Annotated in this window: 369 protein-coding genes, 3 tRNA genes and 3 pseudogenes (2 of these 375 running past the window's edge); 178 read left to right on the top strand and 197 right to left on the bottom strand. The window is 48.2% G+C overall.

All coding sequences use genetic code 11. The features are described from left to right. Positions 1–417, top strand: partial view of a polyphosphate kinase 2 gene (gene ppk2 / locus Enr17x_RS02710; protein WP_145305694.1) — the 3' end only. The gene continues 498 nt to the left of window position 1, outside the view; 417 of the gene's 915 nt are visible here — the last part of the coding sequence; the start codon falls outside the window, past its left edge; it ends in the stop codon at positions 415–417. A gap of 37 nt (positions 418–454) precedes the next feature. On the opposite strand, the gene Enr17x_RS02705 is transcribed toward ppk2, so the two are convergent. Continuing rightward, positions 455–2,800, bottom strand: a complete 2,346-nt coding sequence (locus tag Enr17x_RS02705) for an exo-beta-N-acetylmuramidase NamZ domain-containing protein (RefSeq protein ID WP_145305693.1) — start codon at positions 2,798–2,800, stop codon at positions 455–457. Positions 2,801–2,851: 51 nt separating this feature from the next. Further along, positions 2,852–4,528: an NAD+ synthase gene (locus tag Enr17x_RS02700; RefSeq protein WP_145305692.1), complete on the bottom strand. Its 1,677-nt coding sequence runs from the start codon at positions 4,526–4,528 to the stop codon at positions 2,852–2,854. Between the two features lie 269 nt (positions 4,529–4,797). Here Enr17x_RS02700 and Enr17x_RS02695 point away from each other — a divergent pair, with 269 nt between their 5' ends. After that, positions 4,798–5,187, top strand: a complete 390-nt coding sequence (locus Enr17x_RS02695) for a hypothetical protein (protein ID WP_145305691.1) — start codon at positions 4,798–4,800, stop codon at positions 5,185–5,187. Between the two features lie 94 nt (positions 5,188–5,281). Here the strand turns inward: Enr17x_RS02695 and Enr17x_RS02690 are convergent, their stop codons facing one another. Both Enr17x_RS02690 and Enr17x_RS02685 read right to left on the bottom strand, forming a co-directional pair. Further along, on the bottom strand, positions 5,282–7,591 hold the full coding sequence (locus Enr17x_RS02690) for a HEAT repeat domain-containing protein (RefSeq protein WP_198000935.1): 2,310 nt from the start codon (positions 7,589–7,591) through the stop codon (positions 5,282–5,284). A 432-nt stretch (positions 7,592–8,023) separates the two neighbouring features. Next, the gene (locus tag Enr17x_RS02685; protein WP_145305689.1) at positions 8,024–8,590 is read right to left on the bottom strand and encodes a CinA family protein; all 567 of its coding nucleotides are present in this window, start codon (positions 8,588–8,590) and stop codon (positions 8,024–8,026) included. A gap of 126 nt (positions 8,591–8,716) precedes the next feature. On the opposite strand from Enr17x_RS02685, the gene trmB reads away from it, so the two are divergent. After that, positions 8,717–9,346, top strand: coding sequence for a tRNA (guanosine(46)-N7)-methyltransferase TrmB (gene trmB, locus Enr17x_RS02680; RefSeq protein WP_145305688.1), 630 nt, complete (start codon positions 8,717–8,719; stop codon positions 9,344–9,346). A gap of 31 nt (positions 9,347–9,377) precedes the next feature. Here trmB and Enr17x_RS02675 read toward each other — a convergent pair whose 3' ends face one another. Next, positions 9,378–10,052, bottom strand: a complete 675-nt coding sequence (locus Enr17x_RS02675; RefSeq protein ID WP_145305687.1) for a hypothetical protein — start codon at positions 10,050–10,052, stop codon at positions 9,378–9,380. 62 nt (positions 10,053–10,114) lie between these two features. Then, a complete protein-coding gene (locus Enr17x_RS02670; RefSeq protein WP_145305686.1) occupies positions 10,115–11,509 on the bottom strand; it encodes a TAXI family TRAP transporter solute-binding subunit in 1,395 nt (464 codons plus the stop codon). A gap of 310 nt (positions 11,510–11,819) precedes the next feature. Here Enr17x_RS02670 and serA point away from each other — a divergent pair, with 310 nt between their 5' ends. The 3 genes from serA (at position 11,820) to Enr17x_RS02655 (ending at position 15,953) form a co-directional block, all read left to right on the top strand. Then, complete coding sequence (gene serA / locus Enr17x_RS02665; RefSeq protein ID WP_145305685.1) at positions 11,820–13,445, top strand: phosphoglycerate dehydrogenase; 1,626 nt, start codon at positions 11,820–11,822, stop codon at positions 13,443–13,445. A gap of 312 nt (positions 13,446–13,757) precedes the next feature. Continuing rightward, complete coding sequence (locus Enr17x_RS02660; RefSeq protein WP_145305684.1) at positions 13,758–14,408, top strand: HNH endonuclease; 651 nt, start codon at positions 13,758–13,760, stop codon at positions 14,406–14,408. 231 nt (positions 14,409–14,639) lie between these two features. After that, on the top strand, positions 14,640–15,953 hold the full coding sequence (locus Enr17x_RS02655) for a homoserine dehydrogenase (protein ID WP_145305683.1): 1,314 nt from the start codon (positions 14,640–14,642) through the stop codon (positions 15,951–15,953). 7 nt (positions 15,954–15,960) lie between these two features. Here the strand turns inward: Enr17x_RS02655 and Enr17x_RS02650 are convergent, their stop codons facing one another. Then, positions 15,961–16,770 (bottom strand): peptidylprolyl isomerase, encoded by an 810-nt coding sequence (locus Enr17x_RS02650; RefSeq protein WP_232100925.1) that lies wholly within the window; start codon positions 16,768–16,770, stop codon positions 15,961–15,963. 56 nt (positions 16,771–16,826) lie between these two features. Then, the gene (locus Enr17x_RS02645) at positions 16,827–17,744 is read right to left on the bottom strand and encodes a carbohydrate kinase family protein (RefSeq protein ID WP_145305682.1); all 918 of its coding nucleotides are present in this window, start codon (positions 17,742–17,744) and stop codon (positions 16,827–16,829) included. Between the two features lie 136 nt (positions 17,745–17,880). Here Enr17x_RS02645 and Enr17x_RS02640 point away from each other — a divergent pair, with 136 nt between their 5' ends. Together Enr17x_RS02640 and Enr17x_RS02635 are read left to right on the top strand one after the other, a co-directional pair. Beyond that, entirely contained in the window at positions 17,881–18,309 is a 429-nt protein-coding gene (locus tag Enr17x_RS02640) for an acyl-CoA thioesterase (protein WP_145305681.1), read from the top strand. A 166-nt stretch (positions 18,310–18,475) separates the two neighbouring features. Beyond that, positions 18,476–20,935: a helicase HerA domain-containing protein gene (locus Enr17x_RS02635; RefSeq protein WP_145305680.1), complete on the top strand. Its 2,460-nt coding sequence runs from the start codon at positions 18,476–18,478 to the stop codon at positions 20,933–20,935. 61 nt (positions 20,936–20,996) lie between these two features. On the opposite strand, the gene leuS is transcribed toward Enr17x_RS02635, so the two are convergent. Next, positions 20,997–23,921: a leucine--tRNA ligase gene (leuS, locus tag Enr17x_RS02630; RefSeq protein ID WP_145305679.1), complete on the bottom strand. Its 2,925-nt coding sequence runs from the start codon at positions 23,919–23,921 to the stop codon at positions 20,997–20,999. A gap of 304 nt (positions 23,922–24,225) precedes the next feature. Here leuS and Enr17x_RS02625 point away from each other — a divergent pair, with 304 nt between their 5' ends. Both Enr17x_RS02625 and Enr17x_RS02620 read left to right on the top strand, forming a co-directional pair. Further along, positions 24,226–25,191, top strand: a complete 966-nt coding sequence (locus Enr17x_RS02625; protein WP_145305678.1) for a TIM barrel protein — start codon at positions 24,226–24,228, stop codon at positions 25,189–25,191. A 46-nt stretch (positions 25,192–25,237) separates the two neighbouring features. Continuing rightward, entirely contained in the window at positions 25,238–25,618 is a 381-nt protein-coding gene (locus Enr17x_RS02620; protein ID WP_145305677.1) for a DUF5658 family protein, read from the top strand. A 19-nt stretch (positions 25,619–25,637) separates the two neighbouring features. On the opposite strand, the gene Enr17x_RS02615 is transcribed toward Enr17x_RS02620, so the two are convergent. After that, positions 25,638–26,372 (bottom strand): RsmE family RNA methyltransferase, encoded by a 735-nt coding sequence (locus Enr17x_RS02615; protein WP_198000934.1) that lies wholly within the window; start codon positions 26,370–26,372, stop codon positions 25,638–25,640. A 341-nt stretch (positions 26,373–26,713) separates the two neighbouring features. On the opposite strand from Enr17x_RS02615, the gene Enr17x_RS02610 reads away from it, so the two are divergent. Next, a complete protein-coding gene (locus Enr17x_RS02610) occupies positions 26,714–27,550 on the top strand; it encodes an ExeA family protein (RefSeq protein WP_145305675.1) in 837 nt (278 codons plus the stop codon). Positions 27,551–27,600: 50 nt separating this feature from the next. Further along, positions 27,601–28,296, top strand: a complete 696-nt coding sequence (locus Enr17x_RS02605) for an HAD family hydrolase (protein ID WP_145305674.1) — start codon at positions 27,601–27,603, stop codon at positions 28,294–28,296. On the opposite strand, the gene Enr17x_RS02600 is transcribed toward Enr17x_RS02605, so the two are convergent. Beyond that, positions 28,293–28,979 carry an SOS response-associated peptidase gene (locus tag Enr17x_RS02600; protein ID WP_261343413.1) on the bottom strand — a complete coding sequence of 229 codons (687 nt, stop codon included), beginning with the start codon at positions 28,977–28,979 and terminating at the stop codon, positions 28,293–28,295. The genes Enr17x_RS02605 and Enr17x_RS02600 overlap by 4 nt on opposite strands. 149 nt (positions 28,980–29,128) lie before the next feature. Between Enr17x_RS02600 and Enr17x_RS02595 the strand changes: the two genes are divergently transcribed. Further along, positions 29,129–30,082 (top strand): aldo/keto reductase, encoded by a 954-nt coding sequence (locus Enr17x_RS02595; RefSeq protein WP_145305672.1) that lies wholly within the window; start codon positions 29,129–29,131, stop codon positions 30,080–30,082. Between the two features lie 22 nt (positions 30,083–30,104). Here Enr17x_RS02595 and Enr17x_RS02590 read toward each other — a convergent pair whose 3' ends face one another. Further along, entirely contained in the window at positions 30,105–30,770 is a 666-nt protein-coding gene (locus Enr17x_RS02590) for a response regulator transcription factor (RefSeq protein ID WP_145305671.1), read from the bottom strand. A gap of 1,008 nt (positions 30,771–31,778) precedes the next feature. On the opposite strand from Enr17x_RS02590, the gene Enr17x_RS02585 reads away from it, so the two are divergent. The 4 genes from Enr17x_RS02585 (at position 31,779) to Enr17x_RS02570 (ending at position 36,519) form a co-directional block, all read left to right on the top strand. Next, complete coding sequence (locus Enr17x_RS02585; RefSeq protein ID WP_232100923.1) at positions 31,779–32,354, top strand: chemotaxis protein CheX; 576 nt, start codon at positions 31,779–31,781, stop codon at positions 32,352–32,354. A 64-nt stretch (positions 32,355–32,418) separates the two neighbouring features. Then, positions 32,419–32,784, top strand: coding sequence for a response regulator (locus Enr17x_RS02580; RefSeq protein ID WP_145210236.1), 366 nt, complete (start codon positions 32,419–32,421; stop codon positions 32,782–32,784). A gap of 141 nt (positions 32,785–32,925) precedes the next feature. Continuing rightward, the gene (locus tag Enr17x_RS02575; RefSeq protein WP_145305670.1) at positions 32,926–34,899 is read left to right on the top strand and encodes a sensor domain-containing diguanylate cyclase; all 1,974 of its coding nucleotides are present in this window, start codon (positions 32,926–32,928) and stop codon (positions 34,897–34,899) included. 183 nt (positions 34,900–35,082) lie between these two features. Then, positions 35,083–36,519 carry a sodium:proton antiporter gene (locus tag Enr17x_RS02570; RefSeq protein WP_145305669.1) on the top strand — a complete coding sequence of 479 codons (1,437 nt, stop codon included), beginning with the start codon at positions 35,083–35,085 and terminating at the stop codon, positions 36,517–36,519. A gap of 98 nt (positions 36,520–36,617) precedes the next feature. Here Enr17x_RS02570 and Enr17x_RS02565 read toward each other — a convergent pair whose 3' ends face one another. From Enr17x_RS02565 to Enr17x_RS02545, 5 genes are all read right to left on the bottom strand, one after another. Beyond that, on the bottom strand, positions 36,618–38,021 hold the full coding sequence (locus Enr17x_RS02565) for an SGNH/GDSL hydrolase family protein (RefSeq protein ID WP_145305668.1): 1,404 nt from the start codon (positions 38,019–38,021) through the stop codon (positions 36,618–36,620). A gap of 179 nt (positions 38,022–38,200) precedes the next feature. Continuing rightward, positions 38,201–39,958, bottom strand: a complete 1,758-nt coding sequence (locus Enr17x_RS02560) for a hypothetical protein (RefSeq protein ID WP_145305667.1) — start codon at positions 39,956–39,958, stop codon at positions 38,201–38,203. Positions 39,959–40,159: 201 nt separating this feature from the next. Further along, positions 40,160–40,684 (bottom strand): DUF1572 family protein, encoded by a 525-nt coding sequence (locus Enr17x_RS02555; RefSeq protein ID WP_145305666.1) that lies wholly within the window; start codon positions 40,682–40,684, stop codon positions 40,160–40,162. 26 nt (positions 40,685–40,710) lie between these two features. After that, on the bottom strand, positions 40,711–41,874 hold the full coding sequence (locus Enr17x_RS02550; RefSeq protein ID WP_145305665.1) for an ROK family transcriptional regulator: 1,164 nt from the start codon (positions 41,872–41,874) through the stop codon (positions 40,711–40,713). A gap of 842 nt (positions 41,875–42,716) precedes the next feature. Continuing rightward, the gene (locus Enr17x_RS02545) at positions 42,717–43,613 is read right to left on the bottom strand and encodes a mechanosensitive ion channel family protein (RefSeq protein WP_145305664.1); all 897 of its coding nucleotides are present in this window, start codon (positions 43,611–43,613) and stop codon (positions 42,717–42,719) included. Positions 43,614–43,920: 307 nt separating this feature from the next. On the opposite strand from Enr17x_RS02545, the gene Enr17x_RS02540 reads away from it, so the two are divergent. The 3 genes from Enr17x_RS02540 to Enr17x_RS02530 are packed head-to-tail and all read left to right on the top strand — an operon-like array spanning position 43,921 to position 46,668. Continuing rightward, positions 43,921–44,865, top strand: a complete 945-nt coding sequence (locus Enr17x_RS02540) for a peptidylprolyl isomerase (protein ID WP_145305663.1) — start codon at positions 43,921–43,923, stop codon at positions 44,863–44,865. Positions 44,866–44,914: 49 nt separating this feature from the next. Then, positions 44,915–45,820 carry a succinylglutamate desuccinylase/aspartoacylase family protein gene (locus tag Enr17x_RS02535; RefSeq protein WP_198000933.1) on the top strand — a complete coding sequence of 302 codons (906 nt, stop codon included), beginning with the start codon at positions 44,915–44,917 and terminating at the stop codon, positions 45,818–45,820. 29 nt (positions 45,821–45,849) lie between these two features. Then, complete coding sequence (locus tag Enr17x_RS02530; RefSeq protein ID WP_145305661.1) at positions 45,850–46,668, top strand: SDR family NAD(P)-dependent oxidoreductase; 819 nt, start codon at positions 45,850–45,852, stop codon at positions 46,666–46,668. 2 nt (positions 46,669–46,670) lie between these two features. On the opposite strand, the gene Enr17x_RS02525 is transcribed toward Enr17x_RS02530, so the two are convergent. Together Enr17x_RS02525 and murQ are read right to left on the bottom strand one after the other, a co-directional pair. Then, on the bottom strand, positions 46,671–47,627 hold the full coding sequence (locus Enr17x_RS02525) for an N-acetylglucosamine kinase (protein ID WP_145305660.1): 957 nt from the start codon (positions 47,625–47,627) through the stop codon (positions 46,671–46,673). Positions 47,628–47,674: 47 nt separating this feature from the next. Next, on the bottom strand, positions 47,675–48,598 hold the full coding sequence (gene murQ / locus Enr17x_RS02520) for an N-acetylmuramic acid 6-phosphate etherase (RefSeq protein WP_390622561.1): 924 nt from the start codon (positions 48,596–48,598) through the stop codon (positions 47,675–47,677). Between the two features lie 162 nt (positions 48,599–48,760). Here murQ and Enr17x_RS02515 point away from each other — a divergent pair, with 162 nt between their 5' ends. After that, on the top strand, positions 48,761–50,233 hold the full coding sequence (locus Enr17x_RS02515; RefSeq protein ID WP_232100922.1) for a sodium:solute symporter: 1,473 nt from the start codon (positions 48,761–48,763) through the stop codon (positions 50,231–50,233). A 25-nt stretch (positions 50,234–50,258) separates the two neighbouring features. On the opposite strand, the gene Enr17x_RS02510 is transcribed toward Enr17x_RS02515, so the two are convergent. Continuing rightward, positions 50,259–51,221: a ribonuclease H family protein gene (locus Enr17x_RS02510; protein ID WP_145305657.1), complete on the bottom strand. Its 963-nt coding sequence runs from the start codon at positions 51,219–51,221 to the stop codon at positions 50,259–50,261. A gap of 132 nt (positions 51,222–51,353) precedes the next feature. Continuing rightward, complete coding sequence (locus Enr17x_RS02505; protein WP_145305656.1) at positions 51,354–54,551, bottom strand: YCF48-related protein; 3,198 nt, start codon at positions 54,549–54,551, stop codon at positions 51,354–51,356. Between the two features lie 298 nt (positions 54,552–54,849). Between Enr17x_RS02505 and Enr17x_RS02500 the strand changes: the two genes are divergently transcribed. The 6 genes and pseudogenes from Enr17x_RS02500 to Enr17x_RS02475 all read left to right on the top strand — a co-directional run bounded on the left by Enr17x_RS02500 (position 54,850) and on the right by Enr17x_RS02475 (position 60,582). Beyond that, positions 54,850–54,934 (top strand) — tRNA-Leu (locus Enr17x_RS02500). A 419-nt stretch (positions 54,935–55,353) separates the two neighbouring features. Then, a pseudogene (locus Enr17x_RS29890) lies at positions 55,354–55,731 on the top strand (integrase core domain-containing protein); the annotation flags it as partial. Positions 55,732–56,392: 661 nt separating this feature from the next. Further along, entirely contained in the window at positions 56,393–57,163 is a 771-nt protein-coding gene (locus Enr17x_RS02490) for a DUF1573 domain-containing protein (RefSeq protein ID WP_145305654.1), read from the top strand. 30 nt (positions 57,164–57,193) lie between these two features. After that, the gene (locus Enr17x_RS02485) at positions 57,194–58,363 is read left to right on the top strand and encodes a hypothetical protein (protein WP_145305653.1); all 1,170 of its coding nucleotides are present in this window, start codon (positions 57,194–57,196) and stop codon (positions 58,361–58,363) included. A gap of 75 nt (positions 58,364–58,438) precedes the next feature. After that, complete coding sequence (locus tag Enr17x_RS02480) at positions 58,439–58,861, top strand: hypothetical protein (protein ID WP_145305652.1); 423 nt, start codon at positions 58,439–58,441, stop codon at positions 58,859–58,861. Between the two features lie 149 nt (positions 58,862–59,010). Continuing rightward, positions 59,011–60,582, top strand: a complete 1,572-nt coding sequence (locus Enr17x_RS02475; protein ID WP_198000932.1) for an ArnT family glycosyltransferase — start codon at positions 59,011–59,013, stop codon at positions 60,580–60,582. A 141-nt stretch (positions 60,583–60,723) separates the two neighbouring features. Here the strand turns inward: Enr17x_RS02475 and Enr17x_RS02470 are convergent, their stop codons facing one another. Beyond that, the gene (locus tag Enr17x_RS02470) at positions 60,724–61,557 is read right to left on the bottom strand and encodes a carboxylesterase family protein (protein WP_145305650.1); all 834 of its coding nucleotides are present in this window, start codon (positions 61,555–61,557) and stop codon (positions 60,724–60,726) included. A 219-nt stretch (positions 61,558–61,776) separates the two neighbouring features. Here Enr17x_RS02470 and Enr17x_RS02465 point away from each other — a divergent pair, with 219 nt between their 5' ends. The 4 genes from Enr17x_RS02465 (at position 61,777) to Enr17x_RS02450 (ending at position 66,564) form a co-directional block, all read left to right on the top strand. Beyond that, positions 61,777–62,898, top strand: a complete 1,122-nt coding sequence (locus tag Enr17x_RS02465; RefSeq protein ID WP_145305649.1) for a DUF1559 family PulG-like putative transporter — start codon at positions 61,777–61,779, stop codon at positions 62,896–62,898. 153 nt (positions 62,899–63,051) lie between these two features. Then, positions 63,052–64,350, top strand: coding sequence for a carboxylesterase family protein (locus tag Enr17x_RS02460; protein ID WP_198000931.1), 1,299 nt, complete (start codon positions 63,052–63,054; stop codon positions 64,348–64,350). A 2-nt stretch (positions 64,351–64,352) separates the two neighbouring features. Next, positions 64,353–65,681, top strand: coding sequence for a hypothetical protein (locus Enr17x_RS02455; protein WP_145305647.1), 1,329 nt, complete (start codon positions 64,353–64,355; stop codon positions 65,679–65,681). Further along, positions 65,656–66,564, top strand: a complete 909-nt coding sequence (locus tag Enr17x_RS02450; RefSeq protein ID WP_145305646.1) for a DUF4339 domain-containing protein — start codon at positions 65,656–65,658, stop codon at positions 66,562–66,564. The genes Enr17x_RS02455 and Enr17x_RS02450 overlap by 26 nt, the downstream gene beginning before the upstream one ends. Before the next feature lie 62 nt (positions 66,565–66,626). Here Enr17x_RS02450 and Enr17x_RS02445 read toward each other — a convergent pair whose 3' ends face one another. From Enr17x_RS02445 to Enr17x_RS02385, 13 genes are all read right to left on the bottom strand, one after another. Beyond that, positions 66,627–67,880 (bottom strand): site-specific integrase, encoded by a 1,254-nt coding sequence (locus Enr17x_RS02445; protein WP_145305645.1) that lies wholly within the window; start codon positions 67,878–67,880, stop codon positions 66,627–66,629. 68 nt (positions 67,881–67,948) lie between these two features. Further along, on the bottom strand, positions 67,949–68,221 hold the full coding sequence (locus Enr17x_RS02440) for a helix-turn-helix domain-containing protein (protein WP_145305644.1): 273 nt from the start codon (positions 68,219–68,221) through the stop codon (positions 67,949–67,951). Between the two features lie 91 nt (positions 68,222–68,312). Beyond that, on the bottom strand, positions 68,313–68,588 hold the full coding sequence (locus Enr17x_RS02435; protein WP_145305643.1) for a hypothetical protein: 276 nt from the start codon (positions 68,586–68,588) through the stop codon (positions 68,313–68,315). 356 nt (positions 68,589–68,944) lie between these two features. Next, on the bottom strand, positions 68,945–69,247 hold the full coding sequence (locus Enr17x_RS02430) for a hypothetical protein (protein ID WP_145305642.1): 303 nt from the start codon (positions 69,245–69,247) through the stop codon (positions 68,945–68,947). Positions 69,248–69,597: 350 nt separating this feature from the next. Continuing rightward, positions 69,598–69,918 carry a hypothetical protein gene (locus tag Enr17x_RS02425; protein ID WP_145305641.1) on the bottom strand — a complete coding sequence of 107 codons (321 nt, stop codon included), beginning with the start codon at positions 69,916–69,918 and terminating at the stop codon, positions 69,598–69,600. Positions 69,919–70,239: 321 nt separating this feature from the next. Next, positions 70,240–71,214 carry a hypothetical protein gene (locus tag Enr17x_RS02420; protein ID WP_145305640.1) on the bottom strand — a complete coding sequence of 325 codons (975 nt, stop codon included), beginning with the start codon at positions 71,212–71,214 and terminating at the stop codon, positions 70,240–70,242. Next, positions 71,189–72,124: a replication-relaxation family protein gene (locus Enr17x_RS02415; protein WP_145305639.1), complete on the bottom strand. Its 936-nt coding sequence runs from the start codon at positions 72,122–72,124 to the stop codon at positions 71,189–71,191. The genes Enr17x_RS02420 and Enr17x_RS02415 overlap by 26 nt, the downstream gene beginning before the upstream one ends. A 9-nt stretch (positions 72,125–72,133) precedes the next feature. Beyond that, a complete protein-coding gene (locus Enr17x_RS02410) occupies positions 72,134–74,008 on the bottom strand; it encodes a type IV secretory system conjugative DNA transfer family protein (protein WP_145305638.1) in 1,875 nt (624 codons plus the stop codon). Next, positions 74,005–74,691, bottom strand: a complete 687-nt coding sequence (locus Enr17x_RS02405; protein WP_145305637.1) for a hypothetical protein — start codon at positions 74,689–74,691, stop codon at positions 74,005–74,007. The genes Enr17x_RS02410 and Enr17x_RS02405 overlap by 4 nt, the downstream gene beginning before the upstream one ends. A gap of 53 nt (positions 74,692–74,744) precedes the next feature. Further along, positions 74,745–75,692, bottom strand: a complete 948-nt coding sequence (locus Enr17x_RS02400; RefSeq protein WP_145305636.1) for a HesA/MoeB/ThiF family protein — start codon at positions 75,690–75,692, stop codon at positions 74,745–74,747. A 72-nt stretch (positions 75,693–75,764) separates the two neighbouring features. Further along, positions 75,765–76,421, bottom strand: a complete 657-nt coding sequence (locus Enr17x_RS02395; RefSeq protein ID WP_145305635.1) for a hypothetical protein — start codon at positions 76,419–76,421, stop codon at positions 75,765–75,767. A gap of 287 nt (positions 76,422–76,708) precedes the next feature. After that, on the bottom strand, positions 76,709–77,008 hold the full coding sequence (locus tag Enr17x_RS02390) for a hypothetical protein (RefSeq protein ID WP_145305634.1): 300 nt from the start codon (positions 77,006–77,008) through the stop codon (positions 76,709–76,711). Between the two features lie 105 nt (positions 77,009–77,113). Next, entirely contained in the window at positions 77,114–77,329 is a 216-nt protein-coding gene (locus tag Enr17x_RS02385) for a hypothetical protein (protein ID WP_145305633.1), read from the bottom strand. Between the two features lie 356 nt (positions 77,330–77,685). On the opposite strand from Enr17x_RS02385, the gene Enr17x_RS02380 reads away from it, so the two are divergent. Genes Enr17x_RS02380 through Enr17x_RS02365 form a run of 4 tightly spaced genes read left to right on the top strand, consistent with a single transcriptional unit; the run spans position 77,686 to position 82,226 of the window. After that, on the top strand, positions 77,686–77,904 hold the full coding sequence (locus Enr17x_RS02380) for a hypothetical protein (protein ID WP_145305632.1): 219 nt from the start codon (positions 77,686–77,688) through the stop codon (positions 77,902–77,904). Positions 77,905–77,926: 22 nt separating this feature from the next. Continuing rightward, positions 77,927–78,463, top strand: a complete 537-nt coding sequence (locus Enr17x_RS02375; protein WP_145305631.1) for an RNA polymerase sigma factor — start codon at positions 77,927–77,929, stop codon at positions 78,461–78,463. Continuing rightward, positions 78,460–79,182, top strand: coding sequence for a hypothetical protein (locus Enr17x_RS02370; protein ID WP_145305630.1), 723 nt, complete (start codon positions 78,460–78,462; stop codon positions 79,180–79,182). Before Enr17x_RS02375 ends, Enr17x_RS02370 begins: the two co-directional genes overlap by 4 nt. 35 nt (positions 79,183–79,217) lie before the next feature. Beyond that, complete coding sequence (locus Enr17x_RS02365; protein WP_145305629.1) at positions 79,218–82,226, top strand: tetratricopeptide repeat protein; 3,009 nt, start codon at positions 79,218–79,220, stop codon at positions 82,224–82,226. A gap of 759 nt (positions 82,227–82,985) precedes the next feature. Here Enr17x_RS02365 and tnpC read toward each other — a convergent pair. Genes tnpC through tnpA form a run of 3 tightly spaced genes read right to left on the bottom strand, consistent with a single transcriptional unit; the run spans position 82,986 to position 85,308 of the window. Beyond that, positions 82,986–84,560 carry an IS66 family transposase gene (gene tnpC / locus Enr17x_RS02360; protein ID WP_232100793.1) on the bottom strand — a complete coding sequence of 525 codons (1,575 nt, stop codon included), beginning with the start codon at positions 84,558–84,560 and terminating at the stop codon, positions 82,986–82,988. Between the two features lie 44 nt (positions 84,561–84,604). Beyond that, entirely contained in the window at positions 84,605–84,967 is a 363-nt protein-coding gene (tnpB, locus tag Enr17x_RS02355; RefSeq protein WP_145305628.1) for an IS66 family insertion sequence element accessory protein TnpB, read from the bottom strand. Next, positions 84,961–85,308 (bottom strand): IS66 family insertion sequence element accessory protein TnpA, encoded by a 348-nt coding sequence (gene tnpA, locus Enr17x_RS02350; RefSeq protein WP_145305627.1) that lies wholly within the window; start codon positions 85,306–85,308, stop codon positions 84,961–84,963. Before tnpA ends, tnpB begins: the two co-directional genes overlap by 7 nt. Positions 85,309–85,377: 69 nt before the next feature. Here tnpA and Enr17x_RS02345 point away from each other — a divergent pair, with 69 nt between their 5' ends. The 8 genes from Enr17x_RS02345 to Enr17x_RS02310 all read left to right on the top strand — a co-directional run bounded on the left by Enr17x_RS02345 (position 85,378) and on the right by Enr17x_RS02310 (position 91,349). Next, positions 85,378–86,193: a hypothetical protein gene (locus Enr17x_RS02345; protein ID WP_145305626.1), complete on the top strand. Its 816-nt coding sequence runs from the start codon at positions 85,378–85,380 to the stop codon at positions 86,191–86,193. A gap of 33 nt (positions 86,194–86,226) precedes the next feature. Then, a protein-coding gene (locus tag Enr17x_RS02340; protein WP_232100921.1) for an IS3 family transposase occupies positions 86,227–87,401 on the top strand; the annotation gives its coding sequence in 2 pieces (ribosomal slippage) (positions 86,227–86,500 and positions 86,500–87,401; 1,176 coding nt in all). Between the two features lie 36 nt (positions 87,402–87,437). Then, on the top strand, positions 87,438–88,148 hold the full coding sequence (locus Enr17x_RS02335; RefSeq protein ID WP_145305625.1) for a radical SAM protein: 711 nt from the start codon (positions 87,438–87,440) through the stop codon (positions 88,146–88,148). A 32-nt stretch (positions 88,149–88,180) separates the two neighbouring features. Then, complete coding sequence (locus Enr17x_RS02330) at positions 88,181–88,843, top strand: B3/B4 domain-containing protein (RefSeq protein WP_198000929.1); 663 nt, start codon at positions 88,181–88,183, stop codon at positions 88,841–88,843. Positions 88,844–88,856: 13 nt separating this feature from the next. Further along, complete coding sequence (locus Enr17x_RS02325; protein ID WP_145305623.1) at positions 88,857–89,531, top strand: class I SAM-dependent methyltransferase; 675 nt, start codon at positions 88,857–88,859, stop codon at positions 89,529–89,531. 75 nt (positions 89,532–89,606) lie between these two features. Further along, positions 89,607–89,855 carry a hypothetical protein gene (locus tag Enr17x_RS02320; RefSeq protein ID WP_145305622.1) on the top strand — a complete coding sequence of 83 codons (249 nt, stop codon included), beginning with the start codon at positions 89,607–89,609 and terminating at the stop codon, positions 89,853–89,855. A 457-nt stretch (positions 89,856–90,312) separates the two neighbouring features. After that, positions 90,313–90,546 carry a helix-turn-helix domain-containing protein gene (locus Enr17x_RS02315; RefSeq protein ID WP_145305621.1) on the top strand — a complete coding sequence of 78 codons (234 nt, stop codon included), beginning with the start codon at positions 90,313–90,315 and terminating at the stop codon, positions 90,544–90,546. A 68-nt stretch (positions 90,547–90,614) separates the two neighbouring features. Further along, positions 90,615–91,349 (top strand): hypothetical protein, encoded by a 735-nt coding sequence (locus tag Enr17x_RS02310; RefSeq protein WP_145305620.1) that lies wholly within the window; start codon positions 90,615–90,617, stop codon positions 91,347–91,349. Between the two features lie 193 nt (positions 91,350–91,542). On the opposite strand, the gene Enr17x_RS02305 is transcribed toward Enr17x_RS02310, so the two are convergent. From Enr17x_RS02305 to Enr17x_RS02295, 3 genes are all read right to left on the bottom strand, one after another. Further along, positions 91,543–91,914: a hypothetical protein gene (locus Enr17x_RS02305; protein ID WP_145305619.1), complete on the bottom strand. Its 372-nt coding sequence runs from the start codon at positions 91,912–91,914 to the stop codon at positions 91,543–91,545. Beyond that, positions 91,901–92,119, bottom strand: coding sequence for a hypothetical protein (locus tag Enr17x_RS02300; protein WP_145305618.1), 219 nt, complete (start codon positions 92,117–92,119; stop codon positions 91,901–91,903). The genes Enr17x_RS02305 and Enr17x_RS02300 overlap by 14 nt, the downstream gene beginning before the upstream one ends. 120 nt (positions 92,120–92,239) lie before the next feature. Then, complete coding sequence (locus Enr17x_RS02295; protein ID WP_145305617.1) at positions 92,240–95,260, bottom strand: DNA methyltransferase family protein; 3,021 nt, start codon at positions 95,258–95,260, stop codon at positions 92,240–92,242. An 11-nt stretch (positions 95,261–95,271) separates the two neighbouring features. On the opposite strand from Enr17x_RS02295, the gene Enr17x_RS02290 reads away from it, so the two are divergent. Then, a complete protein-coding gene (locus tag Enr17x_RS02290) occupies positions 95,272–95,988 on the top strand; it encodes a Fic/DOC family protein (RefSeq protein WP_198000928.1) in 717 nt (238 codons plus the stop codon). Here the strand turns inward: Enr17x_RS02290 and Enr17x_RS02285 are convergent. From Enr17x_RS02285 to Enr17x_RS02260, 6 genes are all read right to left on the bottom strand, one after another. Continuing rightward, positions 95,954–96,163, bottom strand: a complete 210-nt coding sequence (locus tag Enr17x_RS02285) for a hypothetical protein (protein WP_145305615.1) — start codon at positions 96,161–96,163, stop codon at positions 95,954–95,956. The two genes, Enr17x_RS02290 and Enr17x_RS02285, sit on opposite strands and share 35 nt — an antisense overlap. Before the next feature lie 150 nt (positions 96,164–96,313). Next, the gene (locus Enr17x_RS02280; RefSeq protein WP_198000927.1) at positions 96,314–96,619 is read right to left on the bottom strand and encodes a type II toxin-antitoxin system RelE/ParE family toxin; all 306 of its coding nucleotides are present in this window, start codon (positions 96,617–96,619) and stop codon (positions 96,314–96,316) included. 8 nt (positions 96,620–96,627) lie between these two features. Then, positions 96,628–96,912, bottom strand: coding sequence for a hypothetical protein (locus Enr17x_RS02275; protein WP_145305613.1), 285 nt, complete (start codon positions 96,910–96,912; stop codon positions 96,628–96,630). A gap of 55 nt (positions 96,913–96,967) precedes the next feature. Beyond that, positions 96,968–97,180 carry a hypothetical protein gene (locus tag Enr17x_RS02270; RefSeq protein ID WP_145305612.1) on the bottom strand — a complete coding sequence of 71 codons (213 nt, stop codon included), beginning with the start codon at positions 97,178–97,180 and terminating at the stop codon, positions 96,968–96,970. Between the two features lie 34 nt (positions 97,181–97,214). Next, positions 97,215–99,509, bottom strand: coding sequence for a type IV secretory system conjugative DNA transfer family protein (locus tag Enr17x_RS02265; RefSeq protein ID WP_145305611.1), 2,295 nt, complete (start codon positions 99,507–99,509; stop codon positions 97,215–97,217). 274 nt (positions 99,510–99,783) lie between these two features. Further along, complete coding sequence (locus tag Enr17x_RS02260; protein WP_145305553.1) at positions 99,784–100,671, bottom strand: replication-relaxation family protein; 888 nt, start codon at positions 100,669–100,671, stop codon at positions 99,784–99,786. 55 nt (positions 100,672–100,726) lie between these two features. On the opposite strand from Enr17x_RS02260, the gene Enr17x_RS02255 reads away from it, so the two are divergent. Then, positions 100,727–101,947 (top strand): toprim domain-containing protein, encoded by a 1,221-nt coding sequence (locus Enr17x_RS02255; RefSeq protein ID WP_145305610.1) that lies wholly within the window; start codon positions 100,727–100,729, stop codon positions 101,945–101,947. Between the two features lie 537 nt (positions 101,948–102,484). Then, positions 102,485–102,832, top strand: coding sequence for a hypothetical protein (locus Enr17x_RS02250; protein ID WP_145305609.1), 348 nt, complete (start codon positions 102,485–102,487; stop codon positions 102,830–102,832). 1,809 nt (positions 102,833–104,641) lie between these two features. Here Enr17x_RS02250 and Enr17x_RS02245 read toward each other — a convergent pair. Beyond that, entirely contained in the window at positions 104,642–105,094 is a 453-nt protein-coding gene (locus tag Enr17x_RS02245) for a hypothetical protein (RefSeq protein ID WP_145305608.1), read from the bottom strand. 343 nt (positions 105,095–105,437) lie between these two features. Between Enr17x_RS02245 and Enr17x_RS02240 the strand changes: the two are divergent. Beyond that, positions 105,438–105,596 (top strand): annotated as a pseudogene (locus Enr17x_RS02240) (transposase); the annotation flags it as partial. A 63-nt stretch (positions 105,597–105,659) separates the two neighbouring features. Here the strand turns inward: Enr17x_RS02240 and Enr17x_RS02235 are convergent. From Enr17x_RS02235 to Enr17x_RS02220, 4 genes are all read right to left on the bottom strand, one after another. After that, on the bottom strand, positions 105,660–106,283 hold the full coding sequence (locus Enr17x_RS02235; RefSeq protein ID WP_198000926.1) for a hypothetical protein: 624 nt from the start codon (positions 106,281–106,283) through the stop codon (positions 105,660–105,662). After that, positions 106,283–109,912 (bottom strand): HD domain-containing protein, encoded by a 3,630-nt coding sequence (locus tag Enr17x_RS02230; protein ID WP_198000925.1) that lies wholly within the window; start codon positions 109,910–109,912, stop codon positions 106,283–106,285. The genes Enr17x_RS02235 and Enr17x_RS02230 overlap by 1 nt, the downstream gene beginning before the upstream one ends. A 752-nt stretch (positions 109,913–110,664) precedes the next feature. After that, a complete protein-coding gene (locus Enr17x_RS02225) occupies positions 110,665–112,080 on the bottom strand; it encodes a hypothetical protein (RefSeq protein WP_145305606.1) in 1,416 nt (471 codons plus the stop codon). After that, complete coding sequence (locus tag Enr17x_RS02220; protein WP_145305605.1) at positions 112,077–112,961, bottom strand: hypothetical protein; 885 nt, start codon at positions 112,959–112,961, stop codon at positions 112,077–112,079. The genes Enr17x_RS02225 and Enr17x_RS02220 overlap by 4 nt, the downstream gene beginning before the upstream one ends. A gap of 582 nt (positions 112,962–113,543) precedes the next feature. Between Enr17x_RS02220 and Enr17x_RS02215 the strand changes: the two genes are divergently transcribed. From Enr17x_RS02215 to Enr17x_RS02185, 7 genes are read left to right on the top strand one after another with little or no spacing between them, the layout of a single operon-like run. Beyond that, on the top strand, positions 113,544–114,065 hold the full coding sequence (locus Enr17x_RS02215) for a hypothetical protein (protein WP_145305604.1): 522 nt from the start codon (positions 113,544–113,546) through the stop codon (positions 114,063–114,065). Next, positions 114,062–115,324, top strand: a complete 1,263-nt coding sequence (locus Enr17x_RS02210) for a DGQHR domain-containing protein (protein ID WP_145305603.1) — start codon at positions 114,062–114,064, stop codon at positions 115,322–115,324. Before Enr17x_RS02215 ends, Enr17x_RS02210 begins: the two co-directional genes overlap by 4 nt. 19 nt (positions 115,325–115,343) lie before the next feature. Further along, entirely contained in the window at positions 115,344–117,491 is a 2,148-nt protein-coding gene (locus Enr17x_RS02205; RefSeq protein ID WP_145305602.1) for a DEAD/DEAH box helicase family protein, read from the top strand. An 18-nt stretch (positions 117,492–117,509) separates the two neighbouring features. Next, positions 117,510–117,728 carry a hypothetical protein gene (locus Enr17x_RS02200; protein WP_145305601.1) on the top strand — a complete coding sequence of 73 codons (219 nt, stop codon included), beginning with the start codon at positions 117,510–117,512 and terminating at the stop codon, positions 117,726–117,728. Beyond that, positions 117,725–119,866 (top strand): AAA family ATPase, encoded by a 2,142-nt coding sequence (locus Enr17x_RS02195; protein WP_145305600.1) that lies wholly within the window; start codon positions 117,725–117,727, stop codon positions 119,864–119,866. Before Enr17x_RS02200 ends, Enr17x_RS02195 begins: the two co-directional genes overlap by 4 nt. Beyond that, positions 119,867–120,343, top strand: a complete 477-nt coding sequence (locus Enr17x_RS02190) for a hypothetical protein (protein WP_145305599.1) — start codon at positions 119,867–119,869, stop codon at positions 120,341–120,343. A gap of 11 nt (positions 120,344–120,354) precedes the next feature. Next, on the top strand, positions 120,355–122,601 hold the full coding sequence (locus tag Enr17x_RS02185; RefSeq protein ID WP_145305598.1) for a sigma factor-like helix-turn-helix DNA-binding protein: 2,247 nt from the start codon (positions 120,355–120,357) through the stop codon (positions 122,599–122,601). Positions 122,602–122,721: 120 nt separating this feature from the next. Here the strand turns inward: Enr17x_RS02185 and Enr17x_RS02180 are convergent, their stop codons facing one another. From Enr17x_RS02180 to Enr17x_RS02170, 3 genes are read right to left on the bottom strand one after another with little or no spacing between them, the layout of a single operon-like run. Continuing rightward, complete coding sequence (locus Enr17x_RS02180; protein ID WP_145305597.1) at positions 122,722–123,558, bottom strand: phosphoadenosine phosphosulfate reductase domain-containing protein; 837 nt, start codon at positions 123,556–123,558, stop codon at positions 122,722–122,724. Then, on the bottom strand, positions 123,558–126,962 hold the full coding sequence (locus tag Enr17x_RS02175) for an ATP-binding protein (protein WP_145305596.1): 3,405 nt from the start codon (positions 126,960–126,962) through the stop codon (positions 123,558–123,560). Before Enr17x_RS02175 ends, Enr17x_RS02180 begins: the two co-directional genes overlap by 1 nt. Next, positions 126,962–127,930 carry a DUF4007 family protein gene (locus tag Enr17x_RS02170; protein ID WP_145305595.1) on the bottom strand — a complete coding sequence of 323 codons (969 nt, stop codon included), beginning with the start codon at positions 127,928–127,930 and terminating at the stop codon, positions 126,962–126,964. Before Enr17x_RS02170 ends, Enr17x_RS02175 begins: the two co-directional genes overlap by 1 nt. 149 nt (positions 127,931–128,079) lie before the next feature. On the opposite strand from Enr17x_RS02170, the gene Enr17x_RS02165 reads away from it, so the two are divergent. Continuing rightward, the gene (locus Enr17x_RS02165; RefSeq protein ID WP_145305594.1) at positions 128,080–129,249 is read left to right on the top strand and encodes a cysteine desulfurase family protein; all 1,170 of its coding nucleotides are present in this window, start codon (positions 128,080–128,082) and stop codon (positions 129,247–129,249) included. A gap of 111 nt (positions 129,250–129,360) precedes the next feature. After that, positions 129,361–129,654 (top strand): hypothetical protein, encoded by a 294-nt coding sequence (locus tag Enr17x_RS02160; RefSeq protein ID WP_145305593.1) that lies wholly within the window; start codon positions 129,361–129,363, stop codon positions 129,652–129,654. A gap of 265 nt (positions 129,655–129,919) precedes the next feature. Here the strand turns inward: Enr17x_RS02160 and Enr17x_RS02155 are convergent, their stop codons facing one another. The 27 genes from Enr17x_RS02155 to Enr17x_RS29440 form a co-directional block, all read right to left on the bottom strand. After that, positions 129,920–130,525 (bottom strand): hypothetical protein, encoded by a 606-nt coding sequence (locus Enr17x_RS02155; protein ID WP_145305592.1) that lies wholly within the window; start codon positions 130,523–130,525, stop codon positions 129,920–129,922. 1,028 nt (positions 130,526–131,553) lie between these two features. Next, complete coding sequence (locus tag Enr17x_RS02150; RefSeq protein WP_198000924.1) at positions 131,554–132,153, bottom strand: glycosyltransferase family 2 protein; 600 nt, start codon at positions 132,151–132,153, stop codon at positions 131,554–131,556. A 1,037-nt stretch (positions 132,154–133,190) separates the two neighbouring features. Further along, positions 133,191–134,234: a hypothetical protein gene (locus Enr17x_RS02145; protein WP_145305590.1), complete on the bottom strand. Its 1,044-nt coding sequence runs from the start codon at positions 134,232–134,234 to the stop codon at positions 133,191–133,193. 79 nt (positions 134,235–134,313) lie between these two features. Continuing rightward, on the bottom strand, positions 134,314–135,354 hold the full coding sequence (locus tag Enr17x_RS02140; RefSeq protein ID WP_145305589.1) for an RHS repeat domain-containing protein: 1,041 nt from the start codon (positions 135,352–135,354) through the stop codon (positions 134,314–134,316). A 173-nt stretch (positions 135,355–135,527) separates the two neighbouring features. Continuing rightward, a complete protein-coding gene (locus Enr17x_RS02135) occupies positions 135,528–137,963 on the bottom strand; it encodes a WD40 repeat domain-containing protein (protein WP_145305588.1) in 2,436 nt (811 codons plus the stop codon). Between the two features lie 96 nt (positions 137,964–138,059). Beyond that, positions 138,060–139,322 (bottom strand): RHS repeat domain-containing protein, encoded by a 1,263-nt coding sequence (locus tag Enr17x_RS02130; protein ID WP_145305587.1) that lies wholly within the window; start codon positions 139,320–139,322, stop codon positions 138,060–138,062. A gap of 2 nt (positions 139,323–139,324) precedes the next feature. Then, positions 139,325–144,142: an RHS repeat domain-containing protein gene (locus Enr17x_RS02125; protein ID WP_145305586.1), complete on the bottom strand. Its 4,818-nt coding sequence runs from the start codon at positions 144,140–144,142 to the stop codon at positions 139,325–139,327. A gap of 67 nt (positions 144,143–144,209) precedes the next feature. Further along, positions 144,210–146,132, bottom strand: coding sequence for a glycosyltransferase (locus Enr17x_RS02120; protein ID WP_198000923.1), 1,923 nt, complete (start codon positions 146,130–146,132; stop codon positions 144,210–144,212). A 136-nt stretch (positions 146,133–146,268) separates the two neighbouring features. Beyond that, positions 146,269–146,700: a hypothetical protein gene (locus tag Enr17x_RS02115; RefSeq protein ID WP_145305584.1), complete on the bottom strand. Its 432-nt coding sequence runs from the start codon at positions 146,698–146,700 to the stop codon at positions 146,269–146,271. An 808-nt stretch (positions 146,701–147,508) separates the two neighbouring features. Continuing rightward, a complete protein-coding gene (locus Enr17x_RS02110; protein WP_145305583.1) occupies positions 147,509–147,847 on the bottom strand; it encodes a hypothetical protein in 339 nt (112 codons plus the stop codon). Between the two features lie 56 nt (positions 147,848–147,903). Further along, positions 147,904–152,598 (bottom strand): glycosyltransferase, encoded by a 4,695-nt coding sequence (locus Enr17x_RS02105; protein WP_198000922.1) that lies wholly within the window; start codon positions 152,596–152,598, stop codon positions 147,904–147,906. Between the two features lie 22 nt (positions 152,599–152,620). After that, positions 152,621–153,142, bottom strand: coding sequence for a class I SAM-dependent methyltransferase (locus Enr17x_RS02100; RefSeq protein ID WP_198000274.1), 522 nt, complete (start codon positions 153,140–153,142; stop codon positions 152,621–152,623). 22 nt (positions 153,143–153,164) lie between these two features. Then, positions 153,165–155,432 (bottom strand): glycosyltransferase family 4 protein, encoded by a 2,268-nt coding sequence (locus Enr17x_RS02095; RefSeq protein WP_145305580.1) that lies wholly within the window; start codon positions 155,430–155,432, stop codon positions 153,165–153,167. Positions 155,433–155,952: 520 nt separating this feature from the next. Further along, on the bottom strand, positions 155,953–157,206 hold the full coding sequence (locus Enr17x_RS02090) for a site-specific integrase (protein WP_198000921.1): 1,254 nt from the start codon (positions 157,204–157,206) through the stop codon (positions 155,953–155,955). Positions 157,207–157,274: 68 nt separating this feature from the next. Further along, positions 157,275–157,547, bottom strand: coding sequence for a helix-turn-helix domain-containing protein (locus Enr17x_RS02085; protein WP_145305578.1), 273 nt, complete (start codon positions 157,545–157,547; stop codon positions 157,275–157,277). A gap of 81 nt (positions 157,548–157,628) precedes the next feature. Next, a complete protein-coding gene (locus tag Enr17x_RS02080) occupies positions 157,629–157,904 on the bottom strand; it encodes a hypothetical protein (RefSeq protein WP_145305577.1) in 276 nt (91 codons plus the stop codon). 460 nt (positions 157,905–158,364) lie between these two features. Beyond that, positions 158,365–158,967 carry a hypothetical protein gene (locus Enr17x_RS02075; protein ID WP_145305576.1) on the bottom strand — a complete coding sequence of 201 codons (603 nt, stop codon included), beginning with the start codon at positions 158,965–158,967 and terminating at the stop codon, positions 158,365–158,367. Positions 158,968–159,004: 37 nt separating this feature from the next. Continuing rightward, positions 159,005–159,349 carry a hypothetical protein gene (locus Enr17x_RS02070; protein ID WP_145305575.1) on the bottom strand — a complete coding sequence of 115 codons (345 nt, stop codon included), beginning with the start codon at positions 159,347–159,349 and terminating at the stop codon, positions 159,005–159,007. Between the two features lie 604 nt (positions 159,350–159,953). Continuing rightward, a complete protein-coding gene (locus Enr17x_RS02065; RefSeq protein ID WP_198000920.1) occupies positions 159,954–160,889 on the bottom strand; it encodes a replication-relaxation family protein in 936 nt (311 codons plus the stop codon). A 13-nt stretch (positions 160,890–160,902) separates the two neighbouring features. Further along, positions 160,903–162,804 (bottom strand): type IV secretory system conjugative DNA transfer family protein, encoded by a 1,902-nt coding sequence (locus Enr17x_RS02060; RefSeq protein ID WP_145305573.1) that lies wholly within the window; start codon positions 162,802–162,804, stop codon positions 160,903–160,905. Further along, positions 162,801–163,475 carry a hypothetical protein gene (locus Enr17x_RS02055; protein ID WP_145305572.1) on the bottom strand — a complete coding sequence of 225 codons (675 nt, stop codon included), beginning with the start codon at positions 163,473–163,475 and terminating at the stop codon, positions 162,801–162,803. Before Enr17x_RS02055 ends, Enr17x_RS02060 begins: the two co-directional genes overlap by 4 nt. Positions 163,476–163,526: 51 nt before the next feature. Then, positions 163,527–164,474 (bottom strand): HesA/MoeB/ThiF family protein, encoded by a 948-nt coding sequence (locus tag Enr17x_RS02050; RefSeq protein ID WP_145305571.1) that lies wholly within the window; start codon positions 164,472–164,474, stop codon positions 163,527–163,529. Positions 164,475–164,548: 74 nt separating this feature from the next. After that, positions 164,549–165,082 carry a Mov34/MPN/PAD-1 family protein gene (locus Enr17x_RS02045; protein ID WP_198000919.1) on the bottom strand — a complete coding sequence of 178 codons (534 nt, stop codon included), beginning with the start codon at positions 165,080–165,082 and terminating at the stop codon, positions 164,549–164,551. Positions 165,083–165,506: 424 nt separating this feature from the next. After that, on the bottom strand, positions 165,507–165,800 hold the full coding sequence (locus tag Enr17x_RS02040; RefSeq protein WP_145305569.1) for a hypothetical protein: 294 nt from the start codon (positions 165,798–165,800) through the stop codon (positions 165,507–165,509). Positions 165,801–165,877: 77 nt separating this feature from the next. Further along, the gene (locus Enr17x_RS02035) at positions 165,878–166,087 is read right to left on the bottom strand and encodes a hypothetical protein (RefSeq protein WP_145305568.1); all 210 of its coding nucleotides are present in this window, start codon (positions 166,085–166,087) and stop codon (positions 165,878–165,880) included. Positions 166,088–166,093: 6 nt separating this feature from the next. Then, complete coding sequence (locus Enr17x_RS02030) at positions 166,094–166,381, bottom strand: hypothetical protein (protein WP_145305567.1); 288 nt, start codon at positions 166,379–166,381, stop codon at positions 166,094–166,096. Positions 166,382–166,617: 236 nt separating this feature from the next. Then, on the bottom strand, positions 166,618–166,761 hold the full coding sequence (locus Enr17x_RS29440; protein ID WP_198000918.1) for a hypothetical protein: 144 nt from the start codon (positions 166,759–166,761) through the stop codon (positions 166,618–166,620). Between the two features lie 319 nt (positions 166,762–167,080). Here Enr17x_RS29440 and Enr17x_RS02025 point away from each other — a divergent pair, with 319 nt between their 5' ends. The 7 genes from Enr17x_RS02025 (at position 167,081) to Enr17x_RS30225 (ending at position 176,263) form a co-directional block, all read left to right on the top strand. Next, the gene (locus tag Enr17x_RS02025) at positions 167,081–167,332 is read left to right on the top strand and encodes a hypothetical protein (RefSeq protein WP_145305566.1); all 252 of its coding nucleotides are present in this window, start codon (positions 167,081–167,083) and stop codon (positions 167,330–167,332) included. Between the two features lie 5 nt (positions 167,333–167,337). Next, positions 167,338–167,844 (top strand): RNA polymerase sigma factor, encoded by a 507-nt coding sequence (locus Enr17x_RS02020; RefSeq protein ID WP_145305565.1) that lies wholly within the window; start codon positions 167,338–167,340, stop codon positions 167,842–167,844. Then, on the top strand, positions 167,831–168,652 hold the full coding sequence (locus tag Enr17x_RS02015) for a hypothetical protein (protein ID WP_145305564.1): 822 nt from the start codon (positions 167,831–167,833) through the stop codon (positions 168,650–168,652). The genes Enr17x_RS02020 and Enr17x_RS02015 overlap by 14 nt, the downstream gene beginning before the upstream one ends. After that, on the top strand, positions 168,649–173,613 hold the full coding sequence (locus Enr17x_RS02010; protein WP_145305563.1) for a CHAT domain-containing protein: 4,965 nt from the start codon (positions 168,649–168,651) through the stop codon (positions 173,611–173,613). The genes Enr17x_RS02015 and Enr17x_RS02010 overlap by 4 nt, the downstream gene beginning before the upstream one ends. Before the next feature lie 403 nt (positions 173,614–174,016). Next, positions 174,017–175,039, top strand: coding sequence for an N-6 DNA methylase (locus Enr17x_RS02005; RefSeq protein WP_145305562.1), 1,023 nt, complete (start codon positions 174,017–174,019; stop codon positions 175,037–175,039). A 273-nt stretch (positions 175,040–175,312) separates the two neighbouring features. Continuing rightward, positions 175,313–175,726: a hypothetical protein gene (locus Enr17x_RS02000; protein ID WP_145305561.1), complete on the top strand. Its 414-nt coding sequence runs from the start codon at positions 175,313–175,315 to the stop codon at positions 175,724–175,726. Between the two features lie 411 nt (positions 175,727–176,137). Further along, the gene (locus Enr17x_RS30225; RefSeq protein WP_261343412.1) at positions 176,138–176,263 is read left to right on the top strand and encodes a hypothetical protein; all 126 of its coding nucleotides are present in this window, start codon (positions 176,138–176,140) and stop codon (positions 176,261–176,263) included. A 393-nt stretch (positions 176,264–176,656) separates the two neighbouring features. On the opposite strand, the gene Enr17x_RS01995 is transcribed toward Enr17x_RS30225, so the two are convergent. From Enr17x_RS01995 to Enr17x_RS01960, 8 genes are all read right to left on the bottom strand, one after another. After that, positions 176,657–176,953, bottom strand: coding sequence for a type II toxin-antitoxin system RelE/ParE family toxin (locus Enr17x_RS01995; protein ID WP_145305560.1), 297 nt, complete (start codon positions 176,951–176,953; stop codon positions 176,657–176,659). After that, complete coding sequence (locus Enr17x_RS01990; RefSeq protein WP_145305559.1) at positions 176,953–177,210, bottom strand: hypothetical protein; 258 nt, start codon at positions 177,208–177,210, stop codon at positions 176,953–176,955. Before Enr17x_RS01990 ends, Enr17x_RS01995 begins: the two co-directional genes overlap by 1 nt. Positions 177,211–177,295: 85 nt before the next feature. Further along, a complete protein-coding gene (locus Enr17x_RS01985; RefSeq protein ID WP_145305558.1) occupies positions 177,296–177,499 on the bottom strand; it encodes a hypothetical protein in 204 nt (67 codons plus the stop codon). Between the two features lie 135 nt (positions 177,500–177,634). Then, complete coding sequence (locus tag Enr17x_RS01980) at positions 177,635–177,940, bottom strand: type II toxin-antitoxin system RelE/ParE family toxin (protein ID WP_198000917.1); 306 nt, start codon at positions 177,938–177,940, stop codon at positions 177,635–177,637. 8 nt (positions 177,941–177,948) lie between these two features. Further along, a complete protein-coding gene (locus Enr17x_RS01975; protein ID WP_145305556.1) occupies positions 177,949–178,233 on the bottom strand; it encodes a hypothetical protein in 285 nt (94 codons plus the stop codon). A gap of 349 nt (positions 178,234–178,582) precedes the next feature. Next, positions 178,583–178,795 carry a hypothetical protein gene (locus Enr17x_RS01970; RefSeq protein WP_145305555.1) on the bottom strand — a complete coding sequence of 71 codons (213 nt, stop codon included), beginning with the start codon at positions 178,793–178,795 and terminating at the stop codon, positions 178,583–178,585. A gap of 34 nt (positions 178,796–178,829) precedes the next feature. Beyond that, positions 178,830–181,124 carry a type IV secretory system conjugative DNA transfer family protein gene (locus tag Enr17x_RS01965; RefSeq protein WP_145305554.1) on the bottom strand — a complete coding sequence of 765 codons (2,295 nt, stop codon included), beginning with the start codon at positions 181,122–181,124 and terminating at the stop codon, positions 178,830–178,832. A gap of 274 nt (positions 181,125–181,398) precedes the next feature. Further along, on the bottom strand, positions 181,399–182,286 hold the full coding sequence (locus tag Enr17x_RS01960; RefSeq protein WP_145305553.1) for a replication-relaxation family protein: 888 nt from the start codon (positions 182,284–182,286) through the stop codon (positions 181,399–181,401). A 55-nt stretch (positions 182,287–182,341) separates the two neighbouring features. Here Enr17x_RS01960 and Enr17x_RS01955 point away from each other — a divergent pair, with 55 nt between their 5' ends. Then, positions 182,342–183,562 (top strand): toprim domain-containing protein, encoded by a 1,221-nt coding sequence (locus Enr17x_RS01955; RefSeq protein WP_145305552.1) that lies wholly within the window; start codon positions 182,342–182,344, stop codon positions 183,560–183,562. A gap of 355 nt (positions 183,563–183,917) precedes the next feature. Here the strand turns inward: Enr17x_RS01955 and Enr17x_RS01950 are convergent, their stop codons facing one another. From Enr17x_RS01950 to Enr17x_RS01930, 5 genes and pseudogenes are all read right to left on the bottom strand, one after another. Then, positions 183,918–184,319, bottom strand: coding sequence for a transposase (locus tag Enr17x_RS01950; RefSeq protein WP_145228400.1), 402 nt, complete (start codon positions 184,317–184,319; stop codon positions 183,918–183,920). Then, positions 184,319–184,666 carry a transposase gene (locus Enr17x_RS01945; protein ID WP_145228402.1) on the bottom strand — a complete coding sequence of 116 codons (348 nt, stop codon included), beginning with the start codon at positions 184,664–184,666 and terminating at the stop codon, positions 184,319–184,321. The genes Enr17x_RS01950 and Enr17x_RS01945 overlap by 1 nt, the downstream gene beginning before the upstream one ends. Before the next feature lie 289 nt (positions 184,667–184,955). Beyond that, positions 184,956–185,384: pseudogene (locus tag Enr17x_RS01940) on the bottom strand (DUF1501 domain-containing protein). Positions 185,385–185,426: 42 nt separating this feature from the next. Beyond that, positions 185,427–187,241, bottom strand: coding sequence for a SulP family inorganic anion transporter (locus Enr17x_RS01935; RefSeq protein WP_145228404.1), 1,815 nt, complete (start codon positions 187,239–187,241; stop codon positions 185,427–185,429). Between the two features lie 958 nt (positions 187,242–188,199). After that, on the bottom strand, positions 188,200–188,601 hold the full coding sequence (locus Enr17x_RS01930; RefSeq protein WP_145228406.1) for a heavy metal-responsive transcriptional regulator: 402 nt from the start codon (positions 188,599–188,601) through the stop codon (positions 188,200–188,202). Positions 188,602–188,748: 147 nt separating this feature from the next. On the opposite strand from Enr17x_RS01930, the gene Enr17x_RS01925 reads away from it, so the two are divergent. The 6 genes from Enr17x_RS01925 (at position 188,749) to Enr17x_RS01900 (ending at position 196,978) form a co-directional block, all read left to right on the top strand. Next, positions 188,749–189,951, top strand: coding sequence for a mercuric transporter MerT family protein (locus Enr17x_RS01925; protein WP_145305551.1), 1,203 nt, complete (start codon positions 188,749–188,751; stop codon positions 189,949–189,951). 558 nt (positions 189,952–190,509) lie between these two features. Beyond that, the gene (locus Enr17x_RS01920) at positions 190,510–191,448 is read left to right on the top strand and encodes a DUF1559 domain-containing protein (protein ID WP_145305550.1); all 939 of its coding nucleotides are present in this window, start codon (positions 190,510–190,512) and stop codon (positions 191,446–191,448) included. Positions 191,449–191,549: 101 nt separating this feature from the next. Beyond that, a complete protein-coding gene (locus tag Enr17x_RS01915) occupies positions 191,550–191,924 on the top strand; it encodes a BlaI/MecI/CopY family transcriptional regulator (RefSeq protein WP_145305549.1) in 375 nt (124 codons plus the stop codon). Then, positions 191,921–193,054, top strand: coding sequence for a M56 family metallopeptidase (locus Enr17x_RS01910; RefSeq protein ID WP_145305548.1), 1,134 nt, complete (start codon positions 191,921–191,923; stop codon positions 193,052–193,054). The genes Enr17x_RS01915 and Enr17x_RS01910 overlap by 4 nt, the downstream gene beginning before the upstream one ends. A gap of 356 nt (positions 193,055–193,410) precedes the next feature. Further along, a complete protein-coding gene (locus Enr17x_RS01905; protein ID WP_145305547.1) occupies positions 193,411–195,495 on the top strand; it encodes an LTA synthase family protein in 2,085 nt (694 codons plus the stop codon). Between the two features lie 355 nt (positions 195,496–195,850). Next, a complete protein-coding gene (locus Enr17x_RS01900; RefSeq protein WP_145305546.1) occupies positions 195,851–196,978 on the top strand; it encodes a phosphatase PAP2 family protein in 1,128 nt (375 codons plus the stop codon). 81 nt (positions 196,979–197,059) lie between these two features. Here Enr17x_RS01900 and Enr17x_RS01895 read toward each other — a convergent pair whose 3' ends face one another. The 7 genes from Enr17x_RS01895 to Enr17x_RS01865 all read right to left on the bottom strand — a co-directional run bounded on the left by Enr17x_RS01895 (position 197,060) and on the right by Enr17x_RS01865 (position 208,609). After that, positions 197,060–198,583 carry a TolC family protein gene (locus Enr17x_RS01895; RefSeq protein ID WP_145305545.1) on the bottom strand — a complete coding sequence of 508 codons (1,524 nt, stop codon included), beginning with the start codon at positions 198,581–198,583 and terminating at the stop codon, positions 197,060–197,062. A 187-nt stretch (positions 198,584–198,770) separates the two neighbouring features. Continuing rightward, positions 198,771–201,908 (bottom strand): efflux RND transporter permease subunit, encoded by a 3,138-nt coding sequence (locus Enr17x_RS01890; RefSeq protein ID WP_145305544.1) that lies wholly within the window; start codon positions 201,906–201,908, stop codon positions 198,771–198,773. A 69-nt stretch (positions 201,909–201,977) separates the two neighbouring features. Beyond that, a complete protein-coding gene (locus Enr17x_RS01885; RefSeq protein ID WP_145228425.1) occupies positions 201,978–203,273 on the bottom strand; it encodes an efflux RND transporter periplasmic adaptor subunit in 1,296 nt (431 codons plus the stop codon). Positions 203,274–203,343: 70 nt separating this feature from the next. After that, complete coding sequence (locus Enr17x_RS01880) at positions 203,344–204,771, bottom strand: sensor histidine kinase (protein WP_145305543.1); 1,428 nt, start codon at positions 204,769–204,771, stop codon at positions 203,344–203,346. Further along, entirely contained in the window at positions 204,768–205,442 is a 675-nt protein-coding gene (locus Enr17x_RS01875) for a response regulator transcription factor (protein ID WP_145305542.1), read from the bottom strand. The genes Enr17x_RS01880 and Enr17x_RS01875 overlap by 4 nt, the downstream gene beginning before the upstream one ends. Before the next feature lie 858 nt (positions 205,443–206,300). Then, a complete protein-coding gene (locus tag Enr17x_RS01870; protein ID WP_145228431.1) occupies positions 206,301–207,674 on the bottom strand; it encodes a hypothetical protein in 1,374 nt (457 codons plus the stop codon). Then, a complete protein-coding gene (locus Enr17x_RS01865) occupies positions 207,671–208,609 on the bottom strand; it encodes a hypothetical protein (protein WP_145305541.1) in 939 nt (312 codons plus the stop codon). The genes Enr17x_RS01870 and Enr17x_RS01865 overlap by 4 nt, the downstream gene beginning before the upstream one ends. 114 nt (positions 208,610–208,723) lie before the next feature. On the opposite strand from Enr17x_RS01865, the gene Enr17x_RS01860 reads away from it, so the two are divergent. Beyond that, the gene (locus Enr17x_RS01860; RefSeq protein ID WP_145228435.1) at positions 208,724–208,996 is read left to right on the top strand and encodes a hypothetical protein; all 273 of its coding nucleotides are present in this window, start codon (positions 208,724–208,726) and stop codon (positions 208,994–208,996) included. Between the two features lie 133 nt (positions 208,997–209,129). Here the strand turns inward: Enr17x_RS01860 and Enr17x_RS01855 are convergent, their stop codons facing one another. From Enr17x_RS01855 to Enr17x_RS01845, 4 genes are all read right to left on the bottom strand, one after another. Further along, entirely contained in the window at positions 209,130–209,618 is a 489-nt protein-coding gene (locus Enr17x_RS01855; protein WP_145305540.1) for a hypothetical protein, read from the bottom strand. A 487-nt stretch (positions 209,619–210,105) separates the two neighbouring features. Continuing rightward, positions 210,106–210,339, bottom strand: a complete 234-nt coding sequence (locus tag Enr17x_RS01850; RefSeq protein ID WP_145228439.1) for a hypothetical protein — start codon at positions 210,337–210,339, stop codon at positions 210,106–210,108. A 559-nt stretch (positions 210,340–210,898) separates the two neighbouring features. Next, complete coding sequence (locus Enr17x_RS29430) at positions 210,899–211,204, bottom strand: hypothetical protein (protein WP_198000915.1); 306 nt, start codon at positions 211,202–211,204, stop codon at positions 210,899–210,901. 46 nt (positions 211,205–211,250) lie between these two features. Further along, entirely contained in the window at positions 211,251–212,078 is an 828-nt protein-coding gene (locus tag Enr17x_RS01845; RefSeq protein ID WP_145228443.1) for a hypothetical protein, read from the bottom strand. A 437-nt stretch (positions 212,079–212,515) separates the two neighbouring features. Between Enr17x_RS01845 and Enr17x_RS01840 the strand changes: the two genes are divergently transcribed. The 3 genes from Enr17x_RS01840 to Enr17x_RS01830 all read left to right on the top strand — a co-directional run bounded on the left by Enr17x_RS01840 (position 212,516) and on the right by Enr17x_RS01830 (position 214,087). Continuing rightward, complete coding sequence (locus Enr17x_RS01840; protein WP_145228445.1) at positions 212,516–212,872, top strand: IS110 family transposase; 357 nt, start codon at positions 212,516–212,518, stop codon at positions 212,870–212,872. Between the two features lie 71 nt (positions 212,873–212,943). Then, a complete protein-coding gene (locus Enr17x_RS01835) occupies positions 212,944–213,519 on the top strand; it encodes a transposase (protein ID WP_197995313.1) in 576 nt (191 codons plus the stop codon). Between the two features lie 289 nt (positions 213,520–213,808). Next, the gene (locus tag Enr17x_RS01830) at positions 213,809–214,087 is read left to right on the top strand and encodes a transposase (protein ID WP_145228449.1); all 279 of its coding nucleotides are present in this window, start codon (positions 213,809–213,811) and stop codon (positions 214,085–214,087) included. A gap of 191 nt (positions 214,088–214,278) precedes the next feature. On the opposite strand, the gene Enr17x_RS01825 is transcribed toward Enr17x_RS01830, so the two are convergent. From Enr17x_RS01825 to Enr17x_RS01795, 7 genes are all read right to left on the bottom strand, one after another. Continuing rightward, positions 214,279–216,348, bottom strand: coding sequence for a glycogen debranching protein (locus Enr17x_RS01825; protein WP_232100918.1), 2,070 nt, complete (start codon positions 216,346–216,348; stop codon positions 214,279–214,281). Between the two features lie 91 nt (positions 216,349–216,439). After that, positions 216,440–216,817, bottom strand: a complete 378-nt coding sequence (locus tag Enr17x_RS01820; protein ID WP_145223907.1) for a SpoIIAA family protein — start codon at positions 216,815–216,817, stop codon at positions 216,440–216,442. A gap of 128 nt (positions 216,818–216,945) precedes the next feature. Next, positions 216,946–218,313 (bottom strand): APC family permease, encoded by a 1,368-nt coding sequence (locus Enr17x_RS01815; RefSeq protein ID WP_261343530.1) that lies wholly within the window; start codon positions 218,311–218,313, stop codon positions 216,946–216,948. A gap of 61 nt (positions 218,314–218,374) precedes the next feature. Further along, entirely contained in the window at positions 218,375–218,662 is a 288-nt protein-coding gene (locus tag Enr17x_RS01810; protein WP_145305537.1) for a hypothetical protein, read from the bottom strand. Between the two features lie 123 nt (positions 218,663–218,785). Then, positions 218,786–219,262, bottom strand: coding sequence for a CBS domain-containing protein (locus Enr17x_RS01805; protein WP_145305536.1), 477 nt, complete (start codon positions 219,260–219,262; stop codon positions 218,786–218,788). 72 nt (positions 219,263–219,334) lie between these two features. Beyond that, positions 219,335–220,282, bottom strand: coding sequence for a magnesium transporter CorA family protein (locus Enr17x_RS01800; protein WP_198000914.1), 948 nt, complete (start codon positions 220,280–220,282; stop codon positions 219,335–219,337). A gap of 294 nt (positions 220,283–220,576) precedes the next feature. Continuing rightward, complete coding sequence (locus Enr17x_RS01795) at positions 220,577–222,028, bottom strand: PAS domain S-box protein (protein ID WP_198000913.1); 1,452 nt, start codon at positions 222,026–222,028, stop codon at positions 220,577–220,579. Between the two features lie 317 nt (positions 222,029–222,345). Here Enr17x_RS01795 and Enr17x_RS01790 point away from each other — a divergent pair, with 317 nt between their 5' ends. The 6 genes from Enr17x_RS01790 to Enr17x_RS01770 all read left to right on the top strand — a co-directional run bounded on the left by Enr17x_RS01790 (position 222,346) and on the right by Enr17x_RS01770 (position 225,217). Next, positions 222,346–222,792, top strand: coding sequence for a transposase (locus Enr17x_RS01790; protein ID WP_198000603.1), 447 nt, complete (start codon positions 222,346–222,348; stop codon positions 222,790–222,792). After that, the gene (locus Enr17x_RS01785; RefSeq protein WP_145305532.1) at positions 222,789–223,190 is read left to right on the top strand and encodes a transposase; all 402 of its coding nucleotides are present in this window, start codon (positions 222,789–222,791) and stop codon (positions 223,188–223,190) included. Before Enr17x_RS01790 ends, Enr17x_RS01785 begins: the two co-directional genes overlap by 4 nt. 304 nt (positions 223,191–223,494) lie before the next feature. Then, positions 223,495–223,848: a hypothetical protein gene (locus Enr17x_RS29880; RefSeq protein ID WP_232100917.1), complete on the top strand. Its 354-nt coding sequence runs from the start codon at positions 223,495–223,497 to the stop codon at positions 223,846–223,848. Beyond that, the gene (locus tag Enr17x_RS29875; protein ID WP_315853070.1) at positions 223,849–224,031 is read left to right on the top strand and encodes a carbon storage regulator; all 183 of its coding nucleotides are present in this window, start codon (positions 223,849–223,851) and stop codon (positions 224,029–224,031) included. Positions 224,032–224,348: 317 nt separating this feature from the next. Further along, complete coding sequence (locus Enr17x_RS01775; protein WP_145231617.1) at positions 224,349–224,837, top strand: Hsp20/alpha crystallin family protein; 489 nt, start codon at positions 224,349–224,351, stop codon at positions 224,835–224,837. Between the two features lie 107 nt (positions 224,838–224,944). Further along, entirely contained in the window at positions 224,945–225,217 is a 273-nt protein-coding gene (locus Enr17x_RS01770) for a BON domain-containing protein (RefSeq protein ID WP_145231618.1), read from the top strand. Between the two features lie 313 nt (positions 225,218–225,530). Here Enr17x_RS01770 and Enr17x_RS29870 read toward each other — a convergent pair whose 3' ends face one another. From Enr17x_RS29870 to Enr17x_RS01730, 10 genes are all read right to left on the bottom strand, one after another. After that, positions 225,531–225,839 (bottom strand): response regulator transcription factor, encoded by a 309-nt coding sequence (locus Enr17x_RS29870; RefSeq protein ID WP_232100915.1) that lies wholly within the window; start codon positions 225,837–225,839, stop codon positions 225,531–225,533. Between the two features lie 12 nt (positions 225,840–225,851). Further along, positions 225,852–225,965 carry a response regulator gene (locus Enr17x_RS29865; RefSeq protein ID WP_232101114.1) on the bottom strand — a complete coding sequence of 38 codons (114 nt, stop codon included), beginning with the start codon at positions 225,963–225,965 and terminating at the stop codon, positions 225,852–225,854. A gap of 53 nt (positions 225,966–226,018) precedes the next feature. Further along, positions 226,019–226,156 (bottom strand): helix-turn-helix domain-containing protein, encoded by a 138-nt coding sequence (locus tag Enr17x_RS29860; RefSeq protein ID WP_232100914.1) that lies wholly within the window; start codon positions 226,154–226,156, stop codon positions 226,019–226,021. A gap of 554 nt (positions 226,157–226,710) precedes the next feature. Next, on the bottom strand, positions 226,711–228,294 hold the full coding sequence (malQ, locus tag Enr17x_RS01760; RefSeq protein ID WP_145305531.1) for a 4-alpha-glucanotransferase: 1,584 nt from the start codon (positions 228,292–228,294) through the stop codon (positions 226,711–226,713). Further along, the gene (locus tag Enr17x_RS01755) at positions 228,291–228,494 is read right to left on the bottom strand and encodes a hypothetical protein (protein ID WP_145305530.1); all 204 of its coding nucleotides are present in this window, start codon (positions 228,492–228,494) and stop codon (positions 228,291–228,293) included. The genes malQ and Enr17x_RS01755 overlap by 4 nt, the downstream gene beginning before the upstream one ends. Positions 228,495–228,562: 68 nt before the next feature. Continuing rightward, a complete protein-coding gene (locus Enr17x_RS01750) occupies positions 228,563–229,585 on the bottom strand; it encodes a class I fructose-bisphosphate aldolase (RefSeq protein ID WP_145305529.1) in 1,023 nt (340 codons plus the stop codon). Further along, positions 229,582–231,951, bottom strand: a complete 2,370-nt coding sequence (locus Enr17x_RS01745) for a phosphoketolase family protein (RefSeq protein ID WP_145305528.1) — start codon at positions 231,949–231,951, stop codon at positions 229,582–229,584. Before Enr17x_RS01745 ends, Enr17x_RS01750 begins: the two co-directional genes overlap by 4 nt. An 18-nt stretch (positions 231,952–231,969) precedes the next feature. Further along, entirely contained in the window at positions 231,970–233,163 is a 1,194-nt protein-coding gene (locus tag Enr17x_RS01740; protein WP_145305527.1) for an acetate/propionate family kinase, read from the bottom strand. Positions 233,164–233,291: 128 nt separating this feature from the next. Then, complete coding sequence (locus Enr17x_RS01735; protein ID WP_145305526.1) at positions 233,292–235,928, bottom strand: plasma-membrane proton-efflux P-type ATPase; 2,637 nt, start codon at positions 235,926–235,928, stop codon at positions 233,292–233,294. 12 nt (positions 235,929–235,940) lie between these two features. After that, positions 235,941–236,474 (bottom strand): HEAT repeat domain-containing protein, encoded by a 534-nt coding sequence (locus tag Enr17x_RS01730; protein WP_145305525.1) that lies wholly within the window; start codon positions 236,472–236,474, stop codon positions 235,941–235,943. A 313-nt stretch (positions 236,475–236,787) separates the two neighbouring features. On the opposite strand from Enr17x_RS01730, the gene Enr17x_RS01725 reads away from it, so the two are divergent. The 4 genes from Enr17x_RS01725 to Enr17x_RS01710 are packed head-to-tail and all read left to right on the top strand — an operon-like array spanning position 236,788 to position 241,930. After that, positions 236,788–237,795: an efflux RND transporter periplasmic adaptor subunit gene (locus Enr17x_RS01725; RefSeq protein ID WP_145305524.1), complete on the top strand. Its 1,008-nt coding sequence runs from the start codon at positions 236,788–236,790 to the stop codon at positions 237,793–237,795. A 43-nt stretch (positions 237,796–237,838) separates the two neighbouring features. Next, the gene (locus Enr17x_RS01720; RefSeq protein WP_145223897.1) at positions 237,839–239,647 is read left to right on the top strand and encodes an ATP-binding cassette domain-containing protein; all 1,809 of its coding nucleotides are present in this window, start codon (positions 237,839–237,841) and stop codon (positions 239,645–239,647) included. A 31-nt stretch (positions 239,648–239,678) separates the two neighbouring features. Next, complete coding sequence (locus Enr17x_RS01715) at positions 239,679–240,812, top strand: ABC transporter permease (RefSeq protein WP_197995647.1); 1,134 nt, start codon at positions 239,679–239,681, stop codon at positions 240,810–240,812. 11 nt (positions 240,813–240,823) lie between these two features. Further along, positions 240,824–241,930 (top strand): ABC transporter permease, encoded by a 1,107-nt coding sequence (locus tag Enr17x_RS01710; protein WP_145305523.1) that lies wholly within the window; start codon positions 240,824–240,826, stop codon positions 241,928–241,930. Positions 241,931–242,307: 377 nt separating this feature from the next. Here Enr17x_RS01710 and Enr17x_RS01705 read toward each other — a convergent pair whose 3' ends face one another. Beyond that, complete coding sequence (locus Enr17x_RS01705) at positions 242,308–242,724, bottom strand: integrase core domain-containing protein (protein WP_232100913.1); 417 nt, start codon at positions 242,722–242,724, stop codon at positions 242,308–242,310. Positions 242,725–242,901: 177 nt separating this feature from the next. Continuing rightward, the gene (locus tag Enr17x_RS01700; RefSeq protein WP_145223894.1) at positions 242,902–243,390 is read right to left on the bottom strand and encodes a hypothetical protein; all 489 of its coding nucleotides are present in this window, start codon (positions 243,388–243,390) and stop codon (positions 242,902–242,904) included. Positions 243,391–244,053: 663 nt separating this feature from the next. Between Enr17x_RS01700 and Enr17x_RS01695 the strand changes: the two genes are divergently transcribed. Beyond that, positions 244,054–244,851, top strand: coding sequence for a transglutaminase domain-containing protein (locus Enr17x_RS01695; protein WP_145305522.1), 798 nt, complete (start codon positions 244,054–244,056; stop codon positions 244,849–244,851). 21 nt (positions 244,852–244,872) lie between these two features. Here the strand turns inward: Enr17x_RS01695 and Enr17x_RS01690 are convergent, their stop codons facing one another. Continuing rightward, positions 244,873–245,139 carry a hypothetical protein gene (locus Enr17x_RS01690; RefSeq protein ID WP_145305521.1) on the bottom strand — a complete coding sequence of 89 codons (267 nt, stop codon included), beginning with the start codon at positions 245,137–245,139 and terminating at the stop codon, positions 244,873–244,875. A gap of 304 nt (positions 245,140–245,443) precedes the next feature. Between Enr17x_RS01690 and Enr17x_RS01685 the strand changes: the two genes are divergently transcribed. The 4 genes from Enr17x_RS01685 to Enr17x_RS01670 all read left to right on the top strand — a co-directional run bounded on the left by Enr17x_RS01685 (position 245,444) and on the right by Enr17x_RS01670 (position 251,779). Further along, positions 245,444–246,109: a thioredoxin domain-containing protein gene (locus tag Enr17x_RS01685; protein WP_145305520.1), complete on the top strand. Its 666-nt coding sequence runs from the start codon at positions 245,444–245,446 to the stop codon at positions 246,107–246,109. Next, positions 246,109–248,811 carry a PAS domain-containing hybrid sensor histidine kinase/response regulator gene (locus tag Enr17x_RS01680; protein ID WP_198000912.1) on the top strand — a complete coding sequence of 901 codons (2,703 nt, stop codon included), beginning with the start codon at positions 246,109–246,111 and terminating at the stop codon, positions 248,809–248,811. The genes Enr17x_RS01685 and Enr17x_RS01680 overlap by 1 nt, the downstream gene beginning before the upstream one ends. 154 nt (positions 248,812–248,965) lie before the next feature. Then, positions 248,966–250,507: an FAD-binding oxidoreductase gene (locus tag Enr17x_RS01675; RefSeq protein ID WP_145305518.1), complete on the top strand. Its 1,542-nt coding sequence runs from the start codon at positions 248,966–248,968 to the stop codon at positions 250,505–250,507. Between the two features lie 57 nt (positions 250,508–250,564). Then, positions 250,565–251,779, top strand: a complete 1,215-nt coding sequence (locus tag Enr17x_RS01670; protein ID WP_145305517.1) for an aminotransferase class I/II-fold pyridoxal phosphate-dependent enzyme — start codon at positions 250,565–250,567, stop codon at positions 251,777–251,779. Here Enr17x_RS01670 and Enr17x_RS01665 read toward each other — a convergent pair. The 10 genes from Enr17x_RS01665 to Enr17x_RS01620 form a co-directional block, all read right to left on the bottom strand. Then, on the bottom strand, positions 251,770–252,825 hold the full coding sequence (locus Enr17x_RS01665) for a C45 family autoproteolytic acyltransferase/hydolase (RefSeq protein WP_145305516.1): 1,056 nt from the start codon (positions 252,823–252,825) through the stop codon (positions 251,770–251,772). The genes Enr17x_RS01670 and Enr17x_RS01665 overlap by 10 nt on opposite strands. A 65-nt stretch (positions 252,826–252,890) precedes the next feature. Continuing rightward, complete coding sequence (locus Enr17x_RS01660) at positions 252,891–253,928, bottom strand: MBL fold metallo-hydrolase (RefSeq protein WP_145305515.1); 1,038 nt, start codon at positions 253,926–253,928, stop codon at positions 252,891–252,893. After that, positions 253,925–254,776: a fatty acid desaturase family protein gene (locus Enr17x_RS01655; protein WP_145305514.1), complete on the bottom strand. Its 852-nt coding sequence runs from the start codon at positions 254,774–254,776 to the stop codon at positions 253,925–253,927. Before Enr17x_RS01655 ends, Enr17x_RS01660 begins: the two co-directional genes overlap by 4 nt. A 121-nt stretch (positions 254,777–254,897) precedes the next feature. After that, positions 254,898–255,809 carry a DUF7670 domain-containing protein gene (locus Enr17x_RS01650; protein WP_449267336.1) on the bottom strand — a complete coding sequence of 304 codons (912 nt, stop codon included), beginning with the start codon at positions 255,807–255,809 and terminating at the stop codon, positions 254,898–254,900. A gap of 30 nt (positions 255,810–255,839) precedes the next feature. Then, positions 255,840–258,908, bottom strand: a complete 3,069-nt coding sequence (locus Enr17x_RS01645) for a PVC-type heme-binding CxxCH protein (protein WP_145305512.1) — start codon at positions 258,906–258,908, stop codon at positions 255,840–255,842. A 68-nt stretch (positions 258,909–258,976) separates the two neighbouring features. Next, positions 258,977–260,590: a DUF1080 domain-containing protein gene (locus tag Enr17x_RS01640; protein ID WP_145305511.1), complete on the bottom strand. Its 1,614-nt coding sequence runs from the start codon at positions 260,588–260,590 to the stop codon at positions 258,977–258,979. Between the two features lie 271 nt (positions 260,591–260,861). Further along, entirely contained in the window at positions 260,862–261,896 is a 1,035-nt protein-coding gene (locus Enr17x_RS01635) for a 6-phosphofructokinase (RefSeq protein ID WP_145209993.1), read from the bottom strand. Between the two features lie 221 nt (positions 261,897–262,117). Next, on the bottom strand, positions 262,118–263,455 hold the full coding sequence (gene accC, locus Enr17x_RS01630; RefSeq protein ID WP_145305510.1) for an acetyl-CoA carboxylase biotin carboxylase subunit: 1,338 nt from the start codon (positions 263,453–263,455) through the stop codon (positions 262,118–262,120). A gap of 89 nt (positions 263,456–263,544) precedes the next feature. Further along, complete coding sequence (accB, locus tag Enr17x_RS01625; RefSeq protein WP_145305509.1) at positions 263,545–264,051, bottom strand: acetyl-CoA carboxylase biotin carboxyl carrier protein; 507 nt, start codon at positions 264,049–264,051, stop codon at positions 263,545–263,547. A 402-nt stretch (positions 264,052–264,453) separates the two neighbouring features. After that, on the bottom strand, positions 264,454–265,551 hold the full coding sequence (locus Enr17x_RS01620; RefSeq protein WP_145305508.1) for a M24 family metallopeptidase: 1,098 nt from the start codon (positions 265,549–265,551) through the stop codon (positions 264,454–264,456). 263 nt (positions 265,552–265,814) lie between these two features. On the opposite strand from Enr17x_RS01620, the gene Enr17x_RS01615 reads away from it, so the two are divergent. Continuing rightward, positions 265,815–268,004 carry a heavy metal translocating P-type ATPase gene (locus Enr17x_RS01615; RefSeq protein WP_198000911.1) on the top strand — a complete coding sequence of 730 codons (2,190 nt, stop codon included), beginning with the start codon at positions 265,815–265,817 and terminating at the stop codon, positions 268,002–268,004. Positions 268,005–268,026: 22 nt separating this feature from the next. Here the strand turns inward: Enr17x_RS01615 and Enr17x_RS01610 are convergent, their stop codons facing one another. Together Enr17x_RS01610 and Enr17x_RS01605 are read right to left on the bottom strand one after the other, a co-directional pair. Then, positions 268,027–269,493, bottom strand: a complete 1,467-nt coding sequence (locus Enr17x_RS01610; RefSeq protein WP_145305507.1) for a type I 3-dehydroquinate dehydratase — start codon at positions 269,491–269,493, stop codon at positions 268,027–268,029. Between the two features lie 752 nt (positions 269,494–270,245). After that, complete coding sequence (locus Enr17x_RS01605) at positions 270,246–271,832, bottom strand: OprO/OprP family phosphate-selective porin (RefSeq protein WP_198000910.1); 1,587 nt, start codon at positions 271,830–271,832, stop codon at positions 270,246–270,248. Positions 271,833–272,359: 527 nt separating this feature from the next. Here Enr17x_RS01605 and Enr17x_RS01600 point away from each other — a divergent pair. Further along, positions 272,360–273,475 (top strand): ZIP family metal transporter, encoded by a 1,116-nt coding sequence (locus tag Enr17x_RS01600; RefSeq protein WP_145305505.1) that lies wholly within the window; start codon positions 272,360–272,362, stop codon positions 273,473–273,475. A gap of 15 nt (positions 273,476–273,490) precedes the next feature. Here Enr17x_RS01600 and Enr17x_RS01595 read toward each other — a convergent pair whose 3' ends face one another. From Enr17x_RS01595 to Enr17x_RS01585, 3 genes are all read right to left on the bottom strand, one after another. Then, positions 273,491–273,934 carry a Fur family transcriptional regulator gene (locus Enr17x_RS01595; protein WP_145305504.1) on the bottom strand — a complete coding sequence of 148 codons (444 nt, stop codon included), beginning with the start codon at positions 273,932–273,934 and terminating at the stop codon, positions 273,491–273,493. Positions 273,935–274,033: 99 nt separating this feature from the next. Then, positions 274,034–274,603 (bottom strand): methyltransferase family protein, encoded by a 570-nt coding sequence (locus tag Enr17x_RS01590; RefSeq protein ID WP_145305503.1) that lies wholly within the window; start codon positions 274,601–274,603, stop codon positions 274,034–274,036. 14 nt (positions 274,604–274,617) lie between these two features. Further along, positions 274,618–275,025 (bottom strand): hypothetical protein, encoded by a 408-nt coding sequence (locus tag Enr17x_RS01585; protein ID WP_145305502.1) that lies wholly within the window; start codon positions 275,023–275,025, stop codon positions 274,618–274,620. Positions 275,026–275,168: 143 nt separating this feature from the next. Here Enr17x_RS01585 and Enr17x_RS01580 point away from each other — a divergent pair, with 143 nt between their 5' ends. From Enr17x_RS01580 to Enr17x_RS01570, 3 genes are all read left to right on the top strand, one after another. Beyond that, a complete protein-coding gene (locus Enr17x_RS01580) occupies positions 275,169–276,458 on the top strand; it encodes an alpha/beta hydrolase (RefSeq protein ID WP_198000909.1) in 1,290 nt (429 codons plus the stop codon). Between the two features lie 226 nt (positions 276,459–276,684). Continuing rightward, positions 276,685–279,771 (top strand): tetratricopeptide repeat protein, encoded by a 3,087-nt coding sequence (locus tag Enr17x_RS01575; protein WP_198000908.1) that lies wholly within the window; start codon positions 276,685–276,687, stop codon positions 279,769–279,771. Positions 279,772–280,110: 339 nt separating this feature from the next. Then, the gene (locus Enr17x_RS01570) at positions 280,111–280,971 is read left to right on the top strand and encodes a MotA/TolQ/ExbB proton channel family protein (protein ID WP_145305500.1); all 861 of its coding nucleotides are present in this window, start codon (positions 280,111–280,113) and stop codon (positions 280,969–280,971) included. Positions 280,972–281,000: 29 nt separating this feature from the next. On the opposite strand, the gene Enr17x_RS01565 is transcribed toward Enr17x_RS01570, so the two are convergent. Further along, entirely contained in the window at positions 281,001–281,585 is a 585-nt protein-coding gene (locus tag Enr17x_RS01565) for a hypothetical protein (RefSeq protein ID WP_145305499.1), read from the bottom strand. A 324-nt stretch (positions 281,586–281,909) separates the two neighbouring features. Here Enr17x_RS01565 and Enr17x_RS01560 point away from each other — a divergent pair, with 324 nt between their 5' ends. The 3 genes from Enr17x_RS01560 (at position 281,910) to Enr17x_RS01550 (ending at position 284,584) form a co-directional block, all read left to right on the top strand. Continuing rightward, entirely contained in the window at positions 281,910–282,746 is an 837-nt protein-coding gene (locus tag Enr17x_RS01560; RefSeq protein WP_145305498.1) for a phytanoyl-CoA dioxygenase family protein, read from the top strand. Positions 282,747–282,777: 31 nt separating this feature from the next. Then, on the top strand, positions 282,778–283,464 hold the full coding sequence (locus Enr17x_RS01555; RefSeq protein WP_145305497.1) for an MIP/aquaporin family protein: 687 nt from the start codon (positions 282,778–282,780) through the stop codon (positions 283,462–283,464). Positions 283,465–283,552: 88 nt separating this feature from the next. After that, positions 283,553–284,584, top strand: a complete 1,032-nt coding sequence (locus tag Enr17x_RS01550) for an SMP-30/gluconolactonase/LRE family protein (RefSeq protein ID WP_145305496.1) — start codon at positions 283,553–283,555, stop codon at positions 284,582–284,584. 5 nt (positions 284,585–284,589) lie between these two features. On the opposite strand, the gene Enr17x_RS01545 is transcribed toward Enr17x_RS01550, so the two are convergent. Both Enr17x_RS01545 and Enr17x_RS01540 read right to left on the bottom strand, forming a co-directional pair. Beyond that, entirely contained in the window at positions 284,590–286,251 is a 1,662-nt protein-coding gene (locus tag Enr17x_RS01545; RefSeq protein WP_198000907.1) for an ArnT family glycosyltransferase, read from the bottom strand. A gap of 203 nt (positions 286,252–286,454) precedes the next feature. After that, positions 286,455–287,027, bottom strand: a complete 573-nt coding sequence (locus tag Enr17x_RS01540) for a helix-turn-helix domain-containing protein (RefSeq protein ID WP_044238118.1) — start codon at positions 287,025–287,027, stop codon at positions 286,455–286,457. Positions 287,028–288,046: 1,019 nt separating this feature from the next. On the opposite strand from Enr17x_RS01540, the gene Enr17x_RS01535 reads away from it, so the two are divergent. Both Enr17x_RS01535 and Enr17x_RS01530 read left to right on the top strand, forming a co-directional pair. Further along, positions 288,047–289,003: an HAD family hydrolase gene (locus Enr17x_RS01535; protein WP_145305494.1), complete on the top strand. Its 957-nt coding sequence runs from the start codon at positions 288,047–288,049 to the stop codon at positions 289,001–289,003. A gap of 179 nt (positions 289,004–289,182) precedes the next feature. Then, positions 289,183–289,689 (top strand): 3-hydroxyacyl-ACP dehydratase FabZ family protein, encoded by a 507-nt coding sequence (locus Enr17x_RS01530; RefSeq protein WP_145305493.1) that lies wholly within the window; start codon positions 289,183–289,185, stop codon positions 289,687–289,689. Between the two features lie 72 nt (positions 289,690–289,761). Here the strand turns inward: Enr17x_RS01530 and Enr17x_RS01525 are convergent, their stop codons facing one another. The 3 genes from Enr17x_RS01525 to Enr17x_RS01515 all read right to left on the bottom strand — a co-directional run bounded on the left by Enr17x_RS01525 (position 289,762) and on the right by Enr17x_RS01515 (position 293,224). After that, positions 289,762–291,171: a glucose-6-phosphate isomerase gene (locus tag Enr17x_RS01525; RefSeq protein WP_145305492.1), complete on the bottom strand. Its 1,410-nt coding sequence runs from the start codon at positions 291,169–291,171 to the stop codon at positions 289,762–289,764. A 42-nt stretch (positions 291,172–291,213) separates the two neighbouring features. Next, positions 291,214–291,774 carry an orotate phosphoribosyltransferase gene (gene pyrE / locus Enr17x_RS01520; protein WP_145305491.1) on the bottom strand — a complete coding sequence of 187 codons (561 nt, stop codon included), beginning with the start codon at positions 291,772–291,774 and terminating at the stop codon, positions 291,214–291,216. A 172-nt stretch (positions 291,775–291,946) separates the two neighbouring features. Next, positions 291,947–293,224, bottom strand: a complete 1,278-nt coding sequence (locus Enr17x_RS01515) for a L,D-transpeptidase family protein (protein WP_145305490.1) — start codon at positions 293,222–293,224, stop codon at positions 291,947–291,949. A gap of 313 nt (positions 293,225–293,537) precedes the next feature. Between Enr17x_RS01515 and Enr17x_RS01510 the strand changes: the two genes are divergently transcribed. The 12 genes from Enr17x_RS01510 to Enr17x_RS01455 all read left to right on the top strand — a co-directional run bounded on the left by Enr17x_RS01510 (position 293,538) and on the right by Enr17x_RS01455 (position 307,875). Beyond that, positions 293,538–294,212 carry an ABC transporter ATP-binding protein gene (locus Enr17x_RS01510; RefSeq protein ID WP_145305489.1) on the top strand — a complete coding sequence of 225 codons (675 nt, stop codon included), beginning with the start codon at positions 293,538–293,540 and terminating at the stop codon, positions 294,210–294,212. Between the two features lie 64 nt (positions 294,213–294,276). Beyond that, complete coding sequence (locus Enr17x_RS01505; protein WP_145305488.1) at positions 294,277–295,632, top strand: ABC transporter permease; 1,356 nt, start codon at positions 294,277–294,279, stop codon at positions 295,630–295,632. A 148-nt stretch (positions 295,633–295,780) separates the two neighbouring features. Further along, complete coding sequence (locus Enr17x_RS01500; RefSeq protein WP_145305487.1) at positions 295,781–297,142, top strand: DUF5690 family protein; 1,362 nt, start codon at positions 295,781–295,783, stop codon at positions 297,140–297,142. After that, the gene (locus Enr17x_RS01495) at positions 297,142–297,924 is read left to right on the top strand and encodes a methylphosphonate hydroxylase (RefSeq protein ID WP_145305486.1); all 783 of its coding nucleotides are present in this window, start codon (positions 297,142–297,144) and stop codon (positions 297,922–297,924) included. Before Enr17x_RS01500 ends, Enr17x_RS01495 begins: the two co-directional genes overlap by 1 nt. Then, the gene (locus tag Enr17x_RS01490; RefSeq protein ID WP_145305485.1) at positions 297,921–298,526 is read left to right on the top strand and encodes a hydroxymethylphosphonate dioxygenase; all 606 of its coding nucleotides are present in this window, start codon (positions 297,921–297,923) and stop codon (positions 298,524–298,526) included. The genes Enr17x_RS01495 and Enr17x_RS01490 overlap by 4 nt, the downstream gene beginning before the upstream one ends. Positions 298,527–299,065: 539 nt before the next feature. Then, entirely contained in the window at positions 299,066–299,779 is a 714-nt protein-coding gene (locus Enr17x_RS01485) for a DUF3299 domain-containing protein (protein WP_145305484.1), read from the top strand. Between the two features lie 151 nt (positions 299,780–299,930). Further along, a complete protein-coding gene (locus Enr17x_RS01480) occupies positions 299,931–300,833 on the top strand; it encodes a hypothetical protein (RefSeq protein WP_145305483.1) in 903 nt (300 codons plus the stop codon). Positions 300,834–300,897: 64 nt separating this feature from the next. Beyond that, positions 300,898–302,088 carry a hypothetical protein gene (locus tag Enr17x_RS01475; RefSeq protein WP_145305482.1) on the top strand — a complete coding sequence of 397 codons (1,191 nt, stop codon included), beginning with the start codon at positions 300,898–300,900 and terminating at the stop codon, positions 302,086–302,088. A 79-nt stretch (positions 302,089–302,167) separates the two neighbouring features. After that, complete coding sequence (locus Enr17x_RS01470) at positions 302,168–303,349, top strand: hypothetical protein (RefSeq protein WP_145305481.1); 1,182 nt, start codon at positions 302,168–302,170, stop codon at positions 303,347–303,349. A 128-nt stretch (positions 303,350–303,477) separates the two neighbouring features. Continuing rightward, positions 303,478–304,467, top strand: coding sequence for a phosphoglycerate dehydrogenase (locus tag Enr17x_RS01465; protein WP_145305480.1), 990 nt, complete (start codon positions 303,478–303,480; stop codon positions 304,465–304,467). A gap of 59 nt (positions 304,468–304,526) precedes the next feature. Continuing rightward, positions 304,527–306,410 (top strand): hypothetical protein, encoded by a 1,884-nt coding sequence (locus Enr17x_RS01460; protein WP_145305479.1) that lies wholly within the window; start codon positions 304,527–304,529, stop codon positions 306,408–306,410. A gap of 181 nt (positions 306,411–306,591) precedes the next feature. Next, a complete protein-coding gene (locus Enr17x_RS01455) occupies positions 306,592–307,875 on the top strand; it encodes a Gfo/Idh/MocA family protein (protein ID WP_145305478.1) in 1,284 nt (427 codons plus the stop codon). A gap of 154 nt (positions 307,876–308,029) precedes the next feature. Here Enr17x_RS01455 and Enr17x_RS01450 read toward each other — a convergent pair whose 3' ends face one another. The 4 genes from Enr17x_RS01450 to Enr17x_RS01435 all read right to left on the bottom strand — a co-directional run bounded on the left by Enr17x_RS01450 (position 308,030) and on the right by Enr17x_RS01435 (position 313,060). Beyond that, on the bottom strand, positions 308,030–308,338 hold the full coding sequence (locus Enr17x_RS01450) for a hypothetical protein (RefSeq protein ID WP_145305477.1): 309 nt from the start codon (positions 308,336–308,338) through the stop codon (positions 308,030–308,032). Between the two features lie 132 nt (positions 308,339–308,470). Further along, a complete protein-coding gene (locus tag Enr17x_RS01445) occupies positions 308,471–309,472 on the bottom strand; it encodes a DUF1559 domain-containing protein (RefSeq protein WP_145313883.1) in 1,002 nt (333 codons plus the stop codon). Positions 309,473–309,815: 343 nt separating this feature from the next. Next, entirely contained in the window at positions 309,816–311,456 is a 1,641-nt protein-coding gene (locus Enr17x_RS01440; protein WP_198000906.1) for a CRTAC1 family protein, read from the bottom strand. 146 nt (positions 311,457–311,602) lie between these two features. Beyond that, entirely contained in the window at positions 311,603–313,060 is a 1,458-nt protein-coding gene (locus Enr17x_RS01435) for a tetratricopeptide repeat protein (RefSeq protein ID WP_145305475.1), read from the bottom strand. Between the two features lie 339 nt (positions 313,061–313,399). On the opposite strand from Enr17x_RS01435, the gene Enr17x_RS01430 reads away from it, so the two are divergent. Beyond that, a complete protein-coding gene (locus Enr17x_RS01430; RefSeq protein WP_145305474.1) occupies positions 313,400–314,554 on the top strand; it encodes a metallophosphoesterase in 1,155 nt (384 codons plus the stop codon). Positions 314,555–314,609: 55 nt separating this feature from the next. Here the strand turns inward: Enr17x_RS01430 and Enr17x_RS01425 are convergent, their stop codons facing one another. From Enr17x_RS01425 to Enr17x_RS01395, 7 genes are all read right to left on the bottom strand, one after another. Beyond that, entirely contained in the window at positions 314,610–314,819 is a 210-nt protein-coding gene (locus Enr17x_RS01425; protein ID WP_145305473.1) for a hypothetical protein, read from the bottom strand. 202 nt (positions 314,820–315,021) lie between these two features. After that, positions 315,022–317,040 (bottom strand): transglutaminase-like domain-containing protein, encoded by a 2,019-nt coding sequence (locus tag Enr17x_RS01420; RefSeq protein WP_145305472.1) that lies wholly within the window; start codon positions 317,038–317,040, stop codon positions 315,022–315,024. Continuing rightward, entirely contained in the window at positions 317,037–318,374 is a 1,338-nt protein-coding gene (locus tag Enr17x_RS01415) for a DUF58 domain-containing protein (protein ID WP_145305471.1), read from the bottom strand. Before Enr17x_RS01415 ends, Enr17x_RS01420 begins: the two co-directional genes overlap by 4 nt. Before the next feature lie 104 nt (positions 318,375–318,478). Further along, positions 318,479–319,441, bottom strand: coding sequence for an AAA family ATPase (locus Enr17x_RS01410; protein ID WP_145305470.1), 963 nt, complete (start codon positions 319,439–319,441; stop codon positions 318,479–318,481). Positions 319,442–319,678: 237 nt separating this feature from the next. After that, on the bottom strand, positions 319,679–321,160 hold the full coding sequence (locus Enr17x_RS01405) for a sulfatase (RefSeq protein ID WP_390622560.1): 1,482 nt from the start codon (positions 321,158–321,160) through the stop codon (positions 319,679–319,681). Positions 321,161–321,193: 33 nt separating this feature from the next. Further along, the gene (locus tag Enr17x_RS01400) at positions 321,194–322,606 is read right to left on the bottom strand and encodes a sigma-54-dependent transcriptional regulator (RefSeq protein WP_145305468.1); all 1,413 of its coding nucleotides are present in this window, start codon (positions 322,604–322,606) and stop codon (positions 321,194–321,196) included. Next, the gene (locus tag Enr17x_RS01395; protein WP_145305467.1) at positions 322,584–324,011 is read right to left on the bottom strand and encodes a sensor histidine kinase; all 1,428 of its coding nucleotides are present in this window, start codon (positions 324,009–324,011) and stop codon (positions 322,584–322,586) included. The genes Enr17x_RS01400 and Enr17x_RS01395 overlap by 23 nt, the downstream gene beginning before the upstream one ends. A gap of 462 nt (positions 324,012–324,473) precedes the next feature. Between Enr17x_RS01395 and Enr17x_RS01390 the strand changes: the two genes are divergently transcribed. The 4 genes from Enr17x_RS01390 to Enr17x_RS01375 all read left to right on the top strand — a co-directional run bounded on the left by Enr17x_RS01390 (position 324,474) and on the right by Enr17x_RS01375 (position 329,140). Beyond that, positions 324,474–325,484 (top strand): DUF1559 domain-containing protein, encoded by a 1,011-nt coding sequence (locus tag Enr17x_RS01390; protein ID WP_145305466.1) that lies wholly within the window; start codon positions 324,474–324,476, stop codon positions 325,482–325,484. Between the two features lie 267 nt (positions 325,485–325,751). Next, entirely contained in the window at positions 325,752–326,348 is a 597-nt protein-coding gene (locus Enr17x_RS01385) for an NADPH-dependent FMN reductase (protein WP_145305465.1), read from the top strand. Between the two features lie 126 nt (positions 326,349–326,474). Further along, positions 326,475–327,626: an SGNH/GDSL hydrolase family protein gene (locus tag Enr17x_RS01380; RefSeq protein WP_145305464.1), complete on the top strand. Its 1,152-nt coding sequence runs from the start codon at positions 326,475–326,477 to the stop codon at positions 327,624–327,626. Beyond that, positions 327,626–329,140 (top strand): FG-GAP-like repeat-containing protein, encoded by a 1,515-nt coding sequence (locus tag Enr17x_RS01375; RefSeq protein ID WP_145305463.1) that lies wholly within the window; start codon positions 327,626–327,628, stop codon positions 329,138–329,140. The genes Enr17x_RS01380 and Enr17x_RS01375 overlap by 1 nt, the downstream gene beginning before the upstream one ends. 66 nt (positions 329,141–329,206) lie before the next feature. On the opposite strand, the gene Enr17x_RS01370 is transcribed toward Enr17x_RS01375, so the two are convergent. Together Enr17x_RS01370 and Enr17x_RS01365 are read right to left on the bottom strand one after the other, a co-directional pair. After that, positions 329,207–330,049, bottom strand: a complete 843-nt coding sequence (locus Enr17x_RS01370; protein WP_145305462.1) for an NHL repeat-containing protein — start codon at positions 330,047–330,049, stop codon at positions 329,207–329,209. Positions 330,050–330,133: 84 nt separating this feature from the next. Further along, positions 330,134–333,847: a CRTAC1 family protein gene (locus Enr17x_RS01365; protein WP_145305461.1), complete on the bottom strand. Its 3,714-nt coding sequence runs from the start codon at positions 333,845–333,847 to the stop codon at positions 330,134–330,136. Between the two features lie 283 nt (positions 333,848–334,130). Here Enr17x_RS01365 and Enr17x_RS01360 point away from each other — a divergent pair, with 283 nt between their 5' ends. Both Enr17x_RS01360 and Enr17x_RS29425 read left to right on the top strand, forming a co-directional pair. Next, positions 334,131–334,790: a hypothetical protein gene (locus Enr17x_RS01360; RefSeq protein WP_145305460.1), complete on the top strand. Its 660-nt coding sequence runs from the start codon at positions 334,131–334,133 to the stop codon at positions 334,788–334,790. Then, positions 334,717–335,472 carry a leucine-rich repeat domain-containing protein gene (locus Enr17x_RS29425; RefSeq protein WP_198000905.1) on the top strand — a complete coding sequence of 252 codons (756 nt, stop codon included), beginning with the start codon at positions 334,717–334,719 and terminating at the stop codon, positions 335,470–335,472. Before Enr17x_RS01360 ends, Enr17x_RS29425 begins: the two co-directional genes overlap by 74 nt. Before the next feature lie 63 nt (positions 335,473–335,535). On the opposite strand, the gene Enr17x_RS01350 is transcribed toward Enr17x_RS29425, so the two are convergent. The 3 genes from Enr17x_RS01350 to Enr17x_RS01340 form a co-directional block, all read right to left on the bottom strand. Further along, positions 335,536–336,873: a DUF1501 domain-containing protein gene (locus Enr17x_RS01350; RefSeq protein WP_145305458.1), complete on the bottom strand. Its 1,338-nt coding sequence runs from the start codon at positions 336,871–336,873 to the stop codon at positions 335,536–335,538. 68 nt (positions 336,874–336,941) lie between these two features. Further along, on the bottom strand, positions 336,942–340,394 hold the full coding sequence (locus Enr17x_RS01345; RefSeq protein WP_145305457.1) for a DUF1553 domain-containing protein: 3,453 nt from the start codon (positions 340,392–340,394) through the stop codon (positions 336,942–336,944). Positions 340,395–340,712: 318 nt separating this feature from the next. Continuing rightward, positions 340,713–344,153, bottom strand: a complete 3,441-nt coding sequence (locus Enr17x_RS01340; protein WP_145305456.1) for a DUF1553 domain-containing protein — start codon at positions 344,151–344,153, stop codon at positions 340,713–340,715. 294 nt (positions 344,154–344,447) lie between these two features. Between Enr17x_RS01340 and Enr17x_RS01335 the strand changes: the two genes are divergently transcribed. Continuing rightward, a complete protein-coding gene (locus tag Enr17x_RS01335) occupies positions 344,448–344,999 on the top strand; it encodes a sigma-70 family RNA polymerase sigma factor (RefSeq protein WP_198000904.1) in 552 nt (183 codons plus the stop codon). Further along, a complete protein-coding gene (locus Enr17x_RS01330; RefSeq protein ID WP_145305454.1) occupies positions 344,996–346,429 on the top strand; it encodes a hypothetical protein in 1,434 nt (477 codons plus the stop codon). Before Enr17x_RS01335 ends, Enr17x_RS01330 begins: the two co-directional genes overlap by 4 nt. A gap of 162 nt (positions 346,430–346,591) precedes the next feature. Here Enr17x_RS01330 and Enr17x_RS01325 read toward each other — a convergent pair whose 3' ends face one another. Together Enr17x_RS01325 and Enr17x_RS01320 are read right to left on the bottom strand one after the other, a co-directional pair. Next, positions 346,592–348,253 (bottom strand): NCS2 family permease, encoded by a 1,662-nt coding sequence (locus Enr17x_RS01325; protein ID WP_145305453.1) that lies wholly within the window; start codon positions 348,251–348,253, stop codon positions 346,592–346,594. Position 348,254: 1 nt separating this feature from the next. Next, positions 348,255–349,241 (bottom strand): adenosine kinase, encoded by a 987-nt coding sequence (locus Enr17x_RS01320; RefSeq protein ID WP_145305452.1) that lies wholly within the window; start codon positions 349,239–349,241, stop codon positions 348,255–348,257. 321 nt (positions 349,242–349,562) lie between these two features. Between Enr17x_RS01320 and thiC the strand changes: the two genes are divergently transcribed. After that, positions 349,563–351,380, top strand: a complete 1,818-nt coding sequence (gene thiC / locus Enr17x_RS01315) for a phosphomethylpyrimidine synthase ThiC (RefSeq protein WP_198000903.1) — start codon at positions 349,563–349,565, stop codon at positions 351,378–351,380. Between the two features lie 141 nt (positions 351,381–351,521). On the opposite strand, the gene Enr17x_RS01310 is transcribed toward thiC, so the two are convergent. After that, positions 351,522–353,681 carry a zinc-ribbon domain-containing protein gene (locus Enr17x_RS01310; protein ID WP_145305451.1) on the bottom strand — a complete coding sequence of 720 codons (2,160 nt, stop codon included), beginning with the start codon at positions 353,679–353,681 and terminating at the stop codon, positions 351,522–351,524. A 327-nt stretch (positions 353,682–354,008) separates the two neighbouring features. Here Enr17x_RS01310 and Enr17x_RS01305 point away from each other — a divergent pair, with 327 nt between their 5' ends. From Enr17x_RS01305 to Enr17x_RS01295, 3 genes are all read left to right on the top strand, one after another. Then, entirely contained in the window at positions 354,009–354,578 is a 570-nt protein-coding gene (locus Enr17x_RS01305; RefSeq protein WP_145305450.1) for a YqgE/AlgH family protein, read from the top strand. A gap of 63 nt (positions 354,579–354,641) precedes the next feature. Then, positions 354,642–355,607: an aldose 1-epimerase gene (locus tag Enr17x_RS01300; RefSeq protein ID WP_145305449.1), complete on the top strand. Its 966-nt coding sequence runs from the start codon at positions 354,642–354,644 to the stop codon at positions 355,605–355,607. A gap of 20 nt (positions 355,608–355,627) precedes the next feature. Then, positions 355,628–358,783 (top strand): tetratricopeptide repeat protein, encoded by a 3,156-nt coding sequence (locus Enr17x_RS01295; RefSeq protein ID WP_145305448.1) that lies wholly within the window; start codon positions 355,628–355,630, stop codon positions 358,781–358,783. A 56-nt stretch (positions 358,784–358,839) separates the two neighbouring features. Here Enr17x_RS01295 and Enr17x_RS01290 read toward each other — a convergent pair whose 3' ends face one another. Beyond that, positions 358,840–359,025: a hypothetical protein gene (locus Enr17x_RS01290; RefSeq protein WP_145305447.1), complete on the bottom strand. Its 186-nt coding sequence runs from the start codon at positions 359,023–359,025 to the stop codon at positions 358,840–358,842. On the opposite strand from Enr17x_RS01290, the gene Enr17x_RS01285 reads away from it, so the two are divergent. Further along, positions 359,014–360,222, top strand: coding sequence for a hypothetical protein (locus Enr17x_RS01285; protein ID WP_145305446.1), 1,209 nt, complete (start codon positions 359,014–359,016; stop codon positions 360,220–360,222). The two genes, Enr17x_RS01290 and Enr17x_RS01285, sit on opposite strands and share 12 nt — an antisense overlap. A gap of 13 nt (positions 360,223–360,235) precedes the next feature. Here the strand turns inward: Enr17x_RS01285 and Enr17x_RS01280 are convergent, their stop codons facing one another. Continuing rightward, positions 360,236–361,051: a 3'-5' exonuclease gene (locus tag Enr17x_RS01280; protein WP_232100912.1), complete on the bottom strand. Its 816-nt coding sequence runs from the start codon at positions 361,049–361,051 to the stop codon at positions 360,236–360,238. Between the two features lie 199 nt (positions 361,052–361,250). Here Enr17x_RS01280 and Enr17x_RS01275 point away from each other — a divergent pair, with 199 nt between their 5' ends. Both Enr17x_RS01275 and Enr17x_RS01270 read left to right on the top strand, forming a co-directional pair. After that, entirely contained in the window at positions 361,251–362,324 is a 1,074-nt protein-coding gene (locus tag Enr17x_RS01275; protein WP_145305445.1) for an AAA family ATPase, read from the top strand. A gap of 42 nt (positions 362,325–362,366) precedes the next feature. Continuing rightward, on the top strand, positions 362,367–363,512 hold the full coding sequence (locus Enr17x_RS01270) for a cysteine desulfurase family protein (protein WP_145305444.1): 1,146 nt from the start codon (positions 362,367–362,369) through the stop codon (positions 363,510–363,512). 91 nt (positions 363,513–363,603) lie between these two features. Here Enr17x_RS01270 and Enr17x_RS29420 read toward each other — a convergent pair whose 3' ends face one another. Continuing rightward, on the bottom strand, positions 363,604–363,750 hold the full coding sequence (locus Enr17x_RS29420; protein WP_198000902.1) for a hypothetical protein: 147 nt from the start codon (positions 363,748–363,750) through the stop codon (positions 363,604–363,606). 1,374 nt (positions 363,751–365,124) lie between these two features. Between Enr17x_RS29420 and Enr17x_RS01265 the strand changes: the two genes are divergently transcribed. The 7 genes from Enr17x_RS01265 (at position 365,125) to fliS (ending at position 377,513) form a co-directional block, all read left to right on the top strand. Continuing rightward, positions 365,125–366,933 carry a flagellin N-terminal helical domain-containing protein gene (locus Enr17x_RS01265; RefSeq protein ID WP_145305443.1) on the top strand — a complete coding sequence of 603 codons (1,809 nt, stop codon included), beginning with the start codon at positions 365,125–365,127 and terminating at the stop codon, positions 366,931–366,933. Positions 366,934–367,236: 303 nt separating this feature from the next. Then, positions 367,237–371,439, top strand: a complete 4,203-nt coding sequence (locus Enr17x_RS01260; RefSeq protein WP_145305442.1) for a tetratricopeptide repeat protein — start codon at positions 367,237–367,239, stop codon at positions 371,437–371,439. A gap of 72 nt (positions 371,440–371,511) precedes the next feature. Beyond that, positions 371,512–372,216 (top strand): sulfotransferase domain-containing protein, encoded by a 705-nt coding sequence (locus tag Enr17x_RS01255; RefSeq protein WP_145305441.1) that lies wholly within the window; start codon positions 371,512–371,514, stop codon positions 372,214–372,216. Between the two features lie 38 nt (positions 372,217–372,254). Continuing rightward, positions 372,255–373,106, top strand: a complete 852-nt coding sequence (locus Enr17x_RS01250) for a phytanoyl-CoA dioxygenase family protein (protein ID WP_145305440.1) — start codon at positions 372,255–372,257, stop codon at positions 373,104–373,106. A gap of 67 nt (positions 373,107–373,173) precedes the next feature. Then, complete coding sequence (locus Enr17x_RS01245; protein WP_145305439.1) at positions 373,174–373,956, top strand: class I SAM-dependent methyltransferase; 783 nt, start codon at positions 373,174–373,176, stop codon at positions 373,954–373,956. A 296-nt stretch (positions 373,957–374,252) separates the two neighbouring features. After that, positions 374,253–376,985, top strand: coding sequence for a flagellar filament capping protein FliD (fliD, locus tag Enr17x_RS01240; protein WP_145305438.1), 2,733 nt, complete (start codon positions 374,253–374,255; stop codon positions 376,983–376,985). Positions 376,986–377,033: 48 nt separating this feature from the next. Continuing rightward, positions 377,034–377,513, top strand: coding sequence for a flagellar export chaperone FliS (gene fliS, locus Enr17x_RS01235; RefSeq protein ID WP_145305437.1), 480 nt, complete (start codon positions 377,034–377,036; stop codon positions 377,511–377,513). Positions 377,514–377,651: 138 nt separating this feature from the next. Here fliS and Enr17x_RS01230 read toward each other — a convergent pair whose 3' ends face one another. Together Enr17x_RS01230 and Enr17x_RS01225 are read right to left on the bottom strand one after the other, a co-directional pair. Then, a complete protein-coding gene (locus Enr17x_RS01230) occupies positions 377,652–377,978 on the bottom strand; it encodes a branched-chain amino acid aminotransferase (RefSeq protein WP_145305436.1) in 327 nt (108 codons plus the stop codon). A gap of 143 nt (positions 377,979–378,121) precedes the next feature. Further along, the gene (locus tag Enr17x_RS01225; protein ID WP_145305435.1) at positions 378,122–378,400 is read right to left on the bottom strand and encodes a Flp family type IVb pilin; all 279 of its coding nucleotides are present in this window, start codon (positions 378,398–378,400) and stop codon (positions 378,122–378,124) included. A 557-nt stretch (positions 378,401–378,957) separates the two neighbouring features. Here Enr17x_RS01225 and Enr17x_RS30220 point away from each other — a divergent pair. Beyond that, positions 378,958–379,083 (top strand): hypothetical protein, encoded by a 126-nt coding sequence (locus Enr17x_RS30220; protein WP_261343408.1) that lies wholly within the window; start codon positions 378,958–378,960, stop codon positions 379,081–379,083. Positions 379,084–379,293: 210 nt separating this feature from the next. Continuing rightward, on the top strand, positions 379,294–379,704 hold the full coding sequence (locus Enr17x_RS01220; RefSeq protein WP_145305434.1) for a hypothetical protein: 411 nt from the start codon (positions 379,294–379,296) through the stop codon (positions 379,702–379,704). A 556-nt stretch (positions 379,705–380,260) separates the two neighbouring features. Here Enr17x_RS01220 and Enr17x_RS01215 read toward each other — a convergent pair. The 6 genes from Enr17x_RS01215 to Enr17x_RS01190 all read right to left on the bottom strand — a co-directional run bounded on the left by Enr17x_RS01215 (position 380,261) and on the right by Enr17x_RS01190 (position 387,667). Further along, positions 380,261–381,022, bottom strand: a complete 762-nt coding sequence (locus Enr17x_RS01215; RefSeq protein ID WP_145305433.1) for a YHS domain-containing protein — start codon at positions 381,020–381,022, stop codon at positions 380,261–380,263. Between the two features lie 610 nt (positions 381,023–381,632). Next, positions 381,633–382,490 carry a branched-chain-amino-acid transaminase gene (gene ilvE / locus Enr17x_RS01210; RefSeq protein ID WP_145305432.1) on the bottom strand — a complete coding sequence of 286 codons (858 nt, stop codon included), beginning with the start codon at positions 382,488–382,490 and terminating at the stop codon, positions 381,633–381,635. 183 nt (positions 382,491–382,673) lie between these two features. Next, on the bottom strand, positions 382,674–383,420 hold the full coding sequence (locus tag Enr17x_RS01205) for an ABC transporter ATP-binding protein (RefSeq protein ID WP_232100911.1): 747 nt from the start codon (positions 383,418–383,420) through the stop codon (positions 382,674–382,676). A 72-nt stretch (positions 383,421–383,492) separates the two neighbouring features. Next, positions 383,493–385,082, bottom strand: a complete 1,590-nt coding sequence (locus Enr17x_RS01200) for an ABC transporter permease (protein WP_145305431.1) — start codon at positions 385,080–385,082, stop codon at positions 383,493–383,495. A gap of 71 nt (positions 385,083–385,153) precedes the next feature. Continuing rightward, a complete protein-coding gene (lysS, locus tag Enr17x_RS01195) occupies positions 385,154–386,635 on the bottom strand; it encodes a lysine--tRNA ligase (RefSeq protein WP_145305430.1) in 1,482 nt (493 codons plus the stop codon). A gap of 207 nt (positions 386,636–386,842) precedes the next feature. Next, positions 386,843–387,667, bottom strand: coding sequence for a Nif3-like dinuclear metal center hexameric protein (locus tag Enr17x_RS01190; RefSeq protein WP_145305429.1), 825 nt, complete (start codon positions 387,665–387,667; stop codon positions 386,843–386,845). A gap of 174 nt (positions 387,668–387,841) precedes the next feature. Here Enr17x_RS01190 and Enr17x_RS01185 point away from each other — a divergent pair, with 174 nt between their 5' ends. The 5 genes from Enr17x_RS01185 to Enr17x_RS01165 all read left to right on the top strand — a co-directional run bounded on the left by Enr17x_RS01185 (position 387,842) and on the right by Enr17x_RS01165 (position 391,835). Beyond that, entirely contained in the window at positions 387,842–388,033 is a 192-nt protein-coding gene (locus Enr17x_RS01185; RefSeq protein ID WP_145209760.1) for a hypothetical protein, read from the top strand. A gap of 160 nt (positions 388,034–388,193) precedes the next feature. After that, the gene (locus Enr17x_RS29850; RefSeq protein WP_145305428.1) at positions 388,194–389,138 is read left to right on the top strand and encodes a DUF1559 family PulG-like putative transporter; all 945 of its coding nucleotides are present in this window, start codon (positions 388,194–388,196) and stop codon (positions 389,136–389,138) included. Further along, positions 389,138–389,485 (top strand): hypothetical protein, encoded by a 348-nt coding sequence (locus tag Enr17x_RS01175; RefSeq protein ID WP_145305427.1) that lies wholly within the window; start codon positions 389,138–389,140, stop codon positions 389,483–389,485. Before Enr17x_RS29850 ends, Enr17x_RS01175 begins: the two co-directional genes overlap by 1 nt. Before the next feature lie 23 nt (positions 389,486–389,508). Then, positions 389,509–390,615: an NHL domain-containing protein gene (locus Enr17x_RS01170; protein WP_145305426.1), complete on the top strand. Its 1,107-nt coding sequence runs from the start codon at positions 389,509–389,511 to the stop codon at positions 390,613–390,615. Then, the gene (locus Enr17x_RS01165) at positions 390,615–391,835 is read left to right on the top strand and encodes an FG-GAP repeat domain-containing protein (protein ID WP_145305425.1); all 1,221 of its coding nucleotides are present in this window, start codon (positions 390,615–390,617) and stop codon (positions 391,833–391,835) included. Before Enr17x_RS01170 ends, Enr17x_RS01165 begins: the two co-directional genes overlap by 1 nt. A gap of 335 nt (positions 391,836–392,170) precedes the next feature. On the opposite strand, the gene Enr17x_RS01160 is transcribed toward Enr17x_RS01165, so the two are convergent. Together Enr17x_RS01160 and Enr17x_RS01155 are read right to left on the bottom strand one after the other, a co-directional pair. Next, positions 392,171–393,337, bottom strand: coding sequence for a glycosyltransferase family 4 protein (locus tag Enr17x_RS01160; RefSeq protein ID WP_145305424.1), 1,167 nt, complete (start codon positions 393,335–393,337; stop codon positions 392,171–392,173). Between the two features lie 97 nt (positions 393,338–393,434). Then, a complete protein-coding gene (locus Enr17x_RS01155) occupies positions 393,435–394,541 on the bottom strand; it encodes an SPFH domain-containing protein (protein ID WP_145305423.1) in 1,107 nt (368 codons plus the stop codon). A gap of 633 nt (positions 394,542–395,174) precedes the next feature. On the opposite strand from Enr17x_RS01155, the gene Enr17x_RS01150 reads away from it, so the two are divergent. Both Enr17x_RS01150 and Enr17x_RS01145 read left to right on the top strand, forming a co-directional pair. Beyond that, positions 395,175–396,275: a peptidylprolyl isomerase gene (locus Enr17x_RS01150; protein ID WP_145305422.1), complete on the top strand. Its 1,101-nt coding sequence runs from the start codon at positions 395,175–395,177 to the stop codon at positions 396,273–396,275. A 250-nt stretch (positions 396,276–396,525) separates the two neighbouring features. Next, positions 396,526–397,761 carry an aminotransferase class I/II-fold pyridoxal phosphate-dependent enzyme gene (locus tag Enr17x_RS01145; protein WP_145305421.1) on the top strand — a complete coding sequence of 412 codons (1,236 nt, stop codon included), beginning with the start codon at positions 396,526–396,528 and terminating at the stop codon, positions 397,759–397,761. A gap of 38 nt (positions 397,762–397,799) precedes the next feature. On the opposite strand, the gene Enr17x_RS01140 is transcribed toward Enr17x_RS01145, so the two are convergent. Together Enr17x_RS01140 and Enr17x_RS01135 are read right to left on the bottom strand one after the other, a co-directional pair. Continuing rightward, the gene (locus Enr17x_RS01140) at positions 397,800–399,146 is read right to left on the bottom strand and encodes a right-handed parallel beta-helix repeat-containing protein (RefSeq protein ID WP_145305420.1); all 1,347 of its coding nucleotides are present in this window, start codon (positions 399,144–399,146) and stop codon (positions 397,800–397,802) included. Between the two features lie 184 nt (positions 399,147–399,330). Beyond that, positions 399,331–400,506: a sialidase family protein gene (locus Enr17x_RS01135; protein ID WP_145305419.1), complete on the bottom strand. Its 1,176-nt coding sequence runs from the start codon at positions 400,504–400,506 to the stop codon at positions 399,331–399,333. 684 nt (positions 400,507–401,190) lie between these two features. Between Enr17x_RS01135 and Enr17x_RS01130 the strand changes: the two genes are divergently transcribed. Then, positions 401,191–402,264, top strand: coding sequence for a DUF1559 domain-containing protein (locus Enr17x_RS01130; protein ID WP_145305418.1), 1,074 nt, complete (start codon positions 401,191–401,193; stop codon positions 402,262–402,264). A 379-nt stretch (positions 402,265–402,643) separates the two neighbouring features. On the opposite strand, the gene Enr17x_RS29410 is transcribed toward Enr17x_RS01130, so the two are convergent. Beyond that, positions 402,644–402,817 (bottom strand): hypothetical protein, encoded by a 174-nt coding sequence (locus Enr17x_RS29410; protein ID WP_198000901.1) that lies wholly within the window; start codon positions 402,815–402,817, stop codon positions 402,644–402,646. 157 nt (positions 402,818–402,974) lie between these two features. Beyond that, on the bottom strand, positions 402,975–404,030 hold the full coding sequence (locus Enr17x_RS01125) for a DUF1559 domain-containing protein (protein WP_145305417.1): 1,056 nt from the start codon (positions 404,028–404,030) through the stop codon (positions 402,975–402,977). A gap of 659 nt (positions 404,031–404,689) precedes the next feature. Here Enr17x_RS01125 and hisF point away from each other — a divergent pair. After that, positions 404,690–405,484, top strand: a complete 795-nt coding sequence (gene hisF, locus Enr17x_RS01120; protein WP_145305416.1) for an imidazole glycerol phosphate synthase subunit HisF — start codon at positions 404,690–404,692, stop codon at positions 405,482–405,484. A 239-nt stretch (positions 405,485–405,723) separates the two neighbouring features. Beyond that, positions 405,724–406,878, top strand: a complete 1,155-nt coding sequence (locus Enr17x_RS01115) for a type IV pilus twitching motility protein PilT (RefSeq protein WP_145305415.1) — start codon at positions 405,724–405,726, stop codon at positions 406,876–406,878. 109 nt (positions 406,879–406,987) lie between these two features. Here the strand turns inward: Enr17x_RS01115 and Enr17x_RS01110 are convergent, their stop codons facing one another. Beyond that, entirely contained in the window at positions 406,988–407,917 is a 930-nt protein-coding gene (locus Enr17x_RS01110; RefSeq protein WP_145305414.1) for an SMP-30/gluconolactonase/LRE family protein, read from the bottom strand. Positions 407,918–408,253: 336 nt separating this feature from the next. On the opposite strand from Enr17x_RS01110, the gene Enr17x_RS01105 reads away from it, so the two are divergent. Together Enr17x_RS01105 and Enr17x_RS01100 are read left to right on the top strand one after the other, a co-directional pair. Next, the gene (locus Enr17x_RS01105; protein ID WP_145305413.1) at positions 408,254–411,256 is read left to right on the top strand and encodes a PVC-type heme-binding CxxCH protein; all 3,003 of its coding nucleotides are present in this window, start codon (positions 408,254–408,256) and stop codon (positions 411,254–411,256) included. Positions 411,257–411,498: 242 nt separating this feature from the next. Continuing rightward, on the top strand, positions 411,499–412,923 hold the full coding sequence (locus Enr17x_RS01100) for a class II fumarate hydratase (protein WP_145305412.1): 1,425 nt from the start codon (positions 411,499–411,501) through the stop codon (positions 412,921–412,923). A gap of 7 nt (positions 412,924–412,930) precedes the next feature. Here the strand turns inward: Enr17x_RS01100 and Enr17x_RS01095 are convergent, their stop codons facing one another. After that, complete coding sequence (locus Enr17x_RS01095; RefSeq protein ID WP_145305411.1) at positions 412,931–413,623, bottom strand: metallophosphoesterase family protein; 693 nt, start codon at positions 413,621–413,623, stop codon at positions 412,931–412,933. 365 nt (positions 413,624–413,988) lie between these two features. On the opposite strand from Enr17x_RS01095, the gene Enr17x_RS01090 reads away from it, so the two are divergent. Beyond that, positions 413,989–415,059, top strand: a complete 1,071-nt coding sequence (locus Enr17x_RS01090; RefSeq protein WP_145305410.1) for a hypothetical protein — start codon at positions 413,989–413,991, stop codon at positions 415,057–415,059. Positions 415,060–415,216: 157 nt separating this feature from the next. Further along, on the top strand, positions 415,217–415,837 hold the full coding sequence (gene rdgB / locus Enr17x_RS01085; protein WP_145305409.1) for an RdgB/HAM1 family non-canonical purine NTP pyrophosphatase: 621 nt from the start codon (positions 415,217–415,219) through the stop codon (positions 415,835–415,837). A 4-nt stretch (positions 415,838–415,841) separates the two neighbouring features. On the opposite strand, the gene Enr17x_RS01080 is transcribed toward rdgB, so the two are convergent. Continuing rightward, positions 415,842–416,504, bottom strand: coding sequence for a CvpA family protein (locus tag Enr17x_RS01080; protein WP_145305408.1), 663 nt, complete (start codon positions 416,502–416,504; stop codon positions 415,842–415,844). 91 nt (positions 416,505–416,595) lie between these two features. Further along, positions 416,596–418,359, bottom strand: a complete 1,764-nt coding sequence (locus tag Enr17x_RS01075) for a GspE/PulE family protein (protein ID WP_232100909.1) — start codon at positions 418,357–418,359, stop codon at positions 416,596–416,598. 1,475 nt (positions 418,360–419,834) lie between these two features. Here Enr17x_RS01075 and Enr17x_RS01070 point away from each other — a divergent pair. After that, positions 419,835–420,506, top strand: coding sequence for a hypothetical protein (locus Enr17x_RS01070; protein ID WP_145305407.1), 672 nt, complete (start codon positions 419,835–419,837; stop codon positions 420,504–420,506). 214 nt (positions 420,507–420,720) lie between these two features. Beyond that, a complete protein-coding gene (locus Enr17x_RS01065) occupies positions 420,721–421,356 on the top strand; it encodes a hypothetical protein (protein WP_145305406.1) in 636 nt (211 codons plus the stop codon). Between the two features lie 95 nt (positions 421,357–421,451). Here Enr17x_RS01065 and Enr17x_RS01060 read toward each other — a convergent pair whose 3' ends face one another. Then, positions 421,452–422,126, bottom strand: a complete 675-nt coding sequence (locus tag Enr17x_RS01060; protein ID WP_145305405.1) for a transposase — start codon at positions 422,124–422,126, stop codon at positions 421,452–421,454. Positions 422,127–422,253: 127 nt separating this feature from the next. Here Enr17x_RS01060 and Enr17x_RS01055 point away from each other — a divergent pair, with 127 nt between their 5' ends. The 3 genes from Enr17x_RS01055 to Enr17x_RS01045 all read left to right on the top strand — a co-directional run bounded on the left by Enr17x_RS01055 (position 422,254) and on the right by Enr17x_RS01045 (position 425,047). Further along, positions 422,254–422,781, top strand: a complete 528-nt coding sequence (locus Enr17x_RS01055) for a hypothetical protein (RefSeq protein ID WP_145305404.1) — start codon at positions 422,254–422,256, stop codon at positions 422,779–422,781. Between the two features lie 6 nt (positions 422,782–422,787). Continuing rightward, complete coding sequence (locus Enr17x_RS01050) at positions 422,788–423,330, top strand: SMI1/KNR4 family protein (protein ID WP_145305403.1); 543 nt, start codon at positions 422,788–422,790, stop codon at positions 423,328–423,330. 238 nt (positions 423,331–423,568) lie between these two features. Then, positions 423,569–425,047, top strand: coding sequence for an IS4 family transposase (locus tag Enr17x_RS01045; RefSeq protein ID WP_145305391.1), 1,479 nt, complete (start codon positions 423,569–423,571; stop codon positions 425,045–425,047). A gap of 63 nt (positions 425,048–425,110) precedes the next feature. Here Enr17x_RS01045 and Enr17x_RS01040 read toward each other — a convergent pair whose 3' ends face one another. Further along, complete coding sequence (locus Enr17x_RS01040) at positions 425,111–426,115, bottom strand: hypothetical protein (RefSeq protein WP_145305402.1); 1,005 nt, start codon at positions 426,113–426,115, stop codon at positions 425,111–425,113. Next, entirely contained in the window at positions 426,115–426,429 is a 315-nt protein-coding gene (locus Enr17x_RS01035) for a hypothetical protein (RefSeq protein WP_232100908.1), read from the bottom strand. The genes Enr17x_RS01040 and Enr17x_RS01035 overlap by 1 nt, the downstream gene beginning before the upstream one ends. Positions 426,430–426,471: 42 nt before the next feature. Here Enr17x_RS01035 and Enr17x_RS01030 point away from each other — a divergent pair. Continuing rightward, positions 426,472–427,646, top strand: a protein-coding gene (locus Enr17x_RS01030; RefSeq protein ID WP_232100907.1) for an IS3 family transposase whose coding sequence is annotated in 2 segments (ribosomal slippage) — positions 426,472–426,745 and positions 426,745–427,646 — 1,176 coding nt in all. Because the reading frame shifts where the segments join, the coding sequence is not laid out codon by codon here. Here Enr17x_RS01030 and Enr17x_RS01025 read toward each other — a convergent pair. After that, positions 427,641–429,491, bottom strand: a complete 1,851-nt coding sequence (locus Enr17x_RS01025; RefSeq protein WP_145305400.1) for a hypothetical protein — start codon at positions 429,489–429,491, stop codon at positions 427,641–427,643. The genes Enr17x_RS01030 and Enr17x_RS01025 overlap by 6 nt on opposite strands. Here Enr17x_RS01025 and Enr17x_RS01020 point away from each other — a divergent pair. The 3 genes from Enr17x_RS01020 to Enr17x_RS01010 all read left to right on the top strand — a co-directional run bounded on the left by Enr17x_RS01020 (position 429,483) and on the right by Enr17x_RS01010 (position 433,456). After that, the gene (locus Enr17x_RS01020; protein ID WP_145305399.1) at positions 429,483–429,797 is read left to right on the top strand and encodes a hypothetical protein; all 315 of its coding nucleotides are present in this window, start codon (positions 429,483–429,485) and stop codon (positions 429,795–429,797) included. The genes Enr17x_RS01025 and Enr17x_RS01020 overlap by 9 nt on opposite strands. A gap of 160 nt (positions 429,798–429,957) precedes the next feature. Further along, complete coding sequence (locus tag Enr17x_RS01015; protein WP_145305398.1) at positions 429,958–431,061, top strand: cis-3-hydroxy-L-proline dehydratase; 1,104 nt, start codon at positions 429,958–429,960, stop codon at positions 431,059–431,061. 139 nt (positions 431,062–431,200) lie between these two features. Further along, a complete protein-coding gene (locus Enr17x_RS01010) occupies positions 431,201–433,456 on the top strand; it encodes a S9 family peptidase (protein ID WP_198000900.1) in 2,256 nt (751 codons plus the stop codon). Between the two features lie 135 nt (positions 433,457–433,591). Here Enr17x_RS01010 and Enr17x_RS01005 read toward each other — a convergent pair whose 3' ends face one another. Further along, positions 433,592–437,299 (bottom strand): PVC-type heme-binding CxxCH protein, encoded by a 3,708-nt coding sequence (locus Enr17x_RS01005; protein ID WP_145305396.1) that lies wholly within the window; start codon positions 437,297–437,299, stop codon positions 433,592–433,594. A gap of 623 nt (positions 437,300–437,922) precedes the next feature. On the opposite strand from Enr17x_RS01005, the gene Enr17x_RS01000 reads away from it, so the two are divergent. Together Enr17x_RS01000 and Enr17x_RS00995 are read left to right on the top strand one after the other, a co-directional pair. Beyond that, positions 437,923–439,017: a DUF2262 domain-containing protein gene (locus Enr17x_RS01000; protein ID WP_145305395.1), complete on the top strand. Its 1,095-nt coding sequence runs from the start codon at positions 437,923–437,925 to the stop codon at positions 439,015–439,017. A gap of 162 nt (positions 439,018–439,179) precedes the next feature. Next, complete coding sequence (locus tag Enr17x_RS00995) at positions 439,180–440,715, top strand: sialate O-acetylesterase (RefSeq protein ID WP_198000899.1); 1,536 nt, start codon at positions 439,180–439,182, stop codon at positions 440,713–440,715. 26 nt (positions 440,716–440,741) lie between these two features. On the opposite strand, the gene Enr17x_RS00990 is transcribed toward Enr17x_RS00995, so the two are convergent. Beyond that, on the bottom strand, positions 440,742–441,470 hold the full coding sequence (locus Enr17x_RS00990) for a DUF434 domain-containing protein (RefSeq protein WP_145305394.1): 729 nt from the start codon (positions 441,468–441,470) through the stop codon (positions 440,742–440,744). 44 nt (positions 441,471–441,514) lie between these two features. After that, complete coding sequence (locus Enr17x_RS00985; RefSeq protein WP_145305393.1) at positions 441,515–442,138, bottom strand: DUF2207 domain-containing protein; 624 nt, start codon at positions 442,136–442,138, stop codon at positions 441,515–441,517. A 164-nt stretch (positions 442,139–442,302) separates the two neighbouring features. Between Enr17x_RS00985 and Enr17x_RS00980 the strand changes: the two genes are divergently transcribed. After that, positions 442,303–442,773, top strand: coding sequence for a hypothetical protein (locus Enr17x_RS00980; protein ID WP_145305392.1), 471 nt, complete (start codon positions 442,303–442,305; stop codon positions 442,771–442,773). Positions 442,774–443,367: 594 nt separating this feature from the next. Beyond that, positions 443,368–444,846, top strand: coding sequence for an IS4 family transposase (locus Enr17x_RS00975; RefSeq protein ID WP_145305391.1), 1,479 nt, complete (start codon positions 443,368–443,370; stop codon positions 444,844–444,846). Positions 444,847–444,936: 90 nt separating this feature from the next. On the opposite strand, the gene Enr17x_RS00970 is transcribed toward Enr17x_RS00975, so the two are convergent. Further along, positions 444,937–446,547, bottom strand: a complete 1,611-nt coding sequence (locus tag Enr17x_RS00970; protein ID WP_145313877.1) for a TROVE domain-containing protein — start codon at positions 446,545–446,547, stop codon at positions 444,937–444,939. 262 nt (positions 446,548–446,809) lie between these two features. Here Enr17x_RS00970 and Enr17x_RS00965 point away from each other — a divergent pair, with 262 nt between their 5' ends. Next, positions 446,810–447,007, top strand: a complete 198-nt coding sequence (locus tag Enr17x_RS00965) for a hypothetical protein (protein WP_145305390.1) — start codon at positions 446,810–446,812, stop codon at positions 447,005–447,007. Between the two features lie 317 nt (positions 447,008–447,324). On the opposite strand, the gene Enr17x_RS29405 is transcribed toward Enr17x_RS00965, so the two are convergent. Both Enr17x_RS29405 and Enr17x_RS29400 read right to left on the bottom strand, forming a co-directional pair. After that, positions 447,325–447,396 (bottom strand) — tRNA-Cys (locus tag Enr17x_RS29405). A gap of 94 nt (positions 447,397–447,490) precedes the next feature. Beyond that, positions 447,491–447,561, bottom strand: a tRNA-Arg gene (locus Enr17x_RS29400). Between the two features lie 470 nt (positions 447,562–448,031). Between Enr17x_RS29400 and Enr17x_RS00960 the strand changes: the two genes are divergently transcribed. From Enr17x_RS00960 to Enr17x_RS00900, 14 genes are all read left to right on the top strand, one after another. Beyond that, a complete protein-coding gene (locus Enr17x_RS00960) occupies positions 448,032–448,793 on the top strand; it encodes a hypothetical protein (RefSeq protein WP_145305389.1) in 762 nt (253 codons plus the stop codon). Continuing rightward, the gene (locus tag Enr17x_RS29395; RefSeq protein WP_198000898.1) at positions 448,790–449,533 is read left to right on the top strand and encodes a hypothetical protein; all 744 of its coding nucleotides are present in this window, start codon (positions 448,790–448,792) and stop codon (positions 449,531–449,533) included. Before Enr17x_RS00960 ends, Enr17x_RS29395 begins: the two co-directional genes overlap by 4 nt. Then, positions 449,526–450,353, top strand: coding sequence for a DUF692 domain-containing protein (locus Enr17x_RS00955; protein WP_198000897.1), 828 nt, complete (start codon positions 449,526–449,528; stop codon positions 450,351–450,353). The genes Enr17x_RS29395 and Enr17x_RS00955 overlap by 8 nt, the downstream gene beginning before the upstream one ends. Further along, positions 450,346–450,876, top strand: coding sequence for a hypothetical protein (locus Enr17x_RS00950; protein WP_198000896.1), 531 nt, complete (start codon positions 450,346–450,348; stop codon positions 450,874–450,876). The genes Enr17x_RS00955 and Enr17x_RS00950 overlap by 8 nt, the downstream gene beginning before the upstream one ends. Before the next feature lie 90 nt (positions 450,877–450,966). After that, positions 450,967–451,683: an SGNH/GDSL hydrolase family protein gene (locus Enr17x_RS00945; protein WP_145305386.1), complete on the top strand. Its 717-nt coding sequence runs from the start codon at positions 450,967–450,969 to the stop codon at positions 451,681–451,683. A gap of 398 nt (positions 451,684–452,081) precedes the next feature. After that, positions 452,082–453,035 carry a DUF1559 domain-containing protein gene (locus Enr17x_RS00940; protein ID WP_145305385.1) on the top strand — a complete coding sequence of 318 codons (954 nt, stop codon included), beginning with the start codon at positions 452,082–452,084 and terminating at the stop codon, positions 453,033–453,035. A gap of 20 nt (positions 453,036–453,055) precedes the next feature. Beyond that, entirely contained in the window at positions 453,056–453,448 is a 393-nt protein-coding gene (locus tag Enr17x_RS00935) for a hypothetical protein (RefSeq protein WP_145305384.1), read from the top strand. Then, positions 453,417–454,061 carry a hypothetical protein gene (locus Enr17x_RS00930; protein ID WP_198000895.1) on the top strand — a complete coding sequence of 215 codons (645 nt, stop codon included), beginning with the start codon at positions 453,417–453,419 and terminating at the stop codon, positions 454,059–454,061. The genes Enr17x_RS00935 and Enr17x_RS00930 overlap by 32 nt, the downstream gene beginning before the upstream one ends. A 418-nt stretch (positions 454,062–454,479) precedes the next feature. Continuing rightward, the gene (locus Enr17x_RS00925; protein ID WP_145305382.1) at positions 454,480–455,253 is read left to right on the top strand and encodes an RNA polymerase sigma factor; all 774 of its coding nucleotides are present in this window, start codon (positions 454,480–454,482) and stop codon (positions 455,251–455,253) included. A gap of 45 nt (positions 455,254–455,298) precedes the next feature. After that, positions 455,299–458,046 carry a serine/threonine-protein kinase gene (locus Enr17x_RS00920; protein WP_145305381.1) on the top strand — a complete coding sequence of 916 codons (2,748 nt, stop codon included), beginning with the start codon at positions 455,299–455,301 and terminating at the stop codon, positions 458,044–458,046. 16 nt (positions 458,047–458,062) lie between these two features. Then, positions 458,063–459,097, top strand: coding sequence for a DUF1559 domain-containing protein (locus Enr17x_RS00915; RefSeq protein ID WP_145305380.1), 1,035 nt, complete (start codon positions 458,063–458,065; stop codon positions 459,095–459,097). 35 nt (positions 459,098–459,132) lie between these two features. Beyond that, positions 459,133–460,146 carry a DUF1559 domain-containing protein gene (locus Enr17x_RS00910; protein WP_145305379.1) on the top strand — a complete coding sequence of 338 codons (1,014 nt, stop codon included), beginning with the start codon at positions 459,133–459,135 and terminating at the stop codon, positions 460,144–460,146. A gap of 556 nt (positions 460,147–460,702) precedes the next feature. Continuing rightward, positions 460,703–461,122 carry a hypothetical protein gene (locus Enr17x_RS00905; protein WP_145305378.1) on the top strand — a complete coding sequence of 140 codons (420 nt, stop codon included), beginning with the start codon at positions 460,703–460,705 and terminating at the stop codon, positions 461,120–461,122. 113 nt (positions 461,123–461,235) lie between these two features. Beyond that, positions 461,236–461,373, top strand: the beginning of a protein-coding gene (locus Enr17x_RS00900; RefSeq protein WP_198000894.1) for a CARDB domain-containing protein. Its footprint extends 3,090 nt past the window's final position; the window shows 138 of its 3,228 coding nt (coding positions 1–138); it begins with the start codon at positions 461,236–461,238; its stop codon lies beyond the right edge, outside the window.

The raw sequence follows: 461,373 nt of genomic DNA, 5'->3' as shown, positions 1-461,373 counted from the left end.
ACCGAGCACCATACATTTCTCCGCGAAGCACCGCAGTTAGAAAATATGCTGGTCAATTCCGGGATTCATCTGTTTAAACTCTGGTTCTCAGTCAGCCGAGAGGAACAGTTCCGCCGGTTCAAAGCGCGCGAGACCGATCAATTAAAGCAATGGAAACTCAGTCCGATAGACATCAAAGGGCTTGGACTCTGGGACGAATACACCAAGGCTCAGAATGCGATGTTCATGGCCACCGACACCAAAGCCTGCCCTTGGACGGTGATTCGATCAGATGATAAAAAACGTGCTCGCCTGAACTGCCTGCGGTATGTCTTGAATCACCTCAATTATCCCAACAAAGATGAGGCACTGGTCGAAGATTTTGACTCACAAATCATTGGCCCCAAAGAAGTGATTTACGATACCAGTGAATGGTGAACCACAACTCATTCTGCCCTGACGATGAGTGCGTATTTTAATACAGTAAAAACTTCGCACGTCTGACCGCGAATTCGGCCAGTTCCTGTTGGGACAAAGCCTGTATCGCGAATACAGATTGACCAGCGACGACAGCATCAAAGACACGCTGATTCCCCAACAAACGGTTAAAGCTTTTGGTCTCCCACTGATCAGGAAACAACAATCGTAATTGATGGGCCACTTCCAGTCCGGTACGCACCGATTGAAACTGTCCCCGATCGGTGATAATAAAATTCACTCCCCCGCACAGCTCTCCTGAAAACTTACTGGACTCGGGTGTAAATTGAACGGGCACAAATCGGACTCCCGATAAACCGGACCGATTTAACTGCCGCGCCAGTTTCATCCCATCCAGCCAGGGAGCACCAATCCATTCAAAGGGAGTATCCGTTCCCCGACCGACCGAGAGATTGGTCGTTTCCAGCAAACCGATACCCGGGTAAAGAACGGCTTCATTCAGGTTCCGCATATTGGGAGAGGGATTCACCCAGGTCAGACCGGTCTCATCATAATACATGTCCCGTTTCCAGTTCTTGAGGGGGATCACCTGTAAATCTACATTGATCTTTAGCTCCTCATTAAACATCCGCGCCAATTCTCCGGCCGTCATGCCATGGCGAACGGGAATACGATGATAACCCACAAACGACTGTGATCCCTCCTCAAGGACAGGACCGGCAAAATCGACACCGTTGATCGGGTTCGGACGATCAAGCACAATGAATTTGATACCCTGTTTTTTTGCCGCCCGCATCGCGTTTCCCATTGTGGAAATATAGGTATAAAACCGTGTGCCGATATCCTGAATATCAAATACCAGTACATCCAGATCCTGCAGGCTCTCTGGTGTGGGTGTCCGCGTTTTTCCATAAAGGCTGAAGATTTTCAGGCCGGTTTTCTGATCAGTGGAATCGTCGATTTTCGCCACGTCCAGTTTACCGGCAAATCCATGCTCGGGGCTGAATAAGGTTTTTAAGTGAACGCCGGGAGCCGCTTGCAGGAGTTGTACCGTACTCTTCCCATCACGGCTGACGCCGGTGTGATTGGTAATCAGCCCAATCCGTAAACCTTTCAATGGTTTGAACTGCTGCTGGCGTAAAACATCAATGCCGGTTAATACCTCTAACTTGTCACCTGAAACCGCAGCCCCCCCTGTCTGTGGTTGTACGCGATCGTTAATTGCCGCGGCGGCGATGGTTCCAATACGCCCTGCGAGCGAATTGATCGAACCTTTTCCATCCGGATGAACCCGGTTGCTGAGAAAAATTACAAACAGCCCCTGCGCAGGATCAATCCACATTGACGTCCCCGTGAAACCACCGTGCCCAAACGCCTGACGTGAAAATAAATCACCTCGATTGGAAGAATAACGCGATAATTTATCCCACCCCAAACCACGGATCACATCCACTACGGGATAATCGCGGGTCATGATGTCCACGGTCGCCGGCTTCAAAATCTGAGCTCCACCATAAGTGCCCTGTTTGAGCAACGCCTGTGCATAAACGGCCAGATCTTCCGCAGTCGAGAATAACCCCGCATGCCCGGCAACTCCGCCCAATGCGTAGGCCCGCGGATCATGCACTTCGCCTTGCATCCAGCGTTTTTCACGTTGCTGAGTTGTAGCCGCCCGTTTTCGCAACTCCGCCCCGGGTAGATAACCAGTCTCTTTCATCCCCAGAGGCTGAAAGATATTTTTGCTCGAATATTCATGAACTGTTTGTCCCGTTACGCGTTTTACAATCTCTGCCAGTAAGATGAAGCCAACGTCGGTGTAAGCAAAACGGGTTCCCGGTTCGTAGTACAGCTTCAAAGCATAAATCCGTTCCATCGCTTGCTCGGGGCCATCCCGATAATCCTTCATTGAATTATCGGGAATCAGGCCTCCCTGATGGGTCAATAATTGATAAACGGTCACATCCTGTTTGCCGTTCGCAGCAAATTCCGGTATGTACTTCGAGACAGGATCGCTGAGCTTAATCTTTCCCCGCTCCACCAGCTGCATCACACTCGTCGCAGTCGCAACAGGCTTCGTCAACGAGGCCATATCAAATAGCGTGTCAGTCGTCATCGCGATTTTTTCAGGCTTCAGTTGACGATCGCCAAAAGCTTTAAGAAATACGATCTTTCCCTGATATCCTACCAGCACGACGGCTCCGGGCATCGAATTGCGTTCCAGACCGCGTTGAACGACAAAATCAATGAACGCCAGTCGTCCCGCATCCATGCCAACAGCTTCCGGCCTGGTGAACGGCAATCGACGCGGAACTTCTGCATGCCCATTCTGTAAGCTGAGAACAACAGACAGAAAACAGATGATAAACAAAGCATGACTTCTCATAGATTCATCCCACTGCGATACTCAAATTGAGAGATATTGTCGTGACAATGATTACTCTATTTCCCATTGAAATCGAGCCGCCATCGGCATTCGACGTCCTGACCCAAAAGCGCGGGTAGACAGTTTGATCCCCGGAGGCATCTGACGCCGTTTAAATTCATTTCGATCCAGCTTATTGGCAACCCACCGAACTGTTTCAATGGGATATTCTCTGGCCAGGCTCTGAACGGAAAGCTCGTCTTCGATCAGGCCTTTCAGAATGGAATCCAGTAAATCATAAGGGGGCAATGAGTCCTGGTCGAGCTGATTCGGCGCCAATTCCGCACTAGGTGCCTTTTTCAGAATATGTTCGGGAATCAGCGTGCGCCCCCCTCTCTGGTTTACATGCTCGGCGACTCGGTAGACGTCACGTTTAAAGACATCACTGAGCACGGCAAAGCCCCCCGCCATATCTCCATACAGTGTGCAGTAGCCGACTGCCAGTTCGCTTTTATTTCCGGTCGCCAGAGCCATCCAGCCATGCTGATTACTGCGAACCATGACATTCGCTCCGCGAATTCGAGCCTGCAAATTCTGGTCGGCCAGTCCCGCCGGCTGGATCTTTAAATCGTCTCCGATCACAGGCAGGTTCTCAAAAGCACGATGTACTTCGTCAATGGGAATGATTTCATAATCCAACCTCAGATTTTTCACCAGCTCCAGCGAATCAGCTACACTATGTTCGCTACTATAACGACTCGGCAGCAACAACGCATGCACGCGTTCGGGGGCGATCGCCTCAGCAGCGATCGCACATGCCAGCGCACTGTCAATTCCCCCCGATAAGCCCAGCACACAATCGGCAAAGCCGCATTTGTACATGTAATCACGTAAGCCAAGGACGAGCGCCTGAAATAATTGTTCCTCGCGAGAACTCGTTTCGATTTCAAGTGAGACCGCTTCCAGAGACTGCTCTGTGTCATATACTTGCAGGCCTTCTTTGAACCCGGGCATCTGCAGTACGATCTGGTTGTTCTGATCGGTCACAAAGCTATGGCCATCAAATACCAGGTCATCATTGCCTCCCACCTGATTTACGAATAGATAGGGAACAGTATATTGACTAACATGCGCATCCACAATTTGATGACGGCGTTCTCGTTTATCAATCTCAAACGGACTCGCTGAAATATTAATCAGCAAATCAGAACCAGCGTCTGCCAGGATCTTCACCGGATCAGGCAACTCCAATGGTTGGTTGTGATAAAATGTATCCGGCTGCCCCCACCAGGCATCTTCGCAGATATGCAATCCCAGCTTCAGGCCCTGAAATTCAATCGGCTTGATCTGTTTCAAATCGCCGTGTCGAAAATAACGCTGCTCGTCAAACACATCGTAATTGGGAAGTAGCAATTTATGAACGCGGGACACCACTTTCCCCTGATGCAGCAAGCTGGCGGCGTTGGCGATCCGTCCTGCTGGCAGATCACGCCCAGTTGGATGCCCGAGGATGACACCAATCTCCGATTTGATGTCTCGTGCCAGGCGTTCGACGGCCCGGTCACAGGCTTCGATAAATCCTTCCCGCAAAAGAATATCTTTGGGAGGATAGCCACAGACGACCAGTTCTGAAAAAAGGACCAGATCAGCGCCCGCTTGTTCTGCCTGCTGTACCACTTCCCATATTCGCTGACAATTTCCAGAGAGATCTCCCACTGTTGGATTCAGTTGTGCCAAGGCAATTTTCACAGACGTTCTTTACTCCTGAAACAGATGCTATCGGTATAGCGATTTTAACGGTCGTTCTGGCTGTAGCACCAAAGCTCGCCAAAAAGTAGCGTACTTTCAATGGCACTTCTAAAAAAACGGTACGAATTACTGACTTTTTTTTGACCCGATCAGAGACTCGAACTAAGTTTAAGTGAGCAGATCCATATCTCTCAAGGGAACAGGGCTATCGTCTATGCCCACTTAGTATTGATTCCCCACCTCGAATCATCCCGGGACTGAGATCTCTTATGACACATTCTAGAAAAAGAGCGTCAACAGAAACAGGCACACGACCATTACTGAGTCATACTTCGATCCTGATTATCAGTATCTTTATTCTCGGAATGGCAACGGGAGAGCTTTCTACCCTGCCTGCAGACAGCACCTTTCTGATGATGGGCGTGTTTGGCCTCGTTTCGTATTTCGGGCTGGGTGCCCTAGCCTCCACAAGAGAACGCAAACGGCGTAAGCAAGTTCTGGAGCAAAAAGGAGAGGCACTGGCAGGACGGCTTGATCGTCATTTAACCAATGACACTCAAACCAATACCCCTCAACATGTCGCATCGGCGCCCCCTGATCAATGCAGCCAATACCAGACGGTCAACACACAACCTTTCCCATATCGAAACCGCTTATAAACTTCTGCCTGTTTGCCTGGTGCCATCAATGGAAAACGGCTCTAAGCGGAATCGTTGCCCGCTTAGAGCCGTTTCTGATTTCACTGAACAAACTTTAGTTAGCAGAAGGAGGACTGACTCGTCGAACGCGACTTAATGCATTCTTCGCAGCAGTTCTGACTTCGGAATTCGTATCAAACCGTGCCTTCTGGAGTTCGGGAATCGACTTGTGAGCATAAGGCCCGATTTCTCCCAAAGCATAGGCGGCTCCGGCACGAACCTGGCTGGCTTTATCCTGCAAAGCAATAGACAAAGCAGCAATGACCCGATCATCTTCCGGCTTGAGATCAGCCAGACTATAGCTGGCCAACCAGCGGATATTCACATCCTTCGACAGCAGGCAATCCGCCAGTGTTTTATTGGCCTGGTATTTCCAATCAGCATTCTGGGCCAGTAATTCCGCAGTATGCAGGCGGACATACTCATTATTGTCAGACAGAGACCGAACTAGAATCGGAGTCAATTCCTGAGATTGGAAACCAATCTGAGCCAGGACCGCGGCAGCAAAGGAACGATCGCTTTCCACTGAGGAATTCATGGCATCGATCAATGTGGGAATAGAATCATCGGTATTCCCTTCAATTTTCCATAAGGAGAACGCACACTGAATCCGGACTCCCATATTCTCATGCAATGAAAGAGATCTCAAGGCAGGTACAGAAGCAATCGCTTCCCCTTCCATTGCTCCCAGACGCTGAATCGCCTGCTTGAGCATCGGAACTTCAATCGAATCGAGTTGTCCGACCAGTCTTCGTACTTCCCCTTTCGCATCCGGACACATTCCAACCGCTGTCATGGGTTGAGTGACTTCCGGTTTGGGTTGACTCACAACCGCATTCTGCACAAAAGGTTGTTTGCTTTGTACGACCGGCTGCACTTCAATCTGACGTGAAACAGGACTGATTGTTGTTGTTTTCATTTCAGGATCAATCGGATTCCACTTACCAATCCGAGTCACAGCCCGCCCTTCAAACGGCGATGCAACGGCGGCGAACTGATTTGAATTCTGATCCTGTTTTTCGAACGGATTTTCCTGTTGAACTTCTGACACCGTCTGCTCAACCAGTTGGAATCGAGGCTGCTCGCTGGTCAGTTCTGCTTCAGGAGGTGTGAAATCGGCAATCAGTTCGTTCTGTAATTCACGCATCAGTTCATAAGCAGAACGTTTCTTTTTCTCTTTTCTCTGAACCGGTTTTGACTCAACCCGGGCGACCTGCTGTTCTCGAACGATTTCCACTGTTTTTTTCTCTCTCGCAACAGTCTGCTCCAGCCGTTTCAGATCATCGTCGGTCAGTTTCCTGAATCCCACTTCTTCTTTCGCTTCAGGACGGGCTTCCGCCTTGGCCAACAGTTCCTCAAAGTCTACTTTTTCTCGTTGTATTTGTGGCTTTGCTTCCTGTGTCTGTGCTACTTCCGCCTGCGGTTTTTTAAACGCTGATTCAGCCAAAGCCGGATCTGTTAAAAATGGATTCTCGATTTCCTTTCCGACATTCTTTTTGGCCAGATTGTCTCGAATCACGCGGAACGGAGAATCCTTTGTGTCTACAACTTCGATCTTCGGCTGCTGAGCCTGCTTCTTCTGATCGGACTGAGCGACAGATTTTTCAGTGACTTTTCGAAAGAAGTCTTTTTCCATTCCTGCCGTACTCAGTTTCTGCTTTCTCTGCTGAGACTGGGAATGATTGACCATTTTCATGTCCGTTTTCGCAGCTTTCAAGGTTGGATCACTCGAGAGCTGGGCGATATTCTGTTCCACTCGCTTCAACAATTGCTCATTCAACTTATAGGCGTTGGTGCCCTTCTTTAACTCTCCCCGACCACCAACAGCCATTTTGCTGCTCGCCAGAGCCTTCTGATATTGCTGTAACGCCTGCTGTTTTTCTCCACGCTGTGAATGCAGATGTGCAATAATTTCATGCGCTTCTGCAGGCGTGCTGATCTTACAGAGCTGTGTATAGCTCTCTGACATTTTTCCCTGAATCCCAAGCACAGTTGCCAGACGCGTTACTGCACGCTCACTCTTCGGATCAAGATCAACCGACTCCTGCAGAATTTCTTCTGCCTGCTGATACTTTTTCATCTTGTAGAGTGCATAGCCATAATCACTCAAGAGTTCCGGATTTTCAGGAGTCAACTCCTGGGCTTTTTTGAAATACCCCAACGCTTCCTCGCGTTCCCCCAGTCGATAACTGACAATAGCCAGCCTGTGACAGGCAAAGGCGCGTTTCGGATCTGCCTTATGAATTGTTTCGTAGGCTTTCTTCGCCTTCTCCAATTCTTTTTTGTTCTCCAGCTCCTGAGCAGCGACCATTTTGCTGTCCAGGACTTTTTGCCTGGTGGATGACGGGAGCATGGCTGTGGGCATGTGTGAACAACCAGCGAACGGAACAGCGACAGACGCTGAAAGAACTGCGGCCCAAATACTGCAGCGCTTCATTATGAAATCCTCGAAAAAGACACGTCGAGAGCGATTAGTTTGTTTTAGCCGTTTCGTGAATACGATTCCCTGGAAACATCTGAGAGCCAGTTCAAGTTTTGTCCGAGTAGACCACTCTACCGGGCGCCATTCCATTTACATCGATCATGTCAAATGAAATGTTTTGAACGACCACTCACGGCCTAATGAATAGTTCGGTTATTCACGTTGTGCTGATACAAGGGGAACCACAGAATATCGCGCTCATAACGAAGATCGTGCCGAAAGAACTGGTTGTACCGCATAAAAAAACAAGGCAACGTCTTCCGAAAAGCTAGAGTTTGACGATTATCCGAAATTTGCCACCAGGTAGTCGAATCACTAAGCTGATGGTTCTAAAGCGGATAAAATGAGATTCAGCATCTGACGGGCGGCGGCAAGCTGCCTGTGCTGCCGGAGTGTGAAATCAGCACCAGTCTGAATATCGAGCGGCATTTCTTCCATCAGAGCATCACATTGAAAGGTTTTCACGGTAAAAAGTTCGGGAGGACTATCGAAACCGGGCACCGTTCGCATCGCGACTGCAATACAAATCACCCCATCCTGTTGCTGGGGGGCATCCGGCCCCAGATGCCCCGTTATCGAAGCAGCCACCGATGCTTCCGGGGTTTGTCTCAAAACTCCCAGTGCCATCTCGCAAGCGGTCTCAATGCTCACATCCGTATATTCCTCCAATGTTTCCGGCTTCACTCCAAGCCATTTCATTTTGGTATCCCAGCGGTAAACCACTGCAGAACCACAAAAGTACTCAGAAATCCCGGGCAAGCTCGTTAATAAGTTCGCAACCAGGCCTCCGGTACAGCTCTCAGCAAGAACCAGTCTCTGCCCCTGTCGTGTCAGGGCCCCTTTGACCTGTGTCGCAGCCTGGATTAAAAACTCGGGTAACATCGGGATCTCCCAAAAAACAACCTTCTGCCCTCGATTGATAATTTACACATCACGCCATCTATTCTACAGTGTGGACGTTGTAATTATTACCTTCTCGCAGAATCTGAAAGTTCCACTTCCCGAATCATGTCGCGTTCTAAACCTACCAAAGACCTCAAACCCTATTTTCAAACTTTAGAAGATCTGGAAGGTCCCTTCGACTGGTCTGATTTCTTTGACAATGACAATCCGGTGGTTCTGGACGTGGGAGCCGGTCGTGGTTTATTCTTGTTCAATGCCAGTGGCGCCAGCCCCGATAAAAACTTTCTGGGTATGGAAATTGATTACCGTGAAGGGCGGCGGGCTGCGACAAGATTACTCAAAGCCGAACGGCCGAATGCCCGCGTATTGGGCGGCGATGCTCGCATTGCCTTTGATAAATTCATCTCGGATTCTTCAATCTCGGAAGTACACGTTTACTTCCCTGATCCCTGGTGGAAAAAACGGCATCATAAACGCCGCATCTTTACGGATGTCTTTGTTACCCGGATCACCAAGGCACTCAAGAATGGTGGAGAACTTCATTTTTGGACTGATGTGGAAGACTATTTCGAACGAGTCAAAAATCTGATGGACCATGCCCCTCAGTTTGTTCAGCGGGAAGCGCCGCAGGAGAGCCTCCCCGAACACGACATGGATTATCAGACCAGCTTCGAACGAAAAAAACGAAATGAAGGCTGGAAAATACACCGTGGGCTCTGGGAACTTCAAAAGTAAACCACGCCGTACTAGCCCATTCGTTGCCAGATCAGTTGTCTAAAACGGCCTGCTGCAAATCGATCGGTCGGTTAAATTTGGCCCGACGTCCGATATGATACCACCAGATCCCTCGAATCGGATAAAACAGTACCGACCGGACATGTTCGTGCTGTTGCTGAATGCTGCTGAGATAGTCTTCTTCAAAACACGGCAATTGCTCCCGCAGTTGAAGATGTTTGATTTTCATCAGATCGTCGACCGCAGTCAGGTGCTTATCACTTAGAAGATCTGTCTGCTCAATCCCAAACGACTGCACAAACCGCCGGGGAGGCGCAGGAAAAATCAACGACTCCCGATCGTTGGCCGTCACCAGAGAATAGTCTTCTTCAAAGACTGTCGTAAAACTGTGAAATCGTCCGTAAGGCGACAGTGTGACTTGAAAAAAAGTCGCGTCATTCACACTCTCCCAGGCAAGAATAAAATTCTGTTGCCAACGATAAATGCCCACCATTTCATACCGCATTGACTGAGCCCAATCGGACTCGATCTTACATTTTTCCGTCAGAAAATCATTCCAGTCTTCTTCAGGCAACAAGATTAATTGAGGAGACCTCATATGTTGAATCGCATAATAAATCAGAATGGGAATCAAAACGAACAGATAACAGACAATGATTCCCAGTAAGATCCATAAACCATTGATAAAATTGGCGTTAGCCAGCATAACCCGATTCCGGAAAAAATAAGTATGACCGTCGATGAACCACTTACGACGCGATTGCTCGTTTAAGATTTACTTATTTTCTCACCCATGCGATCAATTTTCCAGCCTAAAAGTTTAGCGTTAATTTTATCACTCAACGCATGGCACATCTCCAGAAATGCATCGGTAGCCCGATCTTCATTCAATTCGTGTGCTGAGAACTGCTCCAATGTACTCTGACGTAGACTGGTTACGTCATCGAGCAGCGTCTGTAACGCAGGACCATCATCCTGATTGTTTCCATCTACCTGCATTTGTTTGTTTTCAATCTCCACAAGCTGCCTGATATAGCGATCCAACCTGTGCTCCTTTGCTTTAGAACGCCGCTTCTGAACCCATCGAAATAACAAATAGGCGGCAATCAGCACCGATACAAGAAATGATCGCATCCCCTCTGTTGCTTCGACAAAATCAGAATTCAGAAATGGTTTCAGTTCAGGGTTATAAACATGATCTGCACCAGAATGCACGGGAAAGCCCTGATTGTCTTGGGCAAATTCATATCCTGCAGCAAACAGTTCGTTTAAATGCATCTGACGCGAAAAATTCTGATGCAGAATAATCCCAGTCACTTCTGCAATTAGAGGATCAGCCAACGATTGCCGCGTCAGTAGATGCGCACCACAGGCAACGGTCTGCAGATTACTTTCCGGTACAATCGGTTCCTGCGTTCGAAACATACCAGCTGGAATTTCATATTCATAAAAATGAGATGCCTTCCGAGTCAGTGCACCGGTAAAGGGAATTTCCAGAATGCGATAATTGCCTGTCTCCAGTAAATCATGCAACACAGGCGCTTCGATCCCTACTGTCACGATCGCCGCATCCAGTGTCTTCTCTTCAAATTGATCTTCGATTTCGTGATAGGATAAATATGCGGGTTCGATCTGATCCATGTTGAGTTGTAAATGTCGTAAGAGCGGCAGGCTGGCTGCCAGATCTCCCGATCCCTGATCACCAATGGCAATTCTGCGCCGCTTGAGATCTCCTACACTTTTGATGTCGGAATCAGCGGGCACAATGATATGCAAAACCTGTGAATATAGATTCGCAATGAAACAGATCTGATCCTCTGGTTGCACCATCAACTTTGGCTGCGCTTTCCTTTCTGGTTTCAGTATCGATAACGCATCCTCGGCTCCCGGCTGGTAAAATGCCAGATCGACTTTTCCATGACGTAATAATTCCAGGTTTTCCAGCGAGCCTTTCGTCTCCAAAATTTGCACGTTGATCGGCAAGCGTTGCTCCAGCATCGCTTTCAGTTGCACAGCCATTCCATGATATCGACCTTCTGGATGACCGGCGGCAATGGTAATCTGAGTCGGAAATGCCGTCATCCAGCGATAGGTCTGATGCAGGATCACCGGCAAGAAAATGAGCAGGAGCACAATCAGAATTTTAAATAAAGAACGTTTCATATCTATCTTCTTCGATGAATTCTCAAAAATAGTAATCCCTGATAACCTCAGCAGAATGTGCACAGAATATCATACTGATTTGCGCTGAGGTTATCCCCTTTACAGGCGGAAATTGATGGTTTCCTTCTTAAAAACGAAACTCACCCCAAAGAGTATTAAACTGTTTTTGGATTTCCCGACTTTGCAGTGCCGTTTGCCTTGGCGCGATTTTTTGGCGAACTATGCTAAGGGACGATACCTCTGTATCATTAGGGAGTCGTTGTGATTTCCCTGACCTTTTTTCCATGTATTTATTAAGCGAGTGAGTTCCATGTACCGAGTCCTGATCACGGACAACCTTTCGCCAGCCGGTCTTAAAGTTCTTGAGGACAATCCGGAAATTGAATTGGATATCCGCTCCGGTCTTTCGCCGGAAGAAGTACGGGAAGCACTCAAGTCGGCAGACGGAATCATTATTCGTAGTGCCACGAAACTGACAGAAGAAGTTCTGAAAGATCAGCCCCGATTGAAGGCGATCGTACGAGCCGGTGTTGGCGTCGATAACATCGACCGTGCTGCCGCCACACGGGAAGGGATCGTTGTGATGAATACGCCGGCTGGAAATACCACCAGTACTGCGGAACAGACGATTGCCTTAATGATGTCACTGGCCCGTAATATCGGCCCGGCTTACGCCACCATGAAAGAAGGAAAATGGGAGCGTAAAAAATTGACCGGAACTCAGGTTGCCGGCAAAACTCTGGCAATCATTGGGTTAGGTCGAATCGGACTTTCCGTAGCGCAACGGGCACAAGGTTTGGAAATGAAGGTCATCGGATATGATCCCTTTATGTCAGCCGAACGCGCAGCCGAGTATGGCATTGAGCTCTATAAAGAAGTCGATGAACTGGTCAAGCACTGTGACTTCCTGACGGTGCATACTCCCTTAACAGACGAAACACGTGACCTGATCAATGCCGAGCGCATCGCCACGATGCGTCCTGGAGTTCGAATCATCAACTGTGCACGGGGAGGTATTGTTAATGAAGACGATCTGGCCGATGCACTGGAATCTGGTAAAGTCGCCGGCGCAGCCTGTGACGTTTTCACACAGGAACCCCCAGAAAACCGGCGTCTGATCAATGCCCCGAACATGCTCGCAACACCGCACCTGGGCGCTTCAACCGATGAAGCTCAAGAAATGGTCGCTCTGGAAGCCGCAGAAATCATTTCCGACTTTCTGACGAAAAATGAAATTCGTCACGCCATCAATATGATTCCTGTTTCAGGAGCGGAGATGGCAGATCTCAAACCACATATCGAACTGGGACATCGACTGGGACTGTTCTTATCTCAACAGACTAAAGGCAGTCTTAAGAATGTTCAAATTCAGTATCGCGGAGAAGTAGCTGAAAAACAGACTAAACTGATCACTTCCAGCTTTGCCGCCGGTTTGCTCTCCAACGCCTTCGAAGCCGACGTGAATATCGTGAACGCCACTGTCTTCGCGAAAGAACGTGGCATCGACATTTCGGAATCTCGCTCAACAGAAGCGGGTACGCTTTCAACACTGATCAGCGCCACCGTTGAAACCGAAGACGGAAAATGCTCTGCTGCTGGTACGATCTTCGGACAGGACTTCCTGCGTCTGACAAAACTGGACGAGTTCTACCTCGATGCGTACCTTGATGGCAACCTGCTGATTTATCGGCACAATGATGTCCCCGGCCTGATCGGCTATATCGGCACTGTCCTGGGTAATCACAATGTCAATATCGCTCATATGGCTTTAGGCCGCCTGCAAAACCAGCCGGGTGGCGAAGCCATCGCGGTCCTCAATGTGGATGGCGAAGTTCCTGAAGCGGCAATCGCAGAAGTTTCCAGCCATAAAGAAGTTTCCTGCGTGAAACTCATTAAAATGCCGCCTGCAACCGCTCCGCTATCCTGGTTGCAATAATCTCATATTGGCTTAATAGTCGCTTCATCAACACTCTTTGAGACTGATGAAGCGACTGATCCATTTCAGTATACATTTTGCCCCATCTCCCCGGTAACAGTTGATCGGGATCCCCCCCAAAGTGTAAAATATCTGCGGTAAAGGTACGCGCCTGATTCAACTAAGGATTTTGCAAATTTTAATTGACTGCAGCACCAGTTAAGGTATTATGCCCGTCAATTCAAATGTTTCTTTACTATTGAGTCGCTTCGATTTTCATCGTACCCCGATATTGCCATAACCTTGCTCAATGATCTGGAGGGTGGGCGGCATATGATATCTGCAACTACCGGTAAGGCACAGTCCAGCGCCATGCAGGCGAGCGTGTTGGCGTTGAACAAGACTTATTCGCCGGTTCACGTCATCTCCGCCAAGCGGGCCTTTTGTCTATTGAGTAAAGACATTGCGGAAGTCATCAGTGTGGAAGATGGCACCTTCATGAACTATGACTTCGGTTCCTGGATTGAAATCAGTGGGCTGAGGTCAGAGTTCAATGAACGAACGGAACTGGAAGACTGGATTCTGACCGTCAATTTTGAAATCCAGGTTCCCCGTGTCGTTCGCCTGCTTCGCTATGATCGCATCCCCAACAATACCATCAAGTTTAACCGCCGCAACATCTTTATCAGAGACAGCTATCGCTGCCAGTACTGCCAGAAGAAATTCGGGGTGAAGCAGCTTAGTCTGGATCACGTCGTCCCCCGCTCTCACGGAGGCGGCATGAGCTGGGAAAATATTGTCAGTGCCTGTCGCCGTTGTAATACCAAAAAAGGAGGTCGCACGCCCTCTCAGGCTGGCATGAAACTGCTGCAGAAACCGGCAAAACCCAGTCGTAATCCGGTTCTGCTCCAACAGGTAAAGCATGAAAAATATGCTTGCTGGAAAAATTTTGTTGGCGGTAAAGAGTTACTTTCCTGCGACTGACTTCGCTTTATCACATCACACAATCAGTTGAACATGTTCCCCCCCTTGGAATCTTGAGATATTTGTCGTAAACTGACCCGTAAAATCGACATATTTCCCGATATTATGACGATGAAATCAACTGATTTCTCTAGCCATGGTTCCACTCACCCCGAGGACCGTCTATAGTACGGTGCTGATATTTAAGCCCCTCGCTACAATTCACCGTGTTTACAAATTCAGGAATCTGGAATGTCGTCTTCTCCTTTAAACGTGGCCATTATCGGTATGGGAACCGTTGGTACTGGTGTCGCGAAAATCTTGCTCAACCGCGCCGAACAAATGACCACACGCGCCGGCCGCCCGATTCACCTGAAGCGGGCTGTCGTGAGAGATCTTTCCAGACCACGCGAGATTGACCTGCCAGCAGAAGTACTCACCGACGATATTGAAGCGGTCATCAATGATTCCTCGATCGACGTCGTAATTCAACTCGTCGGCGGAATTGATCCGGCTTACGATATCATGCTGCGTACCCTCGAAAGTGGTAAAGATGTCGTGACCGCGAACAAAGCGCTGCTCTGCGAAAAAGGAGAAAGTCTGTTTCAACGCGCCAAAGAACTGGGACGCTGTATCAGCTTTGAAGCAGCAGTCGCGGGAGGAGTCCCATTAATCGAAACGGTGACTCAAGCGATGTCAGCCAACCAGATTACTTCGATTGAAGCCATTCTGAACGGAACCAGCAATTACATCCTGACGCAAATGTTTTCGCATAATGTGAGCTACGAAGACGCGGTCCGCTCTGCTCAGGAAATAGGGTACGCCGAAGCCAATCCAGCGATGGACGTGGATGGAACCGACGCTGCCCAGAAGCTCGGCATCCTGGTACAACTGGCACTGGGAATCAAGGTTGGCCTGGACCAGTTCCTGAGACAAGGCATCGACTCACTTTCACTGGCCGATTTACAATACGCCCACGAACTGGGGTATACCGTCAAATTACTGGCAGTCGCCAAACTTTTGGATGGCCAACTGGAAATGCATGCTCAACCCACGTTGATTCGCAATGACAACCCATTGGCCCACGTAGAAGATGCCTACAACAAGATCGCCCTGGAAGGTGACGCAGTGGGCAAAATCTGGCTGTCAGGTATGGGGGCCGGCCAAATGGCAACCGCTTCTGCCGTGGTCGCCAACCTGATTGATGTGGCCGTCGGCCGTGCTGCGATCACGTTCCCCCGATTGGACCTCTGGAATCCTCGCCCGGATATCAGCATCATGCCGCGCGAAGAGATCTCCCGGCGTTACTTCTTGCGATTGAATGTGGAAGACCGACCGCACGTTCTGGCTGATATCACGAACGTGCTCGGAGACCACGAAATCAGTATCGCCAGTTTAGTACAGCACGAAGCACCCGAAGTCGATCAGTCCGAGGACTACCCGATCGTACCATTAGTGATTATGACCCATCGTACGACAGAAGGCCGCTTCCAGGCCGCCAGCCGGGAGCTGGATCAATTGACTTGTATCCGAGCTCCCTTCGTGCGTATGCCGGTCAACGATTGAACCAAGTCTATTCGTCTTTCTTTGCTGCTTCCTCTTTGGGTTTGTCGGCAGTTGCCTCTTCCTTCTCAGACTTTTCAGCCGCCGGTTCAGCAGGCTGCTTGTCGTCCTTTGCCTCTGGTTCAGCAGACTCAGACTTTGCCTCTGTCTTGGCGGGCTCTTCTTCGACGATGGTTGCCTTGATGATGTAGTCCAGCATCGGAAACTCTTTTTTCAGGTACGCATTGCCTTCTCCCACAATTCTGCCTTGAGAGGGCCCGGAGCCGCTGGGAGCGCCTTCACCATATCCGTTGTAAAGGGAATCAACCACATCCATGCCTTGAATGACTTTTGCAAAGGGTGAGAAACCATAATCCAAATTCGAGTTGTCACCATAATTGATAAAGAACTGTGTAGAACGAGTATCGGGACCGGCATTTGCAAACGAGACATACCCCCGTTTATTCGATTCCACGACAGGATCGTCCGGAATATTGTTGTCGCGCCATTTGGCGTGTAATGCCGGATCACCATTGATCCCCACCTGTGCCATGAATCCGTCAATCACGCGAAAGAAGGCACAGTTATCATAAAATCCCATTTCAACGAGTTCCTTAAAACGTTCTGCCCCTTTAGGAGACCATTCCGGATGGACCTGCAGCAAAACGTTACCCTTGCTGGTTTTCAGAAGTACCTGATAATCTTCGGCTGTTGTCGTAGGAGTTCCACCTTTGGAAGCAGCCTCGGGAACTTCCGGGTCACCAGCTGTTGGTGTTTCTCCTTTGCAGCCCACAATTCCGATCATCACAGAAAACAGCGCTATCAAAATCAATCGTGACATCAAAATATCCCTTACTCTCTCTGAAGTAATAAAACTGTATATAAACTCAAACTGACCTAAGTGTTCTGAATTTCCTGACTGAGCCGTTCAAACTCTACTCGCAGTACAGGCATCGCCCCTGCTTGACTGGCAACAAGCCCTCCCACCCGATTAGCAAACAATGCCGCCTGTTCCCAACCCCATCCCAGCAGGCGCCGGGAAATCAAAGCCGCAGTAAACGCATCACCGGCTCCCACTGCATCTGCCACTTCTACGGGACTGCCTGGAATCTCATATTGCTGATTGTCGGCGTAAATTAAACATCCTTCTGAGCCACGTGTGATACAAACGGCATCGACTCCATACACTTGTTGAAGATGTTGTGCAAATATCTGCAGGTCTTCTGCTGAAATCGCCAGCAGTTCAGATAAAACCTGCACCTCATCCTGATTTAGTTTAACGATCTTCGCTGCTGACAAAGACCGTTCAATCCAATCGCGGTCGTAGTACTTCTGACGTAGATTGATGTCATACACAACCAGACAGTCTGAACTCGTTGCCGCCAGACACTCATGTATCGACTCGCGTGAGTCTGCTTCACGCTGCGCGAGCGTGCCAAAACAGACAGCCTGCGCCTGTTTCATCAACTCAGCTAATTTGTCGTTAAACTCCAGGTGATCCCAGGCAACCTGTTCATGAATGGTATACTGCGGATCGTTGGCATCGCTAAATTCAACGGTCACAGTTCCGGTCGGAAATGTTGTATCGATCTGCACATACTCTGTGGAAAGTTGCTGCTGCTTTAAAAAGTCGAGTAACTCGGTCCCCAACTCGTCCTGCCCGACGCGAGTGACAACAGTCCCCTGACAGCCTAGTTGATTCGCCTGAAAGGCAACGTTTGCCGGCGCACCGCCGGGACGTCTCTCATCACCAAAACAGTCCCACAGCAATTCACCTAAACCGATTACCAGTGGAAGCGATGTTAAATTATTCATGGAACTCTGATTCAATTCTCATTCAATTCAATTACACTGTTTTAATGCCGCTGATTCAACGAGTATCGCGTCGTTCACTCAGCATAGCACACGTTCTGTCTGGTGATACCATACCATAACCCGGGATAGAAATTCCATGCATCGCATTTATGAATACTGTCATTTAGTCACCCCCGAGGAAATTGACGGATTGGGTCACGTCAATAATGTTGTCTATCTGAAATGGCTGCAGGATGCGGCGGTGGCCCACTCCACCGCCAATGGCTGGTCTGGCCGCCGTTATCGGGAAATGAAAATCGGCTGGGTGGCACGAAGCCATTATATTGAGTACTTGCAACCTGCGTTTGTGGATCAGGAAATTGTCGTACAGACCTGGATTTCCACGCTGCAGAAAGTTAAATCCCTCCGTAAATACCGGATCGTTCGGCCCACGGATTCGGAGCTACTGGTTCGCGCAGAAACAAACTGGGCGTTTGTGAATTATGAAAATCTCACGCCACGCCGCATTCCGGAAGAGGTCGCTTCTTGCTTCTCAATCGTTCCCGAACAGGAAGAGCCCGTTTAGTATTCGTTGACTCCTGATACACCGTTCAAAAACCCAGTGAAGTTTGTCAACTCTTGCGTGAAATCATCGTTCCTGCATGTTACGCTATCAGAAATTCAAATACTGACAGTTCTTGAACCTTTGAACCGATTTCTTCTTCCTTTCTTCTTCCAGTTCATGGTGAGCAATGACGGATCAACCTTACGAAAAGCTTGGTGCATTCTATCTGGGTCGAGAATACGATCTCCCCAACGACACGATTAAAGACGACCTGGTTCTGTATGACAGCAAAGATCTGACAACACACGCTGTCTGTGTCGGCATGACCGGTAGTGGCAAAACCGGGCTCTGTCTGTCACTTCTTGAAGAAGCCGCCATCGACGATATTCCTGTCATCGCCATTGACCCCAAAGGGGACCTGGGTAACCTGCTGCTCAATTTTCCAGAATTGAAACCCGCTGACTTTCGCCCCTGGATTGAAGAAAGCGAAGCGGTCCGCAAAGGAAAAACGCCGGATGAGTACGCCCGTTGGACGGCCGACCTCTGGAAAAAGGGACTAGCCGACTGGCAACAGGACGGCGACCGCATTCAGCGACTTCGCTCTGCCGTGGACATGGCCATCTACACGCCGGGCAGCAACGCCGGTTTATCGATCTCTGTTTTAAAATCGTTCGATGCACCCAGTGATGCGGTTTTGAATGATAGCGACGCCTTCCGAGATCGGATCATGTCGGCGGTCTCCGGTCTACTGGCATTACTCAAAATCAATGCCGATCCGATTAACAGCCGCGAACACATTTTACTCTCCAACATTCTCAGCAATGCCTGGAAGGAAAGACGGAATCTCTCCATCGCCAGTCTGATACAGGAAATCCAGGTTCCCCCGTTCGAAAAGATCGGCTTCCTGGATCTGGAAACGTTTTACCCATCCAAAGATCGTCTGCAACTCTCAATGCAACTCAATAACCTGCTGGCCTCTCCAGGATTTGAATCCTGGATGGAGGGAGAAGCGTTGAACATTGAGAATCTGCTCATGACGAAACAGGGAAAGCCACGCATTTCCATTCTCTCGATCGCCCACTTGTCCGAATCAGAGCGCATGTTTTTCGTAACAGTCTTGCTCAATGAGGTGCTGGCCTGGGTCCGCAGTCAGTCGGGAACATCAAGCTTGCGGGCGATTTTATACATGGATGAAGTCTTCGGTTACTTCCCCCCTACCGCGAATCCGCCTTCGAAAACACCGATGCTGACGCTGCTGAAACAGGCCCGCGCTTTTGGACTGGGAGTCGTACTCTCCACACAAAACCCGGTCGACCTCGACTATAAAGGGCTCTCGAACACGGGAACCTGGTTCATCGGTCGCCTGCAGACCGAACGGGATAAAGCACGCGTGCTGGACGGACTGGAGAGTGCGTCCGGATCCGCCGGCAGTCAGTTTCATCGTCAGGAAATGGAAGCGATTCTGTCTGACTTGGGAAGCCGAGTCTTCCTGTTACACAATGTGCATGAAAATGCGCCTGTCGTATTCCACACCAGATGGGCACTCTCCTATCTCCGCGGACCACTTACGCGCTCACAGATCAAACAGTTGATGGAACCCCACAAGGAGGCACTTACCGAATCCACAACAGAACCTACGACGTCTGCACCAACGATCGCCGCCGTTACAGAACAGGACTCGGGTCAGCCGCCGTTAATTTCTCCTGATATCAAACAGCGAATCTTCACCGCATCTACATTGTTGCCTCAAAGCAGCCGTCTCGTTTATCGTCCCGGCGTCATCGGTCTGGCAAAATTACGGTATGCTGACGCCAAGTCGAAAGTTGATCTCTGGCAGGACGTCGCCATGCTGACCACAATTACTGGCACACTTCCCGAATCACTCTGGGAAGAAGCAACCCCCATTTCCCCCGGCAACCTGGAGTATGACAGTGAGCCCGCCGCACAAGCACAATTTGCTGAAGTCGATAGCGCACTGACACGGAAGACACAATACAAAACCTGGGAAAAGGACTTAAAAACATATCTCTACCAGGAACGCCCTTTGAACCTGTGGTTCAATGCGGCCCCCAAACTCTATTCGGATCCAGAAGAAAACGAAGCCGCTTTCCGCGCCCGCCTCAAGCAACTGATGCGCGAAGAACGCGATTTGCAGATCGAAAAACTGCGCACGAAATATGCGTCCAAATTTGAAACGATTAAAAACCGCATCCGAACTGCCGAAGAACGTGTAGCACGTGAAGAATCTCAATACAGCGATAAAAAGCTGAGTACCTTCCTTTCAATCGGCACGACCATTTTCGGTGCCCTCATGGGTCGAAAAGTCACCAGTGCCACCAACGTACGGAAAGCGTCTACTGCAGCGCGCAATGTGGGCCGTGCCGCCAAAGAGCATGGGGATATAGGACGGGCGAAGGAAGCACTTGAGGTGCAACAGCAAAAATACGCGAACCTCGAAGACCAGTTCCAACAGGAATTAGACAAGCTGGAAGAACCCATTCATCCCGAAGACTTCGAAATTGAAGAGTACCCGGTCCGGCCGCGCAAGTCGGACCTGATGGTGAATGAAGTGGCATTCGCCTGGCTCCCCTGGTCTGTCGACATGACCGGCATCAGCCAGCCACTCTATCGACTGGACGGAGAATAGAACGAAATTCGTAAATAAAACAGGAGCGAAGCCGTGAATAGTTTCGCTCCTGCTTGAAAGTTTATTTCACCACGAAATTAATCATGCGGCCGGGAATCACGACTGCTTTGACAATCGTTTTACCTTCCAGGTACTTGGCGACCGTTTCGTCCCGCTCGGCTGCCTGCTGCATCGCTGCCTGGTCGGCGTCAGCCGCGATGGAGACTTTGGAGCGTAACTTTCCGTTGACCTGTACCGGAATTTCGACGACCGACTCCTGCAATAACGCTTCATCAAATTCCGGCCAGCTTTGGTAAGCTAACGATTCGGTATGCCCTAACACACTCCAGAGTTCTTCCGCAATGTGCGGTGCAAACGGTGAAAGGAGCAAAATAAAATCAGATAAGACCGACTTCGATCGAACTTTCTGCTGCCCCATCGCATTCGTAAATTCCATCATACGACTGATGGCCGTATTGAAGGATAATTTATCAATATCTTCGGTGACGGCTTTGATTGTTTTGTGCAAAATCCGTAACTGTTCTTCGGACGGTGACTCTTCCGAAACCGCTTCGTTCAATTTGACTTCTTCAGCACGTTCCTCAATCATCAATCGCCAGACTCGACCGAGAAATCGACTGACTCCTTCGACGCCACTCATGCTCCAGGGTTTCGTTGCTTCCAACGGCCCCATAAACATTTCATACATGCGTAAAGCATCGGCACCGTACTGTTCGACCACAAAGTCCGGATTCACCACGTTGCCTCGTGACTTCGACATCTTATGAGCGCGGCTGTTCACAAAAATAGTGGGATCATCAACAAGTACAAAATCTTCGCCCTGCTTTTGCACCTGATCCGATGTCAAACTAACAATATTCAATGGCTTGCCCGTGGATGTCTCGATCCACTTTGTTTCGGACTCATCCGACTCTTCAACTTCCTTGGAAGAGACCCAGGCACCCTCTGTCGTCTGAAAGCCCGTCAATTCAACATCGCCTAATATCATCCCCTGGTTGACTAATTTCTGGAATGGTTCGGGGCAGTTCACAAACCCACGGTCAAACAAAACCTGATGCCAGAAACGGGCATAGAGCAAATGCAATACGGCATGCTCGCCGCCACCAATGTAGAGGTCGACGGGCAACCAATGCTTTTCGTTCTCAGGGTCCACAAAGCGTTCGTTGTTCTTCGGATCAGCGAACCGCAAATAATACCAACAGGAGCCCGCCCATTGCGGCATACTGTTGACTTCACGCATGAGCCGTGTGCCATCAGCGTCGGTTTTATACAACCATTCATCCGGAGCAACAGAAAGCGGTGGATCAGGAGTTCCAGCCGGCTTGAATTCTTTCAACTCGGGAAGCTCGACGGGTAAACTCTCTTCCGAATCAGCACGCATCAAACCAGTGATCTTGCCATCCGCACCCAATTCATGCCAGATCGGAAACGGCTCGCCCCAGAAGTGCTGTCGGCTGAAGAGCCAGTCCCGCAAACGATAGTTGACGGCCCCTTTCCCAACGCCCTGCTCGACCAAATTCGCGGTGATCTGTTTTTTGAAGTCCGCCGTTGGTGTGCCGTTAAATTCACCAGAATTGATGGCTGTCCCCAAACCGGAAAACGGTGTTCGTTTTTCTCCTTCAATTTCCGTTTCGAGTGCCAACTCGTCTTTCGAAGGCTCATAACCGGCCGGTGGTTCGACAACGGGAATGATGGGCAAATCGAATTCGACGGCAAATTCCCAGTCGCGCAAATCGTGCGCAGGAACCGCCATGATGGCCCCCGTCCCGTAGCTGATCAAAACATAGTCGGCAATCCAGACCGGAACTTTTTCGCCATTCACCGGATTCACCGCATAGCTGCCGGTAAAAACGCCTGTTTTTTCTTTTGCCAAATCGGTTCGATCCAAATCGCTTTTGAGAGCCGCCTGCTTTCGATACACTTCGACCGCTGATTTCTGGTCGTCTTTCGTTAACCGATCTACAAACGGATGCTCCGGCGATAACACCATATAGGTGGCGCCGTATAATGTGTCCGGACGTGTTGTATAAACCCTTAAGACATCTGTTTCAGGCTCTTCCGGAAAACCGGATTCTCCCCGCGCTGTTAGCCAGGCTGAAAAAGCTTGTTCCAAATCTGCACCAGACTCTTCCAAGCCAACAAAGAAATCAAGTTCTGCCCCTTCACTACGGCCGATCCAGTTTTTCTGCAACGACTTGATCGAATCCGACCAGTCCAACCCTTCGAGCCCATCGATCAAACGATCGCCATATTTTGTGATACGAAGCATCCACTGGCGTAAGGGAATTCGTTCCACCGGGTGGCCACCTCGTTCACTCTTACCATCAATAATTTCTTCATTCGCCAATACGGTTCCCAACGCCGGACACCAATTCACCGGGGCCTCATGCTGATAGGCCAACCGCTGACGGTCCTGATATCGGCGGGTTGCTTCTTCCCCCGCTGCTTTTACTTTTTCAGGAATCGGCAACTCGCTGATCGGCCGGGCACGCCCCACACGCTGTTTTCCATCAGGGCCCGTCCATTCGCATTCGCTGTCAAACCAGGAATGAAATAACTGGAGAAAAATCCATTGCGTCCAGCGGAAGTAATCGGGATCGGTAGTCGAAAATTCGCGGCTCCAGTCGTAACTGAAACCCAACATCTTTAACTGACGACGGAACGTATCGATATTCTTCTGTGTGGTGATCCGGGGCGGCGTACCTGTCTTGATCGCGTGTTGTTCAGCAGGCAATCCAAAGGCATCCCAGCCCATGGGATGTAAAACCTGTTTTCCCTGCATACGGGCATGCCGGCAGACAATATCCGTGGCTGTATAACCCTCCGGATGACCAACGTGTAAACCATCGCCTGACGGGTAAGGGAACATATCCAGCACGTAGAGCTTGTCTTTACCCTCAACGAATTCACCTGTCTTGAATGTTTCGTGCTGGTCCCAATAGGTTTGCCATTTGGTTTCAATCCGCTTGGCGTCGTAACGAGGCATTGTGTCCGGTCTTCCTAAATAGGTCATGGGCACAAGGCCCGGTCAATAATTTGATTTACAGCCCGACAGGGTTCATTCCCCGGCCGCACATCGTAACAAACAGACAGGTAAACTGTCAGTGTTATCTATAGTAATAGAGTAAGTTTAGCCATCCTCAGAAACTTTGCAATTCTGCCTGTTTTTGATATCGAGGGTTTCTTTACAGTCTCTGATTTGTCAAAATGGGGGCTCCTCGATTCTAAACTTACCCGTTACCAGTATCAGCGCATTCCTAATTATTCGGCTTAGCCCTGGAGTAAACATAATGGCAGTTCATTCACACTCTCCCTTCGTGCAGGAAATCAATCGACGTGACTTCCTGAAAGCTTCTGCTTTGTGGGGCGCAGGAGCACTGACTGCAGGCTCATTGATCACTGACACAATAATGGCAGCAGGAGTTCAGGACAAGAAAGCACCTGAGAAACTCAAACTGAGCCTGGCCGCCTATTCGTTCCATCGCTACCTGAAACAAAGCTGGCCGAAACCGCGTCCGAAAAAGATTCCTGCGACGATGAACATTCAGGATTTCGTACGCTACTGTGGCGAATTGAAACTAGATGGTTGCGAATTGACCAGCTACTATTTTCCGAACCCGGTCAGCAATGACTATCTGAAACAGACTCGCGATCTCGCTGGTTCCCTGGGTCTGGAAGTTTCCGGCACTGCAATCGGAAACGATTTCTGTTTGCCCAAAGGAAAGGCCCGGGATGAGCAACTGGAAATGACACGGAAGTGGATCGATTATTCCGCGATACTGGGTGCGCCAGTGATTCGTATCTTTGCAGGACGCGTGCCTAAGGGAGGCAACGAAGCCGAAGCAATCCGCATGTGCCAGAAAGGCATCAATGAATCATTAAAATATGCCGAGAAGAAGGGAGTCAGCCTGGCACTCGAAAATCATGGTGGCATCACTTCGACTCCGAAACAAATGATGCGAATCATTGAAGGTATCAACAAGTCACCCAATTTTGGAATTAACTTCGATAGTGGAAACTTCCGCACCGAACACCCGTACGAGGATCTTGCTCAAATCGCACCACTGGCGATTAACGCACAGATCAAAGTGGAAATGGGAGCACGCGGAAAGGAAGTGCCCGCAGATATTCCACGGATCGTCAAAATTTTGAAAGACGCTCATTACAAAAACTTCATTGTGCTGGAATATGAAGCGAAAGAAGAACCCAAAGAAGCGATTCCCGGCTATATTCAACAACTACGGAAACTTGTTTGAGACTTACTGTATTCCATTTGAGTTACTGGTTAAGTAAGAGGCGATCATGGAAGAAGCTCAGCCTGAACCCCCGGAACAGGAAAAAGGACGCTCGTTCTGGAGTCATCAATTGCCTCTGGAACGAGAGACCTGCGTTTTTGTTTTAGTCAATGCGTTAGACGTTTTCATGACCTATCTCTTACTGGTGACAGGTGGCTTCAGAGAATCCAACCAGCTTGCGAATTTTTTTATCGCGCGCTGGGGCATCAAAGGCATGGTATATTTTAAGTTCTCCCTGGTCGCAGTCGTCACCGTGATCGCACAGATTGTTGCCAGAAAAAAAATGGCAACGGGCCGTAACCTGCTTAACTTTGGTTCTTTGATTGTCGCCGGCGTCGTGATTTACAGTTTTGTACTGTTTCTCCGATCAGGGCATCTGTTTAAATAACCTGAGTCGGCGCAAAGAATCATTCTTTTGTTTGCACGGCTGTGAGACGAACCAGCCCTGCTAATAAGATCGCCGCGGTTTCAATTCGTAGAATCGCTTCACTCAATTTGATCGGTGTCGCGCCTTTATCGAGTGCTGCCTGGACCTCATCAGCAGAGAAGCCGCCTTCGGGTCCAATTAATAGAACCATCGGACACGCAGCAGCATCAGCCCCACGGGAATCCATCAATTCCAACGGACTTCCACCCGGGTCTGCTATCAACACACGCTGCTCGGCCTGACTGACATCATCCAGAAATTCATGAAATTTCTGTAACGGCGATAACTCCATTAACCGCGTCTGGCCTGATTGTTTCGCAGCAGCGACGATCGTTTGTTGTAATTTTTTCAAACGATTTTCGCCCGGGTCAACACTGCTGCGCTCTGTGATCAAAGGCACCAGTCTGGTAACGCCCAGTTCCGCCGCCTTCTCAACCAGCCAACGAAAGCGGTCTCCTTTGGGAACGGCTGTCGCCAGAATTACCGGAATCTGGGTATTTGCAGGAGATTCCCTTCGCGCCGTTATTCTAACCTCCACACTCTTTCGTGCTGTTTTCGTGATCTCGGCATCTGCTTCCACCCCCGTGCCATTAAAAACCTCTACAGTATCGCCGATCCGCAGGCGTAACACGTGCAGCAAATGATGGGCTTCACTGCCTTCTAAGACGAGCAGATCCGAATCGAAAGAACCTTCAAAGTAAAATCGATGTGGCATAAAAAACTTCAAGCTTTTCAAAATGCGTAAGTTGAGGAAAAAAGAATAGGCGGACGGGGGTTCGGTCATGCCGATGACACCGAAAGACCGATTTTAACAATAAGGGAAGCTTCGGCCTCAGAACATACCTCTGTTCTCTTTTCTGAAACTTCGCTCCCTATGGATGGTATCTTGATCTCTGTGCGTTCTGCAAGGAGTAGAGAATCGGAAGGCATTGTTTCCAGAGCACATTCAATAAAACCGTAGCCCATTCTGGATCATATTGACCCGATGGGTGCTCAAAACACGACAATCAACCCGATTTCGGGCTCACCCCAAATACAACAGGTCAGAAGAAAATCATGTATTGCGATTTCTGGAATTTGACACGCGCACCCTTTGACCAACAGCTGGACCTGGAATACTTTTTTGAAAGTGAATTCCATGAGGAAGCACTGGCCCGCTTACTGTTTGTGGCAGAAGAGCAAAAGAAATGTGCCGTGTTCACAGGTCCTGCAGGAACAGGTAAGTCTTTCACCCTCAAAGTATTTCAAACGATCTTGAAAAGAAGCCCTTATGAGTGTGAATCGATTGATCTACTCGGGTTGGGAGAAGAGGAATTCCTCTGGCAGCTTTGTGCGCAATTACGCCTCGGCCCCGCTTATACAACCAGACTGCCGCAACTCTGGCGTCAACTGTCAGATTACCTGACGGGACTGCAAATGACTCAAGGCCGCCTGATCCTGCTTCTGGATCATGTAGACCAGTGTCGTTCCGAATGCCTGAAAACAATTGAACGCCTGCTCCATACCGGAAATCAGCGATTTCCCGCCTTAACAATCGTCACCACCTCTGGCGCTCTGAATCCCGGGACAGCAACTGTCGTTGCCCAATTATCAGACCTGGCGATCGAACTTGGATCATTTGATCAGGAAACAACGGAAAATTATATCCGCTACCGTCTGAATCGCTCTGGCTGCGGAACACCACTCTTCACAACAGACGCGATTCAAGAAATTCAATCAGCGACTGATGGCACACCAGAAAAAATCAATCAAATCTGTGATCTGGCTTTGTTAGCAGGATATGAACAAAACCTGCAGGAGATCGGTCCTGAAGTGATCAGCAGAGTTGAAAGTGAAATAAAAGGGGCTCCCCTCACTACAAACCGCATTTCCGAAGTCGTACATGGTGTATAGAATAGTGAGGTCACAACCCACTTGCATCACTTTTGAATCACTGGCGGATTATGCATATTTGTCTGTTTGATATTGATGGTACCTTGATCGATACCGGAGGTGCCGGTCAACGATCTATCCTGCATATGCTGGAAGAAGAGTTTCGGGTTTCTGCGCCCGTGGAAGGCATTCCGACAGCCGGAAGAACGGACCATGCCATCATGGTAGATCTCTTCGACTACTTTGGAATTCCAAATACAAGCCAGAATCGACAACGCTTTGAAGCTGGCTACCTCAAACTGCTTGCCGAAAAACTGAAAGAACGGCAAGGGCGTGTCTTGCCAGGTATCAAGCCGATTTTGGAACAGCTGTCCCAGCACACGCACATAGACCTCGGCCTGCTGACTGGCAATTTTGAACATGGTGCCCGGCAGAAACTGGAACACTATCATTTGAAACACTTCTTTGAGTTCGGTGCCTATGGAGATCATCACGCCAATCGAAATGATGTCGCTCACGAAGCAATCAAACAGATTCAACAACGTCACTCTCCCGAATCACTGGCAGGAACTTCAATCTGGGTAATTGGAGATACGCCCAGTGATATCCACTGTGCGCGAGCAATTGGAGCTAACGTGATTGCGGTTGCAACTGGTGTTTATCCTCTGGAAGAACTCCGTGCATGTGAACCAGACTACCTGTTTGAGCACTTCGAAGAAATCGAGCCTCTCCTCTCACTGTTCGCAGCACCAGAAACAACTGGCTAAAACAGCGTTTTCTGCTCCTGAATCGGCTCGATGCATTCCGGGGAGTCATGAACGACTTTATTCACATAGGAGCTGACGGGAAAAGCCTGCATCTCCTCTGCGGGATAGGTCTGCAGCAACCGCTCCAGCTGCGGAACGGGAGTGGTATCGGCACTCAGCCAGCGCGCATACTGTTCGGGACGCAGAATCACGGGCATACGGGGGTGAATGGTTTCCAGCAGCGTATTGGCGGAAGTCGTCAATACGGAGCAGGTTTCCAGTTCTGTGCCGTCAGGGCTCTGCCACTGTTCCCAGATCCCTGCCATCGCAAACAAGGGTGCCTCATTGATTCGGACACACATGGCTTGCTTCGAGCGATTCCCGGAACTCTTCCATTCATAAAACCCGTTGGCGGGAATCAGACACCTGCGATAGCGAAAGGCACTCTTGAATGCGGGTTTCGAGGACGCCGTTTCTGAGCGAGCGTTAATCATCGCCTGCCCTGGCGCAGGATTTTTCATCCAGCCGGGAATCAGCCCCCATTGAAAATGCTTCACATGCAAATCGTGTTGACTTCTGGTTATTGCCAGCACAGGTTGAGAAGGTGCAATATTAAAACGGGGAGAGATACGGGGAAAGCTGACCATGTGAAATAACTTCATGATCTCTTCGTCAGGCGAAAATAAGAAAAACCGTGCACACATAATCTCGATTTGCCTTCAATTGTTTCGTGCAAACAATATGATGTTCTCTAAGCCAACGGTACGCTATGGTAGTTCATTCTGGGCTGAATCTCCATTCATCCGCTTCAAGACATGACTCTACTCTTTGATCTCCTACAGGAACAGGTGCAATGACTGCTTTGCGAAATATAGGAAACACAAATATTCAGGTGACCCCCATCGCAATGGGTTGCTGGCCGATTTCCGGAGTCACGAGTGTTGATGTTACCGAAGAGGCAAGCCTCGCGACCTTGAATGCCGCTTTTGAATCGGGTATCAACTTTTTTGATACTGCTTATTGCTATGGCTATGAAGGAGAAAGTGAGCGTCTGATCGCAAAAGCACTGGGGGAGAAACGAGATCAAATTGTGATTGCCACAAAGGGCGGCATTCACTGGTCTGACAGGAAACAGATTCGAAATGCATCACCAGCCAGAATCAAACAGGAATGCGACGAAAGTCTGTCGCGTCTAAATACAGACCGGGTAGAGCTCTATTATTTACACGGCCCTGACCCTGAAATTCCGGTCAGTGAATCTGCAGGAGCGTATAAAGAACTTCTGGAAGCCGGAAAAATACTATCGATCGGCGTATCAAATTTTACTCTGGAGCAACTCCAGGAATTTGCCGCTGTCTGCCCGATCTCAGCATATCAACCGCGTTATAATATGTTGCAGCGCGATATCGAAACAGACCGTCTTCCCTGGTGCATTGAGAATCAGATCTCAGTGATGGCTTACTGGCCATTGATGAAAGGATTACTGGCCGGTAAACTTCCCCGCGCTCACCAATTCGCTCCCGAAGACGGCCGGCAAAAGTATCCCATGTTTCATGGAGCAGAGTGGGAAAAAAATCAGGACTTCCTGGATGAACTGCGTATTCTGGCAAGAGACTTGAATCAAACGGTAGCCCAGATTGTGATACGCTGGACGATTCAGCAGAAAGGAATTACGTGTGCGTTATGTGGGGCCAAACGCCCTGAACAGATTATCGAAAATGCAGAAACCATGAATTTCAAGCTCTCGGACTCGCAAATGGAATTAATCAGTCGTCTGATTCAAAAGCGTGGTCCAATTTGTTCCTGAAGATTCATAAAGCAGTAAACTCTTAAGGGAGAGTCAATCCTTCACGAATGGAATAGCGGGCCAGTTCGACCCGATCATGAATGCCCAGTTTGTGCATAATGCGATATTTGTGACTGTCAATCGACTTCTCAGAGAGATGCATTGAGCGCGCCACTTCTTTGACACTCTTTCCCCGAGCTAGATGTCGCAGGACTTCGATTTGGCGGGAGGTCAGCGAGGCCAGCATACTTTCTGACTGAATTGAGTAACGATTCTTCTTATGATCGAAAATCAGTCGTTCCTGAACCGATTGTGAGAAACAGTATTCACCCCGGGCTGCTTTTTTGATGGCGTGAATCAATGATTCAATCGGCTCGCCCTTCAACAGATAACCAACCGCGTTTACTCTAAGTGCCAGTTCAATAAAAATGTCTGAAAGATAGCCAGTGAGAAAAATCATTTTGGTGTTTTTCAATCGCGACGAAATTTCTTCACCGATATCAAACGAACCTCGCCCCGGCAACTCAACATCCAGGATCACAACATCTGGTTCTGTTTCAAGAATGAGGGCCAGTCCATCATCTGCATTGGTCGCTGTCCCGACAACCTCAATATCTGAATCGCGTTGAAACCGTGTCACCAATGAATCAACGAGCATCAAATGGTCGTCTACCAATACGACGCGAATTAGATCAGTTGAAGTAAGCATGTTGGCCCCCAGATAAAATAAGTGAAGAAATTATAGATATCAATTAACTAATGGTTCAATCTACTTTCCACCATTGTTTATTTATTATTAGCCCCTTCTAAGATGTCTCTGCATTTTTTAGAGAGAACATGCACATCATTTGTCACGTCTTCCACGAGTGGGTCTAATTCTTTTAATATATCAGCTAACTCAGTCTCTAGATTTTTGGAGGGCAATGCCCCTAGGCAATCATGCTGACACTGCAAAATTGTTAAGAAATTATTTAGTCGATGACATGTGGTTCGAACATCTTGAGCGAACTCAAAATGGTCCTGATGAAATGATTGTGCCATTGGCATTTGCGCTTTAGCTAAATAACACAGCAACTACTTAATTATATCAGCACATAAGAATATAGAACTGAACGAGTATCTTTATCCAACTTCTGAGAAATGATGAATAAAGTCTTGTTGAAATGATAATATGATTTCTTCGTATCAAGATACAAATTGATCAGCCATTAGTAAGATTCCCTATCGTATACAATTTTCACTCGATGACTCAACTGCAAATTGAGAGAATTCTGCAGTTGAATCCCTTAGATACGTTGAGACTTTCGTCAAACGAAGCCCCAAAAAGCGATGCACGCCTCAACAGAAAACAGGAGTTCCTTGTCCTGTTCTTTTCTCTGCTTTCATAACATATGCCAGATACTGCAGGTTTCTTGCTTATTTGCATACAAAGAGGGAGCCCACTGAGACTGGCCTCTCTACTCTGAACCTGGTATCGCGGTTGCCTTGAATTATTCAGGAGGGATTACACTGTATTCCTGCAGGCCAAGGCCTCCGATATATCCGGCAAAGTCGGAATACCCAGACACGGCCTGGGAGCCGTGTAATTATTATTTCCAATATCGTGTTGATATTTTGGCACATGTAATTTTTCGTGATCTATGTTCTAAGTGCACGATTATTGAAAAACACCCTATGTCATTTTGACGCCATCTGAAGTTGAGCATCATGCTCACACTTGGATTTCAATAAACCAGCAAGACTATCTTTAAAATACTTCAGAAGAATTGATTTTGAATTATTCCCAGGAAACAGGAACTTGATAATGACGTCAACTACCACAGGTAAATCGGAGCTCACTGCAGAATTTGTGAATCCAATCATCAGCTCAACAATCTCTGTCTTTGAAATGATGCTGGGTTGTACGCCAAAACGCACCGGATTGAGTCTAAAGGCGGACCACATTCCAGAGCATGAACTAAGTGCTGTGATTGGTATTTCTGGAAAAGCAGCCGGAACACTGGTTCTCAGTTTATCAAAAAGTGTAGGCATTGGAATTTTGGATCGCCTCGTTGGAATTTCATCCGACGAAATCAACGATGAAGTCTGTGATGCCGTTTGTGAATTGGCGAATATGATTGCCGGATCAGCAAAAGCACAGCTGGAGCATCTGGAAGCATCAATCAGTATTCCCAATATTATTACCGGAAAAGGGCACACTGTTCATTACCCTTCGAATGTTGTCCCAATTTGTATCGCGTTCGATTCAGAAATCGGAACTTTCACCATTGAAGCAGGATTTTCTGATCGTTAAGACGCCCGTTTGACTAATACTTGTTTTTGAACGAATTACTGACTTAAAGATAAAGGCCATTCCAATGAAAGTATTACTTGTTGATGACTCAGGAACAATGAGAACAATCCAGAAACGATGCTTGTCGAAACTGGGTATCGAAGATGTAACTGAAGCAGAAGATGGAGTCCAGGCTTTAGAGATATTTCAGGCTTCCACGTTTGATATTGTTCTGAGCGATTGGAACATGCCAAATATGGACGGGCTTCAACTCCTGAAAGAGATCCGTCAGCGTAACAAAGATATTCCCGTGATTATGATTACAACCGAAGCAGAACGTGCTCGCGTAGTCACGGCAATTCAGGCTGGTGTTTCTGATTATCTGGTCAAACCATTCACCCCGGACAGCTTGAAAAGCAAACTGGAGCGATGGGTTACCTCAAACGCATAACACAAGCCAAACAAAGCCTGGCTAATTCCATCCAGGTTGACTTTGAATGCGATTGGGAAAACACAGAGCCATCCAGAGAAATTCACTTATTGAAAATGACTGTATTTTCATTGAATTGGATTACCGCAAAGGTCTTAGAAAATGATTTCTCCTGAAAAAATTTGGTCTTCAGATCAATTACCAACCTTACCAGCGGTCGCTGTGCGGCTGTTGGATCTTTCAAAAAATCCGGATACGGATATTAAGGAAGTCATTGAGACGATCAAAGCAGATCCTGCGATTACAGCCAAAATATTGAAAGCCAGTAATTCTTCATTTTTTGGTTTAAGAACTGAGTGCAAAGGCATTGAGCGGGCAGTGCCCCTGTTGGGGACAATGGTGGTCACCTCACTGGCTTTAAGTTTTTCACTTTCGGAATCGGCAATTACGGAAGGACCGTTGAAATCACGATTTGATTCGTATTGGAAACAATCCATCATTCAGTCTGCGGCAGCAGAACTGTTAGCCTCAAAACTGGGGAATGAATTAAAATACGATAGTTTTCTGATCGGTCTGCTCCAGGATATTGGCCATCTGGCAATGCTCCGATCCATTCCGAACGACTTGTTACCGGTCCTTGAACAAGCTGAAGCGCAACAACGAAATAACTCTGAAGTAGAAACTGAAGTCCTGGGAATCAACCATGCCGAGGTTGGTGTTAAAATGATGGAACGCTGGCAGATGTCTGAGCAATTCAAATCTGCAATCGAACATCATCATGATTCATTTGAACAACTGAAAGCTTTGGAATCAGACCCGAACTTCAAGCTGATCATCATCATCGCAACCTCAGCATCGATTGGTGACTACTTCTGCTCCCCCAACAGTGGACTGGCATTACATCGACTGCAGGCACTGACCTCAGAATTTTACAATATGCCACACGATGACCTGCATGGCTTCCTCGAAAATGTTCAGTCCCGATTTGAAGAAGCAGCGCAAGTATTCCAAGTCAATATGGATGACATTGGATCGCCTTATGAAATCATGGCAACTGCTAACGAGCAGTTAGTTCAATTGACGATGAAAGCCCAGGTCGATTCGACCCAAGCCTGTGCTCGCCAAGCCGTCATCGAAGAACAAAAAGTAAAACTGGAATCGGAAAATAAGCAGCTGCAAAGCAAAGCCATCCATGACCCCCTGACAAAAGCATATAACCGCAGCTACTTCAACGAAGCCTTCGAAAAAGAAATACACTGTTGTGCCCGATCTGCACAGCCGATTGGAATTATCTTCTCAGACATTGACCGTTTCAAACAACTCAACGATACCTACGGGCATCAATTTGGCGACCTGGTCTTACAACGCGTTGCCCAGGTAGCCAATGAATCCACACGTCGTTCCGATGTCTTCTGCCGTTATGGTGGTGAAGAATTCGTGATCATGGTGAACAACCCTTCCGAAAATGGAATTAAAGAACTGGCAGAAAGACTGCGGGCCCTGATTGAAAACGAAGTCATTGAGTTCGAAGGGCAACGGGTCCCGGTCACCGCCAGCCTGGGCGCAGTCGTAGGCATTCCTCCTCGAAACATCACAGGGTTCGCTGAGCGACTGGTAGCCGAAGCAGATGAGGCAATGTACGAATCAAAAGAAAAAGGAAGAAACCAGGTCCACGTTCGTTCGATTATCAGTCAGGAAGATCAGGAACTGCACCGGCTCATCAAACGTAGCAGATTCAGTCGCTGGTTGGTGACCAAAAAAGTTTTTGATATTCCCACGATTTCCAAAGCACTGCTAAAGTGCCCTAAACAGGGCGAACAAGTCAAAATAGGCGAACTTTCTATCGCTGAAAAATTATTGACAGCAGATCAAGTCGTCAAAATCCTGGATCTTCAGAAAAAAACAGAAAATCGATTCGGCGAAGTTGCCGTCCGGAACAACTTTCTGACTTTAGACCAGATTGCCTATCTACTGGCATTGCAGATTGAACCACCAATCGCTTTGGGTAAAACATTAATCACTCTGGAGCTGTTGGATAGTACGCATACCGCAGAACTGGTGAAACAGTACTTGTCTGAAATTAAAGACAGTGCAGCTCCAAAAGAAGAACGACAAACCGAGTTTGTAAATTCATAAACACAATCTGAAATCATCCGGATCTGGACGTTGTACGTGATCTCAGATCATGCCATAATCCACGATTTTATTCCGCCAATGAAGACAAGAGGCTCATTCTTGTTTTCGCCACACAAACCGAAAACGGATTTTCGAATAGTTACCCATTTACATTAATCCCCCTAATTATGGAGGGCGATTGAGATGAACTTAATCGCTGATGCACATACGCAACTGGAAGCAACAACTCTCGTATCAACTGCGGAAGTCACGCATGACGAACACCACGCCCATGCAGAACCACCTGCTTTTTATAGCGTGATTCCCTTCGCCGCACTTTTGTTGTGTATTGCGTTTCTTCCGTTAATTCATAAAACCGAAGAGTGGTGGGAACATAATAAAAACCGCCTTCTCGTTGCCGTCAGCCTGGGACTGGTCACCTTACTTTACTACACCTTTCTGTATGGACACGGTGTGGTAGACCATGGGACTCATGAACTGTCGGCTCCTGGATTTCCGGCGGCAATCGTTGTCCTCAAGAATGCCTTACTGGTTGAATACATTCCATTTATCGCACTGCTTTTCAGCCTGTATGTCATCAGTGGCGGGATTGCCTTTAACGGTAATCTGGTCGGACGCCCGATTCTAAACACAGGGATCATTGCCATCGGGGCGGCGATCGCCAGTTTCATCGGAACAACCGGGGCCGCGATGTTGCTGATTCGTCCGCTTTTGAAAGCAAACCAAAAACGAGACTACGTAGCCCATACAGTCATCTTCTTTATTTTCGTCGTTTGTAATACGGGCGGCTGCCTGCTTCCCATTGGTGACCCACCCTTATTTCTTGGATTCCTCCGAGGAGTTCCCTTTACTTGGACGCTTTCACTTTGGCCGATGTGGCTGGCAATGAACCTCTCGCTACTGGCTGTTTACTTCGTGTTCGATACAATTCGCTATAGAAAAGAAGATAAAGAAAAGGTCGAAGCACTGCCTGAAGTCTCAGAACCATTTTCACTTAAAGGCAGCATTAACTTTCTGTGGTTACTGTTAGTTATCTTCTGTGTTGCAGTCCTTGATCCTTCTAAACCCGTTCCAGGTACTGATTGGCATGCTCCGCACTTCTTTCGCGAAGTCTGTATGTTTGCTCTCGCAGGAATCTCTCTGTTAACCACTTCCAAAATGATTCGGAAACAGAATTCCTTCAACTATGAAGCAATTCTCGAAGTGGCTGCGTTATTTGTCGGTATCTTTATCTGCATGCAGGCACCTGTCCAGATTTTGAACGTCAACGGAGCCTCACTGGGTATTGATTCTCCCTGGAAGTTTTACTGGGCAACAGGAGTACTCTCGAGTTTTCTGGATAACGCACCCACCTATGTTGTCTTCTTCGAAACAGCAAAAGCAGCTGGTACAAACGGGACCGCCGTCGCAGGGGTCAACGAAGTTTCGCTGGTGGCTATCAGTCTGGGCGCCGTTTTCATGGGTGCCATGACCTATATTGGGAACGGACCAAATTTCATGGTCAAAGCCATTGCAGAAAAGAATAACATCCGCATGCCCAGCTTTTTTGGCTTCATGGCCTATAGCTGTGCGGTCCTGCTACCACTTTCGATTGTTTTGACCTTTGTCTTCCTGGTCTGATTTCCCAGCCCTAATTAGAAAACAAAAACAGGCAGCCCGGGTGACTTCACCTCAGGCTGCCTGCTTCTTTATCAGGGTCTGTTGATCCCGGTAGCTTATTATTTCTGCTTCCGGACAACGACTTTCTTCAAAACGTACTTACGGGCCACCGGCTGATTAACCTTAAAGATTTGATCTTCCAATGCCAGATCAGCCGCTTCGCTTTCCTGGATCGTCTCTTCCTGGTTTTCCAGTTGTTTTTCTAACCGGTCCAGTCGAGCTACCTGCGTTTTATCCTGCTGATCTCCTTGCGCATCCAGCTCGCGTTTGATTCGTGCAAACTGCTGAAAAGCACGCCAGCTGTTCCGCTTATTCTTAACGGGACCATCGTTGCGTTCTTTGTTCAACAACGCGACTTTCATTGCCTGCTGGTACTGAGGCGTTTTCGCGTTACTCTGCAGTTCAATATGTCGTGCCAGAGCCGTATTGGCATATTGTCCGACTACGTTGCCATCAATCGACAATTCATAACGACCGGGTGGCAATCCATGAATCGACAATGATTCCTGACTCATTCGATGCCCCAGCTTGGTCAATTCAGCTCCCAATTGTGCTTCTTGCGGCACTACCCAGGGCAGGCTGTCTGCCAGCCAGGTAAATGATACGCCATTATCGGTATACTGCAGATCGGAAAGTTTCCCCCCTCTGGCAGAAGCGGTGGGTTTTCCCTTGGCATTCTGACTGATGTTAATCCGTGAAACCTGTCGTTGAACGTTCATGTCGGATAATAATGCATACGCCATTACCACCTGTCCCGGTGGATCTGGGTGAATGGCATCTTTAATGATCGTAAACGAAGGATCTTTTTGACGGGCAGTAAGCGTAATATTATTCAACGGGCTATACATGTCAACAAAGCCAAATCCCGACTCTGATGCCACTTCGCGCAACCATGTTCCATAGTAAGCAAGAACCGAGTTATACAATTCGACTGCCGCTGGATCCCGTTTCCGTTTTCCCATTCGTGCGGCCCGCGCATCAAACATGGTCGGTGTCATCAGAATCGGTTGTGCGCCGATTTCTTTGATTTTGGCGATCAATTCCTGCATATCTTTGTAATACGTCTGGAAAATGGCCTCATTGAATGGTTGATACTGCCCATCGTTCATCCCCAGCAAAACAGTCACATACTTAGGCTTATATGCGGCGACATCACGATCAAAGCGAGCCAGAGCATCCCAGGCCTTAGCGCCACCAACGCCGGAGTTATGAAACTTCAATCGCATCTTGGGATAGCGAGTATAAAAAAAGTCTTCCACATACTGCGTGTAAAGACATTGGTGCGTGATACTGTCACCCAGAAAGACAATCGAATCTCCTGATTTGAGATCAAGCTTTGCCAAAGGGGCTTTATGGGCTTGTTGTTGTGCTTCCTGTGCCCGTAAATCATGAGTTGCTGTCTGCAACAATAAAAACAGTGCAAACAGGGAGATCAGTCGCTTCCTGATCAATGAATGTTGCATGGTGTCTCTCCTCGTTCTAAACAGAAAATAGAATGATCCGGTTCCCTCAGGAACGGTTTGTTTGATTTAAAGTGAGATCTCCTACTGTCCTCTGAGCGACATCGATTTGCAAGCGCAACTTCTCCAGGGAGTCTTAATTTCGCCTAATTTCGAATCAGGAACTAATCCCTCATCATCGCTTACAGACCGGGCGGATGAAATAACGGGCTGGGATCCGCTTGTGATAACTGCAAACGATCTGCAGTCTGTACATCTAAAAACACAGCAGCAGCCGGATCTGCAAAAACCAGCCGCCACCCGGGATTTGCTCCCATTCCCCGAATTTCATCGCGGGAATAACGGCTATCCAGAATCACTACCGGCAACTGTCCCTGTTCATCCAGAAGAACATAGGCCCAGTTTGTGTTCCCTGCCGCCATTTGCTGTTGGATTTGTTCATAGAGCTGAAATGTTTCTTTCGAATTCACCTCCAGGCGACCATCGAAAAATACTTTTCGTTCCGGGCCATTATGAAAGATATAAACGGCCGCCTGTCCCATGTTGGAAATAAAAGCGCGATTTGGCATTCCGGGCTGGCCGGTAAATTTTGCTGCTGCGTGCGCATACCATGCTTTCTGTTCTCCTAAGCCCAGAACCTTACCTTCACCTCCCCAGCGCGCCCAGTGGCCCGTTAAGATGCTTCCTGTCAGAAACAGAAAGACGATTGTGGAAATCCCCTTGCCTGCGATCGACTTCGTCAGCCAACAGGATTTCACGGTGGAAGTTCCAGGAAGCACTCCGGTTGCCGTTCGGAAAGACACCGTCAAGCGTATCCAGTCAGAGACATTATCACACAGAATGATACCGGCGATCAGCGAGAAAATTCCAGTATTCCGTGACGCCTTCCAAGCCAGATGAGTAAAGGCAATGAAGAGCAGAATGCGAAAAGGATTGACGCGTTTCCTGATCAATAAAGGAAAGAAGCTGCTCAGCGTCAGTAAAGCCAACAGCACCTGTGAGAATAAATACAGATTTCGTAATCCGTACTGCCTGATGAAATTGATTGGAGGCTGAAATTCACCAACGCGAATCGAATAAAAGGACTGGTCAACAGAAAACTTTTCATAGAGCGTTAACGGAAACAACACCCCCTGCTCCAGATAAGGATTCAGAAAACAGGCCAACCCTGTCAGCACACCAACTCGGACGAAGGTGATTCCGGAAATGGTTGTCGATGGTACTTCGATCCCAAATCGTCCTTGTGCCCAGACACGAATCAAATGATCAATGACAAAGAGCACACTGACCACTAGCCCCAGCACAAACAATGCATGGCTATTCACCCAGAATATAGTAATCAGCGGAATCAACCAGATCAGTTTTGGGCGCGTCTCGACACGACTGATGACATACATCCAAATTGCCAGATACATCAGAGACAACATTTCCGGACGAACCAGAGACCGACCGGAGATACAGATAACGGGTAATACCCATAACAGCGCTTTCCACCATACAGGAACTGCTCTTCCCGCAGCAAACCAGGCAAAGCTAATTGTCAGAGACAGGCAGAAGGCTTTGGTCAGAATCAGTAAATCAACGCCTCCCCAGCGATACAGCCAGATGACCAGAATCTGAAAACCCCAATGCAGATCAATCCAGGGGCGATCAAAATCGACAAACGTAAACCAGTCGAAATAAGGGACCGTACCACGTTCCAGAATCAATTCTCCTGTTCGTAGATGCCACCAGATATCCATGTTCCTTAACGGAAAGCAGGAAATCAAAAATGACCAGATCAACAAGAGGGCTAAAAAAAAGAGCTCAACAGGCAGACGCCCTGTGTTTTGAAAATCGGACTCCATCGACACACAGGCTGCTTGTTTGGTCCCCTGTTCCTTTCGAAGCGAACTTTTTTTTCGGGACTGATTTTGAGACCGCTTTGCTTTGCGGGACATAACACAAACGCCTTTTGCCTGACTTGATCAAGGAACAATACTGCTGATGAGGCTATTGTAGCGTGTTCTGAGCCACCAAAAAACGAAACAGGGGCGTTCCCGAAAATTCTTTGTAAGCCAGATTATGAACCATTCAGTAATCGATTGAAAGAACATCTTACGAATGTGTTTTACAGATTACATGGCGAGATAGCACATTGCTTAAATTGGAACGCGCCGCTTTTCAGAATCGGGCGACCAGTCAAACTGATACTGGTCGCCGGTTTGCAGGCGGGTCAGGTAAATAATCTGATGTGTATGTCCTACAAAATGCGGTACGGTATGTGATAGCGCTCCCAGAACCGAAACAGAGAATCCCTGGATCTCGCGTTTTTCCAGCAATGTACTCGCAGAGAGGGACTGCATCACCTGGCATGCCTGTTCAATCGTGTGGTTCAGCATGATTTCCAGCTCGTCGCGGGTGAGTCGCCTCTCTGATGAGAATTCCTGCTCCCGTTGACGCTTATCCTCAAGCCCGTTGATTCCACAGACAGCCCACTGGTTCAGGTTGCCACAGAGATGCAGCATGAGGTTGCCAACACTGTTCAGGCCGGTCTCCGGACGCCACCAGATCTGATCCAAGTCAAGCTGGTTCAGACAATGTTTGATTTTGTGACGCGACTGCTCCAGCAAATGGACCAACTCCTGAATGAATTCATGAGTAATCTCATCAGCAGATGGAGCCATGAAGTGCTTTCCTGTCTCAGTCAGAATTAAGTCAGGCGTGGTCCCAATCCATTCGCCAGATGATTAATAATCCCTGCGACAGCACCCAGATATTTATTCCCTTTGGAACGCTCAATATCGCAGGAACTGGAAGACGGTTTTAAAGCCCGGCTCTTGGCCTTTTGCGTCATCGTGTCGAACACATCATCACTCAGATCAAACAAACGAGAGGCAATGAAAATATTAGATGGGTTAAAGATATTGATCGCCGCTGCGACGCCGATCGCCAGGTATTCAATCGTGCGATCCAATTCTGGGGTGATATCAAGTTCTCCCTGCTGCACCATTTCTTTAATCGCATCGAATTCCAACTCTTTTCCGACACGTTGAGAAACAGAATGTGTTAAAGCCAGATCGGTTGCGACCGTTTCCAGGCAGCCCTGATTGCCACATCCGCAAACACGACCTCCCTCAGGTTCGACTGTGATGTGTGCAATCTCGCCGGCAAGACCATGTTGACCATCCAGCAACTGACCTCCGGTAAACACTCCCATCCCGAAGCCGGAAGTAACATCCAGATTGATAAAGTCATCCATTGCCTGACCAGCACCATAGGTCTTTTCAGACAGACTTAATGAGGTTGATTTCTGGACCAGAATACATTCCAGATCGGTTTTACTGGCAATATCAACGGCGGGCGCCTGCCCGTCCACAATATGCAGGTTCGAAGCCAGAAAAATCCGACCATCATTACTGTTAACCAGACCAGGAACCGTAATCCCCACTCCCAATGCAGGAATATTCTCTTTCTCAACCAGATGCCGAATTTTTCCTGAAATGGTTTCGATCAACTCTGAATACGTCTTGGGAGTCTTGAATCGGTCCAGCTTGTCTTCATGCAAATGTCCATCCAGACCGGAAGCAACAACCGAGCAGTAATCCCAATCCAGAACCACACCAATGACCTGTGCACTGAACCGAGGTAGCTGCAGCAGTTTCCCAGGACGACCCACTGAAAATTCAGCCGTTTCCCGCTCCTCCAATAGCCCGGCATCGAGTAATGCACTGACTGCTTTTGAAACAGTTGGCGCACTGATTCCGGAACATCGCATTACATCAGCACGTGTTAAAGTTCCCTGGCTCTGGATCACTTCCAAAACCTTACGAACGTTCATTTTTCGTAATAAACTCGGTCGGTGTGGAGATTGCATAGTCACTCTACGTATTAAGAAAGAAATGAATTTAACAATGACAGATTGCTAAATTGATTAACAAATCAGTTGAACTGCATTACAAAAAGCGAGAACGGGCCCTTACTAGACTGGCATACTTGGAATGCCTGAGTTGCAGGAAAGTAAAACGTCCTGTCGTTGTAATTTAATATGATACGGAATCTTCATATAATTACAAACGCCCCGCAAATCATTAGTATTCATTTTTTCATGTTGGGATATTTGAGCTCGAAGTTTCAGATATGAAACTGGCAGGAAGGATTGGCCCGATTTTAGTAAACAAACAGACCCGATTGACCAAATAGAAGTCAACTCGGGCCTGCTTGAGTTGGCAACTACCACACTTGATCAACCGGGTATGTAAGTAGCACGGTCTAACCGTTAAGGGACAGTCAATATTTAGAATGAGAGCATAACTAAGTGTTTCCACCAACATACTCTAATCAAGTATAGAACACACCCGGAGAACATGCGTGGAGGTATCACTCTTAAAATACGCAGTTTACGTCACCCAGGAAAACCTGACTATAGTTCACTCACCTCATATCCCGTTCTGATAAAGACTATTAATACTAAAACGCAAATAAAATCTCAGAGTAACCAAAACTCTGAAAAACAAGTCCTCTTATTACGAAAATGATCTGACGGAAGTGGGAGAAGATCAGGGTTTTCGCTGGTTAAATCAAAAGGAATTCCATTTAAGCAGGCAATTCCTTAAAACCGGCTACTCTGCCAGCGATATTGGAGCCTATTATTGCACAAAAAACGCCTCAAGACAGCCCCCCTGAGACGTTGAAATCTTGATGACATGCTAGACAGCGCTATTCGTTCCCGGCTGATGCCTCGTTATAAACATGTAAATCTCGTGTCGGATAAGGAATATTAAATCCGTGCTCATCAAAGCCCAGTTTGATTTTCTCTGTCAAATCCCAACGGGTTGCCCAGTAATCGGCATTTTTCACCCAGGGACGGACCACAAAATTCACACTGCTGTCCCCCAGTTCATTCACTGCAATGATCGGTGCAGGATCTGACAGCACACGCTCATCAGCCTGGACGGTTTGTTCCAGAAATGATTTCACTGCTTTCAGATCATCATCGTATCCACAGCCAATGACCAGATCGATGCGCCGTGTTTCTTTTTTAGAGTAGTTCCTTATCGTCCCGCCTGTGATTTTGGAATTGGGAAGGATAATCGCAATATTGTCAGCCGTTCGTAAATGGGTGGAAAAGATCTGAATTTCTTCCACGATCCCCGCGGTATCCCCTGCTTCGACATAATCGCCGACTTTAAATGGCTTGAACAGGATCAACATCACGCCGGATGCAAAACTGCCCAATGTTCCCTGGAATGCCATTCCGACAGCAAAACCTGCTGCAGCCAAAACCGCTGCCAGCGATGTTGTATTGATTCCCAGCTCCGATAACGCAGCCAGGATCACGATCACCATCAAGATCGAATAAATAATATTTGCGAGAAAGCGAGCCAAAGTAACATCTACTTTCGCCTGATTCATCAACCGGTTACAAAAGCGACTTAAAATATTGGCGACCCATTTTCCCACCAGGAATATCGCAAGGGCCACTACAATATTGATTCCCAGTTGCGTCCCTTGTGTGGCCAGATACTCTTTGACAGTAAGCCAAAGATGATTTGCCGTTGTAATGGGATCTTTAGGAGTGATCGCCTCTTTCTGAGCGAATAATAATGACCACATGGTCTGGTCCCTTTCTGAAATAAAAACGATGAGAAAATGAAATGGCAAAACGACGATCGTCGAACTGAATACCAGGATCACCATTACTGTGTGCAGCCTCAGGCTGGCACGATTCTATGAGGTTTCCCACGCCAGTCCAACTTAGAATTTCATTATTTTCCCATGCAGATTCAGGCTGACACCTTTGGAGGGAAATGCCATAATGACTCCACAAAACAGTTCAGATCAACTACAATCAATGCAATACCAGTAGTAACTCGTATTCTCTGAGTTCTGATCAAATTCTTATTTGCAGGAAGCAATCCATATGTCTATCCCTTTCCGCATCAGCCTGATTGTCAGCATCTTTGCTGTAGGGATCACACTCTCCTCCCTGTCTGCTGCCGATCCGGAGAAAAAGAACACTGATTCTTCAAAAGTACTCGTCACTGTCAACGGCCAACCTGTGACCCAGGCCGATCTGGATTTTGCTTACCTTTCGCGCGGTATCGCCAATGCCCACCAGGCTGCCAGACAGCAAATTCTGGAAGGTCTGGTCAATCAGCGGTTAATCGAAGCCTTTCTGGCGCAGCAAAAAATCACCGTCCCACCACAACAACTGGACGAGAGCGTTTCGCGGGTAGAAAAAATGATCCGCAAAAAAGGGGACAATCCTGAGCAGGTCCTTGCCAAAATGGGATTCACCCCGGAAAAGCTGCGTGCGGCGATCGCACTTCCCCTGTCGTGGAACATTTATGCTAAACGAGAAATCACACCGGCCCAGATGCAAGCCTATTTCGACGCACACCGGGAAGAACTGGACGGGACACGTGTGGAAGCCAGTCACATACTTTTGAAGTTGCCACCAAATGCAGATCAGGAATCAGTACAACAGGCCAAACAGAAACTAGCTGACCTCCGCAAACAAATCCTGGCCGGAACACTTACTTTCACCGCAGCCGCCGCTCAACATTCAGAAGCACCCAGCAAAAATGAGGGAGGCAAACTGGTCACATCGGCTTATCGCGGTAAAATGCCCGTTGTTCTAACAGAACAGATTTTCCCATTAAAGGTCGGCGAAATCAGTGAGCCCTTTCAAACTCCCTTCGGCGTTCACATCGTCACACTCAAAAAGAAACATCCTGGTCAATTCAGTCTGGAAGATGTACGGGGAGAAATTTTTAAACTCCTCTCCCGCTCTCTGTGGGACACCACCATTCAAAAACTACGCAGTACCGCCAAAATCGACTGGAAGACAGACTCTCCTAACTAGAGGCGCTCCTCAATACTCAACTTACCCACCCTGGTTGAGAGAATCGCATATGCCCCCTAATAAACTGATTGAGACAATCAAGATCGAAGGTACACAACCGGGGCAACACCTGCTGATACTGGGAGGCGTACACGGAGATGAATACGAGCCGATGGCCGCCATTCGGCTGCTCAAATCACAAATCAATCCCAACCAGCTTACCGGCAGAGTGACACTGGTCCCCGTCGTGAATCAGCCGGCCTATGAACGTTTCCAGCGGTGCGGGCCGGATGACCTCGATCTGGCAAGAACCTTCCCTGGCTCAGAGGAAGGTTCAATCAGCCAGCAAATTGCCGCTGAAGCAACGCAACTCATTCAATCAGCTGACTATCTGATTGACCTGCACACGGGAGGTGTGATTTCAAAGCTGGCTCCCTTCTCCGGATACACGCTGCACTCTGACCCCATGGTTCTGGAAACACAGCGGCGGATGGCGCGGGCCTTTAACCTGCCCGTCGTGTGGGGAACGTCGGCGCACCTGGAAGGTCGCTCGCTGTCAGCGGCCCGCGATCATCGTGTGCCTGCAATCTATGCCGAATGGAGTGGCGGCAGTGGCTGTGACCCAGAAGCCGTTTCCGGTTATGCAGCAGGGTGTCTGTCGGTGATGTCTGAACTTAAACTGCTCGATCGTGACGTTGAATTAAAGCCCATTTTGCATCACATCGAAGATAACCGCCAGGAGAGTGGCCATCTGCAACTCCAGAACCATGCACCGATGTCAGGCTTCTTTGAACCAGCAGTTCGGTTGATGGACCCGGTTCATGCTGGTGATCAACTGGGAACAATCTGCTCCGTGACCGGCGATACAGTCACTCCTGTCACTGCCAGCCAGACAGGTGTTGTGCTGGGACTGAGAACACTGCCTTATGTCAAACAAGATGAATGGCTGGCTGTGATTCTGGAAACGGAACGGTAAACCACAATGGAGAACCAGAGGACCCAGACATGAATGAACGACCCGTTGCCATGATCACCGGCGCAGCAGGAGGCATCGGCGGTGAAACGGCAGTCCGCTTCGCTGAACGAGGCTATGATTGCGTTCTGCTGGCACTCCCTTCAGATGAATTAGAACCGGTCACTAGCCGTATCGAGCAAGCCGGCGGTCAGTTCCTGTCTTGCCTCGGCGATCTCACAGACCTCAAATATGCTCAATCCGCCGTTGAACAGTGTATGGCAATCTGGGGACGCATTGACGTACTTGTCAACAATGCCGCCTGGCGTGAAATCACCACGATGCGAAAGATTGAACTCGCCAGTTGGGAAAAAACCTTACGCGTCTGCCTGACTGCCCCTGCCTTCTTATCACGCTGGTGTGCCGAACAGATGGAACCTCAAGGCAGGGGCGTCATTATTAACGTCTCCAGCATTCAGTCCCAGATGGCAGCCGGCATCAGTCCGGCTTATGTCGCCGCTAAAGGCGCACTGGATTCACTCACCTACGAACTGGCAACGCTCTATGGTCCTGCAGGCATCCGTGTGCTCAGTATCAATCCCGGCGCCATCGACACCGCTATGGGCAAAGACATCGCCGTTGACCAGCAACAGACAACGGCTGACAAAATCCGTCAGGCTTCCGAAGAGATGATCCCCCTGCGCCGCTGGGCCCATCCCCGGGAAATCGCCCGCAGTATTGTGATGCTCGCCAGTGACGATGCCAGCTATCTTACGGGCACTTCGATCACCGTCGATGGTGGCTGGAAACAACAATGCTCTCCCTATCCAATCAAGCATCTGCAACTTCCTGATGAATTCCCCGCAGAGTAACTTTATTCTGCCGCATTGAGACGTCTGATTGCAATTCGAATTGCCCCCAGACTGGAATCATCGACACACTCCACAGACGAAGGTTCTCTCTGTTGAAAGTGTAGCTGTTCTAAAAGTGAAACCCGGTATTCGCGCTGCTGCAGCAACAGCCCGCCGGTTAATGCCAGCGAATAATTTTCTTTGGTCAAATGCAAGCGGGAAACAACCACTTGAACCAACTCTGCAAGTTCTGTCACCGCCTGCTGTAGTATCTCACGCGCCACATGATCTTCGTTTTCTGCCGCCTCAAACACCAGCTTCGTCAGTGCGGCAATATCGCTACGTTTGCTTTTATGATCATAGACGTAACGAATCAAAGCACGCGGATCATCCAGACCCAACGCGTGAAGAATCATAGACTGCAAACAGGTTTCCCGTCCGAGCCCATCGACGGCTTTTGCAATTGCTTTCAGTGCCGCCAATCCAATCTGATATCCGCCCCCTTCATCTCCCAGTAGATATCCCCAGCCTCCCGCGCGAGCAATTTGACCAGTTTGATTCATTCCATATGCCAGCGAGCCAGTGCCTGCAATCAATGCCACACCGATTCCCTCGGGTGTTCCCGCGGCCAATACGGTCTCAGCATCGGTAACAACATCGATTTGTTCTGCGACTTGATTCTCCTGCGCCCAATTCACCCACGTCTGCTGTTCTTCTGCACGACCGGCTCCTGACATGCCCATACACAAGGCAGCCACCCTTCGGGGCTGTGTACCAGTAGACTGAAATGCAAGCTCAATCGCCCGTTGGACTGCTGCCGCCGCTGGCACGATGCCAATGGCATTCAAATTCGAGGCGCCTGCTGTTCCACGACCCACGACATGAAAATCGCCTCCCTCAGAAAGAACCGCAAGAGACGCCAGAGTCTTGGAGCCACCTCCGTCAATTCCCAAAACGAGTTCGTTCGAGTGCAGTGACATGCTTCTGTTATTTCCCCCTGGAGACGGCAGACGTTTTAAATCAAAACTTAAACGCCCTCTGCTCCTTCCAAAACCTGTCTTAGGTGACCGTGCGCCTGTTTGAGCAGTTCTCGCGCGGTTTCCGGTGAAACGTTTCGCTTCACATGCACAATCGCCGTTTTCAGTTCTCCTTGACATGCTTCCAAAACAGACTCGGCTGCCTCGCGTGATAAACTGGTAAACGCCATCAAAATTCGGATCGACCGTTCGATCAGTTTCTGATTTGTCGCCCGCAGATCAACCATTAAATTACCATAGGTTTTTCCGATGCGGACCATCGCCCCTGTCGTCAGCATGTTCAATACCATTTTGGTCGCGGTTCCCGCTTTCAAACGGGTCGAACCTGTGACCACTTCCGGGCCCACAACCGGACAGATCGTCAAATGGGCGACCTCTGCCAGTTGGTTTTCCTGATTGCACGTTAACGCAATCGTCTGCGCCCCCTGCTCTTGTGCATACTTTAAACCGGCAATCACGTAAGGCGTTCGCCCGCTGGTCGCAATTCCTACCAGCACATCATTTTTGTTGAAGTCCAACTCTTCCAGATCGGCAACCGCGAATTCCGGTCGATCCTCGGCCCCTTCAATGGCATTCGTAAGTGCCTGTTTACCGCCGGCGATCAATCCCACCACAAGCTCGGGAGGACTGTTAAACGTTGGCGGGCACTCGCTGGCGTCCAGCACACCGAGCCGTCCCGAAGTACCTGCCCCCATATAAATCAGACGCCCGCCTTTTAAAAAAGCGTTAGTAATCAGATCAATGGCGGCGGCAATGGTCTCTGCTTCCGCTTCAACGGCAGCGGCGATCTTCGCGTCTTCTGCATTCATTAACTGTACGATTTCCAGACTGCTCATCGAGTCAATCTGATCCGAAGCCGAGTTACGTTGTTCTGTTGTTAAACGATCTAACATGTTGATTAGCCTGTCAAAAATACGATCTGCCAGTTACTATGATAACCGGGTTTTTGATTCCCGAAAGGATGCAACCCACCAATCTGGTCTTGATTTGTTAAAAGCCTTTGATTGATCCTGTCCTGCGTATCGTTCATCGCATTCTAGCCAGACACACATTGAATTGAATCAGGTATCGCCTCTGTGAACATTGCCATTGGAACTGTCGACCTGCTAATTCTCGGCCTGTATCTGATTGGCGTCGTGATCTTCGGTTCCTGGGTTGGCGGAAAGCAGAAAAATCTGTCCGACTACTTGCTCGGCGGAAAAACGCTTCCCTGGTGGGCCATCCTGGGCTCGATTGTTGCGACGGAAACCAGCACGGTCACATTTCTCAGCGTACCGGGCATCGCCTATGAACCGGGAGGCAATCTGCAGTTTTTACAACTGGCACTCGGCTTTATTGCCGGACGTTTCCTGGTCATTCTGTTTTTGCTCCCGCTTTATTTTCGCGGAGAAATCTATTCCGCTTATGAAGTGTTCAAAAAGCGATTCGGCGGGACGACAGAACGTACGGCTTCACTGGCGTTTATTGTGATGCGGACTCTGGCCGATGGACTGCGACTGTATCTGACAGCACTGGTGCTGGAAAAGGTAGTCGGCATCCCGTTGACTGCCTGTGTTATTACGATTGGTATCGGCACCATTATTTACACCTGTCTCGGTGGAATGAAGTCAGTCGTCTGGAACGACTGCCTGCAATTCGTCATCTATATTGCGGGCGCCGTTTTTGCGTTCGCCATCATCATCCAGGCACTGCCTGATGGCTGGAACGAATACCAGCAATTCGCGGTCACACATCATAAGTGGACGATGTTCAATTTTGACTGGAACCTGTCTGATAAATATACCTTCTGGGCCGGTTTGATTGGGGGACTGTTCCTTTCCATGGCCACACATGGTGCCGACCAGCTAATGATTCAACGCTATCTGGGTGCACGAAGCCAGAAGGATGCCGCCAAAGCCCTGGGAATCAGTGGGTTTGTCGTTTTCGCACAATTTGCTCTATTCCTTTTATTAGGAATTGCCCTCGCCGCCTTCTACGATGTCTTTCCGCCCAAAACCGCATTCCAGAAAACAGATGAAGTCTTTGCGACCTTTATCATCGACAATCTTCCGGTAGGCATTAAAGGACTGACGCTGGCTGCCGTCTTTGCTGCCGCCATGTCAACACTCTCCAGTTCACTCAGTTCCACTACAAGCGCTCTGGTCAATGACTTTTATTTGCCGCTGAGCTCAACGACAAAAAAACCGGCAGAGCTGGTTACCATCAGTCGTGTCTTCACAGCTTTGTTTGGAGTGGCTCAAATTATCGTCGGCATCGCCAGTCAATCAATCTCAGAAAGCGTTGTCGGGAGTGTATTCTCCATCGCCGCCATCTCAACGGGCCTCATTCTGGGAATCTTCTTTTTAGCAACCTTCAGTAAGCAGGCATCACAGGCTTCTGCACTGGTCGGTTTTCTCATCGGCTTAATCATCGTGCTCTTCGTGGCGTTCGGTATGAAAGAAGAAGTCGCCTGGCCCTGGTATACACTAATCGGAGCCAGCACCGTCTTTATCGTCGGAATAATCGGCAGTGTATTTCTTCCTCAAGTTAATCAACCTACCGATGAATGAGTTCTGACTTAGACCGTACGCACCGCTACTGTCCGCGCCAGAGGATTTGATCGGAAATCGCCAATTGCTCTTGCGCCGCAGCGATGTCACTCTTAAAGCGGCGGGCATCAACCGGATACCCCTTGGTCGGCTTCAAGTCAGGTACGTGCTCCGACCAGTACTGATTGAACAGCTCCATCATCACTTCGCGCGTATACTTGCAAACCATTGAAGAAACCGCCACCGGGAAATGGTCTTCTGCTTTTGTCTGAAAACGTATTTCCGTGTTTCCCACTTTATAGACACTTTTTGCCGTTGATTCTTCCATTCGAAAAATCATCTCCCCATCGAGAACTTCATCCAGAAACTCATCATAGCGATTCCGACCGCCATGTTTGTCACCAATAATAAGTATGGGCTCTGCCGTTTCCCGGTCCCAGACACGTGTCAACAAGTGCATACACAGCCGCGTCAGCAAAACTCCTTTACTGCCATATTCCCGGCACAGACGATTGAAGCGTGCGGGCAAAACAATTTCAGAACAAAATGCCTGCAACTGAATTCCCGCAGTAGCGAGGGCTCGTTGCAGATCCTGTTGCGACTGGTCTATCGACTCGGCTGCAACCGTTGCAGGTATCGCGAACTCACCATTCCCATTCCAAGGCTGCTGCTGAATTTCCGCGAGGTGTTCGGGAGAAGCCACCAGTAAACGCCAGAGCGTCTCTAAGGATGTCAGCCCTTCGGCCCCATTGAATTGTTGCAGAAACGGTAACGTCGATCGCTCCAGCGGCGCCAGACCGGCCGAGGAAGAATGCACCTGTTTTGAATCGGCCACGTGCAACTGACTCGATTTTTTACCGGGCTTCTTTTGCGAAACGACCGATTCCAGTGCTTGCCAGAAATCAAACTCACGCGGGTCTCCCGGCACTTCCCATAAACTCGCCGTAATCACCAGCGGTCCCAGATTGGGGCCGTAGCCCGCTTCATCCATGCCGATCACATAACCCATATACTGCCCGCGAATTCTTAAGTAAAATCAATGGAATAAGATTGATACTACGCGGACATGATAAGAGAATCTAATCGTAAGCGAAACAATTGCCGGCAGAGAAAATGAAAGAGTCCTTGGATTATCAGGCGCTTATTCAAAACGCAGCAAACCAAACGTATCCGGACGCGGCTCTGTCGTCAGCGGATGATTCCAGCCTTGTAAACCGACGGCCGGCAGAATGCGAACCACGGAAAAACCCCATGTTGTACGTTTCAGCTGTGTCGCAGGTGCCAATTCCTTCAGAGGAATCGCGATTTCGGTTCTCCAGTACTGTTTGTCCTTTTCACGGGCAACATACCAGCGCGGGTTCCAGCTCTGATCAATCCAGCAACGGTCGCTGGTCCAGCCTCGATGATCCACTTCCATCTGATAATAGGTTGTATAATCACGGTCGATGTCAAACGCGAATGAAAGTCGATCCTGCAATTGCAGATCGGCATCATAATCGCGGCCCGTATCAGGAGCCGCCGGGTAATTCAGCCCCGCGCTAACCGGGATGCTGGCAGCAAGATACAAATATTCTTTATCGTATGACATCAGCACAAACGGCCGACTGAGATTGTCACGCCCCGCTTCACCCTGCTTTTCCAGATCAGAGGCAGGCTTATCCGAAAGGCGCAGTTCATCTGCATCCTGCCAGCATTCATCGGACAACAGACCATCCAACACGGGACGTGTTTTTGTAAAACGACAAAGATAAACAGGCCGAGGCGGTGTACTGGCAGGATGCAGTAACCAGTTCTCTGCTTTGGCGATGCTTTTCCACGACTCATTCGCTCCAGGCTTATGAAAGTTGTGAAAAATGTCATCGGCTTTCCCGTGCGATCCAATCAAACGATAGAGCGAAGCCAGCGGAATCTGAACGTCCGGCGTTTCATAAAACGCGGGCGCATATTTCTGAAACCATTTTACAGCCGCCAGTGCCTGTTTTTTCCAGTTCTCAGCCGTCTGCGTACGCCAGTTCTGGGGTGCCCCTGTATTGAGTTGCCCAACCTGTTTCACAGTGCTCAGTAAAGGAGAAGGAAGTTTCTCTGAAAACTGAAATGCATTTTGTACCTGATTCGAAGCCTGCGGATCAGAATTCGTTGACCGCGAGCGTTCAACAGGGACCTGACGATTTCGTTGCCAGGCAATCTCTTCACTGGACCAGAGTTGAAATAGCCACAACATGCCCCGCACGGCTTCGGGTTCCTGAGGAAACTGTTCCACCAGCTCCTGATACGTGGCTTCTGCTTTCACTAAATCCTGATTCGCAATGTATTGCTGTGCCAACTGTTCTAACTGCAATGCCGCCTGCCGACGCGAAAGTCCTTGCGTAATTGTTTTCAAATGAGACATCAGCTGCGCGGAAAACAAAGGATCATTAATCAGCTTCGAGGCCATCGCCTTCAGATTCCGTTGACGTTCGGCCAGTTTTCGATTGCGTGCCTCATCGGCATCATTGATCTCAATCAACACACGGCGGGCAGCCGACCCGGGGGCAAGGCCGATCCCCGCAAACAAAGTCCCCCCGGAAATGGCAGGTTGCCTGTCGCCATTGTTCTCCTGATCGACATTAATGAGACGATAAACACTACGTTCTTCATCAGAGGCCAGAGTTTTACCGAGAATTTGTTTTCCTGTGGAAGCAACCGTGGCTGCCGTCGTGCCGAGACGTACCAGATATTCATCGGATTCCACAGAAACCTGACCGGAACTGCCAGGCGGCAACCGCAGGTAAACTTTCTTAACCTTCCAGGGCGTCAGGCCAGCGTGCTCGCGATGTTCTATATACCGTGTCGAATCGGCAGCGTAACGCACGGCCTGCAACATGGCATCTTTCACCAGGGTCGATGCAGCATCTTTCCCTTGTGGCTGATCGATAATTAGAACCTCGGGTCGCCATGTCCGCAACTGCGCCACGAATCGACTCAACGTGACTGAAGCCAGCCGACCTTCCGTATGCCGATTCCACTCTTCAATGAGACGGTCTGCATTCTGTTCGAGTCCCGGAATCTGAACCGGAAATCGCCAATCCTGCTGACCCAGCGAACCACCGACGCTGACTACCGATTCGTTCAATCGCAAATCCAAATCCTGTTGTGACTGACTGTCCGGCCCCAGATCGCGACGGATGGGTAACGCAACCAGACTGCGGTAACCCTGATCGCCCGCATATTTACTCAACATATCAAACGAAATTTGTGAGGGCCGGGCATGCACACACATCAAAGCCACACGCCGGGGAGTCCTATGGTTGGACTGCCAGGTACGTCCCCCGTCCGTTGTGGACAGTATTGTGCCCAAGGCTCCGACAGCACAACCGGTCCGATCATCGACAAAATGAATCGCTGCCAGAGGTGCACTCTGATTGGTCCATTGCTGACGCCAGGTTTTGCCCCGGTCCGTTGAATGCCAGATCACGGAACCTGGATCGCCGGCAATCCAGATCAGATCGCCGCGAACTTCGACAGCCCGAAAATCTGAAAAATCTTTGAGCGAGTCAGGCAGCGCCGTCTCCGGCATCTCCCAGACAACGCCCTTGTTGACCGATTTCCGCAGTAACGCACCATCGCCGACCATCCAGCCAGTTGATGTCATCGGCAGTTTGACAGCCTGAATTCCTCTTAATCCTTGAGGCGGAAACCGTGGAGGCAATACCGAACCGCCGCCGACTAGAATCAGACGGCCTTGAGATCCCGCAACCACTCCCGTATCCACATCAAAAAACGCAGCGGTACGATAGCCTGTAGATTCGTAGCCGGTCACATCCTGCCACGTCTTGCCACCATCTGTGGTTTTAAATACACCGGTCGCGTGTTGTACCGAAGCATCGCCGACAACCACACCTTCCTTCATTCCGAAAAAACGGACGTAGTGCAATCGAGGCAGGCGTTTCTGGATCAGTTCTTCCCAGGTCTTGCCCCCATCTTTTGTGAACAGTAAGACTCCCTGATTCAGATGTCCGTATGCTGCTGTACCACCGCCGACGATCCAGCCAATTTGATCTGTCAGAAAACAGATATGACGCAAGGGGCACTGCACGGGACTGGAAACGAACTGCCACGTCCTTCCGCCATCCTCGGTTTTTCGAATCACCCCATGGTCACCAACCGCCCAGCCGGTCTTGGATCCCAGAAACTGTACGGCGTGCAGGTTGGCATCATCCAGTAAAGGCGAACCTGAAACCGCAGATCCTGTGTCAGCAAAGAGAGATTGAGAAACAGCCAGCAGACTGAGAATCGGCAGGCACCTGAACAATGCTGATAGACTCTGGATTTTGTAGTTCTCTTGGTTAAAAAACAGCATCGGACATCCTTGTTCGAATCGATTCCAAGCAAAACAGATGATCAGACAAGCCACTTCTACTCAGATTAGTCCTGATTCCCTGTCAAAAGCGGGGCGTAGTTTACAAAAATGCCGATTTTACGGGAGGGGAAGTTTAAACTCATTGCAGGTCCATTTTCACAAAATCCCGGTATTTTCCCCCGTGGATTGCTAGTGACATCCCTTGAAGGGCCTACCCGGATTGTTATACTGGGAAATCCTCGTGATTGAGCTGATCTTCAGTGATCCATTCAGAATAGAAGAGCAAACTCAACAACAAGCCCAAGTGGCGGAATTGGCAGACGCGCTAGCTTGAGGGGCTAGTGGGGGTAATCCCCGTGGAGGTTCGAGTCCTCTCTTGGGCACTTTGATATTAAAGGACTTAGGGTAATTAAACCCTGAGTCCTTTTTTGTTGAATGGAATTACCGCGGACAAATCGCGGACAGAATTTCAATGAGATTGGAAATACATTGAATCCCATTGCCCCCCAGAGCTCACTGGTAATGTTCGCTGCAAAACTGACTACCGCGATCCGAGTGATGTAACAGACCTCTTGCGGACAGAGACGGATGGTCACCCTCTACCACAGAACTGGTAGGTCCTGCGACTCGTAAAAAGGATTCAACTTCCAAGAAAGCTCCTGTTCCTGCACCGAAGAAAGAACTTAAGAAAGCACTAGCCCCAAAACGGGCACCTGCTCCAGCTCCGAATAAGGAGTAATTATGCTTTAGTTCATGATGATCTATGAGCTCGCTGCTCTATTTTAAAACTTGTTTAACACAACTGACTGGAGATGATGTGGTGGCAGTTCTGGATCGCGTCAAAGCGGCTCGAGACTGTCCCCAGTCAATCCGTGTAGATAAAACGGCCCTGAGTTCATTTCGAAGAGTCTGGACTGGTGGGCTTACTTCAACAAAGTAACTCTAGATTTCAGTCGACTGGGAAAACCAACCGACAATGCGTATTGCGTATATTGAATCGTTCAACGGGCGGGTTCGCCAGGAGTGTTTAAACCAGCATTGGTTTTTAAGCCTGGCAGACGCTCAGGAACAAATCGACCAGTGGCGGCTGGACTATAACGAAAACCGCCCACACAGCTCACTGGGAAACCAGACCCCGGTGGAGTTCGCGAAAAATTCATCTCTGGCGCGCCAGGGATGAATTTACTGACCTTGCCCCCAACCTTGAGCCAATTGGAATGTTCGAAATTCAAGGTAATCATCCACTGGTGCGCATGGTGGCTGCCATATCCGTTCTATTTTCTGATGCAAAATACGCTTGAGATCATTTTTATGAATCTCCCGGTGCCCGTTCGGTGTTTAACATGGGAAGGCAGTTCATTACTACGAACGGCGAAAATTCGATCTGTTATTCCACGATTGCCAGATGGGCCTGCATCCCGTTTTTGTTGCTGGGAGAACTCATCTGCTCCCCCCTGGACGAAAGAATTGTGCGACCCGTTCGCTGAGATCTTCTCATTAACGCTCTGGTGTTACACTCCCAACATGCTGGCGCATAGTCAAATAATGACGTCGATTCTCCGTCTAAAAAAACATGGGAAAGTAAGTACTTAATCCATTTATAATAAATGTCTTTAACCTCAACTAGCAAATGCACTTAAATTGATTTTTGATTAATATAGAACTTCGTTGTTTGTCCATTTCTCGAAATGAGTGTTGATATTTACAACCTTATCTGTATATTCAACCACATGGAACATGACCATCAGGCCACTCGTGTTTTTCTCTAGAAATACAGTGCTTATATATATTGTCCTGCCAAAGCAATCGCATACACACATGTAAGCAACCAAGACCTAGCCATGAAACTAAATAGTTACTTAAAAAGTGTATTCTACTTACTAACAGGAATTATTTTTCTTGGAAGTGCCTTTATTTTAGCGGCAAAATTAGATGGCACCAAAACATCCTCTCAACCTGAAGGACTGCAGGTAACCCCGCTTGTATTAGATCTTGGCAAAATCAATCAGGGTGAGATTATAAATGAAGAAGTCAACATAAATAACTACTCAAAAGATACGTTCACAAACGTAAAACTTTTGTCATCTTGTGGTTGCACAGTAGTATCAAATGTACCAAATCGTTTCCTGCCCGGTGAATCATTTCAACCGAGGATCGAATTCAATTCTTCAGGTAAAAGGGGGAAATCAAGAGCGAACTTACTGCTGGAATATGTATCGCCAGGAAACCAAAAAGAAACAAAGTTGATAGAGTTAGTAGCTGATGTAGAGCCAACTATTTACTTGACGCCTACAAAGCTCAGCTTTTCTCCAAATGATAGTTTCAACTCTGAACAAATCATTCAATTAAATTCGCATAATGGAGTAGGTTTTATGATTGACCTGCTCTCGATAGATCATTTTGCCTTTGATTGTGAAGAAGTCTTTGAATCAGCGAAAGATGTTGAGTCAAATACAAGAGCAAGATCGATCCGTATCATTTTTGATTCTGATCGATGGAAATCAAATGTAAAACGAATGGGCAAAATTACTGATTTTAAGCTAAGGATAAAAACGAACATCAAATCTGAACCTGCAATCGAAGTTCCCATCGAAGTTCAGGACACAATATAAATCAGCTTGCCCACGATTGGAAAAAAATTTATGATTCCACGACTTATCAATAAAGAGTATTCACTCAAGCAATTGGTCTTGTTAATTATTTTTGGATTATCATTGCATTTTACGAATGATTCATATGCGTTTGATGAAGATCTGGTTCGGGAACAAGCAGAAAAACTCTTCAAAGAAATCTACGACAATCGATTAAAGCTTGAGACAGCAAAGTTAGATTGGATCGTTGAGATCAAGGAATGGAAAGATCGTCCAGAACAAGTCGGCGCCACTTCAAATTATACTGGATGGTATGACTATCGTGAAAATCGTTTTCGAGTTGAACTTGAGCAAGAATCGACGACAAACCCTGAGTTAAATAGTGAAAACAGATTTGCCTTCGACAAAGATCGTTATCTGCTGTTTTCTGGAGATAATACTGCCGGAAAAGAATATGATGGATATGACGTTCAATTTATGAAATCGAAAGATTCCTCAGTGATTTACTCCCTTTCAACAGATCCCAGATTAGTCGGAATTTTGCCTTCAGGCTACTATGGGTTACTCTCTAACTCATTAGAAGATTTCCTCAAGATATTAACTAAAGCCAGCAAAATAGAGATCACTAAAGAAGATCTTGATCAGAGAAATGTGATAAAGCTAATTATCTGGCAAGATACAGGGACTGACTACAAGGTAACTTATTGGTTAGCCCCCGACCTTGATAATATGCCAATTAGAATTGAGACACATGCAGAACGGAATGGCGTTGTCATGAAAAATGAGTTTAAAACTCAGTGGAAAGATTATGAAAGTCCCACTGAAACAAATGGAAGAGTATGGCTTCCTTTGAAGCTGGAAGCCAATAAATGGAAAAATGATGAATTGATCAAAGTGGAAGTTTTCAAATTGATTGATGCCAAGCTGGGGGAAAGAGCAGATGACAGGTTATTTACCTGGGACGGCATGAATATCAAAAACAAGTTTGTTGTCGATTTTATTTCACAAAACAGCAAGTTTACGAAACAGTGGAATAATACGAAGAAAGAATTTGAGGCATGGCAACCAGTGTTTCTAAATGATGTTGTCAAAAAATCACTTCCCGAAAGAAAAAATGTGCCTCAGTCTCAAAGTTATACAATGTTGATACTGATCATATTTAATGGAATTGTCGGTCTCGTATTAATTTTTTGGGCAGTGAAAAGGTTTGTGTTCAAGTGACAAACACAATTTTTTATGAATGAGCAATGATACTCGATGTAGGATTTTTTTCACAAACTTAAGAAGGAGATTAGAATGATGCTTGAAAATGTTTCTAAAAAAAGAAATGACTCAAAGGCCTTTTCGTATCGAACTGTTTTTATTGCATGCATGTTATTATTAGCTATATGTACTCAATACTCCTTACAGAACGTACTCGCACTGGAACCTTGCACGAAACTACCTTTTCAGAGCAATGTCGACTGTGTTGCAGCTTTTCCCAACCCTGTACCTCCCGACTGCGCAGACATGATTGTCCCGGATAAGATCGATAAATGTGGTACAGCTGGGCCAAACACGTCATCTGATAATTGTAAAACGTCAACTGTAGAAGACAACTGTAACAGAAGATATCCATATGAAGTGAATTCTAGCATGACTGGCTGCGTATCTGCAGGACCATTTGTACAAAACAAAGCATTAAAAGCAGTAGATGGAGGCGCTTGTCTTGTTGAATAGCCTCTTATTGAATCGTTAGTGATATGTTTCTTTTCAAGATAAAGGCAAGGCGATGGAATATTTTCATCGCCTTGCTACTATTGATTCATGCGTTCTTACTCGCAGGTATTTCATTTAGAAGCAGTCCTAATCTAAATGAACCGGGACACATGGTTGCTGGACTTGCTTTCTGGCATTTTGGAGACACTTCCTTATATCGTGTGAATCCTCCGCTCATCAAAGTGATTGCCACTCTACCGGTTTTTCTTTCAAAGCATGAAACTAATTGGGCAGCATATATTCCCAATCCACAAGCGCGTTCTGAATTTGTTCTCGGTTCTGCTTTTTTCAAATTAAATGGCGTTCATTCTTTTTGGTTATTTTCTATCGCTAGATGGATTTGTATTCCATTGAGCATAATGGGTGGCATCGTTTGCTATTGTTGGGCAACAGACTTATATGGCTCTAAGTCCGGAATTCTTGCCCTGACTATGTGGTGTTTTTCCCCAAATGTTCTCACATGGGGAGCATCCATTACGCCTGATCTAGGTACAACGGCATTGGGAATAATCGCTAGCTATGCTATGTGGAAATGGTTAAAAACACCTGAATGGTTTCATGCTATTTTTTCTGGAGTATTTTTAGGTCTTGCACTTTTATCAAAAACTCTTTGGATCTTTCTGTTTATTTATTGGCCGTTGTACTGGTTTTTCCTAAAAATCACCTCAAAAAATGTTACAAAATCACAATGGATAAATCAGGGGGTACAACTCAGCATAATACTAATGATCGGGATCTATTTCGTTAACTTGGGATATGGCTTTAGAGGTACTTTTAAACCATTAGGTCAATACCATTTTATCAGTAATACGCTGACTGGTAATACAAACCATTTAGAAAACACCCATGGATTAGAAAATCGCTTTCGAGGTGGAATACTTGAGAAGGTTCTAATCCCTGTCCCAGAAGATTATGTTTTAGGAATCGATCTTCAAAAGAGAGACTTTGAACTTGGCAAATGGTCATACCTTCGTGGAGAGCATCGTTTGGGGGGGTGGTGGTATTATTATATTTATGCCATCCTAATTAAAGTTCCCTTAGGGTACTGGTTATTATTTTTGCTGGCATGTTTTTACACGCTTAAAAAATTGACAGAAGTTTCCTATCGTGATGACTTATTCCTGATCCTACCTGCAGTCATAATACTGGTATTGATTAGTTCTCAAACCGGCTTCACCAAGTACTTACGTTATGCGCTTCCTTGCTTTCCATTTGTTTTTATATGGATGAGTAAAATTGCTCAGTTATGTGGGCAGCAGTTTCAATACTCACTAACAATTTATATTTCGATGACCTGGGCTATTGTAAGCAGTCTTACAGTATACCCGCACTCCATGTCTTATTTTAATGAATTAATTGGAGGCCCATCAGCAGGTGCAAAACATTTGCTCGACGCAAACATTGATTGGGGACAAGATTTGCTTGAATTGAAAAAATGGTGTGATCAGCAACCGGCTATGGAACCGTTCTATGCAGATTGTTTTACTTTTCTCAACATGAACGATTTGGGAATTCAGGCAAAACATCCTCCCTCCGAAGCATCTCCCGGCTGGTATGCAATTAGTATTACTCAAAGATATGGAAGGGGAAAACGATATAAATATCTTGATCAATTCGAACCTGTAAAAAAAATTGGTTATTCAATTTTAATTTATCACTTAACCGATTCGGCGAATAAGTAAGTGTTTCGAATTAAAATAACAGTGACTTTCCCCCTTTTTCCGTACCAGTTGATTCAGAAATGGGAGGGGAAGATCACTGTCACACTCTCTTTTCTGTTGCGACCTAGCCTGTGATGGATGTCAAACAAAGTCTCCCCATACTTATTGCTTCTGATCAAATAACCAATCAAGCAATTGATTTGATTGACCATAGGTCTGACTCCAGCAGTTGTGTTTGCCCCCTTCTAATTCATGGTAGAGGGGACTTGCTCCCAGAGCTCTAAGGGCTTCAATCATTTTTCTTGACTCGGAAACCGGAACCACTTGATCTTCATCGCCATGCACAACCCAGAGGGGAAGATGTACGAATTTTGAAACTGTCTCGGGGTCACCGCCTCCGCAAATGGGAGACGCGGCTGCAAATAAGTCTGGGTATTGCGCGATCATGCTCCATGTGCCGTACCCGCCCATGGAAAAGCCGGTGATATAAATCCGCCGTGGATCGATGGCGTGTTTTTGTGAGATCTCCGAAATCATCTGATGAATGAGATCAATCAAATTCCGGGAATCCTGTGGCGAATTGGGAGCAACGATGGCGGATGACCAGTTCATCTCCTTCGGGCACTGTGGTGCCAGCAGATAACAGGGGTATTTCTCTTGCCTATCAGGCTGTGCCATCTGCTGTGGTAGAGACCTCAATTGGCTCACATTATCATACCCCCGTTCTCCTGATCCATGCAAAAACACAATCAGTGGATATTTTTGATCGCGTTCTACGACACGAGGTTTTAACAATCTGGCAGTAAAGGGGACTTGTGTTGTGTAGACCGGGAATTGTATTGGGTAACTTAATTCTTCGAAGTTGTAGACCGCATCGGAGTCCAAACCTTTCTCATCGAGTACCTGGCGTTCCTGATACCGGATTGCTCCTAAAGCAATCAGATTCACAGAGCCCCATATCAGGAAGCAGATCAGATTGAATTTTGAGATTTTCATATTCCTGCTCGTGTAAGATTATAGGTGGCAAGACACCCATTGATCATATAAACCGATCATCCCATATCTAAACATTGATGCGAAAAGAAGAGTCGACGATTATTCTGTGAATCTTTCTTGAGAGGTAAAAAACAGTCGTGCACATGAGAACCATCTGTGATAGTATACTAGTGGGCAACGTGTTTTTTGAACAATAATCGTACAAAAGGAGCGTAATTCATGAAACGAAGAAACGGCTTTTCGTTAATCGAACTCCTTGTTGTAATTGCTGTCATCGGTATCCTGATTGCGCTAGCAATCCCGGCGATTCAGGCTTCCAGACAGGCTGCTCGCAGGACGCAGTGCCAGAATAATCTGAGGCAGATCGGCTTGGCGCTGCACAACTACCATGAACAGTTCCAGACATTGCCACCTCTGGCAATCTGGGGAGGGCCCCCAGGTGAACCGCTGGGAGGTGGCGCCCTGCCGATTGGTCTTATAGATCGGGTGGCAATGGGAAATTCTCCTGGCAGTGAACCAGATCGATTATTCGCGAACTGGCTGCTACTCATGCTACCACAGTATGAGCAATCGACGCTTTATAACCAATATAACTTTAATGCTCCCGTAGCTCATCCTGATAATACTGAGATCAGGACCGCTGAAATTTCCTTGCTCAAATGCCCCAGCGATCCGCAAAACGCGGCTGAAAATCGACATCAGCGAGACTATCTGGCAGGGACTGCCAACAATCTATATGCACGCGGAAATTACGCAATGAACTTTGGGCCGGACCGTGGATGTGCCCGCGGCATACAACCGGGATGCGATGATGGTTTTTTCCTGGATGATCCAGATGTGATGAACAAAAACAGTTCTCTTTGGGGGTCCGGAGTAGGTGGTTTCAACAAAGCATTTCAGTTGAAAGACTTTACGGCAGGCCAATCGAATGTCGTGATGGTGGAAGAAGTACGCGCGGGAATTCATCCCGTTGACCCCCGTGGAACCTGGGCATTGGGCTTCATCGGCGCCAGTGGCACTGCGCGACATGGCATTGTGGATCAGAGAGAGGATGCCTATGGTCCAAATAATAATAACTCAGGGTCTGATGACGTTGTGGGCTGCAGCGCTCTGAAAAATACACTTTTTAGTGACTCAGAATTAATGGCTCAGGGGATGCCCTGTCATGTCAATTCACCAATTGAATCGAATTCGCAAGCGACGGCGCGTAGTATGCACGCCGGAGGCGTGTTTGTTCTACTGGGAGATTCATCGGTTCATTTTATTAATAACTCAGTCGCGATCGAAATCTGGTACTCAATGCATACACGTGATGGAAGCCTGGCAACGACAGCCCCTTGATGCATTCCTTATGTCGAACGTATGGGTCTCGTATCGTTTCACAATTTGTACTGAAGAAGTGACATTCTTTGAGGTTAAGGAATGGCGAAAAGAGTTGGCATTCTACTATTACTTCTCACTCTGATTGCATCAGCCAACGCAGGGATTCTTTTAATGATCCCGTCTGAAAAAAACTGGTGTGTTCAACATTGGGAGCGGATTCAGAATAGGTCAAAGCAGGGCTTTGTCAGCCGTGAATTTATTGATAAACAGGGCGTAATGCATAACTATGCGGTCTATGTCCCCCATCAATTAAAAGTGAATGAAAAGCCCCCGTTGATCGTATTCCTGCATGGAGCAGGTGAAAAAGGAACCGATGGGACAAAACCCTTACTGGCAGGTATAGGTCCTGCCATCTGGGAGTCAAAACGACATTTTCCCTTCGTTGTTCTCTTTCCGCAATACGCTCCTTCCTTTCAAGATAACACTCAGGATCAGTACTTCCAGCGTGTCATGCAGATGATCGATTTTACCATAAGCGAATATAACATCGATCCAGATCGCATCTCAGTCACCGGAATTTCAATGGGTGCTAACCAATGTTGGGATATCGCTGATCAATACCCGGATCGCTTTGCGGCTGTCTGTCCTCTCTCTGCTTCATGCGCCCCAAAATTGATCAAGCAGGTCGTGTCTTCAAATACGGCAGTCTGGAACTTCTATGTCCGCGGTGATGATCCACTTTCAGGAGATCGATACCGTCAACTGTATCCGAAATTATTGGCGAGTGGATACAGTCCACGTTTCACAGAATTAGACGGTACACTGTCTACTCAATGGTGGAAACATAATGCCTGGGATTATGCCACGAGGAACACAGCATTTCTTAGCTGGTTACTGCAGCAGAATCGATCCAAAAATCAAACAGAACGGCCCTTTGAGGTGATTTCGCCTGATGCTGAATCTCCCCGATGGCAGATCAACGATCCGACTTGGACAATATCTTCGCAAGCGACGCTTGATTTTCAGGGAACCCATTCGGCCCCAAGTCCACCCGCCCGATATCTGAACGAATTCCAAAACTATGAGCTGCATCTTCAGTTTAAAGTGAACCAGGGGAACGGCTGCAGTTTACAGTATTTTAAAGGCCTCAAAACAAATGAGTCTGGTTTTCTGAAAATGGATATTGTGACAGCTGAACAGGGAAGCGGAGGAGTCTTAGAATATCCAGAACAAAAATGGTTGGCGAGTTCAAAACGTCTTGCGCAGCATGCATTCGTGCCCAACGAATGGAATGAGCTGAGGCTCAAAGTCAGTCAATCTCAGCTGAACGTGGAATTGAATGGATGGGGAATCTATTCTCTGAAGAAGGAAGATTGTTCACAGTTGAATGGGGATTTTGCCCTCAGCGTTCCTGACTCGACAACAGGGAATGTCCAATGGCGTTATCTTCGCATTCGGGAAATGGAATAACCATGAAAAGAATTCATGTACCAGTCTCGAACCGTTTGCTTATCTGCTTGCTCCTCCTGGCGTTTGCCCTCTGTCTCAAGACGACAGCCCGGGGGGCAGAACAGCAGCAGTCAGAAACACCAGAATCAGCTCAGCGCACCAAAACAAAAAATAAAATCCTTAAAATTTGGAAACAGCGTCAACAGGAAACAGACTCGCTCATAGCAACATGGGACATCATGCGGGAGGCCCCCGATAATTTTTGGAGTACTTACCAGGCAGATTACAGCATTCCCGCTACTGAGAAACCCCAGGCCTCCCCTAAACTATATATTTTAGATGAAAAAGTACGCTTTGAGTCTCCTCGCTGGCACAAGTTTGCACAGTTAGAATTTACCGGGTACTCGACGGTTGCTCACAAAGGACTCTCTGGCGCAACGAACAGTAAAGCATATAAATTTGCCCGCGAAAGCCATTTTGATGATTCCTGCCCTCAGCTAAAATCGTCGCATCACTTGATCAGCCTGTTTGACGGAAATAACCAGACTGATTTTTTTCAGCCTTTTCAGACTGGAATCGCTTTTGTTCGCCTGACCGATCGGAATCATGCTGAAAAAGGGAGACACCCCTGGGTAGAACAATCGATCTATCGGCCTTTACTCTTAACATATCGGCCTTTCGGCCTGTTGAAACAAAAGCGTAACGCAGACTCATTTCGCTTACTGGAAACAGCTTCGCTGATTGAGAGTCGTAACTGTGTGGTCATGGAGTATCCGGGCCCCAATGGACTCCAGGGACGTTGCTTTATCGACCTGGAACGTGATGCCACAATTCTTCGAAACTTACTTCTCCGCGATGACAAAATCATGGAACAGATCGATATACAATATCAAAAGAACTCATCGGGTAAATGGATTCCAGAACAGTGGACTGTGATTTTAAAAAGCCACTTTGAAGACTTCCCAGGACGCCCACAGACAATTCAATATGTCAGTTGTCATTTACCTGAGATTGCCATCAATGCTCCAGTTTCACCAGACCTGTTTCAGATCAATTATCCGCCAGGAACTTATTTGTTTGATGAACCCCAGCACAAAAGCAGTGTTATACTAGCTGAAAATCAGAGCAGACCACTCAAATTTCATGAAATAGCACAACTCGATTTAATGCAGAAGTACCCAAGTCCCCACGATTCAAAAAATCAAAACAGGCCCCCAATTTCAATCATTGCGATTCTGGCGACCACGTTTGTGATCGTTCTCATCTTCCGAAAACGTTTCTCCAGACGAGCTGTATTTTCGCCCGGTCAGATTCAGGAGCAGCTTGATGAATCCGACACACAATCATCATAAAGACCAATGGTATTTTCAGTACCAGGGAGAGGTGATCGGCCCTGTTTCCAGGCAGGTTCTGCTCAAAAATATCCGAACAGGTATCATAAAGCCAGACACCCTTATTAAAACTGAGACCGAACTGACTTGGACAAAAGCAGAAAGCCTCAAAGAAATCTTCGTAGAAGCGCATGCAGAAAACAAGCCCGATAACTCTGCGAACGCGGCAGCGAAGCTCCTTTCCAATATGCATCACCGGGGTTTCCAAACCCTGAGTGAGGAAGAGAGTGCAGATTCGTTTTGGAGTAAGGTCTCATTTTCAGGAGTCAAACCATTTTTACCCAATTGGGCAGATGTTTCATCTTCTGTTGCAGAATTCCTGGTCGAGAAGCTGAGTATTTTAAAATACGGATTCAAATTATGGGTGATTTTACCGTTGCTCCTGCTGGTAGTGTCAGGACTGTGTATTAAATTCTTTGCTATCGATTGGTATCACCAGAAGATCGCCTACGAAACTTATTCGCATATCTGGGAAGACCTTCAGCGTCTACGTGACTTGGAAATTGATGAGCATCAGTGGGACAGCTTCAAGGTGGATACAAAATCGAAAATCGCGAGCATTAATTCCAGTATCGAAAAGGCAGCTACGATTCAAGATCCGTATTCAATGGAACTATTAAGGGCCGGGAGAGACTATCTACCTAGGATGCTGGATGATGCCCGCAAAGCCCCCAGCGCATCAGAGAAGAAATTTGCCATTCATATGCAGAAAGCAGCCCGATATGCACACCCCCAGGCTCTGAAGGCAGATTCGATGAATATCGTCGGCATATTGTTTGTCATCTTCGACACCTGCCTAATTGGCTGGGGAGCATTTTTATTGATTAGAAAAATTCGTAGTTGATGCTATCGCGGACAGAATTTCAATAAGATTGAAATTTCAATGTATATCGTAATTGTGAGTCTTTAGTGAAATACAGACCGAATCGCTGCTTGCTTCACTTCGGGAAACAGATGACGGTAACGACGACGCATTTCTTCAGTCGTGTGTCCCACGAATTCATCGATCAGCCTTTGGTCGATCGAATGGGATGCGAGATTGCTGATGAAGGAATGCCGCAGGCAATGCCATCCAGGAATGACACTCCATTTACTGTTTTTCAACACTCTCTTGAAGCTGCTGTGTGCCTCATCACGTGTAATAGCTCGGGCTCTTTTAGACTGCTTTTGATTCGACGTGTCGTTTACGGCAAACATATATTTCCCACCGGGATGTTCGCCTTTCCATTCCTGCAGCGTTTCTTTGAGTAGTGAGGACATCGGAACCCTGCGCGTTGATTCTTGCCCACGGCGACGTTTTTTCTCATGAATTATGAGTATATCATCCCGAATGTCGGTTAGCTGTGATCGCATGAGTTCACTACGACGGGCTCCTGTATGAGCTGCCGCAACAACCATCGGATAAAGAAATGTGTGAGATGCTTTCTCACGCACATGTTGAATCAATTTATCAATCTCATCTGTTCCCAGATACAGGCACTCCCAAAGATCGTCTTGCTGTTCCTGAGTCAGATTATCCTGTTCAATTTGAACTGTGATTTCATCGAACGTTTGAAACGAAGGGCGTTCGGTTGATTTTGGAAGTCGCACATCCCGAATTTCAGGAATCTCAGAAGAAAGTTTGCCACGCTTCTTACCCCATTGAAGTACGCGTCGCAGAGTGACAAGTTCCTTTTTAATTGTATTCGCGCTAATTTGTCCTTTCCGGCGACCATTGTCTCTCCGACGTTTCTTGCTGTAGAGATCAAGGGCGTTCAAATCGATCTCTTCGACGAATACATCTTTCCCCAGTACGCGAAGTAAGTTATTCCGATGCGTTTTTATTAACGAAAGAGTCGATTCTTCCAGCGAACCGTCTGGTAATGATGCAAAAAATGACTCAAAAAGATCGCGGAGAGCAAGCTGCGTTTCAGTAACGGAATCGCTGTCACTGACATGGGGAGTTGTCAGTTTTCCATCAGACAGCAAAAACGTCGGAATGTCGGCGTCAGGTGGCAGAGAGATTCGGCCACTCTTGACGTCTCGAACCGTCTGTTCAAGATTTGCCAGTAATCGATTGGCTTCTTTCTCGTCGTCGGTATGAAACGACCTAGTATACTTCTTGCCGCCGAACCGAAATACGACGTTGAAATAGCCAGTGCGATTCTCAAGTGAAGCCATGAGAGGTTATATCACCTTGCAAGAAAAACATTGTGAAGTCCAGATCAGTCCTATTGATGGCGCAGCCTTCATTTTCGAAGAACGAGTGGTCTTGGACCATGATTCAGAATGCGTTGGACTTCTTCATGATTGACCCGCCACTCATGTTTCCGTCCATCAGCTTCTTTTTCCGCTGTGATACGACCAAGGCGGCACCATTCGCGGACTGTAAATTCGGCACGGCCCGTGAGTTCTGCGAGATCCGCCGTGCTGTACCATTTCTTTTGAGTTTTTTGTTGGATCAGTTCAGAGAGAAGCGTTTCGATCTTTTCGAGTCGATTCTCAATATCTGGTACGTTCATCTTCACACCTTTCAAGTTTTGGTAAATTAAAGAAAAGAGGGGACGGTGATCGAAGTTTCAATCACCGTCCGGAAACGAATCTGTCAGAGCATTAGCCCAGAATGATTTCGGCCTCAGCCCTTTCAACGTATCCCTGTGCCATTTGCAGCACGCGAACCGCCTGTGGCAATTCAGCCAGGTTGAAGGAAGACGTATATTTGACATCATCCCCATCCTTATACCGTTTCTGCACATTGACGCTGCGGACTGTGATGGGTCCTTCGTCTGTTTCAATCTCATGTCCAAAAACGGAAGCCGTGATAAATCCAATCCGGAATACTTTTTCCGGAGGATTATTACTGCTTCGTTTGGCGTTTTTTTTAGTCATGGGGCCAACCTTTCTGTGTAAGGAACAGTTGTGGATTGCTTCTCAACATGAATCAGCAACCCGTCAGATTCGCTTTTCTGCCTGCACAATGCAGACCGGGAACGACAATGCCACGGGTTTGCAAGGTGCGCAAGGAGATCGTGGGCGTTTTCAATAGGGAGGTCTGGAACTTTTTCAAATCGAAAAAGGGTGATGAGCGGGGGAGTGATTCCCGCTCATCGAATTCGATCCATCAAGTGAATCATGTCCAGCCATTCACAACGCTCGGTACGCCTGGCGGCGACGCTTAACGAAGCTATCGGCTTCCTACTTTGAGAGTAGGGAAGTGCGCAATTACGGTTGCTCAACTCCAGATTTCACATTGTTGCAGTCTTCCACTGCATTACCGATACACCCGCATTCACATTGGCGGCAGAGCCCCCAACAATAGTAGCCGTCTGCCGAATCACCGCAGCATTGGCAGCGGATTGCATTCTCGATGTTGTCATTTCTGATACACCGAAGGCAGGCAGTGTCTCTCGTCGGGTTTCTCGGATCTTCACATTCGAGAACGCAAATTTCGGAATATTCCCAAAACTCACGATCACAAAAACAACAGTGTCCGAAGAATCGGTGCGGATCGGTTGTACCGAATCCGCCCCTGTTGCTGCATTCTTCACAATAGGCGAAGTCTTGCTGATCTGGCTTCCGAGAAAAAGGGTCTGACCACACCGCTCCGTGGCAAAGCGGATTCTCCGGTGTGTCCTTACATTTACAGTACGTGCAGTTGTCCATAACAAAAAGGGAAAGGAAATGACTCCCCGGCCTCGAATGCCAGGGGGAGGGGACTGCACCTAGCCCTACTCTCCACCGTCCGTAACCGGTGGAAGGTAAGGCTTCGATACAGTGAATTGTGCGGAACGGCTGAGAGGGCAACCGTTCCGAAGTTCTTTGATTCTCACTCCAGTCTCGTTGGCTTGAGCAGGCTCCTGCCAGCCAACGAAAATCCTTCACCGTTGCGATTGCATCTTTACGCATCGTTCTGCTCCTCGGCTATGCCGCCGTTTTCAATGAATTCCCATGCTTTGATGAGCGCCATTGAAGCTGGCAGTAAATGTTCCGGGAATAAAACGTGCGTTCGCTTTGTCTCATTGCCGTCCCGGTAGGAACGGGTGAGACTGACCATCCACGTTTCGCGTGGTTTACCGTCGGCAGATGGAATCTGCTTGGGCCAGACAGCAGCACTGATGCCGCTGAATTCCACACGACAAATGGGTGGTTGTTTTGCTTCCTTAACCTTGTTAGTGGTGTTAGAAACTTTTGCCGGTGTTGTTTTCTTGTCATTTTCCATAATGATCTTGGGAGTAAAGAAATTAAAATCCGTCAAAATGACGGGACGAAAGACCTGTCTCAATTAAATACCAAACCAACCCTCTCTGGTCGGGGCAAAATTGAAATGGTCGTTACATCCAATAAAAGTTGATGAGCGAGGGAGAATAACCTGCTCATCGAGTTGGATTCCTGATGGGAATCATGGTCAGCTTTAGAAAGCGTCTGGTACGTTCGAAAACGACACTCAACACATCCGCGAGCCTGCATACAGAAGTTGACAACGGCAACTTCTGTATGACACACTGTTCTCACTCCTTCGGAATCGCTTCCGTCATGATGGTTAGATCATCATAAATGCGACTCCTACCACCAAATGCAGAGCCAGGAGGCTCAATTCAAGTCCCATGCCCGGGAGGACACGGGGCTTGTTGGATTTTCGAGTTGGCTGTGAAGCCCACTCGATGGTTTGAAACAGGTTTCGCCACTTTCCTTCCTGTTTTTTGAACTGAGTTGTCTGCTTCTGAAAACTGCTTAGATCTTCGAGAAGCATTCGCCTCTGTTCTGTCAACCGATTCCAGTCATTAGCAAGGTCGACCTGGCGGGCGAGCAGTTGCATATTGACAAGAGTGGGCTGTTTCCAAAACTGAAACCAATGTGGTTTCGCAATGACAATTGGTGCCATCATTTTGGAATCGACATCGTGTCGAACTGTGGTTGGTACGTGTTCCATACAATTAGGGGTGAAATGGGGTACAAAAACCGCCCGTGGGCGGACATCGAAAAAGTTCGCTCCTGTAAAACGCTGCCGTGTCAGCGTGTACAAGAGATCTCGAACTTCCTGGATGTATTCAATCCGGTTATGCCGGAATTTAATCTCATGAAATGTACGCAATGGACTGTTATGCAGACTTACGTGCTGTCGGCCAAACAAAAACAGCCCGGCATTGCCGGTTCGTAAAAAACAAAACAACATACATGGGATGGCGTACGACTTATGCTCTTCTGACCAGAGGAAGAAGAGTGGGAAATTGTTCGACAGCGGCAGGCATATGGCCGGGAGCTGACGGATGGTTTTCCGGGGGTGTCGGGGGCGATCTAGCCCCGACCTCACAGGTTGACTCGTTCCCCCCCTGGAAAGCTGTGAGGTCGGGGCTGGATTGAGCTTGCCGAATGACAGCCCCGGCACCCGTAAGTCGTTGGTGGGCAAACAAATACACATACAACCCACAAAACAGCCCGCGTATGTCGGGGCGGAGACCTGCCCGGAGACCCGGAAACAGACGATTTGATCATGGTTTTGAGAGGGCCAACGCATTGTCTGTCTCCTCTCTATTGAGAGTTAGTTCCGATGATATGGTTGACGGTGCCGTTGTCTTGACCAACGGTTGTGGCTCGGCGGAATCGGTACGATACCAGACCCGTTCATGCAGGAATGTTTGGGGTGTTAATTCCGTCAGTGAGGCGAACCGCCAGAAATCCGCGCCTGTTTTTTTATGAAAAGCACGCCGTAATGCATCGCGCCGTTTTTCATTCGGTGCAACCATCACCACGGTGAACCGATTCAGAGTCGTGGCCGGAAACTGTTTCCGATGCCGTTGTTGGCGATGGAGTTCCGTATAGCCGGGAGACTTCAACGCAGCGACACGATTGTGACTGTAGTTATCACGGTCTCGATCCTGCTCCAGGTAAAAGACGCCACGATGCCCGTCTACTTCCAGCAGAAAACCGGAGTCCGGAGCACAGATGATTTTTTTAGGGGCTGTCTTCAGTTCAGCATATAAGCGAATTCGCTGCTTGGGATCAGGGTTCTCCGGATTGAGAAACTCCTGCTCGTTGCACCAGGTCATCAATTTGACTTCGCTCTGTGCAATCGCTTTGTCGAGCAAAATATGCGTGTTGGCGACTGCCAGATAATGGTACAGGTGCATCGGCTGCGCAATGCTGGTCGGTTTCGCTAAATACCGATCATCTTCAAAATGCTCCGCTAAAAACTGGCAACCCTGCTTCGCCAGATGATAGACGGGAGCAGGTGTCTCATCGCGCGGGTTGACAACCAGCATTCTTTGTTTGCTGATATAACCATCCCGCACCAGTGCCGAGAGGCGCCGACGTGAAAGCCGACCATCCACGTCGGTCGGATAACACTCCTGCTGGATCATGCGACGGTTCATCAGAAAATACCGTCCCAAGGCAGCAAGTACCGGGATGTCACGTGTGGTTATCATGGTTCACCTTCAATTGGGGAAAGGGTCATCACCGGTATCTTTTTCCGGCAATGCCAGCCCCAGATTTTTGATCATGGTTTCCAGTTCAGTTTGGTGTGCTTGCAACACCTCGCGCGGCGAAGGAAATATCTGGGTCAGAATTTGTAAGTATTGTTCGACATGTTGAGCCACAAATCTGGGCGACCATCTTGCGGGGTCTTGTGCGAGAGGGAACTGAATCTTCATCGGGTTCTCTGATCCGTGGGCAATCGCTTCTCCAATCTGTAGCGACGCAAGCAGCGTGGCATTCATCATCTGATGTTCCTGGGGAGTAAAATAGGTAATCCCGGTCACCACCGACCGCCACCGCAGTCGGGGAACCAGCGATTGTTTATATGTTTTTCCGAACGTTTTTCCGGCTGATTTCGACCAACTGCGACTGGTCTGATGAGAGTTCCCTCGTGATCCTCCCTTTGTCGTAGACTTTCCTTCCGAACTATTGGTCGAAGTCCCAGTCGCCTGGGACTGAGACTGACTCACCGCATTCTGGAGTTGTTGCATCTGCTTGGTATAACCTGATGAATCAGAGCGGTTGTTTGATGTCCCCGTTGAATGACTGTCGGTATCACTCCATTGTTCGGTGTCAGTCGTGCCATCCGATTCGGAGCCACCGGTGCCCTCCGTTTCAGACTCACTTTCACTGCGATCCATCAACGTGACGAGATCATGCCCTGCCTGATATTGCTGGGTCTGCACCATTTCGTGTTTGACACGTTTAGGATCATAGGTGGGAAGACCAATGATCTCTCCGAAAAACTTCGCATCATAGGGGTGCTTATGCCGGAACAAAAAATGCAGCCCACACTGACCAATCAACGCATTGAGCAAACGATCATCTGCACGATCCGGAAATGGATTGGCTCCCTGTGTGGCACAAACCAGCCGCAATAAAAACTTCCGTATTTGACCGGCTGCTGCTGTCAGTTCCGGTCCCGACCCTTTGGCAAAGACCGGAAGCTCGTCTAAGAAAGCGAAATAGGGGACTGGTCTTTCGCTGTTGAACACATCATGCAACAACTCGGCGATGAACAGATTCGCGAGAATCTGCTGGTCTTCTTCCCGTAATACACCACCCCGCCTGAGATTCACAATTACGATCGCATTCTTTCGGCGTAACTGTCCGAAGTCGAGCACACTCGTTGTCCGGGAGAGCATCGCTTCGGTAATCGGATTGCTGAAAAACCCGAGAATACGATTGCGAGTGCTTTCTATTTCCTCTCGAATATCCTGCGGACGCCCGGCAGCCAGGTGCTCAAAGAAGTGTCTTGCCATCACGTCCGGCACTGCTTGTACGAGAGCATTGTAAATATCTGAACCGACATCAAGGAATTGTTTGGCATCGGCAAGCGGTAGACCAAGTTGAGCCAGTGTGGTCAGAATGCGCATCGTCCAGGTAAACAGCCGAGGCCGGCTATTGAAATCTTCTTCGCCCCAGGCAGCCAGCAGAATCCGGCTGACATGCCCGATTTTATTGGTCAACCGGGCACGATATTGAATGGGGTCAGAGCTTGGTTCCACCGAAAGGGGATTGATACACGTCGTCCGTGACGTATCAGCCGGATCGATGTAGATCACTCGGTTACGGATTGATTCCTTTTGTGCCAGACACCAATCACGCATATCTTCAGGATCTTCGCCATGTGGACTAATAAACATCCACCCGTATCCCTCAAGAGCCAATGATTGCATCAGCACCTTCATCGCATTCGACTTTCCAAATCCTGAATCACCAGAAATCAGGATACCAGCCATGCTCTTCTGAAAGAGCTGCTTTGATGAATAGAACGATCTCTTCTGTCGCGATGGAGATTGTTTCTGTGTGGGAACTCGGATCAGTTGATTCATGCGGTATCTCCCTGATTTCCGAGCGTCATTTCCATTAATGATTCCACCAAACGTTGATTCTGGGCTTCCAGCAACTGCTGTTTGGTCTCTGGGTCAAGAGAAGCTTGATTAAGGGCGGCTGTACGGTCGGTATGCTCCTGCTGCATCCGTTCCAGTGTCGCAGAGAAATTCTCCGTTGGTCGTTGGGTCCGGTGCTGACCCTGTCGCGAGGCTTCCTGCTGGATGTAGCTCGCTTCAAAACTGGCGATCCCCAGCGCCTCCACAAGAGTCGTCAATGAATCGAGCAAGGTTTGGGTATCGGTTCCGGCACGCAATCGTTTTACAAAATGCCGGACCAGTTGCGGGCGAAATCGACGGTATTGCCGTTGCCGTGAAGCGAGAGGCACATCACGGGCCGCTTCAGCACAGGAAGCAGCCCGCTGAAAATCAGGGGCCTGGCCGATTTGCAATAATGCCACCTGCAATTCTCGGTATTTCTTGTTGAGTTGGATCTGTCTTTGCTGACGTTCTCTGTTTTGACGTTGACGCTGCAATCGATTTTGGGCCAGACGTTGCGTCGCAGCCGTCTCTTGATTTCTTTGGAGAGTCCGACGTTCATTCGCCGACCGGCTTGCCTGGTAGAGTCGTTTTCCTATCCACCAGGCTCCGCCGGTCAACGCACCGAGTACAAGAAATGGTTCCATTGATTTACCTCATATTTCATAATCGACATTGTTATTGTGAAGTCAGCGTTCCCTTAAGTTGATTCAACAGTCTGGTTCACATGGCTTTGATCCGTTCTGATACGAACGGATGAAGGCGCGCCATGCAAAGGGGGCCAAAACTTGATTCCGCGATACGTTTCGCAATCGGGACAACATTCGTTTCCCTGATCAGGATCGCTCAAAGCAATCGCATTCCAGGCGAAATAAGATGAGCAGTTCTCCTCAATTCCCAGGTGCTTCCGAATGACATCCTTGCCGTTAATTTGAAAATCAGGACTGATGCTGACCTGAATGAATTGTCGATCTCCCAATTGGTCGATCAATTTACCAAAGCGATTGTCACTCCCTCGCGTCAGTAACCCTAAACAGAGATGACCGGCAATCGAATCAAGCAGTTGGACATCAAAGATCGTGGCTCCGTCACTCGGTGGATCGAGCGAACGACCTTCACTTTTCGCTTTCTCTTGAGCTTTGTAACGTCCACTACAGAGGCAGCGAAAACAGCACTCCAGTTCAGGATGCCAAAAGACAACTTCCCCACCTAAGCCACCAGTATAAAGGCCAATCCAGATCGCTGAGGTGTTGAGCAGCAAGGCAACCTCATTGCCACGAGATTGTGCTGCAAAGCTGTCGGTGGCGAAGATAAACAGACTGGTATCGCCAAATGCTTCACGGATTTCATCATCGTTCAAGGTCGTAAAATCGATCGGGAAGCACTCGACCGTGGCACCGGGATTGATGGCTCGAATCTTATTGGCAACCGCATTCACTTTCGCTATCCCGATATCAGCTGGAGAATGCCCCTGCCGGGATATATTCACATTCTCAATCATATCCGGATCAATCAGCTTCCAATGTTGAACCCCACACCGAGTCAGGTTTTCAATCAGGGGAGCAGACCCACCTGCACCGACAATGGTGACCACTTTGTTTTGAATCGTCGGGATATCAATTACGTTTTCAATACGAGCAAATTGCATGAGTTCAGTCTTTCATAAAATGTGAAAAGGGTTCCTGGATCAACTGAGGCTTACTTATGGCTAGCCAAAAAGTTAAATCAGAATCAAGCGGGGAATCAGCACTTCCCGGGGACTTTCCGCATGGATGAGATAGGGATAAAGGCGACCGTTACAAATGATGGGCAGCATGACTTGAGTCGCTTCCTTGTTCTTGGGGTTGGCGAACAACTGGGCGACATATACCAGATCGCCAAGCGAGGGTTGCAGCACACCGGGCGGATGGACGTGTACGACTCCCTTGCAATTCAAAGCAACCCCTTTATATTTCCGCAACGTTTTATTGAGACTTGCGGCATCCAGGGTAAATGAAGAATAGGTCGCTCGTCCGTTTTTATCTGGGATATAATGTGTCACCAAATCGTCTTCCTCTGACGGTCCCAGCAGCATGCCTGCTTTTTCTCTGCGGAATGGTAGTTCGACCAGGTCATCCATAATTTCACGATAAGCTGATTGCGTCATCTTCAGGATCGGACTGAAACCAGACACTCTGTCGTGATCGTAGACCGCAATGTCGTCAGCCGGACTGCTTTGCTTTTGATGACCAGCTGGAATCACAGGACCTGCTTTAATCAGACGATTTTGTTCTGATGCTTCTTGTGAGCAAAATGGGTTAGACATCATAAACTGATGCAGATTTCTACGCAGTAGGCCCGGTAGATCCACCAGAAAAGTGCTTGGTACATAAAACATATTGGTACTCCAAGTTGTTGAGGATTTGGTGGGGATGATTGAGGCCGGAAAAAACCAGAGATCGGTCATTGTGTACCGATCCCTGGTAGAGGCCTTACATAACGAATGGATGTGCGAAATTTTCACTAATTGTCAGAATGCAACGTTCCGCCATCCAGCTCTTCGATTCCGAACAGTACGATTTTCATAGCGAACCCTTTCATAAATGTCGTTCCGCATAGTGACCTGTCATCATTCCATCGCCGAAACCTGGCCCGATGAAACAACGACTTAAAAAAATAATGCCTTTAGACATTCACACGTTTACGACCGTTGGGAAATTTTCCGGTGCGTATAAAGCGAGAGTACCCTTCACAGAATGCCATCCCGATCGCTTTTGCCTTATCGAGGGATTTCGGTTCTTTGCCCGCAGCAACACAAACTTCACCACTTGAGTAAAGATGGCAGTCATTGACATTGGTACTGCGTGGGTTGTGAGGGTGTCTCGTACAAGTGATTTTGTAGGTGGGACTGAGCCATCCTTTTTCTTCATACTTAATTGTGTAGTCATCGGTACCATCGACGCGATAGTTTTTGGTCACTGCCATTGTTGGTGCTCCTTTTTAAGGAATAAGTAATTTTTGCTGAGCCAGCACAACGAAACTGGCCTCAAACAGTAAAGGATTTCTCTCGTCAGATTTCAGAGTTAAAACTTACACGTTTTTCGATCCCACACTTTTCTCTTTAAGAGAGTCGCCATTCTTCTTTTCAATCTGTGACTGACGAAATCGAAGAAGTTTTTGCAGTTCAGGAAAACAGAGGATGGCATGATCAATCGAACCATCTGCAGACGATATTTCGACCGCTTCTCCTTCGCGGCCTGCATATTCACAGGTCGCTTTTTTGTGAAAATTGTGAATCGTATACATAAAACACTCCTGTTGATTCTGTTGTCCTTGCAAACCCCTCCGGCATACTCCGGCGATGACTTGCGTCCTCACCTATGTAGTTGCGCGAGCGATAAAATATTCGGATCAAAGTGACAAGATTCTCAAAGATTTTAAAAAATCGTCCGCAGCACGAATGAGACGGCTTTGAAAGCAAGAGGAATTGGCTCATTTGTTTGTGAAATGAGATCGATATTTTGAGAGGGGAGTGTTATGCTGGGTCTATCTGTATATTTCCTTTTTTTACGATGAATAGTCCAAATAACAAGAACGGAATATCAGAAGAAGTATCACCTGATGACAATGAGTGCTGCCAGATTGCCAAAACTCTACATGAGATGGCTGAACATCTGGAAGAAGGTGGGCCCGCTGTTGTGATCGAGGACGTAATTGCTTATGCCCACCAGGTCCTGCATCCTGTATTAGACAACTCTGTTGGCAAGAACATTGTCCGGTATCGGTCATGGAACGAAGCGTATCGACAAGCCGCAAGAGATCGGGTTAAGATTGAAAAAGAAATAGAAAAGGCTTCTTCAGAAGATGAGCATGAAGTGTAGAAGTTGATTTCGAGGGAATACCATGTGTGATCACCGATCAGATCAAGATGAATTCGATGCGGAATCGTTTCGAGGCCGCGTGCAAGGATTCATTATGCAATCGGTCAAAGATTGGGCTATAGCAGAGGATTTGACACAGGAAACATTTTTTGCATTTTGGAAAAGTAGCGATGCAGATACGATCGCGGGCGATCGTCAGGCGTTCCTTTTTTCGATAGCCTATAATCAGGTGAAAGCCTACTGGCGAAAGAAAAAAACGATTCCAGTCTCGAATAAAATCCTTGATTCCTATCAAAGTCCCAATGTCGAATATTCGAGAGAAGAACAGTTGGCAAACATCCAACATCTTTTGAACCTGCTAAGAGAGCACTTTACACACGAAGATGTTGCATTAATGTCAATGAAATATCTTGACAAGCTGACCTTTGAGCAAATTGCCGTTGAACTTAACTGTGTGGCTAGTACCGCATCAGATCGTCATCAAAGAATCTTGAATCAGCTTCGAGTGCTCGCCAAAGAAAATCCTCCCCCAGATTTTGAAACCGGGAGTTCATTATGAAAAATGACAATTCTCATGAAGATGAAAACCCCGTTATTAAGGGATTGCAAGAAATGCTTTCCAATCTCGAAGAGGGGGGGCCAGACGTGGTGATGGAAGATGTTATTGCTTATGTACATCAATTCCTTCCTCCCGAGATCGATGACCGTGTTGGCAAAAATATTGTCCGATATCGTGCATGGAACAAGGCGTATCGCGAAGCAGTACGGGAACGCGTCGCTGTGGATAGAATGGTTGCCGGACAAGATTGGATCACCGTCTGGAATCGCAATCACAAGCGTCACTCTTTACCATTGCCGACTCAAGAGGAAACGGTCTGCATCGCACTGTTGGCAGGGAAGTCAAAGTCCGTTCCCCTCCGCAACCTGTTTCAAGATTTGGGACAACGTGCTCAAATCACGAACCTTGTTCATCTCCAACAAATTGCCGAAGGGGCTGTCCAACACGGTTTTCTATCTGCCGAAGAACATGAGTTGGAATTGAGTGAGGAAACAGAAGAATTTACCCTGCGAGGAGGCCCAGATAGTGAACCTCAAACAGAAAGAACCTTCCAATTGGCCCAGTCCTCTGAGGAGTTATTAGCAAGCGTTTGCCAACAACTTCTGGAAAACAGGACACTAACCGAAGAGGTCAAACAAAGCCTGCTCAAATTGGCAGATGCACTCCTGCTGGCTCAACCCTTGAAAAATAGCTTTGCAGACTGGTTGAGAGAGCTGTAATTTATTTTGCCATTCCCGGTTGGAGAAATTCTATTATGGATTTTTTAGAATGGCTTGATATTGCAGAGAATCTGATCACGGAGGAAGACCTCGACTCAGCGATAGAGATTTTACAGTCGAATCTTAATTTCAAACAGAATCACCCTCCGATTGCAGAGTGTGAAGCATTACGGTTGCTGGGATACATTCTTAACATCCGGGAAGATTATGCTGCTGCCCAACAGAGGTTAAAAGAGGGAATTCAAATCGCTGAAATAAACGGTCTGCCTGCTCAATCATTGGCAGTCTGTCTGGAGGAATTAGCGAAAACTTATTGGGCAACAGAGAAGTACTCAGATGCAGAAGCGATTCTCAAAGCGGCGATTCTTCTTTTTCAGGACGAGATCGTTGATATCGAAACACAGTTTAATTGCTTCTACTTGTTAGGAGAAGTTTTGAGTCAACTCGGGAATGATAGGGAGGCGGAAAAGCATCTCGTAAAAGCTGTTCATCTTGCGAGAGAAGAACTGTTTGAACCGGAAATCATGTCTGATTGTCTCCGTGCTCTGGGCGATGTATTGCAAAATCTAAAACAGTTCGACGCGGCAGAACAAACCCTGTTAGAAGCTGTTGCATTTGCTTCTCAAGAATCTGTTCCTGCAGATAAACTATGTGATTCGCTCTGTCTGCTTGCCACTCTGTTTCACAATCAAGGGGAATACGGAAAAGCAGACCGGCATTTGCATCATGCAGCACAGGTTGCCAAAAAACAGGATGTATCCCCAATCTCAAGATGCTACTCCTTTCAGTTGCTTGGAGAATCACTGTTATCACAGGGCAGAGATGAAGAAGCAATTTCGTTTTTGTTTGATGCATTTGAAATTGCCAATACGAATTCACTGCCTGCCCAAACACGCTGCATATGCACATGGGCCTTGGGTGAAGGGCTGCATAATCTGGATCGGTATGAAGAAGCGGAAAAACATTTTTCCACTGCGGTTGAAATTGCCAGGAATGAGTCTGTTGATACGCATACGCTGTGCGATTGCCTCTACTCACATGCAGAGCTTTTATACAGCAAGTGGAATCAAAGTGGACAGAAGGAAAATCTCATTCAAGCGGAAGAACTTCTGACTGAGTCCATTCACATTGCTCAACAAGATGGGAAGATTGAACAATCGCTTTGTAACGCGCTTTGCAATCTAGGGGAAGTCCTGCGTTGTCAAAATCGTCCTCAGGCAGCAGAGCAAATACTTCAGCAAGCGTTACAAGTTGCAGAAGAAAACAATCTCGCAGCTTTACATCATTGCAATTGTTTGCGTTCGTTATCGCAACTTCAAACAGATCAGCATCAGTATACTGAAGCAATCAGTACCTTAGAGAAGGCAAGTCATCAATTATCGAATTACATCGCCTCTCATCACGGGATGGCGGGCGTTCCCAATGTTCTCGCAACGTATCACAACATTTTCTCGAACGGTTTTCAACTTTGCGAGCAAACCTTGAAGGAGACGGGGTTCTCCGAAAAAGAACTCCTCTGGAAGTTGCTGGCATTCTGGGATACGGAGAAATGTACCTCTGTCCGAGAACGGCTCCGCCTGCAAATATCTCAACCGTGTTCAACCAAACAAATTCCAAACCAATCAAGATGGATCAGCGGCCCCAGGGATTGGCAACAACTTTTCAAACAAACGACAGACAAAATACCTGACTATCAACTCGCCACACTTCGGACTCTGTGTAGCCAATCGGTTGTAGAGAATCAACCAGTCAATACCCTGCTGGAACTATCTGACCAAAGTGATGATGAACGGAAAGCCCAATTCTGCCAACCGATTGCACAAAGCGAGTTGAATCATCTGCTGGCAACTGACCAGTCCATCATCATTGGGTTTTACCTTGAGGACAAAGATCTGGTAATTCTACCCATTCGTCGTGATCGTCAAACAAAAGAGCCGACAATCATTCACAATGGAAATTGTCTGTTTCGGCTTCTCAACGTTCGAGATCAATTAGAGGAGCTTCTACAACTTCAGCAGCAGATGGTCCCAGTACTGAAGAAATATCGCCTGGTCGGCAAACAACCGGCAGATATTGATAATGAAATCGGAAGCTGGCAGCAATCAATTTCCTCGCCACTTTTTTCACTCTTTCAATGGGACAAACTCTTTGAACTCATCACACACCCGGAAGAAGAGTCCGGGCAATTGCATTTGACGCTCATCCCCGATGGTATGCTCTATCAATTCCCACTCCACGCAGCCTATGACAAAAAAACTGGTCGTCGATTATTCGAGCAAGTTGCCAGCATCAACTATGCACTCTCCTTACGGACACTCGAATTACAAAAGCAGATTGATCTCCAGGATGCTTCAAACCAGTCATCTATCCAAGGGACCGTTTTTGCGTACTCCAACCCTGATGGAGCGCAAGATAATCAATTCCTGGCGTATGTTCATCAGGAAGTTGCCAGCATGGTCGGTGAGGTAGGTATCGATCATCTCTGGATTCATGGAGACCGGAAACCAGAACCTGCCTGCCGAGAAAATATGCGAGAACGTCATTCTCTTGGTAACCTCTTATGGAACATCGGGCATGGCGGCAGCGGTGAAAAAGAAGATCGATTCGACGTTCCAGGCAGGGGAGAGCAAACCGTTCTACGTCCGTCTATTTTGCTCGCTGATGGAATTGTTTCTGATTCCCGAATGGTCGCGGAGCAATATGATTTTTCCACATTGCAACTCAACCACTATTCCTGCTGTACGTTGGGGAGGACGACATCTCTGAAATCAACTCAAGAACTGGAAGGCTGGATTGCCTCGCTTACACTGCTTGGTTGCCGACGGATTTCAAGTGCCATCTGGGAACTCTGCGATGCCGCCGCAGCCGACTTCGGACGCTGCTGGATCAAAGCACTGAAAGAACACGCTTTCATCGAATCACCACAACCCCACGCCTTTGCAGTCGCATTCAAACAAGCTCTGACAGAATTCCGCACACTCGAAGATGGTCGCTGGAACCACGAATTCTATTGGGCACCTTATGTTCTTTATGGCGTGCCGTGACCACAATTAGTTGTCCCTGAAAAACAGTATCACGACTAAAGCCCATTATTTATCGGCCAAAATGACCGGGCGTTCTGTCTGGGACACTGATTTTGTGGACGTGTTTCTGAATGCAAAAAAACGCATTAGTGGGGGGGGAAAGGTTAATATTCCAAACTACATTACTGTTGACCCCCAATGTGGTTTTGCGTACACTGTGTGAATGCGTCAATTCTATTGAAGACTTGTATATATTCGGCGTAGAAAAGAAGAAAGAGTGTTTGTATTTCACTTCTTTCATAAGGGAAATGTGGCATTTCTAAAAATGTAAAGTCCCACGGAGGCTGCTTGATAACTCGAAGCATATGCCACTTGTGCACCACAGGCACTGAGGATTGACTCTGGAACTTTAACTTTTTTCTTGTGCTACGGGAGACTTTTACTATCGATTTATTCTGGTGAGTCAGATGAAACCGTCTTGGGCTATCGCAAGCCTTCTACGACTATATTATGCACGCCGTATTAAAATCTTGTTTTGAAGCACAATAACAATGGCCTAATAGGCAAAGTACCTTGCATATTTGAGACAAAAGATTCAATCAATAACATATGATTTGCGTCGATATTGCAAGTTGAGGGCCTTAAATGAATCGGTTAATAAATTTACCACCGCTCAGAGTAATAGCTGTCTCAGCCCCTGAATTTCCATTTGGTAGATCAGACGTAACCGTTTCAGCAAATACACGGTCTATCAATGACTGAACTGAATCGCTGCCGGGTTCAGCGTCGGCGGGTGTAGTGGGCTTCCGGGTGTTGCTTCAGCCATTGGTCTGGCAGCAGTTCTTCCAGGCGATCGGCGGCGTGATCGGTGATCCGCGTCAACACATCGCGCAGATAGGCAAACGGTTCCACTTCGTTTGCTTTGCAACTGGCCATCAGGCTGTAATGCACGGCGGCCGCCTGGCCGCCCCGGTCGCTGCCGACGAACAGATAATTCTTCCGGCCGAGGGCACAGGGACGCAAGGTGCGTTCGGCCAGGTTGTTGTCAATCGACAGGATGCCCTCGGTACAATACCGCGTAAACCCGGACCAGCGGCTTAACAGATATTGAATCGCCGCTGCCACCGGACTTTTCGGTAACAGACTGCGCGCGGTTTCCGTCAACCAGTCGCAGAACTTTTCCAGTATCGGTAGCGCCTGTTTCTGTCGCAACTGCCAGCGGCGTTTCCACCAGTGTTCGCAGTCCGCCGGCTGTGGCAGATCCGACTTCAACACGCCGGCTTCCCGTTCGATCGCGTATAACTGCTGGATAAACAATAATGCCCGGTGAGCGGCTTCCGGCTGCACCGTCCGCGCATCGTAAAACTTGCGTCGCGCATGCGCCCAGCACAAGACCTGGTGAATTCTGCCTGACCGGTACAGTTCTTCGTAGCCGGCATACGCGTCTGCCTGCAGATAACCGCAAAAGTGTTCTAAAAACGCCTGGGGACCGGCGCGTTCCCGGTTCGGGGTGAAATCATAGACCGAATACGGGTGCGCGACATCGCCACAGTAAACCCAGAACCGGCCGGTCCGCGTGCGGGAAAGCCGTTGGTCCTGGACGGGAATCGTCGTATCATCCGTATGTACGACGCTGGATTGCAAAACCCGGCTTTTCATCAGATCAATCAGCGGTTGCAGTAATTCTGCGGTTTCCAGGACCCAGCGGCTCATCGTGCTCCGCGAAAGCTGTACGCCATTCCGGCTGAGAATGGATTCATGACGATACAGGGGGAGATGATCTGAGTATTTCCCCACCAGGATCGTCGAGAGCAAGCCGGGGCCGGCGAAGCCTTTGGCAATCGGCCGGGCAGGAACTGGAGCCAGCGCCACATGCTCTTCACACTCCCGGCACGCGTATTTGAAACGTACGTGCTCGATCACTTTCAGGCTGGCAGGAATGAATTCTAACTGTTCGTGGCTGATTTCTCCGATCCGCTGCCGTGTCTGGTCGCAGCAGGGACAGCGTTTTTCCGATTCGGTCAGGTCATGCTCTACCCGTTCCCGAGGCAGATGATCGGGCAGCTTGTTACGGCCACCGCCACGACGGCGATGTGCGGAAACCGTCGTGGGAGGAGGTTCATCGTCCTCGGGCTCGGCCGCTTCCTCTGGAGTATCGGGTTCGTCAAACAGACTCATTTGATTGGGGGCGATCTTTTCAGAACGGGCGCCAAACCGCTGTCGCAGCAGCCGATCAATGAAATGTTTGAGTTGCTCGACTTCCCGCTGTTGCTCTCCCACGGTCTCACCCAACTGGTGAATCATATCATGGCAGGATTGGACGTCGTTCGGCAATGAGGATCGTTTCTGGTTCATGTTCCACGTCTTAACATAATCGTTGTCAGGCGGGAACTGTTTTTTTATGAAGTCGATACTTTTTCTGAAATCTGATAGCGTTTTCTGCGCTGCACGCTGGTCAGGTCGATGCCCTGCAGCAGGAGCCCCAGGTCGATTGAGGACAGTTGTAGGCCATGTGTGCCCTCCGGGCTGGAGAGACGCTGATATGTGCCCGCTTCCAGCCGTTTATACCAGATGGCCAGACCATCGTGGTCCCAGTACAGCAGCTTGATCCGATCCTGTTTTTTGTTGAGAAACACAAATAGTCCCCCGTCGAGTACGTTTTGCTGCAGGTAGACTTCGGTCATTCGCAGGAGGCCGTCAAAACTTTTGCGCATATCGGTGGGGACCGTGCAGAAATAAATGCGGGTGGGCAGATTCAGCATGCGCGCTGCTCCAGCGCGGCGAGCACGGTTTCGAGCGTGGTTTGATCACAGCCGTTTCCGACGCGAACCGAGGTGCCCTGTGAGAACACGATTTCAATCGGCGTGGCAGGGAGTTGGACTTCAACGGGCAGAAAGGAAGCTGCAGCGGTTGTCTCGGCATCCCGCTTTTTCAGTTCCCGTCGCCAGTAGTGGTAAGCTGGTTCGCTGAGTCCCTCACGCTGACAGAAGGCACGGATCGAGAGTCCGGACTGCAGTCGGTCAGAAAGGGTTTGTCGCCAGAACGCTTCACGGTTCGGGTTCCGTCGCTGGTCGGCACGCGGGGTTGGCTGGGATGCGGGCATCGCTTTCGCTCCTGAATATGCTGGTGGTTAAAACACATGCAGAATACGATACACGTCAAGGTGTATTTTGTGGGCCGGTTACGATCAGACACACTTTCCCTGTGTTCCAGAGATCCAGTTAGCTTATACAATGCTACAAGATATGCTGCTTTTTTGGCTTCAAAAGGACAAGGAGCTTGGGGGAAAAGCAATTGGGTTGAAATCTGCCAGCCCTATAACACCAAGCATCTACTACTTCATTCTTGGGATGAAGAAAAAAGTCAACTAATAGATTTGATTAACAGTGAAAAACCTAATTTAGTACTAATTGGAACAATGACAATCTGTTTTCCTGGTGCTATTGAGTGCGCAAAACTAGCTAAAAAAATCCTGGGGAAGAATGTAACTGTTGTACTGGGAGGGAAACATATCAATGAAACAGTTTACATAAATTCCTTAAATGAGGTTTCTATTCTAAAAAATGCACCAATCAATCTCCAAAAAGAAAAAGTAATCCCTGATGTATTTGATCTGTTTGTGTCAGGCGAAGCTGAGCACCTCATAGTCAGACTTGGTGAACTCATTATGACAGATTCAAATCCTGAAAATGTCAAGAAAAGAATTGCTGATACTAGCATAAGCGAGATCGACACTCCTGGAGAATGGATTATTTCCACCATTATTGAAGACGAAATTGTCTCTCAGGTTGGAAATACAAAACTCAAGAATGATGAAGTCCCTTCCGCAATTTCAGTTTTTGGAACAAAAAGTGACGGTTTTGATGTGTTTCCTGGAACCGTCACAGGCCAGCTATTTAGCCATTACAGTATGGGCTGTGTTTACAAATGCTCTTTCTGTAGTGAAAGCAGTTGGCATGCTCCCCTTAACTTGATCCATTTGTTGTGAGAGTTTCCAATAGACTTTTTATAGGAGACAATCATGACGAAACGACGCAGTAAACGACATACCCCGGAACAGATTATCCGCAAATTGCGAGACGCCGAGGCGATGCAGAATGCGGGAAAGACAATTGGCGAAATCTGCCAGCAGATGGGAATCAGTGAGCAGACCTTTCATCGCTGGCGAACTCAGTACGGCGGGATGAAGGCCGAAGAGGCCAAACGGCTCAAAGAACTGGAGCAGGAAAACAGCCGACTCAAGAAGCTGCTCGCTGAAGCCGAACTCGATAAAGCGATGCTCAAGGATATTGCGGAGGGAAACTTCTAAGCCCTTCTCGCAAACGCCAGGCAGTCCAGCATCTGCAGGAAACATATGAGGTTTCAGAACGCAAAGCCTGTCAGTTGGTGGATCAGCCCCGTTCCAGTCAACGCTATCAGGCGACTCCACCTGATGGTGAAGCCGCTTTGCTGAAACAGATCCTGAAGCTGGTACGGCGACACCCCCGTTTCGGGTATCGCCGTATCGGCAGGATGATGCAGGCGACTGGCTGGAAGGTGAACCTGAAACGGATCTACCGCTTGTGGCGTCGAGAAGGGCTCAAAGTCCCCAGAAAACAAAGAAAAAAACGCTCGTTGGGTACGGGAGCGAATGCCTGTCATCGCCGTCGGCCTGAGAGGAAAAACCACGTGTGGTGCTGGGATTTTATTTTTGATCGCACAGAAACGGGGACCACACTCAAGTGGCTCACGATTTTAGACGAGTATACGAGGGAGTGTCTGGCCTTGCAGGTGGATCGTCACATCACCAGTGAGCATGTGATCGATGTTCTGGCTGAGCTGTTTAAAACGCACGGTGTGCCAGAATATATTCGAAGTGACAACGGCAGTGAATTCGTTTCCCAGGCGATACGTGTCTGGCTGAAACGGATCGGTGTGGAGACGCTGTATATCGAACCAGCCAGCCCCTGGGAGAATGGTTATGCAGAGAGTTTCCACAGTCGAGTGCGGGATGAGTTCATGAACTGTGAGATCTTCGAAAACCTGAAATCCGCCCGGAAGCAGACAGCAGCCTGGAAAGAACAATACAACACAGTGCGGCCACACAGTTCCTTGGGGTACCGCACGCCCAGAGATTTTTCAGAGCAGTGTTCCTCTTCCAGACGGACTACGTCCGCCTTCCAGAGAAACACTGCTGAGACCCCAATACTCTCATAGCAACTGGTACAGAAATGGGGGGCCTGTCACAGTACAATGTCATTTGGTAGAATTGAGAAACAAAATTCTCCAAAAATCCTTTACCAACAAATGAAAGATTGCGCTGACTATGTCCATAGTCACTATCCTGGCTTTGGTGCAAGTGCGTTTGTTGAAGATTCAATATTACTCGGTGGGTCTCGAACATCAATCAATAAGCTTATTTCCTTAATATCTAATGAACCACTTCAATTACAGTGGGGCTGTCAGTTTACACTAGATATTGGAATTAATAATCTGGAGTTGCTTTATCGTCTGTCTACTATTGGGTTAAAGTACATTTTTTTTGGGCTAGAAACTACATCGGACGACGTATCAAAGAAAATGCATAAAAATATTAGATCTACAAGTTGGGCGACTAGGTCGGAGTACTTTATTCGGGAATTGTGTTCGATGGGTATAAACGTGGGTATCGCAGTTCTCTTCGGTCTTGGAGAATCACAAACAGAGCGAATTCAACTTCTTGATTTCGTTTCTTACTTGAGATCAACATTCAGTAATTTAATGGCTGTTAGCTACAATTGGGCAGTCAGACATCCGATGAGAGATCCTGGAAATCCATATCAATATAATAAATGGGGAATTGATTCTCCAGAGTTTATTGAACTATTTAAAGACTTTGGTGAAGCGTCTGTTAAGTACCCACTAGAAGGCGTAGCCCCCCCTACCCTAAAAGAGTTGCGTGAACTTACCAACCATGTACGATAGGGTATGTTTCATAATATTGCATGGAGAATTCAATGAATTACTTATCTATAGCGGATGGTCTAAAGAATATTTGCAAAAACTTATCATTAGGTGTGATTACATCAGAAGTCATTGTTCAAAAACACACAGAAGAATTATGGCGTTTAATTAACGAAGAGATTGAAAATGTACAACAAACTCTCTCTTTAGATACATTATCTGAATCTTTTGAAATACAGCATTTAAGACAAGCTTATAAATCTCTAGGAAAATCTCCATCTAGATATAGAGGTTCAGCTGAGGCATTGATAAGAAGAATTCTACAGGGAAAAGGTTTGTACAAGGTTAACAATATCGTTGACATAAATAATTATCTATCTATTTGGACACAGAAGTCTGTTGGTTCTTATGACATTGATAAAATCACTTTCCCGGCAGAATTCCGAATTGGGAATAATGGTGAATGCTATAAAGGAATTGGAAAGGAGATTATTAATATTTCCGAGCTTCCAGTATTTTCCGATACGACAGGCCCATATGGCAGCCCAACGAGTGATTCAGAACGTGCGATGATTCGCTTGTCTACAAAAAATATCATGACTGTAATTATTTCATTCTCAGGCACAAATAATCTAGACAACGAGCTTCAAAAAGCAGCTGAATTACTTTCAGTTCATGCAAATGCAAGTAATATTACAACTTCGATCGTGGTGTAGTCAGGAGGAGGATGTGAACCTATATCAGGAAGGGGTTGGAGACTCTCTAGTCCAAGATGAGAATTATCCTCCCGGAATTTCGGCTTATCTAGAAGATGAGAAAATATTTCTTGAATCATTTCTCCCTTTCACGAAACTTGTAGAGGTTGGTTGTATGTTCGGAAGATATCTCACATGGTGTCTGGATTCTGATATCCAGTATGTTGGGATTGATGTCATCCAACGGTATATTGAGATGGGCGAGAAACGTGTTTTTGATGAAAAAATACATCGCGAGCGCGTAAGCTTTATACAATCTGATGCTGTTTATCTCCATAATCTCGATCTGGGAAGTGAGTGTGTACTTTTTTTCCCATTCAATAGCTTCGGTAATATGGATGACTACCAAAGAGTATTGCTAAGCTTATATAAGTCTAATTTAAAATATATTATCTGCTCTTATGACATAGGCGAAGAGGCAAATAGCATCCGAAGAGAATACTATTTGAAATGTGGTTTTTCCGATGTTACTCTTCTTTCAGAAAAAAGAGGGGTAAAATTTAAGTCCAAGTATGGTTTAAAATCATGGGCATATAATCCTGATTACATAATTAAAATAATGTCTGATATTGGAATCAAATCAAACTATAAAATGTTTGGCAAGATCGGAATTGGCTACTATTCAGAAAACTTGGCGTCAAATAGGTAATTTTTGATAGAAGATGTTTCTCAAAAGATTAATACAACTTATAAAATAACTTAGAGAAGAAACTGCTTAATGACCATGAACGAGCAAGAATCTAATGTTCCTGATGTAAATGTCATAGATCGAATAATTGAGTATTCAGAAATTTGCCTGAATGACCATCCCGATTCAGTCAAGGCTCGACAGTTTTTTGAAGACCATAAGCATCTTCCGAAATTTGAAGTAAACGCGATACAGCACTACCAGATGATAAAAGATGATTTGTATGAATTAGAGCAGAAGTTTGGAAAAAATATTCAACGACCTGACGAAAATATATCTTCGTAGCGAGAATGTCGTTCAAATAACTTTACGTTTATTCAAATATTACATTTAAGGAAATACTTGGTAAGCCTTTCTCGCAAACATTTGACGTTTCCGAACGCAAAGCCTGCTCCTAATATTTAGATTGATTAGATTCATGCAACCACTCACTCCATGAACCCTATCTACGGATCTAAAAAAAGGCGGCAAACGTAAACCAATTTGCCGCCCTACTCTCCTCAGTTTTCTTCAGAACCTACTTTTTTCGAAGCGCCCCCCACTTCGGTTGTCGAGGGTGATTGTGTAGGTTTTTCCTTCTTCTCTTCTTCTGGCCCCTTTGAACCGCCGTTAGTCATTACTTTCTCCTTTTCAGTAAATGAGTGTCAATACCATTTTCCCATTACAGGAAATTTCCTATTTTGGGAAATTCTATCCAACCGAATAGTCTGCTGCAACTCGAAATTCAAAAAGAGCAGGCTAAATGAAGAAATCCCGTTACTCACAAAAATACTCACAGTTATTAAAGGCTTTAAAAGAAGCCCGTATTGAAGCTGGATTGACCCAAACGACAGTAGGGAAAAAATTTGGAGCGCACGCTTCATTTGTCTCTAAATGTGAATCAGGCGAAAGAAGAATTGATGTGATTGAACTTGCTTCTTTCTGTAAGATCTATAACATCCCACTCGCTGATTTTTTGCAACGTATCGAACTCTGACGAGTATTGATTGAGAGCAATTCTCACTACTTTCAGCCTTCAGCTCCCAAAAACATAACAATTCGTTGATGCTTTTAAAAGTATCACATGAGTCTGCAAAGAATGGAGTCGTCACAAACACAGCAGACGATCATCTGGGCGCTATGTTTTACAGGCATCCACATTCTGCGGAGTTGATGGTCCTGGACTGGCGCATGACGCAAGATCCAAGTATCGTGTCGGTACTCTTGAAAGAAATTTCTTCCAGCAACTTCGGGCTTCTCATCGCATTTGTGTTGCCTGGCTTCACGGCCTTGTGGGGCGCATCGTATCTGTCGCCGGTGCTGCGTTCATGGCTGACCACCGCTGATCCTGCTGGTCCCACGGTGGGCGGCTTTCTGTATGTGACACTGGCATCAGTCGCTTGCGGACTGACGGTGAGTACCGTGCGCTGGGCGACCATCGATTGGATACACCATTACACGGGGCTGCCACGACCGAGATGGGACTTTTCACGTCTTCAGGAACACTTTGCTGCCTACAAGATTCTTAATGAGATCCACTATAAATTCTACTTGTTCAACAGTAACACTTTGATTTCAGTCGTGTTCGTGTTCATCGCCAGACGCATCCATCTGGGTTTCTGGACCGCCCCGTTTGGCTGGGGCGATGCCGGCCTGCTCCTGCTCTCCTGTATCCTCTATATCGGATCGCGCGACACACTTCGCAATTTTTATGATCGCGTGAGCGACTTGCTCGCGACCAAACGTCCTGAGATGATCGACTGCGAGCAGACAGTCGAGGCTGTCGGCGAAACCGGTTAACCTGTGGACACCCAATAGCCAGGAAATTTTCCACGTGCCCTCATTTTGAACTATCAAGCAATACTTGATAGTTGCCCAATCGGAAAAGAAAGCAGCGAGCCATAGAATATTTAAAATACAGATCCTGACGATCAATCGATTGAAGAATTGACTAAAATCCCCGTGTTTGGCACACGGGGAGTGTCTGAAACATTCAGGCACAATACTGACAACGTCCATGCTCTTCGGGTGTCTGGAGAATCGGTTCCACTGCGCAGGCAAAATCGTGGTTGTCGTCTTTGCCTGCCAAGGTGTCTTTCACGTAACGGATCGCCCGTTCTGAATCGCACCAGGAAAACGTGATGCTTTCAATTTGCAGCGGTTTTCCAGTGGAAGTATTCAGCTTGATGACGGCATATTCCTGAGCACCATCTTCGCTGGTTGCATCATTTAGCCAGACATATTCAGGCTGTCCCTTAATCCGGAAGGCATTACAGCAACACCAGGTCGTCTTGCACAGTTTGTGAGCCAGTTCCTCAGCCGATGCGACTTCGGAAACAAACCAGCGTCGATTAGTGTGCATCATGGTTCATCTTATCCTCTCCATTCAACTTTCTTGAATAAAAGGGGACATAATATTCCATGCAGCCATCTCCGAATGCATCCGGTTCAACCCGATAGGTCTCACCACATTCCGTACAGGAAACGGTCATGGTGGCATCATCGGCGTCGATGACTTCCAGTGTACCGCCGCAGACCTGACAGGTTCCCTCATCGCGATTCACCAACATCTTTCCTCTCCTTCATTGTCATTTCAAAGACCTGAGAATGCGTCCAGACGCATTCCTGCCTACGTGACAGGAATGAGCAGAATGAAGGAAGAGATTTCAGAGCGCAACCAAATCAATGGTTTATCTGGCAATGGTCACGATGCGTGTACGGACTCCCGTTTTACGGAAGGCTTCGGAACTATTGAAGGCGTCTTCGGAAAGTTGTTCGGAGTCCCCACCGACTTCATCCAGCCAGTTCCGAAATTCTGTCGCTTGCGTATCATTCCGGAAGAAGGGGCCTTCGCTCATGATGGCGACCAGCTTGCCATTCGGAGCCAGGAGATCAAACGCATGACGTACATGCTCCATGTCGGCCCCCTTCTCGAAGGGGGGATTCATAACGATCCGGTCGTATTCGCCTTGATGCTCCAGAAAGTTGCCACGTTCAACGGAGTGTCCTTTCGCTGCGAGCACGTCGAACAGAGTGCCGTTGAGTTCGATGGCGGTCAGCCTTGCATCGGGACAATGTTCACGCAGCATGTCGAGAATATCCCCTTTCCCGGCAGACGGTTCGAGAATCCGTGCCTCCGGCGGAATGTCTGCCAGTTCCAGCATTCTGGAAATCACGGACCGGGGAGTCGGGAAGAACCCTTCCAGTTTTTTGCCGATCAGTGCCTGTTCTGCCTTGAGAACCGGATCATCGGCCTGTTTCTTTTGCAAATGAGGAATCAATTCCCGCAATGCCATGCGGAGTTCGGGAAGGGTCTGAATGTTGGCGGCATGGAGCCGTTTAAAGTCGTCCAGTGAGCGTTCAAGCCATTGGACATCGATGCCGGCTCCTTTACAGCGGTTACAGAATTCAGTGAACTCATTGATTTCGTACTCTTTCTGAAACGCGATGAACTCTCCTGCTGCAGCAGTTCGTTTTTTCAGTTTCTCCGCCCGTTGTTTGAGGCCTTTGCGGTTAGCGGCACTGGTTATCACTGCTTCCAGATTCCGTTTGTAAATATTCGGATAAGGGAACTCAGCGAAGTCAGCATCCTCCACCTCCAGTGGACGCTGATCGAGTTCTTCAACGGTATTGTGACGTTCCCAGACACCGAGGTCTCCCTTTTCCCTGAGGAGTAACTCATTTCGCTTGCGTTTGGCACGCCTGAGAACATTGATCAGGGTACTCAGCTGAGTCTTGGTGCGAATGCCATCCAGATACAGGGTTTCTCCCGCCGCAAGTCCGGTCGCCAGGCGACGCATCGTTCCTGCAAAGGCAAGTTCCGCATAAGCCCGTCCACGAATCCCGGCTGCCATTTCTGAACGCCGTACGGTATTGGTAAGACGATCCTGATGAAGTGCTGCATTCGCAGACTGTTCCAGATCACTGGTCAGTTGAAGAAGTCGTTCACTGGCGGTTTCAATCTTACGTGTTTTGCGATCTGCCAGTTCATCGCTTCGATCTGCATTGCCTTGCAAGAGTGATTGGAATTTCTGTGCGGAATCTTCATTCTTGAACTGAAAACCGGCATCAGCCTTTTTGAAACTGGACCACCAGCCTCCCAGTTGTTGTGCCTTGAATTTCAAGTCGCTGAATGTGGCACGATCCACGCGCTCGCTCAACTGACAAATCCAGAGTGGGATATTCTGTCGGGTGTGAAATCCCTCCTTGATTGTAATTTGCAGGTCGGCGACATCTCCCGAGAATTGTTCCACGGTTGCTGTTTTTCTATTGGCACGCTCCGCGCGTGTCTGCTTTGCTTGCAGCCGGTCAAAAGCGACTCTCTGTTCGGGACGGAGTTCTGTTTCGCCTTTATGATTCACAAAGTATCGGAATTCTTCCAGCGTTTCCGGTCGAGTGAGTGACTTCTCGATTTTATCTGACCTGGCCGTTCGATCCTGGAGATAGGACTGAATCTCTTCCTCACCGATTGATTCAACCGCCTTCTGAATGGCCGTTTCATAGGTCTCACCTGAAAAAGGTTGATACATCACAGTCTTTTGGAGCGTATAAGCCTGCATCATGGAGCGGATGATTGCTTCGGCATTTTGCTGTTTGGTGTTCCGACCAGCATCAAAGCAGCCAAAACGAGACGCCAATTTCTTCAATTCCTGCGCATTCTTTTCGGAAATCAGCTGAGTCAGCAGTTGTTCTCTGCCGGAGACCAGCCGAGCAAAGTTGGCCTGAAGTGCGGACGCATTGATGTCAGCGGTATCGATGCGCTGTAAGAAGACTTTGAAGTCATCGAGCGTATAAGGCCGGTGATTGTCCGTGTGTGATTCCACACCTTTGCCGTGGGAATCACGCAACGAGACATCAGCGGAGTCCGCATTCGATGACAAAGTGGGTTCTGTTTGAATCGGCACCGCTGCCTGTTCCAGGGGGACTTGCTCAGGCATGTCCGGAACCGTGACAGGATCCGGAGTAGACGCCTCTGGCTGTTGGGCGGCCGTATCATGCTGTCTGACCACATCCGGTTCGACAAACCCAAATAGACTTCCCTCAAAATACCGGAGCATTTCGGTGCGGGCTTTCTGCTGCAGCTCATTGCCACCTGCATCGATCTCGCGATCAAAAAACTGTTTGGCCCTGCTGACAAACTGATCCACACACTCTTCGCGGGATTCATACTCCGCCCACGGAGTAGTATTCCCCCTCAGATCTCCCACATGGTATCTCAAATCCGTACGCAGTGCCCAACGGCCGGAAGGGAGTAGTGCAATCTCATACTCTGCCGATGCCCCTTGATCTTTTGTCTGAAGCTTGCGAACCCCCTCGCTGGCTTCCTTTGCCGGATCACGAACCGTTCTCTCCCACTCCTCATGCTGTTGAATCCGCTCATTCAAATCCCCGGTAATGGCTGATCCGGCTGGTTCTTCAGTCGAATGTTCCGCTGGTGAGTCACATTGCTGATCAACGTCCTCTGTGGTTGTCATGTCTTCCCCGAAATCGGCTTGTGACCGTGCAGACTTCAAAAAATTCCCAGCATGACTTTCAGGAACAGTTTCATCGCCTGCCGTCAGACATCCATTCTGAACGGCCCAGCGAAAATCCTCCCGAATTTCATCAATCACTTCCCGGAGGACACGGACTTCCTGAGCCAGCAATTCAACAGCTTCCTGCAATTCGGAAAGGGATTCTCTCGTGTTGGCTTGGTGGTTGTTTTTTGACATTGATGGGCAGAGTGCCAGAGTATCATTGCCGCATCAAGTACATGATCGATCTGGTAATTGGGAAATGCTCTCGCTACAGTACGGGTATGGGAAAAAATCAGCACGATAAATATGATGTGTCGGGCAATATCGAAGCCGAGTATGTCGATGAAGCGGAGAAGGTGCTCGTCAACAAACGGGGAATCCGAGACCTTGAGACACTGCAAATCGCGGAGGAAGAGGGACTCACCAGGGCGTATGAATCGTTACTGGCAGAAGTCAGAACCGACACGCCGATGACTGCGGAACTACTTCGCCATATCCATTCCCGCATCTTTGGAGACATTTACGAATGGGCGGGTCGCTGGCGTACCGTGCTGATCAGCAAACCGGGAGCCATCTGGCCTCCCCCGCATTATCTCGACGAGTCCATGCAGACGTTTGAGCAGGAAGTGTTACAGAAATACCCGCCAGCTAAGCTGGTCAGCGATGAGGCATTTTGCGAAGCTGTGGGGGAAATTCAGGGGGAGTTCCTGGCCATTCATCCCTTCCGGGAAGGAAACGCCAGAACGATCAAGCTGATGACGAATCTGCTTTCGATCCAAGCGGGCAGACCCCTGCTGAAATATGATCTGTCAGCAACGGGCACGCAACAGTATATTGAAGCCGCCAAAGCGGCACTGGCTCGAAAAGACTATCAGCCGATGATACAGATTACTCAGCAGGCTTTGAAACGGGCTCAGCAGTAGCCATTGCTTCCAGCTGTTCTCTGAGCCTGATACGGATCTCATCCGTAAACGGAGGCAGTCCTTCGATAATGCTGTCGCGTTCCGCAACTTCCAGAATGCGTGCGTGCCGTTCTGCCGCATCCTGTAAATGGGGTGAGGCTTCCCGTAATGTCTTTCCTGTTCCGAAGTGATTCATACCACTATTATACTACGCTACGGGAACAATGGCTATGGGATTTTGCCAAAATGAGGACTTGGATTTTCGCTTCAAACTCCTCAAAACACTGTGAAACGATCACGAAATCAGCCGAAACCAGAGATAAGAACTTTCGCAGCAAAGCGAAAACTACTGGATTTTATCTAATTCTTCACGTTGCAGAGCAAGCCGGGCTGCATGGCGAACAGTAAGCACAAACACGATTTGCTCTCGAATGGTAAAGACAATCCGAAACGGGCCATAAAAGGTCTGACGAATTTCTGCTTTGACAAATTCGTTCTCGGGAGCCAGTCCACAGGCTTCTGGAAAGGTTTCGAGACCGGTCAGTTTTTGCTCAAGGCCGGCTTTCCAGGCACTCGGATCTGCCGGTCCATGCTTGCGGATATAAGAGTAGGTACTTTTAATATCCACTTCCGCCCGGCGTGAAAGTTCCACTCGAAATGTCATGCTTCGTCGAGTTCGGACAGGACATCTCGGAATGGACGGGTTCGCCCCGCATCGACGTCAGCCAGCCCTTCCTCTAATGCTTTGAGGGAAGCTGCCAACTCCTCATCCGTACCGACCCCCAACATGTCACGATAGATCTCAATCGACATGAGGATGTACTTTCGCCCTTCCTCGTCCACTTCCACCAGTCCGTGGTGTTCGTCGAGGGCATTCCGCTGTTCTTCGGTGAGTCGTGGTTTTAACATAGCATCAGTATAACAGTAGATACGGCGTCCTGTCATCCAGAAAAAGCGTTTTCATATTAGATTCACCTTTCGGAAATCTACCGCGAAAGGGCTACGAAATCAGCCGCCACCAAAGTCCATTTTTGCCATTCTTCCAGCGTCCCTGGCCATATTTCCGCATCCAGCAGTTCGTGTCATACGGTTCCATATTCAAGAAGTAGGCAAGGTCCAGATAATAAACCTCTTCTCCCCTAGCGGCGGTGAGGAAATCGAGAATCAATTGATTTCGGGCTTCGATTTCGGCGTTGGTCAAAGAGGCTGCCATCAGCGTTGCAGACTGCCATCAAAATGAAAATCCGTCAAACCGAAGTGAAAGATCGTGCAATCTGGTCCTGGATGATCTCCACCAGTTGTGCATACCGTCTGCGGGATTGTTCACGAACGAATTCGGAACGATCAATGGAGGTCGATTCAGGCTTGATCGTTTCCATTGTGAATGCAGGCCGACTCATACCATCGACCATCAAGCGAATACAGGCCCGGTATTTGGGCAGGGCGATCAGGTCGGCTGCGTTGACAGGGCCAGTTAGTTGTTCTGCCAGGATGTCCGCATCATGAGGACCGACGGCGAACACCAGCAGACTGCCTACATTCCCAAACACTGCCTGCAGAGTCTGTTGATCCACCTGATCCAAGAACTGTGTTGCTAGACAGAGACCCATTTTGTACTTGCGGGCCTCAGAGAGAAATGTAGAAAAACTGGAAGTCGCCACATTCTGAAATTCGTCACAATACAGATAAAACGGTCTACGATCCTGTTCCGGTATCGCCGCACGCGTCATGGTCGCCAGTTGCAGTTGGGTGACGAACAACGAACCGAGGAACGAAGAGGTTCGCTCCCCCAGTTTGCCCTTGGAAAGATTGATAATGATGATCTTTCCTTCATCCATCGCCTTCCGAAAATCAATTCTGCTGTTCGGCTGCGAAACCATATTACGGATTACGGAATTCGTCAGTAATTGCCTTAGCTTGTTCTCGACCGAAGCGAACGGGTCTTCCCCTCTCAGAGAACGCAACTTGGGAAATGTGGTCATCCACCAGTTGCGGACCACTGGGTCTGCCACCCTGACAAGAATGTCCCGGCGAAACGTATCATCAACGGCAAACATTCGCAGCATATCGAGAATCGTACAGTCCCCTGCCAGCATCAAAGCCAGAACCGTGTTCCACAGAATATCCTCCAGACGGGGCGTATGGGTCCCCGTTCCGAAGACTTTCCGAAACGTGCTGACCACTCCATCACAGGCAACATCCACCATAAACGGGGGGACATCCAGCGGATTGATACTGACGGGAAACGCCAGATCACTCGGATCGATCAGGATGACATCGTTGGTCCTCTGGCTCGGCACGGCTGCCAGGACTGCTTCGGCCAGATCCCCGTGTGGATCTACGACAGCCAATCCCTCTCCTGAATTCATGTCGGAAAGAATGGCATTTTGCAGAACGGTGGATTTCCCATTGCCTGTTTTTCCGACGATAAAAATGTGACGAAACCGATCTTCTGCACGAATTCCGAATCGTTCATTCTGATCCTGAAAGGCCACTTTCCCCAGTTCGCAAACCCTGGAACTCAAAGATTCCCTTTCCTTGAGGGGTAATTCCACAGGCGGTTCCAGCCGCCGTGAATGGGTCGCCATGCGAGAAACATCACGTACCGAACTGGTGGGCAGATGCCACATGGTTGCCAGTTCTTCATCAGACAGCAGAAACCCCGGTCGCTTGAAATCCGTTTCGGACGGTCTGATTTTCGCAGGCTGAAACGCACCGAAACGGGGTTCCGTAAACTTGTTCAACACAGCCGCCAGTTCGTGCAGTTTATAGAGTGCAGCCTGCTGCTGGTCCTGTGGTGCCTGAGCAATCAGTTTCAATCGGACTTCAAACAGATGCTGACCCAGCTTGACGGACGCAGCCTGCAAATCTTTCTCGCTATCGTGCATCCGGGACGAAGTTTTGCTCAGTTCGTCATCAAAACTGAACCGTGATTCTTCAGTTCGCACCAACAAGCGAACAAGAATCGCTGCACAAACTCGCTGCCAGCGTTGGGGGCTACTGGCATAGAAAGCATATTGACGGGCCAGCGAACGATGGCTTCGAAAAAAGGGAGTTGCTAAACGTTCCAGGACGGACTGCGCCTGTCTGCACCGTCGAGAAGGGGCAGGAATCACTTCGATTTCGATTCTTGCCTGGATCTCAGAGTCCCCCGCTGACACGGCCTGTAAGATCCCACCGATGGGGTCATCCACTTCGTTGTGAATCCCATCTTCAAACTGCTGGTAACGTAAGATCGGAAAGAGATCAGGACGCAAATGGAGTGACATGACCCAGGTCTGAAATCCAGCGGGACAATCCAGAGTATTGTCATTCAGCACTTCAATGGAACAATCCGGATACTTGGCGTGAAACTGACTTTGAATGAGCCGGTGTAAAAGCCCCGGAAATCGACAAAATAAGCCGACTTGTCTGGCGTGTTGTCCAATGATGAAAGAAACAGACTGCTTTCGTGACGTGGCATGATGAATGGCGGCCAGAATCGACCGCATGTGCCGTGGTCCCCGTTCGTTGGTGGGCGTATCACTGATCGAAATCAACATGTTGGTCGATAGACTACAGTATCAATGCGGAGTTGTCCTTATCAAACCAAATAAGACGCTTCACCAGAAATATTTCTTGAACCGTTCAGAACAAAGCCGCTTCGCGACATACAAAGGACCCGCGTCAGAAGTTGCATGTTTCCTCGGCGGGCTTTGCCTCGTTGTGGCTTGCAATCTGCTCGGGGGTGGCTGACCAGTCCGAGCAGGAGTGGCGAGTTTGATAAAAACTCAGCACCATCGGAGCAACGAGCCTGCCAACAGGAGCCACACGTTATCACAGTGCCTTCGGTCTTTCCAGAAAGGGTGAAGAAACCGGAAACTGCCGTGACTGTGATCGCAACAGGGGAATGTTCACATTCTGGGGCGAATGAAAACAGGGACGAAAAAATGCATCGGGATGTGCCAGATAGTCATCCAGCCACACCACATAAAACGGCGCTAAGGATTGTTCAGATATTTTGTATTGCCCGGCAGCATCAATAATATGCTGCAACCGATCTGGTGAACCGGTAATCGCAAAGAGGACCCGATACGGTTGAGGCATGACAACCATATCGACCAGATAGCGTCCCATTTTATTCGAAATACTGTCTGCACTTTTATACGACAGCACCGATTCAGTACTGTTATCCAATTCCACACAATAAGAGAACTGTGTTCCATTCGGCAAAGCGAGGGTAAATCGAGCATCCGGCCAGAGCGGGCGTTCTCCGCAATCAATGCGAAACGTGTTTTCCGGATGAAAATCAATGACCTTGATTCCCCGATGATAGGCGGCAACATAGGTCTGCACGATAAACTGCGACAATGCCCGTTGATGTCGATGCCGTCCGGGACTGATTTCGTGAAAGAACCGTTTTGTGGGCGGCTCAATCTGGTCGTCCTGCATCACCGTGCGATAACCGGCCAATGTCAGTTTGTAATACAGCCGAGCACCACCTGGGCCAGTCGTGGCATAGCGCCACGAATGTAACTGACCTACGGTGGTCAGGTCTTTCATACGCTCCTGCACCCGCCGCAAACTCAAAAATGGTTGTGACCAAGTCTGACTCAGTTTGAGAATCTCTTCTGCCGTCAAAGGGCAACGAGCCAACGCAGCCAGGATGTCATCATCACGTGCTGTTTTTTGCCAACGTAGTTTCGTGAGTGATTTGGTTGTCATACGTTGGCGACCAGAGTAACATTTTCTCTCTCACATTGCTGACACTCTCACTTGCATGGCACACAGAAATCGTGGCTACATTGACGTTGATTCCCTGCAGCAGGAACTGATTGCTGACGGTGATATCGTTGAACGCATCGCCAGTTTCTACAACGTTTCCTTACCTGAACTGCATAAAACGCAGAACGAAACGCGACTCGCTTGTATCTTCGCCTGCGGCAAAGAACAGGAAACCGGTGACCGTGCCATTTCGATCAAAATCAAACAGGACGGAGCCGTGTTTCGCTGTTTTCAATACGGCTGCACGGTCCGAGGAAACCTGCTCAATCTGATGTATCTGATGAAACACAATTCAGAACCAGCAGATGGAAAACTGAAAGGGCGAGACTTCAAGGAAATCGCTGCAGACCTGCAAGCACTCGTTGCAGGACGACCACCGGAAAAGAATGTTGGAACAGTATCAACGTCCCAATCCTCCACAACGGAATCGATGAATGACAAATCCCCTCTCATCAACATCCCCTTGAAAGACTCTGAAAACGAACGTGCCCGTGAACTGATCAATCTCAATGAACAGTTCATAACCGATGTCGCGGAAATGTCTCCCCAAGCAGCCGCCTATGTGCGGAAACGTCCCTTTATGACTCCGGAAATCATGAAGAAGTTTCACTGTGGCTACCTTCCTAGTAACGCAAAGGGACTGCTGCGCGGCCATTTCGTTTACGGATATCCTGATGCAGACGGAAATGTTTTGACCTGGTTTGGTCGCAATCTGAACTACGAAGACCAACACAAAAAATGGCAACGCTCTGGAGACAGTTCCAAAGAGCCGCACAAATTTAAATTCGTCAAAGGTTTTCATCGGGGACAAGAACTCTACGGCGAACCACAATTCCACGGACTCGCCACTCCCGAACAACTCCAGCAAATTGGCATCATACTCGTCGAAGGACCAAACGATGTGATCAACTTGCACACGCTTGGCATTCCCGCGTTGGCAGTGTGTAGTAATACTGTCACTGAATCCCAGGCTGACAAATTAGCAACTTTGGCAAACAGCATTCCCGGTGGACATGTTTCGGTCATGTTTGATCTTGATCGAGAAGGCGAAAACGGGGCGAAACAAACTGTGATGGAATTAGCAAAACGTTGCCGTGTGAGACTTGCTTGGTCAATCGATTTTGCTGATGGTCGATTCAAAGGCCGACAACCGGAATCGGTGACCGTTGAAGACTGGGATACGGCGATTCTCCCAACCCTAATGCATGTATCATAAACATCCACTCGTACGGCAATCCCGTATTTTGTTTTCGCTGATGGCAATTCAATACAAGGAGTAAACAACTTATGCCATGAAAAGATGTTACGCTGAGAAATATGCTATAACGAACCTGTTGCCGGATACGACCTTAGTTAGAATGCCTCCATCAGAAAACATCCTTCCTGTTGATAGTTGTGCTGCAAAACACCAATTATGCAAGTGAGTTATTTTCCCTAGGCCATTTCAAAATAAGCACTTGCAGAAATCTATGTGCAATTCGATAACGAAGCTGACGCAGTTTCGGAGGCTGCTTTTTGAAATCGACGTGTCTATCCTCAGCGATCTAATTCACCGCTTGAAAAATCGACCTGAAAATAATTTGTTTTTATATCTCATTTTTGTACAATCATTCCTAACGATGCCAACCGGCAATGTGAACATGATTGATCTAGCTAGAGCACGCATGAACTGCTCGGACTCATTGGCATGGGTACGGAATATCGGCCCTTAAAATTGCGTCTCTACTTTCGAACAGTGGTATAAGTCCAAAGTATGCAACAATTCTTTCACTACTGGTCAGTTGGGGCAGCCGGTGCGGCTGCCTTCGAAATGCTGAAGGCTTACGAACTCCGTGGTAAGATCGAACATAAGAGATACCAAGCCTTGATAAAGAGCGTGTGGTTCTGGCTTGCATTCGCTGGAATGGTCGTCGCCTCGGGGTTCTTCGCTTGGGCGTTTTATTCGGATAGTCCAAGCCCTCCTACCAATTGGCAACTCGTTGTGGTGGGAATCGCCGCGCGGTCGATTGGCCGCTCGGCAATAGAGGCCATTGTAGCCAACCAAAAGCAGCACTTGGGTGAAGGTGAAGACGATGTCAGCATTAAAGACGCATTTCGTTAATCCGCTCCTAGTTCTCATCCTGTGCGGACTACATTTCATATCCTTCGCTACGCCAGCGGAGGCTCAGCGAGGGTACCGTCCAGTTCCACCGCGCCGTCCGCCGCCAATTCCCAAAATCCCCTCCCCCAAATTTCGACCAGGTGAGAGGAATAACAGCCGTCCTCAAAACTCTTTCAGGTCTCACCTATCCAAAGAACAATTACGGATATTAGGGCTACTAGGATCAGCTGCAGTCCATGAACGAAATTATACTGAGCGTGATATCGTAAATGAGGTAGTCAAACCGGCACTGGTATCGCTTCTCCCTACCGACGAGACGACTTACCGAAACACGTTTCCCGATACACCGTTTAACGTTCATGCACAAGAGGATGTCCGAAATGGCATCCGGTTCCGGAATCTTCATTCCAACCGTTCGTACACGCTCGATAAAACGGCCGGACCTGTAGACGTCATTACTAAGCTCATCGAATGCGCTGGCGCAAACTCAGTGGTGATTCCGGCCCATGCACTTGAAGGTGGTCGTAAGCTCCGGTGCCCAAACGGTAAGACAATTTCAACAAGTCTCGTCGTCGAATGTGCAAAGTTGCTTGGCATGGTTCCGCTCATCGTCTCTTGTGACAGCGTTACGTTTCGGAGAGGGAAGATAGACATCCCAACCGCCCTCGCTGCGTGCAATACAGCCTTCGAGAACGCGTCATATTCGAAATCAACAATCAACGAATTCGCTCAGTCCATTAAGGCGACACTCGATTCCAAAACCGCTTCGAAATGGCGTGTGAGAGTCGTCAAGTCCGCGGGCGGGGTCGTTCTTTTGATACTAATAATGGAATTGCTAGATGACGATGATGACCTAGAGGACTCGGGGTTTGAGTCCCTCGAAACCTCGCTCGCGGCGTCCAGAAATGTTTCGTCTTTTTCGTCCTCATCATCAACAGAATCTACTAGGTCAGAGGAACCATCCAGTGGGTGGGGTTGGCTGTGGGTGGTCAGTGGCGGCGTTGTTCTGCTACTAATCATTTGCGGAGTGGCTTCCGGTGAGACAACCCCAAGCCATTCGAGCCCCGCGTGGGAAATCCCGAGGTCTCATGTACCCGACCCAGGAATCCGATACCCTTCAACTTCAACGAGGGCGCAAAGGCAGGTGTGGTATGTAGACCCGGATGGTAACATCAAGTCTCATCTGTAATGGCGCAGTCTCCACTGTAGAATTTAGCAAATAGCCTTCCGAGAGACATACGTTACGTTACTCTATTCACTGTCAAAAAAGGGACCAAAAAGTCATCGAAATTATGTTCCTCGTTAAGTACCCTAACTCGAGTACAAAAATTGGGCGACTGAACGCTGAGCACGTTCATAGCATATTAATCAGTGAAGAGACCGTACTCGACCATATCGGAATGTCGGACGAAGCTCTTCATCAGTGGAATACAGGCGAATGGACCAACAATCCATCGATCATTGTTCGTTCGGCCCTCAATGGAATCAATAATTGTGGCTTCTATTGCCAACATGCAGGACACTTAAATGCTACCCACGTAACCGACCTGTCTCAAATCCAACACAAGACTTCGTCGACAACTAACTAAACAACCCCGACCGCTTCACCTGCCCATCTAGAAATTAGGAGTAATGCTATGGGCTAGCCCGTCTGCCTAACATCTAGAAATGATAGCAGACAAAGAAACCACCTGTCGGAAGATTGGAGGACTGCCTGAATGTGAACGAAGTCAGATTGTCGATCCAGAGCAAGCATAACGCGCCGCACGGCGTTGAGATTCACCGAGGCTCACCAACAGCGATAGGTCATCATGGCAGAGACGCGGCCTTATCGAACAGCTCAATTGCACGTTCCCACCTCTCAGGAACGTGCCAACCAATATACGGTGCCTGCTCATTGTTGGCCAGAGTTTTTTCAAGATCTTCAAGCCCAGCGACGATTTGCGATCTGGTCTTTCCCTTGTAGCTTGTCGAATAAAGCTCCATTTTGCACTCGTTCAGCTTGTCAGCCGGAACTTGGTAATACACGCAGTCAGTCCGGTTCTGATTCTCATATTCCTCAAGGGCAGTATCTTCAATCTCAACTCGAATCACACAATCCCCGCCAGCTTTTGCGTTGTCGTCGGATAGCACATTACCAAAAGTATATGGCAGCATCGGAACGTTCGCCACCCAGACGAAACCTGACTTATTGTTCTTGAACCCCTCACAGTAGAGGATTGGGATCGCGCATTCTGCCCAGGTTCGATGAAATACCGCCATTATAACTCCTCCAAGTTACCGTTTTGCAATCTTCGACAGCCTGTCTTCTATCGGCGACCCTAGACCGCCATGCTCTTCAGCGGCTCAAATCCACCAAGAGCACTCCTTCAAAAGGCACAGGGGTGCATTATACACTTGCCCACTCCAGTCTTCAAGAATATGCGGTAATAGCAACGTATCCCGATCACACTGTAAACAACGGCCAGAAAACGTAGCGCCTGCCGGGTACCGGCTTCAGCCGGTGGTGGTTTAGTTGTTTCTTTCTACGTCAACACAAGGGACAATCATGCCCCCACAAACAATGCAGAAGAAAAACGATCCGAATCTACTGCTGCAGAGCAATCTCAAACAGGATGGACAGGCTGTGAAGGCAGCGATGGAATCAGAATGGAGTAATGGCCAGGTAGAAGGTCAGGTCAATCGGCTGAAAATGATCAAACGGCAGATGTACGGTCGGGCAAGTTTTGATTTACTGAGAGCCCGGTTCCTGAATAATGCTTAATCATCAAAAGTGCGGGAGAACCCGCTTTACATGCCAATCTCCACCAACTCATGGACCGCGAGTCTAAGTATTAGTCTCACTCGGTTCACTTGCGATAGTTGCTTCAATTGCTTCAATATTAGGACTGCGTTTCATGTCCGCGTATACATAAATCTCAAAGAGCAGCAGTAGAAGGCATCCAGACTCTAGCAGTAAAAGTAGCCAAAGCTCTTTTGATTGCTCTTTAGCGAGAACCAAGAAAGCGCAAATAGCGGCGATTCCTGGCCCAACGAATGTCAAGATATCAATTGCAAGTTGTTCAAATTTTCGCCTAAGTCGATGCTTATCGTTCCTATGAGCCCGTTCCCATCCAAGCAACTCGATGCTTCCACCTGTCATCTCCTCAAGTTGCAGACGCAAAACGTTCCGAATATGGCGACCCAACGATGAGATTTTCTCATCGTTGACTAAATATGTCCAACCGAGGATGAAACTAGTCCATGGAAGAACTAACAGGGCAAAGTAGTGTTCGGGATCAACGAGCGAAAACGACAGAATTGCACCGAACACGCCTAGTGTCACGTAGATCAAGTTGTCACGAAAACCGATTCGTGCAATTTGCTCGTCCTTCAGTTTTTCGTATTCTTGTAAGAGAATCGTGAGTAATGCTGAGTGCTTTCTACTGGACTCATTTTCAGATCGTTCCATTAATTTGCCTCTCCCCAGATGTCTGCCTTCGGTATTCCAGCTTCGAGCGGTATTGGCTTACCACGTTTCCCGAAGCCTGGATAGTACTTCATATACCCATCGAACATATCCTCATGCTGAAGGTAGTCATTCGGCGACTCCCATTCCCACTTCGCCCATTCCGTACATGTGTACATTAACTTTAACAGGAAGGGGTGATCGCCTGCCGCAGTCTGAACGTCAGCGAACAGCTTTTCATAAAACGCAGTCCAATTACTATTTCGCTGGTCGCTGTATCGTTTACCGTAGACAACCATCTGGAACAACGCATCAACCTTGTCGAGAAAATTCGCAATTTTCGCATTTGTAGTATGGCGATCTTCGCATCGCTCCCAACGCATCAAGAGGTCGCCGAATCCACTTACTCCACTTAGTGTCGATAAATGGGAAAGCATACCCGCCACGTTCTTTTCCTCAAGCCTGTATTGTCCATCAGCTTCTTGCTGTTCGCTAATTGAAGGACGATCACCTGTTATGGCTTCAGAGATGTCGTGAATAAGCAACTTACGGACAATGTCAGCTTTACTGTATTCCTCTTCTTCAGAAAGTTCAATCGGACGTTCTTCGGGGAGAAGCATCTCAGCAAGGATCATGGTACTAAATGTATGATCGGCTACTGATTCAATCCTTCCACGTAATGTAAGCATTTCAGGCCAGCCGGCTCTCGGAGTATCATACTTGAGTTCATACAACTTCGTAATGAATGAGAACGCCGTGGTTTTGCGATCGCTCCGAAGAAATCTTTGTGTCATCCTTAGAAATGGCCATACAGACCGATGTCGAATCTTTTTATTATTGTTACAACACAATTCGACGATTCCTCGAGCTCGATTGCGACATTTACGCTGATCGAAATTTGGTTGTTCCAGAATTTCCTGTCGCGAATTAGCCAATGAGCATACTGTGGCTAAATCCACGTCAAATAGTGAGTAAGGTTTCTCGTCTCCTTCTATCATGCGTTCAATTCGTGGTACAATTTGGTCAAGAGTAAACCTATACGACATCAGTTCATCTTGGTATGACTCAAGAGAGTGCATAAAGCCGTGATCAAAATATACATCACCATAGTATTGCGTGATAAAGCCATTCGCGATCCTACGCCAGCTGGTGTCACGTATCTGCAATATGTACTGCCTGATGTACTGACCACGTTCATTGTCAAGAGACGCGGAAATCTCACTAATCAATATAGTCCATTGCAGCATCTGTATTCTATAAAATTCAGCTTTATCCAGTTGGTCGGCAATGTAACCGTGTTCGTAGTTTATGTATTCATTGTGTAACTTGCTCAAAATCTTCATAGACTCAGGTTGGTGTCGCAGCAATCTTCCCAGCAGGTAGCAGAGATGGGATAGCTCAAATGCATCGTTCTTGTTATGCCTCGCCACGATTGCTTTAATAGCCCTCAGAACTTGCTTCTGCTCCTGATGACCAAGAAACTGCTTACAGAACGTGTTTTCCTCCGCATTAAATAGTTTTCCTGCAAGCCCAGACTCTTTCCAGCAATCATGTGCTTTCTGTTCATCGTTATCTATCCAAGTGCGTTCGTCATTTGGAAGCGCTTCACCAATCTCAACGAGGACAGAGATAACATGCATAGCTATCAAATAAGACCGGACTATAGGCTGACCAAATAACAGCCCCCAACAACTAATATTAAACGGGATATCTGGAAGGGGGTTCTTTGCTACGACGTTCAGGAAGATATTCTTCGAGATGAGCCTTAACACCTCATCGGCCGTATGTTCATTATTATTTTGTATGGTATCGTTCACGCGTTCCGTCAAAAATTCCTTCAGTGCTGCGGAGAATCCTTTTTTTACCGGTGTAGTAGCTGAAGCCAGAACGTTTAGCCGGAACAGATCGATGCGTTTAAGTTCAGATTTTTTTAAGCGAAGGGTTAGCTTGTCCGAATTCAGCACTGAACGGCCGTCTGTTTTCGCAAGGCACGTTTGATAGCGAAGAAAGAGATTTTGTAAACTAATCGAACGTTGAAGGCTGAGAGATTCTAGAAGTAGGTATGTTCCAATTTGATTTGCCGGTACCTCCTTCATATCATCGTCAGCAATGGTTCGCTTCCCTTCATTATGATCAAGCAATCCGATCCCAAGAACACGTACCCCTTTGTCGCGGATTTCATTTCGGAAGTACGATTGGATGCCTTGATGTCGCTCACGTGGGTGTTGATCGAAACCGTCGACAAAAAGATAGATAGGCTTACCATTTGCCAATTTGATTCGATCACCGATGTCTTTGGAAAGACGTTTCTTAATCTCGTCGACTGAGTTATTGACATGCTCGTCAAAATGATGCAGATTGATGTATTCCACACTGAACTTGCTTCCGTTCGCTGAATCACGATGAGCCAGTAACGATAGGAGTGTCAAGAGTGTAGTCTTGCCTGAGCCAGGTACACCATAGATCGCCAATTGAAAGTTGTCGTCGTCTCGAATCTTTTGCCATAGTTCTGTACATTTATCTTCGTCACGTTGTTTTTTGATTATCTTTTTGAGATCCGTGCTCGGTCGAGCGCAGCTCATCAGCATTGCTGATAGAACTCGTGCAGCCTTAGTAAAATCGACGTCGCTCATTTTTAGCAGCGGTACAAGATGCTGAGGTAACGAGTCCATCCAGCTCGGAGGTAAAATGGGAGACACCTTCTCTCTGAGCAGACCGCCTTTGATCATGTGATAAGTAAAGGACGCCGCCGTGTGGCAAGCGTAATGCTTCCACGCCTCTGTTCGCTTTATGCCGACGATATCGCTTATTCCTTTGACGCATATAAACTCAGTCTCGGAGAACCTGCTGACAGCTGTTCGTACTCCAGCAGCTTCCATCTCAACAGCCCACGCATCTGCGCCATGCTCCTTCCACAAATGCAAAAGCTCGGTGTCCTTTGCCAATGTGTTGTTGCTGTAGATGGCACCGTGTCGAACCATCGGTCGAGTTCTGTTCTCATTCAACTGCTGCGTCAGTACTTCGAATGCCCTCTGCCTCTCTTGCAAACTTGATGCGTAGAACATCTCTAAATCCGGAGTCGTTGGTACGTCAATCGTCGGTCGTTCACATTTAATCGTCTGAGGGGCTGACCAATCTCTGAGTCGGTCTTCATAGATGTCGATACCTTCGGCTATGGAAACAGCCCAATTCGACATTTCCCCTCCTCCTTGAATCACGTGTGGATTCTCACCCTGGAGTTTTTTTGTAACAGAGAAGTCGTGGATTCTAGTTGAGAGATAGATGTCGCCAAGCATGAGAGAAGGTTCAACAACTCCGCCTGAAATCCCACAGAGAACAAGCCATTTGGGGCGAAACTCAGACAGGAGATCTTGGGTGTCGAGAGCTGAGACCGTAGCCCCCATTGATCCCACCATTGCAATGAGAATTCCCCATCTGTCTCCATCAATGTCATCAATCTGCCCGTACCAATAGTGATGCAGTGCTTTTTTTGATTCATCTCTATCAACGACAGTATCATCTGGACGAAAGTGGTTGATAACAGCATCTTTTTCATCGGAAGTTATGGTCAAGATAATAACATCAACGGGCCGCCCTTGATCACGCCCCATTTTATTCAGTTTGTATTCCATCTTCGGTTGTAGCCCTCGTTTATTGCGCCTCGATTCAAAAATCTCCATCGGCAACTATGCCTCAGATTGCTGACTGTCGAGCTTAGGTATTCGACAACTTATTCTCCACACTATTCACAACATAGTATAGAAGTGAGGTAGATTTAACTCATCTTTTCTGAAAAAAGTCCACTGACGAGAAATTACAAAGCTATGAATCCTAACCGTGTGACCGGTATCCTGTTGTTAAGACAAAACAGTCTCGATGCCATTTGTTATGCAACGGGTATGCGACTTGCTTTTGTGGAGTTTAGCTGCATATCGAACAAGCTGACTGGATCGGAATGGTGTCAAGAAACGTTCGTTTTCGTTTGCTATCCTGCAATCGACGAGTTTCGCAGACAAAATTGAGCTGTCGAACTTACACAGATCAGAACGAAGAGTTACGAAACCGTTTGGGGATGTCCGAAGCTGATAGGCTTCGGGTTTTATACCGCTTCGCGGTCGTTCCCTGTCCAGGGAAAAGTGCGTGACCCACGAGGGGCGACCAAAGGGAGACGCGAGGCCGAGAGTGGAGCCATTGCATCCCTGGAATGCGTCGGAAATCTCGGCCTCGCGGGTTCCCGCCCGCGAGTGGTGTCACCTACTAAGAGGTTTTTCTTGGCTTTGCCAAGCCCTGTTTGGTCGATTTCAAATCGCCAACGGAATTGTATTTCATCCCGCACCTGCCTGCGGGGGTAAACGCGGGGTGTTTTGCGATGTTCGTTGCGGGCTTATTGTGCAATCAAATGAAAACGGTGCTTTACTTCTCTGCCACCCGATTCCAACTGAACTGAGAGAACATCCAGACAATGATTCACACGAAACTCTTCATTCTTTTTGAATCGATCCCGGAAGAATTCACTGTTGAGTTGCTCTAATGCTGATTGTTCGATTCTTGTTCGTTCATCGAACGTCAGTTCATTCCAAATAGACCGTACTTGCTCTCTGCGACGTTTTTTCTCCTGTTTGGCTGCTGTTACCTGTTCCTCTTCAATCTCAGCCTCTACAGGCTCTGTATGATTGCTCTGAAAATGTTGCTGTTTCTTTTCTTTGATGAGCAGGGAATCTGGTTTCAACCAGTTCCCTTCAATGGCTCGTCGTAACATGCCCAGTGAATTGCGATCCGGATTTCGATGGGATAACCACTCGATCTGTTGTTGGATTTCTTCCAATCCCCTCTTCTGGGATAAATCTCTGGCGATCTCGTCATCAAATCCTGCGTGTTGCAGTAACTGAAATGATTCCAAATTTTCAACAGCAACAACAGTTGGTTTGTTTTGTTGTTTGTCAGTGTTATTTTCTTGTGGCTTTTCTTCAGTCTGATTTTTGAACCGTTCGGCTGGTCGGGTTTCTGAACCGTTACTGGTCTGGATTTTGTACCGTTGTCGAATCGCTGGTCTGGTTTTTGAACCGCTCACCTCACGATGGGCTTGCTCATGCCAACGAATGGCATAGGTAGAGGGACGTCGTGTAGTGTGACTGGGATCAATGCCCCCTTTCTGGACACAGTGAATATAACCCGTCTCGATCGCGTGCTGAATCGCTGCACTGAGAGTCGATCGATCACTCAGATTCACATATTTCTGAATATAGCTGTACGAAAGCGGAGCAATTTGACGTCGTCCCCCAAACTGGTTCTGATAACCCACCGTATGGCGCAAAACTGTCCCAACCACCTTCACCACTGCCAGTGTCTCCTGCCTTACAATCAGATCGAAAAAACTGTTCGGAATCGGCGTGCGATATCCTTCTCCCACAAAGAAACCGTTGAATGCTTCAGGGGTCTTCGCATAATCATTGTCGGCATCCCAGCGAAGTGCATATTGAGCCGTTTCCGCTGCCTGATTGTTCCCATTTGCCTTCCCCGGTTGGATACAAATGATAAATCCAGCCGTAACCGCCTCGTCCAATGCTTTGCGAATCGCTCCTCGACTGATTCCCGCTTCGTTGATGAGGTCTCGATACGAGATGCTGATCTCCTGTTCGATGGGATTTCCTTCTCTATCGAGCCAACCCAGTGTTTTTCGTAACAGATAAGCCACCAGTCGAACCGTGCCCCGAGAATGATGTGGCAGGCAGACATCAAAAAACTGATTGGGGCAGTAGAGATAATTGGCCGTCAGATGTTCAAATCCGTTGAATTTCATTTACGTGGTTTTCTGGAAATGAAACGGTTCAATGTCGGAGTCTCGTACCACTTGGGTGACTTCGGTTTGGCCTTGGCAGATGGCTTTGTTTTCGGAGCAGCTGCACCTTTCGGTTTTGTGACGCGTGCTGGTTTCTTCTTAGTATTTTTCTTAATCCCCTGTTTTGCAGAACCTTTCTTTGTCTTCTTCGGCTCATCCACAACGACCGCATCCACTGCCGCGTCATTTCTAAGATCAATAAGCACATCTTGCCCGGATGGTGTCTCACGCTTTGGGGAGTCATCAACTGGTGCCTCTCTCTGAGATCCAAGCAGGCTGACATCCGCAAACTTCCCCATCACCTGATGCACTTCTTTGAGAAGTTCTTTCGTATCGGTGTGATCTTCCTTCAGTGTGTCGAACATGTCCTTGAACATTTTGATCTGTTCCATGAACGCCTGCTTGTCCTGCTGATGCTCATCGGATCTTCGATCATTCTCCTGCTCCAGGCGGGTGATATGTGATCTCAAAGTAGTAATCAATTCGTTGTCCGTTGAGGTGGAGATTAGTCTCTCTGCTGTCGCTGGTTTCTCTTCCTGCTCAGATTGTTTTTTCTGTTTTTTTGCCGACTCTTTTCCGTAATGTTCCTGGACCCATTCACGCCGGGCATACCAAGTCGGCGAGAGTCCCTGATTGGAGAGCTCTTGAATCAGTTCCAGCGTCACTTTAGTCCCCTCAAACTCCTTACCATCATCGGTCCTGAGTTTGAGGTTCCGGAGAATGTCCGAGTCCCCTACTCTGACCGCCTGACTGAAGTCTCGGGTCAACGAACGATGAGAGCGATGGAACTCTTCTTCGATCTCTTTCTTGGTGAGATAACCAGTGGGGGGTGAGACTGACATGGTGCTGACGGGATGACAAAATAAGACTGCGTCAGGATAGCGCGAAACCTGACAGGATGCCAACTTTTTCTGTCACCCACTCTGCAGGGTGTCAGACGCCCTGTCATGTGTCAGAGGGGGGTGACAACCAGTCGAATCCGCTTTCTTAAGCGAAAAAACAATCATATGGAACATCCCTGTCGTACCGTCATTTTTGTATTGTCAGCCCCCTGACAGGCTGTCAGGCATGGTGTCAGACGGGGGGTTCTGTCAGCCCGTCATTCACTCGAAAACAGGGTGAAAAATCATAATTGTGTCAGACTGTCATCAGCCTGTCGCACAGGGTGACGACCGGCCTGTTAGAAGATGTAATACCCAAGTGGCTACGAACAATAAATTTAATTATCAGCGACATCTCGTCCTTGATTTTGGAGCCAACGCTTGCCTATCAATACTCTTTAGCACCATAATAGAGAGTGCAATTGTCTACATTTTTGCAACGCCGACCGATAGCATGCAAATTTGGTCAGATAAATCAGGGAAAAATGTATAATCACTCTAATACGGAATTATTAATGACTATTCACTTGAGGAGAAATGTTTTTGGACCTTGATGAAATTATAGATTTTGCCAATGAAGCGACTGAAGAAGTCGGAAAATATTTTCTTAATATTTCTGTGCCACCTATGAAATTGATGTCCGATCATTATCAATTGAAAAGCCTTAAGTGGGAGTCAATTTGTTATGGTGATGAGGAGCTCGATAAAGTTCCTAATGACCAAAGAGGTATCTATGCATTTTCAATATGCCACGAAAATGATGTTCTGCCTCCGCATGGTTATATTTTATATATTGGGATAGCTGGAAAGGGCTCTAATCGATCTCTGAGAACGCGATACAAAGATTATCTGAATGTGAAAAAAGTCAAAAAGCGAGCGAGGATCGCAAGAATGATTGGGCACTGGCATCAGGTTTTAAGGTTTTACTTTGCACCGATTGGTAATGAAGTTACTTCTGAAGATTTGGAACTGCTTGAAAAACAATTAAATACTGCATTTATGCCACCTTTCTCAGAGGGGGATCTAGATGCGGAAATTAAAATGAAAAGAAGGGCTTTCCGATGAATGAAGTTAGAAAGCTAAATGAAATTGCCCTACCAGCCTTGCGCGGTCTTATGGGGGACTGGGTTTATTATTCGTGTCTTATGAGTATGGATGAATTAGCGAGGAGAGTTCACTATGCTGACGAAATACATCAAAACAAACATCTTTCGGACATGATTCAAAGGCGATTAAAACGTGGACGTAGTGAGCAAATTTCCAATTATTTGAAAACACAAAAAGAGCGTTTTTTTAATTCGCTGGTTATTGCTACATACGGAGGTCAGCCTAATTGGCACGGTCTGTCAGATGTTAGAAATAGGTCTGGTAAGCCTGAATTAGAAAATCTCGATGAGGAAACAATTGGATCTATTGGATTCTTGACACTTAAAGGTGATGAAAAGTTGTTTGCTTTGGATGGTCAGCACCGGCTTGCAGGCATCAAGAAGGCTATGAAAGACGGATTGGATCATGATCCATTTGATGAGCTTTCTGTAATATTTGTTTCCCATAAAGAAACCAAGAAAGGGCTCGAGAGAACGCGTAGACTCTTTACTACACTAAATAAAACTGCTCGTCCGGTTTCAAAAGGAGATATTATCGCTCTTGATGAGGATGATGTTATGGCAATTTGTGCCCGGCGATTGATTGAAGAGACCGATATGTTTTCAGGTGATAGAATTGCATTTGTTGCAAGTAACAATATGCCTGTAACGAATACAACTAGCCTGACAACGATTGGAAATTTATATGACATTCTCACAATATTGTTTGCCGATGTACAATCAGATTTAAAGAAAAAGAGAGCTGAATTGCAAAGAGTGCGCCCATCTAATGAAGAACTCGCAGCATATTTCGAATATGCAAAAAGTTTGTTTAATCTATTGAGAAAATACTTTGATGAACTCGATGAATTTTTTAAGTCGAAGAACTCAAGCAATGTTGTAAAAAAATATAGGGGCAGTCATGGAGGAAGTGTCTTATTTCGTCCTATCGGGTTAGAGGTGTTAATGAGAGTCATCGTAATCCTTTCCAAGGATATGACTCTGAAGGAATCTGTAAAACTGATATCAAAGTTACCAAAGGACTTAAACGAGCCTCCATATGAATGGTTAATGTGGGACTCTAGTAAAAAAACAATATCAAATGCACACAAAGTTACATTGCGAGAAACTCTTCTCTACTTAATTGGGAAATCGAAATTTAAGGATTCAACTTTACTTGAACGATATCAAAAAGATACCGGGGATAATTCAGTAGAACTGCCCGAGAAAATAATGTAATGACAATTGCGAGAAATATATGAGCCTTAGAAATATTCCGTATAAATCCTTATATATTGTACCGAAGGATAATTATGTTGAAGAAGTTCTAATTAGCTCCCTTAAAAAATCAGCTTCACTAGATTGTATGTTCGGTTTTTTTGGAAGCGCAGCGTTACGCTCGATTGCTCCTGGTCTGTCTGAATATTTAGGACAGAATTCTCAGCCCATGCGTTTGGTTGTTAGTCCAAATATAGGTTCGGTAGATTTAATAGCTTTACAGGAAGGCATAGCAACACCTAGTAGTATTATGGAATCTCGTCTCGAACAGCTACTCGGTGAAGCAAAAATCAGTACCAGCGCTCTTGTCCAACACACCCTGACGTGTCTAGCGTATATGCTTGCCACAAAGAGGCTTCTCTTTCGCGTTATTTGGTTGAAAGACGGCTCTCTATTCCATCCAAAGGTTTGGTTTTTCAGAGATAATGATGATACTGTTGTTGCGCATGGTTCAAGCAATTTCACTGATGCCGGAATAGGTAAGAATCTCGAACAAATCAGCGTGGATATGTCCTGGTTGGGTGGGAGATCAAAAGAAACCATAGATACATTATCTGATGAATTTAATGCTTTATGGGAAGGTTCACGGGACTACGCATATACTTTAGATTTACCCATTGCGATTGAGAATCAGCTAATTCGAGACTATAAGCCAGACTGTCAGCCCACATCTGAAGATTTCTGTAAAGCCTGGGAGAAAGACGTTCTGATTATAGAAAAGCTTGTAAAAGCGAATCTGTTTTTTGATAAAGGAACCCCCACAAGGCTTGCAATACCATCAAGGTTAGACCTATTCAATGGGCCGTTTTCTCACCAAGGCAAAGCGATAAATGCTTGGGAAGCGGCAAAACGCCGTGGATTTTTATCTATGGCTACAGGCTCAGGGAAAACGATTACAGCATTGGCTGCTGCTTCTCGGCTTCAAAGCGACGTCGAATCATTATTAGTAATAATTAGTGCTCCGTATAAGCCTCTAGTTTATCAATGGGTAAATGAAGTCAATGCGTTTGGCGTCAGACCATTGCCTACAGAAGGACCTTCTTCGGATCGTGCACAGCACCTCGATTTTGCAGTCCGATCGCTTAAATCGAAAGTTAGTAAGATAGAAGTTATGGTTGTTACCGAGAACTTCCTTACGAGTGAAACTTTTCGTCGGGTCCTAGACAGGATACCCGAAAATATATCTACATTATTGATTGCTGATGAGGCCCATAATCTCGGAAAAATTAGTTTTCTATCGAATACGCCAGATCGCTTCAATTTTCGGTTGGGATTGTCTGCCACACCGGAACGACAGTATGACCCAGAAGGAACTTCGGCGTTATTTGACTTTTTTGGAGTACCCGTATTTGAATTTGGATTGAGTGAAGCCATTGGTGTATGCCTTGTTCCATACAACTATTACATACATCAAGTACATTTAACAAGAGATGAATACGAAGAGTGGATGAAGCTTACAGAAAGACTTGCAAGAAAGGGCATTAAAGGAGATGCAGATGCTTCGGAGAGTGGGGGACTTTCAAAAGTAGTAGAGAAATTACTATTTGCGAGACGACGCGTAATTGAGTCTGCAGAGAATAAAGTTGATGTGCTTAGAAATATCTTAAAAAAACGTACTCGAGATAATTTAAAACACGTCCTGGTTTACGCAACCGACAAGAATCCGTCACAATTGAATTCAGTAAATGATATGCTTCAAAATGACTTAAATTTGACTATTCATCAACTGACTTCGGCTGAAACAATGAACCGTACTCGATCTGCCAATCTCTTAGAACGTTTTGCTAACGGAGACTACAATGCTATTACGTGTAAGCGAGTGCTTGACGAAGGTGTGGATGTTCCACAGGTAAGTGAGGCATATCTTTTGGCTAGTAATACGGTTCGGCGACAGTGGATACAACGAAGGGGAAGAATATTGCGTAAATGTGACGCGATAAACAAACAACTCGCCCACCTTCATGATTTTATCGTTGTGCCGCCAGATTTGCGTAACAAAGGGTCGCGCACGATATTAAAAGGAGAACTTGAACGGGCAAGAGAATTTGCCGAATTGTCATCCAATGGAGGTAGGCCTGATGGACCATTCGATGAAATTGAGAAATTGATGACAGCCATGTTTAGTTAAACGTTTAGGAGAATAACGATGGCGACCGCTCCGCAGAAGATGGTTTTAGAAGTTATTAAAAATAAAGTGATGGAAATCGATGAACGTTATGAGGGATATCATACCGAACTTACAAGAGCACTCTATGACATTTTAGCTCTGGAAAGTGATCGGCCGCACAATATTGCACTACAAGTTTCTCGTCGAGTTACGGCTCTTGGCGAATACTTAGTTCAAAAAGAAGGCAATCTGGAATGAAATTAGTTGCAGCCCATATAAGAAATTTTAAGTTGTTGCGTGAAATCGACCTTAGCTTCAGCATTGATTCTAATAAGCCGTTAACTGTTATTCGTGCAGAAAATGGTTCAGGTAAGACATCAACTTTACAAGCATTACGTTGGGCTCTTTATGGAAAAGATGTACTTGATGATCCTCTTATAAGATTATCACCTGCAGATTGGCCTGATAAAACCTTATGTGAAATAGTCGTTGAAATTGATTTTGTTCATACCGCAGTTAGCAAAGTGAACGGAGAGACAATGACATCTGAATCGCATTTTATGCTCAAAAGAGAGGTTGGAGAAACACCTGACGGTGATTCACCGAACAGAGGTCAGGAGCGAGTAACTTTATTTGAAAAAACGTTAGCCGGATCAGCCCCTCTTGATGCTGCAGAATCAAGACTTGCACAGATGTTGCCAAAGGAAATGATTGATATTTTCTTCACCGATGGTGATGCAGCGCTAACTTTTATTTCAACGGATGTTTCGGATAGTACCAAGAGGGATAAAGTTAAAGATGCGATACGTTCACTTCTCGGACTCGATCTATTAGAACGAGTTGAAAAGAGAATTTCTAATACTCAATCAACGCTTAATAGACAAATCACCCGAAACACAAGTTCTGACCAATTGGTTACAATTACTGAAAAGATTGTAGAAATATCAGAGCAGAAAGATGAGCTGACGAATGCAGTAACAACTTTAAAAGAGGATATTGAAAATACACAAAGAAAATTACATGCAACTAGCCGTGATCTCAAACGAGCACTAGAAGCGGGAAGTTATAAACAACTAGCTCACTTACGAGAAAACTACCAAAAGCAATTAAATGATGCGATTGAGGAAGAAGAAAGGCTCAAGCGACAACATCAAGAGCTCTTTCAAAGTGAAAGTCTCAGTTGGGGACAATTAGGACAAGTCTTTCAAAAGGGATATGATTATTTAGATAGTCTCCATGCGAAAGGCATTATACCAAGAGCTGCCGTCCCCGTATTAGAAGAACGTTTAGAAACGGGAGAATGTATTTGCGGTGCCGACCTTTCTGAGGGGACTATTGGGCGAAAAAAAGTTTGTGAACTCCTAGATCAACAAAGAAATAATGATAGTAAAGCTAATCACCTGTCTTCACTTTACTATCAAGCCAAATCTGAAGTAGAAAAATGGGCCTCTAATGAAACGAAGAAATGGTCCGAGTCCTGTCAAGAACTTCAAGAGCAGCGTGTGGCTATTAAGAAAAGAATTGAAAGTGCAAACCGAGAATTAAAATCAACAGAAGCAAAACTAGATCAAATTGATGAGGAAGAAATTGAACAAAAACACTCTCAAGAAAAAATGTTTACAGCTACCCTTAGACAAAAAAATATCGAGCTTGATCGATCTGAAGCATCGCTTATAGATACAGAGCAAAAATTGAAGGAACTTAACCAATCGCAGAAAGAACTTCGACAAGCTGATGAAAAAATGGCAGGGTTAAATGCAGAAAAAACAGTACTTAATGATCTGCAACAGGTAGTTCATGGTTCTTTAAAAGAAATGCAGGGCACTTACTTAAAACGTGTTAGTGATCGAATGAATGAACTTTTCTTAGATATGGTAGGCGCTGACCCAAAACAAAACGCCATTTTTCAAGGAGCTGAGATCACAAGCAAATACAGTATCGTAGTAAATACTAGGGATAACCGAACATTAAATCCAGATTATGAAGTCAATGGTGCATCCCAACGAGCACTAACTTTTGCGTTCATTTGGGCTTTGACCGAAGTGAGTGGTGTTGTAGCTCCGAGGGTTATTGATACTCCTCTTGGAATGATGTCTGGAAATGTTAAACGCCGGGTTCTTGAAATGGTAAGTAAGGCGGCAGGTGAAGACGTTGATCGACAGGTTATCTTATTCCTGACTCAATCTGAGATATCGCATACAGAAGATATTCTGGATAAGCAATCTGGTATTACTTTCACTCTCGTGAAAACCGATGACTATCCTGCGGATCTAATGAATGCCCCCAAGGCACAGCAATCAGAAGTTCGGCTTTGTAGTTGCACACATCGTGAATACTGTGATCAGTGTCAACGAACTAACTATGAAGATTTCCATCTGAATTATCGAGGAATTTGATTGAAAGAACGCAAAATGACTTTGGAAGCATTAATTTCTGGTCTTCAGAATCAACACTTAAGGATACCAGTTGATAATTATGAAAACGTTCGTCGTTTTACAATGACTGGGCAAACAGAAAGTGGTCGCAATAGGGATAACATCCCTTTTGAACGGTATGTAGATATTTGGTGGCTTGCACTTTGCATTGGAATTCAGGAAGGGCGAAGGACAGAACTAAAAACTGATAAATGGCATCAGTTTGTCCGTGCTGGTGAAGTTCTACCATCAAATCCATGGAGAATATTCCAACTCCAACTACTAGCGGTTGGTTTAACTGGAGGGGCAGATATTTTATCAAAGCCAGGGGAACTCATTGCAATGGCTAATGAGTATGCTGCGACAGGTCTTCCTATACTCTTGAATGAGGCGCTCGGTAGTCAGGTACCGATCTGGGCTATGACAGACTTTGTGTCTAACCGTCTGAAAGATAGATAAAGAGACTAGCGATGATTCCAAAAGTTGTTCAGCCTTGGGGCCATTCGCCAACACCTTTGGTCCCAAGAGCTATAATACAAAAGATTGGACATCTGGAAGCCCCTCATACTTTTAAAAACATTTTGGGTGAACAGACTACACTATCGAATCTTGACAATACCGTTTGGGATTATATTGACTCCATTAGTAGTGACTGTTTATCTGAAATAGTCGAGCTATTAAAACAGCATTTTAACAAGTTTAAATATGTAGCTATATATCTAGGTGAGCCGTTGGGACAGCCTATAGAAACGTTACCATTCTCAACAAGAACCAGAAATGCAATTTTGTCCCATCCTGAGCGATTCTCAGCTCAAAATATAAGATTCAATGACATATTATCCGTACCCTCATTTGGGATGCGTTCTGCGATAGAGTTTGCCTGTGTCATTGAAGCATCAGTTGCTAACTCAAAAACGATTCACAAAAACTCTCAACATCAAAGTAATGCCGTAATCAGCAATACGGCGTTCTCAAAAATAGAATCCCTATTACAAATTATATCAGCATGGGCTATTGGTGAAAGAAAGGTGAAACTCTTATCAGAGGCACTACCTGATCCATTATTAGAATGGCCAGAAGAAATAAGAACTCTTTGGGACGACATCGGTAGCATACACCCACAAGATTTTGCTGGTGATTTAGTTAAAAAATATTCAGTCCCGTTCCTCGTTTCCAAAGCGCTTACTCTATTGGATCACCGGTTATTGGAAATTGCCAAAAAAAGGATATGTGTCGTTAGTCAAGCTGCGACACTGGAAGAACTTGGTGAAAAGTTTGGTATATCACGTGAGCGCGTGCGACAACTCGAAAAAAGTGCAATTGCTCAATTGGAACGGTTCCATAATAAAGAGTTCCTGCCGGTTATTAGAAGAGCAATTACACTGCGAAAACTACTAGGAAACGCAGTACTCGCGGATCACGGGCACGTGAAAACTGCCCTGTATAGAGCAGTAGAAGATTTTGATGATGAGTCTTTTGACAAGCAATTTGTTAAAGCACTTATCTTGTGGCTTGCTGGTCCATATCAATTGTGGCACCAATGGCTGCTTGCAGATAAAAATATTGCGTTACAAACAACAGAATTATTTATTGAAAACAGTGATAATCGAGGTGTAATACCATATGACACAGCATCTGAAATTCTCGATGGCCTTGGAATAAATCAAGAATATCATAAAAGATGGTTGGAAAAAATAGGTAGTTTTCTGAATGTCGACGATGGCTATATATATTTTCAAGGAGGCATCTTAGACAAAGCAAAAATACTATTAAAATACTATGATAAGCCTATGACTGTAGAAGAGATGCTTGATTCTATTGGCAGTGATAGTATTCGTAGTGTCCGCCAAAGGCTTATAGATGATCCCGGGCTCTGGCGGATAAACAAGCAAAATGAATTCGTACTTGCTGGTACAGAGGGATATTTTGAATACTCAGGAATTATTGATGAGATCATCCAAGAAATCGCTCTATGTGGAGGCCAGGCTAAGATTTCACATTTAGTTGAAAAAATATCGCGTGTCTACGGCGTCAAAGAAAGCTCTATTTTATCATATTTAAACACACCTATGTTTGTTAAGAATGAATCCGGCATTATCCGTATTCGAGATTCTGAAAGTGAGGTCAAGGTTTCAACAGATATCACAAAAACTGCGGCATGTTACCTCACGGACAATCGCACTTGGTGCTGGAGAGTCAAAGTAGACAAGGATCTACTACGAGGTAGCGGGCGATTACTTCCGAACGCATTTGCTCAACTACTCGGTTGTAATGTAGGTGACAAAATTGAAGTTATTACTGAATTTGGGACGATAGCTTTAAGCTGGCAACTGACTTCAACAACCGGAGCTTCCATTGGATCATTAAGGCAGGTTTTACATCATTTCGGGGCAAATCTGGGCGACTATCTCTTCGTTAAAGCGACAACAAATAAGGTCAATTTTTTACATCTAGAGAAAATGCGATTAGACTCTACCAATTCGAATCTTATCAGGCTAGCAATGTTACTTGGAGCAGTAGACTGCCGTTCAGAAGTTGAAGCAATAAGCAAAATTGCCATAGCTCTCGACCTCAGAAATGACTCCAAGGAAGCATTATTTTTAGAATCTAAGAAAGTTCTGGCTTCCAAAGGCGAGTCTGAATTAGCTGATTTAATTCAAAAACCAAAGTTATCAATTGACGAAATTATTGGCAATATTGGCTGTCTATTTAAATGATGCAAAAGGTAAGCGGCCGTCTCAGGAAATTCGCGGTCTATCTACTGCGAAAGGACCTTGATAACAACTGGACCAGTTCCTAAAAAGCAGATCAATCACTTTGCTCTAATTCAATAAATCTTATTTGTGGCATGCTAAGCACATTTTAGTATTGCCATAAAGATCATCAAGATCCAAAGGGTCAGCATCGGATCTTAAAGGATTTGGTTGGACCCTATCCTTTAATCGCTCAAGTCTTTGTAAATGCTCTTCTTTAATTTGTTCGATTCTTTCTGGCCTAGATAATTCCTCTAAAGACTCACCCTGACTCCAAGTGAAAGGTGAGCCATGATCTACTGCATTTTTTTCGTAAGCTTTTGCTTCTTCAAAGGCCTCTGGATGCTCTTTCATCAAACGTACCCATTCTATTTTTTGCTGAAAAAAACAAAAAGTGCATCCACTCCGCGTCCGCCACTTGTAATACTTAGGAAGACCTAGGCCAGCTCCATTAAGAAGTTCTAGTACTCCATTTTTATCTATTCCTGCTTCCTTGAAAGGTAGTTTGATTTTCAAATTTTCATGTTTAGAGGCATAACCTTCTCTGTAGTTCTCATCCCCTCGAATGGCGACATAGCTATACACAGTTAATCCCTCTTCAAGCAGAGGGCGTACCCAGGATTCAAAAGGGCGAAGCTTTAATTGTCGCGTGCACCACCGCGTTTGAGCGGAGGGGAGAAAGTTATTGTATTGCTTTAACCAGAAATCAAAATCACGATCTGGATTGAGGCGTAATATCGACTGACCAAGAAACCCCTCAAGCCGCCCCAAGTATTCATAAACTTCAGGTAACTCTTTCCCGGTATCGGTAAAAAAATACTCCAGTTTGATATCAGGATGATGTTGCCGCATATAAACGGCTAGTGCAGCGCTATCTCGACCACCAGATAACCCTAAAACATGTTTTTTCTGGACTGACATCAGTGAACTGCCTCTCCATTATTTCTTCTTGTCATAGGTTGATTTGGTTTTTGCATATAACGTGCACTCAATTCAGCCAATGTTGCTAAAATCACATTTCGGCTATTTGTGTCAACGGTTTCCAATGTTTTAGAAACACGTTTAATAAGATCATTTATCGTCTCTCGGTCGGAGTCAATTACATCAAATTCTTCTAATAAAGGTGCTGGTCTTCCTTCTAACCCGACAATGATAGCCATAGTCTGACGTTTCTCGGGACGTCCTTTGACGCGAGTAAACGTTTCAGCTCTTAAAAACTGCTGCGACATGTCTGCTACTTCCATCGTGGCATGGTCGGTATCGGGATCAACCCAATCACGGGGTGGCTTATTCGCAGCAAGACTGGCAATACCTTCAAACGATAAATCACTTCCATCATATTCGGCGACACGACCGATAAAAGCATCAAGGCGGAAATCCCCCGTAATATCTTTAATGTTAGTAGCTCGATCTCTTAACTCTGAAAGTGATCTCCGAGACAGATTAGGAACCTGCAATTCTGCTAACATCACATCCCTAAGACGATGCAACATAGAGGGATAAGCTTGAACGAGTTCCTGCAACCCATCACTTACGACTGAAACGAGTTTCTGAATATCTTTTGTGTTTGCGGAGTTTGTTTTTTTACTGTTCAATAAGGTAGGAATATCATCAAACAAAAATTTATTGGGATCATGTGCACGATTAAATATATCCCGTACTTTTATTGCATTTGCCGATAGACGCATTGTTCGTTTGGTCCATTGAGGCAATTGCTCATAAATAGAAACCAATCCGCGCGCCACGTCAATGGGCTCCAAGTCCTTCAACTCATTATTCTGATCCAATTCGCGAACAATCTGAGCCATGTCAGATAGTAAACGGCGTGAGATCTTGTTCAAATCCATCCAACGTAGTTGGATAGTTCCGGCATCTTTCGCCAAACATTCAACATCCACATCATCAAACCGAGCACGAAAAATACCTTCGCGATAAATCGCTAAGTTTTCACGCTGTGACATGATAAAAGCAACCGAAAGGACAGGCATTACCCCTTCTTTAATACCATAGGGAGGTTGCAACCAGACGGCCTCGCATATTTCTGATACGGATACAGCCCTTTTTTTGTGTTTTTTTATGTAATTTATTGCCGCTTCCCATGCTGGAAATATTTTGTGAGTGTCTGTTTCGTCGTTTTGTGGTGCCAGAAAACTCCATCCTTTTCGCGTCTTTGAATACAAGCGAGTAGACTCAAGCAAAGAGGCAAATAAACCTCCCTCGGCAGGATACCCGTTAATGCCTAGCCGGGACTCACCTTCAGAATTAACCATACATCGCAATAACGCATTCTGAGCAGCGATAGCGCTACCTGAGGGTTTTTGTCGATTTAACAGTTCGTTATAGAGCCTGGGGCATTGATCAAAATATTTATCCGCTAACTCAGAAGCCAGACTGGATAAATCAGATTGACGATAAGGCTTTGGTGAATGATGTTTTCTATACCATGTGGCCTTATCAAAAGACTTATTCAATTCAGATTCTAGCTGAGCCTGAAAATCAGCAAGGCGGGCAGATACTTCACGACGCGCTACAGGATCACCGGCCAACTCTGGGTGATCGTTATAAACCTTATCTAATGCTAAAAGCTCACGAGCAAGCGTAACAACAGCCCAAGATCGTTGAGAAAAACCTACAACAATATCCCACTGGGAACTTTGTTTAGATGCCTCTCGACACAATTTTTTAACTAATTCTTCATTTTCCCCCTCGGTTGGAATTACTAACAAAAACTCTCCAACGATTCCATTTTTGGGATTAAAGGATGATGCGATTTCTACTACATCACGTGCAGGTGCTATATTAACATCAAACCATCGCATGGCTCCTGTTTCGTGATAATGCCTTTTTGCCAATATTGGTTGCAAACCAGCAAGTGATTTTAAAGCTGTGAAATCTATTTCACTGATATCTTCCAGTGCATTCCCAACAGCATGATCAATATCAAAATCGCTACCTGCGAATATGGCATGGGCGTCTTGGAATTTTTTAAATATTGTTAATGACCATTTATCAAGCTGAGCTAGACCCTGCTTGAGTGATTTATCTGATTCTTTGGGGAAGCAAGACCTAAGAAGATCAAAACTTGGTACTAAACCTGAACGCTCTTTGAAAAGATCAATTACCGAAATTGTTTTCAGCAACTTAACATGGAAAATATCGCCACCAATTGCTTCACAGCGTTCTAGCGAATCTGCTGCAAGAGCCCATCGATGTCCGTCTGGAGATGCCAAAATTGATGGCTCTAGATTTGTCCGCAAATAATCCCAAAGTTTATCCGGACCATAAAGATCACCTTCTGTTGCTGAGATAAGGTAATCTTGGAAGCCATGAGGTTCAGTAGAATTAAGGAAACCAAAGATACTTCGCTGGTTTTGGCCAAAACGCCGACGTGAGATTGGACCAAGAAGACACGCTACAATCGGATGAAGTGGCCAACAATTCTCTAAAGTATTTGCTAGTGAATCTATATTACTCTGGCGATCACGAAGCGCCAATCGAGCAACTGTCATTGATAATTTACTGGGCTTTGCATTGCTGGGGCGTTCGCTCTCAATTGCACGAGAAATAATATCGATCTGTTCTTCGCCGACGGAATTAACAGGAAGATCGATAAAACGCCCTTGAATTTTCGCCCACTCATCACGCGTCTCGTGAGATAAACGATGCGCATATTCTTCAAACGCCTGATGTAACACTCCAATGAGAATAAGCCTCCCATCACTTCGTGATGCAGCCTCTGCAAGCTGCTGAAAAACGTACATGTCTGTGCCGTCTTGCGCAGCTGCTTCGAGGAATTTGCCCATTTCATCCACGAATAAAATCAAACCACCGTGAGTTTTGGGTTTGTTTGTTACGACGCTCATTACATTCGATATAAGATTATCTTCGGTCCAACCACCACGTGGACGACGGCTTACGAGACCGGTTACTTTCAGAGCCTCCCCGATAACTCTAACAGGATTATCCCGTCTACCAACAACTGGAAGCACATGCCAGCCTCGGGATCCTGTGGGAAGTGATTTCTGTATTTCATTGGCAAGCTTACGGCCAAATATTTTTGCAGCTTGCTTTTGTAATTCGGGGTTGCCATTTAAAAGCGCACTTAATGCGACGACGAGACTTGATTTACCGCTACCATAGGGACCTGTCCAAGTAAAAGCACCTTGTCCAGATTCAGAAACATGTTTTGCCATTGATCGCAAAACGTCCGCAGATGATTGAGGACATATAAATCCTTCAAGTGAATGATTTTCACCTAGATCGGTATCTATTCGTATGGATTTTTGAAAACGTCGTGCAATATGAACCCGATTGACTAATGCCATTACACTGCCTCCATACTATTCGAGTTATCATAATCGCCTACTATGAATTGAAGAGCACGATCCAAATCAAGTTTAAAATCAGTATTTCTAACTACCTGTTTCAATCCAGCAGTTTCAGACCATCGCAAAGCGCCATCAGTTATATCCTCAATATTAGTCAAACGATCAACAACATCATTTTCATCAAGAAGAAAAGCACGTCCCGGAGAGCCCGGTTCATGTGCAATCGCTTCAAATGAAAGTGTTGCTGAGTCGGAGTATTCTGACCAAAATTCGAGAAGCGCATAAATAAAAGCGCCGTCGCCTAGAGTCGATTTGGGGCCACGTACAAATCGAAATTCATCCCGTTTTGAAACAGGTTTTATAAGTCCTAACTCTGTTAAAGGGGATTCAAGAGAATCGTCACGGCCACCTTTTACTGAAAATGGCTGTGCAGCATATGTTCGAACAAAACAAGCAACATCATTTTTAACTGTAGCATGTGCCACTCGAGACCAACCTTGGTCCTTGGCCAGTTTTTCGAGTCTTTTAATCAGTTGATCACGTTCGAACGTAACAGCCGGATAATAGTTAAATGCCCAAAACCATGTGGTTTTCTTTTTCCATTCCGTTGCTAACTTCCAATGAATCAACCACAACGATGTTGGATGTTCCAAATATGGATCGAGTCCAATTTTACCAAATAATAATTTGCCAAGTGTTGTTGTTGCTACCTGATTTTCTCCCAAAGGCTCTTCAATAATGCCTGCAACATTTGCCCAATGACGCATTGATGCAACCATATTTTTACCAACTCCAAATCGTGCAATGGCATCATCGCCCCAACATAAAGCTTTATTATCCCCTTCCTGCTCAGTTTCATGTACACAATCGTAGGCTTTTTTCAACCAACCGTAACGCAGTGGAAAAGTTTCGTGACCTGAGAATTGTGGTCGGTAGTCTTGTTGATAGAGTGGTCCGCGCAGCATTGTTTTTCTCCTGGATACTACATCCAGGTCGACTTTAATACATTTGTTATGTTAAAGTCAATTGCTACCTGGAAGCTTTCCCCAGACGGTGTAAGAACATAGAATTGCGTATAAAGTTGTTGGAAGTCATCATAACCTGTTGATATAAAATGAAAATATCGGAAACTGTATATCTTGACCATCAAGCAACAACTTCTGTTTTTGAGCAGGTTTTGCGAGAAATAGGTCCATACTTCAGCGAAATATGCGCCAATCCACACTCCTCCGATCACGCTCTCGGATGGATTAGTTCTCAGGCTGTTGAAAAAGCAGCCCAACAAGTTGGGGGGCTAATTGGGGCTGATGGTGATGAGATCATATTCACTTCCGGAGCGACAGAATCAAATAACCTAGCATTACTAGGACTAGCCAAACGATCAGTTATTGAGTGTAGCACAAAAAAAAGAATTATCGTCAGTTCAATCGAGCACAAATGCGTTTTGGCGATTGGTCGAATCCTTGAAGAACAATTCGGCTTTCGAGTAGAAGTGATGCCTGTTGATGAGAAAGGTCTGATCTCACTCTCTGTTCTAGAAAGCATCCTTGGAAACGATGTTCTAGCTGTTTCGATTATGGCTGTTAATAATGAGATAGGAACAATACAAGATATTAGAAATATATCTAAAGTGATTCGAGCATCCGGAGCTATTTTTCATTGCGATGCGGCTCAAGCCCCCATAGCAATGAACATGCAGGAGTTTGCAGAAAACACAGACCTTCTAAGTCTATCAGGACATAAGATGTGTGCACCCAAAGGCATTGGGGCACTTTATATCCGCCGTGATTTGCAAGAACAAATTGAACCTCTCATTTATGGCGGCGGACAGCAAAATGGAATACGTTCCGGCACCACACCAACTCCCCTATGCGTTGGAATGGGAGTGGCTGCTGAGATACTTAACTCTCCACAAGCAAAGCATATGCGTAGTGAGCTACAAAAACGACGTAACAAGTTTGTCGAAAAACTATCGAAGCTAGCTTGGCCAACTTCTCTTAACGGACCACCTTTGGTCTATAGGCACCCTGGTAATGCCAATATTATTTTTGAGGGATTCGTTGCGCAAGATATTCTCAGTGTACTTCAACCTCATCTTGCCGCTTCAACCGGATCTGCATGTACTTCTGGTATCACAGAACCTTCGCACGTCCTTAAGGCAATTGGATTATCAGATGAACAAGCTGAAGCATCTATTAGGTTTAGCCTAGGTTTTGACACTTCGAGTGAAGATATAGATCGAGCAGTAACCCTAATAGATGAAGCACTAAAAAAATTATCTTGATTAAATCCCTCTACTTAGGCGGTCTTAATATTTCCGAATACTCAAGGTATCGTGATCTACTCAGTTGGGCTCATGGTCAAGCCTTCGGGAGCCCGGAATCAGGAGAATGTTTTGAAACCATCCCAAGCGAATGGAAACCATTGCATTGCCTTACGTGGTTCTGCTCATCTTGCGATACGAAATACATTGGCGAAACAGTTTCTAAATCAGCGACTAATCGTTGAAATGGAAAAGGTTAATGGTCAAGTTGACCAATGCTACCACGGACAAATCGCGGACAGAATTGGAAATTTTAAGTCAATTTCTCTGCAACGTCACCGCAGCATGAAATCAACGCATCTTTCTGAAACCAATATAGTTACAACGTTAAAGCATCATATTACCAATCTATCAGTTTTAGCTTGAGGGGCTAGTGGGGGTAATCCCCGTGGAGGTTCGAGTCCTCTCTTGGGCACTTTGATATATAAGGGTTTACGTCATTCAGACGTAAACCCTTTTTTTAATGACAAAGATTACCGCGGACAAATCGCGGACACAATTTCAATGAGATTGAGATAATATTGGAAACCGTAAAATAGGGAGCATGCCACATCCAGTATAGAATGCACGTCAAGTTGTAATTTGAAGGCTGATTATTATTTGGTTATTTCGCGTCGGCAAGAAAGTTTTATTATGAGACGTATCCATATCTTTCGATAGCACGTGATTCGAACTGAATCACTTCTCGAGCCAAATCATATGTGTAACCGGGAAAGGCAATATCTGTCTTAAAGCCCCCTACGTTTTGAGCTTTAACTGTTCTCAGTTTTCGTTCATCAAATACTTCGCCTGCCAGTTTCAACAGGCGAACAAGGTCGTTCACTAGATTTTCCTGTTTTCCGATCACAGAGACTTCCCCTGGCATCGTTCCTGTAAACCGTTCATACAATGTCGAGAGATACCCCTGAGGTTCAACTGCCATACAATTGCGGACGAACCGCTCAAAATCTTCCGATTCCACTTTGGGTTCGTCTTCCTGGCGTGGGAATCGTTCGGTTTCTTTCCAGTACAACCAGGCAGATCGATACCAGTCAAGCGGGTTTCTCACGAAGGTGCCAATCAGTGGAATCTCTAGCCCTTTATCCAACATGATCTGTTTAGCTGTCTGCAAATCACAATGCCAATCACCAATTTCAGTAATTGGTCCTTCTACTGCTTCATAGCAAGCGGCACGGACCCAATCCGAGCCAGTTTTCGGAATGTGTAGAATCAGGCAGTGAGGAAGTAAACAAGCCATTTGATTTCAAAAGCTTCGATTGAACAATGACAAAAAAGCAACATCCAGATCATGTGAGACTGATCCCAAAGATGACAGAGTGCTATCCTTATTATGAGAATATAAAATTGATGCTCAGCAACTTCCATTTGCTATCGAAAAACTGGGAAAAGTCAGGTCGGGAAAAGAACCTCCTGTTGCTTTCTCTGAACCATAAATTATCGGAAGGAAGATACTACCCCATGAAAGAACCCAGGTATTGTCGTCTTCGCAGTTTAGGACATAAGTGTAATTGAGGGTGAGGCCAGTCCAGCTTGTTCCGGCACCAATTAGTGTATTATCAGGATCACTTGGGTCGAAGTTGCTCGTGTCGAGACAGAGATAAGGATAATTATATACTAATTCCTGGAGTCGAGCGGGATCACAAGTAACATCGCTTGGTGGATTACAGGGGGGATTCGAATTGGGCATTTATGTCTCCATACTGGTGTCAATGTTCGTATGAAGTTCTCTAGGAATCGATTTTGCATTCCATTCGAACACTCATTAACCCCGTCTGGCTTCAGCAGTATCCTTCTGTCGTTGAGAAATTAGGAAAGATCAGGTTGGGGAAAGAACCTCCCGTAGCTTTCTCAGATCCTCCGCTCGGAGGAAGGAAAATACTATCCCATCCCACAACCCAACAATCATCGTCTGTGCAAATCAGGTCATAGTTATAATGACCTGAAAGACCTTGCCATCGTCCAGAAGTAATCCCAGAACCCAATAAAGTGACTTCAGGATCACTCGGTTCAAATTTGCTCGTATCTAGACATAGATAAGGATACTTCTCAATTAGTTCCGGTATTCTGGCCGGCGCACAAGTCACATCACTTGGTGGATCACAAGCGGGGTTCGAGTTTGGCATCGTTTTCTCCTTAGTAATGTTAGTGTATGAATTTCCCAAAAAATAGTGCAATAATTAGTCCCTTGTAAACAGTTGTTGAGGACCAACCATTATCGATATTTGTGGCACGCAATCTCTGGGATGTAGTTTCATGTGCTCTCTATCACTGAGGGGTGCTTGAACTCCCAGCCATCAAAGGCGTCCGTTTGGCCCCCCAGTAATCCTCGGACAGCAGTCGTTCATCGAAACAGTCTTTCAAGGCATCGCAAGTGAGTAATGCTTCACGTCTGATCAACGAGCCCGCATCAACAAATTTTTCGCGAAACAGTTTTCCAAGCGTGTATTCTGGAAAGTTGGCCATTTCTTCTCGATCGCCGAACTTATGCAGGTCGGCATAGACAACTCCTACGGCTGGATCCGTGAATTCTCGTAAGGTAGCATCGATATAGTCTGGGGGCAGAGTGTTATCCGCATCCAGAAAAAGTACGAATTCCAATTGTGTAGCTAAGAGGCCATCATAACGGGAAAGGTGAGCGCATTGATTTTCGACGCGGAGATATCTAACCCCTCGGCCTGAATATTGATCAGCGATTCTTTGAGTGTCATCAGCGCTGGAATCATCAATGATGAGGATTTCAACGGGTAAATGAGTTTGGTTGAGAACATTGTCGACGGCTGTTGTCAGATAGCAAGCATAGTTGTGGCTGGTGATGATGATCGCGACAGATTTATTCTTTACTTTAGTCTGCGAAGAATCGTTCATACATACTCTGGCTCTGGAAGTGTTGGAGAAGTATTTTCGATTACATTTTCTACAGGATTCAGAATATTTCAGTTGAGAAATATCGGGGTTATCTATGCAAATACAATGACCACTTTCCCGATAGTTAGGTTGAGAGCTTATTTCATTCCTTTCTGATATAAGCATGACTTTGAAGTTCCAGCAATGATGAGAAAAATCTTAAATAACTCAAAGATCACTTTTTCGATTATTTCATGTTAATAGTCTAACTCCCGACTTTAGCATCGAGAGTGATCACTTGGGATGCACAACAATTGCACGTATTAAATGTAGGAGAACCACTCTGTGGAAAGGAAAAGCCAGTAAACTCTAAATTGATAGGGTTGCACGTACCTATATATAAAGCCGATATGCTTTGTTCTCCGGAATGTACAGGGCAACTTTGAAATGGACTAATGATAATATCCAAAGACCAAGAATTACTGAAAGAGGTGCATTCAAGAAGTGAGCTGATAAGCAGGCCACCATTTCCGCAATAAACGTAAGTGCCTGCAAAAGGCCAGCCACCTACCGGAATAGAAGTCCAAGTATGCCCGCCATCGTCTTGTGACTTTAATGTTAATTTGACACCTTCCAGAACACCACACCCCGTAACATTTTTCAATGTTACGTTTAAATATGTGGGTACTGCGACGTTGCAGCAAGGAGTTGTGACTGGATCAAAAGGTGGCTCACAAACAGGATTAGAATTTGGCATTAAATTCTCCTTACCAAAGTAGTTTCTAGAAGATTTGTAGAAAAATACTCTTCTTATTATGTGTTATTTGGAATGCCCCAACGAACTAACCGTTATTGATGAACTTCCTCCTAAAAATAGTTTACACTCTTATTTGAGCGCCCACTATTTCTGGGGAAGTCCACTTTGTTTTGATCGTGTCAAAAGCTAGTGAGCACAAATACTATCTCGCAAATAATCGTGGCACCTCACGCTTCGACCACTTAAGCTTTCATCGTCTCCATAATTTGTTGGAAGGAAGGCCACCTATCGATATATCAAACTAATGTGTTGGCAAGCGTGAGTTAAAAGAAAAGATTCGTGATCCGTCTTTAAATGAAATACATTCAATGCCAATAGAAGTATGCGTGCAATGAAAAAGATAAATATGGTCATCCTTGACCCGAAACTCTGTGAACCAATGCTGTCCTTGAAAATATCTTGCCCAATACGAATCCATCTGACACTGCCAAAGAACTTTGGGGTGATCTTTACTTCCTCTAGTTGCAATGCAAATGAGCTGTTCAAAATCAGGACCTTTTCCTTCTAGTGCTATAACAGCACGGCCCTTAATTGCAATTCCAGTTACCGTATCTCTGGAAAGTTGATTCTTAATTTTTTCTTCTACCTCTTTTGGTAATTTAGCTCCAGCGTCTATTCCCTCATCCAGGCCTCGTCCGATAAATGTGATAGAAGGGTCTTTATCATTTAAGTGTAAATAAACATTTGGTAAAGCCGATTCGCCTTCACCCTGACGATATTTAATCTCGCCTTCAGGCCTATAGTGAGGAGAGTGTTTCATTGAAAACAGAGTAGCCCCCCACCTTCCGTATCTGGCTGAGAGTAGATTGTGACACCAATTATTGGGAACTGGTACTTGTAGTCGACCTTCCACAAATCCCAGAAATTCATGAGAAACCCCTGGTGGAATATAAATAATATTTGCTCCCCGTTCCGGTCCCAAGAGTCTTGCTGTCAGTTGAAGTTCAAGTTTTCTCCACGCAGCATATAGTGCTACAGAATTGTCGTTGTCAAAGCATAACCTGTTAATATCCTGTGCTGAGAGATTTTCAAAAAATCTTCGCGCGGCTTCTCCTTTTTTCTCTCCCGGACTTGCAGCTATAAAGGCAGCTCGCAATTTTTCTTTCTGCGTTAGATATTTTTTGGAAGTAGAGCCTGAATGTGAGGGTGCCTGATCTTGTTCTGCGGGAGATAGATTATTCATCCAACAAAAGCTGAATACAATAAAACAAAACACTAATGCCGATGTAAGGTAATTATTACCCAATTCAACGTGCTCTCTTTTGATTATTTCATTCTTTTTCATAGTACTGTCGGCTATCTCTATTCAAATAGACGCGCTTCATTTCAATAAACTGATCTATTGATCCTTAATGACCATAGGACTAAGGGCGTGCATTTGCTGAAGCCCATTTTTCGCAGCAGCAACAATTCCACTGCATATTGAAAACACGTTTGCTTGGTCCATCTGCAGGATTCCTATCTAATAGCTCACGTTTTTTCTTATCCATCTCTTCCTCAGGAACGATCGGGAGGTTTATTGAAGATGTAGTACAAGGACCTTCTCCGGCACTACCTGAAGATATTCGTGGCAGTTCATTCTTACTAAACTCATCATCTTGTGCAGGGGCTCCCTCTGGAGCGATACAGTAAAATTTAACTCTACCAGATTGCCGATAATGGCCTCTTCCACCTGAAGCACCAAATCCAGCGTTGTCATGGACGACGGTGTATTTAGATTTAGATTTTGATTTTGTGACATGCCATGCCTCCCAGTATTTAAAATTGTTTTGAACACAAGGCACTTTGGGATCACAATCACAAACCATACAATTAACTGTCACTCGTTGCACAAAGATGCCTTCACTCCCACGGCATGGCCACTTATCTAGCCTAAATGTCCAACGTACGTATGCGAATAAATTCTTACAGGTTGGGTTGAGTCTTGAGACAGTTCTGATAATTGTAATAGCCCCACTGGGATCGAAATATTGAGTAGGAGAGTTATGAGAATATAGGTATGAATTCAGCCCATCAACAAACCCGAATGGGTCAGTGCTGTCCCATCGGGATGTAGCCGGATTATAGATTCGCACTCGCACATAATACGAATCGACTTCGGAGTCATAATAATAACCTGCTTCGCCGATGTATTGAAAATAGACATCAGACGTGCCCGTGCGTGTAAGCTGATTCCCCCAGGCATCATATGAAAACGTGTCAGTAATATTCGCACTGGAATCAGTTAATTGATGTGTTGAACCCTGTGCATCAAAGTGAAAATATGCCGACTGATTGTCTTTATTTTGGCTGATAAGGCTACCAAATGCAGCAGGCTCGTTGGTATAGGAAATAATTTGTTGTCCAAATTCATCAAACTCTTCCAGATAGCTGTCTAAGCTCCACAGATAATTGGTTACTGTCATCTGATAACTTACCTACTTCAGATCAATTCGTTTTAACATTTCGAAATACTTGTCCGACTAATTTGACCGAATAATTCAACTTGTTTTTAAAGACGCAATGGTTAGTATGTTTGTCAGTCCTATATACTAATTTTTATACTTTTTCACCCGCTGATTGGTTTGAATTGGGGAAACTATTCAAAGGGAAATGTAAGTCCAACCGGCCGCTGCGGTTTTTGTTCTGATTTTGGAAAAGTGCCGCATTTGACGATCAAACCAGTGTCCCATGTTCCCAAGACTAGGTCAAAGCCTATCTTAGCAACACGTGAACTTAAAAACTCCAGTCGTGCATCCTGAATTTGTAGTGATCCTGTTTTTAGAAATGTCTCTGAATTCCAAGTTCTAATAGTTCCACGGTATGATGCTACTAGAAGAGTTTTTCGTTTATGGTGATAGTTTACATCAACGATTTCCCGATTATTGGTTTGAATGATCGATTCCAGCACTCCCTCTTGAAGATTTACAATCGTCACCTGACCAGTATCAAACACAAACAGAGCAAAACGTCCGTCCGTAGAGAGTTTAATCTGCAATAAAATAGATTCTTCGTGGACAGCCGGGGTGAGTCTTTTAGGATTTTTACCAACTTCGGTGAAAATAATCACACCAAGCTTTGGTTCTAACGAAGCGAATCCTCCCTCTACTGGATTCTCATTTATTTTTGCAATTAAACTATCACCTGGTACCAGCCATAATTCTCCATCCATACTTTCTGTCAAAGGCGAAAATGGCTTAAAGGACAAGGCATGCAACGCATCAGTAGACATGTCACACAGTGAATTGGGTAGATGGTACGATGATCTTAATTTCTTATAGAATGAAAGAGATGGTACCGTTGGTTTATTATTTCGTTCGGCTTTGAGTGTTTGAACTCTTCCCTGTATCTCTGATAGTTGAGTTGGAAGCTTCCACCACCTGAACGTGCCTGTATTGTCACAGGAGATAATTATTTTTTGGGCTGTGTTTGCTCCCAGACCAAGTAGTTTATTTGTTCCACCAGCTAATGTGGCAATTTTTTCATGCTTGGGAAGGTTCCATAGATGAGCATATCCCGAAGTTTCTCCCACCAGCAGATTCGATGCATCTGAAGACAGTGCAACACAGGAATTTTGAAGCACTTTTGTGTTAAAAATGTTCATGAAATTCTTATCTGCATTGAATTCAAATACGGAGATATTATTCCAGTCAAATGAAGCAGAAATTCGACCAGCTAAGATATTTGACAGGGCATTGACTGTCCCCGAAGCAGATGCTACAGGTTTCCCGGTACTTGAATCAAATAGTTTGATCTCTTCCATAAGTCCTCTAATAGAACAAATGCGATTTGCTGCTCGACTCCATAATATCTTGTCTGCCTCGGCTCTATAATCTTCCCGCTCTAAATACCATTTCTGAAGCCCTGCTTTATATCGTGAAGTGGAAACCACTTCATCATGGTCGCAAGGAATCTTCAGTAGCAATTGATTTTTGAGAATATTTACTGCTCTGATTGAATGGTCATTATCATCACGAAACCAGTAAATGAGATTTTCCGCTTTGCCTTTATTTGTCTGCTTATCGATCGGTCTAAAATTTCTGGTAACAAATCCACTTTTGATAGGATTACCAGAAAGAGGATTGACTAATCCCCATTGCAGTAAAATATCTTTATCAAATCCCTGAGTTAGTTCTGGTTCAAATGTGAGAAGTATTGAACTAGCAAGTTTTTTATGACCAGACATTTTTTCTTTGAATTGAAGCGGCTGATCGATCACAATTAATTGTTCAATTTTTATGTCTGTTAAGTTAAAAATATTCCTGTTTGACGTCCACACAATTTTGTTGGATGCAGGATCATAACTTGCGAATTTGTAATCGTTATAGAGATAAAGCTGCCTGGTATGAGGGTCCCAAGTTAATGAATCAAATTCGTCTTCTAATGCAAATTCGAGTATCGGAACCAGATTCCGCCCGTGATAGCCCACTAATTTCCGTTGAGTATTTGGACTATCATCATCATAATGGACTATGAGAAAGGTCATTTGAAGCTGATTAGCAGTTTCTATTGCAGGAAACCAGATTTTTGTGGAATTCACAGGAATCTTCAAGCGGCGGATCCCCAGACAGGTTCCTTTAGTCACATCCCAGATTCTCAGATGAGGGACGACTTGTGGAATAATGTAAAGCCCGTTGCTCAGCCAGGGCTCCTCTAGATCATCAATGGTGACGATCCAGCGGGAATTGTTAAGCAACGCGAATTGTCTGAACCTAGCTGGTCCTGCGATACTTCCTAAATACTCACCTGTGTCACTTTGCCAGAGTCGGACTGTTTCTGCTAAGGAAAACAAGACAGTACCATCAGCAGAAAAAAGTATGTTCATCGGATTTGGGCTATGCAGTAATCTGACGTCACCATAAAATTGCTCTCTATGAATTTTTTTTTCCATCAGGATAAGGTCTGCCAGACTGACTTCTGGTTTCCGTGCTTCAATTGCAGAGACCGGCTTGGTAATAAGAAGTAACAACAGACAGATTGAGACTTTGAAGGTAATATTGGAAACAAAGTGAAAACCTAAAATATTAGCAACCATCGTTTACCTCACTATCTTGTCATTTTCGTTAGCAAATGCAATATGCGGGCATTTATAGATTTATACCAAGTCTTACAGCAAATTTGATAACAGATATTAAGTGGGTGGCCCAAATTTTGGTGGTTTATCTGTTTTTTCATAATCTATACGCCCCCCCTTTATACTTGCTCCCCCGCACTTTGTACGTGTTACTACAAGTTTACTGTCAAATTTTTTATATAAGGAAGCATTTTCAACAATTTCATATGATTCATTTGCAGGAGTTAAACGTTCATCCTTTGGCATAACCCCTGGTCTTTTGATGTTATCTTGCGCTACCTTAGTACCTGTATTTCCAGCACAAGCTACTTTAGCAGACTTCTTCACCATAGTGGTTCTATGCCCCCATGTAATTGCTGGCGTTACAATCTTCGTTATTTGCAGTTCATATTTTGCTGCACAACAGTCATTTAAGTCTTTGCATTGTTTACAACTATTTGTCAATGTATCGATTGGAGCTTTTATCATGAGAAGTGGATGACTATCTTTCTTTGATGTATTGTTATTGAAGGTTTCCATAAATTCCCATAAGTAATCAATTGAGCATGTAGTACAAGGACAAGCTGCCCCGCCACCTTTACTGCAGCAAGCAGCATTGAGCTCTTTTGATGCTCCAGCTTGAAAAGAAACTTTAATGGATACTTGTTGAACAAATCCTAGTTGCCACCTTTTTTTCGAATTTTTTTTCCTGGCATTAGCTGCATCTAACAGCGTTTTTCTTTGGGCATCTGAAAGGAAATCTTTCATTTTAAACTTCGTAAACCATTTATATAAAGCTTTATCATCTGAAATTGGTAATGGAGAACACTTTCCTCCAGGCAGGGGAACTTCTGGGCCTAACGGTATTTCCGCAAGACCTGTAGAGTCATAGTTTTGCAGTGGTGAATTTGAAGCATAATGATAGGATGGGATCAATCCTGAAAATGCAATTGCATATTTAAGAGGATCTACTGATAACCAGTTTGCTGTGATCGGAGAATAGGACCGGCGTCTGACATAATACGAATCGACTTCGCTATCATAATAATAACCTGCTTCGCCGATGAATTGAAAATAAACATCAGACGTGCCCGTGCGTGTAAGCTGATTCCCCCAGGCATCATATGAAAACGTGTCAGTAATATTCGCACTGGAATCAGTTAATTGATGTGTTGAACCCTGCGCATCAAATTGAAAATATTTTGTCTGATTGTCCTTATACTGACTGATAAGACTGCCAAATGCAACAGGCTCATTGGTATAGGAAATCAATGGAGTACCTGCTTCATCATACTCTTCCAGGTAGCTGTCTTCGCTCCAAAGGTAATTGATTACTGCCATTTTCAAACTTCCTTTCGTACCCGGCGATTATCTGCATTATATGTGTAAGTAATGCGACTTGCATCAGGTTTTTTGATCAGAACGGTCTGATTTTCATAACCCCAGATATTGGTTGTTCTTTCGTTACTGGGCGTTTCTACAAGTTCTTGATTCCCATTCGCATCGAACGTGTAAGTCGTTCGACCCGTTGTATCTTCGGAATAACGAATTTGATTGGCGACGTCATAGGTCGTAGAAGTCCGGGAACCAGATTCCACTTTTACTAAGCGATTACCGGCAGGATCGTATATGTAAGAGTTATCATAACTATTGGCACCCGAACGTTCCTCTCTCGTTAATTGAGAGATATTATCGTAAGTCCAAGTGGTAGAGATACCAGTTTCATCAATGACGCGTATCCGGTTACCTGCCTTGTCATAAAAGTATTGAAAACTGCTAATGGTGGTTGAGTCTGATTTTAAATTGGCAATGACTGTTTGCTGATCAGCCGCATCATAAGTAAATGAAGCGCGAGTTCCATTGGCCAGTTTCTTAACGATCCGCCTGCCTGTTGAATCATAGGCATAGGAAGTCCGTTCGGATTGAGGATTAACAACAGATGTGATTTGATCATTGAGATTGTATTGATAGGTAAAACGCCCTCCATTGGGAGCAATCAGTATGGAGTTGAGGCCTGCTGGATTATAGGCATAGGTAATTGTCTTATTGTCCGGATTTTCAGCTACTGAGATTCTATCCAAAGTATCATATGAAGTCGTATAACGGCCTGAGGAATCTGCCATCAAAGTGCGATTACCGACTACATCGTAGCTGAAGGTCACACACGTTCCATTTGGGTAAATACGTTGTGTTTGCTGGTCAAGCACATCATAGACGTACGTTGTTCGATAGCCTCTGGCATCAATTCTCAGAATTTGTCTGCCAGTTGAATCATAGGCATAGGTCATGCTTCTCATTAAGGGATCTGTTTGAACTGTTTTTTTATTTGCCAGATCATAAATGGATGTGACACGATTTCCATTTTGATCAACTACACTAATCAGGTTGCCAACAGAATCATAGACGTTTGTCGCTCGATAATTTAGAGCATTTACTTCGGAAATGCGTCTTCCAAGACCATCGTAGAAGAATGTGGTAATTCTATTCTCAGGATCTGTAGTGCGGACTAGTTGAGAGTTACCATTAAATGTCGACGAAGATCGGAACCCCAAAGGATTAACAGTTGCAATGATGTTATCATTTAGATCATAAATCGAAGTCGCTCGATTATTTAATGCGTTCTCGATTGCCGTCGGCCGACTGACACTGTCATAAATCGTTGTAGTACGGTTTCCCAGAGGATCTATATCCGCAACACTATCTCCAACTGGGTTATAGACGAAAGTCTCACGACTTCCGTTAGGAGAAATGGTCACAACAGGCCGATTCAAGGCATCATAGATGGTCGTAGAACTTTCATTTAACGCATTGATTTCTACATCCACTAGTCCTAAAGCATTATAGGACGTTGTCGAAATCGCACCTAAGGCGTTAATTGTTTCAATTTCCTGGCCCGATAAATCATACGTGTATGATGTGCGATTATTTGCTGGATCAATAACTGCGACTTGCTCACTGATGGCGTTATATATTTGAGTAAATCGAGTATTATTGGGAGAAATCGTAGCGACCGGCCGTGATGCGCTGTCATAAACCGTTGAAGTACGATAGCCCAAAGCATCAACCACGGCAATTGTTTGATTGGCAACATTATAAATTGTTGTACTTCTTGCCCCTCTAGGGTTAATAAACGCGATATTGTTACCAGCAAGATTATAAATCGTCGTGGTTCGATTATTTTGTGCGTCAATATTAGAAATTGGGAGATTGATCGAATTATAAAGAGTTGTAGTTCGATTCCCTAATGGGTCGACTGTTGATTGAGTTCTTCCGTTTGCATCGTAGATGATCGAGTTTCTAAAACCGAGTGGATCTATGGATGCAATATTTTGAGAAATAGGATCGTAGATAGTAGTAGAGATGGCCCCGATCGCATTTTGAGTAGCAATTAAATTACCAAGTGAATTGAAACTATTCGTCGTTCGATAGCCTAGTGGATTGACAGCAGCAATTTGTCTACCGGCCATGTCATAGACTGATGTTGAGCGATTGAGAAGTGGGTCGACGAAAGCAATCACATTATCATTCTCATCGTAAAGAAAGCTGCTGCGATATCCCAATGAATTTATTTCGGCAATTCGTCTTCCTCCCTTGTCATAAATTGAGGTGTTTGCAAAGCCGAGAGGATTGATCTGAGAAACTCTTTGACCAGTCGAATTATAAACCTCGGTAACACGAGCTCCAATCGCGTTTACAGTTGCAATGTTTCTTCCGAGAGAATCATAAATAAATGTTGTGCGGTTATTCAAAGGGTCGATTTGAGAAATCGGTTGCCCGTTCGCATCAAACACAGAAGTGCTACGACTATTTAGAGGACTAATAAAGGCGATAGCTTGATTTGCAATGTTATATAGCGTTGTGGTTCGACTACCAAGTGCGTCAATGTTACTTGTATTTCTATTCAATGAATCGAACACATACGTATTCCTGGCACCGATTGCATTTTCAGTTGAGATCATATTTCCGGCTAGATCGTATGTGTAAGACGTACGGTTGCCTAATGCATCAATTTCTGCAATAAGACGTTTCGTGCTGTCAAAAACTGAAGTTACGACATCACCCAGAGCATTCGTCACTGCGATTCGTTGACCATTAACATTATAGGAAAAGCTCGTTCGAGAGTTTTCAGCATTGATTACTGCTGTTAATTGATTTGATGAATTGTAGATATTGGTTGAAATAAAACCGAGTGGATTGATTGTCCGAATTTGATTTCCACGTGAATCAAAAGCATAAGAAGTGCGGTTTCCTAATGCATCGACATTGGCAATAATATCTCCATCAGAGTCATAAACAGCAGATAATCGATAGCCTAGCGGATTGACGGTAGCCACTCGCTGCCCCAATGTGTTGTATACATAGGTTGTTCGATTATTTTCTGGATCTACGACAGCCGTGATTTGATTCAAGGCATTTCTAACGTAAGTCGTGATTTCATTCAGTGGATTTATGACAGCGATATATTGGTTATGTGAGTTGTATGTAAAACTTGTTCTATGACCTAATGCATCAACACTTACTACTTTGTTTCCGGTGCCATCATATATTTTTGTAGTGCGGTTACCGAGAGGGTTAATTGTTCCCGCTACTTGACCAGCACTGTTATAAAGTGTTGATGTTCGGTAACCTAAATCATTCACAACGGCAATTCGTTTATGTTCAGAATTCCAAATGAGCGAAGTACGATTTCTCAGTTGATCGATTGTGGCACGCGTATATCCATCTGAATCATATAGATAGGTGAAAATACCTCCATCCGGTTGGGTAATATTTTTTAGACGCCTGGTTCGATTACCTACAGTAGTATGACTTAAGGAAGTACGATTTCCGCTGGCATCAATGATGGCGTTCAACTCACCATTGTTCCAAAGCAACGTAGAACGATTTCCTAGTGGATTAATCACTCCTATTGGGATAAACCCTGTATCGTATAAGAAAGTTGTTACGTTACCAGCTGGATCCGTGATCGTATTTTCAAAGAGTGAATAACCATAACTCGTAATGGCTCCTGATGGTTCTTCGATTGTCCTCACACGATTGGATGAGTCATAGGTGTATGAGGTCGTGTTTCCTTCAGGATTTTGATACGCCTTGACAAGATGATTGCTATGGTATGCAAAGGTCGTAATGTTCCCGGAGGGAGCGATAGTCCTCGTTAAATTTCCATTGGAGTCAATCGTGTATGTTGTAATTCGACCACTGGGATCAGAGATGTTTTTTAATTTGCTGTTAGTATCATAGGCGTAAGTGGTACGTTCATTTTTGGGGTTGATGATCGAAGAGAGTAAATTACCATCGCGTAACACTGTCCAGATATCTCCAGTAGGTGATATTTTCTTGGCAAGCATTCCCGATGAATCATATTTAAATTGCATCCCGTTGGGTTGAGTCTCTGTCCAAGTGTTATCAGAGTTTTGCTTCAGTGAATTATTAGTCCCACTGGGAGGTGCATACAAACCGTTGCCATCTTTGTTGTCATATTCAAAACTGGACCCTCCTCCTGTTACGACAAGTACAGTATCGCTATCAAGAGATGAAACTGTTGGATTGAAAAGGTCTGCCCAGCCATACCCAAATTGGATTGAGGAAGTTGCTGCTGATGAGTTATATGTTAGATTGAGACTTGGTGAGAAGGCCCCTGTGTCTGGCGGAGCAAGGTTGAACTTCAGATTCCCAGTGGCATTATTGATAACACCGGGACCCGGATTAGAAATGTTTGGTGACGCTGAGTTCTGGATTAATTCGACCATATTGTTGGCAGAAGCAATTGGGTCACTGCCTGAACCTTCAGCAACACCACTCCCAAAACCAGATCCAGAGTTACTACTTACACATTTACCTCCACATCCACATCCGCCACCACCTTTGCCACCACATCCACAACCTCCACCACTTCCTCCACCGCCACAGCTTTGGGGCTGACAAATATCTTTACAAGTTTTTGTGATTGTTACATTACACCCGCTGGTAGTTGTGTCTTCACGAGGATCTTTCTCGGTTTCACAACAACTACAATCGCCAGGGTCACCAGGAGTCACCCCTTTTTTACCACCATCAGAACACGTACTTGAAGCCACTGGTTCTCCACAGTTCGCACAACAGCAGATTAAATCTGGATTAACAGTAGTAACAATTGGTTCAGAACAACAATTATCTGGCATAATGAACTTCCTTTTGCCCAAATGTTATTTCTTGAGGCCGTGGGGCGTTATAAATGAGTTTTCGATTCTATTTTTTCCCGACAAGTTCCTTTGTGTCTTGATTCTCAGAAGAATTTTCTGAGTTGTCTGCCCATTTCTTGAGAGGACAACGTTCCGATTCCCAGAGTGCCTTCACTTTGAGAGTGCAGCCGCACTGTTTGTGTTTACAAACCATTCGGCTGCTATTGCACATTTCACATGTCTGACAGGTGGAAAGTCGAGCGTTGTAGGTTGCTTCGTCAACATGTTTACTTCCATTAGTCACATGACGGGCGACCGCTTTAGTGAAGTTAAAGGCTTTTCGCATGAGGCCGGGTTCTGATGATTCCACAGAAATATCAGTTGCCTGCTGCAAGTTTTGGCCGGGCCCGGCTCCTTTTTCCCAGAGCTCAAAATAATCAGTCCTGGTTTGACAGAGCTTGTGAAAGTGGGGATGTTTTTTGCATTGATGACGCTCACACCAGCCAGGAGATGCGCATTCGCAGTCTGTTTTTGAGGATTGTTTCGGTTTCATATCGTTCGGTTCCATTGCACCAGAATGCTGTGAGATACAGGACCAGTCAACTTTTGCGAGAAGATCTGATGTTTTCAGACGTTGATAAAAGGCGATATCAAAATCGGGGATCTCGTGTAATGCGGTGAATACGTTACCCCGAATGCTTGAGGTTCTTAAGATTGTGCATCCAAATCCGTTTCCACCGACGACTTCCTGTTTATAGCCAGGTTTTTCATGGAAGGTTCCCGCCTGGTTCCAGACAACAAATCCTTCATAGAAACGAGAAGGATAGGGGGCGGCTACAGAGACGGTTTCAAAATCGAATCCAGATAGCAGTTGCTGGCAGACATCTTTGGGGGGAGTAATATCATCTTCCAGTATCCAGACAAATTCCGTATCGATCATTTTTGCCATGCGATTATAGATGCGAGCCATGGCAATTCTGACCTGATCACGAATGTCTGGGAGCCGGCGGTTTTCATCAGCGAGTCCGGAGAATCCTGCATCAAACTTCAGGTAGCGTACGTCAGAGTAATCGCAATCCTGAATCCAGTCTTTGATGGTTTTTGAAAACGCATCAGACTGGCTGGTATCCATCAATATCAGCGAAATCTGATCGTGGGGCCAGGATTGTTGCTCCAGAAACTGGGCTGTTTGTGGCCAATGATCGGCTCTGCCTGAGAGCGGGATAAACAGGGTTATTTTTTGATAGGCTAAACCGGCGTATTCAAAATAACTACGCTGTTTTGCCTCTTGCATTTTCTGCGTCCAGTTCGACTGGTGAATACGGTATAGATAGAGTGATTTCTGTTTTTTAGCAGTCCATGTTCTTCCCAATACTTCGCGCCAGAGGAACCAGTCGCCTTGTGTGAGCAGGGGGTCGAATTGTTTTTCAAAGACACGGCTGATTTGTATTGCTTCGCTTAATACCAGACTTCCAGCATGAATAAAGTTGTCATATTGAAGTTTGTCGGCAGAATACTTTTCGGGATAGTTCGAACAACCCTGCCGTTTCCCAAAGAATTTGGTATCAGAATAAACGACTGCCACCTGATAGTGGTCAAACTGTTCTAAGCCGTTTTCGATATAGTCTGCAGACAGTTTGTCATCGGCATCGAGGAAGCAGGTAATATCGCAATTGGTTGCTTTAAATCCAGCACCACGTGCCGCGTGAACATTGCCGACATCCACAGATAAATATTTCACCCCCTGTTGTTGGTACGCTAAGGCAATTTCTCTAGTGTTGTCTGTGGAGCGGTCGTCTACGACAAGAATTTCTTGTGACTGGTAGGTTTGGGCAAGCACACTTTCGATTGCCTCACCCAGAAATTCACCATAGTTATGTGAGATGATGACGACTGCAACAGAGAAATCCTTGAGCCGTCTTTTCCGAGATTGAGATTTTGCTTTTCCATTTGGATTTAATTGTCCAGGACCAACGCCTCTTTCCCACATTTTAAAATAGTCTGATCTTGTCTGGCACAAATGGAAAAAGTGCTTTGGTTTCTTACAATTATGCCGCTGACACCACCCTGATTGACTACATTCACATCCTGTTGCCATGCTTTTTCTTTGTCCAATCCAAATTCCGTTAAGCTGTAATAGTTAGGATCAAGTGTTGACTCTCGCTGCAGCACTGAGATTTTCTTAATGGTAGGGCTGGGAATTCGAGCAAAAAGGGATCGCAGGAATCAAGATCTTCGATACCGATAAAATGCCCATCCCCACAAATGACGCCCCCACGCCAATGAAAGCCTGTCTGGTCACGTAAACAAATCAAGCCTGCCGCAATTTTCTGCGTTCCACAGACGTCTGATTCGTACTCTCCAAACCAGCTACTGTGGCCCGCAAAGTTCAATGAGAAAGAAATGCCGTCCAGACATTCGCAGCCACCGGAACTGACATCGATCAAAGTCGCTGTTAATCGACGGGAAGGCATGGTCGCTCCGGTACAGCAGCCGAAGTTTTTGGACTTGAGCCCTTCCGGATCAAGCCGTTGCATAAGTTTGTCTTTCAGCGACATGGTTGTTTAGAAACTCCTTTTTTTAAATCAACCTTTTGTACCAAAACTCAAATGGATCAATGGGAAGGTCTAATGGACTTTACAACATCCCGTTATCATGACTGACAAGCACCTGGGGCAGTAGAAAAACTCGAGAAACTCACGTATGGAATTGAACCTCCTGTCGCATCCTCATCTCCTGAAACTCCAGGCCACCCTCCCCAATTCATATGCCAGACAGAATCTTTGCATAAAAGATGGTAGGTGACACCGCCTAGTGGTGCGAACCATGCCGACCCCGAGCCTTCAAAAGTGACTGGTCCGGCAACCGGCCCCTGATCATCCGCAAAGTCACCTGAAACGCATAACTGTGGATACTGAGCTACAAGGGAAGCAGCTTCACTATCACTACACTGACTTTTGGTTTCACAAAATGGGTTGGAGTTAGGCACTTCCCCTCCTTTTGATCAAATGAACAAAACTGTATAGTTTAGTGGACTTTCATATCTGTTATCGTAAACATAAACAATTAAACATATTATTAATAATTTATATTGTTCATGTACTGTACTGATTTGTTATGAGTTTTATGATAAACGGAGGCGTCAATTTGTCAATTTGTTTTCCTGAGAATGGTGAAATTTTGTATGCAAGTGTATTCAGTGCATTCTTTTTTGTTTTTTTCTGTTGGTGCCCCATCCATAAAAGATGCTGGAATTTTGGAGGCTCGAGGACCTGCTCGGCATTAGATTTCCTGGCTGAATTGAAATTCGGCATAACAATTCCTGATCGACACAGTAGGTTTGGTTGATAGTGTGATGTGAAGCCATCAGCACCATCCCCCTGTTGTGCCAAAGTTTGGAAAAATAATATTGGGAAAATTACCGCCAGTTGCCTCCTCGAAACCGGGAATTCCATTAATAAGCCACTGGATTCTCCAACCAGTACTTGAGCAATAGAAAGTCCAAATCGTATCAGAAGTCCCATCATCCCATTCCCAAGCAGCAGCGAGATCAAATTTCAGTGTAATACTGCCAATAGGTCCGTTTTTATCCCGTGTAGCACCTGACAGACAGAGAAATGGAGTTGTTGTACCTAGTTCTGTGATATTCAAGTCTTTACAATCTTGAGGGGTTGCTGGAACACAAACAGGGTTAGAGTTTGGCATAGAAATTTCTTTTCTACTTTTTCAGAGTTATGTTAGTTCACATTCCAGATGTAAATTCAGATCGAATTTAGCAATTGTGCCGCTTCCTGATGGTCTGGAAAAAGCCGTAATGTCTCCTGCCAGGCACTTTGAGCATTTTGTGAATCTCCCTGGTTTTGATAAGCATGACCAAGAAGGTTCCAGGTTTCTGGTGATTGAGGTCGAAGCTCTAGCGATTTTTTGTAGTTTGCAACTGCTTCTTCAAATTGATTGAGCTGCAGGAAGGCCGTTCCCAAATTATGAAAGGCTGAAGCATCACTAGGATCCAGTTCGGCTAATTTTTGCAGGACATTTAGTGAGTCCTCTGGCGCGGATTGTTCGAAATGTAAACGGCAAAGCTCTCTCAACAAATCAAGTTCCTGTGGTTTCTGTGCGAGCTTGTTTTGCAACAATTCTATCGCTTGATTTGGACCACCTTGCTGCTCCAATAGTCGTGCAGAGAGAATGAAGCCATCAATGTGGGTTTCAACCTGCCCTCGCATCGTCATTGTCAGCTGTTCGACCTGATCCAGTTTATTGGCTTTGAGTAGAGTTTCTCCCAGACATTTCCAGGCAGTGGTATAGGTTGGAACTTCTTCGATGATGAGACGCCATTGTTCTTCCGCCTGTTCGTGCTTGCCCATGTCATCATAAACAACGGCGAGGTTATGCCGAGTTTTGTAACCACACAGACCGACATCGATACTGGTAAAGTGGCGATCGGTTTGTTCATTCAGGACTCGCAGATATGTTTTTTCTGCATCAATTAACCGACCAAAGTGGTGGTGTAACATCGCTTGCCGAAACAAAAGCTCCTTGTCACCGGGAAAGTGGGTCAGCCCCTGGCAACAATAGTCCCAGGCCTCCTGGTGTTGCTCGTTTTGAGAAAGGGCATTGACCAACAATGCATAGGCCTTGCGAACCTGGGATTCACTGGGATGAGAGACATCCAGACATTGTTTCAGATACTTGATGGCCTCTGGGTATTTCTCATCATCTGCATAAGTCATTCCCAGATTGAAGAGCACAAAGGGATGGTTGGGACGTTCCGCATTATCCAGTTCGAGGAGCCGATAATCGCGTTCCAGCTTTCGCTTTCGTCCTTCGACACTGTGATCAGATCCTGAATGCACAACATACAGATCGGTCCAGGATACATCGCCTCCTCTCCTACGGATGGCGGGAATAATCTGCTCATGAATCCGATGCTCGAACTGCAAGTCCGGGTAATTCCGGAACAGCTTCACATGATCCACGGCCGTCATGCTGACGTCACCTTCCGGTCCCGGACAATGAACTTGCATGATGAAACCCAGCAGATGATCCGGATGATCTTGTGCCGCCAGTTCTTTTAGCTTTCGACCGCATTCTTCCGTGATGGTATCATCGGAGTCCATCCAGAATATCCATTTTCCTAGAGCATGCTTGATAGACTCATTACGTGCAGCTGAAAAATCATCACACCAGGGGAATTCGAACATGCGGGCACCGTATTCACGGCAGATGTCAGGTGTACGATCTTTTGAACCGGTGTCAACAATGATAATTTCATCCACCCAGGAGCGAATGCTTTCCAGGCAAGGACCGATGGTATCTTCATTGTCGCGGACAATCATGCAGAGTGAGAGCGTATGTGGAAAATCGACTTTGTCAGCTTCCATTGTGTCTTGAGACGGTTCTTTTTGTTCGACTGGTGCTTGCCATTTCTCTTGATATTTCTGCTCATTTTCTTGCATGATTCCTGTGAAATCTGCATTTGATCCAATGAAAGAGCGACTACCGAAGTGATGCACGAACGAGTCGGCAGCAATCACGGTACGGTATCCTGCAGCGTTGGCCCTGCGACAATAATCGTCGTCTTCAAAGCATCCAATCCCGAAGCGTTCATCCAGTGTTCCAATTTTGTCAACCAACGTTCGTTTGAAGAGCATGCAAAAACCAACCAGCCTGGATTCATCCAGCGACTGCTGATCATGTCGTTTTCCCCAATCCCAGGCGAAACCATCCAGGCTGGATAAATCGGTATAAGTCACGGGGATCTGCTGAGGTCCGCTGATATTATTGGAAACGGGGCCCACAATTCCAATATCTTCAGAAGAATGTAATCGTGCCAGCAGGCGATGTAACCAACCCGTGGTCATCAATGTGTCATTATTCAGAAGCAGAAGATTGTCTCCTGAAGCAGCCGCGATACCCTGATTGACCGCTGCGGGGAATCCTCGATTGTCGGAATTCAGGATCACTTGGGCGTCAGCTAGTGAGTTAAGATATTCGGGAGTACCATCGGTGGAGCCATTGTCGACCAGGATGAGTTCATACGGCTCATCGGTTCGCATTCTTAAACTGTCGATGCACTGCTGTGTATAGGGCAGTTGATTATGCGTCACAATGATAATCGAAGTCAGGCCATAATCCGGTTGAGGGTGTTTGGTAGCGGTAATCAAATACTGATAGGCGTAGAATTCTTCGACTTCCTCAGGAGGGAGACCATCAATGTGCAGACTGCCGATTTGAACTTTACCCGGGTATCCCTGTTTTTGCCATTGCTGGTATCCCGGTCCTGGCACAATCTGGAGTTGGTCGATCTGGTAACCGGCGCGGAAGAACAGTTTTTCGATCTCGCGCCTGGTGAAAAATCGGTAATGTGTTTGATCAAGCAACCCAGCACGTTCGTAAGTCCAGTTTCCTTCAATCAGCCCAGCGAGAACACTTTGATTTCTGACATTGGGGATACTGGCAACAATCGTTCCGTCTGGAGTCAGCCAATGGGCAATTTGCTTTAAAGTCTGATCCGGAGACTTCAAATGCTCAAGCACATCCGCACAAACCACACAATCAAATTCTGCTTCAGAAAATTCATTGGAGAGTATTTCGATATCGTGTTGAACGACTCGGTCCAGACGATTACGGGCGTCCTGTGCTGCCAGTGGATCTAATTCAACTCCTGCAACCTGTGCTGATTGGCGCTGTTTGAGTAATTCACCCAAGCGTCCCGTACCGCATCCTAGGTCGAGTATTGTTTGTGCTGTTGACGGAATTAAAGCCACGACTTCTGGACGAGGGAATTCGAAATAAGGACGATCCTGTTTGGATGAACTTTGAGGAAGTGTGGGAATGATTCTATCTCCAACATCAGGTTTTATAATCTGGTGATCGGAACTACTTTCCAATAGGGAGAGCGCTCGTTTCACGGCTTTCTTGCTCAGGTCCATGTGGTCCTCACGAACCGAGAGTGCTTCGTCTCCACTGGCCCCTTCCAGATCGGTGACTTCCGCTAACATTGATTGGTGTCGGCGATTTAGCAACAACGAAAAGATACGATCCGCTTTTCGAACCAGAAGTTCGTCAACCCCATATTTCCCTTTGTACGCATCGAATGCATTTACCCATTCTTTTCGAAAAAAGGCTCCCCAGCCCACCAGAGACATCTGTGCCTTTCCGAAATAGTTCTCTACATTCGCAAACAGATGGGGACGCTTGAGTCCATGGGCAATCCGATCGGGTGATGCAAGAAAGGCTTCGTACAGTTCAGGAATGTTGTGGACGATACAATCATCGTCCTGCGTGAAAATAATTGGATGTTGCGCTTGTTGAGCACATAAAAACCGTCCATAAGTAACTAGATTTTGATCGGCTTGAATGACGCGTACGCCCGCGATGTCGATTTCCAGATGTATTTCCGGATTGTTGTTCCAGATCAGGATGTCATCAATGAACGCGTACTGCCGCAGATGGGAAATGATTTGACCGAGATTGTCAGGACGTTTCCAGGAAAGCAGACAGGCTGAAACGGATTTCTCCGGTAGGGGAATATGGTGATTTATGTGATTTGATTCTTCAGACCAAGAATTCACCCGAGAGGATGTCAGCACGTTCATTGAAACGCTGGTTTTTGATTGTCGCTCTTCAATCGATGTTAGTAACGCTTGCATACGTTGCTGATACGTGTGCTGAGCGAACGCCAACTCGTGTCCCTGCCGAGCAAGTTTTTCCCGTTCTGACTCATGTTTCAGGTAATAGTCCACTTTGTCGAGCATTTCTTCAGGACAAGTATAGGTGGCAAGATGCTGCCCCTCTAAAAACAGTTCAGACTGTCCGTTCTCAGCCAGATCGTTGGTGAGCAATAGACTGCCACAACCTAATGCTTCGAACACGCGCATGTTGATGTCATTTTTGACACTGCGATTGAAGATCAGGCGGGAGGCAGAATAGATGCGGGCCATCTCTTCAAAATATTTCTGGCCAATAAAGTGATCCGGATATTTTTGAACGAGCGTATTAAGTAAGTCACACCGCTCCTGGCCAATCAGATTTCCTACAAAAGAAAAGTCATACTGTTTCTCTACCTGATAGGGACGGTGAATTTCTGGATCACAGGCTAAAGGCAACCATAGCGAGGATGAAATGCCTTCGTTTTGCAGTTTTCGGGCACCATCTTGCTGCGCAGCAAACACATAATCGTAATGAGATGCTTTTTCCAGACACCAAGGAAAATCCATGTGTGTATCAATCACCCAACAAGCTGCTGGTCTGAGATGCTCAGGTAAGTGATATCGAAAACCATCATCAATATTGAGAAACAGATCAAACTGATCAGCGGGAATTTCTGGAATTTCTTCTGGCAAAAAGTGTTCTACTTCCACTAATTTTCCTAATGCACGACGACAGTAAAATCCAGTCGTTTCGGGACGTGTCTGATTGTCAAAAATGAGAGCGATACGCTTGAAATTCACGGTGTTCCTCACTGATTTGAAGCTATTGTGCTTTGATGGCATAACAATATAAGTCGCTAGCCTGTCGATTATGTTTTAGATAGAGTTCCTCAAAGATCGTTTCTTGGATCCAGGAGAGAAACAGTGGCAGGCTGACATTTTGATAGAAGTTGGCATCAGGACCATAGCGGGTCCCGGTGCGCGTAGTCCCATGCTCCTTTCGCCCTTCACCTGCGCATGTCATGAAGAAAAGGCCACCAGGACGCAGGAGTGTTAACATATGAGAAACAGTCTGAGCAGCATACGGATCATGCTCAAAAGTTTCATTCGAACAGACGACATCGAATGATCCCGGATCGGACTGGAATTCATGTCCTAAGCAAATCTGGTCGACATCAGGGCCTGCCTCTGCATCAATTCCGGTGTAATCTGAATTAATAAATTCGTCACGCACAGAGCCATTAATGTTGCGTGAACCGACTTCCAGAACTCGTGTCCCCTCAAAAAAGTTCGAAAATCGTTGTTTTACTTCGTGACAAAATTCTTGTTGTGCTGGATGCGCCATGGAGATCCTTTCCAAGTCATGATTATTTAAATAAAGGCTGTCTTGTCTTATTGAAAAGTCGTTGATAATCGCGTTGGATGACACCCTTCCATCGAAATCGTTCTTCAAATTGCCTTCTTCCATTTTCTCCATAGGCATATAGTTGCTCTGGGTGATCGAGCAGTTGATTCAGCTTCGAAGTCCAGTCTCTGATACCTCCTGGTTGACAGAGCAGCCCTGTTTTCTGGTCTGAAACACTAAAAGGAAGTCCCCCAAGATTGCTGGCGATTACGGCTAAACCACTGGCCATGGCTTCAACTGATGTTCGACTCAGACCATCAGGAACGACCGTCGGTACGGCACAGACATCAGAGTGCCGATACCAATGGGGAAGTTCTGCCTGTGACTTCCAGCCCACATACTTCACAAATTCATGTTGTTCCTGAGGGGGATCAGAGGTAACAATCAATTCGAAGTCCTGCCTTGTCTTCCAGAGCTGTTCACAGGCTGCCAGTAAAACAGGGAACCCTTTGATTGGTTCATGGATGAGCCCGGCAAAGATGATGGAAACTTTGGATTTACTGATTTCTGAGGGGCACTGTTCGTATGCAGGCAGTGGCCAGGGGAATCGGGAGTCATCCATTCCCCAGGTGACGACTTCAACACGATCACAAAAAGATTCATATTGCGATGCAATCGAGGGATTCAATACCAACACTGCTTCCGCATTTTGAAATGATTGCTGTAGGAGTTCATTGTATTCAGTCGATCCGACTCCGCTAAGCTGTCGTTCTAACTGGTGAAGCTGACCGGATCGATTTTTGACCAGGCAGTTAAAACACGTCTCCGGGTTGATAAATTGATTGTTTTCACAGGTAATAATACTTTGAGGTCCTGGGAGTATCTGCAAATTATTCAGGGGGCAAAGACACTCCAAGGCCTGCATTCGCAGAAAGTAGGGAAACTCATTGACGGCATCTGCCAGATGGGGTTTGAAATTCCAACTGTCTGTGATGAGCACACAGTCTGGCCCCCACTCACGAACTGCCATTCGAATACGATCCCGAATTGTATTTGCTTTCCATTCTTCTGGTGAAAAATTCAAGATTTGACTTTGAATAGGAGCACCAGATTCAATCTGGCCGATCTGCCAGGGATCATGGCGGACACAGAAATGTTGCACTTCGTAGCCGAATTGTTCCAGAAATTGAACCAGTTCCGTGGTATGGATATTCCCACCACCCGTCGATGGCCAGTTATATAAAAAACTGACGATTGCGATTTTCTGGTTACCATCAGAATCAAGTGGTTGAGAGATGGAACCGTTAGATTCAGTCAACGTGGCTACAGAATTCACTGAGGGAACTGAGAATCCCTGCGACACTGTCTGCCTGGCAGATACACCAGTCAATATGCGATCAATAATCGTTTTGAAACGCTTGCTGATGTTCTTCCGTGAAAGTGACTCTCGTAACTCAGCTCCAAATTCAAGCGTTCGTTCACGATATTCATCAGAAAACCAATATTCATGATCGTCGACTGAAGCTACTCGAAACCCTTGTTTGGCTAAATGTCTGACGCTGGAACTGTCTGAGTTCATAGCCAGAGGCAAACCGGATGCGAGGCATTCAATGGCTTTAGTTGGGGGTTTGTGTCTGGCCCGAAAATCAGTTCCCTTGATATCGATGGCACTACTGGCAAGTTCAGCCCACTTAATATGTTTTTCAGGTGTCCAGTTCTCAATGCGAACTGTAGAAGCTCGACTGAACCCTAGTTTGGCCGGAGAGACTGTTATTGATTCCTGATCCAGATTCGTAAGAATCCATAAGTCTCGCGGTAAGGGATTCTGGTTAACCCACTCAATTAAAGGCGAGAGGTTCGAAAAAATACCTGTCCATAGAATCGGCCCTTCTTCTGGCTTGGTGTCCAGGGATCTAGAAATGAATCGAAGGTGATGATCAAGATATTCAACAGGAGCATATGCGTTGAAATATTTTCGGAGCGATTCCGAGTGTGTGATGATCTGTTGGCACTGAAAAAGTCTCTTTCCGTCTTGGTCGATATCACGTACAGATCCGTAGCAATCTACAGGGCAGTAAATAATCGGGATATCTGCAGGTCTTGTCTCCATCAACTGCGGAAAGTCATACTTAACAATAATGGCCAGGTCACATTGGGGAAGAAAGTCAGTAAAGAATTCGATTTCAAAGTTCTTCGACAGTTCCTCTCCCATCTCATTACCGATCCAGTCCCAGGATCCAATACCAGAATAAACAGGACCAATACCAATGTGGGAGCGTAACTCAGTCATTTATATTCCAGACGCTATACATCTCAACTCAGGGAATGCAAACCTGAAAAGAGAATGGAGTATGATTTATTGCGTTAAGAGTGATCAACGAGTTTTGTGTTATAAACTCGAAATTTATTTCCAGGTCAGGATTAAAGGAAACAATAGATCTGCCCACACGTTTATTGTGATTTTATGTTACGTTCCTATACTGTAATATCAAGTTATTATTTTTATTTTAATATACATCAGATGTGATTAAACATGCACTATTGTGGTGTGATCATTTTCTTTGATTTGTGGTCCAAGTGTTGTGTTTACCGCTGAGATGAGGTTGAACTTATCGAGTACTGGAAATCTGACTGTGTTAAAACACAAAAACGATTCGAGACCTCGCTCATTTTGTAATTTGTACGAAGGGTACCAGACAGATTTGAGTTTGAGGGACAATAACTAGTAGCTACAGTGGACAAATCACAGACACAGTTTCAATGAGATTGGAATTACATTGGATTCTATAGATACCATTATGGGGGAGCCTTCAATGAAACACTGACCGAATAGCTGCCTGTTTCACTTCGGGAAACAGATGACGGTAACGACGGCGCATTTCTTCAGTCGTGTGTCCGACGAATTCATCGATCAGCCTTTGGTCGATCGAATTGGATGCGAGATTACTGATGAAGGAATGCCGCAGGCAATGCCATCCTGGAATGACACTCCATTTACTATCTTTCAACACTCTTTTAAAACTGCTGTGTGCCTCGTCACGCGAAATAGCCCGGCCTATTTCAGCATGTTTTCGATTCGATATTTCTTTTACGGCAAACGTGTATTTTCCACCCGGATGCTCACCTTTCCATTCATGCAGCGTTTCATTCAGGAGTGTGGACATTGGAACCCTGCGTGTCGACTCTTGCCCACGGCGACGTTTTTTCTCACGAATTATGAGTACATCATCCCGAATGTCGGTAAGCTGTGATCGCATGAGTTCACTACGGCGGGCTCCTGTATGCGCTGCCGCAACAACCATTGGGTAAAGAAACGTGTGCAATGCATTCTTACGCACATGTTGAATCAATTGATCAATCTCATCTGTTCTCAGATACAAGCATTCCCAGAGCTCGCTTTGCTGTTCCTCAGTTAGATCACCCTGTTCGACCTGGACTGTGATTTCATCGAATGTTTGAAATATAGGTCGTTCGGTTGACTTTGGAAGTTGTACATCCCGAATTGCAGGAATCTCAGACTCATGTTTGCCACGCTTCTTACCCCACTGAAGTACGCGTCGCAATGTCACAAGTTCCTTTTTAATTGTATATGAGCTAACTTTTCCTTTCCGGCGACCATTTTCTCTCCGACGTTTCTTGCTGTAGAGATCAAGAGCGTTCAAATCGATATCTTCGATGAATACATCTTTTCCCAGTATACGGAGTAAGTTATTCCGATGCGTTTTTATTAACGAGATCGTTGATTCTTCCAGAGAATCATCTGGTAAGGAAACAAAAAACGATTCGAAAAGCTCGTGAAGAGAAAGCCGAGTTTCAGAAATAGAATCGCTGTCACTAACATGAGGAGTTGTTAGTTTCCCATCAGACAGCAAAAACGTTGGAATATCGGCGTCCGGTGGCAAAGAAATACGACCACTCTTAACGTCTCGAACGGTCTGTTCAAGATTTGCCAGTAATCGATTGGCTTCTGACTCGTCATCGGTATGAAGCGACCGAGTATACTTCTTGCCACCGAACCGAAACACGACGTTGAAATAGCCAGTGCGGTTCTCAAGTGAGGCCATGAGAGACGATAGCACCTTGCAGGAAAAACATTGTGAAGTCCAGATCAGCCCTTTTGAGGGCGCAGCTTTCAATTTCGAAGGATGAGTGGTCTTGGACCATGATTTAGAATACGTTGGACTTCTGCATGACTGACTCGCCATTCATGTTTCCGTCCATCAACCTCTTTTTCTGCCGTGACACGACCGAGGCGGCACCATTCACGAACTGTAAATTCGGCCCGACCTGTGAGTTCTGCGAGATCCGCTGTGCTATACCATTCCTTCTGAGTTTTTTGTTGGATCAGTTCAGAGAGAAGCGTTTCGATCTTTTCGAGTCGATTCTCAATTTCTGGTACGTTCATCTTCATACCTTTCAAGTTTTAAGAAAGAGGGGACGGTGATCGAAGTTTCAATCACCGTCCAGAAACGAATCTGCCGAAGTTCTAGTCCAGAAAGATTTCGGCTTCAGCCCGTTCGACGTAGCCCTGTGCCATCTGCAGCACGCGAATCGCCTGTGGCAATTCCGCCAGATTAAAGGACGACGTATATTTAACGTCCTCTCCATCCTTATACCGTTTCTGCACGTTGACGCTACGAACTGTAATGGGACCTTCGTCAGTTTCAATTTCATGTCCGAAAACGGAAGCCGTGATGAATCCAATTCGGAACACTTTTTCCGGAGGATTATTACTGTTTCGTTTTGCACTTTTTTTAGCCATTGGTTCAACCTTTCTGTGGAAGGAACAGTTCTGAATTGCCTCTCATAGTTAATCAGCAACCCGTGAGATTCGTTTACCTGTCTACATGGAAAAACATCAAATCGAGCAGACAGACCGCGACCATGACACGAGTTTGCAAAGTGCGCAAGGAGATCGTGAACATTTTCGACAAGAGTTTGGCGGTCGTTTGAAACCGAACAAAGGGTGATGAGCGGGAGAGGATGTTCCGCTCATCGAATGAGATTCAAAAAGTGAATCGATTTCAGCCAGTCAAAATGCCTGGTACATCCACAGATGACACTCGACGAAGTTGTCCAGCCTCCTGCCACAGAGGGCAGGTTTGTTTCCGGAACGATTGAGAGGGCAACCGTTCCGAAATGCTTTGATTCTCACTCCAGTCTCGTTGGATTGAGCAAGCTCTTAGCAACCAACGAAATCCTTCACCGTTGCGATTGCGTCCTTATGCATCATTCTGCTCCTCGGGTTTGCCGCCGTTTTCAATAAATTCCCATGCTTTGATGAGCGCCATTGAAGCGGGCAGTAAATGTTCCGGAAATAGAACGTGCGTTCGCTTTGTCTCATTCCCGTCCCGATAGGAACGGGTGAGACTGACCATCCACGTTTCGCGTGATTGACCGTCGGCAGAAGGAATCTGCTTGGGCCAGACAGCAGCGCTGATGCCGCTGAATTCCACACGACAAATGGGTGGCTGTTTTGATTCCTTAACCTTGTTAGTGGCGTTAGAAACTTTTGCCGGTGTTGTTTTCTTTTCATTTTCCATAATGATGAGGGAGTAAAGAAATTGAAATCCGTCAAATTGACGGGATGAAAGACCTGTCCCAACCAAATACCAAACCAACCCTCTCTGGTCGGTGAAGTTGAAACCGGTCGTTGCATCCAATAAAAGTTGATGAGCGAGGGAGAATCGCCTGCTCATCGAGTTGGATTCCTGATGGGAATCATGGTCAGCTTTAGAAAGCGTCTGGTACGTTCGAAAACGACACTCAACACATCCGCGAGCCTGCATACGGAAGTTGACAACGGCAACTTCCGTATGACACACTGTTCTCACTCCTTCGGAATCGCTTCCGTCATGATGGTCAGACCATCATAAATGCGATTCCTACCACCAAATGCAGAGCCAGGAGGCTCAATTCAAGTCCCATGCCCGGGAGGACACGGGGCTTGTTGGTTTTTCGAGTTGGCTGTGAAGCCCACTCGATGGTCTGAAACAGGTTTCGCCACTTTCCTTCCTGTTTTTTGAACTGGGTTGTCTGCTTCTGAAAACTACTTAGGTCTTCGAGAAGTTTTCGCCTCTGTTCAGTCAACCGATTCCAGTCATTTGCAAGGTCGACCTGGCGGGCGAGCAATTGCATATTGACAAGCGTGGGCTGTTTCCAAAACTGAAACCAATGTGGTTTCGCAATGACAATCGGTGTCCTCATTTTAGAATCGACATCGTGTCGAACTGTGGTTGGTACGTGTTCCATACAATTAGGGGTGAAATGGGGTACAAAAACCGCCCGTAGGCGGACATCGAAAAAGTTCGCTCCCGTAAAACGCTGCCGTGTCAGCGTGTACGAAAGATCTCGAACTTCCTGGATGTATTCAATCCGTTCATGCCGGAATTTATTTTCATGGGAGGCATGCAATGTATTGCTATGCAATTTTGCGTGCTGTCGGCCAAACAAAAACAGCCCGGCATTGCCGGTTCGTAAAAAACAAAACAACATACATGGGAGGGAGTACGACTTATGCTCTTCTGACCAGAGGAAGAAGAGTGGAAAACAATCTGACAGCGGCAGGCATATGGCCGGGAGCTGACGGATGGTTTTCCGGGGGTGTCGGGGGCGATCTAGCCCCGACCTCACAGGTTGACTCGTTACCCCCCTGGAAAGCTGTGAGGTCGGGGCTGGATTGAGCTTGCCGAATGACAGCCACGACACCCGTAAGTCGTTGGTGGGCAAACAAATACACAAACAACCCACAAAACAACCAGCATATGTCGGGGCGGAGACCTGCCCGGAGGCCCCGATATAGGTAAATCGTTCAAGATTTTGAGACTGCCAACGCATTGTCTGTCTCCTCGCTATTTCGAACTAATTCTGATGTGACGGTTGATGATGTCGTTGGCTTGACCAACGGTTGTGGCTCGTCAGCATCCGTCCGATACCAGACCCGTTCATGCAGAAATGTTTTTGGCGTTAATTCTGTCAGTGATGCAAACCGCCAAAAATCCGCGCCTGCTTTTTTATGAAAAGCGCGACGGAGGGCATCACGCCGTTTTACACTCGGTGCAACCATCACTACGGTAAACCGATTGAGAGTTGTTTCCGGGAAATGTTTTCGATGTCGTTGTTGGCGATGGAGTTCCGTATAGCCGGGAGACTTCAATGCCGCGACACGATTGTGACTGTAGTTGTCACGGTCTCGGTCCTGCTCCAGGTAAAAGACACCACGGTGCCCGTCTACTTCCAGCAGAAAACCGGAGTCGGGAGCACAGATGATTTTTTTAGGGGCCGTCTTCAGTTCGGCATACAACCGAATTCGTTGCTTGGGATCGGGGTTCTCCGGATTGAGATATTCCTGCTCATTGCACCAGGCCACCAATTTGACAGGACTTTGGGCAATGGCTTTGTCGAGCAGCATATGTGTGTTGGCCACGGCCAGATAATGATAAAGGTGCATCGGCTGCGCAATGCTGGTCGGCTTCATTAAATACCGATCGTCTTCAAAATGCTCCGCTAAAAACTGGCAACCTTGCTTCGCCAGATGATAGACGGGCGCTGGGGTCTCATCGCGCGGGTTCACGACCAGCATCCGCTGTTTGCTGATATAGCCGTCGTGCAACAGAGCCGAAAGGCGGCGGCGGGAGAGGCGACCATCTCGGTCGGTCGGATAGCACTCCTGCTGCACCATACGGCGATTCATCAAAAAATACCGGGCCAGCTTCTCGAATACCGGAATGTCTCTTGTGGTAATCATCGTCTGTCTACCTCTAACTGGGAAACGGATCATCGCCAGCATCCTGTTCAGGTAATGCCAGGCCCAGATTGTGAATGATTGCTTCCAGTTCCTGTTGACGTTCGGCTAAGACCTGCTGTGGAGAAGGAAATACCTGTGCTAACAGTTCCAAGTAATGTTCCATACGCCGCGCGACAAATCTCGGAGACCAGCGAGCAGGATTTTGTGCCAATGGGAAATGAATCTGCATCGGCTTTCCCGGACCGTAGACAATCGCTTCTCCAATCTGCAGTGATGCCAGCCGGGCCGCATTCATCATCTGGTGTTCTTGTGGCGAATAAAATGTGACGCCGGTCACAACGTCTCTCCAAAGTAGCCGAGGAACCAATGACTGTTTAAAAGTTCTTCCCGTCGTTTTTCCCACAGATTGCGACCAGCTCTGGCTGGTTTGATGAGAGTGTCCCTGCGATCCTCCCGTCGTTGAAGAACGACCATCAGTACGGTTTTCGGATTGCCCTGTTGTAGAAGACCGAGTATCACTGACCGCCTGTCGTATCTGTTGCAATTGTATGTCGTAGGGATTCTGACTGGTCCCCGTTGTTTGTGAGCTTGATTCCGAACGACTGGTGGATGAACCTACCGAATGGCTCTGGGTATCACTCCACTGCTCGGACTCCGTAATACCGTTTGATTCAGAACCTCCCGTCCCCCTGGTTTCCGACTCGCTTTCACTGAAATCCATCAGGGTGACTAAATCATGGCCCGCCTGATACTGCTGCGACTGCACTGTCTGATGCTTCACTCGCTGGGGGTCATAGGTCGGGAATCCGATGATCTCACCAAAAAACTTCGCATCATACGGATGCTTATGGCGAAAGAGAAAATGCAGACCACACTGCCCAATCAGGGCATTCAGTAAACGATCATCCATACGATCCGGAAAAGGATTCGCCCCTTGCGTGGCACAAACCAGACGTAATAAAAACTTGCGGATTTGGCCGGCTGCAGCAGTCAGTTCTGGGCCTGATCCCCTGGCAAAGACAGGAAGCTCATCCAGAAAGGCAAAGTACGGCGTAGGAGTATCACTATTAAAAACATCGTGTAATAACTCGGCCAGAAACAGATTCGCTAATATTTGTTGATCTTCCTCTCGTAAAACGCCCCCCTGTCTGAGATTGACGATCACGATCGCGTTTTTTCGTCGCAGCTGACCAAAATCGAGCACCCCGCTTGTCCGGGAAAGCATGGCTTCGATAATCGGATTGCTGAAGAACCCCAAAATACGATTACGCGTCGATTCAATCTCTTCCCGGATCTCCTGCGGACGACCGGCGGCCAGGTTCTCAAAGAAATGGCGTGCCATGACGTCAGGAACCGCTTGTACCAGAGCGTTGTAGATGTCCGAACCGACATCCAGAAAATGCTTCGCATCCGCCAGCGGTAAACCGAGTTCTGCAAGCGTCTTCAAAATTCTCATTGTCCAGGTAAAGAGCCGGGGGCGACTGTCAAAATCTTCCTCTCCCCAGGCAGAGAGCAGAATTCGACAGACATGGCCGATTTTACTGACCAGCCGAGCGCGGTATTGGATCGGATCACGGGTCGGTTCGACTGCGAGGGGATTGATACAGGTCGTACGTGATGTCTCAGCCGGATCGATATACACGACCCGATTGCGGATCGATGCTTTCTGAGCCATGCACCAACTCAGTATGTCTCTCGGATCAGAACCGTGCGGACTTATGAACAGAAAGCCGTATCCCAAGATCGCCAGGAGCTGCATCAGCACTTTCATCGCATTGCTCTTTCCGAAACCAGAATCGCCGGAGATGAAGATGCCCGCCTGACTCTCAGCAAAGAGCTGTTTCGCCGAGAAAAACGAATGCCGTCTGGTTCGGGATAGTCGGTTCGGTTTGATAGTTCTGGAAAGCCCATTCATGTCTCTTCTCCCCGATTACTAAGCGTCATTTCCATCAAGGATTCCACTAACTGCTGGTCCTGTGCTTCCTGTAATTGCTGCTTCGTATCCGGTTCCAGGTTCGCCTGATTCAGTGCGGCCTTCCGGTCAGCATGCTCCCGTTGTACTCGCTCTAACGTGGCAGAGAAATTTTCCACTGGTCTCCTGGTTCTGTTTTGCAACTGCCGCGAGGCTGCCTGTTCAATATAACTCGCCTCAAAACCGGCAACGCCGAGTGCTTCGACCAGTGTCGTGAGAGAATCGAGCAGAACCTGGGTATCAGTCCCCATCCGCAGACGGCGTACGAAATGTCTGATCAGTTTTGGCCGAAAGCGGCGATACTGCCGTTGCCGCAAAGCCAGTGGAACCTCACTGGCAGCCTCTGCCCGAGAGGCCGCCCGTAGAAAATCAGGCGCCTGCTGCAGCTGCAATAAAGCGACCTGGAGTGCACGATATTTTTGATTGAGCACTTGTTGCCGACGGCGGCGTTCATACATTTGCCGCTGCTGCTGTTGCTGGCGTCCCATTGAGACCGCATCGTTCTGTCGTTGCCATTGGTTCTGCCTGTGAGCAGACTGAATCACGTGATAAAACCGCTTACACAGCCACCAGCCTCCACCAGCCATTATCCCGAGTATCAGAAGTATTTCCATGTGATATTTCCCTCTTAGAAGAAAACATATCTAAAGTACTAACCGCCCCGATTAATTGACGGCCGTTGATTTTTTCTGACGGTCTTGCTCCGTTCGTACCCGAACAGAACCAGAGCTTCCTTCTGCCGAACGCGAAAACGTGATTCCACGATACCTCTTACAATCGGAACAGTAGGCGTTCCCTTTATCCGGATCGCTCAAAGCAATGGAGTTCCAGGCAAACAGCGATCGGCAATTTGCATCGACCCCCAAATGCTTGCGGATCACATCTTTTCCTTTGATGCGAAAATCGGGACGAATGCCGACCTGAATAAATTGCCGATCCCCCAGCTGGTCAATCAATTGGCCAAAGCGATTCTCACAACCTCGGGTAAGAAGGCCCAGGCAGATGTGACCGGCAATGGAGTCGAGCAATTGGATATCGAAAATTGTTGCGCCGTCACTCGGAGGATCGAGCGAACGCCCCTGCTGAGCAGCCTGCTGTTGTGCCTGATAGCGGCCGCTGCAGAGGCAGCGAAAACAGCATTCACGATCTGGATGCCAAAAGACGACTTCGCCTCCCGCCCCGCCCGGATACAGGCCGATCCAGATGGCCGAGGTATTTAGAAGCAGAGCAACCTCATTGCCCCGAGACTGGGCGGCAAAGGAATCGGTCGCAAAAATCAACAGATCACTGTTGCCGAAGGTTTCACGTATTTCCTCATCACTCAGTTTCGTAAAGTCCTCCGGATAACAATCCACAGTCGCTGCGGGATTGATTGCCCAGATCTTATTGGCCACCGCATGCACCTTCGGCATCCCGATATCGGCCGGAGAATGCCCCTGCCGGGCAATGTTCACGTTCTCGATAATATCCGGGTCATCTAGCTTCCAATGTTGCACACCGCATCGAGTGAGATTCTCAATCAACGGCGCAGATCCACCAGCACCGATAATTGTCACTACCTTGGACTGGATGGTTGGAATATCAATCACATCTTTGATTCGCTCAAATTGCATGGTTTCGTGCCTTTCTTTAATGAATTACGTTGTAAATATTGTTTGATGCTCCTGGATGAATCCCGCCAATGTCGTCAGATCAAAATCAAGCGGGGAATCAGGACTTCACGGGGATTACTAGCATCGATTTGGTAGGGGTAGAGCCGACCATCGGCAACAATCGGGAGCATCACTTGTGTTGCTTCCGTGTTCTTAGGATTGGCAAACAGTTTGGCGACATACTCCAGGTCCCCAAACGAAGGGTGCAACGCTCCGGGCGGATGGACGTGGACTACTCCTTTGCAATTCAATCCAACACCTTTTCGATGTTTCAGAGTTCGATTGAGACTTGCGGCATCCAGGGTAAACGAAGAGTACGTCGCTTGACCGTTTTCGTCAGGGACATAGTGGGTTACAAGATCATCCTCTGCCGTCGGCCCCAGTAAGATACCGGCCTTCTCTTTGCGAAAAGGATGCTCAACCAGATCATCCAGAATTTGCTGATAAGCCGACTGTGTCATTTTCAGAACCGGACCGAGACCGGTCACTTTGTGATCTAAAATTACGCCACGGTAGCTTCCTTTATGTTTCTTTCGACGATCAATGAGAGGCTTCGGATTTGGTTGCATCTGGGTTTCCGGATCAGATTTTTCATGAATGATTTCCGATCCGATGGGTAGGCCATTACAACACGCATTTTGCAGCGTATCCAATCTTCTACGCCAAAGACCTGGTAGGTCATCGAGAAATAGGAGTGGGGGACTAAACATGATTATTCTCCGGTTAAATGTGAAACAATAAATGGTAATTAAGGCATGCCGGGGATCGATCATATTGGTGTCGATCCCGGCAATGCTCAGGCACTACAGATAGTCTTTAATAACGGTTACTATCTGCCAGTGTGCAACGTTCCGTCTTCCAGTTCTTCAATGCCATATACAACATATTTCATGACGAAGTCCTTCTTTGAATGTCGTTCCACCTGGTAACCTGTCGTCATCACAACGTTGGAACGAAGCCCGCTGTGGTAACGACCTCAGGAAAACACAGCCGTTAAACGTTTACACGCTTGCGGCCATTGGGGAAAAATCCTGACTGCACATATGAACTATACCCTTCACAAAAGGCCATTCCGATGGCCATCGCTTTTGAAAGCGTACGCGGTTCCTTTCCTTTGGCGACGCAGACTCTCCCATCGGAATACAGATGACAGTCATTCACGTTAGTGCTCTGTGGATTATGCGGATGTTGGGAACAACTGATCTCATACGTCCCATTCCATTTTTGCCTGTACGTGACGGTATAGTTATCACTTCCGTTGACCCGGTAATGTTTGGTAACAGCCATTGTGTTAATGCTCCTTCTTCATAGGAAACCTGTTATAGTGAAACCCGAAAACGGGATTGAACTCGAACGGTAAAATATTATTTCGATGAAACTGAACTCGCTTTCGGGACAAAACCGTTTTTCTTTTCAGTTTGTGACTGACGAAATCGAAGCAGTTTTTGTAGTTCCTGGAAACAAAGAATCGCATGATCGATAGTTCCATCGGCAGACGAAATTTCGACCGCTTCCCCTTCGCGTCCTGCATATTCACACTTCGCTTTTTTGTGGTAACTGTGGATGGTATACATCGTTTATCAGACCTTTCTCGTTTGAGATGGGAACAGTAAAACTATTGGTTTGTTGTAATTTCTTTGATCTTTGACCAGAGCCATTGATGGATCAACACGAAAGGTATTTTGAGCGATGCAGTGGTCACTCCTGAAGCGATGTTGTTCTTCAGCAATCTCCACAAGGGATTTGCCTTTCGTTGAAGGATAATCAGACAATCGGGGGAGTTCCTTTCCGAAAAGCCTGTCGTTAAGGTATGTGTAGGCATCCTGAAAGCCTTGGTACGCATCCTTTATCAGTACGGAAATGTTCATGGCAAGGGCTCCTGACATGGATTGTGCAATCCATTTTCCCTGTGGTGGTCGGGAAATAGTTTCCTGCATGTCCTCGCCCACAAAAATTTGAAGGTGGAGGCAACCAACACCACAGGAACGGCACCAATCAACGTAGCTCCTTCGTAGAGAGCGACACCTAATGTCACACTGGCGTATCCAGCAAACTCCGTCACCGAAGCGGTCACGCCAGTCAGTTTGTTTGTTTGACTGACCATTTATGAACACCCCAGCATCGTGATGGCGATTACGATGAACCAGATGAACGCTCCACCGATGATGGCGAAAATTCCCAGGTCGTCATCAACCTTCTCCCATTTCTCCCACGTTCCGCTGTCGGTCTTTTTCCATTTGTCTGGCATCTGTTTTTCTCCTTTAATGGACGTGACTTTTTTACGTGTTTCACAAAGGTAGTCTTATTACAGCACCGATCTGTCCCGCTCATTCCTCCGGAATCATTACTTCGCAAGAAAATTTGGGATTTCTCATTTTTACCGGGACAAGCGTAGTGGCTCATGCGACTACGTCTGTAGAGACTCCTTCTTGGTCAGATAGAGGATGAACTGTCTTTCGATAGCATTGCGGCGATATACAAATAGAATTTCGGTAAGTTTACTTGACAATTTCCCATATCCTCAGGCAGAGTAGTATCAATCATTTTATTGTTATCCTCCCTGATGTATGGAAAACGACTCCACTTTCGACGACACACCAGAAGTACCGCCAGAACTACATCGGTTGTATGATGATTACCGACGAGCAAAAGGAATTCCGGAACTCGATATCGGCGTAGTTATTGACTACATTGATGGAGCGCTGCCAAATGAAGAAGTGAGGCAGGATGTCCAGTTCTTGATTGAGAACGACATTCGCTGGAAATGTGCATACGAAGAGTTTCGAGAAGTGTGCCATGAAGAGAGAGAGGATGGTTAGCATCAATGTCCAGTGATGATCTTTGCATCGAGCAGCTAACTGCACTGGGACCGGCCCTGTTACGGTATCTTGACGCAACGTGCCCTTCCTACATGGATACTGAAGGCCTTTGTCAGGACGTATTGCTGACCTTGTATGTGAATAGGAGCCAATGGAAGGGCATCGATAGCCTGGAAGCGTGGTCTATAAAAATCGCCAAAAACAAGGTGGTAGATGAACACAGGCGTGAAAGAAAACGAAGAAACTACAAAGATAAATATTCAGAATATCATGCGTTTCGCATTGCTTGCATGAACTCTTGTCAGTCCGATTTCTTTCACGACCTTGCCATCTTCCAATCAGGCCTTGAAGACCAGGAGAAAGAGATCCTTGGACTGTGGGTCGAAGGGGTCTCGTACAGTGAGATTGCACGAAAAACAAATAGTAGCAGCTCTGCAATAGGCAGATGCATCCACAGGATGAAAACAGCACTTGCATCCTTTCTTAGCAAGAACGGGTATGGCAATGAATAACAATTTCGATGACACACCAGAAGTACCGCCAGAACTACTTCGGTTGTACGAAGATTACCGACGAGCAAAAGGAATTCCGGAACTCGATATCGGCGTAGTTATTGACTACATTGACGGAGCGCTGCCAAATGAAGAAGTGAGGCAGGATGTCCAGTTCTTGATTGAGAACGACATTCGCTGGAAACGTGCATACGAAGAGTTTCGGGAGATTGCCGAGGCAACAGCACCTAACGCCCCTCACCCAGAGCAAGCACCACCAAGACGTCAAGGACTTACGGGAAAAGTGCTGCATGCGATTTTTCGCAGTCGCTCGACGATGGGCAAAGACGAGGGGAGTTCCCTGCCTAATCGACCAGTATTTCGTGTGAAGACGCAGCAACGGCAATCAGGGCACATTGCAGCAACTGCCCTCAGTCATAATGAAGGAACACCGGATACTGTGTTGCTGGCAGCAGAAGTGCAGCCAACAGATTGCCTGTGGCACCAAGGAAGTCCACCTGACACGACAGAACCAGCCATGGTAACATTGCTCTGGAAGTCTACCAGAGAAATGCAGGTTCGCCTTGAGGGGTTCCTGGAACCTGGCGAGAAAAGCATCATACATATTGGCTGGCACAGCAGTGACGGCACACGACTTGCCGAGGGAAAGCTAGAGGAAGGAAACGTTGTCAAGCTGGCTGTGCCGGATAATCGCGTGCCTCAACCGAAGGATTACATTCAGATCCAGCATAAATGGAAATCCGAGAAGAGGACGTGGGGTGTTTGTGTTGAGGTACAAGTTCCAGCAGTGGAGGGCGATATGCGATGAGTGTAAGCGAAGCGGTCAAACGCCTGCTAGACACAGAAGAAGGGTGTGCCATCATCCCGGCATTCTGGAAGCAGGCTGTCAAAGAAGCACTTGCTGAGAAACCTGAGTCGTGGGTGGAGCACCACTACACGCATCGTCTTCTCCCTTTAGTAAAATACACCGCACCTTTGCTGGAAGACGACACACAGCATCCCTTCTTTGCACATCTTTGCGAAGAACTGTCCGATGTTGGCGATTGCAAGCGTGCTCGGAAGCAGCTTGGAAGGATTGTCCAGACACAGCAGGACTGGTACGAAAGAGCAGCCGGTGTTTGCGGCCAGAATCCAGCTTTGAGCTTGTACTGTGCTGTGAATGCTTGGGCACATCCCGGTGATGGGGACGACACGAAGAAAGGGAGCCATTTGTGTCCGACTGTTTCGGCATTGATTTCACAGTCACTGACACAGCTTCGTTCTCTCGATATTGGTCTTTCATTCTTATCCGAGTGGCTTGGCATAAAATATGAACAAAAAAATGAGGCAGATTTCCTCGCAAGCGTGACACGCTCTCTTGCAGAAAAGACAGTTGAATGGAGAGTGTGGGCATGTGTAGGTGGCAGCCTATTGGCTATGTGCGAGCATGCAGGCAAAGATGGAGAATTTCTCAAGTCAGAATTGTACTCATGTTGGTGGGAGGAGACGTGGGGACACTGCCAAGCATCTTCTGAAACTGCACAAGATCTAGTTATCCTGACAACCCATCCTCTTGTAGGAAGCGTATTTCTACCTCGTTTTGCAAAGGATATTGCACATTCTCGTATTGTCAATGAATCAAAAAAGGCAGGTACTCCTAGTGATTTTTGGTTACCAAGAGACCAATTAATAGCAGAGAACTTGGAGCAACTGTATTTTGATTGTCCAACTTTTGCAGAGTTGTGCGACAAATGCATTTCGGCAACGAGGGTCACTGAAGTGGCAAACACCTTAGGAATAGTCGTCGAAGACGAAAATGCAATCAACGAGGGAGTGTTTCTTGACTGGGCAAGAACTCTTGATAGCAATCCTACAGGCCGACTCTATTGTGTTGGGTTGTATTGGGCATTGTCCATGGTAATTATTGATCCTCACACAGGACATGCTGCCACAGCCGAGGTTGCTTGGAGAAAAAACTCTGATGTTGCTTATCTCGATGCCGTCGCGTTCGCAATGGCGTCGATGGCGTTGACAGAACTTGGGTATCCCAAAAAAGCCCTCAATCTGTTGAACAAGGAGTTGGGGCTCCCTGTTGATGACATCTCCGCAGAATGTGCCATAACAACAGTTGGCGAGCACTACGGCACTGAAATTCTCCCACCGCTGATTGCGATATTACTAAACGACCCCGTGGCTGTTTACGAACTGCTTGCTTCCTGGGGCAGTGCGTTACAAAAAACGAGCGACAACGGGGGAAGTATTGCCGCTCGATATTTGCTCGACGCATGGCACTTCCGTGTTGTTATCCGGCATCATAGTGACGATAGTGATGTCATCAATATCTATGAAAATGATGACAATGATATAGACAACAGCGATGACATAGACAATATCTCAAAGGTAATGTCCAATGCAGTTACAGAGTTGGCGAAGCGTGAAGGGTGGGACATGGCCGGTGGGCCTATACCTGCAGTACTAGTTAATAGGACAAAGAACATTGGGGCAATATACCACAACGGTAGCCACTGGGTTGCACAAATAAGTTCGCTGGTGCCGAACCATGGGGACACAGCAGTGCCAATTTTAATGGCATGGGAAAAAATCGCGGTTGATTTCTACGACAACGAAGACTCGCTGGTTTCGGACATATCAAGGTCATCCCTACTAGCTCGCTGTAATGGCAATGGAGTAAGCATTCCTATTCCACCAGATGACAATGGTTTTATCCGTGATGAAACATCTTTCTCTCTCGGCATGCTCATGAATAGCCTTCAGGAATACAGTGCACACAGTATCCAAGTCGCAAGTGTGATACTCTACGAACAGCTGCTTTTTGGGATATGTGTTGAAGATTACGAAAGCCAAACAGCATTGCGAGAAAAGATAGCCCGTTCGGAGTTTTGGAGCATCTGTGACAAAGTTGCTGTCCAGCAAATCCGAAAGTTCATGGTGGCTGTTGATAACTCTGATAGCCGAGGCGCTAAATATGCATCGGCTTTGGGAGAAGCGGTCTTACAAGTTGACCCGGTATCAATTAGCACGCAAGATTTGGAGAAGGTGTCGTTGCCCGACTTTTTTACGTCGGGGGCGTTTGCAGATCGGGTACGCTTTGTATGCCAACTGGCAGAATTATGGATCGAGACGGGAGTAAAGCCGAAGATTGCTCCATACTGCCTTCTGGAGAAATACTGGCAAAGCGAAGCAACACTTGCAGGGATGGGGGCGGACTCTTTTCATCGAATGCTTGATTCCGATGTCGCGAGCACGATTATATCTTCGGAAATGCAATCAAACTCGTTCCCTCGTTCAGAATTTGTTATTTCCGGCAATGTCCATTGGGGGGTGGAAAAGTTGCGTATAGTATTATGTCGTTCCATCGCATATGCAGGAGATTCCAGCCGGGCGATTAGGGCAATGGCAGACCTATTGTGTCAAGTACTGCAAGACAAAAAAGGGGGGCATTGCACAGACCGCGTTTCGCAAGAGTCAGGTTTATCGGAAGACCTGATCAGACATGCAGTCTTTTCTTTGGCTGACATGTGTCTTCGTGACAATTGCCCAGATCAAGCAGTCGAAGCATTACAATCTTGGGCGGGTATATCATTTCGCGAGAGCGTTTACGAAATACAGGAAATACTCGAAAGTTCTGTAGAGAAAGCGTTATCACACAAGGAAATGCTTCTGATTGCCCGCACACTTGAAGCAGTGGGGGACAACAAATGTGCTACAAATCTTTTGGAGGCTGCTATGGGAGATAGGGCACATTGCATCGCTCACCGTCCACTTCTTGTCAAATCAGGATCTAGAGAATGGTTGGAAGCACTGCATCTCAGATTGCGTCTGATGTCTCCGATGGATTCTCGTTATCTTGTATTAGCTGAATCAGTCGTGAAATTTGTGCGAGAGCATCGTCATGACGTTTTACGTACTGTCACCCAACGGATAGAGTTCTATGAATCAGTACGTGGACTTATGAATGAGATCAAAAACAAAGGATGGCAGAGGTTTGACTCTCTGGCAGAGAGGGGGATGCATGAAGAAAAGCAGGCATTTGAAAAGACGTTGCTTGAGTGGATTGAACAGTTTGAAAATCGCTTGTTATTGGAACGATTAATAGACAGGCGGGGTCTAATACCTACAGCGATTCCCAACTGGAAACCAAATGCATGGGGCATGAGGAGTCCATGGGATGAAAAGACGTTAAAAGAGGGAGACTTGAATGAATATAGCGTTTGCCTGGGAAGTGTTTGTGTAGATGATACTAGAAAAGATGTAACGCTAAGTAATGGGAATACAATAGCAGAGCAACGGCCGAAGTTATTACAATCAATCATGGATTCTCCAACAACACTTGAGGAGCTGATTCCATCAAATACTGTTTGGATCCGTACCCTTACTGATTCAGATGGAAATATTCGCTGGTGGGCCTGGCGAAAAACATCAGAAGGGGTGTTGGAAAAACTGGTTTCAACAATATGTGATAGTTCCGTTTACAATTCAGATATAACCCAAGATGTCGATACAAACCCTTCTATGCATCTGATGTATGTAGGATATCTCAATGACTTGTTTACAGAGCTAGAATGGAATCGGCATCACGGGTTAGATCTAGAACATGTCGATTTGAACTTGGAGAAAACACTACACGATATCACCAAACTGGTTTTGGCAACGCTTGAAGAAGGCGAATGCGGACATGCTTCCGATATACCTTCGGCAAAAATAGATCTATTAAAAACCAGCCTATTTTCCTTAAAGCATATCAGCCCAATCGTGTGTCGTTTTGGTGTAAATTTATTAGAAGGGTTGGAGCACCGTTTATCTTTACAATCCATCAAAGCAAGCGTGGGTCTGTGGCAATATGTTGTTGCATCATTGCTAGCAACCAATGGACTAGCTACGGAAAATAGCCGGAGAAAAAAATTCGATGAACTCTTGAATGACATCATCTTTATGCTGTCAGAGCATTTTGATCTATCGGAACTCTGGAAACAAACTGAAAGGCAATTTTCCTGGTCAGAAACGGATGTTGTTTTTCAAGTGCAGGGTTCAATGTTCACATTGCCTTTATGTGCGATTGATTTTGGCGGAAAGCCGCTTTTTGAACAGGTCGCTTCAACAAGCACCATATTGAACTTGGCCTTACGCCATGTTACTGAACAGGAGCAACAACAGCAACAAATCGATGTGCCTCGAATACTGTCCGTGCAATGGGAGGAAGAACACAAACGGAGAAACTGTGTAGGACTGCCGATGCTTCATAAAAAACTGCACCAGTTGGCACAAGAATCAAACTGTGAGATATGGACTTTATCTGACGATCCACTGGCAACTCCAGAAAATGTTTCCCATGCAATCTCTAGTGGAAGATTTGGGTATGTTTATATAGGAGCACACGGGCTATTTGAGGAATCTGGAGTCAAGCTTGCTGGAGATGCACACGAAGGGATCTGGAGAGCAAGTGATTGTGATTTTTCTCAAGTTGATGTACTTACCCTTATGTCCTGTAGCGTTGGCCGATTATCACAGAATCCTGGCGAGGATGCACAGGGATTGTGTGCAACCATTGCTGGAAATGGAGGAAGAACAATTGTGGCTGCCAGGTGGAACGTTGCGGACATAGAATCGGCCCATCTCATTTCGGAGTTTGGTCGAGAATTGTCCAAGATCGAAAATAAACACCATCCTTTTATGAGAGCACGTGCATTAAATCAAGCTCGTAAAACAGCGTTGTCACAAGGCGTTTCGATGCATGTTGCAGCAGCCTTCGAATTATACGGTGTAGGGTGATGATTCCGGCTTAGCTAAAACCACACAGTATATTTGCATGCGTCAATGCGAAATCCTCTCCACGATGTTCATCCTCACTTGTCGCTTGCTGGAAAGAGAAGAATGCCAATCGCTGGTGCGTTGATTTTCCGTTGCATTTCAAAGACCGCGGTGTTGCTATCTCATTGGCCAGAGAAAATGGGGTGAATTTCATTTTTAACATTGCTTGCAACAAACTTGAGACATTGTACTCAAACAGTAAGAGGGTGCATCACCATTAGGAATACCCTCCAGTAAGCATCTGACAATGCAATTATGAAAACCGCTGGTGGAGTGTGGGGGAATCGAACCCCGTCCAGAGGCTGACAATCCTTTGGAGATCCAACCGGGTCTCGAACCCCGCTCTCATGAGCGGGGTTTCTTTTTGCCTTTGCTCCCACTTTCAGGCACTATTTATACTCCCTCTATGGCAAAGGAATTTTTCTCATATCCTGAGACCCAGCAACTGTTTCAAACTCTTGAAGAGATCACTCGACGCTCAAAGGTCAGCCGCGCACAAGCATTTGAAGACACCATTCGTGCTTCTGTTGCTGCCCTGGCTGCAGAGACGATGGAGTCGGAGTATTTCGATGCGATTAAGGCTCATACGAAGGGAGAGATAGGGGAGAGGGGAGTCGATCTGATGCCGGTGTTCCTGGCACAGACGATCGATGCCATGAGTCGTACAGACAACGATGTGCTGGGAGATCTTTTCCAAGGAAGTATCAGCTATGGCGAACACAGTCTTTATCTCACACCGCCATCCGTCGCTCAAATGATGGCAAGCATGACAAGTGATGAAACCGAGGATGGTGACGGCCGTGAGACTTTGATATCCGACCCGTGCTGTGGATCGGGAATTCCTCTCATCGAGGCGGGTAAACTCCATCCACAAGCTGAACTTATCGGGCAAGATATTGATGCCAGATGTGCTCGGCTCACAGCTTTAAATCTAGGTTTGCGACAGAAATATGGTTGGGTCATTTGCGGTAATACGTTAACCCGTGAAGTGCAATTTGTATATCGTATTGGTAGTTTCTTTCATGAAGGCGCGCAGGGACGTCGGCGAGGTGTTATTCGTGAAGTCCCACCGGAGCAATGTCCCGTACTTCCCGAATTACAACAACGCATTAAACGATATTTACTCGATACATTGGATGAGGAGTCCTCTCTCGTCCCTGTACCAGAGCAAAGCCTTCCACAGATTATTGAGATTCCCGATTGGGTATTGCGTTTAGAACAATGCTATCTACAACGAGAGCAGTCTGAAGATCGGCAGAAATCACCGATACATATATCTGAAGAAAATCGTGCGGAAAGGGACTCACAAAAGGGGCCAGCGAAGTCACAGAAGCCATCTCCTGGAGATGACGATGATCCTCCCAAGACGCAGCAAACGCTCTTTTAAAGTGTTTCCCTCACAGCAATCGTGCGAAGCCGCTTTTTCTTCAGCATCAGCCAAGGAGCACAGAATGAAAAACAAATCACTTGCGCGATAAGTCAAGATGTGGTTTACTTGCTCTCAATGAGAGATCCCGATTCCAGTAACTTTGGCATTCTTATTTCCTACATTTTGCCCGGGTTCATTGCGATGATTGGTATCAGCTTTCTTTCAGAAACAGTTCGAGTCTGGATTTGGGCGCCCTCAGATCAAAGTGCAACAGTCGGGGGATTCTTATATGTGACTGTATTTTCCTTAGCAGCTGGGCTTACGATTTCAACATTGCGGTGGTTGATCCTAGACCGGGTTCACCATCGCACCGGAATTCCGGAACCGCAACAGAATTTCGGTCGGCTGCAGGAAAACCTGACTGCTTATCAATACCTGGTACTGACTCATTACAACTACTACAAATTTCACAGCAATATGATGATCTCGTTTGCAATTCTCATGGCGTCCCGTCTGTTATGCCATAATACACTCCCGCTCTGGGTAATCATCGGGTTTCTCTTTCTCGAATGGTTATTTTGGCTCGGAGCACGGGATAACTTAAGAAAATATTATTCACAGGGCGAAGTATTACTGAAAGAGAACACTTCTTCGGTCTGCCCGCCCGAGACCTTTCCAGATGAATCTTCATCAAGTAGAGATTGAATATTGGGCCCATCCGGAATAAACTTATGTAATAGGTAGAAAAATAGATTTTTGTCCTAAGGAGACCAATAAATTACTTTGTGGTAAGAAACGCCACAATCACAATTTGAATTGACGCGCGAGCGTCAAGAACTGCTTCACGACAAATCGCCAACCTGGGCTTTAGCCCTTGAACACGAAAGCAGTCACTTGAAGCCGCGCCCCGTATGGGGCGTCGGCCATGTGCTGTTTCGTGTACCCTTTGGCGAGGGTGTCGTGAGTGGCTGTGGTACGGCGCTCCTTTTTTGCGCTTTCGCAACTGAAAACCACAATTGGTTCTTACTCGTGTGTCTGTCTGAATCACCGAAAGTGATGGTCACTTTCGAAATTCCGAGCAGATTTTCTGCTCATTATGTCAGAAGGAGTAGAGTCATGACCAATGGCAAATCACACGATCACAAAACGTCAGAAGGAACAAAGCTGAAAGAACAGGGAGCACAGCAAAAGCCCTCGGCTTCAACCTCTCCAGAGAAAGAGGAGAACCAGCCTCAAAAGTAAGTGAAAACTAAAGAGATAAGGGCGGTGAATCAGCAATGGTTTGCCGCCCGTTTCATTGAAGATGTCATTCGAAAAGGGGAGCCCACTTGCTTGTTATCTGTCCGATTAAACATAACGCGAATTATGATAACCACATCGTTCTTTCTTGGCTTAAAGAAGCCACTTCTATTTCTCACAAGAGAATATTTCTGTCTTCAATATATAAAATCTTTTTTTTAGTCAGATGATGATTTTGTGTCTGAGAAATGCCAACCATTGGAGTGTCTGGATAGAATTGTGAATTGCGTCCCAGTTTGACAACAAAGAGATTTTGTAGTCAGTATGTAAAGCGGATATAGGCATAGGTACTTTCAAGATCCTTTTCTGCCCGACTTGAGAGTTCTACTCGATGGTTCATGATGGGAACAATCGTTCGTAATCACGTGCTGCGTGAAGTACATGCACAATGTAGATATCACTGTCACTCACTTTATAGAAAATGAGGTAATTTCGCTTTACCGGCTTACACCGGAGGCCGGGACTAATATTCTCGACAGAAAAACCAATGTCAGATGATTTCCTGATGAGATCAAACGTGGCATCGATCTGAGCGAGAAGTTTGTCAGCTGCCGTTGGGTTATCGTTTGCGATGTATGACCAGATCGTAGCGAGATCATTCTTCGCCGCCGCAGTGAGAATAATCCTGGCCATCAGCTCGTTTCTGAGGCACGCTGTTTGTGCATTTCAGCCAGAAAGTCGTCCAGACTCCACTCGGCAACATCCCCTGTTTCGATCTGATCCAGGCCGGGTTGTAATCTGCGACGCAGATCTTCTTCCGAATACCCGAACCAATCCAGAACGACATCCGTTCGCATCAGGATAAACGAAGCTCCCTGCACAACACCCTCTCCCTCATCAAGGGCGTGCTGCTGTTCTTCGGTCAGATTGGGAATATCAGATTTCTTCATGCTGCTATTTTATCATTCTGCAGTCGGCAAGTCTACCGCTTTCCTCCGTTCGATCCGGTGTGAAATAGGTGAAACTGGGCTCCTCTTATTGAAAGCCCCTCGGTTCGGAACAAGCCATTGCTTCCAGTTGTTTTTTAAGTCGGGCACGAAACTCGTCAGTAAACGGCGGCAATCCCTCGATCACGCTATTCCGCTCTACGACTTCAAGAATATGCGCATGTCGCTCTGCTGCGTCACACAAATAGGGTGACGCCTCCCGTAATGTCGGTCCTGTTCCGAAGTTGTTCATGCCACTATTATACTATGCTACGGGAATTCTCCAAAATGAGGGCTTGGATTTTTCCTTCAAGCTCCTCAAAACACTGTGAAACGATTACGAAATCAGCCGAAGACAGAGGCAAGAACTTTCGCCGCGAAGTGGCAGCTAATTGATTTTATCTAAATCATCACGCTGCATTGAAAGACGGGCTGCATGGCGAACGGTAAGCACAAACACGATTTGCTCGCGAATGGTAAAAACAATCCGAAACGGCCCGTAAAGGGCCTGGCGGATTTCAGCTTTTACAAACTCGTTCTCGGGAGCCAAACCACAGGCTTCCGGAAAGGTTTCGAGGCAGGTCAGTTTTTCCTCAAGACCAGCTTTCCAGGCACTCGGATCTGCTGGTCCATGTTTGCGGATGTAAGCGTAGGCACCTTTAATATCCGCTTCTGCCCGGCGTGAAAGTTCCACCTGAAAAGTCATGCTTCGTCAAGTTCGGACAGGACATCACGGAATGGACGAGTCCGCCCGGCATCGACGTCAGCCAGCCCTTCGTCTAATGCTTTGAGGGAAGCGGCCAACTCCTCATCCGTACCAACCCCCAACATGTCGCGATAGATCTCAATCGACATAAGGATGTACTTTCGCCCTTCCTCGTCCACTTCCACCAGTCCGTGGTGTTGGTCGAGGGCATTCCGCTGTTCTTCGGTGAGTCGTGGTTTTAGCATGGTGTCAGTATAGCAGGAAGAACAGTGTTTTGTCATCAAGAAAATCAGGTCTTTCACAGGTCAGAAGAATCTGAAGTAAGCCACTAAAAGAGAGGACAATCCTCATATTTTGACAATGCAGCCTTCGAGGCTACCATTGCTTCTAACTGCTGCCTGAGCTGATTTCGGAACGCCTCAGTAAACGGAGGTAGCCCTTCAATGACACTATTTCGTTCTGCAACTTCCAGAATCAACGCATGGCATCGTCACGTAAAATGGTGACGCTTCTCGTAATGTCTTACCTGTTCCAAAGTCTTTCATGCTATTATTATACTACATCACGGGAATCCTTTAGAATGAGACCTTCGTATCCCCCTTTAAAATCCCCAAAATCACCGTAAAAGAGCTACGAAACCAGTCGCCACCAGAGTCCATTTTGGCCATTCTTCCAGCGTTCGTTGCCATATTTCCGCATCCAGCAGTTAGTATCATAAGGTTCCATCTTCAAGAAGTAGGCAAGGTCCGTATAAAACACCTCTACTCCTTTGGCAGCGGTTAGGAAATCGAGAATCAATTGATTTCTAGCTTCGAGATCGGTGTTGGTCAATAAGTCTGCCATCAGTGTTGCAGACTGCCATCGAAATGGAACTCCGTCAAACCGAAGTGAAAGATCGGATAATCTGGTCCTGGATGATCTCCACCGGTTGGGCGTACCGTCTGCGGGATTGCTCACGAACGAATTCGGAACGATCGACAGAGGTCAATTCAGGCTTGATTGTGTTCATTGTGAATGCGGGGCGGCTCATACCATCGATCATCAAGCGAATACAGGCTCGGTATTTAGGGAGGGCAATGAGGTCAGCTGCGTTGACAGGACCAGTCAGCTGTTCAGCCAGGATGTCCGCATCATTGGGGCCTACAGCGAACACTAATAGGCTCCCCACATTCCCAAACACGGCCTGCAGAGTCTGTTGGTCCACCTGATCCAGAAACTGGGTCGCCAGACAGAGGCCCACTTTGTACTTGCGTGCTTCTGAGAGAAATACGGAAAAGCTCGTTGTTGCGATGTGCTGAAATTCGTCACAATACAGATAAAACGGCCTGCGATCCTGTTCCGGAATCGCCGCACGTGTCATGGTCGCCAGTTGCAGTTGAGTCACGAATAAAGAACCAAGAAACGAAGAGGTCCTCTCCCCTAGTTTGCCCTTCGAAAGATTGATGATAATGATCTTTCCTTCATCCATCGCCTTCCGGAAATCGATTCTGCTCTTTGGTTGTGAAACCATATTACGGATTACGGAATTCGTCAGTAATTGCCTTAGCTTGTTCTCGACCGAAGCGAACGGGTCTTCCCCTCTCAGAGAACGCAACTTGGGAAATGTGGTCATCCACCAGTTGCGGACCACTGGGTCTGCCACCCTGACAAGAATGTCCCGGCGAAACGTATCATCAACGGCAAACATTCGCAGCATATCGAGAATCGTACAGTCCCCTGCCAGCATCAAAGCCAGAACCGTGTTCCACAGAATATCCTCCAGACGGGGCGTATGGGTCCCCGTTCCGAAGACTTTCCGAAACGTGCTGACCACTCCATCACAGGCAACATCCACCATAAACGGGGGGACATCCAGCGGATTGATACTGACGGGAAACGCCAGATCACTCGGATCGATCAGGATGACATCGTTGGTCCTCTGGCTCGGCACGGCTGCCAGGACTGCTTCGGCCAGATCCCCGTGTGGATCTACGACAGCCAATCCCTCTCCTGAATTCATGTCGGAAAGAATGGCATTTTGCAGAACGGTGGATTTCCCATTGCCTGTTTTTCCGACGATAAAAATGTGACGAAACCGATCTTCTGCACGAATTCCGAATCGTTCATTCTGATCCTGAAAGGCCACTTTCCCCAGTTCGCAAACCCTGGAACTCAAAGATTCCCTTTCCTTGAGGGGTAATTCCACAGGCGGTTCCAGCCGCCGTGAATGGGTCGCCATGCGAGAAACATCACGTACCGAACTGGTGGGCAGATGCCACATGGTTGCCAGTTCTTCATCAGACAGCAGAAACCCCGGTCGCTTGAAATCCGTTTCGGACGGTCTGATTTTCGCAGGCTGAAACGCACCGAAACGGGGTTCCGTAAACTTGTTCAACACAGCCGCCAGTTCGTGCAGTTTATAGAGTGCAGCCTGCTGCTGGTCCTGTGGTGCCTGAGCAATCAGTTTCAATCGGACTTCAAACAGATGCTGACCCAGCTTGACGGACGCAGCCTGCGAATCTTTCTCGCTATCGTGCATCCGGGACGAAGTTTTGCTCAGTTCGTCATCAAAACTGAACCGTGATTCTTCAGTTCGCACCAACAAGCGAACAAGAATCGCTGCACAAACTCGCTGCCAGCGTTGGGGGCTACTGGCATAGAAAGCATATTGACGGGCCAGCGAACGATGGCTTCGAAAAAAGGGAGTTGCTAAACGTTCCAGGACGGACTGCGCCTGTCTGCACCGTCGAGAAGGGGCAGGAATCACTTCGATTTCGATTCTTGCCTGGATCTCAGAGTCCCCCGCTGACACGGCCTGTAAGATCCCACCGATGGGGTCATCCACTTCGTTGTGAATCCCATCTTCAAACTGCTGGTAACGTAAGATCGGAAAGAGATCAGGACGCAAATGGAGTGACATGACCCAGGTCTGAAATCCAGCGGGACAATCCAGAGTATTGTCATTCAGCACTTCAATGGAACAATCCGGATACTTGGCGTGAAACTGACTTTGAATGAGCCGGTGTAAAAGCCCCGGAAATCGACAAAATAAGCCGACTTGTCTGGCGTGTTGTCCAATGATGAAAGAAACAGACTGCTTTCGTGACGTGGCATGATGAATGGCGGCCAGAATCGACCGCATGTGCCGTGGTCCCCGTTCGTTGGTGGGCGTATCACTGATCGAAATCAACATGTTGGTCGATAGACTACAGTATCAATGCGGAGTTGTCCTTATCAAACCAAATAAGACGCTTCACCAGAAATATTTCTTGAACCGTTCAGAACAAAGCCGCTTCGCGACATACAAAGGACCCGCGTCAGAAGTTGCATGTTTCCTCGGCGGGCTTTGCCTCGTTGTGGCTTGCAATCTGCTCGGGGGTGGCTGACCAGTCCGAGCAGGAGTGGCGAGTTTGATAAAAACTCAGCACCATCGGAGCAACGAGCCTGCCAACAGGAGCCACACGTTATCACAGTGCCTTCGGTCTTTCCAGAAAGGGTGAAGAAACCGGAAACTGCCGTGACTGTGATCGCAACAGGGGAATGTTCACATTCTGGGGCGAATGAAAACAGGGACGAAAAAATGCATCGGGATGTGCCAGATAGTCATCCAGCCACACCACATAAAACGGCGCTAAGGATTGTTCAGATATTTTGTATTGCCCGGCAGCATCAATAATATGCTGCAACCGATCTGGTGAACCGGTAATCGCAAAGAGGACCCGATACGGTTGAGGCATGACAACCATATCGACCAGATAGCGTCCCATTTTATTCGAAATACTGTCTGCACTTTTATACGACAGCACCGATTCAGTACTGTTATCCAATTCCACACAATAAGAGAACTGTGTTCCATTCGGCAAAGCGAGGGTAAATCGAGCATCCGGCCAGAGCGGGCGTTCTCCGCAATCAATGCGAAACGTGTTTTCCGGATGAAAATCAATGACCTTGATTCCCCGATGATAGGCGGCAACATAGGTCTGCACGATAAACTGCGACAATGCCCGTTGATGTCGATGCCGTCCGGGACTGATTTCGTGAAAGAACCGTTTTGTGGGCGGCTCAATCTGGTCGTCCTGCATCACCGTGCGATAACCGGCCAATGTCAGTTTGTAATACAGCCGAGCACCACCTGGGCCAGTCGTGGCATAGCGCCACGAATGTAACTGACCTACGGTGGTCAGGTCTTTCATACGCTCCTGCACCCGCCGCAAACTCAAAAATGGTTGTGACCAAGTCTGACTCAGTTTGAGAATCTCTTCTGCCGTCAAAGGGCAACGAGCCAACGCAGCCAGGATGTCATCATCACGTGCTGTTTTTTGCCAACGTAGTTTCGTGAGTGATTTGGTTGTCATACGTTGGCGACCAGAGTAACATTTTCTCTCTCACATTGCTGACACTCTCACTTGCATGGCACACAGAAATCGTGGCTACATTGACGTTGATTCCCTGCAGCAGGAACTGATTGCTGACGGTGATATCGTTGAACGCATCGCCAGTTTCTACAACGTTTCCTTACCTGAACTGCATAAAACGCAGAACGAAACGCGACTCGCTTGTATCTTCGCCTGCGGCAAAGAACAGGAAACCGGTGACCGTGCCATTTCGATCAAAATCAAACAGGACGGAGCCGTGTTTCGCTGTTTTCAATACGGCTGCACGGTCCGAGGAAACCTGCTCAATCTGATGTATCTGATGAAACACAATTCAGAACCAGCAGATGGAAAACTGAAAGGGCGAGACTTCAAGGAAATCGCTGCAGACCTGCAAGCACTCGTTGCAGGACGACCACCGGAAAAGAATGTTGGAACAGTATCAACGTCCCAATCCTCCACAACGGAATCGATGAATGACAAATCCCCTCTCATCAACATCCCCTTGAAAGACTCTGAAAACGAACGTGCCCGTGAACTGATCAATCTCAATGAACAGTTCATAACCGATGTCGCGGAAATGTCTCCCCAAGCAGCCGCCTATGTGCGGAAACGTCCCTTTATGACTCCGGAAATCATGAAGAAGTTTCACTGTGGCTACCTTCCTAGTAACGCAAAGGGACTGCTGCGCGGCCATTTCGTTTACGGATATCCTGATGCAGACGGAAATGTTTTGACCTGGTTTGGTCGCAATCTGAACTACGAAGACCAACACAAAAAATGGCAACGCTCTGGAGACAGTTCCAAAGAGCCGCACAAATTTAAATTCGTCAAAGGTTTTCATCGGGGGCAAGAACTTTATGGTGAACCACAATTCCACGAACTCTCCACGCCCGAACAACTCCAGCAAACCGGCATCATTCTCGTCGAAGGACCGAATGATGTGATCAACCTGCATACGCTCGGCGTTCCAGCTTTGGCAGTTTGCAGTAATACTGTCACTGAAACACAGGCTGGTAAGTTAGCAACCTTGGTTAACGAAATTCTCGGTGGTCATGTCTCAGTCATGTTCGACCTTGACCAAGAAGGTCAAAACGGTGCAAAACAAACAATACTGGAATTAGCAAAACGTTGCCGTGTGAGACTTGCTTGGTCTAACGATCTTGTTGATGGTCGATTCAATGGTCGGCAACCGGAATTGGTGACATCCGAAGATTGGGATACGACAATTCTTCCAGCCTTGATGCATGCTTCATAAACATGCTTTCTTACGGTAATTCAGTATTTTGATATCGCTGACGGGAATTCAATATAAGATATATGCAACTTATAAGATATTACGCTGAGATAATTGCTTAAAAAACGCAATTCGAAACTGTGCGGGCTACGATCGAAGATCGTATTTGGTACATTGAACTAATGAAAAAAAACGAACGTTTTACGGGATGTTAGAAATTGTTCATGTGCCGGATAGTTCTGTAAATATGGGTTGGCTGAATATTTTGACCTTACAGGGTCGCACTGTCTGAATAATATACTTACGCTTTCAAGATGAACCAAAACTCTTGATTAAAGACCTATAGTAACATACTTCAATATTTCTAGAGGTCATCTCAAAACCGTTTTAATAGTGTAAATAGACATCCGAGTATAACAAAGCTTTCGTAGAGATAATCATGGTATTCCCAGCGTGTGACAATCCGGCGGTAGTTGTGCAGCCAGGCGATGGTTCGCTCGACGATCCAGCGCCGTTTGTACCGCCTGAGTTTGCGGCCATCCTGTTTTACAGGCCTCACACGGCCTTTGCGATGCGGACAAATCAAATCGATTCCCTGCTCACAAAGACGATCACGCAATCCGTCCGAATCGGCCGCCTTGTCATAGACCAGACGCTCGGTTTGTCGATTTTGCATTGTCGTTTTTTCAAGCAATGGCTCGATCAAAATCACTTCATTGCGACTGGCCGAAGCTGTGTCGATCGCCATAGGGGTTCCATGACGATCCACCTGAATCATCACTTTAGTTCCTTTGCCACGACGAGTCGGGCCAACTCTTCTACCCCTTTTTTTGCCGAAGCAAATGTGCCATCAGCAAAGGTTTCAGAGAAATCAATTTGGCCGGCATCATCCATTCGTTCTAAGATGATTTGCCAGGCAGCTATGAGCCGCCCTTCGATTGTCCATTGTTGGAAACGGCGATGGCAGGTTGCTTTAGAGGGATATGCTTTGGGTAAATCCTTCCATCGGGCTCCCGTGACCAGTACCCATAAGATTCCTTCGAGGCAGTCACGAGGATGGACCTTGGGACGCCCCCTTTTTCCGCAGGAGGCTTCCAGGGAAACAGGTCTGCCAGCAAATTCCATTGTTTATCGGTTAAAACGACCGGGCGATCCGTCCTGGACACCGAGTTTGTGGAAGACCGATGTCGTTTCGGCCACCAAACCAGTGTCAGATACATGAGAGGTTCTCCTTTCCGGGGAACATTACATGCAAACGTCACGCCAAACAGTTCACCTTTTTTGACCTTTTGAGACTGCTTCTAGTTAAAATTCAGCCGAATAAATTATTCCTATGTCGTCACAGTATCTCTGAATACATCGAATTGTTCTAAAATCAGGGAACCTAAACACCATGACGGTGTCAAGGATGGTTTCATGCAAGAGCATCCTTGATCACTTCTCCATGCACAAACATAAGACGACGTTCAAGACCGTTGTGGTAATAGGTTAATTTTTCATGGTCGAGTCCAAGCAGGTGCAAGATCGTTGCGTTGAAATCATAAACAGATGTGGGATTAATAGCCGTTTTAAATCCGAATTCGTCACTCTGGCCATAACTGAAACCTTTCTTGACTCCCGCTCCGACCATAAAGCATGTGAAGGCATCAGGATTGTGATCTCGCCCAGCTCAGTTGTCCAGCAGAAAAGGCATGCGACCAAATTCAGTACACCAGACAACGAGCGTCTCTTCCAGCAAGCCACGTTGTTTGAGGCCTTGTATCAGAGCAGCAGGCGCTTGACTGCCTGCTGCTTCTGACGTGTTGTGCTTTTGCCTTTGTCGATCAAATGACAATTCAGACATTCGATAGACATTCGGAAAACCTCCCCTCAGTGATTAGTGAATTCACACTCCCCCGGATTCATCAGCTTGTTGAGATTGTCGCTCGGACAACTTTTCCGCTGGGCCGAAGCGGACGGCGTCGTCATGTTCCGACAATGGGACAAAACGGTCCCAACCGACGAGTTCCACCTCTACCCCTTTGAGCTTGTACTCCTGGACGTAGTGGAGGATCGTTTCGACCGACGTGTGGTCTATGACGTTCGATAGCGGAGCAAAATGCAGCCGTAGCGTCTTTGTGTTGTCGTGAACGGACTGCATCTCACGAATGACGTGAAGCAGATTGAAGCAGTGCAACGGCCGATCAAACGTGAGTTCGCACACGCCGTTCTGGAATTCGCGGTTCCCGACCGGATTTCGAAAGAGGCCCAGAAAATGCGAAAAGAAACCGCGCTTGCCATTGATTCCGCTGATGCGGTTTGCCAGGCGGATTAACGACATGTTGATCAGCAGCTTCACAAACACACCAACCGCAATTCCGATCAACAAATCTGTTGAAACCGTGACGACGATAGTCAGCAGAAACACACCGAGCTGCTCGGGCCCGATATTGGAGATGTGCTTCCAAACTTTTGGGCCGCAGAGCTTCCAGCCAATAAAGATCAAGATCGCCGCCAGGACAGCCAGTGGAACTTGATTGATCAGCCCACGGCCAAGGCTCATGAAGACGATTAACGTGACTGCGTTGAAAAAGTTAGCCCACAGTGTACGGCCACCGCCGATGATGTTCGCAGTGCTTTTTACGATACCTGGAATGATCGTCAGTCCGCCCACAATGCTCGATGCTGTGTTACAGATTCCCATCGACTGCAGTGTCTGGTCTGGATCGGAACGGCGTTTGTAAGGATCTAGCTTGTCGACCGCCATGATTGTAGCGAGAGACTCGGTGGCATCGATTAGAATCAGGACCAAGACAAGGTAGCCCAGTGCAGTCCAGGTGCTCGGGGCAAAGATGATCCGACCGAAGTCTGGCATCTGCATACCGTTCTGCAGCGGATTCTCGGGGATCTGTATGCAGTACATCGGATCGATGCCAAAGGTCAACTGTGCCGTGATCGCCCCACCGATAAAAACCCAAACCGGAGGAGGCACGACCTTAAAGAGTTTGAACGGCAATGCGTTCAGGATGAACAGTGCGGCCGTGCAACTGAGCCCCGTGGCCAGCACCGCTCCATTGGCCTCCGAGAACCTGCGTGGTGCTTCAGCCAGGATCTCCCAGAACTCGTGTGCCTCGAACGTAGTACCCAGCAATAGCGGCAGCTGTTTTACGATGATCAGCATACCAATGGCTGCCAGCATACCTTCAATAGCGGCTGCCGGAAAGATTGCCGATAACCGGGCAACTTTGAATCTCGCCAGAATCGTCTGAAGCACGCCGGCGATTGCGATCGCAACGAGCACGAGTGGATAGCCGATCTCAAGTAACTCGGCTGTTGATTTCCCGGCTGCAACATCTTTACCTACCTCAGCGGTAGCCAACGCGATAATTCCACTGAAGAGTGCCGGAGCCAATCCAGCTGCTGGGCCACTGATCGTGACATACGAACCACCAGCAATCGGCAGGATAAAGCCAGCGATGATCGAAGAAATCACTCCGCACACGGGCGGAGCACCCGACGTAATCGCGATTCCCATTGAAAATGGTAGCGAAATCATCGCTACCATGATCCCCGATCGAAGATCGTAGATCCAGTGCTTCAGACCAGGCAGGCCGTTTTTAGGTTTGCCGGTCAGGGAATTGGTTGATGCACTGTTGCCAGACTCCGTGATCGTTGCTGGGTTAAACCCATCGGTTGTCGTACTAATTGTTTGATCGGACATCGAATTTCCTGCTGATGGTGTTGATATTGAAGTTGAGATCAGGAACTGGATCACACAATTCGCAAACACTCACGGAGAGCAATTGCTGTGGATGACCAACACCCGTGGAGAAAACGGCGGAACGTCAAGCCGTTTGAAAAGGGGTGCGCGAACTTCACTACCTAGCAGAACTCAGTTAGAGCTTGCCAGTACGGGACATCGCAGCACGGGTATCAGCAGAGAGGAGGTCCACGTTCGAGATGAATGGAGACAAGAACCAAGCTCATGCTGGCCGCCGACTCGTGAGCAATACCTTCCTGGTGTTCCGGAGATTGTACCTTCGGCCCACAACAAAGCCGAGCAAACAGCTTCGGCAACTCGTCAAGTTCAACCTCCTCACCGTCGCTCTCGAACTCGCTGGACTTCGCTTGCACCAGGAACGTGTTCACTGTGCCGATTAACTGCGATGCGACAACCAAACCGACCACCAGAAAGGCGAGCAGCCAGTGACATCGACGAATTATTGCGACTGTACCAACCATGTTCGGGATTTTACGCGATTCTCTGTTTTACGTCAACTGACAATCATTTTAGGCAGCAGAGTATCAATCGACTTCAGCAGCTTGCGTTTGACTCTTGCTTGCGAATGTGCGTCTGGTTCCTTCTAACAGGCATCGCAGCACAAGAAACTAGTTCATCCCCAATTCATAATTTTGTTTTGCTTGGTCTGAAATTAGATGCGAAGAAACCGCTATGACATGCCCTAAAACCTCCCATTTCGCTAACACGTTATTTCAGTAAGATGTGATGGAGTCCGATTGGGAATGAAACGAAGCCAAAGCAAACAACACAAGCGATTCATCAAGTTCTGTTTGCGAAACTCATCAAATACGATACATCAAACAAAAACGAACGATTTCTAGGAAGAATCCGAATTGCACTGAGCTGAACATTACTCCTGCTATCTTATCTGACGGACTCAGTCCGAAAAACCTTGGACAACTTGGCAGCAGTCATTTTTCTTCTGTTTCTGGCACTTCCTCAGAGCGGAATTCAAAACTTTTTGCACGTGTTGAAGGTCTTTTAGCCGTGTTTTAATATCTGCAAGTCGCTCTTCAATTAATCCTTGGACGCTCCCACACGTTGGTGTGTTACCAGAATCGTCCGACAACAGAGCTCTCACGTCGTCTAGCGTGAAGCCCGTTGCCTGAGCAGCACGGATAAATCTCAGTTTTTTCAATGATTCGTTACTGTATAGCCGGTAGTTCCCGTGGCTGCGATCCTCGGGTTCGACAAGCCCTATGCGTTCGTAATACCGTAATGTTGTCGTCGGAATCTCAGCAACTTTTGCCAATTGGCTGATTGTGTATTGGCCGTCCATTGTCATTCCCAAAACTTGGTCGAATGCGAAATTACCGATTTCTATGAAATCGGCTTGACATTGTACTCAGGTGCAACCTCTATAATAATCAAAGAATGAGCATCCGACAAGAAACCATCTCAACGAATTGAAAAAGGTATATCTTCCATGGCCACGGATACGACGGCAAAGAAGAGACTTACGTGCCCATCCTGTGAACAGAAAGCAAAACGCGTGAGCACCGTCACTCTTGGAGCATTACTTGTTGAGGAATGTGCCAGTCAGTTTGTAAAGGACGGCAATGATCGTTGTGACATTGATGGCTGCAATCCACTCGCTGGAGATACTGGATGGCGGTTCTGTGAGTCTAAGGCCTGTGATGTCGTGTACTTCTCCGAAGAAGGCAACACGATGTTCACAGGATCGCAACTCAAAGTTCTGGTAGGTATCAAGGAAACGGAAGGCGAAAGACCGCTGTGCTACTGTTTCGGCCATTCCGTCGACAGCATTAAGGGCGAGCTTCGGTCGAAAGGACAATCTAGTGCCCTTGAAGACATCCGAGCCAAGATGAAAGACCCCGGATGCCGATGCGAGAACGAGAATCCATCCGGCTCCTGCTGTCTCGGTAACGTGAAGAAAGGGATTAAGGTTGCACAAGAAGAGCTAAGGTTGGCCGATTCTGACATTCAGATGTCAACTCCTGCCAAGTCATCCACTGGCAAGGGTGAGAAGATTGCCAAGATCGGAACCATCGTCTCTGCCATTATGGCGTCGAGTTGTTGTTGGTTGCCCTTGGTTTTGTTGACTGTCGGTGTTTCTGGTGCCGGGATCGCTTCGACAATGGAAGCTTATCGCCCGACGTTCATGGTGGTCACATTTGGCTTTCTGGGAGCAGCGTTTTACTTCACATATCGGCCAAAGAACGCTGTTGTCGCTGGCAGGCACGATTGTTGCTCCACCGAAGCAGCCGTCGAGAACGACTGTTGTGTGTCTGCGTCAAAAAGCCGATTCAGCATGATGACGCTCAACAAAGCCATGCTATGGCTGGTCACTATCATGGCGGTCGCCTTCCTGTTTTTTCCAAGCTACGTCGGAGCGATCATCGGTGGCAGTGATGGCAAGGCCGTTACTGAGAACATGAACCGAGCAGTTATCAAAGTTGAAGGGATGGCCTGTGAAGGCTGTTCGGCCCTTGTTGCCGAGGCAATTCATACCGTGCCGGGTGTTCTAGCCGTAAAAGTTGACTACGAAAAAGGTGAGACCGTTGTCGGCACAAAACTTGATCAGCCCGTACCGATAAAGGAGATTAGGGCTGCTTTGGAGAAGGCAGGATTCAGTGGAGCCTTCGTTCGTGGACAGACTGAGCATTAAGAGCAAGCCGACGGTACTTAGGTATCTACTTACACTTAGTGTTTTAGCCGTGACATGAGCGGTCAGTGCAGTCTATACTGTCCGAGCTTGCCGGTGCCCAGTCCTTGACCATCGATCCCGAGCCCCGTGAGGCTGTGGTGAGGTAACTGAGAATCCGAAGAATCGACCCATTTTGCGGACTCAATATGTGTGCGTGGAAGCCATGCGTATTCGCGGATTCATAGCAAACCAAAAAACTTTGGTCAGAACGGCTCCTGGAGTGTCCGATCAAATGAACCATAAAACAAACGAAAAACAGCTTGAAACTGATAGGTAAAACATCTCGATTTTTTATTACACGCTTCATGGCTCGCGGATGGTTGATTTGTTGTCATACTCTTTGTGTTGAGAGACAGAAGCTGAATTGTCATCCTAATGAGCTCAGAATTTCCGAAGCTTAATGAGTGAATCAGTATTCCCCATCGAAGTGTCCAGATTTTTCACTTGACAAGATACTAAAAGATTAGTAGAAATGTGACTTCTTAATGAAATGGAAAGAGATGAAAAGGATTTCTACTCATGCATAATGGGCTGACCGGCATCAGCGAATGTTCGCAACGCCAGCAGTTGAAATGTTTTAGTCTTCATGGATTTAAACCTCTCAAAAATCTGTCTCGATCTCGGCAGTTACGTCGTGGCTTTACGATTCTTGAATTACTTGTAACCTTTGGGGTGATCGGCACTCTTATGGGCCTGATCCTGCCTGCTGTCGGCTCTGCCCGAGAAGTTGCACGGCAATTACAGTGCAAAAATCAGCTCAAGCAAATTGGTCTCGCGCTCCATTCTTATCACGACACCAATAATTGCCTGCCATCTGGCTGGCAATGGGAGGCATCGAGGCAATCTGCTTATAGCTGGGCCGTGACGCTGCTACCTTATTTAGAACAACGAGCAATCTATGATCAGGTTAATCGCAATCAGATTCTCAGTCACCCATTAAATCAGTCTGCTCGAAGCACTTCTATTGTAAACTTTCTGTGCCCGTCAGATATCATTGATCCGACATTTATGCTTTATGAAGAGAATAAATTAACTGAGACCCTGACACCTCTTTTCGAGCTTCCTACTGCGAACTATTTTGGAGTATTCGGAACGATCGAGCCCGATGATAGTATTCCTGCTCCGCTTGGAGATGGTACGTTCCTTGAATTCAGACTGGTTCGCTTTGCCGACCTACAGCGTGGTTTAAGCAACACCATCATTGTGGGAGAACGAACGATGGCAAAAGTACCATCAACGTGGCTGGGCGTAGACTCCTCTGGCGAAGACGCTGCCTGCCGACTCGTTGGAATGGCAATGACTACTCCTAACTGCAATATCTGTGACGAGTGTGAATTTTCCAGTCGCCATCCAGGTGGTGCTAATTTCTTATGGGGCGATGGTCGGGTTCGGATTGTCTCGGAAAACATTGATTCTTCTACTTACCAGGGAATGGCTCGTAGGTTAACAGAATTTTGATAGTGAAGCTTCCTCATATCCCTAATAAATATAGTTCTCTTTTTTAAATTCAATGACAACAATAGTTTTTTATTAATCCATTCGCGTGGAAGGAATTATATATGCCTAAATTTCATCTGACCAATTGCGAACTTGAAGTAATGGATGTTGTATGGCGGAAAAAACGCGTCACTGTGCAGGATGTCGTCGATACTCTCGAACGCCCACTGGCTTATACAACCGTCATGACAACGCTGAAGATACTGGATGAGACACGCGGAGTTGTCCGACGGATGAAGGAAGGTCGCGCCTATGTCTATGAGCCAGCGGTTTCACGCGAAAAAATTAGCCGCAGCATGGCCGACGACTTCACTCAGCGGCTGTTCGGCGGATCGGTGAAGTCGCTTGTGCTCAGCCTCGTCGAAAGCGACTCAATGTCGCGGTCGGACATCAAAGAATTGAAACAGGCAATTCAATCCTTGGAGAAAGACTCATGACATCAACACAATTCCTTGAATTGGCTGTTTCACTCTCAGTGCAAGTTGCACTGGTTATTATCGTTGCCCATTGGTTAGGACGGCTCGTAAATAGCGAACGGATGCAGTGTCGATTATGGACCGTCTGTTATGTGGTTCTACTTTCGCTGATCGGAGCTGCCCTATTGTTACCCCATCCGAGATTATTTCAACCTTGGGATTCGATTGGTGCGCAGCACACAACAACGCTTGTAACCATAGAAATGCAGTTAGGACAAATATTATTCTTTGTTTGGCTTGCCGGAGCCAGTGTTTCCTTGATGGTATTTTTCTTTCGCTCTTTTCAAGTCAATCGCTTTCTCAATACTTGCCAACCTCTTGATCTCGACGAATTTGTTTCTGAAGAGAATCAACTCGACATTCCTGAACTGACATCCTTTCCATCGAAACAAAGACTTCGATTATTAACAAGTACGAGGTTGACGACTCCATTTTGCTCCCAGTTCCACTATCCTTACATTGTAGTACCGGAATATCTGCTCGGATTTGATCGTCAGAAATTAAACTTCATCATCCGGCATGAATTAGAGCATCTCAAAACCGGACATCCGTTGCAATTATTTCTACAGCGTGTAGTTGAAGTGATTTTTTGGTTTCATCCAATGGTTTGGTGGGCATCGCAGCAGTCTTCCATTAGTCGGGAATTCGCCTGTGATGAGGCGGCAATTGATTCACCATCAGATATCGTCATGTATTTGCAAACATTACTTACAATCATGGAATACAGTGCATCGCAAGCGGAAGAGACACCCACATCACTGGCATTTGGAAGAGGAAAGAGCATCGTTGCCAAACGCGCTCGCCGCCTCACCCAAATTGCCAAGAGAAAAAAAATCGATCGTCGAGCCCGAATTTTGGGTCCGGCGGCGTGTTTCAGCCTTGTGATGTTGGCAACCTTGATTGGATTTTTGTGGCTACCAATTGATGTGCTTGCATCGTCTCGTACTAATTGGTCGCCTTGGCCAACTTGGTCTGCAAGCATTTTACATGACTTTGATATTCCCGCTCGTGACTTCGAAGTTTTCGACCACCGAATTGAACTGCACGAACTGTTGGAACATCAGACACCTGAGAGTATCGATGACGACTAGTTGAATGAAAATTCAAATACCCATTTTTTTGATCGCAATTACTAATATCTTAGGAGGTGGGCTTCTTGTGATGCAAAGCACAAACACAAAATCCAGTACAGATATTCGAGTTAGTGAATCGACTTGGCTGACAGGGTTGAGCATCATCGGAATATCCCTTGTTTATAGAAGTATTAACTGGCGTAGTTTGAAAGGTCGGGAAATTTAGATTCTTTGAATCCCTTTTTTTACTACGGACTAAGACACCTCTTTATTCGTTTGAAGTGACGCTTTGCTACCCTATCTGTCCGCTGGCAATCATTTATCTGACAGTATTACACCAAACATGAGACTTTTCGAAAAAGGAATTTCGATACATGTCAAAAAAATTATTACCATCAAACATGCTTTCAGGATTATCCAATCCGGGTCCAAATGCATCGGGCGAATTATCAGAAGGCGCTTTGAAGGAACATTCAGGCTTCGTTTATACCGTAGGGAACTGGTATTCCGTATTATCTGAATGGTCGGGTCGGTATTTCGTGATTGCCATTATTTTTGCAATTACTCTTTCGTATCTGTTGCTTTTGCGAACCATCATGGTGGTGACCTATGCAAACTTTGACAAACTCTCTTTCGGGGATAGTCTCAGTTTGTTTTCAGTGGGATTGCAGTTTGATGTACTCGTTGCGCTTTGCTTTGTGGTGCCTCAGTTATTTCATATCACCATCTTTTCGAACCGCAGAGTCAGGGGGAAAACGAGTCGCCTGTTGCTGGACGGGGCATGGATCATTGCCTTTTTGTTTCTGCCATTTATATGTATTGCTGAATTCATTTTTTTCGATGAGTTTCAATCACGGCTGAATTACATTGCCTTTGAATATATAGTCTACCCTACCGAAGTGTGCTGCAACATCTGGGAGTCATATCCACTCATTGACCTGATAGCCATTGTTGGTGCTTGTGGAGGAAGTCTCTGGTTTCTATTGCGGAAGAATTTCCATAAGAGGATCGCAACACCAATGCCCTGGAAACGGCGTTATGGATTTTTGGTAAGTTGCCTCACTGGAATTATGATCTTATGGTCCACTATTGGAGCAGACAGTCGCCAGATCTCTCGCGACCGTGTTGCAAATGAATGTACGTGGAATGGTTTATACAGTTTTGTGTACTACGCCTGGACCTGTCGATTCGATTTCAAAGAAAACTATGTCACAATTGAAAGTTCTGAAGTTGACCAACGTTTGAGACAGCAGATAGTAGGGGATCATGACGAACTGAATAAAGGATCGAATAATCCGGTCGACAGGATTGTAGATACGGGGAGACCACAACAGGATTACAATGTGGTCCTGATTCTGGAAGAGAGTCTGGGTTCTGACTTTATCGGTGTTTTGGGTGATAACCGCAAACTCACTCCGTACTTTGATGAACTAACCCGCAAAGGGGTTTTGTTTGACAATTTCTATGCTACGGGTAATCGAACCGCGCGTGCGTTGGAGGCGGTGCTCACCTCCATGCCGCCAATACCCACCGAATCGATTCTTAAACGTGACCATTCCAATCGTGTCTTTACTCTCGCAAACGTTCTCGCCAAGCGTGGTTACGAGCGTCTGTTTATGACGGGAGGCCGTGGTCTGTTCGATGGCGTGCGATCGTTCATGAAGTCAAATGGTTTCAACCGGTTCATTGAGCAGTCAGATTTCCAGAACCCCATCTTCGCGAATGCCTGGGGTGTCAGTGATGAAGACTTATTCCGCAAGTCACTGGGAGAACTCGACAATATGCACTCAGCCGGACGTCCGTTTTTTGCTACCATTCTTACCGTTTCCAACCATCGGCCTTACACATACCCGGAAGGAAGAATTCCCGAGAAGGGACAGTCACGTGAAAATGCGGTGAAGTACGCCGATTGGGCATTGGGTTATTTCTTTCGTGAAGCACAGTCGCACGATTTCTATCGCAATACAATCTTCATTGTAATGGGTGATCATGGAGCCCGAGTTTCCGGTAGTCAGCTTTTTCCAATGAGTTCCTATCGAGTTCCGGTTTTGATGATTCAGCCGGAAGGAAAAGGAAAGGGAACGCGCTGCAGTACGCTGGCCTGCTCGCTGGATATCGCACCGACCATCATGGGGCGGCTGGGTAGTGACTATCGTTCGGTCTTTTTCGGATACGACGCACTTCTGAAAGATCCGAAAAAAGGGCGTGCAGTGATGCAGCACAATCATGATGTGGCATTGCTCGATTCCAAGAATCACATGGTTGTGCTCGGATTTGGAAAATCGGTGGAGAGCTTCAAACTGGATCGGGCCAGCCATCAACTTGATCAGCAGGTTGCCCCAAATCTGGAAATGCAGCATAACGCCACGTCCTATTTTCAGGCGGCCTTTGAACTCTATTATTCAGATCGATGGTTTCCCAATTACAGATTAGCCGCGAGGGATGATAAAATGAATTAGAATTGAAAAAATTCGGAATCATGATTCGATTCTCTAAACTTGATGGAGCGCCCCTTTTAAATATCCAGAATTAGAAAAAACATGATTTAAAAAAAGGACAATCGTTGTCTTGATCGTTTCGGACAACTCTATTCCACTCACGTCTCATCTCTCGGGATCTGTTTGTCTAACTTTTCAATCGGTTTCAGTGTACTGATTGTCATAACTCTCTCCACTTATCCAACTCCGCGACTACACTTCTTACCAATCCTTCTCTACTACCTGTTAATTAATGAAATCACATTCATCGCTGACATTGTATACAAAAGATGCACCAAGCCGGTGGCATGGATTCCAGATTCTGGTTTCCCTATGTATGAGCGCGCTCCTGCTGTTGACAGGTTGTGTCACCACTACAAAGCTAACGCGAATTGAATCGTCTTCCCTGAGCGATACCTTACTAACAAACACCAACTCAAGAGAGCAGCCGGGTTACCAGCGGGTCACAGAGTCAACAGAAGTGGCTAATCCGACCAACATGGATGACACAGAGTGGGGAACTGCTAAATCCGTTGGTACCGGTTCATCCTATCCGGATTGGCTAAACATGCCACCAGACGGGATTCACTATCGCCCCCTGCATCATCCGGATGTGATATTGCCAGATCAATTCGTACAAAACGATGCACAGCCGGCATTGGTCACTGTTGAGGGTTTCCTGTTGAACGATCCTCTAGATAATCCCGATTTTTACAACCCGACTTTCGACGACGGCAAACTTATTGAACGGCTGAATTTATGGGATCGAATTAAATCAGACCATACCAACTACTACTCAAGAGAGTCATTAACCTGGTTAGCAGGGGGATTTGGCGTAGGAGCGATCATGGCGAATACGTCAATTGATGAGGGAATCCAAAATCACTTTCAGATCAGTGTCCACAGCGCCAGTTCTGACGACTGGCTTGAGACGTTGCATGCGCAAAAAGAATGGGGCAACGGGCGCTATACGTTGCCGATTTTCGCGGCAGCCTGGGTGGCGGGAAAACTCTTTGAGAGGGTTCCACTAGCAAGTACAACAGGGGAATGGGGCGAACGCTCGATCCGGGCGTTCCTCGTTGGCACGCCTCCGATGCTCGCCATGCAATATGTAACTGGTGCCTCGCGCCCAGGAGAGACAAGTTCCGGTTCAAGATGGAAACCGTTTCAAGATAATAACGGGGTAAGTGGTCACAGTTTCATGGGGGCAATACCATTTCTGGCTGCTGCAAAGATGACTAAAAAACCACTTCTTAAGTTGGCTTTCTACGCCGGTTCCACTTTGGCACCGTTGTCCCGAGTTAATGATAACCACCACTACTCCTCACAGGCTTTTCTAGGTTGGTGGATGGCTTGGATTGCAACCAACGCAGTCGATGCGACACAGAAAGCAGATCGAAACTGGACCGTGTTTCCTATATCGTATCCAGGTGCGAGTGGTATTGCTGTGGAATTTCGGTGGTAAGTATCCAGCATCAGAGATTAGGACTAATCCTGCGGCCATTATTCTGGAGGAAGTCTGTATTCTAACTGTAGTTGGCAAATTTCACTGACCCATGAGCAGGTCTAAAGGCATGCCGGTCGCGCCAACTAAGAGAGCGGCTGACTGAGCGAGTTCGTTGAATAGGTCGAGTTGAGCGCGTTGATTTTGTAAAATACTGGTTCGAGCCTGGATGATCCGAACAACATCCACTTCTCCTGCAAGGAATTGTTTCTCCAAACTCTGCAATTCTTGTGGCAACTCTGAAATACTGTACGTTTTCTCTTTGGCGAGTACGTCAAAAGCGAGTTTGTATCGTTCGAAAGCCGCCTGTGCTTCTAACTCAGCTTTCAGAAGCGTCTGGCGCCATAATGCAGTCCTCTGATTTAGTTCGGTCATACGCTGTGTTTCGAGAGGTCTACCTGTATTAATAATTGGCAGGTTCAGCTCTGCCCGGAGTCCAAAACGTGCCAACCCATTCGGGTCTTGCTGATAATAAGGTCCCATCGTCAGATCGGGAACACGGTCTGCAGTAGCAAGATTTAAATTGGCTGATGCTACATCGATATTCGCGTGCGCCACAAGCACATCGGGCCGGGATGCGGCCCAACTCGCAATCCACGCTTGATTGTCGTTGGGAACATCAAGACTTTGAAGACCCATTCCAGATGTCATCGATCCCCCGTTCCCCGCAGTGGGAAGCAGCCATCGGATCATTCTCAGGTCACCTTCAATCTCTTCGGGAGAGTCCGGTGGCAGTCCAAGCTGGCGTCGAAGATTACGAAGTGCTGTCTGATAATTTGCTTCTGCTAATCGCAATTGCTGGTTTGTGGAGCGTGTATCGATACGAACCGTAGCAAGGTCAGCACCAGAGATATCACCTGCCTCAAATCGCTTTATCAACGATTCGAGCAAACGCTCATTATTGCTCTGACTGGCCTCTGCTATCTCCAAGAGTCCTCGCTGATAAAGTGCCGTGAAATATAACTGTGCAGTAAGTGCAGTCGTTTGAAGTTCGGCTTGATGAATATTCCAACGCACTCCATTTAACGATGAATGCGCTGCGTCCTCACGGTACTGTTGTTGATGTGCTAACTGAATTCGTTGCATCAATAGTACATAGTGTGAAGTGGTCCCAGGGCCTCTATTGGGAATCTTTCGGTTTTCCTGACTGGGAGTGACCTGTACCTGTACCATTGGGTTAAATGGATAAGTTTCAGCGACTCCCACAGTGGCAACGCCCACTTGTTCCGTTTCACGGAGGGCAACCAGGTCCGGGTTCCCTTCCAAGGCCAGAGAGATGCTATCGTAAACAGACAATGACTGCGACTGCCTTGCAAAATGGGGGGATTCAGTAGGAGTTTTGGATTTATCTGATTCCGTAAAATTTAACGACACTTTTTTTATGTTGGTATCTGATTTGCGTTTAACAGGAACTGTGACTCTGGCTGCCTGAGTTTTTATCACAGGAGATGGGGTACTCGAAATGTCATTAATAGCGCTCAGATTAGATCGAGATGAACCGTTGGTTCTGCATCCGCTGAATGCTAATAGCAGCAACAAAAATAGAGTGTGAAGACGAGCCATCATGGCGTTTCTATCCAGTAATTATTTTTTTGGTGGGGAAGCACTCCGTCGATTCCCCTACATCAGGCTCACGCCTTACTCTTTCCTTTCGTCAAAATCCTGACCTTCCATTCAATACGAAGTCCCTTTTTAAGTCAGAGTTAATCTTCCCGATGATAAAAGCCGGACTCTACTAATCACTTTAGGAAACCTACGTTGACAGTCCGGGTTGATCTGATTGGAGCAGGGACCGATTGAATTCTGCCGCAACAGTATTTTCGGTGCTCAGCATTGCCTGTTTTCCCCACAAGAGGTACAACGGCGGCAGCAAAAAGAGATTCAATATGGTCGAGGTCACGAGCCCCCCGATGATGACGACAGCCAGCGGATATTCGATTTCGTGTCCCGGTTTGTTCCCCGAAATCACAAGAGGCAACAGCGCCAGCGATGTGGTCAGTACGGTCATCAAAATCGGAGCGAGGCGTTCTTCGGCGCCCCGGATCACAAGTTCGAGGCCGAACGACATCCCTTCTTCCGTCTGAAGATGCCGATAATGACTGACCAGCATGATACCGTTTCGGGCGGCGATGCCCAATACGGTGATGAAACCCACCAGCGAGCCGAGAGAGAGTACGCCCCCCGTCAATGAGACAGCAATCACGCCGCCGATGAGTGCAAACGGTATTGTAAGGCAGACCATTAATGTCAAACGCAGAGACTGAAAGTCAATATACAGGATCAGTAGAATTCCTATTAGCGCAACCGCTCCCAGTAGAAGAAGTCGGTTCTGTGATGCCTGCAGGGTAGCGAATTCTCCGAGAAACTCGGGATGATAACCGCGTTCAAAAGGTATGCCGCTCACAGCCGCCTCAATATCTTGCGCAACAGAACCGAGGTCCCGGCCTTTGGCATCACAGGTGACATCAATGCGCCGCGAACCGCTTTCGCGTTTGACTTCATTCGGAGCGGGCACAATGCCGATTTCTGCGACATCTTTGAGGGGCACTTGACCGCCATTCGGCAAGTCGATTCTCAATTCATGGAGAGCATCCAGATCCGTTCGAGACTGTTCCGTTCCCCAGACCATAACGTCCATTTTCTTCTGGTCTTCGAATACTTCCCCAACTTTTGTCCCCCGCAGCATTGTTGTGACCGCTCGTCGGACCTGCCCGGGTGTCAATCCGAATCGTTCGACTGCTAACGGATTAAGGCGGACGTCAACTTGAGGGACCAGCACCTGGGGTTCGACCTTGAGGTTGTTGACGCCGTCAATTTCTCCCATGACAGTCGCGACATCATGCGCCTGCTTTCTCAGTGAATCCAGATCAGGGCCGTAGATCCGCACCACGATACTGGAACTGGTTCCGGTCAGGACTTCCTTAACCCGCTCTCTTAGATACGTCAGCACATCACGATACAAGCCGGGATAACTGTCTACGACCGCCTGGATCTTGGCAAGGGTTTTGTCATAGTCCACATCTTCGTCAATGCTGATCCAGAGTTCCGTGAAGTTCGGTCCGACCACTTCGTCGGCAACCTGAGCGCGTCCGATATGACTGCCAAAATTGCGCACGCCAGGAATGGCCCGCAGTTCGCGACTCGCCTTGATCGTAATGCGATCCATCGCTTCAATGGAGGTGCCGGGCTTTTCGACAAAATGCATCAGGAAGTCGGTCTCCTGAAAATTCGGGAGCAGCTCCTGTCCCAGGCTTTGCAGTAATACAAAGGTGGCAGCAAAAGAGAGCGTCAGAATACTGATGGCTGACTTCGGACGGACCGCGAACCACGGTAGCATGTTGCGATAGGGAATCTTCAGCCACCGCGTCAGAGGAGGCTCATGCTGTTTCATATTCTTGCGCGGCAAAAGCAGCAATGACATTGCCGGCGTCACAATAATCGCCACCAGCAGGGACGCCAGAATGGCCAGGATATAACCGAGTGCCAACGGTCGAAAAAATGAACCGGGCAACCCTTCCAGAAAATAGATCGGCAAAAAGACTAGCACGATGATCGCCGTCGCATAAACAATCGCACTGCGGACTTCCATTGAGGCGTCTAGAACCACATAAAACGCAGAACGCGGGCGATCGGCAAGCTGGTTGAGCCGCAGGCGGCGCACGATGTTTTCCACGTCGATTACCGCATCGTCAACGACTTCTCCCAAAGCGATGACCAAGCCCGCGATAATCATCGTATTGATAGTCATGCCCCACCAGTGAATCAACAGCACCGCAGAAATCAGCGACAACGGAATGGCAGTTAGACTGATCACCGCCGTTCGCCAGTCAAACAGGAAGGCGATCAACACGATCACCACCAGCACACATCCAATCATCAGCGCGTGGGTCAGATTTGTAATGGAACGTTCGATGAACGTTGCGGGGCGAAAGATAGTGGAATCGGCTTTGACCCCTTTCAGTCCCGGCCTGAGCAGATCCAGTGCGGCTTCGACTTTGCGAGTCACTTCCAGAATATTGGCTCCCGGCTGTTTTTCGACGATCAGCAGTAAGCCAAGCTGGTCATTGATCACGGCATCGCCTATGGCAGGAGCCGCCCCGATCCTGACGTCGGCAACATCACCCAGACGCAACGCGGCGCCTCCGTTAAAAGAAACTACCGTTCTCGCTAAATCTTCCGGACCGCTGACCGGAGAAAGCTGGCGTACCGCCATACGCTGGTTTGGTGTGTCGACAAAACCACCCGCATCCAGCACGACCGCATCTCCGGCAGAACGCAGGACGGAGTCCAGCGTAACCTGATGGGCCCGCAGCCGATCAACGTCCACCATCACCTGCAACTGTTTGTCTCTCTGTCCCCAGATGGCTACATTAGCGACACCCGGAATTGCCATCAAACGCGGCCGAATCGTCCAGACGGCTAATTCCGACAGTTCCTGCTGCGAGAGTGAATCGGACCACATCCCGATTTTCATCATACGGCTGAGTGAGGAAAGCGGCTGCAGAATTACGGGGGGGCGTGCGACTGTTGGCAGACGTGGAGCTTCCACAGCCAGACGTTCCTGTACCAGTTGCCGCGTCTGATAGAGATCCACATTTTCCGTAAGCAGCATTCGAATCGAGGACAGTCCAAGTACTGACTTCGACCGTAGCGTATCTAGACCGGGCGTGCCAATGAGTGCGTTTTCTAACGGAAACGTAATCAGGTTTTCGACTTCTTCCGCGGACAGCCCCGGGGCTTCGGTCTGTATCTCAACATAGGGCGGAGAAAATTCGGGGAAGACGTCAAGCGGCATCTCAGGCACCATCCGCAGCCCTCCCACGATCAACAACACCGCTGCAGCGATCACCGCGATGCGTAACCTCAGGGCCGTTTCAACGAGCCACCTCATATTTATCTCCCAACGTTATGAACAGTCAATTGATGTTAACTTAGTTGTAATCTGTTGCTGATTGCTGAGTTATTTCGCAAAGCCGAATTCGGTTCCGGAAAGTTCTGCCGCTCCGGCAGTCACTATCTGCGCACCGACCGCAGGTCCGCGTAAGAGAGCGACTCGTCCGTGATCAACCCAGCCGACCTCGACACGGCGTCGAACGTACTGGCGTTCTCCCACTTGTTCGTAGACCCATTGGCCCCCATAAATATCATAGATGAGTGCCGACCACGGCACGGTCTTCATGCTAGCCTCGCCAGTCAACGGCAGGTGGGCTGAAACTTTCTGGCCGGGGCGAAATTGATGATTGTCGTTCGGAACTTCGTAATAGATGTCAACCGCAGCCGAAAGCGGCATCGCGGTAGGTGGAAGTGAGACCGGTTTTGCCAGAACATCTTTGTTTGATAAGTGACCATCCAGCAGAGTTAGGCGGGCGGGGCGTTTCATATCAATTTCGTCGAGTTCCCCCACATAAACGGGAACTTTGATCCAGAGGACCGCATCATTCATCACCTCAAACAGCGGGAGCCCGGCGGCAATCAACTGACCCGGTTGAACGTTTGTGGTACGGACGATGCCTGACAGGGGAGAATGAATGGCGAGCGGCTTGAGCGTGCCGGCATCTTCATCCAGTTTAATGCTGTCGACCAGTTTTTTGCGACTCTTCGCTGCCGCCAGAACTTTATCTGCCAGTTTCACTTTAGCTTTGGCATCGTCAACGGCACGTCGGGTGCCTACATTGTCCTGTAACAGACGCTGTGCCCGCGTCAACTCGATTTGCGCCGCTTCCTTCTGCACATTCGCCTGCTGAAGTATCCCCTCTGCATCGATTTGAGATTGTGCCACCGCCGCTTTTGCTTCCGCGAAGCGAATCCGCTCAGCCGGGGTTAAAACGGACCGCTCAGGCGAGAGCAACGGCAACAATTCCAGTAACGTTTCATCCTTTTTAATACGCTGGCCAACCTGTGGGAATAAATCGCCGTGTGGATGCCGCAGTGTTCCGGCGAGCGGGGCAGAAACAATCACCGAAGCACCTGTCGGCAAAACCATTTCAGCGCCATAAGGCCTAGTGCGAGGCATTGAGCGGATTTCCACAGGCTGCGTTTCCACTCCCAGACTTTTAACTGCCTCGGGACTGAGTTGAATGATATTTAGATCCGCTTCATTCACAGGGTGAGTGGTCTTCGCATGGTGTTCTACATGTTTGGTTTTTGTCGACGTACTTTTCTGTTGTGCTTTACGATCGCGATCCCAGATGATGAATAGCAGCCCTAAAATGAGACAAAACCCCAGAAGTGCCAACGTTTGTTTTAGAATTTTCATTTCAAATTTCTTTCTCATGTTTCGTTTCGCTCAAATTGGCTCTGATCTGGCTGTTCATTTAAGAGGAGCATCACACCATAATTTGGTCTGTGGGAGTGGGACTCGGTTCATCAGCGTTCGTATATAATCGCAGACGAACCATCACTGTCGTCCCTTGTTCGGGCTGACTTTGAATTTCAATGGTGCCTTCGTGCATCAAAACGGCAGCTTTGGCAATTGAGAGGCCCAGTCCGGCTCCCCCGCCTGAATATTGACGCGATGGATCGACCTGAAAAAAACGATCGAACAGATGCGGCAAGTCGTCGGCAGAAATTCCGATGCCCGAATCCTGGATTTCGATGACAGCCATTTGTCCTGAGACATTCAGGCGAGCCGTCACCTGTCCGTCACAGTGTGTGTACTTAATGGCATTATCCAGAATGTTGAAAAACACCTGGCTGAGGCTGATATCATCGCCGAGGACTTCGCATGCCGCTTCAACTTCACAGTTCAAGGTCACACCACGATCGTCTGCAAATGGTCTGAGTTGATCGACCACATCCAGCAGGAGCGCGTCCAGTTGAACGGGATCATGATTGCAGGGCACGATTCCGGCATCATGACGACTAAGATTAAGCAGTTGATCTGCCAGTTTTCCCAGACGTGTTGTTTCCTCAACCACGACAGCCAGCGTCTGAGCGTATTCTTCTGGAGTACGAGAGGAACGCAGGACCGACTCGGCTTCCAATCGCAGTGCTGCGATCGGTGTGCGGATTTCATGTGAAGCATCCGCTGTGAAACGACGGATTTCATTCACAGCACGTTCCAGCCGGCTAATCAGCGAGTTCAGCGCCACTGACAGTTTTCCGATTTCATCATCCGGATTGGAAACATTGATCCGATGGTCCAGACAGGTAATGTTGATCGCATTCGTGGAGTCCACAATCTGCTGGACCTGCCGGAGTGCGCGTCTCGCCAGAAACTGACCGCTGGCAATCGCCAGCAGAACCGCCACCGGTAGCAGGAAAGCGACCGCCCAATGCAGGGTGTGGAGATCATTATACAGCGGAATGAGAGAGGTCATCACCTGCACGTTCAAGGTGCCGAACGAGCCAGACAAAGTTGTGCTCACAATGCGATACGGGCCCAGGCCATTGAGTTCCCGCGTTTCCAGTATTTCTTCTGGTAGCGGTGTGATCGGGTGAGACAAAGTGACCACAGGTTCCTTCAGCCCTGTACTGTTAAAAATGACGCGCCCCGATTCATCGGTGACTATAAATTCATAAAAATCATGCTGGGAAAATCGAGCAGAGGCTTGCGACGCGAAAACAGAGGCACTGTCGGCGAGCGCGATTTCCAAACCAATTTCCTGCAGTTCTTCACGCAAGCCGGTATCCGTACGTGCCAGCACCTGAGACCAGACCAACAGGCAGAGTACCAGAGAGAACACGCATAACATCACTGCCAGCGCGAATGCGTACCAGAGTGTTAACCGCCAGCGAATCGAAAGCTGTCTCATGGAGGATCTCCCAGCAGATAACCCTGGCCGCGCACGGTATGCAGAATGGCGGTCTGCCCGGGTTTCTCAATCTTCTTGCGCAGCTGGTTGATCTGAACCTCGATCACGTTGGTCCATGTCGCCGTCGATTCCTTCCAGACGTCGCGGGAGATCATCTCTCGCGTCACTATCTGATTGGCATGCGAAATCAGATAGGCCAGTAACTCCAGCTGTCGGTTCTGCAAGGAAATTGACCTGTCGCCCCGACGAACGATGCGCGAGACCAGATTCACCGTGAGATCGCCGAACGAGAATTCTCTCTCGTTCGCTTGTGCGTCCCTACGCAGCAATGCGCGAATGCGTGCCAGCAGTTCATCGAGGGCAAATGGTTTGACCAGATAATCATCAGCACCCATATCGAGTCCGGAAACACGATCTTCAATGGAATCACGGGCTGTTAAAATCAGTACGGGGATTTTGTTCCCTGTAGCGCGGAGTTGCTTCAACCATTCCAGGCCGGACCCATCGGGCAGCATTAGATCCAACACGACCAGGTCAATTCTTGAAGACATTTTTTGTGTTGCCGCGCCTAGTGTTTCTGCAGCTTCTGGTTCAAATCCTGATTCGCTCAATGTGCGCATAATACTCCGTAGGAGATTCGTTTGATCTTCGACGATAAGTATCTGAGGCATTGCAGCGTGACCCAAAATAAATTTAACACGGGTTGATATCATGGAAACAGATGAATATCACTTCTTCAAATTCCATTATCAGCTATGCAGGCACATGATAGAAGCCGCAATCATACGATATAAACTCGAATTAATCTTACGGGTAGTTGATTTCGAAAACATTGGGTTCTGTTGATATCACTAGCAGAGTGTAATACTGATTTTACAGTGCCATTTAGGTATTTCGATATTCACTCTGGTTTTCGAGGACTGATGCTCGGTCCAATTGATCTACCTATAGAGCAAAATCTGTCAGACAACCTACTTCAGAAACCGAATATCAAAACCACTCATTTTGATGGTAAGTAGGAACTATAGTGTTCGAGCTGCAGTACAATTGCGTTGAAGTAGTTAGCCCATAACTCAAGTGCAATTCTGTTCGTTAAACTCGTCATTCGTCGTACTGTAAATATTAACGACCGTTTTCGCTTGCGCGCGTTGTGTCTGAAGCCGGTAGGCTTTAGGTTTCATACCGCTTCGCGGCCGTTCCCTGCCCAGGGAGCCGTGCGTGACCCACGAGAGGCGACCAAAGGGAGACGCGAGGCCGAGGATGGAGCCATTACGTCCCTGGAATGTGTTGGAAGTCTCGGCCTCGCGGGTTCCCGCCCGCGAGTGGTGTCACCTCATAAGAGATGTTTTTTGGCTTTGCCAAGCCCCGTTCGGTCGATTTTCCATCGCCAACGGAGGATGTTTTACCTCGCACCTACCTGCGGGGGCAAACGCGGGGGATACCGCTCCCCTACTCACGTGGTTTTTTATTGAGGCCGCTTTATTGATTTCCGTTCTGAAAAATTGATTTTTGATCAGCGAAAATAAAAATCATGCCGCTGCTTCAGTGGACTGATCCTGGCTTGATTCCAAAAGTCGCAAGACCTCAAAAACGGGTTTTAACTCGTCTTGGCAACGAACCAATCGGGCGCGAATGATGCTGTTCTGCTCTAGCTGAATCGCTTGATTGTAGAGTGTCCGTTTTTGATCTGCGGAAAGGCTTTTCCATTGGACAAGCTGTTTTTCGCGTACTTGCCTGCGTTTTTTGTCCGCTTCCGTAGCTTCAAGCTCAGTCTGTTCTTCCTGTGCATGAAATTTTTTCTTCTGTTTTGACGTTTCCGTCACCGGACTGGCCCAATTTTCTTCAATTGCTTTGCGTAACAATCCCAGACGGTTTTGCTTCGGATTGCGTTGCGCGAGCCAGTTAATCTGCTTTTGAATTTCATCCGGTCCCCTCCCCTCTGCCAGTTCTCTGGCGATAACCTCATCAAAACCGGCATTTCGTAACAGTTGAACTGAATCCAATTTTTCAAAAACAGCAACAGCAGATATTTCCTGTTGTTTGTCCGTGTTATTTTCAGGTGTCTTTTCTTGAGTCTGGTTTTTGAACCGTTCGGCTGGTGGGGTTTCTGAACCGTTGCTGGTCTGGTTTTTGAACTGCCCTGCCCCGGCTGGTCTGGATTTTGTACCGTGGACTTCGGAATGGGCTTGCTGATGCCAACGAATGGCATAGGTAGAAGGTCGTCGCTGATTGCTGCTCGGATTCACCGAGCCTTTCTCGACACAATGAATATAACCCGTTTCAATGGCATGTTGGATCGCGGCACTGAGAGTGGACCGATCACTCAGACCGGCATACTTCTGGATGTAGCTGTAGGAAAGCGGAGCGACTTGACGGCGTCCCCCAAACTGGTTCTGATAGCCGACCGTGTGACGTAAGACAGTTCCGACGACTTTGACCACGGCCAGCGTCTCTTGTCTTACGATGAGATCAAAAAAACTATTCGGAATCGGAGTGCGATTCCCCTCCCCCGCAAAGAACCCGTTGAATGTTTCAGGGGTCTTTTCATAATGACCGTCAGTCGCCCAGCGTAGGCGGTAATGAGCAGTCTCAGCTGTCTGATTGTGTCCGTTGGCCCTTCCCGGTTGCAGACAGGCAATAAAACCACCGGCAACGGCTTCATCCAGTGCACTGCGAATTGCACCGCGGCTGATACCCGCTTCATGGATCAAATCGTGATACGAGAGACCGATATTCTGCTCTATCGGATTCCCCTCTGCATCCAGCCAGCCCAGTATTTTTCGCAACATGTAAGCTACCAGACGCACGGTTCCCCGTGAATGGTGCGGCAGACAGACATCAAAAAACTGATTCGGACAGTACAGAAAATTGGCCGTCAGATGCTCGAAACCGTTAAATTTCATTTACGGGATAAGAAACGGTTCAGAGTGGGGGTCTCATACCACTTGGGCTTACTCGCTTGGGTCTTGGTAGATGGCTTTGATTTCGGAGTGACGGAACGTTTTGATCGAGTGGCTGTTGTTGATTTTTTGGGAGTACCTTTCTTGGTCCCCTGTTTTGCAGAAGTTTTCTCTGCTTTCTTCGGTTCTTCCACAATGACCGCTTCCATTGTCGATCCGTTTCCAAGATCAACGACCTTGTCTGAGTCAGAGTCTGTCTCACCTTTTGGGGGTTCATCATCGGACGGTCCTTTCTGAGAACTGAGCCGATTGACGTCCGCCAGTTTTCCCATCACTTGATGCACCTCTTTCAAAAGCTCCTTCGTATCGGTGTGATCTTCCTTCAATGTGTCGAACATGTCCTTAAACATTTTGATCTGTTCCATAAACGATTCCTTGTCCTGCTGATGTTCCTGGGAGCGGCGATCATTCTCCTGCTCGAGTCGGCTGATCTGGGCTTTCAAAGTGGAGACCAGTTCGTTGTCTGTCGCGGTAGAACTCGGTCCCTCTTCTCGCGTTGATTTCTCTTCCTGCTCAGTTTGTTTTTTCTGCTTTTTTGCGGACTCTGTTCCATAATGTTTCTGGACCCATTCACGGCGGGCATACCAGGTCGGCGAGAGCCCCTGATTGGAAAGTTGTTGAATCTGTTCCAGCGTCACTGTGGTCCCTTCAAATTCCTTACCATCTTCGGTCCTGAGTTTGAGATTTCGGAGAATGTCTGAGTCCCCTACTCTGACCGCCTGACTGAAGTCGCGGGTTAATGAACGGTGGGAACGCTGGAACGCTTCTTCGATCTCTTTCTTGGTGAGATAACCGGCGGTGGGAGAGACTGACATAGTGCTGACGGGATGACAAAATAAGGCTGCTTCAGAATAGCGCGAAAGCTGAAAGGATGCCAACTTTTTCTGTCACCCTGCCCTTCAGGGTGTCAGACTCCCTGTCATGTGTCAGAGGGGGGTGACAACTAGCAGATTCCGCTTTCTAAAGCGAAAAAACAGACACATCAAACTTCCGTGCCAGACCATCATTTCTGTGTTGTCAGCCCCCGACAGGCTGTCAGTCATGGTTTCAGACGGGGAGTCCTGTCAGGCCGTCATTCTCCTCTGAAACAGGGTGACAAACCATCCCACTGGCAGGCTGTCATCAGCCTGTCGCATGGGGTGACGTCCGGCCTGACAGGCGGGGTGACCGCAGTAGGGGATTCGGTCTGCCCTAGTTTTGTGAGCAATAAAAAAAACCCGATTGACGAGGCTTTTTTCTTTGAAAATTACTTCGCATGGCAGTGACAATTGGCCCAAGGAAGATGGCAGCCCGGACAGTTGCCAATCTGAGCGTTGGCCTGAGTCATCACCGCATCAACGGCCTCTTGTGAGAGGGGATTGTGGTCCATGGTTTTGAGGGGAAAAGAAGTAAAATATTTTATATTGATTCATGCCAGCGATAGTCGAGGGCATCGTACAACTTTGACCAATGCTGAACATAGAAATTATAACCGGCACCATGAATGCCGAGTAGCAATTCCTCATCGAATTCGATGGCATAGATTCCTGTCGCGGCCACTGCTTGCCAACCGGCATCTCGAAAACTGATAGATTCTTCGTCATCATCTTCAATTGATTTCGTTAATTTTTCAATATTCCTAATATCGGCTGAATCTTTTGGAACAAACAATGTTCCCCACATTGGAAGTGGCAGCCATTCACTCCGATGTTCACTCAACTCCTCAATCCAGCGAGAGGGGATTTGTGAAAACAAATCGACTAGCCGGTGGACGACTTTCCGTCGCGAGGCACATTGACTGCAGTAACAATTCCAGTAAGTACCAAAGACATCCGTTCCATGAGCCGGTGTTGTTAAGTAGGCAGCAGAAACCATAAATATAAAAGGAAAGAAATCAGAAACCGGCATTTGCTCGCCGGTGCTCTCCTATTTCTCCCGAAGTCCAGGTGGAGTTGCCTCAGCAAACAACCTTGACGAGGGAGCACAATGGAAAGACCGCGAGCAGAGACGTAGCGTAAAATGATTCCTAATCGATTTACAGTCTTTCCAAGAATGTGAGCAAAAAAAGCCCTCGCTAACTGAAGTCAGCGAGGGAAAATGCATAAAACAAACCTGTGATGGGACTTGTCTACCTTTGACTCAGCATTTTGCGGGCTTGATGCTCATCCAATTCAATCCCATCGAGCTTGTACACGAATTGCATGTGCTCAACCAATGTTTTCGGTTGATACGTTTCAGAATGCGCTTCGCAAAGATCGAGTCGAAGCTCCGGGTGGCCTTTTACTCGCTGGTAGGATTTCAGTTCGACCAATGTTCTGTTCTCGTGATAGCAAATATCACAAATTCTTATTTGCATGATAAAAAGGGGAATCAAAATATAAAACTTGTGGGGAGTTCATTTGTCTTTAGTGTTAGCGATGGCCTTAAGAAGTTCAGGAATAGCACGCAGCATCGAAAATGTCACATTAAAATCGAAGTTCCAGAGAACATCATTATCGATCAATTCTCCATCTGCGTTATAGACTGCATCAGACTTGGATGGATGCTCGTCATAGCTCAGAACAACATTCTGAGCAGATTCCGTTAGATCATCGAATGTGTATGCGCGGACAATGGCATAGTTGCTCATAGGGAAAAATGGGAAAGAAACAAAAGCTCCGCCAGTCGAAATGAGCGGGAAAAAAGGGATTACTGCTCAATCGGTGAACAGTGTGCATATTGAAGGGGGGAGAGGAAATAAAGAACGCCGATTGCTCGCCGTTGCTTCCTCCTCCTGCCCGACTGCAAGGTGGAGACGGCAAAGCATCGCGCGGCCGTACAACCTTGCGGGAGTGGCGTACAATTCAAACAACTGCGAGCTATCCAAACAACAAGGAAAGAAAAACAACCCTGTTCGCCAGACTCAATTTTTCACTGCTGTTGAATGTCAAATAATGCCAATGACAGCCACTCCGCTCACTCCCAAAACACTCCCAGCGGCTTATCACTCCATTCCAAGCAGCTTGTATTATAGGTTTCACGAGTATGAGCCCACCGACTTCGGAACCGGAGGCAATCAGATACTTAGTCGGGTGTGGAGTTATTTCTGGGATTGAATTAGCTTTCGTCGAAATTACCTAAACTGACCTTCATAAGCCTTGATACAGTTTTTTTAGGCAAGTCAAAATACGGGCTGGTTTACACTCTCACTATTCAGAATCGATAAGTGGTAAGCCGAGGTCATCTCGAACGCGATTGGCATCTTCCAGAGTGATGTGATAGAGATAGATTGAGTAACCAGTCATAGCCACGGGTTTGAAGTATTTCAAAAAGTAATCATTCGAACCTTCCCGTGCATGCAACATGTGAATACTGATTGCATACCAGCCCGGTTGTGGTCCACATTTTTGGGCATCAAAGATCGGATCCTGAGAAGCTAATATTTTTTTCCCGGTCCCGGAGGAGGTTGAGAAGCTTTGATCCCCAAATGAACCGGTTTGACAAGGCCATGACACAATACATGCAATGGTCTTGCTTCAGGAGGAGCAGCATACCATTTTTTTAAATACAACATGACCTGTCCCCAGTCGATGTTAGCGTCAATAAGATACCAGTGACCTCCCTTGGGGCCCCCGCTATTTCGTTGAAATATGACATACTGTGAGGATAAACAAACAAACTGCTACCAACCGACCAGAGTAATGCTGCACTCATCGGAATTGAGATTATCCACTGGCGGAATTTGATGGATTGAGCTACCTTGCTGATGAAAATGAATAAGAAAGGAAAAGAGGGAAGTACATATCGCAAGTATCGACTGAAACCGGTTTGTGAACTCACAAATAAAAAAATAGTTGCCGCTGGCAATAGCAACACAAGTTCATTTCTCCAGGAGGATCTATAATGTCGATTAAAAAAAGTCAATCCCATAGCCAGTAGAAACAGTCCCCATGTTCCCAGCGGCACTTTCATCATCAGTGCATAGAGGTAATAATACCCCCCACCCTTTTTCCACTCACCATTCAGGTATGACCATTTTTTTAATTCAAAGTCGACCTTTTGCAGGTCGATACCTCTCAAGTAATTTTTTGGAAACGGAACGGGAATTTTTCCCATCCAACTCCCGGTAAAGCGATTACCTCCTCCATTTTCGTCTACAACGGATTCATTCCCGGCCAGTGTCCGGCTTACAAATGTGTAATCTTCAATTGGCTTGAAAGAGCCTTCGAATCCGTAACCTAAATTCAGCACATAGACCCCCAATAGAATGATCACGGCTAATTGCACAATCTGCTTTTTACAGCTTTCCATATTTGAATCGAGACGCTGACGCCAGATCCAGCAAGCCCAGGAAAGAGGCCATAGTCCGAGCAAAATAATCCAAGTCATTTTAGTAAGTAGAACCAGTCCCAATACCAGTCCTGCAAATGCTGCTCGTCACCATGTTGGTTCTTTCAACCAGAGCCAGAATACGTAGCAACCTGTCACCCCCAAAGCAGTCGCGCCAGTGTCTGGAGTAATTGTTGATCCCCAAGCAATCACATTTGGTGAAAAGCACCAGAGAATGAGCAAGGAATCCGGAGGATGTTCCGTAAAGCTCCCTTGACCAGCGATAGCACACATAGCCTCCCAAAATGCTGAATGGAATACAGGCCCAGCGAGCTAACGTGAAATACCAAAATGCCTGTGGTCCATTTACCTTGATAAAAGCTGTGCCAACAGACTGACATGATACCATGACCGCCGTGTCAAGCCTCCTCCTTAAAACGTTAAGATGAGTGTTCCGGTTATCCATGATCTGAACATTCTACAAAGGAGGCAAATCCATGCGGCACATTGGTATCGATCTTCATCGGAGGACGGTTGTCATGTCGGCGGTCAATGATTCTGGAGAAGTTGTCTCTCCTGTGACAATCGAGTGTCAGAACACAAATGCCATTCTAGAATTTCTGCAACCACTCAAACCGTTCCGGGCGGTTATCGAGTCTACTGCGACCTATCGCTGGCTTTATCAATTGCTCTCTGAGGAAGGAACCATTCTGTTGGCCCATCCTGCGAAATTACGCTTGATGATTCAACGACGAGCCAAAACAGATCGTCTGGACTGTCAACTCCTGGCGAACCTGCTACGGATTAACCAGATCCCACTCTCCTACATCCCCCAGACGATTATCAGCAACTGAGAGAAATCACACGCCACCGCACCCGACTGGCCCGTGACAGAGCTCAGATCAAGATTGGTTTACGCGCATTATTGGCGCGTAATAACCGGGACGCCCCCTATCGAATCCCTTTTGGTCCTCGAGGGATCAAATGGTTCCGGGATCAATCGTTTTCGTCCATTGACAATCTGATCCGTGATGAGCTAATCACTCGGCTTGATCACTTTACAGAGCAAATTACTGTGATTGATCAGCAACTGGAAGAACTACGAGTATCCTTTCCTCAGGTAGAAGCATTACTCAATATTCACGGAATCGGACTGTATACGACTCTGGTTATTGTCGCCGAACAGGGGGAAGTCGAACGATTTCGCTCTGCGAAACAAGTAGGGGCTTATGCAGGATTGACATCGAAAGTGAATCTATCGGGAGGTCACTGTTATTATGGCTCCATTACCAGGCAAGGACCTCCCTGGTTACGTTGGGTTCTGACCGGAGTAGCGATTCACGTGATTCGGCGCGATGTTCCCTTGAAAAGGTTTTATACCCGAATTCGTAAACGATCTGGAGCCAAGAAAGCCCGGGTTGCTGTACCTCGCAAACTCGCGGAGATTTCCTGGAAACGATTATTCCGTTGGCAGACTGAGCATTCAGTACAGCCGGTTTGAAAGAGAGAAGAGATAAATTACACGAAAGCAGTGAGTTCGGCCCGCGAAGGGGGCTGGTGAGAAATACTCTGTACCGGTGACGTGAATGGGCGGCTCACTGATTGAATTGTAATCTGCGCGACGGCGTTCAGCCGGACGGCGCGAATGGGTGCCTATATCCGCGTAAATTTAAAATCGAGAAAACAATTGAAACGGAGGCTTGACACGGCGTAGTCATGGGTGCCCCCTTTAACCGAAACCAGAGCTTGATATACAATTCAGGTTTCTGGACCATTAAAAGGAGGCGATTATGCCCACGAAACGTCATTCATCCGAACAGATTATTTCTAAACTTCGGGAAGCCGAGATTCACCTCTCCCAGGGGATGACCATTCCCTTGATGTGCAAGAAACTGGGAATCCATCAGCAGACCTATTACAAATGGCGTCGTGAATATGGTGGGCTGCGGATGGATCAGGCCAAACGTTTGAAAGAACTCGAAAAAGAGAACAACCGTCTCAAAAAGTTACTGGCAGAATCAGAACTGGATAAATCGATTCTGAGGGAAGCTGCCTCGGGAAACTTCTAAGCCCGTCGAAACGGAGCAAGGCAGTGAATTTCGTACGGGATTCTATAGGAAGGGATCAAGTCTCAGAATGCAAGGTCATTAATTAACAAAATCTCTCATATTTCGTATGGATCAAAAAACGGGAGGGATGTCAAAGTCTATGTTTTTCCAGTAATGCACTCTTTACCGCATAGTATTAATCGCATGAAAAATCATGATCGTAGGAGAACGGCAATTGAGTGACTGCCGACGTCATAATAAGGGGTTTCCAAAGTTATTGATGGTTTCTCAACAATATCTTCGGGTGTATCGAGCGATGTATCTATCACTCTCATCCATTGACCTGCAAAGCCTTCGTGGATCCCAAACTTTAATGTTTGTGAGCTTGCATTGATCATCACATATAAATCGTTATCATGCTGCGAACTGCCGTGTAAACAATAGGCCAGCGAATGCGATTCGGACGACATGTCGACCATTCGTTTCACCCCATACCAATGAATATCATTTCGCCAAAATCTCGAACGGCAGATGGAGAGATGTGTGCGGCGAAACTGAATCATCATTTTGAAGAAACGAAAGATTTCATGGTTATCTTCAAGCCGTTGCCAATCGAGCCAGGTAGTTTCGTTATCTTGATTGTAGGGGTTACTGTTGCCATGTTGAGTCTGCAAAAATTCGTCGCCCATGCGAAACATTGGTGTGCCTTCAGAAAGCATCAGCAGGCAAAAAAAGTTCTTGACCTGTTGTTTTCGTAGCTGCATCACCTCTACCGGGACTTCATCGTCTCCTTCCCAACCGCAGTTCCAACTGAAGTCATCGTGACCATCCATGTTGCAATGCCCGTTTGTCCAATTATTTTTGTGATTGAAGGAGACCAAATCATAGAGAGTAAAACCGTCATGAGAAGTCACATAATTGATACCTTGATAAGGGTGGTATGCATGTACGAGGTCATCGGGAAAAGAGTCCGAGCTGCCGTAGATCCGCGTCATGAAATCTGGAACATTGCCCGCTTCGCCGCGCACGAATCGCTGAATCGTATCACGGTAAGCTGCGTTCCACTGCATCCACTTTGTTCCGGGAAAATTGCGGCCCAATTGGTACGCGCCGCCTGCGTCCCATGGTTCACCGATCAAACGCACATGAGCCAGATCGGCGTCTGCGGCTATCTGGCCAAAGATCGGTGGATCAGTCGTGTTGATCGAGCCATCAGAATTTCGGGTAAAGACTGAAGCCAAGTCAAAACGAAAACCATCAACATGCATCTCTCGTACCCAATATCGTAGGCTTTCCAGCAATAATCGTCTGACAGCGCGGTTTGCTGTGTGCAACGTGTTACCTGTGCCGCTAAAATTTGAATATGTGTAATTCGGATCACCAGTAACCATGTAATAGGTTGAGTTGTCAATCCCTTTAAAGCTATACGTCGGACCAAGTTGATTCCCTTCACAAGTATGGTTGTAGACCACATCTAAAATTACCTCAATACCAGCAGCATGAAGCGATTCAACCATTTCGCGAAATTCGACCAACTGGCAACATGGTTCGGTTCCGCTAGAATATCCGTCATGCGGTGAGAAAAAATTCAGCGGCATGTATCCCCAATAGTGTCCATCGTCCGGATCAAACTGATAGACAGGCATCAGTTCAACAGCCGTGACACCCAGTTCTTGTAGGTAAGGAATCTTATCGATAACGCCTCGAAACGTACCGCGATGCTCTTCATCTACTTCTGAACTAGGGTCTCTGGTGAAACCGCGCACGTGCATCTCATAGATCACTAAATCAGATTCGTGATGTGGCAGTTTGAAAGGCTCTGAATGATCAATACATGCTCTAGGATCTAATAATATTCCTAGCGGAGCACGTCCAGCGTTAGAGCCTGGATTGATCGCTGCAGAGCGATCAAAATCGGGTGGAAAAAAAACGGCCCTTGCGTAGGGATCAAGCAGGATTTTTTCTGGGTCGAATGTGTGCCAATTAAAGCCAGCCGCAGGTGAAGGCCCGCCCACTTGATAGGCGTAGAACTTCGCATTCTCAGCCTCTTCCAAGGCCACACGACAATGCCAGATTGGACCTGACTTATTTTTAAGATAGTCGAGGGACTTTTGGTAGACAGGACGACTCCATTGATCCTGTTTGTAAAGTAAGAGGGTCACGCTAGCCGCATGCTTTGAATAAATCGCAAAGTTGTACGCACGTTTGCCATCACCCCACGAGACTCCCAGCGGATACGGACTCCCCTCTACGCTCTCCCAGTTCAAAATATTATCATCCATTTGTTTCATCCCGTTAATGATGAGACCCTGTGCGACAATCAGTGAGTGGGATCAAACCTATTGTGGCAAACTGAGAAACTAAAAACGGTCTCTAGTTTTCCAGAATCCATGTCTCTGCATCTTCGGCTTGGCTTTGGTCGAAGTATTGTATTTTTGCTTTTGTGAATGGCCGACAAAACACTGCCATTCCGTGTTCCCAAGATTTTTCGCCAATCATCGCAATCTTTTTAATGTCTTTGAAATGCTTGAGATCGAACTTTATGTCTTCCCACAATGCGCCAGCTGTCCATCCGTGAAAGTCTTCCATTTCGAATAGAATCCGTAACTTACCATATTTGCTGATCCACTGTTCTACTTGTGGGGTGAATAGTTCGTAATCTTCTTTCGTTAGCTTGCCACTCACATGAACTCGGACCACATTGGTAGCTGAGTCTGCTTGTAGGTCAATTTCGTGGAATTTAATAGTCATGGCTTTCTCCTTCATTCTTATGATTAAAAGAATACATTACAAACTCTTAAATTGTATGTTAATTAAAACGGCAAACCTATCACAGTGGTTTGCCCGCCATTGCGGGATCGTTAACAGAATGTTCGTTCTCATTCATCCCCGTGTTGATCAATCATATCATCACCTCCCGTCGGCGGAAATGAATTCAGGCATTCACGCCGACAAAAAGCGACTTCAATAATCACGATCGTTAAGAAAAAACCACCTAGCCAGAGGAACATTTCGCGGCCTTCATTCCACAAATGCAATATCAGCAGGCTAACGGTTATCAGCATCAGTACAATACCTAGCAGAATAATCCAGGCTTTACTGTTTGTGATAGATCGCAGTTTCAGGTTAGCTACAGAAACCGCAATCGAAACCAACAAAAACGTCATACTTGAAAACAAGGCAATGAATTCCAGGCTGCCGAGTATGGTGAATGCTCCAGCTAAAACCGTCAATAAAACGATTGCGATCCATGGCACATCCGTTCGGCTTCGAAACGAGAATGAATGGGGCATGCGGTTTTCAGTCGCCATCTCGGCCATCATACGTGATGCACCGAATGCGGTTGCATTCACAGCTGATGATGTTGCCAACAGAGCTGCAAGGTCAACCAATATCCCACCAGCATTTCCCAGCGCAGGCTCCGCAGCAACAGCCAGTGCATATTCTTCAGCAGCAGCAATTTCGCTGGGTGTCAAATTACCGACAGCAATAACAGCAACACCAAAGTAAATCAGCGAAGTGATGGCAATTGAACCGTAAATACCCCATGGTATATTGCGTTCTGCATTTTCAGTCTCCATAACCGCGTTAGTAATCAGTTGAAATCCCTCGAATGCGACAAAGATCATCGCTCCAGCAATGAATACAGATGGAACCCCCTTCTCAAATACCGGAAATAAATGATCCTGCTTGACCGAGAAGATTCCAGCGACGGCAAATAGGCTAAGTAGAATGACTTTCGTGAATACAATGATGACTTCGGTATTTCCACTCGACTTCACACCTTGCAGATTGATCAACATGAAAAAGAGAAGGACTCCCGCTGAAAGCACAATTCGGACGGCCTGTGAATCGGAACTGCCCAGTAAATGTGCTCCATAGGCACCAAATGTATAAGCATAGAGTGCGAGGGTTCCGACATAACCAATAACGACTGTCCAGCCAACAATACCGGCAAAATTTGGATGTCCTGGAAACGCTCGATCAAGATAGGTAAAACTTGCACCGTCACTATGGAACCCGAGAGCTAGCTTGACATAAGAGTATCCCGCTGCGAGTGCCACGAAACTACCTACAAGAAATGCGAGTGGTGCGGCATGGCCTGAAATTTTAACAGCCATCCCAAGTACCGAAAAAATGCCACCACCAATCATTCCACCGATGCCCATCGCTAGTAGTTCGGGTAAGCCGAGCTTCTGAGTGTGGTTCCGGTTCGCAGTGTGCTGTACGTTATTTAAATGGTTGATCGTAATACATCCATTGGGTTAGCATTGTTAATTGCAGTTACTCGATTATCACAGTTCGGTCTTAATGTTTGCTGAGTTCATAAACGTAGAGGGTCGGAATCACCAACAGGAAGAACCATCCTATGATGTCAAGCAGCACAGGAGGCGAGTCTCGCAGTATTCCGCGAGTCAACCCCGTTTTGGACAATACCTCTCTCTTCCAGATGATGACCAATCCTGGTATCGAAAACAAGATGGCAAACGCCGCTTCGAATAAACGATTGTCTGAAAAGTCTCCTACGACGGCACCTAAAATTCCATTCACTATCATCACGACAACAGCTAATAATTTTTCTTTTGTCAGTGGCATATGTCGATCCTTTCCAATGTTTTCAAGTCGATAGTATTATGAACGATACCCATCAGACAGGATAAGTTTCCATGTGGCATGTTAGGATTGATCTTCATTGCCTTAACAGGATCCAATCAGTACTTATAACAAATCTCCCTCTTTCAAAGCCAACAAGTGTTGGATGAGATCGACGATTGTAATATCTGTGATGACTCGCTTATGTGAGTCGACAACCGGAATCTCTTTCACATTCGCTGCAAGCATTCGGCGTGTGACGACTCCGATTTCTTCTTCAGCGGTCGCACAAATTGGCTGCTTTCGCATGATGTCACCCGCGGTCTCTCGCGAAAGCAACCCGATCAAGGAACGCGCGTGAATCGTTGGTTCGTAATCTTGGTCGAAAACATGGCGGGTCAGCGCACTCAAAGAGACTGTACCTACGAGTTCCTTCCGATCATTTACGACGTTCAACATACGGCTGTGCCGGCAGTCCACGATGGCGGAAATCACATCTTCGATTGACGCGTTCTCCGGGACCACTGGCAAATCGCGGGGGCCGAGCCCTTTAATGACTTCGCTAATACGAATCTTACTGGTCTTATTATCAAGTAAACTCATTGCTATTGACTTTCAAGATTGTGACTACTATCGGTGGCTTCGCCTACACGAAATTATTCTTCGCAAAATGTATTATTGAAACCACCCACGTCGGTAGAAATTCCATAACATTCCGACGGCAAGCAGTAACATCAGGCTCACTACCGCAGGGTAGGCATAGGGCCAACCGAGTTCAGGCATCTTCTGAAAATTCATGCCGTAAATACCGGTAATCAATGTCAATGGTAAAAAAATTGTTGAGGTCACAGTTAGCAGTCGTAACCGGTCGGTCGTCTTATCCTGCAGATTGAGTTGATATTGATGTTCGATCGCACTCAGGTGAGCGAGCTGCCGACCCATCACACGGGATGCATGTTCCAAATGCAAGAATGCATCGCGAAAGTATTCGTGCAATTCTGAAACGCTGAACGATTCGGAGTCGATCGTTTGCAACGAACTGACGCAGTACAGTTGATCTTCGAATGTAGCTGCTAGCCGTGTCAATTGGCGTTTCAACGGGAGAGTTTCTTCTGTCAACTTCTTGTCGAAATTGTCATCGAGTAACTGATCTAGCCGGTCGATGACATCACGTGTTTTTAACGTGAACATCATGTCTTCGTCAATCACATGATCGAGAATCTGGTACAGAATTGCCGACGTGTTGTCGCCGTGAAAACGCATGCCGTCACTATAGCGTTCGATGATTTGCTGCAACGCGGGGATATCGGCCTCGTGTATTGTGATGATGATTCGAGGTAGGCAAATAATCCATAGAAATGTGCGATTTTCAATGTCCCATGCCGTGTGGATTGGCAAGGCAATGAAGAGCGATTTCCCATAGACAGCCAGTAATGAAGCCGGAGTTGGATCCAGACACGCTTCTATGGCTAGCGGATGTACGCCAATTGATTCAAGCAACGGTTGCAGTGACGCGGTGTCGCGATAGGCCTTATTAATCCAGTAGGGTGGTGCTGTTGCTTCTTGAGGGTTTCGACTGTTGACATCAGTCAAATTGCACCGATTTAAGCAACGTTCTGGCATGAGTTGAAAAATCTGTTCGGTCTTCATGGCTTCACCGCCAATATAATCTAATTTCTATCGGTACCCACGTGTCATTGATGTCGTACCTGACCGCTTTCATGGCTTTCCGGACATAGATTGACAGACAACCTGTTAAATTTAGAAATTCTTGTGGGTCCACAATTAAGTTATTATAACAAAACATTGATAACCTAAATTCGATAAGGTAACTGCTACGAATCGACCTCCTGGTCTGAGTATCCACTTGAATTCTGTCAGCAAGTGGAGAAATTCTTGTGTATCAGCAAAATTATTTCAGGAAGTTTCATCAGAAATATTTGATTCTTCTAATTCAAGGGGGGCGATAATACGTGCGATTGTCCCTTGACCATTCGAAGATTCCAGCCAAAACTTTCCTTGAATGAGTGATAAGCGAAATTCAATATTACTGAGACCGATTCCGCTGACGTCTGAGATCTGGGGTTCGAACTGCTGGGGATCAAATCCGATTCCTTTATCAGAGACGATGATTTCAATTTCCTGGTTCGAAAGAAGACACATACGGACCTGTGCCTCAGTTATTTGAGAATGCTTGACGATATTAAATAACAACTCGCGGATACATTCATATAAAACGATGTCTATCAACTCAGTTCGAGGATTGGCTCGGCGATCAAGATCCAACGTGGCGGTTAAGTTATACCGTTCTTTCATACGATGGGACAACCACTCCAATGCTGTCGCCAGTCCTTCCTCGTGCAGTACTACGGGATTTAACTCCGCCGTTAATGACCGTGTAAGTTCGATGCCTTGATTCAGCAGTTCACCCGCGCGTTCCAGAGTCTGTTTGATGGCTTCTACGGGAGTATCATTCTTTGCGATCTCCAGGTGGATGCGAACGCCGACCAGCAACTGTTGCAGCTGATCGTGCAGAAGATTCGCCAGTTGACGACGTTCCTGTTGTCCTGCGATTGCAATGGCTCTGGTCAATTCTTTCTGTTTTTGTTCTGGCCGTTTGCGTTCGCTAATATCGACTATAATACCAGCAAAGATACCGAATTGAGGCAGATCGGTAACTGAGAGTTCAATCGGGAAGATTGTTCCATCGCGTCGGCAGCCTTTCAGTTCACGCCTGGCTCCCACGATATCTGATATACCCGTTTCCAGATAGTCGGAGAGGTACTGATCGTACTGTTTCCGAGTGGGAAGGCGAGTGAGTAAACTGACATTTTTATTGATAATTTCACTCGCAGAATAGCCAAACATTTTCTCAGCCGCCGGATTAAAAGTTCTAATCAGTCCTCTGCGGTTGATTGTCACTACTCCCTCGATGGCTGCTTCCATGATGGCTTTGAGTTTTGCCTGTACGTGACGTAATTCATTGGAGATGGTCTGATTTTGAAGAATCCGTTTTAAGGATGATCGAAATAAATCTGGATCAATGGGTTTCACAAAATAATCGGCAATCCCATTACGAAATGCAATGATCATATTCTCAATTCTGGGTTGCGACGTGATCACCAATAACTCTGCATTGGGGGCCAGTTGTTGTAGCTTGGGGAGGAACTCATCAGTTCTTCCATCGGGCAGTTCGTGTTCGAGAATGATTAGAAAATAGTCGGACCAGTTATCTCGATCCATCATCTGAGCAATCGTTTCCGCGGAATCAATACGATAATTATCACTCGAGAGGATCTGTATAATCTGTGCACGTGATTCTGAGTCTGCTTCTATCAGTAAAATGGGCAAGCCCTGTACATCGCGCATGACGCTCATCTCATTTCTGAAAGTGGTTCCCGAACGGCATTTTGCCCCCCACAAAGTACTCTTCAACATAACCATTGGCTATGTTGAAGTAAATGCCGAAGAGACTCTCGATTGACCAGATAATACTTAGTGCATTGTCAAGCTTGAAATTGAGAGTTGACGATGTGGTTTACGTGCTCCGTTGTCGCACTGTGTTGAAATTGATCATCCTCAGATTCAAAAAGACACTTCACTAGAAGCTGTCTCATAACGTCAAAAAAAGTGAACTGTTTGGCGTGATGTTTGCATGTAATGTTCTCCTGAAAGGAGAATTTCTCATGTATATGACGCTGGTCTGGTGGCCCAAACGAAAACGGGTTTCCACAAAAACAGCGTCCAGGACGGAACGCCCGGTCGTTTTGACCGATAAACAATGGTCTTTAGTCGCAAATTTGTTTCCCTGGACTCCCCCTTCCCAAAAAGGAGGACGTCCCAAGGCCCACCCGCGAGATTGCTTGGAAGGCATTCTCTGGATTTTGGTGACAGGAGCGCGCTGGAAAGATTTACCAAAAGAGTATCCCTCTAAAGCGACATGCCATCGACGTTTCCAGCAATGGACGATCGAAGGACGGCTCTTGTCTGCCTGGCAAATCATCTTAGAACGAATGGATGATGCCGGCCAAATTGATTTCTCTGAAACCTTTGCTGATGGCACGTTTGCCTCGGCAAAAAAGGGGGGAGAAGAGTTGGCCCGACTCGTCGTGGCAAAGGCACTAAAATCATGATCTTCGTCGATCGTCACGGGACACCTGTGGCGATCGACACAGAATCGGCCAGCCGTAGCGAAGTCAAGTTGATCGAGCCGCTTCTTGCAAAAAACACATTGCAAAATCGACAACCCGAGCGACTGGTTTATGACAAAGCCGCCGATTCGGACCCGTTGCGCAAACGGCTGATGGAAAATAAGATCGATCTGATCTGCCCGCATCGAAAATCGAGAGTCAAACCGCCGACGCAAGACGGTCGAAAGCTCCCACGCTTCAAACGACGTTGGATTGTGGAACGCAGTATTGCCTGGCTCCACAACTATCGTCGCATTGTCACGCGCTGGGAATATCACGATTACCTCTACGAAAGCTTTGTAATTCTTGGGTGTTTATTTACACTATTAAAAAGGTTTTGAGATGCCCTCTAGGGGATTTCCCCATTAAAGATTGGTCAATTTTCCAGTTTTCGAAAGACTACAGCTTCGGTAATGTGATACTCGATAAAAGATTCATTTGCGAACGTAGCGTGGTGATGTTGCTCGTGAGTAGATAACACAATCTTAGAATTCAATAGCGACCATTTTTGTAGTGATAGTCGGATCACGCCGGAGACACATTGACTGGGAGATCAGTGTGAACGAATTTTGTGACCATGACGGACAGGGATGTTTTTGAGCAGTGGTTTGGTTCAGATGAAAACTCTCTTTCCAGGAAAACAAGATGATGAAAACCAGAGGAAGCGGGCCTCTACCAGAAAAAATTCAGGATAATGCCCGATTTCAGAATAAAGCGTCGTGGGCAGCCGAAGAAGAGGTATTAGATCATACCCTCATCGCCGATTTGTCGAATGAACAAATCCATCAGATGACGCGCGAGGAATTGGTACGAGTGATTCTGGCTGCCAAACTAGATTTTTTGGATCTGGGTGGTCAGCATCGAGTGTCCTGTTTCGATCGCGTCATATTGGAACGACTGGCATATTTAGCTCGTTTTTGTTGTCAGAATCAGATGTCGCGTACATTCAAATCAGGGAAAGAAGGCCATGCTTGTTCTAACACGAAAAAAAATGAATAGATCCAGATTGCTGATGATATTGTATTGACGGTAGTCAGGATACGGGGAGGAAAAGTGAAATTGGGAATAGAATGTCCTCGCAAAATACCGATTCGTCGAAATGAGGTTCCAATAGAAACTTTAGTTGAACCTGAAACTTTGCTGGCACTGCAGTTCGGCAAGCAGGAACAGATAATTCTTTAGGTAGTCTCTTGCAGATGGATTGATTCTGGTTTTATGCCAGAGGTAAGCAGTGTGCAGAATATTAGATTTATCGGAAATTTCCTGAGGTTAGCAGTAGGGTAATCCTGCATCGGCTTTTAGCGGATTCTCTGATTTATACTCAGTCAAGGTTTGTTACGAAGTATCTGAATTTAATGGGAATGCTCTATCAAACTTAAAAGAGACTCGATATGGCTAAGTCGATTAGGAGAGAATGCATAAACGAAGAGTCATTGTTGTTGATTCAACAGCTTGTTGTATCTTGAAGGTTTACACTAGTTTGAAGGAGGAGAATTACAATGACCACTACACCAGCCGTAAGAGGGACAGCCACAAGACCAGAGCAATCATTAGCAAGGTCTGGTCCGTTTGGGGGGCGGGCGCCATTTTGGGTGCTTCGTAATGAGATGGATAATTTAATGAGTCGTTTTTCCGGTGATGGGAGTCTAACTCAAGCTTTTGATGCGTTGCTCGATATGTCGGAAACCGATGATGAAATCGAAGTTCGGATGGATGTTCCTGGTATTCAACCTGAAGAGATTGAAGTCGAAGTCACTGGAAATACTCTGTTGATCACAGGAGAACGGAAAGAAGAGAAAGAAGAAAAGAGTAAAACCTATCATCGGATAGAACGAACGAGCGGTAGTTTTTCTCGATCCATGACACTTCCTTGTGAAGTGGATAGCGATCAAGTTTTGGCTGAATGTGACAAGGGGGTTTTGACGGTTCTCTTACCCAAGTCTAATTTGAGTAAGCCACACAAAATTACTGTGAAACCCAAATTCTAAAGAATATCTGGAAGTCGCTGTATTAAAGGTGGTGTACCATAGAGGTTCGTCTGTGGTACACCCTTTTATCTCTGTTATTGGATGAAAAATAAAAGACTAAGGAGAGCATGGTGGAACTGCAAAAAGAAACGAGAATCGTTTTGGCTCCCAATCCGGATAATCAACTCGTCGCACGGATCAGGCGGGTTCTACGATTATCGGGGTATGCTGCCTTGTCTCAAATTCGAGTTGCAGTAGAACAAAGAGACGTGCGCCTCGAAGGGCAGGTTCCTACCTATTTCTTAAAGCAGGTTGCCCAGACTCAGGTTCTGTCATTAGAAGAAGTCCAGTTCGTGAGTAATAATTTGGTTGTTGAAGACGGTTACAATAACCATTTTTAATTTTGGCTACACTTTTTTAGGTGTGCTACGAAAAAATGTTTCTTAAATTGTCAGACTTTAGGCCTAAAGGTTGAGTAAGTCGGATGCTGGCACGCACCAGATTTCGTCTTCACCCGTAACATTGGGTGTGTGCCAGCATACTTTGAATGATCTGAAGCGAAAAAAGTACATGCAGTAACCAGAGCCATAAATCGATTATTCAACGAAAGAGAGAAACCCTGTGGCAAAGTGATTCTGAATTGATATTTTGGTTGTGACAGGGCTTGCCGAAGTTTTCAACAATGGAAAGTCAGGCAGAGAAGCGTGTTCAGTTTTATTCCAGAACCCATTGGATCGCATGTCGGATCAATGCGGTTGCGTTTTCCAGATTTAGCTTGTGTTTGATATTTTCCCGATATGTTTCCACAGTCTTGGGGCTCAGGTTCAATTTATCAGCGATTTGGCGTGTGGTTTCTCCTTCGCCAATTAGCTCGAAGACCTCCAATTCGCGGTCTGAAAGACTTTCGATAGGCGATTGGTCTGTGTAATTGTCTGATCCGATAGAACGGCAGATCATACGCTCTGTGACAGTGGAACTGAGAAACACTTTCCCTTCCAGAACCCGGTAAATTGCTTTAATCAATTGCTCAGGGGCCTATTGTTTATTGACATATCCCAGAGCGCCCGCACGAATCGATCGCTCGGCAAACAGTGTTTCATCATGCATTGAGACCGTCAGCATTTTAATCTGCTTGAATTGGAATTTAATATCCTTGATCAGTTCCAGGCCACTGCCGTCTTTCAGGGAGATGTCAACAATGATCAGATAGGAGGGTCATTCATGATTTGTTTGATGGCATTGACTTTACTGTCTGCTTCAGAGCAGACTTCCAGATCAGCTTCCCGCTCAATCAGCCGCGAATAGCCTTCCCTGACGATGGGGTGATCATCCACAATCATGACACGCGTCTTATGCTGATTTGAGTGGCTGCTGATTTGAGTGGCTCATTATTATCACCCTTTTGATTTATTTTACTCACATTATGCATTATGATTGTATACGTGCCAGAACATGGCGTCAATCCGTGTGCACAAGCCTGTTTCCACCGCCAAGTTCAAGAGGAGATTGAAGGTTTCGTCAGTAATGCGATTCTTCAAATAGTTGAGACAGACGCCCAATGCCTCGGACACCATCCGCTCGCCGTGTGTGGGATCTTCGGCGAAAAGCTTCCGAAAATGTAAGTACTGGACCTCCCCAAAGTGGGCTTTGAGACTCTTTAACGCCGCACTCAGAGAGTAATTGGATAGTTCTTGTTACATTCATATTCCTTTCCGTTTCGGTTTGAGTCGTAAGTGGAGAAGTTCTTTAATCAGTATTCGCAAGTGTGGTGCTCTTGGAAGCAATTTCTTCTATGAGTTCCTTCCAGGACTTCACTCGCTGGTACGCAAGTCGCGTGTAATATTGTCGAGCCAGAGGCTTTGTCCCAGATCGTGGAGTTTTTGAGTTGCTTTCATCATATTACCTCCGAATTTGGTGGGGACTCAGGAGTTGATTGAAATACGGGTAGTCGATTTGTTATTGTCGTTAATTCCCGCAACCATTGGAAGGTTGGCCCCGACAACATGTCTGTTGTGCAGCGCCATCGCCAATTTCCTTCGGAGTGACCAGGTACGTTCATCCGGGCATCACTCCCTAAATTGAGCAAATCCTGCAGAGGAGTCACCGCGAGCGCCGCCACAGAAGACCACGCCAGATGTAACAATAATGCTGTGACTTCGCTGCCCTCGACATGAGGACGTTGCAGATATTGACATACATTTTGTCGTTGATCACCGGACAGTGTATCGTACCACCCGCGCGTGGTGTTGTTGTCATGGGTACCGGTATACACAACGGTATTCGAAACATAATTGTCAGGCAAGTACGGGTTATCAGGTTCGCCATCAAAGGCGAACTGGAGGACGCGTGTTCCAGGCAGGTGGTACTGATCGCGGAAGATCCCCACGTCTGGCGTGATGATCCCCAGATCCTCCGCAATGAATGGTAGACCGCCGAGGTCTTGCTGGACCGCATGAAAGAACTCACTACCCGGCCCGGGTACCCATTGGCCCGATAAGGCCGTCGAAGCCCCTGCCGCTATGTGCCAGGCGGCGGCAAAACCACGAAAATGGTCCAGTCGAATCAGATCCACATGAGCCAGTAACACACGCACACGGTCGATGCACCATCGGTAACCGGTCTGACGTATCGCATCCCAGTCATAAACGGGGTTGCCCCAGAGTTGACCTTGGTCGCTGAAGTAGTCGGGAGGAACACCGGCAATGAAGCGTGGCCGTAAATATTCATCGAGCAGAAATAGTTCCGGATGAGCCCACACGTCGCTTGAATCGGGAGAAACAAAAAACGGGAGGTCGCCGATCAAACGCCCCCCCCTGGTATGGGCATATTTCTTCAGACAATTAGCTTGACGGAACACGAGGAACTGTGCCAAGCGAACCTGATCGATTTGGTTCGCCAGATCTCGCCGAGCCTGAAACAAGGCGGTCGGATCCCGTCGGACCAGTTCAGTTGGCCACTCGAGGTAACACGCGCCGTGATGCAAGTCTTGCAGTGCCTGGAACAAAGCGTAATCATCCAGCCAATGCTTCTCTTCATTACAGAACTGCTCAAAAGCGAGCTTCAGGTCCCATCCGGCCACGGTGTTGAAGTTGGTCCACACCGTTTCGAGCAACTGGTATTTGAACGAAATGATTGCATCGTAGTCAACGGTAGATTTTGAGAAGGAGTGCCCGGCAACATCGCTTGCCCGCAACAGACCGTCCGCGATCAGGTCATCTGGGCTGATCAGGAGCCAGTTACCGGCGAAAGAAGACAGAGGTTGATACGGTGAATTGCCATGCCCTGTCGGGCCCAGTGGCAAGATCTGCCACCAAGTTTGCCCTGCTTCTTGGAGACGGTCAACCCAGGCCCGCGCCTGCGGCCCCAGATCACCAATACCGTACGGCGAGGGCAGCGATGTGACATGCAGCAGCACGCCAGAAGCGCGGTAATTCGGAGGGAACGGGGACAAACTTGTTGGATAACTGCTATCGCTCATGGTCTTTCTTTCGCCTGCCAGAAACCTAGACTAGAATCGTTCAGGGTGTTGCTTACGATCTGCTGCGTCTCAGCTTGACTGAGGCCGTCCTGCGACACATCCATTTGTTTCTCCAGTTCCATAAAAGGTAGGGAATTCAAATCGTCCTTTACATTGGACTTCGATTCATGAGACTTGGTTAGGTCGACACTTGGTTTCATAGTGGTGTACTCTTTCTGGCTCAACGATACCGCAACGTGCGTGAAATGAGGGATACTTGCTATCATGCTCATGTACCATCTATCACGGCATTGTATTCTCCACGGCGTGCATCCCGGTTGCATTTGGCGCGATGATAGAGAGCGTCCTGTGCCGCCACATTGTTAGTAGAATCACCTCCCCAGATTCCCATTGCCGGTTGCTGAATTGCACGGGCAAACGAAAATGACAGTTCCCAGGGGACTTGCGATTTGAATTTGATGTTCATGGCATTCAAACGCGCCGAAGCCAGTTCGCTGGATTGACCACCGGACAAGAATGCCACTCCCGGAACCGCAGCGGGGACGGCACGTGAGAAACACGCCACCGTGACAGCGGCTACTTCTTCGACCGAGTTCTGCTGAGGGCACGTCAATCCCGGAAGCACCATATTCGGTTTCAGGATGATACCTTCCAGCATCACGCGTTGCCTGTAAAGTTGGTCGAAGACCATTCGCAACGTTTCCTCGGTAACCTCGCAGCAATGTTCAAGGGTATGGTCGCCATCCATAAGTACTTCCGGTTCGACAATGGGGACCAACCCGGCTTCCTGGCTCAACGCGGCATACCGCGCCAACGCTTGCGCGTTGGCCTCAATACAACCCCGGCTGGGGATACTATCGCCAATCGTAATCACCGCGCGCCATTTGGCAAAACGGGCTCCCATCTGGACGTATTCAGCAAGACGACCGCGTAGTCCATCAAGACCTTCAGTGATTTTCTCTCCGGGATGACCGGCCATCGCTTTTGCACCAGTATCGACCTTGATACCAGGAATAATCCCCACATCGGTGAGGGCTTTCACAAAGGAACCACCATCACTCTTCTGCTGGCGGATTGTCTCATCATAGAGAATCGCCCCACTGATGCTCTCACTGAGACCAGGCGTACTCACAATCATCTCCCGGTAGATGTACCGGGTTTCTTCGTTCTGGGGTATTCCCAACTTGGCAAATCGTTTTTTGCAGGTAGGAGTGCTTTCATCTATTGCCAGAAAGCCCTTGTCGTTGGCGACCAGTGTTCTCGCCGTATTTATAAGCTCTTGCGTTTTCATAAGGTGTTACTCCAATTCCAGTTTCGAATCTCCGGCATGTCTTGGCCGTGCTTGTTGATGTACTGCTTGTGCTCAATGAGCTTGTCCTTGAGTTGCTGCTTCAAGAAGATGCCCTTGTCGCCAGTCTGCGGCAGACGATCGATGGTATCCATCACAAGGTGAAAGCGGTCTAGCTCATTCAATACCGTCATATCGAAAGGCGTTGTGATGGTCCCCTCTTCTTTATAGCCACGGACGTGGATGTTGTCGTGGTTCGTGCGGCGGTAGGTCAGCCGATGGATCAGCCACGGATAGGCATGAAAGGCGAAGATCACCGGCTTGTCTGTGGTGAAAAGTTCATCGAAATCCATGTCGCTCAGCCCATGCGGATGCTCTGTGGGCGGCTGCAGCTTCATCAGGTCGACAATATTAACCACCCGGATTTTCAGTTCGGGCAGATGTTCGCGCATCAGGGAGACGGCGGCAAGTGTCTCCAGCGTGGGAACGTCACCACAGCAGGCCATGACCACATCGGGCGAAACGGCCTGATCGTTGCTAGCCCATTGCCAGATGCCGATGCCTTCGGTGCAGTGTTTGACAGCAGCGTCCATCGTCAGCCATTGTGGTGCTTGATACTTGCCCGCGATGACGACATTGACGTAATGGCGACTGCGCAGACAGTGGTCCATCACTGACAGCAAGCAGTTCGCATCCGGCGGAAAGTAAACCCGCACGACCTCGGCCTTCTTGTTTACGACGTGGTCGATGAAGCCGGGATCCTGGTGGGTAAAACCGTTGTGCATTTGCTGCCAGACGTGGGAGGCCAGCAGGTAATTCAGCGACGCGATTTTCTGCCGCCACGGCAACTCCGCCGTGACCTTCAGCCACTTGGCGTGCTGATTAAACATCGAATCGATGATGTGGATGAACGCCTCGTAGCAGTTGAAGAGACCATGTCGTCCAGTGAGCAGGTAGCCCTCGAGCCAGCCCTCGCATTGGTGTTCGCTGAGCATTTCCATCACGCGCCCAGTGGGTGCGAGAAATTCGTCGTTTGGCTCAGTGGCGGCGTCCCATTGGCGTTGGGTTACTTCAAAGAGAGCTTCCAAGCGATTGGAGAGCGTCTCGTCAGGACCGAAGACCCGGAAGTTTCGCTGTTTGCTGTTTAGTTTCACCACATCGCGCACAAAAGGTCCGAGCACATGCGTATCACCAATGCCAAGGACCCCTGGCGTGGGCACATCGGTCGCGTAATCGCGGAAATCCGGCATCTGTAAGTCGCGCAGCAGCAAGCCACCGTTGGCGTGGGGATTTGCGCCCATACGTCGTTCGCCACAGGGAGCCAGTTCCGCCAGTTCCGGTTTCAAGCGGCCCTGCTGATCGAAGAGTTCTTCCGGTCGATAACTCTTCAGCCAGTCTTCCAACAGCTTCAGATGCTCGGGATGAGTAGCAGGGTCGGAGAGAGGCACCTGATGCGCACGGAAGGTGCCTTCAACCTGAAGGCCATCAACTATCTTTGGCCCTGTCCAACCCTTTGGTGATTTGAGAACAATCATCGGCCAACGGGGACGCGCCAAATTGCCGTGGATACGGGTGTCCTGCTGATTTTTTTTGATCTGCTCCACTGCTATGTCAAGCGCTCCAGCCATGGCTTCATGCATCAACTCAGGCTCGTGTCCCTCAACGAAGTAAGGCGTCCAACCATACCCCCAAAGCAACTGTTCTAATTCCTCGTGCTCAATGCGGGCAAGGACACTTGGGTTGGCGATCTTGTAACCGTTCAGATGTAGAATTGGTAGCACCGCACCATCGGTGGCTGGATCGAGAAACTTGTTGGAATGCCATGCCGTGGCCAGAGGTCCGGTTTCCGCCTCACCATCGCCAATAACACAGGCGACGATAAGATCGGGATTATCGAACACCGCGCCGAACGAATGGCTAAGCGAATAGCCCAGTTCCCCGCCCTCGTGGATCGATCCCGGGCACTCCGGTGATGCGTGGCTGGGAATTCCTCCGGGAAACGAAAACTGGAGAAAGAGCTTCTGCAACCCGGCTTCATCCTGGCTGATCTCGGGATAGATTTCGCTATAAGTGCCTTCAAGATAAGTGTTGCCCACGACGGCCGGCCCACCATGTCCGGGACCGGACACGTAAATCATGTTGAGGTCATATTGCTTGATGACCCGGTTCAGATGCACGTAAATGAAATTCTGCCCGGGGGTCGTTCCCCAATGTCCCAGCAGCATGTGTTTTACATCCGCCAGTGTCAGCGGCCGTTTCAATAGTGGATTGTCATATAGATAAATCTGCCCCACTGACAAATAGTTTGCGGCACGCCAGTAGGCATCCATGTTGTGAAGCAATTCTGGAGAAAGCGTCTTTGTCTTCATCGTTCCATTCTCCTTTTTTTAACTAAGACCAAGAACGCGGCAAACCGTCTCACCGATCATCTGCTCTTCATTCGTGCGAATGACTCGCACTGCGACACGGTTTACGTTCGATGAAATCAGCGATACATTTTCCGCGTTGTACGTGTCATCTAATTCGATGCCGAGAAAACCGAGTCCGTCGCAGATCCGCTTTCGGATCAGTGGCGAATTTTCGCCGATTCCCCCAGCAAATACCAATGTGTCCAATCCCCCCAAGGCTGCCGCAAATGCGCCGATCCATTTCTTGACATGGTAGCAAAATAGCGCGACCGCCTCAGCCGCACGCACGTCCTGCGTTTCAAGTTCGAGCAAGTCACGTATGTCGGAACTGGTTTCCGACACGCCGAGCAAACCGGACTTAAAATTGACCATCTCGTTGAATTGCTTTGCATCGAGACTCTCAGTGCGTGCTAGATACCAAGCAAGTCCGGGATCGATGTCACCGGAACGAGTACTCATCGGCACGCCTGCAGTCGGAGTGAAACTCATGCTCGTGTCCACGGGTTTGCCGCGATGCACCGCCGCCAAACTGGCTCCATTGCCGAGGTGAGCAAGGATGACCCGGTCTTGTGCCGCTTTCGATCCGACCAGGCGGGCCAACTCCTCCATGAGAAACGCATATGACAACCCATGAAACCCGTACCGCCGCACTCCCTGTGCTTCATAGCGGCGCGGGATCGGCAATAACCGGGCCACACGTGGCAGATCATGGTGAAAAGCCGTATCGAAACATGCCACTTGAGGCAAGTCGGGAAATCGGCGATGAAACGCCTCGATCAACAAGATCTCCTCCGGAAGATGATTCGGAGCGAATGGACTCAGCCGGTGCAACTCTTCAATCACTTCCGCAGTGATTCGCTGCGGGTTGCTAAACTTCGGCCCGCCATGCACCACACGATGCCCTATCGCGGTCAAAACATCACGTCCGCAGTATTCCTCAATCCAATCCATCAGAGTACCCACCGCCGCTGTGTGATCTGGTGCCGATAATGGCTGCGAAATGGAGTCCGCCTGATTCGAGACTTTCACACGCAGAGCGGCATCCGCTAGTCCAATCCGATCAATTCCTCCCTCCAGAATGCGTTGGAGCGAGTGACCAGGCTCGAACAACGCAAACTTGATACTCGACGAGCCGCCATTGATCGTAAGGATGCGTGCGTTAGATAGTTTCATAGGTGGCTCCTTCGTCATTCTGCAATCCGAACGAAGTTAGTTTTGCGCATGTGGACGTGCAGTCCCTAGCGGCTCATTTTGTAGTTCTTTCAGTTCGTCTTCATTTTAAAATACGAGCCATATCATGCTCATTTTATTATCTCATGAACGTGCTCGCGGCCCAGCAGCCATTTAGTACGATTCAGCATTCGGTACACAGCAACTTTCAGAAAATCGTTGAAGACAAACCAGACTGTTGCATATAGATAGATGTAACCTGTCATCTTCCAGCCCACTGGCTCCATAAAGATTCCGTAACAGGCAATCAAAGTTCCAACAATACGCGTGGACATTGCAGGGATAAACAGTTTCAGTGACGGAAAGGGTCGCTCCCAGAAATGCCGCTCGCCAGTACGGGCTACATAGATTGTGGAATGCCCGGCAATATCGAGCTTGAGGAACAGAATGGCCTGCATAAGTCCCCTTGAAAACTGCATCTCTTCCAGAATGAAGAATAAGAGGAACGAAGAGACAACGCCGGCCAGCCCCAGGACCGAGGCGATTGTCAGAACTTCACGCATGTTCCACCTCACGGGATGTGGTTCGATTTTTGAATTGTCGTAGGCAATCGCCATGATCGGGATGTCGTTTAACAGCGCAAGGATGATGATCATGATTGCCGTCACAGGGTAGAAATTGAACACTGTGATGGCCAACGTCATAAATAGTATCACGCGCAGCGTTTCTGCAATACGGAAGATCGCATAGCTCTTCATTCGGCCGAAAATCTGCCTGGATTCTTCTATTGCATTGATAATGACTGACAAACCAGGAAGTAATAGCACGATATCCGCTGCAGCGCGGGCAGCATCGGTGGCCCCGGAGACTGCGATGCCAGCATCTGCCTTTTTTAGCGCTGGCGCGTCGTTAACTCCGTCACCTGTCATAGCAACTATATGATCGTTCAATTGCAGCCGATCAACGATGTGATATTTGTCTTCGGGAAATACCTGTGCGAAGCCGCCAGTTTCTTCAATTAGCCGAACGATCTCCGATTCATGACGTCGCACGAACCCATTGTGCGGACGGACATCTCGCAACCGTTCTTCCAGTCGATTTACGACTTCCTCGACCACAGCACGCACTTCGTCAGATGTTGCATCGGACTTCAACCGACCATAGAGCGTTTCGGTCACAACATCGGCAATTAACAATAACTCGGTTGGTCTCTCTTCGCTGAGTTCTGTGTGATTACGGATTTCCCCCTGAATTCCAAGAATCTCGACGATTTGACGTGCGATGGCAAGGTTGTCACCGGTAATCATTTTAACATCGAGGCCCAATCGTTTCGCGGTAGCGATCGTTTCAGCAGAATCGTCCCGCGGTGGGTCATAAAACGGCAGCAATCCAACAAAGTGGAATGTGGACTCATCTGGCGAACGGACACCAACACCGAGCGTGCGATACCCGTTATGTGCAAACTGCTCCACTTGCCTGATGACAGTCTCTTCAACTACCGCATCATCGCACAGAGCAAGAACAGCCTGTGGAGCCCCCTTGGTCACAATACGACTGCTATCGTCTCCGAATTTAATCGTGGCTTCTGTCCGCTTTCTGACCGGGTCGAAAGGAGTGAAATCTAATTGTTCACAATCAGACAGACGCTGCTGGATATGAGAATGTTGCACGGCCTGAAAGATTGGCGATTCCAATGGATCATTATTTTCTACTCGGCTGGCGAGTGCCGCATAAAACAGCGCATCATCGCGTGTGAAGTTGTTTAAAAGAGCGGGCTCTTCCAGTTTCATCTGGTTCTTCGTTAATGTCCCGGTTTTGTCACAACAGAGAATGTCGACACCCGCCAGTTCCTCAATAGCCACCAGTCGGCTGACAATCGCCTGGTGTTGCGCCAGCCGCATCGCTCCGACGGCCATTGTCACCGAAAGTACAGCTGGCAATGCCACTGGAATTGATGCAACCATCAGTACGAGTGAAAACCGCAGGATCTCCATTAGTGAGTCGTGTCGGTTCAACCCGACAAAAATGATCAGCACGACCATCACTCCGGCTATCAGAATCAGATAGTTCCCGATGTTGACTACTGCCTTCTGAAGGTGGCTGTGTTCATGTTTCTCAGCCTGAGCGACCAACTCAACCGTATGTCCGAAAAACGTGTTCAAACCGGTTCCGGTAACAACTGCAACCATCTCTCCCATCTTGATGACTGAATTCGCGTAGGCAATATCACCCGTCATTTTGTCGGCCGGTACTGATTCACCAGTCAACGCAGACTGGTCCACCTGGAGATACGCACCATCAATCAGAGTGACGTCCGCCGGTATGACGTTGCCGATCCGTAGTTTGATGACATCGCCGGGAACAAGCTCGCGTGCCGGAATTTCGCTCCAACGCCCGTCTCGTAATACGAGCGCCAAACGAGCAAGCTTCTCTTTGAGCAGCTTCAATGCACTGATCGCTTTTGCTTCCTGCCGGAAGTCAATCACAACATTGACCAACAGCAGGATCATAATAATCCCAAAATCTTCCCACTTGCCAACAGCAGCTGAAAGGATCCCGGCGATCTCGATCATCCATGGAATTGGTCCCCAGAACCGCTTCAGAATGCGACTGAGAAGAGTTTCTTCTTTTTCAGGAATTTCGTTGAATCCGTATTGCTGCTGACGCGATCCAATCTGCTCCGTCATGAGTCCCGTAGATGGATTAACCTGAAGCTTTTCAACCACTTCGTCAGCAGAGAGCTCCTTGAAATCCAATTGGTTTGACATGTCTCATGCTTTTTATAATCCGGGTTCTGAAAGTTGCGAGAGTGCTTTTTCAGCCTCCACTGGTACCGTAAGAGATGAATCCAGCGACTTCAGGGCTTCAACGACAGGCCTCAGTGTCTCACGAAGATTATCGTTTTCGCCAGCTAAATGGTGCAAAACATAACATGCGCCGTCTCTGATCAATCCGGTTTCGTGGATTAATGCTTTCAGCAACGGTGGGACCGCGGTCTCACTCAGCGCAATCAATGCGTCACCCGCCACCCATTTAACTTCAGAGTCTTCAGTCAGCATTTCTATAAGAGCAGGTATCGCCGATGGGGATCGGATTTCACCCAGTGTCTTCGCTGCTTCCCATCGGAGCATTTCGGAAGAGTCGCCCAAGGCAGTGATGAGCGCAGGAACTGCAAATTCCCCAGTATTGGCTAAATGACGGCGTGCAGTTTGTCGCTCCTCGCTGTCTGTACTGCCAAGCAGTTGTATCCATTCAGTAATTTGAGCATTATCGGAACCAGATTGTGATGATGCTTGATTAGCTTCGTCTGTCATATGTTTGTCTCCTGATGTGTGTCCTCTATTTTCATACTCTCCTGCATAGAATGGAGTATATCTTCAACAGCAAAAAAAGTACATCAAGATCTGCAATAAGCCTGCTCAATGATTGAATTCGTCGGTATATATTTTCTGTTGAGAATCAGATGAATTCCTTTTTACGTTTCCCTCCACATTGTAATAAGAACTTAAGAATAATTCCTAAATTAGAACTAGCCTATTTCAAATCTCCACAGATGGACAATCAGCTTGGGTCTTAGTAGGATGATTAGTTCTGATATCATAATTATTAGAAAGAATTGTATGACTCATGAAAACAATCGTACGCGTCATGATCTTCGTTACTCTTGCAGGTGGCATAGCCGGTGGATCTTGGTATTGGAAAGCACGGCAGCAGGACACTAACGACGACACACTCGTGCTGTACGGAAATGTTGATATTCGACAGGTGGAGTTGGCAATCAACGGTAGCGAGCGAGTCGGACGAATTCTTGTGGAAGAGGGTGATTTTGTCGAGCAGAAACAACTCCTGGCGGAATTGGAACTGGAACGATTTGAATTGAAAGTGGCACGAGCGAAAGCTCAGATCGAAATCCAACAACAGGTCGTAGCCCGACTCGAAGCAGGTACGCGACCAGAAGAAATTCGTCAGGCTGAAGCCTCGCTTTTATCAGCTAAGGCCGAATATGATGATGCAGCTGCAACGTTGAAGCGAATTCTGGCATTAAGGGAAAAGAAAGCCGTCTCACTACAGGAAGTCGATGATGCGAAGTCAAAGTGTGACTCAGCAGCGGCGAACGCCCAGCTTCTGCAGGCATCCCTCGATCTGGCAAAGGCCGGGCCTCGCAAAGAAGACATTGCTGAAGCCAAAGCAGTGCTCAAACGGATGGAAATAGAACTTGCACAGGCAAAGCATGATCTTAAAGATGCTTCACTCTATGCACCATCACGTGGAATTATACAAGAACGCATTCTGGAAGTCGGCGATATGGCTTCGCCACAAAAACCTGTCTTCACTTTTGCATTTGTTGATCCAGTGTGGGTGCGAGCATATGTATCTGAGCCGGACTTGGGAAAAATCCACGATGGGATGAAGGCTGTCGTTATCACAGATAGTTTTCCTGGAAAAGAATATGAAGCGTGGGTCGGGTTTATCTCACCAACGGCAGAGTTCACACCCAAGCCTGTCGAAACTGCTGAGCTGCGTACCAAGCTGGTATATCAAGTCCGCGTGTTCGTGAAGAATCCAAAAAGCGAACTCCGGCTTGGAATGCCAGCCACCGTCAAGATAAAACTTATCAGCCAGTCACCAAATTAGCCGAATTTACTTCAAATGGAACTGGATCGCCAGTCGCCAGAAGATGGACAACATAACAGCGAGTAACAACTTGGGAACGCTAGGCAAGAATCTCAGTCAGCAAGTAGTGCTCTTCGATAACGTCAGTAAAAGTTTCCCAGCTTCCCATAGGAATACGCAGGCTCTCAACTCAGTGAGCTTGTCAGTTTCTCGAGGGATGGTGACTGGATTGATTGGTCCTGATGGAGCCGGAAAGACCACTCTCATGCGGATGGCCGCAGGATTGCTCTTTCCGGATACTGGCAAAATCACAGTGCTTGGAATGGAGACCACCCTCGATGCTTTGTCTCTCCAGGCCCACATCGGCTACATGCCGCAGCGGTTTGGTTTGTACGAAGATCTGTCTGTTCAAGAAAATCTCGATTTGTACGCCGACTTGCAAGGCGTACCCGTCAAGTTGCGAGCAGCGCGTTACGACGATTTGATGCATATGACAGGATTATCCCCATTCATGTCGCGGCTGGCGGGGCGCCTTTCCGGAGGCATGAAGCAGAAACTCGGGCTCGCCTGCACGCTGGTGCACCCACCAAATCTGCTGTTATTAGACGAACCAACGGTGGGAGTCGACCCTGTGTCTCGGCGTGAGTTATGGCAAATCGTCCAACGCTTCGTGCAACAGGAGGGCACTACCGTGCTGCTCAGCACGTCTTATCTTGATGAAGCCGAACGCTGCGACAAAGTCATTATTCTCGATGAGGGTCAGTTGTTGGGACACGGCTCACCATCGGAATTCAGTCAGCCTTTGGCCGGACAAACGTTCCAAGCGCGCGTTCCGCATCAGAAAAACCGTGACGTGCAGGAATCGCTCTCGAAGCAACCTGGTGTCATTGATGCCGTAATTCAAGGGGATGCCGTGCGGGTAGTGCTTCGGTCAAATGCAGATTCGTCAACCGATATACTTCTGCCCGATGCACCAAACGCAACGATTAACAGTGTTCCACCCCGTTTCGAAGATGGCTTCATTGCGATGCTCCGTAAACGCCGTGCCGAAGAGATCGAGAATTCCGTTCACTCTGTTTCCAATCTACCTCCGCAATCAACAATAAAATATAGCATGGGCACTGACCATGACATCGAAGTACGAGATGCGCAACGAAGATTTGGTAACTTTTATGCAGTGAAGAGTGTGTCGTTCGATGTAAACCGTGGCGAAGTCTTCGGTCTGCTCGGAGCGAACGGTGCCGGCAAGACAACGATGTTTCGAATGTTGTGCGGTCTGCTCCCAGCCAGTGGCGGAACATTGCAGGTGGCCGGGGTTGATGTTCGCAAGACAGCCGCAGCAGCGCGCGCTCGCATCGGCTATATGTCGCAGAAGTTCTCACTGTACGGAACATTGAGCGTGGCTGACAACCTGAGATTCTTTAGCAGTGCCTACGGACTGACAGGTCAAAAGCGGCGCGAACGCATTAACTGGGCGACCAGTGAATTCGAACTTGGTCCCGTATACAACACAACCAGCGGTCTATTACCACTCGGTTACAAACAACGTTTAGCATTAGCGTGCTCGCTGATGCACGAACCAGACATCCTGTTCCTTGACGAACCGACTTCTGGTGTCGACCCGTTGGCCCGTCGCGAATTCTGGCATCGCATCAATGATCTGGCAAATCAGGGAGTTACCGTGATGGTCACGACGCACTTTATGGAAGAAGCCGAATATTGTGACCGAATGGCTATCATGATTACCGGCGAGATCCTGGCTCTCGGCACTCCTGTTGAAATCAAACGTAGCGTACAAACAGAACAAGCACCGGAGCCAACAATGGAAGATGCGTTCATTCACCTGATTGATTCGCATGAGGAAAAATCATGAGACTCCTGTATACACAGTTAGAGGTGGCCTGATGATGTCGAATCGCGGTGGGTCACTGATGCGACTTCGTGGACTGCTGCGGAAGGAATTCCTACAGGTTCTACGCGATCCGAGTTCACTGGCGATTGCTTTCGTCTTACCAGTCATCTTACTATTACTGTTCGGTTATGGTGTATCGCTCGACGCTGAACATATTCCTATTGCACTTGTGGTCGATCAGCCTTCGGCCGATACCAGCAGTCTGTGTTCCGAGTTTGAACATTCCCACTACTTCCAGCCCATATATATTCATGGTCTGCATACCGCTCAACGGGCAATGATGGAACGGCGGGTTGATGCAATACTACATATTCGCAATGACTTTTCCGAAAAGCTCCGTCGATCAAATGGTGCATCAATTCAGCTTGTTGTGAATGGTGTCGATGCCAACACGGCGCGTCTGATCATCGGATATAGCCAAGGTGCGTATTCAAAATGGCTGGAACGCCGATCAACTGACGAAGGTTTACCGCTGCTAGTTCCCGTGAAAATTCAACAGCGTATTTGGTTCAATAGCAACCTCAGGAGCCGCAACTTTCTCGTTCCTGGTCTGATCGCTGTCATCATGACTCTGATCGGAGCGATGTTAACAGCATTGGTTATGGCGCGCGAATGGGAACGTGGCACGATGGAAGCCCTGATGGCGACGCCTGTCGCAATGCGCGAAGTCCTGATCGGAAAAATTTTGCCTTACTTTGTGCTAGGGATGGGAGGCATGGCTTTGTCAGTCGGAATGGGAGTCTGGTTGTTTCATGTTCCACTACGAGGATCAATGTGGGTGCTTCTGGTCGGCACATCGCTATTCCTGCTAACTGCTTTGGGAATGGGTTTATTAATATCGACGATCGCCCGCATCCAGTTTGTGGCGGCTCAAGTAGCCATCATCACCACATTTCTGCCAGCGTTCATTCTATCGGGATTTATTTTTGACATCGGAAGCATGCCGTATCCGATTCAGTTACTGACACATATTATTCCGGCGCGATACTTTGTAGCGATCTTGCAGACAATCTTTTTGGCAGGCGATGTATGGTCCGTGTTGTTACCCAACGCAATGGCACTGGCAATGATGGCCACGCTTTTCCTTGGGCTGACGCGATACAAATCACGCAAACAGTTAGATTAGGAGATAAATAGGTGTCACGCCTCGTGGCCTTAATCATTAAAGAGTTTCTCACCCTGCTTAAGGATCCCAAAAGCCGGTTCGTGATCATCGGTCCGCCCATAATCCAGCTCGTTGTATTTGGCTATGCAGCTACGTTTGATCTAACGAATGTTCCCTTAGCAATCTATGATGAGAGTAACAGTGAATTGTCACGAGAACTCATCGCGAGATTTGATGGTTCCCCCAACTTTCAACGGGTTGCCACAATCACACACGATGACCAAATCTCACCACTAATCGACACAAAAAAAGTGATCGTAGTCCTGCATATTGGACGACAATTTAGTCGTGACCTGTACCAAAGCCGAACAACCGACGTGCAAGTAATTGTCGATGGACGTGACTCCAATACAGCAATGATTGCCAATGGCTATGCGGATACGATCATTCAAAACTTTAATGTTCAATGGGCGCGTCGCAATGGATTCCCCGGACCGCCCGCCCGCCTTCAGGTGCGAGCCTGGTTCAACCCCAATCTCGTCAGTCGATGGTTCATTATACCAGGCATTGTCGGTTTGCTGACCCTTGTAGTGACAATGATTGTTACATCCCTCTCCGTGGCTCGAGAACGTGAACAGAGCACATTCGATCAATTGCTGGTCACACCGTATCGGCCATGGGAAATTCTAATCGGAAAAGCCGTACCCGGATTTATTATTGGCATGGGCGAGGCTACGTTCATTATTTTCGTTGCCGTTTTTTGGTTTCAAGTCCCTCTTCTGGGAAGCGTAATCACTCTCTATACCGGCATTGCACTGTTTCTTCTGTCGGCCATTGGTGTGGGATTGATGATTTCGTCTCTGTCCACGACTCAACAGCAAGGTTTACTAGGTGCATTCATGTTTCTGGTTCCTGCCATTATTCTCTCCGGGTTTGCCACACCTATAGCCAACATGCCGTCTATTGTGCAGAAACTTACTTATTTAAATCCGATGCGATACTTTATGATCATTCTACGATCCGTATTTCTAGAAGGTACTCCGTTCGAACTGCTGATTGACCAATTCTGGCCAATGGCGGTAATCGGGATCGTGACTCTTGGCACGGCCGCTTGGCTGTTTCGGCGACGGATGTACTAACGGAAAAGCGAACGCCGAAATGCCTGTAGTACCAAGTAGATGTATCCATCGATAAATTTGAGTATCGAAGTACTCCTGCGGCATCCTCATGATGATGAAATTCCTGAGGTCAATCAGCGTATTACTAAATTCAAGTGTTATTGGGATTGCCACCTTGCCAAGTTCTTTTTGCGCATGCAACGTCTCGATCCCGTATGGTCAATTTATTCAGCCGCGCGATAAGATCCTTGAAAATTTGGTTTTGTTCGCCGTTAGTGAGATCAATTCTCCGATGACTGTCACTGTACGCTGGTAAGATAGAAAACCTTTCGTGCTGGATTTCAATGGAGTGCGCATACCGTGATCGCAAAAGACACAGAATAATGTAATTAGTATCTCTACGCTGTCTTGCGATAGTAATAATTCAGCAGCCCACCAAGCCGCTCGCGACACTCAACCTCACCAGCATTTTGGCCAACTTCCTCTCCCGGTTGAATGATACGGTGATCGAGTCCCTGGTGATTGCGTTCTGCGTGATAATGAACCAAGTATTTTTTGATGGCATTCCTTAATGAATTCTCACCAAAGAAAATCATTCTGTCGAGGCACTCTGATTTGAGTGAGCGAAAGAATCGCTCAATAAAAGCATTCAGATTGGGTGGTCTGGGAGGCAAAACTATCGGCTGAATATCTGACTGGCTTAAGATCGACCGAAACGACTCACAAAAAGTTGAATCACGATCCATGATTAGCTTCTGTTTTCCAACCAGAAAACCATCTTCCTCATCTGACAAGTTTCTGGCAATCTGTTTCATCCATGCTTCGTGGAGACTCGTTGTGCAGCCAGCGAAATGAACTCGGCGCGTCTTCAGTTCGATTACAAACAGCAAATAGAAAGTAACAAGCCCACCTTTCGTCCAGACTTCCACAGTGGCAAAGTCGATCGCAGCCAATACCTCCCAGTGTGCTTTGAGGAAGGTGCCCCAGGTTGTCTAGTGTTTGCGATCAGGCGCTGGTTCAATGCCCTGTTCTTTAAGAATCTGGCGTACCGATTCGTCAGAAATCTTGTAGCCCAAATTTATAACAGCAGCAGCAATCCGATCATATCCCAGGTGCCGTTCTCTTTTGCGATTCGAGACTAATCGCTTGACTTCATCAGACAGCTGAGGTCTGCCTGAGTTATTTTTGCGAAGATCAGAATAATCCCATTTAATGGCAACCAACTTTTTATGCCAGCGAAGAATCGTATCTGGTGTAAACAGAGTACCGACTTCTTCGAGTCGCTTACGTCCCAGAATCTTACCTTTAACGGCAAGCCTTCGACGCTGCTCATCATTTAGCAAAATGCGTTTCTTACCTTGTTTCTCTTTAAGAACCTGATTCTCGGTTCTCAGGTATTCGATCACTTCTTGCTGGTGCCTGTTAACCCAACCAGCCATCATGATGAAGAATAGTTGCCAAGGTTGCAGGATGAAGCTCATAGATGGCCCAATGGTGTGAAAGTGTATTCTGAAAATCTAAATGTCAGTATAGTTCGTAGTAACGTCGACTCTGTTTTTTAACTCTAATGCAACCCAGGGGTGTTGATAGTTTCGTTCCATGTACTGCATATAGGCTGCTGATCAGACTATTGCTACCGCGGACAAATCGCGGACAGAATTGAGAATTTCAATGCAATATGACTTCAATCAGTTTTCAACGTTGAATAAACGCAACCTTTTGATAATAATACGATTACAATGTGATTGAGGCATCCTTGATATATAGCCTTTTTAGCTTGAGGGGCTAGTGGGGGTAATCCCCGTGGAGGTTCGAGTCCTCTCTTGGGCACTTTGATATCAAAGGACTTAGGGCAATATCGCTCTAAGTCCTTTTTTTGTTGCTGGGGCGAATTTGATCTGATGAAAGCGTTTTCTGCACCATTTGCCCCGCTCTTAATTTATGAATGACCACTATGATTTTGTCGACTGTAATCTAAAATACTGTCACTCATAGTTCCCATAGATTCTGTTCGTGCCTCCGAACACTCGGCGTTGAGCTCCGCTCCAACCTGGAACAGATCCGTGTTAACTCATTCCTGAGACAATACAAATTCCTACTGGTCTGAGCCAGCTTATTTTTCCTCCAGACGGAGTTCACTTTTTATGTGGCTACATGCATCTTGCCTCCTTGAATTCAACATTCCGGTTGCCACCCCCTTTTTGCTCATGCTTCGTCCCCGCAGTGGATATCAGCAGTGGGTTGGCAGGGAACAGTATGTATTGTCACCCAGTGTGTCAGCGGTCGAGTTCACCGATCCGTTTGGTAATCTATGTCAGCGGTTGGTGGCGCCTGCTGGTCCGTTCTCCATACAAACGTCAGTTGATATAGAAGCCGCTGATGCTTCTGATTCGGCTCCAGGGGCTCATTTTGTCCCAGTGGAGCAATTGCCTGATGAGACACTACCATTTTTGTTGCCAAGTCGTTATTGCGAATCTGATCGCTTCACTCAGATGACTTCGTCGATCGTCGAAGGACGGGCACCCGGGTACGACCAGTGTTCTGCAATCGTTGAGTATATTCGCAACACGATTCAGTATGCACCCGGAGAGGGGCAGGAGATTATCAGCGCCTGCGAAGTCAATGAAAAATCGCTGGCGGTCTGCCGGGATATGGCGCATTTAGGTATCGCCTGTTGTCGGGCGATTTCGATCCCCGCGCGAATGGTCGTGGGGTATCTGGAAACGCTTGAACCGATGGACCTGCACGCCTGGTTTGAAGCCTATGTCGGAGGACGATGGTACACATTCGACCCAACACAAGACAACCTGCAAGGGGGACGAGTCGCTATTGCGTACGGTCGAGATGCCGCTGACGTTGCCATCTACTCACAATTCGGAGACCCTGTCGATTTACTACGAATGGAGGTCAGTGTCGAACGGATGTCTGCCCCCTCTTACTAAGGGAGTGGGTCTAATTTCACATCATCTCCTGAACAAAATCAGCCTGCGCATGTTCGAATTATGATTGCAAACTCGATAAATCCTGCGCGGAGGTTTCGCATACGCATCATTTTCTTCATTCAAATGTTTGCATAGAACATCATCAGCCCCCTCTTGAAAACACGCTTCTATTTCACCATTTCCCTTGATGGAGGGAATCTTCTCTCTTGAGAGAGGAGGTGAATCGGATGATTCTTTTTTCTGCACAAACGCAACGAATTCAAAGCGCTTGGCTGCTTCCGGCAACATGAAAATGTCCTATTGAGATCGCAACTCTCAACCTATGTTTCACTTGTGAAAATGAGACCGTTTAAGGGAGGTTTATTTTGTCTTCAGAGAAATTCCTCCACGATTTCATTTGCTTTTACCGGTTATGAAGCCTCGCCATACAAAGCCTCAAATTTAAGATCGATCGATCTTGATTTGTTTTGAAATTGTCACCGTTATCCAGAAACGCAACTTATTCTTTTAAAGCAGTGTTACTTTTTCAAAACCATTTTCAGGGAACTGGATAGTCACTTCAGTTGATAATATGAATTCACAAAGCCATCAGATGTCACACTCTGAGAAGATGATTGACCAAAAAGATTTGCCTCCCCCAAAAGGGATGAGCCAAAGTCTGGCTCTACCTGCTATGGTTATTCTCTGGCTGGGGGCAGTATTTCTTGGCATGTCTGTAATCTGGGAGTATCAAGTGACGCCGGGGGAAGTTCCCGATGCACCAATCAGCTGGCCAATAGACAGTCGTATGACCTGTAATCATAGACGGCCGACTCTGGTTATGTTTGCGCACCCTCGTTGTCCTTGCACGCGTGCCAGCATTGGCGAACTGGCCTTGATCATGGCGCATGGTCCAGAACGGATTGATGCCCGCGTATTATTCTTTAAACCTGCCCATTTTCTTGAAGGTTGGGAAAAGACAGATCTCTGGGAAACAGCGAAGCACATCCCCGGGGTCTCTGTTTCCAGTGATATCGATGGTTCCGAGGCTCAATTATTTGGTGCCACGACTTCCGGTTATGTCTTACTTTATGATGCAAATGGACAATTATTATTTCACGGTGGTATCACGGGTTCACGGGGCCATTCAGGTGACAACGCGGGAAGAACAGCAATCGAAACAATCTTAATCGGTGGCAATACCGACAAACAAACAACATTCACCTTTGGATGCCCTTTGCTTGGACGAAACGATGTTTGTCAGCAGGAGAATCAATAATGCCTACTCGAATTTTATCTGCAACGATGAACGAAACAGCTTCGAAAAGGGCGGATGAACTGTTTACGGTTAATCGGCGAGATCTTTACAGAAGAACCGACCGACTCTTTGCCTGTCTGATGATTGTGCAGTGGTTTGCTGCGATCGGAGCCGCATTTCTGGTAACTCCACGAACATGGATCGGCTCTGTCAGCGAAACACATCTGCATGTCTGGGCGGCAATATTATTTGGGGGATTGATTACCCTCTTCCCTGTGCTATTAACTTATCTCCGTCCTGGTGCCACCTTAACACGGCATTCAATTGCGATTGGCCAAATGTTGACATCATCGCTCTTGATCCATCTGAGTGGAGGGCGCATTGAAACACACTTCCATATTTTTGGATCGCTGGCGTTTCTGGCCTTTTATCGAGACTGGCGTGTACTGGTGACAGCCACAACAGTAGTAGTCATCGATCATACTGCATTTGGTCTCTTCTATCCGCAGGCAGTATTCGGGACTCTCTCAGCAAGCCCCTGGCGGATCGTAGAGCATGGTGCCTGGGTTGTCTTTGAAGATATCTTTCTGCTGATTGCCATTAATCAGAGTTTGCGTGAAATGAGAGCAATGGCACAACAAAGAGCAACACTGGAAGAAACCAACGAAACAGTAGAAACAGAGGTTCAAAAACGAACACACGAATTACATTCAGCTAACCAGTTGATCTCAGAAAATAACCGTATACTGGAGCAGAAAACTCTGGAACTGAAACAGCAGGCTGAAGAGTTGTTAGCAGCGAATGAACGAGCCGAACAACTCAGCGCGTTCGGTAAAATTCTGGATCAATCTCATAACGAAATATTTATCGGCGATCCCGAGACCTACCATTTTATTTATGCCAATCGAGGAGCGCGACTCAATATTGGTTATAATCTGGAAGAATTGCAAAAACTTACTCCTGTGGATATCACATCAGGTCTCACAAAGCCTGATTTAGAAAGGATGCTGGAGCCTCTCAAGCTTGGTTTGCAAAGCTATGTCGAATTAAACAGCATACATCGTAGAAAAGATGGGTCAGAATATCCAGTCGAAGTGCACATTGAATCTTCTGTTCTAGGAACGAGAAAGGTTTTTGTAGCCGTCATACTGGATATTACAGAACAGCAACGATCTTCCAAAGCAATTGAGCGGCTGTCACGATTCCCCGACGAAGATAGCAACCCGGTCATGCGAGCCTCTGCTGACGGGACGTTACTATACGCCAATAAATCGAGTAAACATTTACTTGATTTCTGGGAAACCCAAAAGGAAAAACCACTTCCTGACGAAATCTATTATACCTGTCAGCAGGCTCTGGAAAAATGTGAGCCGATTGAACTTGAGATCGATGCCATCGATCGATATTACTCTCTGATCGTGACACCGATTGCCAAAGAAGAGAGCTACGTCAACCTGTATGCAACGGACATTACTTCGCGTAAGCATGCTGAAGTCGATCTAATCAAAGCAAAAGAAGTTGCTGAGGCGGCGAACCGCGCCAAAAGTGAATTCCTGACGAACATGAGTCATGAAATCCGAACTCCCATGAACGCCATTTTGGGGTTCAGTGATCTTATTCTAGACAGTGCCGGTGAACCGGGCGAAGTAGAATCGGCACGTACGATCAAGGAAAACGGAGAATTTCTAATCAAGCTGATTACTGATATTCTCGACTTATCCAGCATCGAATCTGAAAAGCTTCTTGTAGAATTAGTGCGGTGTTCTCCTCACGAAATCATGCGTAAGGTGGTCTCTTTAATGAAACTCCAGGCAAAAACCAAAGGTCTGGAATTTGACTTCCGCATTGATGGTCCTATCCCGGAAACAATTCATACTGATCCCACAAGATTGACTCAAATCCTGATCAATCTCATTGGAAATGCCATTAAATTTACGGAGACAGGAACTGTTGAGGTGATTGCTCGTCTGATGAATGAACAGAGTCAGCAACCTCAACTCCAGTTTGATATCATCGACACCGGCATTGGGATCGCCGAAGATAAAACCCATATGCTTTTCTTACCGTTTACCCAAGCCGATGGTTCCATGACACGGAAATATGGTGGAACCGGTCTGGGGCTCGCAATCAGCAAACGGTTGACAGAACTCCTGGGGGGGACCATTTCTGTTACCAGTACTCCTGGAAAAGGCAGTCTCTTTTCCTTCACCATTAACACTGGTTCCTTAGATAATATTCGCCTGATTGAAGGGCATATTACAGCGCCGGTAAGTAAGAAAACTGACTCAAAACCGGAAATATCAAATGAGCTTCCGCTACTCAACCAACATATTCTGGTGACTGAAGATGGAATCGACAACCAACGACTGATCAGCTTTATTCTGAAAAAGGCAGGCGCTGAAGTCTCGTTGGCAGAGAACGGACAAATATCTTTTGATCAGGCCACAGCCGCCATGCGAGATGGAAGCCCTTTCGACGCGATTCTGATGGATATGCAAATGCCGGTACTGGACGGCTATAACGCCACTCAACAATTAAGAGAAGCCAATTTCCATGGACCAATTATTGCTTTAACAGCTCATGCGTTAAGTGGTGATCGTCAAAAGTGTATTGATGCCGGCTGCGATGACTATCTGACCAAGCCAATTGACCGCAGAAAGCTGATTGAAGTTGTGGCCAGTTATATACATGAAAGAAATCAGAATCAGGCATATGCCAACTAAAAACAGTTACATCGAGAACTTAAAAGTAGATTCTCTGACATCGATCAATGTATCTCCTGATTTTCAGAAATAATCAATTTTCGCCGTGATTTTTCTTCCTTGATCCCGCCTTGATGCTGGCAGGATCTTTTTTCAGGGGGGGGGAGATTTCACGATGCGATGGACGTTATTTCCATTACAAGACTGCAAGTGGGGCAGAAAAGGACGCCTTTGTGCTGTTGTCAGTGTCGTCATTTTCTTACTGACAGCGGCGCTGATCGGGCGGCCAATACTGCACTTAGCTCAAATCGCCTGGCAGGATACCGAAGCGCGCGAATTGCCGCCGGAAGGTTTCATGGATGATGCCAGCCGAATGAATTTAACCCAAATCAATCAGGTTTGGCCGGTTCCCCTGGATACGACAGTAGCCGAAACACAACTTGCACAATTGTTGGCGCACGCGCATCGTAAAGGATTGCGCATCTCGATTGCCGGCTCGCGACACAGTATGGGAGGCCATACCCTGGTTCCCGGCGGGATCATGATCGACATGACGCCCTTTAGAAACATGGAACTGCATGCAGCACAGGGTTTATTGCACGTTCAGGCGGGAGCCAAGTGGAGTGAAATCATTCCCTGGCTCAACCAGCGCGGAAAATCTGTCGCGATCATGCAGTCGAACAATTCTTTCACCATCGGCGGGTCTGTCAGTGTGAATTGTCATGGCTGGCAATACGGCCAACCTCCCATCGCCTCGTCAGTGGAATCCTTTCGATTGATGTTGGCTGATGGGAAAATTGTCCATTGCAGTCGAACCAGAAACAAAGAGCTGTTTTCACTGGCGCTGGGTGGGTACGGCCTGTTTGGTGTGATTCTGGATGTTGATTTGCGAGTTGTGCCGAATGAAAGATACCGATTGGAACAATCAATCGTCCCTGTCGAACAGGCTCTGAATATGTTCGACACAATGATCGACGATCCCGATGTCGCAATGACATTCTCGCGAATGAATATCACCCCCGATCATTTTCTGCAGGACGTCATCATCAATGTGTTTTATCGCGATCCAGATCCGTCAGGAGACATACCTGATCTGGCAGAACCAGGCATGGCAGCAATACGACGTCATATTTTCCGAGGATCCAGCAACAACGAATACGGAAAAAAACTGCGCTGGAATGCAGAGACAAAACTGCAACCACATTTGCAACAGAAATATTATTCGCGGAACCAATTACTGAATGAAAGTGTAGAAATCTTTGAGAATCGGTCTGCAGATCACACCGACATTCTACATGAATATTTTATACCTGAAGCAGGTCTTGTGATTTTTGTCAAAGCGTTACGTGAGATCATTCCACGACATAATCAGGACCTGTTGAATGTGACAGTGCGTCAAGTCGAAATGGATGAGGACACCTTTCTCCGCTATGCAGATCAGCGGCAATTTGCGTTCGTCATGTTATTTTATCAACCACGAACAGAAGCAGGAGAAAAGCAAATGAAGGCAATGTCTGTGGATTTGATCGAAGCAGCACTTGAAGCCGGCGGGCGGTACTACCTGCCCTACCGTCTGCACGCGACGCCACAACAGTTTCACAGCGCCTACCCCCAGGCAAAACAGTTTTTTAAATTGAAGAGGGCCTATGATCCTCAGGAACTGTTCCAGAATCATTTCTATCAGAAATATGAGAACCCTGAGGAAGAGATAGAGTAAGATGAGAAACAGGATTTCGAAACTGATTCTTGAGATCATAATAATGAAAGCAATTCAATGTGGATCCGCCTGAGGCTGGATATTGGCTGGCGCGACTTATGCTTTGGATTCTGCAGCTCACTGCTGCCGGGAGGCAGGCAAGTCGCGCATGAAAAACTGGAAGACCTCTGGTCGAGAAGTGACAAGGATGCGCTGGCATGTCTTTCAGTCCGCAGTGGATTCGATCTGCTGCTGTCGGCCCTTGACCTGCCGACAGGATCAGAGGTTCTGTTTTCCGCAGTCACAATTCCCGACATGCCACTGATTGCGAGAGCTCATGAACTCATCCCGGTCCCCGTTGATCTCAGCGGCAGCGATTTTCAGCTTGACGTTACTGCTCTAAGAAAAGCAGTGACTTCAAAATCAAAAGTGCTCATCGTATCGCACCTGTTCGGTGCCCGACCTGAGATGCAGGAAATTCTCGAAGTAACCCGCGAACACGGTCTCTATGTGGTAGAAGACTGTGCTCAGGCATGGTGTCAACCCGAGTGGCGCGGAAGCAAACAAGCAGACGCCAGTCTATTCAGTTTTGGTCCCATCAAAACGGTAACGGCGCTGGGCGGCGCGCTCTGCCGCGTGAGTGATCCGGCTATTCTTGATCGTATGCGAAACAGACAAGCGCAGGAGCCTGTTCAGCCCGGTAAAAAACTCATCTTCAACATCTGTAAATTTGCCTGCCTCAAAGTAATCTCGACAAAACCTTTTTTCGATATCATCACCGCACTCGCCAGACGATGGGGAAAAAGTGTTGACGACGTCCTCGGCGGTCTGACTCGCGGCTTTGCAGATGAAAATTTGCTGGCCCAATTACGCCAACAGCCCAGCACAGGCACACTCCGGCTGCTGAGACATCGTCTGCAAACCTACAACGCCCGCCGAATCCACCAACGGATCCAACACGCACAACGAATTATTACCTGGTTAGGACTGGAACAATCACAGCCGGAACTACTCGACCCCCGACACTCGTTCTGGCTGTTTCCATTGCTGAACAATCAACCTGAAAGGCTGATTGCGAATTTAGAACAACAGGGTTTTGATAGCACGCAGCGGGGACGCCTGGCAGTGGTTCCCCCGCCCGCGGATCGGCCTGAACTCAACTGCCCGCATGCAACACATCTGTTAAACCTAACGGTGTTTCTCCCCTGTTACCCGGAACTGACTGACGCAGCCGTTGATGCGATGTGTGGTTTGATCATCCAATTAGCACAGGAAGAAACGGTCTATAACTGATAGACCTCATAAGGTGCACTGCAGGGAGTCCCCCGTGAGACGTGCATGCGTCTCTCGCCGGGCTCGATGATCACAGAAAAGACGGTCTGCCAGAACCCGTGATCTGGATCATCGTTGGCATGCCGACAGATGGAACGAGGATGGCCCCGGTGATCCCTGAGCGCCGTCTTGATTTCTTCAACTCCGATCTCGGCGGTATTTGCACTCAGCAATTTATCAATACGGGCTTTGCGAGGATGCGAGCCGATCAGCTCTGGAAACTGTTCGTTATATTCACACAGATCTGGATGAAGACAGTGATTGGTATGCGTTATCCAACTAGTTTCTTCCGGACGTAGAACCTGCACGTTGTCTATGGTGACTTCGAAGTCGGCAGGTCCTTCGGGTGTGGTTAACATGATATTCGCTGGAATCGCACGCTGTGCCCGCCAAATCGCGTTTACCGCGGCAGCTAGACTGGTTGCCTCATATAATTCGCGGAGCGTGAAATAATGTGGAACTCCCAGCGAGCGACTCGGTGCCGGCAGCGAATTCAGACAGGCCCCGATCCCGGCTTCATTAAAGCCGATATAGGAAATTAATCCTGCCTGGGTCAGTGTCATCAGTGCCGGTTTTCCAACCGGGCGGCGTGTCAGCATGATGGTGAAGGGATCGAGCGTAGGATCATTGTCCCAGTTTTGCGCGACAATCGCGGAACATTTCGAAGTCGCAGGCAGGCTGATTGAGGTACAACCTGAGTCGGGGTCTGGAGTGAACTGATTACGAATCTGCAACAGCATGATTTTCCAGAACGGCAGTCCCGTTGCTTCAGCAATGCCCTGCAGTTCCTCAACAGAATCCGGACTATATTCTTTCGCCAACGGCAGGCACTGTTCCGCTAACGCTTTTGCCTGATCGCCACTGATCTGCATGGTTTCCTGCAGCCGAACTAGCGCCACCTCGCAAAACGACTGCACTTCTTCTCGCGCTGTCTCTCCCACCTGCTGCCCCATTTCACGGGGCGTGCCTGCGACTTCTAATTCACGATAACGGGTGGTTTCAGGCATGAACGCTTCTCACTGCTAATAGAGGAAATCGGCTTTTGTTCTCACCCTCATCATACTGATTCCGCTCAGAGTTGTTGACCATCCATCGAAGAAATGGCTGTGTCCTGAACTTCTTTTTTTATGAATGTCTTCTCATTAGAAGCTTCAGCACGAAATTTTTCGCGGAGAAAAGACTTCACGATATTACTTCGAGAGAAATCGGAGCCGGTTATTAAGGAAAGCCAACCTTCGCCAAAAGACAGAAAATCAACCAGACTATGACGATCGAACACTTTCCGAGTCAATTCTTCAATCGTCTGCTCGTGCGTCGCAATCTGATTTACCCGACTGCGAATCGTCAGCAGAAAGTCCAGTTTTCTCTGTAACTGCTGTTCTACCGCCTCGCTCCCTTGAAAAACGGTGCCATGCGCATCAAATAGCCATTCGGGCCTTAATGCCATCACTTTTTCCAGGCTGGCTATCCATTGGGGACCATCCGCATCACCCAATTGACTGTCCAGGTCGGCGGCGATGTAGAGATCTCCGCTGAATAAGATTTTTTTGTTCGGTTCAAACAGACAGATATGCCCCGGACAATGTCCGGGGGTTTCGATAACATCAAATTGCGTATGCTCTGTCTTGATTGACGCCCCGATGGGACTCGCATCCGCAATATGAGTCGGGCCAAATAGAAAACTGCGATACCAGCGCAATTCGACGGGAAAACGAATTTCCGGAATCGCATCCGGATGAACCAGCACCTGTGCTTTACACAGCTCGACCAAAAGGTCGTTGTTTCCCGTATGATCTTCATGATAGTGCGTGTTGACGACGGTGGTGATGCTATCCATGACCCCCAGTTCGATGAGTGTCTGTTTCAAACTGCGACGTGCCCAGGGAAAGCCCGTGTCGATCAACAGCGATCCATCCACGAGATAACAGACGGCGTAATCGTATCCTCCACTGAACCGGCTTAACAGGCGTGTCAGTAAATTATCGATCTGGATACAGGTGACATATTCCACGGGTTGCGTCACAGTCACACGAAATGGCCATAAGGGAAAACGCCGACAGAATAGTGCATAAGGCTGCCACAATAGAAATCGCAGCCATTTCCCAATCATGGTATTCTCCCCCACAGGAACCTTGTTTGCTCATCAGAACCAGAAGCGGATCGACTGGAACCAATTTTCTCAAACCAGGGGTCCAGACGTTGTGCCAGCCGAGGCCAGTTCTGATGAGGAACGTTCGGATAAAGATGATGCTCCAGATGGTAGAGATGATCAAAGGCAATGAAACGAAACAGTGTCCCTCGAAATAATCGTGTCTGATGCACGGCATCGGTTGCCCGCGAATCATGTGGGATAAATGCAGTAATGAGCGGAATAATCCAGCTCCCGGCAATCATCAGACCGACATAGATGACAGGAAGGAGAGTATACGGAATCGCGATCAGGGCTCCCAGGATCAGGCAAAACACAAGCACTCCTTCAGCAATAATCCAGCTCAATCGACCCCGCGGATTTCGCAGCGCCCAGATATAAATTCGAAACTGAAACACAAAACCTTCCAGGATGGCCCGCGAGAAAGACATGCGGGATGCATCAGCTTCAATATCATCTTCATGTGGAAATCGTGCATGGTGGTTCAAATGAACCACCTGATAAGCATGGCCGCTCCGAAGCGAAATCGCTTCGATCAGAAATAAGAAAAACTCATTGGTCCTGCGCTGCAATCCCAGATTGTGATGAACCAGATCGTGTGAAGTAGAGCCGTAAGTAATAAAGCTCATTACAACCAGCGACAAGACTGCAAAGACCCAGTGTCCAGAACAGGCAAACAGCCAATACGCGAGACAGGCAATGAAGGGGATTGAAAGAGTTCGAACCCGCTGACATCTTGTAATCTGAAGCAAATCAGTACCGATGTCTGAAAGCCGAGGAAGACCTGTGGCTGAGATGCTCTTATTCATGTCGAACGCCAACAGGCTAAAATGAAACAGTGACTAAAACTATCTTAGCATAGGAGATCTGAAAATAAATCTGTTAACGAGATATTAAAGTAATTTGAGAGAAGTTGTTCCTGAACCGTTTTCAAAGTTTGGTTGCCCCAGGTTTGCAGACGGCACGAAAGCCGATGCTGGGTGATGCCAGTTTTTTCCGTTTTGCGTAGATGCCGCCATGATAGACCACGATCCAGGCACGTCGCTCGTCTGCTTCGTCAGACGTCCAGAGATAAATCAGGGGGGAGTAGGGATCCCAGAGCGGAGCCTCTTTATCAGGTTTGCGTTCGTAGTCTGGCTGCTTACGAACGGGGTCCCATGTTCCGCCTGCATTTCGATTGCCACGCGTCAATGAACAGACGACTTCTTCGCGCGTTGGCAACCGCCAGAAATCTTGCGGTTCGTTGGCCAGTGACAGACCATCCTCAGTCAGATAGCGAACGCGTTCGCGGGCCTCGTGCCAGTCAACGCCTCCGTCCCGACTCCACCCGGGCCCGGCCGGCGCCCAGACGAGAGTCACCCCCTGCCCTTCCACCAACCGCTCTCCCCGATCACCATCATCGAATCGCGTGCAAACCCGATAGACAGGCTCTGCCCCCGATCCCAGTAATATCAACAGAGGAATTCCCATCGCAACAGCATAAGCGGCTGCTTTGGGCTGCGGTCGCCCGAATAGAAACAGAAGGCCCACTATCATCGGCAGGGCAGTCAAACAAAGTATGATCTGAATTGAAATACTCGACCGATCGATGATGATAAGAGTTGCGATCACCGCTCCCAGCAAAAGAAACAACACTGCGCCGACACGGGGCCAGCGAATCCCCAATACGGCGAGACCACTAAAGACGACTGCCGGGCTGAGATAAGCGGCCGTCTGCAGCAGCCGCATCCCTAATTGAGGTTGCCACCAACCTTCGTGAAAGGCCTCAATGGTCCCCCAGAACGACCAGAAGCTGGCAGCAAGTGTGACCAGCAGCACACCAATCCAGCCAATGAGATTCATGGTGCGCAACTGGTTCCTCCCTCGATCAAATTACCGGCTCGCCTTTTCGTTCTTTTTGGCCTTCTTCAGTGTGGTCAGGTACTCGACGATGTTGACGAGTTCTTCCTGAGTCAGCACTTTCTGCAGGTCGGCAGGCATGAGGGAGATCTTTTGTTGAATGATTTCATCTACGTCATCCATTTTGAAGGTGCGTGAGATCGCTTCCGCATCCTTGATCGTGATGGCGTCGTCGGTTTTATTAACCAGGAGCCCATTCACAACGTTTCCCGATTCCAGAATCAGTGTATACGATTCATAGTTGTGGCTGATCCCGGCACTGGGATAGAGGATTGATTCGAACAGCGCTTCGCGGCTCAGCTTCTTACCGATCTCAGACAGATTCGGCCCGACCTCTTTACCCATGCCATTCACGACATGGCATTTGGCACAAGTACCCTTGGTATTGAACATCACCCGACCATCCAGTGTATCTCCCTTCATCCCTGCTAAAACATTGATCGGAGGCAGAGGTTTATTGTCTTTGGTCGGAGGTGCCGGGAATAGTTTGGCCGCACGTTCTTTCACATCTTTCATAATCGTCGAAGACATTGCTGCAGCAGCGGTCTGTTTTAATTGCGGGGCAAAAGAACCTTTCTCTGCCAGATCAAGCAGCGCATGTGCACCGGAACGAGTCTTGGCAATCGCCCGGACGGCTTCGCGTCGATCGACCAGCGGCTCCTGATTGTCTTTGATGATTTTTAACAGGATCGCATTAGCACCATTATGTCCGGCACTTCCCAAAGCCCAGATCAGATCAAGCTTTTGATTCTGTTCTTTTTCGGTATCTGCTTTTTCCTGCAGCGATTTTCGGATCAACGCATTCTGCTTCAGGCTCAAGGCCGCGCGAATTGCATCGACGGCTGCCTGAGATTTACCCGACTGGCTGGCCAACGCGACCAACTCGGGATAGTAGTCAGACGCCTTAAACTTTTCGACCAGCTTCGTGAACTCGGGAGTCCCCCGGCTGCTGTCGATGACTTGTGCCAATGCATGCTGGTACTTTTTATCCTGTGTCACAACGTTCGCAGGCATTCGGGAAATGGCTTCTGCGATGATGTAGGTCTCCCGGGTTTTGTTTCCAGGTTCTTTCATGAGAGCCAATTCTGCAACCGCTGTATTTTTTTCTTTCCCTGGAATAAAGTCCAATGCACGGAAATAGCGAGGTAACGTGGCTAATTTCGTATCCGGGTTCTCGATGATTTTAACCAGATAAGGCACAGCTAATGGAATCTTGGATCGCCACAATAGATCGCGGCCAACGGGAGTATCCCAATTGTCGCCTGCCTGCTTGAGCCAGGCTGACATGAATTTTGACTCCTGCTCATCCATGCCGACTCCGAGTGCTTCCAGATACCAGCGATCTTTTCCATCATATTGATCAGCCAGGGTAACCCAGAGCTCGGGTGCGGACGAGGATTGATTGTGATGCAGTGCGATGGCACACTCACGACGCACTTGCGGTGAGGGATCTTTCACCAAATGTTTCACATAGGGAATCACGTCCAGCTTATAACGACGGCCGGCGCGCAGTCCGGTGATGCGAATATCAGGATTCTCATCTTTGATCGCGCGTTCGACGTACTGGTTTGACTTACCCTTTATACCAGCCAACAGCCAGAGGGCGCGAGCGCGGTTCCTCTGGTTGTCAGTCTGATAGAGTACTTCCAATTGTGGTTCTGCTTGCTCTTGTAAATCGTGCAATTTATTCCAGGCTAAATAGCGGGTTGCCAGATTCGGGCTTTTGATTCCGGCAATCGCGCCTTCGATTGTACTCAGGTCAAGTTTGTCAAATTGATATTTTGTATTGGGAGGTGCGATGCGGAAAATACGTCCCCGTTCCTGATCTCCAATCCGGTGTCCGCCGACGCCCGGATCATACCAGTCGGCAACGAACAGAGACCCATCGGGGGCAACACAGACATCGGACGGGCGGAACCATTTGTCTTTTTCACTGGTGATGATGTTGGCGATTTCGGCTTTGTAGCCTGCGCCCTCTTTTTCAACCGGATACGCGCGGACCACATTCGGTCCGGCATCGGAGTGGATAATTTCGCCCTGATATTTTTTCGGCAGAAGAGAACCTTCATAAACACAGATTCCCGTTGGTGAGCCCGCACCTGTCTGCAACAGGTTTGGAACCACTCCCGGATCACGCAGGTGCCAGTGACGCAGGGGAATTTCCTCATGCATGCCAGTTCGCGGCGTCTTCCAGCGCGCCCCCGTCAGTTGATCGAGATAGCCGTAGTTTCCGTATTCCATCACATAATTGATGCGGACGCCACGGTTACCGTCATCGTCGTTATCTGACTGCCAGAGGGTGCCGAAAGAATCGACGGTGATTTCGTAGTTATTTCGGAAGTTATGTCCCAGCACTTCGAAGTCAGAGCCATCCAGATTACATCGGAAGACCATGCCGCCCCAGTAAGGTTTACCATTATCCAAAACGGGACGTCCGTCACTTTCAAGAATCGGTTTGCCATCACGGTCAAAAACCTGTTTTCCAGTATTCCCAAAGTTCCAGTACAGTTTTCCATCGGGACCAAAAATCGAAGTATGGGCGGAATGATCGTGCTCGCCACCAGCAACTTTAAACAGCAACTCTTTCTTGTCTGCTTTTCCATCATTGTTTTCATCGGTGAAGAGAAACACATTCGGTGAAGCGGCAACGATGACTTTGTTGCCCAACACACAGATCCCCTGTGAACCGTTGATTTCATTTCCCTGATAAAAGACGGTTATCTTATCGGCTTTTCCATCGGCGTCTGTATCTTCCAGAATCAGAATCCGGTCACCCTCTTTGCGGGTCGGAATCCCACGCAGATTGGCGCGGTAATTGACCACTTCACAGATCCAGACGCGGCCTTGTGAGTCGACGTCCATACTGGAGGGACTGCTGATTTTGGGTTCGGACGCAAACAGTGTTGCCTGCAGGCCGGGAGCCACCGATAAACTGGGGACAGCCTGATTGGGGTCATGTTCAGTCTGTGCAGACAGGGTCGCGACGTTGAATGTCGTATTCAGAAACAGGGCGGGAATAATCGCAAGCCAACGATACTTCATGGAGTCAGTTTCCTTCTTATGTTTTAGCTGATGTCCCGGGCGTGAGGTTCATTTTAATCCAAAGTTGTTTATTGATTCCACTCAGCGAGCATCGCTTTGATGCGTGCAGGATTAAAGTTATCTGGTTTAGAATAATCCTGGTTTTCCTCGAGCAGCTCGACAGTCACAGGAGCAGAGTCGATACCCTGAGAAGGGACTTCGACATGGGCCGTCCAGGCAATCGCATTCAAAACCAGTTTGCGAAAATCATCGTGTCCCCAGTTCCAATGAAAGTGGCCGCCGGTAAAACCAAAGCCACGCCCGCCATCGGGGCGCTGATAGGCCCAAGCCATGTGTTGGGGCTGTCCAATTTCCTTACGTACTGCGGGATTTCCGCTATGCGGTCCATCAGGGCGTTTAAGTGTTTCTTTGGGAGGAATCGCTGTCAGAATCGGCTGCACGTTTTTCATCTCGGGCTGAAACCGCATGTGATAATACCATTCATCATTGATGGCAAACGGCTCAACACCGTTGGAGATGGGATGAGCGGGCAGACTCTGATAGTCGGCGGTCCAGTGAGGATTCACCGACCACCATTCTTCGAAGTAGCCACCAATCCAGCGTAAAAATGCGTCTCCCGATTCCCCTTTTGGTACTTCGACGCCGTAATGAATGTTGACCATGCCGACGCCATTCTCGGCCAGCTTATTGAGCTCATCCAGATGGGCGTTATAAGGGTGACGGCCACCACCATCGCAGTAAATCACGATCGAATCGGCATCCTGCAGGATGCTGGAGTCTTTAGGCCAGCCTTCGGTGACAACAGTGGCTTCCATATTCAAACCACTCTTGTTCAACGCGTCTGCCAACAGGATGCACCCGGCACGATGCTCGTGTGCTCCATAACCGTGGCTTTTTTTACCGGCAATCAGAACGACTTTTTTTTTAGCGCCGTCGGTCGAAGAAGTTTTGTTTGCTTTCGGGAATTCTTTCAACTCAATATCGCGGAACTGCACGACCATGGGTGGCCCCTGATGAAGCTGCAGTGCGATGATGCCATCTTCCCGTCGCTGTTCGACATCTTCATCGGTCACGTCAACGGTTGTCACGCCATTGATTTTATGAATGAAGTGATTGCCGCGGGCGATAATATGGTAGTCGTTCCAGTCTTCTTTTTTGATTTTCTGCTGAATCTCATTAGTGTCGCCGACAGAACCAACGACTTTGGGTTTATGGTCTTTTCCAATAACGGTCTTCTGCCCGCGTAAACCCAAAATGCCACGAAAGCGTTCGCCGTAGAGAATGCCCGAATAAGTATCGCCGGCTTCAAAGTCACCTTGGTAGCCACCCACACGCCATTTGTCGGCACCGGGAACCGAGAAGCTACGGTATTGTATTCCTGAATTACCATTGATGATTTTATATTTGAGTTTCAATTCAAAATCGCCGGGAGTTCCACCACGCCAGATAATAAATGTATTACCTTTGGTCGGATTTTCTTTGGTAGTTCTGCCTGTGATGGCTCCGTCTTTGACAGACCAGAAACGCGGATCGCCGTCCCAGTTTTTGAGGGTCTTGCCATCGAAGATTGGCTTGAACCCGTCCTCGCCTGCTTCAGAAACAGGAGGGCTTAAAAAGAAAGCCAGACAGAATAAACATAGAAAAATGGGGGTATGAATGTAGATCAAGCGCCGTGACGTCATTAGTCCCTCCGGGAAGATAATCAAATGAGAAAGGTCGTTTCTCACTCTGGCAGGATAAGCTGATACGAATCTCTCTACTATCTTAAACAGGCGGGGGGACGTTTATCTAGCGTGAAACCCAAGATTGCCAAATAGATAAGATTGTTAAGTAATTCATCACTTCGGAGAGAAAATCCAAATTCAGGCCTGGTTCACCATCAGAATTCAGCAAAGGCGTAAAAAAAGGCGCTGTTGCCAGCGCCTGGGTCTTGTTTGTCGCTTTGGATTTGCTTTACTTCAAAAAGACTTCTGCTTCTTCAAGGAAGTTGGGCTCCAGTGCCCGCATTTCGCCGACCGCATCTGCCAGAGCAACAGGAACCACTTGTGTTCCCCGCAGTGCTACCATGTAGCCAAAGTGGTGTTTCAGTGCCAGCCAACCGGCGTGAACACCACATCGTGTTCCAAGCACGCGGTCATAAGCACTGGGTGAACCACCACGCTGCAAGTGTCCGAGTGTCACATGTCGGGTTTCGAAACCAGTTCGTTCTTCGATTAACTTGGCAACGGTTTCGCCGATGCCGCCGAGTTTGACGTGACCGAAATCATCGATTTCCCCATCCTGTGTGGTGACGCCTTCTGCTTCACTGAAATGTGCACCTTCACTGACAATCACGATGCCATATTTTTTGCCTTTTTCCCGCCGTCGCTTTAAGACTTCCACCATCCGGTCCATATCGATTTCGACTTCCGGTACCAGCGTGTAGTCGGCGGCTGTTGCCAGTCCGGAGAACAAAGCAATCCAACCAGCGTGTCGACCCATTGTTTCCACAACCATGACGCGACGATGTGACTCAGCAGTCGTACGCAGACGGTCAACCGCTTCCATGACAATATTGATCGATGAATCAAAACCGAACGTCACATCTGTCGAGCTGAGGTCGTTATCAATGGTCTTCGGGCAGCCGATGACAGGCAGTTTATGATCATTCCAGAGCTTGTTGGCAACACCCAGTGTATCGTCTCCGCCGATAGCAATCAGACAGTCAAGGCCGAGATGTTCAAGTGTTGCAATTACTCTGGGAACATCCTCTTCCGCATTCTTATAAGGATTTGTGCGTGAAGAACCCAGGATGGTCCCCCCCTTGAAGATGATGTCATCTGTGTTTTCGGAAGTCAGTTCAATGTAGTTTCCTTCAATGGCACCACGCCAGCCTTCGAGTAAACCGTAAACTTCACCGCCTGCATTACAGATTACACGTACCGCACCGCGGATTACCGGGTTCAAACCGGGACAATCCCCACCGCCTGTTAAAATACCGACTTTCATTATTCTTCCTGTACCTGTTTCTTAAAAGTAAAGCCTCTAGATCTGCAACGAGACTTGAAAATGTACCATACAACAAATTGAAGTGAGCGAACCTTCGCCTTATTAATCAGGGCGTTTTGCCGACAAGGGACTCAGCTTAGATGCGCGAACGCGTGATCTGACGAGTCTGTTACAATACAAAACGATCCGATTTCACATCGCTTTAATCGTTCGGTCTTTAATTACCAGGTACGTTCGATAAATGTGGTATCGACCTTACCTTCGATGAATGCCGAGTGATTAAAGATCTTTTTCGCCAGCGGGATTGTAGTTTTGATCCCTTCAATGACGAATTCATCCAGACAACGCCTCATACACGCCAGCGACTCTTCACGAGTGGGGCGATGTACGATGAGTTTGCCAATCAGAGAATCATAATAAGGGCCCACTGTGTAACCCTCGTAAATATGCGAATCAAAGCGGACTCCCAGGCCAGCGGGAACTCGCAGCTTTGTAATTTTCCCGGGTGAACCACGAAAATCATTTTCGGGATCCTCAGCATTGATCCGCAGTTCAATCGCGGAACCGTGGCAGGGAATATTTTTCTGTTTGAAATCCAGTTTTTCCCCGGCAGCAACTTTGATCTGCTGTTTGATCAAATCGATGCCGGTGACCAGTTCACTCACTGGATGTTCGACCTGAATTCGCGCATTGACTTCGATAAAGTAGAACTGATTATCTGGCCCGACCAGGAATTCAACCGTTCCGGCATTGGTATACCCGGCTGTTTCGATAAGCCGGCAGGCGGCCTTACAGATATCTTCGCGCACTGAGTGTGGCAAATTGGGAGCCGGGCTCTCTTCCACCAGTTTTTGATGACGCCGCTGCAGACTGCAATCACGCTCCCAGAGATGAACCACGTTCCCATGGTTGTCGGCCATGATCTGGACTTCGACGTGGCGTGGATTTTCGATGTATTTCTCGATGTAAACACCAGCGTTTTTGAAAGCGGCTTCTGCTTCTGCAGCAGCTGCTTTCAAGCCGGCTTTCAGGGAAATATCATTACGGGCAACCCGCATGCCTTTTCCACCTCCACCGGCTGTCGCTTTAATTAGGACCGGATAACCGATTTCCTTCGCCACGCTCAATGCTTCTGTTTCATCGGTTACCAGACCTTCGGTTCCCGGTGATACATGCACATTGGCTGCCTTCGCAATTTCGCGAGCGGAGACCTTATCTCCCAGCTTAGCCATCGCTTCGTGCGGTGGGCCGATAAATTCAATATTGCAGCTGCGACAGACTTCTGCAAAGTGCGCGTTTTCAGCCAGAAATCCGTAACCGGGATGAATGGCCTGCACGTTACCGATTTCAGCCGCACTGATGATGCGATTGATCATCAGATAACTGTCTGTTGCCGCCGGTGGTCCGATACAAATGGCTTCATCAGCTAACGAGAGATAGTGTGCATCCCGATCTGCTTCGCTGAAGACCGCAACGGTTTCGATTCCCATTTCACGACAGGCGCGAATAACCCGCAGTGCGATCTCTCCTCGGTTTGCTACCAGTATTCTTTGAAACATGTGTTTTTGACTTGGTAAAAGGACCTACATCTGAAATTATGGTCGCGACCGTTTAATATACAGCGTTGCGAACATTCTACAAAAAGGCATTAGCCTTGCGTGATTCTGAACAGCGGTTGGCCAAATTCGACCGCTTCACCATCCTTCACCAAAATCTCGGAAATTGTCCCGTTCATCTCAGCAGGAATCTGATTAAAAACTTTCATTGCTTCCACAATGCAGACAATCGTATCGGCGCCGACTTTTGAACCCACACTCACGAATGGAGGATCATCCGGGCTGGGAGAAGCATAGAATGTACCTACTGTCGGGCTCTTGATCACGGGCCCTGATTCCGCTACCGGAGCCGCCGCTTCCTGTGGAGCCGCGGGAGCAACAGGGGGCGCTGGTGCAACAGGCTGCTGATGCTGAACGGGATGATGCATCGCTGCGGGAACCATCGAAATGGTCTCCTGTGAACCACGTCTTAATTTCCAGGTCTCGTCACCACGCTTCAGATTGACTTCCGTCAGTCCGTGCTTCTCCATCATTTCAAACAGTGTTTGAAGTTTGTCCAAATCGAACGGTTCACCTTTCGGCACCTCGTTTTTTGCCATTGACCTACCTTATTTCATATTCTCAAGCTGCACTCGCATTGCCTGTTATCCTGAGGGAATATCAACGCAAACTGTCGTCAGCAACGCATTTCAGTTTCAAACTCAAAGTACCTGACTCTATCTGGAAAGGGATCAAACACACAGATTGCGCGCACGCTCTACCCTGCCCGACTTGCTTAGGTAGAGATTCTAAGCCAAATCACCTTTGAAAACCAAGCGAAACAGGGGGAGTTTCTCTAATAAAATCACGCTCAACGTGTGTTTTACTTATGGATTACAGAAAGCGACCTAAGTCTAAGGCAGTGCATCTTTAACGATTGTAGTGCCCCGCGCGATCAGAGCGAGGAACCGGCAAAATATATATATTCACCTGAACAGTATCGCAATCATCTTGATCTGAAATCATAAGATGACAGACTCAAAGTCCTTTGGAACACTTGTGAGAACATCATGACCGGTTCGAGTAACTAAGACATCATCTTCAATTCGGACTCCGCCCCATCCGGGTAGATAGATGCCGGGTTCGACCGTCACGATCATGCCTGGCTTTAATTCCATGGCAATGTTCCCTCCCAATCGAGGCCCTTCATGAATATCCAGGCCGATCCCATGACCCAGACTGTGTGTGAACTGTTTTCCAAAGCCCGCTTTTTGAATGATGGTACGTGCGGTTTGATCGACTTCCTGACAGGATACGCCAGGACGGATTACTTTGATGGCTGCCACCTGGGCCTTCAGAACGGTCTGGTAAACTTTTTCCAATTTGGCGGAAGCACGTCCGTGGATAATCATGCGGGTTAAATCACTTCGATAGCCTTTCTGTGTCATGGCTCCCCAGTCGACCAACAAAAAAGGCGATTCTCCCATCTGCTTCTGAGTGGGTATGGCATGTGGCAGAGCGGCTCGTTCCCCGACAGCAACAATCGGATCAAAGGCAGCCTGACGTGCTCCAAAACGGCGCATCGCATGCTCCAGTTCATGGGCTCCCTGAAGTTCGGTCATCTCGTCGGTCAGCATGGCACGAAACACTTCATAGCCCCGCTGTGCCTGAGAAACCGCTTCGCGGATCTCCTGAATTTCGGACGCGTCTTTGATCATCCGTAATTCTTCGACCAGACCGGAAACAGGGATCCACTGAACGGCAGGCGAGAGACCGCTTAATGCATCCAGTAAATCACAGGTTACGACGTGGCTTTCAAACCCTAACTTGGGAAGATGCGATTTTTTAAGTACTTTTTCGAGAGCCGCCGTCATTGGCTCTGTCGCCTTACGGATATAAACATCCAGGCCGGGACATTCTTCTTCAAGCTGAGTTGTATAGCGACCATCGCTGATTAAAACAGTCTGGCTTTTACCGATGAGCAAATAACTCGAATCGCCGCTGAAGCCAGTCAGATAGGTCACATTCGTTTCGCTGGTTACCAGCAGTGCCTCTGCGCCAATCCGTTTTAGCTGTGAAATCAATTTCTTTTGCCGGGCAGCGAGATAGTCCTTGCTCATGTTGTTCCTTAGGTCGGGGAGTCCTGTCAGTTATACTTGCTGATATTGATCTGATTAATATCAATTCACCACATCGATCAAACCGGTTATCGAAATTATTCCATTTAAAACGATCAATGCCGGATCTTATACCTTTTATCAGAAATTTGCGAAGAAAAAAAACCGAAGTTTCTGTTTCTTCAGCCAAGGTGCTATGATTTTAGCAGTCTGCCACTTATGGATAAGAACTATCTCTGCTCATTTTTTCTGAATATCGATTTTTCATGGAACAGAAACCGACCGAACTGATCTTCAAGATTCAGGATATGGATTGTGTTGAAGAAGTCTCAATCTTGAAACGGGAGCTTTCCCCGCTGGTTGGCGGCGAGGAGCATTTGTTCTTTGACGTTCTGAACAGACGAATGACCGTCAATCCCCAAGCTGAAAATATCTCAGCCACTGCGATCATGGAAGCCGTCAGCCAGACAGGCATGCGCGCAGAAATCTGGGATGAGAAGAAAAAGCAGGATACAACAGCCTCATTCTGGTCTCGACAGGGGAGAACTCTGCTCACCAGCCTGAGTGGTATCATGATGGGGACCGCTTTTTTGACTCATGTCTACTTAACAGGCAGCATTGGTGCAGCTCTCGGTGCTGAAGAAGCAACGAACGGTTTCATGCCGATTCCAGTGCGGATACAGTATCTGATTGCCATCATCACGGGCATCTGGTTTGTACTTCCCAAAGCCTGGTATGCCTTCAAGCGTTTGCGTCCCGATATGAACCTGCTGATGTGCATCGCCGTCATCGGTGCACTCTGTATTGATGAGTGGTTCGAAGCAGCTGCCGTCGCGTTTCTATTCGCCTTCTCTCAACTACTGGAAGCGTGGAGTGTCGGCCGCGCCCGCAAGGCTGTCGCCGCACTGATGGATCTGACACCTCCGATTGCTCGCGTACGTGATGAAAGCGGGAACGAAACCGTGGTCGCTCCTGAGGAAGTCACAATGGGTGCCACTTTTATTATTCGCCCCGGCGAAAAGATTCCACTGGATGGCCGAATCATCAAAGGCCAAAGCGAAGTAAATCAGGCACCGATTACCGGAGAATCGATCCCAGTGGTCAAACAGGAAGACGATGAAATCTTCGCCGGTACAATCAACGGTGATGGACTCCTGGAAGCAAACTGTAGCAAGTTAGCCGAAAATACAATCCTGGCACAAATCATTCGCATGGTTGGTGAAGCACAAACCCGCCGTGCTCCCTCCGAATTGTGGGTCGAAAAATTCGCCAAAATTTATACACCCATCGTGATGGCCGTGGCGTTACTGATGCTGTTGACACTGCCCACCCTGTTACAGATCTCGTGGCATGATTCACTGTATCGCGCACTGGTGCTACTCGTCATCGCCTGCCCGTGTGCTCTGGTCATATCAACGCCGGTCAGCATTGTGGCCGCTTTAGCATCTGCTGCCCGGAATGGGGTACTGATTAAAGGGGGTGTCTTTGTCGAGACCCCTTCCAAATTGAAAGCACTGGCGTTAGATAAAACAGGCACACTTACGCGTGGGAAACCTGTTGTCACAAAACTTGTTCCTTTGAATGGCCACACGGAATCAGAGCTTCTGGAACGGGCGGCTGCTCTGGAAGCACACAGCAATCATCCCCTGGCGGTCGCCATTCTTGACGCGGCGGAGGAACGTCAGATAGCTTTTGAACCAGCAGACTCCTATCAGATCATTCAAGGGAAAGGTGCCACAGCGCTGATCAAGGGAAGGGAATTCTGGCTGGGCTCGCACCGTTATCTGGAAGAGCGTAAAGAAGAAACGCCCGAAGTCCATGAACAACTGGAAGCACTCTCTAACGCAGGGCAAACCGTAGTCGTAATCGGCAATGAAACGCATGTCTGCGGATTTATCGCACTGGCAGATCGCGTGCGTGAAACATCGGAAGAAGTGATTCGGGAATTGCACGCAGCAGGCGTTGAACAGCTGGTGATGCTGACCGGCGATAATGCGGGCACCGCACAGGCCGTGGCAGAAGAAGTCGGCATGGATCGGGTTCATTCTGAATTATTGCCGGAGGATAAAGTATCTGTCATCGAATCACTGGTGGAAGAATACGAGTTTGTTGCGATGGTCGGTGACGGTGTGAATGACGCACCGGCGATGAGTCGCTCCAGTCTGGGGATTGCGATGGGAGCCGCCGGCAGTGATGTCGCCATTGAATCGGCTGATATCGCATTAATGACCGACGATTTGATGAAAATCCCGTGGTTGATCAGGCACTCGCATCGTACCCTGAAGATCATTCGTCAGAATATCATCTTTGCCTTAAGTATCAAGGTCTTATTTATGGTTCTGATGGTATTGAACCATGCATCTTTGTGGGCAGCGATTGCAGCCGACATGGGAGCCTCGTTGCTGGTGATTTTTAACGGTCTACGACTGCTGCAGAGCAAGCAATTGCGTGATTGACACATGCCTGACGCTTTGTACTTCAGCGTGTGTATTCACTACGGTTTGAAAAGACGGCTTCCGGAATTTCCTGCCCGGCAATCGCTTTGAAGATCTGATTCAGCTGTTTACGATAAATTTCGTCAACACTCACAACTTCGCATCCGCGATCCTTTGCTTCCCGGATCAGATCGGTTTCTTCAGGTAGCTGACTGAGATCCATCACCGTCATATTCTCGCGAAGATAGGCCGGGTTGAATTCGCTCTTACCGTGGCCCAGTTTGAGATCGGGGTCTGTCTGGATCACCACATCGCTCAATGTGTCATACAAATTGGCAAAGGGAACGTAACGAATATCAAACGTACGCGCGATTCCCTGTGCGGCCCGGTCATTATCTGAAGTCACACTGACGACGGCTCCCTGTTGTGCCAGACTGTATACAATGGCTTTCGTCAAACCACTTTGACCGAGGACCAGAATATTTTTGCGTTGGAAAACATTCTCCGTACTCGTTATTTTTCCTTCGAAGGTTGCTTCCAGGCTTTTAAACGCGCTCCGCCGCAGCGTATCGTACGCATGCCATCCATCCGGTTGATTTAGCTGCAAATCACCATAACCGGTCTGTTCTGATGACTCTTCCAGATGCTCGGCCAACGGTAAAATAAATTCTCCCATTCGTGGACAGACTACCAACGAACGAATTTTCAAAATCCCCAACATTTTATGCACCTGTTTGAAGTCGTTGATGACCAGCGGTAAGCAGGTGTAGTCCAGACCTAATTGTTCTGAAGCATTATTGAAGATCTCAATCGTGCGTCGTTCGGCAACACCCAGTCCGGCGACTCCAACAAAACGCGTTTTGGCAGAGATGCTTCGGTGGTGATACACTTCATCCAATTCCGCCAGCGTGGGCTGTCCTTCAAACGCCTCCATCCCCTTTTCCAGTGCGGCGTAAATCCAGGGAGAACCATATTTGATGCCGAGCAGAGAAAACGTAATACCGGCTGCTCCCAATCCCAGGCCGACGACGGGGATCTCGCGTTTCTGACTGATCGCCGCCAGGAGAGGCCAGGCAGTTTGCAGGGTGGGAGTTGGCCAGGTGAACTTGATGATGTCCGCTTTGGCTTCGGCCATTTCATCAAAAATCTCATTCACCTGCGAGAGTGGTTTCTTGAGACTCGTATAACTGATAACGCGTTTGGTTTTGCCAAATCGCGGCACTTGTTGGGCGGTTTCCAGATCAAGTTCGATGTACGCTGGCTCTGCAATAATCGCCTGCTTCAATAACTGAATTCGCTCGGAGTCTGTTCCTTTAAACTGGCCCCCTTCTTCCGGGCGGCGGCAGGATACCAGGATTGGTATCTCAAAGCCGGAAATCAAATCTCCGATATCTGGCGTTTTGATTAATCGATCCAGACAGAGCTCTACCAGGTCCGATTGAGCGGCCGCGTTTAGAATATCAACTTTGGCAAAATTTCGAGACTCGGGAGTCACGGAGATACAAATCATGAGATCACACAATCAATGGGAAAGGAAAAGAACCATCAGAGCCCATCAATTATGCCAGATACATCGAGTAATAAAAGCGCCAATGCTTATCTTCGGACAATTTCTTTCGCCGCAAGATTTATCATATCAACATAAACAAAAAACACCCCCTCTAACAAAGTAAAGGAGGTGTTTATGGAAATTCATCAGAGGTAAAATCACAACAGCGGTTCTGCGTCAGAAGTCAGTTGGTTTACCTTTTTCTGATTGATGTTGCAGGAGCCAAAGGAGGTTGGGCGTTTGCCGAGTGTACTGGTGGCTGAGGAGCTGTTACGCAATTCCCCGATGTACAAGCGCCGCAATTGCACTCGACAACCCACTTATAACCACACTTATCACACGTATAATCGTGTTTTTTCAAGACACGCACGGTTTTAATTTTCCCACATTTCAGTTCACAGCATTTTTGCCAGGGGAAACGCACAGGAGGAATGCAGATCTCTTTGCACTCAATATTATAGCAATGCTTTTTGACTTTTAATGTTTCGACATACAGTCGACAGGATTTACAGCCCTGTGAACAGTAGTTGCTGTTTCCACATGCAACGTTCACATTGTTAGAACAGGGAGCGCCAGGATTGGCATAATTCTGATTTCCCCCCACGGTCATGGCTGAGACTGCCAGTAAGACAATTCCAAGATATTTCATATGACTCTCTTCCTGAAAGATTATATTTGATCGTTCACACTGTGAATTTTGATTCGACCTGCTGTTAGAAGTCGACCATGAATCGTGTACCAAAGATGTCTGACTTACCGCCGGTATAGCCATCGATCGGACCACGATCATCAATTTCCGCATGGATATAGTTAAACTGCATACGAGCGTGAGAGTTCCACCACCAGACCAATCCCAGCGTCCAGTTGCGTTCGTCACCGCCAGTCACATTGCCGTTACTTAAGTCAAGGTATGAGTAACGTGCAGCCACCTGCCAGGCACCCCAACCACTGGCCGTATCTCCATCACAAGTATTGACAAGGAAGAAGTTTTCCAGAGGTTTAACACGAGCAATCGTTCCCGATTTCCGGTCGATAGGCTGGTATTCGCCAGTCAGGAAGTAAGCCGCCTGCACATAAGCACCTTCAAATGTCAGGTCGGAACCAGAACTGCCGCGACCAACATTCGTAACCTGATATTCACTGACAACTGAGAAGGAACCCACGTTTAACATGGCTTCAAATCCAAGTGTATTAAACCAGGTTGCACCAGCGATCCGACCAGTATCCAACCAGCGAGTACTTCCCGTACGTGCTTCGGGGCGTGTCCGGAAACGGGCTTCATTGTTATCCGTTCCGGAACCGGTGGCATCACCATCAGGATTTGCCCACATGTCGGCAATACCCAGGTGCAGGTAACCGCGACCACCGGATGTTTCATCGTACCAGGGAGTTCCTGCCAGACGACCGTTGACACTCATCTGCCCTGCATCACCCACGTATTGGCCATCACCGGCAATGTTTTCCAAGTTAAAGATACCGTAGCGCCAGTTCCAGGTTTCATCTTCCGAAACACCATAAGCACAGATCCCCAGACGCCGGGCATCTTCATTGAACGCTTCAATCACCAGAGGACGTTCCAGGAATGTGTTGTATCGACTACTGTTAAGGTGATCCATACCCAGAGGCCGTTTCTGATTACCAACTAAGAGTGTCTGAAAGACGGGCAGATCTTTCCATCCCATATAAACATCTTTGAAGGCAGGATTTCCGGGATTACCAAAGTCATACTCAAACTTGTAGAGCATGTTATCTTTGATGTCACCGGAAACACCAATACGCAGACGGCGGAACTCAAACCGGTTCTCCGGATCCATCGGGTCACCAGGGTTATTGAAGGCGGCAATACCGGGAGTACTGTCAGAAAAATTCCAGCTATCCAGGTGAATTCGACCAAAGACTTTCAATGTTGTTGCTTTGGAGGCGTCTTTAGCTTTCTTTGCCTGCTCGGATTCGCTGAACTTTTTCCAGTCTTCTTCGAGACTGGATAGACGGCTTTCTAATGCCGGGTCTCCGGCATCATTTCGGAAACTGTTGATCAGCAATTCTTCCGAATCATCGAGACCACCACCCACTTTTTTCAGCTGAGGCGGAAGAGCGGGTGCCGGAGGCGGAGTTTGCAGTTTTTCATCCTGTTTCTGATGTTCTAATTCCTGGATTCGCTTTTCGGCGGTTTCTAATCGCTCCAGCAGGCGTTCCAGTTGATCAGAATTGATTTTCGTATCTTCTGCAAAGACACTTGGAGAGGGTACAATTGCCCCCGCGAGGACTAAAATCCCCGTCAGTTTCATGAATGTGCGCATCTTCATCCCTGATGTATCATCGCCCGGAATCCATTTCGGGCAAGGTTGTGCTAATTTCACTATTCATCGTGCGAATACACTAGATAGTCCGATTCCTATAGTCGCTTATCGGTGATTCTTTTTTTAAGCATATATTAAGAAATGATGAAGAAGCTCTGCATTCCGTCTCCCATTAGCTACACACCCGACAGAGCCCCTAATCGGAACATTTTAACGCAGTAAAGCTCGCACTCATCTGAACTTATCACTACTTTTGAGTGATGCCCGTCTGCCCGGCAGGCAATCAAAACTTGTCGGTCAATGAGGTAAATAACTGTATTTCAAGGGTTTTACTTTGACTCAACTCACATTTGAGCAGAAGTTCGAAAACTTAGCTGAGAAGGTCCAAACAGGCTCTTGCCTTGATCTCTTATAAAAGTTAAATTCAATCGCAATTAGTTTGCTATTACAATACATGAATGCCGATGGTAAACCCTTTCGGCTATCTCACGTCTTCAACTTAGATCTCAGCTGGCAGTTTAAACTCAATGAAACCTCTTTCTCCTTTTAAGAATGACGTTAAATTAACGCTGTTCCTGCTGATGATCCCCCTGGTTCTGTTCCTGGTCGCACCCGGTTTTTTCATTTCGCGCGCCACCATGGCCGCCGAACACACTCATCCGCATCCAGAATCGGAAAACACACCAGAGGAACCCACAGAAATATCCCCACAGAAAACCGGCAAAACGTGGGCGTATACTCTGCTGGGAATCTATTGCAGTGTGATCGTCTTTTCATCACTGTTAGGGGGCTGGCTTCCTTCACTGATCCGATTAACACACACGCGCATGGAAACGTTAATCAGTTTCGTAGGTGGCCTCATGCTGGGAATTGGCGTGTTCCATCTGCTGCCGCACGCAGTCGCGGAAATGGGGTCCGTAGATCGCGCTGTCTGGTGGATGATGGTGGGAATCGTGACACTCTTCTTCTTACTGCGAACGTTCCACTTTCACCAACATGGAACCGTGAAACTTGATGAGGAAGAAGACCACAAACACGACCATGATCATGACTGTGATCATCATCACGCGCACGCCCCGGTACACTCCCATAACCATTCACACCAATTGAGTTGGATCGGGATTGCACTCGGTCTGGCACTGCACACGCTGATTGACGGGCTGGCACTGGGTGCCAGCATCATCGCCGAACAACATCATGAAGTCTTTCTGTCTCTTTTCGGGTTGGGAACATTTCTGGCGATTACTCTGCACAAACCGTTAGACGCGGTTTCCATCACCTCTCTGATGGCCGCCGGGGGCTGGTCTGCAGGCTGGCGAAATGCGGTCAATATCGGTTTCGCTTTGATGTGTCCTCTGGGTGCGCTCCTGTTTTTCCTGGGCGTTCAGCAGTTTTCCGGTATTCAGCATATCATCATTGGATGTGCCCTCGCCTTTTCCGCTGGCGTTTTTATCTGTATCTCACTGGGAGATTTGCTGCCAGAAATGGAATTTCATTCCCACAATCGGTTCCGACTCTCGTTTGTGTTATTGCTGGGAATCGCATTGGCTTATGGCATCGGATTTATTGAGCCTGGACACGTGCATGATCATGGCGGCCAATCCGAAGATTCGCATGACCACGACCACAAACATGAGCACTAGATTAAAGAGTGCCGCTCAATTTTCCTCGCACTCGCTGCAAATGCCCTTCAACAGTATTTCCGTGACTGTGCCGACTTGAGCCCATTGCTTATTTTTGGGCGTCTTGAACTCAACGTCGTGCAGGCAGGAAACACTGCCGCATTCGGTGCAGACAAAATGAGGGTGCTCTGCATCTTCCGGTTCATCCGGATTGCGCAGCTCAAACCGCCACGCATGGTCTCCCAGTTCGGTCCGCTTGACAAGTCCCGCTTCAGCAAGATCGATTAGATTGCGATACACGGTTGCCTTATCAAACCCCATCGGAGTCAGATCTTCTGCGATCTCAGCATGAGTGAGAGGTGAAGTCGCCTTGCGCAAAAATTGAATCACGGTAATCCGAGCTGCAGTGCTTCGCAAACCACTATTGCGCACTAGCGTGCGTATTTCATCAATTTCTTCTGCCTGGGACAGATTTTTCATTATGTTAGATCCGGGCACCCCACAGTGCCATTGAGTGAATAAACGGTTTCAATCATTGCATATTAGCCATTATATACCTGAATTACGAGATACAGGAGCTTATTTGTCGTTTCTCTGCATTTCTCGGGTAGTCGGCGAATATCCTCTCCAGCAGGGAATCCAGCACCAAACGGCATAACAATAGGCTTCATAATCTCCACCAAACCGCTGCTGGAGGTCCTGTTCTTCAATGGGGCGCAAACAATAATTCCAGAGAAAAAAGCCAACAATGATGTAACACAGTGTTAACCAGGAACCACAAAACAAAGCAACTGCAGCACCTTGTGTCAGACCCGCGAGGGCCATCGGGTTCCGCACATACCGATAGGGGCCGACAATCACCAGATGGCGTGCCGTATCGAAGGGAAGAGGAGTCCCCCGGCCATAAATTCCCATCAGCGCACCGCTGGTCAAACCCAGACTCCCCCCCAGAACAAAAAACAGTGCGCCCCACATCCGTTGTCCGGAGAAATGAAATGGATTCCAGCCGAGCACTGATTCCAGCCACATTAGACCAGCGGGGATGACCAACAGAAACAGACTCCAGAAGAAGACTGTCTGCAAAAAAATCTTGAGCAGAATCCACCAGAGGGGAGACTCTTGTGCAGCCGGAATAAACAACATTTTCATTGGGGCCGATTTCCTCAAACATCAATGTGCTGACCACTGGTCAATACAAAGCTGATTCGCAACATCGCACTCATACAGCACAACATGATCAGCGTACCAGGCCAGCCGCCATGCGTCGAAAGACTGAGGGCAACACAGTATAAACTGGCATAACTAATTCCACCCGTTAAAAAATAAATCACCGGCAGAGACCAGACTCGTGTTCTACTGAATCCATAAGCGGCGACCAGTGATCCCACAATGAAAATCGAGAAATCAGGTAGCCAGAATGAAATTAATACCCGCTCTGAAAGGGTATCTGACAGGAAGAACGCGCGGCTCTCAGGCATTTGAATCAGCAGATACCACCAGAGAATGCCTCCGACCCCCTGAGCAAGCAAATAGAAAATGATCCCGTTTTTCAGGTTCCGTATTAATTTCATATTGTCAATCGTACCGGAAACGAAGACGATTTTAGAATAGAGATTTGAAATCTCTACCTGTAATATGATAGTTTGAATGGTTCCGAGTGACAGAGACAGACTCCAGATTGATCAAATCCCACCAGAACGAAGGCCCTCGCAATATGAAACGACTGTTCCTTACCGCCGCCCTTGTCTTCAGCATTTGCCTGATTTGCAGTCAAACCAGTCAGGCACAACGCCCCAAACCAAATTATGATGAAAGCAAGGTCCCGGAGTTCAAGCTCCCCGATCCGCTGGTGACTTCCGAGGGGGAGAAAGTGGACTCAGCCGAGGAGTGGCAGAAGGTCCGTCGTCCCGAAATTCTGGAACTCTTCGAAAGTGAAGTCTACGGCAAGAGCCCTGCACCACCAAAAGACATGCTGTTTGAGGTCACTTCACAAAAAAATGATGCACTGAATGGTAAAGCGATCCGAAAGGAAGTCTCTATCTATTTTTCCGGCAAAAAAGAAGAGCCGCGGATGGATCTGTTGATCTATCTGCCCGCCAAAGCAACAAAGCCGGTCCCTGTCTTCATCGGACTCAACTTTTATGGCAACCATACCATCACCGAAGAAAAGGATGTTAAACTCTCAGACAAATGGATGCGGGCCAATAAAGACAAAGGAATTGTAGATCACCACGCCACAGAAAAATCGCGTGGGACCTCGGCTTCACGCTGGCCCATCGAAAAGATCATTGATCGTGGCTATGGACTGGTCGCCATCTACTGCGGTGACATCGATCCCGACTATGATGATGGCTTCAAGAACGGCGTTCACGCCCTATTTAATTCCAAACAGAAGCCCGCGCCCGATGAGTGGGGCACGATTTCTGCCTGGGCCTGGGGACTCAGCCGTGCGATGGATTATCTGGAAACCGACAAGCAGATCGACGCGAACAAAGTCGCCGTCATGGGACATTCGCGCCTCGGTAAGACATCCCTCTGGGCCGGTGCACAGGATCCGCGATTTGCGCTGGTCATTTCGAATGACTCAGGATGTGGTGGAGCGGCTCTCAGCCGACGCCGTTTTGGTGAGACCCTGAATGTCATCAATAATGCGTTTCCACACTGGTTCTGTGACAATTTCAACAAGTACATCGATAAAGAAGAAGAGTTGCCCGTGGATCAGCACATGTTGATCTCTCTGATCGCCCCGCGCCCCGTGTATGTTGCCAGTGCCGAAGATGATCGATGGGCGGACCCCAACGGAGAATTCTTATCCGTGAAGTACGCTGAGCCGGTCTATAAACTATTGGGGACATCGGGATTCGGTGCCAAAGAGATGCCAAAAGTCAATCAGCCAATCCAACAGCAGATGGGATATCATATCCGAACCGGCAAGCATAATGTCACCGATTTTGATTGGCAGCAATACCTCGATTTTGCAGACCAACACTTTAAAGGCAGCTAATCAGGGCAACACTCACCCGGAAGCGACAACCTGATCACCAGTTTAAGCCAAGATCAGTGCGTCTTGTGCTTTACAGAGCCCACTTCAATTCCGAATTCCTTCCATCGATCAGGTTTTCACTTCTGCAGGGGGAGAATTCGGTAACGCCGCTTGCCTCTGCCTGAAAACACACGATAATATGAGGGAGTGCTTTTTTACTATTTTAGATCGATCTGACGATTCCAATATGATGATTTACCGTATCCAGCTCCCTTGCTTGTCAAACATACGTTCCAGCGGACTCTGTCTGATTATTCTGATTCTGGCCTCACTGCCTGCTTCGTTTGCGCAGGCCGATAAAGCCTCTGATGAATTTCAACTGGCCATCGGTCTGTATAAACAAAACCGCTGGGAACTGGCAACGGAGACTTTTCAGAAATACCTGAAAAATTATCCGACCCATACGAACGTCCCTCTGGCAAAATTTTATCTTGGTCTGACACTCGTTAATCAGCAAAAATACAAGGAAGCCCGAGAGGTTCTGCGAGACTTTGCCAAACAGTATCCCAAAAATAAAAACCTGCCTGATGCATTATATCGCATCGCAGAATGCAGTTATCTGCTCGATGATCTGAAAGCGGCAGAAAAAGAATTCACGGACTTTCTCAAACAGTATCCTAACCATGCTCTGGAAGAATGGGCGTATCCCTACTTCGGCGATGTCATGCTCAGGCAAGGTAAAGCCGAGCTGGCAGTCAAAAGTTTTCAGAGGTCCCTGGATCGGCACCCCAAAGGGGCGATGTCCGAAGACGCGCAGTTTGGTCTCGCATCCGCCTATTTACGAAATAAGCAGCCTGAAGAAGCAGAAAAACGCTTCAAGGAAATCGCCGGCAAAAAAAATCATTCCCGTGCCAGCGACGCACAGATGTCATTAGCCACATCGCTGTTTGATCGGGGACAATTTCAGGAAGCAGCCAAGGTGTTTTTGGAACTTCCTGTGAAGTTTCCGGAGAGTCCGCTAGGAATCACCGCCCGATTGAATGCCGGTTACGCGTTTTACGATATGCACGAATACACAAAAGCGATCGAACAGTTTGAGATTGTCGCCAAAGACCCCAAACAGGCTGCAAACGCTCTGTATTGGAAAGGGGTCAGTCTGAAGGGAGCCAATCAGCTCTCCGATGCGATTATTGCCTTTGAACAGGCACTCAAATCAAAGCCAACTCCCAAACAGAAAGAGTTAACGAACTACCAGCTGGCTGATACGTTACTGCGTTCCGGGAAACCGGCGGCGGCCAAAACCTTATTCCTCGAACTGGTAAAGCAATTCCCCGACAGTGATCTCGCCGACGACAGCCTGCACTTTGCCGTTGAAGCCGCCATGCTGACGGATCAACTGGCAGAAGCAGAACAGCTGGCGGCACAGTTTGAAAAAGCGTATCCCCAAAGCGGTTTGCGGCTGCACCAGGAGCTACTCAAAGGCCGCATTCGCGATACCAAAGGTAAGCCAGAAGACCTTAAGGCAGCGCTGAATCACTTCCAGACAGTTCTCGATCAAACAAAACTGGAGAACACCCGACTGCTGGCCCGGCTTTATCTGGCTCGCACGTATCAGAAATTAAAAAAGTATGACAAATCGATTCAAGTTTTAGAGTCTTATCTAAAAGATCCTGAAACAGACAAATCCTCGAGCGAATATGCTGATGCACTGGTTCTGCAAAGTAACAGCTTCAACTCGCTGCAGAAGTATGCGGAAGCGGAATCACTTTCAAAAGAATATCTGAAACAGTTTCCTAATGAAGTCAGATTTAATCAGATCCTCGCAAACCTGATCATCATCGCGGACAAAAATGAGAAAGCGAAAGAGGTTGATCAGTATTTGGATCAACTGCAGACACGGAAGCCAAACGCCGACCTGCTCATTCAGACCTATCGCCAGTTAGCCGAACGAAACTACGAGAAAAAACAGTGGGAGCGATCTAAAAATTTCTTTGCAGAAATCGCCAAAAGTGGTTCGGATTCGCCGGAATATCCAGCTGGACTTTCCGGCCTGGCGTGGAGTGAATTTCAACTGGGTGAAAATCAACAGGCAGCTGAACACTTCGAACAGTTTGTCAAAGAATTTCCCAAAAGCCCGCTAGCCGCTGAGGCGACGTATATGCAGGGACGCAGTCTGGAAAACAATAAGCAACTGGAAGCAGCGGTAGCCGTTTATCAAAAAGCATTATCGCAATTTGCTCCTTCACGCTACGCGATGCTTGCTGGCTTGCAGGCCGCAAGAACTTTATTCCAATTAAAGGACATTGATGCCGTCAATCAGGCTTATGAAGCACTGCTGCTGAAATTTCCCAAAGCAGATAATCTGGATAAAATTCTGGATGAATGGGCGTTGATCAATTACGAAGCAGAACAGTTTGAACAATCGGATGAGATTTTCCGACGTCTGGTAAAAGAAACGCCTGAGAGCGATCTGGCCGACAACGCGCGATTGAGCCTCGCAGAAAGTGATTTAATCGCGGGCAAGCTGGAAGCAGCAGCGAAAACATTTGATGAATTGCAGGCTTCACCCAAGTCCGATAAAAAAGTGCAACAGGTGTCTCTGTATCGACTGATCGAAATCAACCTTGAGCTGCAAAAATGGGATCAGGTTGAAAAATTTTCGAAAGCGTTACTCAAACGTTTTCCTAAGAATGAATACGCGGCATTTGCCCAATTTCACCAGGCTGAGGCGACCCTGTATCAAAACCAGATTGAACCCGCTCAGACCGAATTATTGAAACTGGTCGACGACAAGAAAATAAAAGAGCTGAGCCAGGAACCCTGGTACCCTCGCGTCTGGGTGCTGTTAGCAGAAACCTATTTCCGTCAAAAAAAATACGATGAGGTTCAACAGACGGTCGACCAGTTCCGCAGTTGGGATTCAAAAAGCCCCTTTCTGTATCAAGCCGAAGAAGTGCTCGGACGCAGCTTAAAAAATCAGGCGAAATTTGCGGAAGCACGCAAAGTCTTTCAGAAGATTATTGATTCTGAAAACGGCAGACGCACCGAAACCGCAGCCAAATGCCAGTTTCTACTGGCAGAAACTCTGATGATTCAGGAAAAGTTCAAAGAAGCACTGCTGGGGTATCTGCAAGTCGATATCCAGTATCAATTTCCCGAATGGCAGGCCCCGGCTCTGTTCCAGGCGGGAATGTGCCACGAAGCGCTGAACGAATGGGCTCAGGCTTTAAAAACGTATCAGGACTTCCTGAAGCGTTTCCCTGAACATGAACTGGTTCCTCGCGCCAAAGAACGCGTAAAGGCTGTTCAGTCCCAAATCGGCAAGAAACAATAAATTCTACCCCTCCCGACGACATACATCACCGCCACTTCCACCTGGGAATTCCGATTCCAGACTCGACGGGAAAACCAATCTGACGTAAACTAGGTCTCATCCTGTAATCGTATCGTGATTACGATGTCAGAATTTTCAGTTCCAACAGCGCAGCATGAGACCTGAATCAGGCCAGCATCAGAAACCTGTGGCACGTCTCCAATCAATTTAGAGTGACTTTCATTGCTCATGATCAATTTTATCAGCAGCCTAAAACAGCCCTCCGCTGATCACACCGATCGGGGACAATGTGCGCATTTCTTTTATAAGCGCATTTCTCGGTTACTACTACAGTTCGTCATGATTGCTTCAGTCTCGCTATTGCTGTTTTCCGGTTCTGCGAAAGCCCAGGAACGATTACCCAAAGTCGTGGAATCCGTCAATGGAAAACTGGTGGAAGTCACTGATCCCAATGGCCCGCTGCCAGAAGACGGTCAGCCGATCAAACGGAATACGGTCATCCCTTCCACTCCGGAAGACATCATTCAGGAGATGGGTTATTTTCTGCTGCCGTTTGTGATCGCCTCAGTCATTTCCATGTGGTTTATCATTGAGCGACTGGTGATCCTCAGATCAGGACGCGTGATCCCCCGGCATTTTGTCAGTCGATTCCTGAAACTTCTGAAAGATGGCAAACTCAATGCGCGTTCTGCACTGAAACTCTGCGAAGAGAACCCCAGTCCGATTGCTTCAGTCTTTGCACACGGCGTTCGTAAATGGGGCAAGCCCAGTGTCGAAGTCGAACAGGCCATCATCGATGGCGGCGAGCGACAACTCTCGCAACTCCGCAAACACTTGCGCGTCATCAATGGCGTGGCTACCGTAGCCCCCCTGATGGGTCTCCTGGGAACCGTCATCGGTATGATTCAGGCATTCAATGAAATTGCCAACAGTAGCGCAATGGGCAAAGCCGAAGAGCTGGCCGTCGGAATTGCGATGGCCCTGTTAACAACGGCCTTCGGTCTGGGAATCGCGATCCCCTCGCTCATCATGTATATGTACCTGGCAGGCCGCGTGGATGGACTGGTCATGGAAATGGACCAAAATGCACAAGACTTAGTGCATCTCATCTCGGCGGAAGGCCTGGCCGCCAGTGCTGCCAGCCGCAAAACAGTCCCGACCCCGAAAACCAAAGCGGATAAGACGACGAGTAAGTCGTAACAACACGGGTTCGAATCATCATTGCCCTGTTACTTTTCATCATTGTACCATCGTTCTCTCTCTGCAACCTGCTTCCATTGCTCCCTGGTAATCACATCCATGTTTTGCATATTTGTACCAGTCAGGACACACTTCTCATCCCACGAAATCAGCTCCTGTATATCAGCTGGGCATTGTGCGGATAGCTTTGGAATTGTCTGAGTATCAAATCTCCAAAAACCATTTTTAATCAACCCCATAATCTCTCTGACATTTTTGGGTTTACGCGTCGCTGACCAGGATAAGATTTGATTTACTATTTCCTCGTTCTCTTTAACATCATCGTCCAAATTCCAATAGTTGAATTCTCTAAATAAATATTTAGATTCACTAGCCTGCTGCAAGACGATCGAATAGTCAGATTGAGATTCAGGGTCATAGTAACAGGGATCTATGTTGTTTTTTGTTTCCTGAAGTGTAATTACAAAGGGATCAATCCATACAAGCCGGCTGGAGATCAACTGAAAAATCCGTTGAAGCTCTGGAAATAATCGATCAACCTCAAAGCATCTTTGCAGTAAGCTCAGAACTTCTTTTTTTGCTTCTACCTTAATGCGGTTAATTTCGTTCATCATAGATTCAATTCTTAATAGCATCCAATTAATGCTTCTCTCAATCATAAATAGAAATGAATAGCACAGACCGATTTCAGTACTTGAAAAGCACCCTATTCCAATCCCTGGTTATCAGTTACATTTTTGCCATATCATAAATCCTCTGGCCTTCCCTAAGTAAAATGTACAAACACCCCCTGCTAAGTTGTTCCGAAGCCTATCCCTATTTACAATAGAACCAGTTTTCTGTCAGGTGGTTCGGTGCCTCGCATCGCTCTCATGACTGATTTACTCTTTATCTTACCCACAAAGAGACTCACCATCTTACCCACAAAGAGACTCACCATGGCCGAATCGAAAGAATTCCAGGCAGTCCCTCAGGAAGAAGATTTGTCTCAAATCGAGCGTGATCTGAAGTTCTACCCTTCCACCACAACGAAACCGAAGCGTTTAACTGTTGAGCAGGTCGAGCAATTCAATCAGGACGGTTATCTGCGAAGCCTTCCGATTTTCGATGAACGCGAAGTACTGGAAAATCGGGAGTACTTTGACCGCCTGCTGGAAGCCGTCATCGCAGCCGGCGGGGACAGCTATTCCATCAGCACTGCCCATATGAAATACGGTAAGGTCTACGATCTGTTAACACATCCCAAAATTGTAGCGTATGTGAAAGATCTGCTGGGAGAAAACCTGATCGCCTGGGGGTCGCATTTCTTCTGTAAAATGCCTCATGATGGTAAATCGGTTGCCTGGCATCAGGATGCCAGCTATTGGCCGTTGTCTCCCTCGAAGGCAGTCACGGTCTGGCTGGCCATTGATGATGCTGACCCTGAAAATGCCAACATGCGATTTATTGCCGGCAGCCATCATTTTGGACACATGACCTATCGCCCGAGTGGCTCCCATGAAGATAATGTTCTCAATCAGACCATTGATAATCCTGAGCAATATGGTTCTCCCATTGATGATGCTCTCAAAGCGGGAGAAATTTCCATCCATTCCGATCTGCTTTTGCATGGTTCTGAAGCCAATCAATCCGATCGCAGACGCTGTGGTTTGACACTTCGCTACTGCGCCGCCGACGTCCGCGCCGGCATGGATTGGAACGCCAAAGGAGTAATTGTGTCTGGTTCTGATCCGTCCGGACACTGGCTCAACCCTCCGCGTCCTGAAAACGACTAAACTTTGACCCGCAGTCTGGAATCCACCACCAATGCAAAAATACTATGCGGAAATTTTTGGCACCTTTATTCTGCTGTTTTCCGGCGCAGGTGCCATCGTCACAAATCAGGTATCAGAGGGAACTGTCACCCATGTCGGGATCGCACTTGTCTTTGGGATGGTCGTCACTTCGGTAATTTACGCGATTGGTGAGATTTCCGGAGCTCACATCAACCCGGCAGTCACGATTGCTTTCTGGGTCGCGCGGCGTTTTCCCGGGAAAGAAGTGATTCCTTATATTATCTGTCAGGTGATCGGTGCAATGGCGGCGTGCCTGTTACTAAAACTGACTTTCCCAGGTCTGGCCAATTATGGCATGACGATTCCGGCCGGCAGTGACCTGCAATCATTGATTCTGGAACTCGTTCTGACCTGGATGCTGATGTTTGTCGTATTGTGCGTCAGTACGGGCGCTAAAGAAACCGGAATTCTGGCCGGTGTCGCCATTGGTTCCGTAATCGCATTGGAAGCGATGTTTGCTGGTCCGATCTGCGGTGCATCCATGAATCCGGCTCGTTCGTTAGCCCCGGCGCTGGTCAGTGGAAACCTGAACTCGCTCTGGCTCTATTTTGTTGGTCCCATAGTCGGTGCGATCCTGGCGGTCCCTTCACTGTGGCTGGTTCGTAATAATCACAATCAGACTTCTGCAGATGAGACACCAGACACGTTCGAAACGTAAAACTCAAATGACGAATTAGAAGAAGGCGTCACATCGTCACAGTCAATCACTAATCGCTCGTATTACAAACAACAGAGAGGAACAAACCATGATTCACTGGCAACACATCTTTGTTTGGGGAGTGGCTTTTTCAGGACTGGCAGGTTCCATGGTCTATGCAGCGACACCTGCCCCTTCGGGAGACGCATCCATTGTCTCTCCGCAATCGAAAGTGGAAGAACTCTGGGTCGATAAAGGCTTCACTGAAGGAGCCTGTGTCGACGTGGATGGCATTATCTATTTCAGCGATATCAATTTCGCAGGCGGTCTGGGAAAAATCATGGCTTTCGATCCTGCCACTGGCAAGACGACTGTCTTCAGTGCCGATAGCGGACAAAGTAATGGTCTGATGATCGATCAGAGGGGAAACATGCTGGCGGCCTGCGGTGCGAATAACGGCAAACAATGCCTGGCGCGAATCACAAAACAGGAGAAAGTGAAGTGCATTGTTGATAAATTTGAGGGAAAGAAATTCAACGCACCCAATGACCTGGTCGTTCACCCCAAAGGCTGGGTCTATTTCACCGACCCCCGATATGTCGGCACCGAGCCTCTGGAACTCGATCACATGAGTGTCTTCCGCTACGACCCCAAAACCAAAACGGTCCACCGGGCCACAACCGACATCACCAAGCCCAATGGGACTGTTGTATCGCCTGATGGAAAAACGCTGTATGTGGCAGAAACCGACAATGGTGTCACCGGTCTTGAAAAAGAGCCGCCCAAAAATCCGAAAAAACGAATGACCCTGAATGCGTTTCCGATTAAAAAAGACGGTTCGCTTGGCAAGAAAAAAGTGCTGGCTGACTTTGGTGGGAAAGAGACCGGCATTGATGGCATGACGGTTGACCAGAAAGGCAATATCTATGCCGCCTTCCGGGCTGAGAGCCGGTTTGGGATTGTCGTCTTTTCTCCCGAAGGAAAAGAACTGGCTTATATCCCGACGCCCACACTGCCAACCAACTGTACCTTTGGAATTGGCGATGATGCTTCCACCCTGTATATCACTGCTGGAAGTGGTCTGTATCGAATTCCCTGCAAGATCCCCGGGTTCCACCCTTCATTACCCGTCAAGAAATAGGATCTTCAACGGACCTTGTTCAAACGAATTAATCGAGCCAGGGCAACCCCCTGGTGATTGACTTCCCTGATGACCTGCCCCACTTCCATTTGCTGTGGCTTCAGAATCTCAGGCAGGTATGGGTTGCGCTGAAAGTACAACACATATTCCGAAACAGGCTTCTCAGACTCGAAGGGGATTAATCGAATCCCCTTCCGTTTCACTTCCGGGGTTTCCTGCAGCATTTGCAGATAAGCCGGATGGAGTATCGGTGCGAGCTGCACCACGCTGTTTTCGGGAACGTCCTGAACAACCTGCTGCAGCATGTCGGCAGTAATTGAGTCGCCCCAGTAAGTCAGCTCCATGCCCGCGGCATTCGCTCCCTGCAGCCCGCCGATCAGCAAACTGTAGGAACTGAGCCAGTAGGGAACATAAGCCAAAGTGGCATATGCTTGTGACAACAACAGGAGCACCGCCACAATGGTCGCAGGTTTGCTGGGAACACGCTGGCGTAGCCAGTCGAATGCCAAAGCTCCCCCCTGCCCAATGAGAATGGCTGCGAGAGGAAAGACCATTAAGAACAGACGCACGCCGTCATAGACGGTAATTCCAGGTAGCGAAAACAAGAACAGGGGCCATAGAAAAGAAAGCAGTAATAGTATTTCTCCGCTGGGTCGTTTTGGACTCCCTTTCAAAGCACGTACGATCTTTGTGGCGCCGACGCAGCCCAGGACCAACAGCCCAACAGGTATTGTCGTCAGCAGCATAACCCAGGGATAATGCCAAGGGAGATCATGGTCGGCGTACTTGCTTCCAAAATATTCGACATAGAGAGCCGCCCGTTCGGTCGTTCTCCCTAAATATTCACTGAGATGTCCCACAGGATCGAACCAGAGCCACGGCCAGCCGACAAAGAAGATCAGAACGCCAATTCCGCCCCAACAGATCAATGGAAGAATTGCTTTCTGGCGCCATTTCCAAAGCGACCAGATAATGACGGGAATCGGAATCAACACGGCCTGAATCTTCGTCAGCAAAGCCAGCCCCAGAATAAGCCCGGTCAGACAGGCTCGTTTGGGAGTGGGTGGTGATTCTGTATCCCAAAAGTACACCACAGCCAGAACCGTGCTCACGTAAAAGAGAGTCGTCGCGGTCTCCAGAGCGGCAAGATGCGCGTGGCCAAACAGGCGTGGCATCGCGATCAAGGAAGCGACGGTAATCAGAGCAGCTGTGTGTCCTGATCGTCTGGCAGTAAACCAGCCAACGACCAACACCAGACAGGCAAAACAGAATGCGGACGCGTAGCGTCCATAAGTTACAACAAACGGACGCGCATCATTGCCGGCAAACGCGGCGATGGTCTCGTGGGCAATACCAATCAGCAGACGTCCCAGAGGAGGATGATCGGGTAGATAGTTGGGATGTTCAAAGATTTCCCGCAGACTTTCAGGAGCAATGACCCCCAAACCATATACCTGGATTGCTCTGACCAGAAACACCCCTTGCCCGACATTGAAGGGTTCATCCACGGTCATACCAGGGCCCGGCCCGGTAAGGCTCAAATCCTGTGCACAATCAAGCTGGGCCGCAACCAGCACAAACGCGAGACAGGCCAGCATTAGATACCAGAGCGCGGCAGCCGGTCGCTGTTTGTTTTCAGATTCAGAAGGAGGCTTGAGTTGAGTCATACCCGTCATTATGCAGAAAGTGTGCGCGTAAAAAAACCCGACCAAGAGTTTTACCTCTTGGGCGGGTTTAGTCGTTCACGCAAACCAGCAAATCCCTTTGCGATTGTTCTGGTTGGGCCAGCGGGCCGTACTCTCGAGACCGTCCATAATATCGAGAACCTGACGTCCCTGGCAATCTCACCTCAGGGCATTCCTGCCCGTCATTAGGCGATTTGCTTTTTACGTCCAACCAAGGTCCGAATCCGTTCGGCCAGTAATGCAGCGTCAAATGGTTTCCGGAAAGTTTCGTTGAACAAAGTTCTGTCGAATCCGCTGGCGTTATCTTCATCGCTGAGCAGAGCAATCAGAACAGAGTCTGTGTAGTCTTTATTACGTCGCAGGTTTTGAGCGATCATCAGAGCTTCATTACGACCCATAGCAAAATCAACAATTACACAATCAGGGTGTAATGATTCAGCCTGGATACCAGCTTCAAAACCACTAACGGCGTATTCAATTTTGAAGTCTTCCGTGGCCATCAGGTCATCAAGACTTGCTCGAACCTGAGTGTCAGCCCCAACGAGCAGCAATTTGCCCATGGCTTCATCTTCCAGTTCGCCCAATGGCATACCGTGTTCTTTAAGAAATCGAATAAGGTGCTCACGTGGGATTCGTCGGTCCTGAGAACCGGGAATCCGGTATCCTCTCAGGCGACCTGAGTCGAACCACTTACTAACCGTGCGGGGTGCAACCTTACAGATCTTTGCTACTTGGCCAGTAGTGAAGATCGTTTTCATTGCGGGCTCTCCAATCACTTGCTTGGCAAATCTATTCGAAGAATGGTTACATTTCTTCTTCTTTAACCCCTACTACATTTGCGGCTATCCTGGCCAGTCAGTTTCACGTTGTAACCTGTGTAGTCTTGGGTCGGGGCTTGTTTCAGGAGACAGCATCTCCAGAAACTGTTTCAAAATGCCAATCTTTAATTTTAAGGAAATTTGGGATCTGGTACGTAATACTTTTGGGGTCGGACTGAATGACAATCGCAATACCATTCAGATCAGTTCGTCAGACTAGATCCGTCTTGTCCTCTCCCCCCTTACAGACAATTGATTGGGAATGAATCAATCAAACTGATGTTGACTGGTTCAACGTGGTTTTTACGTCTTTCCGGTTTCAACCGTCTGCCCTAATTGCATCGACGAAATTAGCGTGAGGACTTTAAGTTCTTTGACAAGAGAGACTGCCGTAGTGACAGAGAGGCTGGGATTAGCTGGCAGGGAGGAATCAACTGTGCGGAATATTATGCTGTAATCCACTATAATTCAGGCACTTAATACACTTCTGGCAAATACTTAAGATATGAACCAAATTTCTTGGGTGACTTGAATTTTTCGCGCAGGATTCTGCCTTTTTTCCACCTGGTACGTTCGAAACGGGCGGATAACCGTTATGACATCAGCAACCTGTCTCAGGTTCCATGTTTTGGATCTGTCAAATCTATTACGCCAGTTATACCGGTTCGTGTTGGCCCCATTTTTAAAATTCCAGGCCAATTTCCCCCTGCCTGAATGTCTGCTGAAATCGGGTTTTTCGCTTGCTCTCTGATTGAGATCTGGTCTAAGATCTGAGCACACTCAACGAACATCCTCAATCATTCTGGCGATCCAGTTTGAATGAGGTAAGATTTACGGATCATGACGCCCGGCTGAATTCTGGTTATCGAGACCTTCTGTTGACTCAGGTCGATTCTTCTCAACTTTTCTTACCATCTGATTACTGAATACCTCAACAATACGGAAATGATTCAATTGCTATGGCGCAATCTCTCCAAGAATATGCTGAATGGTTAGCAAATCGTGATGACCTGATCTGGCCTGTCGCTCCGGAACTAATAACGCCAAAAGCAACCCCCTTCTTGAAACCGTTAAGAGGGATCTCTGCCATCACATTCAGTGTCTACGGGACACTGCTGCATATCTCTGATGGAAAACTGCTATTTGATCATGAGCAGCAACTTCGAATGCAGATCGCCCTCGACAAAACGATCAAAGAATTCAATATGTGGAACAGCATGTCACGCAAGCCGGGCGCTCCCTGGGAATACATGCTGTCGCAATATCGCAATTTGTTGGAAGACCTGCAAATCTCCCAGAAAGTACCTAAAGGAGAAAAGCCGGAAATCAACTCGGTCGAACTGTGGAAACAACTGATTGTTCGCCTGCAGAAAAATGAATATACGTTTGATGAATCGTTTTATGGGAGTCTGGATGACTTCAGCTTGAAAGTGGCTTACTTCTTCCAGGCCTCTCTTCAAGGTCAGCAGCCGATGCCAGAAGCGCTGGCCACGCTCTGCCAGTTAAGCAAGTATGGTAAAAAAGTTGCTTTATTTGCCGATGCACAGCCTTTCACTCTGACACACGTATTACGGGGGCTGAGCTCACAAGGTTCACTGCCACCGCTTTCCGAACTCTTCACCCAGGAATGCTTTTGCCTATCTTACCGCGAAGGAGTCCGCAAACCATCGGCATCGCTTTATGAAAAATTGATCGATCGTTTCGAACAGTTAAATATTTCGCCACAGGAAATCCTGCATGTCGGAAATCGTATTCATGACGACTTGGCGATCGCGAAACGGTTGGGTATCAAAACGGTTTTATTCGCCGGTGATTCCCTTAGTATGCAGGCCAGTAAAGAAGAAGTCAGAGATCCCAACCTGAAACCTGACAGATTGATCACTAATTTAAGCCAATTAGCAGAAATCCTCGATTAACATATGCTGCCGATTTTGCTAAGATCACGGGTTTAACAGCATGACCATTGCCTGTATTTCTTTGTAAATCTCAGGTAATCCCAATATTTTGCCCAGTCAAAATCATCTCAAGTTGATGATAGCCCCTGCCAGGGAAACAGGGCTATTCATAATGATGCCCCTTTTGGAGAAAAGAGACTATGCCTCCCAAGTTGCTTTACGGTGGAATTGACTTCGATTTTGAGAATCCTTTGTTCGGAATCGAAGACATCCGGGAAATTAACCCTCAGCGATTTGAGATGGAACAACTCTCGGGGATTGTTCATATCGATAATGAAAAACACGGGATTGTGGGGTTTAAAGATGTCACAGAAGATGAATTCTGGGTCCGCGGCCATATGCCCGGTTTCCCCTTGATGCCAGGCGTCATTCTCTGTGAATGCTCGGCACAACTGGCTGGTTTTTATGCCCGAAAATTTAAGTTGCTCGGCGGCGACTTCCTGGGATTTGGTGGCATGAACGATGTTCGTTTTCGCTATCCCGTTTTTCCGAACCAGCGTCTGGTCATCATGGCACAACTGGCGCGGATTCGAGCCGGTAAGCGGGCAGAATTTAACTTCCAGGGGCTGGTAGAAGGCAACATGGTCTTCAGCGGCCAAATGATCGGAGTCCCAATCGACAAAAACCAGCAAATCCCCGGAACTTAGTCGCCGTATTCAGTTCCACCCTGCAGAATTTCAAAATACCAGGCTCCCGATTGCAGGAGCCTGGTATTTCTATCAGCGATTCAAAACCTCCTGCATATTCTTTTTGTAGGCTTCCACACCAGGCTGTCCGTAGGGATTGATATTGATCAATCGCCCTTCCAGTACGGTTGCCAGCATCAGCATCTGCAAGGTCTGTCCGACCGTATATTCATCCAGACAAGGCAAGATCAAATCAGCCGTGGGACGATTCGCATCGGAATACGCCTGATTCGTCCCTTCAATGGCGGCAGACAGAATGTCGGGGATCGTTTTCCCCTGGAGCTTATTTAGTTGATCCTGATTTTCATTTTCAGGCACAACCGGCACCGCTATCGGATCAATGGCCGCACGCTCGACAATCACATTCGTGATCAGTTTATCAAGGGCTCCTTCCTGGTGCTGTTGTCCCCGGCTGTGAAGGTCTCGCGTATTCACAACCGTCAAAGGAGTCGCACCTTTTTCTTCTTTCCCCAAGCTTTCTGCCAAGAGCTGGTCGTACCAGAGCCCCAACGCTTCGAGACGCTTTCCCCAAGTAGAAAGGATGCGGATCGAGACGTTTTTTTCTCTCTCAAACAGGTGACAGGTTGCCGTGTAATCCAAAACGGGATTGTCGCCCATAGGCTGAGAAATAAACCTGTGTGTCATGTCAGCCGCTCCCTGCAACAGCTGCTTCAAGTCCAAGCCCATGACGGCCGCCGGAAAGAGTCCCACCGCTGTGAACACGGAAAAGCGACCACCGACATTGTCAGGAATCGGAAAGACGCCCGAGTATCCCTTTTCATTGGAAAAGTTACGCAGTTTGCCTTCCAGTCCCGTAATCGGTACTACCAGCGAGCGGCTCTCTTCCGAATCCGCCCCATAATATGCTTCGAGCGCTTCGCGGAATAAACGAAAACCGACCGCGGTTTCCAGTGTTCCCCCCGATTTACTGATGACCGTGAGACTCCAACGCTGCAGAATATCGCTCGGGTCTTCGCAACTCGTCTGCAGTAACTCGCGCAAAGCGGATATAGAATCATTGTCTACATTGTTGCCTTCGAAATAGAGTCGGGGCACCCCCTGTCGCTGTTCGCGGGTGAGCTCATTATGCAGAGGATGGCAGACGGCTTCGAACAACGCCCGCATGCCCATATACGAACCACCAATACCCAATACAACGAACCGATCGGACTGCTCACGCAGTTCCTGCGCTTTGGCCTCGATTCTTCCCAGCAGGCTTTCCTCTTTTTTAGCTTCGTACTCATCCAGCAACTGCTGTGGCAGATTTTGAAATCCTGCGTCGAGTGGCTGTTTGCTGGCTGGTATCTGGTCGGTCCCCAGCAGTTCGAGATCCTGCAGCATTTCCTCACGGGCTGCAATCAGATCGGGCTGCAGTGTTTCGTACCATTTATTATCAATTAAAAGACGGGCCGCTGAGTCATCATAACGTATGGAGTTTGTCATCCGGGAACTCTCTTTCATCAAAGCTCAAATGTCTTACAACGCTTACGCATCTTCTGCTGGCGGTTCGATTCCAAAATCTTCGATCGTTAATAACGCTTTGAAGGGTATATTCCGTTTTTCGAAATTGGCAGCTCCCCCCTGCAATCGATCTACGACTCCAATCGCCTGCACGACCTGGCAACCAAATTCTTCGGCACGATCGACGGACAGCAATGCACTACCGGCAGTCGTAATTACATCGTCTACAATTACGACTTTGTCTCCGGGCTGCACAGGGCCTTCGACAAATTTGTTGGTGCCATGACCTTTGGGTTCTTTGCGAACCATGAATCCATTCAAAGATCTGCCTTGCTCGGCGGCCACCGCCAATACGCCGGCAACAATTGGATCAGCGCCGATAGACATGCCGCCAATGGCATCAAATTCCACATCGGCCAGCAGCTCTAACAGGCCGGCACTCACAAGTCGCAACCCATGCGAATGCAGAACGACCTGTTTCCCGTCGAGGTAGTAACTGCTTTTCTTTCCTGAAGCGAGTGTGAAATCTCCGAATTTTAATGCACGCTCTCGAAACAACTCGATCAGCTTTTCCCGATCAAACATGAATGCTCTCTTCTCTACCCTGAATGTGTGTTCTGATAATGAAGAGCCAACCACCGCATGTTCCATACAAACAGACGCTATTGGCTCAGCCACACGTATTCTACAGGCTGGAATTCAACATTCAAACAGCCCCGCAGACAAAGAATGAAAAGCGTTTGAGATTCGCAGGAAATCAGGGGCGAATCACGACTTCGGAATTGACCCCCAGCAGATCATAGACTTCAGCGACATGCTCATTGAGCAATCGGACACAGCCTTTGGACTCTGCTTTGCCAATCGATGCCGGGTCGATTGTGCCGTGAATACCGTAACTATCGCCGATGTCAATCCAGCGTTCACCCAGTGGGTTCATGGGATCATCGTTGGCAATCACACCATCCGGGCCATAGTACGTCGGATCGACCAGTTTGTCTTTGACGTGAAATTTACCGGTCGGCGTCGAATGATCTTTGCCGGTTCCAATGGAGTAACGTTTCACAAAGTATCCATGTGCATGAATGGTCAAAGTGAATTCGCTCAAATCAACATATGCGGCAAACGGTCCCTTAATGACTTTCAACTTTTGTCCCGGTCTAATCTTCTTTGGATCAATCTGATTGAGCTTCGCCAGATACTCCCAGGTAATTTTATATTGTGTGGCTACTTTTCGCAGTTGATCACCGGGCTCAATTTCGTACGGTGTCATGAAGTGTGGTTGCGGCGAGAAGTAGATCATCCGCGCTGTCTCTTCAATACGTGATTTGATCACCGGATACAATTCAGGCTGATTCCAGTAAATTTTGGAAAGTTTCTTGTGCGCGTCGATAATTTTTCGTTGCTGGATCAATTCATCGATGGCGATCAAGTCCGGGGTCGTCTCCTGAGAAGGGTCTTGCCTGACCTCTTCTTTATAGCTGGCATGCTCTGCTGTTTTGATGACAGGTGCGCTGGCTCGTTTAATGCCTTCAGGCGGATTTAGTTTTTGTGGCGCATTTCTGTCTGCCGCTTGCGGTTGTGAGCCACCTGGAATTTGTGTACCGACCAGAGGTTGCGCAGCGCCTTTAAATTGCTTAGGCTCCATCGCTTCATGAACCGGTGAATCAATCTTGGGAGCTGCTTCAACAATCCCGCCTGTCAGTGTCCGTTTGTAAATTCGGGGAATTTCGATATCGCGACTCTGGTAGGAACGCTGATTATCACTCCCCTCCGTCAACTCTTCTGCCGGAGGTTCTGACTGCGCGATGATGGTCTCTTGTTCTAAAACCGGCTCCACGTATTCTGGATCCAGCTGATTCTTCCCCGTTTTTGATGCCTCTTGAGAAGAGGTCTCATTCAAAGCACCCGTTGGTGCACTGCCCAGTTGGAGTGGAATCCACTCAGACTTCCAGGCGGTTGTCCCGATTACGCCCAGGATTGCTACAATAAAGAGACGAAAGGGGGTGATTAAACGGCTCCGTTTACGATATCGCATCTTGCCATCATCCTTGATTCACAATGCATACACAGTTCGGTTAAAATCAGAGAGACAGAACTATAGCAAAAACACAAAATTAAGCCTACGGCGATCCGGATGATTTCCTCTTGTGTCCCCGGAGACGTAAGTCGTATATTAATAATCATTTAAGGGCATCCTAACATGGCCCCAGATCAGGAATAATTAGAAAGTTTTGCCAAAACAACACTAGGCATCAGCATGCTTATTGCATAACATTTGCAAAAACAATCGCCGGGAACCGTTTTCGAAATGCCGGGTCTGTTTCTCAGATTTTACAAACGAGGTCAGTATGTCACTGCTGCTGGAAAATGTAAAAAAAAGTTATAAGGAGCCCGATGGTTCCACGCTCCCCATTCTGGACATCGAGCGATTCGAATTGAAAGAAAATGAACAGGTTGTACTGATCGGCGAAAGCGGCTCAGGAAAATCGACCCTGTTGAATGTCATCTCCGGTATCACAGCCGCCGACAGCGGTAAAGTGACCATAGCAGGTACCGAAATCGCATCCATGCCGGAAGTGGTTCGTGACCGGTTTCGAGCCGAGCGCATTGGTTTTGTGTTTCAGACATTTAACCTGCTACCCGCATTTTCCGCTTTAGAAAATGTGTTGCTTGGAATGAGTTTTTCCCGTAAGAAGCCGAACCGCGATCGCGCCAAAGAATTGTTGTCACTTGTGGGACTCGAACATCGCCTGCATCATCACCCGAAACAGATGTCGGTGGGGGAACAGCAGCGTGTGGCGGTCGCCCGGGCGCTGGCCAACCAGCCCAAACTATTACTGGCCGACGAACCGACGGCGAATGTCGATGTATCCAATCAGGAAACCATCCTGCATCTGTTGCGGGATGCGTGTTCCCAGAATCAGATTGCGATGCTGCTGGTGACTCATTCACAGGAAGTGGCCAAACAGTTTGATCGCGTGGAAACTCTAACCGACTTCAATAAAGTACACGCTCAAGTTTAGCTTTGATGATTCTTATCGACGTCCTTCATCTTTTATTCCTCAGCGAACAAAGTAATTCCCTACTATGAATACTCTGACTATTGCCTGGAAAAGTATCCGACAACGTCGCCTCGCCTCTCTCTTAACGGCTTTGAGTGTTGCCCTGGGGGTCACTCTGATGGTCTCCGTCCTCGTCATCAACAGCGTGATTGACCGCATGTTTAATCAGACTGCCAGTGGCTATGACCTGATTGTCGGCGCGCAAGGCAGCCCGTTACAACTGGTTCTGAGTACCGTGTTTCGTGTGGGAGCGCCCATTGAGAATCTGCCTTATCGTTACTACACCGAATTGAAAAAAGACCCCCGCATCGAAGAAGCAATTCCGTTTGCCATCGGAGACGTGACACAAAAAGGGGGCTTTCCCATTGTCGGTACAATTCCCCGTTACTTTGCGCTGGAGTATGTCCCCGGTCGCCATTTTCGGATCAACAAGGACGGTAAGTTCTTGCCCGGTACCTGGGACGCGGTAATTGGATCTGTGGTCGCAAAACAGAATAACTGGAAGATGGGGGATGAATTCCAACTGATTCACGGCTCTGCAGAAATGGGGCACGTGCATGATGAAAAATTTAAAATCGTCGGCATCCTGGCCCCCACGGGAACCCCCAATGACAGAACAGTCTTCGTGAACCTGCGCGGATTTTACCAGGTTTCCGGTCATGAAAAACCACTGGATGAAGCACTGAAACGGGAAGCCGCATTTTTTGGAGAAAAGCTCGACGAAGAAAAGCTCAAAGCGATTATGAAAGAACAGGCGGCCCACGATCATCATGATCACAGCGGCCACGATCACTCTGGTCATGACCATGAAGTTCCCGACGCCCAGAAAGAGGTTACCGCGATTCTGGTTCAGATGAAGGGCGACCGTTTGCGCGGCTTTACTACGATCAAGTTCCAGTCAGATTTAAAAGAAGCCAATCAGGCACAAGCCGTCAATCCGATCCAGCAAATCAGCTGGCTGATGCAAAATATCGTGGGGAATGTACGCACCATGTTGATCGTGCTCACCGCGTTAATTATTGCTGTCTCCGGAGTCAGCATTTTTGTGAGCATCTATAATTCGATGTCCGACCGCAAACGGGAAATCGCCATCATGCGGGCTCTGGGTGCTGGCCGTACCGCAGTATTTACGATCATTCTCTCCGAGTCGGTACTACTCTGTCTGGGAGGGGGCATCTTGGGAATCATATTGGGGCATGGTCTGGTTTTCATTGCTGCTCCCATCATTGAAGCGCGCAGCGGACTGTTGATCAATCCGTTCGCCTTCAGTCCCCTCGAACTGATTCTGTTGCCGGTTCTGGTTGTATTGGCGTCTCTGGTCGGATTCATCCCCGCGATGACTGCCTATCGTACCGACGTCGCCAGTACCTTAAGTGATTGATTTTTTTCATTTATCAAATTGATATTCAAGAGTGCGCAAAAAAATGCGCGCTCTTCATCCAGTATTCACATGTCTCTCACCAGCACTTCATGCTTCGCCTTTACAATCTTTGGGATATTAAAAGAAGTCCCTTGAGTAAAGACGCCGCATGCAATTTCAATCTGCGTACATCTCGACGCGTCTGGAACAAAGCAATCGGGGTCTCTTGACCGCTTGGTCGGTCATAGCGGCGTTTACGACTTACTTCTGTATGTACGCCTTTCGCAAACCGTTTACCGTCGCGCAATATGAAGACCTTGTATATTGGGGCGTGGGATACAAAGTGATCCTGCTGTTTGCTCAAGTCAGCGGCTACGCACTCTCCAAATTCATCGGCATTAAAGTCATCTCTGAAATGACGCCGAACCGCCGTGCAGCGATGATCTTGAGTCTGATCGGCGTTGCGCATCTTGCTCTGCTCCCTTATGCGGTCGCCCCTTATTGGCTGAAGCCCGTTTTTCTGTTCTGTAACGGTTTGCCCCTGGGAATGGTGTTTGGTTGTGTGTTTGCATTTCTTGAAGGACGGCGGGTGACGGAAGCGATGGCAGCCGGACTGTGTGCCAGCTTCATCATGGCGTCCGGCACTGTGAAGACAGTTGGTGCCATCCTGATGCAAGACTATGGCGTCTCGGAATTCTGGATGCCGTTTCTCACGGGTGCTTTGTTCTGGCTCCCTTTAATCATCGGGGTCTGGATGTTGCAACAAATTCCTCCCCCGGGTGAACTGGATGTGACGGCACGCTCGAAACGCTCTCCCTTTAATGGTGTGGAACGCCGCCAGTTTTATTCCCGCAATGCTTTGGGGCTGACGGTCTTGATTTTACTCATGGTGTTACTCACGATTTTTCGCAGTGTGCGTGATGACTACGCTGCTGAGATCTGGTCCGGTTTCGGCGTTGAAAAACCGGAAATTTTTGCTCAGTCAGAAATGTTGGTCGCGATTGCGGTTGTGGCACTCAGTGCAGCGGTGGTGTTTATTGGTGCCAACTATCGCGCGTTCAAAGTCGGCATGTCGATGGTTGGACTCGGGTTTGCCTGTGCACTGGTCACCACGTTGTCTTATTGGGGAACGACTCACTGGACGGAAGATGCCGCCTTTCAATTTATGGTTCTGATTGGCATCAGCCTGTATGTGCCCTACGTGCTGTTCCATACGACCATTTACGAGCGTGTGATTGCCATGCTGCGAAACAAAAGCAATGTGGGCTACCTGCTCTACCTGGGAGATTTTGCCGGTTATATCAGCACGGTGGTCTTGATGGCGATCGTTAATCTCGTCTTTGAAAAGAACCTGGATTTTGTTTCGCTCCTGTTCTGGCTGGCTTTGATCATCTCCCCTGTATCCATAGTGGGTACCGTAGTCGTCGTCTTGTATTTCCGACTAAAACAGACCGTCAGCGAAGCCCCCTTACCAGAACCGTTTGAACTCGAAACAGAACCAAGGCTTGGTACCAACACAGGTGTATTATAATGACAACAACCATTTTACCAGAACAACTCAAAGCCTGGGAAACAACCGGCTACGTGAAGCTCCCCGGTTTTCTCACACCAACGGAAACCGAGAACCTGCGGCAGTGGGTTGAAGAAATCAGTGAGTGGCCCGCGAGTGATAATCAATGGATGCATCATTTTGAACAGACACCTTTTGGGGTGAAACCGGCACGAACGGAATACATCCTGGGATACCATACAGGCATCCGACAATTATTGACCGAGGGGAAAATTATTGAAAGCGCCGGCCAATTAATGGGCGAGCCGGCAACGCTCTATAAAGAAAAAATCAATTATAAATATCCCGGCGGCGGCGGTTATGCGCCGCATCAGGACGCGCCCGCTTATGAATTCATCAAGAATCATATTACGTGTTCGATTGCCATTGATGCAGCGACTCCAGAAAACGGCTGCCTGTTTTTTGCCCCCGGTCTGCATCAGCAAGGCTTGCTGCACCTGGATGAGCACGGCTGCATTGAGCCTCACTTTGCTCTATCACTCGATTGGGAGCCGGTCCTGATGCAACCGGGTGACGCATTGTTTTTCAGTTCTTATGCTCCTCATAAAAGTCCTCCCAATAAAACAGAGCAACCAAGGCGGACTCTGTATCTGACTTACAACGCTGCTGCAGAAGGCGATCTGCGCGAGGATTACTACGCTGACAAACGACGTTCGCTCGCTGAAGTAGGACAAACCAGCGACGAGAAACTGAAAATCAGTAAAATTGGACATTTTGACGGAAAGCCAGCAGAGCAATCATGAAAGAAAACCTCGATATCTCATTGTGTGATACATTATCTCTTTCGAAAACTCGCAGTCAAAACGTGGATGCGCTGTTTGAGTTAATGCAACGACATGGCCAGAGCTTTTATGATGAAGCGGTCACGCAACTGGAGCATGCCTTGCAAGCTGCTCATCTGGCGCGAGAAAGTCAGGCATCAATGGAGCAGATTACCGCTGCACTGCTGCATGACATCGGACATTTTCTGATGGATGAACATGACGAACAGAATGATTTCCTGGTCGAAGACTGGCATCACGAAACTATTGGAGCACGACAGTTAGAACCATTTTTCGGGAAAGCGGTCACCGAACCGATCCTGCTACATGTCCCCGCGAAACGTTATCTCTGCACGATTGACGCTGAATATTTCAATGGTCTCTCAAAGGCATCTCAACAAAGCTTCAAGTTACAAGGTGGATTGATGACAGATGACGAAGTGGCTGAATTTGAAAGTAACCCCTTTCATAATACAGCGGTCTTACTGAGACGCTGGGATGATGGAGCCAAGGTCAAAGGCCTGGAAGTCCCTGCGTTGTCTGCTTATCGCCAGGACGTCGAGAGTTGCCTGGAATGTGACTGATTTCCGAGATCATCTTGCCACAACCTGGATTGACTTGAGAGTGACGACAAAGAAAACTGAACATTTAAATTGTATTCATGCTAAAACTACGCCTAAACGATATCAGGAAAAAAATCGACATAAACATTTATTTTAATAAGACTTATGACCACTAAATCTGAAATGTCATTTGTGAATCCCCAGATGATCCTCACCAATTCCGGTTGAGATTCTTAAGATTGATAAAAATTCAACAAAACGCGAAGTCGAACCGTATATACTGTAGAATCAGAGGTATGTCGGTAGGGTTTCAGAGGGCAGTCCACATTTGACTTTTCGGAAGCTGAAAATTAATCCGTCACTCCCCCTGCATTGACTGATTTCTCTGGTAATCTATTAGAATTCAGGGGTGCTCTGCCCCCTTTGGCATGATATGATAGATATAGTATTCAGTGGCTCTTTTTGGAAGTCGGACCAAGTTCGTCGTCCATGAGCGACCCGTGGTTCTGACTTATTCGTTTATTCCTGGTTCTTGTTGAATTTTTGAAAGGCCTTGCAAGATGTCGCAAGTTCTTGATGGATCCAATCACTCTTTAGAGAATGTTGTGCCTGCGCATGACGAGTTTTCTTACAAACCCGTGCCTCCGACTGCCGTCGTAGGTCTGGCGTTGGCGTTATTTTCATTCATCGCGCTATTTGGAATTATTGGTTTAGGAATTGCCGTATTCGGGATCGTGATTTCCCTGGTCAGTTTATTCAGCATCAGCCGTTCTGGGGGAGAGTTGGGAGGAAAGACGGTCGCACTGGCAGGAGTTGCGATTTCAGCATTTTTCCTGATCAGCGGGATTTCTTATCAGTCTTTTGTATACGCGCATGAAGTCCCCGAAGGGTATCAGCGACTCAACTTCGCCAGTGACATTGCCGCCAAGGATTTTATCCAGACCGATGGTGTCACACGTGTTAATCCCGACGTCATGAAAATGGATAAACAGAAAATTTTCCTCAAAGGATATATGTATCCTACCCGTCAAACTGAAAACCTGAAGAGTTTTATTCTGGTCAAAGACAATGGCCAGTGCTGTTTTGGCGGACAACCTGATGCGAAAGATATGATTCTGGTCGAAATGCAAGGCGATCAGCATGCTGATTTTTACGCAGGGCTGGTCTCAGTCGCAGGTGAGTTCTTAGCCGAAGCGCCGACACAGGCCGGTGAATTAAAGCCCGTTTATCAATTGAAGGGAACACACTTTGAGCAGGCACGGACCGCCTATTGATACTTTAAAACAGCATCCCCGATTCCACTGAGAAAGAAAAAGCGAATTTTTATTTTAATCTCTGAATGGCTCAGGTTGATTTCCAGTCTGAGCCATTATCAACTTTGTCAAGAAGTTGGTGCAACCACCCGATCATCAGGAGTTTGATCACGTGCCCGCCCACCTTTATCCCACCCGACAAACCATGATTTTCCTGTCTCTGCTGACTGCGAGCAGCCTGCCTCTACTGGGAACCGGCTGTTCTTCGTCAGAACCGACAGAATACAGACAGTTCAGCGAAACCATCGACGAACGCAGCCAGAAAACCGATACCGACTCAGAAACCAAACAGACTGCCTCGGCAAAACCAACTGTCACCGATCAAAAAACCACACCAGAGACAACTTCACCGGCAGCAGAGAAACAACCAGCAACATCGGCAGAGAAAACAGCGAAGCATAGCCCCACTCCCTCTACAGAAAAAAACACAGTCAAAGTTATCGCAATACCGAAGCCACAAACTGATAACAGTGCCCCTGAAGAACCAGCGCCCCTCATTGCAAAGAAACCGGATCCTAAAGATCGTGCATTAAGCGATCAGGAAAAAAAAGAACTCGCTTCCCTCGAACCACGCGAAGTCAAAATCCTGGTAAAAGAGCGTTCCTTTCGTAAAACGTCTCCTGAAAACGCATTGCTCATCAACTATGACGACATTGATTTACTCAAAGTCATGAATATGGAACCAGTCACTCCTGAAGCACCGGAACTGATGCCTCAATGGCTGAAAGATCTGAATGGCAAGCGCATTCGAATCCGAGGGTTTATGTATCCTCCATTCCAACAGACGGGAAATGAAGTTTTTCAACTGGCCCGTGATAATCAGATTTGCTGCTTTGGAAAGAATCCAAAAATCTATGACCTGTTTCCCGTTGTAATGCGGGACGGCGTCACAGCTGACTACATCCTGAATCGCCCCTTTGATGTTGTGGGCGTGTTTCATATTGATGCAGAAACCATTGATGGCGAGCTTCAACGTATTTACATGATTGACGATGCCATCGTGATTGACAAATAATAATGACAACACCGACTCATATTCAACAAACATACAACAGTCTTAATCGCCACGAGGTTCGGCAATGAATGGTCTGACAACACACATTAAGAATCGCATTTTACTGGGGCTGCTCTCTGGATTACTGGTGCTGGCACAGGTCACAACGGCCACCGCCTGCCCCTTCTGTTCTGCCCCTTCTTTGACCTTAACCGAGCAGCTTTCACAGTCGGATGTTGCCGTGCTGGTTCAATGGACGGAAGCAGAAAAAGGAACGCTGGACAAAGCGGGAAAAACCGTTTTTGAAATTAAAGAAATTGTCCGTCAGGCTGACAAAGACAAATTGAAAGTCGGCGATCAGATTACGATTAATCGCCATCGTCCCGGCAAAAAAGGAAATCTGTTTTTACTGCTGGGCACCAAAGGAGCCAGTATCGACTGGGGCGATCCAATCGAAGTCACAGAAACCAGCTACCACTATATTTCACAGGCGCCTGCTCCTGAAGAAAAAACATCCAAGCGTTTGCGGTACTTCCTGAAGTTCCTGGAATTTCCGGACCAGATGATCTCAAACGACGCTTACGCTGAATTTGCCAATGCTCCTTATGAGGATATCACGCCACTCTCCAAAGAGATGCCACGGGAAAAAATCCGAAAATGGATTCTGGATCCAGAGACTCCTGTCACACGGCTGGGACTGTATGGACTGTTACTGGGCCTGTGTGGTCAGGAAGCTGATGTCGCATTCATGGAGAAAAAAATCAATGAGCCCACAAAAGAGTTTCGATTGGGCATTGATGGTGTGATCTCGGGATACCTGCTGCTGACCGGTGCGGACGGACTCGACAAAATTGATGAAACCAAGTTTGTTCCCAAGGATGTCGCATTCAGTGAAACGTACGCTGCAATGCAGGCTCTGCGGTTCATGTGGACTTATGGCGACGGACGAATCAGCAAAGAGCGTTTACGTCAATCAATGCGCCTGCTGCTGGATCGTCCCGAACTGACTGACCTGGTCGTCGCGGACCTTGCCCGCTGGGATGACTGGAGCGTGTTGAACCGCCTGATGGGGATGTACGGCACAGGAGACTATGACATCCCGTCCATCAAACGGGCTATTGTGCGTTATCTCCTGGTCGCTTCCAAAGGGAAGAATAAAAAGGGTGGCGGCCCTGATGCCGCGACCACGGAAAAAGCAAAACAGATGCTCGACAAATTGCGAAAAGAAGATCCAAAAACCGTAAGAAGTGCCGAACGCTTCTTTTTCTTGAAATAAGACGCGAAAGATTCCACCAAGAGCGTCATAAGGAAATGACGCTCACTTCACTCTGCTTCAATTACCCGAAGGATCGGGAATGCATGCTCTGAAACAAAAATTAGTACTTCGCTCTTTCTCCGTTCTGGTGTGTGGCCTACTGGTCATCATCTCTGCACAGAATCTCAGAGCATGCCCGTTCTGCCCTGGCCCATCTAAGCCCTTAACCGAACAGCTCTTGCAAGCTGATGTTGCTGTACTGGCAAACTGGGTGGAAGCAGAAGAAGGAACGCTGAAACAATCAGGAAAAACAGTCTTCCAAATCAAAGAAATCGTCCGTCAACCCGCGAAAGAGGATTTCAAAGCAGGCACTCGGGTCACCATCCAGCGGCATTATTCTGGCAAAACCGGGGCTCTGTTTTTGCTGCTTGGAAGCCGGGGAGCCCAGATCAAGTGGGATGATCCAATCGAAGTAACTGAAGCCAGCTTCCGCTATATCACGCAGGCACCCGGCCTGAAACAGGCAACCACCCAACGGCTGAAGTATTTTCTCAAATTCCTGGAAGACCCTGACCAGACGATTGCCAACGACGCTTTTGCCGAATTCGCCAACGCGCCCTTCGAACACATTACTCCACTGGCCCAAGAGCTCCCGCGAGAAAAACTTCAGAGTTGGCTTGCCAGTTCGAAGACCCCCGTTCCGCGGCTGGGTCTGTATGGCTTATTGCTGGGCCTGTGTGGCCAGGAATCTGAAATCGCATTCATGGAACAGAAAACCAATGAGTCGACTGAAGAATTGCGGCTGGGCATTGGTGGCTTAATCTCGGGTTATCTGATGTTAACCGGTTCAGAAGGCCTGACAAAAATCGAGCAGAGTAAGTTCCTCGCGAAGGACGTTGCTTTCAGTGAAACGTATGCAGCCATGCAAGCACTTTCCTTCATCTGGAGTTATGAAAACTGCCAGATCAGCAAAGACCGGCTACGTCAATCAATGAGACTTTTATTGGAACGCCCGGAACTAGCCGACCTTGCTGTGGCAAACCTTGCCCGCTGGGAGGACTGGAGTGTAATGGACCGCCTGATGAAAATGTATGGGCAAGAGGATTATCAAAGCCGGTCTGTCAAAAAAGCCATCGTGCGGTACCTGCTGGTTGCCGCTAAAGGAAAGAATAAATCCGGAGAAGGCCCCGATATAGCGACTGTCAAAAAAGCAAAGCTGTTTCTCAACCAATTACGTAACGAAGATCCAGCCACTGTCAAAAGTGCGGAACGTTTCTTCTAAAGGGACCTAAGGATTTACGAGCATTTTGTTTTTTCGCCTTGGGAACGTTGTCAGCAAAGACGTGGTTTCGCTAGAGTAGCTTTATCGATTCTCCCTTTTTAAGATTACATTGATAAAAGAAATCTGTTATGCCTCGAACGATTTGTACTGCAAAAATGTGTGAATTTGGGCCGCATTTTGAAATTCTGCAAGCGGGCGGATTGGAAGTGGCCATCGTCCCGGCTGAAGTGGATCTGCGAAAAGAACCGAATCGTGTCGTAGAGCAGGTTCAGGGCTTCGAGGCGATTCTGGCTGGTGCAGAATTATATACGCGTGATGTTCTGGAACAGCTCCCGGATCTGAGAGTCATTTCACGCTATGGTGTTGGTTATGATGCCGTCGATTTAGAAGCCTGCGACGAACTGGGAATTGCGGTGACAATCACTCCGGGTGTGAATCATCACTCGGTAGCAGAACAGGCGTTTGCACTGTTGATGGGCGTTGCCCGTTTAACGCGTTCACAAGATCGTGCCGTCCGCAGCGGACAATGGGAGCGGGCATTAACGCCGCGCGTCTGGGGGAGCACCATTGGTATTGTCGGGCTGGGACGAATTGGCCAGGCCGTTGCCACGCGCGCCATTGGGATGGGCATGCAGGTGCTGGCATACGACCCCTTTCCCAATCAAGCTTTTGCTGACGAACATCAGATCAAGCTCGCCGATCTCGATACTCTGTTGACCCAATCGGACTATGTCACATTGCATCTGCCTGTCACTCCCGACACGATCGATATTATCAATCGGGATACACTGGCAAAAATGAAGTCCGGATCCGTTTTAATCAATACCGCTCGAGGCGGCCTTGTGGATGAAGAAGCACTCATCGAAGCGCTAGAATCGGGGCATCTACGTGCTGCAGGTCTGGATGTTTACAAAAAAGAACCATTGCCTGTTGAAAGTCCATTGATCAAACTGGAAAATGTACTATTGAGTTGTCACATCGGTGGTCTGGATCAGGAATCGCACCGTGACGCGTATGCGATGGCGGCTCAGAATATCGTAAAATTGTATCAGGGTGAGTGGCCTGAAGAGTGTGTTGTGAATTTGAAAAACATCACAGAGTGGAAATGGTCACGTTAACTCTTCTGACGAATTAAGCAGATTGACCTCTCAGCAGCAAGAAACTGGACGCATTCAATATGACAGCCCCTCACTCCAGTTTTTTGAAGATCAGCCCCCGGATCTCCGTTTTACCGTTGATCCATGGCAGCGGTGACTTTGCGATTGAAGTCCGCCGGGTCATGCTGAACAATGAATTTGACTGTCTGGCGGTCCCGTTGCCCCCTTCATTTCAAAGTAACGTGGAGCGTGCAATCACATTCCTTCCCAGTATTACCGCGGTCCTGCAGGAAGAACCTGCGATTTCCGGTGCGGCCCCCTGGGAAGAAGATGACGACGATGATGAAGACCAGCGTGTCTTCAGTTATGTGCCCATCGACCCTTGCCAGGGAGTCATCGCGGCACTCCGTATCGCGATGATGGAGCGTATCGACCGCCACTTTATCGATCTGGAAACACAACGCTTTGAAAGTATCGCAGCCTCGCTGCCTGACCCCTATGCATTAAAGAAAGTGCCCCTCGAAAAATTTTCCGCCGCAGTGCTGCCGGCGTTAAACAAATTACCGGAAGGGCAGCCTCTGGACCGCTGTACCATGATGGCTCATCATTTGCGGGAACTGGAAAAAAAATACAAATCCATCTTGCTGGTCTGCTCCCTTTCCGACTGGCCTTGGATTCACGACGCTTATATTGACCAGCTTCCTCTGGAAGTCGAGGACGAATCTGTCAACGACACCACAATTTTCAGTGCTGATTCAGAAACACTATTATTTATGCTGGGCGAACTGCCTTACATTACAGGCCTTTATGAAGCAGCTCGTTCTGAACTGGAGGATGACGAAAATCTGTCTGTGGATGGAATCAAGGAACTGGCGCTAACCGCCCGAGATCGCTATCGCGTTGAACTGAAATCACGGGGACGAAAAATTACTCCGAAACTGCTGTCGGTCTATTTTCGTTACGTGCGAAATCTGTCACTCATCGAACGCCGCATGACCCCCGACCTGTATACACTCGTGAAAGCAGCCCAGCAGGTCGCCGGTGATCAGTTTGCAATTCAGGTTGCAGAAACGGCCCGCGAATATCCGTTCGTGCATTTGTTGCCGTTCGAAAAACTCAACTTTGGAATTGAACAGGCACAACTTCCCAATGGGACCATGATTGAGCTAAGTAATCGTCTCCCGGGCAACCCGATTTCCTGGCGGAGCTGCAAACTGATTCCCAAACCTCCCAAGCCAAAACAGGATGAATGGGAAATGAACTGGAATCCCTACAAACAATGTAGCTGGCCGCCGGAAGATGTCGCTATCGAAAAATTTCGTACGAGCGTGAAAGACCACGCACTCTCACTGCTGGGAGTCGATCTGGCACGAACCGAGAAATTCACCACCAGCATGAAAGATGGTCTCGACTTGCGGGAAACGTTGAGGAACTGGCACACGGGAGAAATTCACGTCAAAGTTCTGCCCCCCAGCCGGGGACGGCTGGATTGTGTGATCATGCTGTTCGACTCGCCCGCTGATCCAAGAGACTATCCCTACCGGCTCACCTGGCATGCCGAGCATCAGGACGAATCGACATTGGCCTTTTTTGCAACCGATTACCGCAAAGAAATGGTGGGACCGGGCATCGGTATGGCATCGTATGGGGGCGCCCTGTTTCTGTTTCCACCACGGCCGGTATACGATATCTGGAATGACGTCCAGTTTGATTTTGTTGATACTCTCGAAGAACGGCTGCTGGTCGCCGCCTGTCATTATAGTGAAGAATCTCATATCGCACTGCTCAGTGAAGCCCCGCCTGGTGTTGGCTGGCGGCGTCTGGCAAAACGGTATCAGAAAAAACTGATTCACGTTCCCTTGGGACGGTTCAGCCAGGAGACAATTCAACAATTACGCATGTTTCATGTCCTGAATGGGCAGAATATTCGCAGTTTCGCAGCCCATTACATCAGAAAAGCCTGATGTGTTTCGCGACCTGCCCCGAATTGATCAACATGGGTCGATATAATTAGTTTTTTTAACAAATTCGCGCCCCACCTGTTTTTAGCGTGTTCTTTGCCAGCCTGCGCGGTTAAAATGCAGTTTGTTTTATATTGAAAAATCCTGCCTTACCATTACTCCCAGATCAACGGAGAACCAGACTATGTCCGATTCTGTCAATCGTCGCACTTTTCTAGGTCAAACAGCGGTCGCCACCGCTGCTGGAATTGCTGCCCCCGCGATTCTCTCAGCCGCCAATAAAGCCCCGAGCAAAAAAGTCACCATTGGAATCATGGGGATGCAACGCGGTCTCGCTCTGGCAAAAACATTTGGTGCGTTGGACGGCGTCGAAATCAAATATGTCTGTGATACTGATGAGACTCGTGTCGCCAAAGCTGCCAAAACAGTAGAGAAGGCAACCAAGAAGGCACCGCAACCCATCGGCGATTTCCGTAAAATTCTTGACGACAAAGACGTTGACGCACTGATTGTCGCAGCCCCGAACCACTGGCATTCACCGGCTACGATACTCGGTTGCTCTGCAGGCAAGAATGTGTATGTAGAAAAGCCTTGTAGTCACAATCCCAAAGAAGGTGAAATGATGGTGGCTGCTGCCCGCAAAAACAAACGGGCCGTCCAGATGGGCAGCCAGCGACGCAGTAGTGAATCCATCATGGAAGGGATTCAGAAAGTCAAAGAAGGGGCGATCGGCGATGTCTACCTGGCACGAGCCTATTACCAGAGTGCCCGTGGTTCGATCGGAACCGGTAAGCCTGCTTCTGTTCCCAGTGAACTGAACTATGACCTGTGGCAGGGACCCGCTCCCCGTCAAAAATACGTGGACAACCTGATCCATTATAACTGGCACTGGTTCTGGAAATACGGCAATGGCGAACTGGGAAATAACGGCGTGCACTCTCTGGACCTTTGCCGTTGGGGGCTGGACGTCGATTATCCGACCCGTGTTGTCTCCAGCGGTGGCCGCTATGCCTTTGATGACGATCAGCAGACGCCAGACACCCATGTCGTTGCTTACGAATTCGACGGCAACAAACAGATCACCTGGCAGGGTACCAGTTGTAATCGTCACAAGAATGACTTTGTAACCTTCTTTGGCAGCAAAGGAAACCTGATCATCGGCACATCCGGTGGTTACCGCATTCTGGACGCCAAGGACAAAGAAATCGAAAAAGTGGACGGCAATCAGGGGATGAGCGAGCATGCTCAAAACTTCATTGACGCGATTCGTAATAATGAGCCGATGAGTCTGAATGCCGAAATTGAAATTGGCCACAAGAGTACGCTGTTATGCCACATCGGCAATATCGCCCACCGCACAGGTCGCACGATGACCTGTGATCCTAAGAACGGTCATATTCAGAACGACCAGGCCGCTATGGCAATGTGGACACGGGATTACGAACCAGGTTGGGAACCCAAAGTCTGATTCCATCGGACTTTGCAGTGATCCATAATCTACAGCCAGGGGAGCCGATAATTTATCGGCTCCCCTGTTCTTTTCTGTTTAAACTAAGAGTCGCGCATAAAAAAGCATCTTCGACTAATGTGTATCGAAGATGCGGTATCAAACGACAGATCAATTAGAGTTGATCGGCAATTTTTTTAGCGGCTGCCTTAATTTGTTTTGGGTTTGTCATTGTGCCCAGTTTTTTTGCTTCCGCAGCGAGTTCTGGCTTTCCTGCCTGTTCCAGGCTTTCAGGAATCCCAAAGAAACCGCTGTCCACAACACCGGATTCGGCAATGCCATTCAATGTCGTTTTGACGGCCGATAAATCCTGAGCAGGCGGTGCTTCCTGATTGGCAGGAGAGGTTTCCCCAGTGCCGCCTCCCGCACCACAGCCGGTAAGCATCAGACTCAGTGACAGACACAATAAAGCCAGTTTCTTCATCGTTAGACCCTTTCTTAATATAGCTACAACGTATGATTTCTGTTCAATTTCTGATTTGAAGAATGAAAAACAGCCCGGCAATCACCGCTGCCGGGCTGATCTGTTTTTCACGATTAAGCAATAGAGAATGGTCTATTCATTGATGCTGACAGCAGCACCATCGGCAATTCCACCCAGCTGTTGCCACTTCAGTAAGTCAATATTTTCTGAGACGAAGTGCACAGAACCATCGGCCATCAAAGCATGCACACCGCCGGTATGACGACTGCGTGCTGCCTGGTTTGATGGTGCATCACCACCCGCATGACCACCGTTTCCGGTACTGCAGTCATCATTAGGTGAGTTCGGAGTATTCCAGGTATTGAACCAGCACTCGTCCGCTCTCATCCAGCGTGAGCCGCGATGAACGTAAAACGCAGAGGCAGCTGCACAGGCAGTGCCGTGAGTATCCAGATCTGATTTTGAAGGATAGGTTGCATTGTTACCACCAGATCCACCATAAGGCACACTACGGCGCACATCGCCGGTCCGTTTGAAAGCAGAACTATTGTTGGTTCCGACAATTCTTTCACTCATGGCCACGATGTTGGAGGCACCGTCCAGAAGATCAGCAACACGTGTCACCAGAGAATAACGCGTGAATCCTTCTTGAGATCCAACAGTGACATTCCAACCCAGGCAGGGACCAGCTGACATATAATAGTTCAGATGACCTTCACCATAGTTCGTATATCTTGGGTCAGAAGGGCAATGAAATACACCAATACCGGCATTTCTATTATCTGTGTTAGGGGATTCCTCACAGTTATTGCCGAAGTCGAAGGAATTATAGATATTCGCTTGATCCAGAAACGGCAATAACATGGCCTGCTGGCTGAAACCAACCCAAGGCTGCACGCCGTATGTTGGATGAACAGCACGGAGTGTCATCTGACCGAAACAACGGTGCGTTTCGTGATAGTTGTGTAATGCGAGACCAAACTGCTTCAGGTTATTCTTACACTGGGAGCGACGAGCCGCTTCCCTTGCCTGCTGCACAGCTGGCAAAAGTAGTGCAATTAAAATTGCGATAATCGCAATCACAACGAGCAATTCAATCAAAGTAAATGCTCGCCTTCTACGTAAAATTTTCATAGATACTCTCCAATGGAACTATAAAAAAGGGAAAAATTACAGATACGATCGCCCGGTAGAACTGGGTACAAACAGGCGGGAAAAACAGGAAGGCCTAGGGGCTTCTACTACGATAACTATACCGATAGATCCAGTTATATATTTTATTACCTAATCGATAAAAAACAACTTTTTGATCAATCGAAAGGCACAAAAAGAACAAGATCAAACAGATAATATTTATTTAAGTATATTAAATATCAAGACTTACTCCAAACCAATGGTCTCTTGAACACAAATTCAACACATCAACGGTCTGGAAGTCTTGTCGTTATTTTTAATTCCAGAAAGATAGAGCAGAAGGTTATGAGCCTGCGTCTGATTCCTGAAGCAGGCTGGTGGAATCCAGGGGCAGCGTTTCCAATTTTTGATGCACACCTGAAGGCCAATAGACTGTCATACCTTGGACTATTACCCCCTCTGCAAGCCCCCAATGAATGCGTAAGTCGCTTGATGAGAGATAACTGCCCCCCCCTTTCACCTGGCGAACCTGATCGCCTGCCGAAGTATGCAGTATCAGTCGCGCACCAATCGCATCTCGGTTACTGCGCGTTCCCACCAACCGCACTGCGATCCAATGACCCGCTGTTTGGGTCTGATTTTTGAGGATCGCCGGAGGGTCGGCAAAGTTGGAAATGGCAAGATCCAGATTGCCATCATCGTTGAAGTCTACCAGAGCCAAACCACGGCCTGTATGGGTCTGACCAAAATAGGACGATTCCTCATATTCAAGCTGCGCAAAACGCCCGTGCTGATTCTCCAAATATAGCGGCTTCTGTCGGAAGGGGGAATTTTTAGAAAAATAGGCGACATGCCCATTCGCTACAACCACGTCTTCATCACCATCCAAATCAAAATCCGCACACGCGGTTCCGAAACCGACAAACAAATTTCCGATCGACGTCACTCCCGTATCGTTACTGACGTGTAGAAACTGAGCCTCTCCATCGTTGCGGTATAAGGCAAAGGCCTCTCTCTCATAGTTGGCAACCCACAAATCAGGCAAGCCATCCTGATTATAATCCATGATATCCACACCCATACTGCCATTAGGAGTTGCCCTGTCATCGACGGCGGCACCATTGATGAAACCGACTTCTTCCAGTTTTCCTTGGCCGTCGTTCAGATACAAAAAGTTTTCCACCGTATCGTTGCAGACATACACATCCAGATCGGAGTCATTATCCAGATCCGCGAGAATCACGCCCAGCCCTTTCCCACCACTTACCAGCCCCGCCTCTCTCGTCGCATCGTAAAATGTACCGTCTCCTCGATTAAAAAAGACCATATCACTCACACCTTTAAACGAATGGGGAGAGCACACATCTGGTACGCCTGGCGTCAGTTCGCATTTGGGATGATTTTGAAACGACCAGTCTGCATATTGAGTCAAGTATAAATCGAGTAGACCATCTCCATTCAGGTCTCCCCAGGTAGCACTGGATCCCCAGAAACAGTCGCGTAAACCGGCATCGAGGGAAACTTCTTCGAAAGTACCATCGCCTGAATTTTTCCAGAGAATCGAACCGCCATAGCCGGTCACAATCAGATCCTGAAAACCATCATTGTCAAAATCCCCAGCTGCACACCCATTACTGTAAAAGGTAGCCAGATCCATACCCGCTTGTTGCGTCTTGTCGAGAAAGCGAAATGTGTCTGTATGCCGCAACAGTAAAGAGGGATATCCTTTGGTACTTCCCTTTTCAAAGGTTCCACCGCCGGTATAAAACAGATCCTGCCGTCCATCACGATCGTAGTCTAAAACCGCAGTTCCTCCGCCCAGCGTTTCCAGAATCGCCAATTCTCCCGCGTCCCGTCCATTGCGATACGTGAACTCAATTTTTTGCTCAGGCCAGACATTCACAAATTCGGGACGGATACTGACTTCAGTCTGCTCGGGTTTCTTCAAATCGTTGTGCTCAGAAGACTGAGGTTGCTCAGTCACAACAGGATCACCCTGACAGCCTGTGATAAAAAAACAGAAACCAGCCACAAGAACCCGTGCGAGGCTCAGGTTCCCGTACGACCGTCGAGGGCTGAGCTCTCTCAATTTTTTGTTCGAATGGATCATCTTGATTCTCACGTGGTTTTCTATTTTTGCTCAGATGACAAGGAGGGACTGACAGGGGTTTGTTGTGTTTCAGTCGTCTTCGCCCCCTCAGGCTTACTTCCAGAGATCGGTTGTTGTTTTGCCACTTGTACATCTGCCTGCTCACGATGAGTTTTCGCCAGCCGTTGAAAGCTGTCTCCACGTGAAAGATTCTGTTCATAATATCTGGCCAGCTCGTCGTGCGCCCCCCCATGGTTGGGGTTAGAGCGAAACACACTGTTGAGCCAGACAATTCCCTGTTCTTCCGAGACATAGTTCAAGTACCGTTTGCCAATCTGGTATCGCAGTTCTGCATCATCGGGCTTCTCTCGGATTTGATCTAACAGACGTTGAATTTCTTCCAGTGCTTCATTTGTTTCTTTAATTTTCAGGCTGAGTGTCTTCGCTTCCTGCTTTCTCCCCAGGCGGCTATAAACAAGCGCCAGTGAATTTTTAATCGCCAGATCGATTGGATTGGCCTGGGCAGCAGGTTCCAGCCATTTAAGGGCTGCTGCATAATTTTTTTCGGCCAGCTCCAGGTTTCCCATTTCCAGTTGGGCGGAAGAATTCGCTGCTGATTTATGATCGCCCATCGCCTGGTATTCTTTTTGCAATTGTGTGCTCTCTTTTTTCAGGACTTCTGCCAATACTTTTTTCGCTTCTTCATTGCGATTCAATAACCTTAAGCAACGTGCCAGCCCCACTTGAGCGGGTGCCGGATATTCTGTATTCGCAATTGCCGTTTCATAATACTGCATGGCAGGTTCTGTTTTTTTGAGCGTCAATTGCACCCGCGCCAGACTATAAGCCGCAGGGGCATATTGTGGATCTTTCTTGAGCGTTTTTTGATACTCGTCGGTGGCTTCCTTCAACGCTCGACTGTGTTCGTAAATTTTTCCGCGCATAAAATTAGGAAGTGGATCCTCTGGAAAATCTGCTTCCCAGAGATCCAGAATTTGAAGTGCAGCATTGAATTGATAGTTCAACACGCAACTGTTGACATACGTCTCACAGATATCCTGAATATCGCCTTGGGGGTTGATCAGCAACTCACTCAAATGCCGTTGTAAATCAGCATTCTCACCAATCTGCGCATTGAACAACCATTGCTCCTGCTGATATTCGTCTGTCGCACCAGCGAGTTGATAATATGCTTTTAACTCTTCATAGGCTTGTTTAACATCGTGTGACTTTCTGAACGACCGCGCGCGTAAAATCCTGGTCCTGGGATTGGCATCATCCAGCGACTGCGCATACGCCAGCCATTGCAGGGCGCTCTCCGGATTTCGTGCCTGCAGATTTTTTGTGGCACGATACTGGAAAAAATCGACCCAGAGGCCTTTCCCCCAGATCGGAGAACTCAATAACACGACCAGAAAAATGATGAGCGCAACGATCCACTTTTTTCGCGCACCGGGAGTGACTTTCTGATTTGCCAGGTCGCTCGCGTTAGTTGTCAATCGAACACCAGAAATACGAAATAAGGAATAAACAGACGATCTTAATCTATTTTGATAGTTGCTGCGGAATGTAATTCTAGGAGTCTGCCCCGTACTTTTCCTGTCCAAAAGAAGAAATCAACTACAAAATTACTGATTTCTCAGGGAAGATTCAGGATTAATCATTACTACGAATTCGATTGGAATGGCGTTGGTCAAAACAGGCACCCTGAGACGGTTGTTTTTAAATAACATTAAGGGATCTTCTCACACAGGTACACCGATTACGAATCTGGTATAATGCACACTTGCGACTCAATCCTTCCTGCCATTCATTCATGAACGAACGAGCGACTTTACATGCGAACTCTGCTGCTTTTACTCAGTGTCTTTTTTGTACCGCACATCGTTTCTTCTGCTGAGATTCAACGGATCTGGTTAACTCATAAATCGAATCAGCCAGATAAAATCGTTGTTAACTGGCTGACCGATCAGCCCGGTGATTCTGTTGTGAGTTATGGCCTGACACCTGAGACCATGGAAACCAGGCGGCTGGAAGAAACGACGACACTGCATCACGTCGAAATACCTCTCACGCATCAGAATGCAACATATCACTACTCGGTAAAAACAAGACACCAGCGTTCTGATGTGAATACATTTAAAGCCTACCCGACTGACACACTGCGGGCTGCGATTGTTGCTGACTGGCAGTCAAAACCCGATTTATCCAGTCTGATTAAAGAAGATGTCCACCTGTTGTTGACCGCCGGTGATAACATCCGCAATCTCTGGCAGACTTGCGGAGCTGGAGAGCGCGCGTGTATCAAACCATACATTGAACTGATCGATACGTACCCGGAGTTATTTCAATCGACGCCCTTCATGCCGATTCTCGGAAATCATGACCGCGAGGTTCATCCGCGTGGTAAAACACGGCCCGCACACGCAGTCTATGATGTGGAAGCGACCGCATTTCGACGGTTCTTTGAACTGCCCAATGAGGAATGGAAATGGCACTTCGATCTCCCGGAGTTTGATCTCCGCTTCATAGGCCTCGACTTCAACCATATTTCGGACTTCGGCACAACGTGGCAAACCTGTCATGCGTTCGACCGGAATTCCGATCAATACCGCTGGTATGAGTCACTCACAGCCAAAGCGCCGGGAAAGGTTGTCACGCTTTACAACGAGCGGAATGCGAATATTCGCAATCAGCTTGGGGGAGGCTGGCACCAGCTGTTTCAGAGAGGGACCATCTGTGTGACCGGCTTTGGTTACTATGCCGAGCGCGCTGAATGGGAGGGACTGACTTACTACAATACATCCCTCAGTGGAACGGGCACACAGTACGCGGACCCGCACTCGCGGTTTCTGGCAGGAAAGGACGGCTATCTATTGCTGACCTGTAATCGAAGCTCAGGAATGATGACCGCTGAGTTAAAGAGCTTGAAGAATGAAGTTTTGGACCGCCAGACATTTCCCAGTTCGGCACGGGAGTCTTCGAAACCATAGACGTACACTCCACGCTCTACCTCGAAGTGGTCAGGAAGAATAGACCCGGACAGTTTTATTTCTCACTCACTAGCGATATTTCCGGTTCCAGTTCCGGAATATTGTCAGGTACGGAAAAATAGGTATCCTGCCGTGGAGCCGGTCCGCGATTCAGCTTATGCCATTGGCTGGGCTGTAACGCATGCGGAAGCATTTCACATCCGGAAGCCAAAAAAGACATACTGGGAATGATCGCTATGATGAGTACTTTTGAGAGAACTTTCATTGAGAGAATCCCGTTTCTTTTTCTAAAGTTTTGTCAGCAGGCGCGCACACAAATAAGGCGAACACGCTGCTCGTCTTTTAAAGTCGTAAAGTACAATAGTTGGAAGTTTCAACTGAGAAGTGAGAGATGAGGGTCGGATTCTAGCCAGACCGGGGTTGGCTGCCAAGACCATTTTGACCTGCAAAATCTGCCGCTCAAAGCTTCAGGCGAGTGATTTTTGGTTACGAATTTCCTGCAACTGCCGCTTCAACTGAACGATTAACTCTTTAGTGGCTACACTTTCCGGCATGAAGCGACTACTGGCATAAGCCTGATACCATTCGGAAGCACCTTGGCTTTCAATCCGCCGGGAAAACTGCATCAATGTCTCGCCGGGCATTCTTACAAGCTGATGTTTCCCCATCAGACGATCCATCTGTGCCAACAATAGGTGCAGTTCCTGAATATACAGCGGTTCCTCCCGAAATGCAGCTCGTTCCTGCAATCGTCTGCGACAGAGGCGAATAAGCCAACGAAAACCAAACCAGAGAGCCACACCACAAACCAATAATACCAAAGGGAGTTGTGCCTCTGAGAGTGCCAGGATCCACTGCCCTTGCTGCAGGGCGGTTTTCAAGCGGGAAAATTGTCCGATAAACGACTCCCAATACTGTTTGGCTGAACTGGGAGCGTAATATTCGGGTTGTCCGGCGGAGGGTGTGGACTCAACTGTAACCCAGCCCCGTTGATCATCCCAGGCCTCGACCCAGGCATGCGCATGCCTGTTACGGGCAATCCAGAATTGATCATAGTGATTTCGTTCGCGGACAACATAACCCGTGACATAACGACAGGGAACTCCAGCCAGCCTTAGCAACAGGGCTGTGCCTGATGCAAAATATTCACAATGTGCGTTTGGTTTCTCGAGCAAAAAGTAGGTCAACGGGTCTTTGCCGGGGGGAACCGAGATGCCTAATTCATATTGATAGTTGTTTGGAAAATAGGTTTGAATGCGTTCGATTTTCTGAGCAGACGTTTTGCAGCCGGCAAAAATCTTGTCTGCCAATTGTTTGATTTCGGGAGAAATGTCATACGGAAGTTGTAACAGTCGTTTTAGAGACTGCTCTGATTCCGGCCGATGGGGCAGTTGGTTACGCGGAAAAAACAGCAGATACGGATAACCGCGTTCCAATGATCGCGATGTTAACACATCCTGGCTATCGAACTGCAGGCTATCGGCAACAGCATGGACCAAAGGTGTATTCAATGGGGCAAAAATATGACCGGGCACATCAGTCCAAATTTGAAATTCAATCCAGTTGGAAGAATTCGCCTGCCCGATCTGGAACCAGGTTCCCTCTTGCAGGATATCAGTTTTGACGCCCGCGGGCGGGACGGCGATGATTGGCGCGTTGTGACTCCCGACTTCCGAATGCCATTCCGAGTTAAAAAACTGCACAAAAGCGCGACCCCGCAAGTAGCCTGGTTCATCAGTCGATTTAACACGTAAGCGAACCTGCTCGGAACCCGAATCAAACTGTTTCGTCAGACTGCCCAGTTTTGAAATGGATGAAAATCCGGCACGAGACGCGATCCCGGAAGTGCGCGGTTCAATCAGACGATAGTACAGTTGATCCAACTCACGCTCATAACGATCCAAGCCAGTCGCCGTCAGCCAGGCTAACAACCAGACCACTACAAAGACGTTTGCACGGATGACATAAACAGACCACTTTTTTTTCTGCTTTTTGCTTTCTTCCCGAACAGCATGCCCTAATTGGCAAAAGACCCCTGTCAGCATCACATAAATAAAAACAAGAATCTGATAATACAGGCCTCGTGAACTGTGAATCAGGATATCTCCGGTCAGAATGAACACAACAACGCCGAATAAAGGAAATGAAATCGGCAGAAAAGGAACAAAGTGACGATCAAACAGCTGGCGGAGTTGGACGGTCATTACAAATTGTGCAGCCGCATACGCTAAAGGCGTTCGAATTGCCATTTGATCCAGTGTGAACTCATGCTGCGAGAGCATGTATTTCACCATAAACAGCACGGCCAACATACTGGTCGTCCAAAAGACCTGACGACGTGAAAATGGAAAATGCAAAATCGGGAAATACGACAAGGCAGCCAGTATCACGATACTGGCAGAGAAAAACAGCGTTTCCGAGAGGATCCCAAAGATGGCCGCTTCCAGGCTGAGCATCGTGAATGCGATGGTACGTTGCGCATTCATAATGATTCCACCTTCCCCTTGGCGATTTTATCCGGTGTGAAGTGCCAAGCCTGACCGAACTCATCGGAATTGTAAGGTTTTGTTGTTTCTCCCTCATGAATGATAATTGTTTTCAGGCTAGATCCGGAATCCAAAACAGCCCGTGCCATTTTTTCGCGTTGTTCGTCCCAATCCAGGAAAATGCAGACTGCCGTCGAGACATTGGATAATTCTTCAAAAACCGCCGGACCGATGGTCTCGAAGGGGTCATCGGGACAACGATCAACACAGGAAAGAATTTCCAGCACATTATCAAAGTGCGCCGTGTGTCGCCCTGCCCGAAATACATATAATTCCGGGCCGGCAGCGAACAGGTCAATCAGATACTCCCCGCGGGATAAAGCATCCGCGATAGAAGCAGTCAGGCTGATCCCCGCTTCCAGCACATTCATAGATTGCCCATAATCAGTTTTGGGCTGATAACGCTGACGAAGGCTCTTTAACTTGCGGACCAGCCACGAATCGTTAGGCATATACGTATCAAGAATCAAGGCAATCCGGCAATAGTACTCTTCCTGATATTCGCGTACGACCGGCTTTCCCAATCGAGCCCACGAACGAAAATCGAGTCGGCGTGCCGGTTCACCGGGAACATATTCGCGATTCCCAACATATTCAGGAGACTCTCCTACATTGGAAGTCAATGCGATTCCACCAGGCTGAAATTTACTGCCAACCGGTAAATCGACGCTCGTCAGTTGATGAAAGGCGGGCAATACCAGCAGCGACTTCCCCGGAAGTGCGGCGCTGCCTGAACGGTTGAGATGAAAGGGAAACAGGGTATGCACACCTAATTTGGGTAGCGCGTAAAACCCTCTTTGGGGTGCATCAATGGTCACAGTCATATCGACGGATTCTCCGCGCGGCAGATAATCCAGCGTATCATCCCGGTCAGTTTGCGAGAGCGGTTTTTCCAGCCAGCGAAAGGAAACCGCCAGATCGTAAATCGGCAACCAGCCCTTGTTTGTCACGGTAAAATGCCCAACCGCCGGTTGCCCGGCTGTTGTCTGTGCGGGAAAATCTCCTCGAAGATCACAGTGGGGACGAAAAATCCAGGACACGATTCCGTCGATCAATATCAGTGCCATCAGCACGCTGAACAGATTATAGATGGGAACCGATACAGAAATCGTACCGACACCAGACAGAAAAAACGCGAACAACAGAATTTTTCCCGGATACGTCACCCGGTAGTACCAGTAATGCTTATGCATGCGCACTAGCAGCAGGCGATTCGTAAACGAATCTTTTTTTCGGATCGTGGGTGAATAAGGATCGTATTCCGAGACATGCATTACTGATTCAACACTTCTTGGTTTCTGAGTTGAAACGAGAGATTCATTTTGAGGATGTGGCCTTGTCGAGCACAGCTCCTAAAACCATAAGCCCGCATGTGCGGCTAATTGGGTACTTTCACTTTTTGGACAATATCGGAGACCACATCCATTTTGGTAATACTGCTGTATTTTGCTTTCGATGTTAAAATTAAACGGTGCGCTAAGACATAGTCAGCCATGTGCTGCACATCATCTGGCAGCACATAATTCCTGCCTTTTAAAAATGCAATCGCCTGCGCCGCACGGAACAGCATTAGCGAACCACGGGGGCTGACACCCAGTTTCAGACGAGCATCGTTCCGCGTCGCATTCACCAGATCGATCATATAGCGGGCCACGCTCTGTTCGACATGCACGGTTTTTACCTGATCCTGCATTTGCACAACCTCTTCATGGTTCAGCACCCGTTCCAAATGATCCACGGGGTGCTCGGTTGATTGCGCAAACAGGATTTCGATTTCATGATCTGTATCCGGGTAACCCAGTTGCAGATGAATCAGAAAACGGTCCAGTTGCGCTTCCGGCAAAGGATAGGTGCCATGAAAGTCAACCGGATTCTGAGTCGCCAGAACAAAGAACGGGGAAGGAAGTAAGTAACGAACTCCTTCAATGGTGGCCTGCGATTCACTCATCGCTTCCAAGAGAGCCGATTGCGTTCGAGGCGACGCACGGTTAATTTCATCCGCCAGCAGGATATTACAAAAAATGGGCCCTTCCCTAAAATGAAAGGTGCCATCCACAGGATTATAAATCGAAGAACCGAGAATATCCGTCGGCAGCAGATCGGGCGTAAACTGCACACGATTGAAAGGAACATCAAGCGAGCGTGCGAGTGCTTTGGCCAGAGTCGTTTTCCCCGTTCCGGGAACATCTTCCATCAACACAGACCCACTAGAGAGCAACGCGACGATCATCATATCGATGCTCTCCGACTTCCCCCGAATCACGCTACTGAGATTATTTCTTAACAGGCTCAGTTTTTGAGCGTATTTTTCGCTCTGTTCCGGCAAGGTTGACTGTGCCATAAAACGTCTCAATCATGGATAGGGTTTGATTGGAGAAATGCCGTTTCAAAGTGAATGATCAATAATGATTTTCGACCACAAATTACGGTGATACATTGAATTATAACAGATCACCAGAAAATGAAAGGACTGACGGCAATTATTTTCCCGCATGCATAATCAATTTTGAATTCTTTATGAAGTTATTCTCCATCTGTTAAGACAATCGTTGCCTTTAGATTTGTTCAATTCCCCCTATCAGTTCTCAGGTTGCCAGGGCTCTGGTCCGTTCGGCTTCGCACGTAAAAACTTGGCATCCGTTTCCTGATACCAACGATGCAGTTGTTGACGCATATCAGAGACGCGCTGCGTCTCTTTGGATGCCAGATCGGTCCGTTCTCCGAGATCCTGCTTCAGGTTATAGAGCTGCGCGCGACCATCTTCGAAGCGCTCAATCAGTTTCCAGTCTCCCTTGCGGATTGCACCCCCTGGGATGCCCCCCTGATTGGAGTAATGTGGATAATGCCAGTACAACGCATCTCGCTTCAACTGAGACTGCCCTGTCAATAAAGGCTTGAGACTGACGCCGTCCCGATGTTGCTCCGGCTTTGCAGGCAGTCCCGCCAGATCCAGAATCGTGGGATAAAAATCGGTCGTGATAACTGGTTCATCACACGTGCTCCCAGGTTTTGTTCCACCGGGCCAACGAACCAGAAAGACTTCGCGAATGCCTCCTTCATACAACCAACCCTTGCCCCCTCTCAAAGGCAGGTTCGAGGTCGGCGAACCTTCCGAAGTACTCAAGCCGCCGTTATCTGCGGTCAACATGACTACGGTATTGTCCGCTACGCCTGAAGCGTCCAGCTGTTTCAACACTTTGCCCACAGCCCGATCCATGGATTCCACCATCGCCGCATAGACGGCATGGTTTTGCAGGATTCTAACGCGCCGCTTTTCTTTGACGGGAAAGACCTGCTCTTCATCGGCAAATTCTTCCTGCCCGGTTAAACCCAGTCGCTTTGCTTTCGCCTGATATTTGGCAACCAGAGGCTTGGGCCCCATCAACGGAGTGTGCACCGAATAAAAGGCAAGATATGCGAAGAAGGGTTGCTCGCGATGTGCGTCGATGAATTTTGCCGTTTCTGTGGCCAGACGATCGGGCAGATGCTCTCCATCAGGTCCGTCAGTCAAACGGGGATTTCCATACGGGGAGAAATATTTTTTCCCACCATAGGGGCCGCCCCGAGTCCAACCTGCCCGGTTGATATCAAAGCCCTGGTTTTCAGGCCAGAACTCTTCGGTTGGTCCCAGATGCCACTTCCCGGCGAAAAACGTAGAGTAGCCGTGTTCTTTGAGGGCTTCCGCGATGGTGATTTCATCTAAGGGCATCTTGTCGTTCAGCGGTGCGGGCAGAAATTTGCCGGCTCGCTTCCCGGAAAAGAAGTTGGTGGCATCAACGCGCGTCGGATATTTTCCGGTCATGATGCTGTAACGTGTGGGACTGCAAACCGGATTGGCGGCATAGCCATTCGTAAAACGCATACCGGTTTTCGCCAACTGGTTGATATGTGGCGTTTCATAAAATGTGTCCGGATTATTACAACCGACATCCATGTAGCCGAGATCATCTACCAGAATGAACACAAAGTTCAACGGCCTTGACTTTTTTTCAGCAGCAAACGCCAACGAGCCCTCAAGAGCCAGCAACGTAATCGTCAACAGAATAATGGAGCGCGACATCAGCTTCATGTTGAATTACCTCAGTAGATTAGATCAACTATTTTCAATTCCGTACTGTTTCAGTTTCTTACTTAGTGTGGTCCGATGCAAGCCCAGACAACGAGCAGCCGGCGCACATTGTCCATGGAATTTTTCTAAAGCAATTTCCATTACGGGAGGCTCGACCAAAGCCAGCAGTTTCTCATAAATATCCGATGCCTGTTCCGGATCAGTCAGTTGTAGTTCAGCCCACTGCTTCAGCAATGTCGCAACTTGCGCATCGGAGCCTGCCTCGGATTCATCCATTCCCAGGAATGATTTGGAAACGGGGGACGGTAAATCCTCAGGAAGAATCGTTCCGCCCCGTGCGCGGAGCGCTGCATGCTCAATCGCATTTCGCAATTCACGTACATTGCCATACCAGGGGCGCCGTTCGAGTTCGGCAATCGCTTCGGAACTTAAACGGTGTTGCATGCCAGTCTGGAGGTCGACAAACCGTTCCAGAAAAAATTCGGCGAGCACGCGAATATCGCCGACACGTTTTCTCAAAGGAGGGATCTCGATCTGAAATGTGCACAAGCGAAAATAGAGATCGTGGCGAAATTTCCCTTGTTTGATCAATGATTCCAGATTGCGGTGCGTAGCGGCAATCACTCGAAAACTGGTTTTAACGCGCTGATTTGATCCGACCGGCAGGACTTCGCCCTCTTCAAGGGCCCTTAAGAGTTTGATCTGAATCGAAATGGGAATATCGGCGACTTCATCCAGAAATAATGTTCCCTGATCGGCCTGCTCAAGGAACCCGACCCGCGCCGATTCGGCGCCGGTGAAAGCTCCTTGCGCGTGGCCGAACAGTTCACTTTCTGCCAGATTTTCACTGAGCGAGGCAATATTCACAGCTACAAAAGGACCGGAAGCACGTTCACTGAATCGATGAATGGCCTGCGCCGCCAACTCTTTGCCCGTTCCGCTTTCTCCGGACAGCAGCACACTCGCTTCCGAGCCGGCAACCAGCGCTATCGACTTGAACACGTCTTGCATCTCCGGTGTTGAGCCGACAAGACCTTCTACCTGGCGGGTTTCGCCGGGCATGTGTTCTTCGCGCTGCGACTCATTGATGGCTTTATCCAGTACCTGCTCCATCTGGTTCAAATCGAACGGCTTGACAATATAATCGAAGGCTCCTTTACGCACAGCTTCGACTGCCGTCTGCAAATCTCCATAAGCAGTAATCACGATCACAGGCACCGGGCCAATCCGATCATAGAGCCCCTGCATGGCGGTTAAACCATCCATACCAGGCAGACGAACATCCATCACCACCACATCAGGGCGATTCTCTTCGGCCAGGCTCAATGCCTGTTCTGCGGTCGAAGCCATCATCACCTGATGGCCGTGGCTCTCACCTAGCTGGCTGAGCCCCCAGCAGATCGATTCTTCATCATCAACAATTAGTAGTTTCGACACACTCTTTCTCCACATTTACCAGAGGCAACTCAACAATGAAGCATGTTTTCTGATTCCGGCGTTCCCAGCGGATCTCACCGACATGATTCTGTACGATTTCTCTGGCGACAAACAAACCCAGACCGGTTCCATCTTTTTTGGCGGTTACCAGTGGTTCAAACATTTTATTCACAATCGAAGGCTCCGGACCTGGTCCTGTATCCTGTATTTCCAAAGTAACAGACTCCGGGCTGCTTTGAAACAGCCGGATACTGATCTGCCCGCGATCAGTTGATTCTGTTCCCTCTTCTGACTCTACAGGAACCGCTGCCTCAATGGCATTGAGTAAGAGGTTGGAGATCAATTGTTCGAGCGATTCCGCGTCTCCCTGAATCATAATTTCTTCCGCAACCGATGTATCTTTGATTTCGATCCCGAAGTGTCTGGCCGTTGGTGTGACCAGGCTGATGACTTTGGAGACGATTTCACTCAAATCGACTTGTTGAAAACTGGAAAAATGCCCCCCCTTATTCTCCAGAAAGCTCTGCAGATATTGTTCGATCATACACAACTGACGATTGGCAACCTGCAGGGTTTCGTCCTGTTGATCGACGGGGCATTTGCGAAGATGCAAATCCAACGCGATACGACATCCGGTGACGGCATTCCGCAACTGGTGCGCGATGGCCCCTCGCAGTTGCCCCAGCGTTTTCAATCGTTCGCTGCGTTTAATTTCGTCTTCGTAATCGCCTAACAATTCTGCCATCCGGTTGATGGAAATACTCAAGTCGCGAATTTCATCATCACGGGCTGGCAGAATCATGGGTTGAAAGTCCCCATGCGCGATCTGTGCGACTTTGCGATCCAGCCGCTGCAAGGGACGCGTGACGCGTGCGGCTATCACCGTCGCTAAAAAAGCGACGACTATCAATGCGATACTGCCTGCCAGGAGCGACGGATAAATGGCATTCGAAAGTGCTTCCCGGTATTCCTTGACCGGGTAATAGATATGCAAATACCGCAGTGACTGTGTGCGACCACGAGGCTGGATCTGCACAACCGAATGAAAAAAGTGCGTATCGCCGGTTTGAATCACATCGGAAATCTGCAATTCATTCCATTCAGGAGGCGTATGTGTAACCGGAGGAGGGATAAAATCAGGGCGGGTCGAAGACAGCACGTCGCCCTGCTGTTCCACGAGTACAAAATCGGCTCCGGATAAACCCTTGGTTTGATTTAAGACCGCTGCGGTAAGCGGAAACGTGGCTTCGTTCAATGTATGCGCGATTTGACGGAACTGATCCCGAATCTGCAACTTGATCTGGTTGGTTGAAAGATAAGCGTGTAACAACGTCACGCTGACAATCGCGCAAACCATGATGCCGACCATCGGAATCAGAATCTGGTACCTCAACGGCCAGCGCATCAACGGAGTGCCTTCTTTTACTGAAACAAAAACTGTTTACGAATCCTGTGACGTGCCTCCTGCTAACCCTGAACCAGTGCTCTTCTTCCGCATGCCAATTCGCCACAGTTTCTTCCCTGATGCTTCTTATTTTATGATAAACCAGGAGGAGAAAATACATTGAACCTGCCAGAACAACTAGAATTCTCTTGTGGAGCTAATAAACAGGACCTGTTTTAACGCAATCTAATCACCCAGCCTGTCGTGTATTTCGGCGCCGCTGTCTGTTTTTCTGACACTGCTTTGTAGATTTCAACGAGTCAGAACCCGGGCAACGAATTCTAACTCGTTATAAACCGAACCAACGGCTCAGTAAATGACGGAACCCCTTGAAAACAGGGACTTTGGTACACCTTTTGCACTTATTGCAGGATACATTATCCAATCACGAACCAAAAAGCGACCTCTACAGGAACAACTGAGATGCGTAATAAACGTGGATTTACCCTCATTGAATTACTCGTGGTGATCGCCATCATCGCGATTTTAATCGCCTTGCTGCTGCCCGCAGTGCAACAGGCACGTGAAGCAGCCCGCAGAACACAATGTAAAAATCATCTGAAACAACTGGGACTGGCTGTGCACAATTATGTCAGCAGCTATCGCTATCTCCCCCCAGGTGCGAGTGTGGATCTTTCCGTATCTACATCTGGTAGCAACGGCTCGTGGGGCGTGCATGGGCGCATCCTTCCATTACTGGAGCAGGGTAATCTGTATAACAATGTCGATCTTTCGATCGCCTGGGATTTTCAAACTGCCATTGATGGTTTGAAAATCCCCGTTTATGCCTGCCCCAGCGATCCTAAAAGTGATCAGGTTCGCGATCCCGGCGGCGGAAAAGTAAAGTTATACCCTACCAATTACGGATTTAACTATGGAACTTGGTTTGTCTTTGACCCCGCCAATGGTAGTGGAGGCAATGGTGCCATTTACCCGAATGCCAGTTTGACGATGGCAGCATTCACCGATGGCACCAGCAACACACTTCTGGCTTCTGAGGTTAAAGGCTGGCAACCTTATACCCGCAACGCTGGTCCTCCCAGCACGACAATTCCCAATACGGCATCCGCGGCAGCTACGATGGCGGCATCAGGTACCAGCCTGAAAGTGAATCCAGCAACCGGGCATACTGAATGGCCCGACGGCCGTGTCCATCACACTGGTTTCACCGTCACTATGAACCCCAATACCTACGTGCCCTTCACCGATTCTGGGACAGAATATGACGTCGACTACAATTCCTGGCAGGAAGGAAGAAATGGCAACGCCGGCTCACCAACGTATGCGATCATCACGTCGCGAAGTCATCACATCGGCGTCGTCAACGCGGTTCTGGTCGATGGCTCGGTGCGAACGATCAGCGAGAATATTTCACTGGATATCTGGCGGGCTTTAGGAACGCGTGCGAACGGAGAGGTACTTGGCGAATTCTGATTTAGCTGCTTCGCACGTTCAATGAAATGGAAACTGAAAGAGTTGATCTGAGATCAGATCAACTCTTTTTTGTTGCGCTCGAAGTAGTTGAGAGAATTGAATTGTATTCATTCCTGCTGAGTGAAAATGGGATCAATTCCTAAAAGTATAGGAAATATCACGATCTCACCTTTCAAAAACAACTTCAAAAATCTACAACAATGAGACAGGCAAACAAACCACCTCTCTGTTTTGGGGATATTGCTAACACGAACAAGGATTAGCACAATGAGTTATCAACCGCGTGTTATCGCTTTTGCAGGAAGTACCCGAGAGAATTCATATAATAAGCGTCTCGTCGCAATTGCGGCTAAAGGAGCCCGAGAAGCAGGGGCCGACGTAACGGTGATTGACCTGCGCGATTATCCCATGCCCTTGTTTGATGAAGATCTGGAAGCGAGGGAGGGTAAAAACGAACACGCCCGCAAATTCAAAAAACTGCTGGTGGGCTGTGACGGAATTCTGATCGCCTCTCCTGAATACAATGGTTCTCTGTCCGCAGTATTGAAAAATTCGATTGACTGGGCTACCCGCGCTGATGAAGGTGATCCCCCTGGTTCCCTGCCTGCCTTTCGTGGCAAAGTGGTTTCCATCATGAGTGCTTCCCCCGGTGGACTGGGAGGCCTGAGAGGGCTCGTTCATCTAAGAGCCATTCTGGGAGGATTGGGCTGTATTATGCTGCCGGCACAGACCGCTATCTCCAGCGCACACGAAGCATTCGACGCAGCCGGTAATTTGAAAGATGAAAAACAACAGCAGCAAATTCTGGATCAGGGCCGGGATCTCTCCAGCTTTATTGCACAGCTGAACAAAATGGACTTTTGAAGCATCTGAGTTGAAGAATCTTTAACTTGAATTCGTACAGTCAACTTTCTTTTTCCTGATTGCTGTAGTTAAGATGAAGGGAACTCTCCTTTTCTTCCTACTTGCGAGTTGACTACAGGAATCAACATGACTTTCAAAAAACTCCTTCGAATGCCGATCATTGCGTCACTTCTTGTCTGTGGAGCTCAGTTTCAGACTGCCTCGGCAGCAGATCAACCACTCACTCCCTCCTCTGTAGATGAAAAAGACAAAACACAATGGTTTGATATCAAAAATATAGGTGTAGAAGGAAAAGGCTGGGCTGACACAGAAGCCTTTTTTGATCGTCTGCCTGCGAAAGCCAAAGGCGTCGTTCGTCCGCCTGTCTGGTCACTCAGCAAACATTCCGCCGGCATGGCAGTCCGCTTTGTCACCGATGCCACCACAATCAAAGCCAAGTGGAAACTGACCTCAGCTTCTCTGGCATTGCCGCACATGGCGGGTACCGGTGTAAGTGGCGTGGACCTGTATGTGAAAACCGATACCGAGAAATGGTGCTGGCTGGCGGTTGGCAAACCGACCAGACAGGAAAACATCCTCACTCTGATCTCGGATTTGATTCCAGGAACACGCGAATATTTTTTGTATCTTCCACTCTATAATGGTGTCACATCGGTGGAAATTGGTATTCCCGAATCCAGCCAACTCTGGAAAGCACCGCCTCGTGAATCGGGCAAAAATAAACCGCTGGTCTTCTGGGGAACGTCGATCACACAAGGGGGCTGTGCGTCTCGCCCTGGTATGGTACATACCGCAATTCTGGGACGCCGGCTGAATCGCCCGGTGATCAACCTCGGGTTTTCCGGCAATGGTCGCATGGAACCGGAAGTCGCCAAACTGGTTGCCGAACTGGATGCGAGCGTATTCATTATGGATTGCCTGCCTAACGTGAAAGCCGACGTTGTTGCCAAAGAGACCGAGCCGCTGGTCAAAACACTGCGAGCCGCCCACCCGGAAACGCCGATTCTACTTGTAGAAGACCGCACCTATTCGAACGCGTATCTTAAAAAGAGCAGCCAGAAACGACACCGTACCAGTCGTCAGGCACTCCGCGAAGCGTACGAGCGTCTGAAAAAAGAGGGTGTTAAAAACCTGTATTATCTGGAAGGCGATGGATTACTGGGCGAGGATACCGAAGGCACGGTCGATAGTTCGCATCCCACCGACCTGGGATTTTTCCGACAGGCGGATGCCTTCGAGAAGGTGCTCAAGCCGATCCTTGAGCAACAATCGAACTAATGTGGATTCGACTCTGGTTCTTCCTGTTTCTTGCTGTGCCTCTGTCGTGCGAGAAACAGGAACCGCTGTCTCAACCAAGCACAGCACTCTCTTCGGACGCGCGCTTTGAGGAATTTCACGCCGAGATTCAAAATTTTTGCGGCAGCTGTCACCTCTGTCCGGAACCAGGTATCCTCACGAAAGAATCGTGGCGGATGCAGATTCCGCGTGAGTATGCCCACTATGAACAGTCTCAGCACAAGCAGCTCCGCGTGCCACCGATGCCTGAAGTGATTCAATACTTCGAATCACAGGCGCCTGAAAAGCATGTGCTTCCTCAACAGACCGCGAACCCCCTGCCCGGCCCGGTCACGTTTCGAAGACAGAAAATTCCAAATCCGGCAACCGACCAACTTCCCGGCGTTTCCAACTTGAACTGGACACCGGATAAAAAAGGAACCGGAGAATTATTGATCACCGACCTGGGATCGGGCGAGATCGGACGCATCCTGTTTACAGCAGGTAAACCTGCGTTTCAATCGCTGGCCAAACGAAACCACCCGGCACATATTGAACGTGTCGACCTGAATCAGGATCAGCACGACGATTATGTCATCGCTGATCTGGGTAGTTTCGGTCCCGAGGATCATGACCGGGGGAAAGTCACACTGCTGATGTTCGATGAAGAGACACAGAAATATATACCACAACAGCTGCAGGAAAGACTGGGGCGTGTCGCCGATGCCAAAGCGGCAGACTTTGACGGGGACGGCGATCTCGATCTCATTGTTGCGGAATTTGGCTGGCAAAAGACGGGCCGACTGCTCTATCTGAAAAATGACTCTCCGTCCAAGATAAATCTCAAGTTCGAAAAACAAGTGCTCGACGATCGGCATGGCGCCAGCCACGTCGTGATCACCGATTTCAATCGCGATGGTCTGCTCGATTTTGTCACACTGTTCTCACAGGAACATGAAATCATCATCGCGTTTTTGAATCAGGGTGACGGCCGGTTTAAAAAAGAGACCGTGTATCAGGCCTCCGATCCCGCCTATGGTTCATCCAGCATTTCGCTGGTGGACATTGACCAGGATGGCGACCTCGATTTGCTGTATACCAACGGCGATACAATGGATAGCTTTGACCTTCGCCCCAGTCATTCGCTGCAATGGCTGGAAAACAGGGGCACATTCCCCTTTCATCACCACCGGATCGCCCCCTTAACGGGCGCCTATTGCGCCACGCACGGTGACTTCGATGGTGACGGCGATATCGATCTCGCTGCCTGCACAATGACCTGGGATTATCAGGAGCCGCGAAATACGGTCGTCTGGTATGAACAACAAAAACCGGGCGAGTTTATTCCGCATCCGCTCGATTATTCGAAGGGACAACATGCGGTCATTGAAGCAGGGGACTTTGATGCAGATGGCGACCTGGATCTGGCAGTCGGAAATTTTGAACCACGCGAGACCAATCAGTCAGCGCCTGCAGAATGGTTTTCCATCTGGTGGAACGACGGGCCTGGCAATTGATCTTTTTTTGCTACCACGAAATTCACGAAACCACACGAAAGTCTGGTTTGCCGGGAACGGACTGGATTATTTCTGGGGCTTCAGCAAATCGCTGATCTTTTTTTCGGGATCGACTGAGAAGACCGTTTTGGCATGCGGATCAGCGACGAGAATATTTTTTCCCGAGAGAGCAATACCAACCGGGTTTTTGAATGGTTCTCCTGAGATCCATTTTTCTGTTTTTCCGTCGGGCGTGACTTTCCAGAGTGCTTTTTCGTAGCCGTCGCTGACAACCGCGGTCCCATCTTGGAGGACAACGACGTCATGAGGAAAGTTAAAGGGACGACCTTTGACGACGACGGATACTTTCCCGTCAGGAGTCACTTTCAACAGTTGATCTGCGGTCCCTGAAACAACCCAGAGGTTCTCTGCCTGATCCAGTGCCAGGCCGCGGGGTGCGCTGACTTCGGCAAATAGAGTTGGCTTGCCGCCGGCAGCAGGGACTTTCCAGATTCGATGTAATTCGAGATCGGAAACCAGCAGATCCCCATTTTTCGTGACAACGACATCCATGGGGATCCCGATCCCCCCGTTGGTTAAAGGTGTCGGCTTCTCGCCTGCCTTTTCAAAACGGTAAACTTCCCGTGTCGAAGAATCACCGGCGATCACCCGCCCCTGGGGGGCGACTGTGACACAGCGGACCGCGTTCAACGGTGTGCGAAAGACTTTGGAACCAGTGAAAAAACTGGTGGCTTTCCCGTTCTCCACGCTCCAGATTCCCGGCAATTTCCGATCCGCCACATAGACGGGGCCTTTCTCGGTGACAGCCACAGACAGGGGATACAACATCTCGGCTGCCTGAGCGACGTTGGACATGCAGAGAGCGAGAAACAGTAGAATCACGGAAACGCGACAAAATAATAATGGCATCGTGTAGAGCACCTGACTGAATAAATGAAAAGTTCAACGCTATTTTATCGAAAGTGCCGGGCAAATGCACTCTTGAAATGCCACTCAGGGTTTCAGCAGATGATTCCAGAAGCGGGCATTGTTCTGTTTGCGCGTATGATACTGCTCCCGATCCTGTTGCAGCAGCTTATCATCTGGATACCCCTGTGTTGGATAGGGATAGCCCTGCATCTCGCGAAATGGCAGCGGCTCGACCGACTGTCCCAGAATGGTATGCAGGTTGGCATCCTTATCCCAGCCAACATTGTGCAAAATAAAATCACGTTTCCAACCTGGCTCGACTGGTCCTGCAGGCACCGTAAATCGAAGTCGCATCTCATCCCCCGATCCCATAATCACCAGTCGATTGTCGGCGGATTCGACCAAAGGCTTCACATCTCCGTATCGCGTAAAACCTCCCTGCATGGGCGGCCATTGAATACTGGTGGACAGACTCTGATAGTCATAGCGTTCCGGACCATTCCCGGGATGAATGATAGGCGTAGAAAACCCGCGATAGTTCAAAGTCGCAGATTCCAGCGGCAACCCTCGCGTAGTAAATTTCGCTGCGGTTTCATCCACCGTGAAAAAGACCTGATCCCAGTAGAATTCCATATTCGTATCAATGCGCACGCGGTAATCGTTTGTCAGAAACTGATTGGTCAAATCGACAACAATGGTTTTCGTCTTCCCGCCGGGGAATCCCATGAAGGGCTGGATCGTTTTCCATTCTCCCTTTTCATCGGGCACCGATAACGAGGGAGGTCGCGGCGAAGGCATCGACGGATTTTCTGATAACGCCAAATTGATGCCTGTGTCCGTCGGATAAATCCAACCAGTTAGAAACAATTTGATTCGCGGCGGCGTTTTTGTATTTTTGACAGCCACACTGTTCAGGTCCAACTCCAGAGTATGATCCTCGGTCAGTCCCTGTCGATATTTTTCATCGAATGTTTTCGCATAGATATCATCAGCGTCTTTAATTTCGGGCAGCACATCGCGACCTTTGTGATTGATGGCAGCTACTGGCGTCTGTGGGCGCTTAACAGTATGTGTATCTACCTCTGCAATATCAGGAGGCCCCACTTTTTCATTAGAATAGATTTCCACTTCTGCGGGATGGTCGACGGCGATCAATTCGACCATATCGAAGTAGCCAGCTTCCCAAAGTTCTTCGGTAATCCGTAACTCATAGAAGCCGTCTTTGGCTTTCAAGCGGTCTCCGTCGATTTTAAGAAATTCCCAGTCCCGATGCGGAGCGACAATCCCTTTGCCAAACTGCAGTCCAATCGGCGCCGCCCAGAGTAAATCGGTGTAAAACGAAAACTGTTCGCCGTCCCAGGTGTAAAGATAAGGACAGGAACCCATCAGTGTCTGTTTCTCATAGATTCGCTGATCGGTTTTGGCATTGATGATGTTCACCGGAATGCCGTTGGTCCATAAGACGCGGATCGCTTCAGCAACCGTTTGTTTGCCAAGCCCGAAATGCGTCGATTGACCGGCGACGATCTGCGGTTGATAAATGGCGCCGCTACGCAGTTCCAAGAGGCTGCCTATCCCATAATGATTCACACGACCGCTGGCCGACTTGACTTCGCCTTTGACCTGCTCGGCACGGAGTGAGACATCGATCCAATGATTATCATTGCCCTTATTCTGCCATTGAATCAGTTCGTTGCCCGCGAGCGCAATCACATCGAGACTGCCATCCTGATTCAGATCAGACAGACGAAATTTTTGAATCGCTTTAGAGTTGGTGATGACCTGATCTTTCTCATACGCGGTCTGCTCGGTTTTGTGATCTGTTGTTCCCAATAATAATTGCAGCTGAAGCGAATTCAATGCCACCACATCCAGCATCCCATCATTATTCAAATCTCCCGTTTGCAAAACATGTCCCTGCACATCGACAGGCTCTGCCCCTCGAATAGGCTGAACGGAGGTAATTTGCACACTGCCCGGTTCAGGACGCCGGGTTTCCGCCAGCATCAAATCTTTTTGTCGTACGCCGATCAGATCCCAGGAACCATTGCGGTCAAAGTCCGTCAAGGCGCACTCTTCAAACTGATTGGCCGTGGGACGATCATCCGATTCGACATTGGAAAATCGTCGCCAGCGAAAGCGGCCGTGACGCAGGTTTTCCAGATAGCCAGCCTGTCTGGATTTGCGGCTGCACAAAATCAAATCGAGATCGACATCGCGATCCCAGTCGACGCAGACGATCGAAGTTGCCTCAAAATCAGATGGCGGCAATTGAGAATTGGCACTGATGTCGTGAAACGAAAAACCGCCTCGATTCGACCAGAGCGACAGACCAGAGTTTGTTGAAGCGACCAGATCGAGGTCGCCGTCATGATCCAGATCTGAAAATTTGATCGCCAGAACAGCGGCGAGGGTCTCTAATGTTGTTTTCTGTTCTTTCAGAACCAATGATCGCTGTCCGGTTTTAGCATCTCCCCAATTTTCAAATACTTTGATGCCTGATTTTCCAGAGAGTACGAGATCGAGGTCGGCGTCGCGAGAGGGGGCAATGGGAAAGACCTTCTGTTCCTTTTTTTCTTTCGTCGCAGACTGATTTAGCTGTTGTACATCCGCATCGAGATCGACCGCATGAACTTCGGAATAATCGCCGGCACTCTCTTGCTGTGTGATCAACCCCCAGACCCCGTCGGCATTCCGTTTGAAGACAGAAACTTCTTTAGACGTGAGAAGTATCAAATCGGGCTTGCCATCCAGGTCGAAGTCGGCAATCTGCAGATCTTTGATTTCAGAGGGTACCTCGCCTGCAAATTTTAGTGGGCTGGCATCTGCAAATTTTACGGAGAGTGGTTTCTGTTGCGCAGGCCACTCGACGGCTTCATAGAACGCAGGTGGAAAATCATGGATCACAAATTCGAGTGGATTCTGCTCGACACGACGGCGATCACTTTTCACCAGATCTTCGGCGATCAAGACATTTCTCAAAATGCGTGCGTTGCGGAGTACGACATTCCATTGCTGCTCTTTAATCGCCGTGAGAGAGTCATCAATCAGTTTGTTCAAATCGAGCCGCGTATGATCTTTGACACTGTCTACTAAGGGAGCCGCCAACTGTTTGATTTTTTCGAAGACGGGAGCCGCCTGTGCTGTTTTCTGATCGGACACGACCTGCAAATAATCGAGTGAGAGAAACAGATTCCCCGGCTGGAGCTCCCAGGATTTTGCCAGTGATTCTTTGGAGGCTGCTTGCAGCGTCGGATCAGTACTCTGCTTTTGCGCCTGTGACAATTCAAACCAGATCGATGCGTCTTGAGGGTCTTTTTTGATTGCACGTTGGAATTCTTTTAGTGCCGACTCTGTTTCGCCGAGTGCGAGATGAATACGGGCAGACAGAACATAGCTGATGGCAGAATCAGGGGCAATCTGAATCAACTGTTTTACCGTCTCGACCGCCTGTTTCGCTGCCTTCTCACCGTCCGGATGAGCGGATACTTTCTTGGGTGCGAGTTGCAGTAAACGACAGATGGTAAGATCCCGAAAGCCGATTTCCTGTGTGGGCAACTCTTCCGTCAAACGTTCAAGCAATGCATCGCTGTCGGCGTAACGTTCGTTTTCGAGATAGGCGATGCCTTCATTTTTAAAACGCAGCAGTTCTTCTGCTTTTTTGTAGGAAATTGGTTCCAGCACATCCGGTCCATCCTGTTGTTGAGGTGGCGCTTTCACGGTTAAAAAGAGTGCCAACGAACCCAGGAACAGAACCACGGCTGCAATGATCAGATAATGAGAGGGCCGGGAAGACATGAATGAGACCTTTTGATGGAAATCCTTTGTGAAAAACTCCTGTGCTCCAAGGATACACTTCTGTTATCTGAATACCAGTCAATCTCATACCAGTTTGGAGCCTCACACTATGATGCCGTCCCCAACAAGTCACAAATCAGGGCTGGCTTGTTGACTCGGGTTAAGTACAGTCATAAAATCGGGCACAACATTTGAACAGATAAAGTGCTCGCAGTTACATCCTTACAAAGCAGTAAACACGGAAACTCTTTGTGAGTCTCTATTTACATATCAGGTCGATTGTATGTCTTTTGATGCGTATCATAAATGGCTGGGAATTCCTCCTGAGAAACAGCCGCCCCACTACTATCAGTTACTGGGGATTTCCGTAAATGAGCGCGACCCTGAAGTCATTGAAACTGCTGCACAACGACAGCGTTCTATCCTGGAAGAAAACCTGCACGGCCCTCACCGACAAGCAGCCTCACAACTGATCTTTGAAATTGAAGAAGCCGAACTGACTCTGTTGAGCCCGGAACTGCGAGAGGAATACGACCGACAGATCAGGCTGGTTCTCAAGAAACAGAAACGGAAGCAGAGCGGGCATAATCTTGATCCTGATTCCAACAGGCCCGCCGGCGAAGGTAGCGGATTATTGTACCGCTTTGTGGGAATCATGTCGGTCATACTGGCTGGTTTCCTCATCATGGCCTACTTCGAATATCAGAAGCCACGCACCGAAGAGGAAAAGAAAAAACTTCGCGCTCAACCGATCAACGTCGAGAAAAAACTATCCGCGCCAGCAAAACCAGTAGTCACAGAGAAATCAAAGCCCCCCGCTCCCATCGCGAAAACAGAAGCAGAGGCGATAGCATGGATCTTCTCTCAAGGTGGTAAAGTCACTTTTAATGGGGGGGGGAAAGGTAATCGAACGCGTAGCCGACTTACCGCCGGAGCCCTTTGAGATCACCACAATTAATCTCATCAAGTGTAACGTCACTGATGCGACTCTTGCCAATATTCTCCCACTCAATTCCGTGCAATCTTTGTTACTGTCTGAGACGAAGATCTCAGACAAGAGTATTGCTGTCATCAATCAATTCAAAAACCTGCTTTATCTTAATATCCCCGGGATAAATTTATCTGGTCGGGGACTTTCTCAATTGAGCGATCAGCTTAAGCTCAGAACCTTGCACATCAATAATAACCTGCGTCTCAACGATGAAGACATCAAGTATGTCGTTCAATATCCACAATTAACAAATATCTCAATTGCTCAGACTTCGATTACAGGCCGCGGACTATCAGAAATGGCTAGTTTGAAAGGCCTGACAGCTTTACAGATTCATCTGGCTAAGATCGACGATCAAGGTTTAGAACAACTCCAGGCGTTTCCAGAGCTCCAGGTATTGCTCCTGGGAGGACCGTTAAATTCCGAGCAGGCAATTATGAATGCCGTCCAGAACTTAAAGAAGCTGCGCATCCTCTTTATCTTTGATGTTCCACTTACGGATGCAGGCGTGAATCGCTTAGCAAACAGGACAAATTTAAAAGAGATCAAATTGATTCGAACCAATGTCACCGATGCGGCTGTGAATCGTCTAAAGGCAGCATTACCGGATGCGAAAATCACGGTTGAAAAATAAAAGCGAGTTGCTACCAAATAAGTGGCAACAACTCGCCTTTGATTCAGTTCCGGTCACAATGTTTTAACTGAAGAGTTCTCGAACAGGATCTCCCATATCGGTGATCGGCACGGGGCGATCACCGGAGAAGAGTTCTTCGGTGGGATCGATTCCCAGTGCGGCGTAAATGGTTGCATGCAGATCGGGTACGGAGACGGGGCGGGAAACAATTTTCTGTCCCAGCTCATCAGTTTCGCCGATCGTTTTTCCGTTCTGCAGTCCGCCGCCTGCCAGCACAACGCTGAACGCTTTGGATTGATGACCGCGGCCTCCGCCGGAATCGAATGAGGCGGGGCGACCGAACTCGGAAGCTACGACAATCAATGTTTTGTCGAGCAGTTTTTGTTGCTCCAGGTCGAGCACAAGTGCGGACAAGGCACTGTCCAGCTCTTTAATCAACAGGTGCTGATTGAGCTGGCCGTCGTTATGGGTATCCCAGCCGGTTCCATTCACGAAGTTCAGGTTGTGTGAGACTTCAATGAATCGCACGCCGGACTGGATCAACCGTCGCGAGAGCAGACAGCGTTGACCGAACTCACCGCCGTAGGCGTTTCGCAGATCGCTTTTTTCATTGCCTAACTGGAAGACTTTCATGAACTCGGGACCTGACAGACGCAGCGCTTCGGCCACCGATTGATCGTAATCCTGAATCGTCTGTCCGCCCACACTTTTCTGACGATATTCGGCTCGCATTTTTGCCAGCAGACGTTCGCGGCGGTCTTGTCGACTTTGATTCACGCGGGATGATCGCGTGAAGCCACTGGGACCCGCGTTTGTATCGGTCAGGTAGACATAGCCGGCTTTGCTGCCCAGAAATCCGGGACCGCGAGTCACGTTGGGATAACCGATGAGCACATAGGCGGGAGCGTGTTCGCTGGCCGCGCCACGTTTATGAGCGACAACCGAACCAACGGAAGGATACGTAATCGTACCCGTTGTAGGCCGACCGGTGTGCATGCGGTTTGTCGCGGCCGCGTGTTCGTCGATTACTTCGTGATGCACGCTGCGGACAATATTGAATCGATCCAGAATCGGTGCGCATTTGGAAAGATGCTCACAGACATCGGTCCCCTTGATCGCAGTCGGAATCGGATCGTAGTACGAACCGGCCTTCTTTGTTTTCGCGTCCCCTTTTCGTTTGGGATCCCAGGTATCGATATGACAGGAACCGCCTCCTAGCCAGATCATGATACAATGCTCTGCTTTGCCAACGGGAATGGGCTGCTTTTTGGCCCCGTGTTTTGTTCCATGCTTTTCGGACGCCAGCAATTGCTGCCAGGGAGTTCCCAAGGCGGAAGCTGCCAGACCGGTCACAGAAGCCTGTCGTAAAAAATCGCGACGTGTTGAATGAAATTCGTTCATGATGCGCTCTTATTTATTTTGAAAAGGTGTACTAACTCAGTTTATTTTCATGACAATCATTTTAAGCATTATGGAACAAAGACAAATTCCGGCGAATTCAACAGAGTCCACAACATATCTTCATAGCGATTCCGCCAATCGTCTTGCAGTCGCTGTGTTGGTGGATCACCTTTTTTGACGGCTTCCTGCAGTTCGACTTTGATCTCGTTGGCACGAGGGCTCAAATGGTTTGACCAGCCCACCAGATTCCGTGGCAATGGCTCACGACTGACGAGTTGGGCATTCATATTCACACGTTCGGCGTAACCGGGTTTCAGCAGTTCAACAAACATTTTCATCTCACTGTCGGTCGGTTCGCGGGTGAGTGTTTTCATGACTGTCCGCTGGATTAACTCTTCAATAGACTGATCCTTTAATGCCAGGTTTGTGAAATCGCTATCGTCGGAAAGACGTGTGAACCGTTTGCCGATCACGCCGTTAGCGAGGATGGCCGGCTGTAGAGCCGTCGAGGTATATTCGCGAACGGAAAGCGGATTCTGTCGCGTGTCCCGCCAGCCGAACGTTTTCAGTAAGGTAATAAATGGCTGTCCAAACGGAAGTGCCAGACTGGGGCGATCGCGTTCATTGGAAGGCGAAGTAAACTGCCAGGCACGACGCGGCGTTCCCAGATCAAGTGAACTGTGATAATCCCGCGAGCCATCGATGTCGATACACATCCGACCGGCATCCAGTGGCTTTCCGCAAATGGCAAACAGTGAATCTACAATCTGTTCTGCTTCCATGCGGCGTAGAACGGGAGAGGCAAAATTGTAGGTAGAATCAATAAGTGATTCTATTTTAGCGATGTCAGTAGCCGCCTGTCGCTGATAGAGATCAGATTCAAAAATCAGACGTGAAATATATTTTAAATCATATCCATGAATCACAAACTGTTGTGAGAGGTATTTGAGCAATTCCGGGTGAGAAGGCTCCTGACCATCCCAGTCATCAACGGGTTCGACCAGTCCCTGACCGAGATAGCGTTTCCAGATCCGGTTGACAATGACATTCGCAAATCGCTCATTCTGCGGAGAAGTAATAATCGCCGCCAGTTCTTCGCGGGTGTCCTTTGAAGATCGCAGATAGTTTTCAGGGAACTTGCCGGGCTTGACCAGTTCTTCAAACGTCCATTTGGGAGTGACGTTTTCTCCTGGTAACAAGGTGACCGAGACCAGCATCGAGTTTGACTTCGGATCGAAGCCGGGAATGGAACTGGTTTTAGGAACCCCTTGTGGCGATCGTTTGAGCATCGCCGCCAGGCTGAACAGGTCACGTTGTTTAAAATCGTGGAATGGTGCATCGTGACAACGGGCACATTTCATATTCAAGCCGAGGAACGTCTGGCCCACGATGTGTGCTTTGGCTGCCATTGGTGCGTCGTTCTGCGAAGCCATTTCGAAGCCGGCTGGACCACCAAAGTATTTACTGCCTTCCATCATGACCAGTTCGGTCAGGAAACGATCAAAGGGTTTGTTATCGTAAAACGATTCGTGAATCCACCAGCGAAAAGGTCCGGTGTTATTCAAGGTTGGATTCACGATGTTCGGGTTCTCGGCCAGCACATCCTGCCAGTAGCCCACCCAGTTGTCGGCCCAGGCAGGATCATTGATCAAACGCTCAATCGCAAATGCACGACGGGATTCCGATTTTTGGGAGAGATACTCCTGAATCAGTTCAGGGGGAGGAACGGTGCCTGTGGTATCAATTGAGAGACGTCGCAAGAAAGCGAGATCATCCAGTAAAGGTGATTGCGCGGCTTTCTCTTTTGCCAGACGTCGATTGATAAAATGATCGATGGCATTATTCGCACGGAGCCCTGTTGCAGCAGCGGGCACTTTGACCTGAGGCTGCTTAAGAGTTTCTGCTTTGGCAAGCTTGTGACGCCAGTCCCAATACTTGTCTTCCTTAGCAGCCGCTTTTCTGCGTTGCTCTGCGTTGACTGAGATCATATCGTAGCGGTACTGGCGTTCGAAAGGCAACCAGTCTGCGTCAGTCAACATGACGACTTCATCGGTTGTTGTCAGTAACTGAAAATCCTTTTCAGGATCGCCGATGAAGACAGCAGTTTCGCCGAAATCCGGTCGGTGACGTGAACCGCCGACAATCATTTCAAAGCGAACACGATGTGGTTTGCCATCGCCGGTGTATTCAACGACTTTTTCGGTATCGCCTCGATGCAAGGGGCGAATATTCGGGGCCAGGCTGCGATCCACTTCAAAGACTTTACCGTGGGCACTGCCGGAAATTTTATGAAAATCGGTTTCGGCGATCAGTTTGTTGTCAATATACAGCCGGGATGCATTGCGGGCGCGAATCAGAATTCGTTTTTTCCCTTTGGGAATAGTCATGTTTGACATGGCACGAACCAGAAACGGATCAGGGCGATCCACTTTCACGCCTCGCTTAGAATAGCGATTGGGAATTTCAATCAAAGCGAAATGTGGTTGTGTGAATGTTTCCGCATATCGAGGGGGGCGGAAGCTCCAGGACTTCCGACTGGGAATGCCTTCGTAGATATCAACCTGAACCCGATCAGAGGGAACGGCGGTCCAATCGATGCGGGGCTTGGGTGCAACATATTTAAAATGAGCGGCAATCTGTTTTGCCGAAAGCGCCTTTCGATACAGGGCGAGTTCATCCATCAGGCCATCGAACGAACTGTTCGCCGAACCGCCCATGGAGGAACCGATCCAGACTTCATCATTATCAACAACGGGAGCGATCGTCGTATCGCCGCCCATATCCCATTTACCGGAGATTGCCTGACCGTCAACATACCCTTTGAGACTTTTCTTTTTTCCAAACGTGTACGTCACAGCGACGTGATGCCAATTGCGGGCACTGATGCCGGCTCCTTTGGATGTCCAGCGGTGGAAATTCGGTTTGACATCTTCTTTGTCCGGATTGCCTCGAAATAGAAAGCTGATTTCAGAACCCGTGACCCGTAAGCCATAGTTCTGGTTATCGCGGGCAAACCCTTTGCGGCCAGTGCGGCCTTTCCCGATGATATAGTAATGTCGGCCTGACTGTGTTGAGTTAAGATTCACCCAGGCTTCGATTGTGATTGAATCACCGGCGGTGAAATCGAAATCACTTTTCTCGCCTGGATCGACAACACGAAGATAGCCTGACCCCGGTTTGAAGTGAGCCGCCTGATTTTTGGAATTGAAGAGCGGGAACTCAGAAGGACGCGGTCCAGCGGCTGCTTCAGAGAGCTTGCCATTCTCCAGTGCCATCACAGGCTTCGCTTTTTTATCCTCTTTCTTCGGAGTGGTTTGAACGCCAGCGTACCCCTCTTTGGATCGTTGTTCGAAGCTCCAATAAGCAACGGGTTTCTCGGAAAGAATCAGCTCGCTGTAAGTCGCGGGTGCTTTTTTCGCTTGTTTTGGTTTTTCGGCGGCTGACAGGCTCGAAAACAGAGGCAGGGCGAGCGAAACAACCAAGAGGAAGAAGGAACTCTTAACGAATGCCAAATAGTTCATAGCAGGCAATTCCAGATAAAATCAGGTTCTCGGAAGAGATATCACAGCAGGCGAGTTTTGTGAAAACCGGATGATTCCGACCCACAAACAGTACTGTACACAAGGATGCCACATTTATATAAATCGTGATCTATAAGAATATACCGAAGCCCGCGCGGATCTCACTCCAAATTATAACCTGATTGGGGAATTTGTGAAATTATTGTGAGGAAGCCCCCTTTTTTGTGAGATTCTGCTTTATCTGGACACATTTATGCAAAAAGGGCCCCACTGGATTCTATATGTCCCAAACTGGGGTTTGTCGGCATCCGATTTTTATTAAGGGACGAAAATAAATTCCGGTGAGTTCAATAAAGTCCAGAGCATATCTTCATAGCGTTTGCGCCAGTCCTCTTTCAGGCGTCTGGTCGGCGGGTCCCCTTTTTTGACGGCGACCTCAAGTTCGACTTTGACTTCGTTGGCCCGGGGGCTCACATGGTTTGACCAGCCTACCAGATTTCGCGGCAATCGCTCGCGGCTCACAATTTCGGCCTGCCGATTCACCCGCTCCGCGTAACCGGGTTGCAGCAGCTTTAAAAACATTTTGCGTTCCTCAACCGTCGGCTCTCGTGTCAGTGTTTTCATCACGGTTTCTTGAATCAACTCTTCCAGCGGCTGATTCTGTAACGCGAGTTCTGTGAAAGCACTATCATCGGAAAGCCGGGTGAAGCGTTGCCCTAACAAGCCATTGGCGAGAATGGCTGGTTGCAATGCCGTCGCTGTGTACTCGCGCGTTGTAATTGGGTTTTGCCGTGTATCCCGCCACCCAAAGGTTTTCATCAGAGTAATAAAGGGCTGCCCAAACGGCAGCGCCAGACTGGGGCGATCCCGTTCATTAGACGGAGATGTAAATTGCCAGGCACGGCGCGGCGTTCCCAGATCGAGCGAATTGCGATAGCTGCGAGCGCCATCAATGTCGATACACATCCGGCCGGCGTCCAGTGGTTTTCCACAGATTACAAACATGGAATCCACAATCTGCTCGGCTTCCATGCGGCGTAAAACCGGAGATGCAAAATTGTAGGTAGAATCAACCAGTGATTCAATTTTTGTAATGTCAATAGTTGCCTGCCGCTGATACAGGTCTGATTCAAAAATCAGTCGGGCCAGATGTTTTAAGTTATAGTCATGTAGTACGAACTGCTGTGACAGATACTTAAGCAATTCAGGATGAGAGGGTTCCTGACCATCCCAGTCATCTACAGGCTCGACCAGTCCATTTCCCAGGTACCGCTTCCAGACCCGGTTCACAATGACATTCGCAAACCGTTCATTCTGAGGAGCCGTCATAATCGCCGCCAGTTCTTCGCGCGTATCCTTGGAAGAACGGATGTAATTCTTCGGAAACTTGCCGGGCTTGACCAGTTCTTCAAACGTCCATTTCGGCGTGACCTTTTCTCCCGGCAACAATGTAACCGAAACCAGCATCGAATTGGATTTCGGATCGAAGCCGGGAATCGAACTGGTTTTGGGAACACCTTGTGACGATCGCTTGAGCATCGCCGCCAGGCTGAATAGATCACGCTGTTTGAAATCATGGAATGGCGCGTCATGACAGCGGGCACACTTCATGTTCAGACCGAGGAAGGCCTGACCGACAATGTGGGCTTTCGACGCCATAGGGGCATCATTCTGCGATGCCATTTCGAAACCGGCCGGCCCGCCGAAGTATTTGCTGCCTTCCATCATCACCAGTTCGGTGAGGAAACGATCGAAGGGTTTATTGTCATAGAACGACTCGTGAATCCACCAGCGGAAGGGCCCGGTGTTATTCAAAGTCGGATTCAAAATATTGGGGTTCTCTGCCAGCACATCCTGCCAGTAACCAACCCAGTTGTCAGCCCAGCCGGGGTCATTGAGCAAACGCGCAATCGCGAAGGACCGACGGGATTCCGGACTCTGGGCCAGGTATTCCTTGACGAACGTCGGCGTCGGAACCGTGCCGGTGGTATCGAGTGAGAGCCGGCGCAGAAACGCCAGATCATTCAAAGGTGTAGACTGTTTCGCCTTTTCTTTGACTAAACGGTGATTAATGAAATGGTCGATGGCATTATTGGCCCGTAACCCCTTGGATGCTGCAGGCACCTTGATCGGATGCTGTTTCAGAATTTCTTCTTTCGCCAGTTTGTGCCGCCAGTCCCAGTACTGATCCTCTTTTGCCGAGGCTTCCCGACGACGTTTCGCGTTGACGGCGATTTGATCGTAGCGGTACTGACGCGCGAAAGACAACCAGTCCTGATCAGTCAGCATCACCACCTGATCAGAGGGCGTCAGTAGTTGAAAATCCTGACCGGGATCGCCGATAAAGACGGCGGTTTCGCCGAAATCAGGCCGATGCTTAGAACCACCGACAATCATTTCGAACCGTACGCGATGCGGCTTGCCGTCGCCCATATATTCAAAGACGGCTTCGGTATCGCCGCGATGCAGAGGACGAATATTCGGCGCCAGGCTCAGATCGACATCGTAGACTTTGTCGTGGCCACTGTTGGTAATCTTATGGAATTCGGTTTCTGCAACCAGCTTATCGTCAATATACAACCGCGACGCATTTCGGGCACGAACCAGAATCCGTTTTTTCCCCTGAGGGAGTGTGATCCGTGACATTGCCCGGACCAGAAACGGATCGGGGCGATCAATTTTCACACCCCGTACCGAGTAGCGGTTGGGAATTTCGATCAACGCGAAGTGGGGTTGCATGAACGTTTCCGCGAAACGGGGCGGACGAAAGCTCCAGGATTTCTTGTTGGGGATTCCTTCATAGACATCTACCTGTACCCGATCACTGGGAATCGTCGCCCAGTCAATTTTGGGTTTGGGAGCGACATATTTAAAATGGGCTGCGATCTGTTTGGCCGAGAGTGCTTTTCGATAGACGGCGACTTCGTCCAGCAAACCGTCCAGCGAACTATTGGCTGATCCGCCCATGGAAGAGCCGATCCAGACTTCATCGTTATCAACGACAGGCGTCCGCGTTGTATCGCCGCCCACATCCCATTTTCCGGAAACCGACTTGCCATCGATATAGGCTTTGAGACTTTTCTTTTTAGCAAACGTATAAGTCAGCGCCAGATGATGCCAGTTGCGGGCACTGATTCCGGCTCCCTTTGAGGTCCAGCGGTGATAGGTTGGCTTCTCCTCGTTCTTCTCAGGTTGAGTGCAGAACAGAAAACTGATTTCCGAACCGGTCACCCGTAGACCATAGTTCTGATTGTCACGGGGCATTCCTTTCCGATGGGTACGGCCTTTCCCGAGAATGTAGGAAAATCGTCCCGCTTGAGTCGAATTCAGATTCACCCAGGCTTCGATTGTAATTGAATCACCGGCGGTGAAATCCAGTGGGCTGTTTTCCCCAGGATCCACTACTCGCAGGAACCCGGCTCCTGCCTTGAATCCGGCGGCCTGGTTTTGTGGGTCGAACAGAGGAAACTCGGAAGGCCGGGGACCAGCTGCCGGGCTGGCCAGCTTTCCACTGATAAGCGCTTTGACAGGCTCGTTTTTTTCTTTGTCAGCGACGACGCTACTGTAGCCATCAGGGATAGATGCCTCAAAGTTCCAGTAGAAGGCCGGCTGGTCTGAAAGAATCAACTCGCGATAACTGGTCGAAGCAGCTTTGGTGCTTTTTTCTTTTTGCGCATAGGACGGACTCGCCGCCAGCGGCAGAGCGAGCAAGAGACCCAGCAGGCAAAGGGAACGCTTAACGAATGCCAAAAGGTTCATAGCAGACAATTCCAGACTATCAAATTCTCATGAGAGAGGTCGTAGCAGGCAAGCTTTGTCAGCTACAGGTCATTCTGAAGCTGACAAACATACTATACATAAGCAGGTCGCAATGTCGTAAATCGTGATCTAGTTTAATATACCGGTACACAGGTTGATCTCACGCCAAATTCTCCACTGTTCGAGTAATTTATAATTTTTTTGCGGGAATCCCCCTCTTTTTGTGAGATCGTTTATTTTCTGGTATATAACAGCAGAGAATTTCAACGCCGCCGATCTTCGGTGGAATGGATATTGAGGATCATCGTCGATTTGAAACCTGAAGAGACTGAAAGCTTTGTTCAACTTTTAACCGCTCACCAGAGCGTACTCTATGCTTACATCCGCTCATTACTGCCTGACGCAGAAGCGGTACAGGATGTGCTACAAGAAACAAATCTGGTGCTCTGGCGTCGTTCTGAAGAATTCGAAGCGGGCACCAATTTTGTGGCCTGGGCATGTAAGGTGGCTTACTTTCAGGTGTTAGCTTTCTATCGCGATAATAAACGAGATTCGATGGTGTTTAATGTAGAACTGGTTTCGATGCTGGCGAAACAAAATGAAGAGAAGCTGGCGGGTTCGCACGACCTGCAGCGAGTGCTTTCCCGTTGTCTTGCCAAACTTCCGGAACAAAGCCGTCGCCTGATACAGCAGCGCTATGCTGTGGGCGGATCGGTGCAGGCGATTGCGGCGGAACAAGGTCGTTCCGTTGGCGCTGTATCGCAAACGCTGTATCGCATACGGCAACTTTTACAAGAGTGCGTCCAAAAAACACTTGCCAATGAGCAGGGAGAAAACGTGTCATGAATCAGAACCATCAACCTTCCGAGGACCAGAATGATCCCCAGGAAATTATCTCCGCCTTTCTCGATGGTGTCCTTACCGACGAGGAAAGCCAGGCGTTTTTGAAACGTCTGGAATCGGATGCCGCTGCCCGGGATCTCTATCTGGAAATGATGAATACCGATTCCCTGCTGCAATGGGAACAGGGGCAAACGGCACCGTTGCCGGATCTGTTCTGCCTGCCCCCTGAAGAGGCGGCGATGTCGCGGCCGGGCATTGACCCTGGAGTTGCCTCAGCACGAAAGCAGCTGGCATTCATGCGGTATGCACTGGCGGCGACCGTTGCCATCTGTCTGTTTCTAACCGTACTCCTGCTTCTTGAAAGCCATCCCAACCGGGCCATTGCACGACTGGATTCCAGTGACGGCGTTCCCGCTGCGATGATCATTGAAGAACACCAGCCGGTCTGGGAAAAAACAGAGTGGACTCAGGATGTCAGCAAGCCGCTTGTTCCAGGTTGGTTAAAATTAAAATCAGGACGCGCCCTGATCGACTTTTTGAGCGGCACAACAATCGCGTTAGAGGGACCTGCCGAACTGGGAGTCAACTCGGATGATCGCGCATATTTAAAATCGGGGCGTCTCGCCGTTGTGGGAACTTCCCGCGTTCACGATTTTGTTCTGACAACCGCCAACCTATCGATTCTGTCTCAGTCGGCTAACTTTGGTCTCTCAGTAACCCCTGAAGAACAAACCGAGCTACATGTGTTTGAGGGAAGTGTGACGGTTTCTCAATCACAGCCACAACCCGATGCCGAGATCACTCAGGACCAGACACCCGAAACGGCAGATTCAATCACAGTCGAAGCCGGGCAGTCAATTGTCTTTGATAACAGCGGACAGGAAGTGGTTCGTCAACTCGCAGACCAGAGTGCCTTCCCCACCCGAAACCAGTTTTCTGTCGCAGATCCCCCCGGCGATATCCCGGCCATCGACTTTGCGTCACACAAAATTGAGCCCTACAGTTTTCAGGACGGGCAATATGAGTTACCGACGGATTACCAGCTCATCGAACAGGGCAAAGGAATTCGCCTGTGGGGGAACGCCTGGAAGACGCTGGATGTGAACGCGGAGATTACCCCTGATACGGTCATCGAATTTGATTTCCGCTCCTCGCATCAGGGCCAGATTCACGGCTTCGGTTTTGACACCGACAAAAAGTACGATAAAGGGAATCATGTGTTCCAGATTTACGGCTACGAAGCCTGGTCCCATATCGGACAGCAGTTTAATACTTATACGGGAACCGGCTGGAAGCGATTCCGGATTCGCGTGGGACGTTATCTGACAGGGAAATACCGCTACCTGCATTTTATTGCCGATGAAGATGTGATCGCCCGTGCGGAAAGCCAGTTTCGCAATGTGCGGATTTATGAGGCGCCCACGCAACCATAGTTTTCTGATTGTGTAGAACGAATTATTTTATCTGGTTCAAAAATAACGACCACCGCGGTTTCCCTTAGTGGTACGAGTTCACTGTCGGTTTCCTGCTCGCTGCGCTCGGCCCGAATTACATTCGGGCCTACCGATTCGGATGGGATAAGAAAATTTGTTTTCTCAATGCCCCGAATTCAGTTCGGGTTCGGGCTCGTCGGTTTCGGGGGGAGGTGGATCGTCTTTGCATCCCCCGAGAATCAGAAAAGTAGCCGCAAACAGCAAATAGCCTACGCCGATTCCTGTTGCATAAAAGGTGAAGCCGTCGGTATTTTTTTCCGTGAATGCCAAACGAAAATGAATGTCGTTGCCGATGATTTCATAGGCGTTGGTGAGTCCGACAAAAGCGAACAGAGCTGCAATGCCAGACCAGACTGCGGCCGAGCGGTATTTGCCGTCAATCAGGCAGGCGCAGATGGCAGCAAGGATCATGCAGGTGAAGATAAAACCGCGTTCCATCACCACCAAACCATGCACCAGAAAGCCGTTGACCTCGGTAAACAGATTCGTCGAGAGAATTTCCTGCAATGATTTTCCTCCGCCCACGAGCAATGTTCCCTGCATGAGGGTTGCTCCCCAGGCGGCAATCGCCGGAAACAGACCGAGGGCGACAGCGGGTGCGTGTCGTTTGGGGGAAGCCTGAAATGCCTGTGCGGTAATCACCATACCGATCCAGAGCACAATTGCGATTCCCGCTTCGAGCGGAATGATCTTGCTGATGACGCCTGTGGTTCCGGTGAGGCAGATGAAGAGAAAAAAGATGCCATTCAACGTGGAATAACCGGCCCGCGAACCCATCTCTTTCCAGCCCGGGTGTCCGATATAAATTGTCGTAGGAAAGCAACTGCCGAGCAGCGACGCGACAATGGTTCCGGCACCGTTGGCAATCATGGCGGGCTTGGCAGGATAACTGTCGCCGGCGGCTTCAGCCGATTCGATGTTCTGCATACTGCCAATCACGTTAAACAGACCCATTGGAAAAATCACTGACATATATCCCAGCCACTCACTAGGCTCTTTCAGCAATTCCCAGAGCGCGGACCCTGCAAAGTGCGGCGGATACCAGCCCCACTGTCCCCAGGCGGTCTTGATGGCTTCTGTACTCATCGCGGAGCCCTCCATCAGATTTGGAATGACTTCGGGAAGTACCCAGGCGCAGATGGTGCCGACAATGATTGCCAGTAAGCCGCCCGGAATGCGAAAGGGAAGTTTGGTCCGCGAAAAGAGAGTCAGCAGCACAACGGCTGCGGGCAGCATGGCAATCAGTGGTCGCTGATAGATTTTCAGTGCGAACGTCATCGAGATAAAGCCGATGGCAATACCGGCCAGCGTAGAGAGCAGAGCCGCCCGCGGGGTCAGCTTGCGTACGCGATCTGCGATGAACGCGCCGCAAAATTCGATGATGCCGCTACCAAAACAGGCGAGTAAGCCCATTTGCCAGGCAGCTTCCGGACTATTCGTACGTTGGTAGACGGGCACCATTACAAAAAAAATGTAAACCAGTAGTGAGGGCGTGTTGATGCCATATGGGAGGGCGCAAACATCGCTCCGGTTTTCCCGTTTCGCCAGTTGATGTGCCTGCCAGGCGTAAAAAATATTCCCGAACAGAATACTAAGCGCGGCTCCGGGAAGAATATATTGCAACAGCAATTTGGAATCGGCAGAGATCCCACACAGGCCACACAACGCCACAATTAATAGAAGCTGGACAAGGTTATCGATCATCAAAGCGAAAAAACCGTCCAGGTCGCGTCGTACGAAGAGGGGGTAATTGCTGTGCTTCATATCAACTGAGCAGTTCCTTGATATCTTCCTCTGTGAAAGGTTTTTGCAATCGGGCACCCAATTGCGAAACGATGCGAGCGGCGGCATGAGAGGCGAGGTGCCCCGCTTGATGCCAGTTCAAGCCATTGGTAATTCCATACAGGATGCCCGCAGCGTACATATCTCCGGCACCAGTCGTATCGATGGCTTTTGTATCCACGCCTTCAATGGGGATGACGCGGCCTTCGTGCATTAAAATAGAACCATCGGGGCCAAGCGTCAGTGCCAGATTGGGAACATGTTTGTGGATAATGTGGGCGCAATCGACGGCATCGTGAGAGCCGGTCAGGCTGCGCGCTTCTTCCAGATTACAGAAGAGCAGATCGATGGGACCTTCAATCAATTGTTGAAATTCGTCTCGGAACATGTTGATCAGAAACGGGTCGGAAACAGTGAAAGCGACTTTGACATCATGTTTTTTGGCAAGTTCAATCGCACGGTAGGCAGCCTGTTTCTGAGTTTCTCCCGTAAACAGGTAACCTTCGACATACACATATTCGGATTGCTTGATATGTTCTTCGTTTAAATCGTCCATACTCAGCGTGGCAGAAACTCCGAGATTGGTCAGCATGGTACGCTGGGCGTCTTCGGTAATCAGGACAACACAGGTCCCGGTATGCCCTTCCGGGGCAGGTTGCACTTCGATAGTGACGCCCAGTTTTCGCATATCCGCCAGATCGAATTCGCCGAGCATGTCACTGCCCACTTTGCCGGCATAGGCGGCTTTTCCGCCGAAATCAGCAACCCCGAGGATCGTATTGGCTGCAGAACCGCCGGCACATTGCGAAATCGGCGCGCCATCGAGCTCGCCGAGCACTTTTTGCTGTACTTCTTCATCAACAAGGGTCATGATCCCTTTTGCGAAGCCCAGTTTTTCCAGTGTGGCATCTGAGACCCGTGCCTGAATATCGACCAGAGCGTTTCCAACGCCATATACATCGTACTGCATGTTTTCCCTTAACCTGATAGATTCAGAATCGTTTCAAATCGATCTTTTTGCAGGGCAGATCGAACTCCAGATCAACTTATTTCACAACGAGCAAATCATAACCAATGAGTCATTCAATGGGAAACCACAGAGAGTAACCATCTAATCAGTTTGAAAAAAGCAGTCAGGTCACTACTATAGAGGCAAGAATCCAGTAAGCGTTCCCATCCCGGGGCAGTTCTACCACAAGTACCATGATTTCTGGTCTGGATTCGCCGAGAACAAAACAGACGATAAAATAGACTCAAACCACCGCATCAACAATTGAAGGATGCTTTAAGCATGACGAACTCCTCATCTGCGTATGACAAGATGTACTCACTGCCACCCATCGGTGGAAATCCCTCAACACGTCCCCAGCAGACGAACCCAGGGAGTTTTGCCAATCCGCCGCAGATTGCTCCGGGAGTCAAAGGTGCTTTGACTTTTTCTTCGCCTGACACTCCGGGAATGCCAGCTGTTTCCGATAAAACAGCCTGGGACTTCATGCCGGAAGGCTGGGAACTCAAAGCGGGCTTTGAAGAAAACTACGAAACCGCAGACGCCTGGACGCCGCCAGCCGATTTTCTGCCGGTGACCCAACTGGAATTTGCCCGTTGCGGTACAGTCACACCAGAAATGGAACGGGTCGCCGAACGGGAGCCGCATCTGACGGCCGAACAGATTCGCGATGAAGTTGCTGCCGGCCGAATGATTATTCCGGCGAACAAAGTTCATCTTGGCTATCAACTCGATCCGATGGCCATTGGTCGGGCCTCAAAAACCAAAGTCAACGCAAACATGGGGGCCTCTCCGGTCTCTTCGGGCACGGATGAAGAAATCGAAAAGTTAAAATGGGCCCAGAAGTGGGGTGCTGATACCGTGATGGACCTTTCCACAGGGGGAGACATCGATGGCTGTCGTCAGGCGATCATTCAAAACAGTACAGTTCCCATCGGAACGGTTCCCATTTACTCGATGATCATTGCCCGTCGCCTGGAAGATCTGGATCATGCCAGTATTTTGCAGATGCTGAAACATCAGGCAAAACAGGGGGTCGACTACTTTACGATTCACGCCGGCGTATTGCAGGAGCATTTGTCATTGGTCGCTCAAAGACTCATCGGCATTGTGAGTCGCGGCGGTTCACTGCTGGCAAAATGGATGCTGCACAATAAGCAACAAAACCCAACGTACGAATTGTGGGACGACATTTGCGATATCATGCGGGAATACGATGTCAGTTTTTCGATCGGCGATGGTTTACGTCCCGGCGGACTGGCCGACGGTTCTGACCGTGCTCAACTGGCTGAGTTATGTGTACTGGGTGAATTAACCGAACGTGCCTGGAAAAAAGGCGTGCAGGTCATGATCGAAGGTCCGGGACACATTTCCTTCGACCAGATCGAATTCAACATGAAGGTGCAGCGAACGCTGTGTCATGGTGCTCCGTTTTATGTGCTCGGGCCACTGGTCACAGATATCTTCCCCGGTTACGACCATATTACCAGTTGTATTGGTGCGACAGCAGCCGGCTACCACGGTGCAAGCATGCTGTGTTATGTGACACCAAAAGAGCATTTAGGCTTACCTAAAAAAGACGATGTAAAACAGGGGTGTATCGCCTACAAGATTGCCGCCCATGCCGCCGACGTGGCACTTGGTATTCCGGGGACCCGAAATCGAGACGATGAATTAACGGAAGCCCGTGCTGCACTGAACTGGGAAAAACATTTCGAGTTAAGCTTTGATCCTGATACAGCTCGTGCGTTACACGACGAAGACCTCGACGTCGACACGGACTTCTGTGCGATGTGCGGTCATGACTGGTGCAGCGTGCGGATTTCGAAAGAGATTCAGGAATTCATGTCAGGCAAATCAGAAGACTATGCCTGGGACAAGGCCAAGAAAACGCTGCCATTGACCGAAGAACAGCAGGAAATTCTCGAGAAACGAGGCGTACTCAGCCCGGATCAGATCCATAAGCTGGCATCGAAAGTCAAACAGGAAATGACCGGCGACCAGGACAAAGCATCGTGCCATAGCGATTATGTCGCTCCCGAAGAAGCACAACAGATGCAAACGTCTAAAGAGTTGCCGGTGTTGAATGAACGCCCGTAGCGGATCGTTTCATCATCTCCACTATCAAGAGCGCTCATTTCCAGCAAGCCGATTTTTGCCTGCTGAAAATGGAATGCGCGTCTGCGCGGAACGTGCCAAAAATGACATACGATTCATCGCCTGATAATCACATCAGGCTGTCTATCTGCTGTATCTGTAATAACTGCCGCCCCCAGCCAGTAGTATCACGACAACAACCAGCTTAATGATTGCTGTCCAGAAATTGGCATATGGCAAGAACCCGGAATTACAGTAAGGACAGGGCGCGGTATTACCATGGCCTTCCGCCGTAAATTCCCGATTGCAACTCTCGCAAGTATATGTGTTCTTGCGGGTTGTAGAAATACGGGGTCGTGAGAAATTATTTGCTGCAACCTGATTGTTCTCTGTTTTTTTATTACAGTGAGGGCAAGGTGCAGTTACCCCCTGAAAAGAATCGGTCTTGAAGGATCGAGAACAATTCTCACACGTGTAAATCGAATCGGTATCCTTCAGGCCGCAATGCGGGCACTGCGTAAAAAAATGAGAGTCGGATTTATGAGTCTTTTTACACAGCGGACAGGAAAATGTTCGCTGCTTGAAGTGTAAGTTTTCATTCATACGATTGGGATTCTGATTGGAGAAGGGGCTATTCCCCGTCATTGCACCAGGAATTCTTCCGGGAAAACCTCGATTCATGCCTCCTGGAATTCCGGGGTTGCCTCCGCCATTCATAGCCAGCTGTTCTGTCTTTTTCTTTTCTCGTGGTTTGATCAGGCTCAGATCCTGATCACTGAAGAATCCTGTGATGAACAGTTCTTCTTTTTCCCCCGTATTGATCACAGCGACCGATTTGCCGTATGCTAACCGGACAAATTTCCCTTTGATTTGACGTTTGCTGCGGTCGGTCCAGATGCGGAATTCATTTTCACGCTCTTGGGGTGTGATAGAGAGATCAACTCCCGCTGCTTCTGCAGGAAAAAAGTTGCCGGGAATTTCTTTCCTCAAACGTTCCTGAACGTACTCCTGGTCTTCTGCAGAAAAATTCAAATAAGGAAACTCCTGCGTCGCGCCGGTTTTGGTGATAATCAGCGTTACGTTGCCGTCTTCCATTTTCACATAGGAGGCGCCAACAGAATTCCCTGACAGATCGGTCCACTTGCGATGATTATTCACGCGGATGATTTGTTTCAGTTTTGTTGGTGAGAGATTCGGGTCAAGGTCTTCACGATAGACGAGCGGAATTTCATCCATACGGCCGTGCATTTTTAACGCATCTCTGAGAAGCTGCAGATCTTCCTCAATCAGGGTCCCGATATGCACGCGTGCAAAGCCTGTGTTTCGCGTCACAAACATGACTTCGCGGCCGTTGATACTGCTGAAGCGTGCTTCAGATTTCTGGCCTTTTTTATCAGTCCAGACTCGAAAATCACGCAAGGCGGCAACCAAAGTCGGATCGATCTCAGTATCGGCTTTGATTACATTAGGATCAGCATCCTTCGCAAGTGCTTTGACTTTCTCGCGCATTTCCTCCCGTTGCTTTTCCATCCGGGCTTCGGCTTTTTCCTGCGCCACCTTCAGTGGATTTTCACCGGGCTTGATTGGATGTTTCATCTTGATTGTTGCAGACGGTGATTTAACCGATGGCACCCCGCCCGAGAGATTGCCTGCCTTCTCGCTCTGATACTCTTTAGGCAAGAGTCCCTGCATCTTATTCCTGCGGTGATATTCAATCACCCAATCCAAATCTTTCTGGCTGAGTTGATCGAGGGGAATCTGCAACAATCCCACTGGTTCTTTTTGCAGGAGTGCTTTATTCAGGGAGAGCGAAAGAAATTTGGCCTGATGTTGTTTTCCATCCTTCAACGTCCATTCGCGCACCGTAAACGGCTTATAAGACTCTTCCGCCTCCGGTTTAACGGGCATACTCTTTTCAGGCTGTTTCCGGTCGGGCGCCGTATCTGCTGGCTTGGGAGTTTCCGGTTGCGGCTTGGATTCAGGAACTGCAGTCTGCGGTTTGCGATATTCCGGAGGCAAGAAGCTCAGTTGTTTTTTACGCTTGTAATACTCATAGAGCCAATTCAAATCTTTGACACTTAATTTCTCAAGCGGTACGCGAACCGTGCCCTGCCCTTCCAGTTTGAGTGTCACGGTCGGACCGGTCACCGTAATTAATTTTCCGGTGCCTTTGGTACCATCTCGGTAGGTCCAGGTGCGAACCGTGAAACGTTCATAGCTTTCCTCTGCCATCAATGCCTGAGAGAGAAATAAAGAACTCAAAATCGCACAGAGAAGAACAATTTTTGTTTTTGATGATTTCATTGTGCTCAAACCCAAATAAATCAAAAGTATGCTGTGCCCCAGCATCCGAAAACCACCGAGCATAGCTACCAGAATAGCCAACATCCGTTCAACTTCAAATAGTGAATTCCAATATTTTCAGACCGGAACCTCCAATCTGAACCTGCAAAAGGCGTAACCTGTTTAATCATCAGAAAAAACCGATATACAGAGGGCGATTGGAACGGGAAAATCTAACTCTGTTTTTTCAGGTTTTGTCCAGTTATAATAGAGCTTGTGCAGTTACTGTTTTTGTAAAAAACAGAATCCGGGTTTGATTTCCTGAAACCAAGGAGAAGAAATCGCTTTATGTTGAAATCTTTAAAGGGGCACTTTTTAGTCGCGTCCCGCAAATTAAATGATCTCAATTTTTATCGATCCGTTGTTCTGATTGTGGACCACAATGAGCAGGGGGCTACGGGTCTGGTTGTGAATCGTCCTTCTTCATTTTCGGTGACGAACGCGCTTTCAAAGTATTTTGATCTGCCTAAGCTGGAAGACATGGTCTTTATGGGCGGTCCCGTCGAGCCAAATGGCATGTTTGCCTTACACAATGCAGGCGACCTGGAGAAAGCACAAGAGCCAATCGTTCCCGGCTTATTTATGGGAAGCAGCCCGGAAGTCTTTGAGCAGGTTATCTGGCGGATTTCTGAAGGTGATCCCCATCTGGATTTTCGGATATTTTTTGGTTGTGCAGGCTGGGCACCAATGCAAATGGAATCGGAAATCAACCGAATGGACTGGCTATACACACGCGCCAGGGTTGAAGACATATTTGAAATCGACGCCTATGACATCTGGGATGTGTTACTGAAACGCGCGATGGAGGAACGACGCTTTCTGCCACAAGAGGAAACCGCGCATCCCGAATGGAACTGATTTCGACTGACTGCAAAATTAATACCGCACTCAAATTTAGCAACATGAAAAGTAATCATACATATGACGTCTCTTAAAATTACCGATCCGGAAACAGGCTCGTTCGCACACATTTTACCGGAGCTCGGCTTTAACTGTTATCAGTTTCAGGCCATGGTAGATGGTCAATGTATCGACGTGATCGACTCGCTCCCGGAATTTGAACAAGGCAAGCAACGCCCCAGCAGCAGTGGCATCCCCATTTTATTCCCCTTTCCCAACCGAATTGCAAACGCACAGTATAAATGGGAAGGAGTCACCTATGAACTGCCTCCCGAAAAAACGTATCATGATAAAACAGGAAATGCGATTCATGGGTTTTGCCTGGATCTTCCCTGGCGTGTGATCGCACAGGAAGAATCGTTTGCGATTGCCCAGTTTCAACTGAGCATTGATGGAAAACACCGTTTGAAATACTGGCCCGGTGATATTTTTATCGAAGTCAAATATGAAGTCAAAGGAGCCACACTGCGGGCTGACATTCGAGTTGGAAATCCGGGCACGACTACTGTTCCCTGGGGACTGGGAACACACCCCTATTTCAAAGCACCGCTGTCTGCAGAGAGCAATCGGAAGCACTGCCTGGTGGAGGCACCGGCATCAGAAGAGTGGGTACTGGAAGAGTGTCTGCCTACCGGCGTTAAAAAAACGATCGGGGAAGCGCATGATCTACGAGAAGGAGCCTGGCTCGATCAACTGAATCTGGATCACGTCTTAAGTGGGATGCCCGAAGAGACCGATCAATATGAAAGCCTGATCATGGATGAGCAAGCAGGACTGGTGCTAACTCAGGATTACGATTCTCTGTTCTCAGAACTGGTTGTCTTTACGCCAGACAACCGGGATTGTGTCTGCCTGGAACCGTATACCTGCGTTACAAATGCCATCAATCTGACCAGACAGGAAGCCGAAACAGGGTTGCGGGTCCTACCGCCGGGTTCGGAGATCAAAACCTGGATCGAAATTCGAGCCGGCAAAGTGATTGTTTAATCAAGATAGGGAGAAACAGCATGCGAAGTCGAAACGGGCTTTGCCTGATCACGGCACTGATTTCAGCGACGCTCCTGTTATGGCCCGCTGTTGGGACAGCGCAGACAGAGCGCGCGAAAAAGAATGACCCAGCAACGGATTCCGGTTCCGCCGTGTCGAATGCCGAAAGCCGGCAACGGTTGCTCGAGATTGAACAACGGTTGAAAGCATTAAACCAGCAACCCGCACATCAGCCGACTGTCTCCCGTGAGTCTGAGGCATTCCTGATCATCGACAACGCAGTAAAAGGTCTGCTGAACAACCCCAGAGACAATAAAGCTCATTTTTTTTTGGCGCGCCTGACCCTCGTGAATCAAAGCCAGCGTCCGCTCAAACTGATCCGCAATCAGATTAAAGCAACCGTCGACGGACAGAATTTTCCTGTCGCTGGATTACCCAAAAATCTCAGCTACCAAAGTGTCCAACTGGGTAAAGTCGATCAGAGTTTGAACAGGTTAAAATTTGAAGACGAAGTTGAAGTCGCCCCCGGCAAACAGGGCAGTCTCTGGCTCGTGCTTTCAGAAATAGCAGCAGATGGTCGCATTCCGGAATTTCAAATCCAGACGATGATCAATGGTCAGCCGTTGCACTTGAATGTGAACCGTTTTGAACTGGGAAAATTACAACATACCGTGCAACGAATAGGACCGAATCAGTGCCTGGCAGAATTTACGATTCGGGGAGAACTGAATTCGATTAATGTCGGAAGCCTGGTCCATGAAATCGATCTACTTACCGCAAAAAATATCAAACGGTATGTACTCTACTTTCCTGCTGCAGAGCCCAATATTGAACGAAAAGTAAAGGAATGGTTGCCCCGCGCAGCAGAATCAATCGGAACCAATACGATTGTGGAACGCCGTTTTCCCGCGTTCCCCACAATGATCAGCAAACTGCATCTTGCTGGCAAAGCGTTTAAGGATGATAAACCTCGCTACCCGAGTATCATGGCAACACAATTTGCGCATGCAACAGAAACAGCTGCGATTCATGCAGCCCTCGACAGTGCTATGAAACTACTGCCACGAGAACAAGTGGCTGAGCAGATCCGCACAGGTTCACCCGCGGTACAAGTCGCAGGTTTAATCAGTGGAGGCCGGCAACTGACAAATGAAGAAGTTCCCTTAGTTCTGCAACGGACCACAGATCAGAACGCAGAAGTTCAACTGGCAGCCTTGTACGCCCTGAGATATCTGGGTGATCCACGCGTTTTTGAACGACTTGAATCAGTCGCGCAAATGCATCCCGGCCCCGAATTTGAAATGGCCATCGCCAGCCTGGCGGAATCACGTTTTGCGAAAGGTCAGCAGGTACTACTGAAACTGCTGCAACAACATCCACCCGAAGCCCAGAAAGTCATCATCGGTATCATCGCCCAGAGTCCGCGACCGCAATGGGGCGCAGCGATTTACAAGTTCCTTGATAGTGAAAACCTGGGTCTGCACGAAGCGGCAATCAAAGCACTGGTACTCAACGGACATCCGCAACTGTTAGAAGTCTTAACACAGACACTCAGTTCTCCCCATGCCAATCTCAGAGAAGTCGCTTTCCAGGAGCTGGTCAAACGCAAAGACTCCGCAAGTGAAGCACTGGCCATTGACTACGTTTTAATGCAGTTACAAAAAACGCCCCCCACGCAGGAAATGTTGACATTTATCGATCGGTTGAAAGATGCGCGCGCCATTCCACTTCTGTTTCGTCATTTACAGAAGTCGAAGCTTGAGACGGGCCTGCGCGTCATGGTGATCAAAACCCTGGCATCAATTGGGGATCAAACCGTTGATGAGGAGTTTCTGAAATTTTATCCCCAGGCGAATTCCAACGAGAAGGTTTTAATTCTGTCAGCACTCCAGAAAATGGAATCACCTCACTATTACAAGCTGGCTGCCCAGGCACTGAACGATAAAAATCAAACGGTTATTACTGGAGTCATTTCAGGACTGCGTTCTTCTTCATCAATCGAAGCCGTCACAATTTTGCAGAATACGCTTCACAAGACAGATCAACAGGCCATCTGGTCCAGGATTTATTCTACGCTGGTTTCAATTGGTACCCCGGAAGCACGGCAAGCCATTATGCAAGCGCGATACTCGGGAACGATCGATGCCAGGAAACAAGCGGCCCATGCTGCTCTGAGCAGTCTTTATCGCTATTCCCCCGGCCATCAGTATTTTAATCGGGGAGAGAAAAAAGAGAAAAGCAATGACTGGCAGGATGCGATTGATGAATACCAGACGGCAATCAGCATCGACTCTCAACTGGTACCCGCCTATCTGAGAATTGTGAATGCCAAGACAGAACTGCAGCAATATGAAGAAGCGCTCCAGTACGCCGACCAGGGTCTTAAAATTGATGATAAGGAACCTCGGTTATATGTGGCGAAAGGATTGATTTTCGGGAAACAGTCTCAAACGATCGCCTCGATGGAACAATTCCAGAAAGCGGTCGACATTGATCCCCGAAATCCTTTCCCTCACACCTTACTTGCATCGCGTTATTCTCAATTGCGTCAATTCGACAAGGCCATCAAATCCTGCGATGCAGCGATTGAGCTCAATCCCAAATATTTTTCCCCCTACTTCATCAAAGCAAAAATTTACAACGATCAGGAACGCTGGGATGAAGCAATCCAGGTCTATGACCAGTTTATGCTCCAGGATAAAACCAATTATGAAGCCTACACGGGACGCGGTCATACTCATTTGCTGAAGACCGACTGGAAGGCGGCGCAGAAAGATTTTCAAAAAGCATTTGAGTTGAATAAGCAAAGTTCGCAGGCGATTACCGGCCTGGCGCTCTGCATGGTTTACAACAAAGAAGAAGAGAAAGCGATTGCCTTTGTTGAGGAGCGTGCGAAGCAATTCACTCGCAACGATCTGTTTCAATACAATACCGCCTGTGTCTTTGGCCGTGTGTTGTTCAATTTGAAAGATCAGCCCCAAACCCCTGAGCTACAGAAAAAAAGGAAAGCGTATCAGGACAAAGCGATCCAGTATTTGACCAACTCATACCAACAGGGGTTCACCGATGTGGAGTGGATACAAAAAGATCCTGACCTCGCTGAATTACAAGAGCTTCCTGCATTCAAATCATTGGTGGAACGAATCAAAAAAGGTCCTGCGAAAGCCAAACCTTAGAAGTCAACCACACTCCAGAGGATGAGACCTGCCTTAACCTGCTGAATTTTCTAGGGTTATCGTGAAGCGACTCCTGTGTTTGCGGCGTTGGTATTGCTGTAGAAATATTGCCGTTTTCCTGTTTTCGGTTTTCTGCTACATTCCCGGCACTTCCTGCCAGTCTTCCTTTCGATCGTTTCCACTTCTTTCGCGAAGTTCCATTCGCCTCCCTGTTCATAGTGAGTCTCACGATGCGTCGTCATCAAATTTTCGCTTGTACCCTGATGGGCCTAACCTTATTCAGCAGCCAGGTTCTTCGGGCAGATGAACGACCCCGTCAACAACTCCGTCCCACTCAGCAAAAAACATCGAAGACGGCGGATGAGTACGATCAATTTTTTGAGGGCACCCTGCCTTTCAAACCTGTACCAATTGCGTCTGAAGTCATCTTGAAACGCTGGGCATCGGCATCCCGTTTTTTGTCACCGGTGACTCCGCAATCAAAAGTAGAAGACTTCAAAAAAGGAAATCAGACATATTTCACCGGTCATGAACTCGCGCTGATTTCCGAATTTCAACAACCGGTCGCCGCTCAAACATTAATGAATGATTACGAGTGGCGCGTGGTAAGACAAAGCAAAGCGAACATCGTTCTACGAGGTCAACCCAAAGACGCGCTGACGCGTCATCTCTGTCGCCCATTCGAATTGCACATCAATCCGCAATCAATGCTGCCGGAATCGTTGATGTTCCTGTCAGATCCCTCCAGACAAAAACTGGAGTTTGGCTCAATTGAACTGACGGCTTTAAAAGTACCGGCAACGAACCTTACCGTGAAAACAGATGACGCGCCCCAGTTTGTATCACGCAAGGTCATGAAGGCTGTTTTTCCTCAAAGTGAAACGGAACCGCGTCCAGCTTTAGCAACAAGTCCAATCAAGCGCGTCTCGTTTTCCAAGACCAGTTCAGAAAGTAAAAATGAAGCAGAACTGCAGGAAATCGAAAAACTGGTCTCACGCTGGATTACGGAATCTCAGCGGATCGACTCGATTCTTTTAGGTAATGGCGCGAGGATTTTCAAAGGTGGAGATGGTCGGCCTTCTGAGGTTCCAGCAAAACTATATAGCAGGCCTGATGGAACCCTCGTTTCTGGCGGGCCTGCTTTTCTGCGCGTACTCCCTCCCTGGTTGATCGACGTCGATCAGAAAACGTTTATCATCGAATCTTTTACCATTGAATTATCGACCGATGATACTGCGCCCTCGGCACCACGATTCATCACATTGAAAATCAAACCGAACCCCACCAACCCACCACGTCCACAGTCTGGCGGAAAATGGGAAGCAGTTGAGATTGAATTCAGTAGCAATCAGGCACTGCCTGTCAAAATCACTGAGATCAGAAGCAACCAGATCATGCAGTTCCTACTGTCGGACATGCAGGTACAATATAAAGAGTAAAACCTGTCGTGGTTCACTCTGCAGGCGACTCCCAGTCCCCCCAATGCTCCAGATAATGTTGGTAGGCGGTGTTTCCTTCCGATTCTCGCTCCAGGTATTGATAGGCTTCGGTTACGATCTCCTGTTCGGCTTCAATACTGAGATGCCCCGTTAACACGCGCGACCTGAGAAAAACGAAATAGGTATCCAGTACATCGCAACGGCAATAGTCGTTGATCTCTTTGACTTTTCCCTCGTCATACATGGACTGTACCTGCGATCCATCGATGCCGGTTTTTCCCGGTTTGCCAATCAAATTCGCCAGCAGGTTCAAGCCACCGGTAACGCGACCGGCACCAAAATTGGAAAACAGATCCATCAAGTCAAGGTGTGCAGAAGTATTATAACGATTGCGAGACTGGTCAAAGCTGCGTGCCTCGATATTGAACCACTCTGGTAGTGAAATCCCATAGCGATACGCGGCTAATTCCAGGACCGGCAGATCATAACCCCGTCCATTGAACGTCACAAACGTCGGCTTACCGTAGTGCGACCAGCCTTGCCAGAACTTCTGTGTAATCAAATGCGGACGATATTCGGGAGCGTCGAGGACCGTTAAATCCTGGAGTCGATAATCGGCGGTGATTTTGGCCACTGCAACAGAGATCGGCAGCATAAAGGTCGCGGGGATAAAATTACTCCCCGTCGCTTCGATTTGTTCCGCCTGGTACTTCTCCAAAGCAGCCGAGGGAGACAACTCTTCACCAGGATAGCGGACCCGGGAAATCAGGTCACCATCGGCGATCGCTTCCACGTCAAACACTAGATACGCAACTTGGGACTGGGACACTTTTTCGCTCGCATTTTGTCTTGTAAGTGATGATAATATTAGCAGTTAACACGTTAACTGACGAACGGGAACCTGGCAAATTGAGGATGAGCCCCTGCGACATGCGGGATGGCCCCTTCCATTCGGTTCTGCTGACAAGTATAAACGATAAAAAGAATTTATAGTAGTTTGGTAATTTCTTGATAAGGCTACAGTGAATATGACCAACCCGGATGATCAACTGTTGGTTCAGGAAGACGACGAAGCACAACGCGATCTGGAAGCCCAGGCCATTCGTGGGCTGTCTAATGCATACCTTCTGATGCGAGATGAAATCGGTAAGGTCATCATCGGACAGACGGAAGTCGTCGATGAAATTTTGATTTCTCTGTTCAGTCGCGGCCATTGTTTGCTGGTGGGAGTACCAGGACTGGCTAAAACCCTGTTGGTCAGTACGATTGCGAAGATCCTGCATCTTTCCTTCCGCAGAATTCAATTCACACCTGACCTGATGCCTTCCGATATCACGGGAACCGACGTCCTACAGGATGACCCGGAAACGGGCCATCGTTCGTTTCAGTTTATGCAGGGACCACTCTTCACGAACGTCTTATTGGCAGATGAAATCAACCGGACGCCTCCCAAAACCCAAGCTGCGTTATTGGAAGCGATGCAGGAACGGCATGTGACCGTCGGATCGAATACGTACCGTCTGCCTGAACCGTTCTTTGTTCTGGCGACTCAGAACCCGATTGAGCAGGAAGGAACTTACCCGCTGCCAGAAGCACAATTAGACCGTTTCATGTTCAATGTCGTAGTCAACTATCCGTCTGCTGCCGAAGAGCTGATGATCCTGAAACAGACGACGGGAAGTCATCAACCTGACCTGGAAGCTGCACTGACAGGTCGTCAGATTTTGGCACTGCAGGAAGTGGTTCGCAAAGTGCCTGTGGCCGAGCATGTGTTTGTGTATGCCCGCGATCTTGTTCGCGCAACACGACCGGCGGAAGCGACGGCCCCCAAGTTTATCAAAGAGTATTTATCATGGGGTGCGGGCCCGCGTGCGGGTCAGTTTTTAATTCTGGGCGCCAAAGCCCGGGCGATTCTGGAAGGTCGGTTCCATGTTTCGACTGAAGATATCAAGTCGGTCGCACATGCCGTCTTGCGCCATCGCATCGTGACCACGTTTCAGGCGGATAGTAAAGGCCTCGCGCCGGACGATATTATTGATATGCTGATTGAACATGTCCCGAATCAGCTTAAAGCGCAAGCACAGGAAGCCGTTAAAGGTTAACAACGACAGCTTCTGCTGACCACTATGAAATAATGACGTGTCATGTCTGTTCCCGCTTCACAACGTATTTTTCTGGATAATAATTCCACGACCCGGCCTCTGGATGAAGTTATCGATCTGGTGGCGGAGCAGTACCGGACGCATTATGCAAACCCTGGAAGTGCCCATGCCGACGGACGACAGGCGCGCCGTGTTCTGGAAGATGCTCGGGAATCGATTGCGTCGTTGCTGGGTGCGAAACCGCAAGAAGTGATTTTTACCAGTGGTGGAACAGAATCCATCAATCTGGCGATTCAAGGATTCCTGACTGGTGCACCGGGCGAAATTGCATTACCGGCGGGCGAACACCCGGCAACCGTCAATTCCATTCGCAGACTGGCGGCGCGGGGTATCAAACAAACGGTCATTCCGCTCGACGCAGAAGGCCGACTGCAAGTCGAATCGCTCAACCAGTTTGCCTGGGACCGGATTCAACTGGTCACACTGGTTCTGGCACATAATGAAACCGGCGTGATCCAGGATATCGCTCCGATCGCAACACATTGTGAAGCTAACAGAATCCCCCTGCATCTGGACTGTGTGCAGGCGATTGGCAAAATTCCGTTTCACTTTCAGGATTCGGGAGCAACCGCTGTCAGCCTGGCCGCGCATAAATTTCATGGGCCGCGGGGCGTGGGTGCACTGATTGTGAAAGAAGGCGCACGATTGCACCCGCAAATTGCCGGCGGACATCAGGAACGCGGCAAACGCGCGGGCACCGAACCAGTTGCGCTGGCAGCCGGTATGGCGCGGGCGCTCGAATGTGCGGTTCGTGACAGGGATCAACGCGCTCAACACATCGCGACACTGAGAGACCGACTGCAACAGGGACTCACTGAACAATGTGAGCCCGTTGTGATCAATGGATCTCAACAGTACCGACTACCCAATACGCTTAACATTTCCTTTCCCGGCCTGGATGGAGAGGCGTTATTGATCTCACTGGACCTGGCGGGAATTTCGTGTTCGCTGGGCAGTGCCTGTGCCAGTGGTTCAAGAGACCCGGCTCCTGTATTACTGGCAATGGGCTGCGAAGAGCGCATCTACCGCTCTGCCGTCCGGTTGAGCCTGTCGTTCCTCAATACGAGCGAGGAAATCGAAGAGGCAATTAGCCGTATCAGCAGAGTGGTCAACCAACTGCGGTCTTAAACCCCGAACCTGCGAGAAGAGATACGGTAACTACAACTGCATTTGGCGTTGTATCACTCTTTCAGCAGGCCACGAGGCAGATCGCGGCGGGTTACTCTCCCGGTGCGTCAAAAATCGTAAACTGCGGCATAGGCAGGTCCGATTCGCCGAGTTCTTTGAGTTGCGTTTCAATCATCTGGATGCGACTGGCGATGAGCTCGCGGCGATGCATCCATTTTTCTTCCCAGTTTCGAAACATGGTTTTCAGATTTTCTGATTCTACTATTGATGTATGACGGTTCTTTTGAATTTTTACTAGTGATCTTCCTAATCGTGCGTGGGCTTCCTTAACCTGATGACTCGTGTGTTGAGGACACAAAGGCATGCGATGCTGCTCCCTAAGGTGTGCGATTCGTTAAAGTGGTCTTCTTAGGATGAATACATCTTGAAAGTGAACTTGATCAGCGCAGGTGAACTATGATTGTTTAAAATTATTCCATCAACTGTGAGCGACATCAATTGTCTATTTATTCAACCACCTGCTGTTGCCTGTTCGCTTTTGGCAAGATATGAAAAATGGATCGTCATTGCCGATCAGTGATCTTGAGTGAGATGCGGCGACTTTTTGCACGAATTTCGCGAGAGGCACTACAGACTAAGTTCATTTGTTACGACCTGCATTCATCAGAACAATTGTTATTAACCCGCATAATCAATAACTCTGCAATAGCAGGTACAAATTGCACGCCACAGTTTCCACTGACTGTCTGGGCTTTGATGTATATGGATTTCTGTTTGCGATGATCTCTTGCGAACAGGGCACACCAAAGCACGCAGCCATTTCCTCGTTACTGAAACCATGTCAGTTTTATGGATGGATTGGTGGAGTTTGACCTGCCGGTTTGACTACCTGGAAATCGGAAACCGGTTACCAAGAATATGGGACAGAGGGGGGGGTGTACGAACTCTCTTGAATCTGCTCGTGATATTTCTATAAGACTGCCGTTACTCGGTTCCTCAGGACAGAAACAGTCTGATTACTGAATCTCAATCCTGAAACGGTTTGAGACATTCAACGTGACGGTCAAACAGCGCGGATTATGACGCCTCTACCCATTTCAAAGCCAAGGCAAGGTCCGATTAGGCAAGGCGTAGCGATCATGACGCCTGCTTTAATATTGATATCCTTTTGCGTGTCATGATCGCAAATTTCCTCTCTTACGCTAGGGGAGTTACAGCCGACATTTTGATGAAGGACGGGATAACAGTCACGACTAGTCCTTTCCAGTGTGTGATGACAGAGAGATCGGTTTATTTTCAAAAAAACACCAGAGACACCTAATTTACCCAAAGTAACATTCCGATATCAAAGGAGTGTGGTTGCGCAGCTTCCCTCTGCGTAATCCACAGCGTGATCTGAATCTGGAATGGTTTTGTTATGGAAAGATAAGCCACATCAGTTCGAGAAATCCTGTCAAAATGTATAACAATGATTGGCATTTTGGATTTGACAGGAACGAAAACTAATGTCTACGAGTGGTTTCAGCATCACTCGAGAACCTAAATCATAAAGTAGCTAAACCCAGTAAATCCCTTGGGAAGCTTTAATTACAAGTGAGAAAGGCTGTTTGCCATGACACGAATTAATACTAACGTTGCCTCGATTAGAGGTTTGCGTAGTTTAAATAAGTCTACAAATCTTTTGGATACCTCACTGACTCGGTTGTCAACTGGTTTGAAGATCAACTCCGGTAAAGACAATCCGTCAGGTTTGATCGCCAGTGAAACTCTGCGATCTCAGGTATCAGCGATTGAGCAATCAATCAAAAACAGTAACCGTGCCAGCAACGTAATCGCGACTGCTGACTCGGCTTTGGGTGAAGTCACCAACCTGTTGAATCAGGTCCGAGGTCTGGTTCAGGAAGGTTTGAACGAAGGTGCTTTGTCTCAAGACGAAATTGCGGCGAATCAATTGCAGATTGATACTGCTTTATCTGCAATCAACCGTATTTCTGCTAACACATCATTCGCCGGTGATAAACTGATCGACGGTAGTAAAGCATTCCGAACCCAGGCTTCTGCTACCGACTCTGCCAAACTTTCTGACTTCCAGGTTAACGAAGCAGTATTTGGTTCCAGCAGCACGATCACACTGGATGCCACAATTGTTACCGCTGCAACACAGGCCAGTTTGGACTACAGTGCTGTTGACGGTGGTCTGGCAGCAGCCACAACAATTGAAGTCGGTGGAGCCAGTGGTAGTCAGGTATTGTTCCTGGGTGCTTCCAGCTCGCTGGACAACGTGCGTGACGCTGTCAACGGCGTGACCGACATTACTGGCGTCACAGCGACAAAAACAAATAAAGTGGCCAGCAACCTGCTTGTCAATAGTGCTGCTGCGAACTCAGATATCACCTTTACCGATGCTCGAACATCTGATAGTGTCTTAGGTGACACGGGTCAAAACATTCGAGTTTCGTTTGTTGACCCCTCTGCCAACAGTGCTACAGCAAATATCACATTCAACAATACGAATACCGATATTAACATCATTGTCAGCCTGGCAACAAACGGTACTGGTACGATTACATCGAATGCGACATCCATCAAAGCATTACTGGATGGTAATGGTGATACCAACTCTCTGGTCTCATCAGCCGTGGAAGGTGATGGTACTGGTGTCGTCGACGCCGCTGCTGCCGCTGCCCTGTCTGGTGGTACGAATGCTTATCTGACCTTCAGCGCTTCCAACTTTGGTGCTGATGAATTCGTTGATGTCAACGTGCTGTCCGGTACATTTGACACCGTCGATAACATCACCGACGGGAATGCTCTGAAGCGAGATATTGGTTCCGACATTGTCGCCCGAATCAACGGACAGGTTGCCCAGGGTTCCGGTCTGCAGGCTAACCTGCGGTCGCAACAGCTGGATGCATCGTTCTCCTTCACATCTGCTGCTAACACAGTCGACAATACCGCCAGTATCACGATTACCGGTGGTGGTTCGCTGTTCCAGATCGGTCAGGACGTATCTGCCGCTGGTCAGGTTGGTATCGGAATCGAAGCGGTGAACACAGCCCGTCTGGGTGGTGTTTCCGGTAAGCTGTTCGAACTGGGATCAGGCGGTGGTAAGAGTCTGCTTGACGTCGGTCCTTCGGTTCCCGGTTCTGATCTGGTGAATATCATCGAAGAAGCGGTTAACCGTGTTTCAACGCTTCGCGGTCGACTGGGTGCGATTCAAAAGAACGTGATCGAGACCAACGTCTCCTCACTGGGTGTTGCTTTGGAAAACATTTCTGAAGCTCGTAGCCAGATCGTGGATACCGACTTCGCTGTCGAAACCGCGAATCTGACGAAAGCTCAGATTTTGAATCAGGCTGGTATTTCGGTACTCTCGATTGCCAACCAGAACCCACAGCAGGTATTGAGTCTCTTAGGATAATTCTTGAGAGAGTCTGTAACCGACTGACAAATAAGTTCATTTTACAAAACACTACTCATCATTCGATGGGTAGTGTTTTTTATTTATACCTGCTGTTCTTCCTATCTCCCCAAGAGCAATTGAGTCAAACACCTCGTTTAAGCCTGATTTTACCCTGACTCAAGAAACCACTTATCTCTCCCCCCGTCGCAGCCGATACAAACAGAATAACCGGAAAAGTCTAGCTGGCGGTCCAACCTGGACAGGTTTCAACAGCTCGCATTGAAAAATATACAATCCGTACTGTTATTCAAAGAAGATTCTATGCCTTCACCACAGGAACTTTTGGCAACAGCGGTTCAACAGCATCAGGCGGGAAATCTGCCGTTAGCAGAAGAACTATACCGGGAAGTGCTGAGTCACGATCCGACTCAAGCTGATGCCCTGCACTTACTGGGCGTGGTGTATCTGCATTTAAAGCAATACGAAAAAGCCATCGACTTTATTACGCGCGCCATCTGTCAGAATGATGGAATCGGCTCATTTTTTTCCAATCGCGGAGCGGCCTATAAAGGCCTGGGGCGATATCAGGACGCGCTTACGAATTATGACCGCGCGCTCGAACTCGAGCCTCAAAACCCGGCATTCATGCTCAATTTGGCAATCACTCTTACCGCAACCGGAAAAAAACCGGAAGCGATTAAAGCCTACCGCAAAGCCATTCAACTCAAACCGGACTACATTGATGCGCTGATTAATCTCGGAAATCTCTTAATGGAAGCAGAAGAGAATGAAGAGGCGATCTCCCTTTGCCGGCAAGTCGTAAAGCTGGCCCCTAAGGTTCATACTGCGCATTTCAATCTGGCAAATGCACTCGCAAAATCAGAAGCTCCCGAGTCAGCAGAAACGTCCTATCAACAGGCACTGAGGCTGGCCCCCAACCATCTCGATACGATGAAAAATTATGCTGTATTTTTGTCATCACAGGAAAAATACGAAGAAGCAATCACGATTCTCAGAAGAGCAGCGGTACTCCAGCCTGATTGTTGGGAGATTTTGAATAACCTGGGCATTGTTTACACCGAGCTGGATAACTTTGATACCGCGATTAAATGTTTTCGCGATGCGTTAAAGCGGGCGCCCGATAATTGTGAAATCTTATTTCACCTGGGTAAGGCAGAAGAAGAATCAAACGAGATTCCTCAGGCAATGTCCACGTTTCGCAAAATTCTGGATAAGCAGCCGAACCATCCCGGCGCTGCCTTTCATCTGGGTTCTCTGGTAGCGTCCCTGGGTGATCTGGAATATGCCTATGAAATCTTTCAGAGTCTGTATCAAAGCGACCCGACAAATACAGCATCCCTGTACGGCATGGGCTCGATTCGAGTGCAGCAGAGAAAAATCGGTTCAGCGGTCGGCTATTTTGAATCACTGGTGGTGCTTGAACCAGATCATCTGGAATCGCGGCTCCATTTAATCGACCTCTATTCTCGTCAATTGCGAGATAAGGAAGTCGAGAAGCACGTCGATGAGGCACTCGAATACCACCCGGAAAATGTGGTGCTCTGGAATTATCGAGGCCATGTTCAAAACCGAAAACAACAGACCAAAAAAGCCCTCAAAAGTTTTTTGCGTGCTGCCGAGCTGGACGATACCTATTTCCAGACATACAGCAATCTGGCTTCCATCTATCACGGCATGGGCCAGTTTCAGGATGCGAAAGAGGCATTGGCAAAAGCTTACGAGTTACAGCCTCGGCCGGAATATCGCCTCGCATTAGCGAGTTTATTGCCGCCCATTCCGGATTCGCTGGAAGCCATTGAGGATGTGCGTATTTCGTTTATGCAAAAAGTCGAAGAGATGCACGCTGATGACGTGCAAATAGATACATCGATCAAATTGACTCCCGGCACATTCTATCTGGCCTACCAGGGATATAACGACCGTCCGATCATCGAACGCATGGCAGAGTTGTACCAATGCAAGAATACGCTTTCCTGGAATCAGCAAGAACCTGCTGTCGAGCGGGATGGGCGCATCCGCATCGGCTTCATTTCCAGTCTGTTCTATAATCATACCATCGGTTCGCTGATGAAAGGGATCATCAAGAACTTTGACCGGGAAAAGTATCATGTGATCACGATCTCTCCTACAAAATATAATGACGACGCCGCCCAGGAGATCCGGAAGAACTCAGACGAATACGTTTTTCTGGGAATCGATCTGCGACGCGCGAATGAAGTTCTGCAAAGCCTGGAACTGGATGTCCTGTTTTATGCTGATATCGGCATGGACCCATTCATCTTTTCACTGGCCACTACGCGTCATGCGCCTGTGCAATGCGTAACTTGGGGACACCCGATAACGACCGGTTTGAAAACCATCGATTACTTTATCTCCAGCAAACTGATCGAGCCGGAAGACGCCGAAGAACATTACTCAGAGCAACTGGTTCAACTGGATGCCTTACCGTCCTACTATTATCGTCCCAGATTGCCTGAAAGGATCAAAAACCGAGCCGCCTTCGGACTTAGTGATGACGAACATGTTTATGCCTGTCCCCAGACGCTGTTTAAAATTCACCCTGAATTTGATCAGGTTCTGGCGGGAATTCTACGGAAAGACCCACAGGCCCGGATTGTCATGATTCGCGATCAGAATTCCAAATGGAAAGATTTGCTGGCCGCACGCTTCGAGAAAACGTTCCCGGATGTGATTGATCGCATTCTCTGGTTACGCGGAATGTCGACGGCAGACTTTTTGAATCTGATTTACATTTCCGATGTGATGCTCGACCCAATGCATTTCGGGGGTGGAAACACATCATACCAGTCAATGGCAATCGGAACGCCTGTGGTCACTCTACCGGCGAAGTATATGCGTGGTCGTGGCATGCTGGCGGTCTATAAAAAAATGGGCATTCTGGACTGCGTCGTTTCGTCAATTGATGAATACGTCGATCTGGTCTGCCGCATCGGTGAAGATGAAAATTTCCGTGACCAGCTCCGTCTGAAAATTCTTTCTAAGAGCCACCTCGTATTCGAAGACATCAACACCGTTCGGGAAATGGAAACGTTCTTCGAGTCGGCTTTACAAAAAATCGAGTCGCAAAAAAAAACTCCACAATCTCTCACCAGTCAGACAAGTTCTGCCTCAAACAAGGATGACAGCATGGATGCTTCATTAAACAAGACGAAAAGTGAAGATCACTCCAAAATTCTGAATTCGGCCATGCAGAATTACACCTGCCCTGCTTGCGGATATCATATTGCCGTCCAGTTTTATGATGGGGGATTACTGCCTTTAACAACACTGGCGTGGCCGCAAAGCTGCGAGGAGGCCCAGGCCATGGAGCGTCTGCCTCACGATTTCATGCGATGTGTTGACTGTGGGCATATTTCGAATGCAGCCTTTGATTATGCCAAGGTCCCCTACTCTGATAAACCAAACCTGATGTTCAACAAGGGCGCCATCTGGACCGAACATCTGCAAAAAGTCTGCGATCTGATCGCAGAGACTCTGCCCGAAAACCCAACGGTTGTGGAGATTGGTTGTGGTGAAGGTCATCTACTGCGTTCACTGGCCAAAAAAATTCCCAACGGAACATTTATCGGCTTCGACCCGAACGCGGAAATTGAAACCGAAGGCGCGCTGATTGAGGCTCGGGCCATGCTGTTTGAACCAGGTTCTCATCTGGGGGAACTTCGTCCCGATCTGATCATCAGCCGCCATGTCTTTGAACACTTGATGAACCCGCTCGGTTTTGCACAGGAAGTCGCGTTTGCTGCGAACGTGGCAGACTGTGAAACGAAGGTCTTTATCGAAGTGCCCTGTATTGACGGCGTTCTGGCCGCTGGTCGCACGGTCGACTTTTTCTATGAACACAATTCGCATTTCACGACTCGGTCTCTGGAACGACTTTTGACCCGTTGTGCGACAACCGTTGATTTGATCGAAACCAGCTACAACGGCGAAGTCATTTACGGCATGGCCAGTTTTCAGCCACAAAAACATCAGGTCGAACTGGCGCGTCAGGCCGTCGCATTTCAGGAGAAAGCGTTACTGTCCGCTGCTCAACTGGCGGTTCAGTTTGAAGAACTGGCGGAATCCGGCAAACAGACTGCCATCTGGGGCGGCACAGGAAAAGCGGCTGCCTTTATCAACCAGAATCAGCTCGATAAACAACGATTTCCCATCGTCATCGATTCTGACATGAACAAAGTCGGCACATTTGTTCCGGGAACCGGTCAGGAAATTCTATTCCGGGATCAACTAAGTACAGAGCCCGTTGAGGTCATCTTAATTGCCACTCAATGGCGGGCCGCCGACATTGTACTCGAAATTCAACGCAATCAAATCCCCTATGAAACCATTCTGATTGAATATCAGGGACAACTGATTGACTATTTCCAGGACAAACACCCTTATCGTGATGAAGAGAGTCATGCGGAGCCACCTGTGCCCCGCCCTCAATTTCTCACTCAAAAAGACAGGCTGCGTGATTCGATCGATACCGATCTCAAATAGCACACCGTGGAGGCGCGCTGACGCAAAACGAAAGCGGGGTCCTTCTCAACACGAATACAGACAGGAGTAAACATGATCATCTTCAATTTCGGAATTCCGAACTCAGGCACAGACTGGTCCCAGGAAGTATTCAAGAAAATCTGGGAAAGCCAGAACCTTTCGTTCCAGTCCGAAGAAGCGCATACACTCGAAGAGCTGAACCAGATTATTGGCACAATGAATGTGAACGAGCGGATGATTCTGCGGTTTCATTTATTGACTGAAGAGGCAATCGAAGCAGCCCAGCAGGATGCGGTTCGACCGTTTTATCATTACCGTGATCCACGAGACGTGGTCTGTACCGAAATGCAAAACAGTGATACACCATTCGCGACAGCCGTCGATCAGACGGTCGCCGCTTACCAGGAAATTCATCATGCTCTCTGTCTGCCGGGTATTATGGTGATCCCCTATGAACATCTTGCGGATAATGCTGAAGGGTTGATTTATCAGATGGCAACCAAGCTGGGAGTTCTCTTAAAGCTGGATGCTGTTTCTGCGATCGCCGACGAAATGCGTGCGATGCAGGCTGAGCCCCAGTATGCGGCGGCGACCTCGACAGGCGGCGATGCATTCGCGTCACAATCGGTACGCATTGATGGAGAACACAGCGAGGAATCGTCCTTCGTGCAGCCCCTGATGGTAGGTAAGTGGCGCAACCAACTAACTCAGTCAGAAAAATCGATGGTCACACGTTTCTTTAAACCACTCGTTGATCAATTTGGCTACGACACATAAACACTCAACCTGACACGTTGTACCAGGGATGGTAAATCATGCTGCCTATCAATCAATTATGTACTTTGAATTGCCCTACAGAAGGAATTCAACTTTCCGATCAGCACCTGAGCCAGTATGCGGACGATGGTGTGCTGCTGGTAAAAAATCTATTCGATCCAGAGGAGTTGCTGCCAATTCGAAATGATCTGGCGGGACGTCTCAGTCTGCTGGAGCGACATTTTGGCTGTGATGTTTCTGAAGATGCGAATGAGATCACACAAATCAGCGACCGCCTGATGCGTCTGGAAACTCAGGCACCAGGAGCGCAGAGCATTCTGTACGATTCGATGAATGCGGCCCCTTCTCTGCATGCAATGGGAACCAATCTCAAGCTGATGTCCGTTCTGGAACAACTGCTCTCGCCTGAAATTTCAATCCATGACCGCTATATCATCTTAATGAGTATGCCTCATGCGGAATGGCATCTTGCGTCGTGGCACCAGGACTGGTATTACAATGAAGGTCCGCACTCCACAATCACGTTGTATGCGCCCTTACAGAAAACCGATCACCACAACGGCAGCTTAACCTTTGCACTGGGCGAACATCAAAAAGCACCGATTCCGCATGATGAACATGACCACGGAATCACTACCAAATGGCATTCACTGCCGACCGATGTTGTTCACGACTTCGAACGCGTCGTGCCGACCGCTCTGGAAGTCGGCGATGTTCTGCTGTTTCATAGCCTGGTGCCGCATACGCCCTGCAAAAATGAATCAAACTACGTCCGGTTTGTTCTGAATTTGCGCTACCGGGACTTGCGAGATCCGCAATTCCTGAAAGACGGCTGGCGGATCAAAGAAATCACGCGTGCCAGACAGGCCATGCAGCGTACCGCTTCCTGAATTCACGTTGAGACCACTCGAGTCCTGACAGATTTTCACACAAAACTTCATAAAAAGCTGATTTGAAATGGCAGAAAAAAAAGGCCTGCTTCGAGGCAACGTCGGTGAGTCGCAGAATCAATCGACAGATGACTTAAATGCGCTCAACACAGTCGAACAATATTGGGAATCAAGCGTTGGCTCAAATTTGAACAAGCTGGATGCGTTCACCAAATACGTATCGCGCCAATCGATCACCAAATTAATGGCCCGTTATGAAATATTTAAACAACAACTCGAAGTAAACGGTTCGGTGGTGGAACTGGGGGTGCACCGGGGCGCCAGTCTGATGGCCTGGGCCAATTTCAGTGCAATTCTGGAACCCGTGAATTATCTGCGGAAAATTATCGGCTTCGATACCTTTGAGGGTTTCCCTTCCCTGAGCGAAAAAGACACGACCGGAACCAGCGAGCATCTCGAAGTGGGCGGATTCAAGTCGGAAGAAAACGCGATGGAAGATCTGGAGAAATCGATTGCTCTTTATGATTCCACCCGCTATCTGAATCACATTTCCAAAGTTGAGTTAGTGAAAGGAGATATCAGCGTCACTCTGCCTGCGTATCTGGAGCAGAATCAGCATCTGGTTGTCTCATTATTACACCTGGATGCCGACCTGTATGAGCCCACGAAAGTGGCGCTGGAGCTACTGATTCCCCGCATGCCCAAAGGGGCGATCATAGCCTTTGATGAGCTGAACATGGATTTATTTCCAGGTGAAACCCTCGCGGCCATGGAAACGCTGGGACTACCGAACTTGCGTTTGAAACGGTTTCCGTTTGCCACCTCGCTTTCGTATGCCATAATTGAATAGATACATATCTGAAATATTCGTCATAATCACCAAACTCTTCTGAAAAACTACTGTGTGAGACGAATCCAGAGACTCTCAACTCAAGCAGCAACCTTTCGCTAACCGATACATATTGAGATGCAGTCGTTCATCCTGCGCGGGCTGTTGCTGACACTGGTTGGCAAACGAAGTCAGGATGGTATCGATTTGATTATCAGTCGGGCTAAAAAGTATTTGATCAAACTCTGAATGTCAGGGAATGATCCGTGTACGTTCAACGAGCAGTTGCTCAGTCACTTTAATACAGGCTTGGTACAATGTCAGGCATCAGTTCCGGTGTCGGTCTGGCAACCGGATTAAACATTACGGAAATTGTTGACGCCATTATTGGTGTCCAACGTAATGCCCTCGTGCGCCTCTCAAATCGGGCATCCGCATTTGAAGCGACCGAAGGGGGGATCAAAACCCTCGAAGCCAATCTGCTGACACTGAATACCGCCGTTCAAAAACTGAATCAGCAAAGTACCTTTGAAACACTCAAAGCCACTAGCTCGGACACCAGCCAGTTCAGTGTGGCTGCCAACAGTACTGCGACTGCAGCGACCTACCAGCTGCAGGGACTGCGAAAGACATCGAATCATCAGGTGATTTCGAATGGTTTCGCCGATGCTGACACAACCCCCATTGGCACTGCCACCACGATTACGGTTTCGGGTGGAGGTAAGCTGGATGAACCCAAGCTGCTGGAAGAGCTGAATGACGGCCTGGGCGTTCAACGGGGCAGCATCCGGATTACGGACCGGGATGGACTGACCGAAGTGATCGACCTGAGTAAAACCATCACGATTGACGATGTGGTAGACGAAATCAACCAAAGTGCCACTTCGATCGTCGCCAGCATTGAAGACGACCACCTGGTTTTCACAGACACGGGAACCGGGCTGGGCACGCTGAAAGTCAGCGAAGTCGGTGGCGGTCAGACGGCGGCAGATCTGGGCATTTTGAAATCGGTCGTTGCCTCGACCTTTAGTGGCGACTCGGTCTATCGCGTCACCAGCGACTTCAATCTCTCACAAATCAACGACGGGAACGGCATCACCACGGTGAGTGGGTCGGATGACTTTCAGATTACGGTCGCCGACGCTTCCACCATTGATATTAACCTGGACACAGCACAGACCGTCGGCGATGTGGTTGACCTGATCAACAACAACGGCGCCAACGGCGGGAAGGTAACCGCAGCGATTACCGCAAACGGGGAACTGAGTCTGACCGACAATACAGCCGGTGGGAGCACGTTTGAAGTAACTGCATTGAACAGTTCCCTGGCAGCCCGTGAACTGGGAATTCAAACCACAGGACCCGGCGGCACCATTACCGGTACCCTGTCGGGGGGATTGAATTCGGTCTTACTCAGAAGTTTAAACGGAGGCGTTTCTTCTGGTGGAACGATCCTGAACGCAGGACAGGTTTATATCGAAGACGGCGCGGGCGGAAACGCAACAATTGATTTTTCCTCCGCCAAAACGCTGGACGATGTCATCGATACGATTAATGCCAATGGTTCGATCCAGATTGAAGCCAGTCTGGATGACACCAAAACGGGCATTCTGATTAAAGACCTGTCTGCTCCATCCGGAACATCAATTGAAATTCAGGATGTCACGGGGAACCTCGCCGGCTTTCTGAAAATTGATGCCGTGCTGGCAGATGGCAAGCATACCGTCGGCTCCGGTTCACTGGATCTGCGTTACATTAACGAAGAAACATCGCTGTCGACCTATGCGAAAAATGGCAAGGCAGTTGCCTCTGGCAGTATTCGCATTACCGATCGTGACGGAACCAGCTTTAATGTCAACTTATCAGATTCGGAAACCACCAAAACCGTAGGCGACGTGCTGACGAAAATCAATGAAGCCGCGACAACCGCCGGCGCGCAAATCAATGCCCGACTGAATGATACCGGCGATGGCTTTATTGTGGAGAGCACTGGTGGCAGCAGTTTTGATGTCAAAGTAGAAGAAGTTTCCAGCGGAACGGTTGCCGCTGACCTGGGGATTTTAGGCTCGAGCGCAACGGGTGTCGACAGCCGCCAGACGACCGTGATCACTGTGGAAGCAACAGACACACTGGAGGACATTGCTGATAAATTCAATGCAACGGGAGTCGCTTCTGCAACGATCATCGACGACGGAACTGCGTTTAACTCGGCCCGGCTTTCGATCACCTCTTCTCGAAGCGGTGCCTCGGGAGAGTTGATTCTGGAAAGTTCGTATGATTTCGGCTTTGCCACTTCCGTCGATGCGGAAGACGCACTAATCCGGATCGGCAGTAACCCACAGACCTCGTTCTTACTCACTTCAGCAACCAACAGTTTTGACGACGCGATTACAGGATTAGAGATCAATCTGCTGGACATAGGCAGTTCCCCATCCACAATCAACGTGACACGTGACACCGCCGGCATCAAAACAGCCGTCAAAACGTTTATTTCCGCCTATAACAATTTTGTCGACGCCAAAGAATCGCTCACCAGTTTTAATTCCGACACGAACGAGCGCGGGATCTTAAACGGAAACGGCATCGTCTTGACGACGGTTTCCCGCCTGGAAGGTTTGCTGACAAAGAAACTTTCTGTCAGCAACAATTCCATCAAAAGCATGTCTGAATTAGGAGTGCAGTTTAGTGAGAACGGAAAGTTAAAACTAAACGAAAACATTCTGGATCAGATACTGCTCGATGATCCGAATGCGGTCACAGAATTCTTCCAGCAGGAAAACACCGGCTTTGCTGTCGTGATGGATGAAGTGATCACAGCGATGACTGATCCCTTCACGGGTTCGTTCAAAGCTCAGATTGATTCTCTTCAGGCATCGGCTCTTTCACTGAATACACGTGTGGAAGAACTGAACGGGATCCTGGAGGACCGCCGCGAACGGTTGATTCAGCAGTTTACACTTCAGGAAACGATCGTGAATCAGTTGAATTCGCAGCAGACTGCTTTGGAAAGTCTGCAGTTAATAAGTTCCAACTCATCCAAGAAAAAATAATCCATCCATTATTGATTCATTCAAACCAAAAGAGGGGCCTTCAAGGAGATGAACGGAAAAGATTACATTGAGAATCAGGTTTTGACGGCAACGCCGCACCAACTTCATTTAATGGTCGTAGATGGCGCACTTCGTTTTGCCCGGAAAGCAGCACAAGCGGCCGAGGAACAAAATTTTGAACAGGCCCACTTTGCCTTGGACAAAAGCCGCGATCTGGTGGCTGAGCTGATTGGCGGACTCGATCCTGCTCAACAACCCGAACTAGTCGAGCAGTTGAAGGCATTGTTTGTTTTTGTGTATGAAAATTTGAATCATGCGGACGTGAAGCAGGAAGCCAGTTTCATCCATGACGCCATTAAAGTTCTGAGCATTCACCGGGAAAGCTGGTGTGAACTGATCGAACAGCTCCAGAGACCTACAACGGAAACTGAGGAAAAAAAAACGGTTCATTCTCAAGAACCACTTAAACGACCACACCATATAGAGCATTCTGAACAAGCACACCAGAGCCGCTCCTGGTTGACTTAATCATCAGACATTCTATTGATCGCCGCGCACAAAAAAAGCACCCTCACCATTTACGATGATGAGGGTGCCTGAGGTGGAGACTCCCGCCTCGATGCAAGCCTGCTTCCTATTACGGAAACGCTGTGTTACTTGTGACTCTTAATAGTTGTGGCCACCTCGACGACCTTCCTGCACAGGAGAACGATCGCAGACGATGTCGTTCTCTCCGTCACAGAAATCATACTGGTCATGGAAATCGCTGCCATAAGTGTAGCCTTTATGGCCTGAAGCACCGGCGACATAGAAACTCTGGTTAATCCGACCGAAGGCACTGCCGACGTCTTCGAGTTCCTGATTCACGCCGTTTGCCACTTCACTCAGTCCAACAATCATCGCCAACACGGCAATCGTTGACACAAGGACCAGTTCAGACGAGACGATAAATCCCGCCTCTTCGTTCATCAATTGGATCAGCATGGTTTTCATGTTGATGGTCTCCAGAAAGAGTTTTGGTTCATTTTTGTTTCGGGTTTAATAAAGCCTGCAGGGTTGGTGAAGCCCTGCAGACTTTCATCATCGGAAAGAAAGCACGTTTCGGGTAGGGGGCTGATCAGAGTGTGACGCGTTGATTATTGCACGTCCCATTGACCTGAGCAGAAGTCAGATTGATCGTAGAAGCTGCTGGATTCAGTACAGGCTTTGTGGCCGTGTGCATAGCTGAGCTGGTAAGACTGATCGATCGAAGAGAAAGCACTGCCGACATCTTCCAGTTCCTGGTTAATGTTATTAGCGACTTCAGAGAGTCCGACAATCATGGCCAGAACGGCGATGCTGGAGATCAGCACGAGTTCAGCAGAAACAATGAAACCGGCTTCGTCGTTGATCAGTTGGTTGATGATGTTTTTCATAGTTGGTGTCTCCAGGTGGTGTGATATTGTTTTGCATCGAGTTAAACGTTTCAAAGTTGATACTGGGATGTAAAGCAAGCTGAATACCAAACAGGCCAAAGCGTTAAAAAGATTTTACAATCCGTTAAAAACAAGCGACCTAACTCACTGTTTTGTAAGGAGATATAAATCTTCCTGATTGACAGTTTTTCTCGACGGGAACCGGAACCGCCAAAATCGGTAATGAGGTGAGAACGCAACACGAAATCAGACGAGCCTGGCCTCATTTACATAAAGTATTTAGAAATAGAGAGTTATCACAAAGATGCTTCAAAGCAACACGGTGAATAATCACAACATGAGAATGGGGTACCGGCACGATATGCCGAAATGGGGGAGTGAATTATGCCGAACCGAAAAACGCTCTTCACACAAATGCCGATTCCTGATATGAACCGTAGCCGAAATAGTGGGGGTTTTGTTTCAGAATGACTGGGAAGGGAATCCCAATGCGTAAATCATTTCACCTTACAATCTTTTGTTCTCTCATGTTTTGCCTTTCCTGGACAGGCTGCCAGATGGGTAACGACGGACCAATCACCAGCACGCTCGGTTTTCGTGATGTACCGACACAAAGCGAGCCCCCCGTCGAATCAGAAGAGGAGATTGAAAGCCGGCTGAGTGAATCAGCGACAGACGAGTAAAACAGTAAACTGTTGAGGTTAAACAACCTGAGTCAGAACTATTTTCTTTGAGATACTGCGATCTAAAGAAAAGAGGCAATCTGTCCGGCAAAGTTAGCCGATGAGGATACTGGGTCCATTCTCGAAAGATGTCTCAATTGACGCCATCGAGATATGAGATTTAAAAATCAGAGTGAATTTGACTTGGACAAGGATGGAATAAGTCAACCAATGAACGGGCTGCGATTAATTTGGGTTCTCTGCATCAGCGCATTTCTAGTGGGCACACAGACAGGATGTCAGGGGCTGGCCAATAAGATGTTTCAGATGGACAGCAACAGCCGCTCTCCTTTTTTTGGTCTGGAATTTTATACCAAGAAAGACAAGCCTGCCTCCATCCAAAATGTCTCTCAGCTGCAGCCAGTGGAACTGGAACCGGCAATCATCCAGACAAAAGCCGAAGAACAGCCTTCGCGGTTTTCCAAATTTCCTAAGTGGTTGAATCCGATGTCAAAGAAGTCGCAGCAGGAAGACCGCATTCCCCTGCCCCGCACCGATCTGGAAGAAAACGAAGTGATCCTGGAAGAACCCGCTGATGAATCAGGCAGCGGTGATTTAGGATCTTCGCTGGAAGATTTTTAGACGCGTTTGGTCTGAGTGACACTAACATGACCGCCGGTAATTACGAAACTCTTGTGATCAAAAACGATAGATGTGAGTTTAGGTTTTCGTGGCGGTAATTGATTGTCTTCTCTTATCAGATCTCGCTAGCGTGTGCCACTGCTCGGCTTGCCCGACAGTGCCGGTTCAAGGTAAATGGAAGCGAACCAATGTGTCTTGAGGTAGGGTTGAAGTTGCTGACATCTCCGGTCCCCGGACGCTTCAATTGATCCCATCCATAGAGTTAAAAACATTCAATTCCCGCAAGGCGGGCGGGCACACAGGCACCGCCCCTACTTTGGTGTAGCACATGTTATAAAAAACACGTAGGAGTTATCTGAAACATCCTGCCGGTTCGATTTCAGAGAAACAGTTCCAACACAATTTCTCGTAGGGGTAGACCCATGTGTCTACCCGCCTGGCGAAACTCGATTGTTGATGACCGGTTGATGGGATCTAATCAAACATTCGCAAGCTCATTCTTAAAACAACCCTGTCCCTGCGGGCCGACACATGGGTCGGCACCTACTGAAGAGGACTATGGCGTTTTCTTTTTGCGACGGGCTTCTGCTTTTTGTTTTGCTTCTTCGATGAAGGTTTCGGGATCTTCTTCAAAGGCCTGTTTACAGCCGCTGCAGCAGACATAATAGGTTTTGCCCTGATAGCTGACCTGGATTGTTCCCGCGCCTCCGGTCACAATGCATTCCGGTCCGCCACTGCCCGACTCGGCCAGCTTCGTACCTGCCCGTGTGTAGCCAACTTCTGCGAGACGGTAATAGAATGACTGGCCTTGATTGCGTTGTTCAAATAATACGAGTGTCCGTTTTTCGTTGAGCCGACGTATCGAAATGCGGTAGACGGCTCCCTCTTTATTGGGTGCAGATTCCAGGACCAGCGTGTCTTTATTCAGCGTGCCTGTATAATCGCGTGTCTTGCCATCGGGAAGCACGGTGGACAGCAAATAGGTTTTCTTTTTCGGATCATAAGTGAGTAGAGCCGACTTGAGAAATTTGCCATCGGTGATCTGATAGGCAATTCCGGTGGACTTCGGATCGAATTTCCAGACCCACTCTGCTTTTTCCGACCAGGCCCCTTTGCGGGAATTCCGTTTGATCATGCCCACGCCGCGCCAGCCGCCGATGAGCGAATTGAATTCGGCGAGTGCCTGCTTAATTGACTCATGCTCTGTTTTTGCTGCGGTTGAGGAACTGGTGGCTGGTTCTCCCTGAGCACCACTCGACAACCAGAGTAATCCAGAAATACAAAACAGAGCCACAATCAATTGAGATGAAATTCGCATCAGACAGATTCCAGATGGGACAGGCAAAACGGCTTCACTAAAAGATAAAACACATCAACAGCGTAAACCGGTCGCGCGGATTATCAGTTTCTTATCGTAGCATACAAAAAAGTGGTTGCAACGACCGTTCAGTAGAGATTCATCTCAGTGGGTCAGGTTATATCAGATAGAATCCCGGTTGTACGCTTGGAGTTTGAGGTGTGCTGCTTCAACCGACTGGTGCAAACCACACTAATCTATTGGTAAACGCGAACGCTTAGGAAGCTCTTATGAAGTCATATGATTGGCAATTCAAGATCTCGCATGGCCCAATAAAAGGCTCAGATTGCGACCTGAATAGAAAGAACCAATCCGGTCGAGGCCAACAAAAGTGCGTGAAACAAGAAACTTTTATAGTGCTGACAAACTCAGCTTCAACGAGTTCACCTGAAAAAGGTGGTGACACTCGCGCGCCCGACGTTATCTCCGCATGTTACCGATGGTCGAGATCGCGTCAAGCTACAAATTCCGAACTGAACTCAAGGAAGAAACACGATGGGAAGCGTATTGTATCTGCCAAACCACGTTGAAAGTTTAACTGATTACTGAATGCATCAATCAGTTAATCAGTTTACTCTCGCGTAAGTTTTTTGAACATTTCGTTGAGCTCTTTGGTGATCGGCCCCGGTTTACCATCGCCGATCTTGCGACCATCCAACTCAACAACCGGAATGACTTCTGCGGCAGAGCCCGTCAGGAAGCATTCATCGGCGATGAAAATATCGTGTCGAGTGAAAGGTATCTGTTCGACGGTGATGCCGGACTGTTCGGCGAGTTTGATCACGGCGTTTCTGGTAATGCCTTCCAGAATGCCGGCGTCAATCGAAGGTGTTTTGACGATGCCGTCTTTGATGATGAAAATATTATCGCCCGTACATTCAGCAACTTCGCCTTTGTGATTGAGCATCAACGCTTCGAGGCAGCCGGCGTCGGTGCCTTCAATCTTGGCCATAATATTATTCAGATAGTTTAACGATTTCACACGCGAAGAAAGCGCCGCCGGATGATTGCGGATGGTCGCTGCAGTGATGATTTTCAGACCATCAACATAAAGTTGCGGATCATAGAGTGAAATATTATCGGCAATGATAATGACCTGAGGATTGCTGGTGCGGCGGATATCGAGTCCTAGCGAGCCTGCGCCGCGCGTGATGACCAGTCGCACATAACCATCTTCGATGTTGTTGGCGGCAACCGTTTCATTGACGGCTTTGATCATCTCTGCTTTTGAGAGAGGGATCTCCAGACGAATGGCGAGCGCGCTTTCGTACAAGCGGTCGATGTGCTCCTGCATCAGGAAGACTTTTTTGCTGTAGACACGAATGCCTTCAAACACGCCATCGCCGTACAGCAGCCCGTGGTCGAACACACTGATTTTTGCTTCTTCCTCGGGAAGCAGTTTTCCGTCAAGATAAATTTGGAGCGACATTACAATCTGGTACCATTCTCAAACTAGGCCAAGACACGACTGGCAGGTTTTGGCGGAATTTCCATCCTGTGTTGCAATCAGAGAAATCCATTTCCGACCGAAGAATCACATGCAGTGGCTCACGCCATTGACACAACGCGGGCGACGGTGGTTCAGACGAACAACAAGTCAAATCGTCTGGTACTAGGCGGGGACGGACGTGGCCTGAGTTTTTCCCAGTACCTCAATCTGACCTTCCCGCAGGCGAACCGTTCGATGTGCCTGTGCTGCAATCGAATTATCGTGCGTTACCATGATGATAGTCAGCTGTTCCTGCTCATTCAAGTTGGTCAGCAGGTCCATAATCTCTTTCCCGGTACTACTATCCAGATTTCCGGTAGGTTCGTCTGCCAGCAGGATTTGCGGCTTGGCGATTAATGCCCGGGCAATGGCGGCCCGCTGCATTTCTCCGCCCGACATTTCCGAGGGGCGATGCTTGATTCGATGCGACAGGCCGACTTTCTCAATAATCTCCAGTGCATCCTGTTTGAATTGTTTTTTGCGCTTCCAGTATTCCCATGTAGAGTAGCGAATCATCAGCGGGGAGAGCACATTTTCCAGCAGATTCAGTTCGGGCAGCAGATGATAGAACTGGAAGATAAACCCAAAAACCCGGTTGCGAATCTGATCGCGGGCGTGCTCGGGCAAGTCATCGATCCGCTGACCTTCCAGGCGAATTTCCCCGATATCAGGAAAATCCAACAAGCCGAACAGATGCATCAGCGTGCTTTTTCCCGAGCCGGACTGACCGACGATCGACAGGAACTCAGCCTTGTTGACTTCAACATCAATCCCGCGGAGAACGGGAACTTTGTGTTTGTCTTTTCGATACGCCTTTTCAACGGCAATCGCGGATAACTGTGGATGCGGCATGGAAATGGTCTCGGTCATGAATTCATACTCGACATAAACGGGAGAACAACTATGTTTCCTTATTTGAATAGAGCTCTGCTTCAGAGAACCCTACTCATAGCGTAATGACTCTACGGGATGGAAGCGGGCTGCTTTGCGTGCGGGAAGAATGCTGGCCAGGACAGCAATAAACATCGCACCAAGAGCGACCCAGAACACCATCATCGGTTCCACATGAGTCGAAATTTCCGGGAAGTAATATATGCGCTGGTCAAACACTTTTCGACCGGTCACAAAGGTAATGAATTTTTCGATCTCGTTGATATACTTCACAAACAGCAAGCCGACGATCACACCCACTCCGCTGCCGACCAGCCCGAGTGCCAGACCGTAAGACAGGAAGATCGACATGATGCCATTGGAGCTCGCGCCCAGTGCTTTCAAGACGCCGATATCGCGAGTTTTCTCGATGGTGATCATGAAGAAAATCGCGAGAATCCCGAAACCGGCGACCGCAATGATCAGGAACAGCAAGACATTCAGGATCGCCGATTCTACTTCGACGGCTGCCAGCAGCGGCCCCTGTTTGTCTTCCCAGGTTCGTACGCGAAAGAGGTTCGCTGGTAATGCTTCTTCCAGTTTACTGACGACCATGGCAGCGTCTTCAGGATTTTTCAGTTTGATCTGAATCGATGTAATGGCTTTCTCGCCGCTTTCCGGATCCAGCATGCCGCGGGCTTCCTGCAGATATTCGAGATTACAGAAAACCAGGCTGCTGTCATGTTCGCTCATATCACTTTTGAACAGATCGACTACGGTCGCATTGAAGTGCTTCGGCTCGGGAGGACGGCCGGCTGTCACCGTACTGATTTTGACATCATCGCCGGGCTTGACGATTTGGAACATTTCCGTTTTGCCGGTATCCGGATCTTCATAGGGGAAGCTGACCAGTCCATAGCCAATGTAGACACGAGCCTTCAAAGGGCTGCCGGGATCGCGTACTTCTTCTTTTTCGAACGCGGAACCTTTCAAACCGTTTTCAAAAGGATTCTTTACCGAGTTTGCATTGTCTGCGACCTGGGGTTTTGAATCAAAGGGTGAGTCCTGAGACGATTCCGAGTCAAAGTCGGGTTCGGGCAGTGGCTCGTTCGATGCCGGCTCTTCAAAGGAGATCTGTTTGTTCTCTTCAGGCGGCGGATTATGATTCCAGCGATCGACCATCCACTGCGCGCGGGTCGTCCATTCTTTACGATAGGCCATCGCTTCCGGCGAGAGCTCCCAGTCGGGAACGGCATTTTCAGCGGTGTTGACCAGATACTTGGAGAGCGGTCCCACGGTCGCTTTGGTATCGGGGTCGATACCAATCAGAGTAACCGGTTTACTTTGCCATTGAGAGCCATACTGCACGCTGAGCATGGCATAGATTTCAACGGTTGTCGTCATGCCCTCAATCTGATCGCCTACAGCACGATTAATGCTATCTTTCATGTCCTGCGTGACGGCGACACCATCGAGAGAATTTGTTTCCACGATGACATCCGCCAGGATGCCACGCAGACGGGTTCGCATATCAGTGCTGAAACCGTCCATGACACTGTTGACGACAATCATGGTCGCGACGCCAAGCGTCATGCTGATGATACTGGCCAGTGCAATATAACGGGTTCGCAAATATCGCAGGCATAACAATGATTTGTACATACGGCCAATCCTTTGGCTGATTGATTATTCAGCCGACAATCATTCAAATGAGTGCCGGACACATCCCTGGTTTACTCTGGTGGTGCTGGCTGACCTTCGGGCCGAAGCAGCGGGAAGTAGATCACGTCGCGAATGCTGTGACTGTTTGTCAGTAACATCACGAGACGATCGATACCAATTCCCAGGCCTCCTGCCGGCGGCATACCAACCTTTAACGCTTTAATAAAATCTGTATCCATCTTCGCCATCGAGTCTTCATCCGAGAGACCCGACAATTGTGTTTTAAATAATTCTTCCTGCAGCAGCGGGTCGTTCAATTCGGTATAGGCGTTAGCCAGTTCCATCCCGTGTACGAACAGTTCGAAGCGTTCGGCGATATTGGGATCGTCCTTTTTCCGTTTGGTTAACGGGCAAATGGACGCGGGGTAATCGATCACAAAAACCGGTCCGGTTAAGTGCTCCTCGCAGGTCGCTTCAAACACTTCATTCAGAACCACATCGGGGTGCACATTCTCCGTATCGATGCCCTGCTGCTTTGCCACTTCGGCTACGGCAGCAGGATCGTTGGGATCGCAGCCGGCGTGTTCTTTGACCAAGTCGTAATATTTTTTCCGCTCCCACGGACCGCTGAAATCGATGGTATTATCTTCGCCCCAGGGGAGAACCATCGTATCGCTGATCGTTTTGATGGCATCGGTGACGATGTCTTCTGTCAGATCCATCATCGTTTCATAGTTGCCGTACGCCTGATAGACCTCGATCATCGTAAATTCAGGATTATGTGTGGCGTCGATGCCTTCATTTCGGAAAACGCGCCCGATTTCATAAACGCGTTCAATCCCGCCGACCATCAATCGTTTGAGGTGCAATTCCAATGCGATTCGCATATAGAGCTGAATATCGAGCGTATTATGATGTGTAATAAAAGGCCGGGCCGCCGCACCACCGGCCACTGCATGCAGCATCGGCGTTTCGACTTCGGCAAATTTATGATTGCGCAAAGTCTGTCGCACCGAGTCAATAATCTGACTCCGCTGGAGCATCTTTTCCAGGACGCCTTCGGTGTAAATCAGATCGAGTGACCGCTGCCTTAGCAGCAGTTCGACGTCTTTGACGCTGTGATGTTTTTCTGGAGGCTGTGCCAGTGATTTGCAGAGGACCGTCAGTTCTTTAACGAAAACCGAGATCTCGCCGGTCTCAGTCCGACGCAGATAGCCATCAATGCCGATCAGATCGCCGAGATCCAGCGTGCCCATCAATTCCCACTGGGCTTCCGTCAAATCGCCGCGGGAGAAGAGCAGCTGAATTTTACCGGTCCAGTCTTTGATATCATAAAAGCGAAGTTTTCCCGCCTTGCGACGCAGCATGATCCGGCCTGCAATCCGCACCTCTTCGCCATCGACGCCTGACTCTTCAGGTGCCTGCGTGCGTGCTTCGGCAATAGGAGTGTGGCCGTCAAATCTCTGCCCCCAGGGATCGAGTCCCAGGGATTGGATTTTCTCTAACTTTTTAATCCGTTCTGCTTCGAAACGGTTGGGTTTAACTTTGGACATTGAAATCGATTAAGTCTAAGGCTGTATGAGATTTATTAATTATCTTTGACACAGGAATTCGGTCACAGTTCGAAATGTGTGTCAAAAAAGAGAATTTAAACTACTGAGAGAGGGGGGATAATGGCGAAATCTGCCGGTCAGGTCAATGGCAACCAGTTGAGAATATACATAGAGACATCTAAACCGTCAGGAATTCACGACTTTTGCTCACGCTGGTTCCGAATCGCAGTCCCATTGCAGCGGATCGGTTTCCTGCTGGCTGGCTCCGATTTTCAAATCCGGAAACTGCTGCTGTAAGAGTTGTGCCATCTGCTCCATCGCCGGTCGCTCTGTGGCGTAATGGCCTGGCAGGATCAGCCCCATGCCCAGTGCACGGGCTTCCAGACAGGCGTGGAATCTGGCTTCGCCGGTCAGGAGAACCTGACAATCATGATAATGGGCGTCTTTCAAAAACTCCGCAGCGGCCCCGCAGGCGATGCCAATGCGACGGATTCTTAGATCAGGTTCGCCGACAAACTGGAGTGAACTTACTTTCAATGCCTGCTTGATGAGTTGATTCAGCTGTGGGAGCGAAAACTCTGCTGGCAGCGTTCCAAATCGTCCCGCACCTCGTTCCTCTTCTCCCGACTCTTCTGATGCAGAAACGATGGGCCGGAGAACGCCGATCTCTTCCAAGCCAAGCAAATTCGCCAGTTGCCAGTTAATGCCTCTCTCGGCACTGTCATACGAGGTGTGCGGGCTATAGACGGCGATTTTTGCCTGAATCAGATCCAGCAGCATTTTGCCTTCAACGGATGTTGAGGTAATCTGTTGCACAGGTCGAAACAGAATCGGATGATGGCTGATAATCAGATCGGCGCCGGCAGAGATGGCTTCTGCAGCGACATCCGGCGTCAGCGTTAAACAGGTGAGGATCTGGTTTACCTTTTGCGCCGGGTCTCCCATCAACAGTCCGACATTATCCCAGCTTTCGGCCAGATCGAGGGGTGCCAGATGGACGAGATAATCCTGAATTTCTGCTACGCTGCTCATCTTGTTTGTCTCCGGTTCTTCTGGAGAGTCTGCGATTCTCACCCTGTGGAAAATCAAAGACGTGACTATTGTTGGATTACAAATATGAATTGATCAATGTATCATACAGCACTATACTTAGTGAAACCAAAGAACATGCGATTCATTTCTTCGAAATAGAACAAGGTCAGCACTATGGGTCTGAAAACACGTTTGATCGCTCTGTTTGTGATTGCCTTCGGCGCCTGCATCATCCTGAATGGTCCGGATATCCTGGTCTATCTGGTCGCGCAAGCAGTCATCTCGGGAACATTTATCACGATGTGCCTGAAGAAAGAGCGTGAGATCATCGCCAAACAGAATCAGGCAGAAGCCGGTTCTGAATAGCCACATTTTTCGGCTGTTCTAAGCTGTTTTTCTTCGAAAAATTCGTTTCCCCGGCTGAGAGACCGCCTGCTGGCAAGACATCTGCGGTGTGAGTTGGTTAGAATGTGGAAGACTGTTTAAAACCTTCCCTATTCTCTCTAACCATGAAATAACCGTAAGAATGTCTTTTTTCAATTTGCGATCTGTGTTTTCTGAAACCAGACAGAGTTCTTCCAAGTCATCTCATAAAAACGGCTTTACTCTAATTGAACTGCTGGTGGTGATTGCCATCATCGCCGTCCTCGTAGCTCTACTGTTACCCGCAGTACAGCAGGCTCGTGAAGCAGCCCGGATGGCGCAGTGCAAAAATAATCTCCGGCAGATTGTTCTGGCCTGCCATATGTATGCTGATTCCAATAGTGGATACTGGCCTCCTGCTTCTGCCGATGGGGGTGATTACGTTAATGGAAACAAGGAACGCTGGCATGGAAAACGAGTGACCTCCAATGGGACTACGAAGTTTAGGCCACATTTGGGACCACTGGCTCCCTACCTGGAACAGAACGCGGCCATTAAAAAGTGCCCCACCTTTGGTAACTTTGGCGAACACGGAACTGTCGCGAATGCGTTCGAGGGAGGCGCGGGGGGATATGGTTACAATCAGACCTACCTGGGCGGAACGCCTTGGAAAAATACGAGTGACCTGTTGTATCAGGTTCCAACAAGAATGCGGGAAATTGGTAGTCTGGCGCGCACCGTTGCGTTTGCTGATGCCGCACTCGCCCAGGGCTTTCCCGACCTGCATATCATAGAATATAGTTTTATTGAACCTCCTTTCTTTATCGATAGTTGGGGCTCGCCTGGCTCAACGCCTCCTGTTCCTCCCACTTTTGAAGAAACAACATTTCGTCCTGATCCGTCGATTCATTTCCGACACACGGGAACGGTCGCCAATATCGGTTGGGCAGACGGACGTGTGACATCAGCAGTCATGTCGGGAACAGGCACCTCGGCGTACGGCGGTGATCCCAAGAAATTTCAGATCGGCTGGTTCGGCCCGATGGACAGCAACATTCTGTTCAGCCATAAGGACAAACTGAATTCCGAGATGGGAGGCGTTCAATAATGAGCGCCTCGTATTTGTCCCTCTTTCGACTCAGTATCTTGCTGGTGAGTTCAAATATTCTGTTCGGCTGTGCGGAAGAGCGGCCTGCCGTCCCTCAGCCGTCTGCAGAATATGTTGTCGTTCTCGATGAACAAGGGACGCCGAGCAATATTTTGTTCGAACAGTTTTTCAAACAGCAGGACCACTCCGACGGAGTGAAAGTAATGGTCATCGACAGGCAGCGCAAAGGAAAGGCTCTGATTCCACCGGCCGAGTTATTAAAACAAAACCCGAATGCCGGCCGTTATCTGATTTTCAAACACGATGATCTGAAACGCCCGTTTGACGATCTCCCTGATCAACAGTAACTCAAGATATCTGGATTCACACCATGAAGCGCATGCAAGTTTTTTTCAGCATCTTACTAATCGGCCTGTTCGCCTCGTCCCTTTCTGCACAAACCGTCAAAACACTGGCGGGCACCGGCAAACAGGGACACTCAGGAGACGGCGGCCCCGCTGTGAAGGCGATGGTCGGCGAGCCTTATGGTCTCACGCTCGGCCCGGATGGCGCGTTGTATGTTTGTGAAATCAAAAGCCACGTCATTCGCCGGATTGATGAAAAAACGGGGACGATTTCCACTGTCGCCGGTTCGGGCAATAAAGGGTACAGCGGCGATGGCGGTTCGGCGCTGAAAGCGGAACTGAACGAGCCTTACGAAGTTCGCTTTGACAAAGCGGGCAATATGTATTTCGTGGAAATGGTGAATAACATCGTGCGCCGCGTGGATGCCAAAACCGGTCAGATTGAAACCGTTGCAGGCACCGGCAAGAAAGGCTTCTCCGGGGATGGAGGACCGGCGACGGAAGCGACTTTTTCAAGACCGCATTCGATCGCATTGGACAACAACGACAATCTGTATATCTGTGATATCGGCAATCATCGGATTCGCCGCGTCGATTTGAAATCAGGCATCGTCAGCACGTTTTCCGGTACCGGCGCACGCAAGCCAACTCCCGATGGTGCGAAGGTTTCTGGTACTCCCCTCAACGGTCCACGGGCTTTGGATTTCTTCGCTGATGGCTCTGGAAAGGGCTCTTTGTATCTCGCTTTGCGGGAAGGGAATAAGGTGTATCGGATCGATTTGGATAATGAGACTTTACATCACATCGCGGGGACTGGTAAAAAAGGATATACAGGGCATGGCGGACCAGCCAAAGAAGCGACTTTGTCAGGCCCGAAAGGAATTTCCGTCGCACCGAACGGAGACATTTATCTGGCTGATACCGAAAGCCATACGATTCGCGTGATCCGCAAGAAAAACGGCATCATCGAGACAGCCGTGGGAGATGGCAAAAAAGGAGATGGCCTTGATGGCGACCCTGCAAAATGCCGCATGGCACGGCCACATGGTGTTTATGTGGGCCCCAAAGGAAATGTCTATATTGGTGACAGTGAAACTTACCGCGTTCGCAAGTTAACTACGGGACAAAATTAATGAATATCAAACATGAGTACTATCGCCGCTTGAATACGCTTTCTGTCGCCGCACTGCTGGTTCTGCTGGGAGGTTCGCTTGAACTTTCCGCCGGCGAAACCTGGCAACGTCAACAACTGGATGCCGCGTTCCGCTCGGAAGGTTCTGCCGCGGCCGATGTCAATAAAGATGGCAAAATGGATGTGATTGCCGGCGATGTCTGGTACGAAGCACCGGACTGGAAAATGCACGAAGTTCGCAAACCCGGAAAATTTGTTGCCGGCGTGGGATACAGCGACAGCTTCTGCAACTTTGCTTACGACATCAACCAGGATGGCTGGACCGATTTCATTTACGTCAGTTTTCCCGGCAAAGAATTCTACTGGTATGAAAACCCAAAAAATAAATCAGGTCACTGGAAAGAACACTTGATCTGGCACAGTATCTGTAATGAAACGCCCAAATTCGAAGATCTGAACGGCGACGGCAAACCGGAGCTGATCTTTGGCTCACAGCCGGAGCAGCAGATGGGATATCTGGAAATTCCACCGCCGGAACAGGCTACGAAAAAATGGACCTTCATGCCGATCAGCAAACCCGGCGATCCCATGAAAAACGGCACGTTCAAATATTATCACGGCCTGGGCGTCGGCGATGTTAACAAAGATGGCCGCCAGGACGTTCTGATTCCCAATGGCTGGTGGGAAGGACCCAAAGAATTCGGAGAAGGGCTCTGGAATTTCCATCCGTTTACATTGAGTGTCAGTGGCTCCGAGCCTCCTGAAAAAATGGCTGACCTGTATGTGGAAGACCTTGACCAGGATGGCGATAATGACATCATTGGCAGTTCAGCACATGCGTTTGGCGTCTGGTGGTTTGAGAATGTTTCAGAAGATGGCAAGCCAAAATATAAAGCGCATCTGATTGATAAGAGCTACTCACAAACCCACGCGATGCACTTCATCGACATGAACGGCGACGGGCAGCGGGATATGGTCACCGGTAAACGGTTCTTTGCTCACAACGGTAAAGATCCAGGCGGTAAAGACCCGGTTGTGATGTACTGGTATGAAATCAAACGGGGTAAGAACTCCGCGCCTCAGATCATTCCTCACAAGATTGAAGCGGGCAACGATACCGGCGTGGGAACTCAGTTTTCCATGGCGGATATGAACGGCGATGGCCGCCCTGATATCGTACTCTCGAATAAAAAAGGCGTGAATGTTCTGATCCAGAATTAATTACCGCTGACATTCACACGCAGGATTGCAGACTGATTCTTTGTTATCCTGCGTTTTTTTACGCCCTGAAAGCGTTTCGTAATTCGAATGGTTCATACCCATTAGCCGCAGGGCGTTAGCCCCGGTTGAATCGTCGTTTGCTAACAGCAGTTCGACTTCTTATCAAACGAACCAACTCCAACGTAGGGGTCGTCCCATGTGACGACCCGCAGGGTTCGCGTCGATAACAGTACCCGCGTTCGCACGGTCATGTTGGTACCAGACGAACGGTTTCAAACGTTCGATCCTCGCCAGGCGGGTAGACACATGGGTCTACCCCTACGCGATATCGGGTTTTACTGCTGACTTCGTTCGTCAAGCACTCGCTGATATATCTCGCGCAGACGACGCGTCATCGTTTCGTGGCGAAATTGATCGGTGAATCGTTCCCGTCCCGTCTGACCAAACCGACGGCGTTTTTCCGGATCCGCGGCAAGTTCCATCAATGCCTGCGAGAGTGGTTCAATTGATTCAGGCGGCAGAAGATAACCGGTTTCGTCGGGAAGCACTACTTCCCGGGCACCATCCACGTCGTACGAAACCACCGGTTTGCCGGCGATCAATCCTTGAGGCAGCACGCGGGCCAGTCCTTCCCAGACGCTGGTATGCACGACGATATCCATCGCATGAATCAATTCCGGCACTCGCTCGGGAGGCACCAGACCGGCGAAGATGAAATGCTCTGAGAGCCCCGGTTCGGCGATGCGTTGTTCAAATTCCGCTCTGAGAATTCCATCGCCGACCAGCAGAAAGCGAACCTGCGGCTGTGCCTCGACAACCTGTTTGGCGGCTTCAATCAAATACTTGTGCCCTTTCAAATGAAAGAGCCGTGCTACTTTGCCGATGACGATGTGCTCGGGTTCAATGCCCAATTCTCGACGGACCTCTTCCGGGGGACGCGACGGCGTGAGAAACGGCTCGACTTCCATTCCGCTGTAGACGGTATCGTAGCGATCCTGGGTGGCGATGCCGGCTGCGACATACTGATCGGTCATCGCATCACACACACTGATAAGCCGGTCACAGCGGCGGGCCGCCCATTTCTCTGCAGCAATATAAGCGTGATAATGCACGGGAGACTGGCCGAAGTGAAAGGCGGCTCCGTGAATCGTATGCACCGTCGGCAGTTTCAGATGCCAGGCAGCCGCCCGTCCAAGAATGCCGGCTTTCGAACTATGAGTGTGTACCAGATCGGGCTGATAGTCGCGGAGTTCGGCAATCAGTTCACGATACGCGCGCCAGTCATTCATCGGACTGATGCTGCGTGTCAGATGCGGAACGATCCGTAAATCGAAACCACCCTGCTCGGCCCGGGGAATCAGGGTTCCTTCGGGTCCCTCGGTCGGCCCGGTCATGAGTGAGACTTGATCGTCATAATCGCGATACTGATCTTCGACCGTATAGAGCGTATTCTGCTGCGCACCGCCAATGATCATCCGGGTGATAATATGCGCGACTCTCACTCGGACACCAGCCTCTGGCGGTTCTGTCTCTGGAAACGGTTCAATCTTGAAATCAAAATCGCTCTCATCATAGTCTCAATTGAAATGACATTTTCTCTTAACTGGCTGGAGGTGGGGGCGGAGGTGTTGCTGCTTGAAAATAACCAGCCAACTGGGGTACCTGACTGGCCGGCAACCAGCCCGCCATCCCTGCAGACCAGACCTGAGTGCTTCCTGAAATCTGGCCGCTGGCGATTCCCTGTGAGATCTGTTCCAGCGGAAAGGGGCCTTGGGTCTGACCATTAACGGCAATATGCCAGGCCGCCGGTGGTGGTGGAGGCGCCGTTTGCCCCTGTGCCCCCATGCCAGGTGCTCCCATCATGCGGTTGGCCATCGCAAAGCCCATACCGAGCCCCATGCCTTCGGCGGCGCCACCGCCGGACGGGTTCTCAGCAGCAGAGAGCATCGCTTGCCCCATCTGGTATTGCTGGAACTGGTTCATATCGCCGATGACGCCCATGCTGGTCCGAGTATCCAGTGCTTTTTCTACTGTTTCCGGAAGCGAAATATTTACGATCAGCAATTGTGGTACTTCAAGACCGTATTCATCGTCAATCCGTTCATTCACTATTGCTTTCAGCTCGGTCGAAATCTCGCTGTATTTGGAAGCGAGATCGAGTGCAGCATACTTGGATTCACCAATCAGATCGGCAAACGAGCTGAGAATGATCGATCTTAACAGTTCATTGATCTCATTCGAATGAAACTCACCATCAGTGCCTACGAGTTCTTTCACGAGGATCCGCGGATCATTGGCTTTGAGCGAATAGTTTCCGAAGGCACGCAACCGAATAGGGCCGAACTCGGGATCGCGGAGCATAATTGGATTTGGTGTGCCCCACTTCAGGTCTGTGATCTGTGTGGTATTGACAAAATAGACCTCAGAACGAAAGGGGCTGTTGAAGCCGTGCTTCCAGCCTTGCAGTGTTCCTAAAATCGGCAGGTTGTCAGTGGTAAGTTGATAATGGCCTGGCTCGAAGACATCGGCAACCTGTCCACGATGCACGAAGAGTGCCATCTGTCCCGGTCGTACGATCAGTTCCGCCCCATTTTTGATTTCATTCTGATAGCGGGGAAATCGCCAGGTGAGAACATGTTTCGAATCGTCGATCCACTCAATGATATCAACGAGTTCGGCCCGTAATTTATCCATCCAGAATCCCATATTGATTTCCCCTCTTTCAGTCTGACTGTTTCTTGAATCTGGCTTTGTAGAATGGCACGAAAGTGAAATGCAGGCAGCGAACGTGCCATTTTCTCGATTGTAACCCGCTCTTCAGTTGGCTCGCAATCAAAGAGATCACCGCCTCAGCGATTATTCTCAAATCGTCACTATTCTATTATCTTACTGCCTTACACCCAGACCGCATGCGAGTCTTCCCGAGTGGAGGCACTTTTTAGGTAAACGGCACAGCAGTTGGCCAGGATCAAAAAAACCGGTAAAAACCATGCGAAACCTGAATATTCACAAGGATATCGGAGCTGAGAGCTATTGCCTAAATGTATACACATTTTCGGTTCTATAAATTGCTGTTGACCTGCTTTGTTGAAAGTTTTACATTCCCGCCGCGCTCTTATGGTAGAGCTTGAGACAAGGAAGTTTCGTAAATCTTCTGACGACTAAGTATCAACGTGATTGGTGACTCCGGAACCCGCTGGTTCGAATCAGCTCCGGAATCGTTTCCCAACAATCCGGGACCCAAAGGATTGTTGAATCCAGCAGTAACGCTGGTGGGGCTGAATTCAGGCAATCACATGATCCCCTCGCGTCGGATACAAAACATGGAGATTTTAAGCAATGGGCGACCCAACCCCAAACCCGCATGCGACCAACGCCAAGACAAACTCGAAACGAAAAATACTCTTTTTCGCAGCCGGTACAGGGCTGGTTCTTTTCGCTGGCATTCTTTTCTTCCAGACCTTCAATGCCAAAGATGGTGCTGCCGGTGAAGAGAAACAAGCTGGCAAGGTACGACTTTCCGGATCCCAGCCAACGCTCCGCAGCCAGCCGGTTGCCAAAGTGGGCAGTGTTGTAATTACTGAAGATGAGCTGGCTCGTGAATGCCTGGCTCTCTATGGACCGGAAGTTCTGGAAAACGTGGTGAACCGGGCCATCATTCAACAAGCTTGCCAGAAAGCGGGAGTCGTTGTCGAACAGGCTGAAGTTCACGCCGAAGTCGAAAAGATTGCAAAACGCTTCAATCTGGATACCAAAACCTGGTACGACATGTTGCAGGCTGAGCGAAAAATGAATCCTAATCAGTATCGCCGGAATGTGATCTGGCCAATGCTGGCTTTACGGAAACTGGCTGGTCAACAGACAAACTTGACTCAGGCACAGGTTCAGAAAGCATTTATTCGAGATTACGGCCCGCGCGTCAAAGCTCGGATGATCATGCTGGACAATCTGCATCGTGCTCAGAAAACCTGGGATGATGTCAAAAGAAATCCAGCTGAATTTGAACGAATCGCCCGCGACTACTCAATTGAGCCGAACAGCCGTGCTCTGGGTGGTGCCATTCAGCCGATTCCGCAATACTCAGACAACGAGAGCCTCTGGAAAGCCGCTTTCAAGCTGAAAGAAGGAGAGGTTTCCGGGATCATTCAGATTGGTCCAAGCCGTTATGCCATTCTGTTCTGCGAAGGCCGCACGGAACCCGTTGTGACCGACATCAACGAAGTCAAAAACCAACTGGTAGAACAGTTGACAGAAGAACAAACACAAGAAGCAGTTGCCCGCGTGTTTGCCAAGCTGAAAGAGGAAACCCGGGTGGACAACTATATCACCAACACCACAACCGGTGGGGTTTCGCAGACTTCGGGAACGAATTTCTCGAAAGGTCAAGTGAAACAAGCGATTCCTAACCCGACTCAAGGATTTAACCGAGCCGGTAAGTAGGCCTATTTCTCTGAAACAGAGAACCAGATAGTCAAAACGCGTGTCAGTCCTGGTTTACTGACACGCGTTTTTTTATGTCCTGACAAATCTGCTCAAAATTCCTCGTATTCCGCAGGCGCATTTTTCGGGGCGATCGCGTAAAATAGTCCCTGTTGGGCGTCCTCCCCCAGCCAGATGTGAAGGCGGCGGAAAAAGAGAGCCCGGCAGATAGTCGACAAATATTCCTTGTTATACAGGCAGTGTTTCAATTATGCGTGGCGAATCGGAAGTTCCCTCATCAGACGATGGTTTTACCATCCCTGTTGCAGAGAGAGTAAAGCGTTTACCCCCTTATCTTTTCGGAAAAATCAACAAGCTGAAATACCAGAAGCGTGTGGCGGGTGTTGACGTGATCGATCTGGGAATGGGTAACCCGACCGATCCGCCTGATCCGTTGATTGTGGAGAAAATGGCGGAAGCAGTCGCTGATCCGCGAAACCACCGATATTCAGTCGCCAACGGAATTGCGAACCTGAGAAAAGAAGTGACGTCTCGTTATTGGAAGAAATATGGCGTGCGACTGGATCCCGATTCCGAAGTCGTCGCCTGTATCGGTTCCAAAGAAGGCTTCAGCCATCTGTGTCTGGCGCTGATGGGCCCCGGCGATACCGCCATCGTGCCGTCCCCTTCTTTTCCCGTTCACGTTTATGCGGTGATGTTGGCTGCAGGGAATGTGATTGAACTCGACGTTCGCGAGCCCGATCAGTTTCTTAAGAATATCGCTTATACCTGCGAACATCTTTATCCCAAGCCGCGCGTGGTAGTGGTGAACTTCCCTCACAACCCCAGTGCCACCGTGATCGAGCAGGACTTTTATGTGGAACTGGTTCGCCTGGCGCGTAAATATTCGTTTCTGGTGATCAGTGACTTCGCATATGCAGATATCTGTTTCGACGGTTACAAAGCCCCCAGCTTTTTAGCAACTCCCGGCGCTTCCGAGGTCGGTGTGGAATTCACAACGATGAGTAAGGGATTCAGCATGGCTGGCTGGCGCATCGGGTTTTGCTCGGGCAACTCGGAAATGGTGCGGGCACTTTCGACCATTAAAGGCTACTACGACTACGGCCTGTTTCAGCCGGTTCAGATCGCCGCAATCGTCGCCATGCGTCACTGTGAAGCCGCTGTCGACAGTATCGCCGCGGAATATCAGCAACGCCGCGATGTCTTCTGTAGCGGCCTGGAACGACTGGGCTGGGAAATCGAACGCCCTAAAGCCGGCATGTTCGTCTGGGCAAAGATTCCCGAACCCTGGGCTCAAATGGGGTCGATTGATTTCGCGATGAAGCTGCTTGATGAAGGGGGCGTTGCAGTCAGCCCCGGTCGCGGGTTCGGCGAAGACGGAGAAGGTTATCTGCGGATGGCCATCGTCGAAAATTCACAACGCCTCAGGCAGGCCGTGAAGCAAATCGGGAAATGCATGAAGTCGGAAGAAATCGCCGCGGAATAGCCAGTACGATCGGAAGCCTTGAGGGCTTTCCGGTCATCTCAAGTGTTTTTGCGTTGATCGTCGATGGATTTCATAAAGCCTTGAATTTGATTGTCGGCCAACTTGACGGTTCCAGCGTCTGGTCCAATACGAATGCCCGTGCGCTGCATGGGCTTTCTCTGTTCAACAATCGTATTGTCTGTGATGATCAGATCAGACGTTTTGCCGGTAATATCAATGGCGACTCCCTGATCTGCGCCGCTATTGATAATTTGATTTTTCACCACCGTATTTCGATTGGCCCAGAAGTTTTTCCCGCGGGCGTCATCACGAAACAGAATGCCTACTTTTCCGCTATTGGAAATCACATTCTCGCGCATGATGTTGTCGGTATCGTTGTGACCAATCGAAATTCCGAAGTTGTTTCCCGTCAGCTGATTTTTTTCGGCCAGTCCGTATTTCACTCCCCAGCACCAGAACAGGCCGATATGATTGTTTTCAAATCGACTGTTTATGATCTGCGGGCGCTGTGAACCGGAGCCCGGGTGTACGCCGAGACCGGCATTATCGTGACTGTGGCAATGTTCGACTTTTACATCGTGACAGATCTGGAAGCTGATTCCATCACCGTTGTAATTGCGCGTGGTCACATCGCGAATCGTGTAACGATTGCAGTCCTGCAGAAAAATACAACCTCCATAATTCCCATTCAGATTGGTATTATTTTTCCGGTTGCCATCCAGCGTCAGATTTTCGATGACCACATTTTTCGTATATTCGCTGGTAAGGAGTGGGAACAGAGATGACGCCGTCGGCTTACCGGAGAGCCAGAGATTTTTCCGAAGGCCGTCATTCAATTTAAAGCGGTTTCCGGATCGTGCCACGAGCGTACGCTTTATTACATCCTGACTGCCTGTGTTGGGATTCTTCGAAATCAGTACCACACCGTCACCCACCTGAAAGCCGGCTGATTTCTCGAGCGTGATCTCCTGGTCGTACCAGTCAGAATCTTCTGATAGGGCGACGGTTTCAGAAGCACCTTTAGTAATGATCGTCTCCGGACCGCTTCCGAGCAGGCGAATTCGGGAAGGCAGGTGCAATGCATTTCTTAGAGTGAACGTTCCTGGCAGAATTCGGACCGTGCCACCTCCTTTACCAGCGATATAATCGATGGCAGCCTGCAGGGCTTTGTCACTAGAACCGACAATGTCTCCGCGATCCGTCCCCACCGAGATGGAAATCCGCTCGTCCCAATCGGGTTCGAACCGCTGATCCCCATCGGTCGCGCGGCGTTGTTTCACTGCAGGAGTCTCGCTGGCTACGAGTTGCTTGATGCTCGCAGAACCGAAGCCGGTTACTACGGCGGTTTCTAAAAACTGTCGGCGGGAAAGTATCACTGGTCTCATTTCAGGACTCCAGTATGATCAGGCGGGGGAGTTATTTAACACTCTTTAAAATCAGTTTGCCCGATGTCACACCGCAATTCAAGTCATTTTCTGAAGGAGACTTTTTGAGACCGGTTTTTCGAGTACTATTGGATAAAATCCTGTTAAACAAAGGCAAATCTATGATGATCCGCCTGCGAATGACTTACTTTTCATAGATCCTCGAAAACGGAATCAATGTGATCTGCGACTGAGCCAGACCATTATTTTTCGTTCGGTCACCAGCACAATGACCCAGCAGCACCCCAGCGGGTGTGAACTCTATCGCGGTATAGCAGTACCAGCCATTCGGATTGTCTTCAATGTTCTGAATATGTTCCCAGGTCTTGCCTTCATCTTTGGAGACGGCAATGGTCAGCGGCGTTCTCTTGCCGCGCAATTGCGGGCTGATGCCGTGATGATTGTTCCAGACCAGCAGTAAATCGCCGGTGGAAGGGATACGTTCTATCGATGCAGGTGAAACCGGTGAAACAAGATGGGACGGCTTGAGCTGGGAAAATGACTTGCCGCCATCCTGTGAGTACTCAACATACTGACTGCCGCCGTTGGTTCGACAGAACCCCATTAGTCTGCCGTCTTTGAGCTCGACTACGCCGGGCTCCTGCATATAAGGTTGCTTTTTCCCCGGCTGTTTTTCGACAACAACCTCTTCGCCGCGCTGCCAGGTCTTGCCATTATCGTCTGAGTAATAACAGAGAAACCGGGCATTGGGGTTGAAGCGATCAGAGCCTTTCAGATTTTGATGTAACGCCAGAGGAATCACAATACGGCCGTTTTTTAATTGAATGACCCGATCATTATTCAGAACATAATAGCCTCTCTGCTCTTGAGGAATGATCTCAACCGGTTTACTCCAGTGGGCTCCTTCATCGTTACTGAGACGCATCACGGGGAGTAAATCGTGAATGGAATTTTTCCGCGCATAGAACAAAGCGATTTGTCCCGACTGTAACCGCAGTAGAGAAACCGACATGATATTCTGTTTGCCGTCGTTCTCAATAATTGTCTGGTCCTGAGAAGTCCATGTCTTGCCTCCGTCAGACGAATAGCGACCTGCCAGATAAGCAGAAGAGTGATCGGCAGCACCTCCAGTAAAATGTGTGTACACAAAGAGGATGCGCCCGTCTTGTAGCGTAATGAAATCTCCTTCGCTGTTGCGCGGGTTATTTTCAGTGGGTGGTAACTGCAGTACGCGTTGTATTTTAGCAGTGTCAGATAAATTGCTCTGATCTTTCTCGTCTGCAAAGAGGTCATTTTGATGATAGAAGCCAATCAAAGCAGAGATGATGACTAACAACTTACAGCGAATGACAAATTTCATTTCTCTCTCCTCATCTGAGTGAGACAACGCGCCCCGAGCACATTCGAACGACTTGGCCGCCTAGAGACCAGATCAATACCGAAGGGGACCATTCGATTGAACTGGAACGCTGCCTACACTACAAGTTGACCTAACTGGTTTTCTCCTGATTTCTAATGGAAATGTCTTGCCACTGAATGGTCATTGGATTTGTCAAATTCGTTTTTCGTCAACGACCTGTTCTGTAAGCAAACGCGTTTGGCTTTGAGGGTAATTCCTCAAATAAAATGGAAAAACAATAAATACACATAAACACAAAATATGCCTGTAGATATGCATCTCAAATAAGGAATCGAACCTAGAAAAGTCAGGATTCTACTCATTAAAATATTGACAAATTAATCTTTTGGTTTTTAATGAAGTTTCTTAATGCAACAAATCGATCAGGCTTTCGCCTTAAAAATTGCGAGTATTTTTCTGTCAGTTCTGACAGTTTTCGTTGTTCAAGTACAAATTTCGTCCTCTTATCTTTGAGATTCGTCGCTCTTTACTGTTAACTGAAATTTGTTTGCGCACAGTTTCTTTTTTTGCATATCTAAAATGCTGTGTGCATTTCCGTTTTCAATTCGCTTGAGAGCCGGATAAGAGTAAGAGTTCGAGATGGTCATTATTCCTCTTATTTCTCTATTTTTTCCGGAGGTGAAGATGAAACGGCTCGCAACAAAACGGGGTTTCACCCTGATCGAACTCTTGGTAGTCATCGCGATCATCGCGATTTTGATTGCCTTGCTATTACCAGCAGTGCAGCAGGCACGTGAAGCTGCTCGCAGATCGACGTGCAAAAACAATTTGAAACAAATTGGCCTGGCACTTCACAACTACCATGAAACTCACCGTACATTTCCCTTCGGCGCGAATCATATTGGAAGCGGTGATTTTCGTGATGTTTCCCCCGAACCAACACTCGCTTTAAACCACACGGGATGGTTAATGCTACTGCCTTTCATGGACCAGGCACCACTTTATAATCAGTTCAATTTGAATATCGCCACGAACGGCCATTTTGGCCCCCCTTCAAGTACGGTATCCAATATGATTACTGGAGTCGTGGGTGGCTGGCCGAATGCGAATAGTGCTCTCGTCCAAACAAACCTGCCTGTGTTACTTTGCCCATCAGATGATGGTGAATCACCTGATGTCGTCAACGGTAGTATTGACTATTATACAGCCAATCATGCTAGAACCAATTACCTGTTCTGCGCCGGTGGACATGGTGTTGGATGGACTGGCGGAAGACTCTGGTCGATCTATCAAACCAGTGCCAGTAATTTGCCTGATGGCCGGACCGGTATTCGCTACCGAGGTATGTTTGGTTACAACGGAGCTGCCAAGATTAAAGATATCAAAGATGGAACCAGCTCCACAATCGCCGTCTGTGAAGGGGCCATCAATGGTCGTACCAGTGATAATTATACTCCGATTTGGGCCGGGTATCGTCGCTACGGTACCTTCGCTGTCAATCACCCCAACCTTGATGCAAATCACATCAATAATGCACGGTATCACATCAATGGGGCCGTGCATGTTCCGGGAATGACCAGTTCCGGATCCACTGCAGACAGACGACATCATGTGTGCGTTGCCTCCAGTGTTCACGAAGGGGGAATTCATGTTCTGATGGGTGATGGGTCAGTACGTTTCCTCAGCGAAAACATGGATAAGAATACTTACGCTTTACTGACGCGTATCAACGACGGCGAAGTCTTAGGCGAGTATTAATACATTCTGGTCCACTCCCTGAAAACTTCTGAATTAATATTTGATTTCAGTTCGGTTAAGTCATCATTAGTTGATCGCGTGAAGGAGAGAATTGTGAAACAGTTTCACAAGATACTACCATTTTTATTAAGTATTGTATTTCTATTTTCCATAACAGCTTGCACCGGGAGTTCGAAAGGCGCTCCTGATAATAGTGACACCCCTCTTGAAGTAGGTGATGAGGAATCCTTGGCGCTTCCGCCAAATGATTGAGAGAAGCATTTTTCTAGTAGTTTCTACCATTTGTGAATAGCCCTTACACTTTGCCGACTGCTCTTTATTATGAGCAGTCGGCTTTGTTCATTTTAAGAGCCCTATTTTTCAGAAAACCATCGCCTGGCTACTGCTTCTTTTGATCCACAGCTGCTGTGCCTTCTTCCGCGTTCAAACCGGGATCGGGTTGAGTCGATTCTGCATTATTCGAATTTCCACAAGCTGACACAGCCAAACAAAGAAATAAAAAACAGCCGCCCGTTAACTTACGCAAGTTTTTTTTTGTGAGTAGGTTCATCATTCCCGATCCCTTTCGGACTAACGTGCTTCAATGGTATAGCACTAAAAGCAACCAAGATCTCTCTAAGTTGTATGCTGTCTCGGAAAACCTGTCCCCCCCATCTTTGTGGAGTACAGGTTGAAGGTTTTGACCTGTTCTCTCAAGAACAGCAGTTCGTTTAAAATTCGCCTACCGTTAATCCATCATTTCGATGATGCAATCTCTGGTATATGCCCCAATGATTGGCCAGGTACGCCTTATCGTTCCACCCGCCGCCGGGCACTCCCGTCGCGCAGGCATTCGGATCATTGCTCCACTCACAGCCGCAACCTTGTGTAGCACATGTCGAACCGCTTCTGGTGGAAACGATATGCTGAATATTTTCCGAGATGAATCGGACAGCACCATCCGCCATCAGAAAATGTGCGCCGCCTGTATGGGTACTGCCAAATCGCCAGTTGGTCGAAGTCATACCTGATTTGAGCTGGTTGGTCAGCGGATAGAAACCGGCTGCCATAAACCAGTCCCAGCAGCAGGCAGTATCACTTCCCGGGCTCGCAGTCGTATAGGTATTATGTTGCAGTCCCAACCAGGAACCTCCGGTCCAGACCTGATAGGATCTTTCACCGACGGCAATGGTATTCGAAGTTCCATCTTTAAAACTCGAAATTTTACTGGGACGTGCGGGATCCATTGTGAAAAAACCACCTGAAACAATCGCGGTAGTACTGTCAGCGTTCTGAAATCCTCCTGCACTGCCGGCATAACTCGTACTGGGAATGGACGTCATATAATTGGGAGTACCTGAAGCGTGGACACTTCGTGTCGGGGCACGATCGGTGTCACTGGGGCATAAGACGCCAGCAATACCACTTAACCCTTGGATGACCGTTTTGTTCGTTCCCTCAAATATTCCTATGTTAAAATTGAGCTGATTATAGAGGGGGGCCTGATCCATATACGGAAGAATCATCGCCCCCCAACTTGCCGCATTCCCATACTCATTCGATCCATTTCGCCCGCGAATTTGTGCCGGAGGAAACATACCATAGGTCTCATGATAATTGTGCAAAGCAAGACCGATTTGCTTCAGATTATTTTTACACTGAGTTCGACGTGCAGCTTCGCGTGCCTGTTGCACAGCAGGCAATAACAGGGCGATCAGAATCGCAATGATGGCGATCACTACGAGCAATTCAATCAGCGTAAATCCGCGCCTCTTTAAAGGTTTCATTTTCACGTTCCTGCTCCTTAGAAAAAATAAGAAATGACAGTCACAACAAATCAACTCGCAATAGATATAAGCTGCGATTTTCTACCAATAAAAAGAGTTCCTGATCGAACTCATTGATAGATGAGATTGAAGTGTGATCCAATATGGGAGTATTTGTGTCAGGCTCTTAGAATTTAGGCTGATTAATACATTGGTTCATTAATATACATACGATTAATAAGTCAGTCTACAGAGGTATTCATCAGACTGTCAATACCTTCGCTCAATAAACCTGATGTTTGCACTAATGTGTACTTTTTCTAGGTATTTTCCTTTATAGTCGGCATCCGGATAGATTGGAGCAATTGATCTCAGTGAGAGAATCTCCCTTGGGCTTCTGAAGCGATGAAAACTGTCGTTACTCATTCGTGTCTGGCTTTCTCCTCTGAAACTTCACCAGTACCAAGGAGTAAGGTCGGAACAGGTCTTGAGAAGCGAGAATGCAACGAAACAGCATACTCATAGACCGAATAAGAGACGCTTCTGCTGTCCGGTCTGAAAACAGGAGAACCTTGGTTTTATCTGACTCTCCCGGGAGCTATAATTCTTATAAGCTCTATCTATTTCGGTTTGAAAATAAGCTCCATTACGCTTTCATATCCACTCTGAGGTTTTCATAAATGCTGGCAAAACGAATCATTCCCTGCCTTGATGTCCATGCGGGCCGGGTTGTCAAAGGGGTCAATTTTGTTAATTTGCAGGACGCCGGCGACCCCGTTGAAGTCGCTGCACGGTACGAAGAACAGGGTGCTGACGAACTGGTCTTCCTCGATATCACCGCCAGCCACGAAGAACGCGAAATCATTCTGGATATTGTCCGGCGGACGTCTGAAGTGATCTTCATGCCACTCACCGTAGGTGGAGGGATTCGAACCCTGGAAGACATTCGCGCTTTGTTAAATGCCGGCTGTGATAAAGTCTCGATCAATTCGTCAGCGGTCAAAGATCCGGAATTGATTCGGGAAGCTGCCTTACGATTCGGCAGTCAATGCATCGTCGTCAATATTGACCCCAAACGGGTTCAAAAAGACGGAGAAGAATTCTGGGAAGTTCATGTGAATGGTGGGCGTGTCCCTACCGGCCTACAAGCCATCGAATGGGCTCAAAAAGTAGAAGATCTGGGCGCGGGCGAAATTGTTTTGACATCCATGGACGCGGATGGCACCAAAGATGGCTACGACCTGCCGATGACAAAAGCGGTCGCGGAAGCAGTCACGATCCCGGTTGTCGCCAGTGGAGGTGCCGGCTGCCCCGAACACTTATACGAAGTGCTGACAGAAGGCAAAGCCAGCGCCGCTTTAGCTGCCAGCATTTTTCATTATGGCACCCATCCCGTCGATGAAACAAAACGTTATTTAGCCGAGCGAAACATTCCCATTCGTTTCAAAAGTACCGTTTCCCTGACACCGGGATAATAGCCTGACACAACCGGACCTGGTGACCAAAGAGTGACAAATTTACCCCTATTCCCGTTAAAAGGGCCTTGCATGTTCTTCCAGAGTATTCAAAATAGTAATAGCGGCCGAATTTAGATCCGTTGAATCAGTGAAGCAATCTACTTGGTTTACGCTTCCTGAATCCAGTCAGCATTTCATTTCTACTCAGCTACAGGATCGTGTAGCCGAACAGATTATTTGATAAGTGGAGTTTGTTAATGGCGACAACCGTTCCTGCGAAAGCAAAAGACATTTCCCCGATCACGGGTCGTGCGGAAAATGAGGTCGATAAAGTATTCCGCCAGTTAATCAAACATGGCGGCTCCGACTTGCATATGCAGGTCGGCAAAGCACCCATCCTGCGTGTGAAAGGAACTCTGCGCGAACTGCAGATGCCCCCCATTGACCGGGATCAGATGATGGCTTTATTTGATCCGATGATGGATGAACGAAACAAGAAAATCTTCGTTGATGAAGGGGGAGCCGACTTTTCTTACGTTGTAGAATATGAAGGTGAAGCCTGGCGTTTCCGTGTGAACTTATTCATCCAGCTGGGCTTTCCGGGTATGGTCTCCCGTAAAATCGAACGCTCGATTCCGAACTTTGAAGGGCTGTACCTGCCTCCCGTGATGGAATCGCTTTGTAAGTTCGACCAGGGGATGGTGCTCCTGGCCGGGGTGACCGGTAGTGGTAAAAGTACGACCATTGCCTCGATGTTGAACTGGGTCAACGACAACTATCGCAAACACATTCTGACAATTGAAGACCCGATCGAATTTGTATACACCCAGAATAAATGTCTGATCAATCAACGTGAAGTCGGCATTGATGTGAAAGACTTCGAAATTGCGATGAAACATGCCGTGCGTCAAGACCCCGACATCATGCTGGTGGGCGAAATGCGTGACATGGAAACATTCTCCACCGCGATCCACGCTGCGGAAACCGGGCACCTTGTGTTTGGAACCATTCACGCATCTAACGCCCCCAGTTGTATCGGACGTATTCTCGACCTGTTCCCCCAGGATATGCATAAAGCACTGCGAGGAAGTTTGGCGTTTAACATGCGTGCCATCGTTGCACAGAAGCTGTTAAAGACCATTGTCGATACACCGGGCCGTGTGCCAATTGTGGAAATCATGACCTTCAATCCTACCGTGCGAAAACTGGTTCTGGAAGAACAGGATGAAAAACTGGCCGCCGCCATCCGCATCGGAAAGGACGAAGGCATGCAGCAGTTTAACGACAGTTTAAAAGGGTTTATCGACCAGGAATTTATCAGTCGGGCCGATGCCTTCGAAATTTCACCGAACGTGGAAGAATTGAAGATGACCCTGAAGGGAATCGACGTCAAAGGCGCCGCGATTCTGTAAACGCGGGTTTCTCATTGAGATCATGTTAACAGGCGATGTCTTTTGCAGACATCGCCTGTTTTTTATGTTCGAGCATTTAATACAGAATGCCGGTTTTTCTGAAATGGTCTCAGTGAAACTGAGCCCCTTTGACATTCATCTGCAAACTGTAAACCTTATTTGCACAAGTAAAATACAAGGTCTTCCCATCGACTCCCCCAAACGTCACGTTCGAGCAAAATTCCGGTACCGGGATTAAACCGAGCGACTTCCCTTCCGGGCTGGCAACCCAGACACCTCCCCGCCCTGACAGATACAGATTTCCTTTCTCGTCGATACTCATGCCATCCGGGGAATCCTTTCGCTCAGTATCGGGATTGAAAAACACCTTCCCTGCTCCAACGGTGCCATCCTCCTTGATCGGGTAACTCCGCCAGAGTTTTTCGTGACTGTCGCCCACGTAGAGTGTCTTCCCATCATTGGTGGCGATCACGCCGTTGGGAACAGGCATGTCAGTGATAATTTTCTTAACGTCCCCATCAGTCGTCTTGACGTAGACGGCACTCGTTTTGCGATTTTTGAAATCGGGGTCCGTAAAATAAATGTTTCCGTTCGGCGTTTGACAAACATCGTTCGGCTGGTTCCATTGGGGATTCTGCGCCACAACAACCGTATCACTTGGACCTGACTCACCAAAGCCGTAACTCATCACATGCTGACCATAGGCCTGGGCCCCGAGCATCCGTCCCTTGTCAGAGAGATACGTTCCATTAATGCCTTTTGTCTGATCCAGCCAGATACTGGCTTTTCCCCGCCCATCCAGACGCAGAATTTTGGTGTCTTTATCAACAAACGAAGTGAAGTACAACTTCTTGCCGACAGGGTCCCAGATCGGGCCTTCAAAAAATGCCTTGGCAGCATACTCTTCCTGCAGCTTCGCATTCTCGGCCACAGTCGGCGGCACAGGATGCATTTCCACCTTCGGCTCCTGACCAAAGGCTTCAAGCAAACAGACAGAGAAATAAATCATGACGAGAAAAATCGTAGAGTGTTTAAACATCGGAAACGGTCCTGATTTTGAACGATTTGTGGAAAAGTACGTTTTAGGATTGAGAAAAGCGCGTCACTTCATCGTAAAGAAAAGCAGCAGCCGAGATCTACTGTGGAGTTCTGATTTTCCGTCTCGACACTCAAGATACAGGCTTGAACAATCAAAGAAACCAACAGGGAATCAGCCCTTGATGCTTGATTTTGCCACACGCTCTCTACAGACTAAGAGTAAGATTCTGAGTTTACTTTATAAAAGGAACCGGATTCGGCTCACCAGTAAAAAAGCGACATTCCCACCTGTTATTTAAAAGATACACCAAATCATAGAAATAAAGGACCAGGAACAATGAACCAGCGATTGTTCTTACTGGCGACGATCACACTCACCTTACCCTTAATGATCATAGCCCAAGCGGCGCCTCCGGTTCCCCCTCCGAAAAATACCGGCGGAGAATTCTTCAGCCCCGCTGACTCACTGAAACAATTCACGGTGCCCGATGATCTCAAAATCGAACAGGTGCTGGCTGAACCTTATGTGAAGCAACCCATCTTTCAAAATTTTGATGAACGCGGCCGGATGTGGGTCATCAACTACTTGCAGTATCCCTACCCCGAAGGCTTACGCATTCTGAGTAAGGACAAGCACCACCGCTCTGTCTACGATAAAGTCCCTCTGCCACCACCGCATCATGAAAAGGGTGCAGACAAAATTACCATCCACGAAGATACCAACGGCGACGGCAAATACGACAAACTCAAAACATTCGTTGACGGTCTCAATATTGCCTCTTCATTTGTTAAAGGACGTGGAGGCGTCTGGGTCTTGAACCCTCCCTATCTGCTGTTCTATCCCGATCAAGACAACGACGACGTACCCGATGGCGATCCGGTCGTACACCTCGAAGGCTTCGGTATGGAAGATACGCACTCGGTCGTCAATAGCCTCCGCTGGGGCCCGGATGGCTGGCTCTATTCTTCCCAGGGAAGTACCGTGTCCGGCAAAGTTAAAAAGCCGGGGCAAAAAGATAGTGAAGCCATTCAATCGCTGGGGCAATTGATCTGGCGGTATCATCCCGAAAAGAAAATTTATGAGATCTTCGCTGAGGGCGGCGGGAATGCGTTCGGCGTCGAGTTCGATGATAAAGGACGACTCTACTCCGGTCATAACGGCGGAAACACCCGAGGCTTTCACTACACACAAGGCAGCTATTACCAGAAAGGTTTCGGCAAGCACGGCCCGCTTTCCAATCCGTATGCCTTCGGTTACTTCCAGGCGATGAAACACGCCAAGGTGCCCCGCTTCACACACAACTTCATCATCTATGAAGCAGACACACTCCCGAAAAAATACTGGGGGCATCTGTTTGGCGTAGAGCCGCTGCAGGGCCGCGTGGTCGAAAGCAAAATCACCGCAGACGGTTCTTCCTATCAAACTGAAGATCTGCAACGACCAGTGGCGACGACCGACAAACGATTCCGCCCCGTCGATATCAAAGTCGGCCCCGATGGCGCGATTTATTTTTGTGACATGTACGAACATCAAATCGCACACGGCCAGCACTACGCAGGTCAGGTAGAAAAAGGAGACGGTCGCATCTATCGCCTCACAGCCAAAGATGCGAAGCCCCTTGCTCCCTTTGATCTAGGTAAGAAATCTTCGCTGGAATTAGTTGACGTTCTCGACCATCCCAACAAGTGGTATCGCCAGCAGGCCCTGCGATTGTTCGGCGATCGCAAAGATGCATCCGTCATTCCCGCATTGAAACAAAAGCTGTTTTCCTCAGACGGGCAATCGGCGCTGGAAGCACTCTGGGCGCTGAATCTGAGTGGTGGACTGAATGAAACTGTCGCAGCAAAAGCACTGCAGCATCAGGATCCATACGTGCGTGCCTGGACGATTAGATTGTTGTGTGATGAAAACCAGGTCCCTGCCAAAATTGGTCAGCAACTGATTGCACTCGCATTAACCGAACCACACGTGCAAGTCCGTAGCCAGCTCGCCAGTTCATCAAAACGACTTCCTGCAGAAACCGGGCTACCAATCGCCTTTAATCTGCTTAGTCGGTCTGAAGATCTGGATGATGTCCATCTGCCCCTGATTCTCTGGTGGTCACTGGAGAAACGGGCCGAGAAAGACCGCGACGCATTACTGGCTTATTTTTCGAAAGCCGAAGTCTGGCAGTATCCGATCGTGGAAAAATATATCCTGGAACGCATCATGCGGCGGTATGCCTCAACGGGATCCCGTAATAATCTGATGGTCTGCGCCAAACTCCTTGAATTAGCACCTGAAAAATCGCACGCAGAAATCCTGATGTCCGGCTTTGAGACGGCAATGAAAGGCCGCTCCAAAACCAGTTTCCCGAAAGAACTGATCACGGCAATGTCTAAATACGGCGGACAGTCCATGTCTCTGGGAATGCGTCAAGGCGACAAAGCCGCCATCGCCAAAGCACTCAAGATCGTCGCTGATCCCAAAGCCGACAATCAAAAGCGGCTGGACCTGATTCAGATCCTGGGTGAAGTGAAAGTTCCTGCGAGTGTCCCGGTACTGCTGGATATCATCAAAAATTCCAGCGACCTGCAAATGCAGATTGCCTCCATCAATGCCCTGCAGCAATACCTGGATGCGAACATCGGCAAAGTGGTCAGTGCCCAGTACCCCGATATGTCGGACGATTTGCGGAGCGCAGCCCAGACACTGGTTTCGATCCGAAAGCCGTGGGCACTCGAATTCCTGACCGCCATCGATTCCGGAAAAATCAACAAAGAGACGGTCTCAGTGGAAACCGCGCGGAAGATGACCGTTTACAGCGATGAAGCCATTACGGGGCTGATCTCAAAACACTTCGGCTCCATCGCCGGTGCGACCACCGAACAAATGCAAAAGCAGATCGCCGTCAATCAACGACTGCTGCAAAACAGCAAAGAAGAGCCCGACCGCTACGCGGGAGAAAAACTTTTCCAGAAGAATTGTGGTAAATGCCACAAACTCTTCGGCAAGGGAGGCGAAATTGGTCCCGACCTGACTGCTTTCAAACGCGACGATATCAACCGAATGCTGGTGAATATTGTCAATCCCTCCGCGGAGATCCGAGAAGGCTTTGAAACGTTCCTGATCATCACTGAGGATGGGCGAACCGTGAACGGCTTCCTGGCCGATCAGGATAACAATGTGATTGTAATCCGTAGTGCCGACGGACAGAGTATCACCGTTGAACGCGATAACATTGACGAAATGCTGCCGCAGAAGAAATCGTTAATGCCAGAAGGATTACTCGACAAACTCTCCAATAAAGAAATTCGCGACCTGTTCAGCTATCTGCGGAGTTCCCAGCCTCTGCCGTAAGCATTTTTGATCTGAAACCGAACGGCGATTGAGAAAACAGGACAACTTGCTAGAATTAAGGCCGGCTTTCAAAACCATTTGAGAGCCGACTCTTTTTATATTTACTCTAGTCGTCAATCAATCTTGAACAGACAGGAAGTCGCGACGAGCGCGCCAACGAGCATGCGGTCCACTCCAGACAACCTGTCATTCCAGGTCTGATAAGACACTTGGCAACTCTAGCAGAGACAGGAAGCAAACCAATGTCCGGGTTTCGAACCGAACGTGATTCAATGGGTGAAGTGCAGGTTCCAGCAGACGCCTATTACGGCGCACAGACACAACGGGCCGTCGAGAATTTTCAAATCTCCGGCAATACCCTGCCCCCCAGCCTGATTCATGCCATGGGACAGGTCAAACTGGCGGCCGCTCATGCCAATCGTGATATCGGAAAGCTGGCAGGAACCGGTAAAAACCCTCTCAACGACACACAGATCAAAGCCCTGATCGCAGCGGCAACCGAAGTGGCTGAAGGCAAATTTGACGACCAGTTTCCCATCGATGTCTACCAGACCGGCTCGGGAACTTCGAGCAATATGAATGTCAACGAAGTCATCAGCAATCGTGCGATTGAGATTCTGGGGGAAGATCGGTTTGCTCCGGAAAAGTCCGTGCATCCGAACGACCACGTTAATATGGGCCAAAGTACCAATGATACCTTTCCGACTGCCATTCATGTCGCCCTCGCTTCCAGCATTCACAATCTTTTGATCCCGGGACTCGAAAAATTCGCCGCCAGTCTGGCTCAAAAAGCCAAAGACTGGGATCAGATTATCAAAATTGGCCGCACCCATCTGGCCGATGCAACACCACTCCGGCTGGGACAGGAATTCGGAGGCTTTGCCCGTCAGCTGGAACTCTGTGTCGAACGTGCCAAGCGAGCAGCGGCAGCCGTGTATGAATTGCCCGTCGGAGGTACCGCGGTCGGCTCGGGGATTAACACCCACCCTGAATTTGGTCATCGCGTAAGTGCAGAACTTGCGAAACTGACCGGGATTGCCTTCGTCGAAGCAGCCAATCACTTTGAAGCAAATGCACAGCGGGATGGTCTGGTAGAATGCCACGCCGAACTCAAAACGATCGCGACCACGCTATTCAATGTTTCCAATAACATTCGCTGGCTTGGTTCCGGCCCGCGCTGCGGTTTCTATGAAGTCAAAATTCCTGACCTGCAGCCCGGCAGCTCCATCATGCCCGGAAAAGTCAATCCGGTAATGTGCGAAAGCATGATGCAGGCCAGCACCCGCGTCATCGGCAACGACCAGACCATCACCATGTCGGGAGCAGCCGGCGGACAATTCCAACTGAATATTATGATGCCCGTGATGGGATTCACAGCTCTGGAAAGCATTCATCTGCTCGCCAATTCCAGCAATGAATTTGTGAGACTCTGCTCTGACAATATGGAAGCAAACAAAGAAGCCTGCAATGCAGCCGTCGAAAATAGCCTCTCGATGGTGACCAGCTTGAACCCGCATATTGGTTACGAGAAAGCCTCGGCACTCGCCAAAGAAGCGTTCAAGTCAGGCAAGACCATTCGAGAATTATGTACCGAGCAAAAGATTCTACCTGAGGAAACGCTCAAGGAAGCCCTCGATCCGATGAGCATGACCGAACCACAGGCATAAAATCAAATCAGGACATACGACCGTTCAGGAGAACGTTGGAAGCCATTTCCAGCGCTTCTCCTGTCAGTCCTGCTTCTTCCATCTGACGGAGGGCGGCTTGAATGTCGTACTCCTTCCGCTTCAGGGTGACTTTCCCGTCTTCAATGATCGCGTAGGAGCAACGGGGGTCTCCATCCCGTGGCTGCCCGACACTTCCCGGATTGACCACCTGCTTCTCGCCCAGATTGAGGTGAAAGGGAATGTGTGTATGACCGACACAAACAAAGTCGGCATTGATCCCCTGCAGGCGTGCATTCCAGGCGGCTTCATTATCATTCAAATATTCATCCAGAGGATCACGGGGCGTTCCATGCACCAGATAAAATGTCGTGCCTTCGATCGTAACCTGCTGTGAGATCGGCAACCGCGCCAGATATTTCATTCTGACACGATCCAATAGTTCCCAATGCAGGGGCCGCGTGAAACAGGCCAGCTTGCGAAACCCAGTCGTACCTTTCGCCTCTACGCGCTGCGCGACCGCATGATCATGATTTCCTCGTACGCAGGCATTCGCGTTCTGCTTAACCCATTCAATACACGGCAAAGGGTCGGTTCCATAATCGACCAGGTCACCGATGCAGAGGCAGTAATCAAACTCTTCCTGGATCGCGGAAAGCGCCGCCCAGTTTGAATGAATATCCGATATCACAAGCACTCGCATTGACTCTCGCCCTGATTACTGTCGACTCCCGGAAGGGGAGCAAAAACGATTCTTATCCTGTTATTCTATAATCACTTAGATTGTATGATACAACCGCCGGATTTGGAAACCAACTTCGAAAATCGACGGCGCATCCCCTTTATTTTACGAATAATTCGGCTCAGAAACCGACCGAAAAAATCACCTATGGACTCATTTTTATAGAAGTGCTAGACTCCCGCCACATGTCTGAGGCAGCTCAACATCACTACGACAAATACCATCTATTTTTGAGGTCGTTTTTCCAGCAGGATGTTCGGAGAGACAGCACCTTTTCACTCAAATTCAAACCATCCGGTTCGGACGCTTTCAGAAGGGATACTGATATGCGGACCCTGCAACTGTTCAAGAAAAGTCTGATCATCACATTCGCAATCGCCGTCTGCATGACGGCCGTGTTGCCGGAAGCAGATGCCAGAATTGAAGCCGTCAAAGGTAAGAAATACAAACTCACCAAACGGCATGGCCCCTGGATGATCATGGTCGCCAGTCTGCGAGACATTCCTGAAAGTCGCCGCTCCAAAGGTCTAAGCGCCCAGGAAGCCGCCGACGAATTGGTTTATGAACTCCGTAAACGGGGCATTCCTGCTTACACATTCAGCCAGGAATCGGTCATTCAACGCTTCAATACACTGGACCGTCTCGGCCGTGAAGAACGCCGCAGCTATGCTGCACAGCGGGCAATGATTTCCGTGATCGCGGGCAATTATTCCGACAGTGAAGACAACGTGGCTCAGAAGACATTGAAGTATGTCAAAAACTTTCATCCACAGGTGCTGACAGAAAACGGCGTCTATAAAAAAACACCCGGGCAACCAGGTCCGCTCAGTGGTGCGTTTCTCACGATCAATCCACTGCTGTCTCCCCAGGAAGTCGCACAAAGAAAACAAGATCCGCTGATCGCTAAACTGAACTCAGGAATTGAATATTCTCTGCTGAAGAACAAAGGAAAATATTCTCTGGTCATCGCTTCTTTTTATGGGAATTCGGTTACCAAAACTGCCACTTCCCGATTCCAGAATGCCTCCAGCAACCTGAAAGTCAGCAACAGCCTGGACCAGGCAGCGGAAAACGCCTGGACCCTGGCAAAAGCATTACGCAACGCAAAAAGCTATGGCTTCCCTGCCGGCTCTCCGCGGAACATTGATGCTTATGTACTGCATGAAAAATATCGATCCATCGTAGCCGTCGGTTCTTTTGATACGGCTGATGATCCTCGGATTACCGCTTATGCCAAGCTGTTTGGTGCCAAGCTGAAACCGCATCCGGAAAGCGGCGTGGAAACAATGACCGCAGAGTACTTCGTGATTCCCGGCAAAACGCCGCAATCACCGCCGGCGGCATCATGGGTCTTTGACCCCAAACCCACGCTCATGCAAAACCCCAAAGCCAGGTAATTGCAAACCGGCAAAACCAGATTCTCGTAATTGCCTTCCCTCTGTTAATCGGGCCTGCTACAGTGCCTGAAGTCGGGAAGGCTTCTTTTTGCGCGAGAGTGCTGCCTGCTTCGACTTTGCATAAACGACAATGTACCTCTAGAAATTCCACTCGCTCATGTCACAATATCCTGTCATCGTTCTAGCCAGTCGAAATCAAAAAAAAGCTGGCGAAATTTCGGAACTGCTCCGCCCGCATGGCATCCGGGTCCAAAGTGTCGCCGACTATCCCCAGGCACAGGAAGTCGTGGAAGATGGCAGCAGCTTTGCAGAGAACGCAGCGAAAAAAGCTTCGGAAACCGCCCGCACCATTTCCCAGTGGACAATTGGCGAAGACAGTGGATTGATGATCGATGCACTCGATGGTGCACCTGGAATTTACTCCGCCCGCTTCAGCGGAGAAGATGCCACCGATGAGAAAAACAACGCCAAAATGATCCAGGAACTGGCAGGCGTTCCTCTGGAACAGCGAACCGCCGCCTATGTCTGTAACGTCGCACTGTCGAACCCAAAAGGAGAAATCTGCCTGCAGGTCGAAGCCCGCTGCCGAGGCCGCATGACCGAAGCACCGCGCGGCCAGAACGGATTTGGTTACGACCCCTATTTCGAGATCATTGAGCTGCATAAAACTTTCGGCGAATTAGCACCGATTGTCAAACAGCATCTCAGTCATCGTGCGCGGGCCTTTGAACGGTTCATTCCGCAACTGGTCGATCTGTTCCAGCGCGAGAATAAATAACAACCTAAAAAGAACGGCTTGCTTTCTCTTCGGAAGCAGGTTTAGGTGGCGCACCCATAGCGGCACCCTGCCCGCGGCGTGAGGCATATCGAATCGGGAACGAAGGCCAGACGCTGTTTTGCTGCTGTGGGAAAGTGTATTCAGGGCCATCAAAGTAATGTCCCACCGCACCATTCCGCATCGACTTTTCTGAAACGTATTGAGTGAAACCCAGCCATTGACGATCGGGGGCGACTACACCAAAAAAGTTATCTCGCTCGGGAGTAAAACCGGCAAATTCACGCGGCAAGGGAGTCGTGTGCAACGCCGTTAACAAAAACGCCATCGCAATATATCCCGTCATCGCGGCAAATCCCCAGCGTGCTACTTCATGCACGAGCGGATGAACCTGCATATAAGTAGGCGCAATCCGCACCGTGATTTCTCGAAACAGGAAAATAAACCCCACGAACAGGCCAATCAGCGCAATGCTGTCCCAGCGCAGCGGCCAGGCCCCCGAACTGGCAATATTGTTCGTCAAAAAAGTCGCCAGGGGTTCGAAGTAGTTCATCGCCAATAGCCCGGCAAAAAGCACCGACACAAAGATAAAAGCAGCGCCCCATGCTCCTTCACTGGCAACACACCAGGTCACAATTCCCAAAATTGCCAGTAACAAAATGTCGATCATAGTCGAATTCCAGAATGAATCAGATCAAATACAAAATCGTTTATAAATCAATGAAAACCAGATCAGCAAGCAAGATGATTCTGACGTGATCTCACTTTACAACCCGCAGCAATTCATCAATCGAAGTAATTCCCTTCACAACCAGCCGCAGACCTTCCTCTTTCATATACAGCATGCCGTTCTTGCGGGCCTGTGCTTTCAGTTGAGACATGCCGGCTGTATCGCGAATCATATCCCGCATCCGCTCGTTAAAGTCCAGCAGCTCGACCACACTGATCCGCCCCTTGTAACCCAACCCAGTACAGGAAGGACAGACAATTTCCGGATTTTTCGGCTGCCGATAGAAACATTTCACCTTATCAGGCGGCAGGTTTGCTTTCTTCAAAAACTCCGGGTTGGGTTGATATGCTTCTTTACATTCAGGACACAGCCGCCTCGCCAGACGTTGTGCCAGCAGCGCCGAAAGAGAACTCGCCAGCATGAACGGTTCAACTTCCAGGTCGATCAACCGGTACAACGCGGTAAAGGTATCGTTGGCGTGAACCGTTGAGAATACCATGTGACCGGTATTCGCAGCCTGACAGGCAATCCGTGCGGTCTCCGCATCACGAATTTCGCCGATCATGACCACGTCCGGGTCCTGACGCAAAATACTTCTTAAAGACTCGGCAAACGTCTGGCCGGCCTTTTGGTTGATTTCAATCTGTGACACATTATCGATCCGATATTCAACCGGATCTTCAATCGTGATGATATTCCGCTGATACGGGTCGATCTCATGCAAGGCGGCAAACAAAGTCGTTGATTTACCGGCACCTGTCGGACCACAGCATAAAAATAGACCGTGTGGCTGTTTCACAATACCACTCAGCTTGTCGACCAGTTGTTTTCGAATTCCCAGTTCTGATAGCGAAGCAATCGAATTCGTCTGGTCCAGAATACGTAAACTCATTTTTTCGCCGTGCCGGGTGCCCTGACTGGCAAGACGAAAATCAATCTCGCGGTCGGGCATGATAGCACGGAAACTACCGTCCTGGGGACGACGCTTCTCGGTAATATCCATCGCACCAAGCACTTTGAAAATATTCAGAACGGCTTCACCAATCGAACGGTCAAAACCTTCCGTAGGGTACATCACGCCGTCAATACGCAGACGCACTCCCACTTCATCTTCTTTCGGCTCCAGGTGCACGTCAGTCGCACGACGCATCACCGCGTCGTAGACCAGTTCCTTTGCCGCCAGAAAGCCACGCGAATTCTCTACCCGGCGCGAACTTGAAGGGTCATCCCCTCGCCCGGTTGACGATTTGCCAATAAAGCGAATATCAGGCCCGATGGCCGCCTGCTGTTTCTTGGTGCCTCCCACCCGGATTCCCATCCGGGCCAGATAACGCAGAGTTAAATTCTGGATATGATCAGGCGTCATCACCCGGCTCGAAGCGGGCACCTTCGCATTGCGTTCTCGAATATACATCCCCAGCGGCCCACCATAAGCCGCCAGCAGGATAAAAAAGCCAAGCAGAAAGCTGGGCATACAGAATACAAGCAGAAAGCCGAGCCCGCCGGCAACTAAAACGATGGAACTCCAGAACTCGGTATCGATTTTTAATCCGCGACTGTCCTCATCAACCCAGTACGATGTTTTCGCCCAGAGCAGAAACAGCAAAACCACCAGTAGAAACTTCCAGAAATGGAAATAAAACCCCTGTGAATTGGTAAAACGCGGATCATTGCCTCGAAAAAACGGGACCGGTAGCGGCGGATATTCTCCCGCGTTCGAAACAGCGACAACACGATTCGGCTCTTGAGACTCGCGGTCGCTATCTGGAACCGGTTGCGCTTGGATGTCTGTCAAGAATCCCGTAAGGCAGAGCATTACGATAAGACACGCCCAGAAAAATTTCACGCTGTTGTTCCTCAAAATGAAGCTGATGTATCCAATGAAATTGACCGGAATCTCGGTCAGTAGCCCGTATAAATGGTGATACTATAAGGAGTTGAATTTAGTCTATATTCTAACGGGAAGAAACGTCTTTCTCTAATTTTAATCAGAGAGAATCGACTTTTCCCCTGTTTATCCCACTTTTCGCAATAGCACAATACAAGTATATACTACACCGTAGAACGGCAGGAAGCCAGAATCGGCAGTCACAAAATTCCACACACAACTGAAGGAATTCGCAGTTCTCCCTGAATAAATTGGTCTGGATCGCATCGCGACCCTCGGCATGATGATGCGGAGATAAAGTCGCGCGCGCGAGTGAGCACTACGGATTCAGTTGAGATTCCTGTACCACTGAGAAAATCAGCACCATAAAATCCGCTCGTTTCAGCACGATTTTTCAAACCGCTGCTTCGATGCACCTCACTTATCAAACGACATCGCAACGCTTCATTCCGCATTCCTGGTGCTTCATAAAGACTTCCCAGACGATCACAGGTCGATTGCAGGAAAAAGAAGCGTTTCCCCATTGACGCCCCCACGCCATTAACGATGATTCTGCTCACAAACATGATTATCTCTTCCACACATCCAGACCGAGCGCAGCAAGCAGGAAACCAACAGATCAACTGACAAAACCAAATCACAAATTCATCCTCATAAAAGGAGAGTCAGGGCCGTCCCCCATGTAGCCGCCCGCCTCACAACGTTCGATCCCAAAACAAGGTCGGTGGCACTATTGGCTTGCCAACAGTGATCGGATCACCGGCCCCAAAAGCCATTCAGAAAACCCAGAATGCCCCACCTCTAAGCGGCACGGCACCAGCCACCGTTAAAATATCCAGCAGCCAACCAGACAACCAGATCATACCCCATCGCCACGAACCGCCCGAGCTGAATTTCAGTCAGTAGTGAATAAGAACAGCTCCAAATTTCACTCTCACCCTCTCTCATCGTCATCGTGCTACACAAATTCATTTCGTGTTTTTCGTGGTTGAACACAAAACACCCCTGATCCAATTCCTCAGACCAAGGGGGCTTTAATCCATTAAGAGATCACGTACGTAAAAATGGGATTCTGAAAACTTTTACCTTTTCCCCAATGTTCAAGACAATCACCGGGAACCTTTTCTGTCCATAGGTCGCCCTGCTTTTTCGCTTTCTCCATTCTGTGATAAGCTTGCCAATCTAGGGCGTCCATTCTGCATGCCCGCCTACTGGGTCATAAAGTTTTGCCAGGCTTTAGTAAGAATTCTGGCATTCAGTACAAACGAATGTTATACAAATAATCTTTCGTGACTATCCGTTTACATTTCTTTCTGTTTACATTTCTTTGCTTGCGGATAATTCAATCGGTTTTCGCGATACTGGAATAGAGCATTCTTGAGATGATTCCTCGTCAATCGGTTCTCCAGGCTCTGACGGCCTTGTCTCAATCGTTGCAGTACGCGCATGACTCGGATGTCGATCCGTGGCAGTTTGCTATTGAACATGAGATTCTTCGAGAGATGGGATTAACAGTGAGCGACATTCGCTGGTTGATCCACAAAAAGTTCGTCATTCATCGAAAGGAAACTACTGCTCCCGGCGATCCGACACGTTCATTCTCTCGGTTAAGCATAACATCAATCACTCCTGATGCCGCCTATGTGCTGACAGATAGCGGAATCGAAATCACTCGACGCCTGATGAATGAGGAAAGCGCTCCCTCAGATCTTTCCTCGCCGGAGCTGGTATCGCGGCCCCTCCCATCAGACACTCGCAATTGCCCTATCTGGTCTGCCGATCATCGTGAACTCTGGTATGAGGAACGCCTGGTAAAACGTTTTCGCGTCCCGGCCCAGAATCAGGTTTTAGTGTTGACTGTATTCCAGGAAGAGGGGTGGCCAGAGTTTATTGATGATCCCCTGCCTTCAGATCCCAAAATCGACCCTCGCCGCCGACTGCAAGCAACAGTGAAATCACTCAATCGCTGTCAGGCTGAAGGTCAAATTCGCTTCCATACTTGTGGTGGTGACAAGATCTTCTGGAGCGCGCCTGGGAACGAACTAGACGCTTAAATTCAGCGACCCACAGAGGGTGATCTCACCCTCATCGCAACTCATTCCCACCTCAACCAAGACCTGATCATTCTCTGATCACACGTTGCGTTCGGCTCTAGCAAGGTTGATAAACGTTCTCGTTCATCGACGTTGACTTGTACCATTTCGTCGTTCAATTTTTAGAAGCATTTACCGGCTTCATATTAGATTTCCAAGAGAGAAGGAGATTCAGATGGGACAGTTTATCGCAGCAGCAGCCACGGCCGTGGCTCCCGTGTTGTCTAGTGTTTTGGGGTTTATCGGAGATAATCCCCAGACCATTGCCACCATGAAGAAAATGGCAGACAGTTTTACCAAGGAGGCGAATGCCGAGCAGAATGCCATGCTGGCACTGGCTGGTTTGCCAGTTTCCAAGACACACATTGTCATCGATTTTGCCACAGAACTGGATACTCCCGAGGATGCGAAAACGGCCGCCTCGGCGGCCCTGGATGCGGTAACCAACTCAGTCACAACGTATTACAAAACGCAGTTTCCCAAAGTCGCTGCAAAAACGGCCGATGCCGGGTTCGCAGCAAAATTTGATGTGAATGGTGATATTTCGACCGCGATCACACAGATGAATGACTATTTCTCTCGCAATAATATTCCCACAACCAATAACCCAGCGGAAAAGATGGCGCAAACGATCAAGGCTCAGATGAAAGCCCGACAAGGCATCACAGGAAAGAGTGCTGGAAAAACATATCTGAATAACAATCAGTCAGTTTGCTGGGCAGTAATGTATGGAAATGTCGCCGATCCCAGCGGTGAAAACGCTTTACTTTATGGATTTATAGCGGGCTTTGATAGCGGGTTTGGAGCCTAGTAAGTTTGAGCCTGTTTTGCCTGAAGACCGATTGTCTCTCGACAGAATACAGAGGCAATCGGTCGTTTCTCTGCGAGAAAAAGGTGTCAGGAACCTTATTCTGCTTTTCGTGGCCTACCTCGGGGTTTGATCGTGCTTTCCAGCTCCAGTTGTTGGACGGTTTGAGTGGTCCAGGCGTCGTTGCCATACGGAGTGCCGCGTTGAATGCTGCGTGCCAGAGCCTTTAGTTCGCGGTCGGTCAGTGGCTGGTTGACATGTGCGGTCCAGCCTGGTTTCCGCTTCTGTGGCCACGGTGATAACAGCGGCTGTGGCTCGGAGGAACCTTGCCTCCAGTGAGAAAGGCTGCCCCACTTCCAGTCTTCAGCCCGCTTGACCAGATTGGCAGTGAGCGCATTCCGTTCTACATACCGGCACACCGTATAGAAGTGCTCGTCATCCTGAATCGGAAACGATTTGAATCGTCCCTGGTAGACGTGACCGGAGCCAGTGCTCTTGCGGTGGGCGTGCCATCGCTGGGTGTGGGTGAGCGTGAGCCAGCCGGTGAAGCGGGAGAGCTGACCGTCTTCACTGGGATGAACGACCAGATGCCAATGGTTCGGCATCACACAATAACTGAGCAGCCGCATCTCAAACCGCTCGACCGCTTCCGACAAGATCCGCTCAAAGGCGGCGTAGTCTTCGTCCGTCTCAAAGATCGTCATCCGGGCATTCGCCCGATTGAGCACATGATAAAGATATCCCGCCTGAGCGGCCCGTTTTGGTCGTCCCATAAGCAGTATTAGAGCGAATTTCACCTAAATTGTCAACTTAAGGTTCCTGACACCTTTTTCTGTCTTTGAAGAAGGGGCATTATCAGTTATAATTCAAGCAGGCGTGAGAGCTTTACCTAAGAGCAAGGTGCCTAGTCTAGAGAAAGTCGATGAACTTGACGATGTCAATTTAGGCGCAGCAGCTGAGGCGGCTGAAGAAGCAGAAGAGGCCGCTAATGCAGCAAAGAATTTACTTGAAAAAAATAAAGGAGCTGTCACAAAGTCGATCCCAGCTACTAAGGAGCTTGCTGACGAAATCGCCAGCGTTGGTTTGCCTCGATCTAGGCAGACAGTCGTGCTAATTGAAACGGCGGAGGGCAAGACAATTATTGCTGCGGGTGGTCCAGATCTGACTGCCGCTCAAAAAACGTTGGCAAGGGGGAAAGGACTTTTGGTTGCAGATGACCTTCCTGGCTTTCACGCTGAGATGACCGCCGTAGCGACAGCTGGCGAAAAAGGGCTATTACCAATTCGTGGAGTGACAACAAACAAGATGTGTAGGGATGGAAGTAGTAGCTGTTTTAACCAACTTAGTGAGATGGCAAAAAGAGGTGGATATGAATTGAAAGTTGGGCCCGATGGCCGCTCATTTGAGTTCATTAAGATAGGAGAGTAGTAGCAGATGGTTGACGAGTTTATTGAGAAAATTCAGGAGTACACAAAGTCTCAGCCAACATCGAATCTTTGCACCCCTACATCAAAGAATGCAATCAATGAAACCGAACACAAACTTGGTTTTTCGATCCCCAACTTACTCAAACAATGTTATTTGAGAGTTGGCAATGGAGGCTTCGGGCCAGGTTACGGAGTCATCGGTCTCGAAGGTGGGTACGCATCGGACTATGGAAACGTTGTTGAGACATTCCAACTTTTGAAATCCGATCAAGAATCGGAAGGTCTAGAGTGGCAAGAAGGTTTGCTTCCGTTTTGTGAGTGGGGGTGCAATATTTTCTCATGTGTTGATTGTAATGACCCCCAACATCCCGTTTTTACGTTTGAAGACTTCGCTGTAACGCAACAAAACTACACATTGGATCGGTTTTTTGAACTGTGGATGAGCGGTGCGGACATTCTTTCCTGCGATGGAGCGGAGGTAGATGAGGTTGAAATCACTAATCCATTTACTGGTGAAAAAGAAACGGTATCAAAGCGAAGGCAGAAGTGACTGTCATAAATGAAGCCAGAACAGAAAAAGGGGGCAGCGACGAATGGCACTGCCGCTGTTTTTTGAGTTTGTGTTTGCGCAACGACTCCCGGGTGACGCAGTCACGGTTTTAATTTTCTGATTTTTTGCCAGTTCGCTGGAAATTGTGTTTGGCAAAACCTTTCCTGGCATTATGCTGCGTTCTGGCAAGACCTTCCTTGGGTTGGTGTGGGTAAAACATTTGACCAAGGAAGGTTCTATGCCATTTATATCAGCTTCCCATTCGAATGCAGCATCATTTTCTCTTTTCAAACGTTCGATGATGCAAAATGCTTCGCTTCCGCTATCTGATGTGATTGATGACCAGCGCTGGCAACAAACCTTTGATGAACACGAAATCAATTTTGGTTCCGGCGAGGATGACGTTTACACACCCGCAATCACGCTCTGGGCCTTAATTTCTCAGGTCTTCTTTTCCGGCGAGCAACGCAGCTGTAAAGCGGCCGTGATCCGTGTTGCCAGCCTGTGTGCCGCGCTGGGCCGACGGGTTTGCAGTACGAATACCAGTGCTTATTGTCGGGCGCGACTCAAAATCCCGTTTATCGTCATTCGAGACATTGTCCAACAAATTGCCGCTGATGCGGAAGCGGCCTGTGATCAGAATCGTGTCCAGACCAGAGAGCAGTCGGCGGCACGCCTCAGTCCTTCCAGCATCGCTGATGTGAAATCACGGAGCACCGGCGGTCGCATTCTGCTGGTTGATGGCTTCACCCTCACGGCCGCCGATACTCCCAAGAATCAGCGTGCCTATCCACAGAACCCGACTCAGAAACCGGGGCTCGGGTTCCCCGTTCTACGCTGCGTTTCTCTGATCTCGATGACAACCGGACTGCTGGTGGATCTAGTGAGCGGGCCTTACAGCGGAAAAGGCAGTGGCGAAACGGCCCTGTTCTGGCAAATGCTGGATGCACTCCGACCGGGAGATACCTTGGTGGCAGACTCGTATTACTGCACGTACTGGCTGGTGAGTGCGTGCCGTGCGCGGGGCGTTCAGGTTTTGATGAAGAATCATCACCTGCGTGACGATCATCCGCAAGCCGCACGGCGGCTGAGTAAACGGGAGCGACTGGTGACCTGGTCACGACCATTGCAACGTCCTGCCTGGATGACCCGTCAGGAATTCTGGCAACAACCGCTGACGCTCACTCTGCGTCTGGTCGATGTGCAGATCAGTCAGCCGGGGTATCGCGCCAAAACGTTTACGATTGCCACCACCATCACAGATCGGAAAGCATACCCGGCGCGCTGGATCGCCGCCGTGTATCAGAGCCGCTGGCTGATCGAACTGGATATTCGCAGCATCAAGTGTTCGCTGGGGATGGATATTCTGCGTGCGAAGTCTCCGGACATGGTGCTCACCGAACTCTGGTCGTGCCTGCTGGCGTATAATCTGATTCGGTTAAAAATGCTGCAAAGCAGTCTCTCAACAGACCGTGATCCGCGTTCCCTCTCGTTTGCCACCACGCAACAGATGCTGGCTGCCAGTTGGTTGTTGGGAGCCGTCACGAAGCTCACGGATGAGTTGGTTGCACTCGGACAACAGGTCCCCAGCAGCGAACGTGTGGGGCATCGCACTGGTCGAACAGAACCCAGAGCCAATAAACGCCGCACCAAAGTGCTGGCTTTGCTGAAGCAACCAAGATACCATTACCATCAACAAAGGAGGACGATCGTATGAACGCAAACTGTTACGCTACAATAGGCAGTGCCATTCGTCGCTGACCCCTTTTACTACGCGCCCCTATGCTTGTTGATGATATGCAATCTCAAGGGCATCGAGATACACATCAGAAACAAAAGAATTAAAAAAATCTTTCGAGCCAAAAACTAAAGTGCCACCATTTTCTGTCCTCTGAATGTCTAACCCACCTTCCTCAACAGACTGCTCTACATCCAAAGCTAAATTTACAACTTCTGGTGTTACATAATCTAACATTCTCAAACAGTCAGTGTATGTCTCCCAGAGTTCAATTCGTTGCTCATCCGTTCTCTGTTCATTGAAGTCAAATTTTTGCCTGATTGGATCAGAGTCTTTCAATGGTCTTGGTGGTTCATGATAGTACGGAGCAAAGTTTCCGACCCAGAAATCTTTAATCATGTGCAAGTCTCTAATAAATGAGTTAGTGTTTGCGAAATAAGTAGCATGTGAATTAAATGGTAAGAAGGGCCCAGCAGAAGTAAAGATCTTTAGGGAGAGTGGATCTAAAATAGCAATGATCGATCTCAACAGTTCACGTAATACATTCAGATTTTTTTCGACGCATTCGTTATGATCTTTATACGTCGATTCTGGACTTAAATCCTTATCGTCAGTTTGAGTGATATAGTAGCTTCCAGGTGAAATATACAACTCAGCAAAACCATCATAGAGATATGCGTAGCCACGAGGATGCTTTTTATCCCAAGTGGTTACATTCAATGCTGCTTTTTGTTTTTTCTTAAGCTTTGTTTCTTCCGTTAGTTGCCATTGTTCTAACCATGTAAAAGCACTGCATTCCAAAGAATTCGAAGATGACTTATCTAAGGCTCGATTGTTCAGTAGTGTTGAATTTAATGTTTCTAGCGAAAGGCACTCATCCGCTTCATACAAATACTTCTTTCTGCTTCGATCTAGAATGCGAAAATCCCCCCAGAGTGATTCTGCATAATTGGATCTATCTAATGATTTTGCTATCTCTAAGAAATTTTGTCCTGCAAAAAAGTCAGGAGATCTAGGGTATAAACAAATATGAATTCCATATGACATTACAACTCTCCGACTACACGTACAAAGATAATTTTCCCGTTTGCTTCAGTAAAAAGCTCGCCTTCGAAGAATAATTCACCATTCTTTCCCAAGCTCCATTCTGGCGTCCCATCAGGTAATTTTCTATCTGGTAGGCGATTAATAACGATATACTGTCTACGAATTTTATTTTTTCCTAAAATAAAGCCTGCTGCTTTAAATTGTTCAATTGCATGTGTTAATTCAGCTTGCCCCTTACCTTCTCCTAGATCGTAAAGGAGTCCTCCCCTTCCGTTTGTAACTGAAATTGGCATGCTCCCCTTAACTTGATCCATTTGTTGTGAGAGTTTCCAATAGAGAAAACTAAGGAGACGATCATGACCAAACGACGTAAGAAACGACATACCCCGGAGCAGATTATCCGTAAGCTCCGTGACGCCGATACGATGCTCAATGCCGGCAAGACAATCGGCGAAGTCTGCCAGCAGCTGGAGATCAGCGAACAATCCTTCAATCGCTGGCAAACACAGTATGGCGGGATGAAGGCCGAAGAGGCCAAGCGACTGAAGAATCTGGAGCAGGAAAACACCCGGCTCAAAAAGCTGCTCGCCGAAGCGGAGCTCGATAAAGCGATGCTCAAGGAAATCGCGGAGGGAAACTGGTAAGCCCTTCTCGCAAACGCCAGGCCGTCCAGCATCTGCAGCAGACGTTCGATGTTTCCGAACGCAAAGCCTGTCGGGTTCTGGATCAGCCCCGTTCCAGTCAACGCTACCAGGCGGCTCCTCCTGATGATGAAGCCGCTCTGCTGAAGCAGATTCTGAAACTGGTACGCTGTTATCCCCGTTTCGGATATCGACGAATCGGCAGGATGCTGCAGGCGGCTGGCTGGAAAGTGAATCCCAAACGCATTTATCGTTTGTGGCGTCGAGAAGGGCTCAAAGTCCCCAGAAAACAGAAGAAAAAACGTGCGTTGGGTACGGGGGCGAATGCCTGCCATCGCCATCGTCCAGAAAGGAAAAACCATGTATGGTGCTGCGATTTTATTTTTGATCGAACAGAAACCGGGACCACGCTCAAGTGGCTCTCGATTATTGACGAGTATACCAGGGAGTGCCTAGCCTTGAAGGTGGACCGTCACATCACCAGCGAGGATGTGATCAACGTGCTGGCGGAGCTGTTCCGGACTCACGGCGTGCCGGAGCACTTCCGCAGCGACAACGGCAGTGAGTTCCTGTCCAAGGCGATTCGCAGTTGGCTGAAACAGATCGGCGTAGGAACGCTGTATATCGAACCGGGCAGTCCCTGGGAGAATGGCTACGCCGAGAGCTTCCACAGCCGTGTCCGGGACGAGTTCATGAACTGTGAGGTGTTTGAAAACCTGAGATCTGCCCGCCGGCAGACAGAGGCCTGGAAGCAACATTACAACGAGGTCCGCCCGCACAGTTCGCTGGGCTACCTCACCCCCAGACAATTTTCGCAGCAGTGTATCTCTTCCAGTCGGACTACGTCCGCCTTCCAGAGAAACACTGCTGTTACCCAAAAGTTCTCATAACAACTGGTACGGAAATGGGGGGCCTGTCAAAATCACATCAGTATTTAAAATAGTACCGGGTTCATATCCTTTGTGAAATCGTTTTACAAATTCTTTTTTCATTGCAGGAGATAACTTTTGATACTTTCCGAATAAGAGTTTATAAGCAGCTTTACCTAGATTTGTTTCTTTGGTTTGAGTGTATCCAGCCATATCTTCTGCTGCAATCATTTCCCGTAACGCATCATTAAGATTTGATGGTTCAGGCTCGCCCTTAATATTTTTATTAGCTTTTAATGGATTCTTTTTATAACCTGGCTTACCATTGCCTTTTTTTTGCAATAATTCTCGTCGAAGTTTTAGAAGATTTTCGTGACCTTCGGAGAAATTCAAAGGATTTGGAATAGCTCCGTATTCATCATACCAAAACTCACTAAGTGCTCTTCCAACACGTGTGTCTGGTCCAAATGTTTTCCGTAACTTTGCCAGTTTTTCAGACTTGGATATTTTTGTGACTAACTGTGCGAATTTAGTTCCTTTGGCTGCTTTGAGGCCTCCTTTGGCAATCGCTCCTCCTGGAATGAGTAGTGATGCAAGTTCATATGCAAGTCGTCCAGTTACATAAGCTTTTTCTTCAGCTGTCCAATCATCAAAATGTGCTATTTCATCAACAGCGATTTTTAATAAATCGATAACGGCTTCGACTTCTGCTTTGCTTAGCTCAAACTCGGCTGAAACTAAGCTTTTTAAATTCTGATATAACTCTTCCGATTTATCAGACGAACCAAAAAGCTTCTCATAAATTAACGCAGTACCAAGCTTTCCAAGTTTTTTGCTGACGTTTAGAAATCGTGCAAAAGGATCATCTGGTACTGTAAAACCGAGAGATTCCAACATTTTGAACGCATAGTCAGAAGCATAGTTGTTGGGCGTTAAGTCGTAAAATTGAACATACGATTTAGATGCTCCTCCAAGTATCTCTGCAGTACTCTCGATGTCACTATAGAATCCTTCAAGAAAACCTTTTCCAAAATGCTCTGACAAGAGTGACAAGTCTGCTTGTAGATTAGGACCTGAACTATCTGCTAGAGTAGAATAATTTCCTTTCAGAAAAAGCTCTACTAATATTCTGTTGTACGCATCATTCTTAAGAATTCCATTTAATCTTTTATTTTGTTCACCTTGACCTTGATTAGAGAGTTCAAGCTCAGCAACATCACCCCCCAGCCTTTCATAACGTTTGATCAGTTTTCCTAACCGTAACAGGATTAATCTTTTCGCACCTGGAGATATTTCAGGATCATTGATTTGCTCATCAAGACCTTTGATTGTTTCGGCTAAACTAAGACGCTCGAATGTGTTTTTTAAGGTCTCGGCCAGTTTGTCGGCTGCTGTTTTTTCTTCTGGTTCAATTTTCTCTTTATTCAGATCATTCATCAGTCCTATGGGGTCCATGAATGCCCGATCATTGTCGGTTAGTTTCTCACGTTCATTCAGAAAGACTTTATATTTTGCTAACAAATCAGGTAGTGAAAGCACATGGCGGCCCCATTCTTCTCGGATGAGTTTGCCGCCTTCTTCATTGTATTCGCGGTAGATCCAGATCGTGCCGTTGTCAAAGCGTTCCCAGTAGGTGCCGTCCCGTGTGGTGCCTGAGGCAATCGGTGGCAAATCCGTACGGGGGGCGCGGCCGGAGCTGCTGCCAAAGCCGGTGCCGAACAGGGAAGTGCCGAAGGGGAATATGCCTTGGCCAAAGAAGTTGCCAGGCATGAGGCCTGCCGCAGCCGGGTTGGGGATATTGAACGGTTGCTCTTGAGGTCCATTCCAGTAACCATCGACATAATCTGTATAGGGTTCATGATCCATTGTCGTTACATCGATATTCCCGTCAGAGTCTGTCGTCGTGATCAGACCGTTTTTCTCCCCGTCGATGGTATTGTCGTCGGTTCGCTCGGCGTGGGAATCCGAGTTGTGTGTTTCTGTCTTGCCGGTCCGGGAGTCGTACGCAGTGGCCATGCCGTTTGTGGTGGCGTTGTAAGAGTGCAGTTTCAGGCCATCGTTACCAGTCAACACGTTTCCGTTTTCGTCAAAATAACGGGTGTAGTCGAACTCTGTGAAGTAGGTACTTCTGCCGCGGGAACTGACGTGGTAGAGATTATTGGGCGGGCGTAAAAGGTGTCAGGAACCGAATGGCCCTGCCTGTTTGTTTCCGAGAAGTTAATCCTTGTATACGAAGACGCAATCGTTTATAGGATATTGATAATCAATTTCATCTCACTTGGATAGCCGCTAGACAATCATGAAATAATTGAACCAGAATGAGGGCACTAAAGTGAAGATCAGGAACATCAAGATCTATCAGATTGATTTGCCTCTGCTTGAAGGCAAATACAGTTGGTCTGAAGGAAAGAGTGTTGACGTGTTTGACTCAACGGTCGTTGAAGTTCAGACAGATTGTGGAATTAAAGGATACGGTGAAGTCTGTCCCCTTGGGCCGGTTTATCTTCCGGCTTATGCTGGTGGTGTCCGCGCGGGTCTTAAAGAACTGGCCCCCGCGTTACTCGGCGAGGATCCCCGGCGGCTATTGGTCATTAATCACAAGATGGATCGTGTGCTGAAGGGACACCCGTATGTTAAGTCCGCGATCGACATCGCTTGCTGGGATATTTTGGGACAGGCGGCAGAACTGCCAGTTTGCGAACTACTCGGTGGTCGATATGGAGAAGATATCACTTTGTACCGTGCTATTTCACAACGCTCTGCAGAAGAGATGGCACAAAACATTGCTGAGTACCGTACCGAGGGATACCGACGCTTTCAGTTAAAAGTAGGAGGTCACCCGGAAGATGATATTGCTCGTATTCGCGCTGCCAGAGACGTATTGGAACCCGAAGATAAACTGATCGCCGATGCCAACACTGGCTGGCTGATGCATGAAGCGATGCGAGTCGTGAATGCGGTGAAAGACATCGATGTGTATATTGAGCAACCCTGTTCGACTTACAACGAGTGTCTCAGTATCCGCCGTAATACAACATTACCCTTTGTACTGGATGAAGTGATCGACTCTACGGCAACTATTCTTCAAGGGGCCTCCGATGGTGCAATGGATGTGGTCAATATTAAAATCAGCAAATTCGGTGGACTGACACGCGCAAAGCAGGCCCGTGATCTGTGTGTCTCCCTGGGGATTGCAATGACCTTGGAAGATAGTTGGGGCGGAGATATTGTCACCGCCGCGATTGCGCACCTTGCACAGGGAACACCGGCCGAATTTCAATTTACCTCGACTGACTTTAACAGCTATGTCACGACCTCTATTGCTGAAGGAGCTCCTCAACGGATTGGCGGGCGAATGTCTGCCTCGTCTAGTCCGGGCCTTGGTATTCAACCTCGGATGGATGTCCTGGGGGACCCGATATGGATCTGCAAGTAAATCAACCTGAAACTGTTTTCCGACTCACTTTACGATTGCGCATTCTTTATATAGATGAAATTTGACAAAGTTTACGAACATGCAAATGAGATCATCCAATCTGGTTAACTTTCCTGTAACTCAAGCCCTGAAATTCATCATGACACTCACTCTAGCTTCCGGTTCAGGCTTCGCAGAGGAATCTGATAAAATTGACCGATCACAACTCACGATCGATCGAATCTACAAAAGTAAAGAGTTTGATTCCAAGCCATACTCTGCCCGTTGGCTGGAGGAGGAGAGTGCCTTCACAACGCTCGTACCATCAGAGGAATACAAAGAGAGGAAGGACATACTTCGGCACGATGCTCTGACCGGAAAGACGGAAATCATGGTTGCGGCGAGCAAATTAATTCCGCCCGGAGAGTCGTTGCCACTGAAGATTAACGATTACGCCTGGTCGAAGGATCGATCTAAGCTTTTAGTTTATACAAATTCGAAACGTGTCTGGCGTAAAAATACACGTGGTGATTATTGGATACTCGATCTGACCTCGAATCAGCTTCAGAAGTTAGGAGGTGATGGCAAGCCTGCCACGATGATGTTCGCAAAATTATCTCCCAATGGACAGGAAGTCGCCTATGTTCGAAACCGCAATATCTATGTCCAAAACCTGTTCGATCACAGCATTCGTTGTCTTACACAAACCGCCAGCGACGATGTGATCAATGGTACCGCGGACTGGGTTTACGAGGAAGAATTTCAATTGCGTGCCGGTTTCCACTGGAGTCCCGATGGCACAAAAATTGCCTACTGGCAAATCAATACAACAGGCGTCAATAAATTTCCGATCGTCAACAATACCGATACTCTGTATCCAGAGGTCGTTTGGTTCGCCTATCCTAAAACTGGTCAACAAAATCCAAGTTGCCGAATTGGTGTTGTCAACTGTTTGTCAGGCAAGACAACCTGGATGAACGTGCCCGGTAATCCACGCGACCATTACATACCACGAATGCAATGGGCGGCCAACTCGAATGAGTTGCTGATCCAGCAGTTAAATCGGATACAAAACTGCAATCAGCTCTTTTTGGCAGATCACTTCAGCGGCGATGTGAAACCTGTGCTTACCGAAAAAGACAAGGCCTGGGTTGATATTCACGATGAATTATACTGGCTGGCTGATGGTGACCGGTTTACCTGGATCAGTGAACGAGATGGTTGGCGACATGCCTATCTGGTATCTCGCTCGGGAGATAAAATTTGTCTGCTGACACCAGGTAACTTTGACGTCATCAAACTGCTACACACCGATGAAGAGAACGGTTTGGTTTACTTCATCGCTTCACCTGCTAACGCAACACAGCGTTTTCTCTATCGGGTTCGGTTTGACGGTAGCGGAATGGAGCGGGTGACACCAGAGAACGAAACGGGAATTCACGACTACAAATTCTCGAAAGACACAGCCTGGGCAATCCACAGTAAATCGACATTCGATCAACCTACGACAACAGAACTGATCAGCGTTCCTGATCACCAAAGTCAACGTATTCTGAATGAAGAGAAAGAGGTGCAGGAGCGTCTATCACAACTATCCCGCATTCCAACGGAGTTCTTTCGCGTCGAAACAGGTGACGGTATTCAGCTCGATGGATGGTGTATCAAACCGCCCGATTTTGATCCATCTGGAAAATATCCGCTTCTCGTCCATGTCTATGGAGAACCGGCCGGATCCACCGTCATTGACCGTTGGGGTGGCAACAACTATCTCTGGCACTTGATGCTGGCGCAGCAGGGTTATGTTGTCATGAGCTTTGATAATCGAGGCACCAAAGTTCCCCGCGGTCGGGAGTGGCGGAAGAGCGTCTATCGTAAAATCGGAATACTGCCACCGCAGGATCAGGCGGCCGCTGTTCGTGCCGTTCTCAAAGAACGCCCCTACCTTGACTCAGATCGAGTTGGCATCTGGGGATGGAGCGGCGGTGGCTCTTCAAGTCTCCATGCAATTTTTAAATACCCGGAACTGTATTCGACGGCCATTGCCATCGCACCGGTCCCGAATCAGCGCTACTACGACACCATCTATCAGGAACGCTATATGGGACTTCCCGGATCGAATGTGGATGGGTATCGGGAAGGGTCCCCAATCAACTTTGCCAAACAACTAGAAGGAAATCTCCTGCTGATTCACGGAACCGCCGATGACAATTGCCATTACCAAACGGTGGAACTGTTGATCGACGAGCTTGTTGCACACAACAAACAGTTCGATCTGATGGCATATCCCAATCGCACGCATGCGGTCAAGGAGCGAAAAAACACATCGCGACATCTACGTCAACTGATGACACGGTACCTGAATCAACATCTTCCCGTTCAAACAAATCATCAAAAGCAGGTTACCAGAAAAGAATAACACGCGGATCAGGAACCCTTTTCTTACCGACTGTTACCATCAAAACAGAAACGAAAACACCCCTGGTCCGATTCCTCAGACCAGGGGTGTTTTCTATTTCAAAGATTACTGCATGGCCCTTGCAGGCACCGCCGTTTACTTGCCGTAAATCACGGCCTGATGCAGGTGCAAGGTGCCTTTACCTTCGAGGCCGACCTTGACGAATTTCGCGCGGGTTCCCTCAGGCAGTTCGACCATCCATTGCGGGGCGACTTTGTCGGCCGTCCAGACTTTTTCGAAGTTGGTGCCATCGGACGAGATCCAGACGGTCAGTCCTTTGGCCCGTTCCTGCAGGCCGCCCCGATTTCGTAACCAGATGGAACGAACTTCGGAATCATTCTTCAACCGGATTGTCACGGAAGGCGAATCGGTATCGTGATCCGAATGGAACGCGAAATCAAACGACTCTGCAGGCACATCCGTCAGAAACAGGTATGCGTCTTTGTTCCAGGTTTTGTTCCCGAACTTGCCGCCGAATTTGATCGCCGCATCGCGCGAGATTTCCTGAAACCCGTTGTGCTTCCGCAGCTTGATTGTTTTCTGCTTCGCACTGATCCAGCCCTCTTTGTCTTTCATCGCGGTAATCTGACGTTGCTTCGACAGATAGGCCACCAGATCTAAAAATTCGATCGGCGCGATCGTTTTGATCAACCCTTCAGGCATTGAGCTGGACTTCATCGGCTTACGCACATCGATTTCGTCTTTCGGGATGTCGATCTTTTTACCCTTCGCCAGTCCCAGAGAAATCATGTCATCGGTTTCGGAAAGAATAAAGCCGGTATGCACTTCACCTTCCTCCGTCAGAATGGCGACGGTTTCATAACCTTTCGAAATCTTGTCGTTGGGCATCAGGATCGACGTCATCATTTCGATTTTGCTGACTCGCTGACCGATGTCGCTGAGATCGGGGCCGAACTTTTTGCCCAGATCACCAACCTTGTGACAGGCCGAACAGACCTGCTTGAACACGCCTTGCCCCCGGTCGGCGTTACCGCCTGCCAATTTTGCCAGCTCGCGGATCGCCGCTTTCCGTTTCGCTGGTGGAGATTCGACGGATTCCGCCATTTCCAACGGCTTCACGGCCGCACCACCTGGCCCGGTCATCTTTTTGTAGCGGTCGAGGTACTTCTTCGCCGCGTCAGAAGAATTGGCTAGAAAGTCAGGATTCTTTTCAGCCGCTTCCCAGGCGGGCTTCAAGGCATGCAATGTGTGTTCAAGCGTGTAATCGATCCAGTAATCACGTTTCTGGTCGGCTGCCTTTAACGCGAGCTCGGTTGCTTCCACTGAAGGGAAGAAACTCAATCCGCGAACGGCTTCCAACCGCACACGTGGATGAGGATCATTAACCGCTTTAGCCAGATAGTCCATCAGCTTTGGCTGACGATCCTTTTCATTGACCAGAACGTGAATCGCAGCCGCCCGGGCACGGTATTCGTCTGAAGCCAGAATGCGATCGACGAGTTTCGGATCGACGGCACGGAAACTTTCCTGAACCCACATCGCTTCACATAACTGCATCGGGTCGTTCACGCCTTCCACCCATTTGCTGACAGCTGTCAGCACCTGGTCCCGATCACGGTCCCAGAGTTCGCGGCGAGCACGATAGCGTGTCCGCAGTTCGTAGGCCTGCAACTGCTCCAGCAATTCCTCAATCGATTTGCCGGCCTGAGTCACAGGTTTCAAGAGTGGTTTCTTTGTATTGACCAGCCGATAAACGCGCCCATGTTTGTGGTCGCGGTTTGGATCGCGTTGTGAGTACTGCATATGACCAATCAAGGCATTACACCAGTCGCCAAACCAGATCGCGCCATCGGGGCCGACTTTGGGATCAACGGGACGGAAGATCATATCGGTCGAGGAAAGCAGATCGTCGACCCGCTCCCCTTCAAAGCCGGCGCCGTCTTTCTGATCACGCAGATTGAAGCGCGGCATACCGTGCATGTTGATCACGCAGGCATAGATAAACTGATCCTGCATCGCATCGGGCAGGTGCCGCGAAATCAGGAATTCATTACCGACCGCGGGACGCATGCCCTGGTTATCGAAGTTGGGTTCGAGCGTGCGACGCGTATTGACTTCCAGACCGGACAAGGGACTCGTCCAGTGCTGTTTGGCGTTGGTACCATCACCCACCATACCATTGCCCCACTTGTCGAAGACGAGACACCACGGGTTACCATAACCAGGTGTGCGGAAGTGACGGAACTTCAGGCTGCGTGGATCGAGCGTATAACAGCCGGCGGTATCTTTATTACGAAAGGCACCGTAGGGGGTTTCCAGAGTCGTCGACAGGGCGACCCCTTCGAGCATGTGCAACAGGCCGCCGTTGGAATATTCCCAGGCACCCACTGTATGGTGGGTGTCGTCGGTCGCGATGCCATCCACAATCTGTTCGACCAGATCGGCTTTGTCATCGCCGTCCGTATCTTTGAGGAACAGAATTCGCGGCTCATCCACGACCAGCACGCCGCCGTTCCAGAATTCAAAACCGGTCGGGCAAATTAACTTGTCATAAAAGGGAGTGCACTTGTCAGCGCGACCATCGCCGTCGGTATCTTCAAAGATCAACAGGCGGTCGCTGGGGCGTCCCGCGCCGGGCATCCACTGCGGATAATTGGCCATACACGAAACCCACAGACGTCCTTTGTTATCAAATGCGATCTGATTCGGATTGGCCAGTTCAGGGAACTCACGCTCGGAAGCAAACAGTTCAACCTTGAAGCCTTCGGGAACCGTCATCATCTTGATGGACTCTTCCGGCGTTGGATACTTCAGCTCTTTAGGTTCCCGCATTTCGCGAAATGAATCGCTGCGGCTGCCGAACATTGTTTCGGGAATGAAGACTTCACCGGTCTTGGAATCATCGGGCTGATCCGGCACAACCCCACCAGCGGCCAACTCCCAGATGTAGTGGTCACGGACGGCCACCATTTTGCGAATCTTCTGATACTCACCGGGAAACGTTTCCATGTCCCAGGTACGACGACCGCCGTAAACATACCAGCCGTTGAGCATTCGATAGTCTTGCGCGTGGAACCAGGATTTGTCATTCACCCATTTGCGAACCAACTCGAATTGAGACGTTCCCGTTCCCATTGGATGACGCGAAACGAAAAGACTGGCATCCAGCAGCTCGCCAATCACCCGGTCGCCCTTTTCGTTAGCGTGAGCACCGTTTGATGTATACTGGTTGCCGGGTTCCTTGTCGAACAGCGGTTTGGTGTCGGTAAACAGGTCGACAAAACGATGCCCGTCTTCCTTTGCCAGTTTTTTGATCGCCGCGGTATATGCGGCCAGATTTTTGTTTTCTTCCACACCAGAAGGCTGCAGCGGATTGCCTGTTGCTTCAAAAGCAATCGGGCTGATCAGCACAAAGCGTGGCTTGCGACCTTCTTTGGTGAAGCGTTTGGTTTGCTCGTCGATATAGGCACGGTACTTCGCGACGAAAGCATCCAGACTTTCTTTGGAATCGCCGGCGAAGGATTCATTGAAGCCGAAGAAACAGAAAAACGTTTCCGGCCCGTAGACTTCCAGCGGATCGTCAATCGCCGTGTAATTACTGGGGCGCTGTTGAATGCCGACCGCATCTGCAGGCCAGCCGAAGTTCCGAAAAATGATCTCCTTCTCGGGAAAGCGCGTATGCATGAGCGTCTCGAAATTACCGAACAGATTCATGCGTTCGGCCAACGAGTTTCCGACGGCGGCAATCCGCTCATTTTTTTTCAGTTCGAAAGGCTTTTCAGCCCTGACCGTCGAATGCAAATTGCACAGGAAGAGAGCAGCTATTACAAGACAAAGTCGCATTCCAGTATCCTTTTTAGTTTCAGTTCGTTGATTTTTCGCGGGGGGATGAGCATCGTGTCATCACGACGCAAAGTGGCAGGCTTCTAGTGGTTTGAAAACCAGGCAGTTAAGCGTCGGCGCGAGGTAACCGTGATCGGATACCCATTTCTTCACCATTCATACGCCAAACTCTACAATACCGATGGATACAGGGGAGCGTCAATTGAAGCTCTGTGGCAGATCTAAAAACAATGGGGTAACGGAGTTATATTAAGAAATTCAAACCTGAAAAGCTCAGCCAGTCAAATCACCCATAAGTTACTAATATAATAAGACTTACACTTTTTAAATCTGAATATTGCTAAACCCTTCCTTTGCCCAACTGATCTGTCCTCTTTCCAGGAAACAAATTCTTTAACGTATATTAATTATTTCAGATCTGGTTTCTGATAGGAAAACAAGGGAACTCTGACGAATTCATTAAGTTGTTGCTTCCAATATATCCAGCCTGAGTTGAGTGCCAATTGTTTTTGAGTTAAGAGTATGAATACGGAGAAATCAGACGCGTCCTGAACGGGACAGTCTCATCAATTCCTGAATCAAGATTTTCAAGCCCCATCAGTCAGCAGACAGGACCGCAATTGATGCCATGCAGACGATTCGAGTTAACTGAAGGAAAGTCATCAAAGTTTTGGGAAATCAATCAGCGCGGCAAACAGACCAGAGTCTGCTTTGGCCGAATTGGCACTAACGGCCAGACCAGAGAAAAAGAATATGATTCTACAGCTGCTGCAAAGTCTGCCATGACCTCGCTGATTGTGCAAAAGGTAAAGAAGGGTTATCTTGAGATCACCAAAAGTTCAAAAGTGAAGACATCAGCGAAAACAAAATCCAAAAGCACAACGCAGAACCAAACATCACATACAAACTTAATCACTTCAGCTGCGTCGATTCCCAAAAATGAAACGTTCACAATGGTTGGTCTGGTTGACCCTTCGATGAGTGGAGGGGGAGTCAAAAACGGCCGGGCCAAGCTATGGACTTTTGTTGTTGGGCTGATTGCCTGGAAAATCAATGATGGTCCGGTCGTTAATGATCGCATTGATGTCATGGCTCCCAAAGTCAATTATCTAACACTATCGAAACGGATGAAGCAATTCGAGGCATGGAAATCCGTACGATTGACAGTGCAACGATCTAAGCGACAAACACGCCCCCATATGATGGTTGACTTGATCAAATTCCAGGGTGAGTCTCAAGACAAAAATATACTGCAAGCCAGGAAAAAACTAAGCGAGCCTATCGAAATTCGGGATCGAACTTTTGGAACCATCCGCTTCAACCGAGAACACAGACTTTTTGAAGGTGAGATCTTACATCAAAATGAAACCTTCTATTTAGAATTCGATACCGAATCCATTGAAGAAGCAAAGACAATCATCAAACTTGCTAAACCGCTCTGGCGATCGCGCAAGAAATGGTTTAAAGAGTTCCACGCATTTGTATTTGATAAACTGTTTGATGACTGTCAAAGATGGCGTTCGTACGTTGACGCAGACCCATTGACGGCTGACGAATTCAAACGCCTGCTTGATGATCCGTACAAACTGGAATTCCGCTTGAGAGCTGGTAAGCTAGAATATGAAATGCATAATTGTAGTGAAGAGCTCTTTTTCGATCATGGCCTGAGAGTCAATGGATCTTCCGCTAAAGGATTGATCGACGCATATTGCGAATAAACAATTCTGCAATATTTTGAAGGATGAATAGCTAGAATGATTCAGATGATTGATACTCAACCGGGTGCCAATGTTGGCTTGTCCAACAGTGAAAATACACTATAAAACAAGGTATAATTGACTGCATCTGGTCAAGCAGAAAAACTCCCGAAAGTGCGATCCATGACACAAACACCGTTACAACATCTACTAATCGGACTCCTGTTTCTGATCGGACTGGGAACACTCCCGACCTCTGTGCTAGCCGAGTTAAAACTCTCAGGCATCTTCAGCGATCACATGGTGCTACAACGTGATCAACGTCTACCGATCTGGGGCTGGGCTGATAAAAACCAAAAGGTCACCGTGATGTTTAGCGGACAGACCGTTTCCACCACAGCAGACCACAGCGGCTTCTGGCAGGTGAATTTAACGCCCCTGCAACACAATAGCCAGGGGCAAGAATTGTCCGTGCAATGTGGTCCGGAGTCGCTTACCGTTCGTGATATTGTCATCGGCGATGTCTGGCATGCCAGCGGTCAGTCGAATATGGCGATGCAGGTTCGCTCGGTGGCTCAAAAAATCCCCGCAGCAAAACAGCACATCGCCAAGGCCAGGTTCCCCGCCATTCGCTTTCGTCGCGTTTCGGAAAACCAATCGGCGGCCCCACTGGCTGACTTGCCGGTACGAGGCGGCTGGGTCCCCTGCTCTCCTGCTTCCGCTGCAAATGTTTCCGCAGCCGCCTTTTATTTTGCCCGCAAACTACATCAGGAACTCGGGGTCCCGATCGGCATCATCAATACATCGCGGGGAGGCACTCCCATTGAGCCCTTCATTCCGCGCGACGCATTTACTTCTCATCCCACATTGCAGCAGGAACTGAAACTCGGAGATCAGGAAGATCTGCGCGGCATCTGGAAACTGCCAGGCGGCGTGTATGCTCGCGATGCGAACTGGCTGCCGGGCCGCTTGTTTCATTCGCGACTGTCACCGATTACCGCGTTTCCTGTTCGTGGACTGATCTGGTATCAGGGCGAATCCAACTGTGGAAAAGGAGAAGATCCGCGTGACTATCAACAGAAGATGCGGGCTTTGATTACCGGCTGGCGGCAGGCACTCGGCGATGAGAGCCTGCCCGTTTATTTCGTGCAGCTTCCCGGCAGTGGCGCAGGTCCCGGTTGGCCTTACCTGCGGGAACAACAACGATTGAGCAGCAATCTGCCGCACACCGGCATGGTGGTCACCATTGATTTGCTCGACCCGGATATTCATCCCCCCAACAAAATTGATGTCGGCGAACGACTCGCACGCTGGGCACTGGCAGAAGAATACAACAAACCGGTTCCCTTTAGCGGCCCCCTGTTTCAGCGCGTCACGATTGACAACGAAAGTGTCATCGTACACTTCACGCATGCAGACAACGGTCTGATGGTCGCCGTCAAAGAGGGAAGCCAACCACCGCGCGAAACACCAGACAAAACGTTGAAACATTTTGAACTCGCCGACGCAACGGGCCACTGGTTTCCCGCGGAAGCAACCATCAACGAAAACACGATCGTCGTCACCAGCAAACAGGTTCCCGCTCCGGCTGCCGTGCGATACGCGTGCGCCGTCAATCCACAGCACTGCCGTCTTTACAATCGCTCGGGCCTACCCGCCTCTCCCTTTTGTTCAAAAGCAGAATTCTTTCACTACGCACCGGAATTACCGGTCGACTAATCAACGTTCAAGTTTATAACTTTCTCTCACACTCTTTGGCACGATAGATCCACGATCCAGGCATCGGGAGCCCGCGCGTCGATGGCGGTGCGTGCCAGGTTGAACCAGCGTTCTGCCTGGTTGAGAATCTGGCTGTCGGCAGAGGCCACGATCTGATCCGAGCCGATCAACACGGGATCGGGGTCAGGCACCAGGTCGATCTCCCAGTTCCAGCCGCGTTCCTCGCTGATCTCCCGCAGCATCGTCTTCAAACGCCCACTGTTGGAGACCGGCTGATCCAGCAGCCAGCGACAGGTTGCGACCTCCCATTCCGCCATCAGCTCTCCCAGGATCTGAATCGCGGGGATCGTCTCTGCCACCTTGCGATAGCTGCCGTGCATGCTGGCCATGTCACGGAAACAGCCATCGTGCGCATGCAGGATGACCCCGCCCGACAACGCCGCCTCCAGCGACGTCAACACGTTGTAACCATCGATCCACAATTCCTGTTGCGCGAGGTCTTGAGTCGGGAGCTGGTGTTGTTGCCGCCGGGTGGCTTCCTTTTCACCGCAGGCACAACGAGCCACGGCCAGTCGTTGCCGCGTATTCAGTTCATACCGGTCGCCCACCAGTTTGAGTGCAGACGTTGACGCATACCCGCGGGTCAACAGCCAGTTCAGATCCCCCGTCGCCCGGCGCAATGCGGGCGCTGCATTGAGATCAAACAGACCCCGATCCTGCGGATGCGCACCACGATGTTGACGCCGATCAGGCATTCTTCTTTCCTCCTCCCCCTTTTTAATCACTCAGTGTTTTTTAGTTAAGCCGGCCCACTGTCCTGTTCAGTTGTGGATCGTGAATCATCGGTTCGCACAAATTCAAGCAACTCTCCCACCGACAGCACATGGTCGTCGGTCGCTGCCTGTCCATTCACGAGAGCGGAGAGTTGGCGCGAAATCTGCCCCTCTTCCTCAAGGGTGTTTCTGACAAACCCCACCGTCTTGCCGGGGAGGTCATTCGCGTAACGTTGGTATGTGCCACCCGGAACCAGGACTTTCACCGCCGCTCGTTCGGTCGAGTACTGATGCGGATGTGGGGCGTGTTCTTCCTGCACCTGGGTCTGCAGACAATAGCGGCAGCGATAGATGACATTATAATGGTCAAAGGGGAACTTGGCGTTCCCATACAGAAACACGCGGTTATATTCCCGCAACGCCCGCCACTTGCCGCACTGGGGGCATCTCATGTCGTCAAGTGATCGGGGCCCACGCACGCCGATATTGAGCAGTACCCCCACAATAACGATCAGCGAACCGATCAGCAGGGGCACAGCCACAATCAAGCCGACGGTAATCCAGCGAAACAGGGGAAACAGCACACAACCAGCGATGACGGCCAACACGCCAAGCGCGGTAAGCACCAGGTTGAGTCTGTCTTTGTTCATAAACTGAAAACCCGCATCAACGGACAGAAAATGGTTGTCCGCAACCTTTGATTGATGGTAGAACAGAATTCTGCCGCCCTTTTATCATACCATTGTGAAAGAGATTTTTGGAGCACATCATTCTCTCCCCGGGAGAAATCATAAAACCAGAATGGATGAAATCAATGACCAGTGAGGACGACAAAGAACGCTGGGAAAGAATTCGATTAATACTGAATAAAGATCGACAAGCCATGCTGAATGCCTGGAACAGCATGGACGATCCAGTGGAAGCCATGCGGCATGGATTGCGAACTGAAAAATTTACTGCTTTTGAATTCCTACTATTACATTGTGACGATGAGCTCAACAAAAGTGTCTTTGATATGCTTGTTGATCATGCTTCTGTAGCACATGGATGCATTCATAAAAATCGAGCCATCATAAAAATGATGTCTCGAAAATGGGTGATTGAGCACATAGAACCGATCGTCAATCATATTCTTACAGATGAGACAGATGCCGAAGAGTATTACACGAGATTTGCAGAATTATATTCTGAACTTGATGATGGCCTACTAAATCGGTTATTAGATCGGGCCGCCCAGCACGATAATCCGGCAGTCGTCGAAATATCAGAAGATTATCGAGCCTGAGAATCGTTTCTTAGAAACGACTCAAACAGTATTCTCTGAAGTCTTTCGTCTATTCAAATATCACAATTATTTCACTTGGTACTTAAATGCCCATCGAACTCTACACCGCTGAAGACTATCACCGGGTGCCACTGTTGGCTTGCCCAACAGTGTTTACGATTCAGGGTTCAGCCCGGTCTCTCCCTGCTCTAAAAAAGGGAACAAGGTCGTTGATACAAAGCCAAACTCATTGTCGAACACTTAATCAAAATTGTCTAGAATGACTGTCGAAAAACCGTTGAATCAAAGTGAGTCTTCTCACTGTCGGACAAGCCGACAGTGGCACACGACACAGTAAAAATACGACAAAACAAGTGTGAAACAACAACATCTTCAGAAACAAAAAAGCCCCTGGCTCGAATGGCACTGCCGCTGTTTTTTGAGTTTGTGTTTGCGCAACGACTCCCGGGTGACGCAGTCACGGTTTTAATTTTCTGATTTTTTGCCAGTTCGCTGGAAATTGTGTTTGGCAAAACCTTTCCTGGCATTATGCTGCGTTCTGGCAAGACCTTCCTTGGGTTGGTGTGGGTAAAACATTTGACCAAGGAAGGTTCTATGCCATTTATATCAGCTTCCCATTCGAATGCAGCATCATTTTCTCTTTTCAAACGTTCGATGATGCAAAATGCTTCGCTTCCGCTATCTGATGTGATTGATGACCAGCGCTGGCAACAAACCTTTGATGAACACGAAATCAATTTTGGTTCCGGCGAGGATGACGTTTACACACCCGCAATCACGCTCTGGGCCTTAATTTCTCAGGTCTTCTTTTCCGGCGAGCAACGCAGCTGTAAAGCGGCCGTGATCCGTGTTGCCAGCCTGTGTGCCGCGCTGGGCCGACGGGTTTGCAGTACGAATACCAGTGCTTATTGTCGGGCGCGACTCAAAATCCCGTTTATCGTCATTCGAGACATTGTCCAACAAATTGCCGCTGATGCGGAAGCGGCCTGTGATCAGAATCGTGTCCAGACCAGAGAGCAGTCGGCGGCACGCCTCAGTCCTTCCAGCATCGCTGATGTGAAATCACGGAGCACCGGCGGTCGCATTCTGCTGGTTGATGGCTTCACCCTCACGGCCGCCGATACTCCCAAGAATCAGCGTGCCTATCCACAGAACCCGACTCAGAAACCGGGGCTCGGGTTCCCCGTTCTACGCTGCGTTTCTCTGATCTCGATGACAACCGGACTGCTGGTGGATCTAGTGAGCGGGCCTTACAGCGGAAAAGGCAGTGGCGAAACGGCCCTGTTCTGGCAAATGCTGGATGCACTCCGACCGGGAGATACCTTGGTGGCAGACTCGTATTACTGCACGTACTGGCTGGTGAGTGCGTGCCGTGCGCGGGGCGTTCAGGTTTTGATGAAGAATCATCACCTGCGTGACGATCATCCGCAAGCCGCACGGCGGCTGAGTAAACGGGAGCGACTGGTGACCTGGTCACGACCATTGCAACGTCCTGCCTGGATGACCCGTCAGGAATTCTGGCAACAACCGCTGACGCTCACTCTGCGTCTGGTCGATGTGCAGATCAGTCAGCCGGGGTATCGCGCCAAAACGTTTACGATTGCCACCACCATCACAGATCGGAAAGCATACCCGGCGCGCTGGATCGCCGCCGTGTATCAGAGCCGCTGGCTGATCGAACTGGATATTCGCAGCATCAAGTGTTCGCTGGGGATGGATATTCTGCGTGCGAAGTCTCCGGACATGGTGCTCACCGAACTCTGGTCGTGCCTGCTGGCGTATAATCTGATTCGGTTAAAAATGCTGCAAAGCAGTCTCTCAACAGACCGTGATCCGCGTTCCCTCTCGTTTGCCACCACGCAACAGATGCTGGCTGCCAGTTGGTTGTTGGGAGCCGTCACGAAGCTCACGGATGAGTTGGTTGCACTCGGACAACAGGTCCCCAGCAGCGAACGTGTGGGGCATCGCACTGGTCGAACAGAACCCAGAGCCAATAAACGCCGCACCAAAGTGCTGGCTTTGCTGAAGCAACCAAGATACCATTACCATCAACAAAGGAGGACGATCGTATGAACGCAAACTGTTACGCTACAATAGGCAGTGCCATTCGCCCCTGGCTCGATTTCTCAAACCAGGGGTCTCCCTGTTCAACAACAACATCGATCAGACTTCGATCGATTCGATCTCCGTTACGAATCGGCTCGCATCGTTCCCTACAAACGAGGAGACCACGTTGAACACCGCGTCACTGAAGCCGCCGATGTTCAGGATGTCGCCCCGCTCGGGAGCCTGTGTCGAACCGTATGGCTGGATGTCGATACAAACCAGTTTTGGATCGGCAACACCGAGCCGTTTCTGGTTCTTCACGAACTTCTGCCACTCCGTCATCACGCCGGTCGCACCATAGTGGCCCGCGCCGACCCAGCTCTCGTTGTCGCTCACCAGCACGCAGCCGGCGAACGCGCGGTTAGTCAGTCGTGCGTTGGCTTCGCGAAGCGGAATCGAACAGTCGGTTCCACCGCCGCCGTACTTCGCCAGCCGCTCTGACAGACTCAGGATTGAGTCGGACGCATCAAAGCGCGCATCGTAAGCACGGGTATCGAACGGAATCACCACGCTGTCCGGGTTACGCCGCAGAATCGCCGCCGCAAACAGCGCCGCCGCATCCACACAGCGCATCTTGCTCGAAGCACCACGGGCCTGCCAACCGGTCACGGAACTACTCATCGAACCGGAGGTATCCAGACCGATGACCACAGGCCCCGCCAGCTCCGGTACATTCCCGCAGGAGATCTCGGCTGCAGTATGCAGGGCTGCCTTGATCTTGTGCGAAATTTCCGGAGCTACGTTCAGATACGCCGCCAGGAACTGGTAAGGAAACTGCCGCGAACGACGGATTTCGTCTGCATCCGCCAGTCGATCGGCCACGTAATCTACCAGCGCACTGTCGTTGAAGACCTCGTGACGCAGCAGCGTGTTGAGGTTCATCCGCAGTGCCTGCGGTCCCATCTGTCGGGCAATCGCCTTCCAGGTCAACGGACCTTTGGCCGCATCCGCCAGCAGATCCCAACGCACGGACAGATCTTTCACGATCTCTGCCTGTGCAGCATCGGTTTCTGCCTGACGATATGCAATCAGCGCCTGTACCTGCCGCGGCAAATCGGCTGCCGTCGCAGGAGCCCACTTTTCGAGTTCCTTACCCGTCAACCAACCAAAGAGCGCACGCCGTGCGTTGTCCTTCGGCGTAGGTCGCGCCATCCGCAGTACGTCGCGCAGACTCGGATCGTTACCAATCGAAGCCGAGAGCAACTTACCCACCGATGCTTCATTCAGCCAGCGCTGATACGCCCGCTGCAGACTGGACGACAGACTCGTCCGACCAAACTGTCCCGAACGGATCATCTGGAACATGGTGCGCAGCACGCGACCATTGTCGACCACCCGATCGAACACACGGTGCATCAATTCGGTATCCCGCTTGGACAGAACCACCAGCAGCGCCGCCGGCATGTCTTTCATGAAGGCGCGCTCCCGCGCATACACTGCCAGCTGCGCCAGATAGCGATTGTCGTCGATCTGATCGATCAGCTTGCGCATCGTATCGAGTTGATCCTTCGCGCTCGCGTAGAACACACCGTTGAAGCAACCGGTTGCTGCCATCTGTGCCAGCGCCTGCTTCGGCGCCAACTGGTACGCACGGCCTCCCGCTTCGTTAAACGAATCGGTACGTGGCAGGTTACTGTTGCGACTGGAAAATAACGTTTTGTTGGCCATCATGACCTCCTTTCAATATAGGGGTCCGACGAATTCAGAGTCAGTCAACGTAGACTGCAGTCGGACCATGTAAGCAGGTTAGCATTAAAGGGGTCTGGTCTCTTATTAAAGGAGACCAGACCCCTTTAATGCCCCAATAAAAGTACTCGACGAAGTTGTGGGCAGAGTTTTCCCTGTAATGTCGCACACGTGCGGATCACAGGGTCCGGCCGCATAACGTAATTCTTCAGGCGGCCGGGCAGGATTTGAACCAGCATGAACCATGTACTCCACGCCAGCAGTCGAGTGTGTTGTGTTAAAAAAGATCGACGAAGTCGTTGAACCAGAGTTTTTTTCCAATGCTCTACCAGTTGAGCTACAGCGCGACATGCTTAAACATGAAGCGATGGTGGGGCTCGAACCCACAACCTTCGGTGTGCTATGTACTCCCATTCGGCAGTCGATCATTTTTTTCTTGTGATGTCGTCATCCTCTCAGAAAGTCGATACTCATTTTTAAAAACAGACCGACGAAGTGATGTACCAGAGTTTTACGGTGCTCTAACCTTTGAGCTACGGCGCGACACGCTTTTAGGAAATAGCGCCGGTGGGACTCGAACCCACAACCACCGGGTCCTGAACCATGTACTCCAGTAAGGCAGTCGGTCATGTTTTGTTGTGATCATGTTATCCCAACAGACTGTTGGGCTATTTTGAAAACCTTCCAACGAAGGATTTGCTCAGACACGAGTTCTTTTTTACAGAAAGATGTAGTCCAAGCCGGCAGTTGGTCGGTTGAAGACGCCAGTGGGAGTCGAACCCAGTTCCAACTGCTTTGCAGGCAGCCGCCCGGCCATCAGGTTCCAGCGTCAGTCAAATGCCCCCGTCAGGAATTGAACCTGATCTACGAGCTTCGCGGGCTCGCGTGCGAATCCGGCACACTCCAGGGACAGATTTCATCTCAGTACCTCGCCAGGGAGTCGAACCCCGTCTGATGGTTTCGAAGACCATCGTGCCTCCATCACACTCGCAAGGCATGCTTTTGAAAACCGACGAAACCACAATCGCCGGCTGCCGATGAAAGACAGTGGTCTGCTCACATTGGTTCGCAATATTTCTGTAACGATATCCGAGGACTATTTCCTGATTCCGATCTTCGACCACCTTCAGGCAGTTTTACAGCATTTCCAGCTTCACTGCGCCCAGTATTGACTCACCCCGGAATCCACAAAATCGGTTGCGATGATTGCTCAAAGAGTGCTAACCAGCGAAATTCAATTCGAATTCAAACTAAAAGTTCAATAAATCATGTTTTATTTGAACTCCAAACGTAGAATCCTCGTTGTCCCATCGACGCCGCTTTACAGCCAAATTATCATCTCAATATTCATCGAGATTGGAGCAGTCGCATGAATCTGGTGACCTCACCAGGAACAGAACCTCATGACCAGGTTCCATTGGTGAAGCGGTATCGACAAAATAGCTTTTCCACCTGAAGGAACTCGCATGAAATTTTTTTCACGTCATCGTACTCTTGAGCACTCACGCATCGTTGAAATCCTGCATGAATTGCGAGACGTGCTTACCACTACGCTAGCTAATGAACTGACGTCCGTAATCGTTTTTGGCGATTTTGTCAAACAGCAGCAGTTTGACTCGAAACATAGTAAACTCAACCTGATGCTGGTCCTGAATCGGATTGACTGTGACTTGCTGGATAGCATCGCTGATGCAATTGCTAAATCCGAAAAGCAAGTTCCACTCGCGACCATGATTCTGACCCAGGATGATTTAATCTCTTCCTGTGACGTCTTCCCGGTCAAGTTTCACAATATCAAGCAGTATCACACCTTGTTACATGGACAAGACGTGATCTCTGATCTTGACATCTCAGATGAGCATTTACGATTACGGTGCGAACAGGAATTAAAAAACATCATGATCCGGCTTCGTACTGTTTACTTGCATCGACGGCATAAACCAGAACAGTTGCTGCAGACGTTGTTGGAGACTGCAAATTCTTTTCTCAACAATGTGAATGCCTGCCTGCTGGTCAAGACGGGCATCGTTCCAGAAGAGGACAGTGACGTTCTGGATGAGTTTGGGGATGAATTTCATATCGATGTCGCGGTAATCAGGAAGATCCTTGAATTCCGCAGATTGCAGCAGACGCCTTCGTCAGAAGAACTAAAGAAAATCTATAACGGTTTTATGTCCCTGATCCATGAAACCACGCATTTGGTCGACCAAATGGAGGCAACACAATGAGCAAAACCACTTCGGCAAAGTTCAAAGTGACCTGCAAGTGCGGTAAAAAATATCTCGTTCGTGCTGACCTCGAAGGTAAGCAAGTCAAGTGTCGCAACTGCAAAGAAGATTTACTGCTCGAACGCCGGGCCTCAAATAATCCTATGTGGTGCCCTGTCTGTTTTTCGAAATTAGACCGGAAAAATCCCGTTTGTGTCGTCTGTAACGCTAAAAATAAAGACGAGCACCCCAAACCACAACCTCCGGCAAAGGGGCCAGGCAGACTCAGTATCATCGCGGCTTCGTTCATCAATCGTTTGCCCCAAGACCCAATCATGCGAACCTGGATCGTACTTTGTTCTGTTCTCGTGATCGGCATCAGTATCTTACAAATAGGGTGGAACGGGGAGACTTTTCTACAATATTTCTTTTTTCTGGGAGTGGGAATTGCTTTCTTGTGTCTCTATGTGAGACTGAAATCGCAGCTCACTCTGGGCCTATTGCTTGTCTTCATCCTAGCTTACGAGAGTACCGCTTTAATTCGTCTTGGGTATGGGAGCTACCACGGTATGCACAAATTTGGTGGACTTTTTGGGATGATGTTGTTTGGACCATTCGTCTTCCTGATCTTCTCTTATGCCGGATCTGGGAAATCGAATCATTGGTCGGATAGTGGATGCAGCAGTTGCGGCAGCAGCTGTGGCAGCAGCTGTGGGGGAGGCTGTGGCGGTGGTGGATGCGGAGGCTGTGGAGGTGACTGACAACAACGAAATGATCGAGGTCCCTCTCATTGGAGTCGGATTTCGCAAGCCATTTGCGGACTGGGTACTGTCGAACCCGACAGAACTGGATTGCGTTGAAGTCACAGCCGAACATTTCTTCGATTCTGACACATCAGTTCTGTCACAACTTGCCAGCGACTACCTGGTCTCCGTCCATGGTCTGGGACTCTCCCTGGGAACTCCCGGTCCGCTTGATAACTCAACATTGAGTCAATTTCAGAGAGTTGCTGACCACGCCAATGCAAAATGGATCACCGAGCATATCGCCTTTACGAAGACCGACGACGTCGACCTGGGGCACCTTAATCCACTGCCGATGACGGAAAGTTCGTTAATCATCCTGGCCGACCATGCGCGTGAAGTCATGGACCGCTGTCAAAGGCCTTTGCTCTTAGAGAATATCACTTCGTACCTGCGAATTCCTGGAGATTATACTGAGCCGGAATTCCTGAACCGTCTATGCGAGCGAGCCGGGAGCGGGCTGCTCCTGGATGTCACCAATCTGTTGATCAACGGTCAAAACCATTGTTTTGATCCAGTCAAATGGTTACATGAAGTCGATCCGGACTTCATTCGACAGGTGCATATCGTCGGCTATTCGATCCAGAATGGCATTTATCACGATCGTCATTGTGAACCGATTCAAGACAATCTTTACGATCTTCTCAGCGAGGTCGTGCGCTATGCGCCAGTAGAAGCAGTCATACTTGAACGAGACATGGCAATTCCAGCATCAACGGATCTGGCAGCGGAATTGCTTCGCCTGGAAGAAACCTGTGAGCGCGCCCGAAATGATTAGAGTTCTCGCACTTCTTTTACAGAATCAGAACCTGCGCGACCAGTTACGCTCAAACGTCTCCGCATTCATCACCAAACAGGGACTTTCGGACGAGGAAGCAAAGATCATCGCCTCACTCGATTGCGATCAATTAGACCGTCAGGCAGAAGCACTTCTCAGCAAACGGCGATCTCAGGTAGCTCATATCATTCCACAAACCTGGAGTAGCCTTGGTCGAGATGCCATCAATCAGTTTCAAGAATATGTGGAACATGCGAAGTGGCCGGAAACTTACCATAAACATGAACTGGATGCGCAACAATTCTGTAAATTCTTGAAGCAGCGTCGCGTTCAAGGTTACTTAAAGTCAGAGCATAACTGGTTGAATTTCCGAATCCACAATTGTTGGTTCAGAATTCACTGGGTTACAGATCTAGTCATCAACAATCAAAGATTTCGGGGAATTCAGGTCTTCGGACGGAATTCATCTGGAGTCCCAGTGAGACGAGCCATATTTCTCCGGCGGACTTATGAAGATCATTGATTCAGTGGAAGTCCTGCTTGACCCAGCTGGGGGCGTTGCTGATACTAAATGTAATCGGATTCGAAATTCATCCTTATCAGGAAAAAAAGCATGAATCGACTAAATAAATACGTCAGACTTCAAACAGCGTCCCTCATGCTCCTGTGCTTGACTTCCATCGGCCAAGCCCAGGAAAAGCAAACCACCAAATCCGACCCCAACCTGCCCCGCGTTCTGATCATTGGCGACTCGATTTCGATCGGGTACACGAAACCCACCATCGAATTACTTCAAGGCGTCGCGAACGTAGAGCGTGTGAAAGCGAATTGCGGCGATACGAACCGGGGGAAACACAACCTTAAACGCTGGTTGGGAAAGACGGACTGGGACGTGATTCATTTCAACTGGGGCCTGCACGACCTCTGCTATCGGCATCCGGATTCGAAAGTCCAGGGACACCGCGACAAGGTGAACGGCACCATCTCCGTTCCCTTAAACGAATACGAGAAAAATCTGGAATCGCTGGTTCAGCAACTCGAAAAGACTGGCGCAACGCTGGTCTGGGCGACCACGACTCCCGTTCCTGAAGGGGAAGCAGGTCGCGTCGTTGGCGACGACTTGAAGTACAATCGCGTCGCTGAAAAGATCATGAAGCGGCACGGCATCAGGATCAATGATCTGCACAAACTCGCCTCCGGTTTTGATGCATCGCTCTGGACCGGGCCGGGCAATGTGCACTTTAAAAAAACAGGCTCAGCTAAACTGGCGAAACAGGTTGCCCAAGAGATCAAAGCCGCGTTAAAGGAAAAGAAAACGAAAAATAACTAAACGCACTCTGCCCCTGAACGCGGAAAAAAGGGATGTCTGTTTCTACAGCTTGAATCGCTGCCGGGATGGAACAGACCGAACAATTGCCATGAATCATCAGTCATGATCCCCCTTGAACGGCCTGGTCGATTCCAGTCCGTTTCTCACCTGTTTCCGCATCAAAAATGCCTAAAAACAAGAGTCTGTGCCCAATCCTACAGGCAGTTTATCTACCCGCTTTCCTTCTGGCCCAACATGGCCCCTCCGTCTTCAGGCCCTAAGTTTTTCTTGCCGGTATAAAAAAAAGGAGATTTTCACATAAGGATTCTCTATGGGGCCCGTTGTCACTTACAAAGACTGCTCGATCAGTCATCAAAAATGTCAGCGTACCTAAGACTTTAACGAGGAGATTCCCCCTGATGCTCAACCCGACCCGTAAAGGATTCACGATGATTGAGCTGCTGGTTTCGATATCGATCATGACCATGCTCGTCTCTTTACTCTTGCCAGCCGTACAGCAAGCAAGAGAAAGTTCCAGGAAAATGAGTTGCCAGTCAAATCTCCGACAGCTTGGTCTGGCAATGATGAATTTTGAATCGGTCCATTCCCATTTTCCCGATGGTCCAAGCCATAAGTATGATCTTTTGCCATATCTGGACCAGACAATCCTGTATCACCTGAAAGGTGAGCAGGATGAACAAGCCCCTGATTCAGAATGGGATGATCTGCGTAATGCGGTTTTGGCCGTGCTGATCTGTCCCAGTGATCCGGGTGAAACTTCGGCGAATGGATTTCTGGGGGACATGGCGGGAACCAGTTACCACGCAAATGCAGGAACTGGTCTCCTTTCCGACGGATTTAATGGCGTCTTCGGCTATGGTGACGAGGCCCCCAAAATTTATGCTGACAAAGTGGTCAAGACTGCAGATATTGTTGATGGATTATCAAATACCGCCGCCTTTTCGGAAGCATTGTTGTTTGGACATAGTCCACGAATCAGTTCGATTTGGGCGACGCCTCAGGAGTACTTTGCACCAGAGGAACAAGCCAGTCTAACTTCGTACTGCGAGAGCATTCCGCTCGATCCCCTTTCCTATTCCTATCAGGCTGTCGATTTCCCTCGCGGTTTCCCCTGGTATGGAGGAGGCATGGGAAACGCACTTTATAACCATAGCCTGCCCCCGAATCGGCCCAGCTGTACGAATGGAGAAAATATTGTAACCGGTGTTTACACCGTATCAAGTATGCATCGGCAAGGTGTTAACGTTGCTTTTGCAGATGGTCATGTTCAATTTGTTTCGGAGAACATTGATCGAAATGTGTGGATCGAGTTTGGATCACGTGGTTCAGGCGAATTTAAATACCCATTTTAGTTTTGGATGGAGAAGAGAAGATGAAAAGTAAGTGTTTCAAAGTTTCGACAGTGACTGCTCTGTTACTGGGATTATGTCTGTCTCAAGCAGATGCCGGGACCTACCGTCGTGGCCAGTTTTCGATCGACACCATGCGTTCTGGTGGAGTCTACAGTTATTACCAGTTACGTTACCTGCAAGGCCATGGTGCTCCCAACCGCTTTTTTAATCAATATGCGGGATTCGTCGGCAGTAAAGGTGAATTGTTTTATCAAACAAGAGCGAGCAACCGGGTGAAATTCTGGGGACGCTGGAGCAGTAATCTGCGAAGCATTTATGGAGTAAAGCGAACCGGTTTCTCTCGTAATAACTGGGTTGGAGCAATCAGCAGTTCTTCACAATATGCAATCACGACAAATATTGGACTACGATAATATTTCATCGGAAAGAAACTTTCCAACGTCGTTCTCAGGCAGGCAGCCGCTTTGGCTGCCGCCTTTTTTATCCCTGAAAGAAAGCGCAATGAAAATTATTATTTCTGTCATTTGTATTTTAGGCTCGCTTGGAATCTCCGTTTTTTCATACTCTGAATCACCATGGCCGGAACCACAAAATGGTTACAATAATACCGAGATATCATACGAGATACCCAGCCCGCTGAATCCACTGGTAATCGAACTGGACCAGATCAAATACGAAGGTAAATTCAAACCTTTTCATACGCGAGATATTTTAACTGAATTAACCTCACACGATGGCATTCAGATTAACGGACAAATCAATGATATCCCAGACAAGTATGAATGCATCGGGGTGCGTTTGGAATGTACGCGTCATTTTCAGGGAGAAATTCAGGTGATGAGCTATGCAACCGATCTTTTTTTATGTCAAAATCGCTCAGCTCAATTCAATCTGGATATGCCGCTGCCGCACTACACAGGAAAATTCCAGATCAGGGCAGATTTAATTTATTTACCTGCCGAAAATGAAGGTGAACCATCAGAACCAATGAATCTGATTCAACCAGTTTCAATCTTAAAAAAGTAGTCCTGGACTAAACGCGGATGGCAATCATATTGGCTGTCAGCGATAGAGCATGTTTCACTCGGACCGGCATCTGCTGCAAAATGATTGTTGGAGACATTAATGGCCCCGAACTCAGACATCAGCTCCAGAGGGATGATTGGTGTGAAACCTGAATGTTTTTGCCTCAAAGCGAGCCCCCTGTTTCTTCACGGTTGACCAGGCTCCTTATCAACCTCATCTCTGTCTGTTCATTTCCCCGCCTTGTTACGTTTTGCCTTTCCGCCTTGCCTTCTGTCTGGATGAACTCGCTCAAAGTTGACCAGTACACAAACCACTGAACCCGGTCGTTCTAACCTGTCCCCCCTCGTTCCAACCAGATTTTCTACAGCCGATCGATCACGAATTTTGTGTAATTTCACGTTAAAAATCGTGAAATTCGTTGGCTGAGGCGTGTTGGTATACTGTCCAAAAGGTACCATATAGCTCGTCGGGCGTACCGGATTACGCATCCATTATTTTTCATATAAGGAAAATTCTCTCTAAGGCGTTATCAATGTCAGATGGCAAACCTCGAGATCTGCAGAGTCAAAAATATGTAACCATCAACACGCCTCCGAGTCTGATTGAGGCTTTATCCTCGCGCGACTTAACAGAATTCGAAAAAGGCTTTGAGCGATTTTGTGAGTTATACCATCAGCGAATTCGGACGTGGTGCGGTGGTTGGACATCGAATGAGCATGAAGCCGATGATGCGGCACAGGAATTACTTGTCAGCCTACATGGCAAACTTAAGAAATATCGCATGGTAGAAGGGAAACGATTTCGCAACTGGTTATCGAAAGTTTCAAAACATTCTGTTCGTGATTTTCAACGTAAGCAATCACGGAATAATCGATCTCATTTTTCCTTTAATGAAGACATGGATTCGATGGCTGAAGATTTTGTTTCAGAACTCTTGATCGATTACGAGCGACGTGACTTGCTCAATACTGCGATCAGTCAGGCAGGTGAAAAAATCAACCCCAAAGACAAAAAAGTTCTGGAAGGATACCTTCAAGATATATCAACAAGATCGATCGCAGGAGAACTTGACACTTCAATGAATGCCATCAATCAGTCAATGCATCGAGTTCGTCAAGCATGCAAAGGCGTCATTGAAGAACTGTTAACCAAGAAGGGCTTAGAAGAAAACGATCTTTTTTTTAACTCGTAAAAATCAGCCATAGCCACTTTGTTGATACCCCAATAGTGATGAGCAATGAATCAGCAACCCATACCACCAAATCAATCTGAGCTCCCCATCCGCGAATCGATGAACGAGAGCAGCCAGGATCCATTTTTAGCGAACCTGTTCCAGAGGCTTAAGGCCAGCGATGCCCATGAGCCGACCGTGCCTCGTATCATGCGCGTCAAAGGAAAATTGAAAGGGATCAAAAAATTAGGTGCCGGAGGCCTGGGGGTTGTCTATCAATATTATGATCGGAGGCTTCAGCGATCAGTGGCCTTAAAAGTGGCACGGCATCAGGCTTTGCATTCACCAGCGCGTCTGAACCGATTTTTGCGTGAACGAAAAATAACCGCCAAACTTCAACATCCAGCCATTCCCCCGGTATACCAGAGCGGCAGATTGCCTGATGAAAGGCCTTATTATGTCATGAGGCTGATTGAAGGTATTCGATTTTCAGATTACCTCAATCAGCTCTCACAAGAGCGAAATATTGAACAGACTCAGTCAGACCTCGAGTTCAATAAAATCATTGACTTATTTTGTTCCCTGTGTGATGCGGTACAGTATGCCCATAGCAATCATGTGGTTCATCGTGACATCAAACCGGAAAACGTCATGGTCGAACCAGATGGTACTGTATTTCTTGTTGACTGGGGCCTGGCGCGTCATCTTGACGATGACAAGCCGGATTCATTTCTCGATGATGATATTCGAGACGAAAACGAAAAAATGGGGCTCTGTCTGACTCAAGACGGTCACCAGATTGGAACCCCACATTGGATGTCGCCAGAGCAGGCATCCGGAGATCCCCATTCGCACGGAACCCATACGGACATTTACGGTCTGGGTGGCTTGCTCTATTTGATTCTTGCCCATCAGCCTCCGCACCAGAAACTACTGGAGAGTGATCGTAGTCTCACAGAGCAATTGCATGAAATCGCCACACTTGATGCCCCGCACCCACTACAGGCAAATCAAAACGCGAACAAGGAATTAGCCTCGATCTGCTGTAAGGCAATGAATTTAGACCATCAGTTACGATATCCATCGGCAGCAGAGTTAAGAGACGATGTCCGTCGATGGCAAAGACGAGAAATTGTCTTAGCCCATAGTACACACTATTCAAAAATGGAACGAGCGGAACTGTTTGCTGCCAGGCACCGTCGTGGAATCATTTTCTCACTGGCAACATTATTTCTCATGTTTTCGGGAGTCACCTGGGCAGCGGTCGAAGTATCAAACGCCGCTGATCAAACGGAAATTGCTTTAGAAGAACAACGCAGAACAAACCAGCAGCTTCTTAGCAGTCTTGAACTATTTTCTGATGCAGTAATGCAGGACGACGTACTTTCCGTTCCTCAACTGAGGGGATTACGAAATCGGCTTCTAACGGATTTAGCAGCCCAGTATAAAATCTGGTCCTTACAGAGCGATGGGACTCCCGAAGAACTTTCTCGGGCAGCGCGCGGGACGATTCGTCTTGCGCAAATTGAACGGGAAACGGGCAACATGATCCGTTCAATTGAATCCGGCAATCGAGCGATTGAGCTGGCAGAGAGTGCCGTCAATTCGTGCAAACCAGAGAAACAGACTGATTATCGACTGATTCTGCTTCAGGCGATTCGTTCACAGGTTTCTCTGGTGCTGATTACTGGTAACGTCGATCAAGCGCATGATCTGGTTCAGCGCGGATATCAAGAGTTGGAACATATGAAAAATTCGCTGAGTAAGGAACAGAGACTGGAAGAAGAGAGCAAGCTGAAACACTTACAGATGTCCGTTTCGTACAATCAGGCTAATCGGGTACCAAGCATCGAGGCACGAAAACAATGGCTGGCGAAATCTCTGCAAAATGCGCAAGAAGCAGTCGAATTACAGCGAAAAGTGATTCCTTTAAATGGCACGATTTCACAGCTGACGAATCTCGTGACTGCGTTGAATGCAGAAGCACTCGCATTCCATAAGTTGTTCCGCTACCAGGAGGCGATTCGCAGCTATGAAGAAGCGCTGGACATTCTTCAGGCTCGCAAGAAAGAAATGCGAGCACCAGAAGCTCAGAAACAATTAAAGCAAGTTCAGATCATGATTTCGTTTAATGCCGTGATGACTTATCGAGCCATGGGTAATCTGAAACAGGCCCGAATCGCTTCCCGACAAGGCATTACGGTTTGTAAAGAACTCAAGCAGGCCTATCCACTCGTGATTCGTTACAGCCAGGAATTAGCGAGAGGCTATGGGAATCTCGCTGAAGTCGAGCTTGCGGATTACCTGAAGACACTGAATCCGGAAATCCTGGAGACGATGATCGTCACCTTTCGCTCAGCTGCGGAAGAATACTTATATTTGTCCAAACAGTATCCTGATCGTAAAGGTTATCAGGGAGCTGCAGCGATCCAGTATTTGCGGCTCTCGGAGGCATTGCATTGGGCCGGGCAAGACAATGCAGCTTTAACTGAATTCAAACGTTGCCTGTCATTGAATCCTCAGCCTGAGAAACTAGAGCCGACACACGGACCAAACGCAATTGCTGTAATCCTTGGTTACTGCCTCTTAATACACGATGAGAAACCCGACGATATCAAAGGCCACGCTGCCGCGAAACGACTGCCGGAAGTATTCAAAGTGGTTGGCGATATGCTGGAAAACACAACTACGTCATACGTGGAACTGTTTGCTCAAGATGAGGCTGTTCTGAGAATGAAAAAAATACCAAGCATCAGCCAGGCGATCGCAACAGCAGAAGAAACAATCAAACGTAAAGCAGCCAAAAAAAACTAACAGAAGAGTGATTCGGATGCGTGGGCCAGATAAGTATCAATTTCACCAGAACCAAAAAATAAGTCGGTCTGGATTTACATTAATCGAGCTACTCGTGGTGATCGCCATCATTGCGATCCTCATCGCTTTATTGCTGCCTGCAGTACAGCAGGCGCGTGAGGCAGCACGAAGAACGGCTTGTAAAAACAAACTGAAACAAATCGGTTTGGCATTTCATAATTATCAGTCAACACATCGAGTACTGCCCCCCGGACATACTTCAGAGCGTTGTCCGAATCATACTTATGAATGCACGAAACCTTACATGGCGGGCATTGCTCCCATCTATGGTGCGCCGCGCGTGACATGGCCGGTCCATCTGTTTCCTTTTATGGAACTCTCCCCCATGTACAACAAGCTCGAATTTAACGGGCTTAAAACGTGGATTTTTAATCATGGAGGGTACAACACAAATAATAGTGACATTGTAAGAATGAAAATCCCTGCATTTCTCTGCCCTTCCGAACCCTCACCAGATCCCAAACTCTCAGGGCCAGGCACCCGCGCAGTGAATGCATTGTCAAGTTACGCTGCCTATTCCGGAAGGGTATTGGCCGATGAGGAGCAGACAAAGACTGCATTGTCCGGGAAGAATAGTTCCGTTCGTTTTCGAGACATCACGGACGGTTTAAGCCAGACGCTTCTGCTTGGTGAGAATACGACAGGATCTCCCAAAGGGAATCGCGGTTTCCTCTGGTCTTCTGGTCCACACAATGTCTCCGTTTATACAGAGCTTCCGCCGAATTCGAACAAACCGGATGTCCTTAGCCCACAACAATGCGCGCCCAATAACCCGGAAATCAATAACCCGAACATCAACGCGCCTTGTGTCATTGGAACACAACCGTATCCCTATCCAGATCGCACATCAGCAGCGCGCAGTCATCACCCGGGCGGAGTCAATGTCGTTTTAGCAGATGGAAGCTGTCGTTTTCTATCTGAGAACATGGACTTGCAAACCTACCGAAATCTGGGACAGCGAAACGACGGAAATGTAATCGACGAGTACTAAAAGTCGTGGAATCCATAAAGGAGCTAACACAACCAATGAATACGGTTCCTCACAAAAAAACTCATTCCGGCTTCACATTGATCGAACTTTTAGTCGTGATTGCCATCATTGCCATATTGATCGCCTTGCTTTTACCTGCCGTTCAGCAGGCGCGTGAGGCAGCACGCAGGGTATCATGTAAAAACAAATTGAAGCAAATCGGATTATCGATTCACAATTACCATTCAACACATAGAGTTCTGCCACCGGGGCACACAGCAGAACGTTGTCCGAATCATACTTATGAATGCACGAAGCCTTACATGGCGGGCATTGCTCCCATCTATGGTGCGCCACGCGTGCCATGGACGATTCATCTTTTTCCTCAGATGGAACTATCTAGTATTTACGACAAGCTCGAATTCAGTGGTCTTAAAACGTGGATTTTTAATCGAGGAGGCCATAATCCGGGTAATCGCGAGATTGTAAAAATTAAAATACCGGCGTATCTCTGCCCCTCGGAACCCACTCAGGATCCCAAAATGTCTGGGCCTATTACACGTTCCGTTAATGCATTGTCAAGCTACGCCGCATATTGCGGTCGAAACTTGTCAGATGAGGACAAAACTTTGATCGGCCTGTTTGGCAAAAATAGTTCTGTCCGATTTCGAAATATCACGGATGGATTAAGTCAGACTCTTATGCTCAGTGAATACACACAAGGGTCTCCAAAAGCAATCCGCGGATACTTATGGTCCAACGGTCCTGGAAACGTATCGATTTATACTCAACTCCCTCCAAACTCAAAAGAACCAGATGCTCTCAGCTCGCAAGTGTGTGATCCAAGTGATCCTGAAATAAACAATCCAGTGCTGAATAGCCCTTGCACGCCTGATACATCACCGTATCCCCATCCAGATCGTACATCAGCAGCGCGCAGTCATCACCCGGGCGGAGTCAATGTCGTTTTAGCAGATGGAAGCTGTCGTTTTCTATCTGAGAACATGGACTTGCAAACCTACCGAAATCTGGGACAGCGAAACGACGGAAATGTAATCGACGAGTACTAACGGCTTCCATCAATTGGTTTCATTTCCTTTTGAGAAGCTCCTCAAAGTCGAGCCTCCCGTAGAAACACACATCCTGCGTTGCGCATGCCCTTTTCCCTGCTGTACCAGCATGCGCACCAGTCTTTCTGCCCCAGTCCTTGTACTGAATACCAATCCGCAAATGCAGGCGTTTCTAGCATTGCTTCCGAATCGACCACAAAAGTCTGTAAGTAGCAGACTCCGATTTCGAGACATTGAATCGACCGCATAGAATTACCATAAACCGCAATGAGATTAACACTTACGGAAAACAACCCGTCAATTCGCGACACCCAGAACCATACACCTGACTCCCACTTGAGTTGAATTCTTCCAAATATTCAAAAAAGTCCCAGAAGTTCCATAAGGAATTCTCAGGTCGCTGCGTTGGTCCTGCTGAGAACGATGGATCAGTCAGCCACACGGACAAAGACAGGCATGACGAAACAGATTTCAAAATGAAGTGTTTCCTTTTAACCCTGCTGAGACGCGTCACTAAAACCAAGTGTGTCTTCAGCCAAACAGAAAGACGAGTCAGATGAAATTTTTAAAAACAGTAATGATGCTTTCAACCCTGGCTGTTGGAATCCAATACACTTCCGCAACACCTGCTGAAGCAGGCATTTTCAAAAACCGACGGCAGGGAGGCAGTCGAGGTCATGTTTCACGAAAAGCCAGACGAGGAACTTTTGCATCACGCTATGCCGAACGTGAGCAAAGGGCCATTGATCGCCTCGGAATTGAAAAATTCGAAAAGCGAAGAGCATTCTGGCACGCGTTTGCGGACGGGCTCTCCGGGGCCGCCGATGGGGCGAGCAGCTCACTCAACAATTGGAATTACTCTAACTCCAACAGCTCCTATTATCGGAGCCCCAATTTCAGTAACCAGCTGCAATGGAATAATTTCAACAGAAACTACTCCACCAACCCCGACCATGCTCCCGTCTATGGTCGCTAGATCATCTACTGGCTTTCGAGTTTATATGAAACCCAGTTTGGCAAACACGTTTATGCCAAACTGGATTTGAGCCTCATCCGAATCAATTCGTATTTCAAATGAAAGACAATCAAATGAATATCAGCATCCTCTCTCATATTCAGGAACTCTTTTCTACAAAATCAAAACGCCGACGAAATGCGAGACGAGGCTATCAAGCTCTTGAAGCGCTCGAAGTCAGGATGATGCTCACTGCGAATTTGGTGGTCAAT

The sequence above is a fragment of the Gimesia fumaroli genome, from assembly GCF_007754425.1.
Taxonomy (GTDB): Bacteria; Planctomycetota; Planctomycetia; order Planctomycetales; family Planctomycetaceae; genus Gimesia; species Gimesia fumaroli.
This window is presented reverse-complemented; position numbering and strand designations above follow the sequence as displayed.

Coding starts and splice junctions, on each gene's coding strand:
- Enr17x_RS02705 (WP_145305693.1), bottom strand. CDS start 2,800: ATGAGAAGTCATGCTTTGTTTATCATCTGTTTTCTGTCTGTTGTTCTC.
- Enr17x_RS02695 (WP_145305691.1), top strand. CDS start 4,798: ATGACACATTCTAGAAAAAGAGCGTCAACAGAAACAGGCACACGACCA.
- Enr17x_RS02690 (WP_198000935.1), bottom strand. CDS start 7,591: ATGCCCACAGCCATGCTCCCGTCATCCACCAGGCAAAAAGTCCTGGAC.
- Enr17x_RS02685 (WP_145305689.1), bottom strand. CDS start 8,590: ATGTTACCCGAGTTTTTAATCCAGGCTGCGACACAGGTCAAAGGGGCC.
- trmB (WP_145305688.1), top strand. CDS start 8,717: ATGTCGCGTTCTAAACCTACCAAAGACCTCAAACCCTATTTTCAAACT.
- Enr17x_RS02675 (WP_145305687.1), bottom strand. CDS start 10,052: ATGCTGGCTAACGCCAATTTTATCAATGGTTTATGGATCTTACTGGGA.
- Enr17x_RS02670 (WP_145305686.1), bottom strand. CDS start 11,509: ATGAAACGTTCTTTATTTAAAATTCTGATTGTGCTCCTGCTCATTTTC.
- serA (WP_145305685.1), top strand. CDS start 11,820: ATGTACCGAGTCCTGATCACGGACAACCTTTCGCCAGCCGGTCTTAAA.
- Enr17x_RS02660 (WP_145305684.1), top strand. CDS start 13,758: ATGATATCTGCAACTACCGGTAAGGCACAGTCCAGCGCCATGCAGGCG.
- Enr17x_RS02655 (WP_145305683.1), top strand. CDS start 14,640: ATGTCGTCTTCTCCTTTAAACGTGGCCATTATCGGTATGGGAACCGTT.
- Enr17x_RS02650 (WP_232100925.1), bottom strand. CDS start 16,770: ATGTCACGATTGATTTTGATAGCGCTGTTTTCTGTGATGATCGGAATT.
- Enr17x_RS02645 (WP_145305682.1), bottom strand. CDS start 17,744: ATGAATAATTTAACATCGCTTCCACTGGTAATCGGTTTAGGTGAATTG.
- Enr17x_RS02640 (WP_145305681.1), top strand. CDS start 17,881: ATGCATCGCATTTATGAATACTGTCATTTAGTCACCCCCGAGGAAATT.
- Enr17x_RS02635 (WP_145305680.1), top strand. CDS start 18,476: ATGACGGATCAACCTTACGAAAAGCTTGGTGCATTCTATCTGGGTCGA.
- leuS (WP_145305679.1), bottom strand. CDS start 23,921: ATGCCTCGTTACGACGCCAAGCGGATTGAAACCAAATGGCAAACCTAT.
- Enr17x_RS02625 (WP_145305678.1), top strand. CDS start 24,226: ATGGCAGTTCATTCACACTCTCCCTTCGTGCAGGAAATCAATCGACGT.
- Enr17x_RS02620 (WP_145305677.1), top strand. CDS start 25,238: ATGGAAGAAGCTCAGCCTGAACCCCCGGAACAGGAAAAAGGACGCTCG.
- Enr17x_RS02615 (WP_198000934.1), bottom strand. CDS start 26,372: ATGCCACATCGATTTTACTTTGAAGGTTCTTTCGATTCGGATCTGCTC.
- Enr17x_RS02610 (WP_145305675.1), top strand. CDS start 26,714: ATGTATTGCGATTTCTGGAATTTGACACGCGCACCCTTTGACCAACAG.
- Enr17x_RS02605 (WP_145305674.1), top strand. CDS start 27,601: ATGCATATTTGTCTGTTTGATATTGATGGTACCTTGATCGATACCGGA.
- Enr17x_RS02600 (WP_261343413.1), bottom strand. CDS start 28,979: ATGTGTGCACGGTTTTTCTTATTTTCGCCTGACGAAGAGATCATGAAG.
- Enr17x_RS02595 (WP_145305672.1), top strand. CDS start 29,129: ATGACTGCTTTGCGAAATATAGGAAACACAAATATTCAGGTGACCCCC.
- Enr17x_RS02590 (WP_145305671.1), bottom strand. CDS start 30,770: ATGCTTACTTCAACTGATCTAATTCGCGTCGTATTGGTAGACGACCAT.
- Enr17x_RS02580 (WP_145210236.1), top strand. CDS start 32,419: ATGAAAGTATTACTTGTTGATGACTCAGGAACAATGAGAACAATCCAG.
- Enr17x_RS02575 (WP_145305670.1), top strand. CDS start 32,926: ATGATTTCTCCTGAAAAAATTTGGTCTTCAGATCAATTACCAACCTTA.
- Enr17x_RS02570 (WP_145305669.1), top strand. CDS start 35,083: ATGAACTTAATCGCTGATGCACATACGCAACTGGAAGCAACAACTCTC.
- Enr17x_RS02565 (WP_145305668.1), bottom strand. CDS start 38,021: ATGCAACATTCATTGATCAGGAAGCGACTGATCTCCCTGTTTGCACTG.
- Enr17x_RS02560 (WP_145305667.1), bottom strand. CDS start 39,958: ATGTCCCGCAAAGCAAAGCGGTCTCAAAATCAGTCCCGAAAAAAAAGT.
- Enr17x_RS02555 (WP_145305666.1), bottom strand. CDS start 40,684: ATGGCTCCATCTGCTGATGAGATTACTCATGAATTCATTCAGGAGTTG.
- Enr17x_RS02550 (WP_145305665.1), bottom strand. CDS start 41,874: ATGCAATCTCCACACCGACCGAGTTTATTACGAAAAATGAACGTTCGT.
- Enr17x_RS02545 (WP_145305664.1), bottom strand. CDS start 43,613: ATGTGGTCATTATTATTCGCTCAGAAAGAGGCGATCACTCCTAAAGAT.
- Enr17x_RS02540 (WP_145305663.1), top strand. CDS start 43,921: ATGTCTATCCCTTTCCGCATCAGCCTGATTGTCAGCATCTTTGCTGTA.
- Enr17x_RS02535 (WP_198000933.1), top strand. CDS start 44,915: ATGCCCCCTAATAAACTGATTGAGACAATCAAGATCGAAGGTACACAA.
- Enr17x_RS02530 (WP_145305661.1), top strand. CDS start 45,850: ATGAATGAACGACCCGTTGCCATGATCACCGGCGCAGCAGGAGGCATC.
- Enr17x_RS02525 (WP_145305660.1), bottom strand. CDS start 47,627: ATGTCACTGCACTCGAACGAACTCGTTTTGGGAATTGACGGAGGTGGC.
- Enr17x_RS02510 (WP_145305657.1), bottom strand. CDS start 51,221: ATGGGTTATGTGATCGGCATGGATGAAGCGGGCTACGGCCCCAATCTG.
- Enr17x_RS02505 (WP_145305656.1), bottom strand. CDS start 54,551: ATGCTGTTTTTTAACCAAGAGAACTACAAAATCCAGAGTCTATCAGCA.
- Enr17x_RS02490 (WP_145305654.1), top strand. CDS start 56,393: ATGAAACTAAATAGTTACTTAAAAAGTGTATTCTACTTACTAACAGGA.
- Enr17x_RS02485 (WP_145305653.1), top strand. CDS start 57,194: ATGATTCCACGACTTATCAATAAAGAGTATTCACTCAAGCAATTGGTC.
- Enr17x_RS02480 (WP_145305652.1), top strand. CDS start 58,439: ATGATGCTTGAAAATGTTTCTAAAAAAAGAAATGACTCAAAGGCCTTT.
- Enr17x_RS02475 (WP_198000932.1), top strand. CDS start 59,011: ATGGTTGCTGGACTTGCTTTCTGGCATTTTGGAGACACTTCCTTATAT.
- Enr17x_RS02470 (WP_145305650.1), bottom strand. CDS start 61,557: ATGAAAATCTCAAAATTCAATCTGATCTGCTTCCTGATATGGGGCTCT.
- Enr17x_RS02465 (WP_145305649.1), top strand. CDS start 61,777: ATGAAACGAAGAAACGGCTTTTCGTTAATCGAACTCCTTGTTGTAATT.
- Enr17x_RS02460 (WP_198000931.1), top strand. CDS start 63,052: ATGATCCCGTCTGAAAAAAACTGGTGTGTTCAACATTGGGAGCGGATT.
- Enr17x_RS02455 (WP_145305647.1), top strand. CDS start 64,353: ATGAAAAGAATTCATGTACCAGTCTCGAACCGTTTGCTTATCTGCTTG.
- Enr17x_RS02450 (WP_145305646.1), top strand. CDS start 65,656: ATGAATCCGACACACAATCATCATAAAGACCAATGGTATTTTCAGTAC.
- Enr17x_RS02445 (WP_145305645.1), bottom strand. CDS start 67,880: ATGGCTTCACTTGAGAATCGCACTGGCTATTTCAACGTCGTATTTCGG.
- Enr17x_RS02440 (WP_145305644.1), bottom strand. CDS start 68,221: ATGAACGTACCAGATATTGAGAATCGACTCGAAAAGATCGAAACGCTT.
- Enr17x_RS02435 (WP_145305643.1), bottom strand. CDS start 68,588: ATGACTAAAAAAAACGCCAAACGAAGCAGTAATAATCCTCCGGAAAAA.
- Enr17x_RS02425 (WP_145305641.1), bottom strand. CDS start 69,918: ATGGAAAATGACAAGAAAACAACACCGGCAAAAGTTTCTAACACCACT.
- Enr17x_RS02420 (WP_145305640.1), bottom strand. CDS start 71,214: ATGCGTTGGCCCTCTCAAAACCATGATCAAATCGTCTGTTTCCGGGTC.
- Enr17x_RS02415 (WP_145305639.1), bottom strand. CDS start 72,124: ATGATAACCACACGTGACATCCCGGTACTTGCTGCCTTGGGACGGTAT.
- Enr17x_RS02410 (WP_145305638.1), bottom strand. CDS start 74,008: ATGAATCAACTGATCCGAGTTCCCACACAGAAACAATCTCCATCGCGA.
- Enr17x_RS02405 (WP_145305637.1), bottom strand. CDS start 74,691: ATGGAACCATTTCTTGTACTCGGTGCGTTGACCGGCGGAGCCTGGTGG.
- Enr17x_RS02400 (WP_145305636.1), bottom strand. CDS start 75,692: ATGCAATTTGCTCGTATTGAAAACGTAATTGATATCCCGACGATTCAA.
- Enr17x_RS02395 (WP_145305635.1), bottom strand. CDS start 76,421: ATGTTTTATGTACCAAGCACTTTTCTGGTGGATCTACCGGGCCTACTG.
- Enr17x_RS02390 (WP_145305634.1), bottom strand. CDS start 77,008: ATGGCAGTGACCAAAAACTATCGCGTCGATGGTACCGATGACTACACA.
- Enr17x_RS02385 (WP_145305633.1), bottom strand. CDS start 77,329: ATGTATACGATTCACAATTTTCACAAAAAAGCGACCTGTGAATATGCA.
- Enr17x_RS02380 (WP_145305632.1), top strand. CDS start 77,686: ATGGCTGAACATCTGGAAGAAGGTGGGCCCGCTGTTGTGATCGAGGAC.
- Enr17x_RS02375 (WP_145305631.1), top strand. CDS start 77,927: ATGTGTGATCACCGATCAGATCAAGATGAATTCGATGCGGAATCGTTT.
- Enr17x_RS02370 (WP_145305630.1), top strand. CDS start 78,460: ATGAAAAATGACAATTCTCATGAAGATGAAAACCCCGTTATTAAGGGA.
- Enr17x_RS02365 (WP_145305629.1), top strand. CDS start 79,218: ATGGATTTTTTAGAATGGCTTGATATTGCAGAGAATCTGATCACGGAG.
- tnpC (WP_232100793.1), bottom strand. CDS start 84,560: ATGAACCAGAAACGATCCTCATTGCCGAACGACGTCCAATCCTGCCAT.
- tnpB (WP_145305628.1), bottom strand. CDS start 84,967: ATGCTGAATCTGCCCACCCGCATTTATTTCTGCACGGTCCCCACCGAT.
- tnpA (WP_145305627.1), bottom strand. CDS start 85,308: ATGCCCGCATCCCAGCCAACCCCGCGTGCCGACCAGCGACGGAACCCG.
- Enr17x_RS02335 (WP_145305625.1), top strand. CDS start 87,438: ATGTCATTTGGTAGAATTGAGAAACAAAATTCTCCAAAAATCCTTTAC.
- Enr17x_RS02330 (WP_198000929.1), top strand. CDS start 88,181: ATGAATTACTTATCTATAGCGGATGGTCTAAAGAATATTTGCAAAAAC.
- Enr17x_RS02320 (WP_145305622.1), top strand. CDS start 89,607: ATGAACGAGCAAGAATCTAATGTTCCTGATGTAAATGTCATAGATCGA.
- Enr17x_RS02315 (WP_145305621.1), top strand. CDS start 90,313: ATGAAGAAATCCCGTTACTCACAAAAATACTCACAGTTATTAAAGGCT.
- Enr17x_RS02310 (WP_145305620.1), top strand. CDS start 90,615: ATGCTTTTAAAAGTATCACATGAGTCTGCAAAGAATGGAGTCGTCACA.
- Enr17x_RS02305 (WP_145305619.1), bottom strand. CDS start 91,914: ATGATGCACACTAATCGACGCTGGTTTGTTTCCGAAGTCGCATCGGCT.
- Enr17x_RS02300 (WP_145305618.1), bottom strand. CDS start 92,119: ATGTTGGTGAATCGCGATGAGGGAACCTGTCAGGTCTGCGGCGGTACA.
- Enr17x_RS02295 (WP_145305617.1), bottom strand. CDS start 95,260: ATGTCAAAAAACAACCACCAAGCCAACACGAGAGAATCCCTTTCCGAA.
- Enr17x_RS02285 (WP_145305615.1), bottom strand. CDS start 96,163: ATGAATCACTTCGGAACAGGAAAGACATTACGGGAAGCCTCACCCCAT.
- Enr17x_RS02275 (WP_145305613.1), bottom strand. CDS start 96,912: ATGACAGGACGCCGTATCTACTGTTATACTGATGCTATGTTAAAACCA.
- Enr17x_RS02270 (WP_145305612.1), bottom strand. CDS start 97,180: ATGGCAGCCTCTTTGACCAACGCCGAAATCGAAGCCCGAAATCAATTG.
- Enr17x_RS02265 (WP_145305611.1), bottom strand. CDS start 99,509: ATGTTGATTTCGATCAGTGATACGCCCACCAACGAACGGGGACCACGG.
- Enr17x_RS02260 (WP_145305553.1), bottom strand. CDS start 100,671: ATGACAACCAAATCACTCACGAAACTACGTTGGCAAAAAACAGCACGT.
- Enr17x_RS02255 (WP_145305610.1), top strand. CDS start 100,727: ATGGCACACAGAAATCGTGGCTACATTGACGTTGATTCCCTGCAGCAG.
- Enr17x_RS02250 (WP_145305609.1), top strand. CDS start 102,485: ATGCAACAATTCTTTCACTACTGGTCAGTTGGGGCAGCCGGTGCGGCT.
- Enr17x_RS02245 (WP_145305608.1), bottom strand. CDS start 105,094: ATGGCGGTATTTCATCGAACCTGGGCAGAATGCGCGATCCCAATCCTC.
- Enr17x_RS02235 (WP_198000926.1), bottom strand. CDS start 106,283: ATGGAACGATCTGAAAATGAGTCCAGTAGAAAGCACTCAGCATTACTC.
- Enr17x_RS02230 (WP_198000925.1), bottom strand. CDS start 109,912: ATGGAATACAAACTGAATAAAATGGGGCGTGATCAAGGGCGGCCCGTT.
- Enr17x_RS02225 (WP_145305606.1), bottom strand. CDS start 112,080: ATGAAATTCAACGGATTTGAACATCTGACGGCCAATTATCTCTACTGC.
- Enr17x_RS02220 (WP_145305605.1), bottom strand. CDS start 112,961: ATGTCAGTCTCACCCCCCACTGGTTATCTCACCAAGAAAGAGATCGAA.
- Enr17x_RS02210 (WP_145305603.1), top strand. CDS start 114,062: ATGAATGAAGTTAGAAAGCTAAATGAAATTGCCCTACCAGCCTTGCGC.
- Enr17x_RS02205 (WP_145305602.1), top strand. CDS start 115,344: ATGAGCCTTAGAAATATTCCGTATAAATCCTTATATATTGTACCGAAG.
- Enr17x_RS02200 (WP_145305601.1), top strand. CDS start 117,510: ATGGCGACCGCTCCGCAGAAGATGGTTTTAGAAGTTATTAAAAATAAA.
- Enr17x_RS02195 (WP_145305600.1), top strand. CDS start 117,725: ATGAAATTAGTTGCAGCCCATATAAGAAATTTTAAGTTGTTGCGTGAA.
- Enr17x_RS02185 (WP_145305598.1), top strand. CDS start 120,355: ATGATTCCAAAAGTTGTTCAGCCTTGGGGCCATTCGCCAACACCTTTG.
- Enr17x_RS02180 (WP_145305597.1), bottom strand. CDS start 123,558: ATGTCAGTCCAGAAAAAACATGTTTTAGGGTTATCTGGTGGTCGAGAT.
- Enr17x_RS02175 (WP_145305596.1), bottom strand. CDS start 126,962: ATGGCATTAGTCAATCGGGTTCATATTGCACGACGTTTTCAAAAATCC.
- Enr17x_RS02170 (WP_145305595.1), bottom strand. CDS start 127,930: ATGCTGCGCGGACCACTCTATCAACAAGACTACCGACCACAATTCTCA.
- Enr17x_RS02165 (WP_145305594.1), top strand. CDS start 128,080: ATGAAAATATCGGAAACTGTATATCTTGACCATCAAGCAACAACTTCT.
- Enr17x_RS02155 (WP_145305592.1), bottom strand. CDS start 130,525: ATGGCTTGTTTACTTCCTCACTGCCTGATTCTACACATTCCGAAAACT.
- Enr17x_RS02150 (WP_198000924.1), bottom strand. CDS start 132,153: ATGAACGATTCTTCGCAGACTAAAGTAAAGAATAAATCTGTCGCGATC.
- Enr17x_RS02145 (WP_145305590.1), bottom strand. CDS start 134,234: ATGAAAAAGAATGAAATAATCAAAAGAGAGCACGTTGAATTGGGTAAT.
- Enr17x_RS02140 (WP_145305589.1), bottom strand. CDS start 135,354: ATGACAGTAACCAATTATCTGTGGAGCTTAGACAGCTATCTGGAAGAG.
- Enr17x_RS02135 (WP_145305588.1), bottom strand. CDS start 137,963: ATGGTTGCTAATATTTTAGGTTTTCACTTTGTTTCCAATATTACCTTC.
- Enr17x_RS02130 (WP_145305587.1), bottom strand. CDS start 139,322: ATGGCAGTAATCAATTACCTTTGGAGCGAAGACAGCTACCTGGAAGAG.
- Enr17x_RS02125 (WP_145305586.1), bottom strand. CDS start 144,142: ATGCCAGATAATTGTTGTTCTGAACCAATTGTTACTACTGTTAATCCA.
- Enr17x_RS02120 (WP_198000923.1), bottom strand. CDS start 146,132: ATGTGGGAAAGAGGCGTTGGTCCTGGACAATTAAATCCAAATGGAAAA.
- Enr17x_RS02115 (WP_145305584.1), bottom strand. CDS start 146,700: ATGTCGCTGAAAGACAAACTTATGCAACGGCTTGATCCGGAAGGGCTC.
- Enr17x_RS02110 (WP_145305583.1), bottom strand. CDS start 147,847: ATGCCAAACTCTAACCCTGTTTGTGTTCCAGCAACCCCTCAAGATTGT.
- Enr17x_RS02100 (WP_198000274.1), bottom strand. CDS start 153,142: ATGGCGCATCCAGCACAACAAGAATTTTGTCACGAAGTAAAACAACGA.
- Enr17x_RS02095 (WP_145305580.1), bottom strand. CDS start 155,432: ATGACTGAGTTACGCTCCCACATTGGTATTGGTCCTGTTTATTCTGGT.
- Enr17x_RS02090 (WP_198000921.1), bottom strand. CDS start 157,206: ATGGCCTCACTTGAGAACCGCACTGGCTATTTCAACGTCGTGTTTCGG.
- Enr17x_RS02085 (WP_145305578.1), bottom strand. CDS start 157,547: ATGAACGTACCAGAAATTGAGAATCGACTCGAAAAGATCGAAACGCTT.
- Enr17x_RS02080 (WP_145305577.1), bottom strand. CDS start 157,904: ATGGCTAAAAAAAGTGCAAAACGAAACAGTAATAATCCTCCGGAAAAA.
- Enr17x_RS02070 (WP_145305575.1), bottom strand. CDS start 159,349: ATGAGGACACCGATTGTCATTGCGAAACCACATTGGTTTCAGTTTTGG.
- Enr17x_RS02065 (WP_198000920.1), bottom strand. CDS start 160,889: ATGATTACCACAAGAGACATTCCGGTATTCGAGAAGCTGGCCCGGTAT.
- Enr17x_RS02060 (WP_145305573.1), bottom strand. CDS start 162,804: ATGAATGGGCTTTCCAGAACTATCAAACCGAACCGACTATCCCGAACC.
- Enr17x_RS02055 (WP_145305572.1), bottom strand. CDS start 163,475: ATGGAAATACTTCTGATACTCGGGATAATGGCTGGTGGAGGCTGGTGG.
- Enr17x_RS02050 (WP_145305571.1), bottom strand. CDS start 164,474: ATGCAATTTGAGCGAATCAAAGATGTGATTGATATTCCAACCATCCAG.
- Enr17x_RS02045 (WP_198000919.1), bottom strand. CDS start 165,082: ATGCAACCAAATCCGAAGCCTCTCATTGATCGTCGAAAGAAACATAAA.
- Enr17x_RS02040 (WP_145305569.1), bottom strand. CDS start 165,800: ATGGCTGTTACCAAACATTACCGGGTCAACGGAAGTGATAACTATACC.
- Enr17x_RS02035 (WP_145305568.1), bottom strand. CDS start 166,087: ATGTATACCATCCACAGTTACCACAAAAAAGCGAAGTGTGAATATGCA.
- Enr17x_RS02030 (WP_145305567.1), bottom strand. CDS start 166,381: ATGAACATTTCCGTACTGATAAAGGATGCGTACCAAGGCTTTCAGGAT.
- Enr17x_RS29440 (WP_198000918.1), bottom strand. CDS start 166,761: ATGCCAGACAAATGGAAAAAGACCGACAGCGGAACGTGGGAGAAATGG.
- Enr17x_RS02025 (WP_145305566.1), top strand. CDS start 167,081: ATGGAAAACGACTCCACTTTCGACGACACACCAGAAGTACCGCCAGAA.
- Enr17x_RS02020 (WP_145305565.1), top strand. CDS start 167,338: ATGTCCAGTGATGATCTTTGCATCGAGCAGCTAACTGCACTGGGACCG.
- Enr17x_RS02015 (WP_145305564.1), top strand. CDS start 167,831: ATGGCAATGAATAACAATTTCGATGACACACCAGAAGTACCGCCAGAA.
- Enr17x_RS02010 (WP_145305563.1), top strand. CDS start 168,649: ATGAGTGTAAGCGAAGCGGTCAAACGCCTGCTAGACACAGAAGAAGGG.
- Enr17x_RS30225 (WP_261343412.1), top strand. CDS start 176,138: ATGACCAATGGCAAATCACACGATCACAAAACGTCAGAAGGAACAAAG.
- Enr17x_RS01995 (WP_145305560.1), bottom strand. CDS start 176,953: ATGGCCAGGATTATTCTCACTGCGGCGGCGAAGAATGATCTCGCTACG.
- Enr17x_RS01990 (WP_145305559.1), bottom strand. CDS start 177,210: ATGAAGAAATCTGATATTCCCAATCTGACCGAAGAACAGCAGCACGCC.
- Enr17x_RS01985 (WP_145305558.1), bottom strand. CDS start 177,499: ATGAACAACTTCGGAACAGGACCGACATTACGGGAGGCGTCACCCTAT.
- Enr17x_RS01975 (WP_145305556.1), bottom strand. CDS start 178,233: ATGACAAAACACTGTTCTTCCTGCTATACTGACACCATGCTAAAACCA.
- Enr17x_RS01970 (WP_145305555.1), bottom strand. CDS start 178,795: ATGGCAGACTTATTGACCAACACCGATCTCGAAGCTAGAAATCAATTG.
- Enr17x_RS01965 (WP_145305554.1), bottom strand. CDS start 181,124: ATGTTGATTTCGATCAGTGATACGCCCACCAACGAACGGGGACCACGG.
- Enr17x_RS01960 (WP_145305553.1), bottom strand. CDS start 182,286: ATGACAACCAAATCACTCACGAAACTACGTTGGCAAAAAACAGCACGT.
- Enr17x_RS01955 (WP_145305552.1), top strand. CDS start 182,342: ATGGCACACAGAAATCGTGGCTACATTGACGTTGATTCCCTGCAGCAG.
- Enr17x_RS01950 (WP_145228400.1), bottom strand. CDS start 184,319: ATGATTCAGGTGGATCGTCATGGAACCCCTATGGCGATCGACACAGCT.
- Enr17x_RS01945 (WP_145228402.1), bottom strand. CDS start 184,666: ATGGAATTTGCTGGCAGACCTGTTTCCCTGGAAGCCTCCTGCGGAAAA.
- Enr17x_RS01935 (WP_145228404.1), bottom strand. CDS start 187,241: ATGTCCGATCAAACAATTAGTACGACAACCGATGGGTTTAACCCAGCA.
- Enr17x_RS01930 (WP_145228406.1), bottom strand. CDS start 188,601: ATGGACGGCCAATACACAATCAGCCAATTGGCAAAAGTTGCTGAGATT.
- Enr17x_RS01925 (WP_145305551.1), top strand. CDS start 188,749: ATGGCCACGGATACGACGGCAAAGAAGAGACTTACGTGCCCATCCTGT.
- Enr17x_RS01920 (WP_145305550.1), top strand. CDS start 190,510: ATGCATAATGGGCTGACCGGCATCAGCGAATGTTCGCAACGCCAGCAG.
- Enr17x_RS01915 (WP_145305549.1), top strand. CDS start 191,550: ATGCCTAAATTTCATCTGACCAATTGCGAACTTGAAGTAATGGATGTT.
- Enr17x_RS01910 (WP_145305548.1), top strand. CDS start 191,921: ATGACATCAACACAATTCCTTGAATTGGCTGTTTCACTCTCAGTGCAA.
- Enr17x_RS01905 (WP_145305547.1), top strand. CDS start 193,411: ATGTCAAAAAAATTATTACCATCAAACATGCTTTCAGGATTATCCAAT.
- Enr17x_RS01900 (WP_145305546.1), top strand. CDS start 195,851: ATGAGCGCGCTCCTGCTGTTGACAGGTTGTGTCACCACTACAAAGCTA.
- Enr17x_RS01895 (WP_145305545.1), bottom strand. CDS start 198,583: ATGATGGCTCGTCTTCACACTCTATTTTTGTTGCTGCTATTAGCATTC.
- Enr17x_RS01890 (WP_145305544.1), bottom strand. CDS start 201,908: ATGAGGTGGCTCGTTGAAACGGCCCTGAGGTTACGCATCGCGGTGATC.
- Enr17x_RS01885 (WP_145228425.1), bottom strand. CDS start 203,273: ATGAAAATTCTAAAACAAACGTTGGCACTTCTGGGGTTTTGTCTCATT.
- Enr17x_RS01880 (WP_145305543.1), bottom strand. CDS start 204,771: ATGAGACAGCTTTCGATTCGCTGGCGGTTAACACTCTGGTACGCATTC.
- Enr17x_RS01875 (WP_145305542.1), bottom strand. CDS start 205,442: ATGCCTCAGATACTTATCGTCGAAGATCAAACGAATCTCCTACGGAGT.
- Enr17x_RS01870 (WP_145228431.1), bottom strand. CDS start 207,674: ATGAAATTTAACGGTTTCGAGCATCTGACGGCCAATTTTCTGTACTGT.
- Enr17x_RS01855 (WP_145305540.1), bottom strand. CDS start 209,618: ATGCCGGTTTCTGATTTCTTTCCTTTTATATTTATGGTTTCTGCTGCC.
- Enr17x_RS01850 (WP_145228439.1), bottom strand. CDS start 210,339: ATGAGCAACTATGCCATTGTCCGCGCATACACATTCGATGATCTAACG.
- Enr17x_RS01845 (WP_145228443.1), bottom strand. CDS start 212,078: ATGACTTGGATTATTTTGCTCGGACTATGGCCTCTTTCCTGGGCTTGC.
- Enr17x_RS01840 (WP_145228445.1), top strand. CDS start 212,516: ATGCGGCACATTGGTATCGATCTTCATCGGAGGACGGTTGTCATGTCG.
- Enr17x_RS01830 (WP_145228449.1), top strand. CDS start 213,809: ATGCCCACGAAACGTCATTCATCCGAACAGATTATTTCTAAACTTCGG.
- Enr17x_RS01825 (WP_232100918.1), bottom strand. CDS start 216,348: ATGGATGATAATATTTTGAACTGGGAGAGCGTAGAGGGGAGTCCGTAT.
- Enr17x_RS01820 (WP_145223907.1), bottom strand. CDS start 216,817: ATGACTATTAAATTCCACGAAATTGACCTACAAGCAGACTCAGCTACC.
- Enr17x_RS01810 (WP_145305537.1), bottom strand. CDS start 218,662: ATGCCACTGACAAAAGAAAAATTATTAGCTGTTGTCGTGATGATAGTG.
- Enr17x_RS01805 (WP_145305536.1), bottom strand. CDS start 219,262: ATGAGTTTACTTGATAATAAGACCAGTAAGATTCGTATTAGCGAAGTC.
- Enr17x_RS01800 (WP_198000914.1), bottom strand. CDS start 220,282: ATGCCAGAACGTTGCTTAAATCGGTGCAATTTGACTGATGTCAACAGT.
- Enr17x_RS01795 (WP_198000913.1), bottom strand. CDS start 222,028: ATGCGCGATGTACAGGGCTTGCCCATTTTACTGATAGAAGCAGACTCA.
- Enr17x_RS01790 (WP_198000603.1), top strand. CDS start 222,346: ATGTATATGACGCTGGTCTGGTGGCCCAAACGAAAACGGGTTTCCACA.
- Enr17x_RS01785 (WP_145305532.1), top strand. CDS start 222,789: ATGATCTTCGTCGATCGTCACGGGACACCTGTGGCGATCGACACAGAA.
- Enr17x_RS29880 (WP_232100917.1), top strand. CDS start 223,495: ATGATGAAAACCAGAGGAAGCGGGCCTCTACCAGAAAAAATTCAGGAT.
- Enr17x_RS01775 (WP_145231617.1), top strand. CDS start 224,349: ATGACCACTACACCAGCCGTAAGAGGGACAGCCACAAGACCAGAGCAA.
- Enr17x_RS01770 (WP_145231618.1), top strand. CDS start 224,945: ATGGTGGAACTGCAAAAAGAAACGAGAATCGTTTTGGCTCCCAATCCG.
- Enr17x_RS29860 (WP_232100914.1), bottom strand. CDS start 226,156: ATGATTGTGGATGATCACCCCATCGTCAGGGAAGGCTATTCGCGGCTG.
- malQ (WP_145305531.1), bottom strand. CDS start 228,294: ATGAGCGATAGCAGTTATCCAACAAGTTTGTCCCCGTTCCCTCCGAAT.
- Enr17x_RS01755 (WP_145305530.1), bottom strand. CDS start 228,494: ATGAAACCAAGTGTCGACCTAACCAAGTCTCATGAATCGAAGTCCAAT.
- Enr17x_RS01750 (WP_145305529.1), bottom strand. CDS start 229,585: ATGAAAACGCAAGAGCTTATAAATACGGCGAGAACACTGGTCGCCAAC.
- Enr17x_RS01745 (WP_145305528.1), bottom strand. CDS start 231,951: ATGAAGACAAAGACGCTTTCTCCAGAATTGCTTCACAACATGGATGCC.
- Enr17x_RS01740 (WP_145305527.1), bottom strand. CDS start 233,163: ATGAAACTATCTAACGCACGCATCCTTACGATCAATGGCGGCTCGTCG.
- Enr17x_RS01735 (WP_145305526.1), bottom strand. CDS start 235,928: ATGTCAAACCAATTGGATTTCAAGGAGCTCTCTGCTGACGAAGTGGTT.
- Enr17x_RS01730 (WP_145305525.1), bottom strand. CDS start 236,474: ATGACAGACGAAGCTAATCAAGCATCATCACAATCTGGTTCCGATAAT.
- Enr17x_RS01725 (WP_145305524.1), top strand. CDS start 236,788: ATGAAAACAATCGTACGCGTCATGATCTTCGTTACTCTTGCAGGTGGC.
- Enr17x_RS01720 (WP_145223897.1), top strand. CDS start 237,839: ATGGACAACATAACAGCGAGTAACAACTTGGGAACGCTAGGCAAGAAT.
- Enr17x_RS01715 (WP_197995647.1), top strand. CDS start 239,679: ATGATGTCGAATCGCGGTGGGTCACTGATGCGACTTCGTGGACTGCTG.
- Enr17x_RS01705 (WP_232100913.1), bottom strand. CDS start 242,724: ATGAAACAGATTGCCAGAAACTTGTCAGATGAGGAAGATGGTTTTCTG.
- Enr17x_RS01700 (WP_145223894.1), bottom strand. CDS start 243,390: ATGAGCTTCATCCTGCAACCTTGGCAACTATTCTTCATCATGATGGCT.
- Enr17x_RS01695 (WP_145305522.1), top strand. CDS start 244,054: ATGTGGCTACATGCATCTTGCCTCCTTGAATTCAACATTCCGGTTGCC.
- Enr17x_RS01690 (WP_145305521.1), bottom strand. CDS start 245,139: ATGTTGCCGGAAGCAGCCAAGCGCTTTGAATTCGTTGCGTTTGTGCAG.
- Enr17x_RS01685 (WP_145305520.1), top strand. CDS start 245,444: ATGTCACACTCTGAGAAGATGATTGACCAAAAAGATTTGCCTCCCCCA.
- Enr17x_RS01680 (WP_198000912.1), top strand. CDS start 246,109: ATGCCTACTCGAATTTTATCTGCAACGATGAACGAAACAGCTTCGAAA.
- Enr17x_RS01675 (WP_145305518.1), top strand. CDS start 248,966: ATGCGATGGACGTTATTTCCATTACAAGACTGCAAGTGGGGCAGAAAA.
- Enr17x_RS01670 (WP_145305517.1), top strand. CDS start 250,565: ATGTGGATCCGCCTGAGGCTGGATATTGGCTGGCGCGACTTATGCTTT.
- Enr17x_RS01665 (WP_145305516.1), bottom strand. CDS start 252,825: ATGCCTGAAACCACCCGTTATCGTGAATTAGAAGTCGCAGGCACGCCC.
- Enr17x_RS01660 (WP_145305515.1), bottom strand. CDS start 253,928: ATGATTGGGAAATGGCTGCGATTTCTATTGTGGCAGCCTTATGCACTA.
- Enr17x_RS01655 (WP_145305514.1), bottom strand. CDS start 254,776: ATGAATAAGAGCATCTCAGCCACAGGTCTTCCTCGGCTTTCAGACATC.
- Enr17x_RS01650 (WP_449267336.1), bottom strand. CDS start 255,809: ATGAATCTCATTGGCTGGATTGGTGTGCTGCTGGTCACACTTGCTGCC.
- Enr17x_RS01645 (WP_145305512.1), bottom strand. CDS start 258,908: ATGAAGTATCGTTGGCTTGCGATTATTCCCGCCCTGTTTCTGAATACG.
- Enr17x_RS01640 (WP_145305511.1), bottom strand. CDS start 260,590: ATGACGTCACGGCGCTTGATCTACATTCATACCCCCATTTTTCTATGT.
- Enr17x_RS01635 (WP_145209993.1), bottom strand. CDS start 261,896: ATGAAAGTCGGTATTTTAACAGGCGGTGGGGATTGTCCCGGTTTGAAC.
- accC (WP_145305510.1), bottom strand. CDS start 263,455: ATGTTTCAAAGAATACTGGTAGCAAACCGAGGAGAGATCGCACTGCGG.
- accB (WP_145305509.1), bottom strand. CDS start 264,051: ATGGCAAAAAACGAGGTGCCGAAAGGTGAACCGTTCGATTTGGACAAA.
- Enr17x_RS01620 (WP_145305508.1), bottom strand. CDS start 265,551: ATGAGCAAGGACTATCTCGCTGCCCGGCAAAAGAAATTGATTTCACAG.
- Enr17x_RS01615 (WP_198000911.1), top strand. CDS start 265,815: ATGGAACAGAAACCGACCGAACTGATCTTCAAGATTCAGGATATGGAT.
- Enr17x_RS01610 (WP_145305507.1), bottom strand. CDS start 269,493: ATGATTTGTATCTCCGTGACTCCCGAGTCTCGAAATTTTGCCAAAGTT.
- Enr17x_RS01605 (WP_198000910.1), bottom strand. CDS start 271,832: ATGCGCACATTCATGAAACTGACGGGGATTTTAGTCCTCGCGGGGGCA.
- Enr17x_RS01600 (WP_145305505.1), top strand. CDS start 272,360: ATGAAACCTCTTTCTCCTTTTAAGAATGACGTTAAATTAACGCTGTTC.
- Enr17x_RS01595 (WP_145305504.1), bottom strand. CDS start 273,934: ATGAAAAATCTGTCCCAGGCAGAAGAAATTGATGAAATACGCACGCTA.
- Enr17x_RS01590 (WP_145305503.1), bottom strand. CDS start 274,603: ATGAAAATGTTGTTTATTCCGGCTGCACAAGAGTCTCCCCTCTGGTGG.
- Enr17x_RS01585 (WP_145305502.1), bottom strand. CDS start 275,025: ATGAAATTAATACGGAACCTGAAAAACGGGATCATTTTCTATTTGCTT.
- Enr17x_RS01580 (WP_198000909.1), top strand. CDS start 275,169: ATGAAACGACTGTTCCTTACCGCCGCCCTTGTCTTCAGCATTTGCCTG.
- Enr17x_RS01575 (WP_198000908.1), top strand. CDS start 276,685: ATGATGATTTACCGTATCCAGCTCCCTTGCTTGTCAAACATACGTTCC.
- Enr17x_RS01570 (WP_145305500.1), top strand. CDS start 280,111: ATGATTGCTTCAGTCTCGCTATTGCTGTTTTCCGGTTCTGCGAAAGCC.
- Enr17x_RS01565 (WP_145305499.1), bottom strand. CDS start 281,585: ATGATGAACGAAATTAACCGCATTAAGGTAGAAGCAAAAAAAGAAGTT.
- Enr17x_RS01560 (WP_145305498.1), top strand. CDS start 281,910: ATGGCCGAATCGAAAGAATTCCAGGCAGTCCCTCAGGAAGAAGATTTG.
- Enr17x_RS01555 (WP_145305497.1), top strand. CDS start 282,778: ATGCAAAAATACTATGCGGAAATTTTTGGCACCTTTATTCTGCTGTTT.
- Enr17x_RS01550 (WP_145305496.1), top strand. CDS start 283,553: ATGATTCACTGGCAACACATCTTTGTTTGGGGAGTGGCTTTTTCAGGA.
- Enr17x_RS01545 (WP_198000907.1), bottom strand. CDS start 286,251: ATGACTCAACTCAAGCCTCCTTCTGAATCTGAAAACAAACAGCGACCG.
- Enr17x_RS01540 (WP_044238118.1), bottom strand. CDS start 287,027: ATGAAAACGATCTTCACTACTGGCCAAGTAGCAAAGATCTGTAAGGTT.
- Enr17x_RS01535 (WP_145305494.1), top strand. CDS start 288,047: ATGGCGCAATCTCTCCAAGAATATGCTGAATGGTTAGCAAATCGTGAT.
- Enr17x_RS01530 (WP_145305493.1), top strand. CDS start 289,183: ATGCCTCCCAAGTTGCTTTACGGTGGAATTGACTTCGATTTTGAGAAT.
- Enr17x_RS01525 (WP_145305492.1), bottom strand. CDS start 291,171: ATGACAAACTCCATACGTTATGATGACTCAGCGGCCCGTCTTTTAATT.
- pyrE (WP_145305491.1), bottom strand. CDS start 291,774: ATGTTTGATCGGGAAAAGCTGATCGAGTTGTTTCGAGAGCGTGCATTA.
- Enr17x_RS01515 (WP_145305490.1), bottom strand. CDS start 293,224: ATGCGATATCGTAAACGGAGCCGTTTAATCACCCCCTTTCGTCTCTTT.
- Enr17x_RS01510 (WP_145305489.1), top strand. CDS start 293,538: ATGTCACTGCTGCTGGAAAATGTAAAAAAAAGTTATAAGGAGCCCGAT.
- Enr17x_RS01505 (WP_145305488.1), top strand. CDS start 294,277: ATGAATACTCTGACTATTGCCTGGAAAAGTATCCGACAACGTCGCCTC.
- Enr17x_RS01500 (WP_145305487.1), top strand. CDS start 295,781: ATGCAATTTCAATCTGCGTACATCTCGACGCGTCTGGAACAAAGCAAT.
- Enr17x_RS01495 (WP_145305486.1), top strand. CDS start 297,142: ATGACAACAACCATTTTACCAGAACAACTCAAAGCCTGGGAAACAACC.
- Enr17x_RS01490 (WP_145305485.1), top strand. CDS start 297,921: ATGAAAGAAAACCTCGATATCTCATTGTGTGATACATTATCTCTTTCG.
- Enr17x_RS01485 (WP_145305484.1), top strand. CDS start 299,066: ATGTCGCAAGTTCTTGATGGATCCAATCACTCTTTAGAGAATGTTGTG.
- Enr17x_RS01475 (WP_145305482.1), top strand. CDS start 300,898: ATGAATGGTCTGACAACACACATTAAGAATCGCATTTTACTGGGGCTG.
- Enr17x_RS01470 (WP_145305481.1), top strand. CDS start 302,168: ATGCATGCTCTGAAACAAAAATTAGTACTTCGCTCTTTCTCCGTTCTG.
- Enr17x_RS01465 (WP_145305480.1), top strand. CDS start 303,478: ATGCCTCGAACGATTTGTACTGCAAAAATGTGTGAATTTGGGCCGCAT.
- Enr17x_RS01460 (WP_145305479.1), top strand. CDS start 304,527: ATGACAGCCCCTCACTCCAGTTTTTTGAAGATCAGCCCCCGGATCTCC.
- Enr17x_RS01455 (WP_145305478.1), top strand. CDS start 306,592: ATGTCCGATTCTGTCAATCGTCGCACTTTTCTAGGTCAAACAGCGGTC.
- Enr17x_RS01450 (WP_145305477.1), bottom strand. CDS start 308,338: ATGAAGAAACTGGCTTTATTGTGTCTGTCACTGAGTCTGATGCTTACC.
- Enr17x_RS01445 (WP_145313883.1), bottom strand. CDS start 309,472: ATGAAAATTTTACGTAGAAGGCGAGCATTTACTTTGATTGAATTGCTC.
- Enr17x_RS01430 (WP_145305474.1), top strand. CDS start 313,400: ATGCGAACTCTGCTGCTTTTACTCAGTGTCTTTTTTGTACCGCACATC.
- Enr17x_RS01425 (WP_145305473.1), bottom strand. CDS start 314,819: ATGAAAGTTCTCTCAAAAGTACTCATCATAGCGATCATTCCCAGTATG.
- Enr17x_RS01420 (WP_145305472.1), bottom strand. CDS start 317,040: ATGAATGCGCAACGTACCATCGCATTCACGATGCTCAGCCTGGAAGCG.
- Enr17x_RS01415 (WP_145305471.1), bottom strand. CDS start 318,374: ATGCATGTCTCGGAATACGATCCTTATTCACCCACGATCCGAAAAAAA.
- Enr17x_RS01410 (WP_145305470.1), bottom strand. CDS start 319,441: ATGGCACAGTCAACCTTGCCGGAACAGAGCGAAAAATACGCTCAAAAA.
- Enr17x_RS01405 (WP_390622560.1), bottom strand. CDS start 321,160: ATGTCGCGCTCCATTATTCTGTTGACGATTACGTTGCTGGCTCTTGAG.
- Enr17x_RS01395 (WP_145305467.1), bottom strand. CDS start 324,011: ATGCGCTGGCCGTTGAGGTACCAGATTCTGATTCCGATGGTCGGCATC.
- Enr17x_RS01390 (WP_145305466.1), top strand. CDS start 324,474: ATGCGTAATAAACGTGGATTTACCCTCATTGAATTACTCGTGGTGATC.
- Enr17x_RS01385 (WP_145305465.1), top strand. CDS start 325,752: ATGAGTTATCAACCGCGTGTTATCGCTTTTGCAGGAAGTACCCGAGAG.
- Enr17x_RS01380 (WP_145305464.1), top strand. CDS start 326,475: ATGACTTTCAAAAAACTCCTTCGAATGCCGATCATTGCGTCACTTCTT.
- Enr17x_RS01375 (WP_145305463.1), top strand. CDS start 327,626: ATGTGGATTCGACTCTGGTTCTTCCTGTTTCTTGCTGTGCCTCTGTCG.
- Enr17x_RS01370 (WP_145305462.1), bottom strand. CDS start 330,049: ATGCCATTATTATTTTGTCGCGTTTCCGTGATTCTACTGTTTCTCGCT.
- Enr17x_RS01365 (WP_145305461.1), bottom strand. CDS start 333,847: ATGTCTTCCCGGCCCTCTCATTATCTGATCATTGCAGCCGTGGTTCTG.
- Enr17x_RS01360 (WP_145305460.1), top strand. CDS start 334,131: ATGTCTTTTGATGCGTATCATAAATGGCTGGGAATTCCTCCTGAGAAA.
- Enr17x_RS01350 (WP_145305458.1), bottom strand. CDS start 336,873: ATGAACGAATTTCATTCAACACGTCGCGATTTTTTACGACAGGCTTCT.
- Enr17x_RS01345 (WP_145305457.1), bottom strand. CDS start 340,394: ATGAACTATTTGGCATTCGTTAAGAGTTCCTTCTTCCTCTTGGTTGTT.
- Enr17x_RS01340 (WP_145305456.1), bottom strand. CDS start 344,153: ATGAACCTTTTGGCATTCGTTAAGCGTTCCCTTTGCCTGCTGGGTCTC.
- Enr17x_RS01330 (WP_145305454.1), top strand. CDS start 344,996: ATGAATCAGAACCATCAACCTTCCGAGGACCAGAATGATCCCCAGGAA.
- Enr17x_RS01325 (WP_145305453.1), bottom strand. CDS start 348,253: ATGAAGCACAGCAATTACCCCCTCTTCGTACGACGCGACCTGGACGGT.
- Enr17x_RS01320 (WP_145305452.1), bottom strand. CDS start 349,241: ATGCAGTACGATGTATATGGCGTTGGAAACGCTCTGGTCGATATTCAG.
- thiC (WP_198000903.1), top strand. CDS start 349,563: ATGACGAACTCCTCATCTGCGTATGACAAGATGTACTCACTGCCACCC.
- Enr17x_RS01310 (WP_145305451.1), bottom strand. CDS start 353,681: ATGAAATCATCAAAAACAAAAATTGTTCTTCTCTGTGCGATTTTGAGT.
- Enr17x_RS01305 (WP_145305450.1), top strand. CDS start 354,009: ATGTTGAAATCTTTAAAGGGGCACTTTTTAGTCGCGTCCCGCAAATTA.
- Enr17x_RS01300 (WP_145305449.1), top strand. CDS start 354,642: ATGACGTCTCTTAAAATTACCGATCCGGAAACAGGCTCGTTCGCACAC.
- Enr17x_RS01295 (WP_145305448.1), top strand. CDS start 355,628: ATGCGAAGTCGAAACGGGCTTTGCCTGATCACGGCACTGATTTCAGCG.
- Enr17x_RS01285 (WP_145305446.1), top strand. CDS start 359,014: ATGCGTCGTCATCAAATTTTCGCTTGTACCCTGATGGGCCTAACCTTA.
- Enr17x_RS01290 (WP_145305447.1), bottom strand. CDS start 359,025: ATGACGACGCATCGTGAGACTCACTATGAACAGGGAGGCGAATGGAAC.
- Enr17x_RS01275 (WP_145305445.1), top strand. CDS start 361,251: ATGACCAACCCGGATGATCAACTGTTGGTTCAGGAAGACGACGAAGCA.
- Enr17x_RS01270 (WP_145305444.1), top strand. CDS start 362,367: ATGTCTGTTCCCGCTTCACAACGTATTTTTCTGGATAATAATTCCACG.
- Enr17x_RS29420 (WP_198000902.1), bottom strand. CDS start 363,750: ATGTTTCGAAACTGGGAAGAAAAATGGATGCATCGCCGCGAGCTCATC.
- Enr17x_RS01265 (WP_145305443.1), top strand. CDS start 365,125: ATGACACGAATTAATACTAACGTTGCCTCGATTAGAGGTTTGCGTAGT.
- Enr17x_RS01260 (WP_145305442.1), top strand. CDS start 367,237: ATGCCTTCACCACAGGAACTTTTGGCAACAGCGGTTCAACAGCATCAG.
- Enr17x_RS01255 (WP_145305441.1), top strand. CDS start 371,512: ATGATCATCTTCAATTTCGGAATTCCGAACTCAGGCACAGACTGGTCC.
- Enr17x_RS01250 (WP_145305440.1), top strand. CDS start 372,255: ATGCTGCCTATCAATCAATTATGTACTTTGAATTGCCCTACAGAAGGA.
- Enr17x_RS01245 (WP_145305439.1), top strand. CDS start 373,174: ATGGCAGAAAAAAAAGGCCTGCTTCGAGGCAACGTCGGTGAGTCGCAG.
- fliD (WP_145305438.1), top strand. CDS start 374,253: ATGTCAGGCATCAGTTCCGGTGTCGGTCTGGCAACCGGATTAAACATT.
- fliS (WP_145305437.1), top strand. CDS start 377,034: ATGAACGGAAAAGATTACATTGAGAATCAGGTTTTGACGGCAACGCCG.
- Enr17x_RS01230 (WP_145305436.1), bottom strand. CDS start 377,978: ATGAAAACCATGCTGATCCAATTGATGAACGAAGAGGCGGGATTTATC.
- Enr17x_RS01225 (WP_145305435.1), bottom strand. CDS start 378,400: ATGAAAAACATCATCAACCAACTGATCAACGACGAAGCCGGTTTCATT.
- Enr17x_RS30220 (WP_261343408.1), top strand. CDS start 378,958: ATGGGTAACGACGGACCAATCACCAGCACGCTCGGTTTTCGTGATGTA.
- Enr17x_RS01220 (WP_145305434.1), top strand. CDS start 379,294: ATGAACGGGCTGCGATTAATTTGGGTTCTCTGCATCAGCGCATTTCTA.
- Enr17x_RS01215 (WP_145305433.1), bottom strand. CDS start 381,022: ATGCGAATTTCATCTCAATTGATTGTGGCTCTGTTTTGTATTTCTGGA.
- ilvE (WP_145305432.1), bottom strand. CDS start 382,490: ATGTCGCTCCAAATTTATCTTGACGGAAAACTGCTTCCCGAGGAAGAA.
- Enr17x_RS01205 (WP_232100911.1), bottom strand. CDS start 383,420: ATGACCGAGACCATTTCCATGCCGCATCCACAGTTATCCGCGATTGCC.
- Enr17x_RS01200 (WP_145305431.1), bottom strand. CDS start 385,082: ATGTACAAATCATTGTTATGCCTGCGATATTTGCGAACCCGTTATATT.
- lysS (WP_145305430.1), bottom strand. CDS start 386,635: ATGTCCAAAGTTAAACCCAACCGTTTCGAAGCAGAACGGATTAAAAAG.
- Enr17x_RS01190 (WP_145305429.1), bottom strand. CDS start 387,667: ATGAGCAGCGTAGCAGAAATTCAGGATTATCTCGTCCATCTGGCACCC.
- Enr17x_RS01185 (WP_145209760.1), top strand. CDS start 387,842: ATGGGTCTGAAAACACGTTTGATCGCTCTGTTTGTGATTGCCTTCGGC.
- Enr17x_RS29850 (WP_145305428.1), top strand. CDS start 388,194: ATGTCTTTTTTCAATTTGCGATCTGTGTTTTCTGAAACCAGACAGAGT.
- Enr17x_RS01175 (WP_145305427.1), top strand. CDS start 389,138: ATGAGCGCCTCGTATTTGTCCCTCTTTCGACTCAGTATCTTGCTGGTG.
- Enr17x_RS01170 (WP_145305426.1), top strand. CDS start 389,509: ATGAAGCGCATGCAAGTTTTTTTCAGCATCTTACTAATCGGCCTGTTC.
- Enr17x_RS01165 (WP_145305425.1), top strand. CDS start 390,615: ATGAATATCAAACATGAGTACTATCGCCGCTTGAATACGCTTTCTGTC.
- Enr17x_RS01155 (WP_145305423.1), bottom strand. CDS start 394,541: ATGGGATTCTGGATGGATAAATTACGGGCCGAACTCGTTGATATCATT.
- Enr17x_RS01150 (WP_145305422.1), top strand. CDS start 395,175: ATGGGCGACCCAACCCCAAACCCGCATGCGACCAACGCCAAGACAAAC.
- Enr17x_RS01145 (WP_145305421.1), top strand. CDS start 396,526: ATGCGTGGCGAATCGGAAGTTCCCTCATCAGACGATGGTTTTACCATC.
- Enr17x_RS01140 (WP_145305420.1), bottom strand. CDS start 399,146: ATGAGACCAGTGATACTTTCCCGCCGACAGTTTTTAGAAACCGCCGTA.
- Enr17x_RS01135 (WP_145305419.1), bottom strand. CDS start 400,506: ATGAAATTTGTCATTCGCTGTAAGTTGTTAGTCATCATCTCTGCTTTG.
- Enr17x_RS01130 (WP_145305418.1), top strand. CDS start 401,191: ATGAAACGGCTCGCAACAAAACGGGGTTTCACCCTGATCGAACTCTTG.
- Enr17x_RS29410 (WP_198000901.1), bottom strand. CDS start 402,817: ATGATGAACCTACTCACAAAAAAAAACTTGCGTAAGTTAACGGGCGGC.
- Enr17x_RS01125 (WP_145305417.1), bottom strand. CDS start 404,030: ATGAAACCTTTAAAGAGGCGCGGATTTACGCTGATTGAATTGCTCGTA.
- hisF (WP_145305416.1), top strand. CDS start 404,690: ATGCTGGCAAAACGAATCATTCCCTGCCTTGATGTCCATGCGGGCCGG.
- Enr17x_RS01115 (WP_145305415.1), top strand. CDS start 405,724: ATGGCGACAACCGTTCCTGCGAAAGCAAAAGACATTTCCCCGATCACG.
- Enr17x_RS01110 (WP_145305414.1), bottom strand. CDS start 407,917: ATGTTTAAACACTCTACGATTTTTCTCGTCATGATTTATTTCTCTGTC.
- Enr17x_RS01105 (WP_145305413.1), top strand. CDS start 408,254: ATGAACCAGCGATTGTTCTTACTGGCGACGATCACACTCACCTTACCC.
- Enr17x_RS01100 (WP_145305412.1), top strand. CDS start 411,499: ATGTCCGGGTTTCGAACCGAACGTGATTCAATGGGTGAAGTGCAGGTT.
- Enr17x_RS01095 (WP_145305411.1), bottom strand. CDS start 413,623: ATGCGAGTGCTTGTGATATCGGATATTCATTCAAACTGGGCGGCGCTT.
- Enr17x_RS01090 (WP_145305410.1), top strand. CDS start 413,989: ATGCGGACCCTGCAACTGTTCAAGAAAAGTCTGATCATCACATTCGCA.
- rdgB (WP_145305409.1), top strand. CDS start 415,217: ATGTCACAATATCCTGTCATCGTTCTAGCCAGTCGAAATCAAAAAAAA.
- Enr17x_RS01080 (WP_145305408.1), bottom strand. CDS start 416,504: ATGATCGACATTTTGTTACTGGCAATTTTGGGAATTGTGACCTGGTGT.
- Enr17x_RS01070 (WP_145305407.1), top strand. CDS start 419,835: ATGATTCCTCGTCAATCGGTTCTCCAGGCTCTGACGGCCTTGTCTCAA.
- Enr17x_RS01065 (WP_145305406.1), top strand. CDS start 420,721: ATGGGACAGTTTATCGCAGCAGCAGCCACGGCCGTGGCTCCCGTGTTG.
- Enr17x_RS01060 (WP_145305405.1), bottom strand. CDS start 422,126: ATGGGACGACCAAAACGGGCCGCTCAGGCGGGATATCTTTATCATGTG.
- Enr17x_RS01050 (WP_145305403.1), top strand. CDS start 422,788: ATGGTTGACGAGTTTATTGAGAAAATTCAGGAGTACACAAAGTCTCAG.
- Enr17x_RS01045 (WP_145305391.1), top strand. CDS start 423,569: ATGCCATTTATATCAGCTTCCCATTCGAATGCAGCATCATTTTCTCTT.
- Enr17x_RS01040 (WP_145305402.1), bottom strand. CDS start 426,115: ATGTCATATGGAATTCATATTTGTTTATACCCTAGATCTCCTGACTTT.
- Enr17x_RS01035 (WP_232100908.1), bottom strand. CDS start 426,429: ATGGATCAAGTTAAGGGGAGCATGCCAATTTCAGTTACAAACGGAAGG.
- Enr17x_RS01020 (WP_145305399.1), top strand. CDS start 429,483: ATGATCCATTGTCGTTACATCGATATTCCCGTCAGAGTCTGTCGTCGT.
- Enr17x_RS01025 (WP_145305400.1), bottom strand. CDS start 429,491: ATGGATCATGAACCCTATACAGATTATGTCGATGGTTACTGGAATGGA.
- Enr17x_RS01010 (WP_198000900.1), top strand. CDS start 431,201: ATGACACTCACTCTAGCTTCCGGTTCAGGCTTCGCAGAGGAATCTGAT.
- Enr17x_RS01005 (WP_145305396.1), bottom strand. CDS start 437,299: ATGCGACTTTGTCTTGTAATAGCTGCTCTCTTCCTGTGCAATTTGCAT.
- Enr17x_RS01000 (WP_145305395.1), top strand. CDS start 437,923: ATGCCATGCAGACGATTCGAGTTAACTGAAGGAAAGTCATCAAAGTTT.
- Enr17x_RS00995 (WP_198000899.1), top strand. CDS start 439,180: ATGACACAAACACCGTTACAACATCTACTAATCGGACTCCTGTTTCTG.
- Enr17x_RS00990 (WP_145305394.1), bottom strand. CDS start 441,470: ATGCCTGATCGGCGTCAACATCGTGGTGCGCATCCGCAGGATCGGGGT.
- Enr17x_RS00985 (WP_145305393.1), bottom strand. CDS start 442,138: ATGAACAAAGACAGACTCAACCTGGTGCTTACCGCGCTTGGCGTGTTG.
- Enr17x_RS00980 (WP_145305392.1), top strand. CDS start 442,303: ATGACCAGTGAGGACGACAAAGAACGCTGGGAAAGAATTCGATTAATA.
- Enr17x_RS00975 (WP_145305391.1), top strand. CDS start 443,368: ATGCCATTTATATCAGCTTCCCATTCGAATGCAGCATCATTTTCTCTT.
- Enr17x_RS00970 (WP_145313877.1), bottom strand. CDS start 446,547: ATGGCCAACAAAACGTTATTTTCCAGTCGCAACAGTAACCTGCCACGT.
- Enr17x_RS00965 (WP_145305390.1), top strand. CDS start 446,810: ATGTACTCCACGCCAGCAGTCGAGTGTGTTGTGTTAAAAAAGATCGAC.
- Enr17x_RS00960 (WP_145305389.1), top strand. CDS start 448,032: ATGAAATTTTTTTCACGTCATCGTACTCTTGAGCACTCACGCATCGTT.
- Enr17x_RS29395 (WP_198000898.1), top strand. CDS start 448,790: ATGAGCAAAACCACTTCGGCAAAGTTCAAAGTGACCTGCAAGTGCGGT.
- Enr17x_RS00950 (WP_198000896.1), top strand. CDS start 450,346: ATGATTAGAGTTCTCGCACTTCTTTTACAGAATCAGAACCTGCGCGAC.
- Enr17x_RS00945 (WP_145305386.1), top strand. CDS start 450,967: ATGAATCGACTAAATAAATACGTCAGACTTCAAACAGCGTCCCTCATG.
- Enr17x_RS00940 (WP_145305385.1), top strand. CDS start 452,082: ATGCTCAACCCGACCCGTAAAGGATTCACGATGATTGAGCTGCTGGTT.
- Enr17x_RS00935 (WP_145305384.1), top strand. CDS start 453,056: ATGAAAAGTAAGTGTTTCAAAGTTTCGACAGTGACTGCTCTGTTACTG.
- Enr17x_RS00930 (WP_198000895.1), top strand. CDS start 453,417: ATGCAATCACGACAAATATTGGACTACGATAATATTTCATCGGAAAGA.
- Enr17x_RS00920 (WP_145305381.1), top strand. CDS start 455,299: ATGAATCAGCAACCCATACCACCAAATCAATCTGAGCTCCCCATCCGC.
- Enr17x_RS00915 (WP_145305380.1), top strand. CDS start 458,063: ATGCGTGGGCCAGATAAGTATCAATTTCACCAGAACCAAAAAATAAGT.
- Enr17x_RS00910 (WP_145305379.1), top strand. CDS start 459,133: ATGAATACGGTTCCTCACAAAAAAACTCATTCCGGCTTCACATTGATC.
- Enr17x_RS00905 (WP_145305378.1), top strand. CDS start 460,703: ATGAAATTTTTAAAAACAGTAATGATGCTTTCAACCCTGGCTGTTGGA.